This window comes from Mesorhizobium sp. MC2-1-1, from assembly GCF_057597255.1.
The window spans coordinates 1,273,306-1,718,051 of the sequence record NZ_CP195205.1; the positions used below are offsets into that span (position 1 = coordinate 1,273,306).

The 444,746-nt window shown below is 63.1% G+C and carries 442 protein-coding genes, 8 tRNA genes and 4 pseudogenes (1 of these 454 running past the window's edge); 272 read left to right on the forward strand and 182 right to left on the reverse strand.

Going from position 1 to position 444,746, the window contains the following annotated elements; genetic code table 11:
• Positions 1 to 100: 100 nt before the first annotated feature.
• Positions 101 to 1,357, reverse strand: a complete 1,257-nt coding sequence (locus ACR64R_RS06450) for an MFS transporter (protein WP_487360851.1) — start codon at positions 1,355 to 1,357, stop codon at positions 101 to 103.
• A gap of 281 nt (positions 1,358 to 1,638) precedes the next feature.
• A complete protein-coding gene (efp, locus tag ACR64R_RS06455) occupies positions 1,639 to 2,208 on the reverse strand; it encodes an elongation factor P (protein ID WP_487360852.1) in 570 nt (189 codons plus the stop codon).
• 129 nt (positions 2,209 to 2,337) lie between these two features.
• Here efp and epmA point away from each other — a divergent pair, with 129 nt between their 5' ends.
• The 7 genes from epmA to lpxK all read left to right on the forward strand — a co-directional run bounded on the left by epmA (position 2,338) and on the right by lpxK (position 9,356).
• The gene (gene epmA, locus ACR64R_RS06460; protein WP_487360853.1) at positions 2,338 to 3,378 is read left to right on the forward strand and encodes an EF-P lysine aminoacylase EpmA; all 1,041 of its coding nucleotides are present in this window, start codon (positions 2,338 to 2,340) and stop codon (positions 3,376 to 3,378) included.
• 371 nt (positions 3,379 to 3,749) lie between these two features.
• Positions 3,750 to 5,093, forward strand: a complete 1,344-nt coding sequence (locus ACR64R_RS06465; protein ID WP_487360854.1) for a TldD/PmbA family protein — start codon at positions 3,750 to 3,752, stop codon at positions 5,091 to 5,093.
• Positions 5,080 to 5,889 carry a 3'(2'),5'-bisphosphate nucleotidase CysQ gene (locus ACR64R_RS06470; protein WP_487360855.1) on the forward strand — a complete coding sequence of 270 codons (810 nt, stop codon included), beginning with the start codon at positions 5,080 to 5,082 and terminating at the stop codon, positions 5,887 to 5,889. The genes ACR64R_RS06465 and ACR64R_RS06470 overlap by 14 nt, the downstream gene beginning before the upstream one ends.
• 73 nt (positions 5,890 to 5,962) lie before the next feature.
• A complete protein-coding gene (locus tag ACR64R_RS06475) occupies positions 5,963 to 6,208 on the forward strand; it encodes a DUF4170 domain-containing protein (RefSeq protein ID WP_128259438.1) in 246 nt (81 codons plus the stop codon).
• Between the two features lie 5 nt (positions 6,209 to 6,213).
• Positions 6,214 to 6,993 (forward strand): lysophospholipid acyltransferase family protein, encoded by a 780-nt coding sequence (locus ACR64R_RS06480; protein WP_487360856.1) that lies wholly within the window; start codon positions 6,214 to 6,216, stop codon positions 6,991 to 6,993.
• On the forward strand, positions 6,990 to 8,306 hold the full coding sequence (gene waaA, locus ACR64R_RS06485) for a lipid IV(A) 3-deoxy-D-manno-octulosonic acid transferase (RefSeq protein ID WP_487360857.1): 1,317 nt from the start codon (positions 6,990 to 6,992) through the stop codon (positions 8,304 to 8,306). The genes ACR64R_RS06480 and waaA overlap by 4 nt, the downstream gene beginning before the upstream one ends.
• Before the next feature lie 21 nt (positions 8,307 to 8,327).
• Positions 8,328 to 9,356 (forward strand): tetraacyldisaccharide 4'-kinase, encoded by a 1,029-nt coding sequence (gene lpxK / locus ACR64R_RS06490; RefSeq protein WP_487360858.1) that lies wholly within the window; start codon positions 8,328 to 8,330, stop codon positions 9,354 to 9,356.
• Here lpxK and ACR64R_RS06495 read toward each other — a convergent pair.
• The 3 genes from ACR64R_RS06495 to ACR64R_RS06505 form a co-directional block, all read right to left on the reverse strand.
• Positions 9,321 to 10,307 (reverse strand): UDP-glucuronic acid decarboxylase family protein, encoded by a 987-nt coding sequence (locus ACR64R_RS06495; protein WP_487360859.1) that lies wholly within the window; start codon positions 10,305 to 10,307, stop codon positions 9,321 to 9,323. The two genes, lpxK and ACR64R_RS06495, sit on opposite strands and share 36 nt — an antisense overlap.
• A gap of 120 nt (positions 10,308 to 10,427) precedes the next feature.
• A complete protein-coding gene (locus ACR64R_RS06500; protein ID WP_487360860.1) occupies positions 10,428 to 11,279 on the reverse strand; it encodes a glycosyltransferase family 92 protein in 852 nt (283 codons plus the stop codon).
• 57 nt (positions 11,280 to 11,336) lie between these two features.
• Positions 11,337 to 11,570: a DUF2093 domain-containing protein gene (locus ACR64R_RS06505; RefSeq protein WP_487360861.1), complete on the reverse strand. Its 234-nt coding sequence runs from the start codon at positions 11,568 to 11,570 to the stop codon at positions 11,337 to 11,339.
• Between the two features lie 114 nt (positions 11,571 to 11,684).
• Between ACR64R_RS06505 and ACR64R_RS06510 the strand changes: the two genes are divergently transcribed.
• Positions 11,685 to 12,287, forward strand: a complete 603-nt coding sequence (locus ACR64R_RS06510; protein WP_487360862.1) for a hypothetical protein — start codon at positions 11,685 to 11,687, stop codon at positions 12,285 to 12,287.
• A 7-nt stretch (positions 12,288 to 12,294) separates the two neighbouring features.
• On the opposite strand, the gene ACR64R_RS06515 is transcribed toward ACR64R_RS06510, so the two are convergent.
• Positions 12,295 to 13,221, reverse strand: coding sequence for a LysR substrate-binding domain-containing protein (locus tag ACR64R_RS06515; RefSeq protein WP_487360863.1), 927 nt, complete (start codon positions 13,219 to 13,221; stop codon positions 12,295 to 12,297).
• Between the two features lie 90 nt (positions 13,222 to 13,311).
• On the opposite strand from ACR64R_RS06515, the gene ACR64R_RS06520 reads away from it, so the two are divergent.
• The gene (locus ACR64R_RS06520; RefSeq protein WP_487360864.1) at positions 13,312 to 14,205 is read left to right on the forward strand and encodes a DMT family transporter; all 894 of its coding nucleotides are present in this window, start codon (positions 13,312 to 13,314) and stop codon (positions 14,203 to 14,205) included.
• A gap of 151 nt (positions 14,206 to 14,356) precedes the next feature.
• A complete protein-coding gene (locus ACR64R_RS06525) occupies positions 14,357 to 15,082 on the forward strand; it encodes a hypothetical protein (protein ID WP_487360865.1) in 726 nt (241 codons plus the stop codon).
• Between the two features lie 21 nt (positions 15,083 to 15,103).
• Here ACR64R_RS06525 and mutL read toward each other — a convergent pair whose 3' ends face one another.
• Complete coding sequence (mutL, locus tag ACR64R_RS06530; RefSeq protein ID WP_487360866.1) at positions 15,104 to 16,984, reverse strand: DNA mismatch repair endonuclease MutL; 1,881 nt, start codon at positions 16,982 to 16,984, stop codon at positions 15,104 to 15,106.
• Between the two features lie 45 nt (positions 16,985 to 17,029).
• Positions 17,030 to 17,932: a LysR substrate-binding domain-containing protein gene (locus ACR64R_RS06535; RefSeq protein WP_487360867.1), complete on the reverse strand. Its 903-nt coding sequence runs from the start codon at positions 17,930 to 17,932 to the stop codon at positions 17,030 to 17,032.
• An 89-nt stretch (positions 17,933 to 18,021) separates the two neighbouring features.
• Between ACR64R_RS06535 and ACR64R_RS06540 the strand changes: the two genes are divergently transcribed.
• The 5 genes from ACR64R_RS06540 (at position 18,022) to ACR64R_RS06560 (ending at position 23,348) form a co-directional block, all read left to right on the forward strand.
• Positions 18,022 to 19,572, forward strand: a complete 1,551-nt coding sequence (locus tag ACR64R_RS06540) for a trimethylamine methyltransferase family protein (protein ID WP_487360868.1) — start codon at positions 18,022 to 18,024, stop codon at positions 19,570 to 19,572.
• A gap of 63 nt (positions 19,573 to 19,635) precedes the next feature.
• The gene (locus ACR64R_RS06545; RefSeq protein WP_487360869.1) at positions 19,636 to 21,285 is read left to right on the forward strand and encodes an ABC transporter substrate-binding protein; all 1,650 of its coding nucleotides are present in this window, start codon (positions 19,636 to 19,638) and stop codon (positions 21,283 to 21,285) included.
• Positions 21,286 to 21,379: 94 nt separating this feature from the next.
• The gene (locus tag ACR64R_RS06550; RefSeq protein ID WP_487360870.1) at positions 21,380 to 21,853 is read left to right on the forward strand and encodes a DUF3828 domain-containing protein; all 474 of its coding nucleotides are present in this window, start codon (positions 21,380 to 21,382) and stop codon (positions 21,851 to 21,853) included.
• A 43-nt stretch (positions 21,854 to 21,896) separates the two neighbouring features.
• Entirely contained in the window at positions 21,897 to 22,439 is a 543-nt protein-coding gene (locus ACR64R_RS06555) for a YqhG/Tai3 family protein (RefSeq protein ID WP_487362390.1), read from the forward strand.
• Positions 22,440 to 22,472: 33 nt separating this feature from the next.
• Complete coding sequence (locus ACR64R_RS06560) at positions 22,473 to 23,348, forward strand: alpha/beta hydrolase (RefSeq protein WP_487360871.1); 876 nt, start codon at positions 22,473 to 22,475, stop codon at positions 23,346 to 23,348.
• Between the two features lie 16 nt (positions 23,349 to 23,364).
• On the opposite strand, the gene queF is transcribed toward ACR64R_RS06560, so the two are convergent.
• Entirely contained in the window at positions 23,365 to 23,826 is a 462-nt protein-coding gene (queF, locus tag ACR64R_RS06565; RefSeq protein WP_487360872.1) for a preQ(1) synthase, read from the reverse strand.
• 126 nt (positions 23,827 to 23,952) lie between these two features.
• On the opposite strand from queF, the gene ACR64R_RS06570 reads away from it, so the two are divergent.
• The 8 genes from ACR64R_RS06570 (at position 23,953) to ACR64R_RS06605 (ending at position 33,143) form a co-directional block, all read left to right on the forward strand.
• A complete protein-coding gene (locus ACR64R_RS06570) occupies positions 23,953 to 25,998 on the forward strand; it encodes an oxidoreductase (protein ID WP_487360873.1) in 2,046 nt (681 codons plus the stop codon).
• Positions 25,999 to 26,192: 194 nt separating this feature from the next.
• Positions 26,193 to 26,966 (forward strand): SDR family NAD(P)-dependent oxidoreductase, encoded by a 774-nt coding sequence (locus tag ACR64R_RS06575; protein WP_487360874.1) that lies wholly within the window; start codon positions 26,193 to 26,195, stop codon positions 26,964 to 26,966.
• A 100-nt stretch (positions 26,967 to 27,066) separates the two neighbouring features.
• Positions 27,067 to 28,389 carry a histidinol dehydrogenase gene (hisD, locus tag ACR64R_RS06580; protein ID WP_487360875.1) on the forward strand — a complete coding sequence of 441 codons (1,323 nt, stop codon included), beginning with the start codon at positions 27,067 to 27,069 and terminating at the stop codon, positions 28,387 to 28,389.
• Positions 28,390 to 28,401: 12 nt separating this feature from the next.
• Positions 28,402 to 29,424, forward strand: a complete 1,023-nt coding sequence (locus tag ACR64R_RS06585) for a zinc-dependent alcohol dehydrogenase (RefSeq protein WP_487360876.1) — start codon at positions 28,402 to 28,404, stop codon at positions 29,422 to 29,424.
• Positions 29,425 to 29,458: 34 nt separating this feature from the next.
• Positions 29,459 to 30,190: a histidine utilization transcriptional repressor HutC gene (gene hutC / locus ACR64R_RS06590; protein WP_487360877.1), complete on the forward strand. Its 732-nt coding sequence runs from the start codon at positions 29,459 to 29,461 to the stop codon at positions 30,188 to 30,190.
• 268 nt (positions 30,191 to 30,458) lie between these two features.
• On the forward strand, positions 30,459 to 31,460 hold the full coding sequence (locus ACR64R_RS06595) for an ABC transporter substrate-binding protein (protein WP_487362391.1): 1,002 nt from the start codon (positions 30,459 to 30,461) through the stop codon (positions 31,458 to 31,460).
• A 23-nt stretch (positions 31,461 to 31,483) separates the two neighbouring features.
• Positions 31,484 to 32,347 carry an ABC transporter permease gene (locus tag ACR64R_RS06600; RefSeq protein WP_487360878.1) on the forward strand — a complete coding sequence of 288 codons (864 nt, stop codon included), beginning with the start codon at positions 31,484 to 31,486 and terminating at the stop codon, positions 32,345 to 32,347.
• A 13-nt stretch (positions 32,348 to 32,360) separates the two neighbouring features.
• Positions 32,361 to 33,143: an ABC transporter ATP-binding protein gene (locus tag ACR64R_RS06605; protein WP_487360879.1), complete on the forward strand. Its 783-nt coding sequence runs from the start codon at positions 32,361 to 32,363 to the stop codon at positions 33,141 to 33,143.
• Between the two features lie 201 nt (positions 33,144 to 33,344).
• Here the strand turns inward: ACR64R_RS06605 and ACR64R_RS06610 are convergent, their stop codons facing one another.
• Complete coding sequence (locus ACR64R_RS06610) at positions 33,345 to 33,752, reverse strand: hypothetical protein (protein WP_487360880.1); 408 nt, start codon at positions 33,750 to 33,752, stop codon at positions 33,345 to 33,347.
• A 142-nt stretch (positions 33,753 to 33,894) separates the two neighbouring features.
• Between ACR64R_RS06610 and ACR64R_RS06615 the strand changes: the two genes are divergently transcribed.
• On the forward strand, positions 33,895 to 34,332 hold the full coding sequence (locus ACR64R_RS06615) for a MarR family winged helix-turn-helix transcriptional regulator (RefSeq protein WP_487360881.1): 438 nt from the start codon (positions 33,895 to 33,897) through the stop codon (positions 34,330 to 34,332).
• Here the strand turns inward: ACR64R_RS06615 and ACR64R_RS06620 are convergent.
• Positions 34,323 to 35,057 carry a polysaccharide deacetylase family protein gene (locus ACR64R_RS06620; RefSeq protein WP_487360882.1) on the reverse strand — a complete coding sequence of 245 codons (735 nt, stop codon included), beginning with the start codon at positions 35,055 to 35,057 and terminating at the stop codon, positions 34,323 to 34,325. The two genes, ACR64R_RS06615 and ACR64R_RS06620, sit on opposite strands and share 10 nt — an antisense overlap.
• Before the next feature lie 211 nt (positions 35,058 to 35,268).
• Positions 35,269 to 37,338, reverse strand: a complete 2,070-nt coding sequence (locus ACR64R_RS06625) for a putative bifunctional diguanylate cyclase/phosphodiesterase (RefSeq protein ID WP_487360883.1) — start codon at positions 37,336 to 37,338, stop codon at positions 35,269 to 35,271.
• A gap of 300 nt (positions 37,339 to 37,638) precedes the next feature.
• Here ACR64R_RS06625 and ACR64R_RS06630 point away from each other — a divergent pair, with 300 nt between their 5' ends.
• From ACR64R_RS06630 to ACR64R_RS06640, 3 genes are read left to right on the forward strand one after another with little or no spacing between them, the layout of a single operon-like run.
• A complete protein-coding gene (locus tag ACR64R_RS06630; protein ID WP_487360884.1) occupies positions 37,639 to 38,826 on the forward strand; it encodes a glycine C-acetyltransferase in 1,188 nt (395 codons plus the stop codon).
• Positions 38,827 to 38,877: 51 nt separating this feature from the next.
• Positions 38,878 to 39,912 carry an L-threonine 3-dehydrogenase gene (tdh, locus tag ACR64R_RS06635; RefSeq protein ID WP_487360885.1) on the forward strand — a complete coding sequence of 345 codons (1,035 nt, stop codon included), beginning with the start codon at positions 38,878 to 38,880 and terminating at the stop codon, positions 39,910 to 39,912.
• Positions 39,906 to 40,334 carry a hypothetical protein gene (locus ACR64R_RS06640; protein WP_487360886.1) on the forward strand — a complete coding sequence of 143 codons (429 nt, stop codon included), beginning with the start codon at positions 39,906 to 39,908 and terminating at the stop codon, positions 40,332 to 40,334. Before tdh ends, ACR64R_RS06640 begins: the two co-directional genes overlap by 7 nt.
• Here ACR64R_RS06640 and ACR64R_RS06645 read toward each other — a convergent pair.
• Entirely contained in the window at positions 40,331 to 40,807 is a 477-nt protein-coding gene (locus tag ACR64R_RS06645; RefSeq protein WP_487360887.1) for a MarR family winged helix-turn-helix transcriptional regulator, read from the reverse strand. The two genes, ACR64R_RS06640 and ACR64R_RS06645, sit on opposite strands and share 4 nt — an antisense overlap.
• A 129-nt stretch (positions 40,808 to 40,936) precedes the next feature.
• Between ACR64R_RS06645 and hmgA the strand changes: the two genes are divergently transcribed.
• The 6 genes from hmgA to ACR64R_RS06675 are packed head-to-tail and all read left to right on the forward strand — an operon-like array spanning position 40,937 to position 45,498.
• Positions 40,937 to 42,250 carry a homogentisate 1,2-dioxygenase gene (gene hmgA / locus ACR64R_RS06650; protein ID WP_487360888.1) on the forward strand — a complete coding sequence of 438 codons (1,314 nt, stop codon included), beginning with the start codon at positions 40,937 to 40,939 and terminating at the stop codon, positions 42,248 to 42,250.
• Positions 42,247 to 43,146 carry an MBL fold metallo-hydrolase gene (locus tag ACR64R_RS06655; protein WP_487360889.1) on the forward strand — a complete coding sequence of 300 codons (900 nt, stop codon included), beginning with the start codon at positions 42,247 to 42,249 and terminating at the stop codon, positions 43,144 to 43,146. Before hmgA ends, ACR64R_RS06655 begins: the two co-directional genes overlap by 4 nt.
• Complete coding sequence (locus ACR64R_RS06660) at positions 43,143 to 44,156, forward strand: fumarylacetoacetate hydrolase family protein (RefSeq protein WP_487360890.1); 1,014 nt, start codon at positions 43,143 to 43,145, stop codon at positions 44,154 to 44,156. The genes ACR64R_RS06655 and ACR64R_RS06660 overlap by 4 nt, the downstream gene beginning before the upstream one ends.
• Before the next feature lie 3 nt (positions 44,157 to 44,159).
• The gene (locus tag ACR64R_RS06665) at positions 44,160 to 44,702 is read left to right on the forward strand and encodes a hypothetical protein (RefSeq protein ID WP_487360891.1); all 543 of its coding nucleotides are present in this window, start codon (positions 44,160 to 44,162) and stop codon (positions 44,700 to 44,702) included.
• A gap of 23 nt (positions 44,703 to 44,725) precedes the next feature.
• The gene (locus tag ACR64R_RS06670) at positions 44,726 to 44,965 is read left to right on the forward strand and encodes a hypothetical protein (protein WP_487360892.1); all 240 of its coding nucleotides are present in this window, start codon (positions 44,726 to 44,728) and stop codon (positions 44,963 to 44,965) included.
• Positions 44,962 to 45,498 carry a DinB family protein gene (locus ACR64R_RS06675; protein ID WP_487360893.1) on the forward strand — a complete coding sequence of 179 codons (537 nt, stop codon included), beginning with the start codon at positions 44,962 to 44,964 and terminating at the stop codon, positions 45,496 to 45,498. The genes ACR64R_RS06670 and ACR64R_RS06675 overlap by 4 nt, the downstream gene beginning before the upstream one ends.
• A 21-nt stretch (positions 45,499 to 45,519) precedes the next feature.
• Here the strand turns inward: ACR64R_RS06675 and hppD are convergent, their stop codons facing one another.
• Entirely contained in the window at positions 45,520 to 46,635 is a 1,116-nt protein-coding gene (gene hppD, locus ACR64R_RS06680; protein ID WP_487360894.1) for a 4-hydroxyphenylpyruvate dioxygenase, read from the reverse strand.
• Between the two features lie 138 nt (positions 46,636 to 46,773).
• On the opposite strand from hppD, the gene ACR64R_RS06685 reads away from it, so the two are divergent.
• Entirely contained in the window at positions 46,774 to 47,241 is a 468-nt protein-coding gene (locus ACR64R_RS06685; RefSeq protein WP_487360895.1) for an Lrp/AsnC family transcriptional regulator, read from the forward strand.
• On the opposite strand, the gene ACR64R_RS06690 is transcribed toward ACR64R_RS06685, so the two are convergent.
• The 4 genes from ACR64R_RS06690 to aztA all read right to left on the reverse strand — a co-directional run bounded on the left by ACR64R_RS06690 (position 47,238) and on the right by aztA (position 50,405).
• Positions 47,238 to 47,576, reverse strand: a complete 339-nt coding sequence (locus ACR64R_RS06690) for a protein tyrosine phosphatase family protein (protein WP_487360896.1) — start codon at positions 47,574 to 47,576, stop codon at positions 47,238 to 47,240. The genes ACR64R_RS06685 and ACR64R_RS06690 overlap by 4 nt on opposite strands.
• A 147-nt stretch (positions 47,577 to 47,723) precedes the next feature.
• The gene (aztC, locus tag ACR64R_RS06695) at positions 47,724 to 48,665 is read right to left on the reverse strand and encodes a zinc ABC transporter substrate-binding protein AztC (protein ID WP_487360897.1); all 942 of its coding nucleotides are present in this window, start codon (positions 48,663 to 48,665) and stop codon (positions 47,724 to 47,726) included.
• A 28-nt stretch (positions 48,666 to 48,693) separates the two neighbouring features.
• Positions 48,694 to 49,569 (reverse strand): zinc ABC transporter permease AztB, encoded by an 876-nt coding sequence (aztB, locus tag ACR64R_RS06700; RefSeq protein WP_487360898.1) that lies wholly within the window; start codon positions 49,567 to 49,569, stop codon positions 48,694 to 48,696.
• Positions 49,569 to 50,405: a zinc ABC transporter ATP-binding protein AztA gene (aztA, locus tag ACR64R_RS06705; protein ID WP_487360899.1), complete on the reverse strand. Its 837-nt coding sequence runs from the start codon at positions 50,403 to 50,405 to the stop codon at positions 49,569 to 49,571. Before aztA ends, aztB begins: the two co-directional genes overlap by 1 nt.
• 221 nt (positions 50,406 to 50,626) lie before the next feature.
• Between aztA and ACR64R_RS06710 the strand changes: the two genes are divergently transcribed.
• Positions 50,627 to 50,971: a RidA family protein gene (locus ACR64R_RS06710; RefSeq protein ID WP_487360900.1), complete on the forward strand. Its 345-nt coding sequence runs from the start codon at positions 50,627 to 50,629 to the stop codon at positions 50,969 to 50,971.
• Positions 50,972 to 51,017: 46 nt separating this feature from the next.
• Here ACR64R_RS06710 and hutC (ACR64R_RS06715) read toward each other — a convergent pair whose 3' ends face one another.
• Complete coding sequence (hutC, locus tag ACR64R_RS06715; protein WP_487360901.1) at positions 51,018 to 51,764, reverse strand: histidine utilization transcriptional repressor HutC; 747 nt, start codon at positions 51,762 to 51,764, stop codon at positions 51,018 to 51,020.
• Between the two features lie 14 nt (positions 51,765 to 51,778).
• Positions 51,779 to 53,134: a formimidoylglutamate deiminase gene (locus tag ACR64R_RS06720; protein ID WP_487360902.1), complete on the reverse strand. Its 1,356-nt coding sequence runs from the start codon at positions 53,132 to 53,134 to the stop codon at positions 51,779 to 51,781.
• 97 nt (positions 53,135 to 53,231) lie between these two features.
• Here ACR64R_RS06720 and hutI point away from each other — a divergent pair, with 97 nt between their 5' ends.
• From hutI to ACR64R_RS06745, 5 genes are read left to right on the forward strand one after another with little or no spacing between them, the layout of a single operon-like run.
• Positions 53,232 to 54,461 (forward strand): imidazolonepropionase, encoded by a 1,230-nt coding sequence (gene hutI / locus ACR64R_RS06725; RefSeq protein WP_487360903.1) that lies wholly within the window; start codon positions 53,232 to 53,234, stop codon positions 54,459 to 54,461.
• Positions 54,458 to 55,999 carry a histidine ammonia-lyase gene (gene hutH / locus ACR64R_RS06730; protein ID WP_487360904.1) on the forward strand — a complete coding sequence of 514 codons (1,542 nt, stop codon included), beginning with the start codon at positions 54,458 to 54,460 and terminating at the stop codon, positions 55,997 to 55,999. Before hutI ends, hutH begins: the two co-directional genes overlap by 4 nt.
• The gene (hutG, locus tag ACR64R_RS06735; RefSeq protein WP_487360905.1) at positions 55,996 to 56,817 is read left to right on the forward strand and encodes an N-formylglutamate deformylase; all 822 of its coding nucleotides are present in this window, start codon (positions 55,996 to 55,998) and stop codon (positions 56,815 to 56,817) included. Before hutH ends, hutG begins: the two co-directional genes overlap by 4 nt.
• A 25-nt stretch (positions 56,818 to 56,842) precedes the next feature.
• Positions 56,843 to 58,516 carry a urocanate hydratase gene (gene hutU / locus ACR64R_RS06740; protein WP_487360906.1) on the forward strand — a complete coding sequence of 558 codons (1,674 nt, stop codon included), beginning with the start codon at positions 56,843 to 56,845 and terminating at the stop codon, positions 58,514 to 58,516.
• Positions 58,517 to 58,519: 3 nt separating this feature from the next.
• Positions 58,520 to 59,107 (forward strand): HutD/Ves family protein, encoded by a 588-nt coding sequence (locus tag ACR64R_RS06745; RefSeq protein ID WP_487360907.1) that lies wholly within the window; start codon positions 58,520 to 58,522, stop codon positions 59,105 to 59,107.
• 32 nt (positions 59,108 to 59,139) lie between these two features.
• Here ACR64R_RS06745 and ACR64R_RS06750 read toward each other — a convergent pair whose 3' ends face one another.
• On the reverse strand, positions 59,140 to 59,685 hold the full coding sequence (locus tag ACR64R_RS06750; RefSeq protein WP_487360908.1) for a DUF4019 domain-containing protein: 546 nt from the start codon (positions 59,683 to 59,685) through the stop codon (positions 59,140 to 59,142).
• Positions 59,686 to 60,032: 347 nt separating this feature from the next.
• Here ACR64R_RS06750 and ACR64R_RS06755 point away from each other — a divergent pair, with 347 nt between their 5' ends.
• From ACR64R_RS06755 to ACR64R_RS06765, 3 genes are all read left to right on the forward strand, one after another.
• Complete coding sequence (locus tag ACR64R_RS06755) at positions 60,033 to 68,612, forward strand: glycoside hydrolase family 94 protein (RefSeq protein WP_487360909.1); 8,580 nt, start codon at positions 60,033 to 60,035, stop codon at positions 68,610 to 68,612.
• A gap of 375 nt (positions 68,613 to 68,987) precedes the next feature.
• Positions 68,988 to 70,757 (forward strand): glucan ABC transporter ATP-binding protein/ permease, encoded by a 1,770-nt coding sequence (locus ACR64R_RS06760; protein ID WP_487360910.1) that lies wholly within the window; start codon positions 68,988 to 68,990, stop codon positions 70,755 to 70,757.
• Positions 70,758 to 70,986: 229 nt separating this feature from the next.
• Positions 70,987 to 71,745, forward strand: coding sequence for a heme ABC transporter permease (locus tag ACR64R_RS06765; protein WP_487360911.1), 759 nt, complete (start codon positions 70,987 to 70,989; stop codon positions 71,743 to 71,745).
• Positions 71,746 to 71,767: 22 nt separating this feature from the next.
• Here the strand turns inward: ACR64R_RS06765 and ACR64R_RS06770 are convergent, their stop codons facing one another.
• Positions 71,768 to 72,826: a D-TA family PLP-dependent enzyme gene (locus ACR64R_RS06770; RefSeq protein WP_487360912.1), complete on the reverse strand. Its 1,059-nt coding sequence runs from the start codon at positions 72,824 to 72,826 to the stop codon at positions 71,768 to 71,770.
• Between the two features lie 211 nt (positions 72,827 to 73,037).
• Here ACR64R_RS06770 and ACR64R_RS06775 point away from each other — a divergent pair, with 211 nt between their 5' ends.
• Positions 73,038 to 73,724 carry a D-lyxose/D-mannose family sugar isomerase gene (locus ACR64R_RS06775; RefSeq protein WP_487360913.1) on the forward strand — a complete coding sequence of 229 codons (687 nt, stop codon included), beginning with the start codon at positions 73,038 to 73,040 and terminating at the stop codon, positions 73,722 to 73,724.
• A gap of 24 nt (positions 73,725 to 73,748) precedes the next feature.
• On the opposite strand, the gene ACR64R_RS06780 is transcribed toward ACR64R_RS06775, so the two are convergent.
• The 6 genes from ACR64R_RS06780 to ACR64R_RS06805 are packed head-to-tail and all read right to left on the reverse strand — an operon-like array spanning position 73,749 to position 79,708.
• Complete coding sequence (locus ACR64R_RS06780) at positions 73,749 to 74,627, reverse strand: RDD family protein (RefSeq protein ID WP_487360914.1); 879 nt, start codon at positions 74,625 to 74,627, stop codon at positions 73,749 to 73,751.
• On the reverse strand, positions 74,614 to 75,630 hold the full coding sequence (locus ACR64R_RS06785; RefSeq protein WP_487360915.1) for a stage II sporulation protein M: 1,017 nt from the start codon (positions 75,628 to 75,630) through the stop codon (positions 74,614 to 74,616). The genes ACR64R_RS06780 and ACR64R_RS06785 overlap by 14 nt, the downstream gene beginning before the upstream one ends.
• A complete protein-coding gene (locus ACR64R_RS06790; RefSeq protein WP_487360916.1) occupies positions 75,627 to 76,931 on the reverse strand; it encodes a DUF58 domain-containing protein in 1,305 nt (434 codons plus the stop codon). The genes ACR64R_RS06785 and ACR64R_RS06790 overlap by 4 nt, the downstream gene beginning before the upstream one ends.
• Complete coding sequence (locus tag ACR64R_RS06795) at positions 76,928 to 77,884, reverse strand: AAA family ATPase (protein ID WP_487360917.1); 957 nt, start codon at positions 77,882 to 77,884, stop codon at positions 76,928 to 76,930. The genes ACR64R_RS06790 and ACR64R_RS06795 overlap by 4 nt, the downstream gene beginning before the upstream one ends.
• Positions 77,871 to 79,085 (reverse strand): DUF4350 domain-containing protein, encoded by a 1,215-nt coding sequence (locus tag ACR64R_RS06800; protein ID WP_487360918.1) that lies wholly within the window; start codon positions 79,083 to 79,085, stop codon positions 77,871 to 77,873. Before ACR64R_RS06800 ends, ACR64R_RS06795 begins: the two co-directional genes overlap by 14 nt.
• Positions 79,082 to 79,708 carry a DUF4129 domain-containing protein gene (locus ACR64R_RS06805; RefSeq protein WP_487360919.1) on the reverse strand — a complete coding sequence of 209 codons (627 nt, stop codon included), beginning with the start codon at positions 79,706 to 79,708 and terminating at the stop codon, positions 79,082 to 79,084. The genes ACR64R_RS06800 and ACR64R_RS06805 overlap by 4 nt, the downstream gene beginning before the upstream one ends.
• Before the next feature lie 149 nt (positions 79,709 to 79,857).
• On the opposite strand from ACR64R_RS06805, the gene ACR64R_RS06810 reads away from it, so the two are divergent.
• Positions 79,858 to 80,640 carry a hypothetical protein gene (locus ACR64R_RS06810; protein ID WP_487360920.1) on the forward strand — a complete coding sequence of 261 codons (783 nt, stop codon included), beginning with the start codon at positions 79,858 to 79,860 and terminating at the stop codon, positions 80,638 to 80,640.
• 12 nt (positions 80,641 to 80,652) lie between these two features.
• Positions 80,653 to 81,519 carry a hypothetical protein gene (locus ACR64R_RS06815; protein WP_487360921.1) on the forward strand — a complete coding sequence of 289 codons (867 nt, stop codon included), beginning with the start codon at positions 80,653 to 80,655 and terminating at the stop codon, positions 81,517 to 81,519.
• Positions 81,520 to 81,553: 34 nt separating this feature from the next.
• On the opposite strand, the gene ACR64R_RS06820 is transcribed toward ACR64R_RS06815, so the two are convergent.
• The 4 genes from ACR64R_RS06820 to ACR64R_RS06835 all read right to left on the reverse strand — a co-directional run bounded on the left by ACR64R_RS06820 (position 81,554) and on the right by ACR64R_RS06835 (position 86,976).
• Positions 81,554 to 83,239: a tetratricopeptide repeat protein gene (locus tag ACR64R_RS06820; RefSeq protein WP_487360922.1), complete on the reverse strand. Its 1,686-nt coding sequence runs from the start codon at positions 83,237 to 83,239 to the stop codon at positions 81,554 to 81,556.
• A gap of 79 nt (positions 83,240 to 83,318) precedes the next feature.
• The gene (locus ACR64R_RS06825) at positions 83,319 to 84,443 is read right to left on the reverse strand and encodes an NAD(P)/FAD-dependent oxidoreductase (protein ID WP_487360923.1); all 1,125 of its coding nucleotides are present in this window, start codon (positions 84,441 to 84,443) and stop codon (positions 83,319 to 83,321) included.
• Positions 84,444 to 84,521: 78 nt separating this feature from the next.
• Positions 84,522 to 86,036: an amino acid ABC transporter permease/ATP-binding protein gene (locus ACR64R_RS06830; RefSeq protein ID WP_487360924.1), complete on the reverse strand. Its 1,515-nt coding sequence runs from the start codon at positions 86,034 to 86,036 to the stop codon at positions 84,522 to 84,524.
• Between the two features lie 103 nt (positions 86,037 to 86,139).
• The gene (locus tag ACR64R_RS06835) at positions 86,140 to 86,976 is read right to left on the reverse strand and encodes an ABC transporter substrate-binding protein (protein ID WP_487360925.1); all 837 of its coding nucleotides are present in this window, start codon (positions 86,974 to 86,976) and stop codon (positions 86,140 to 86,142) included.
• Positions 86,977 to 87,170: 194 nt separating this feature from the next.
• Between ACR64R_RS06835 and ACR64R_RS06840 the strand changes: the two genes are divergently transcribed.
• Complete coding sequence (locus ACR64R_RS06840; protein WP_487360926.1) at positions 87,171 to 88,247, forward strand: LacI family DNA-binding transcriptional regulator; 1,077 nt, start codon at positions 87,171 to 87,173, stop codon at positions 88,245 to 88,247.
• A gap of 71 nt (positions 88,248 to 88,318) precedes the next feature.
• Here the strand turns inward: ACR64R_RS06840 and ACR64R_RS06845 are convergent, their stop codons facing one another.
• The 6 genes from ACR64R_RS06845 to ACR64R_RS06870 all read right to left on the reverse strand — a co-directional run bounded on the left by ACR64R_RS06845 (position 88,319) and on the right by ACR64R_RS06870 (position 94,686).
• Positions 88,319 to 89,959, reverse strand: coding sequence for an ABC transporter substrate-binding protein (locus ACR64R_RS06845; protein ID WP_487360927.1), 1,641 nt, complete (start codon positions 89,957 to 89,959; stop codon positions 88,319 to 88,321).
• 132 nt (positions 89,960 to 90,091) lie between these two features.
• Positions 90,092 to 91,114, reverse strand: coding sequence for an alpha/beta hydrolase (locus ACR64R_RS06850; protein ID WP_487360928.1), 1,023 nt, complete (start codon positions 91,112 to 91,114; stop codon positions 90,092 to 90,094).
• Positions 91,115 to 91,119: 5 nt separating this feature from the next.
• Positions 91,120 to 91,797 carry an isochorismatase family protein gene (locus ACR64R_RS06855; RefSeq protein ID WP_487360929.1) on the reverse strand — a complete coding sequence of 226 codons (678 nt, stop codon included), beginning with the start codon at positions 91,795 to 91,797 and terminating at the stop codon, positions 91,120 to 91,122.
• A gap of 24 nt (positions 91,798 to 91,821) precedes the next feature.
• Positions 91,822 to 93,120: a M24 family metallopeptidase gene (locus ACR64R_RS06860; protein WP_487360930.1), complete on the reverse strand. Its 1,299-nt coding sequence runs from the start codon at positions 93,118 to 93,120 to the stop codon at positions 91,822 to 91,824.
• A gap of 154 nt (positions 93,121 to 93,274) precedes the next feature.
• Positions 93,275 to 94,252 carry a GlxA family transcriptional regulator gene (locus ACR64R_RS06865; RefSeq protein WP_487360931.1) on the reverse strand — a complete coding sequence of 326 codons (978 nt, stop codon included), beginning with the start codon at positions 94,250 to 94,252 and terminating at the stop codon, positions 93,275 to 93,277.
• Positions 94,249 to 94,686 (reverse strand): NUDIX hydrolase, encoded by a 438-nt coding sequence (locus tag ACR64R_RS06870; protein ID WP_487360932.1) that lies wholly within the window; start codon positions 94,684 to 94,686, stop codon positions 94,249 to 94,251. Before ACR64R_RS06870 ends, ACR64R_RS06865 begins: the two co-directional genes overlap by 4 nt.
• Before the next feature lie 90 nt (positions 94,687 to 94,776).
• Between ACR64R_RS06870 and ACR64R_RS06875 the strand changes: the two genes are divergently transcribed.
• The gene (locus ACR64R_RS06875; RefSeq protein WP_487360933.1) at positions 94,777 to 95,286 is read left to right on the forward strand and encodes a GAF domain-containing protein; all 510 of its coding nucleotides are present in this window, start codon (positions 94,777 to 94,779) and stop codon (positions 95,284 to 95,286) included.
• Between the two features lie 38 nt (positions 95,287 to 95,324).
• Here ACR64R_RS06875 and ACR64R_RS06880 read toward each other — a convergent pair whose 3' ends face one another.
• Positions 95,325 to 96,386 (reverse strand): YeiH family protein, encoded by a 1,062-nt coding sequence (locus ACR64R_RS06880; RefSeq protein WP_487360934.1) that lies wholly within the window; start codon positions 96,384 to 96,386, stop codon positions 95,325 to 95,327.
• Between the two features lie 352 nt (positions 96,387 to 96,738).
• Here ACR64R_RS06880 and ACR64R_RS06885 point away from each other — a divergent pair, with 352 nt between their 5' ends.
• From ACR64R_RS06885 to ACR64R_RS06895, 3 genes are all read left to right on the forward strand, one after another.
• Positions 96,739 to 97,203, forward strand: a complete 465-nt coding sequence (locus tag ACR64R_RS06885; RefSeq protein ID WP_487360935.1) for a GNAT family N-acetyltransferase — start codon at positions 96,739 to 96,741, stop codon at positions 97,201 to 97,203.
• 142 nt (positions 97,204 to 97,345) lie between these two features.
• Positions 97,346 to 98,779 carry an aldehyde dehydrogenase family protein gene (locus ACR64R_RS06890; RefSeq protein WP_487360936.1) on the forward strand — a complete coding sequence of 478 codons (1,434 nt, stop codon included), beginning with the start codon at positions 97,346 to 97,348 and terminating at the stop codon, positions 98,777 to 98,779.
• A gap of 62 nt (positions 98,780 to 98,841) precedes the next feature.
• Positions 98,842 to 99,195, forward strand: coding sequence for a LysR family transcriptional regulator substrate-binding protein (locus tag ACR64R_RS06895; protein WP_487362392.1), 354 nt, complete (start codon positions 98,842 to 98,844; stop codon positions 99,193 to 99,195).
• A 36-nt stretch (positions 99,196 to 99,231) separates the two neighbouring features.
• Here the strand turns inward: ACR64R_RS06895 and ACR64R_RS06900 are convergent.
• Positions 99,232 to 99,305: transfer RNA gene (locus ACR64R_RS06900), tRNA-Gln, on the reverse strand.
• A 205-nt stretch (positions 99,306 to 99,510) separates the two neighbouring features.
• Entirely contained in the window at positions 99,511 to 100,443 is a 933-nt protein-coding gene (locus ACR64R_RS06905) for a lysylphosphatidylglycerol synthase transmembrane domain-containing protein (protein ID WP_487360937.1), read from the reverse strand.
• A 253-nt stretch (positions 100,444 to 100,696) separates the two neighbouring features.
• Between ACR64R_RS06905 and ACR64R_RS06910 the strand changes: the two genes are divergently transcribed.
• Together ACR64R_RS06910 and ACR64R_RS06915 are read left to right on the forward strand one after the other, a co-directional pair.
• Positions 100,697 to 102,040, forward strand: coding sequence for a Ppx/GppA phosphatase family protein (locus ACR64R_RS06910; RefSeq protein ID WP_487360938.1), 1,344 nt, complete (start codon positions 100,697 to 100,699; stop codon positions 102,038 to 102,040).
• Between the two features lie 55 nt (positions 102,041 to 102,095).
• Positions 102,096 to 102,788, forward strand: a pseudogene (locus ACR64R_RS06915) (RlmE family RNA methyltransferase); the annotation flags it as partial.
• Between the two features lie 98 nt (positions 102,789 to 102,886).
• Here ACR64R_RS06915 and ACR64R_RS06920 read toward each other — a convergent pair.
• Entirely contained in the window at positions 102,887 to 104,308 is a 1,422-nt protein-coding gene (locus ACR64R_RS06920) for an MFS transporter (RefSeq protein ID WP_487360939.1), read from the reverse strand.
• A gap of 239 nt (positions 104,309 to 104,547) precedes the next feature.
• Here ACR64R_RS06920 and ACR64R_RS06925 point away from each other — a divergent pair.
• From ACR64R_RS06925 to ACR64R_RS06940, 4 genes and pseudogenes are all read left to right on the forward strand, one after another.
• A pseudogene (locus ACR64R_RS06925) lies at positions 104,548 to 105,001 on the forward strand (PIN domain-containing protein).
• A gap of 141 nt (positions 105,002 to 105,142) precedes the next feature.
• Positions 105,143 to 106,645: an IMP dehydrogenase gene (gene guaB, locus ACR64R_RS06930; RefSeq protein WP_487360940.1), complete on the forward strand. Its 1,503-nt coding sequence runs from the start codon at positions 105,143 to 105,145 to the stop codon at positions 106,643 to 106,645.
• A gap of 43 nt (positions 106,646 to 106,688) precedes the next feature.
• Positions 106,689 to 107,237: a hypothetical protein gene (locus ACR64R_RS06935; RefSeq protein WP_487360941.1), complete on the forward strand. Its 549-nt coding sequence runs from the start codon at positions 106,689 to 106,691 to the stop codon at positions 107,235 to 107,237.
• Positions 107,238 to 107,246: 9 nt separating this feature from the next.
• The gene (locus ACR64R_RS06940) at positions 107,247 to 107,666 is read left to right on the forward strand and encodes an MAPEG family protein (protein ID WP_487360942.1); all 420 of its coding nucleotides are present in this window, start codon (positions 107,247 to 107,249) and stop codon (positions 107,664 to 107,666) included.
• 37 nt (positions 107,667 to 107,703) lie between these two features.
• On the opposite strand, the gene rnd is transcribed toward ACR64R_RS06940, so the two are convergent.
• Positions 107,704 to 108,855 (reverse strand): ribonuclease D, encoded by a 1,152-nt coding sequence (gene rnd / locus ACR64R_RS06945; protein ID WP_487360943.1) that lies wholly within the window; start codon positions 108,853 to 108,855, stop codon positions 107,704 to 107,706.
• Between the two features lie 360 nt (positions 108,856 to 109,215).
• On the opposite strand from rnd, the gene aspS reads away from it, so the two are divergent.
• Complete coding sequence (gene aspS / locus ACR64R_RS06950; protein ID WP_487360944.1) at positions 109,216 to 111,012, forward strand: aspartate--tRNA ligase; 1,797 nt, start codon at positions 109,216 to 109,218, stop codon at positions 111,010 to 111,012.
• Between the two features lie 97 nt (positions 111,013 to 111,109).
• Here the strand turns inward: aspS and ACR64R_RS06955 are convergent, their stop codons facing one another.
• Positions 111,110 to 112,300, reverse strand: a complete 1,191-nt coding sequence (locus tag ACR64R_RS06955) for a hypothetical protein (RefSeq protein WP_487360945.1) — start codon at positions 112,298 to 112,300, stop codon at positions 111,110 to 111,112.
• A gap of 416 nt (positions 112,301 to 112,716) precedes the next feature.
• Between ACR64R_RS06955 and parC the strand changes: the two genes are divergently transcribed.
• Both parC and ACR64R_RS06965 read left to right on the forward strand, forming a co-directional pair.
• Positions 112,717 to 114,972 carry a DNA topoisomerase IV subunit A gene (gene parC / locus ACR64R_RS06960; RefSeq protein WP_487360946.1) on the forward strand — a complete coding sequence of 752 codons (2,256 nt, stop codon included), beginning with the start codon at positions 112,717 to 112,719 and terminating at the stop codon, positions 114,970 to 114,972.
• A gap of 111 nt (positions 114,973 to 115,083) precedes the next feature.
• The gene (locus tag ACR64R_RS06965) at positions 115,084 to 116,280 is read left to right on the forward strand and encodes an AI-2E family transporter (protein WP_487360947.1); all 1,197 of its coding nucleotides are present in this window, start codon (positions 115,084 to 115,086) and stop codon (positions 116,278 to 116,280) included.
• Here the strand turns inward: ACR64R_RS06965 and ACR64R_RS06970 are convergent.
• The 4 genes from ACR64R_RS06970 to ACR64R_RS06985 form a co-directional block, all read right to left on the reverse strand.
• On the reverse strand, positions 116,268 to 117,164 hold the full coding sequence (locus ACR64R_RS06970) for a DMT family transporter (RefSeq protein ID WP_487360948.1): 897 nt from the start codon (positions 117,162 to 117,164) through the stop codon (positions 116,268 to 116,270). The genes ACR64R_RS06965 and ACR64R_RS06970 overlap by 13 nt on opposite strands.
• Positions 117,165 to 117,290: 126 nt before the next feature.
• Positions 117,291 to 118,055 (reverse strand): arginyltransferase, encoded by a 765-nt coding sequence (locus tag ACR64R_RS06975; RefSeq protein ID WP_487360949.1) that lies wholly within the window; start codon positions 118,053 to 118,055, stop codon positions 117,291 to 117,293.
• 151 nt (positions 118,056 to 118,206) lie between these two features.
• Positions 118,207 to 118,677: an RDD family protein gene (locus ACR64R_RS06980; RefSeq protein ID WP_487360950.1), complete on the reverse strand. Its 471-nt coding sequence runs from the start codon at positions 118,675 to 118,677 to the stop codon at positions 118,207 to 118,209.
• 94 nt (positions 118,678 to 118,771) lie between these two features.
• Complete coding sequence (locus ACR64R_RS06985) at positions 118,772 to 119,452, reverse strand: methyltransferase family protein (RefSeq protein WP_487360951.1); 681 nt, start codon at positions 119,450 to 119,452, stop codon at positions 118,772 to 118,774.
• 195 nt (positions 119,453 to 119,647) lie between these two features.
• Here ACR64R_RS06985 and sthA point away from each other — a divergent pair, with 195 nt between their 5' ends.
• Positions 119,648 to 121,036 carry a Si-specific NAD(P)(+) transhydrogenase gene (gene sthA, locus ACR64R_RS06990; RefSeq protein WP_487360952.1) on the forward strand — a complete coding sequence of 463 codons (1,389 nt, stop codon included), beginning with the start codon at positions 119,648 to 119,650 and terminating at the stop codon, positions 121,034 to 121,036.
• Positions 121,037 to 121,094: 58 nt separating this feature from the next.
• Here sthA and ACR64R_RS06995 read toward each other — a convergent pair whose 3' ends face one another.
• Complete coding sequence (locus ACR64R_RS06995) at positions 121,095 to 121,781, reverse strand: alpha/beta hydrolase (protein WP_487360953.1); 687 nt, start codon at positions 121,779 to 121,781, stop codon at positions 121,095 to 121,097.
• 203 nt (positions 121,782 to 121,984) lie between these two features.
• Between ACR64R_RS06995 and ACR64R_RS07000 the strand changes: the two genes are divergently transcribed.
• A complete protein-coding gene (locus tag ACR64R_RS07000; RefSeq protein WP_487360954.1) occupies positions 121,985 to 123,181 on the forward strand; it encodes an OpgC family protein in 1,197 nt (398 codons plus the stop codon).
• A gap of 63 nt (positions 123,182 to 123,244) precedes the next feature.
• On the opposite strand, the gene ACR64R_RS07005 is transcribed toward ACR64R_RS07000, so the two are convergent.
• Positions 123,245 to 124,324, reverse strand: coding sequence for a LacI family DNA-binding transcriptional regulator (locus ACR64R_RS07005; RefSeq protein ID WP_487360955.1), 1,080 nt, complete (start codon positions 124,322 to 124,324; stop codon positions 123,245 to 123,247).
• A 178-nt stretch (positions 124,325 to 124,502) separates the two neighbouring features.
• Between ACR64R_RS07005 and ACR64R_RS07010 the strand changes: the two genes are divergently transcribed.
• Positions 124,503 to 124,646 carry a hypothetical protein gene (locus ACR64R_RS07010; protein WP_487360956.1) on the forward strand — a complete coding sequence of 48 codons (144 nt, stop codon included), beginning with the start codon at positions 124,503 to 124,505 and terminating at the stop codon, positions 124,644 to 124,646.
• A gap of 224 nt (positions 124,647 to 124,870) precedes the next feature.
• Here ACR64R_RS07010 and ACR64R_RS07015 read toward each other — a convergent pair.
• Positions 124,871 to 125,236: pseudogene (locus ACR64R_RS07015) on the reverse strand (DUF423 domain-containing protein); the annotation flags it as partial.
• A gap of 36 nt (positions 125,237 to 125,272) precedes the next feature.
• Complete coding sequence (locus tag ACR64R_RS07020) at positions 125,273 to 126,520, reverse strand: MFS transporter (RefSeq protein ID WP_487360957.1); 1,248 nt, start codon at positions 126,518 to 126,520, stop codon at positions 125,273 to 125,275.
• 116 nt (positions 126,521 to 126,636) lie between these two features.
• On the opposite strand from ACR64R_RS07020, the gene ACR64R_RS07025 reads away from it, so the two are divergent.
• Together ACR64R_RS07025 and ACR64R_RS07030 are read left to right on the forward strand one after the other, a co-directional pair.
• Positions 126,637 to 127,302, forward strand: a complete 666-nt coding sequence (locus tag ACR64R_RS07025; RefSeq protein ID WP_487360958.1) for a GntR family transcriptional regulator — start codon at positions 126,637 to 126,639, stop codon at positions 127,300 to 127,302.
• 122 nt (positions 127,303 to 127,424) lie between these two features.
• Positions 127,425 to 128,396: a glycosyl transferase family 90 gene (locus tag ACR64R_RS07030; RefSeq protein WP_487360959.1), complete on the forward strand. Its 972-nt coding sequence runs from the start codon at positions 127,425 to 127,427 to the stop codon at positions 128,394 to 128,396.
• Positions 128,397 to 128,411: 15 nt separating this feature from the next.
• Here ACR64R_RS07030 and ACR64R_RS07035 read toward each other — a convergent pair whose 3' ends face one another.
• The gene (locus ACR64R_RS07035; protein WP_487360960.1) at positions 128,412 to 129,455 is read right to left on the reverse strand and encodes an aldo/keto reductase; all 1,044 of its coding nucleotides are present in this window, start codon (positions 129,453 to 129,455) and stop codon (positions 128,412 to 128,414) included.
• 265 nt (positions 129,456 to 129,720) lie between these two features.
• Here ACR64R_RS07035 and ppk2 point away from each other — a divergent pair, with 265 nt between their 5' ends.
• Positions 129,721 to 130,641 (forward strand): polyphosphate kinase 2, encoded by a 921-nt coding sequence (gene ppk2, locus ACR64R_RS07040; protein WP_487360961.1) that lies wholly within the window; start codon positions 129,721 to 129,723, stop codon positions 130,639 to 130,641.
• A 214-nt stretch (positions 130,642 to 130,855) separates the two neighbouring features.
• Here the strand turns inward: ppk2 and hemB are convergent, their stop codons facing one another.
• Both hemB and ACR64R_RS07050 read right to left on the reverse strand, forming a co-directional pair.
• Positions 130,856 to 131,887, reverse strand: a complete 1,032-nt coding sequence (gene hemB / locus ACR64R_RS07045; RefSeq protein ID WP_487360962.1) for a porphobilinogen synthase — start codon at positions 131,885 to 131,887, stop codon at positions 130,856 to 130,858.
• 228 nt (positions 131,888 to 132,115) lie between these two features.
• Positions 132,116 to 132,928, reverse strand: coding sequence for a DUF2066 domain-containing protein (locus tag ACR64R_RS07050; RefSeq protein ID WP_487360963.1), 813 nt, complete (start codon positions 132,926 to 132,928; stop codon positions 132,116 to 132,118).
• A gap of 154 nt (positions 132,929 to 133,082) precedes the next feature.
• On the opposite strand from ACR64R_RS07050, the gene ACR64R_RS07055 reads away from it, so the two are divergent.
• The 4 genes from ACR64R_RS07055 (at position 133,083) to ACR64R_RS07070 (ending at position 137,057) form a co-directional block, all read left to right on the forward strand.
• Positions 133,083 to 134,126, forward strand: coding sequence for an enoyl-CoA hydratase/isomerase family protein (locus ACR64R_RS07055; protein ID WP_487360964.1), 1,044 nt, complete (start codon positions 133,083 to 133,085; stop codon positions 134,124 to 134,126).
• Positions 134,123 to 134,545 (forward strand): DUF6163 family protein, encoded by a 423-nt coding sequence (locus ACR64R_RS07060; RefSeq protein WP_487360965.1) that lies wholly within the window; start codon positions 134,123 to 134,125, stop codon positions 134,543 to 134,545. The genes ACR64R_RS07055 and ACR64R_RS07060 overlap by 4 nt, the downstream gene beginning before the upstream one ends.
• Before the next feature lie 237 nt (positions 134,546 to 134,782).
• A complete protein-coding gene (ldtR, locus tag ACR64R_RS07065; protein WP_040983294.1) occupies positions 134,783 to 135,298 on the forward strand; it encodes a transcriptional regulator LdtR in 516 nt (171 codons plus the stop codon).
• Positions 135,299 to 135,803: 505 nt separating this feature from the next.
• Positions 135,804 to 137,057 (forward strand): L,D-transpeptidase family protein, encoded by a 1,254-nt coding sequence (locus ACR64R_RS07070; protein ID WP_487360966.1) that lies wholly within the window; start codon positions 135,804 to 135,806, stop codon positions 137,055 to 137,057.
• 10 nt (positions 137,058 to 137,067) lie between these two features.
• On the opposite strand, the gene ACR64R_RS07075 is transcribed toward ACR64R_RS07070, so the two are convergent.
• Positions 137,068 to 137,223, reverse strand: coding sequence for a hypothetical protein (locus tag ACR64R_RS07075; protein ID WP_487360967.1), 156 nt, complete (start codon positions 137,221 to 137,223; stop codon positions 137,068 to 137,070).
• A 114-nt stretch (positions 137,224 to 137,337) separates the two neighbouring features.
• Between ACR64R_RS07075 and ACR64R_RS07080 the strand changes: the two genes are divergently transcribed.
• From ACR64R_RS07080 to ACR64R_RS07125, 10 genes are all read left to right on the forward strand, one after another.
• Positions 137,338 to 138,978 (forward strand): Na+/H+ antiporter, encoded by a 1,641-nt coding sequence (locus ACR64R_RS07080; RefSeq protein WP_487360968.1) that lies wholly within the window; start codon positions 137,338 to 137,340, stop codon positions 138,976 to 138,978.
• 125 nt (positions 138,979 to 139,103) lie between these two features.
• Positions 139,104 to 140,417: a serine hydroxymethyltransferase gene (glyA, locus tag ACR64R_RS07085; protein ID WP_487360969.1), complete on the forward strand. Its 1,314-nt coding sequence runs from the start codon at positions 139,104 to 139,106 to the stop codon at positions 140,415 to 140,417.
• 113 nt (positions 140,418 to 140,530) lie between these two features.
• Positions 140,531 to 141,121: an invasion associated locus B family protein gene (locus ACR64R_RS07090; RefSeq protein WP_487362393.1), complete on the forward strand. Its 591-nt coding sequence runs from the start codon at positions 140,531 to 140,533 to the stop codon at positions 141,119 to 141,121.
• Between the two features lie 142 nt (positions 141,122 to 141,263).
• Positions 141,264 to 141,743: a transcriptional regulator NrdR gene (gene nrdR / locus ACR64R_RS07095; RefSeq protein ID WP_487360970.1), complete on the forward strand. Its 480-nt coding sequence runs from the start codon at positions 141,264 to 141,266 to the stop codon at positions 141,741 to 141,743.
• A 2-nt stretch (positions 141,744 to 141,745) separates the two neighbouring features.
• Entirely contained in the window at positions 141,746 to 142,873 is a 1,128-nt protein-coding gene (gene ribD / locus ACR64R_RS07100) for a bifunctional diaminohydroxyphosphoribosylaminopyrimidine deaminase/5-amino-6-(5-phosphoribosylamino)uracil reductase RibD (protein WP_487360971.1), read from the forward strand.
• A 61-nt stretch (positions 142,874 to 142,934) separates the two neighbouring features.
• A complete protein-coding gene (locus ACR64R_RS07105; protein WP_487360972.1) occupies positions 142,935 to 143,552 on the forward strand; it encodes a riboflavin synthase in 618 nt (205 codons plus the stop codon).
• Positions 143,553 to 143,688: 136 nt separating this feature from the next.
• Positions 143,689 to 144,678 (forward strand): methyltransferase, encoded by a 990-nt coding sequence (locus ACR64R_RS07110; RefSeq protein ID WP_487360973.1) that lies wholly within the window; start codon positions 143,689 to 143,691, stop codon positions 144,676 to 144,678.
• A 134-nt stretch (positions 144,679 to 144,812) separates the two neighbouring features.
• Complete coding sequence (locus tag ACR64R_RS07115) at positions 144,813 to 145,307, forward strand: 6,7-dimethyl-8-ribityllumazine synthase (RefSeq protein WP_487360974.1); 495 nt, start codon at positions 144,813 to 144,815, stop codon at positions 145,305 to 145,307.
• Entirely contained in the window at positions 145,304 to 145,798 is a 495-nt protein-coding gene (gene nusB, locus ACR64R_RS07120; protein ID WP_487360975.1) for a transcription antitermination factor NusB, read from the forward strand. The genes ACR64R_RS07115 and nusB overlap by 4 nt, the downstream gene beginning before the upstream one ends.
• Complete coding sequence (locus ACR64R_RS07125; RefSeq protein ID WP_487360976.1) at positions 145,795 to 147,009, forward strand: MFS transporter; 1,215 nt, start codon at positions 145,795 to 145,797, stop codon at positions 147,007 to 147,009. The genes nusB and ACR64R_RS07125 overlap by 4 nt, the downstream gene beginning before the upstream one ends.
• 44 nt (positions 147,010 to 147,053) lie before the next feature.
• Here ACR64R_RS07125 and ACR64R_RS07130 read toward each other — a convergent pair whose 3' ends face one another.
• Complete coding sequence (locus tag ACR64R_RS07130; RefSeq protein WP_487360977.1) at positions 147,054 to 147,626, reverse strand: NADPH-dependent FMN reductase; 573 nt, start codon at positions 147,624 to 147,626, stop codon at positions 147,054 to 147,056.
• Positions 147,627 to 147,867: 241 nt separating this feature from the next.
• Between ACR64R_RS07130 and osmF the strand changes: the two genes are divergently transcribed.
• The 5 genes from osmF (at position 147,868) to ACR64R_RS07155 (ending at position 154,063) form a co-directional block, all read left to right on the forward strand.
• Positions 147,868 to 148,779 carry a glycine betaine ABC transporter substrate-binding protein OsmF gene (osmF, locus tag ACR64R_RS07135; RefSeq protein ID WP_487360978.1) on the forward strand — a complete coding sequence of 304 codons (912 nt, stop codon included), beginning with the start codon at positions 147,868 to 147,870 and terminating at the stop codon, positions 148,777 to 148,779.
• 1 nt (position 148,780) lies between these two features.
• Positions 148,781 to 149,995, forward strand: a complete 1,215-nt coding sequence (locus tag ACR64R_RS07140; protein WP_487360979.1) for an ABC transporter permease — start codon at positions 148,781 to 148,783, stop codon at positions 149,993 to 149,995.
• Positions 149,992 to 150,930 carry an ABC transporter ATP-binding protein gene (locus ACR64R_RS07145; RefSeq protein ID WP_487360980.1) on the forward strand — a complete coding sequence of 313 codons (939 nt, stop codon included), beginning with the start codon at positions 149,992 to 149,994 and terminating at the stop codon, positions 150,928 to 150,930. The genes ACR64R_RS07140 and ACR64R_RS07145 overlap by 4 nt, the downstream gene beginning before the upstream one ends.
• Complete coding sequence (locus ACR64R_RS07150) at positions 150,927 to 151,676, forward strand: ABC transporter permease (protein WP_487360981.1); 750 nt, start codon at positions 150,927 to 150,929, stop codon at positions 151,674 to 151,676. The genes ACR64R_RS07145 and ACR64R_RS07150 overlap by 4 nt, the downstream gene beginning before the upstream one ends.
• A 245-nt stretch (positions 151,677 to 151,921) precedes the next feature.
• Complete coding sequence (locus ACR64R_RS07155) at positions 151,922 to 154,063, forward strand: sodium-translocating pyrophosphatase (RefSeq protein WP_487360982.1); 2,142 nt, start codon at positions 151,922 to 151,924, stop codon at positions 154,061 to 154,063.
• A gap of 507 nt (positions 154,064 to 154,570) precedes the next feature.
• Here the strand turns inward: ACR64R_RS07155 and ACR64R_RS07160 are convergent.
• On the reverse strand, positions 154,571 to 155,026 hold the full coding sequence (locus ACR64R_RS07160; RefSeq protein WP_487362394.1) for an outer membrane protein assembly factor BamE: 456 nt from the start codon (positions 155,024 to 155,026) through the stop codon (positions 154,571 to 154,573).
• Positions 155,027 to 155,203: 177 nt separating this feature from the next.
• Between ACR64R_RS07160 and ACR64R_RS07165 the strand changes: the two genes are divergently transcribed.
• From ACR64R_RS07165 to ACR64R_RS07195, 7 genes are all read left to right on the forward strand, one after another.
• Positions 155,204 to 155,770 (forward strand): ubiquinol-cytochrome C chaperone family protein, encoded by a 567-nt coding sequence (locus tag ACR64R_RS07165; RefSeq protein WP_487360983.1) that lies wholly within the window; start codon positions 155,204 to 155,206, stop codon positions 155,768 to 155,770.
• Positions 155,757 to 156,305 carry a YceD family protein gene (locus ACR64R_RS07170; protein WP_487360984.1) on the forward strand — a complete coding sequence of 183 codons (549 nt, stop codon included), beginning with the start codon at positions 155,757 to 155,759 and terminating at the stop codon, positions 156,303 to 156,305. Before ACR64R_RS07165 ends, ACR64R_RS07170 begins: the two co-directional genes overlap by 14 nt.
• A gap of 130 nt (positions 156,306 to 156,435) precedes the next feature.
• Complete coding sequence (gene plsX / locus ACR64R_RS07175; protein WP_487360985.1) at positions 156,436 to 157,506, forward strand: phosphate acyltransferase PlsX; 1,071 nt, start codon at positions 156,436 to 156,438, stop codon at positions 157,504 to 157,506.
• A gap of 9 nt (positions 157,507 to 157,515) precedes the next feature.
• Positions 157,516 to 158,487 carry a beta-ketoacyl-ACP synthase III gene (locus tag ACR64R_RS07180; RefSeq protein ID WP_487360986.1) on the forward strand — a complete coding sequence of 324 codons (972 nt, stop codon included), beginning with the start codon at positions 157,516 to 157,518 and terminating at the stop codon, positions 158,485 to 158,487.
• A 104-nt stretch (positions 158,488 to 158,591) separates the two neighbouring features.
• A complete protein-coding gene (locus ACR64R_RS07185; RefSeq protein WP_487360987.1) occupies positions 158,592 to 158,915 on the forward strand; it encodes an integration host factor subunit alpha in 324 nt (107 codons plus the stop codon).
• Positions 158,916 to 159,046: 131 nt separating this feature from the next.
• Positions 159,047 to 159,586 carry a MerR family transcriptional regulator gene (locus tag ACR64R_RS07190; RefSeq protein ID WP_487360988.1) on the forward strand — a complete coding sequence of 180 codons (540 nt, stop codon included), beginning with the start codon at positions 159,047 to 159,049 and terminating at the stop codon, positions 159,584 to 159,586.
• A gap of 93 nt (positions 159,587 to 159,679) precedes the next feature.
• Entirely contained in the window at positions 159,680 to 159,982 is a 303-nt protein-coding gene (locus tag ACR64R_RS07195) for a hypothetical protein (protein ID WP_487360989.1), read from the forward strand.
• Between the two features lie 214 nt (positions 159,983 to 160,196).
• Here ACR64R_RS07195 and ACR64R_RS07200 read toward each other — a convergent pair whose 3' ends face one another.
• The 3 genes from ACR64R_RS07200 to ACR64R_RS07210 all read right to left on the reverse strand — a co-directional run bounded on the left by ACR64R_RS07200 (position 160,197) and on the right by ACR64R_RS07210 (position 162,352).
• A complete protein-coding gene (locus ACR64R_RS07200) occupies positions 160,197 to 161,186 on the reverse strand; it encodes an ATP-grasp fold amidoligase family protein (RefSeq protein ID WP_487360990.1) in 990 nt (329 codons plus the stop codon).
• Between the two features lie 115 nt (positions 161,187 to 161,301).
• Positions 161,302 to 161,505, reverse strand: a complete 204-nt coding sequence (locus ACR64R_RS07205) for a hypothetical protein (protein ID WP_487360991.1) — start codon at positions 161,503 to 161,505, stop codon at positions 161,302 to 161,304.
• Positions 161,506 to 161,743: 238 nt separating this feature from the next.
• Complete coding sequence (locus ACR64R_RS07210; RefSeq protein WP_487360992.1) at positions 161,744 to 162,352, reverse strand: hypothetical protein; 609 nt, start codon at positions 162,350 to 162,352, stop codon at positions 161,744 to 161,746.
• 288 nt (positions 162,353 to 162,640) lie between these two features.
• Here ACR64R_RS07210 and ACR64R_RS07215 point away from each other — a divergent pair, with 288 nt between their 5' ends.
• The 7 genes from ACR64R_RS07215 to ACR64R_RS07245 all read left to right on the forward strand — a co-directional run bounded on the left by ACR64R_RS07215 (position 162,641) and on the right by ACR64R_RS07245 (position 169,772).
• Positions 162,641 to 162,907: a helix-turn-helix domain-containing protein gene (locus ACR64R_RS07215; protein ID WP_487360993.1), complete on the forward strand. Its 267-nt coding sequence runs from the start codon at positions 162,641 to 162,643 to the stop codon at positions 162,905 to 162,907.
• A gap of 152 nt (positions 162,908 to 163,059) precedes the next feature.
• Positions 163,060 to 163,518 carry a YbaK/EbsC family protein gene (locus tag ACR64R_RS07220; RefSeq protein WP_487360994.1) on the forward strand — a complete coding sequence of 153 codons (459 nt, stop codon included), beginning with the start codon at positions 163,060 to 163,062 and terminating at the stop codon, positions 163,516 to 163,518.
• A gap of 260 nt (positions 163,519 to 163,778) precedes the next feature.
• A complete protein-coding gene (locus tag ACR64R_RS07225) occupies positions 163,779 to 165,107 on the forward strand; it encodes an NAD(P)H-dependent oxidoreductase (protein WP_487360995.1) in 1,329 nt (442 codons plus the stop codon).
• Between the two features lie 2 nt (positions 165,108 to 165,109).
• Positions 165,110 to 166,156 (forward strand): thiamine pyrophosphate-dependent dehydrogenase E1 component subunit alpha, encoded by a 1,047-nt coding sequence (locus ACR64R_RS07230; RefSeq protein WP_487360996.1) that lies wholly within the window; start codon positions 165,110 to 165,112, stop codon positions 166,154 to 166,156.
• The gene (locus ACR64R_RS07235; protein WP_487360997.1) at positions 166,156 to 167,154 is read left to right on the forward strand and encodes an alpha-ketoacid dehydrogenase subunit beta; all 999 of its coding nucleotides are present in this window, start codon (positions 166,156 to 166,158) and stop codon (positions 167,152 to 167,154) included. Before ACR64R_RS07230 ends, ACR64R_RS07235 begins: the two co-directional genes overlap by 1 nt.
• A gap of 3 nt (positions 167,155 to 167,157) precedes the next feature.
• Entirely contained in the window at positions 167,158 to 168,489 is a 1,332-nt protein-coding gene (locus ACR64R_RS07240; RefSeq protein WP_487360998.1) for a pyruvate dehydrogenase complex dihydrolipoamide acetyltransferase, read from the forward strand.
• A gap of 128 nt (positions 168,490 to 168,617) precedes the next feature.
• Positions 168,618 to 169,772 (forward strand): DUF930 domain-containing protein, encoded by a 1,155-nt coding sequence (locus ACR64R_RS07245; protein ID WP_487362395.1) that lies wholly within the window; start codon positions 168,618 to 168,620, stop codon positions 169,770 to 169,772.
• 174 nt (positions 169,773 to 169,946) lie between these two features.
• On the opposite strand, the gene ACR64R_RS07250 is transcribed toward ACR64R_RS07245, so the two are convergent.
• Together ACR64R_RS07250 and ACR64R_RS07255 are read right to left on the reverse strand one after the other, a co-directional pair.
• The gene (locus ACR64R_RS07250) at positions 169,947 to 170,603 is read right to left on the reverse strand and encodes an HAD family hydrolase (protein WP_487362396.1); all 657 of its coding nucleotides are present in this window, start codon (positions 170,601 to 170,603) and stop codon (positions 169,947 to 169,949) included.
• Positions 170,604 to 170,700: 97 nt separating this feature from the next.
• Positions 170,701 to 171,339 (reverse strand): hypothetical protein, encoded by a 639-nt coding sequence (locus tag ACR64R_RS07255; protein ID WP_487360999.1) that lies wholly within the window; start codon positions 171,337 to 171,339, stop codon positions 170,701 to 170,703.
• Positions 171,340 to 171,528: 189 nt separating this feature from the next.
• On the opposite strand from ACR64R_RS07255, the gene ACR64R_RS07260 reads away from it, so the two are divergent.
• From ACR64R_RS07260 to ptsP, 5 genes are read left to right on the forward strand one after another with little or no spacing between them, the layout of a single operon-like run.
• Positions 171,529 to 171,966, forward strand: coding sequence for a transcriptional regulator GutM (locus tag ACR64R_RS07260; protein ID WP_487362397.1), 438 nt, complete (start codon positions 171,529 to 171,531; stop codon positions 171,964 to 171,966).
• Positions 171,967 to 172,017: 51 nt separating this feature from the next.
• A complete protein-coding gene (gene srlA, locus ACR64R_RS07265; protein WP_487361000.1) occupies positions 172,018 to 172,785 on the forward strand; it encodes a PTS glucitol/sorbitol transporter subunit IIC in 768 nt (255 codons plus the stop codon).
• Positions 172,786 to 172,800: 15 nt separating this feature from the next.
• Positions 172,801 to 173,805, forward strand: a complete 1,005-nt coding sequence (gene srlE, locus ACR64R_RS07270) for a PTS glucitol/sorbitol transporter subunit IIB (RefSeq protein WP_487361001.1) — start codon at positions 172,801 to 172,803, stop codon at positions 173,803 to 173,805.
• A 26-nt stretch (positions 173,806 to 173,831) separates the two neighbouring features.
• Positions 173,832 to 174,212, forward strand: coding sequence for a PTS glucitol/sorbitol transporter subunit IIA (locus tag ACR64R_RS07275; protein ID WP_487361002.1), 381 nt, complete (start codon positions 173,832 to 173,834; stop codon positions 174,210 to 174,212).
• A gap of 47 nt (positions 174,213 to 174,259) precedes the next feature.
• Positions 174,260 to 176,233, forward strand: coding sequence for a phosphoenolpyruvate--protein phosphotransferase (gene ptsP / locus ACR64R_RS07280; RefSeq protein WP_487361003.1), 1,974 nt, complete (start codon positions 174,260 to 174,262; stop codon positions 176,231 to 176,233).
• Positions 176,234 to 176,251: 18 nt separating this feature from the next.
• Here the strand turns inward: ptsP and ACR64R_RS07285 are convergent, their stop codons facing one another.
• A complete protein-coding gene (locus ACR64R_RS07285; RefSeq protein ID WP_487361004.1) occupies positions 176,252 to 177,037 on the reverse strand; it encodes a hypothetical protein in 786 nt (261 codons plus the stop codon).
• A gap of 138 nt (positions 177,038 to 177,175) precedes the next feature.
• Between ACR64R_RS07285 and ACR64R_RS07290 the strand changes: the two genes are divergently transcribed.
• Positions 177,176 to 178,186, forward strand: coding sequence for a sugar-binding transcriptional regulator (locus tag ACR64R_RS07290; protein WP_487361005.1), 1,011 nt, complete (start codon positions 177,176 to 177,178; stop codon positions 178,184 to 178,186).
• A gap of 52 nt (positions 178,187 to 178,238) precedes the next feature.
• Here ACR64R_RS07290 and ACR64R_RS07295 read toward each other — a convergent pair.
• From ACR64R_RS07295 to ACR64R_RS07315, 5 genes are all read right to left on the reverse strand, one after another.
• Positions 178,239 to 178,315 (reverse strand) — tRNA-Pro (locus tag ACR64R_RS07295).
• A gap of 54 nt (positions 178,316 to 178,369) precedes the next feature.
• The gene (locus ACR64R_RS07300) at positions 178,370 to 179,662 is read right to left on the reverse strand and encodes an O-antigen ligase family protein (protein ID WP_487361006.1); all 1,293 of its coding nucleotides are present in this window, start codon (positions 179,660 to 179,662) and stop codon (positions 178,370 to 178,372) included.
• Positions 179,659 to 181,194 (reverse strand): undecaprenyl-phosphate glucose phosphotransferase, encoded by a 1,536-nt coding sequence (locus ACR64R_RS07305; protein ID WP_487361007.1) that lies wholly within the window; start codon positions 181,192 to 181,194, stop codon positions 179,659 to 179,661. The genes ACR64R_RS07300 and ACR64R_RS07305 overlap by 4 nt, the downstream gene beginning before the upstream one ends.
• A 99-nt stretch (positions 181,195 to 181,293) precedes the next feature.
• Positions 181,294 to 182,424 carry a glycosyltransferase family 4 protein gene (locus ACR64R_RS07310; protein ID WP_487361008.1) on the reverse strand — a complete coding sequence of 377 codons (1,131 nt, stop codon included), beginning with the start codon at positions 182,422 to 182,424 and terminating at the stop codon, positions 181,294 to 181,296.
• A gap of 10 nt (positions 182,425 to 182,434) precedes the next feature.
• Positions 182,435 to 182,998: a polysaccharide biosynthesis/export family protein gene (locus ACR64R_RS07315; RefSeq protein ID WP_487361009.1), complete on the reverse strand. Its 564-nt coding sequence runs from the start codon at positions 182,996 to 182,998 to the stop codon at positions 182,435 to 182,437.
• A 260-nt stretch (positions 182,999 to 183,258) separates the two neighbouring features.
• On the opposite strand from ACR64R_RS07315, the gene ACR64R_RS07320 reads away from it, so the two are divergent.
• The gene (locus ACR64R_RS07320; protein WP_487361010.1) at positions 183,259 to 185,517 is read left to right on the forward strand and encodes a GumC family protein; all 2,259 of its coding nucleotides are present in this window, start codon (positions 183,259 to 183,261) and stop codon (positions 185,515 to 185,517) included.
• Positions 185,518 to 185,577: 60 nt separating this feature from the next.
• Here ACR64R_RS07320 and ACR64R_RS07325 read toward each other — a convergent pair whose 3' ends face one another.
• Positions 185,578 to 186,810 carry a GNAT family N-acetyltransferase gene (locus tag ACR64R_RS07325; RefSeq protein WP_487361011.1) on the reverse strand — a complete coding sequence of 411 codons (1,233 nt, stop codon included), beginning with the start codon at positions 186,808 to 186,810 and terminating at the stop codon, positions 185,578 to 185,580.
• Between the two features lie 90 nt (positions 186,811 to 186,900).
• Here ACR64R_RS07325 and ACR64R_RS07330 point away from each other — a divergent pair, with 90 nt between their 5' ends.
• On the forward strand, positions 186,901 to 187,959 hold the full coding sequence (locus ACR64R_RS07330; RefSeq protein ID WP_487361012.1) for a polysaccharide deacetylase family protein: 1,059 nt from the start codon (positions 186,901 to 186,903) through the stop codon (positions 187,957 to 187,959).
• Positions 187,960 to 187,989: 30 nt separating this feature from the next.
• Here ACR64R_RS07330 and ACR64R_RS07335 read toward each other — a convergent pair whose 3' ends face one another.
• Positions 187,990 to 188,205, reverse strand: a complete 216-nt coding sequence (locus ACR64R_RS07335) for a DUF2842 domain-containing protein (protein WP_487361013.1) — start codon at positions 188,203 to 188,205, stop codon at positions 187,990 to 187,992.
• Positions 188,206 to 188,356: 151 nt separating this feature from the next.
• Between ACR64R_RS07335 and ACR64R_RS07340 the strand changes: the two genes are divergently transcribed.
• The gene (locus ACR64R_RS07340; protein ID WP_487361014.1) at positions 188,357 to 189,448 is read left to right on the forward strand and encodes a COX15/CtaA family protein; all 1,092 of its coding nucleotides are present in this window, start codon (positions 188,357 to 188,359) and stop codon (positions 189,446 to 189,448) included.
• Between the two features lie 10 nt (positions 189,449 to 189,458).
• Here ACR64R_RS07340 and ACR64R_RS07345 read toward each other — a convergent pair whose 3' ends face one another.
• The 3 genes from ACR64R_RS07345 to speB are packed head-to-tail and all read right to left on the reverse strand — an operon-like array spanning position 189,459 to position 192,262.
• Entirely contained in the window at positions 189,459 to 190,292 is an 834-nt protein-coding gene (locus ACR64R_RS07345) for an aminoglycoside phosphotransferase family protein (RefSeq protein WP_487361015.1), read from the reverse strand.
• A gap of 6 nt (positions 190,293 to 190,298) precedes the next feature.
• Positions 190,299 to 191,231, reverse strand: coding sequence for an N-acetyl-gamma-glutamyl-phosphate reductase (gene argC, locus ACR64R_RS07350; RefSeq protein WP_487361016.1), 933 nt, complete (start codon positions 191,229 to 191,231; stop codon positions 190,299 to 190,301).
• Between the two features lie 29 nt (positions 191,232 to 191,260).
• A complete protein-coding gene (gene speB, locus ACR64R_RS07355) occupies positions 191,261 to 192,262 on the reverse strand; it encodes an agmatinase (protein ID WP_487361017.1) in 1,002 nt (333 codons plus the stop codon).
• A 125-nt stretch (positions 192,263 to 192,387) separates the two neighbouring features.
• Between speB and ACR64R_RS07360 the strand changes: the two genes are divergently transcribed.
• Both ACR64R_RS07360 and ACR64R_RS07365 read left to right on the forward strand, forming a co-directional pair.
• Positions 192,388 to 193,602 carry an acyltransferase family protein gene (locus ACR64R_RS07360; protein WP_487361018.1) on the forward strand — a complete coding sequence of 405 codons (1,215 nt, stop codon included), beginning with the start codon at positions 192,388 to 192,390 and terminating at the stop codon, positions 193,600 to 193,602.
• 141 nt (positions 193,603 to 193,743) lie between these two features.
• Positions 193,744 to 194,802, forward strand: coding sequence for a glycerophosphodiester phosphodiesterase family protein (locus tag ACR64R_RS07365; RefSeq protein WP_487361019.1), 1,059 nt, complete (start codon positions 193,744 to 193,746; stop codon positions 194,800 to 194,802).
• 94 nt (positions 194,803 to 194,896) lie between these two features.
• Here ACR64R_RS07365 and ACR64R_RS07370 read toward each other — a convergent pair whose 3' ends face one another.
• The gene (locus ACR64R_RS07370; RefSeq protein WP_487361020.1) at positions 194,897 to 195,769 is read right to left on the reverse strand and encodes an aldo/keto reductase family oxidoreductase; all 873 of its coding nucleotides are present in this window, start codon (positions 195,767 to 195,769) and stop codon (positions 194,897 to 194,899) included.
• A 95-nt stretch (positions 195,770 to 195,864) separates the two neighbouring features.
• Here ACR64R_RS07370 and ACR64R_RS07375 point away from each other — a divergent pair, with 95 nt between their 5' ends.
• A complete protein-coding gene (locus ACR64R_RS07375) occupies positions 195,865 to 196,773 on the forward strand; it encodes a LysR family transcriptional regulator (protein WP_487361021.1) in 909 nt (302 codons plus the stop codon).
• Between the two features lie 58 nt (positions 196,774 to 196,831).
• On the opposite strand, the gene rpsI is transcribed toward ACR64R_RS07375, so the two are convergent.
• The 3 genes from rpsI to ACR64R_RS07390 all read right to left on the reverse strand — a co-directional run bounded on the left by rpsI (position 196,832) and on the right by ACR64R_RS07390 (position 198,458).
• Positions 196,832 to 197,302, reverse strand: a complete 471-nt coding sequence (gene rpsI / locus ACR64R_RS07380) for a 30S ribosomal protein S9 (protein WP_292498263.1) — start codon at positions 197,300 to 197,302, stop codon at positions 196,832 to 196,834.
• Positions 197,302 to 197,766, reverse strand: coding sequence for a 50S ribosomal protein L13 (gene rplM, locus ACR64R_RS07385; protein ID WP_040983169.1), 465 nt, complete (start codon positions 197,764 to 197,766; stop codon positions 197,302 to 197,304). Before rplM ends, rpsI begins: the two co-directional genes overlap by 1 nt.
• Positions 197,767 to 197,993: 227 nt before the next feature.
• Positions 197,994 to 198,458: a PaaI family thioesterase gene (locus tag ACR64R_RS07390; protein ID WP_487361022.1), complete on the reverse strand. Its 465-nt coding sequence runs from the start codon at positions 198,456 to 198,458 to the stop codon at positions 197,994 to 197,996.
• Positions 198,459 to 198,607: 149 nt separating this feature from the next.
• Here ACR64R_RS07390 and ACR64R_RS07395 point away from each other — a divergent pair, with 149 nt between their 5' ends.
• The 5 genes from ACR64R_RS07395 to ACR64R_RS07415 all read left to right on the forward strand — a co-directional run bounded on the left by ACR64R_RS07395 (position 198,608) and on the right by ACR64R_RS07415 (position 202,559).
• On the forward strand, positions 198,608 to 199,429 hold the full coding sequence (locus tag ACR64R_RS07395; RefSeq protein WP_487361023.1) for an enoyl-CoA hydratase: 822 nt from the start codon (positions 198,608 to 198,610) through the stop codon (positions 199,427 to 199,429).
• A 43-nt stretch (positions 199,430 to 199,472) separates the two neighbouring features.
• A complete protein-coding gene (locus ACR64R_RS07400; protein ID WP_487361024.1) occupies positions 199,473 to 200,255 on the forward strand; it encodes an AAA family ATPase in 783 nt (260 codons plus the stop codon).
• Positions 200,252 to 200,773 carry a CoA-binding protein gene (locus tag ACR64R_RS07405; RefSeq protein WP_487361025.1) on the forward strand — a complete coding sequence of 174 codons (522 nt, stop codon included), beginning with the start codon at positions 200,252 to 200,254 and terminating at the stop codon, positions 200,771 to 200,773. The genes ACR64R_RS07400 and ACR64R_RS07405 overlap by 4 nt, the downstream gene beginning before the upstream one ends.
• 159 nt (positions 200,774 to 200,932) lie before the next feature.
• Positions 200,933 to 202,213: an O-acetylhomoserine aminocarboxypropyltransferase gene (locus tag ACR64R_RS07410; protein ID WP_487361026.1), complete on the forward strand. Its 1,281-nt coding sequence runs from the start codon at positions 200,933 to 200,935 to the stop codon at positions 202,211 to 202,213.
• 1 nt (position 202,214) lies between these two features.
• A complete protein-coding gene (locus ACR64R_RS07415) occupies positions 202,215 to 202,559 on the forward strand; it encodes a cupin domain-containing protein (protein ID WP_487361027.1) in 345 nt (114 codons plus the stop codon).
• Between the two features lie 14 nt (positions 202,560 to 202,573).
• Here ACR64R_RS07415 and ACR64R_RS07420 read toward each other — a convergent pair whose 3' ends face one another.
• From ACR64R_RS07420 to ACR64R_RS07430, 3 genes are all read right to left on the reverse strand, one after another.
• On the reverse strand, positions 202,574 to 203,281 hold the full coding sequence (locus ACR64R_RS07420; RefSeq protein WP_487361028.1) for a transporter substrate-binding domain-containing protein: 708 nt from the start codon (positions 203,279 to 203,281) through the stop codon (positions 202,574 to 202,576).
• Positions 203,278 to 204,531, reverse strand: coding sequence for a cytochrome P450 (locus tag ACR64R_RS07425; RefSeq protein ID WP_487361029.1), 1,254 nt, complete (start codon positions 204,529 to 204,531; stop codon positions 203,278 to 203,280). Before ACR64R_RS07425 ends, ACR64R_RS07420 begins: the two co-directional genes overlap by 4 nt.
• A gap of 214 nt (positions 204,532 to 204,745) precedes the next feature.
• A complete protein-coding gene (locus ACR64R_RS07430) occupies positions 204,746 to 205,474 on the reverse strand; it encodes a hypothetical protein (protein WP_487361030.1) in 729 nt (242 codons plus the stop codon).
• Positions 205,475 to 205,584: 110 nt separating this feature from the next.
• Here ACR64R_RS07430 and ACR64R_RS07435 point away from each other — a divergent pair, with 110 nt between their 5' ends.
• Both ACR64R_RS07435 and ACR64R_RS07440 read left to right on the forward strand, forming a co-directional pair.
• The gene (locus tag ACR64R_RS07435) at positions 205,585 to 205,929 is read left to right on the forward strand and encodes a DUF6949 family protein (protein ID WP_487361031.1); all 345 of its coding nucleotides are present in this window, start codon (positions 205,585 to 205,587) and stop codon (positions 205,927 to 205,929) included.
• A gap of 19 nt (positions 205,930 to 205,948) precedes the next feature.
• Entirely contained in the window at positions 205,949 to 206,476 is a 528-nt protein-coding gene (locus tag ACR64R_RS07440) for a gamma carbonic anhydrase family protein (RefSeq protein WP_487361032.1), read from the forward strand.
• A 26-nt stretch (positions 206,477 to 206,502) separates the two neighbouring features.
• Here ACR64R_RS07440 and ACR64R_RS07445 read toward each other — a convergent pair whose 3' ends face one another.
• The 5 genes from ACR64R_RS07445 to ACR64R_RS07465 all read right to left on the reverse strand — a co-directional run bounded on the left by ACR64R_RS07445 (position 206,503) and on the right by ACR64R_RS07465 (position 210,392).
• On the reverse strand, positions 206,503 to 207,054 hold the full coding sequence (locus tag ACR64R_RS07445; RefSeq protein ID WP_487361033.1) for an ankyrin repeat domain-containing protein: 552 nt from the start codon (positions 207,052 to 207,054) through the stop codon (positions 206,503 to 206,505).
• Between the two features lie 7 nt (positions 207,055 to 207,061).
• Positions 207,062 to 207,811, reverse strand: coding sequence for an NYN domain-containing protein (locus ACR64R_RS07450; protein WP_487361034.1), 750 nt, complete (start codon positions 207,809 to 207,811; stop codon positions 207,062 to 207,064).
• Positions 207,812 to 208,103: 292 nt separating this feature from the next.
• Complete coding sequence (locus ACR64R_RS07455; RefSeq protein ID WP_487361035.1) at positions 208,104 to 208,709, reverse strand: transglutaminase-like cysteine peptidase; 606 nt, start codon at positions 208,707 to 208,709, stop codon at positions 208,104 to 208,106.
• A gap of 254 nt (positions 208,710 to 208,963) precedes the next feature.
• A complete protein-coding gene (locus ACR64R_RS07460) occupies positions 208,964 to 209,581 on the reverse strand; it encodes a PilZ domain-containing protein (RefSeq protein WP_487361036.1) in 618 nt (205 codons plus the stop codon).
• A gap of 172 nt (positions 209,582 to 209,753) precedes the next feature.
• The gene (locus tag ACR64R_RS07465; RefSeq protein ID WP_487361037.1) at positions 209,754 to 210,392 is read right to left on the reverse strand and encodes a PAS domain-containing protein; all 639 of its coding nucleotides are present in this window, start codon (positions 210,390 to 210,392) and stop codon (positions 209,754 to 209,756) included.
• 390 nt (positions 210,393 to 210,782) lie between these two features.
• Between ACR64R_RS07465 and ACR64R_RS07470 the strand changes: the two genes are divergently transcribed.
• Positions 210,783 to 211,520, forward strand: coding sequence for a rhomboid family intramembrane serine protease (locus tag ACR64R_RS07470; protein ID WP_487361038.1), 738 nt, complete (start codon positions 210,783 to 210,785; stop codon positions 211,518 to 211,520).
• Between the two features lie 133 nt (positions 211,521 to 211,653).
• Positions 211,654 to 212,085: a CBS domain-containing protein gene (locus ACR64R_RS07475; RefSeq protein ID WP_487361039.1), complete on the forward strand. Its 432-nt coding sequence runs from the start codon at positions 211,654 to 211,656 to the stop codon at positions 212,083 to 212,085.
• A 50-nt stretch (positions 212,086 to 212,135) separates the two neighbouring features.
• On the opposite strand, the gene ACR64R_RS07480 is transcribed toward ACR64R_RS07475, so the two are convergent.
• Positions 212,136 to 212,393, reverse strand: coding sequence for a YjhX family toxin (locus ACR64R_RS07480; protein WP_487361040.1), 258 nt, complete (start codon positions 212,391 to 212,393; stop codon positions 212,136 to 212,138).
• Positions 212,394 to 212,690: 297 nt separating this feature from the next.
• Here ACR64R_RS07480 and gatB point away from each other — a divergent pair, with 297 nt between their 5' ends.
• From gatB to ACR64R_RS07495, 3 genes are all read left to right on the forward strand, one after another.
• On the forward strand, positions 212,691 to 214,190 hold the full coding sequence (gatB, locus tag ACR64R_RS07485; protein ID WP_487361041.1) for an Asp-tRNA(Asn)/Glu-tRNA(Gln) amidotransferase subunit GatB: 1,500 nt from the start codon (positions 212,691 to 212,693) through the stop codon (positions 214,188 to 214,190).
• Positions 214,191 to 214,194: 4 nt separating this feature from the next.
• On the forward strand, positions 214,195 to 214,683 hold the full coding sequence (locus ACR64R_RS07490) for an N-acetyltransferase family protein (protein ID WP_487361042.1): 489 nt from the start codon (positions 214,195 to 214,197) through the stop codon (positions 214,681 to 214,683).
• A 130-nt stretch (positions 214,684 to 214,813) separates the two neighbouring features.
• A complete protein-coding gene (locus ACR64R_RS07495; RefSeq protein ID WP_487361043.1) occupies positions 214,814 to 215,512 on the forward strand; it encodes an AIM24 family protein in 699 nt (232 codons plus the stop codon).
• A gap of 178 nt (positions 215,513 to 215,690) precedes the next feature.
• On the opposite strand, the gene panC is transcribed toward ACR64R_RS07495, so the two are convergent.
• Positions 215,691 to 216,542 carry a pantoate--beta-alanine ligase gene (gene panC, locus ACR64R_RS07500; RefSeq protein ID WP_487361044.1) on the reverse strand — a complete coding sequence of 284 codons (852 nt, stop codon included), beginning with the start codon at positions 216,540 to 216,542 and terminating at the stop codon, positions 215,691 to 215,693.
• Positions 216,539 to 217,378: a 3-methyl-2-oxobutanoate hydroxymethyltransferase gene (panB, locus tag ACR64R_RS07505; RefSeq protein ID WP_487361045.1), complete on the reverse strand. Its 840-nt coding sequence runs from the start codon at positions 217,376 to 217,378 to the stop codon at positions 216,539 to 216,541. The genes panC and panB overlap by 4 nt, the downstream gene beginning before the upstream one ends.
• Before the next feature lie 273 nt (positions 217,379 to 217,651).
• Between panB and ACR64R_RS07510 the strand changes: the two genes are divergently transcribed.
• The 3 genes from ACR64R_RS07510 to ACR64R_RS07520 all read left to right on the forward strand — a co-directional run bounded on the left by ACR64R_RS07510 (position 217,652) and on the right by ACR64R_RS07520 (position 219,180).
• On the forward strand, positions 217,652 to 218,050 hold the full coding sequence (locus ACR64R_RS07510) for an NADH:ubiquinone oxidoreductase subunit NDUFA12 (protein ID WP_487361046.1): 399 nt from the start codon (positions 217,652 to 217,654) through the stop codon (positions 218,048 to 218,050).
• 126 nt (positions 218,051 to 218,176) lie between these two features.
• Complete coding sequence (locus tag ACR64R_RS07515) at positions 218,177 to 218,734, forward strand: DUF2155 domain-containing protein (RefSeq protein WP_487361047.1); 558 nt, start codon at positions 218,177 to 218,179, stop codon at positions 218,732 to 218,734.
• Positions 218,735 to 218,796: 62 nt separating this feature from the next.
• Positions 218,797 to 219,180: a hypothetical protein gene (locus tag ACR64R_RS07520; protein WP_487361048.1), complete on the forward strand. Its 384-nt coding sequence runs from the start codon at positions 218,797 to 218,799 to the stop codon at positions 219,178 to 219,180.
• 2 nt (positions 219,181 to 219,182) lie between these two features.
• Here the strand turns inward: ACR64R_RS07520 and aat are convergent, their stop codons facing one another.
• From aat to ACR64R_RS07550, 6 genes are all read right to left on the reverse strand, one after another.
• Positions 219,183 to 219,800 (reverse strand): leucyl/phenylalanyl-tRNA--protein transferase, encoded by a 618-nt coding sequence (aat, locus tag ACR64R_RS07525; RefSeq protein WP_487361049.1) that lies wholly within the window; start codon positions 219,798 to 219,800, stop codon positions 219,183 to 219,185.
• Positions 219,801 to 219,812: 12 nt separating this feature from the next.
• On the reverse strand, positions 219,813 to 221,156 hold the full coding sequence (gene accC / locus ACR64R_RS07530; RefSeq protein WP_487361050.1) for an acetyl-CoA carboxylase biotin carboxylase subunit: 1,344 nt from the start codon (positions 221,154 to 221,156) through the stop codon (positions 219,813 to 219,815).
• 15 nt (positions 221,157 to 221,171) lie between these two features.
• Positions 221,172 to 221,630: an acetyl-CoA carboxylase biotin carboxyl carrier protein gene (accB, locus tag ACR64R_RS07535; protein ID WP_487361051.1), complete on the reverse strand. Its 459-nt coding sequence runs from the start codon at positions 221,628 to 221,630 to the stop codon at positions 221,172 to 221,174.
• Between the two features lie 26 nt (positions 221,631 to 221,656).
• Positions 221,657 to 222,091 (reverse strand): type II 3-dehydroquinate dehydratase, encoded by a 435-nt coding sequence (aroQ, locus tag ACR64R_RS07540; RefSeq protein ID WP_487361052.1) that lies wholly within the window; start codon positions 222,089 to 222,091, stop codon positions 221,657 to 221,659.
• 130 nt (positions 222,092 to 222,221) lie between these two features.
• The gene (locus ACR64R_RS07545; RefSeq protein WP_487361053.1) at positions 222,222 to 223,049 is read right to left on the reverse strand and encodes a DsbA family protein; all 828 of its coding nucleotides are present in this window, start codon (positions 223,047 to 223,049) and stop codon (positions 222,222 to 222,224) included.
• Between the two features lie 59 nt (positions 223,050 to 223,108).
• Positions 223,109 to 224,515 carry a M48 family metalloprotease gene (locus ACR64R_RS07550; protein WP_487361054.1) on the reverse strand — a complete coding sequence of 469 codons (1,407 nt, stop codon included), beginning with the start codon at positions 224,513 to 224,515 and terminating at the stop codon, positions 223,109 to 223,111.
• Between the two features lie 186 nt (positions 224,516 to 224,701).
• On the opposite strand from ACR64R_RS07550, the gene ACR64R_RS07555 reads away from it, so the two are divergent.
• Positions 224,702 to 225,850 (forward strand): pyridoxal phosphate-dependent aminotransferase, encoded by a 1,149-nt coding sequence (locus ACR64R_RS07555; protein WP_487361055.1) that lies wholly within the window; start codon positions 224,702 to 224,704, stop codon positions 225,848 to 225,850.
• A gap of 5 nt (positions 225,851 to 225,855) precedes the next feature.
• A complete protein-coding gene (locus ACR64R_RS07560; RefSeq protein ID WP_487361056.1) occupies positions 225,856 to 226,785 on the forward strand; it encodes a glutaminase in 930 nt (309 codons plus the stop codon).
• A gap of 71 nt (positions 226,786 to 226,856) precedes the next feature.
• Here the strand turns inward: ACR64R_RS07560 and ACR64R_RS07565 are convergent, their stop codons facing one another.
• Entirely contained in the window at positions 226,857 to 229,808 is a 2,952-nt protein-coding gene (locus tag ACR64R_RS07565; protein WP_487361057.1) for a ribonuclease E/G, read from the reverse strand.
• 705 nt (positions 229,809 to 230,513) lie between these two features.
• On the opposite strand from ACR64R_RS07565, the gene ACR64R_RS07570 reads away from it, so the two are divergent.
• The 8 genes from ACR64R_RS07570 (at position 230,514) to ACR64R_RS07605 (ending at position 238,975) form a co-directional block, all read left to right on the forward strand.
• A complete protein-coding gene (locus ACR64R_RS07570) occupies positions 230,514 to 231,713 on the forward strand; it encodes an N-acetylmuramoyl-L-alanine amidase (protein WP_487361058.1) in 1,200 nt (399 codons plus the stop codon).
• A gap of 230 nt (positions 231,714 to 231,943) precedes the next feature.
• On the forward strand, positions 231,944 to 234,400 hold the full coding sequence (locus ACR64R_RS07575) for a penicillin-binding protein 1A (RefSeq protein WP_487361059.1): 2,457 nt from the start codon (positions 231,944 to 231,946) through the stop codon (positions 234,398 to 234,400).
• 124 nt (positions 234,401 to 234,524) lie between these two features.
• Positions 234,525 to 235,656 (forward strand): peptide chain release factor 2 gene (prfB, locus tag ACR64R_RS07580; RefSeq protein WP_149802002.1). Its coding sequence is split into 2 segments (ribosomal slippage): positions 234,525 to 234,590 and positions 234,592 to 235,656, totalling 1,131 coding nucleotides; the frame shifts between segments, so codons are not numbered across the junction.
• Between the two features lie 18 nt (positions 235,657 to 235,674).
• Complete coding sequence (locus ACR64R_RS07585; RefSeq protein ID WP_487361060.1) at positions 235,675 to 236,091, forward strand: GFA family protein; 417 nt, start codon at positions 235,675 to 235,677, stop codon at positions 236,089 to 236,091.
• A 232-nt stretch (positions 236,092 to 236,323) separates the two neighbouring features.
• Positions 236,324 to 236,701 (forward strand): hypothetical protein, encoded by a 378-nt coding sequence (locus ACR64R_RS07590; RefSeq protein WP_487361061.1) that lies wholly within the window; start codon positions 236,324 to 236,326, stop codon positions 236,699 to 236,701.
• A 265-nt stretch (positions 236,702 to 236,966) separates the two neighbouring features.
• Positions 236,967 to 237,335, forward strand: a complete 369-nt coding sequence (locus ACR64R_RS07595) for a GFA family protein (protein WP_487361062.1) — start codon at positions 236,967 to 236,969, stop codon at positions 237,333 to 237,335.
• 136 nt (positions 237,336 to 237,471) lie between these two features.
• Positions 237,472 to 238,122 (forward strand): YiaD family glycine zipper/OmpA-like lipoprotein, encoded by a 651-nt coding sequence (locus tag ACR64R_RS07600; RefSeq protein ID WP_487361063.1) that lies wholly within the window; start codon positions 237,472 to 237,474, stop codon positions 238,120 to 238,122.
• 244 nt (positions 238,123 to 238,366) lie between these two features.
• The gene (locus ACR64R_RS07605) at positions 238,367 to 238,975 is read left to right on the forward strand and encodes a hypothetical protein (RefSeq protein WP_487361064.1); all 609 of its coding nucleotides are present in this window, start codon (positions 238,367 to 238,369) and stop codon (positions 238,973 to 238,975) included.
• A gap of 73 nt (positions 238,976 to 239,048) precedes the next feature.
• Here ACR64R_RS07605 and ACR64R_RS07610 read toward each other — a convergent pair whose 3' ends face one another.
• The 4 genes from ACR64R_RS07610 to ACR64R_RS07625 all read right to left on the reverse strand — a co-directional run bounded on the left by ACR64R_RS07610 (position 239,049) and on the right by ACR64R_RS07625 (position 244,285).
• Positions 239,049 to 240,590, reverse strand: coding sequence for a DEAD/DEAH box helicase (locus ACR64R_RS07610; protein WP_487361065.1), 1,542 nt, complete (start codon positions 240,588 to 240,590; stop codon positions 239,049 to 239,051).
• Positions 240,591 to 240,779: 189 nt separating this feature from the next.
• Positions 240,780 to 241,553, reverse strand: coding sequence for an NAD kinase (locus ACR64R_RS07615; protein ID WP_487361066.1), 774 nt, complete (start codon positions 241,551 to 241,553; stop codon positions 240,780 to 240,782).
• A gap of 615 nt (positions 241,554 to 242,168) precedes the next feature.
• On the reverse strand, positions 242,169 to 243,350 hold the full coding sequence (gene glf, locus ACR64R_RS07620; RefSeq protein WP_487361067.1) for a UDP-galactopyranose mutase: 1,182 nt from the start codon (positions 243,348 to 243,350) through the stop codon (positions 242,169 to 242,171).
• Complete coding sequence (locus tag ACR64R_RS07625; RefSeq protein ID WP_487361068.1) at positions 243,344 to 244,285, reverse strand: hypothetical protein; 942 nt, start codon at positions 244,283 to 244,285, stop codon at positions 243,344 to 243,346. Before ACR64R_RS07625 ends, glf begins: the two co-directional genes overlap by 7 nt.
• 60 nt (positions 244,286 to 244,345) lie before the next feature.
• Between ACR64R_RS07625 and ACR64R_RS07630 the strand changes: the two genes are divergently transcribed.
• Positions 244,346 to 245,377 carry a hypothetical protein gene (locus tag ACR64R_RS07630; protein ID WP_487361069.1) on the forward strand — a complete coding sequence of 344 codons (1,032 nt, stop codon included), beginning with the start codon at positions 244,346 to 244,348 and terminating at the stop codon, positions 245,375 to 245,377.
• A 73-nt stretch (positions 245,378 to 245,450) separates the two neighbouring features.
• Here the strand turns inward: ACR64R_RS07630 and ACR64R_RS07635 are convergent, their stop codons facing one another.
• From ACR64R_RS07635 to ACR64R_RS07655, 5 genes are read right to left on the reverse strand one after another with little or no spacing between them, the layout of a single operon-like run.
• Positions 245,451 to 246,206, reverse strand: coding sequence for an MBL fold metallo-hydrolase (locus ACR64R_RS07635; RefSeq protein WP_487361070.1), 756 nt, complete (start codon positions 246,204 to 246,206; stop codon positions 245,451 to 245,453).
• 3 nt (positions 246,207 to 246,209) lie between these two features.
• The gene (locus tag ACR64R_RS07640; protein ID WP_487361071.1) at positions 246,210 to 247,274 is read right to left on the reverse strand and encodes an ABC transporter ATP-binding protein; all 1,065 of its coding nucleotides are present in this window, start codon (positions 247,272 to 247,274) and stop codon (positions 246,210 to 246,212) included.
• Entirely contained in the window at positions 247,271 to 248,053 is a 783-nt protein-coding gene (locus ACR64R_RS07645) for an ABC transporter permease (RefSeq protein ID WP_487361072.1), read from the reverse strand. Before ACR64R_RS07645 ends, ACR64R_RS07640 begins: the two co-directional genes overlap by 4 nt.
• Before the next feature lie 2 nt (positions 248,054 to 248,055).
• Positions 248,056 to 248,901 (reverse strand): ABC transporter permease, encoded by an 846-nt coding sequence (locus ACR64R_RS07650; RefSeq protein ID WP_487361073.1) that lies wholly within the window; start codon positions 248,899 to 248,901, stop codon positions 248,056 to 248,058.
• Between the two features lie 8 nt (positions 248,902 to 248,909).
• Positions 248,910 to 249,992: a polyamine ABC transporter substrate-binding protein gene (locus ACR64R_RS07655; protein ID WP_487361074.1), complete on the reverse strand. Its 1,083-nt coding sequence runs from the start codon at positions 249,990 to 249,992 to the stop codon at positions 248,910 to 248,912.
• 93 nt (positions 249,993 to 250,085) lie between these two features.
• Here ACR64R_RS07655 and ACR64R_RS07660 point away from each other — a divergent pair, with 93 nt between their 5' ends.
• The gene (locus ACR64R_RS07660; protein ID WP_487361075.1) at positions 250,086 to 250,700 is read left to right on the forward strand and encodes a TetR/AcrR family transcriptional regulator; all 615 of its coding nucleotides are present in this window, start codon (positions 250,086 to 250,088) and stop codon (positions 250,698 to 250,700) included.
• A 102-nt stretch (positions 250,701 to 250,802) separates the two neighbouring features.
• On the opposite strand, the gene ACR64R_RS07665 is transcribed toward ACR64R_RS07660, so the two are convergent.
• Positions 250,803 to 250,878: transfer RNA gene (locus ACR64R_RS07665), tRNA-Thr, on the reverse strand.
• Positions 250,879 to 251,028: 150 nt separating this feature from the next.
• Between ACR64R_RS07665 and ACR64R_RS07670 the strand changes: the two genes are divergently transcribed.
• Both ACR64R_RS07670 and ACR64R_RS07675 read left to right on the forward strand, forming a co-directional pair.
• Positions 251,029 to 251,196 (forward strand): hypothetical protein, encoded by a 168-nt coding sequence (locus tag ACR64R_RS07670; RefSeq protein ID WP_487361076.1) that lies wholly within the window; start codon positions 251,029 to 251,031, stop codon positions 251,194 to 251,196.
• 350 nt (positions 251,197 to 251,546) lie between these two features.
• Positions 251,547 to 251,855 (forward strand): BA14K family protein, encoded by a 309-nt coding sequence (locus ACR64R_RS07675; protein ID WP_487361077.1) that lies wholly within the window; start codon positions 251,547 to 251,549, stop codon positions 251,853 to 251,855.
• Between the two features lie 99 nt (positions 251,856 to 251,954).
• Here ACR64R_RS07675 and ACR64R_RS07680 read toward each other — a convergent pair whose 3' ends face one another.
• Positions 251,955 to 252,416: a hypothetical protein gene (locus ACR64R_RS07680; protein WP_487361078.1), complete on the reverse strand. Its 462-nt coding sequence runs from the start codon at positions 252,414 to 252,416 to the stop codon at positions 251,955 to 251,957.
• A 112-nt stretch (positions 252,417 to 252,528) separates the two neighbouring features.
• Between ACR64R_RS07680 and ACR64R_RS07685 the strand changes: the two genes are divergently transcribed.
• Entirely contained in the window at positions 252,529 to 252,888 is a 360-nt protein-coding gene (locus ACR64R_RS07685; protein ID WP_487361079.1) for a hypothetical protein, read from the forward strand.
• Here the strand turns inward: ACR64R_RS07685 and bhcR are convergent, their stop codons facing one another.
• Positions 252,889 to 253,710: an HTH-type transcriptional regulator BhcR gene (gene bhcR / locus ACR64R_RS07690; RefSeq protein ID WP_487361080.1), complete on the reverse strand. Its 822-nt coding sequence runs from the start codon at positions 253,708 to 253,710 to the stop codon at positions 252,889 to 252,891.
• Positions 253,711 to 253,913: 203 nt separating this feature from the next.
• On the opposite strand from bhcR, the gene gcl reads away from it, so the two are divergent.
• The 3 genes from gcl to ACR64R_RS07705 all read left to right on the forward strand — a co-directional run bounded on the left by gcl (position 253,914) and on the right by ACR64R_RS07705 (position 257,538).
• Entirely contained in the window at positions 253,914 to 255,695 is a 1,782-nt protein-coding gene (gene gcl / locus ACR64R_RS07695) for a glyoxylate carboligase (RefSeq protein ID WP_487361081.1), read from the forward strand.
• A gap of 24 nt (positions 255,696 to 255,719) precedes the next feature.
• A complete protein-coding gene (gene otnI, locus ACR64R_RS07700) occupies positions 255,720 to 256,517 on the forward strand; it encodes a 2-oxo-tetronate isomerase (protein ID WP_487361082.1) in 798 nt (265 codons plus the stop codon).
• Positions 256,518 to 256,620: 103 nt separating this feature from the next.
• A complete protein-coding gene (locus ACR64R_RS07705) occupies positions 256,621 to 257,538 on the forward strand; it encodes a 2-hydroxy-3-oxopropionate reductase (protein ID WP_487361083.1) in 918 nt (305 codons plus the stop codon).
• A 116-nt stretch (positions 257,539 to 257,654) separates the two neighbouring features.
• Here ACR64R_RS07705 and ACR64R_RS07710 read toward each other — a convergent pair whose 3' ends face one another.
• Complete coding sequence (locus ACR64R_RS07710; protein WP_487361084.1) at positions 257,655 to 258,515, reverse strand: TrmH family RNA methyltransferase; 861 nt, start codon at positions 258,513 to 258,515, stop codon at positions 257,655 to 257,657.
• A gap of 198 nt (positions 258,516 to 258,713) precedes the next feature.
• Here ACR64R_RS07710 and ACR64R_RS07715 point away from each other — a divergent pair.
• Together ACR64R_RS07715 and ACR64R_RS07720 are read left to right on the forward strand one after the other, a co-directional pair.
• Positions 258,714 to 258,798 (forward strand) — tRNA-Tyr (locus ACR64R_RS07715).
• Positions 258,799 to 258,885: 87 nt separating this feature from the next.
• A tRNA-Gly gene (locus ACR64R_RS07720) sits at positions 258,886 to 258,959 on the forward strand.
• A gap of 73 nt (positions 258,960 to 259,032) precedes the next feature.
• Here the strand turns inward: ACR64R_RS07720 and ACR64R_RS07725 are convergent.
• Positions 259,033 to 259,488: a YidB family protein gene (locus tag ACR64R_RS07725; RefSeq protein ID WP_487361085.1), complete on the reverse strand. Its 456-nt coding sequence runs from the start codon at positions 259,486 to 259,488 to the stop codon at positions 259,033 to 259,035.
• A gap of 128 nt (positions 259,489 to 259,616) precedes the next feature.
• On the opposite strand from ACR64R_RS07725, the gene ACR64R_RS07730 reads away from it, so the two are divergent.
• The 3 genes from ACR64R_RS07730 to ACR64R_RS07740 are packed head-to-tail and all read left to right on the forward strand — an operon-like array spanning position 259,617 to position 260,811.
• A complete protein-coding gene (locus ACR64R_RS07730) occupies positions 259,617 to 259,874 on the forward strand; it encodes a GlsB/YeaQ/YmgE family stress response membrane protein (protein WP_487361086.1) in 258 nt (85 codons plus the stop codon).
• 6 nt (positions 259,875 to 259,880) lie between these two features.
• Entirely contained in the window at positions 259,881 to 260,657 is a 777-nt protein-coding gene (locus tag ACR64R_RS07735) for a sulfotransferase family 2 domain-containing protein (protein WP_487361087.1), read from the forward strand.
• On the forward strand, positions 260,584 to 260,811 hold the full coding sequence (locus ACR64R_RS07740; RefSeq protein WP_487361088.1) for a hypothetical protein: 228 nt from the start codon (positions 260,584 to 260,586) through the stop codon (positions 260,809 to 260,811). Before ACR64R_RS07735 ends, ACR64R_RS07740 begins: the two co-directional genes overlap by 74 nt.
• Before the next feature lie 3 nt (positions 260,812 to 260,814).
• On the opposite strand, the gene ACR64R_RS07745 is transcribed toward ACR64R_RS07740, so the two are convergent.
• Complete coding sequence (locus ACR64R_RS07745; protein ID WP_487361089.1) at positions 260,815 to 261,702, reverse strand: DMT family transporter; 888 nt, start codon at positions 261,700 to 261,702, stop codon at positions 260,815 to 260,817.
• Positions 261,703 to 261,928: 226 nt separating this feature from the next.
• Between ACR64R_RS07745 and tuf (ACR64R_RS07750) the strand changes: the two genes are divergently transcribed.
• The 14 genes from tuf (ACR64R_RS07750) to ACR64R_RS07815 all read left to right on the forward strand — a co-directional run bounded on the left by tuf (ACR64R_RS07750) (position 261,929) and on the right by ACR64R_RS07815 (position 279,588).
• Positions 261,929 to 263,104 carry an elongation factor Tu gene (gene tuf, locus ACR64R_RS07750; RefSeq protein ID WP_487361090.1) on the forward strand — a complete coding sequence of 392 codons (1,176 nt, stop codon included), beginning with the start codon at positions 261,929 to 261,931 and terminating at the stop codon, positions 263,102 to 263,104.
• 147 nt (positions 263,105 to 263,251) lie between these two features.
• Positions 263,252 to 263,689, forward strand: a complete 438-nt coding sequence (locus ACR64R_RS07755) for a hypothetical protein (RefSeq protein ID WP_487361091.1) — start codon at positions 263,252 to 263,254, stop codon at positions 263,687 to 263,689.
• Between the two features lie 204 nt (positions 263,690 to 263,893).
• Positions 263,894 to 265,492, forward strand: coding sequence for a COG3904 family protein (locus ACR64R_RS07760; RefSeq protein WP_487361092.1), 1,599 nt, complete (start codon positions 263,894 to 263,896; stop codon positions 265,490 to 265,492).
• 92 nt (positions 265,493 to 265,584) lie between these two features.
• Complete coding sequence (locus tag ACR64R_RS07765; RefSeq protein WP_487361093.1) at positions 265,585 to 266,061, forward strand: group II truncated hemoglobin; 477 nt, start codon at positions 265,585 to 265,587, stop codon at positions 266,059 to 266,061.
• Between the two features lie 156 nt (positions 266,062 to 266,217).
• Positions 266,218 to 266,293: transfer RNA gene (locus tag ACR64R_RS07770), tRNA-Trp, on the forward strand.
• A gap of 349 nt (positions 266,294 to 266,642) precedes the next feature.
• Entirely contained in the window at positions 266,643 to 266,846 is a 204-nt protein-coding gene (gene secE / locus ACR64R_RS07775) for a preprotein translocase subunit SecE (protein ID WP_487361094.1), read from the forward strand.
• A 27-nt stretch (positions 266,847 to 266,873) separates the two neighbouring features.
• Positions 266,874 to 267,401: a transcription termination/antitermination protein NusG gene (gene nusG, locus ACR64R_RS07780; protein ID WP_487361095.1), complete on the forward strand. Its 528-nt coding sequence runs from the start codon at positions 266,874 to 266,876 to the stop codon at positions 267,399 to 267,401.
• A 189-nt stretch (positions 267,402 to 267,590) separates the two neighbouring features.
• Positions 267,591 to 268,019, forward strand: coding sequence for a 50S ribosomal protein L11 (gene rplK / locus ACR64R_RS07785; RefSeq protein ID WP_042642146.1), 429 nt, complete (start codon positions 267,591 to 267,593; stop codon positions 268,017 to 268,019).
• Between the two features lie 4 nt (positions 268,020 to 268,023).
• Entirely contained in the window at positions 268,024 to 268,722 is a 699-nt protein-coding gene (rplA, locus tag ACR64R_RS07790; protein ID WP_041010591.1) for a 50S ribosomal protein L1, read from the forward strand.
• 440 nt (positions 268,723 to 269,162) lie between these two features.
• The gene (gene rplJ, locus ACR64R_RS07795; protein WP_126061036.1) at positions 269,163 to 269,681 is read left to right on the forward strand and encodes a 50S ribosomal protein L10; all 519 of its coding nucleotides are present in this window, start codon (positions 269,163 to 269,165) and stop codon (positions 269,679 to 269,681) included.
• A gap of 54 nt (positions 269,682 to 269,735) precedes the next feature.
• Entirely contained in the window at positions 269,736 to 270,116 is a 381-nt protein-coding gene (rplL, locus tag ACR64R_RS07800; RefSeq protein WP_040983055.1) for a 50S ribosomal protein L7/L12, read from the forward strand.
• A gap of 260 nt (positions 270,117 to 270,376) precedes the next feature.
• Positions 270,377 to 274,513, forward strand: coding sequence for a DNA-directed RNA polymerase subunit beta (gene rpoB / locus ACR64R_RS07805; RefSeq protein ID WP_487361096.1), 4,137 nt, complete (start codon positions 270,377 to 270,379; stop codon positions 274,511 to 274,513).
• Positions 274,514 to 274,647: 134 nt separating this feature from the next.
• On the forward strand, positions 274,648 to 278,844 hold the full coding sequence (rpoC, locus tag ACR64R_RS07810) for a DNA-directed RNA polymerase subunit beta' (RefSeq protein ID WP_487361097.1): 4,197 nt from the start codon (positions 274,648 to 274,650) through the stop codon (positions 278,842 to 278,844).
• Between the two features lie 78 nt (positions 278,845 to 278,922).
• A complete protein-coding gene (locus tag ACR64R_RS07815) occupies positions 278,923 to 279,588 on the forward strand; it encodes an O-methyltransferase (protein WP_487361098.1) in 666 nt (221 codons plus the stop codon).
• A 42-nt stretch (positions 279,589 to 279,630) separates the two neighbouring features.
• On the opposite strand, the gene ACR64R_RS07820 is transcribed toward ACR64R_RS07815, so the two are convergent.
• From ACR64R_RS07820 to ACR64R_RS07835, 4 genes are all read right to left on the reverse strand, one after another.
• Positions 279,631 to 280,140 (reverse strand): hypothetical protein, encoded by a 510-nt coding sequence (locus ACR64R_RS07820; RefSeq protein WP_487361099.1) that lies wholly within the window; start codon positions 280,138 to 280,140, stop codon positions 279,631 to 279,633.
• Between the two features lie 99 nt (positions 280,141 to 280,239).
• The gene (locus tag ACR64R_RS07825) at positions 280,240 to 281,169 is read right to left on the reverse strand and encodes a Gfo/Idh/MocA family protein (RefSeq protein WP_487361100.1); all 930 of its coding nucleotides are present in this window, start codon (positions 281,167 to 281,169) and stop codon (positions 280,240 to 280,242) included.
• Positions 281,170 to 281,249: 80 nt separating this feature from the next.
• Positions 281,250 to 281,531: a transcriptional regulator gene (locus ACR64R_RS07830; protein WP_487361101.1), complete on the reverse strand. Its 282-nt coding sequence runs from the start codon at positions 281,529 to 281,531 to the stop codon at positions 281,250 to 281,252.
• Positions 281,532 to 281,561: 30 nt separating this feature from the next.
• Positions 281,562 to 281,855 (reverse strand): hypothetical protein, encoded by a 294-nt coding sequence (locus tag ACR64R_RS07835; RefSeq protein ID WP_487361102.1) that lies wholly within the window; start codon positions 281,853 to 281,855, stop codon positions 281,562 to 281,564.
• A gap of 137 nt (positions 281,856 to 281,992) precedes the next feature.
• Between ACR64R_RS07835 and rpsL the strand changes: the two genes are divergently transcribed.
• From rpsL to ACR64R_RS08045, 42 genes are all read left to right on the forward strand, one after another.
• A complete protein-coding gene (rpsL, locus tag ACR64R_RS07840; protein ID WP_006202128.1) occupies positions 281,993 to 282,364 on the forward strand; it encodes a 30S ribosomal protein S12 in 372 nt (123 codons plus the stop codon).
• Positions 282,365 to 282,373: 9 nt separating this feature from the next.
• Positions 282,374 to 282,844, forward strand: coding sequence for a 30S ribosomal protein S7 (rpsG, locus tag ACR64R_RS07845; protein ID WP_027170372.1), 471 nt, complete (start codon positions 282,374 to 282,376; stop codon positions 282,842 to 282,844).
• Between the two features lie 29 nt (positions 282,845 to 282,873).
• Positions 282,874 to 284,964: an elongation factor G gene (gene fusA, locus ACR64R_RS07850; protein ID WP_487361103.1), complete on the forward strand. Its 2,091-nt coding sequence runs from the start codon at positions 282,874 to 282,876 to the stop codon at positions 284,962 to 284,964.
• A gap of 65 nt (positions 284,965 to 285,029) precedes the next feature.
• Complete coding sequence (gene tuf, locus ACR64R_RS07855) at positions 285,030 to 286,205, forward strand: elongation factor Tu (protein ID WP_487361090.1); 1,176 nt, start codon at positions 285,030 to 285,032, stop codon at positions 286,203 to 286,205.
• Between the two features lie 68 nt (positions 286,206 to 286,273).
• Positions 286,274 to 286,582 carry a 30S ribosomal protein S10 gene (gene rpsJ / locus ACR64R_RS07860; protein WP_006205468.1) on the forward strand — a complete coding sequence of 103 codons (309 nt, stop codon included), beginning with the start codon at positions 286,274 to 286,276 and terminating at the stop codon, positions 286,580 to 286,582.
• Positions 286,583 to 286,644: 62 nt separating this feature from the next.
• Entirely contained in the window at positions 286,645 to 287,361 is a 717-nt protein-coding gene (rplC, locus tag ACR64R_RS07865; RefSeq protein ID WP_095765515.1) for a 50S ribosomal protein L3, read from the forward strand.
• A complete protein-coding gene (rplD, locus tag ACR64R_RS07870) occupies positions 287,361 to 287,981 on the forward strand; it encodes a 50S ribosomal protein L4 (RefSeq protein ID WP_487361104.1) in 621 nt (206 codons plus the stop codon). Before rplC ends, rplD begins: the two co-directional genes overlap by 1 nt.
• Positions 287,978 to 288,271, forward strand: a complete 294-nt coding sequence (locus ACR64R_RS07875) for a 50S ribosomal protein L23 (RefSeq protein WP_040983033.1) — start codon at positions 287,978 to 287,980, stop codon at positions 288,269 to 288,271. Before rplD ends, ACR64R_RS07875 begins: the two co-directional genes overlap by 4 nt.
• A gap of 22 nt (positions 288,272 to 288,293) precedes the next feature.
• Entirely contained in the window at positions 288,294 to 289,127 is an 834-nt protein-coding gene (gene rplB / locus ACR64R_RS07880; RefSeq protein WP_095818138.1) for a 50S ribosomal protein L2, read from the forward strand.
• A 16-nt stretch (positions 289,128 to 289,143) separates the two neighbouring features.
• Positions 289,144 to 289,422: a 30S ribosomal protein S19 gene (rpsS, locus tag ACR64R_RS07885; RefSeq protein ID WP_015317982.1), complete on the forward strand. Its 279-nt coding sequence runs from the start codon at positions 289,144 to 289,146 to the stop codon at positions 289,420 to 289,422.
• 2 nt (positions 289,423 to 289,424) lie between these two features.
• Positions 289,425 to 289,814 (forward strand): 50S ribosomal protein L22, encoded by a 390-nt coding sequence (gene rplV / locus ACR64R_RS07890; protein WP_010909277.1) that lies wholly within the window; start codon positions 289,425 to 289,427, stop codon positions 289,812 to 289,814.
• Positions 289,814 to 290,548 carry a 30S ribosomal protein S3 gene (gene rpsC / locus ACR64R_RS07895; RefSeq protein ID WP_140815875.1) on the forward strand — a complete coding sequence of 245 codons (735 nt, stop codon included), beginning with the start codon at positions 289,814 to 289,816 and terminating at the stop codon, positions 290,546 to 290,548. The genes rplV and rpsC overlap by 1 nt, the downstream gene beginning before the upstream one ends.
• Before the next feature lie 27 nt (positions 290,549 to 290,575).
• Positions 290,576 to 290,989, forward strand: a complete 414-nt coding sequence (gene rplP, locus ACR64R_RS07900; protein ID WP_027170364.1) for a 50S ribosomal protein L16 — start codon at positions 290,576 to 290,578, stop codon at positions 290,987 to 290,989.
• A gap of 12 nt (positions 290,990 to 291,001) precedes the next feature.
• Complete coding sequence (rpmC, locus tag ACR64R_RS07905) at positions 291,002 to 291,202, forward strand: 50S ribosomal protein L29 (RefSeq protein WP_487361105.1); 201 nt, start codon at positions 291,002 to 291,004, stop codon at positions 291,200 to 291,202.
• 11 nt (positions 291,203 to 291,213) lie between these two features.
• Entirely contained in the window at positions 291,214 to 291,453 is a 240-nt protein-coding gene (gene rpsQ / locus ACR64R_RS07910; RefSeq protein WP_023675136.1) for a 30S ribosomal protein S17, read from the forward strand.
• Positions 291,454 to 291,536: 83 nt separating this feature from the next.
• On the forward strand, positions 291,537 to 291,905 hold the full coding sequence (rplN, locus tag ACR64R_RS07915) for a 50S ribosomal protein L14 (RefSeq protein ID WP_006205457.1): 369 nt from the start codon (positions 291,537 to 291,539) through the stop codon (positions 291,903 to 291,905).
• A gap of 12 nt (positions 291,906 to 291,917) precedes the next feature.
• On the forward strand, positions 291,918 to 292,232 hold the full coding sequence (gene rplX, locus ACR64R_RS07920) for a 50S ribosomal protein L24 (RefSeq protein WP_140802994.1): 315 nt from the start codon (positions 291,918 to 291,920) through the stop codon (positions 292,230 to 292,232).
• A complete protein-coding gene (gene rplE / locus ACR64R_RS07925; RefSeq protein WP_487361106.1) occupies positions 292,225 to 292,803 on the forward strand; it encodes a 50S ribosomal protein L5 in 579 nt (192 codons plus the stop codon). Before rplX ends, rplE begins: the two co-directional genes overlap by 8 nt.
• Before the next feature lie 25 nt (positions 292,804 to 292,828).
• The gene (gene rpsN, locus ACR64R_RS07930; protein ID WP_487361107.1) at positions 292,829 to 293,134 is read left to right on the forward strand and encodes a 30S ribosomal protein S14; all 306 of its coding nucleotides are present in this window, start codon (positions 292,829 to 292,831) and stop codon (positions 293,132 to 293,134) included.
• Between the two features lie 12 nt (positions 293,135 to 293,146).
• Positions 293,147 to 293,545: a 30S ribosomal protein S8 gene (rpsH, locus tag ACR64R_RS07935; protein ID WP_066989600.1), complete on the forward strand. Its 399-nt coding sequence runs from the start codon at positions 293,147 to 293,149 to the stop codon at positions 293,543 to 293,545.
• Between the two features lie 90 nt (positions 293,546 to 293,635).
• Positions 293,636 to 294,169 (forward strand): 50S ribosomal protein L6, encoded by a 534-nt coding sequence (gene rplF, locus ACR64R_RS07940; RefSeq protein ID WP_095818135.1) that lies wholly within the window; start codon positions 293,636 to 293,638, stop codon positions 294,167 to 294,169.
• Between the two features lie 139 nt (positions 294,170 to 294,308).
• On the forward strand, positions 294,309 to 294,671 hold the full coding sequence (gene rplR, locus ACR64R_RS07945; protein ID WP_487361108.1) for a 50S ribosomal protein L18: 363 nt from the start codon (positions 294,309 to 294,311) through the stop codon (positions 294,669 to 294,671).
• Positions 294,672 to 294,749: 78 nt separating this feature from the next.
• Complete coding sequence (gene rpsE / locus ACR64R_RS07950; protein ID WP_027046810.1) at positions 294,750 to 295,319, forward strand: 30S ribosomal protein S5; 570 nt, start codon at positions 294,750 to 294,752, stop codon at positions 295,317 to 295,319.
• A gap of 25 nt (positions 295,320 to 295,344) precedes the next feature.
• On the forward strand, positions 295,345 to 295,542 hold the full coding sequence (gene rpmD, locus ACR64R_RS07955; protein WP_027170355.1) for a 50S ribosomal protein L30: 198 nt from the start codon (positions 295,345 to 295,347) through the stop codon (positions 295,540 to 295,542).
• A gap of 22 nt (positions 295,543 to 295,564) precedes the next feature.
• Positions 295,565 to 296,038, forward strand: a complete 474-nt coding sequence (gene rplO, locus ACR64R_RS07960) for a 50S ribosomal protein L15 (protein ID WP_487361109.1) — start codon at positions 295,565 to 295,567, stop codon at positions 296,036 to 296,038.
• Positions 296,039 to 296,290: 252 nt separating this feature from the next.
• Positions 296,291 to 297,631, forward strand: a complete 1,341-nt coding sequence (gene secY, locus ACR64R_RS07965; RefSeq protein WP_487361110.1) for a preprotein translocase subunit SecY — start codon at positions 296,291 to 296,293, stop codon at positions 297,629 to 297,631.
• On the forward strand, positions 297,628 to 298,218 hold the full coding sequence (locus ACR64R_RS07970) for an adenylate kinase (protein WP_487361111.1): 591 nt from the start codon (positions 297,628 to 297,630) through the stop codon (positions 298,216 to 298,218). Before secY ends, ACR64R_RS07970 begins: the two co-directional genes overlap by 4 nt.
• A gap of 232 nt (positions 298,219 to 298,450) precedes the next feature.
• The gene (rpsM, locus tag ACR64R_RS07975) at positions 298,451 to 298,819 is read left to right on the forward strand and encodes a 30S ribosomal protein S13 (RefSeq protein ID WP_027170351.1); all 369 of its coding nucleotides are present in this window, start codon (positions 298,451 to 298,453) and stop codon (positions 298,817 to 298,819) included.
• A gap of 130 nt (positions 298,820 to 298,949) precedes the next feature.
• Positions 298,950 to 299,339 (forward strand): 30S ribosomal protein S11, encoded by a 390-nt coding sequence (rpsK, locus tag ACR64R_RS07980; RefSeq protein ID WP_006205444.1) that lies wholly within the window; start codon positions 298,950 to 298,952, stop codon positions 299,337 to 299,339.
• Positions 299,340 to 299,436: 97 nt separating this feature from the next.
• On the forward strand, positions 299,437 to 300,447 hold the full coding sequence (locus tag ACR64R_RS07985) for a DNA-directed RNA polymerase subunit alpha (protein WP_040983001.1): 1,011 nt from the start codon (positions 299,437 to 299,439) through the stop codon (positions 300,445 to 300,447).
• A gap of 104 nt (positions 300,448 to 300,551) precedes the next feature.
• Entirely contained in the window at positions 300,552 to 300,983 is a 432-nt protein-coding gene (gene rplQ, locus ACR64R_RS07990) for a 50S ribosomal protein L17 (RefSeq protein ID WP_487361112.1), read from the forward strand.
• Positions 300,984 to 301,167: 184 nt separating this feature from the next.
• Entirely contained in the window at positions 301,168 to 302,661 is a 1,494-nt protein-coding gene (locus ACR64R_RS07995; protein ID WP_487361113.1) for a DegQ family serine endoprotease, read from the forward strand.
• A gap of 102 nt (positions 302,662 to 302,763) precedes the next feature.
• A complete protein-coding gene (locus ACR64R_RS08000) occupies positions 302,764 to 304,074 on the forward strand; it encodes a replication-associated recombination protein A (RefSeq protein ID WP_487361114.1) in 1,311 nt (436 codons plus the stop codon).
• A 211-nt stretch (positions 304,075 to 304,285) separates the two neighbouring features.
• On the forward strand, positions 304,286 to 305,110 hold the full coding sequence (locus ACR64R_RS08005) for an aspartyl/asparaginyl beta-hydroxylase domain-containing protein (RefSeq protein WP_487361115.1): 825 nt from the start codon (positions 304,286 to 304,288) through the stop codon (positions 305,108 to 305,110).
• A 227-nt stretch (positions 305,111 to 305,337) separates the two neighbouring features.
• A complete protein-coding gene (locus ACR64R_RS08010) occupies positions 305,338 to 306,306 on the forward strand; it encodes a helix-turn-helix domain-containing protein (protein WP_487361116.1) in 969 nt (322 codons plus the stop codon).
• A 138-nt stretch (positions 306,307 to 306,444) separates the two neighbouring features.
• Positions 306,445 to 307,962, forward strand: a complete 1,518-nt coding sequence (adh, locus tag ACR64R_RS08015) for an aldehyde dehydrogenase (RefSeq protein WP_487361117.1) — start codon at positions 306,445 to 306,447, stop codon at positions 307,960 to 307,962.
• Positions 307,963 to 308,026: 64 nt separating this feature from the next.
• On the forward strand, positions 308,027 to 308,389 hold the full coding sequence (locus ACR64R_RS08020) for a DUF779 domain-containing protein (protein WP_487361118.1): 363 nt from the start codon (positions 308,027 to 308,029) through the stop codon (positions 308,387 to 308,389).
• Between the two features lie 107 nt (positions 308,390 to 308,496).
• On the forward strand, positions 308,497 to 309,477 hold the full coding sequence (locus tag ACR64R_RS08025; RefSeq protein ID WP_487361119.1) for an RluA family pseudouridine synthase: 981 nt from the start codon (positions 308,497 to 308,499) through the stop codon (positions 309,475 to 309,477).
• Positions 309,478 to 309,492: 15 nt separating this feature from the next.
• Positions 309,493 to 309,699 carry a hypothetical protein gene (locus tag ACR64R_RS08030; protein WP_487361120.1) on the forward strand — a complete coding sequence of 69 codons (207 nt, stop codon included), beginning with the start codon at positions 309,493 to 309,495 and terminating at the stop codon, positions 309,697 to 309,699.
• The gene (locus ACR64R_RS08035) at positions 309,696 to 310,613 is read left to right on the forward strand and encodes a DMT family transporter (protein ID WP_487361121.1); all 918 of its coding nucleotides are present in this window, start codon (positions 309,696 to 309,698) and stop codon (positions 310,611 to 310,613) included. The genes ACR64R_RS08030 and ACR64R_RS08035 overlap by 4 nt, the downstream gene beginning before the upstream one ends.
• Before the next feature lie 100 nt (positions 310,614 to 310,713).
• Positions 310,714 to 311,505, forward strand: a complete 792-nt coding sequence (locus ACR64R_RS08040; RefSeq protein WP_487361122.1) for an ATP12 family chaperone protein — start codon at positions 310,714 to 310,716, stop codon at positions 311,503 to 311,505.
• Between the two features lie 306 nt (positions 311,506 to 311,811).
• Positions 311,812 to 313,701, forward strand: coding sequence for an MFS transporter (locus ACR64R_RS08045; RefSeq protein WP_487361123.1), 1,890 nt, complete (start codon positions 311,812 to 311,814; stop codon positions 313,699 to 313,701).
• A 79-nt stretch (positions 313,702 to 313,780) separates the two neighbouring features.
• Here ACR64R_RS08045 and ACR64R_RS08050 read toward each other — a convergent pair whose 3' ends face one another.
• Positions 313,781 to 313,972 carry a DUF2735 domain-containing protein gene (locus ACR64R_RS08050; protein WP_487361124.1) on the reverse strand — a complete coding sequence of 64 codons (192 nt, stop codon included), beginning with the start codon at positions 313,970 to 313,972 and terminating at the stop codon, positions 313,781 to 313,783.
• Positions 313,973 to 314,285: 313 nt separating this feature from the next.
• Here ACR64R_RS08050 and ACR64R_RS08055 point away from each other — a divergent pair, with 313 nt between their 5' ends.
• A complete protein-coding gene (locus ACR64R_RS08055; protein ID WP_487361125.1) occupies positions 314,286 to 315,326 on the forward strand; it encodes a glutamine synthetase beta-grasp domain-containing protein in 1,041 nt (346 codons plus the stop codon).
• 283 nt (positions 315,327 to 315,609) lie between these two features.
• Here ACR64R_RS08055 and glnA read toward each other — a convergent pair whose 3' ends face one another.
• Both glnA and ACR64R_RS08065 read right to left on the reverse strand, forming a co-directional pair.
• Positions 315,610 to 317,019 (reverse strand): type I glutamate--ammonia ligase, encoded by a 1,410-nt coding sequence (gene glnA, locus ACR64R_RS08060; RefSeq protein WP_112129159.1) that lies wholly within the window; start codon positions 317,017 to 317,019, stop codon positions 315,610 to 315,612.
• 48 nt (positions 317,020 to 317,067) lie between these two features.
• On the reverse strand, positions 317,068 to 317,406 hold the full coding sequence (locus ACR64R_RS08065) for a P-II family nitrogen regulator (protein WP_018428041.1): 339 nt from the start codon (positions 317,404 to 317,406) through the stop codon (positions 317,068 to 317,070).
• A gap of 346 nt (positions 317,407 to 317,752) precedes the next feature.
• Here ACR64R_RS08065 and ACR64R_RS08070 point away from each other — a divergent pair, with 346 nt between their 5' ends.
• A complete protein-coding gene (locus ACR64R_RS08070) occupies positions 317,753 to 319,270 on the forward strand; it encodes an NAD(P)H-hydrate dehydratase (protein WP_487362398.1) in 1,518 nt (505 codons plus the stop codon).
• A gap of 126 nt (positions 319,271 to 319,396) precedes the next feature.
• Here the strand turns inward: ACR64R_RS08070 and waaF are convergent, their stop codons facing one another.
• The 3 genes from waaF to ACR64R_RS08085 are packed head-to-tail and all read right to left on the reverse strand — an operon-like array spanning position 319,397 to position 322,973.
• Positions 319,397 to 320,419 carry a lipopolysaccharide heptosyltransferase II gene (gene waaF / locus ACR64R_RS08075; RefSeq protein ID WP_487361126.1) on the reverse strand — a complete coding sequence of 341 codons (1,023 nt, stop codon included), beginning with the start codon at positions 320,417 to 320,419 and terminating at the stop codon, positions 319,397 to 319,399.
• Positions 320,420 to 320,479: 60 nt separating this feature from the next.
• Positions 320,480 to 321,421, reverse strand: a complete 942-nt coding sequence (locus tag ACR64R_RS08080) for a glycosyltransferase (protein ID WP_487361127.1) — start codon at positions 321,419 to 321,421, stop codon at positions 320,480 to 320,482.
• Between the two features lie 19 nt (positions 321,422 to 321,440).
• Positions 321,441 to 322,973 carry an acyl-CoA carboxylase subunit beta gene (locus ACR64R_RS08085; protein ID WP_487361128.1) on the reverse strand — a complete coding sequence of 511 codons (1,533 nt, stop codon included), beginning with the start codon at positions 322,971 to 322,973 and terminating at the stop codon, positions 321,441 to 321,443.
• 380 nt (positions 322,974 to 323,353) lie between these two features.
• Between ACR64R_RS08085 and ACR64R_RS08090 the strand changes: the two genes are divergently transcribed.
• Complete coding sequence (locus ACR64R_RS08090; RefSeq protein WP_487361129.1) at positions 323,354 to 324,808, forward strand: DEAD/DEAH box helicase; 1,455 nt, start codon at positions 323,354 to 323,356, stop codon at positions 324,806 to 324,808.
• A gap of 84 nt (positions 324,809 to 324,892) precedes the next feature.
• Here the strand turns inward: ACR64R_RS08090 and ACR64R_RS08095 are convergent, their stop codons facing one another.
• Together ACR64R_RS08095 and ACR64R_RS08100 are read right to left on the reverse strand one after the other, a co-directional pair.
• Complete coding sequence (locus tag ACR64R_RS08095) at positions 324,893 to 325,882, reverse strand: alpha/beta hydrolase (RefSeq protein ID WP_487361130.1); 990 nt, start codon at positions 325,880 to 325,882, stop codon at positions 324,893 to 324,895.
• A gap of 84 nt (positions 325,883 to 325,966) precedes the next feature.
• On the reverse strand, positions 325,967 to 326,815 hold the full coding sequence (locus tag ACR64R_RS08100) for an SDR family oxidoreductase (RefSeq protein WP_487361131.1): 849 nt from the start codon (positions 326,813 to 326,815) through the stop codon (positions 325,967 to 325,969).
• Between the two features lie 190 nt (positions 326,816 to 327,005).
• On the opposite strand from ACR64R_RS08100, the pseudogene ACR64R_RS08105 reads away from it, so the two are divergent.
• The 6 genes and pseudogenes from ACR64R_RS08105 (at position 327,006) to ACR64R_RS08130 (ending at position 331,538) form a co-directional block, all read left to right on the forward strand.
• A pseudogene (locus tag ACR64R_RS08105) lies at positions 327,006 to 328,041 on the forward strand (cysteine synthase A).
• Positions 328,041 to 328,784 carry an alanyl-tRNA editing protein gene (locus ACR64R_RS08110; protein ID WP_487361132.1) on the forward strand — a complete coding sequence of 248 codons (744 nt, stop codon included), beginning with the start codon at positions 328,041 to 328,043 and terminating at the stop codon, positions 328,782 to 328,784. The pseudogene ACR64R_RS08105 and the gene ACR64R_RS08110 overlap by 1 nt, the downstream one beginning before the upstream one ends.
• Positions 328,785 to 328,812: 28 nt before the next feature.
• Positions 328,813 to 329,664, forward strand: coding sequence for a 3-mercaptopyruvate sulfurtransferase (sseA, locus tag ACR64R_RS08115; protein WP_487361133.1), 852 nt, complete (start codon positions 328,813 to 328,815; stop codon positions 329,662 to 329,664).
• Positions 329,664 to 330,227, forward strand: a complete 564-nt coding sequence (locus ACR64R_RS08120; RefSeq protein WP_487361134.1) for a GNAT family N-acetyltransferase — start codon at positions 329,664 to 329,666, stop codon at positions 330,225 to 330,227. Before sseA ends, ACR64R_RS08120 begins: the two co-directional genes overlap by 1 nt.
• Positions 330,228 to 330,363: 136 nt before the next feature.
• Positions 330,364 to 330,921, forward strand: coding sequence for an OmpA family protein (locus ACR64R_RS08125; RefSeq protein ID WP_487361135.1), 558 nt, complete (start codon positions 330,364 to 330,366; stop codon positions 330,919 to 330,921).
• Between the two features lie 149 nt (positions 330,922 to 331,070).
• Positions 331,071 to 331,538 (forward strand): DUF1203 domain-containing protein, encoded by a 468-nt coding sequence (locus tag ACR64R_RS08130; RefSeq protein WP_487361136.1) that lies wholly within the window; start codon positions 331,071 to 331,073, stop codon positions 331,536 to 331,538.
• A gap of 425 nt (positions 331,539 to 331,963) precedes the next feature.
• Here the strand turns inward: ACR64R_RS08130 and ald are convergent, their stop codons facing one another.
• Complete coding sequence (gene ald / locus ACR64R_RS08135) at positions 331,964 to 333,079, reverse strand: alanine dehydrogenase (RefSeq protein WP_487361137.1); 1,116 nt, start codon at positions 333,077 to 333,079, stop codon at positions 331,964 to 331,966.
• Positions 333,080 to 333,282: 203 nt separating this feature from the next.
• On the opposite strand from ald, the gene ACR64R_RS08140 reads away from it, so the two are divergent.
• The gene (locus ACR64R_RS08140; protein WP_371012060.1) at positions 333,283 to 333,756 is read left to right on the forward strand and encodes an Lrp/AsnC family transcriptional regulator; all 474 of its coding nucleotides are present in this window, start codon (positions 333,283 to 333,285) and stop codon (positions 333,754 to 333,756) included.
• Between the two features lie 41 nt (positions 333,757 to 333,797).
• Positions 333,798 to 334,148: a hypothetical protein gene (locus ACR64R_RS08145; protein ID WP_487361138.1), complete on the forward strand. Its 351-nt coding sequence runs from the start codon at positions 333,798 to 333,800 to the stop codon at positions 334,146 to 334,148.
• Here ACR64R_RS08145 and ACR64R_RS08150 read toward each other — a convergent pair.
• Positions 334,145 to 334,801 carry a 5-formyltetrahydrofolate cyclo-ligase gene (locus ACR64R_RS08150; protein WP_487361139.1) on the reverse strand — a complete coding sequence of 219 codons (657 nt, stop codon included), beginning with the start codon at positions 334,799 to 334,801 and terminating at the stop codon, positions 334,145 to 334,147. The genes ACR64R_RS08145 and ACR64R_RS08150 overlap by 4 nt on opposite strands.
• 171 nt (positions 334,802 to 334,972) lie before the next feature.
• Between ACR64R_RS08150 and ACR64R_RS08155 the strand changes: the two genes are divergently transcribed.
• Positions 334,973 to 336,238 carry an NAD(P)/FAD-dependent oxidoreductase gene (locus ACR64R_RS08155; protein WP_487361140.1) on the forward strand — a complete coding sequence of 422 codons (1,266 nt, stop codon included), beginning with the start codon at positions 334,973 to 334,975 and terminating at the stop codon, positions 336,236 to 336,238.
• A gap of 141 nt (positions 336,239 to 336,379) precedes the next feature.
• Positions 336,380 to 338,368: a bifunctional 2',3'-cyclic-nucleotide 2'-phosphodiesterase/3'-nucleotidase gene (locus tag ACR64R_RS08160; protein WP_487361141.1), complete on the forward strand. Its 1,989-nt coding sequence runs from the start codon at positions 336,380 to 336,382 to the stop codon at positions 338,366 to 338,368.
• A gap of 30 nt (positions 338,369 to 338,398) precedes the next feature.
• Here the strand turns inward: ACR64R_RS08160 and ACR64R_RS08165 are convergent, their stop codons facing one another.
• Positions 338,399 to 338,836, reverse strand: a complete 438-nt coding sequence (locus tag ACR64R_RS08165; RefSeq protein ID WP_487361142.1) for a VOC family protein — start codon at positions 338,834 to 338,836, stop codon at positions 338,399 to 338,401.
• Between the two features lie 135 nt (positions 338,837 to 338,971).
• Here ACR64R_RS08165 and ACR64R_RS08170 point away from each other — a divergent pair, with 135 nt between their 5' ends.
• The 16 genes from ACR64R_RS08170 (at position 338,972) to ACR64R_RS08245 (ending at position 352,864) form a co-directional block, all read left to right on the forward strand.
• Entirely contained in the window at positions 338,972 to 339,100 is a 129-nt protein-coding gene (locus tag ACR64R_RS08170) for a hypothetical protein (protein WP_487361143.1), read from the forward strand.
• 104 nt (positions 339,101 to 339,204) lie between these two features.
• Entirely contained in the window at positions 339,205 to 339,495 is a 291-nt protein-coding gene (locus ACR64R_RS08175) for a Dabb family protein (RefSeq protein WP_487361144.1), read from the forward strand.
• 280 nt (positions 339,496 to 339,775) lie between these two features.
• The gene (locus tag ACR64R_RS08180) at positions 339,776 to 340,663 is read left to right on the forward strand and encodes a VOC family protein (protein WP_487361145.1); all 888 of its coding nucleotides are present in this window, start codon (positions 339,776 to 339,778) and stop codon (positions 340,661 to 340,663) included.
• Complete coding sequence (gene kdsA / locus ACR64R_RS08185; protein WP_487361146.1) at positions 340,660 to 341,505, forward strand: 3-deoxy-8-phosphooctulonate synthase; 846 nt, start codon at positions 340,660 to 340,662, stop codon at positions 341,503 to 341,505. The genes ACR64R_RS08180 and kdsA overlap by 4 nt, the downstream gene beginning before the upstream one ends.
• Positions 341,506 to 341,814: 309 nt before the next feature.
• On the forward strand, positions 341,815 to 342,180 hold the full coding sequence (locus ACR64R_RS08190) for a PRC-barrel domain-containing protein (RefSeq protein WP_487361147.1): 366 nt from the start codon (positions 341,815 to 341,817) through the stop codon (positions 342,178 to 342,180).
• Positions 342,181 to 342,567: 387 nt separating this feature from the next.
• Positions 342,568 to 343,842, forward strand: coding sequence for a phosphopyruvate hydratase (gene eno, locus ACR64R_RS08195; RefSeq protein ID WP_487361148.1), 1,275 nt, complete (start codon positions 342,568 to 342,570; stop codon positions 343,840 to 343,842).
• A 154-nt stretch (positions 343,843 to 343,996) separates the two neighbouring features.
• On the forward strand, positions 343,997 to 344,320 hold the full coding sequence (locus ACR64R_RS08200) for an FtsB family cell division protein (protein WP_487361149.1): 324 nt from the start codon (positions 343,997 to 343,999) through the stop codon (positions 344,318 to 344,320).
• Positions 344,321 to 344,495: 175 nt separating this feature from the next.
• Positions 344,496 to 345,533, forward strand: coding sequence for a pyruvate dehydrogenase (acetyl-transferring) E1 component subunit alpha (pdhA, locus tag ACR64R_RS08205; RefSeq protein WP_487361150.1), 1,038 nt, complete (start codon positions 344,496 to 344,498; stop codon positions 345,531 to 345,533).
• Positions 345,534 to 345,548: 15 nt separating this feature from the next.
• On the forward strand, positions 345,549 to 346,949 hold the full coding sequence (locus ACR64R_RS08210) for a pyruvate dehydrogenase complex E1 component subunit beta (RefSeq protein WP_487361151.1): 1,401 nt from the start codon (positions 345,549 to 345,551) through the stop codon (positions 346,947 to 346,949).
• A gap of 4 nt (positions 346,950 to 346,953) precedes the next feature.
• The gene (locus ACR64R_RS08215) at positions 346,954 to 347,247 is read left to right on the forward strand and encodes a DUF5076 domain-containing protein (RefSeq protein ID WP_487361152.1); all 294 of its coding nucleotides are present in this window, start codon (positions 346,954 to 346,956) and stop codon (positions 347,245 to 347,247) included.
• Between the two features lie 9 nt (positions 347,248 to 347,256).
• Complete coding sequence (locus ACR64R_RS08220; RefSeq protein ID WP_487361153.1) at positions 347,257 to 348,636, forward strand: pyruvate dehydrogenase complex dihydrolipoamide acetyltransferase; 1,380 nt, start codon at positions 347,257 to 347,259, stop codon at positions 348,634 to 348,636.
• 122 nt (positions 348,637 to 348,758) lie between these two features.
• A complete protein-coding gene (locus tag ACR64R_RS08225) occupies positions 348,759 to 349,397 on the forward strand; it encodes an SGNH/GDSL hydrolase family protein (RefSeq protein WP_487361154.1) in 639 nt (212 codons plus the stop codon).
• Positions 349,398 to 349,427: 30 nt separating this feature from the next.
• Complete coding sequence (gene lpdA / locus ACR64R_RS08230) at positions 349,428 to 350,876, forward strand: dihydrolipoyl dehydrogenase (protein ID WP_487361155.1); 1,449 nt, start codon at positions 349,428 to 349,430, stop codon at positions 350,874 to 350,876.
• Between the two features lie 156 nt (positions 350,877 to 351,032).
• Positions 351,033 to 351,290, forward strand: coding sequence for a GlsB/YeaQ/YmgE family stress response membrane protein (locus ACR64R_RS08235; RefSeq protein WP_487361156.1), 258 nt, complete (start codon positions 351,033 to 351,035; stop codon positions 351,288 to 351,290).
• Between the two features lie 146 nt (positions 351,291 to 351,436).
• Positions 351,437 to 352,402 (forward strand): lipoyl synthase, encoded by a 966-nt coding sequence (lipA, locus tag ACR64R_RS08240; protein WP_487361157.1) that lies wholly within the window; start codon positions 351,437 to 351,439, stop codon positions 352,400 to 352,402.
• Positions 352,403 to 352,408: 6 nt separating this feature from the next.
• Positions 352,409 to 352,864: a type II toxin-antitoxin system RatA family toxin gene (locus ACR64R_RS08245; RefSeq protein ID WP_487361158.1), complete on the forward strand. Its 456-nt coding sequence runs from the start codon at positions 352,409 to 352,411 to the stop codon at positions 352,862 to 352,864.
• Between the two features lie 3 nt (positions 352,865 to 352,867).
• Here ACR64R_RS08245 and ACR64R_RS08250 read toward each other — a convergent pair whose 3' ends face one another.
• Both ACR64R_RS08250 and ACR64R_RS08255 read right to left on the reverse strand, forming a co-directional pair.
• Positions 352,868 to 353,359 carry a CinA family protein gene (locus ACR64R_RS08250; RefSeq protein WP_487361159.1) on the reverse strand — a complete coding sequence of 164 codons (492 nt, stop codon included), beginning with the start codon at positions 353,357 to 353,359 and terminating at the stop codon, positions 352,868 to 352,870.
• The gene (locus tag ACR64R_RS08255; protein WP_487361160.1) at positions 353,356 to 354,585 is read right to left on the reverse strand and encodes a bifunctional 2-C-methyl-D-erythritol 4-phosphate cytidylyltransferase/2-C-methyl-D-erythritol 2,4-cyclodiphosphate synthase; all 1,230 of its coding nucleotides are present in this window, start codon (positions 354,583 to 354,585) and stop codon (positions 353,356 to 353,358) included. Before ACR64R_RS08255 ends, ACR64R_RS08250 begins: the two co-directional genes overlap by 4 nt.
• 240 nt (positions 354,586 to 354,825) lie before the next feature.
• Between ACR64R_RS08255 and dusB the strand changes: the two genes are divergently transcribed.
• From dusB to hflX, 8 genes are all read left to right on the forward strand, one after another.
• Entirely contained in the window at positions 354,826 to 355,854 is a 1,029-nt protein-coding gene (dusB, locus tag ACR64R_RS08260) for a tRNA dihydrouridine synthase DusB (protein ID WP_487361161.1), read from the forward strand.
• The gene (locus ACR64R_RS08265; protein WP_487361162.1) at positions 355,851 to 356,987 is read left to right on the forward strand and encodes a two-component system sensor histidine kinase NtrB; all 1,137 of its coding nucleotides are present in this window, start codon (positions 355,851 to 355,853) and stop codon (positions 356,985 to 356,987) included. Before dusB ends, ACR64R_RS08265 begins: the two co-directional genes overlap by 4 nt.
• Complete coding sequence (gene ntrC / locus ACR64R_RS08270; protein ID WP_487361163.1) at positions 356,984 to 358,444, forward strand: nitrogen regulation protein NR(I); 1,461 nt, start codon at positions 356,984 to 356,986, stop codon at positions 358,442 to 358,444. Before ACR64R_RS08265 ends, ntrC begins: the two co-directional genes overlap by 4 nt.
• A gap of 140 nt (positions 358,445 to 358,584) precedes the next feature.
• Positions 358,585 to 360,876: a sensor histidine kinase NtrY-like gene (locus ACR64R_RS08275; protein WP_487361164.1), complete on the forward strand. Its 2,292-nt coding sequence runs from the start codon at positions 358,585 to 358,587 to the stop codon at positions 360,874 to 360,876.
• Positions 360,866 to 362,227: a nitrogen assimilation response regulator NtrX gene (gene ntrX / locus ACR64R_RS08280; protein WP_487361165.1), complete on the forward strand. Its 1,362-nt coding sequence runs from the start codon at positions 360,866 to 360,868 to the stop codon at positions 362,225 to 362,227. Before ACR64R_RS08275 ends, ntrX begins: the two co-directional genes overlap by 11 nt.
• Positions 362,228 to 362,387: 160 nt before the next feature.
• A complete protein-coding gene (locus tag ACR64R_RS08285; RefSeq protein WP_487361166.1) occupies positions 362,388 to 363,251 on the forward strand; it encodes a D-amino-acid transaminase in 864 nt (287 codons plus the stop codon).
• Between the two features lie 143 nt (positions 363,252 to 363,394).
• Positions 363,395 to 363,640 carry an RNA chaperone Hfq gene (gene hfq, locus ACR64R_RS08290; protein WP_006202172.1) on the forward strand — a complete coding sequence of 82 codons (246 nt, stop codon included), beginning with the start codon at positions 363,395 to 363,397 and terminating at the stop codon, positions 363,638 to 363,640.
• Entirely contained in the window at positions 363,641 to 365,029 is a 1,389-nt protein-coding gene (gene hflX, locus ACR64R_RS08295) for a GTPase HflX (protein ID WP_487361167.1), read from the forward strand.
• Between the two features lie 7 nt (positions 365,030 to 365,036).
• On the opposite strand, the gene mazG is transcribed toward hflX, so the two are convergent.
• Both mazG and ACR64R_RS08305 read right to left on the reverse strand, forming a co-directional pair.
• Positions 365,037 to 365,861 carry a nucleoside triphosphate pyrophosphohydrolase gene (gene mazG / locus ACR64R_RS08300; RefSeq protein WP_487361168.1) on the reverse strand — a complete coding sequence of 275 codons (825 nt, stop codon included), beginning with the start codon at positions 365,859 to 365,861 and terminating at the stop codon, positions 365,037 to 365,039.
• Between the two features lie 69 nt (positions 365,862 to 365,930).
• On the reverse strand, positions 365,931 to 367,115 hold the full coding sequence (locus tag ACR64R_RS08305; protein WP_487361169.1) for an amino acid aminotransferase: 1,185 nt from the start codon (positions 367,113 to 367,115) through the stop codon (positions 365,931 to 365,933).
• A 133-nt stretch (positions 367,116 to 367,248) separates the two neighbouring features.
• On the opposite strand from ACR64R_RS08305, the gene ACR64R_RS08310 reads away from it, so the two are divergent.
• From ACR64R_RS08310 to ACR64R_RS08330, 5 genes are all read left to right on the forward strand, one after another.
• Positions 367,249 to 367,782, forward strand: coding sequence for a sigma-70 family RNA polymerase sigma factor (locus ACR64R_RS08310; protein WP_487362399.1), 534 nt, complete (start codon positions 367,249 to 367,251; stop codon positions 367,780 to 367,782).
• Positions 367,779 to 368,552, forward strand: coding sequence for an anti-sigma factor family protein (locus ACR64R_RS08315; RefSeq protein ID WP_487361170.1), 774 nt, complete (start codon positions 367,779 to 367,781; stop codon positions 368,550 to 368,552). The genes ACR64R_RS08310 and ACR64R_RS08315 overlap by 4 nt, the downstream gene beginning before the upstream one ends.
• Before the next feature lie 35 nt (positions 368,553 to 368,587).
• Complete coding sequence (locus tag ACR64R_RS08320) at positions 368,588 to 369,304, forward strand: Bax inhibitor-1/YccA family protein (protein WP_487361171.1); 717 nt, start codon at positions 368,588 to 368,590, stop codon at positions 369,302 to 369,304.
• Positions 369,305 to 369,476: 172 nt separating this feature from the next.
• The gene (locus tag ACR64R_RS08325; protein WP_487361172.1) at positions 369,477 to 370,352 is read left to right on the forward strand and encodes an aldose 1-epimerase family protein; all 876 of its coding nucleotides are present in this window, start codon (positions 369,477 to 369,479) and stop codon (positions 370,350 to 370,352) included.
• 3 nt (positions 370,353 to 370,355) lie between these two features.
• Positions 370,356 to 370,766, forward strand: coding sequence for a hypothetical protein (locus ACR64R_RS08330; protein WP_487361173.1), 411 nt, complete (start codon positions 370,356 to 370,358; stop codon positions 370,764 to 370,766).
• On the opposite strand, the gene ACR64R_RS08335 is transcribed toward ACR64R_RS08330, so the two are convergent.
• The 10 genes from ACR64R_RS08335 to ACR64R_RS08380 form a co-directional block, all read right to left on the reverse strand.
• Positions 370,763 to 371,206: a class I SAM-dependent methyltransferase gene (locus tag ACR64R_RS08335; protein WP_487361174.1), complete on the reverse strand. Its 444-nt coding sequence runs from the start codon at positions 371,204 to 371,206 to the stop codon at positions 370,763 to 370,765. The genes ACR64R_RS08330 and ACR64R_RS08335 overlap by 4 nt on opposite strands.
• A 12-nt stretch (positions 371,207 to 371,218) precedes the next feature.
• Positions 371,219 to 372,130: an agmatinase gene (locus tag ACR64R_RS08340; protein ID WP_487361175.1), complete on the reverse strand. Its 912-nt coding sequence runs from the start codon at positions 372,128 to 372,130 to the stop codon at positions 371,219 to 371,221.
• Between the two features lie 395 nt (positions 372,131 to 372,525).
• Positions 372,526 to 373,335, reverse strand: a complete 810-nt coding sequence (locus ACR64R_RS08345) for an MBL fold metallo-hydrolase (RefSeq protein WP_487361176.1) — start codon at positions 373,333 to 373,335, stop codon at positions 372,526 to 372,528.
• Positions 373,332 to 374,126 carry a TatD family hydrolase gene (locus ACR64R_RS08350; RefSeq protein ID WP_487361177.1) on the reverse strand — a complete coding sequence of 265 codons (795 nt, stop codon included), beginning with the start codon at positions 374,124 to 374,126 and terminating at the stop codon, positions 373,332 to 373,334. The genes ACR64R_RS08345 and ACR64R_RS08350 overlap by 4 nt, the downstream gene beginning before the upstream one ends.
• Positions 374,126 to 375,670, reverse strand: a complete 1,545-nt coding sequence (gene metG, locus ACR64R_RS08355) for a methionine--tRNA ligase (RefSeq protein ID WP_487361178.1) — start codon at positions 375,668 to 375,670, stop codon at positions 374,126 to 374,128. The genes ACR64R_RS08350 and metG overlap by 1 nt, the downstream gene beginning before the upstream one ends.
• Positions 375,671 to 375,797: 127 nt before the next feature.
• Positions 375,798 to 376,853, reverse strand: a complete 1,056-nt coding sequence (locus ACR64R_RS08360; protein ID WP_487361179.1) for a DNA polymerase III subunit delta' — start codon at positions 376,851 to 376,853, stop codon at positions 375,798 to 375,800.
• On the reverse strand, positions 376,850 to 377,524 hold the full coding sequence (gene tmk, locus ACR64R_RS08365) for a dTMP kinase (RefSeq protein WP_487361180.1): 675 nt from the start codon (positions 377,522 to 377,524) through the stop codon (positions 376,850 to 376,852). The genes ACR64R_RS08360 and tmk overlap by 4 nt, the downstream gene beginning before the upstream one ends.
• A gap of 72 nt (positions 377,525 to 377,596) precedes the next feature.
• The gene (locus ACR64R_RS08370; protein WP_487361181.1) at positions 377,597 to 378,775 is read right to left on the reverse strand and encodes a D-alanyl-D-alanine carboxypeptidase family protein; all 1,179 of its coding nucleotides are present in this window, start codon (positions 378,773 to 378,775) and stop codon (positions 377,597 to 377,599) included.
• Between the two features lie 129 nt (positions 378,776 to 378,904).
• Positions 378,905 to 380,173, reverse strand: a complete 1,269-nt coding sequence (locus tag ACR64R_RS08375) for a septal ring lytic transglycosylase RlpA family protein (RefSeq protein WP_487361182.1) — start codon at positions 380,171 to 380,173, stop codon at positions 378,905 to 378,907.
• Positions 380,174 to 380,334: 161 nt separating this feature from the next.
• Positions 380,335 to 381,225 carry a LysR family transcriptional regulator gene (locus ACR64R_RS08380; protein ID WP_487361183.1) on the reverse strand — a complete coding sequence of 297 codons (891 nt, stop codon included), beginning with the start codon at positions 381,223 to 381,225 and terminating at the stop codon, positions 380,335 to 380,337.
• A gap of 131 nt (positions 381,226 to 381,356) precedes the next feature.
• Between ACR64R_RS08380 and ygiD the strand changes: the two genes are divergently transcribed.
• From ygiD to ACR64R_RS08410, 6 genes are all read left to right on the forward strand, one after another.
• A complete protein-coding gene (ygiD, locus tag ACR64R_RS08385; protein ID WP_487361184.1) occupies positions 381,357 to 382,175 on the forward strand; it encodes a 4,5-DOPA-extradiol-dioxygenase in 819 nt (272 codons plus the stop codon).
• Positions 382,176 to 382,250: 75 nt separating this feature from the next.
• A complete protein-coding gene (locus ACR64R_RS08390) occupies positions 382,251 to 382,652 on the forward strand; it encodes a DoxX family protein (RefSeq protein WP_487361185.1) in 402 nt (133 codons plus the stop codon).
• Positions 382,653 to 382,697: 45 nt separating this feature from the next.
• Positions 382,698 to 383,666, forward strand: coding sequence for a glutathione S-transferase family protein (locus ACR64R_RS08395; RefSeq protein ID WP_487361186.1), 969 nt, complete (start codon positions 382,698 to 382,700; stop codon positions 383,664 to 383,666).
• Positions 383,666 to 384,268, forward strand: a complete 603-nt coding sequence (locus ACR64R_RS08400; protein ID WP_487361187.1) for an alpha/beta hydrolase — start codon at positions 383,666 to 383,668, stop codon at positions 384,266 to 384,268. The genes ACR64R_RS08395 and ACR64R_RS08400 overlap by 1 nt, the downstream gene beginning before the upstream one ends.
• Before the next feature lie 1,787 nt (positions 384,269 to 386,055).
• The gene (locus ACR64R_RS08405) at positions 386,056 to 386,454 is read left to right on the forward strand and encodes a site-specific integrase (protein ID WP_487361188.1); all 399 of its coding nucleotides are present in this window, start codon (positions 386,056 to 386,058) and stop codon (positions 386,452 to 386,454) included.
• A gap of 320 nt (positions 386,455 to 386,774) precedes the next feature.
• Positions 386,775 to 386,864 (forward strand) — tRNA-Ser (locus ACR64R_RS08410).
• A 123-nt stretch (positions 386,865 to 386,987) separates the two neighbouring features.
• Here ACR64R_RS08410 and ACR64R_RS08415 read toward each other — a convergent pair.
• Together ACR64R_RS08415 and ACR64R_RS08420 are read right to left on the reverse strand one after the other, a co-directional pair.
• Positions 386,988 to 387,341, reverse strand: coding sequence for a hypothetical protein (locus tag ACR64R_RS08415; protein ID WP_487361189.1), 354 nt, complete (start codon positions 387,339 to 387,341; stop codon positions 386,988 to 386,990).
• Positions 387,338 to 387,724, reverse strand: coding sequence for a hypothetical protein (locus ACR64R_RS08420; protein ID WP_487361190.1), 387 nt, complete (start codon positions 387,722 to 387,724; stop codon positions 387,338 to 387,340). Before ACR64R_RS08420 ends, ACR64R_RS08415 begins: the two co-directional genes overlap by 4 nt.
• Before the next feature lie 386 nt (positions 387,725 to 388,110).
• Between ACR64R_RS08420 and ACR64R_RS08425 the strand changes: the two genes are divergently transcribed.
• Positions 388,111 to 388,275 (forward strand): hypothetical protein, encoded by a 165-nt coding sequence (locus ACR64R_RS08425; RefSeq protein ID WP_487361191.1) that lies wholly within the window; start codon positions 388,111 to 388,113, stop codon positions 388,273 to 388,275.
• On the opposite strand, the gene ACR64R_RS08430 is transcribed toward ACR64R_RS08425, so the two are convergent.
• From ACR64R_RS08430 to ACR64R_RS08535, 22 genes are all read right to left on the reverse strand, one after another.
• Positions 388,272 to 388,643, reverse strand: a complete 372-nt coding sequence (locus tag ACR64R_RS08430) for a hypothetical protein (protein ID WP_487361192.1) — start codon at positions 388,641 to 388,643, stop codon at positions 388,272 to 388,274. The two genes, ACR64R_RS08425 and ACR64R_RS08430, sit on opposite strands and share 4 nt — an antisense overlap.
• Before the next feature lie 12 nt (positions 388,644 to 388,655).
• On the reverse strand, positions 388,656 to 390,542 hold the full coding sequence (locus tag ACR64R_RS08435; RefSeq protein WP_487361193.1) for a hypothetical protein: 1,887 nt from the start codon (positions 390,540 to 390,542) through the stop codon (positions 388,656 to 388,658).
• 58 nt (positions 390,543 to 390,600) lie between these two features.
• Positions 390,601 to 391,368, reverse strand: a complete 768-nt coding sequence (locus ACR64R_RS08440) for a phosphoadenosine phosphosulfate reductase domain-containing protein (RefSeq protein WP_487361194.1) — start codon at positions 391,366 to 391,368, stop codon at positions 390,601 to 390,603.
• Positions 391,369 to 391,539: 171 nt separating this feature from the next.
• Positions 391,540 to 392,382 (reverse strand): FkbM family methyltransferase, encoded by an 843-nt coding sequence (locus tag ACR64R_RS08445; RefSeq protein ID WP_487361195.1) that lies wholly within the window; start codon positions 392,380 to 392,382, stop codon positions 391,540 to 391,542.
• 38 nt (positions 392,383 to 392,420) lie between these two features.
• Positions 392,421 to 393,542 (reverse strand): hypothetical protein, encoded by a 1,122-nt coding sequence (locus ACR64R_RS08450; protein ID WP_487361196.1) that lies wholly within the window; start codon positions 393,540 to 393,542, stop codon positions 392,421 to 392,423.
• Positions 393,539 to 393,706 carry a plasmid mobilization protein gene (locus tag ACR64R_RS08455; protein WP_487361197.1) on the reverse strand — a complete coding sequence of 56 codons (168 nt, stop codon included), beginning with the start codon at positions 393,704 to 393,706 and terminating at the stop codon, positions 393,539 to 393,541. Before ACR64R_RS08455 ends, ACR64R_RS08450 begins: the two co-directional genes overlap by 4 nt.
• 111 nt (positions 393,707 to 393,817) lie before the next feature.
• Positions 393,818 to 394,108, reverse strand: coding sequence for a hypothetical protein (locus tag ACR64R_RS08460; RefSeq protein ID WP_487361198.1), 291 nt, complete (start codon positions 394,106 to 394,108; stop codon positions 393,818 to 393,820).
• A complete protein-coding gene (locus tag ACR64R_RS08465; protein ID WP_487361199.1) occupies positions 394,105 to 394,419 on the reverse strand; it encodes a hypothetical protein in 315 nt (104 codons plus the stop codon). The genes ACR64R_RS08460 and ACR64R_RS08465 overlap by 4 nt, the downstream gene beginning before the upstream one ends.
• A complete protein-coding gene (locus ACR64R_RS08470) occupies positions 394,416 to 394,796 on the reverse strand; it encodes a hypothetical protein (RefSeq protein WP_487361200.1) in 381 nt (126 codons plus the stop codon). Before ACR64R_RS08470 ends, ACR64R_RS08465 begins: the two co-directional genes overlap by 4 nt.
• Positions 394,793 to 395,872 carry a hypothetical protein gene (locus ACR64R_RS08475; RefSeq protein ID WP_487361201.1) on the reverse strand — a complete coding sequence of 360 codons (1,080 nt, stop codon included), beginning with the start codon at positions 395,870 to 395,872 and terminating at the stop codon, positions 394,793 to 394,795. Before ACR64R_RS08475 ends, ACR64R_RS08470 begins: the two co-directional genes overlap by 4 nt.
• A gap of 24 nt (positions 395,873 to 395,896) precedes the next feature.
• Positions 395,897 to 396,058 (reverse strand): hypothetical protein, encoded by a 162-nt coding sequence (locus tag ACR64R_RS08480; protein WP_487361202.1) that lies wholly within the window; start codon positions 396,056 to 396,058, stop codon positions 395,897 to 395,899.
• Positions 396,055 to 396,231, reverse strand: a complete 177-nt coding sequence (locus ACR64R_RS08485; protein ID WP_487361203.1) for a hypothetical protein — start codon at positions 396,229 to 396,231, stop codon at positions 396,055 to 396,057. Before ACR64R_RS08485 ends, ACR64R_RS08480 begins: the two co-directional genes overlap by 4 nt.
• Positions 396,228 to 396,605 (reverse strand): hypothetical protein, encoded by a 378-nt coding sequence (locus ACR64R_RS08490; protein WP_487361204.1) that lies wholly within the window; start codon positions 396,603 to 396,605, stop codon positions 396,228 to 396,230. The genes ACR64R_RS08485 and ACR64R_RS08490 overlap by 4 nt, the downstream gene beginning before the upstream one ends.
• Positions 396,602 to 396,988, reverse strand: coding sequence for a hypothetical protein (locus ACR64R_RS08495; RefSeq protein ID WP_487361205.1), 387 nt, complete (start codon positions 396,986 to 396,988; stop codon positions 396,602 to 396,604). Before ACR64R_RS08495 ends, ACR64R_RS08490 begins: the two co-directional genes overlap by 4 nt.
• Positions 396,981 to 397,343, reverse strand: a complete 363-nt coding sequence (locus ACR64R_RS08500; protein ID WP_487361206.1) for a hypothetical protein — start codon at positions 397,341 to 397,343, stop codon at positions 396,981 to 396,983. The genes ACR64R_RS08495 and ACR64R_RS08500 overlap by 8 nt, the downstream gene beginning before the upstream one ends.
• The gene (locus tag ACR64R_RS08505) at positions 397,330 to 397,593 is read right to left on the reverse strand and encodes a hypothetical protein (protein WP_487361207.1); all 264 of its coding nucleotides are present in this window, start codon (positions 397,591 to 397,593) and stop codon (positions 397,330 to 397,332) included. Before ACR64R_RS08505 ends, ACR64R_RS08500 begins: the two co-directional genes overlap by 14 nt.
• A 582-nt stretch (positions 397,594 to 398,175) precedes the next feature.
• A complete protein-coding gene (locus ACR64R_RS08510) occupies positions 398,176 to 399,093 on the reverse strand; it encodes an AAA family ATPase (RefSeq protein ID WP_487361208.1) in 918 nt (305 codons plus the stop codon).
• Positions 399,094 to 399,542: 449 nt separating this feature from the next.
• Complete coding sequence (locus ACR64R_RS08515) at positions 399,543 to 400,022, reverse strand: hypothetical protein (RefSeq protein WP_487361209.1); 480 nt, start codon at positions 400,020 to 400,022, stop codon at positions 399,543 to 399,545.
• On the reverse strand, positions 400,019 to 400,216 hold the full coding sequence (locus ACR64R_RS08520) for a helix-turn-helix transcriptional regulator (RefSeq protein WP_487361210.1): 198 nt from the start codon (positions 400,214 to 400,216) through the stop codon (positions 400,019 to 400,021). The genes ACR64R_RS08515 and ACR64R_RS08520 overlap by 4 nt, the downstream gene beginning before the upstream one ends.
• 95 nt (positions 400,217 to 400,311) lie before the next feature.
• The gene (locus tag ACR64R_RS08525) at positions 400,312 to 400,746 is read right to left on the reverse strand and encodes a hypothetical protein (RefSeq protein ID WP_487361211.1); all 435 of its coding nucleotides are present in this window, start codon (positions 400,744 to 400,746) and stop codon (positions 400,312 to 400,314) included.
• Positions 400,739 to 401,974: a tyrosine-type recombinase/integrase gene (locus ACR64R_RS08530; protein ID WP_487361212.1), complete on the reverse strand. Its 1,236-nt coding sequence runs from the start codon at positions 401,972 to 401,974 to the stop codon at positions 400,739 to 400,741. The genes ACR64R_RS08525 and ACR64R_RS08530 overlap by 8 nt, the downstream gene beginning before the upstream one ends.
• Positions 401,975 to 402,245: 271 nt before the next feature.
• A complete protein-coding gene (locus ACR64R_RS08535; protein WP_487361213.1) occupies positions 402,246 to 402,740 on the reverse strand; it encodes a hypothetical protein in 495 nt (164 codons plus the stop codon).
• A 518-nt stretch (positions 402,741 to 403,258) separates the two neighbouring features.
• Between ACR64R_RS08535 and ACR64R_RS08540 the strand changes: the two genes are divergently transcribed.
• Positions 403,259 to 404,406 (forward strand): IS3 family transposase gene (locus ACR64R_RS08540; RefSeq protein ID WP_487357776.1). Its coding sequence is split into 2 segments (ribosomal slippage): positions 403,259 to 403,508 and positions 403,508 to 404,406, totalling 1,149 coding nucleotides; the frame shifts between segments, so codons are not numbered across the junction.
• 298 nt (positions 404,407 to 404,704) lie between these two features.
• On the opposite strand, the gene ACR64R_RS08545 is transcribed toward ACR64R_RS08540, so the two are convergent.
• Positions 404,705 to 404,878, reverse strand: a complete 174-nt coding sequence (locus tag ACR64R_RS08545) for a hypothetical protein (RefSeq protein ID WP_487361214.1) — start codon at positions 404,876 to 404,878, stop codon at positions 404,705 to 404,707.
• 325 nt (positions 404,879 to 405,203) lie between these two features.
• Complete coding sequence (locus tag ACR64R_RS08550) at positions 405,204 to 405,944, reverse strand: class I SAM-dependent methyltransferase (protein ID WP_487361215.1); 741 nt, start codon at positions 405,942 to 405,944, stop codon at positions 405,204 to 405,206.
• Between the two features lie 336 nt (positions 405,945 to 406,280).
• On the opposite strand from ACR64R_RS08550, the gene ACR64R_RS08555 reads away from it, so the two are divergent.
• The 4 genes from ACR64R_RS08555 (at position 406,281) to rimO (ending at position 410,023) form a co-directional block, all read left to right on the forward strand.
• A complete protein-coding gene (locus ACR64R_RS08555; RefSeq protein ID WP_487361216.1) occupies positions 406,281 to 406,448 on the forward strand; it encodes a hypothetical protein in 168 nt (55 codons plus the stop codon).
• 820 nt (positions 406,449 to 407,268) lie between these two features.
• Positions 407,269 to 407,676 (forward strand): DUF930 domain-containing protein, encoded by a 408-nt coding sequence (locus tag ACR64R_RS08560; protein WP_487361217.1) that lies wholly within the window; start codon positions 407,269 to 407,271, stop codon positions 407,674 to 407,676.
• A gap of 166 nt (positions 407,677 to 407,842) precedes the next feature.
• Positions 407,843 to 408,529, forward strand: a complete 687-nt coding sequence (locus ACR64R_RS08565; RefSeq protein ID WP_487361218.1) for a TerC family protein — start codon at positions 407,843 to 407,845, stop codon at positions 408,527 to 408,529.
• A gap of 180 nt (positions 408,530 to 408,709) precedes the next feature.
• Positions 408,710 to 410,023: a 30S ribosomal protein S12 methylthiotransferase RimO gene (rimO, locus tag ACR64R_RS08570; RefSeq protein ID WP_487361219.1), complete on the forward strand. Its 1,314-nt coding sequence runs from the start codon at positions 408,710 to 408,712 to the stop codon at positions 410,021 to 410,023.
• A gap of 83 nt (positions 410,024 to 410,106) precedes the next feature.
• Here rimO and ACR64R_RS08575 read toward each other — a convergent pair whose 3' ends face one another.
• From ACR64R_RS08575 to ACR64R_RS08610, 8 genes are all read right to left on the reverse strand, one after another.
• A complete protein-coding gene (locus tag ACR64R_RS08575) occupies positions 410,107 to 411,174 on the reverse strand; it encodes a BMP family ABC transporter substrate-binding protein (RefSeq protein WP_487361220.1) in 1,068 nt (355 codons plus the stop codon).
• A 51-nt stretch (positions 411,175 to 411,225) separates the two neighbouring features.
• Positions 411,226 to 412,146 (reverse strand): ABC transporter permease, encoded by a 921-nt coding sequence (locus ACR64R_RS08580; protein WP_487361221.1) that lies wholly within the window; start codon positions 412,144 to 412,146, stop codon positions 411,226 to 411,228.
• A complete protein-coding gene (locus ACR64R_RS08585) occupies positions 412,146 to 413,276 on the reverse strand; it encodes an ABC transporter permease (RefSeq protein WP_487361222.1) in 1,131 nt (376 codons plus the stop codon). The genes ACR64R_RS08580 and ACR64R_RS08585 overlap by 1 nt, the downstream gene beginning before the upstream one ends.
• Positions 413,273 to 414,850: an ABC transporter ATP-binding protein gene (locus tag ACR64R_RS08590; protein WP_487361223.1), complete on the reverse strand. Its 1,578-nt coding sequence runs from the start codon at positions 414,848 to 414,850 to the stop codon at positions 413,273 to 413,275. Before ACR64R_RS08590 ends, ACR64R_RS08585 begins: the two co-directional genes overlap by 4 nt.
• Before the next feature lie 327 nt (positions 414,851 to 415,177).
• Complete coding sequence (locus ACR64R_RS08595; RefSeq protein WP_487361224.1) at positions 415,178 to 416,155, reverse strand: quinone oxidoreductase family protein; 978 nt, start codon at positions 416,153 to 416,155, stop codon at positions 415,178 to 415,180.
• 76 nt (positions 416,156 to 416,231) lie between these two features.
• On the reverse strand, positions 416,232 to 416,993 hold the full coding sequence (pcsA, locus tag ACR64R_RS08600) for a phosphatidylcholine synthase (protein ID WP_487362400.1): 762 nt from the start codon (positions 416,991 to 416,993) through the stop codon (positions 416,232 to 416,234).
• A 53-nt stretch (positions 416,994 to 417,046) separates the two neighbouring features.
• Entirely contained in the window at positions 417,047 to 417,661 is a 615-nt protein-coding gene (locus ACR64R_RS08605) for a DUF1326 domain-containing protein (RefSeq protein WP_487361225.1), read from the reverse strand.
• Between the two features lie 12 nt (positions 417,662 to 417,673).
• Positions 417,674 to 418,564, reverse strand: coding sequence for a DUF2182 domain-containing protein (locus ACR64R_RS08610; RefSeq protein WP_487361226.1), 891 nt, complete (start codon positions 418,562 to 418,564; stop codon positions 417,674 to 417,676).
• Positions 418,565 to 418,665: 101 nt separating this feature from the next.
• Here ACR64R_RS08610 and ACR64R_RS08615 point away from each other — a divergent pair, with 101 nt between their 5' ends.
• On the forward strand, positions 418,666 to 419,877 hold the full coding sequence (locus tag ACR64R_RS08615) for a UbiH/UbiF family hydroxylase (protein ID WP_487361227.1): 1,212 nt from the start codon (positions 418,666 to 418,668) through the stop codon (positions 419,875 to 419,877).
• Here ACR64R_RS08615 and ACR64R_RS08620 read toward each other — a convergent pair.
• Entirely contained in the window at positions 419,854 to 420,816 is a 963-nt protein-coding gene (locus tag ACR64R_RS08620; RefSeq protein WP_487361228.1) for an AEC family transporter, read from the reverse strand. The two genes, ACR64R_RS08615 and ACR64R_RS08620, sit on opposite strands and share 24 nt — an antisense overlap.
• A 210-nt stretch (positions 420,817 to 421,026) precedes the next feature.
• On the opposite strand from ACR64R_RS08620, the gene hspQ reads away from it, so the two are divergent.
• The gene (hspQ, locus tag ACR64R_RS08625) at positions 421,027 to 421,350 is read left to right on the forward strand and encodes a heat shock protein HspQ (protein WP_040983419.1); all 324 of its coding nucleotides are present in this window, start codon (positions 421,027 to 421,029) and stop codon (positions 421,348 to 421,350) included.
• Positions 421,351 to 421,444: 94 nt separating this feature from the next.
• Here the strand turns inward: hspQ and ACR64R_RS08630 are convergent, their stop codons facing one another.
• Positions 421,445 to 422,065: an invasion associated locus B family protein gene (locus ACR64R_RS08630; RefSeq protein ID WP_473577030.1), complete on the reverse strand. Its 621-nt coding sequence runs from the start codon at positions 422,063 to 422,065 to the stop codon at positions 421,445 to 421,447.
• A 296-nt stretch (positions 422,066 to 422,361) separates the two neighbouring features.
• Between ACR64R_RS08630 and ACR64R_RS08635 the strand changes: the two genes are divergently transcribed.
• From ACR64R_RS08635 to mgtE, 5 genes are all read left to right on the forward strand, one after another.
• Positions 422,362 to 424,182 carry an extracellular solute-binding protein gene (locus tag ACR64R_RS08635; protein WP_487361229.1) on the forward strand — a complete coding sequence of 607 codons (1,821 nt, stop codon included), beginning with the start codon at positions 422,362 to 422,364 and terminating at the stop codon, positions 424,180 to 424,182.
• 32 nt (positions 424,183 to 424,214) lie between these two features.
• A complete protein-coding gene (locus tag ACR64R_RS08640) occupies positions 424,215 to 424,892 on the forward strand; it encodes a DsbA family oxidoreductase (protein WP_487361230.1) in 678 nt (225 codons plus the stop codon).
• 555 nt (positions 424,893 to 425,447) lie between these two features.
• Complete coding sequence (locus ACR64R_RS08645) at positions 425,448 to 425,849, forward strand: DUF6252 domain-containing protein (RefSeq protein WP_487361231.1); 402 nt, start codon at positions 425,448 to 425,450, stop codon at positions 425,847 to 425,849.
• Between the two features lie 357 nt (positions 425,850 to 426,206).
• The gene (locus tag ACR64R_RS08650; RefSeq protein ID WP_487361232.1) at positions 426,207 to 428,099 is read left to right on the forward strand and encodes an ABC transporter ATP-binding protein/permease; all 1,893 of its coding nucleotides are present in this window, start codon (positions 426,207 to 426,209) and stop codon (positions 428,097 to 428,099) included.
• Between the two features lie 279 nt (positions 428,100 to 428,378).
• Positions 428,379 to 429,743, forward strand: coding sequence for a magnesium transporter (mgtE, locus tag ACR64R_RS08655; RefSeq protein ID WP_487361233.1), 1,365 nt, complete (start codon positions 428,379 to 428,381; stop codon positions 429,741 to 429,743).
• Positions 429,744 to 429,892: 149 nt separating this feature from the next.
• Here mgtE and gor read toward each other — a convergent pair whose 3' ends face one another.
• The 3 genes from gor to rpiA all read right to left on the reverse strand — a co-directional run bounded on the left by gor (position 429,893) and on the right by rpiA (position 432,733).
• Positions 429,893 to 431,281: a glutathione-disulfide reductase gene (gene gor, locus ACR64R_RS08660; protein ID WP_487361234.1), complete on the reverse strand. Its 1,389-nt coding sequence runs from the start codon at positions 431,279 to 431,281 to the stop codon at positions 429,893 to 429,895.
• 117 nt (positions 431,282 to 431,398) lie between these two features.
• The gene (locus tag ACR64R_RS08665; protein ID WP_487361235.1) at positions 431,399 to 432,016 is read right to left on the reverse strand and encodes a DUF2059 domain-containing protein; all 618 of its coding nucleotides are present in this window, start codon (positions 432,014 to 432,016) and stop codon (positions 431,399 to 431,401) included.
• 21 nt (positions 432,017 to 432,037) lie between these two features.
• Positions 432,038 to 432,733: a ribose-5-phosphate isomerase RpiA gene (gene rpiA / locus ACR64R_RS08670; RefSeq protein WP_487361236.1), complete on the reverse strand. Its 696-nt coding sequence runs from the start codon at positions 432,731 to 432,733 to the stop codon at positions 432,038 to 432,040.
• A 160-nt stretch (positions 432,734 to 432,893) separates the two neighbouring features.
• Here rpiA and ACR64R_RS08675 point away from each other — a divergent pair, with 160 nt between their 5' ends.
• The 4 genes from ACR64R_RS08675 to ACR64R_RS08690 all read left to right on the forward strand — a co-directional run bounded on the left by ACR64R_RS08675 (position 432,894) and on the right by ACR64R_RS08690 (position 435,765).
• The gene (locus ACR64R_RS08675; RefSeq protein WP_487361237.1) at positions 432,894 to 433,574 is read left to right on the forward strand and encodes a phosphoglycolate phosphatase; all 681 of its coding nucleotides are present in this window, start codon (positions 432,894 to 432,896) and stop codon (positions 433,572 to 433,574) included.
• Between the two features lie 120 nt (positions 433,575 to 433,694).
• Positions 433,695 to 433,769 (forward strand) — tRNA-Val (locus ACR64R_RS08680).
• A gap of 336 nt (positions 433,770 to 434,105) precedes the next feature.
• Complete coding sequence (locus ACR64R_RS08685; protein WP_487361238.1) at positions 434,106 to 434,525, forward strand: VOC family protein; 420 nt, start codon at positions 434,106 to 434,108, stop codon at positions 434,523 to 434,525.
• 556 nt (positions 434,526 to 435,081) lie between these two features.
• Positions 435,082 to 435,765: a Crp/Fnr family transcriptional regulator gene (locus ACR64R_RS08690; RefSeq protein WP_487362401.1), complete on the forward strand. Its 684-nt coding sequence runs from the start codon at positions 435,082 to 435,084 to the stop codon at positions 435,763 to 435,765.
• Positions 435,766 to 435,824: 59 nt separating this feature from the next.
• Here the strand turns inward: ACR64R_RS08690 and ACR64R_RS08695 are convergent, their stop codons facing one another.
• On the reverse strand, positions 435,825 to 440,048 hold the full coding sequence (locus tag ACR64R_RS08695; RefSeq protein ID WP_487361239.1) for a cytochrome P450: 4,224 nt from the start codon (positions 440,046 to 440,048) through the stop codon (positions 435,825 to 435,827).
• A gap of 117 nt (positions 440,049 to 440,165) precedes the next feature.
• Positions 440,166 to 441,947, reverse strand: a complete 1,782-nt coding sequence (locus ACR64R_RS08700) for an adenylate/guanylate cyclase domain-containing protein (RefSeq protein ID WP_487361240.1) — start codon at positions 441,945 to 441,947, stop codon at positions 440,166 to 440,168.
• Between the two features lie 430 nt (positions 441,948 to 442,377).
• Between ACR64R_RS08700 and ACR64R_RS08705 the strand changes: the two genes are divergently transcribed.
• Together ACR64R_RS08705 and ACR64R_RS08710 are read left to right on the forward strand one after the other, a co-directional pair.
• Entirely contained in the window at positions 442,378 to 442,635 is a 258-nt protein-coding gene (locus ACR64R_RS08705) for a PepSY domain-containing protein (RefSeq protein WP_487361241.1), read from the forward strand.
• A 231-nt stretch (positions 442,636 to 442,866) separates the two neighbouring features.
• Positions 442,867 to 443,451 carry a hypothetical protein gene (locus ACR64R_RS08710; protein ID WP_487361242.1) on the forward strand — a complete coding sequence of 195 codons (585 nt, stop codon included), beginning with the start codon at positions 442,867 to 442,869 and terminating at the stop codon, positions 443,449 to 443,451.
• Positions 443,452 to 443,556: 105 nt separating this feature from the next.
• On the opposite strand, the gene ACR64R_RS08715 is transcribed toward ACR64R_RS08710, so the two are convergent.
• Positions 443,557 to 444,746: the 3' portion of a L,D-transpeptidase family protein gene (locus ACR64R_RS08715; RefSeq protein WP_487361243.1), read on the reverse strand. 688 nt of this gene lie beyond the right edge of the window; the window shows 1,190 of its 1,878 coding nt (coding positions 689-1,878); the start codon falls outside the window, past its right edge — the gene reads right to left on this strand; it ends in the stop codon at positions 443,557 to 443,559.

Sequence of the window (444,746 nt, forward strand, 5' to 3'; positions counted from 1 at the left end):
CTCAAGGAAAATTCAACTGCCGCAATTCTAGCGGAACGGCGAATGTCCGGCAGCAACAAGCTTATGACATCGTAAACGGGATGCTTTTTCGGGGGCGGCGTTAACCATCGCCCGGCGCCGGAGCGGCTGCACGCGTCTCGCGCATCGCTATCGCGACGATCGCGCCCGACAGGAAGGTCAGCGCCGCGATTGCCGCGATCGCGGCGGCAAAGCCGAAGAAGTCGGCGATCAGGCCGGCGGACAGCGCACCGATCGCGTAGCCGAGATCGCGCCAGAAACGGTAGACGCTGAGCGAGCGCGCCCGCCAGGACGGATGCGAGGCGTCCGACACGGCTGCGATCAGGCTCGGATAGACCATTGCCGTGCCGAGACCGAGCAGCAGGCTCGCCAGCAGCCACCAGCCGAAATCGCGCGTCATGGCGGTGGCGAGGAGCCCCGCCGCCTGCACCCACATGCCGGCGACGATCAGGCCCTTGCGTCCCCACCGGTCGCTCAATGGCCCGGTCGCGACCTGGAATATGCCCCAGACAGCGGGATAAACCGCCTTGAGGATGCCGATGCGCTCGACGCCGAGCCCGTTGGCAACGAAGAAGAGCGGAAACAGCCCCCAACTCATGCCGTCGTTCAGATTGTTCACCAGGCCGGCTTGCGATGCCGCGAACAGGTTGGGGTCCCGGAATGAGGTCAGCATGAAGATCTCGCGGAAGCTGAGCGGTGAAGCCTGTTTTGGGTGGCTGGCCAGCTCCAGCCGCACATGCCCGCGCGTGTCCCGCACAAGCAGGATCGATAGCGCCGCACCCAGGATCGCATAGCCGACGCCGAGGTAGATCGGCACCGGACGCAGTCCGTAGCGGCTCGCGAGATAGCCGGTCAGGAAGGCGGTGACACCGACGGCGAGATAGCCGGCGAACTCGTTGAGGCCCACGGCTAGCCCGCGCGATTTCGGTCCGACCAGGTCGACCTTCATGATCACCGTCATCGACCAGGCAAACCCCTGGTTGATGCCGAGCAGCGCATTGGCGGCGACGATCCAGCCCCAGCTTGGGGCCCAGATGATGATGAAGGGCACCGGCAGGCCGAACAGCCAGCCCAGGATCAGCACGCGCTTGCGGCCCCATGTGTCGGCAAGCTGGCCGGAGACGAGGTTGGCGCAGGCCTTGACCACCCCGAAACTGACGATGAAGGAAACCACAAGCGTGGTCGAGGCGATCCCGAACTCCTCCGCGCCGATCAGCGGCACCACGGTCCGCTCGATGCCGACCATGCCGCCGACGAAGGCGTTGATCAGCACCAGCAGCGCAAACTGCTTCCAGTTGGCCTTGAGGCCGAGCGCGACGTCCGGCGCCGGCGTGCTCACGGCACGGCCCGGCCGTACGAGATCCGGGTCCCGACAGGGTCGAGCAGTCTGGGTGCGATGTTGGCGGTCATGAGACAACGCAGTCTAGTGAGCGAAACGATCCGCCGTTGAACCAATTATGTCAATTGGCAGTCCAGGACTCCACGCGAGCGCGCACCGAGCGCTGCCTGAAAAACGCGTCTGGGGCTACGGATATTTGCCGCTGCCGACGTGGCAGGCGCCGCGAACGAAATGACCCGCCTGTTATTCAGGCGGGCCGTCGCAAGCTGGACTCTAAGCGCTCAGTCCTTGGCACGCTCGACGTAGGAGCCGTCGGCGGTCATCACAACGATGCGCGTGCCGGCCGAGATGTGCGGCGGCACGGCTGTGCGCACGCCGTTGGAGAGAACGGCCGGCTTGTAGGAGGATGACGCCGTCTGGCCTTTGGTGACCGGCTCGGTCTCGACAACCTCGAAAGTGGCGCGTTGCGGCAGCGTGAGCGAGATCGGCACGCCGTTGAACTGCGCCAGCTGCACGGCCATGCCTTCCTGCAGATAGGGCGCGAAATCGCCAACCACGGCCTCCGAGGCCACGACCTGGTCGTAGCTTTCCGGATTCATGAAGTGGAAGCCTTCGCCGTCGGAGTAGAGGAAGGTGTGCTCGCGCTCCTCGACATAGGCCCGCTCGACCATTTCGGTCGTGCGGTAGCGCTCCGAGATCTTCACCCCGTCGCCGATGCGGCGCATGTCGAGCTGGGTCACCGGGGTGCCCTTGCCAGGGTGGATGTTTTCGGCAAAGAGGATGACATACAGCTTGCCGTCCTTATCGACGACGTTGCCTTTGCGTAAGGAACTGGCGATGACCTTGACCACGATATTCGATCCCGTTCGAGTTTTTCGGCCTGCAAGCGTCGATTGCCGCGAAGCGGCGACGGCGGCCATCGTGTGCGCCCTAGCGCATCTTGCGCCGAACCGCCAGCCTTCCAGCCGATTTTCCTGCCCATGACCGCCGCTTCGCCCTGGTGGACGCCGCATATCCATGCCGACCGCCGGCCACGGCTGATGGCGCGCAACGCCATCGCCGCCGCCCTTCGCTCCTGGTTTGCGGAGCGCGATTTCGTGGAGGTGACGACCTCGGCGCTGCAGGTCTCGCCGGGCAACGAGGCGCATCTCGCCGCCTTCGCCACCGAGGCGGTGGGGCCCGACGCATTCCGCCGGCCGCTCTATCTCCACACCTCGCCGGAATTCGCCTGCAAGAAGCTGCTCGCCGCGGGCGAGGAGCGCATCTTCAGTCTGGGCCCCGTCTGGCGCAACCGCGAGCGTGGGCCGCTGCACCACCCCGAGTTCAACATGCTCGAATGGTACCGCGTCGGCGAAAGCTATGAGACCTTGATGGCCGACTGCGCCGAATTCCTGGCGCTGGCGGCCGAGAAAGCCGGCGCCGAAAGCTTCCGATTCCGCGGCCGCGAGGCCGATCCATTCGCCGAGCCGGAGCGGTTGAGCGTGGCGGAAGCCTTTGCCCGCCATGCCGGTATCGACCTGCTCGCGACCGTTTCGCTCGACGGCCGCACCGACCGGGACGCTCTTCACGGTGCGCTGGTCGGAGCCGGCCTTCGCACTGCGCCGGACGACACCTGGGCCGACCTCTTCAGCCGGGTGATGGTGGAAAGGATCGAACCGGCGCTGGGGCAGGGGCGTGCCACCATCCTTTACGGCTACCCTATCTCGGAGGCCGCGCTCGCAAGGCCCAGCCCCACGGACCCGCGCGTCGCCGAGCGCTTCGAGCTCTATTGCTGCGGAGTCGAGCTCGCCAACGCCTTCGGCGAGCTCACCGACCCGGCGGAGCAGCGCCGTCGCTTCATCGCCGAGATGGACGAGAAGGAGCGTATCTATGGCGAGCGTTATCCTCTGGACGAGGACTTCCTGGCGGCATTGGCCGTTATGCCGCAGGCAAGCGGCTCGGCGCTGGGCTTCGACCGGCTGGTGATGCTGGCGACAGGGGCAACGAGGATCGAGGACGTGATGTGGGCGCCGATCGCTTGATTTTGGCCGCCGTCAGCCGTTGAGTCATGCCGGGATTTCCTCTCACCCCGCAAAACCAGGAATTGCTTGTAACCTTTGCGACCCATGCGGGCTCGTGGGCAAACCGCCACTTGCGAAATAATCCATTCTTCCCCCCCCATTCCCCCGGTGCTGCAGAGAGCACGCGACCAAGCCCCCCTCATCAGTGCCTGAACACTGTGCCGGTGATCGGAACCCCTTCTGGTTGCCTTGGGCGGTTTGGTCGCGGTTTCCTGATTGGCCTGCGCCCATTGCACAAGCGGCAATGGAACAATAGATGGGAGCGACAGCATCCATGGATGGCGCGGGTCCGCCCGACCTGACAGGCCGCGTGAACAAACAGGAACAACCATATGACCGATAAGCTCGACGCTGCGAAATTGACCGATCGGGTCGCGGCGCTCGTCGAGGCTGCCAGGCGTGCCGGCGCCGACGCTGCCGACGCTGTGGCGGTGCGCGGCCGCTCTGCCGGTGTGTCGGTGCGGCTGGGCAAGGTCGAGGGCACCGAATCGTCGGAGAGCGAGGATGTGTCGCTGCGCGTGTTCGTCGGCCGGCGCGTGGCGAGCGTCTCGGCCACCGCCGCTTCCGACCCGAAGGCGCTTGCCGAACGCGCGGTGGCCATGGCCAAGGTCTCGCCCGAGGATCCGTTCCAGGGCCTCGCCGATCCGGCACTGCTCGCGCGCGATTTGCGCGATCTCGACCTCTTCGACCCGACCGAGGTGCCTGCCGACCAATTGAAGGAGGCTGCCCTTGCCGCTGAGGCGGCCGCGATGGCTGTAAAGGGCGTCACCAATTCCGCCGGCAGCAACGCCAGCGCCGGCTTGGGCGGACTCGTGCTTGCCACCTCGCATGGTTTTCTCGGTCAGTATATCGCCTCGCGATTTTCCCGCTCGACCAGCGTCATTGCCGGGGAGGGCACGGCGATGGAGCGCGACTATGAATTCTCCTCGCGCCAGCATTTCGCCGATCTCGATGCGCCGCAGGACATCGGCCGCAAGGCCGGGGAACGCGCCGTGCGCCGCCTGGGCGCGCGCAAGGCGGTGACTGGCCCGGTCGACGTGGTGTTCGATCCGCGCGTCGCGCGCGGCATTGCCGGCCATCTCGCCGGCGCCATCAACGGCGCCGCGGTCGCCCGCAAGACCAGCTTCCTGCGCGACATGATGGGCAAGCAGGTGGCGTCGGCCGCGATCACGGTCACCGACGAACCCTTGCGCAGGCGCGGCCAGGCCTCGCGCCCCTTCGACGGCGAAGGCGTCGAGGGCGAGAGGCTCCTCATGGTCGAGAAGGGCGTGTTGAACCACTGGTTCTTGTCGACCTCGGCCGCGCGCGAGCTCGGCCTCGTCACCAACGGGCGCGGCTCGCGCAGCGGCTCGTCCGTTTCGCCGTCCTCGACCAACCTTGCCATCGAGCCGGGCGAGCGTTCGCCGGAAGACCTGATCGCGTCGCTGAAACGCGGCTTCTACGTCACCGAGGTGTTCGGCCAGGGGGTCGATATGGTGACCGGCGAATACAGCCGCGGCGCCTCCGGCTACTGGATCGAAAATGGCGCGCTGGCCTATCCGGTGGCCGAGGTGACGATTGCCTCCAACCTGAAGACCATGTTCCTCAACATGGTGCCGGCGAGCGACCTCGACCGCAATTTCGGCACGGCGGCCCCGACGCTCCTGATTGAGGGGATGACCCTTGCCGGCGCTTGACCAACTCACATCGAGCGCGGCCCGCGACGATCTGGCCCTGCTGCGCGATGCCGCCCGCGAGGCCGGCGCCATAGCCATGGGTTATTTCGGCAACAAACCGCGGGTGTGGATGAAAGGCGGAACCTCGCCGGTGAGCGAGGCCGACCATGCCGCGGACGCCTATCTGCGTGAGACCTTGCTCAGGGCGCGCCCGGACTATGGCTGGCTGTCGGAGGAGACCGCCGACGATCACGCGCGTTTGTCGGCCCGCCGCACTTTCGTCGTGGATCCGATCGACGGCACGCGCGGCTTCCTCGATGGCCTGCATTCCTGGTGCGTCAGCGTCGCCGTGGTCGAGGACGGCCGCTCGCTGGCCGGCGTGCTCGAATGCCCCGCCAAGCAAGAGACTTACTGGGCTCTGCGGGGCGAGGGCGCCTATGTGAACGGCAAGCGCATCCATGTGCGTCCGCTCGGGCATGACGTCGATATCGGCGGACCCAAGCCGCTGGTCGACTCGATGCCGGAAGCCTGGCGGGACAGGCTGCGGCGGAGCGCCTACATTCCGTCGCTTGCCTATCGGCTGGCCCTGATTGCCGCCGGCAAGCTCGACGCGACCTTCGTCAAGCCGAGCGCGCATGACTGGGATATAGCCGCCGCCGATCTTATCCTCACCGAGGCCGGCGGAGCGTTGTTCGACCGCGATGCCAGGCCACCCCGCTATGCCGGCGAGGTGATCAGCCATGGCGCGCTCGCGGCCGGCAGCGGCGAACTGCTCGGCGTGCTTACTAGCGTCATTGCCGGGCTTGACCAAGGGTGAGGCAGTCGGCGGTTCCAAAACCGGCCACTTTGGTCTAGACCTGTCAAAATTCATGGATACGCGAAGGATCGGCATGGCCGTGGAAGACGGAAAGAAGCAGCTTTTGCACCTTGTGTTCGGCGGCGAGCTGAAAAAGCTGGGTGGAACCGAGTTCCGTGATCTCAACGCCCTCGACATTGTCGGCATCTATCCCGACTATCAAAGCGCCCTTGGCGCCTGGAAAGCCAAGGCGCAGGCCAGTGTCGACAATGCCCATATGCGCTATTTCGTTGTTCATCTGCACCGGCTGCTCGATCCGGAATCGAAGGTCGGCGGTTGACGTCGATGGAGCATGAAGCGGTGAAAGGGGCGACGCGGCGGCGCGCTGGCAGACGCGGTGGAACGCGTACGCTTTGGCGGCGCATCCGCGAGCCGTTGGCGCAGTCGAGTTTCGTCAAGAACTTCATCGCCAGCCTGTTCGCCTGGTTCCTGCGGCTGATTCGCGTTACCAGCCCGCTGGTCGAAGGTTCGACGAAGGTGGCTGGCGGCGCCTATGCGCATCTCGAGCCCGGCATCATCGCGCTGTGGCATGGCCAGCATCTTCTGACCCCTGCCTATTACCCCGAGGGCCGCCCCCTGGTCGCCATGGTTTCGCGCAGCGCCGACGCCGAACTCCAGGCGCTGATGGTTGAGAAATTCGGCATAGAGGCCGTGCGCGGTTCCGGCGGCCGCAACAGTTCGAAACATCTCGACAAAGGCGGCGCCAAGGCCTTGATAGCGCTCAAGAGGTCGCTCGTGGCCGGCAAGAACGTCGCCATGATCGCCGACATTCCGCACGGCAAACCGCGCGACGCCGGGCTAGGCATTGTTCTTCTGGCAAGGCTTTCCGGCCGGCCGATCCTGCCCTCGGCCATCGCCACCAGCCGCCGCAAGGTGCTTGAGAAGAGCTGGGACAAGACCACCATCAACCTGCCTTTCGGGCGCTCCGCGGTCATCGTCGGGTCGCCGGTCTTCGTGCCGGCCGATGCCGACGATGCCGAGATGGAGCGCAAGCGCCAGGAGGTCACCGCCTCCCTCAACGCCGCGACGGCTGAGGCCTATCGCCTCGTGGACGGCGGCAAATGAGCGAGCGCTGGGCGCGTGCGGCCCTGACCGCTTATCGCTATGCGGGGGCGGTCGCCTATCCGCTCGTCGGTCCTTATGTCGCCTGGCGCGCCTCGCGCGGCAAGGAGGATCGCGCCCGCCGCCGGGAGCGCTATGGCGTCGCCGGCTGTCCCCGGCCGGAGGGGCCGGTGATCTGGATCCATGCCGCCAGCGTCGGCGAGACGATCGCGGTGGTGCCTCTGATCGAGAGCATCCTGGACTATGGTGTCAACATCGTCCTGACCACCGGCACCGTAACCTCGGCCAAGGTCGCCGACGAGCGCCTCGGCAACCGCATCATCCATCAGTATGTGCCGCTCGACCTGAAGCCCGCGGTCAGCCGCTTCCTCGATCACTGGCGGCCGGAACTGGCGATCATCGCCGAATCGGAAATCTGGCCGATGACCATCCTGGAGCTTGGCGCCCGCAACGTGCCGCAGGTTCTGGTCAACGGCAGGCTTTCGGACCGGTCCTTCACGTCGTGGAAGAAACGTTCCGGCGTCGCCGAGGCCCTGTTCGAGAACCTCGCCCATGTCATCGCCCAGTCGGATGTCGATGGCGAACGGTTCCGCGCGCTCGGCGCCCGGCCGGTCACGGTCTCCGGCAACCTCAAGGTCGACACCCATCCGCCGCCGGTCGATGAGCGGGCCCTGGCCACCCTGCAGCGCCAGATCGGCGATCGCCCGACCTGGGCGGCGATCTCGACTCATGACGGCGAGGAGGTTGTCGCCGCGGAGGTTCACGCCAGCCTGCACAAGCGCCATCCCGGGCTTTTGACCATCATCGTGCCGCGTCATCCCGACCGCGCCGACGCGCTTGCGGCCCAGATTTCCGGCATGGGGCTGACGGTCGCACGGCGCAGCAAGGGTGATCGCATCTCGCCCGACATCGATATTTTTCTGGGCGACACGATCGGTGAGATGGGCCTCTATCTGAGGCTGACGGAGATCGCTTTCGTCGGCCGCTCGCTGACTTCGGAGGGCGGCCAGAATCCGCTGGAGCCGGCGATGCTCGAAACCGCCGTGCTTGCCGGCCGCAACGTGCAGAATTTCCGCGAAGCCTATCAGCGCCTGCTCGACAGCGGTGGCGCCAAGCTGGTGCGCGACCGCGATATGCTGACCGGCGCCGTCAATTTCCTTCTGACCAACGAAGTGGCGCGCCATGAGATGATGGCGGCGGGTGCGGCCACCGTCGACGAAATGCGCGGCGCGCTTGCCCGGACGCTGAAATCGCTGGAGCCCTACATCCAGCCGCTGGTCGTCAAGGCGCGCCTGAAAGGCGCAAACGGGCGCTAGAACAAGCATGGGACGGGTGCGATGACCAGCGAAGCGCCGCCCTTCTGGTGGGAAAAGCCCGACTGGCGCGTGTTCGCATTGTCGCCGGCCTCCGCGATCTACGGGCTGGTCGCCGGCCGCCGCATGCGTCGCGCCCCGCGCGAGAAGGTCGCGGCGCCCGTGCTTTGCGTCGGCAACCTTACCGTTGGCGGCAGCGGCAAGACGCCTGTCGCCATCGCCTTGGCCAAACAGGCCAGGCGCATGCGGCTTACTCCCGGCTTCCTGTCGCGCGGCCATGGCGGCTCGTTCGCCAAGCCGCATATCGTCGATGCGCATCACGACGCCGCCAAGCATGTCGGCGACGAGCCGCTGCTTCTGGCCGAACATGCGCCGGTCGCGGTGACGGCGAACCGCGCCGCCGGCGCGAAGCTGCTCATCGAGGGACATGGCTGCGACTTCCTGATCATGGATGACGGCTTCCAGTCGGCGCGCATCCATATCGACTATGCGCTGGTCGTGGTCGACGCCCGCTTCGGCATCGGCAACGGCCGCGTCATCCCGGGCGGGCCGCTCCGCGCCAGGATCGTCGACCAACTGGTCTTCACCAGCGGCTTGCTGAAGATGGGCGAGGGGGCCGCCGCCGACGGCGTCGTTCGCCAGGCGGCGCGCGCCGGCCGGCCCATCTTCCTGGCGCATGTCGAGCCGGCGGATCCGTCGCGATTTGCGGGGGGCCGCTTCCTTGCCTTCGCCGGCATCGGCCATCCCGAGAAGTTCTTCGACACGGTGCGCGGAGCGGGCGGCGAGGTCGCCCATTCGCGCGCGTTTGCGGACCACCATTTCTACGCCCAGGACGAACTTGCCGACCTTCTGGCGCTGGCTAGGCGGGAGGGGCTGCGCCTCGCCACCACGGCGAAGGACGCCGCCCGGCTTCGCCACGGCGAGACACCAGCCGGTTTCCTCGATCAACTGGACGTGCTCGATATCGAGGCCGTGTTTGAACTCGATCATGTGCCCGAGCGCATCATCGACGAGACGCTAGACGCCTGGCGTCAGCGCAGGATGCGGGGCTGAATTTCGAGGCGCTCGCCTCAATTGCCGTTGATAAGCCGGCGGAAGTAGCGAACCGTCTCGCCAGTCCGCGAGAGCGACGCGAGGGGACCAGTCCAACGCCGAACGCGCCAGGCTTATGTCGGGTTGGCGCTGCTGGGGATCGTCCTGCGGAAGCGCCTTGAACTCGATCTTGGACTTGCCGCCGACAATGCGCAAGACGAGTTCGGCCAGCTCCAGGATCGTGACTTCCGTCGGGTTTCCGATGTTGACGGGCCCCACGAAATCATCCTGTGTCGCCATCATCCGGGTCATCGCGTCGATGAGGTCGTCGACGTAGCAGAAGCTGCGCGTATGGCTTCCGTCGCCGTAGATGGTGATGGGGTCGCTGCGCAACGCCTGGACGATGAAATTGCTTACCACACGGCCGTCCGAGGGGTGCATGCGCGGCCCATAGGTGTTGAATATGCGCACCACCTTGATCGGCAATTTCGACATGCGCCGGTAGTCGAAGAACAGCGCTTCGGCGCATCTCTTGCCTTCATCGTAGCAACTGCGGGGACCGGTCGGGTTGACATGGCCCCAATAGGCCTCGGTCTGGGGATGGATTTCCGGATCGCCATAGACCTCGGAGGTGGAGGCCTGAAGGACTTTCGCTCCGGACGCGGACGCAAGATCGAGCATGTTGATCGCGCCGTAGACGCAGGCCTTCGTCGTTTCGATCGGAATGCGCTGATAGTGAACGGGCGAGGCCGGGCAGGCGAGATTGAAGATCTCATCGGCTTCGGCGTGGAGCGGCACGGTCACGTCGTGTCTCACCAGTCTGAACCGTGCATTGTCCGAGAGGTGGCGGATGTTTTCGTCCGAACCAGTCGAGAAATTGTCGAGACATGTCACGTCTCGGCCTCTTGCCAGCAAAAGGTCGCATAGATGCGAGCCGATAAAGCCGGCGCCCCCGGTCACCAGAACCTTCACGCCAAATCCCCCAAATACCCGCCACCTCTATAGCTTCAGATTCACGAGCATGTCACGCACCTCGCAGAAAGTGTTTTTCGCTGCCGCGTCGATTGCACCGATTGTGTTGCGAGGCAGTCGCTAGGTGCCTTGGCGGGGCTGCCGCATCGCATCCAGGATGGCCTCGTCGCGCTCGAGGTTGAGCTTGCGTTCGAAGTCGAAATGCCGATCCCTGTCGCGCAACGCCGAAGTCGAAGCGTCGCCGCGCCGGACTTTCTGGTCGAGGTCGGCGAGCGACCGCGACCAATAGTGATTGATCCTCAGGATATCGAGCCTGGGTGACATGCCGGGGACAATCGTCCGCCGATGGGTGTCCAACCCTTCGCCAGACAGGAATTTCGACTGATGGACGCCAACCTTGTAGACCATGCGCGGGTTCAGGATTGTCTTGACCGTCGTGACGTCCGGCCCGGCTCGCATCGTGTAGGCCTCAACCACCGGGATTTCTGGCCGCTCGACATGGCCGGAGGAGCCATAGAACGCCTGCCACGCGCAAACGCCTGGAAGGTCGCGATAGTCGCTCAGAACCGAGGGCACGTCGCGTCCGTCGGGCGCGAAAAGAAACTCGTCGATGTCGAAGAATCCGATCCACAACGCTTCGCGCCAGCGTTTGCGGATGCAGTCCCTGTAAGCCGACAACTGCCCCACCGGCCGCGGCCAGTCGACCAGCGTAACCAGGCCTTCCTGGATGAACGGATCCAGTACGGTTTCGTAGTCGTCGGTCGAGAAGTTGTTGTAGAGATAGAAATGCTCAAATCCCACACTCCGGTGGAAGCTGATCCATTCGGCCAGGAACGGCGCTTCCTCACGGAATATCGCGCAGGCCGCCAGGTTGAACCTTGGTGCTTTCGAGACCGCCCGATCGCGCACTCGCGCACGCATGATAAGCGGCATGCGAACCAGGGTCTTGAGAGATTTCTTGAGGTTCTTCAATGCGATACCCTAAGCGCGGTCGAGATTGATTGCCACGGCGCCGTCGGCTCGCATGGCCTATCCCCGCTTGCGCAATTCCGGGTGCATCTCGATCTCGCGGGCAAGTGACACTGCCGCGCTCACATAGGGCTCCTGCCGGGCGACGCTCCAATATTTGAGTTCGTCGATGGGAATGTTCTCGCCCGTCACCGCGCAGCGCACGAACGAGCCGGGACTGGTGACCTGGAAGTCGCCGTCCAGATAGCGGATCCGGGCTTCCCTGCCGCCCGGGCCTTCGAAACGATTCATCATGAAAGGACGCTTGAGTTCATCGGGTTTCAATCGCCACAAATCATAAGCAACGTCAAGCTTGACGCAATGTTCATGCAGTATGGCTGAGCGCCAAATCGTTTCCGGAAACCCGGTATGGACATCACCCCGACCCGCTTGAACACGCCGATCAATGAGGCGCTCACGCCGAAGGCGGTGCCATCGTCCAAGGCCGATCCGGCGGCGGCAGCCCTGATCAAGGCGCTGGTCCAGCCGCCAGCGCCAACGACGGGGCAGGCGGCGCAAATCGCAGCCCAGTCGCTGCAAAGTGCGCAGCCACGCCAGGCCGCTCCGGCATCGCAACGTCTGTCGTCCTCCGAGGTCGAGGATGCCTACCGGGCCTTCATGGAGCCCGATGCCGCCACCGACGATGCGCCGGCCAGACCCTCGGCGGGCAGGGCGGCAACCGATGCCGATCAGGCTCCGCGCGGCTTCGTTCCGCCACCGGCGGCGGCTGCCGACAATATGTGCAGGCCCGCGGTTGCGCCAGAACTGTCCATATTTTCTCCGGCCGTCTCTTCCACTTCGGCCTTGGTCGCCGCCAATGCCAACGCGCCTCAGCCGCGCGGTGCCTCCGCCCGTCCCGCTGGTCATGCCCCGCGATCGGAATCCGCGCCGATATCGCTTTGGACGATCTCGGCTGTCACGGCCGTCGTCTCGGCGGTGACGGCAACGATCATGGTGCTTTTGCTTCGCTGAATCCCGCTCAGACGTCGTCTTGCAGGAAAGCTTCGAGCTTTTCCGGAGCGAGCCCGGCCTGTTCGGCGATGCGCCTGGCAAGGTCCGCCGCGGCCGCGCGCGGCCGGCCGACCGGACGGTCCATCCAATAGGAGACGGGATTGAGCGCAACACGCTCGTCGACGCCGACGATACGGCCGGATCGGAGCTGGTCCGCTGTCAGCGGCGGTCGCGCCAGCGCGATGCCCAGCCCGTGCGCCGCCGCGTCGAGCACAAGGTTATAGTCCTCGAAACGCCTGTCCTGCGGACGGGGGCGGTAATCGATGTCCTGCGCCGCAAGCCATGCGCGCCATCCGGATGCGTCTGAATCGTTGATCAGCGGGAACTTCAGCAGCCGGGCAGGATCGCCACGCCCGATCTCCTGTGCGAGTTCGGGCGAGGCTATGGGAAAAATCTGCTCCTCGAAAAGCTGTACCGAGACGCGGCCGGGGATGCGGCCGCGCCCGCAGCGCACCGAGAGATCGATGCCTTCGTCGGCGAGGTCCGCCTGGCGGTTGTCGACATCGAGCACGATGCGCAGTCGGGTCGGATGGTTTTCCAACGCGGCCATGCGCGGCATCAGCCACAGCCCGCTCACCGAGGGGATCGAGGCCAGCCGCACCACGGCGGTGCCGCGCGGCTCGACCCAGCGGTCGGAGTTGACCGAGATCAGCGCGAAGGCCTCGGTGGTGCGAAGATGAAGCCGGTTGCCCTCAATGGTCAGCGTCACGCCGCGCGCGTTGCGCTCGAACACCTTCAGTCCCAGCCAGCCCTCCAGCTTGGCGATTTGGCGGCTCACCGCGCCATGGGTGAGGTTGAGTTTTTCAGCCGCGGCCGAGAAGCTTCCCGTTCGTGCCGCGGCGTCGAAGGCGCGCAGGGTTTCGAGCGGCAGTATCTGGTCTAAGCTGTGATCCATTCTCACAGCTGATCCTTGAATTGGTCGTTTGTCAATTGACCGGCAATGGCGCTTTCTGCCTCCATGACACAGAAAGACGAGGTTACTGCAATGAGCGCTTACGCGGGCACGTTGAATGAGACACAGCGCATGGACACCACCGCCGCGATCGCGGTGGCGTTGACGGTCATCGGCTGGGCCTCGGCTTTCCCGGCGATCCGCGCCGGTCTTGCCGCCTTCCAGCCGCTGGAACTCGGCGCTCTGCGCTTTGGAATCGCGGCGGTTCCGGCCGCCATCTTCCTCGCCATCAAGCGTCCGGCGCTGCCCAGGTTCGACGAGCTGTGGCGCTTCGCCTTCGGCGGCGCCATCTTCGTGGCGCTCTACACGGCGATGCTCAATTTCGGCGAGCTGACTGTCTCGGCAGGCGCCGCCGGCTTCATCATCAATGTCAGCCCGATCTTCACGGCAATCATGGCCATGGCGCTGCTCGGCGAGCGCTTTTCCGGCATCGCCTGGTTGGGCACCGTAATCTCCTTCACCGGCATCGGCATCATTGCGGTCGCCGACGGACACGGCCTGCATTTCAACGCCGGCGCTATGCTGGTGCTGGGCTCCGCGCTATGTTCCGCTGTCAACACCATCGTCCAGAAGCCGCTCTTTGCCCGCCATCATCCGCTGACGATCTCAGCCTCCAACATGGTCCTCGGCGCGCTCTGCCTTTCACCGTTCCTGCCGGAAGCGTTTTCGCAGGCAGCGGTCGCCGACACCGCCGGCCTCGGCGCCGTCATCTATCTCGGCATCGTGCCCTCATTGATCGCCTATGCCGCCTGGGCGACCGCGCTGTCGCGACTGCCGGCCGCCCGCGCCTCGAACTTCCTCTACCTCGTCTCGCCGACTTCCGCCTTGATCGGCTTCTTCTGGCTGGGCGAAGTGCCGACCCTGCTGGGCGTCCTCGGCGGCGCACTGGCGCTGGGCGGCGTGATCGTAGTGAATTTGAAGAGATAGATCAGTGGTTTGGAGCCGTTTTCGGACCCGATCTGCCAAGATCCGCCTCGCCAGTTCCTGCCGCTTGATGCAGGCATCAAGCAAGCTATCCTGATCCGCCTGGACGAAGGGGGTTGGGATGCGAAGAGGGACGATCACCGCGGTTGGCTGCTTGCTGCTGCTAAGCCATAAGGCGTTCGCGGGCTGGTATCAGGTGGAAAACTACGAAGGCTCGATCGGCCCGACCCCGGTCCACCTCTCGCTGCAGAAATATGCCGGCTTCGGTAGCGGCATCACCGTCGAGGGAAGCTATTTCTACGACGCGAGGCAAACCCCGATCGCAATCTACGGCAAGGCTGACGGCTCAAGGCTCTCGCTATGCGAGATCGCGGACGACAAGGAATTCGAGCGCGTCCTGGTGACGGGCTCGAAGACTCCTGTCGACACCACCGGGTGCCCCTTCTCGCTCGAACTCACCGACAACGCCGCAACCGGCAACTGGAGCAAGGCCGGTGACATATTTCCCGTTACGCTGAGGAGGGTCGCGAGCCTCGACGACACCAGCGACTTCAAGATCGACGGGACCGTCGAAATTCCGTTTTGGGCCGAGACGACCATCGATCGGTTTGCCGGCATCTACACCAGATCCGACGCAGGCATCTGCATGACCAAGCTGCAGGTGATCAACAAGAAGAAGAGCAAGGTCGTTCAGGAAATCCGCTTCGATGATCCGGACTGCAGCGCCGGCATGCTCATGACCCCCATTTATATGAATGTGCAGAAGTGGGTGGAGGGCGGCAAGGACGTCATCTCGGTGAATTTTCGCGATGGCGGCGCCGGCTACACGCAGGATTACGCCTTCAGCTCCAAGGCCAGGGAATACCGCAAGAGGAAATGATGCCGGTCGTCGGTCGCGCTCTCACCGCCGCCCGAACAGCCTTTCGATATCGGCGAGCTTGAGCTCGATATAGGTCGGCCGGCCATGATTGCAGGTGCCGGATCCGGGCGTCGCCTCCATCTGGCGCAGCAGCGCGTTCATCTCCTCGGCCTTGAGCAGGCGCCCTGACCGCACCGAACCGTGGCAGGCCATCGTCGCGGCTATCCTGTCCAGCCGTTCTTTCAGCGTCTCGACGGTGTCGTTGTCGGCGATCTCGTCGGCGAGGTCGCGCACCAGCTGTTGCACATTCGTCTCGCCGAGCATGGACGGCGTTTCGCGCACCGCCACGGCGCCCGGGCCGAACCGCTCCAGGCCGAGGCCGAACCTTGCGAGCGTGTCGGAATGCAGCGCCAGCCGTTCGGCATCTTCTTCCGGCAGGTCGACGATCTCGGGCAAAAGCAACATCTGCGATGGCACGGCGCGCGAATGCAGCGCGTTCTTCAGCGCCTCGTAGACCAGCCGCTCATGCGCGGCGTGCTGGTCGACGATGACAAGCGAATCCCGCGTCTGGGCAACGATGTAGTTTTCATGCACCTGCGCGCGCGCCGCGCCCAGCACCATGCCGAGCAGCGCCTCCGCCGGCTCCGCGACGCCGGCCCGGGCATCGGCACTGGCGAGCGGACCGGTATCGAAGGCGGCCTGCTCGTTCTCGGCGAAGCCGTTGGACCGCGGCCGTGCTTCACCGTAGCCCATGTCGAGTGGCCGCTGCGCCGAGCGCGCCAAATTCGAACCATGGTCGAAGCCACCCGAGGCGCGATAGGCCGCCTCATAGCTGCGGTGGCCGCCGGCCGGACCGGGGTGGGAGTAGGCTGCGGCGCCGGGCCGGAAGGCCGCCATCATACCGACGGCCCCCGTGGTTGCCGCGCGGATCCCGGCACCGGCCAGCGCCTCGCGGATTGCCCCGACGATCAAGCCGCGCACCAGGCCTGGATCGCGGAAACGCACATCGGCCTTGGCCGGATGCACGTTGACGTCGACGGTCGCCGGATCGAGCGACAGGAAGAGCACGGTCACCGCGTGCCGGTCGCGCGGCAGCACGTCGGCGAAGGCGCCGCGGATAGCGCCGGCGATCAGCTTGTCGCGTACCGGCCGTCCATTGACATAGGCATATTGCTGCAGCGCGTTCGCCCGCGTGTAGGAAGGGATTGAGACGTGGCCGGCGAGATGCACGCCGTCGCGCATGGCATCGATGGCAATGGCATTGTCGGGGAAATCCTTGCCCATGACTTGGGCGACCCGCGCCAGCCGCCCCTCCGGGGTATCGCTGGTAGCGGGCAATTCCAGTGTCGAGCGGTCGGAGCCGGCAAGCGTGAACCGTACGCCGGGAAAGGCGATTGCGATGCGCTTGACGACATCGCTTGTCGCCGAGCTTTCGGCCCGCTCGCCCTTCATGAATTTGAGCCTGGCCGGCGTGGCGAAGAAGAGGTCGCGCACCTCGACGGTGGTGCCGCGATTGGCCGCCGCCGGCCTCACCGCCGAGACGCGGCCGCCCTCGATGCCGATCTCGGCTGCGTTGTCCCCAGTCGCTGTGCGCGAGCGGATCGACAGCCTTGCGACGGAACCGATCGAAGGAAGCGCCTCGCCGCGAAAGCCGAGCGAGCGGATATCAAGGATGTCGTCGGAAAGCTTCGAGGTGCAGTGCCGCGCGACCGCCAGCGAGAGTTCCTTCTCGGCGATGCCCGAACCGTCATCTGTGACGCGGATGAGGTTGAGCCCGCCGCCCGCCGTGACGATTTCGACGCGCGACGCTCCGGCGTCGAGCGCGTTCTCGACCAGTTCCTTCACCACGCTCGCGGGACGCTCGATAACCTCGCCGGCGGCGATCTGGTTGATCATCGTTTCTGAAAGCTGGCGGATGGGCATCAGAGGATTATAGGCGGATTCGAACGGTGTGGGGGAGGGGTAACTTCACGCCTGGGCCACCAGCCAGTCCCTCACCTTGCGCGCGTTGTCGCTGAGATCGCGATTCTTCGGCCAGATGACATGGAAGGCGATGCCGGTCCGCATGACATGATCGGTCAATGGCACCAGCAAGCCTGACGCCACCAGACGCTGGACCAGATGCCGCCATCCAAGCGAGATGCCTTGCCCCTCCATGACCGCCTGGATCACCAGGGCATAATCGTTGATGCGCAAGCCGCGCTCCGCATTGCGCAGGCTGGTGCCGGCGGAGGCGAACCATTCGTCCCAGGTCGGCGCCTCGCGATAGGGCTCCTCCAGGTGGATGAGCCGGTGGGTCGCCAACTCCTCGACCGTGTTCGGCTTGCCGAACTTGGCGAGATAGCTTGGGCCTGCCACCGGGAAGATCTCTTCGTCGGAGAGCGATAGCGAGTGATAGTCCGGCCAGTCCCGCGGCACGCCGCCGCGCACGCCGAGCGGAATGCCCTCGGCGATGATGTCGAGGTCGCGGTCGGCGGTCTGGATGCGCAGGTCGATGCCAGGCAGCTGGTCGCGGAACTGCTGCAGGCGCGGCATCATCCAGAACGAGCCGAAAGCGGTCGAGGCGGCCAAGGTCACATGCCCGCCCGTCGCCTGCAGGCGAAGGTCCTCCGCCGACTTGCGGATATGCGAGAGACCCAGTGATACGTCGGCATGGAAGCGCTCGCCGGCCTCCGTCAGGAGCACTTGGCGGTGGCGGCGCTGGAAGAGCTTGGCGCCAAGCTGCTCCTCCAGTCCGCGCACGGCATAGGAAACGGCCGCCTGAGTCATACCGAGCTCGCGTCCGGCGGCGGTAAAGCTGGATAGCCGGCCTGCCGCCTCGAAGACGATCAGGCTGCCGGCCGATGGCAGGAGGTGGCGCAAGCTTCGCATAAGGTGAGCTTATACTGAAGATCAGGATTTTCCAGCGTCACAGCCATATTTAGCATCGCTAACGTGGATGGCGGGAAGAAGGAGCCTCCATGAACGCACCGGCCGTCGAAATGACCGAACAGACCCACCGTCGCGGCGGTGGCCGCCTTGGCCGCAAGGCGCTCAGAAGCGCGCCGGTCGCGTCGTTTCCGACCCTTGTCCGGCAGATTCCCGTTTACGAGATCGTGCCTGACGAGGCGGTTGAGCTGATTCACGAGGAATCACTCAAGATTCTAGAGGAGGTGGGTTGCGAATTCCGCGACGATGGGGCGATCGAGCTTTGGAAGTCGGCCGGCGCTGATGTGAGGGAGACGCGTGTCCGCATCGACCGCGCGCTCCTCATGGAGCTTGTCTCGAAGGTTCCGTCGGAGTTCACGCTCCACGCCCGCAACCCCGAGCGCACCGTGCGCGTCGGCGGCAAGAACTCGATCTTCGTGCCGATGTACGGCGCGCCCTATATCCGCGACCTCGACAACAAGCGCCGCTACGGCACGCTTGCCGACCTCAACAATTTCCACAAGATGGCCTACATGGCGCCGGCGCTGCATTCGTCGAGCTCGGTCATATGCGAGCCGATGGAAATCGCCGTGCCGAAGCGGCATCTGCATATCATCCATTCGGCGCTTAGATATTCCGACAAGCCCTTCATGGGCATCGTGACGTCGAAGGAGCGCGCCGAGGACACGATGGCGATGGCGGGCATCGTGTTCGGCGAGGAGTTCGTGCGCGACAATCCTGTGCTGGTCTCGATCACCAACTGCAATTCGCCGCTGGTGTGGGATGCCACCATGATCGACGCCATGCGGGTCTATGCCAGCAACAACCAGCCGCTGATCCTGGCGCCTTTCGCGCTCTGCGGTGCCTCGACCTCGGCTTCCGCCGTCGGCGCGGTGGCGCAGGTCAACGCAGAGGCGCTTGCAGGCGTGGCGCTGACCCAGCTTATCCGGCCCGGCTCGCCGCAGATATACGGGCAGTTCATGGTCACCGTGGACATGAAGACCGGCGCGCCGATGGGCGGCACGCCGGAAGCCGCGCAGATGATGTACCTGATGGGCGCGCTGGCCAGGAAGTACAAATTGCCCTGGCGCACTTCCGGCTTCCATGTCGGCTCGAAGCTCAACGACGCCCAGGCCGGCTATGAGGCGAACATGCTCATGCATGCCGCGATCCTGTCCGGGGCCAACTACATCTGGCATTCGGCCGGCTGGCTGGAGGCGGGTCTGACCTGCGGCTATTCGAAATTCGCCACGGACTGCGAGCAGCTTGTCGCCTGGTACAAATATGCCGGCGGCGTGCCATTCGACGATTTCAAGGAGGCTCTTGCCGCGATCCGCGAGGTCGGCCCGCAGGGCCATTTTCTCGGCACGCAGCACACGCTCGAGCATTTCGAGAGCGCCTTCTTCATGCCCACTATCATGGACTTCAATTCTTTCGAGCAGTGGAGCGCCGAAGGCGCGAAGGACCACGACACGCGCGGCCGCGAAAAGGCGCGTAACATGCTCGCCGACTACCAGGAGCCGAAGCTCGACGAAGGCATTGCCGAGGGTCTCGCGGATTTGATCGCGCGACGTGAGGAAAAGCTGCCCGACAGCGTTAGTTGATGGACAGTAGCGTCAGTCAAACAAACGGGCGAAGACCCGATCAGATCAATGGGAGTAACGACAATGACACTTTTCAGAAGCAACGGCGACCGGGTCCCGGCCGCGATCGAAGCGATGGCCAAGGAGGCGCGCGCGGGCCGTGTCGACCGCCGGGAATTCCTGGCTTTGGCCAGCGCCTTCGGCGCATCGACGGCTTTCGCCTATGGCATGCTCGGCCTCGCCGCGCCAACCAGGGCGCTTGCCGACGAACCCAAGAAGGGCGGAACGCTGCATGTCGCGATGTCGGTCAAGGCGCAGAAGGATCCGCGCACCTATGACTGGACCGAGATGGCGAATGTAACGCGTTGCTGGCTGGAGCCGCTGGTGCGCTACACCCACCAGTTCACCTTCGAGCCGGTCCTGCTTGAAAGCTGGGACGTCAATGACGACGCCACCGAATACACGCTGCATCTGCGCAAGGGCGTCACCTGGAACAATGGCGACGCCTTCAACGCTGACGACGTGGTCGCCAATCTGAACCGCTGGTGCGAGAAGGGCGCGTCGGGCAATTCAATGGCCGCCCGCGTCGGCGCGCTGATCGACGCCAAGACCGGCAAGGCAAAGGATGGCGCGATCACCAAGGTCGATGACCATACGGTCAAGCTGAAGCTGGTCGAAGCCGATATCGCCATCATACCGGGCCTTACCGACTATCCGGCGCTGGTCGTGCATCGCGACTTCGACAAGGATGGCGCCGATCCGATCAAGAAGCCGATCGGCACCGGTGCGTTCGAGCTGGTCTCCTACGCGGTCGGGTCGAAGGCGGTCGTCAAGCGCCGCGAGAAAGGCAAGTGGTGGGGCGGCGAAGCACCCCTCGACGGCGTCGAGTTCATCGACTATGGCACCGACTTCAACGCCACGCTGAATGCCTTCGATTCCGGCGAGATCGACCTCGATTTCGAAACGCCGGCCGACTTCATCGACCCGCTCGACAAGATGAATCTGGTGAAGTCGGAGGTCGCCACGGCAACCACGCTCGTGGCCCGCACCAATATCACCCATAAGCCCTATGACGACAAACGGGTGCGCAACGCGCTGCAGATGGCGGTCGACAACAACCAGGTCATGCAGCTCGGCTACAATGGCCGCGGCACGGTCGGCGAGAACCACCATGTCGCCCCGATCCATCCCGAATACTACCCGCTGCCCAAGAAGGAGCGCGACGCCGCCGGCGCCAAGAAGCTGATGGCGGAGGCAGGGCAAGCAGACTTCGAGCATGAGCTGATCACCGTCGAGGACGAGTGGCAGAAGAACACCGGCGACGCCATCGCCGGACAGCTGCGCGACGCCGGCATCAAGGTGAAGCGCACGGTGCTGCCTGGCTCGACGTTCTGGAACGACTGGACGAAATATCCTTATTCCATGACCATCTGGTACATGCGCCCGCTGGGCGTGCAGGTGCTGGCGCTCGGCTATCGGACCGGCGAGGCCTGGAACGAGACGGCATATTCCAACCCGGACTTCGATGCCAAGCTCAAGGAGGCGCTGTCGCTCATCGACGTCGCCAAGCGCAAGGAGGTGATGAAGGACGTCGAGACGATCCTGCAGGATTCCGGCGTCATCATCCAGCCGTTCTGGCAGAAGCTCTACTGCCATATGAACAAGAAGGTGAAGAACTACTCAATGCACCAGACCTACGAAATGGACTTCCAGAACGTCTGGCTGGATGCCTGAGCGCGACTGGACTTCATGAGCCGCAAAAAAGCCGATATGCAGGATGCGTGGTGGTGATCTTGCCGCCACGCCGCCGAACCTCCGGAGATCCTGCATGAAGCCGATAGTGCTTGCCGCCGCCATGTCGATCGCCTTGCCCGGCGCCGCGCTCGCCGGGCCGGCGTCCAACGCCGTGAAGTTCTTCTACGTTCCTGAAGTGAAGTTCGAGGGAGACGCGAAATACCGCGACCGGTTCACCGAGCCGGTGACCAGACTGTTCGAAGCCAACGACAAGGCGCAGAAGGAGAAGCCCGATGAGGTATCCTGCCTCGACTTCGACCCCGGCCTCGACGCGCAGGATTTCGATCAGAAGACCCTGTCGAAGACACTGAAGCTCAAAGAGGCCGTCAATGGCGATACCGCCGAGGTCACGGCAAGCTTCAATCTTTTCCCGGAAGGCGATGACTCCAAACGCGAAATGGTGTGGTCGCTGAAGAAAGTGGACGGCAAGTGGAAGATCGCCGACATCACCTCCAAGACCAGCGACTGGAAGCTCAGCGCGCTGGAATGCGGTGCCTCGACGGAGTGACGCCGTGCATCGCCGTCTCATCCTTGCGCTGTCGAGCTTGTCGATGCTGGCCGCGGGGCTGAACGGCGCCTGCGCGCAGGGGCTGTTCGGCTCGCCGCCGCCGAACGCGCCCTCGGGCGGCAATGCGCCGGCGGACTCGCCGCCCGCGGCCACGGCGCCGGAAAGCAAGCCGGCCGAACCGGCGCCCGTCGCGCCGGTCTTGCCCGGATCGCCAACGGCGGTGGTAAAGCCCTTTTACGAGCGTATCGGTCTGGAATTGGACCCCGCCCAGCGTAAGAACTTCGTCGATCCGGCCAAAACGGTGCTCGACAAGAGCGACGCGCTACGCGCCTCGGGGCAGGGCGAGTGCCTCGACCCCAACATGGCGCTCGACAATGCCGACTACGACAAGCTCGCCATCGACAAGAGCCTGCGCACCATCGAGGCCGTCGATGGCGACCAGGCCAAGGTGGTTGTCGCCTTCGTCGTCGAGGGCCACCAGCACCGCCTGGAATGGAAGCTAAAGAAGGTCGGCGGCGACTGGAAGATATCCGACCTTCTGTCGGTGACGGGCGAATGGGCGCTCAGCCAATACCAGTGCGAATGAGCCCCGGATGAACTCGCCCCCGGACAATTGTCGATGAGATTTCGCGCTTTGCTTGCCCTGGCCCTTACGGCTATCTGCATCGTCGTTGGGATCGGCATGTGGCGTGTTGGAACGACGCTGATTGCGCGCGGACCCCATCAGGTCCTGGCGCCGCCCGGCGACCTGCCCGTGGAGCGCGTCACTCTCGATCAGCCTGGTGCGCCCCAGCTTGTTGGCTGGGTGGTCGACCGGACGGGCAGTTGCGGGACGATCGTCCTGCTGCATGGACGCGGGGCCAACCGGCTCGCCATGATGCAAAGGGCGAGAATGCTGTTCGACGCCGGCTATTCAGTCGTCCTGTTCGATCTTTCCGGCCATGGGGAGAGCGGCGGTGCCGTTCAGGGTTTCGGTTACAGCGAAGGAGAGGACGCCAGCCGGATCATTGCTTATGCAAGGCAACGCTTTCCGGGCCAGAAACTCGGCGCTCTCGGATCGTCGCTGGGGGCAGCGTCGTTCGTCTTCGCCACGCCGCATGCGCTGGCCGACGCCTATGTCCTGGAGGAACTTTACGCGACGTTACGCGACACGACGGCATGGCGCATGCCTTTTCATATCTTGCGTCGCTTCCAAGCCGATATCCTGCTGGCGCAGATGCCGGTTCGCCTTGGTTTCGGCGCCGACGACGTCCGGCCAGTCGATCGCATAGGCAAGATCGGCCAACCGCTGATCCTGCTGGCCGGAACCATCGATCCCTTTATCGACCGTGACCAGGTTGCGGCGCTGCAGAATGCGGCACCGTCGTCGGAACTCGTCTGGTTCGGTGGGGCCGGCCATGTCGATCTTTTGCGCTACGACGAGCAGCACTACCGCGACGCGGTCTTGCCGTTCTTTTCAAAGGAACTTTGCCGGGCCAGGGCCGATCATGTTTGACGGCCGCGCGATCCGCTCAGCCGCGCCCGCGATACGGCGCAACGCCGGTATCCGGCAGCCATGCGTCCTTGGGCGGCGCGCCGGTCTGCCAGAAGACGTCGATCGGAATGCCGCCGCGCGGGAACCAGTAGCCGCCGATGCGCAGCCAGAGCGGCTTGGTCGCCTCCACGATGCGACGGCCGATCATCACCGTGCATTCCTCATGGAAGGCGCCATGGTTGCGGAACGAGGTCATGAACAATTTCAACGACTTCGACTCCACCAGCGCCCGGTCGGGCGCGTAGTCGATGACGATGTGGGCGAAGTCGGGCTGACCGGTGACCGGGCAGAGCGATGTGAACTCGGGGCAGGTAAAGCGCACGATAGCCGGCGGGCCGTCGCCGCGCTGGAACGGCACGGTCTCCAGGACCGCCTCTTCGGGGCTCTGTGGCGTCTCGACGTGCTTGCCGAGTTGGGTGAGGTTCTTGGCGTCAGTCATAAGCGGCTCCTTGCTGCCGTCCAAGGTCGGAGTGGCAGGCAAAACAAAGCGGAAATTGCGCCGCTACCTTTCGGATGCGGCAGGTTTGGGCCGCTCATTAGCACAATTTGAAATGGCAGGAAGAAGATGACCAGCAACGACCCGCTTCTCCAACCGTACCAGCTCAAGCACCTGACGTTGAAGAACCGGGTGATGTCGAGCAGCCATGAGCCGGCCTATTCGGAGGACGGCATGCCGAAGGAGCGCTACCGGCTCTACCATGCCGAAAAGGCCAAGGGCGGCATGGCGCTCACCATGACGGCGGGCTCGGCGATCGTCTCGCGCGATAGCCCGGCCGCCTTCGGCAACCTGCATGTCTATGACGACAGGATCGTGCCGTGGCTCGCCGAACTGGCGGATTCCTGCCATGAGCATGACTGCAAGGTGATGATCCAGATTACCCATCTCGGCCGCCGCACCGGCTGGAACAAGGCCGACTGGCTGCCGGTGCTGTCGGCCTCGCCGGTGCGCGAGCCGGCGCATCGCGCCTTCCCGAAGACCATCGAGGAGTGGGACATCGAGCGCATCGTCGCCGACTATGCCTCGGCCGCGCAGCGCTGCCAGGCGGCCGGCCTCGACGGCATCGAGTTCGAATCCTACGGCCATCTGATGGACGGCTTCTGGTCGCCTCTGACCAACCATCGCGACGACGAGTTCGGCGGCTCGCTCGAAAATAGGCTGCGCTTCACCGACATGGTACTCGACGCCGTGCGCGCCGCCGTTGGCGAGAAATTCATCGTCGGCATCCGCATGGTCGCAGACGAGGATCTGGAAAACGGCCTCTCGAAGGAAGTGGGCGTCGAGATCGCCATGCGGCTCGCCAAGTCCGGCAAGGTCGACTTCCTCAACATCATCCGCGGCACGATCGAGACCGACGCATCGCTGACCAAGGTGATCCCGGTGACCGGCATGCGTTCCTCGCCGCATCTCGACTTCGCCGGTGAGGTGAGGGCGGCGACCAAGTTCCCCACCTTCCATGCGGCGCGCATTTCCGATGTCGCCACCGCGCGCCATGCGATTGCTACCGGCAAGCTCGATATGGTGGGCATGACGCGCGCCCATATCGCCGATCCGCATATCATCCGCAAAGTGATGGAAGGCCGCGAGCATGAGATCAGGCCATGCGTCGGCGCCACCTATTGCCTCGACCGCATCTATGAAGGCGGCGAGGCGCTTTGCGTTCACAACGCCGCGACCGGCCGCGAGGCGACCGTCCCGCACATCATCGCGAAAACCGAAGGGCCGAAGAAAAAAGTCGTTGTCGTGGGCGCGGGCGCCGGCGGCCTTGAAGCCGCGCGCGTCGCCGCCGAACGCGGCCACCATGTGACGGTGCTCGAAGCCTCCAGCCAGGCTGGCGGCCAGGTGAGGCTTGCCACCCAGAATCCGCGCCGCAAGGAGCTGATCGGCATCATCGACTGGCGGTTGGCCGAACTCGCTCGCCTCGGCGTCGAGATCCGCTACGACACCTGGGCCGAGAAGGACGATGTGCTGGCGCTGGGACCGGATGTGGTGATCGTTGCGACCGGCGGCATGCCCCAGAACCCGCCGCTGACGGCCGGCGACAATCTGGTGACCTCGAGCTGGGATATCATGGCCGGCAGCGTCAAGCCGGCCGAGAACGTCCTGCTTTACGACGACAATGGCGGCCATCAGGGCATGGGCGCGGCGGAGCTGATCGCCAACAGCGGCTCCAGGCTGGAACTTGTCTCACCGGAGCGCTTCTTCGCTCCGGAAATGGGTGGCATGAACCACGTGCCCTACATGCGCGCCTTCCACGAGAAGGGCGTCACCGTCACCATCAACACAAGGCTGCGTTCGGTGAGGCGCGAGGGCAACCAACTCGTTGCCGAGCTGGCGTCGGACTTCGCCGACGGCTGGCGCGGCGAGCGGCGTGTCGACCAGATTGTGGTCGAGCACGGCACGGCAGCGCTCGACGATCTCTACCTTGCGCTGAAGCCACTGTCGAAAAATGGCGGGGCGGTCGACTATGAGCGGCTGGTGAAGGGCGGCGACATCTTCCCCGCCCGCAATGCCGAAGGCAGCTTCGTGCTGTTTCGCATCGGCGACGCGGTCGCCTCGCGCAACATCCACGCCGCCATCTATGACGGCATCCGGTTTGGGATCAGGATCTGACGGACAGGTCGCCGCGCGCCAAATCGCGGCAGCAGGAAAAGGCGCTGAACAGCATTGTATCGGCACCGGGCTGCCCGCTCGCGCGGTCGGCTTCACTGCTGCGCCCAGGATCGTTTGTATATGCTTGTATGTATAATCAATGATCGGTTAGTCTCGCGGCCAGGGACAGGCCGGCAAGGCCAAGGAGGATCGACATGCGCAATGCTTCCCTCTTCGACCTGTCGGGCAGGAAGGCGCTCGTCACCGGTGCGAGCCGGGGCATCGGGCGCGGCATCGCCGAGGCGCTGAGCGCCGCCGGTGCCACTGTCGCCGTCACTGCCCGCAGCCTGGCTGCGCTCGGGGAAACGACGGCTGCGATCCGGGCCGCCGGAGGGACTGCGCACGCCATCGCCCTGGACGTCATCGACGTCGCCCGTTGCCGCGCCGCGACCGCCGAGGCCGCCGACCTGCTCGGAGGGCTCGATATTCTCGTCAACAATGCCGGCATGGAAGAGGTCAGGCCTTCGCTCGACGTCGACGAGGCGCTATGGGACAGGATCATCGACACCAATCTCAAGGGCGCCTTCTTCTGCGCCCAGGCTGCCGCCCGACTTATGCGCGATGCGGGACGGCCCGGCGCCATCATCAACATGTGCTCGCTGACCTCCGAAGTCGGCATTCCAACGGCGGTGCCCTACGGTTCGTCGAAGTCGGGCCTGCTCGGCATGACCCGGGCGTTGGCGGCGGAATGGGCCGGTCTTGGGATCAGGGTCAATGCCATCGCTCCCGGCTATTTCAGGACGGCAATGACGGAGGTGTTCTACGCCGACGAGGCTTGGCAGCAATCGATGCTCGCCAAGATCCCGCAGCACCGTTTCGGCGACCTTTCTGACCTGCACGGCATCGCCGTGTTCCTGGCCTCGGACGCCTCGGCCTACATCACCGGTCAGTCCTTTCCGGTGGACGGGGGCTTTCTTGCCTCGATCTGATGCTGTGTGCCGTGGCAGCCCCGATGGCAGAGCACGGAAAAATGCTGGCGATAGTTATACGTACATGTATATACTTTTGCCGAGTTTCTGAGGAGCAGCCATGTCCGACGTCAGCTTTCACGACCTGTCATCCGCCACATCCGAACAGCGGGCGAACCTGCTGAAGCGCGCCGAAGCCGACCTGTCTGTCTTCGTCGAGAAGGTCCGCCCGATCATCGAGGCGGTCAGGACGGAGGGCGATGCGGCCCTGCTGCGGTTCGCCCGGGACCTGGACAAAGCCGATGTGGCCGCGGGCAGTCTGAAGGTTTCGGAGGCCGAGTTCGATGCAGCCTTCGACAAGGTGGAAAAGGATGTCGTCGACAGCATCCGTTTCGGCATCGAGAACATCAGGCATTTCCATGAGGAGCAGCGCCCTGAGACCATGTGGCTCAAGGAAGTCCGTCCCGGCGCCTATGCCGGCGACCGATATACGCCGATCGCCTCCGTCGCGCTCTACGTCCCGCGCGGCAAGGGCGCTTTCCCGTCGGTGACCATGATGACCTCGGTTCCGGCCGTCATCGCCGGCGTGCCGCAGATCGCGATCGTGACGCCGCCGACGTCGGACGGTTCCGTCGATGCTGCCACCCTGGTCGCCGCCCGCCTCGCGGGGGTCGAAACCGTCTACAAATGCGGCGGCGCGCATGCGGTCGCGGCAGTCGCCTATGGCACCGAGACGGTGAAGCCCGCGCTCAAGATCGTCGGACCTGGCAGTCCCTGGGTCGTGGCGGCAAAGAGCCTGCTCTCCTCGATCATCGATACCGGTCTTCCAGCCGGCCCTTCGGAAGCGATCATCTTTGCCGACGGCACTGTCGCCGGCGGCCTCGCCGCGCTCGACCTTCTGATCGAGGCCGAGCACGGACCGGATTCCTCCGCCTATCTCGTGACGCACAGCCGCGAGGTCGCCGACGCTGCCCTGGCGGCACTGCCCGAGCACTGGTCCCGAATGAGCGAGCAGCGCGTGGAGTTTTCGCGCGCGGTGCTGACCGGCAAGCGCGGCGGCATCGTGCTGACCGCATCGCTGGAGGACAGCTACCGCTTCATCAACGACTATGCGCCCGAGCATCTCGAAATCCTGTCCAAGGAACCGTTCGCGCATCTTGGCCGCATCACCGAGGCGGCCGAGATCCTCATGGGCCCGCACACGCCGGTGACGCTCGCCAATTTCGTCCTTGGGCCGAATGCGGTGCTGCCGACCAGCCGCTGGGCGCGCACCTACGGGCCGCTTTCGGTGACGGATTTCCTCAAGCGTTCGTCGGTCGGCTATGTGACCTCGGCCGCCTATCCGGAGCTTGCCGGGCATGCCCGCAGGCTCGCCCGCTATGAAGGCTTCAGCTCGCATGAGAACGCGGTCTCGGAAATTCGCGACCGCTACCTCGGCGGCTGACGGACCGGCGCGATGAAGGCCGCCAGACTGTATGGCCCCGGCGACCTGCGCGTCGAGGATATCGCCGCGCCAGGGGCTCCCGACGCCGGCTGGGTGAAGCTGCGTGTCGATGCCGCCGGCATCTGCGGTTCCGACCTCCACAATTTCCGCACCGGCCAGTGGATAAGCCGTGCGCCGTCGACAGCCGGCCATGAGCTGACCGGCACGGTGGTCGCGGTCGGCGAGGGCGTCAGCACCGTCGCCAAGGGCGATCGGGTTGTCGCCGATTCGCGTTTCTGGTGTGGGGAATGCGTGCAGTGCCGCTCGGGCAGGCGGCATCTATGCGCCTCGCTGGGCTTCGTCGGCGAGGTTTGCGACGGCGGCTTTGCCGAAGAGACGCTCCTGCCTGCGCGCCTGCTGCATGTCATCGACGCCGCGCTCGACGAAAGGGTGGCGGCGATGGCCGAGCCGCTCGCCGTGGCGCTGCACGCCGTGAGGCGCCTGCCGAAGACGGCGGGGGCGGTGCTGGTCGTCGGCTGCGGCACCATCGGCGGCCTGGCGGCGCTGCTGTTGTCGCGAACGTTCGGCGGCAAGTTGCTGGTGACGGACCGCAATCGGGCGCGCGGCGAGCGCGTCGCCAGCGTGACCGGCGCCACGATCGTCGATCTCGACCGCGAGGCAATTGCCGCCGCGCTCCACGGCGCGCCGTTGCTTGCGGCCGTCGAGGCCACCGGCAGCATCGCCGCGCTCAACCAGTTGCTGGGCGTTCTGGACTCCGGCGCCTCCGTGGCGCTGGTCGGCATTTTCCACGGCCGCCTCGACATCGACCCCAACATGCTGGTCGAGCGCGAGATCGCTCTGCTGGGATGCCATGCCTTTGCCGACGAATTGCCCGACGCCATCGGGATGCTGGCGGACCTGTCCGGGCCGCTGATCGGCCTGATCGATCGCGAGATCGGCCTGGACGACGTTCCGGCCGCCTATGATCGCCTGCTGGCGGGGCAGGGCGATGGCTTGAAAACCATCATCCGGATGCGGCGGCCCGCCGGCGGGTGATTGCTGACAGCTTGCCGGAAAGGACGTGTGAGACATGAATACTTTGCCCGATACGGCCAGCCCTCTCTACGAGAAGGTCAAGGACTACATCCTGACCAACATTGGAACTGGTAATTGGAGCAAGGACCGCAAGCTGCCCTCCGAGAACGAATTAGTCGCGGCGCTCGGCGTGTCGCGGATGACCGTTCACCGCGCCTTGCGGGAATTGACCACGGCCGGCTTCCTGATCCGGCTGCAAGGCGTGGGGACATTCATTGCGCCGCCCCGGCCACAGTCGACACTGATCGAGATCAACAACATCGCGGCCGAGATCGTCGCGCGCGGCAACAGGCATCGCTCGGAGGTTCTCGTCCTCGAAAGGATGACTGCGACCAAGGAGCTCTCGCTGTCCTTCGAATTCGCCAGGCGCGCCGCGGTCTTTCATTCGGTAGTCGTCAACTTCGAGAACGACCTGCCCGTGCAACTGGAAGAGCGCTTCGTCAATCCGAGCCTGATACCGGACTACGACAAGCAGGATTTCTCGACGACGGCGACCTACGATTACCTGATGCAGAAGACACCGGTGACCGAGGTCGAACACATCATTTCCGCGGTCCCGGCCGATGCCGAGACGGCGCGGCATCTCGCCATCGAGATCGGCACTTGCTGCCTTCTCCTGCATCGCCGGACCTGGACGGGCGCGGTCGTGGCCACCATCAGCAAGCTGACCTATGTCGGCAGCCGCTACTCACTTGGAAGTCGCTATTCTCCTTCCCGTAAGGAGTGAAACGGGTGAGACTGTCCATCGGCGGAGCCAGGATCAGCTTGCCCAAGCTCTGCCACGGCCCCGGAAATCCGCCTCTCCAACTTGTATATGCATGTATGTATTTTAGCCTTGACATCCATTGCCGCCGACGTTGAATATCATTTCACTTCCGTCGACGTGGCGGGTAAGACGCCGAGGCACAGTGCCGCAAGAAGCAGAAGCCGCATTCTCACCGGACGGGAAGTTTGGTTCAAAAAAGCGGTCTGAATCATCAAGGGGAACAAAGATGATGCGTAACCTCAAAGGACAATTCCGCGCGCTCGTTGTGGCAGCCACCGTCGGTTTCGCCCCGCTGGCCCACGCAGCCGACGCCACCATTCCCACGACGCCCGAGGCTGGATCGTTCAAGATCGGCATCGAGCCGTGGCTGGGCTACGGCCAGTGGCACGTGGCAGAAGCCAAGGGTCTGTTCAAGGCAAGCGGCCTGTCGGACGTCCAGATCGTCAACTTCGCCGAGGACAAGGATATCAACGCTGCCCTGGCGAGCGGCCAGCTTGACGCGGCGAACATCGCGACCCACACTGCGATGGGCATGGTAGCGGCGGGGCTGCCGGTCAAGATCGTGCTGCTGCTCGACGTCTCGATGACAGCCGACGCTATGATCGCAGGCAAGGACATCACCTCGATCGCCGATCTCAAGGGCAAGCAGGTCGCCTTCGAGGAAGGCACGACAAGCGACATCCTGCTCAAATACGCGCTCGCCAAGAACGGCATGTCGATCGCCGACGTCCAGCCGGTGCCGATGCCGGCGGCGGATGCCGGCAGCGCGCTGATCGCTGGCCGCGTCCCGGTCGCGGTCACCTATGAGCCGTATCTCACCACGGCCCGGGCGCAGAACAAGGACGTCAAGCTTCTCTTCACCGCAGGCGAGGATCCAGGCCTGATCAGTGACGTGCTGGTGGTGCGCGACGAGGTGATCAAGTCGCGGCCCGGCCAGGTGCTTGCCATGATCAAGGCCTGGGATGCCGCGCTCAAGGACTACAATGCCGACACGCCCGGCGGTCGCGCTATCATCTCCAAGGCGGTCGGCTCGAGTGTCGAGGACCTCAACACCGCCTTCGACGGCGTGCGCTACTATTCTCTGGCCGAGAACAAGGGCGCCCTGACCGGCGATTTCTCCACCAAGACATTCGCCGACGTCGAGGCCGCCGCCAAGAATGCCGGCCTGCTGCAGGCCGACGTAACGCCGGAGCAGATGATCGATCCGGCCTTCGTCAAGGCCGCGCAGTAGTCCGGGCCGTGGCGGCTGCAGGGATGTCCGACGAGCCTGCCGCCAAAGCAAGCCCGTCCGGCACGGCAACGAGGCCTGCTGCCGGGCAGGCGACGCGCCGCCGCCGATCCACCGGGATCGGCGCGCCCATCGCGCGCTCCCGTTTCCTGGTGATCGCCGTGGCCGTCTTTGCCGGCCTCGGCCTGGCATGGTGGGCGGCGACGGGCCTTGAACTGGTCAAGCCGATCTTCCTGCCGTCGCCGGCCAGCGTCGTGATGCAGCTCGGAAAGCTCTGGGCCGACGGCACGCTGCTGATCGATCTCAAGGCCTCGATCTACCGTATTTCGGTCGGCTTTCTCATCGCCTCGGCGCTGTCCATTCCGATCGGCGTGCTGATCGGCAGCTTCCGGGCCTGGGAAGCGGCGATCGAGCCGCTGGTTGATTTCATCCGCTACATGCCGGTGGTCGCCTTCGTGCCGCTCTCCATCCTGTGGGCGGGAACGAGCGACGCCCAGAAATTCCTGATCATCTTCATCGGCACTTTCTTCCAGCAGGTGCTGATGATCATGGACAACGTCAAGCGCGTGCCGGCGGACTTCGTCGGTCTAGGCAGGACGCTCGGCCTGCCGGATCGCAAGATCCTGACGCGTATCGTGGTGCCCAGCGCTTTGCCGGGCATCTGGGATACGCTGCGTATCAGCCTGGGCTGGGCCTGGACCTGGCTCGTGCTGGCGGAACTCGTCGCGGCGACATCCGGGCTCGGCTATCGCATCACCGTCTCGCAGCGCTATTTCCAGACCAACACCATCATCGGCTACATCCTCTTGCTGGGCATGCTTGGCCTCGTCACCGACCAGATCATGAAGGCGCTGGGCAAGGCGCTGTTCCGCGAGGACAGCCGTTCGTGACGAGGCAAGGCCGATGAATTCCCCCAAACTTCGCATCAAAGGTCTCCACAAGAGCTTCGGCACCGGAGCCCGGCGCACGGAAGTGCTGCGCGACATCAATCTCGACCTTGCTGACAATGAGTTCGTGTCGTTGGTCGGCACGTCAGGCTGCGGCAAGAGCACGCTGTTGTCGATCGTCGCCGGACTGCAGGATTTCGACTCGGGCGATCTCGACATCGACGGGTCGCCGATCCTGAAGCCCGGCCTCGACCGCGGCGTCGTCTTCCAGTCCTATACGCTGCTGCCCTGGCTGACGGCGCAGCAGAATATCGAGTTTGCTCTCAAGGCCGCCGGCCACGACCGCGCCACCTGCCGCAGGATCGCGCTCGAGCACCTCGACCTGGTCAAGCTGCCGAACTCGGCCAACCTCTATCCATCCGAACTTTCGGGCGGCATGAAGCAGCGTGTCGCCATCGCGCGCGCGCTTTCCTACCGCCCCAAGATGCTCTTGATGGACGAGCCCTTCGGCGCGCTCGATGCCCTGACCAGGCACCAGATGCAGGAACTGCTGACCCAGATCTGGGAGGAGCACAGGCTCACCGTACTCTTCGTCACCCACGACGTCGAAGAGGCTGTCTATCTGTCGGACCGCATTGTCGTGATGGGCATCGGTCCGGGGCGCATCATGCGGACATTTGACGTCGATATCGAGCGCCCGCGCCGCGAAGAGGTCATGGAGAGCGCCGCATTCATGGACCTGCAGCGCAACGTTCATAAGGCCATTCGCGAGGCCTCCAGGCGCCCCGAAATGGCTTAGTGCATTTGAGGAAAGTGTGCAGCGGTTCGGCGCCTTCTGTAACCTTCAGTCCGGAATTGCGTCGAAACAGCAAGATAGAGCGGCTCTTGTCGTCATCTCGTCCGCCGGTTGGTGGCGCGCAACGGACCATTGCAAGGAGAGCCACCTGCCGCTTCGGTCCGTTGCGCGCCTCGCCCGGTCGGTGTCGCCGGCCGTGCGATTTCAAAACAGCTTGGCGGTCGCCATGCAAAGCACGGTGATGACCAGCAGCCCGCCGGCGATGCGTTCGCCCCGGCTCATTTTTGCCCGCAGTGCGGTCTGCGTCGCCCGATCGGCGCCAGCGAGCTGCCTGCTGGCGGAGGCCACGAGCGCGCCCTGCACGCCGGCGGCGATAAGCGCCGTCAGGATGCCCAGCGCCAGCACCTTCTCCATCGTGCCGAAAGCGCCCTCATGGAAGAAATACCAAAGCAGCAAACCGGTCAGGAACACCACACCGGAGGCGCCGAGTTGCGGCCGGATGAAGCGCTCGGCCTTGATCTCCGGATCGCGGGCGACAGCGATGGTCGTGCCGGCCCAGAACACACCCGCCATCACATGCAGGCCGACGACGATGATGTAGACATATTGCATGACCGCATTCCTCTCTCCCGCCCGCCGCGCGTCGCAGCCATGTCGCGACGCCATCAATAAGAGATAGTTAGATATCGAACGATTAGATGTCAATGCATGAAGCCGAGTTTCACCTTCCCATTGCATGCTCTACTGTAAGGTCATGACACCGTTTGACCGTCCGCCCGTCGGTATGAACCTTGCACGCACCTCGAAGGTGGTGGCGCAGGCTTTCGATGCCGCGCTGGTCGAGGCCGGCGGCACGCTGCCGGTCTGGCTGACCTTGCTGTCGGTCAAATCGAAGGAACTGGCCAACCAGCGCGAGCTCGCCGGCATGATCGGCATTCAGGGCGCGACGCTGACGCACCACCTCAACGCCATGGAGGCGCAGGGGTTGCTGACGCGCCGCCGCGACCCGGAAAATCGCAGGGTCCATCAGGTAGCGCTGACCGTCTCCGGCGAGGCGCTGTTCGATAAACTCCGACTTGCGGCGATCGCTTTCGACAAGCGGCTGCGGGCTGGCATTCCCGATGACAGGCTGGCCGAGTTCGCCGATGTGCTGGCGCTGCTGAGGCAGAACGCGGAACCGCCTCAGTCGTAGTCCGCTATCGTGCCGAAAGTGTAGTGCCGCAGCTTGAGCGCTGTGATCAACGCCGTCAGCTTCGCCTTGCCGTCAAAAGCGTCCTGGAACATCTCGTCATGCATGAGCAGGATCAGCTTGTTCGGCCTGGCGAAATGGCTGTAGACGAAGAGATGGTCGATCTCGCTGACCAAATGGTCGACGCTCTGAACCGGCTTGCCGCTGTTCTCATGTACCCATTCGTGGTCCCAGCCATAGAGCCAGAAGCCCGACGCCGTGACGAATTCGTAGTCCGGATCCTCGCGGCCGGCTTCCGCCGGTCCCAGCGAATTGTCGTTCTTTGAGTAGTTGGGCAGCCGGAATACATCGCGTCCCGGCAACCGCGCGTGTACGGCCGGCTTCAGGCCAAGCACCGCATTCGCCCTGAGCATGTCGGCGACGACGCCTTCGGTGTCACCGTAGAAATGCCGGTAGTGATTGTAGGCGTGGCTGTAGCTGTGGTTGCCGATCGTCACCAGCGGCATCGATTGCGCCCGTTGCAGCAGTGCGCGGTTGGCGGCGTTGGCCTCGGCACGCATGCCGACCATGAACAAGGTAACCGGCACCTGCTCGGCCTGCACCACATCTAGGATGTTGCTGGTTCCGTTCAGCGGACCATCGTCGAAGGTAAGGTAGATGGTGCGATCGGCGGCCAGGGCTGGCGACGTGACAAGCAACAGCATCAGTATAAGAAGTTGAAGCCGCATCCCTGAAATCCGGTGGCAATCCTCGCAACCTGCCATACCCGAACAGAGATCGGTATGGCAGGCCATGCCGGGTGCATCGAGATTCAGGTCAGCTCGAGTCGAGAATGTTGGTTTGCGGGCACCGGAGCGGAGCGTAACTAATGTACGTTAGCGCCGGAAGCGCAGAAAGCCGTCAGTCGCGGGCCGACCTCACCTGAAAAATCGGTGCGCCTCAGGCCAGGCTGCCCTGCAACACCTTAAGCTTCGCCTTCGTCGGGCTGCGCGCGATCAGCCATTCCCGCGCCTTGTCGTGCGGCATCGGGAAGGCGATCGAATAGCCCTGTACCTGGTCGCAGCCGATCGCCATCAAAGAGTCGAGCTCCGCTTCGGTCTCGGCGCCCTCCGCAACGATCGAGATGCCGAGCCCCCGGGCAAGCTCGGTGATGGCGCGCACGATCTTGCTGTTGTCGCCGTTCTCATTGATGTTCTGCACGAAGCGGCGGTCGATCTTCAAGCGGTCGATCTCGTTCGGGTTAACGTGGCTGAGCGAAGCATAGCCCGTGCCGAAATCGTCAAGCTCGAGATGCACGCCGGCGGCGCGGATATAGCGGAGCTTCGAGGCGATGCCTGTCTTCTCGTCGTCGAGAATGACGGATTCGACGATCTCGAGCGCCAGCTTCTGCGGCGCCAGCCCGGCGCGCTCCAGCGTGCCGAACAGAAAGCTGTCGAAATCCGGCTCGCGCAGTTCCGTGCCTGAGACGTTGACGGCGATGCGGCCGAAATCGATGCCGGCGCGGTCCCATTCCGCGGCTTCCTCGATCGCCCTGCTGATAACGATACGGCCGATATCGGGCATGAAGCCGCATTTTTCGGCCACGGGAATGAACTCGCCGGGCGAGATCATGCCGCGCGTCGCGTGCCGCCAGCGCACCAGTGCCTCGATGCCGCTGATCTTGCCGCTGGTCAGCGACACCTGCGGCTGGAAATAGACCTCGAAGCTCTTGTTGGCGATCGCCGTGCGGATGTCCTGTTCGAGTTGCTTGCGATGGTCGAGTTCACGGCGCAATTCCTCCGAGAAGAAGGAGAAGTTCCCGCCGCCGAGCTTCTTGGCGGAATAGAGCGCAAGGTCGGCATGGACGAGCAAGTCCTGCGCGTTGTCGGCGTCGACCGGATACACGGCTATGCCGGCGCTGGCGCCGGGCATGATCGTCGTGCCCTGGAACATGATCGGCTCGTTGATCTCGCCCAAGATGCGCTTGGCAAGCGCATGGATGTCGTCCGTGGTGCCGGCGCCATTGAGGATCATGACGAACTCGTCGCCGCCGAGCCGCGCGCAGAGATCCGAAGCCCTGCAGGAATCGCGCATGCGCTGCGCCGTCACCACCAGCACATAGTCACCGGCGGCGTGTCCGAGTGTGTCGTTGATCTGCTTGAAGCGGTCGAGATCGAACTGGATCACCGCCAGACGCTCGCGGCGCCGGTGCGCGCCCTTGATCAGCGTGTCGAAATGGTCGGTGAGAAAGGTGCGGTTGTGGAGACCGGTCAGGCCGTCATGAACGGCGATGAAGGCCATCGAGTTGCGCGCGTCGACCAGCTCGCGGGTCTTGCGCAGGATGGCGTTGGACATCGGCCGAAAGATGAACAGCGCCACCAGGACGATGACGCTGAGAGTGGCGAAGAACAGCGTCCGGTGCAGGTCGAGGATGTTGCTGGCCTGCGCGTCGGCGAAGGCGCTGATGCGCTGGCCGAGCGCGGCGTAGCCCGACAACGTCGCATTGGCGACGGAAGCGTCGAGGCCGGCGCGTTCGCCGCCGCCCTTGTAGCCGTCGCTCTGCATGCCGAGCTGTGATTCGAAGGACGACACCAGCCTCTCGCCATTGGCGACGAGGCCGATCGAGAAGTAATCCAGGTGGAAGGGCTTGTTGAACAGCACATATTCGATCGATTTGGGATCGTTGCGCGCCGGCGACAGCGGATCGGCGCCGGTCTGCTTGAGCAGCCGGTCGTAGCTCGTCTCGAATTCGGCCGTCGCCTGCTTGAGCGCCGTGACCAGCGCCGGCTGCTTGTCGCGCGAGGCGGCGCCGGTGGCGCTGGCCAGGAACACGATGCGTTGCGACAGCGCTTTCTGCGTCGCGACGATGTCGAGCAGGGAATCATTGTGCTGCTGCTGCGCCATCAGTTGCTGCAGGAGAATGAAGGAGGCCACGACCATCGCGGCAATGATCGCCAGCGCCAGCCAGTAGCCGGACTTGATGAGCAGTATCAGCTTGCGCGAAACGCTCTGCACTGGCTGCTGCGACATGACTGGTTGACCCCCTCCGGCCGACGGATTCCGGCCTTGGATGCGTGATGTGAAGACGCTTGCCCCGAAAGGGTTAACAGGTCGGCAAGGGAGGCTGGCGGCCATCGTGGCGGCGCGACAAAGCGTGCAAGATGGTTATCATGTCGTTTCCCGCGCGCGCCTTTTTGATCGCATTATCGCCGTGTCGCCGTCCGGAATTGCCTTCGAGCTTTCGCCACGCCACCGATGCGGTCGCTTTTGCGATGGATTTTTCATGCCGGCGGCGCGACAGTCCGGCCTCCAAGCGAACAGGGCCGGGCCATGAGCAGAGCTTTCCTTTCCCACATCGACAGCGAACTCCAGGGCCTGAAATCAGCCGGGCTCTACAAGTCCGAGCGCGTGATTTCCTCGATGCAGTCCGCCGAGATCGAGGTGGGCGGCGAAAAGGTGCTGAACTTCTGCGCCAACAACTATCTCGGCCTTGCCGACAGCCTGGATCTTCGCGACGCGGCAAAGCATGCGCTCGACCGCTACGGCTACGGCATGGCCTCGGTGCGCTTCATCTGCGGCACGCAGGAAGAGCACAAGCAGCTCGAGGCAACGATCTCGTCCTTTCTCGGCATGGAGGACACCATCCTTTACAGTTCCTGCTTCGACGCCAATGGCGGCCTGTTCGAGACGCTGCTCGGCGAGGAGGATGCCATCATTTCGGACGCGCTGAACCACGCCTCGATCATCGATGGGGTGCGGCTCTCCAAGGCCAGGCGCTTCCGCTACGCCAACAACGACATGGCCGATCTCGAAGCCCGCCTGAAAGAGGCGAAGGACAGCCGCTTCCGGCTGATCGCCACCGATGGCGTGTTTTCGATGGACGGCATCATCGCCAACCTGCGCGGCGTTTGCGACCTTGCCGAGAAATACGACGCCATGGTGATGGTCGACGACAGTCACGCGGTCGGATTCGTCGGCAAGCACGGCCGCGGCTCGGCCGAGCATTGCGGTGTCGAGGGCAGGGTGGACATCATCACCGGCACGCTCGGCAAGGCGCTGGGTGGCGCCTCCGGCGGCTATACCTCAGGCAAGAGGCAGGTGGTCGACTGGCTGAGGCAGCGCTCGCGCCCCTATCTCTTCTCCAACACGCTTATGCCGGCGATTGCCGGCGCCTCGATCAAGGTCTTCGACATGATCCGAAATGGCGACGCGCTTCGCGAGCGCCTCTATGCCAATGCGCAACGTTTCCGGTCTCAGATGGGCAAGCTGGGCTTTACCCTCGCCGGTGCCGATCACCCGATCATCCCGGTGATGCTTGGCGACGCGGCGCTGGCGCAGGAAATGGCGCAGCGGATGCTGAAGCGCGGCATCTATGTCATCGGCTTCTCGTTCCCGGTGGTGCCTAAGGGTCAGGCGCGCATCCGCACCCAGATGTCGGCTGCGCATTCCAGTGCCGATATCGATCGCGCGGTCGAGGCGTTCGGCGAGGTCGGCAAGGAATTGGGCGTGATTTCGTGAACGGCTGGCGCTGAAAACGATTCCGGATCAAGCGATTCAAGGAAGAAGAGAATGTCCAACATGATGAAGGCGCTGGTGAAGGCCAAGGCCGAGCCGGGCATCTGGATGGAAGAGGTGCCGGTGCCGGAAATCGGCCCCAACGACGTGCTGATCAAGGTCAGGAAGACCGCGATTTGTGGCACCGACGTCCACATTTACAACTGGGACCAGTGGGCGCAAAAGACGGTGCCGGTACCGATGGTGACCGGCCATGAATTCGTCGGCACGGTCGCCGACTACGGCGCGGCCGTTACCGAGTACAAGGTCGGCCAGCGCGTCTCGGGCGAAGGCCATATCGTCTGCGGCCATTGCCGCAACTGTCGCGCCGGGCGAGGGCATCTGTGCCGCAACACGCTGGGCGTAGGCGTCAACCGCCCCGGCGCCTTCGGCGAATACATGGCGATCCCGCAGCACAATGTGGTGCCGATCCCCGACGACGTGCCGGACGAGATCGCGGCGATCTTCGATCCGCTGGGCAATGCCGTTCACACCGCATTGTCCTTCGATCTGGTCGGCGAGGACGTGCTGGTCACCGGTGCCGGACCGATCGGCATAATGGGCGCCCTGGTCGCGCAATGCGTCGGCGCGCGCAAGGTCGTCATCACCGACATCAACCCGGTGCGCCTCGAACTGGCGAAGAAGCTCGGCGTCCAGCACGTCGTCGACGCCTCGAAGCAGAAGCTGCGCGATGTGATGCCCTCGATCGGCATGAACGAGGGTTTCGATGTCGGCCTGGAGATGTCGGGCGCGGCACCCGCTTTCCGCGACATGATCGACACCATGAACAATGGCGGCAAGATCGCCATCCTCGGCATCGCGCCGACCGGCTTCGAGATCGACTGGAACAAGGTCATCTTCAAGATGCTGCACCTGAAGGGCATTTACGGCCGCGAGATGTTCGAGACCTGGTACAAGATGATCGCGCTTGTGCAAGGGCCGCTGGATGTTTCGGGGCTGATCACCCACCGCATCGGCATCGACGATTTCCAGGCCGGGTTCGACGCGATGCGCAGCGGCAGTTCGGGCAAGGTGGTGATGGATTGGTAGAACCGTTATCTTTCAGACACCTGAACCCGGACTGGAATGCCGAGCCCAATGCTCCCGACGTGGAGCTGACCGTCGAGGGTAAAACGGTTCAGCTCACCTTTTTGTTGAACTCTTGGGCCTATGACGCCAGCGAGGGAGAGATGGGAACCCTTCGTTTCGTCGGTTGTAGTCGCTTGCGATGGGACTCCTCAGACGATCATGCCTGGTTTGGGGGTAAAGGCCTCCATAGCAAGCAGGCTCCAAAATGGGGCGAGTTCTACGAGGTGATCGGCGATGACCGGCCAGTCAGCGATGAGGATTGGGAAGTTCTCGCGCCTGATGGACCTAAGTCGCGGCAGTTTCTGTTCTGTTTTAGAGACGATACGATCGAAGTTGTTGCCGAACGCTGGTCGCTCGCTCGAAAAATGCCAACGGCTGGTTAGCCCCTATCGTCGCTGCTGCCAGCGCCGGCACAAGCTCCTCTCAACTTTGCCTCCAGCGCTGCCAACGCAATGCTGATCGCGTTGCGGTCGTCATTGTTCATCTTCGCCAGCAGGTCCCTCTCAAACGCCTTCGCCAGTGGCACCATCTCGTGATAGGCCGCAAGCCCCGCCTTGGTCAGCGCAAGGTGCTCCACCCGTCGGTCCTTCTCATCCGGTGTGCGCACCAGCCAGCGTCTGCGTTCCAGCTCGGCTACCGCGCGCGACACTTTTGTCTTGTGCATGGCCGATTGCTCGCCAAGCTCCGTCGCTGTCATCGTGCCGCGCTGGCCGAGGCCCGACAGCGTGCGCCATTCCGGCCGCGTCAGGCCGTGGCGCTTCTTGTAGATGCCCGAGAACTCGCGGCTGACGGTGTCGGCCAGCCGGTAGAGGCGATAGGGCAGGAAGCTCTCCAGCTCGAGGACGTCGGGTTCCATTTAGCGCTCCCGGTCTGCAGCGCGGACGTTGATAGTTACATTTTCGATGGTTACAGATGAAACCAGTTTGGTCAACATCGTCGGCCGGCGTGGTTGATAAGCTTGCCAGCCGGGGTCAGGGAGGATCGGATGAGCTTTTCCTACATGCCGGGGTTCGGCAATGATTTCGAGACCGAGACGCTGCCCGGCTCGCTGCCGCAGGGCCGCAACTCGCCGCAGCGACCGGCCTACGGGCTCTACGCCGAGCAGCTGTCGGGCTCGCCCTTCACCGCGCCGCGCGGCACCAACGAGCGCTCCTGGCTCTATCGCATTCGTCCGAGCGTAAAGCACACCGGCCGCTTCAAGGCCGCGAGCTATCCCTTGTGGAAGACCGGGCCCAACATCGGTGATCATGAACTGGCGCTCGGCCAATACAGATGGAACCCGACGCCAATACCCAGCGAGCCGACGGATTTCATTTCCGGCATGCGCACCTTCACCACCGCCGGCGATGCGATCGGCCAATCCGGCATGGCCGCGCATGTCTATGTCGCCAACCGCTCGATGGTGGACGACCATTTCTTCAACGCCGACGGCGAATTGCTGGTCGTGCCGCAGGTCGGCGCGCTCCGCTTCGTCACCGAGATGGGCGTGATCGAGCTGCGGGCCGGCGAGATCGCCGTCCTGCCGCGAGGCCTCGTCTTCAAGGTCGAGCTGGCCGACAAGGAGGCGCGCGGCTATGTCTGCGAAAACTACGGCGCCAAGTTCACCATGCCGGACCGTGGCCCGATCGGCGCCAACTGCCTGGCCAATCCGCGCGACTTCAAGACGCCCTGCGCCTGGTTCGAGGAGAAGGAGACGCCTTGCCGGCTGATCGTCAAATGGTGCGGCGCCTTCCATGTCACCGAGCTCGGCCATTCTCCCCTGGATGTCGTCGCCTGGCACGGTAACTACGCGCCTTATAAATATGATCTGGCGACGTTTTCGCCGGTCGGCGCCATCTTGTTCGACCACCCGGATCCGTCGATCTTCACCGTGCTGACGGCGCCGAGCGGCGAGGAAGGCACCGCCAATGTCGACTTCGTCATCTTCCCGCCGCGCTGGCTGGTGGCGGAAAACACCTTCCGCCCGCCCTGGTATCATCGCAACATCATGAGCGAGTTCATGGGCCTCATCCACGGCCAGTACGATGCCAAGGAGGAAGGTTTTGTGCCCGGGGGCATCAGTCTGCACAACCAGATGCTGGCGCATGGGCCCGATGCTTCCGGCTTCGAAAAGGCGACGCGCGCCGACCTCAAGCCGGTCAAGCTCGACAACACCATGGCCTTCATGTTCGAGACGCGGTTTCCCCAGATGCTGACCCGCTACGCCGCCGAACTCGGCACCTTGCAGGAGAGCTATATCGACTGCTGGGCCGACCTGAAGAAGCGTTTCAACGGCACGCCGGAGGGCGACTGGTCTTGAGCGCGCACAGAGCGGACCGACTTGTCCTGCTCGGTTCCAAGGGCGGCCCCGCGTTGCGGCCAGGCGGTCCTTGGCCGAGTTCGTCATTGCTGGAACTCGGTGGGCGCATCATTGTTGTCGACTGCGGGCTTGGCGTGACGCGCGGGCTGGTCGATGCAGGCATGAGCCTGAAGGCGCTCGACCTGATCTTCATCACGCACCTCCATTCCGATCATGTGCTGGAACTTGGTCCGCTGATCCACACCGCCTGGACGGCTGGGCTGGCGACGCCGGTGACCGTCTATGGACCGCCTGGAACCGGCCACTATTGGCACCATTTCTGCCAGGCGATGCAATTCGACATCGAAATCCGCGTCGTCGACGAGGGCCGGCCGGACATCAGGAGTATGGTTTCAGTCCAGGAGTTTGGCGAAGGCCTCGTTCTGGAGGAGGGCGGCCTGAGTGTGGCGGCGCTGCGCGTAGACCATCCGCCGGTGACCGAATGCTTAGCGCTGCGCTTCGAGCATGGTGGCGCAAGCGTGGTGTTTTCCGCCGATACGGCCTTCTTTCCGCCGCTTGCCGGTTTCGCGAGAGGCGCCGACATTCTCGTCCACGAGGCGATGCTGGAGGAAGGCGTGGAGCGGCTGGTCGCCAGGACCGGCAACGGCGCGCGGCTGCGCGAGCATCTCCTCGCCAGCCACAGCCTTGCCGGGGAGGCGGGCCGCATCGCCAGTGACGCCGGCGTGCGGCGGCTGGTGCTCAACCATCTCATTCCGGCCGATGATCCGGCGATCGGCGAGGCCGACTGGGTCGCCGCTGTCAGGAAAACTTGGTCCGGCGACTTGACGATTGCCCGCGACGGCCTTGTTGTACAGCTAGACGGCGCCAAAGCCGCGCGAGGAGAGGAAACCGCATGAAGCTTGCCACATTGAAGAACGGGACGCGCGACGGGAAGCTGGTCGTGGTCTCGCGCGATCTGACGCGCTTCACCGATGCCTCCTTCCTTGTGCCGACGCTGCAGGCCGCGCTCGACGACTGGCGCCGCATTGCCCCGCATCTCGCGACGTTGGCGGAATCGCTCGAGACCAACGCGGTGCCGTCGGAGCGCTTTCATGAACACAACGCGCATTCGCCGCTGCCGCGAGCCTATCAGTGGGCGGACGGCTCGGCCTATGTGAACCATGTCGAACTGGTGCGGAAGGCGCGCGGCGCCGAGATGCAGGCAAGCTTCTGGACCGATCCGTTGATCTACCAGGGCGGGTCGGACAGTTTTGTTTCCCCGCGCGATCCCATCCGCATGGCCGACGAAGCCTTCGGCATCGACATGGAGGCGGAAGTCGCCGTCATCGTCGACGACGTGCGGATGGGCGCGAGCCTCGAAGTGGCGAGGGAGGCGATCCGCCTCGTCATGCTGGTCAACGACCTTACGCTACGCGCCATCACCGGGCCCGAGCTGGCGAAAGGCTTCGGCTTCTTCCAGTCGAAGCCGTCTTCAGCTTTCTCGCCTGTCGCGGTCACACCGGATGAACTGGGCGACGCCTGGGATGGCGGCAAGGTCAGCCTGCCGCTGCTTGCCGACCTCAATGGCAAGCCCTTCGGCCGCGCCAATGCCGGCGTCGACATGACCTTCGATTTTCCGGCGCTGATCGCGCATGCCGCGAAGACCCGGCCGCTAGCCGCCGGAACCATCATCGGCTCGGGCACCGTTTCCAACAAGTTGAACGGCGGACCGGGCAAGCCGGTCTCGGCAGGCGGCGCCGGCTATTCCTGCATCGCCGAACTGCGCATGATCGAGACCATCGAGACCGGCGAGCCGAAGACGCCCTTCCTGCGTTTCGGCGACACGGTGCGCATCGAGATGAAGGACAAGGCCGGACACTCGATCTTCGGCGCCATCGAGCAGAAGGTCGAGAGATACGAGGGGTGAAGGTTGTCGGAACCGGAAGATGAGTCGGCAGCCACATATCTGGCCACCACGGCCTTCCTCAATATTGTCGGCGTCGTGTTCGTGCCGTGCGGCTTGTTTTTCTCACATGCCTCCAGTCTCGCACGACAGGAGGCGTTCTTAGCCTTCACGGCTGTTTCGATCGGCTGTTTCTTCGTCCTCGCGCGCACGTTTATCACGGAACGGCGATATCGTTTTGCCGTGTTCACCGGCGCCAGCTTCGTATCGATGCTGATCGTCAGCTGGTTGTGGATGTGGCCGGACTTGCCCAGAATTTGGGTTGGCCAGCCGCTCTTCCAATTGGTCGAGGCCGTCTGGAATTTCGACATGCAGTCTCACAACAGAAGACTGAACAGGTTGATCGGCGATCTCTTCATGATCGGCGCACTGATCGCATATGTGCTGCTGTTTTTTCCGATCATGCTCGCATGGGCAGCGAGCCGGCTGTGGACCCAAAACGCAAGCGCGTTCAACGCGCAGGTGAAAGCGGTCGGCGACAACCTAGGCAAACTCCGCACACGAAGATGAGGGATGGGAGGAGAGGGAGGGCAATGCCGGACGAGGCGCTGTATGGACTGTTCGGGTTTTGGGCGCTCGAGGCGCGCTCGCCCGCTTTGGCCAACCGCAGCGATATGCCGCGCAAAGCAATGCTGTTCCACACCATTGCCAGTATCAACGTTGCTCTGGGTGCGGAGACGCAGATGTTGCATTGCCTCAAGATCGTGCTGCTGCTCGCCGGCTTCGTCCTCACGGCGGCGGGTATCGACGTTACCGGCAGCATGGCGCGATGACCCTTCTCGAACATCTGCGCCGCATGGCGCGCAACAATCTCTGGTCGAACGATCGTCTCTACCGCGCCGTGCTTGCGCTCAAGCCTGGTGAGTTTGAGGCGGAGCGCACCAGCTTCTTCCCGTCGATCAGGGAAACGCTGAACCACGTCCTTGCGGTCGATCGTCTTTATATGGATTTCCTGACGGATGGTGGCCTGGGCGCAGCGGCCTATGACGACTATGTGCCGTTCGACAATGCGACGGACCTTGCGGCGGCGCAGGTGGATTTCGACCGCAAGCTGGTCGCCTTTTGCGACAGCCTATCGGAGGCCGATCTCGATCGCCGCGTCATCACCGACCGGCGGGAGGACGGCATGATCCCCGAAAAGATCGGCGACATCCTCACCCATGTCTTCCTGCACGACATCCATCACCGCGGCCAGGTGCATGCGATGCTTTCCGGCACATCGACAGCGCCGCCGCAATTGGATGAGTTCCTGCTCGAGTGCGACATCAAGCTTAGAAAGGACGAAGTCGAGCGGCTCAAGCTGTAGGCCGCTCGACGCTTTCCAGGCTCAGGCCGCCTTGCCGTCCAGCTTGATCACGCCGCGCTTGATCTGGTCCTGCTCGATCGACTCGAACAGGGCGCGGAAATTGCCCTCGCCAAAACCTTCGTCGCCCTTGCGCTGGATGAACTCGAAGAAGATCGGACCGATCACGGTCTTGGAAAAGATCTGCAGCAGGATCTTGGTCATGCCGCCGTCGACGACGCCTTCGCCGTCGATCAGGATGCCGTGCTTCTTCATGCGCTCGATCGGCTCGTCATGGCCGTGCACGCGCTCATGCGACATCTCGTAATACGTATCGGGCGGACCGGGCATGAACTTCAGCCCGTTGGCGGCAAGCTTGTCGGTGGCGTCATAGATCGCGTCGGTGCCGACGGCGATGTGCTGGATGCCTTCGCCATTGTACTTCTTGAGGTACTCGGCGATCTGGCTGGTCTCGTCCTTGGACTCGTTCAGCGGAATGCGGATCTTGCCGCAGGGCGAGGTGATGGCGCGGCTGACCAGGCCGGTGATCTTTCCATCGATGTCGAAGAAATGGATCTGCTTGAAGCCGAACAAGTCGCGGTAGAAATCCCACCATTTGTCCATGTTGCCGCGATAGACATTGTGGGTCAGGTGATCGAGGAAATAAAAGCCGACGCCTTCGGGCTTCGGATCGCGCTCGCCCAGCCACTCGAACTCCGCATCATAGGCTGAGCCTTTCTCGCCATAGGCTTCGATGAAATAGATCAGCGAGCCGCCAATGCCGACGATGGCCGGCACGTCGAGTGCTTTGCCGGTGCCTTCATAGGGCGTGGCGCCTTTCGATACGGCATGGTCGAAAGCGTGCCTGGCATCCACGACGCGCCACGCCATCGAGGCGGCGCAGGGGCCGTGCTTTTCGACGAACTGCATCGCATGCGAGCCGGGTTCGGCATTCACGACATAATTGATGTCGCCCTGCCGCCACACGGCGATGTTCTTGGTGCGGTGTTTTGCAACCGCGACATAACCCATGCGGGTGAACAACTCGGCGAGCTTTGCCGGCTCCGTATGCGCGAATTCGACGAATTCGAAACCGTCAGTGCCGGCGGGGTTTTGCTTGCTGATCCTGGCGGGCGGGGCGTCATGCGGGAAGGGGCCCATGGCTATCCTCCGAAAGCTGTTGCGGCCGGGCTTGGCCATCTTTCACCATGATAGCGGGGGAGCACCGCAAGGTGCTTGCATTCAAGTGCCTGAAATGCGCATCATGTGCGAAAATCGTGCATAGATGGAGAAAAATTCATGGATGATGCGCGAATAGATCAGTTTGACCGCAAGATAATGGCGCTTTTGCAGGACGATGCGCGTTATACCAATAACGACCTTTCGGAGCGAGTGAACCTCTCGCCCTCGCAATGCTCCCGCCGACGGCAGCGCCTGGAGGACGATGGCTATATCAAGGGTTACCGCGCCGTGCTCGACCGCGATCGTCTCGGCTTTTCGCTGGTCAACGTCATCTCGGTGACCCTGGCCACCCACAACCGCGACAACGCACGCCGCTTTGGCGAGTTGGTCGCCCGCCTGCCCGAAGTGCAGGAGGCGCACGCGCTGACCGGCGAGATGGACTACATCCTGAAGGTGGTGACGCCCGACCTCAAGTCGCTGTCGGAGTTCGTCAACGGCGTGTTGTTGCCGCACGAATCCGTGCAGCATGTGAAGACGGCGATCGTGCTGGAGACGCTGAAGGAAACCGGCGCGCTGCCGATCTAACCCCGCTGTTGCTGGATCAACCCATACAGGTTGGTGCTGCGTGCGCCGGAGCGGCAATAGGCGAAAACGGGGCCTTCGAGCTCGTCCAGCGCCTGGGCCTGGTCCTCGACATTGTCCATGGTAAGCTGGCCGCTGACCACCGGAATGTAGCGGAAGCCGAGGCCGGCTGCTTCCGCGGCGCCCTTGATGCTGGCGGAAGAGGGCTGGCCCGGCTGCTCATCATCCGGCCGGTTGCAGATCACGCTCTTGAAGCCTGCATCCTTGATGGCCGCGATATCCCCGGGCTGGATCTGGCCGGAGACCGAATAGCTGTCGCTGATCTGGCGGTATTCCATGATGTCGTCCTCGCGATCTCTTTTGGGCAGTCTTGCCACTCCGGGAGAGGGGCGGCAATCCGCATTGAAGGAATTCCCTGCCAAATAGCGACGACCGATCGAAAATTCCAACCGGGCCGATCCCGGCCCGGTTGGGTTCTGAACCGTTCAGCTTCCCAGGATCGCGCCTTTGATCTGAGTGATGTTGTTGTGCATCATGTCGATATAGGTCGACGCCGGGCCGTCCGACCCCGACAGGGCGTCCGAATAGAGCGTGCCGCCCACCTTGATGCCCGTTTCGCCGGCGATCTGCTCGATCAGCCGGGGATTGGTGATGTTCTCGACGAAGATCGCCGCTGCCTTGTCCTGCTTCACCTGTTCGACCAGCTTGGCGACGTCGGCGGCCGACGGCTCGGAATCGGTCGAGATGCCTTGGGGCGCCAGGAAGGTCAGCCCGTACGCATGTTCGAAATAACCGAAGGCGTCATGCGAGGTGATGACGACGCGCTTGGCCTCGGGGATAGACTGGATCGCCGCTTTCACTTCGCCTTCCAGTGCGTCGAGCTTGGTGCTGTAGGCGGCTGCATTAGCCTTGTAACTGTCGCAGCCTTCGCTATCGGCCGCGCAGAACGCGTCGGCGATGTTCTTCACATAGATCTTGGCGTTGGCGATCGACTGGAACGCGTGCGGATCGGTGACGGTCTTGCCGCCGCTGGTGCTCGCGCCTTCGGCCGCATCCGCATCGGCGAATTCCGGCTTGAAGTCGATCGGCGTCACGCCCTCGGTCAGCGTCACGATCGCGGCCTTGGTGGCGCTGGCGTCGACCAGGCGCTGCAGGAAACCTTCGAAATGCAGGCCGTTGACCAGCACCACATCGGCTTTCGCCATTGCGACAGCGTCGGCCGGGCTCGGTTCATAGACATGCGCATCGCCATCCGGCCCGACGATGGTGGTGATGTTAACCCGGTCGCCGCCGACATTTTTCGCGAAATCGGCGATCACGGTGAAGCTCGCCACCACCTTGAGCGGCGCCGCGAAGGCCGAGGACGCTGCAAGAGCGCTTAATGTTATAACGCTCAGGCTCAGGACGGCGCGGAAGGATTTCAGCATTGGTCGGTCTCCTTGCTTGGGGATTGGGTCAGGCGGTCCGGTGACGGTGATGCACGATGCGACCACGCAGCACACCGCGCGTGCCGAACAGGATCGAGCAGAAATAGACGACGCCGGCCGAAAGGATGATCGCCGGGCCGGAGGGCAGCGAGGCGTGGTAGGACAGAAGCAGCCCGGCGATGCAGGAGGCAAAGCCGATCAGCACCGCCAGCACGCACATCGGCTCCACGCGCGCCGTCCAGAAGCGGGCTGCCGCCGCGGGCAGCATCATCAATCCGACCGACAGCAGCGTGCCCAGCGCCTGGAAGCCGCCGACGAGGTTGAGCACGACCAGCCCAAGGAAGATGAAATGCACCGGGCTGCCCATGCGGCTGACCGAACGCAGGAAAAGCGGGTCGAGGCATTCGGCGACCAATGCCCGCCAGAAGACGGCGAGGCAGGCGAGCGTCACCACCACGATGCCGCCGATCAGGATCAGCGCCTCATTGTTGAGCGCCAGCACCGTGCCGAACAGCACATGCATGAGGTCGACGCTGGAGCCGCGGATCGACACCATCAGCACGCCGACGGCAAGCGAGATGAGATAGAAGGCCGCCATGGAGGCGTCCTCGCGCTGGATGGTGAAGCGCGAGACGGCGCCGGCGCCAAGCGCGACGATGATGCCGGCGATCAGTCCACCGACGGTCATCGGCAGGATTTCCAGGCCATAGAGCAGGAAGCCGGCGGCGGCGCCCGGCAGGATGGCATGCGCCATGGCATCTCCCGACAGGCTCATGCGCCGCAGCATCAGGAAGACGCCGACAGGACAGGCGCCGAGCGACAGCATCAGCGAGCCGAACAGCGCCCGCTGCATGAAGGCGAAGTCGGCGAAGGGCGCGATCAACAGGCCGTAGAGGAGATCCATCACGCCGCCCTCGGTCCTGAACCGTGCTGGTGATCATGGTGGTGATCATGGGCATGCGTGTGATCATGATGGTCGTGGTCATGCCCATGGTCATGAGCGTGACCATCCGGCTCGCACCAAGGAGCGTTCTCTTCCCACGCTTCATGGAAGCGCCGCGCCTTGAGCAGGTTTTCCGGCCGGAGCGTCTCCTTTGTGTCGCCCCAGGCAACGGTCTGGCGGGCGAGCAGCAGCGTTTCCGGGAAATTCTGCCGCACGAGATCGAGGTCGTGCACCACGACCATGATCGTGCGTTCCTCGCCGTGCCAGCGCTTGATCAGGGCAATCAGGTCGCCGACCGTCTTGGCGTCGACTGCGTTGAAGGGCTCGTCGAGCAGGATGATGTCGGCGTCCTGCAAAAGCACGCGGGCAAACAGCGTGCGCTGCAACTGGCCGCCGGACAGCGTGTCGATCGGGCGCTTCTCGAAGCCGCCCAGCCCGACCGCCATCAGCGCCTTGCTGACCGACTCGCGGTCGTCCCTTGTATATCGCCCCAGCATGCCGCGCTTCGGCCACAGCCCGAGCGAGACGAGGTCGACGACGCGCGCCGGGAAGCTGCGGTCTAGCTCCGACTGCTGCGGCAGATAGGCGACACTTGCGCCCGGCATGCGCACCACGGCGCCTTCCATCGGTTTCAAGACGCCCACGATGCCCTTCATCAGCGTCGACTTGCCCGAACCGTTGGCGCCGACCACGGCCGTCAGCGAGCCTTTGCGGACCACCCCGTTGAGGTGATGAATTGCCGGGTGACTGTTGTAGCCCAGCGTCAGGTCGCGGAAGGTCAGGCAGGCATTGGTCATCAGGGGGCGGTCCGCGAAATCGGGTGCTTGGTCGATATGTGATGTTATTACATTAGTCAACACGCCGCCGGGGCGGAATTTTGTCACGACTGGTCAACTCGCTGTGTATGCGGGTGAGGGGTGATCGGCGGATTGGCTCAATTGGTTTCGCCTTCGGCGGCCTTGCTCCAAGCCGGCTCGGACTCTAAAGAGGCGCCACCCACAACAGGAAGGAACGCCCAATGAGCATTCGTCGCATCGATGTCGGCCCGCGCATGAGCCAGATCGTGATCCACGGCAACACGGTCTATCTGGCCGGCCAGGTTGGCCAGCCCGGCGGCAACGTCGCCTCGCAGACGCGCGACATCCTGAAGACCATCGACGAATTGCTGGCCAAGGCCGGCACCGACAAGACCAAGATCGTGCAGACGATCATCTGGCTGGCCGACATGAGCACCTTCGCCGAGATGAATTCGGAATGGGACAAATGGGTGCCGCAGGGCCACACCCCGGCCCGCGCCACCGGCGAAGCCAAGCTTGCCGGCCCGGAATATCTGGTCGAGATCATTGTGACGGCGGCGCTCTAGTGCGCCGACTGCCCCTTCTTCCCTTGTGGCAGAAGGGGCATTGGCGCTAGCCCTGTGACGGCGTGAACCTTGCCACCAGCGTGTGGCTCTCGGCCGGATAGATGAAGCGCACATGCGTAACCGGGTGCTCGGCGCTCCAGGTGCGCCGCTCGACCACCAGGCAGGGCGCGCCCGGATCGATGTCGAGCGCGTCGGCGACCGTGTCGTCCGCCGCCATGGCGCGGATGCGGTGCTCGGCCTCGCTCCATGGCACGCGGCCGATCAGCCAGGGGCCGGGCGCGATATCGAGGAATTCCTCCTCGGCTGCTCCGGCCACGGCAGAAAGGTTGATCAGCCGCTGCTCTAGCGCGAATGGCCGTTCGCCGGCAAAATGCAGCCCTTCCAGCGCAAGCACCGGACCCGGCGCGGAAAGCCCGAGCAGCGCGCGGTCCTCGGCGCTGCTGCGCCGCTTCACGCGCTCCAGCCGCTCGTAGCGATAGGTCAGGCCGAGCGCCTCGACCTCGATCCTGATGTCGTGCAGTTCAAGCACTGCCGCCTGCGACTGCGGCTGGCGCACGAAACTGCCGGAGCGGCGCCGCCGCTCGATCAATCCGGCCTTGGCGAGCTGCGACAGCGCCTTGTTCACGGTCATGCGCGAGCAATTGTAGTGAGCCGTCAGCTCGTGCTCGAACGGGATGCGATGTCCAGGCGCCCAAGCGCCTGAAAGGATCTTTTCGCGGATGTCCGACAGGATGCGCTGATGCAGCGAGATGATTTCGCTGCCCTCGATGTCATCTGTCTCGACGAGGCTCATTGGACGGTCCTGCCTCAGCTCTGCGACAATGCGGTCATGACTTTGCGGAACCGCTCGGCGATCGCCTCGCGCTTGGCGTGCCTGCCACCGCTCACCTGCTTCTTGCCGTGCACCCAGACGCAGTCGACCTTGCTGCCATTGGCAAAAATCCAGGCGTCGAGGATGGCGTCGCCCGTCTTGCCGGCAAGCGACGGGTGGCCGGCGTCGAGCGAGACGAGATCGGCCGGACCGCCCGCGGCGATACGGGATGGCCCGGCGCCGAGCGCCTGGCTGCCGCCGTCGAGCGAAGCGTCGAACAGCGCGCGCCCCGTGGAGCCGCCGGACCGGGCCAGGACATTGCGGGCCCGGTAGGCGAGGCGCTGCGAATATTCGAGCTGACGAAGCTCGTCCGGCAGGCCGATCAGCACATTGGAATCGGAGCCGACGCCGAAGCGGCCGCCATGCTCGACGAACAGGGGCACGTCGAAAATGCCGTCGCCGAGATTAGCCTCGGTGATTGGGCAGAGCCCGGCGATCGCGCCGCTTTTGGCCATGGCGATCGCCTCGCTCTCGGTCATATGCGTGGCGTGGATCAGGCACCAGCGATTGTCGATCTTGGCGTTGGCGAGCAGGAATTCGACCGGACGCTTGCCTGACCAGGCCACGCAGTCCTCCACTTCCTTTACCTGTTCCGCGACATGGATATGGATCGGCCCGTTCGGCGCCATGGCCGCGACGGCATTGAGCTCGTCCGGCGTTGTGGCGCGCAGACTGTGCGGCGCGACGCCGACGACGGCCTGCTCCAGCGGACGAACAGCCTCGCGGCTCTTCTCAAGCAGGCGTCCGAAACGCTGGACATCATTGATGAATCGCCGCTGGCCTTCGTTGGGGGCAGCGCCGCCAAAGGCGGAATGGGCATAGAAGACCGGCAGCAGCGTCAGTCCGATCCCGGTGTCGGCCGCCCCCGCAGCGATCCGCTCCGCCATCTCGGCGATATTGGCGTAGGGCTGTCCGTCGCGGTCGTGGTGGAGATAGTGGAATTCGCCGACGCGAGAGAAGCCGGCTTCCAGCATCTCGACATAGAGCTGTGCCGCGACCGCTTCTGCCTGGCCCGGCGTCATCGACAGCGCGAAGCGGTACATCACCTCGCGCCAGCTCCAGAAACTGTCGGCTGAAGGGCCGCGCAATTCGGCCAGCCCGGCCATGCCGCGCTGGAAGGCGTGGCTGTGCAAATTGGGCATGCCGGGCACGACGATGGCATGGCGCTCGTCTCCGGCCTGCAGGGAAGCATCGGCCTCGACGGTGGAGATGCGGACGCCGTCGAAGGCGATCCTCACATTGCCCTGCCAGCCGCCTGGCAGCAACGCCTGTTCCGCAAAGATCGCCGTCACTTCTCTCTCCAAATCTGTATGCGCCGGCGACGTTACCACTTGCGCCGCCTTTCAATATGTATATACATAATTGCCATTCTTTCAAATGGAAAAGACAATGGGTGGAGCAAGCGGGAAGAGCAGTCTTCGGGTCTGGCGCAATGCGCGCCTGGCGACGATGGCCGATGGCGCGGCTGGCCTCGGCATCGTCGAGAACGGCGCGGTCGCCGTGCGGGATGGACTCATCCTTTATGCTGGGCTGGAGGCCGATATGCCGGCCCTGGCCGGGAAGGGCGCCGAGATCGTCGATTGCCAAGGGCGCTGGATCACGCCCGGCCTGATCGACTGCCATACGCATCTTGTTTATGCCGGCAATCGCGCCAACGAGTTCGAGATGCGGCTGGCCGGTGCCACCTATGAAGAAGTTGCGCGCGCCGGGGGTGGTATCGTCTCCTCGGTCAAGTCGTTGCGCACTGCCAGCGAGAACGAACTTGTCGCCCAGACGCTGCCGCGCCTCGATGCGCTGATCGCCGAAGGCGTCACCACCGTCGAGGTCAAGTCGGGCTACGGCCTCGACGCGGACAATGAGAAGAAGTCGCTGCGCGCCGCTCGCCGTCTGGCCAATGAGCGTCGGGTCACGGTCCGCACGACTTGCCTTGCCGCGCATGCGCTGCCGCCCGAAGCCAAGGGCGACAAGGACGCATTCATCGATCTCGTCGCTGGCACGATCCTGCCGCAAGTCGCTGCTGAAAAACTCGCCGACGCCGTCGATGGCTTTTGCGAGGGCATCGCGTTTTCGCCGGAACAGATGACGCGGGTCTTCGATAGCGCCAAGGCGCTTGGCCTGCCGGTAAAACTGCATGCCGACCAGCTTTCCAACCTGCATGGCGCGGCGCTTGCCGCGCGCTACGGCGCCTTGTCGGCCGACCATCTCGAATATACGGACGAGGAGGGCGCCGCGGCGATGGCGAAGGCCGGTACCGTGGCGGGCATCCTGCCCGGCGCCTATTACTTCATCCGCGAGACCAAGAAGCCGCCGGTCGATCTCTTCCGCCGCCACGGCGTCAAGATGGCGCTCGCCACCGACTCCAATCCTGGCACCTCGCCGCTCACCTCGCTGCTGCTCACCATGAACATGGCCGCCACGCTTTTCGGCCTCACCGTCGACGAATGCCTTGCGGGCGTCACCCGCGAGGCCGCGCGTGCGCTGGGGCTGCTCGCCCAGACCGGCACGCTGGAAGCCGGCAAATCGGCCGACCTCGCTGTCTGGGACATCGAGCGCCCAGCCGAACTCGTCTACCGCATGGGCTTCAACCCGCTCCATGCCCGTATCTGGAGAGGACAATGACCGAACTGATCCTGAAGCCCGGCGACGCGACGCTCGCCGACTGGCGCACCATCTATCGCGGCGCCATGCCGAAGCTCGATGACGCCTGCCGTCCGAAGATCAAGGCCAGCGCCGAAGCGGTCGCACGGATCGTCGCCAAGGGCGAGCCGGTCTATGGCATCAACACCGGATTCGGCAAGCTCGCCAGCGTCCGCATCCCGGCTGACGATCTGGAAACGCTGCAGCGCAATATCGTGCTTTCGCACGCCGCCGGCGTCGGCGAGCCGATGCCCGTCGCGGTGGTGCGGCTGATGATGGCGCTGAAGCTCGCCAGCCTCGCCCAGGGCGCTTCCGGCGTGCGCGCCGAGACCATCGAATTGCTGGAGGCGATGCTCGCCAACGACGTCATCCCCGTTGTGCCGGCGCAAGGCTCCGTCGGCGCCTCGGGCGACCTCGCGCCGCTCTCGCATATGACGGCGGTCATGATCGGCGTCGGCGAATGCTTTACCCCGCACGGCCGTTTCCCGGCCAAGGTCGCCTTCGTGTCGCATGGGCTGGAGCCGGTGACGCTCGGCGCCAAGGAAGGCCTGGCGCTGCTCAACGGCACGCAGTTCTCCACCGCCTTCGCACTGGCCGGCCTGTTCGAGGCCGAGACGCTCTACCAGTCGGCGCTGGTCGCCGGAGCCCTGTCGACCGACGCCGCGAAGGGCTCCGACGCGCCCTTCGACCCGCGCATCCATCTGCTGAGAAAGCATCGCGGCCAGATCGAAACGGCGGATGCGCTCCGCAATCTCATGGCCGGCAGCGCCATCCGTGAATCGCACCGCGTCGGCGATGAGCGGGTGCAGGATCCGTATTGCCTGCGCTGCCAGCCGCAGGTGATGGGCGCCGCGCTAGATGTGCTGCGCAAGGCGGCCGACACGCTTGCGACCGAGGCCAACGGCGTCACCGACAATCCGCTGATCTTCGCCGAGGACGACACCGCGCTTTCGGGCGGCAATTTCCACGCGGAGCCGGTTGCCTTTGCAGCCGACATGATCGCGCTTGCCGTCTGCGAGATCGGCTCGCTGTCGGAGCGGCGCATCGCCATGCTGGTCGATCCGGCACTGTCGGGCATGCCGGCCTTCCTCACGCCGAAGCCCGGCCTGAATTCGGGCTTCATGATCCCGCAGGTGACGGCCGCGGCGCTGGTTTCGGAGAACAAGCAGAAGGCCTATCCGGCAAGCGTCGATTCCATTCCGACCTCGGCCAACCAGGAAGACCATGTCTCGATGGCCGCGCACGGCGCGCGGCGCCTGCTCGGCATGATCGAAAATGCGACCGCGGTCATAGGCATCGAGTTGCTGGCCGCCGCTCAAGGCTGCGATTTCCAGGCTCCCCTTGCGTCCAGCCAAGCGCTGGAAGCGGTGCGCAGGCTGGTTCGCGCCGAGGTGCCGTACCTGGACAATGACCGGCATTTCCATCCCGACATGGAAAAGGCGATCGCCATGGTCCGCAGCCGCGCCGTGGTGAAGGCAGCTGGCGCCGTGGCGTTGCCGTCAATCGCGGGAGCGGCATGATGACCACGCCTTCCTGGCTCACCGTCACCCAGGGCACCGCGCCGCTCCTGGTCTCGATCCCGCATACCGGTATCGACCTTGCCGGCCTCGACAACCGGCTGGTGTCGACCTGGCTCGGCCAGCGCGACTGCGACTGGTGGATCGACAGGCTGTATGATTTCGCCGAGGACCTTGGCGCATCCGTCGTGCACACCGCCATCTCGCGCACGGTCATCGACGTCAACCGCGACCCGTCCGGCGTCTCGCTCTATCCCGGCCAGGCGACGACGACGCTTTGCCCGACGGAAACTTTCGACGGCGATCCGCTCTACAATATGGGCGACGAACCGACCCCGTCCGAGATCGACCGGCGCCGAGAGACTTATTTCATGCCGTATCATGCCGCCCTTCAGGCCGAGATCGACCGGCTGCGCGGCATGCACGAGAACGTCGTACTCTATGATTGCCATTCGATCCGCTCGGTGCTGCCGCGTCTTTTCGAAGGCACGCTGCCGGTCTTCAACCTCGGCACCAATGACGGCAGGAGTACCGATCCGTCCTTGCAGGAGAAGGTGGCCGGCATCCTCGCCGAGACCGGCGAGACCTGGGTTGTCAACGGCCGTTTCAAGGGCGGCTGGATCACGCGCAGCTTCGGCCAGCCGCAAAACGGCGTCCATGCGTTGCAGATGGAACTTTCCAACCGCGGCTATATGCGTGAGCCGGACGAGAAGGGCGCGCCGGAAAACTGGCCGACGCCCTACGATCCAACCTACGCCGCTCCGATCCGCGCGACGCTGAAAACCATCCTCGAAACCGCCATTGAATGGGCTGGGCGCTGACGCGCCGCCTTATTGGAAAGGGACAATGATGAACGATCCCCGCCACAACATCCGTGAAGTGCGCGCACCCCGCGGCGACAAGCTGAACGCCCGCTACTGGACGACCGAGGCGCCGCTGCGCATGCTGATGAACAACCTCGATCCGGAGGTTGCCGAGAATCCGAACGAGCTTGTCGTCTATGGCGGCATCGGCCGGGCCGCGCGCACCTGGAACGATTTCGACCGCATTGTCGCTTCGCTGAAAACGCTCGGCGAGGACGAGACGCTGCTCGTCCAGTCCGGCAAGCCGGTCGGCGTCTTCAAGACCCATGCCAACGCCCCGCGCGTGTTGATCGCCAACTCCAACATCGTGCCGCACTGGGCGACCTGGGAGAAGTTCAACGAGCTCGATAGGAAGGGCCTGATGATGTACGGCCAGATGACGGCCGGCTCCTGGATCTATATCGGCACGCAAGGCATCGTGCAGGGCACCTACGAGACATTCGTCGAGGCCGGCCGCCAGCATTACAACGGCAACCTCAGGGGCAAGTGGATCCTGACCGGCGGTCTCGGCGGCATGGGCGGCGCGCAGCCTCTGGCGGCCGTCATGGCCGGCGCATGCTGCCTTGCCATCGAATGCAACCCTGACTCGATCGATTTCCGCCTGCGAACCCGCTATCTCGACGAGAAGGCCGAGACGCTCGACGAGGCAATGGAAATGATCGAGCGCTGGACCAAGGCCGGCGAAGCGAAGTCGGTCGGCCTGCTCGGCAACGCGGCCGAGATCGTACCGGAGATGTTCAGGCGCGGCATCCGCCCCGACATGGTCACCGACCAGACCTCGGCGCATGACCCCATCAACGGCTACCTGCCCAAGGGCTGGACGATGGCCGAGTGGCGCGAGAAGCGCAGTTCTGACCCCAAGGCAGTCGAGAAGGCCGCGCGTGCGTCGATGCGCGAGCATGTCGAGGCGATGGTTGCGTTCTGGAACGCCGGCGTTCCGACGCTCGACTATGGCAACAACATCCGCCAGGTCGCCAAGGACGAAGGTTTTGAGAACGCCTTCGCCTTCCCGGGCTTCGTGCCGGCCTATATCCGACCGCTGTTCTGCCGCGGCATCGGCCCATTCCGCTGGGCGGCGCTGTCGGGCGACCCGGAGGATATCTACAAGACCGACGCCAAGGTGCGCGAGCTGACCCCAGGCAATACGCATCTGCACAACTGGCTGGACATGGCGCGCGAGCGCATCTCCTTCCAGGGCCTGCCGGCGCGCATCTGCTGGGTTGGCCTTGGCGATCGCCACCGGCTTGGCCTCGCCTTCAACGACATGGTGGCCAAGGGCGAGCTCAAGGCCCCGGTCGTCATCGGCCGCGACCATCTTGATTCCGGCTCGGTCGCCTCGCCGAACCGCGAGACAGAAGCGATGAAGGACGGCTCCGACGCCATTTCCGACTGGCCGCTACTCAACGCCCTGCTCAACACCGCGTCCGGCGCCACCTGGGTGTCGCTGCATCATGGCGGCGGCGTCGGCATGGGCTTCTCGCAGCATGCCGGCATGGTGATCGTCGCCGACGGCACGCCCGACGCGGCAAAGCGCCTGGAGCGTGTGTTGTGGAACGACCCGGCGACCGGCGTGATGCGCCACGCCGATGCCGGCTACGACATCGCCATCCAATGTGCCAAAGAGCACCAGCTCAACCTGCCCGGCATCCTGGGCTAGGCGATGCGCATCCTTCGTGCCGCCGGCTATCGCGTCATGCCGTGGAAGAATGGCGGCGGCACGACGACCGAGATCGCGATCTCGCCCGACAGCGCCGGGCTCGACGATTTCGACTGGCGCGTCTCCATGGCCCGCGTCGAAGCCGGCGGGCCCTTTTCCAGCTTCGCCGGCATCGACCGCACGCTCTCGGTGCTGGAAGGCGAGGGGATTGTCCTCGATATTGCCGGCCAACCTCCGGCGCGGCTGACCACGGCCTCGGCGCCGCTCGCCTTTCCAGGCGACGTGCCGACCAGCGCCGCGCTGATCGGTGGCCCGATCACCGACCTCAACGTCATGACGCGCCGTGGCCGCATGTCGCACAAGGTCGACCGGCTCATGCTTTCGGAGGCCCTGAATGTTGAGTTGAGCGCCAGCACAACCTTCATCCTGTTGCTCGGCGGAGAACTCCTCGCACACGGTGAAAAACCGGTCCGGGTCTTGCCGCTGGACGCACTGATGCTCGATCGGAGTTTCACTGATCTTCGACTGGAGCCAGTTGAAGGTGCCTCACTGTTTGTGATCCGCATCGACCGGACCACCGCCAACGACTAGGCCGTTTGGCAGCCGAACGTTCAAGACGGACTTCAACGGAAGTTTGGACAATTCCGCGACAACTCGGCCCATGCCTTGTCCAATTCAGATTTCGACTGGGTGGTCTCAATTTGCCGCGCGGTGGCGTTGTCGATGAAGTTGCTTTCGGCGCGCATGACGTGGAAAGCTCCTCCTGAAGGTCGCTGGTAAAGTACGATATATCCGCAGTTCCGGTCGATCTTCTCGAACTTGGTGGCGATATCGACTGCCGCATAGACGCCCGGAAACGGGGCGTTCGTCGGGTCCTTCAGCCACGTGAATTTGAGTAGCTTCCGCTCGAGCAAGGGGCCGGCCTGAGAGCGGAACTTCTCGCTTTGCTCCACGAAAACAGTTACCGGGATGGAGGATTTGGCGGCATCATCCATCATTTCATACGCTCGTTCGGGATTGCCGTTGTCGAGCATCGAGAAGTAGTTGGCGATCGTCTGTGTCGCGTCTCGAATCGATTCTTGAGACGGTGCCCACTCCTGCGAATATGCAGGCGGGCCGCCGGTCAAAGTCAGGGCGACCAACGCTACGAATGCCATGACTGCACGCATCTGCTTACCTTCCCCCAAGGTGCCAGAGGCAATCTCGCCAATAGGCATATTTCAAACCGACAGAAGATCAACCATTAACGGCTGTTGCCAAACATGATCGCGGCGCGGGCGAATTATCGCCCGGCCCCTTGCATGTATCACGAAAAAGCCCGAATCCTTACCCTGATCCAATCAGGGGCGGAGAGCGAGGGGCGTTCGCCCATTGAGTTGTCGAAAGGCACGCCCCTGTCGTGGTGCGCAGAACAAACTTTCGGCCGATCAGTCATGCAACCAATTGCAATTGAACCGGTTTTAGGGCCATTGCCGTGGCGGTGACGCCGCATTGCGCCCGCCTTACGGAATTTTCAATGAACATTCAGACGACCCCGAACAAGATCGAACAGACAAGCGCCGGCTTCCCGGCGGTGACTGAAGCTCCGATACGCTCCAACTTCCTGCCTGAGGATCGGCTGCGCGCCTTGGGCGTGGCGCTCGCCAAGGGCGAGGTCAAGGACCTGTTCGGCCTCGCCCCTTTCGAGTTCCAGGCCCGGATCCGCGACAGCGCCAAGAAGATTCTCGAAGTTTACCGCTCGACGAACGCCGCCCAGGCCAAGGGCGAGACCATCACGCCGGCCGCGCAATGGCTGCTCGACAACAACTATCTGGTCGAGGAGACCATTTTCCAGGTCAAGCGCGACCTGCCCCGCCGCTTCTACCGGCAACTGCCGACGTTGACGCTGGGCGACGGGACCGTTTTGCCGCGCGCCTTCGTCGTTGCCTGGAGTTATGTCGAGCATTCCGACAGCTCGGTCTCGGCCAACATGTTTAAGGCCATCGTCGAGGGCTTCCAGTCGGTCGAGCCTATGAAGATCGGCGAGCTCTGGGCGCTGCCCTCGCTGCTGCGCTTCGTGCTGATCGAGAACCTGCGCCGCATCGCCGTGCGCGTCGATCGCACCAGGCAGATGCGGCACATCGCCAACGAGGTTGCCGACCGGGTTCTCGCCACTGACGACAATGCCGACCGCACCAGGATTCTGTCCAACTACAGCGCGCATGCGCAGGACACCACTTTCGCCACCCAGCTGCTCTACCGCCTGCGCGACGGGTCGCAGAACGCTGGCCGCGCGTTGGAATGGCTGGAAGGCGAGTTGGAAAAGACCGGCTCCGACGCCGAGGAGATCATCATCTCCGAGCATCAGACGCTGTCCAGCGGCAACGTCACCACCGGCAACATCATCCGCGGCCTGCGCCTCATCAACGACGTTGACTGGACGGTCTGGTTCGAGGGCGTCAGCCGCATCGACACGTTGCTGCGCGAGCGCACGGATTTTGCCGATCTCGACTTCTTCTCGCGCGACCAGTACCGCACCGCGATCGAGCAACTGGCTCGGCGTTCGGACCTTTCCGAATTCCGCGTCGCCGAAAAGGCGATCGAGCTCGCCGGCCATACGCCCGGCGTCACCGATGCGTCCGGCGTGCCCGAAACCGCCGACCCGGCCGTGCATACCGATGTCGGCTTCTTCCTGGTCGGACCCCGCCGGCAGGAGCTGGAGAAGGCGATCGGCTACCGGCCGCCTTTCTATGTGACCTTCAAGCGCGGCTTTGCCAGCGCCGGCTGGCTGGGCATCGTGGTGCCGGTCTTCCTGTTGACGGCGCTGTTGCTGGTGCTGTCGGGAAGGGCGCTCGCCAATCTCGGCCTTTCGGTGGAATCGATCACGCTGATGCTGGCGCTGTTCGCGGTGCCGGCGAGCGAAGGCGCTCTGGCCTTCTTCAACACCGTGGTTGCGTTGTTCCTGAAGCCAACCAGGCTGGTCGGCTACGACTACAACAAGCACGGCATCCCGGCCCAGGCGCGCACGCTGGTCGTGGTGCCTTCGCTGATCGGCTCCCGCGACGATGTCGAGGAGAATATCCGCAACATCGAGGTGCATCACCTCGCCAACACCGGCAAGGAAATCCATTTCGCCCTTTTGTCCGACTGGCCGGATTCCAAGACCGAGATCGACGCCGCCGACATCGAGATCCTGCAATATGCCCGCGACGAGATCGCCAGGCTCAATGCCCGCTATCCGTCGGAAGGCTCGCCGCGCTTCTACCTCCTGCATCGCCGTCGCCTCTACAATCAGGCGCAGGGCTGCTGGATGGGCTGGGAGCGCAAGCGCGGTAAGCTGCATGAGCTGAATCTTCTCCTGCGCGGCGACAGCGACACCACCTTCCTGCCGCTCGACGTGCCGTTGCCGGAAAAGGTCGTCTATGTGATGACGCTCGACGCCGACACGCGCACCACGCGCGATGCGGTTTCGAGCCTGGTCGGCAAGCTCGCCCATCCGCTGAACCGCCCGCATTTCGATCCGGTCAAGCGCGTCGTCAGCGCCGGCTACACCATCCTGCAGCCACGCATCACCGCTTCGCTGACCAGCGGCGACGATGCCTCCTTCTTCCAGCGCGTATTCTCGGCCAATCGCGGCCTCGACCCCTATGTGTTCGCCGTCTCCGACGTCTATCAGGATGTCTTCGGCGACGGCTCCTTCACCGGCAAGGGCCTTTACCATGTCGACGCGTTCGAGGCGGCGCTGAAGAACCGCATCGACGAAAACACCATTCTCAGCCACGACCTGCTGGAAGGCGCGCTCGCGCGGGCCGCGCTGGTGACGGATGTTGAGCTGGTCGAGGATTATCCGACCCGCTACTCGGTCGACGCCTCGCGCCATCACCGCTGGGCGCGCGGCGACTGGCAGTTGCTCGGCTACATATTCGATCCGCGCTCCGGCGTGCCCGCGCTGTCGCGCTGGAAGATGGTCGACAATCTGCGCCGCTCGCTGACCCCGATCTTCTGGGTCATGGCCTGCGTCGCCGGCTGGACGCTGCTGCCTTTCACCCAGGCCGCTCAGTGGCAGGCCCTGATGATCCTCAGCCTGTTCATGGCGCCGACCTTCGACATCGTGAACGGCATTCTGCCCAACAGTGGTGACCAGACCCCGCGCGGCCATTTTTCGGCGCTTGCGCGCGACACCGTGTTCGGCACGGCGCTTGTGGCGCTCAAGGTGCTCCTGATGGCGCATCTGGCCTGGATGATGGGCGACGCCATCATACGCACCATATACCGCCTTTTCGTCAGCCGGCAGAACCTTCTGGAGTGGCGCACCGCTTCGCAGGCAGCCAAGGGCGGGAACGATCTCGGCGCTTATTATGGCATGATGTATGGCGCGGTGATCATCGGCGTCGTCGGCCTGGCCATTCCGGTGCTGGCCGATTCCACCGGCGCCTTCGTCGCCTTCTTCTTCGCAATCTTCTGGATCGCTTCGCCCGCCGTCGCCTGCTGGATCAGCCGTTCGGCCGAAACCGAGGACAGGCTGCGCATCTCGACCGCCGACATCCAGGTGCTGCGCACCTTTGCGCGCCGCACCTGGCATTATTTCGAGACCTTCGTCACGCCCGAGCAGCACCACCTGCCGCCGGACAATTTTCAGGAGAGCCCGGCGCCGGTCGTGGCGCCGCGCACCTCGCCGACCAATATCGGCGTCTATCTGCTCTCGGTGGTTTCTGCGCGCGACTTCGGCTGGATCAGCCTGTCGGACGCCATCACCCGCATCGACGCCACCATGACGACGATCGAGAACATGCCGCGCGATCGCGGCCATCTCTACAACTGGTATGACACGACGACGCTGAAGCCGCTCTATCCGCTTTATATCTCGGCGGTCGACAGCGGCAATCTCGCCGGCCATCTGGTCGCGGTGGCGGCGTCCTGCGCCGAATGGGCTGAGGCGCCCTCCGTGCATCTGCAGGGGGATTTCGAAGGCATCATCGATACCGTCACCATCCTTGACGAAAGTCTGGACGAGCTGCCGGACGACCGCAGGCAATTGCGGCCGCTGCGCCAGCGCCTGGCCGACCGTCTGGACGGCATGCGCCGCGCGGTCGCCACCATCAAGGCGCAGCCCGAGATGGCGTCGATCCGCACCATCAACCTTGCCGTGCTGGCGGGCGAGATCCGCAAGCTCGCGACCGCCATCCACACCGAGGCGGCGTCGCCGAAAAGCGATGTCATCGCCGACTGGGCGGCGCGTCTGGAGGCAACCTGCGAGGCGCATGTGCACGATTCGCACAATGACGAGAGCGCCGTCGCCGCGCTGCGCGCCAAGCTGCTAGCCTTGCGCGAGCGCTGCCGCCGCTATGCCTTCGAAATGGATTTCTCCTTCCTCATGCGGCAGGAGCGCAAGCTTCTCTCGATCGGCTACCGTGTCGAGGACCGCCAGCTCGACGAGAGCTGCTATGACCTGCTCGCCTCCGAGGCGCGGCTCACCAGCCTGTTCGCCATCGCCAAGGGCGACCTGCCGACCGAGCATTGGTTCCGCCTGGGACGGCCGATCGTCGAGATCGGCTTCCAGGGCGCGCTGATGTCCTGGTCGGGCTCGATGTTCGAGTACCTGATGCCGCCGCTGGTCATGAAGGAGCCGCAGGGCTCGATCCTCAACCAGACGAGCAAGCTCATCGTCAAACGCCAGATCCAGTATGCGCGTTCCAAGAATGTGCCGTGGGGCATTTCGGAGGCGGCCTACAACGCCCGCGACCGAGAGCTCACCTATCAGTACACCAATTTCGGCGTGCCCGGCCTTGGCCTCAAGCGAGGTCTTGGGCAGAACACCGTTATCGCGCCCTACGCGACGATCCTGGCGGCGCAGTTCAGCCCGCGTGAGGCGGTGCAAAACCTGCAGCGGCTGCGCTCGATAGGCGCGCTCGGCCGCCACGGCTTCTACGACGCGGTCGATTTCACGCCGCAGCGTGTGCCCGAAGGCACCGACCACGCCGTGGTGCAGAACTACATGGCGCATCATTCCGGCATGTCGATAGCGGCGGTCGCCGATGCTATCTTCGAGGGCCGGCTGCGCGAGCGCTTCCACAGCGATCCGGTGATCGAGTCGGCCGAGCTTCTGTTGCAGGAGAAGGCGCCGCGCGACATTCCGACCGCGACCGTCCGGACGGAAGCCGACGAGCGCTCCAAGGACGAGACCGAGACCGAGAGCCCGGACAGCCGCGTCATCCTCGACCCGATCAAGGCGTTGCGGGCGACCAACGTCATGTCCAACGGTCGCTATTCCGTCATGGTCACCGCGACCGGCTCCGGCTACAGCCGCTTCGGCGAGCTTGCCGTCACCCGCTGGCAGCCGGATCCGAGCGAGGATCGCCTCGGCTCCTACATTTTCCTGCGCGACACGGCGACTGGCGACTGGTGGTCGGCCACCGCCGAGCCGAAGCGCGCCGAGGGCGAACGCGTCCAGACGCTGTTTGCCGACGACAAGGCGAGCTTCACCAAGACGGTGGGTTCGCTGCGCACCGAAGTCGAATGCATTGTCATTTCCGAGGGCAATGGCGAGGGTCGCCGCATCACTCTCTACAATGACGGCGCGACCGACCGGCATATCGAAGTGACCTCCTTTGCCGAGCTGGTGCTTGGCAACGAAGCCTCGGACAACGCGCATCCGGCGTTCTCCAAGATGTTCGTGGAGACCGAGATCGCGCCCAACAACGGCGCGATCTTCGCCACGAGGCGCAAGCGCGACAAGAACGATCCCGACCTCACCATGGTGCATTTCGTCACCGACCCGTCGGGCCCGTCGCGCGATGCCGAGGCCGAGACCGACCGGCGCGCCTTCATCGGCCGCGGCCGCACGATTGCCGATGCCATTGCCTTCGATCCGGGCGTCAGGCTTTCCGGCAGCCAGGGCTTCACGCTCGATCCCGTGGCGGCGCTGCGCCGCCAGGTGCGAGTGCCGGCCAACAAGAAGATCTCGCTGACCTTCTGGACGGCTGTCGGCGCCAATCGCGAGGAGCTCGACGAGGCGATCGCCCGCCTCGACCACCAGGAGAGCTTCGCCCGCCAGGCGATGCTCGCCTGGACGCGCAGCCAGGTGCAGACGCGCCACCTTGGGCTCAGCCTCACCGACGCTGCCAATGTCCAGAAGCTGGCGCGCTACCTGATCTATCCCGATCCGTTCCTGCGCCTGCCGGCGGATTCGATCGCGTCGGGCCTCGGCCGCCAGTCGAGCCTCTGGCCGACCAGCATTTCGGGCGACTTCCCGATCTTCCTCGTGCGCATCGGCGACGTCGCCGACCTCGAGATCGTGGCCCAGGCGCTGCGCTTCCAGGAATACATGCGGGCGCGCGGCATGATGATCGACTTTGTCGTGGTCAACGAGCAGGCGTCCTCCTACGTGCAGGACCTGCAGCGCGCGGTGGAGACGCTGTGCGAGAACAGCCGCCTGCGCGGCCGGGAGCTGGGACCCCGCCAGCACATCTTCGCGGTGCGCCGCGACCTCATGGACGAGCCGACCTACAAGACCCTGTTGTCGGTCGCGCGGGTCGCTTTGCATACGCGCAACGGCACGATCTTCGACCAGCTCGAACGCGCCGAGACCGCGGCCCTCCAGGCCCGCGATGCCTTGCTTCAGACGGAAGGCGCAACGCCGCGCGAGCCCGCTCCGCCGCTCCCCTTGCCGGTGCGAGCGAGCCAGGCCGGCCGCGACATTGCCGCCGACGGCAGCGGCCTCAGCCTCTGGAACGGCTTTGGCGGCTTCGAGGGCGACGGCCGCCACTATGTGACGCGGCTGACCGGGCGGCGTTCCACGCCGCAGCCCTGGATCAACGTCATCTCGAACGCTTCCTTCGGCTTCCATGTCTCGGCCGAGGGCGCCGGCTTCACCTGGAGCCGCAACAGCCGCGACTACCAGTTGACGCCCTGGTCGAACGATCCGGTCTCGAACCGGCCGGGCGAGGGCTTCTATGTTTTCGATATCGCCAGCGGCAAGGCTTTCTCGCCGATGGCGGCGACGGTTCGCGACCCGTCGATGACGTATGAGACCTGGCACGGCCAGGGCTTCTCGACGTTCCGCTCGCGGCGCGGCCCATTGTCGATGGATCTGACGCAGGTGGTTGACCCGGCCGATCCGGTGAAGATCACCCGGCTGCGCATCCAGAATTCCGGCTCCGTGCCGGCGCGGCTGCGCGTCTATGCCTATGCCGAATGGGTGCTGGGCGGCCACCGCTCGCGCACCGCGGCGACCATCGTGCCTTCCCGGGATCCAGCGACCGGCTCCATGCTGGCGCAAAACCCCTATGGGCTCGATTTCGGCGACCGCGTCGCCTTCCTCGCGGCAAGCCATCCAGTGCATTCGGTGACCGCCGACCGCTCCGAATTTATCGGCAGGCACGGCACGACGGAATATCCTCAGGCCGTGCTCGGCGGGCTCGCGCTGTCCGGTCGTGTCGAGGCGGGCGACGACCCCTGCGCGGTTCTGGCCAGCGACATCGACATTCCTGCTGGCGGCGACGTCACGCTCGCGTGGCTGCTTGGCGACGCGGCCACGCCCGCCGAGGCCAGCGCGCTGGTGCAGACCCATCGCGGCAAGGATTTCGATCAACGCCTGGCCGACAATGAAAAGGCCTGGCGCGGCTTCCTCGACACCATTCAGGTCCAGACGCCCGACGAGGCCATGAACGCCATGGTCAACCATTGGCTGCCTTACCAGAGCCTGGCCTGCCGCATCCGCGCGCGCTCGGCCTTCTACCAGGCCAGCGGCGCCTTTGGTTTCCGCGATCAGTTGCAGGACACGCTGGCCCTGCTGGCGCACGACCCGCAGCTGGCGCGCGACCAGATCCTCAACGCCGCGCGCCGTCAGTTTCCGGAAGGCGACGTGCAGCATTGGTGGCTTCCGCGCACCGACGCCGGCGTGCGCACCATGATATCGGACGACGTGGTCTGGCTGGCGCATGCGACGGCCCGCTACATCGAGGTGACCGGCGATGCCGGTATCCTCGGGGAGCAGTTGCCCTTCATCGACGGGCAGCAGCTCGGCGAAGGCGAGCATGACGCCTTTTTCACGCCGGAGATCACCAAGAGCACCGCGCCGCTCTATGACCATTGCGCGCGGGCGCTTGATCTAGCGATCGAGCGAAGCAGCCCTGCCGGGCTGCCGCTGATCCTCGGCGGCGACTGGAACGACGGCATGAACCGCGTCGGCGAGGGCGGCAAGGGTGAGAGCGTGTGGCTGGGCTGGTTCCTGTTGAAGACGCTCAACGATTTCGCCCCCGTCGCCAGGGGACAGGGCGACGCCAAGCGGGCGCAAGCCTGGGCCAACCATGCGGATGTGCTCAAGCGAGCCTTGGAAAGCACCGCCTGGGACGGCCAATGGTACCGGCGCGGCAGCTTCGATGACGGCACGCCGCTCGGCTCGCGCAGTTCCGACGAGTGCAAGATCGACTCCATCGCCCAGTCCTGGAGCGTGCTGTCGGGCGGGGGCGATCCCGCGCGTTCGACAACGGCCATGGACCAAGCGACCGAAATGCTGGTGGATGACGAACTCAAGATCGTCAAATTGTTCACGCCGCCCTTCTCGAAGAGCGAGAAGGATCCCGGTTATATCAAGAGCTATCCGCCGGGCGTGCGCGAGAATGGCGGCCAGTACACCCATGCCGCCACCTGGTTCGTGATCGCGCTGGCGGAAATGGGCCGCACCGACGAGGCCTATCGCTGCTTCTCGATGTTGAACCCGGTCAATCACGCCTCGGACGAAGCGGCGGCGGAACATTACCGCGTCGAGCCCTATGTCGTGGCCGCCGACATCTATTCCGGCGAAGGCAAGGGCGGTCGAGGCGGCTGGACCTGGTATACTGGCTCGGCAGGCTGGCTTTATCGCGCTGCGGTTGAAGGCATCCTCGGCATCGAGCGCCGCGGCAAGGAGATCACGTTTAAGCCGAAGCTGCCTGGCCACTGGGACGGCTACGCCGCCACACTCAAAATGTTCGGCGGCGAGATCAAGCTTAGCGTGATCCGCGACAAAAAGACCAAGTCGATCTCGCTGGAAGTCGACGGTTCGAAGAAAAAGTCGACCTCTTTTGAGCCGAAAGCCGGTGAGAAGACCGAGGTCGTCGTAAGAATTCCTGCGTAAAATCAACAACTTGTTCGAGCGGCCGCGCACTTTTCAGGGTGCGCGGCCGATCGGCGCTTTTACTTGACCGGCGTTTCGCGCCCGTGCCGCGGCCCTTCCTTCAGCGCATGCTAAACAAGCGGCGTGTGACTAAAAATGTGGCAGCGGGGGCCAAGTGCCATTATTTTGCCGCAAGGCTGACATTTCACCTTTTATCTCAAACCGTTAGGTGATCACGTCAGATTTCGTACCGTCGTTATCTTTTGTTCGCTAAATGGGAACGGAGGGGATAGACGGGGCATTGTTTCGCGACACGTTAACCGATACGTGTCAGGAAATGGTGCGGTGCACAATACCGGCATTGAGCACAGACAAGAGTTTGGCGGAGTAGCTGAAGTGTCACTTCTGCAGATCTACTTTAGAGCGCTGGGTTATCTGGCGGCCGACAAGAAGCGCGTCGCGCTGATATGTGGCGCCAATGTCGCGCTTGCGGCGATCGCAATCCTCGAGCCGATCCTGCTGGGCCGCGTGATCGGTGCCATCTCCGAAAAAGGCCCCGTGTTTTCGACACTCGCCGCGTGGGCCGCCATAGGGGCCTTCAACGTCGTCGCCTTCGTGCTTGTGGCGCGCGGCGCCGACCGTTTCGCCCACGCCCGCCGCTCGGAAGTGCTTTGCCAGTCCTTTGAGCGCGTGATCACGATGCCGCTTGCCTGGCATCATCAGCGCGGCACGTCGAATTCGCTGCACACGCTGCTGCGCGCCGTCGAGACCCTGTTCAGCCTATGGCTCGAGTTCATGCGCGTGCATTTGTCCACCGCCATCGCGCTGGTGCTGCTTGTGCCGACCGCGCTCGCCATGGATATCCGCATGTCGGTCGTGCTGCTCGGCCTGGGCGTTCTTTACGTCGGCATCGGGCGCATCGTGATGCGCCGCACCAAGTCGGGGCAGACCGCTGTCGAACGCCACTATCATACCGTCTTTGCCCATGTGACCGATAGCGTCAGCAACGTCGCCGTGCTGCAGAGCTACAACCGCATCGGCCACGAGACCGCGACGCTGAAGCGTTACGTCAAGGACCTGCTCGACGCGCAGAACCCGGTGCTCGACTGGTGGGCGATCGCCAATGCGCTGAACCGTCTGTCATCGACCATCTCGATGATGATCGTGCTCTCGATTGGCGCTTATCTCGTCACCCGGGGCGAGCTTCGCGTCGGCGACGTGGTGGCCTTCACCGGCTTTGCCGGAATGCTGATCGCCCGTCTCGACCAGATGTCGGCCTTCACCACACAGATTTCCGAGGCCCGCGCCAAGCTTGAGGATTTCTATCGCCTCGAGGACTCGGCTGCCGAGACCGCCGAGCCGGACGGCCTGCGCGAGCTCGCCAACGTCACCGGCCATGTGCGCTTCGAGGACGTCAGCTTCGAATTCCCGAATTCCGGCCATGGCATCGAGAATGTGTCGTTCGAGGTCAAGGCTGGTCAGACGGTCGCCATCGTTGGCCCGACCGGCGCCGGGAAAACGACGCTCATCAATCTCCTGCAGCGCGTCTTTACGCCTTCAAGTGGCCGTATCCTGATCGACGGCATCGATACCAAGACGGTGACCCGCAAGTCGCTGCGCCATGCGATCGCCACCGTCTTCCAGGATGCCGGCCTGCTCAATCGCTCGATCGAGGACAATATTCGCGTCGGCCGCGCCGATGCGACCTATGACGAGATTCACGCCGCGGCGATCGCCGCCGCCGCGCAGGACTTCATCCTGGCCAAGAGCGGCGGCTATGACACCGTCGTCGGCGAACGCGGCGGCCAGCTCTCGGGTGGTGAGCGCCAGCGTATCGCCATCGCTCGCGCCGTGCTGAAGGATGCGCCGATCCTGGTGCTCGACGAGGCGACCAGCGCGCTCGACGTCGAGACCGAGGACCGAGTCAAGGACGCGATCGACGAACTGCGGCGCAACCGCACGACGTTCATCATCGCCCACCGCCTGACCACGGTCCGCGACGCCGACCTCGTGGTGTTCATGGACAAGGGCAAGGTGGTCGAGATGGGCGGCTTTACCGAGCTGTCACTGCGCAACGGCCGCTTCGCCGCTCTTCTGCGAGCCGGCGGTCTGCTCAACGACGAAGAGGTCCGCCGCCTGAGCCGCCCGGTCACGGAAGCGGCCTAAAGGCATGACCTTACCTTCTCCCCATGGGGAGAAGGTCGCCGCGCAGCGGCCGGATGAGGGGTGCTCCAGCTTGGCGCCCCTCTTTTGTTGCAAGGGACAAGTCTCACCTCTCATTCCTTCCAATGCCCCTCATCCGTCCGGCGCTACGCGCCGATCCACCATCTCCACCAGAGGGAAGACGGAAAGAGTGCGATTGCCCCTGACGCGTCACCGGTTTATCTAGGGCGCCATGAGCGACACCACTTCACGCTTTTCGGGCTGGGCGGATCTCGCCAACCCGACGCGCTTCGTCGGGCTGGCCGATAAGGTCATTCCCTGGCTGGCGACGCTTGCCGCGATGCTGCTCACCGGGGGCTTGTATATGAGCTTCACGGCGCCCGAGGATTTCCAGCAGGGCATCACCGTACGCATCATGTATATCCACGTTCCTTTCGCCTGGCTCGCCATGATGTGCTACACGATCATGGCGATATCGGCGCTGGGCACGCTGGTCTGGCGCCATCCGCTGGCCGATGTCGCGCTGAAGTCGGCGGCCCCGATCGGCGCAACCTTTACCGCGCTGGCGCTGATTACCGGCTCCATCTGGGGCAAGCCGATGTGGGGCACCTGGTGGGTGTGGGACGCGCGGCTGACCTCGGTCTTCGTGCTTTTCCTGATGTATCTCGGCATCATCGCGCTCACGCGTGCGCTGGATGATGCCGGCCGTGCAGCCTGGGCCGCCGCCATCATCACGCTCGTCGGCTTCATCAACATTCCGATCATCAAATTCTCGGTCGACTGGTGGAACACCCTGCACCAGCCCGCCTCGGTCTTTCGGCTCGGCGGCCCGACCATCGACCCCTCGATGCTGTGGCCGCTCGCCGTCATGGCGCTGGGCTTCACCGTTCTGTTCTTCGCCCTGCACCTGATGGCGATGCGCACGGAGATATTCAGGCGCCGCGTCACCGCGATGCGCAGAGTGGCAGCGCGGCAAGCCGAGCGTGCCTAATTCCCAGTTGCGGGGTCGCTCATCATCCCGTCTTGCCCCGCGCCGCTACCGGCAGCGTATCCAGCACCTTGTCGCCCTCGATCAGATGCACCTGGTCGAACAAATTCGTCACCACGCAGCAATGATCGGGTACGACGCGCACGCGCTCGCCGATGCGCAAGGCTGCGCCGTGCGATAGAGTCACGGTGCCGTGCTCCTCGCTGAGGCCCGTGACAAATGCGCCCGGCACGCCCAGCAACTCACCGAACTCCGGCAGTCCCAGCGTGTCCGAGGATAGCGCCTTGCTGCCGCTGTCGAGGATGGCGCGTGTGGCCGTCGGATGACTGACCACCGTGGCAAGCACCGTCAGTGCGCAGTCGTCCAGCGTGCCGACGCCTTTGGCGACCTGGTAGCGGTCGAGATAGATATAGGTGCCGGGCCGGTATTCGGTGACGACACTGTCTTCGCCAGAGCGCCACATATCCGGCGTGCCGCCGCTGGAGACGCGTTCGCATTCGAGGCCGGTCGCCGCAAGCGCATCGCGCGCGGTCTTCAGCCATGCCTCGGCTTCCGCCGCGCGCCCCGCCGCCGGATATGTCATCAGTCCGCCGAAGGAGAGCCCCTTTGCCTGATCGATGAATTTTGCCAGCGCAATCGCCTCGACCGGGCTCTGCACACCGCAGCGCCCCATGCCTGTGTCGCACTCGACCAGCACCGAGAGCGGATGGCCGGCATCGGTGAAGGTGGCGGCAAGCCCTTCCAGCGTTTCATGGCTGTCAGCAGTGACCGACAATGTCACGCGGCCATGCAGAGCCTTCAGCCGCTGCAGCTTGGCGCGTCCCAGTATGTTGTAGGGCAGGAAAATGTCCTCCAGCCCGGCATCGGCCATTACCTCGGCCTCGCCGATCTTCTGGCAGGTGATGCCGACCGCGCCCGCCGCGACCTGCTTCTTCGCCCAGTAGGGCAGCTTGTGGGTCTTGATATGCGGCCTGAGCTTCAATCCATGCGCGTCGGCATGCGCCTGGGCGCGTCTAATGTTGGCTTCGGCGCGGGCCGCGTCGATAAGGATCGCCGGCGTGTCGAGGTCGTCTATGCTGGGCATGAAATCACCATTCAAAGCATGTCTTCCGAAATTGTGAGCCTGTTTCGGAACAAGGACATGCGCAAAAATCGAAAAGGACCTGTTGGGTTTATGGTCCCGATCCGGCCGTATGTCACGGGGCCAGAGCCGCGGGTTTGCGTCGACAGCGGACCGGCATTGGGCTATTCGGATGGCAGATTTTCAGCAAGGCATCGGCCCGAGGAGGACACCCATGAAGCGCTCCAAGATCAACGACATCATCCGCGAAGCCGATGCCTTCATCCGCTCCTTCGGCTATATCATGCCGCCCTTCGCCTATTGGTCGCCGGAAGAGATGAGGGCGCACAAGGCCGACTCCCCGGCCATCTTCACCTCGCGCCTTGGCTGGGACATCACCGACTACGGCCAGGAGAAGTTCGACGAGCTCGGCCTGTTCCTGTTCACCGTGCGCAACGGGCGCTACGAGGACATGAAGCTCGGCATGGGCATGCTCTATGCCGAGAAGATCATGATCTCGCGCAAGGACCAGCTTTCGCCGATGCACCGCCACAACATCAAGGCCGAGGACATCATCAACCGCGGCGGCGGCAAGCTGGTGCTGGAACTGTTCATGCATGATCGCGACGGCGGCATCGACCCGAAGGCTGAGGTCTCGGTGCCGGTCGACGGCACCATCACCAGATTGCCGGCGGGCGGCCTGCTGAAGCTTGATCCCGGCCAGAGCGTCACGCTGCTGCCCGGCGTCTGGCACGCCTTCTGGGCAGAGGGCAAGGATGTGCTGATCGGCGAGGTCTCAACGGTCAATGACGACCTCACCGATAACGTTTTCCGCGAGCCGATCGGCCGCTTCTCCAACATCGACGAGGACGTCGCGCCGCTGCACCTCCTGGTGTCGGATTACGAGAAGTGGGTGGGGTAGGCCGACAGCGCCTGGTTGCGCCAGCTACCGCGCATATTTGTCCGCTTTTCTATTCCCAAGCAGCAGCTTGCGTTCCAGATGCGCGCGAAGCTCGCCGTAATAGGCGGTGAGGAAGGCCTTTGAATCCACCGGCTCGACCCTGGCGCCGATCTTGCGGCCGATCGTCTCCGCCACCGCCTTCAGCGCGGCATAATCGTCGCGGCGCAGCACTTCCTCCAGCTTCTGCAACTCGGCGATGCCATAGGCGTCGAGTTGCGCGGGGCTGAACTGGAAGCGGGCCGCGACCGGGTCCTTGCGCAGCGAAAGGTCTTCGACCAGCGCCACTTTCGGCGCCTCGACCACCCAGGTGCCCGCGAGCAGGTCGCCGATCCGCAGCCGGTCGCGGTTGAAGAGCGGGAAAAGCGAGAACAGCAGCGCCCAGACCAGGCCGAAGATGGTGGTCAGCGTGTCGGCGACATCGGCGCTGGCGCGCGCGGCGAGGATCGACAGCGGCAGGAAGACCTCGATCTCGCGCATCAGGTTGCGCGCGATGACCTGGTCGAGCGTGAGGCCGGCGCCGCTGCGCGACGCCACCCTGACGCCAACCATGCGCTTGCCCGGCGTGGCTGCCCGCCGTCCCGCCTCGAAGGCGATGAAATAGACGTTGCGTAGGAAGAAGATGAAGATGATCCAGACGATGAACAGCGGTTCGGCGTCCCTCACGCCAAGCCCGCCAAGGCCGAACAGCGCGACAAGGCTGACCGCGACCGCCGCCACGATGATGATCACCACGTCGAGCAGGAATCCGGAAGCGCGGGTGCCGGCGTCCGCGAGCTTCACCCTGAGGTCGACGCCCTCCGGCGTCACCAGCGGACGGATCAGCGCTGCCGGGTCCTTGGCCTTCGCTGCCCTAGCGGTCGCCATGCCGCACCATCCGGAACAGGTAGAAATAACAGATCCAAAAGGCAAGCATGCCGCCGCCGATTGAGTAGCGGGCGACATCGCTGGTGATCGTCTGCCGGCCGATGCCTTCCAGCAAGCCGGCAAAAAGCAGCATCACCGTGACGCCGATCATGGCGGTCGCCGCGACGCGCCCGGCCCGGGCGGCGGCCGCCATGCGGGTCAGCTCGCCGGGAAAGGCGATGCTGGTGCCGATGCGCATGCCGGCAGCACCCGCGATGGCGATGGCGAACAGCTCCGTCGTGCCGTGGATCGAAAGCCAGCCGCCGAGCGCGAAGCCCAGGCCCTTGGCGGCATAGATCTGGAAAATTGCGCCGAGCATGCAGCCATTCATCAGGATGATCAGCACGCTCGGCACGGCGAAGGCGAAGCCCAGCGCGAAGGCCAGGATCGAGACCTGCGTGTTGTGGGTGAAGAGATACGCGGCAAAGCCCGACAGAAAATGGTCGCCGCCACCGTAAAGCACGGCCCGCAGTGTCTCGGCCGACGAATCCGGGTTGCGCCCGCCCGCCAGGCTCGGCGCGATGATGGCGTCGTACCATCGCTTGTCGGCAGCGACCAGCCAATAGCCGGCGATCGCGCCGATCACCGTGAGGGCGACCGATGTCCATACTTCGCGCCACAAGTCTCGGATCGCAGCCGGCCAGTCGTGCAGGAAGAAGTCGCCGATGCGCGTTCGCAAGCTCCGTCGCGCGCCGTAGAGATAGAAATAGCCGCGCAGGCACAGCGCCTCGAGATAGGAAATCAGCGCGCTGTCGAGCGAGGTCGCGCGCGCCACCGAAAGCGACGACAACGCCGAACGGTAGAGCAGGGGCAGCGATAGCAGCTCGTCCTCCGAGAGCGCGCGCGGCGCTCGCTTCTCGACGCGCGCCAGCAGCGCCTCGAAGGCCTTCCAGTCGGCTTCCCGCTCCTGGCGGAAGCTTGCCAGCGACTGGCGCACCGCATCGGTGCCGGCCGACAGCGTCATAGGAGGTTCTCCTCCTTGAGCTGGATATAGCGCTCGACCAGCGCCGGGCCGAGCCGCTGGTGGTCAGCCTCGATGACATGCGCGCCAAGCAGCCTGAGCCTGCCGATCACCACCTGCCGCTGCCGCAACAGGTCGCCGGCAGTGACGGAGCGGGCGACATCCTCCGGCGTTTCCGGCGACATGTCGCAGAGCGTCTCGAGTTCCACATCCTTCATCAGCATGAACAGCACCAGATGCCGCTCGGTCAGCCGGCCGACGGTGCGCAGCATCAGCTCGGCGCTGATCGGGTCGACGAAATCCGTGAAGACGATGACCAGCGAGCGCCGGTCGAGCCTGGCCGAAAGCGTAGTGAGAGCCAAGGTGAAATTGGTCTCCTCGGTGGAATAATCGATCTCGGCTGCGCGCTTCTGGATCATAATGAAACTCGGCGAGCCGCGCACCGCGCCGCTGGAGACGCGCGGCCTGGCGTCGAAGGAGAACAGGCTGACGAGATCGCCGCCCTTGAGCGCGATGAAGGCCGACAGAAGTGCGGCCGTCACGGCGCGGTCGACCTTGGGCACGCCATCGACCGGCTCGCACATCAGGCGGCCGCTATCGATCGCCAGAACGATGTTGTTGTTCTCCTCGATGCGGAATTCGCGTGCCAGAAGCTTGCCGTGGCGGGCGCTGCGCTTCCAGTCGATCATGCGCCGACCCATTCCGGGCTGGTAGTCCTTCAGCGCCTCGAACTCGCGGCCCTGGCCGGCACGCTTCTGCGCGTGGCCGTCGGCAAGGGCCGAGCGCTGCAGGAGAGTGATCGCCTCGTCGCGCGCGCTGCTGACGTCGGGCAGTACCGCGACCTTTCGGTCGACCGGCAGGATGACCTGGTTCCACACCAGCCCGAACGGGCCCTGCCAGCGCAACCAGAGCCGGTCGAAGCTGGCGATGCCGCGCCGGATCGCCTCGAACTCGAGGTCGAGCGTACCGCCATTGGCAGGCAGAGCGCCGCCGGTGCCCGCCACCGGCTGCAGCCGCTGATCGTGCCCGACCCGCGCCTGCAGGCGGCGCAGCTTTGCCCTGACATCTGCCGCGATATGCAGCGTGAAGCGCCCGCCGACGCCAACCTGCGGCGGCGCGATCAGCGTGGCATTGAGCGAGGCGCGGCCGCGGCCGGCCGCCGCATCCACCGCGACGAAGGCCAGCAGCACACAAATCCACAGCAAGCCGAGATACCACACAGAGGGCAGCGCGAGCGCGATCAGGAAGGCGGGGATTGCCCCCGCCGACGCCGCCCAGACCGCTCTGCCGCTCGGATAGATCAACGCGGCGCTTCCGTATGGTCGACGAGGTCGGAGACGATCTGCTCGACCAGCCGCCCGTCGATCTGCGCCGCCGGCGAAAGCACGACGCGGTGGCGCAGCGCCGGAACGGCCAGCGCCTTGACGTCGTCCGGAATGACATAGTTGCGGCCGTCGAGTGCAGCCCTGGCGCGCGCTGCCCGGGCCAGCATGGCGCCAGCGCGCGGACTGGCGCCGACTTCGAGGTCCGGGCTTTCGCGCGTGCCGCGCACGAGCGCGGCGATATAGCCGACGACATCGTCGACCAGCATGACGTCGCCCACCGTGGCCAGTGCCGCTTCCAGCGCCTTGCGGTCGGTCCGCGCCTTGATGCCGTATTGCTCGATGTCGTGCGAGGCCGAGCCGCCGCCGTGATTGACGATGATGGCGCGCTCTTCCGCGAGGTCCGGATAGCTCACCCGATGCTTGAACAGGAAGCGGTCGAGCTGCGCTTCGGGCAGCGGATAGACGCCCTGATGCTCGATTGGGTTCTGTGTCGCCACCACCATGAAATTCCGGCCGAGCGGATGCGTGGTGCCGTCGAAGGTGACGGCGTGCTCCTGCATGGCTTCGAGCAGGGCTGCCTGCGTCTTCGGCGGCGTGCGGTTGATTTCGTCGGCAAGCAGAAGGTCGCAGAAAATCGGGCCGCGCGTCAGCGTGAACTGCCCGGTCTGGAAATTGTAGATATTGGAGCCGACGATGTCGCCGGGCATCAGGTCCGGCGTGAACTGGATGCGGCCATAGGCAACGCCCAGCGCCTGCGCGAAGCAGCGCGCCGTCATGGTCTTGGCGGTGCCGGGCGGTCCCTCGAGCAGGATATGGCCGCCGGCGAACAATGCCGTCAGCATCAGATCGACGGTATCGTGCTGCCCGGTGATTGCTTTCGCCACTTCCTCCCTGATCGCGTTCGCCAGGGCCTTCACTTCATCGACGTTCACCGAGCCTCCTTGCCGTCCAGTCATGCAGTTGTTCGGCTGCTTCATGCATTGCGGCCAGATTGTTGGATTCGTTCGCTGCCTTGAAGCGCCGGGTGAAGCCATGCGCCTCGTCTTTGTCGCGGGAATCGAGCCAGCGGTCGAGCGCTTCGCCCTGCAGCCCGTGTGGGGCGCCGAGCAGTGCGCCGGCGCGCTGACGCACCAGCGTCGCATAGCGGTCGCCAAGCCCTGCCAGCCGCCCGGCGCGCCTGAGCAGCATCGCCGTGGTGTCGACCAGCGCCCGCTTGCCGAAGGCGATGGCGCGGCCTTCCGCGCGCGGCGGGCCAAAGCGGCCGAGCCCATGCAGGAAGGCGAGCCCGGCCGCCACCAGCACGGACAGCGTCAGCGCCAGGAAGGGCGGCTCGACCAGAAGCTTGGCGAGGTCATAATTCTGGCCGATGCCATGCAGCGTCAGGTCGAACATGACCGCGCCTTTGGCAGGCTCCAGCATGGCGATCATGTCGAGCGCGGCGGCAGCCTTTTGCTCGTCGGCCAACGCTGCGTTGTTGAGGAAATCGGGATCGGTGAGGATATAGAAGGGCTCTTTGTCGAGCTCCGTGAGGATTGCCCTGCCATCGCCCGCCGCGATCAGCGGGTGATCATCCGCCACCCATTGCAGTTCGTCCGGCACGGCGATCTTGCGGCCTTGGACATCAATCGTTTCGACCGTCGGCTTGCCTTCGCCCAGCTTCGCCTTGGCGATGCGGCCGAGCCAGTCGTTGACGACCGAGTTCGGCAACCGCTCGATTTTCGTTTCCCAACCCTCCCGGCCCGGCAACGGCATGGTCTGCCATTTCGGCAGCACGAAAAGCGTGTCCTTGCCCGAGCGCCGCTTGATGAGGTGCTCAAGCGCGGCCGGATCGCTGCCGGGCGCGATGGTGACGACGAGCAGGAAGGTGGAAGCAAGCGGAGACTCCAGATCCTTCTCGCCGCGCTCCATCGGCGGAGCCTGTCCATTGGTCAGCTTCAGCCATTCGACAAGCCCGGCGTAACCCGTGCCGCCCTTCGAAAGCGGCGTGGCGCCGCCTTCGGGTTGGCGGAAATCGGGCGCGTAGGTGGACAGCAGGAAAAATCCCGCCGCCGCCAGCAGGCTGGCGAAAATGCCCCAGAACAGGGTTCTGCGGCTGAACGGTTCTTGCGCTGCCCCTGTCATCTGCGCGGTCATGCCCAGGCATCCCGGAAGGCGAAACGCTCATAGGCGCCGCGCGCCTGCCGCCAGCCCTCGGCGCCGACGGGACGGCGGGCGAACAGCGCGGCCTCGACGATGCGTGCCATTTCGCTGAAGGCGGCGCGGGGCCGGGTGGGGATGGAACCGGCGGCGGCAATATCGCGCGCGGTCAGCGACGGGCGCAGGAAATCGGGCAGTCGGGTGGCGATGTCGGCGACGCTGCGGCGCAACAGAAGATGCACCGCCTCGTCATATTCGCCGCGCGCGGCGAGCGCATCCGCCTCGGAGAGCAGGATCTGCGCCGCGCCGGCATCCGGGCGCCACTCTTCCTTCGTCTCGGTCTCTTTGTGTTTCCCCCGCCAGGGCAGACGCCAGGCAACGCCTTTGGCCTCGAGGAAAAGCAGGAATGCAATGATCGCGACGCCGATGATCACCGCACCCCAGAACAGGTAGATCATATAAGGGCCAAGCTTGGCCAGGCCATCCAGAAACGGCTTCAGCCATTCAGGCGGCTCGGGCCGTACATAGGACGGCAGCGCGAACTGGATCGAATCGTCAGTCAGCAATTGCTTGTGCAACTGCGCCAGCCGTTCCGCGTCTTCCGTCCCTGCGGCTGCCACCCGCTCGTTCCCCCTGCAACCTGCGGTTCGGAGCCGACACTGGCAATACGCCAGGACAATTGCAAGCGCACTGGACGCAGCCCTCCAAACTTGGCAAATTTACTTTGAAGTCATCGAACCTGATGCGGCGGTGACTCGGGGGAATTGTCATGACCACTGCAACATTAGGACGCTCCGGCCGATTCGAGATCGGCAGGGTATTCAGCAACACGTTCGGAGTGATCACACGCAACATCGGACTTTGCGTGGGACTGGCACTGTTGTTTTCAGGGCTGCCGGCGCTGATCATACGGCTGCTGACCCAACCGCAAATCGATGCAATGGTGCACCAGGATCCGGCAGCGATGGCCGACCCGAGCGCCGTGTTCCGCAATTCCTACATCACCATCATCGCCGGATTGATCTCCTTCGTGTGCGCGCTGCTGCTGCAATCCGCGCTCGTGCGGGCGACCATCGAGGACCTCAACGGCAAGCGGCCGTCCTTCGGCGACTGCATCCAGATAGCTATCCGCTTTCTGCTGCCGACGCTGGCGATCGGCCTTCTTGTCGGTCTCGGCGCGGGCCTCGGCCTGATGCTGTTGATCGTACCCGGCATCATCCTATGGCTCGGCTGGTCGATGTCGGTGCCGGTCCTGATCCAGGAGCGGCGGGGCGTGTTCGGCTCGATGTCGCGCAGCCGCGCCTTGACCAAGGGCAGCCGCTGGCCGCTTTTCGGCCTGTTCCTTATTCTGATCGTCATCGCGATGATCATCCAGTGGGGAATGTTGCTCGTATTCGTGCTGTTCGGCGGCATCGTGGCCGAGATCGGGGCCGCGCTGGTGCAGACCCTGGTGTCCATGGTGCTCTCGATCGCGACGGCGGTAAGCTACGTCGAGCTGCGCCAGGCGAAGGAAGGCGCCAGCATCGACGAACTGGCGGAGATCTTCTCGTAGCGGGTGCAGATTGTGTCGCTGGAAACGCCGGGACCAGGCGAAAAATTCCGGCTGGGGAGGGTAATCGGCAATGCCGCCGCTTTCCTTCGGCGGAACGCGATCTTCACGATCGCGGTTGGCCCGATGTTCTTCATGTTGCCGCCTGTTCTTATCGATCTGTCGATCTTCAAATACTGGCCAAGGGTGGCAAATCAGCTGGGCGCAGTAGGCGGCGGCACTTGGGCGCTCGCAGTTTATCTGACTCTCAATCTGGGCGCCAGGCTTATCGGCATGGTGCCGAACTTCCTGGGACAAGCAGTGTTGGCGCGGGCGATCCTCGACGACGTCAACGGCAATCGACCGTCGGTTGGCATCTGCGTTCAAGCGGCGCTCCGCCAACCCCTTCCGGTGCTGGGCATCGGTTTCGTGTTCTACTTCGGGGTTTTTTTAGCTGTTTTCGGGTCATCCCCGGGAACATCGCTTGTTTCCCCCGAGACGGGCGGCTTCATGTTTCTCATACTGGTCGTTTTCATGGTCGGGTGGGGAGTCGGAAGTTCTGTCGCGGTTCCTGTTGCGGTGATAGAGGGACTGACAACGGTCGCTTCGATAGCGCGCAGCCGTGCTTTGACCAAAGGAAACCGGTGGCGGATTTTTGGATTGATCTCCGCGGTCATGATCGGCGTGGCGCTGGTTCTATGGCTTGGCGTTGAACTTGGTTTCGCCTGGATGCCATCCCGCGGTCTTCGGCAATCGGCCCTGGTTCTGATCTCAGTGCGTTGGGCAGTAGTATCGGCGATAGCTTGGACGCTGTTGTCGATCGCGCTCGCGACGACCTATGCCGAACTGCTGCGCGTCAAGGAAGGCATCGGTGTCGACGAATTGGCCGAGATATTCTCTTAGAGAGTGCTTGCCTTGGAGCGCTGGCCGCTTCCCTTCAATGACAGCAGCTGTGCTGGGATCGCACGCTCGTCCGGCACAGGCATGACGATGTGATCGCCACATCCGCCTTGGCCAGCGCCACTGCCAGCTTCGCTTGCAGTCCCGGAAATTCGTCTCTTTCGCCGCGCCGCTTCAAACATTCGACCAGCCCATGCAGCGCCCAGACATTGTCCGGGTGCTGGGCGCAGCGCTGCACGGCGCCGCTCAGGCCCAGATCGTCGCGATAGACCTGCTCGGCCTCGGCCGCATGGCCCTGGTCGAGCAGCAGGGCCGCCAGTGCATGGCGCGGCGGATGCATCCATGCCCACGGCTCGGTGTAGGAAAGATTGTCGTCGAGCTCTACGGCGCGCAGCAGATGCCTGTACCCCTCGTCGTGGCGCCCCTGGTGGTAGGCAAGTTCGCCATCGAGCAGTGCCGCGCCTACGGCGAGCGAGGCTTTTGTCGGGTTGCTGAGGAAGCGGCGCTCCGGCGGGATGCGCTCGAGTTGCCGACTGAACAGCTCGCGTTCTCGCTCGGCGGAAGCGAAGTCGCGTAGCGTCGCATGCGCCACGCCCTTGGCATAGTGCTGCATGGCCGCGGTCAGCACATAGAGATCCGGCTCGGCCACCATCGGCTCGTCGATGATCTCGCGCCACCGCCCAAAGCGCACCTGAACATGCGATTTCATCGCATGGTAGCCCTCGACCGTTTGCGTCAGCTTCGGACGCTCGGGGATGCTGACGACATCGCGCGTCACCAGGCTGCGCACCTTGTCCGCCGCCCACAAGGCAGGTCGCGACTGGCCGAGGAACATGCAGGTGAACATCATCAGATGCAGGTCGTGGCAGCAGCCGAGCAGGTAGTAGGTCGGCTCGCCGGCATAGGCGAGGTAGAGGTCGTTGGCGCGCACCGCCTTCTCGCTGGCCAGCTTTGCCTTCTCATACTCGCCGCAGAGCACGTAAATGTGCCCCGGCATGTGGTTCATATGGCCGGCATCCGGGCACATCGTGCCCAGCCGTTCCGCCGAGCGCATGCCGCGCTCAGGCTGCGTCGACATTTCGAGCAGGTGGATGTGCAGATGCAGGGCCGCCGGATGCGGCGTGGCGCCTGCCTCGCCGGAAAGCCGGATCGAGCGCTCGCAAATCTCCAGCGCTTCGAGCACGTCCGAATTCGGCGCCGGTGCGCCGGTCTTGAGGTTCCACAGCCGCCTTACCGTGCGCATCATCAGCGCCTCGGTCGTCAGCGCCATCACGTCATGGTCGTCGGGAAACTCGCGATAGACCTGCCGCATCGCAGCGGCATAGGCGTCGTCCCATTTTTCGAATTCCGCCGCGCTCACGCCATGCGGCTGCTGGAAGCGGGCGGCCAGCGCCTCGATCAGGCGCTGCTCGACCGGGCTCGCGCTCGCAGCCTTGGCTTGCGCAAGCCGCACATGCTCGAAGCAGCGTTTGGCCACCTGGGCGGCCTCGGCCTTGCCATGCTCCTTCCAGGTGAGGTTGTAGAAAGGCCCGGCGGCATAGGCGATGCCCCAATGGACGAAGGCGCAGGCTGGGTCGGTCTCGAGCGCCTTCTCGAAGCATTTTATGCCTTCGTCGTGGTTGAAGCCGTAGCACCAGTTCAGCCCGATATCGAACCAGCGCTGCGTCTCAGCCGAGGAGGTGGAAATAGGACGGCGATAGGTGCCGAGGTCGAACTGGTCCATGCCTTGCTGCTTCTCGCATTCGCGCCGGCGGGCGTCGGCGCAATTTCAGCCGAAAGGCAACAGCTTGGCAAACGGCTTCTCAGCCCTCGAAGCGCGAGGGGCGAAACGGCTCGAGCAAGGGACTGGCCGTCCCTGTGACGATCTCGCCGGCCAGCAGTTCGCCAGCGATGAGCCCCAGCGTCGCGCCACTGTGACTGAAGACGACATGATAACCCGGGATACCGGTCAATTGGCCGACGACCGGTTCGCCGTCGGCCGGAATGGGCTTCGGCCCGACGTGAAGGCTTTCCAGGTCGAGCCGCGGATTGCCCTCCAGCACCGCGGAGGCTTCCTTGAGCAGCCCCGCGATCGTGGACGGCTTTGCCTCGTACGTGCCATCGTCTCGCACGATGACTTCCTCTTCCGACCATGCCGAATCCAGCGCGAAGGCGCCCTTCGGAGTGGGCCTGATGGCGACGCGAGGCGTGTTGAGCACGGCGCGCAGCGGATGCGGAACCGGTTTGCTGAAAACCAGCAGCGCACGTGTCGTGCCGTCGCCTATACGCCTGCCGACCTTTGCAGCCATCGCCGGCACTGCCGGGCCCGTTGCGACAACCACGACGTCGGCATCGACCACCTCGCCGGAAGTGGTTTTCACGCCGCTGGCGCGGCCGTTGGCGAGTGTGACGTCCACCTTGCCGGCATCGATGAGAGTGCGGCCGCCAAGGTCACGGAGCTCGCTCAGCAACAGGCCGATGAGGGAAGGCAGGTCGACCCAGCCTTCGCCGGCATTGAAGATGGCGCCCTGAGACGAGACAGCGCGCGGGTCGACACCCGGCGTGACGGCGGCGATCTCGCCAGGCGCGAGCAGTCGAGTCTCGTAGCCGATCGACTGTTCGTGGCGGTGGATGTCCGCGATCTGGTTGGAGGCGTCATCGGCATCCCAGGTGAGGCCGCCGTCGAAGCGCAGCCAGGCGGCCGAATCATGTTTCGTTGCAAAAGTCCTGTAGCGCTCTATGCCCTGCACGCGCAGCCGGTGGTAGGCCGCGGAGCGCTTTCGCGCCGAATTGAGCCAGGCCAGCGAGCGCGACGATGCGCCGTTGGCTGCGGCGCCGTCGTTCACAATGGTGGTTTGGACGCCGAGGCGCGCGAGGTGGACGGCGGTGGAGACGCCGAAGATGCCGGCGCCGACGACGACGGCCTTGAGGGCGGTGTTGTTGGTCATGGTTGCAGCTTTCGATGGTTCAGACGATGAGTTCTGTGGGCATGCGGGGATTGGCAGGCTGGGCGCCGCGGAATTCGTTCACAGCACCTCGGCCAGGAATTGCTTGAGGCGCGGGCTCTTCGGCCTGTCGAAGACTTCGGCCGGCGGACCGACCTCGACGATACGGCCTTCGTCCATGAACGCGACCTGGTCGGCGACCTTGCGGGCGAAACCCATCTCGTGGGTGACGACGATCATGGTCATGCCGCGTCGCCCGAGATCGGCCATCAGGTTGAGCACGCCTTTGACGAGTTCGGGATCGAGCGCGCTGGTGACTTCATCGAAGAGGATGACCTCGGGTTCCATGGCCAGAGCCCGCGCGATTGCAACGCGCTGCTGCTGGCCGCCCGAAAGGCGGCTCGGTCGGTAGTCCGCGCGGGCGGCGAGACCCACTTCCGTCAGGCGTCCCTCGGCAATTCGCCTGGCCTGGCTTTGCGCCATGCCTTTTATCCTGGTCAGCGCCAGCATGACGTTCTCGATTGCCGTATGGTTCGGGAACAGGTTGAAATGCTGGAACACCATCCCCACGCGTCGCCGCAACTTCTCCGGCCGCATCGTCAGGATGCTTTCGCCGTCGAGCATCACGTCGCCGCCTTTGGGTTCGACAAGCCGGTTGAGGCAGCGCAACAGGGTCGATTTTCCTGAGCCGGACGGGCCGATGATGCAGGTGACCGTCCCCGGCTCGACCTTGAGCCGGATCTGCTTGAGAACCTGATGCTCGCCATAGGCCATGTCGAGGTCGCGGACTTCGAGGCTGCCGGCCTTGATGGCCGGTTCCTTCTCGACCTTGGCCACCGAATCCTTCAACTCGCCCACCTCGACGAGGCCGCTGACAACGCCGCCCGCCTTCTGTTTGCCGAGGCGCAGCCGGTTGTCGATGTAGTTGACCACATGGGTTAGCGGGACGGTGATGACGAGATAGAAGACGCCGGCCAGGAGCAGCGGCGACAGATTGCCGGTTACGACCGCCTGGTCCTGTCCGATGCGGAAAATCTCGCGTTCTGAAGCCAGCAGGCCGAGAAAGTAGACGAGGCTGGAATCCTTGACGTTGCCGATGAACTGGTTGACCAGCGCCGGAAGCACGCGGCGTATGCCCTGCGGGATTACGATCAGCCGCATGCCCTGGTTGTAGCTCATGCTGAGCGCGCGGCAGGCCTCCATCTGGCCGGTTTCGACGCTCTGGATACCGGAGCGGAAGATCTCGCCGATATAGGCGCCGGCAATCAGGCTGAGCGCCAGGATGCCGAGCGGGTAGGGGGAGGGGCCGAAAATCTCACGCCCGATGCGGGCGAATCCCTGGCCGATCAGCAGGATGGTGAGGATGGCGGGGAGGCCGCGAAAGATGTCGGTATAGACGCGTGCCGGGATGCGCAGCCAGGCGGAGCGGGAGATGCCCATCACGGCGATCACCATCCCGATCAGAACGCCGAGGACCGTCGAAGCGGCGGCGAGGATCAGCGTATTCTTCAGGCCGACCGCAAGCAGCGACGGCAGCACCGATGCCATCGCGTCCCAGTCGAAGAAACTTCGTTGAAGATTTGCGAGCCAGTCCATCCGTCATCCTGCCTTGCGAGCGGCGCAAATTGCCGCCCGGCTGATCATTTGCAGCCTGCCAAGGGAATGGCCGCCGGCATTTGCGCCGGCGGCCAAATTGGCGTCAGTTTTTCTTGGGGAGGTATTGATCCGGCATCGGCGATCCGGGGAACCATTTTTGATAGAGGTCCCGCCAGGTGCCGTCCTGCATGGCTTCGTGGATGCCCTTGTTGAGCGCCTCGCGGAACGCGTCGTTGCCCTTGCGCACCACAAATCCGGCGGGTGCGTCGAAGGACGGGATGTTGACGGCGATCTTCAGGGTCGGATAGCGCTCGCCATATTGCTTGGCGGCTTCATAGTCGAGGAAGTGACCGTCGATCGTGCCGTTGTTGAGCGCGGCGATGGCCGAGTTGTTGTCCGGGAATTTCACCAGGTCGGTGTTCTTGAAATTCTTGGTGGCGTAAATCTCCTGCAACGTCCCCTGGACGACGCCCAGCCGCTTGCCGGCAAGGCCGTCGGCGGAGGTGATCTTGGGGTCCGACGTCAGCACCGACAGGTATCCGGCGAGATAGCCGTCCGAGAAATCGACGGTCTTCTTGCGCTGCTCGGTCGTTCCTATCGCGGCGACCGCGACGTCGAAACGCTGGTTGGCGACCGATGGCATCAGCGCCGAGAATTCCTGGCCGGTGAAGGTCACCTGGTCTGGCTTGAATCCCATCCGGCCCACCACGTTCAGGAAGAATTCGAGGTCGAACCCGGTAAACTTGCCGTCAGCCGTGGTGAAGGCATAAGGCTTGGCATCTCCCATCGTGCCGACGCTGATCGTCTTTGGATCTATGAGATTGTATGGGTTGTCCGCCGCCCAGGCCTTGGGCAGTGATAGGGCTGCAAGTGCGACTGCTAGGATCAAGGAGCCGACGCGCTGACGCCGGCTTGATATGAAAAGACCTCTGATATTCATGGTTGTTCTCCACTCTGAAGATCGTCCCGTGCGGGGGGCACAGCGAACAATTGTCTGTACGGCCTGCGATCCGGCGCCTGTCGCGCTCTTGTTATCAAGAGACCGGTCTCAAATTGCCGTGAGACCGGTCTCTTGACATTTGTAGGCACGACGAACAGCATCCGTCAACGAATTTGAAGAGTGACTTTTCCACAATGAAGCGCCCCGCCAGGATATCTGCGATCACCGTCAGCGACGTCGCCCGGGAGGCGAAGGTTTCGAAGGCGACCGCCGCGCGCGTTCTGGGTGGCTATGGCCGGGTCAGCCAGGCGGTGCACGCGGCCGTTTTGGAAGCGGCGAAGGCGCTGGACTATCGGCCGAACGAGCTGGCTCGCAGCATGACAACCGGCCGTTCGGGCAGTATCGGCGTGGTCGTCGGCGATATCGAAAACCCCTTCTTCTCGCTCGCGGTGCGTGGCATCACCGATATCGCGCGCTTATCGGGCATCAACGTCATCCTGGCCAACTCGGGTGAGGACGTCGAAGCGGAAAGGAGCGCCATACGCGTGCTCTTGGCAAAGCAGGTCGACGGCTTGATCGTCACGCCCGCCCAGGCCGGAGACATCGCCCACCTTCGCGAGATTTCCTGCCCGCTGGCGCTGCTCGACCGGGCACTGCCGGAGCTCGATGTCGACACGGTGACTGTCGACGACCGCAACGCCGCGCTGCGCGCTACGCGCAAGTTGGCCGAAGCCGGGCACTGCAGGATCGCCTATGTCACCGCCGCGGTCCTGTCCGGGGATTTTCGCGGTGCCGCTTCAAGGATCAACACTTCCACGGTGCGCGAGCGCATACTGGGCTTCCTCGAAGCCTGCCGCGAAGCCGGCATCGAGGATGCGGAGCGCAACATCCATTTCGGCAGCGGGCGGTCGGAGAAGTCGCATGCCTCGCTGCTGCGGTTGCTCCGGAGCGCCGCCAGGCCAACCGCAATCCTGGCCTCCGACAGCGTCGTGGCGCTCGACCTGTTCAAGGCGATCCGGGAATGCGGCCTTGGCATTCCGCGGGACATATCGCTGGTGACCTTCCACGATGCCGACTGGACCAGCGTGACGACGCCCCCTATCACCGTGATAGATCAGCCGGTCTATGAGCTCGGAAAATCGGCGGCGGAGCTGCTCATCCGCCGTCTGAAAGGCGATGACCGGCCCCCTGAAAGGATAGTCCTGCCGACGAAGATCATAGAGCGGATGTCAGTAGGTGGTCCCCTGAGCCAACCGCCCGATCGATCCTGACCCGGGCAGGGCCGCCACAAACCGGACGACGCGGCGGGAGGGTTTCGCCAGCCGCCGCAGTCCCGGAAGGATCAGCTCTCCAGCCACACTTTCTCGAAATGCTGCTCGAGCGCCTGGTGCTGCTCGCAGCCCTGCACGCCCTTGCGATAGGTGCGGTAGACCGAGCGCCAGTAGGGTTGGATGATGATGCCGGAGTCGCGCAGGTTCGTCTCGATCTTGGCCATGATCTCCTTGCGCGCCGCTGCGTCGGGTGTCGCAAGCGCCTTGTCGAGGAGCTCGTCGAACTCCTTGTTCGCATAGGCGCTTTCGTTCCAGGCCGCGCCCGATTTGTAGGCCAGCGCCAGCACCTGGACGCCGAGCGGGCGCCCGAGCCATTCGGTGCAGGAATAGGGGAACTTGCTCCAGTCGTTCCAGAAGGTCGCGGCCGGCAGCACGGTGCGCTTGATCTTGAGGCCGGCCTCGCGGATCTGCGCGGCGATCGCGTCGGCGGTGCTCTTTTGCCATTCGATGTCGACCGAGATCAGCTCATATTCATGGTCGGCCTTGCCGGCTTCGGAAATCAGCTTCCTGGCCTGATCGACATCGCGCTTGGCCGGGCCGACATCGGCGAATTCGGGATGCATCGGGCCGACATGGTGGTTGTCGGCGGTTTTTCCGCGCCCGTCGAGGCCGAGCTTCAGCACGGCAGCATTGTCGACGGCAAGCTGGGCGGCGCGGCGCACCTTGATGTCGTCATAGGGTGCGTTAGAGACATTGAAGCGCGCGACGATGGTCGAGCCGGTGGCGATCTCCGAATTCTGCAGCCCCATCTTCTCCGTTTGCGATACCGCGTCGGACGCAGTCTCGTGGTCGGTGTCGATCTCGCCGGATTCGAAGGCAGAAAGCATGGCGTTGGGGTCGGAGCCGTAGTCGACCCATTTGATGCCGTCGAGATGGAACTCGCCCTTCCACCATGGCTTGTCCTTGCGCTTTACCTCGGCGCCCGTCTCGGCGTCCCAGCTCACCAGTTCACAAGGGCCGGTGGTAATGGCCAAGGCCTTCTTCGGATCGGCATCGCCTTCATAGGAGCGGTGCATGATCAGCGCCGGATAATCGGCCATGCCGGCGATCAGCGAGATGTCGGGCTTGGGCAGGTTGAGCTTGACGGTGTAGTCGTCGACCTTTTGGATGCCGCCCTCGACCGGCTTCTTGGTGTCGGCGTTGACCAGCGTGCCCATGCGCGCGGCGACCGAATTGCCGGCGACCGAGGCGTCGCACCAGCGGTTGAGGTTGTGAATTACGTCGTCGGCGTTGAAAGTGTCGCCGTTCGACCAGGTAACGCCCTTGCGCACATGCAGCGTGATCGTCCTGGCGTCGTCGCTGGTTTCCCAGCTTTCGAGCAGCCATGGCTCGAAGCTGAAATCGGTTTTCCAGCGCACCAGATATTCGTTGCACTGGCGCGCGACATTCGACATCTCGACGCCGTCGAAGGTGCGCGGGTCCTTGAAACCCTTGACGTTCATCGCGACGCGCAGCACGCCGCCCTTCTTCGGCTCGGCGGCGCGGGCAGGCGAGGGCGCGATCCCGCCCAGCGCCATCGCTCCGGCCGCGCTGACGCCGAAGCCGGCCATCAGCGCCAGATATTCGCGCCGGCTGATCGCGCCTTTCCTGAAATCGTCGGCGATCGGCTTGGCACGCGGATGCAGTTTCCTGTCGGTCAGCATGAATTTCATCGTCGTTCCCTCTTGTTGGGCGCTATGGGCAACCGCCAGTCGCGGGGCGGATGAGACCCGCCGGAGCGCCGTTGCCTGCTGAGGGATGATAGGTCCGCCTTCCGCGGCCAAATGTTTGATTTTCCGCAATTCTTATGCGCTGTTCCGCGGATGGCTGGTACAGCTGATCTCCCCCACAAGGGGAGAGATTGGCGCGTCATCGCCGGCGCCTAGTCTGACAACATCCGTAATAATCCTCGCAAACGCCTCCGCCGCGCGCGGAACCATAGAGCGCGCCCGCAGGAAACTGTGCACCAGGCGCGGTTCTTCCCGCCATACGGCTTGCCCGCCGGCGGCGAGGATGCGGTCGCGATAGGCCCGGCCGTCGGAGGAAAGCGGATCGCATTCGGCGGTAACGATGATTGCACGCGGCAGGCCGGAGAAGTCGCGGTCGCGGAGCGGCGAGAAGGTCGGATCGTCCGGCGAATGCAAGGGCGTCGAGCGGATGCGCCGGTAGAAGTCGATATCGCCGAGCGTCAGCAATGGCGCCTCGGGGTGTTTCAGATAGGAGCTGCCGGTCCCGTCGCCGCCGAGGTCGGGATAGATGAGCATCTGGCCGACGGCATGTCTTGGGTGGTGCCGTGTGGCATGCGAGACGGCCGCCGCGAGATTGCCGCCGGCGCTCTCGCCGCAAAGCACGATCGGCGATGCGTCCGTGGCCGCCACCCATTCGAACACGGCCAGCGCATCTTCGAAGGAAGCCGGATGAAGATGCTCGGGCGCCAGCCGGTAGTCGGCCGACACGACTTCGAAGCCGGTGCCGGCGCATATTTCCGCGCAGATGTCGTCATGGCTGTCGAGGTCGCCGAGCACGAAACCGCCGCCGTGATAGTAGACGACGACCGCCGCCGCGATCCTGTTCGCCATGCGGTAGCGGCGGACCGGGATCGCATGCGTTGCCGTGGCGACGAGGTCGTCGCTGCTTCTAACCCCTTCCGGACGGCCCCGGTGGAATGCCGCGCACATTTGATTGTAGACCGATCGCTGCTCGGCGATCGGCGCGGTGACGATCTCCGGCGGGTACCAACTGTTGACCTTGTCGATATAGTCCCAGAGTTCCGGATCGAGCACGGCGGCATATTTGCCGTGCTTGGCGGGATCGGGGTTGCTGGCCATCGCCGTCAGAGCTCGGCGTAGAGCCGTGCCGCGTTCTCGAAGGTGAAGCGCAACGGCACCGACCCTTCCACTTGCCAGACGCTGACCGTCTCGCCGGCCAGCAGCCGGCAGGCGGCGGCCGTATCGGTGACCGCGCCGCCATAGAGCCGGTTGGCAAGGTTAAGGATGCCGGTCTGGTGCATGGCCGCGCTGCCGCTGCCGCACGCGTCCTTGACCAGAAGCACGCGAAAACCGTGGGCCACCGCGTCCTTCACCGTGGCGTCGACGCAGGCCTCGGTCCACACGCCGGCAATGACCAGCCATTCGATGCCGGCTGCCTTGAGATTGTCAGCGAAGTCATTCCGACCGAAGGCGCTTGCCTCCTGCTTGGCCAGCAGCGCCTCCCCGTCGCGTGGCGCCACCTCATAGCAGATCGCCGTCAGCGGGTCGTCCTTGTCGGAAAATGCCGACTTGCCGCTCTCGTCGACGGGATGGAACGGCCGCGCCTTGGCGAGATCGACGATATAGGCCCAGTGATGGAGCGGCACGTCATTCGCCCGCGCCGCCTCCTGCAGGCGCTGGACATTGGCGAGGATGTCGTCAAAACCCTCAACCAGATAGCGCTTGTCCTTACGATGCTCTTCCTGGAGATCGATGAACACAGCGGCCACCGTGCCGCGCCGGATGGAGATTGGGTTCTTCATGCGAATGCCGTCGGCGCGTCGGTGTTACTTGTCAAGAAACTCATCTTCATACGGGAAGCGCGACAGCAGTTCGGTGCCGGTCTCGGTGATCAGGATCTCGTCCTCCAGCTTGACGCCCTCGCGGCCGCCCTTCTCGCCGATATAGCTTTCCACGCTCACCACCATGCCCGGCACCATAATGCCGTCGCGCCCATAGGTCGCGTAGTCCATGGAATGCGCGATGAAGGGTGTCTCGCCATGCATGCCTACGCCGTGCATGACCGAGGTATAGCGCTGGTCGACGAAGCGTTCCGGGATCTTCCAGGCCTTTTCGGCGATCTCGCGGAAGGCCATCCCTGGTTTCACGATCCCGATATTGTGCTGCACCTGGTCGTACGCCATGCGGTAGAGCGACTTCTGATAGGGGGTCGGCTTGCCCGGGCCGCAGCGAAAGGTGCGCGAGAAGTCGGAGAAATAGCCGTAGCAGCCGATCGTATCGGTATCGAGCGCGACCAGTTCTCCCGGCCTGATCTTGCGGCCGCTCGCCTCGTTGAACCAGGGATTGGTGCGCTGGCCCGAACTGAGCAGGCGGGTCTCGATGAATTCGCCGCCCTGGCGGATCACCTCGTGATACATGATGGCGAAGAGCTCGTTTTCGGAAACCCCGGGCTTGATCGCCTCCCGCACGGCCGCCACCGCGGCTTCGGCGCCCGCCATCGAGACCTGCAGGCATTTCACTTCCTCGGGCGTCTTCACCGCGCGCACGGCAAGGATCTCGCCTTGGCAGTCCTTCACCTCGCAGCCGCGATTTTCCAAGGCCAGCGCCTGCAAATGGCTGCATCGGTCGAGTCCGAGCTTCATCGAGCCGCCGCCATGCTTCTTCAGAAGCTCGGTGATCTCGTCGGCGAACGGCCCCGCGGTCTCGTCGTCGCGCCCGGAGACGGAGGACCATACCAGCTTCGACGGCCGCGCCTCGTCGATCGTGTCGAGCACCATCGAGACATGGTAGCTCTGCGGATATTCGAACAGCACGATCGGCCCTTCGGTGGGGATGAAGAAGTAGCGCGTCGAGTTACGCAGGAAGTAGCCGAACATGTTGCGCGAGCCGGTGGCGTAACGCTGGTTGTAGGGATCGAACAGCACGACGCCGCCGTAGCCCGCCTCGCGCATCCAGGCGCGCAACTTGGCAAGGCGGCCCTTGCGCAGCGCGTCGGCGTCGATGAAGGACGGCTCGGTGTCGGACAGCCACATGCCGCCGGCGGGATCGGCCGCGGCCGGGTGGCGCATGCGGTCCTTGAAGTCCACATCCTCGGTGCTGTCCGGGTCGAAAACGACGATGCTCATGGGTCCCTGGCCTTGGTGGATTGCAAGCCTGGACCATGGCGCAGGAGCGCGACACGAGTTGTGCGAAAGGCCGCACATGTTGTGCCGGATACCGCTCCGTTAGATGCGGGGGCCAAATACTGCGGCCGCTGTCCGCGACCAATGGGCCGAATTCCTAATGCCGCCGCATCGCCTTGGGCGCGTGCCCGTGCTCTTCGCGAAACGCCCTTGCAAAGCTCGACATCGAGGCGAACCCGCAGGCCAGCGCCACGTCGCGCACCATCAGCGTCGAATGCGCAAGCAGGTCGGCTGCCCGCTTGAGCCGCAACCTCCGGTAATATCCGTTTGGCGAGACGTCCAGTTCGGCGCGGAAATTGCGCTCGAGCTTGTCGGGCGACACGCCGAGCCGTTCCGCCAGCTCCGCCATACCGAGCCTTTCCTCCACCGCGTCCTCCATGATGGCGATGGCCGAGAGCACCAGCTCGTTCTGGACGCCGGTGCGCAGCCTGAGCGGCATCAGCTTGCGGTCGACAGAGGACCGCAAGGGCGAGTGCACAAACCATTCGGCGACGCCCGCCGCGATCTCGGCGCCGTAATCCTGCGTGATGATTTCCAGCATCATGTCGAGGCTGCCGACGCCGCCGGCCGAGGTAAAGCGCTTGCGGTCGATGACGAACAGATCGCGGCGAAGCTCGATGTCCGGAAAAGCCTCGGTAAAGGCGGCCTGACTCGTCCAGTGCAAGGTGCAGGCATGGCCGTCGAGCAGGCCCGCTCGTGCCAGGAAGAACGCCGCATCCGCCACGGCGCCGATATGCGCGCCGCCGCGCAAGCTTTTGCGGATCCAGTTCATCGCCTCGTCGGCAACGAGATGGTCGGCATCGCCGCCGGAGCAGACCACGATGCGATCGACTTTTGGCGCATCGGCTGCTGAAAAGCCCGGCTGGATGGCGACGCCGTTGGACGCCTCGATCGTGCCTCGATCGGCGCCGACGATCACCCAGCGATAGCAGTCGCGCCTGGCAAGGACGTTGGCGGCGCGCAGCGGCTCGATGACCGAAGAAAACGCCATCATCGGAAAGCCGGGAAAGACCAGCACCGCGAAGGTTACGGGCGCTTCGTGCGTGGCCTGCTTTGCCTGGCTCCGCCCGCTCATGGCTGGCCGTAGCGCAGCACGATCTCGGCCGTCAGCGGGGCGAGGTCGGTGCCGCTTGCCAGTTCCCGGCTCAACCAGATCATCTCTTCGATTTCGGCCGCCGGGATCGGCTCGCCGGTGATGGAGAGTTCGAAGAGCTCGGCTTCGACGCGGGCATGCGGCTCGTTGGCAGCGGGCGCCGAAAAGGAGCCCAGATGCGAAGCGTCGGCCGGATCGACGAGGATGCCCAGCTCCTCGCGCAATTCGCGCGCAAGGGCGGCGGCGGGTTGCTCGCCCGGCTCGATCTTGCCGCCGGCTTGCATGAAGGCGCTGGTGCCGCGCTTGCGCACCAGAAGCAGCCTGCCGTCGTCGTCGCGGATGACCGCGGCGGCGATCCGGATCGTCCTGGCCGTCGTTGTCCTGGCCTGTACTGTGCTGAAATGGCTTGACGTCACGATAGGCTGTTTCCCGGCGGCGGTTTTGGTGGCACAGAGAGGCGGACTGTAGCGGGCCGTGCGGCCGGCTTGCAACGGAGAGACAACACGATGTTCGCGGCAACGGCAATCGACACGAGCAATAAGCCTGCCTTCTACAAGGAGTTGGCCACGCAATTGAAAGCGCTGCTGGAAGGCGAGGGCGATTCCATCGCTAACGCCGCCAACACGGCGGCGCTGATCTACCAGATGGTGCCTGACCTGAACTGGGCAGGCTTCTACTTCCTCGCCTCCGAGGACGAGCTGGTGCTCGGGCCTTTCCAGGGCAAGCCGGCCTGCGTGCGCATCGCCGTTGGCAAGGGCGTCTGCGGCAAAGCCATCGAGCTCGACATGTCGATGCTGGTCAAGGACGTCAACGAATTTCCCGGCCACATCGCCTGCGACGCCGATTCGCGTTCGGAACTGGTCGTGCTGTTGCGCGATGCCGAAGGCGCCTTCGGCGTGCTCGATCTCGACAGCCCGCTGCCCGGCCGCTTCGACAAGGAAGACCAGGCAGGCATAGAGAAGCTCGCCGCGATCTATGTCGCGGCGTGTGAGTTCGAGGACGATGACGGGGAATAGGGCATATGGGATTGCGGCGGGCGCGCCTCACCGCAATCTCAGGCGAACCTGACCAGCATCAGGCTGAAGGCGGCGATGAAGATGAAGGCCGAGCAGGCCAGAATCAGTGGCTTCAGGCCACGCGAGCGCAGCTGGGAAATGTCGGCATGAAGGCCCATGGCGGCGAGCCCCATGGTCAGCATCACTTGCGCGGCCAGGGCGACTGCTGAACGGACCTCGCCCGGGATCGCGACAAGGCTGTTAAGCGCCACGACCGCGACGAAGGCTACGACGAACCAGGGCATCGGCGGCTTGGCGCCGGAAGCGTCGGCGCTGCTACGGCGCGCCATGACGCCGAGCGCGATCACCATCGGCGCCAGCATGGCGACCCGCGTCAGCTTGGCGACTGTCGCGGTTTCGCCGGCAAGGGTGCCGTTCTGGAAGCCGGCGCCGATCACCTGCGCCACCTCATGGATCGAGGCGCCGGCCCACAGACCGAACGCATGCTGGTCGAGGCCGAAGACCGGCGCCATCAGCGGGAAGCCGAGCATGGCGATGGTGCCGAACAGCGTGATGGCGGCAACGGCATAGGTTACGTCCTCGTCGCGGGCATCGGTGACGATGTTGGTGGCGACGATCGCCGAGGCGCCGCAGATCGAGGTGCCGGCGGCGATGAGCTGCGCGAGCTTGCGGTCGACGCCGATCAGCCGGCCGAGCGTGATGGTGAAGAGGAAGGTGGCGCCGAGCGTGGCGGCAACGATGCCGACGCCGCCAAGGCCGATGCCTGCCACCTGGCCGAGCGTGAGCTGGAAGCCGAGCAGCACGATGGCGAAGCGCAGCAGGCGCTTTTGCGAAAAGCCGATGCCGGCCCTGGCGTGGGCGGGCAGGCCAAGCACATTGGAATAAACCATGCCGGCGACGACGGCGAGGATCATCGGGCTGAACAAGGTGAGGCCGGAGAAGCCGCGCGCGGAATAGGCGACGGCCGTGATCATTGCCACCAGGACCAGCCCGGGAACGACCACGGCCGGGACCGAGGTCAGGGTGGGGCGCGTGCGGTCCGCGTCGGCCGGGTTCAGGCGGCTTGGAAGATCGTTCGCGGTGGCGGGCAGGAAGGACAATTGAATTCTCCAGGCGCTTTCGCAGCCGAAATGCCATTCCGTAACCAATCTTTCCAGCGAATTATTTGAGTTACAATGATCGATTTTTCAGAATGATCTGGATACAAGCCGGGATTGCCGGACAGGGCGGTGCAGCTTCGTGTCGACGCGGCCGGCTTGACAGCGTGCCGGCTCCCGGTCCAGCTTCGCCCCATGACCGCCTTTATCGCAACTCCGCAGCGACGCCGCCGTTCGAAGGAGCGGCAAGCTGACTGCGTGGAGACAAAGGCCGGCTAGCAAGTCACCCGGTTCGTCCCATCCCCAGCCCGCCCATCGCGACGATCGGCGGGTTTCTTGCATTTGGAGTACATGAATGAGCATCGTCTCTTCCATCGGGTTTCGGTCGGCGGCACCGGCGGATGCCGCCGCCATCAAGGCCATCGTGCGCGCGGCTTATGCCAAATGGGTGCCGGTGATCGGCCGCGAGCCCTTGCCGATGCGCGCCGACTACGACAAGGCCGTTCGCGAGCACCAGTTCGAACTCGCCATCGAGGATGGCCGCATCGTCGGCCTGATCGAGACAATCGCGCATGACGATCATATCTGGATCGAGAATGTGGCCGTTACTCCCGAGGCGCAGCGCAGGGGTATCGGGCGCCAGCTGCTCGACAGCGCAGAGCGCACAGCTGTTGAAGCAGGCCTCCGCGAGCTTCGGCTGCTGACCAACGGCGCTTTCAAGGCCAATGTGTCGCTGTACAAAAGGCAGGGCTATGCGGTCGATCGCGAGGAGCCGTTCATGAACGGCACGACGGTCTATATGAGCAAGAGGTTGGCGTGACGGTGGCTTCGCCAAAACGGATGTGCTGGCTTAATAGGGCGCGCTTGCGTTTGACAGAACACATGCCGCATCGTTATCTCTGACGGTATACGACGACAACATCGCCACAATCGAGCAAAAGCGGCCCTCAGGGAGCGAAACCATGTCACACAATCTGCAGTTCTATATCGATGGCGCCTGGGTCGATCCGGTCGTGCCGAAGACTCTCGATGTCATCGACCCCTCCAACGAAGACGCTTTCGCGCAGATTTCGCTCGGCTCCAAGGCCGATGTCGACAAGGCGGTGGCCGCCGCCAAGCGGGCTTTCGCCACTTTCGGCTTCACCTCGGTCGAGGAACGGCTCGATATCCTCAACCGCGTCATCGAGATCTACAAGAAGCGCAGCAAGGACCTCGCGCTCGCCGTCTCGCGCGAGATGGGCGCGCCGCGCCAGATGGCGCTGGACAGCCAGGTCGGCGTCGGCCAGGCGCATCTGGAGAAGATGGCCGAGGTGCTCAAGACCTTCCAGTTCCGCCACGTCAAGGGCTCGTCGCTCATCGTCAAGGAGCCGATCGGCGTCGTTGGCCTGATCACGCCGTGGAACTGGCCGCTCAACCAGATCACCTGCAAGGTCGGCCCCGCGCTCGCCGCGGGCTGCACCATGGTGCTGAAGCCATCCGAGATCGCTCCGCTCGACGCCATCATCTTCGCCGAGATAATCGACGAGGCCGGCGTGCCGGAGGGCGTCTTCAATCTCGTCAACGGTGACGGTCCGGGCGTCGGCCAGGCTTTGGCCAGCCATCCCGATGTCGACATGATGTCGTTTACGGGATCGACCCGCGCCGGCATCCTGGTCGCCAAGGCGGCCGCCGATACGGTCAAGCGCGTGCATCAGGAGCTCGGCGGCAAGTCGGCCAACATCCTGTTCCCCGATGTCGACCTGGAACGTGCCGTCACCAAGGGCGTCGCCGGCTGCTTCGGCAACAGCGGCCAGTCCTGCAACGCGCCCACCCGCATGTTCGTGCCGCGCGACCGTCACGACGAAGCGGCAGGCTACGCCAAGAAGGCGGCGGAAAAGTTCACCGTCGGCCCGGCCGACGCGCCCACCTCGAAGCTTGGCCCGGTGGTCAGCCAGATCCAGTTCGACAAGATCCAGGACCTGATCCAGAGCGGCATCGACGAGGGTGCGACGCTGGTCGCCGGGGGGCCGGGCCGTCCGGCCGAGCTCAATCGCGGCTACTATGTCCGTCCCACGGTCTTTGCCAACGTCACGCACGACATGCGCATAGCGAAGGAAGAGATCTTCGGGCCGGTGCTGTCGATCATGCCCTACGACACGGTCGAGCAGGCGGTCGAACAGGCCAACGACACCGTCTACGGCCTGGCCTCCTACATCCAGGCCAAGGACATCGAGAAGGCGCGCGCCGTGGCTGCCCGCATGCGCTCCGGCAATGTCTACATCAACTACCCGACCTGGGACGCCGGCCTGCCTTTCGGCGGCTACAAGCAGTCCGGCAACGGCCGCGAATATGCCGAATATGGTCTGGAGGATTTCCTCGAGATCAAGGGCATCGCGGGGTATGAGGCGGCGGAGTAGGGGTTACGCGTTGGCAGCCTGAGGCCAGGGCTTGGAAGCAGCTTCAGAAAGGCGCGGTCGAGCTGGCTGACGAGGATGTGCTTGCCGAGCCTTTCATCCGCTTTCCCTCGGGAACGACGTCGGGCAACTGGCTCGCCACGATGTCCGAGCGGTCCGGCCTGCAGCCGAGAACCGTCGCCGAGGTGCGCCAGCTTATGACCGGCTGCCAGCTCGCGCAGGAGAACATCGGCCTGACCGTCGTGCCCGAGATCGCCGCCAGGTCATGCCCGCTGCCGGGCCTTGCCGTGATTCCTTTGCGGGACGGCCTGCCGCCGAGAAAGCTGGGGGTGGTGACAAGCGAGTTTCACCAGCCGTCGCAATTCGAGAATGCCGTTCTCTCGCAGCTTCGCGAAATGACGTGGCCGTCCCGGGGGTAAGTGAAGCGAAGGCTTTTGATGTCTTGGAGGAAAACTTGGCTGGGGAACCTGGATTCGAACCAGGACTAACGGAGTCAGAGTCCGTGGGTCTACCGTTAACCTATTCCCCAGCAGGCGCGTCTGGTATCGCGCGAAGCGGGCGGCTCATGTGCCGCGAGCGCTGCCTTGTAGCCGCCATCCCGAAATAGTCAAGCCCGCTGTCGAGTTCAACCGCAGCCTTTTTGAAGCCTTTGTCCCACGCATGTCGGTCGCCCAAAGTCGCTCGGCGCTTTTGAGCGGCATGCATTGCCCGCTCGGCCGGGCGGGCGTAAGGCCTCAGCTTTCGCGGCGGCTGTATTGGGAATGCTCGAAATAGAGCACCACGCCAAGACCGACCAACAGCGGAATGATCAGATAGAACAGACGGAATACGAGGAGCGCGGCGAGCACGCCGACCGGATCCATATCGGAAAGGCCTGTGAGGAAGACGACCTCGAATACGCCGAGAGCGCCGGGCGCATGCGAAAGAAGCCCGATCGAGAACGACACCATGAATACGCCGAGCACGACGAAATAGCCGGGATTGCCGGCCTCCGGCAGGGCGAAATAGATGATCGCGGCGGCGCCCAGCAGTTCGACCGGCCCGATCAGCAATTGCCGCGCGACGATCGGCAGCGCCGGATAGTGCACCTGGAAGCTGCCTATCTTCAAAGGTCTCAGCCGCAGCCAACTGCCGAAGGCATAGGTCCCGACGAGGATGAGCATCGCTAGACCCGCGGCGAATGCCGCGCCGTGATGCGGGGCGCCCGTGAAACGGTCGATGATCTGCGGTTCGAGAAGAAGCACCAGGCCGCCGAGAAAGACGCTGGACAGGATGAAGGTGAACCAGCAGATCGCCACCAGCACGCCGATCTCCTGGCCGGTCAGCCCGCGCGTGCCGTAGGCGCGATACCGGATCACCGCGCCGGAAAACACCGAGCCGCCGATATTGTGCGACACCGCGTAGGTGGTGAAGGAGCAAAGCGTGACGAACAGCCACGACACTTTCTTGCCGATATGCAGGAGCGCAATGTGGTCGTAGCCGGCCAGGGAGGCATAGGCAACGACGGAACTCAGCGCCGCCAGCACCCAGCCGCGCGGCGGGATGGCGGCGATGCCGGTCCAGAGGTCGTTGAGCGAAATGCCGCGCAGTTCGTGGACGAGCAGCCAGAGCGAGAACGCCACGGCCGCGATGCCTATGACCGGCCAGACATAGCGCCTCCAATTCATGGCGTCGTCATCATGCGTTGCAGCTCATTCGTTCGGATTGGCCCGGTGTGCCCGTATATGGTGGTTTTCAGACATGCCTGATTGAAGCCGGCTATTCAACCGGCAAGACATTACCCAACGTGATGCAAGCAAAATTCGAACCAATGCGCTCTTGGTGATTGCGAGGGGCACTGCTACTCTGTCGCCAACTTGAAACAAATCAAGGTGCCTGCTGCGTCCGTTTGCGGTTCGCGCGGCGCCGGAAGGAACTGAAGTGGAAGACCACGACACCGGCGCGGGCGCGTCGGCAGTGGGCATGTCCGGGACATCGCCGAAGGAGTCGGCGGGCCTTCCCGCGGGGCGTTTCAGCCGCCACGCAGGCGGGCATGCCAGGCACGCCGACCAACGACAAACTGGCGCTGGCCGGGCTGACCAGCAAGGCGATCCGACCAAAGGCAAGACGCGCAAGCGTCGCAAGCGCAGGCGCGGCCGCAAGGTGTTCGCGCGCGACGAGAACGGCGCCGTGCAGCATGCCGCGCCTGCCACCACCTCTGGAGGCCAGGTTCAGAGTGCGCCGCCGCGGATCGAGCCACGGCCGCCGCTCCAGGCCCCGCCGCGTCCGCCGCAGCAGGAATTGCCGGTTTTCGCCGCGCTCGACCTCGGCACCAACAATTGCCGCCTGCTGGTCGCCGTGCCCGGCCGCCATGGCCAGTTCCGCGTCATCGACGCCTTTTCGCGCATCGTCAGGCTGGGCGAGGGGCTGACCGCCAGCGGCAGGCTCAGCCAGGCCGCGATGGATCGCGCCGTCGAGGCGCTGAAGATCTGCGGCGAGAAGCTGCGCAACCGCAAGATCAGGAAAGCCAGGCTGATCGCCACCGAGGCCTGCCGTTCGGCCGCCAACGGCGTCGAGTTCCTGGGACGCGTCGAGCGCGAGGCCGGGTTGAAGCTGGAGATCATCGACCGCCAGACCGAGGCCCGCCTTGCCGTTTCCGGCTGCGGCTCTCTGATTGAGCGCGACACGCAAGGCGTGGTGCTGTTCGACATTGGCGGCGGCTCGTCGGAGATCGCGCTGATCGACCTGACCGGAAGGCGCTCTCAGCGGCTCGCCAACCACATTGTGTCGTGGACCTCCCTTCCTGTTGGCGTGGTATCCCTCGCCGAGCGCTTCGGCGGCCGTACGGTCACGCGCGAAACCTTTGCCGCCATGGTCGACGACGTCGCCGCGCGGTTGCGGGTCTTCGATGGCCGCGACCGGCTCGCGCATGTACTGGCCAGCCCGAACTTTCATCTGCTTGGCACCTCGGGAACGGTGACGACGCTGGCCGGCGTGCATCTCGATCTCGAGCGCTACGACCGCCGCCGCGTCGACGGGCTCTGGATGGACCGCGACAGCGTCGACCGCATGATCGAGCGGCTGATCGGCTGGGATTTCCAGCAGCGCTGCGCCAATCCCTGCATCGGCGCCGACCGCGCCGATCTCGTGCTTGCCGGCTGCGCCATACTGGAGGCGATCCGTGGCGTCTGGCCGTCCGAGCGGCTGCGCGTCGCCGACCGCGGCCTGCGCGAGGGTATCCTGAGCGAATTGATGGCCGATGACGGCGTCTGGCGCAAAGCATGATCCCCAGAAGTGGAAGCCGGGTTTTGGAAAAGATCATGCGCGAGAGAGAGCGGCGATGACGAAGAAGCCGGAAAAGCCCGGCTCGGCCGGCATGCGCGTGCTCAAGACCAGGATCAAGAAGAAGAGCGGCTTGAAGGAATCTTCGCGCCGCTGGCTCGAGCGTCACATGAACGATCCATATGTGCAGCGCTCCAAGGCCGATGGCTACCGCTCCCGCGCCGCCTACAAGCTGATCGAGATCGATGACAAGCACCATTTGCTGAAGCCTGGCATGAAGGTGATCGACCTCGGCGCCGCGCCCGGCGGCTGGTGTCAGGTGGCGGCCGCGCGGACCAAGTCGACGGCGGAAAATCCGCATGTCGTCGGCATCGACTATCTCGAAATGGACGCGGTTCCCGGCGCCGTTATCCTGCGGATGGATTTCCTCGATCCGGACGCGCCGCAGAAGCTCGCGGAGGCGCTGGGTGGCCAGCCTGACGTTGTGCTGTCCGATATGGCGGCGCCCACCACCGGCCACCGCCGCACCGATCATCTGCGCACCATGCATCTGTGCGAAGTCGCGGCCGAATTCGCGCTGCATGTGCTGAAGCCCGGCGGGCATTTCCTCGCCAAGACATTTCAGGGCGGCGCCGAGAATGAGCTTTTGTCACGTCTGAAGCAGAATTTCCGCTCGGTCCATCACGTCAAGCCGCCTGCTTCCAGGGATGAGTCGGTGGAGCTTTATTTGCTGGCGAAGGAGTTCAAAGGGTAAGGATCTGGTCCGACGCAAGGCGGATCAAAACGTCCGGCGGACGTTTTGAAAGATCCGAACGCCCGGAGCCATGGCGGAGGGCAGGGCGCCAGCCGCTACTTTCCCGCCGACCCGACCGACTCCAGCGTCTTCGGCGTGGTCAGCCGGCCATGGCCGGACACAGCATTGCCGGCGTCCGGCGTCAGCCGCATGAAGGTGATCGAGGCCGCCGCCGAGACGGCAGCGACGATGAAGAAGGCGATGTGGAAGTCGCTCAAGGTCAGCGGTCCGCCATGGACCGAGGTCGACACTTCGAGGATGCCGCCAGCCAGCGCCACGCCGAGCGCGATCGACAATTGCTGGAAGACCGCCGTGATCGGCGTCGCCTTGCTGGTGTCTTCGGCCGAGATCTCGGCATAGGAAAGCGCATTGACCCCGGTGAAGAACATGGAGCGGATGAAACCGCCGACCAGAAGGATCGCCAGCATCAGCGCATAGGGCGTATCGGGTGTGAAAAGTCCGTAGATGGCGATCGAGCCCGCGGCGATCAGCGCACCCCAGATCAGCACGCGTCGGAAGCCCGCGAGCCGAAAAAGCAACGCTGTGACGAATTTCATGCCGATGGCGCCGACCGCCGAAACGAAGGTGATCATGCCGGATTGGAACGGCGTCAGCCCGAAGCCGATCTGGAACATCAGCGGCAGAAGGAACGGCACCGCGCCGATGCCGATGCGAAACAGCGAGCCGCCGAGAACGGAGGATCGGAAGACCTGGTTGCGGAACAGCTCCAGCGCCAGCAGTGGGTTCCTGGCGCGGCGGGCATGGATGAGATAGAGCACGCCCGAGACCACGCCGACGGCCACGGTGATGAAGCCGGCCATCGGCGGCAGCGCCGGCAGGCTGACGACGGAAAGGCCGAAGACCACGCCGGAAGCGGCCAGCCCCGAGAGCACGAAACCGGGGAAATCGAGCGGCGGCGTCTCGGCCGGTTCGGTTTCCGGCAGATAGCGCGTGGCGAGCCACATGCCGGCGAGGCCGATCGGCACGTTGATCAGGAAAATCCAGTGCCAGGTGAAGTAGGTGGTGATGAAGCCGCCGATCGGCGGGCCGACCAGCGGGCCGACCAGCGCCGGCACCGTAAGCCAGGACATCGCCGCCACCAGCTCGTTCTTCGGCGTGGCGCGCACAAGCACCAGGCGTCCGACCGGCGTCATCATCGCGCCGCCCATGCCTTGCAGGAAGCGCGACACCACGAAGGCCGGCAGCGAATTGGCGAAGGCGCAGGCGACCGAGCCGGCGATGAAGACGCCGATGGCGGCTCGAAACACGTTCTTGGCCCCGAACCGGTCCGCCATCCAGCCACTGATCGGAATGAAGATCGCCAGCGAGACCAGATAGGCCGTCAGCGCCAGCTTCAGCGCGATCGGGCTGGTGTGGATGTCGATGGCGATCGCCGGCAGCGACGTCGCGATCACGGTCGAATCCATGTTCTCCATGAAAAGAGCGACCGCTAGTATGAGCGGGATGATGCGGTTCAAGGGAGCGCCCTGACTTGTATTCGCGATACGAGGCCTAGCTTTGGGGGCGAGCCGGCTTGCCGGGCGGTTATCACGCATTGGACCAGGTGTCGCATTAAATTGCTGTCACTTTTGCGCGACCGCAACCGCTGGTGGCAATCGCATAGCCCACGACGCTTGCCAAAGGCGGGCTCAGTTTAACAACAGCAGATCGTCGAAACCGGAGGATGGACGCGCGACGAGCTTTACGAGGACAGCTAGTGAAGGTCGCCCTCGACACCAATATTCTTGCCTGTGCGGAGGGATCAACGGCGCTGAAAAGCGCGATATCGTGCTCGAACTGTTGCGCCACGTTCCACAAGAGGCTGCTGTCATTCCGATCCAGGTGATTGGCGAACTCTATCATGTGCTTGTCCGCAAGGCCGGGCGATCGCCGGAAATGGCCCGCGACGCGCTCCCTGAGCCGGCGTGACGCATTTCCCGTTGCGGGAACGACGCCCGAGGCGATGGTGACGGCAGCCGATCTGGCCGCTGATCACCATTTTGGCATCTGGGATGCGGTTATTCTTTCGACGGCCTCTCAGACGGATTGCCGGCTGCTTCTGTCCGAGGACCTGCAAGACGGCTTTACCTGGGGCGGCGTGGCCGTCGCCAATCTCCTTGCCGATCGATCCGCATCACGCTTTGCTCGATGCCTTCCTGGGCGCCGGCTAGCATCCTGGCATCCCGCGCAACGATCGGCTTTTCTTCCATCCCCGGACGTGTTACCAGCCAGCGCCAATCCTGAAAGGGAAGATGAGAGTCGGCGCTGCCCAAATCGGTCCAGCGCCTTTTGCGCATTCAAAAGGACTGGCCATGTCAAAAATCATCGAAACGTCAACCGGCGCGCTGGCGCTGACCTTTGACGACGTGCTCCTGCAGCCCGGCCATTCCGAAGTCATGCCGGGCGAAACCGACATCCGCACCCGCATTGCCGGCGATATCGATCTCAACGTGCCGATTCTCTCGGCGGCCATGGACACCGTCACCGAGGCGCGGCTGGCCATCGCCATGGCGCAGGCCGGCGGCATCGGCGTCATCCATCGTAATTTCTCGCCGGCCGAGCAGGCCGAGCAGGTCCGGCAGGTGAAGAAATTCGAATCCGGCATGGTGGTGAACCCCGTCACCATCGGCCCGGACGCCACGCTAGCCGACGCATTGGCGCTGATGCGTTCCAACGGCATTTCCGGCATTCCGGTGGTCGAGAATGGCGGCGCCGGCGGCCACACCGTCGGGCGTCTGGTCGGCATCCTCACCAATCGCGACGTGCGCTTCGCCTCCGATCCGGCGCAGAAGGTCTACGAGCTGATGACCCGTGAGAACCTGATCACGGTCAAGGAGAATGTCGATCAGGAGGAGGCCAAGCGCCTCCTCCACCAGCACCGCATCGAGAAGCTGGTCGTGGTCGACAGGAAGGGCAACTGCGTCGGCCTGATCACCGTCAAGGACATCGAGAAGTCGCAGCTCAACCCTCATGCCACCAAGGATGCGCAAGGGCGGCTGCGCGCCGCCGCCGCCACCAGCGTCGGCGATGACGGTTTCGAGCGCGCCGAGCGCCTGATCGACGCCGGCGTCGACCTGCTTGTCATCGATACCGCGCACGGGCATTCGCAGCGCGTGCTCGACGCCGTCACCCGGGCCAAGAAGCTTTCCAATTCAGTACGCATCCTGGCCGGCAATGTCGCCACCGCCGATGGCACGCAGGCGCTGATCGATGCCGGCGCCGACGCCGTCAAGGTCGGCATAGGCCCTGGTTCGATCTGCACGACCCGAATCGTCGCCGGCGTCGGAGTCCCGCAATTGTCGGCGATCATGTCGGCGGTAGAGACGGCCAGCAAGGCCGGCGTGAGCGTGATCGCCGATGGCGGCATCAAATATTCGGGTGATCTCGCCAAGGCGCTGGCCGCCGGCGCAAGCGCCGCCATGATCGGCTCGCTGCTTGCCGGCACCGACGAGAGCCCGGGCGAGGTTTATCTGCACCAGGGCCGCTCCTTCAAGGCTTATCGGGGCATGGGCTCTGTCGGCGCCATGGCGCGCGGCTCGGCCGATCGCTACTTCCAGGCCGAGGTCCGCGACACGCTGAAACTGGTTCCGGAGGGCATCGAAGGGCAGGTTCCCTACAAAGGACCTGTGGCTGGCGTGCTGCACCAGCTTGCGGGCGGCCTGAAAGCCGCTATGGGTTATGTGGGTGGACGCGATCTTGCCGACTTCCGCGAGCGCGCCACCTTTGTGCGCATATCCAATGCCGGACTTCGTGAAAGCCACGCCCATGACGTCACGATCACCCGCGAAAGCCCCAACTATCCGGGCGGAATTTGATCGGGAGGCCGATCGGTCCGACCGCCAGGGCCTGTGGCATGGCTTGAGTGTCGCGGTGCTGCGGCTGTCGCGGCACGCAGCGGCGCTCTCGATCGCCTCGATCACGCTTTTCCTCATCATGACGGCGCTGGAGTTTCTCTATTTTGAGCGCCTGAGCGGCGGCCTGGCCTCGCTCGACATGCGCATCGCCGGCTTTACGCCTGACGAAGGCATGGCCTGGCTCACCGCACTCGGCCGGCGGGGCGGCGAGATCATCATCGTCTGGCACTATTTGACCTTCGATCTATTGTTCCCGGCGCTGCTGTCGCTGACGCTGGTCAGCATCATCCTCGTGTTCGGACGGCGTCTCAGCACTTTCCGCGCCATGCCGGCCCAGTTGCAGGCATTGTTCTCACTGGTCCTGGTGCTTCCCTATTCGATAGCCGACTACGCCCAGAATTTCGCCGTGGCGCGCTTGCTGTCTGATTTCCAGTCGGCCAATCCCGATTCGCTCGCCTTCGCTTCCACGTTGACCGTCACCAAATTCGCGTTGCTGGCTATCCCGGTCTTCGTCATTGCCGTCTTCGCGCTGGCCGGGCAGCGGCGACGCTGAGGGCGGCAGATGCGCCAGACCGCCATCTTCTGGCCAATGCTGGCGCATGTGCTGCTGGTCTACATCGTCTATCTGGTGATGTTTAAGCGGCGCTACGAGGCCGTGAAGTCGGGCGAGGCCAGGATCAGTCAGTATAAGGTCCGCTCGACCGAGCCGGCCTCCAGCGTCACTGTCGCCAACAACCTGATCAACCAGTTCGAGCTGCCGGTTCTCTTCCACGTGCTCTGCCTGGCGCTGTTCCTCACCAACGGCGTGAACTATCTGACGCTGGCGCTGATGTGGCTCTTCATCGTCACGCGCTACATCCACGCCTGGGTGCATCTCGGCCGAAACGATGTGCTTCGCCGCAGCCGCGCCTTCTTTGTCGGCGCGGGCTTGCTTCTCATCACCTGGATCTGGTTCGCGCTCCACCTGCTCGGGGCGGTTTGAACGCGATTTTCCTGCTCTCCGCTTACGGGAGGCGGCGCTACAGGTTGAACACCGCGATCCGGCGCTTGTCGAATTTGATGCCGATCTCGCCGCGTACCAGCCTTAGCGCCTGCTCTCCGAAGACGGTGCGCCGCCAGCCCTGCAGCGCCGGCACGTCGGCTTCGTCTCCCTCGGCCGCTATGCGGTCGATATCGTCGCTCGAGGCAAGCACCTTGGTGGCGACGCCTTCCTTCTCGGCGACGATCCTGAGCAGCACCTTGAGCAGTTCCGCTGCCGCGCTCGATCCCTCCGGCGGCTGGACGCTTTTCGGCAGTTTCGGCATCGCGTCCTTGGGCAAGGCAAGCGCGGCGTTGACCGCGCCAAGCAGCGCGGTTGCCGTAGCGGAGCGTTCCCAGCCTTTCGGCGTCGTGCGAAGCTTGCCGAGGGCGGCCGTATCGCGCGGAGCCTGCTGCGCGATCTCGTAGATCGCATCGTCCTTGAGCACGCGGCCGCGCGGGACGTCGCGCTCGCGCGCCTCGCGCTCGCGCCAGGCGGCCACCGCCTGGACGATCGCCAGCTCCTGCGGCTTTCGCAGCCGCATCTTGAGTCGTTTCCAGGCATCCTCGGGATGTGGGTCGTACGTCTCGCGCGAGGTGAGAATATCCATCTCCTCGTTCAGCCAATGGGCGCGGTCCTCGCGCTTCAGCTCAGCGCTGAGATGCTGGTAGACCTCGATCAGGTGGGTAACGTCGGCAAGCGCGTATTCGAGCTGCTTGTCGGAGAGCGGCCGGTGCCGCCAGTCGGTGAAGCGCGACGACTTGTCCAGCCGCGCTCCCGTGACCTTCTGGACGAGCTGATCGTAGGAAACGCTGTCGCCAAAGCCGCAGACCATCGCGGCCACCTGCGTATCGAACACGGGATGCGGCACAAGATCGCCGAGATGGACGATGATTTCGATGTCCTGGCGCGCTGCGTGGAAGACCTTCAGCACCGCTTCGTTGGCCATCAGCCGGAAAAACGGCTTCAGGTCGATGCCAGGCGACAATGGATCGATGAGCGCCTCGATTCCGGGCGCGGCAATCTGGATCAGGCAAAGGATCGGCCAGAAGGTCGTCTCGCGGATGAATTCGGTATCGACGGTGACGAATTCCGACTTTTCGAACGCCGCGACAACGCTCTCAAGTTCTTCCTGTGTGGTGATGATGTGCATTAAATCGCTTTTTGGCACAAATATTAAGCCTCTTTCAATTTCAGCCGCGCGCGCTTTCGTCAAGCGCCGCAACGTAATCACGCACCGCAACTTTTCGCGCGATGGCAATACCAGCTGGCTGGAAAGGATCGTCCGGGCCGCTGCAGCGGCGCGTGTCCCGTGGTAGATGCGATCGCGGAAAGGAGCGCGCGTCCCTCGGCGCTCGCAGATTTAAAAAGCCGGGGCGCGCAAATCCACTTTGCCTGGGCGGACGAGGCGGCGGGCCCGTGTGACCGATCGCCTTGACAAAGCCTGCCTCTCATGCGCTTTTCGCGCCAATTTTCAAGCCGGGCTGGTGCCCGCGATTTCCGGACTTTACCCATGACCACGCATCGTTACCGCAGCCACACCTGTGCCCAGTTGAGAAAGAGCGACGTCGGTAATTCCGTGCGCCTGTCTGGCTGGGTGCATCGCGTGCGCGATCATGGCGGACTGCTCTTCATCGACCTGCGCGACCATTACGGCCTGACACAGATCGTCGCCGATCCGGATTCGCCGGCCTTCAAGGTGGCCGAGACGGTGCGCGGCGAATGGGTGATCCGCGTCGACGGCGAGGTCAAGGCGCGCCTGCCGGAGACGGTGAACGCCAACCTGCCAACCGGCGAGATCGAGATTTTCGCGCGCGAGATCGAAGTGCTGTCGGCCGCCAAGGAACTGCCGCTGCCGGTCTTCGGCGAGCCCGATTATCCAGAAGACATCCGCCTGAAATACCGCTTCCTGGACCTGCGCCGCGAGACGCTGCACAAGAACATCGTGGCGCGAACCAAGATCATCGCCGAGATGCGCAAGCGCATGGGCGAGGTCGGCTTCACCGAATTCTCGACGCCGATCTTGACGGCATCCTCGCCGGAAGGCGCGCGCGACTTCCTGGTGCCCTCGCGCATCCATCCCGGCACCTTCTACGCGCTGCCGCAGGCGCCGCAACAGTACAAGCAGCTGATCATGGTCTCCGGCTTCGACCGCTATTTCCAGATCGCGCCCTGCTTCCGCGACGAGGATCCGCGCGCCGACCGTCTGCCCGGCGAATTCTACCAACTCGACCTCGAAATGAGCTTCGTCGAGCAGGACGATGTGCTCTCCACGATGGAGCCTGTTCTCCGCGGGGTCTTCGAGACGTTTGCCGGCGGCAAGCCGGTGACGCAGAAATTCCGCCGCATCCCCTACGACGAGGCGATGCGCACCTATGGTTCCGACAAGCCGGACCTGCGCAACCCGATCGAGATGCAGGCGGTATCGGATCATTTCCGCGGTTCCGGCTTCAAGGTTTTCGCCAACATCCTGGCCAATGATGCGAAGGCGGAAGTCTGGGCGATTCCGGCCAAGACCGGCGGCAGCCGCGCCTTCTGCGACCGCATGAACTCGTGGGCGCAGGGCGAAGGCCAGCCGGGGCTGGGCTACATCTTCTGGCGCAAGGAAGGCGACAAGCTCGAAGGCGCCGGCCCGATCGCCAAGAATATCGGCGAGGAGCGCACCGAGGCGATCCGGCAGCAGCTCGGCCTCGCCGATGGCGATGCCGCGTTCTTCGTTGCCGGCGATCCGAAGAAGTTCGTCGCGTTTGCCGGTGCGGCGCGCACCCGCGCTGGTGAGGAACTGAACCTCGTCGACCGCGAGCGCTTCGAGCTCTGCTGGATCGTCGACTTCCCCTTCTTCGAATGGAACGAGGACGAGAAGAAGATCGACTTCGCCCACAATCCGTTCTCCATGCCGCAGGGCGGCATCGACGCGCTCAACGGTCAGGAGCCGCTCGGCATCAAGGCCTTCCAGTACGATATGGTCTGCAACGGCTTCGAGATCGCATCGGGTGGCATTCGAAACCACCTGCCGGAAACCATGGTCAAGGCTTTCGAGATGGTCGGCCTGGACCGCGCGACGGTGGAAGAGCGCTTCGGCGGCCTCTACCGTGCCTTCCAGTACGGCGCGCCTCCGCATGGCGGCATGGCAGCGGGTGTCGATCGCATCGTCATGCTGCTCGTCGGCGCCAAGAACCTGCGCGAGATCACCATGTTCCCGATGAACCAGCAGGCCTACGACCTGCTGATGAACGCGCCGTCGGAAGCGACCCCGCAGCAGCTGCGCGAGCTGTCGTTGCGCGTCGCGGTGGCGAAGAAGGAAGGCTAGGACCCAGAGCCAAGCCTTTCTTTTCTGGCGATGAATCGGCCACAATAGAAAAGCCCGGCATCGCTGCCGGGCTTTTGCTTTCGGAACTGTCGCCCGATCAGTCCTGGTTCGCCTTGACCTTGACGCCGAGCGTCTTGGGCAGGTCGAGCGGGTTGGACATGGCGCCGGCCATGATCAGCGCGAAGGGCACCGACGACGGCGGCTCGGCCGATATCTCGAGGCTCTTCGGATCGTCGAGGAAGGCATTCACCGCCGACGAGACCTCCGCCGTCAGCTCCGGATTGTTGAGCTGCGCCAGGCCGAACGGCACGATCGCCTTGGCCTGGCTGGCGACGTCCTTGGCAGACATGCCCTCCTGCTTGCCGACATAGTCGAGCACCTTGCCGGTCAGCGAATCGTCCTGGAAGCGCACCGACGCGCCGTTGAAGGAAAGCTGCTGCATCAGGCCGAGCATAGCCATGCCCTGGGCGGAATTGTCGGCGCCTTGCGGCTGGGCTGCGAGCTTCTTCTGCATCTCCTGCATCGACTTGATGAAGTCTACCGTGTAGCCGCCGAGGTTGAAGGTCATGCCGAGCGTGCCGGCATTCTCCACCGAGACTTCATACTTCGACAGCTCCATCTTGCCGTCGCTTGGCTGCCAGGTGCCGGCCATCGCAATGTTGCCGGAGATGTTCTGGTAGCCGAGCGCCTCGATGGCTTCCTTCGACTTGGGGTCGTCGATCAGCGACAGGTCGGCTGTGAATTTCTCGGTGTTGGCGGTGAAGTCCATCGCCTTGCCGTCGGCCGGTGGGGTGATCTGGACGGCAAGCCCGTCCATCGCGAATGCCGTCTTGTCGCCGACCTTGACCTTCATGTTGGAGAGCTCCGCCGACTTGTACATCATCAGCGAGCCGAGCGGATCGGTGCTGCCCTCCGCCGGAACCTTCATGCCGTGGATAACCACCGGGCTGAGGTCGAGTGTCACGCCGTCCTTGCTGTGTTCGAAAGGCGAGGTCGAGACGGTGGCGATCTCATAGCCGCCACCTGCCGCGGTGACCCCTTCCAGTTTCACGTCGCCGATTGGCAGCGCTTCCTTCTCCGCCGCCGACTTGATGGAAACACCCTGCAGCACGGCGCTGGAATCGTCGCCGGACACGCCGGTCCAGGAAATGTCGACGCCCTGGGCGGCGAGGGCCGCCTTGATGCGCTCGGCCACCGCCGGGTCGGCGGCGAAGGCCGTGTTGAGCGGCAACGTCAGCAGAAAGGTTGAAAAGGCCAGTTTCTTGAGCGTTGAGCGTTGGATTGTCATGGCGAGTTCCCTGTCCTGATTAGCTATGATCAAATTGTTCTGAAACCTTCTCCATCACCAATCCGTGACGAACGAGACGGGAAAAAGGCATTTCCCTGCACATTTGTCGAAAATGGGGATGAAAGGCAAACGCCGGACGGCGGCCATTGCCCGATGCGGTGAATTAGTCATGAAGACCGGGGCTCCCCTCCGCCAGCGCGTCGCATGCCAGATAGAGGCCGCATGTAACGGATTGATGTTGGCCGGCGTCACGATGACGCCGCGGCCCGTTGCAGATCGGCGGCAACTTGCAGCCGCCGTCTCGCCGCTTCCGTGAAATCCTTCACATCGCCGGCCACGTGTTCACAGGCTGCGGCGGATGCGCCGATTTTCACGCGGCGCTTGCCGCGAATCAGCCGCTCGGCTAGTCCAAATCCATGGGAAAAAGGCTTTTGCCGCCTGATGACAACGGCGGCGGCGACAAAATCGAACCGGTCGATCTGAAAGAGGCGCTCGAGCGGCGCTATCTCGCTTACGCGCTGTCGACCATCATGCACCGGGCGCTGCCGGATGTGCGCGACGGACTTAAGCCGGTCCATCGCCGCATCATGCACGCCATGCGGCTTTTGCGTCTCAACCCGGATCAGGGTTTTGCCAAATGCGCCCGCATCGTCGGCGACGTGATGGGTAAGTTCCATCCGCATGGCGACCAGTCGATCTACGACGCCCTGGTGCGCCTGGCGCAGGATTTCTCGATGCGCTACCCGTTGGTCGACGGGCAGGGCAATTTCGGCAACATCGACGGCGATAACGCAGCCGCCATGCGCTACACCGAAGCGCGCATGACCGAGGTTGCGACCGAACTGCTTGCGGGCATCACCGAGGACGCCGTCGATTTCCGCCCGACTTACAATGAGGAGGACGAGGAGCCGTCCGTCCTCCCCGGTGCCTTTCCGAACCTGCTCGCCAACGGTTCTTCTGGCATCGCGGTCGGGATGGCGACTTCCATCCCGCCGCACAATGCCGCCGAGCTTTGCGACGCGGCCCTCCATCTGATCGAGCATCCGGAAGCGCCGGTGGCTAAGCTTATGGACTTCGTCCAGGGGCCGGATTTCCCCACCGGCGGCATTATCGTCGACAGCCGCGCCTCGATCCTCGAAGCCTATGAGACAGGTCGCGGCGGTTTCCGCGTGCGCTCGAACTGGGGCCAGGAAGACCAGGGCAGGGGCACCTGGAGCATCGTCGTCACCGAAATTCCTTACGGTGTGCAGAAGGCCAGGTTGATCGAGAAGATCGCCGAGCTCTTGATGGCTCGAAAACTGCCGTTGCTCGAAGACATCCGCGATGAGAGCGCCGAAGACATCCGCATCGTCCTGGTGCCGAAGAGCCGCACCGTCGACCCCGGCATCCTGATGGAATCGCTGTTCAAGCTTACCGAGCTCGAAAGCCGCTTTCCGCTCAACATGAACGTCTTGTCGCGCGGCAAGGTGCCGAACGTCCTGTCGCTCAAGGGCGTGCTGAAGGAGTGGCTCGACCACCGCCGCGACGTCTTGATCCGCCGCTCGAAATACCGGCTCGGCGAGATCGAGAAGCGGCTGGAGATTCTCGCGGGCTACCTGATCGCCTATCTCAACATCGACGAGGTCATCAGGATCATTCGCGAAGAGGATGAGCCCAAGCAGGTGATGATGGCCCGCTGGTCGCTCACCGACAACCAGGCCGAAGCCATCCTCAACATGCGTCTGCGCGCCTTGCGAAAGCTCGAGGAAATCGAGATCCGCAAGGAGCATGACGGCCTCATCGAGGAAAAGGGGCAGATCGAGGCCCTGCTGGCGTCGCAAGCCAAGCAATGGGCAACGATCAAATGGCAGGTCGCCGAAGTCCGCGACAAGTTCGGTCCAGACACCGCGCTCGGCAAACGCCGCACCCAGTTCGCCGGCGCGCCAGAGCATGACCTGACCGACATCGCGCATGCCATGATCGAGCGCGAGCCGGTCACTGTCGTGGTGTCGGAAAAGGGCTGGCTGCGCGCCATGAAGGGCCACCTGACTGATTTTTCGCAGCTCGCCTTCAAGGAAGGCGACAGCCTCAAGCTTGCCTTCCATGCCCAGACCACGGACAAGATCCTGGTCTTCACCACCGGCGGCAAGTTCTACACCATCGGCGCCGACCGGCTGCCCGGCGGGCGCGGCCATGGCGAACCGATCCGCATCATCGTCGACATGGAGAACGACCAGGACATCGTCACCGCCTTCGTCCACGATCCCAAGCGCAAGCTGCTGCTGGTCTCCCATGATGCCAATGGCTTCATCGTTTCCGAGGAAGAGGTCGTCGCCAACACGCGCAAGGGCAAGCAGGTGATGAACGTCAAGGCGCCAGACGAAGCCAAGCGTTGCATCCCGGTTTCGGGCGATCACCTCGCCATCGTGGGCGAGAACCGCAAGATGCTGGTCTTCCCGTTGTCCGAAATCCCGGAAATGGCGCGCGGCAAGGGCGTGCGCCTGCAGAAATACAAGGACGGCGGCGTGCTGGACTTGAAACCCTTCACGCTGGAGACAGGGCTTTCCTGGCAGGATTCGGCCGACCGCACCTTCACCAGATCGCGCGAGGAACTGGCCGAATGGATCGGCGCCCGGGCCGCCGCCGGCCGTATGGTGCCGAAAGGCTTCCCCAGGACGGGCAAGTTCGGGTAAGGCGCCAGTCTCCCTGGGGGAGATTCCCAAGAATTTGGACTATCGTCACGATTGCTGCACTATGATGGCGCATAAGCGGTCAGGTAATCGGGACAGGGGAGAAACGCCGGGTTGAAGCGGGCTGAAATCCAGAAGCCGGGGCAGCGCCTGTTCGGCCTGTCGACGCCGCTCCGGGCCGCCGTCATCCCGCCGATTTCGGCGGCGCGCTGGCTCCTGGTGCTGATTGCCGCCGCCGGCGTCTATTTCTTTCACGGCTTCCTGTTCCCGGTGCTGGCGGCGCTCGTCATCGCCTTTGCCAGCTGGCCGCTCTACCGCCGGCTGCTCGCCGCCGTCGGCGGCAACCGCACCGTTGGCGCGACCTTGGCCATTCTCTTCATCCTCGCCTTCCTGGTCGTGCCGATCGGCCTCGCGGGCACCTATGCCATCAATGAGCTGCGCGAATGGGTCACCTGGGCGATCGAGACCAACCGCCATGGCGCGATTACGCCGCAATGGATCGCCACCATGCCCGTCGTCGGCGAGTGGCTTAACGAGCAGTGGACGGCCTATCTCGGTCATCCCGGCGGCATCGGCGAACTGATCCAGCTGACCAGCGGCTCCAACATCGGCGCGATCTATCGCGGTGCCTTGGCCGCGGGCGGCAGCGCCTTCGGTCTTTTGCTGACGCTGTTGTTCATGATGATCGCGCTGTTCTTCGCTTATCGCGACGGCGAGGCTTTCGCCGCGCAGATCGATCGTCTGGGGGAGCGTATTCTGCCGACACGCTGGGAGCGGATATCGCGCGTTGTGCCCGCAACCATCTCGTCTACGGTCACCGGCATGACCATCATCGCCATCGGCGAGGGCCTCGTGCTCGGAACGGCGTACTGGCTGGCCGGTGTGCCGTCGCCGGTGACGCTTGGCGCTCTTACCGGCATCATGGCGCTGATCCCGGGCGGCGCTCCGCTCTCCTTCACGCTGGTGTCGGTCTACCTCGCGGCCAGCGGCAAGCTGTTTGCCGGGCTGGCGCTGTTCGTCTGGGGCGCGGTGGAACTCTTCATCGTCGACAAGACACTGCGCCCGAAGCTCGTCGGTGGACCGATCAAGCTGCCCTTCCTGCCGACCTTCTTCGGCCTGATCGGGGGCGTCAAGACAATGGGTTTCCTCGGCCTCTTCATCGGTCCGGTGCTGATGGCGCTGCTCGTCGCCATCTGGCGCGAATGGCTGCGCGAAGTGGAATTGATGGACGAGACAGCGCCGCTCGAAGGGGAAAGTGGGCCGCCTCGGATCGAGGCGGCGCCCGAGACCAGGAAAATTCACGCCGGGTGACTGATCGCGAGAGCGGCGCGACGTTTGCGTCCCTCATGCAATTGCCACAGCGAATGGACGACCAGCGTGACGATCAGGACCGTGCCGCCGATCAGGCTGTTGCGCGACGGCGCCTCGGCGAAGATCAGCCAGACCCAGACAGGCGCCAGCACGGTTTCCAACAGGTAGAACATCGCCACTTCCGGCCCTGAGATATATTTCGGGCCATTGGCGAGGCAGAAGAACGAGATCGGCATGATCACGGCGCCGTTGAAGATGATCCACCACGGCGCGTCGACCCGAAAGCCTGTCCTCGAAACCATGAAGGCGGCGACTGTGAAGGGCAAGATCACGCCGACCAGCGAGGTGAAGCCCATCTCCTTGCCGCTGGCCCGGGAAATGGTGATGGCGGAGGCGATGCAGAGCGCGGAGCACAAGGCCATGACGTCGCCGAACAGATGTCCGCTACCAATGGAGTCGCCGACGATGATGGCCACGCCGACGATCATCAGCCCCAGCGCCGCAAGCGTCAGAGGCCGCGGCCTTTCCTTCAGGAACAGCCAGGACAGCAGCGCCGAGAACATGGTGGTGAAGGCGAGGATGAAGACGAGATCAGCGGTCGAGGTGTGGTAGACGGCGGTGACGAAGGCAATCGAACCCAGGCCGTACAGCGTTGCGACCGCGAGTCCGGGGCGGCCGGGAACGAGCTGCGGCGCCCTGTCGCTCAACGAGCGCCAGACGATCCAAATGAGGAGTCCGGCAAGGAAGGTGGTGCCGGTGCGCAGCAACAGGATCGTCCACGCCTCGCCGTGAGCCAGCCTGATCAGCGGGATGTCGACGGTCAGCGCCATGCCGCCGATGGCGGTCAGGAGAAGGCCCTTCTGATGGTCGTGGTGGGAGGACATGCGGGTATTTTCTCGCGATGAATTGCGGGCGGACGGCCGGCGCGCCATTGTGCGCTCTCCGCCTATCTGCGGAAACACCAGCATCCTGCCCCTTGAGAAATCTAGGGTGGGCTTTGGAAAGATCGGTCAGCGCGTGAGCGCTTCGTGGTCGTAGCGCTCCCAGCCCTTCGGGCCGAGATGCTCTTGCGGCATGAAGCGCATCTTATAATTCATCTTGCGCGAGCCGTTGACCCAGTAGCCGAGATAGACGTGGGGCAGGCCCATCGCCTTGGCGCGGGTGATGTGGTCGAGGATCATGAACGTGCCGAGCGAGCGGTCCTCGAAGTCGGGATTGAAGTAGGAATAGACCATCGACAGGCCGTCGGCCATCTTGTCGGTGAGCGCGACGGCGATCAACTCGCCCTGGCCCTTGCCGGTGATGAAGGTATCCGGGCCGCGCCGCCTGTATTCGATGATCTTGGTGTCGACATGCGTGTCTTCCACCATCATCGCATAGTCGAGTACGGTCATGTCCGACATGCCGCCACGGCGATGGCGGGCGTCGAGATAGCTGCGGAACAGCGAATATTGCTCGGTCGAAGGCTGTGCGTCATGCATGGCGCCGACAAGATCGCCATTGCGCTGGATGACGCGGCGCATGTTGCGGCTGGGGTCGAATTCATGCGCCAGGATGCGCACCGAGACGCAAGCGCGGCATGACTCACAAGCCGGGCGGTAGGCGATGTTCTGAGAGCGCCGGAAGCCGCCTTGTGTAAGCAGGTCATTCATCTCCGGCGCCTTGTCGCCGACAAGGTGCGTGAACACCTTGCGCTCGAACTGGCCCTCCAGATAGGGGCATGGTGACGGCGCTGTCAGGAAGAACTGCGGCGACTGGGTCGGATGCTGCGTCATCTAATTCTTGGAAACGCTCCTGCGAATCGCCCTACCTTTGGCCCGGTTGGCGAAAAATTCAACAGGATTGTGCTGTCGCGACGTCTGCGACCTGTTCATATTTAAGTGCGGGCGGCGCAGTCGTTTGATAGGCGCGGCCGCCGCCCACCCGTCAGATGTCGGTGCGGGTGACCACCGTGCCGAGCAGCAAGTCGTGCAGCGTGCGCTTGCGGTCCGAGAACAGTGTGACCAGCAATACCAGCGGCGTAAGGACGACGTTGCCGGCCCAGAATAGAACGGAATGCACCACCGCGGTCATCCCGTCGATGCGGCTGCCGTCGAGCCTCTCCAGGCGGATACCCATGATCTTCATGCCGGTCGTCGCCTGGTCTCGGCTACCTAGGGTGTTCCAGATGTAGAGGATCGCGACCATCGGCAGCAGCACGGAAAACAGCGCCCATCCGAGGCCGAAGGTCAACAAACCGAGAATGGCGACCAGGATCGCGAAGGGGATGGTCAGCAGCCCGACGAAAAAATAGTCGAGCAGGAAGGCAAAAATGCGCCTTGTCCGTACGCCGCGATAGGCGCGTGTGTCCTCGAACCGTGTGGTGATGATCTCGCCGTCCAATACGCGCGCGTTCATGTCCATTCCTCGCTGCGGCATCCAAAATCGATGCCCGCCAGTCAAATGGTAAAGACTGCGCCGAATTCAAGGAATGGAGTTGGCCGGACCGATCCTAGAAGATGCCGGGAAGGAACCGGTAGCGAACCTTGCCCAGGTATTCGCGGTATTCCGGTGTCGTCGCAAGGATGGCCTCCTCACGCGTGAGGCGGTAGACCTGAAAGAAGGTTATAATCCCGTAGACGCCGAAATTGTACATCGAGAAATTCGACAACAGATATAGGACGTGGCCCGCCAAGTAGCCGGCGTAAATCGGATGTCTGATGAACCTGTAGGCACCACCGGTGACGACGCCACGGTTCGCGGGCAGGAGCGCGAAGGAGCGACCGAGGGAGAGCTTTCCCCAGACAGACATCGACAACGCCAGGCACTGCAACGGTGCCGCGACCGTGGTTGAAATGATCGCCACCCCCGGCTGCATCGAGATCAGACCGGAGCCGAGGCTGGCGGTCAGCGAGATGATCACGGTCAGCGGGTTCCAATCGCGTGCCTTGGGGCGCCGGGCCAGAAGCAGCCATACCAAGGTTAGCGTTTCGGAAATCGTCAGCAACAGGATGTTGATCCTGCTCGGATCCGCCACAAGATGATACATGCCCCGATAGGCAAAGATGAACGTCGCGGCCAGCGCCAGGAAGCGCAGAAAACCTTCTCGCAGATCGGCGATGATTTCGCTTGTTCCCGGCCCGGGCAGGAGCCCCGTTTTCCCTAGTGACGAATTACCGCTGAAGATGGTCACGCAGTCTGCCCCCGGTGCTACCCCAGGCTCGACCATTGCACGCAAGTCTTGCCGCAACGTTAAATCCCGTGGCGTTTTGCCTTGCGTCGCGCCGATTTTCATGCCGCAGGGATCGCGTGTTTGGCAGTTGAATATGACGCGCTCCCCAGTTTAGCCTGTTGCGGCGCAGCAAGACGCCGAGGGGGCAGGGGGACTATGGATTACGATATGCTGGTCATTGGCAGCGGCCCCTCGGGCCGCCGAGCCGCGGTGCAATCGGCCAAGCTCGGCAAGTCGGTGCTGGTGGTCGACAGGGGCCGGCGCTTGGGCGGCGTCTCAGTGCACACCGGCACCATCCCCTCGAAGACGCTGCGTGAGACGGTGCTCAACCTCTCCGGCTGGCGCGAGAGGGGATTCTACGGACGTGGCTACCGGGTCAAGCAGGATATCTCCGTCACCGATCTGGTCGAGCGGCTGCACAAGACACTCGATCACGAGGTCGAGGTTCTGCAGCACCAGTTCATGCGCAACACGGTCAGGAGCGCGCGGGCGGCGGTGAAATTCCTCGGCCCGAACAGGGTCAGCCTGACCACCGATAACGACGATTACAGCGAGGTCGGCTTCACGCACGCGTTGATTGCCGTTGGCACAAGGCCGCACCGGCCGGCCGACGTGCCCTTCGACAGAAAGCGCATCTTCGACAGCGACGAGATGCTCGAGCTCGACCGCCTGCCGCGCACGCTGACCGTCATTGGCGCCGGCGTTATCGGGGTCGAATATGCAACGATCTTTTCGGCGCTGGACGTGCCGGTGACTCTGGTCGAACCGCGCAACACGATCCTTGATTTTGTCGACCGCGAGATCATTGACGACTTCATCCATCAGATGCGTGATCGCGGCATGACGATCCGGCTGGGCAGCGCGGTCAAGGAAATCTCCTCGAAGCCGGATCATGCCGAGGTGACGCTCGCCGACGGCCGCACCATCCGCTCCGAGATCGTGCTCTACGCGGCCGGACGGACCGGCAATGTCGCCAGCCTTGGCCTCGAGGCGGTCGGCATCGAGGCCGACGGCCGCGGCCGCATCAAGGTGGATCCGAAGACCTTCCAGACCACCGCGTCCAACATCTACGCCGCCGGCGACGTCATTGGTTTTCCCAGCCTCGCCTCCACCTCGATGGAGCAAGGCAGGGTGGCCGCCTGCCATGCTTTCGGCGTCCCCCTTCCGCCGCCCCCCGAGACCTTTCCCTACGGCATCTACGCTGTGCCGGAGATTTCCACGGTCGGCCAGTCCGAGGAGCAGGTGCGCGAGAGCGGCGTCGCCTACGAGGTCGGAGTGGCACGTTTCCGCGAGACCTCGCGCGGCCACATCATGGGCGTCAATTCAGGCTTCCTGAAGCTGTTGTTCTCCGTCGAAACGCGCCGGCTGCTCGGCGCTCATATTGTCGGCGAGGGCGCCACCGAGCTCATCCATATCGGCCAGGCTGTGATCAACCTCGGCGGCACGGTGGACTTCTTCGTCAACAACACTTTCAATTATCCCACGCTGGCCGAGGCCTACAAGATCGCCGGCCTGGACGCCTGGAACCGGATGGGGCAGGGCTAAGGCAGAGCGGAGCCTGCCCGGGCTTCACCCGCGACGGCAGCGCAACTATCACGTTCGCTCAAGGCATTGGCGGCGGCGCCTCGATCTCCGCCGGCCGCACGCAGGCGCTAAGCCAATGCCGCGCGATCGCCGCGTCGGCGTCGCCAAATTCATGGCCCGAGGCGACGATACGTGCGTCGACCTCGGCGCCACGCTGGCTGAACAGCGTCACCAAGGCAGGCGCGAACGGGCCGTAGGTCTGGTCGGCGGCGCCGGCGATAATCAGCACGCGCGTTTCCCGAAGATCGGTCATCGGCGATGTGTCGAGCACCGGCATCGCCCGCAATAGCACCGCCCGCCTGACGAGGCCGGGATGAAGCAGCATGAGACTGGAGACGACGTTTGCGCCGTTCGAATAGCCAAGAAAAGTCGCGCGGCGAAGGTCGAGCCCATGTCGCGTCGCGGCCTCCGCCGCGAACTGGGCATAGGCCGCCGTCTCAGCGCGGATTGAGGTTTGCTCGAAACTGGTAGGTGTGATTCGCTCGAACCAGCGAAATCCGTCTTCCTGCGGGACGCGGCCCCGCGCCGCCACGATCACGGCGCGCGGCGCGATCCGCTGCGCCAGGGGCAGCATCGTCGTCTCGTCGACGCCCGACCCGTGCAGCACGAACAGGCTCTCGTCACCCGCGTCCGCCGGCCTCGACATGCGGTAGGCGAAAGCAAGATCGCTGCGAAGAACGCTGTTTTCGCCACTATATTCGGACATGCTCACATCCATTTGATTCCATGAGAGATTCATTGATTTGCCGGCTTCAAAACGGAATATTTTCGCGCTCCGCGAAAGTTGATTGAACCCGGCGCATTTCAGTCCGTTTCTGCGCCGATACACTCCCCATGGGAGGTTCGAAGCGGTGCGCCCCGGGGGTCGCATTGCTGGCTATGAACAACCAGCTTTGAGGCCCTTTGTCGATGACCACCCCTGTTTTCAATGGACGCGACAAGCGTATTGGAGAGCGTGACACACGTATCGACGTACTGCGCGCGCTAGCGCTGCTTACTATCTTCGTCGACCATGTGCCGGGTACCGTCTTCGAGAATTGGACCTACAAGAATTTCGGCTTTTCCGACGCTGCCGAAGCCTTTGTGCTGATTTCCGGCATCTCGGTGGCGCTGGCCTACGGGACGAAGTTCAAGCCCGGCGGCCGATTGCTCGCGACTTTGAAGATGTGGCGGCGCGCAGGCGTGCTCTACATCTCCCACATCGTCATCACGATGGTGGTGATAGCGCTGTTTTGCGCCGCCGCCGTGTTCGCGCGCCGTCCGGAAATGCTGACGATGATCAACATCGAACCGTTGATGACGAAGACGCCGCAGGTGTTGCTCGGCATCGTCACGCTCGGCCATCAACTCGGCTATAACAACATCCTGCCGGTCTATGCTGCGCTGCTTGTGGCGGCACCCGCGTTCGTGCTGTTCGTCAGCTATCGGCCGGTGCCGGCCCTGATCGTGTCGGGCCTGTTATGGCTCGTTGCCGGCATCTGGCAGATCGCGCCGCCGAACTATCCCGAGCCTGGCCTCTGGTTCCTCAATCCGCTGTCCTGGCAGTTCCTCTTCAACATCGGCCTTGCCGCCATGCTGCATGTGAGGCGGGGCGGGCGAATCCCGGTCAATCCATGGCTTCTCGGCGCCGCGGGCATCTACGTGGTCGGCGCGGCGATCTGGGTGCATAGCCCGCTCTGGGGCCAAATCACCTGGTTCAACCTGCCGGTGGTGATGGGCGGCTTCGACAAGACTTTCCTGTCGCTGCCAAGGCTGTTGCACATTCTATCGGTCAGCTATCTGATAGTCGCGCTGCCGGCAGTCTCCAACCTCTTCCGCGTCAGGCCCGACAATCCGCTCGCCATTCTGGGCAAGCGCTCGCTGCCGGTGTTCATCGCCGGCACGCTGCTTGCCATGGCGGCGCAGGTGTTGAAGCTGATCAACCCGGGTGGCCTGGCCTACGACACGCTGCTGATCGCGGCCGGCATCGCCATGCAGTTCGCGCTCGCGCTGTATCTCGAATGGCTCGCAGGCCTCGGCCCGTCCCGCGCCAGCCCTATGGGCGAGGATAGCGCGCGCAGGCCGTTCGGCGCGCAGCCGGTGCCGGCGAGGGCGGGGGGATACTGAGTCAGTCCCAGGAAAAGCCTGCAGTGGTTGTCCGTTCCTAATTGCGCGACGCTACAAGGGTGCTCAGCCTTTTCGGGCAGGGCCTGTCGACGCCCGGACGATCAGCTCCACGCCCATCGTCTCGCGCCGCACCGCGCCGTCGTGATCCAGGATCATGCGCGCGGCGCGGCGGCCGATCTCGGTGATCGGCTGGGCGATCGTGGTCAGCGGCGGCATGCAGAGCGCGCCGTCCGGCACGCCGTCGAACCCGACGATGGAGACATCGCCGGGAACGTCTAGGCCTCGCGCTTTCAGCCAGTCGATGGCGATCAGCGCCATGCGGTCCGACATGGCCAGGATTGCGGTCGGCGGCTCCCCCGTGGCGAAGATAGCCTCCAGGCCTGCCCTGGTGCTCTTGTCCTCGTTCTCGGTCTCGTAGACCGGGATCTTCGTCGTATCGACGCCAAATCGGGAAAGCTCCTCGAAATAGCCGGCAAGGCGGTCGCGCGTACCGGTGTAGACGGCGCTGCGCACCACTTCCGGCGTCGCGAAACCGGTTCGGTTGTCGGCAAACCCAAGCGACAGGACGGCGAAGCGGCGATGGCCAAGCTCGGCGAGATGGCGCGCGGCAAGTCGCGCGCCGGCGACGTTGTCGACGCCGATGGCGGACACCGTCTCGTCCTGGAAGCCGAGTTCCAGCGCCACGAAGGGCAGTTTGCGCTCGCGCGTCAGGTCGACAAGGCGCGAGCCACCTTCGATGCAGAACAGCACGAAACCGTCGACAAGCGCGCTCTGGATGTTCCAGGCGAGCTTTTCCTGGTTGGCGGCCGACACCAGCGCGATGCCCGCCCCGGTGGCGTCGCAGGCTTCCGAAATGCCGGCCATCATCACGCGCGCGAACGGATCATCGAAGAAATAGGAGAGGGGCTCGGTGGTGGCGACGCCGATGGCGTTGACCTTGCCAGCGCGCAGCAGCCGGCCCTTCGGGTCCGGGCCGGCATAGCCCATCTGTTCCGCCACCGCTTTGACCCGTTCGCGCACTTCGGCGCGCACAACCTCGGGACGGCTGAAGACATTCGAGGCGGTGCCGTGCGAGACGCCGGCGGCCTTGGCGATGTCAGCCAGCCTGATCGGCCTTGCCTGGCCTTCGAGGAGTGATGCCATGTCGTTCCTCCGAATCCGATCATGCCGCCAACATGACCGTTGAATTGCTGTCGGTCATCTAACATTTTCTTGGATCGATTCAAATACCGGCTTGACTCGAAGTGATCGAAGGGTATGATTTGAATCGATCCAAGTGTTCGCGTTAGTAGTGAGACGAGGTCTCAGGAGGAGGGGTGCCATGCATCCGGTGAGCTATTTGTTCGAGGACGTCTACCGCAACGACTGGGGCATCGCCTCAGTTGCCGCCAGCGAGCAGCGCCGGGGCAGATCGAGTCCCTGGCGGCGCGCGCCGCGCTTCCTCGTGGAGCGCAAGCGGGGCTGAGCCCCGCCCTTTTTTCTATCGTTGAATTGGATCGATTCAATCTGCAGGAAAAGCAGTCATGCATCCCATCGGTCATCTGTTTCAGGACATCTATCGCAACTATTGGGGCATCGCTCCCGCAACCGAACGGCCCGAAGGGCGCCGCGCTGACGAGTTGGTTGCGCGCGAGCGTAATCGGCACGCTGGTCGCAAGTGGTCCGGTTTGCTGGAATTGCGCTAAGGGCCGGTCGCCACAGCGCCGACACGGCGATCGCCACCCAGCCGGCGATCAGCAGGGTGCCGCCGATCGGCGCCGACATCGGGAACAGCCTTGAGCCGAGGAAGTCGCGCGCCAGCAGATCGCCGCAGAATAAAAGCAGGCCGGCGAGCAGCACGAGGCTGGCGATCCTGAGGCAACGGTTGGCGCCGGAAAGGCCGATGGCGAGGAATACCGGCGCGTGCATCAGGAGGAAGTTGGCCGCCGTGCCGGTAAACGCGCCGCCGCGATGCGCGGCCGCGGCCGACAGCGCCACGCCTGCCGCGCCGAGTAGCCCGGCGATGAAGACCAGGATACGGTTGCCGCCGTTCGACAGTTGCGCGGCGAGGCTCATTTCGGATGCTCCCTGTTGGCTGGCCGGCGCGACCGATCAGGACTCGCCAGCCTCCAGCAGCATATGCCGTGTCCGCCGCGACTGGACAATCCAGTTGTAGGCAGCACCCAGCGCCATCAGCACCGAAGTGGCCAGGAATACCGAGCGCATGCCGAAATGCCCGCCGACGAAGCCGCCCATAAGCGGCCCCGCGACCTGGCCGACGTATTGCGCCGAGATCGCCAATCCGAGAACATTGCCGCCGACGCCATCCGGGATGTTGTGACGGATGACGCTGGTGATGCAGGGCAAGAGGCCGCCCAGCGCCAGGCCCATCAGGAAGCGCAGGCCGATCAACTGCCAGCCACTGGTGACGAATGCCTGGGGAACGAGCAGCAGCGCCGACACGGCAAGCGCGCCCACCACGACGTTCCAGTGGCCGACGCGGTCGGCGAGTTTCCCCAGCCAGGATGAGGACAGGATGGTGCCGAGCGCCGCCGCCGACATGACGACGCCGGCGACCATGGTCACCTTGCCCTGGTCCTCGACGAGCTGCTGCACGTAGACGGTGATGATCGGCTCGATCGACATGGTGGCGAAGGCGAGCAGCATGCCTGTGGTCAGCATGGCGACGACCGGGCGCTTGTCGGGTATCTGGGACCAGCCGCTTTTGGGCTTCGCAGCAGAGACCCGCTTGGGCGCCGGCGGATTCTCCTTGATCAGGAAAGTCGTCGCCAGGAAGGCCAGGAAGATGACGCCGCCGGAAAGCAGGAAAGTCGCGCGGATGCCGATAAGCGGCGGCAGCAGGCCGCCGAGCAGCGGTCCGACCAGCGAGCCCGCGGTGATGCCCGCCGCCAGCACGCCCAACGCCCAGCCCGAGCGCTCCTTGGGCGTCTGCATCGCGACCAGGATCGTGGAGCCCGACGAATAGCCGCCGGCAAAGCCGATCAGCAGCCGAAGAAGCACCAACTGCCAGACGCTCTGAACCATGCCGGTCAGCGACATGCAGATCGCCATGCCGAAAGATGCGCGCACGAGCATCAGCTTGCGGCCGTAGCGGTCGCCCAGCCGGCCCCACAGGGGCGCGACCAGGGCAGCCGCGAAGAAAGTCGCGCCATAGGCGATGCCGGACCACTGCACGATCGCCACGTGGCCTTCGGCGCCGAGCTGTTCGACGTAAAGAGGCAGGAACGGCAACAGGAGCGTCATGGCGATAAGCGTGCTGAACGAGCCGGCGAAGCAGACGGCAAGGTTGCGCCGCCAATGCATGTTGAAGCCGCTCTGTCCGGGTTCCTTCTGCGTCATTTTTGCGCGCGCCGATGCTGGGGTTGTTACGGAGACCGATTTGGGATACCAAGTCGGTATCCGTCATGGACCTGATAATTGCCGCTGTCAATGCGGCTTTGGAGAGCTGGACGCCGATGTCACAGATGCAAAATGTCGAAAGGCAACTTCGCGAGATGATCCTGAGCTTGGAGATAGGGCCGGGCGAGCGGCTGACTGAACGCTGGATCGAGAGCCGGTTCGGCGCATCGCGCACGCCGGTGCGAGCGGCGCTGCTTCGCCTGGAAACGGAAGGCCTGATCGGTCGTGACGGCCGCGGCTGGGCGGTGGCGCCGATCAACCTGGCGGAACTGGGCCAGATCGCCGTCTACCGGGAGGCGGTCGAAGTCGCGGCCGTTCGCCTGACGGCGGCGCTCGAAGATCGAAGCGGGATCGACGTGATCGCGGCGATGCTTGATTCTTGCGATGCCGGGACACCGCGAGAGGAGTGGCACCGCGTCGGCATGGATTTCCACATCGAACTGGCGAGGCTTTCAGGCAACGAGTTTCTGCTCAGAGCCGTTCGCGACGCAATGACCAGGCTGTCGCGGGCGCGTTGGCTGGAAGTGCGCGATGAGACGGCGCTCCACCGCGCCTGGGCCGAACATCATGCGATCCTTGCCGCTGTCGGGGCCGGGAATGCCGATGACGCGGCGCGGCTGCTTTCCGCTCACATCGCCGGCAGCCGCGGTCGGCTGGTCACTTCGCTGCATGACGACCGGCGCGGTTTGCGCGCGCGCGGTTTTGCCGTGGTCGCGGCTTGAGGCGGAATGCGCACGCAAGATCGGCAGCACCGGCGGGCTTGAAACTTGGCCGGGAGAATGCTGTAGGTGGTCAGCGGGATGAAGCCGACTTCCACCGACCATCTTGCTGAATTCGCGGACGCATGGCCACACTCTCCCGAACCGCCTCCAAGCTGTTTTACTACGCGCGCAATTTCGCCCGTGATCGCGCTCCGCAGTCCCTGTTCCGAGATCGCCTTGCTGGCCGGCTCGAGCAGGCCAGGCTTTCAGGCAAGACGGTTCGGGAACGGCTGAACTATTACAACAAGCTCCAACAGCCGTTCGCGCCCAGTCCGGACGCCGTCCCCGTCGGGGAGCTGCAGAACTCTTCCAGCATGTACTATTACGACCTCAAGGAGTTCGCCCGCTACTTCGATCCCGGCCTCCTGATCGATTACAAGTTCGGCGACGTCGTCGACGTTCCGGAGGTTCCGAGGATCGTCAAGGACCGGCCCATCGGCGACGACAATGCGAACGGCGTGCTGATGAAGCTGAACAAGTTCCGGCACTTCTACATGCCGCCCGACAGCGTGCCTTTCGCCGCCAAGCGCCCAATGGTGGTCTGGCGCGGTCACCTCAACAATCCGCTTCGCACCCGCTTTGTGGAAAAGGCCGCAGGCCTGCCGATCTGCGATGCGGGATCCCACAAGGCCGACGCGCCGGACGGATACCGTAAGCCGTTCCTGAACATCGAGCAGCAGCGGCGCTATCGCTACATCGTTTCGCTCGAGGGCAATGACGTCGCGACGAACCTGAAATGGATCATGAGTTCCAATTCGCTCTGCCTGATGCCGGAACCGACCTACGAAACCTGGTTTGCGGAAGCCAAGGTCGAGCCCAATGTCCACTACGTGCCACTCGAGCCGGATTTCTCCGACCTGGTCGACAAGGTGGCCTATTTCGAAAAGCATCCCGACGAAGCTGAGCGGATAACCGCCGCCGCCAACGCCTATTGCCGCGAATTCCACAATGAGCCGGTCGAGCAGGCGATCTCGCTGCTCGTCCTCTACAAATATTTCGTGCTGAGCGGGCAGATCAAGCCCGACACGGAAGTCTGGCGCTTTATCGCCGGCTGAGTGCTCACCGAAGCCCTAGGCGTGGGAGCGGTCGAGCAGCTTGTCGGCCGGCCCGAAACGGTCCTTGGCCGTGAACTGCTGGTGCCAGTACGGGTAAAGCACCGGCGGCCGGCTGACGGCATCGAGTCGCTGGCGCTCTTCTTCGGAGAGCGGCAGGCTGGCCGCGGCGAGGTTGTCCTTGAGCTGCCCCTCGTTGCGCGCGCCAATCACCAGTGAGCTTACGGCCGGACGGCCAAGCAGCCATGCAAGCGCCACCTGCGCTCCCGACACGCCCCGCGCCCTGCCAATGTCGGAGAGCACTTCGACGATCCGCCACAGACGGTCCTGGTCGCGGATCGGCGGTTCCGTCCAGCCGCCGACCTGGCGCGCGGTCGGGCTGTCGCGGTGATATTTGCCGGAGAGCAGGCCCCCGGCCAGCGGGCTCCAGACCAGCACGCCGAGGCCCTGGTCGACAGATATCGGCAGCAGCTCGTATTCGGCCTCGCGGGCTTCCAGCGTGTAATGGATCTGCTGGGTGACGAAACGGGCCTGATGCCGGCTGTCGCTGACAGCCAGCGCCTTCATCACGTGCCAGCCCGAGTAGTTGGAGCAGTCGATGTAGCGGACCTTGCCCTGGTTGACCAGGGTGTCGAGCGCCGCGACCGTCTCCTCCAACGGCGTCAGGCCGTCCCACTGGTGGACGAAATAGATATCGATGGCGTCGGTCTTGAGCCGCTTCAGGCTCTTTTCGCATTCGCGTATCAGATGGTAACGCGAAAGGCCCTCGTCATTGGGCCCGGCGCCGATGCGCATGCGGGCCTTCGAGGCGATCAGCACATCATTCTTGCGCCTGCCGCCAAGCGCCTCCCCGATGATCTCTTCGGAGAGGCCGTTGGAATAGACATTGGCGGTGTCGATGAGGTTGATGCCGGCATCGATGCAGGTGTCGATGATGCGGCTGGCCTCGGAAAGGTCCGAATTGCCGACGGCGGCGAATGGGCCGGTGCCGCCGAACGTCATGGTGCCAAGCGTCAATGTCGAGACTTTCAAGCCGGATCGGCCCAGCGTGCGGTATTCCATGTCAGTCCTCGCGATTGGTTGAAGAAGCGCCGTGGCGAGCGCCGGGAAGAGGCGAGGGGATTTGTAGGACAATTCAGCCGGCGTGTCGCCCCGCTGCCGATACGGTCCGATCATATATAGGCTAACATGGATGCCGCCGGCCGGTCGCTTGCAATAAAACCGTCATTGCGCCTCTGTATCCCGGTCGGCTTACGGAGTCGCGTGTCCGCCGGGGCCGCGGCGCATTCCGAGGCGATGAAGGCTGACAGGCAGACGGAGCTGCGCGATGAATGAAGTGAAACCGAATTCAGGGGCGAAGGACTGGCTGGAGGCCGAACTCGCAGACACGCTCGACGAGGACTACGAGCTCGAGATTTCCGAGCCGGCGCTCTCGCTCGAGATCGCCAAGATCTACAAGAAGTCGCATCCGCCTTCGATCGAACGGATGACCTATTTCCGCGAACTGCTCAGGCTGCAGTCCGAGCTGATCAAGCTGCAGTCCTGGGTCGCCTACCACAAGAAGAAGCTGGTGGTGATCTTCGAAGGCCGCGATTCCGCCGGCAAGGGCGGTGTCATCAAGCGCATCACCCAGCGCCTCAACCCTCGCATCGCCCGTGTCGTGGCATTGCCGGCGCCGACCGAGCGCGAGAGGTCGCAATGGTACTTCCAGCGCTACGTGCCGCATCTCCCCGCGGGCGGCGAGATCGTGCTGTTCGACCGCTCCTGGTACAATCGCTCCGGCGTCGAGCGGGTTATGGGTTTTGCCAATGAAGATCAGGTCGAGGAGTTCTTCCGCGACGTGCCCGAATTCGAGCGCATGCTGGTCCGTTCCGGCATCACCCTGGTGAAATACTGGTTCTCGATCACCGACGAGGAGCAGCAGATGCGCTTCCTCATGCGCATCCACGATCCGATGAAGCAGTGGAAACTGTCGCCGATGGACCTGCAGTCGCGGGTGCGCTGGGAGCAGTACACCAAGGCCAAGGAAGAAACCTTCGCCCGCACCAACATCAAGGAAGCGCCCTGGTTCATCGTCGAGGGCAACGACAAGAAGCGGGCGCGGCTCAACTGCATCGACCACCTGCTGCAGCAGTTGCCGTATGAGGAGGTGCCGCATGAGGAGATCACGCTGCCGGAGCGGGTGTTCAATCCTTCCTACGAGCGCCAGGTGCTGCCGCGCGAGCTCTATGTGCCGGAGAAGTACTGAGGCGCGGTTCCTTCTCCCGTTCACGCAAGGAGTTGCTGCTCCTGTCGCCATCGGTGCTGGTGAGCCCTCTCTCCGCTAATGCGAAACAGACTTTGCCTGGCCGCCGATGCGGGAATGGACTGAAGGCGCGCTGGCCGAGCCGGAGGAGATCGTCGAGGTCGACGTGGAATTCTGACGGCTGGCCAGCGGCGCCCCTGCTAGCCGGTTTGGCGGTTTAACCCCGCAGCAGCTCCGCCACGGTCGGCGCGAAATAGGTCAGCACGCCGTCGCAGCCTGCGCGCTTCAGCGAAAGCAGCGATTCCAGCATCGCCTTCTCGCCGTCGATCCAGCCATTGGCGGCAGCCGCCTTGATCATCGAATATTCGCCCGAAACCTGATAGGCGAAGGTTGGCATCTGCAACTCGTCCTTCAGCCTGCGGATGATGTCGAGATAGGGCAGCCCCGGCTTGACCATGAGCATGTCGGCGCCTTCCGCCAGATCCTGCTCGGCCTCTCGCACCGCTTCGTCCGAATTGGCGTGGTCGATGTAATAGGTCTTCTTGTCGCCCTTGAGCAGGCCGGCGGTGCCCACCGCCTCGCGGTAGGGGCCATAGAAGGCGGAAGCGAATTTCGTCGCATAGGACATGATCGCCACGTCCTGAAAACCGTTGGCGTCGAGTGCGTCGCGGATGGCGCCGATACGGCCGTCCATCATGTCGGATGGCGCGATAATGTCGGCACCGGCGGCAGCCTGGATGACGGCCGCGGCGGCGACTTGTTCAACTGTCTCGTCATTGACGATGATGCCGTCGCGCAGGATGCCGTCATGGCCGTGACTGGTGAAGGGATCGAGCGCGGCATCGGTGATGATGCCGATCTCCGGAACCGCGTCCTTGATGGCGCGCGTCGCGCGGTTGATGACATTGTCGGGGTCGAGGATATGCGAGCCGGCCTGGTCGCGCAGCGCAAGCTCGACATTGGGGAAGGTGGCGATCGCCGGGATGCCGAGCCTTGCGGCACGCTCCGCCTCCTTTACCGCGAGGTCGATGGACAGGCGATGGACGTCCGGCATGGCGGCGATCGGCTCGCGCCTGTTCTTGCCGTCGATGACGAAGATCGGCCAGATCAGATCGTTCACCGAAAGCTGGTTCTCCTGCACCAGGCGGCGCGACCAGTCGGCCTTGCGCATGCGCCGCAGCCGCCGGCTGCCGGTGATCTCGTCGACGCTGCGCGCGCCTGCGGGCTTTGCAGGAGTGAATCTGTTCATGGCCGAGACTCTCTTTCGGGCCGGCTTTTACCACGCGTCCGCGCCGCTGACCAATGCGACACGATTGTGCCAGCCGCGCGCCAGGGTGTTGGCAGGTTGAGATTGAGGCCACGCCGAGAAGAAAATGGTGGCTGCCGAAGCAGAGCGGAGCGTATCTCGGGTTGCGCGGGCACCGGGGCGCAGGGAGCCGCCTTTCACAGACCGGCATCGGCTGAATATCGACTTGTCCTAAGGCTGTCCGTGCCCTGACAAGATCTGCGCCGCGCCTCTGATCGCAACCCGGAACGCCTCGTCGAAGCTGACGCCGCGCACCTGCCAGCGAAAGATCTTGCCGTGGTCGGCCAAGCGCCAATCGGCGATCCAGCCGAGCTCCTTGTCGCTCCACACGATGCTGCCGGCGAGCGCCCGGGCTGCTCCCGCCTTCTTGGCGAGCTTGTCGAGCCTTGCCATATCGGCCCCCGAAAGCGCCTTCTCGTCAAGGCCGCCAAGCTGCCCGGCCTTTGGAAAGGTGATACGCATCAGCAGGGGGCCCGCGGCATTGGCGAAGGATTCCCGCATCGTCTTGCCCTGGTCCTCGTCCTCCGTCAGCATGAAATGCCGCGCGCCTTGCTCGGCGCTCATGAAGACGGCGACCGGCGGCCGCTCGCCGAGCCATGGCCTGCTGCCGAGCTGCGCCAGGAGCTTGTCGACGACGGCCGGCTTGTAGAGACAGGTCAGATCGTGGGGGCGGTCATGCGTGCCTTGCTCGTCATGGATGGGGATGCCCTCGAGCCGGTCGCGATAGCGGAAGGACTGGACGAAGTCGGCGGCCTTGTCTCGCAGCGCCAGCATCTCGGGTTTTTGAGTCAGGCGCTGGTCGCCAGAGACCTTGACCAGCACCTTGTCGAGGCAGTCCTTGAAGCCGATCTGGCGGTTCACGTCTCCCGTGCCGGTGACGATCGTTTGCGCCTGGTAGAGATCGGCTATCGCGGCGGCACGGGCCGGAACCCCCAGGCACAGGAGACCGGCCAATCCAACGACGAAGCGAGAAATTCCAGGCATATCGCTGCTCGAAACCTGTCGGGGCGCGGACATAGTTCTTTGCCGGTTACCTAACATCTGGCGCGGTCGCCCGCCAGCGCAAGGATCGCCGCCATTGACGCGCCCTGACGCCCCCTTTAGCACTTCTCCCCCGCGGAGAGAGGGATTCCTGTTGATGGATTTTGGCGGAGGCGACGAGATCCGCTTCGAGCGGCTGGGCAGGGCGGGCGTTGTCACTTTGACCCGGCCGAAGGCGCTTAACGCCGTCACCCACAACATGGTCAGGGCCCTGGCCAGAGCGCTCGATGCCTGGGAGCAGGATCAGGGGGTCGGCGTCGTAGTGATCAAGGCCGAGGGCAGGGCGTTTTCGGCCGGCGGCGATATCCTGCACATCTACGAGGCCGGCCGCGCCGGCCAGCCGCCCATCGACTTCTTCGCCGACGAATACCGGCTCAATGCCCGCATCGCGCGCTTCAAGAAACCTTATGTCGCGCTGATCGACGGTATCGTGATGGGCGGCGGCGTCGGCATCTCTTTCCATGGCTCGCATCGGGTCCTGACCGAAAACGCGCAGTTTGCCATGCCAGAGGTCGGCATCGGCTTCTTCCCCGATGTCGGCGCCAGCCACCTGCTGCCCGACCTGGGCGGTTCGTTCGGCATGTATCTCGGTCTGACGGGCAACCGCATCCGCCATGGCGACGCGCTGTGGTCGGGGCTCGCCACCCACACCATCAAGGCCGAGGACCAGGCGGGCCTGCTCGACGAATTGACGACGAGCGGCGACGCCGATGCGGAACTGCGCGATTTCTTCGTGCCTGCCAAGCGCGAGACCGAGCGGCAGGACCTGGAAGCGATCGCGCACCATTTTTCGCAGAGTTCGCTCGACGGCATCATCGACAGTCTCGAGAAGGCAGTGGCGCAAGATGCTTTTGCGGCAAGAACGCTGGCGACGATGAACACCCGCTCGCCGACCAGCCTCAACGTCGCCTGGCGCCAGATCAGCGCGGGATCGACGATGTCGATGGACGAATGCATGAAGATGGAGTTCCGCATCCTGAACCGCATGCTTGCCGGCCGCGACTTCTACGAAGGCATTCGCGCCGCCATTATCGACAAGGGCTCGAAGCCCGAGTGGCGGCCGGCGAGCCTGGATGACGTCCGCGCGGCCGACATCGACGCCTATTTCGCGTCGCTGGGCGATAGGGAACTCGTGCTGTGAGCGAGGTAACCTCCAGGCGGGTGGTGCTCCAGCCCTCGACCACCGAGGTCATCTTCGCCTGGTTCCAGCGTGTGGTCGCCGGCTACTGTCTTTTGTTCGGCATCCTCTACTGGATTCGCCTGATCGGCCTCTATCCGGGCGAATTGTGGCGCTTCGACCTGATGCCGGTGCATTGGCGGGTGGCGGCGGCAACTCTTGCCGTCTTCTTTCCCTTCGCCGCGGCCGGCCTTTGGATGCTGGCGTCGTGGGGGCCGGTGATCTGGTTCATCTGCGCGGTGACGGAGACGGTGATGTATGCCGGCCTGCCCAATCTCTTCGGCCACCGGCTGCTGATCGTGATCTCGCACGCATGCGTGGCCTTGCTCTACATCGTCTTTCGCGTCACCATCTGGCTGCAGAAGCGACAGCTCAGCCAATAGGCCGAGGCTGGATTCCGGGCCGATTTCGCGGCCCGTTTTCTTCCGAAATCCGTTGGCTAAATCTTTAGGTTAATTGTTCTTGCTCGGGTGACCGATCGTTAAGCGTCTTCCGAAACCTCTTACCGGTAAGCTCTTGTTAGCCCTGGCGTTTAAGTCGAATTTTATGAGTATTCGATAGTGTCGCGATCAAGGTGAAAAACAAAAAATCACCAGGGCGACAAACGAGAGGCAAAGACAATGATCAATTCGCGTCCGGCGGCGAAGACCGCAAACGTATCCGACGATCGCCGCGAGGCTATCCGTTCGCTGTACATGGAATCGCTGCAGCTGGTGGAGCGTCTGCACCGCCGTCTGCTTGACGTGATCAAGGACGAGTTCGACCGCAACGGCCGCTCCGACATCAATGCCATCCAGGCGCTGCTCCTCTTCAACATCGGCAATTCGGAGCTGACCGCGGGCGAGCTGCGTTCGCGTGGCTACTATCTCGGCTCGAACGTCTCCTACAATCTCAAGAAGCTGGTCGACCTCGGTTTCATCAACCACCAGCGCTCGCGCATCGACCGCCGTTCGGTCCGCGTCTCGCTGACCCCGAAGGGCAACGAGGTGGCCGACGTCGTGGCCGGCCTCTACGAGCGTCATGTCGGCTCGATCGAGGCGGTCGGCGGCATCAACACCGACGAGTTCAAGCAGATGAACCGCGCCCTGCAGCGCCTCGACCGCTTCTGGAACGACACAATCGCCTATCGGATGTAAGCTCACACCAAGTCTGGGGCCTCGCCGATGAAGCGCGGCTGGGGAAAGAATAGGGGCCGGTGTCGTAGCACGCCGGTCCCTGTTCTTTTGCAAAGACCTGCTGATGGAGGGAGCTTGAGCGCCTACGGGCGCGCGACGAAGCTCGTTCTAGGCGCGATCAAGGCTCTGCGCCCGAACGGCTGCCGTGAGCGCTGGCGCAGACTTCACGAGGACGTGCTGGCTATTTGCGATGCAAAAAAGCATCGCCGCCTTCCTCTCACCTTGCCGCCCCAAGCAAATCGCGGGCCAAGGCCACGTTGCCGCCATAATCACGGTGGATGCGGATTGTCGACGATGCTGCGGGCCCATGCCCCGCGCTCCGTGGAACCCGCGAGGCGGCATCGCGTTTCTGGCAGCCGGCGATGCGGGTCATGGTTGGCGAATTGTTAAGTTTGCCACCCCTAGAGTGCGGACAAGCCGCCAGGCAAGCGAATTGAGCGAGAGCGAACAGCCAAGAATGTCTGCCATGAGAACAAGCCGCCGTTTCTTCCTTACCGGAGCCTCCGCGCTCGCCGCCGCTTTTGCCGCCGGCCACGCCAGCGCGCAGGACGTGATCGGGGACATCCTGAAGTCGTCGACGCGCGGTAATTGGGACGACCAGTTCGACGCCCGCGCCAACGACACCAACAAGGTCGCCTCGACGCTGCCGATTTTCAGCCAGCAGACGGTGGCCTTCACCGAGCAGGCGGTGGCGCAATACCAGAACATCGTGTCCCAGGGCGGCTGGGAACAGGTTCCGGCTACCAAGAAATTGCAGCTCGGCGTCGACGATCCGGACGTCGTTCCGCTCCGCAAGCGCCTGATGGTCTCGGGCGACCTGCCGCAGAGCGCCGGTATTTCGACTGCCTTCGATTCCTATGTGGACTCGGCGGTCAAGCGCTTCCAGCTTCGTCACGGCCTGCCGGCCGACGGCTCGATGGGCAAATACACATATGCCGCGATGAACGTGTCGGCGCAGGTCCGGCTCGGGCAGCTGCAGACCAATCTGCAGCGTCTGAAGGAAAAGGCCGGCACGCTGGGCGATCGTTACGTCCTGGTCGATATCCCCGCCGCCCAGGTCGAAGCGGTCGAGAACGACCGTGTCGTGCTTCGCCATACCGCTATCGTTGGCAAGATCGACCGCCAGACGCCGATCGTGAACTCGAAGATCAACGAGATCATCGTCAATCCGTACTGGAATGCGCCGGTTTCGATCGTGCGCAAGGACATCATTCCGCTGATGCGGAAGGACCCGAACTACCTGAAGGATAGCCACATCCGTCTGTTCGCGCCGGACGGAAGCGAGGTCGATCCGATGACCATCGACTGGTCGACGGACGACGCCGCGAAATACCGGTTCCGCCAGGATCCGGGCAGCAACAACGCCATGGCCTCGGTCAAGATCAATTTCCCGAGCCCGGACGGCGTCTATATGCACGACACGCCGCAGCAGAGCCTGTTTGGCAAGCTGCTGCGTTTCGACTCCTCGGGCTGCGTGCGCGTCCAGAATGTGCGTGACCTCGTCACCTGGATCCTGCGCGACACGCCCGGTTGGGACCGCCAGCATTTCGAGGCCGCGATCAAGACCGGCGAGAACACGCCGATCCAGGTCGTCAACCCGGTGCCGGTCCACTTCCTCTATCTGTCGGCATGGTCGACCGCTCCGGGTGTCGTACAGTTCCGAGACGACATATACGGGCTCGACGGCGCCCAGGAACTGCAGATCAGCTCCGCGCAGTAACTATCTGATACTAAAAACAAAAAGGCCGCTTCCACAGCGGCCTTTTTTGCAGCGTGATGCGCGCCTGAATCAGTTGCCGGTTCACCAGCCGCGCGACCGTCTTTGCGCGGTGGACCGCGCCGGGACTGTCGACATGGAAGCGCATGGTGGCTTCCGCGATGCCCACCGAGATTTCCCAGTCGGTCTTGCCCTCGCAACCAGCGCCAAGCTGTTGCTCTCGCGCCCCCTGGACGCAAGGCCGGCAATTGCTCATGGTCGGTCGAACAGCTGGAATCGCGCCATGGCCGTCGCCGTCTTCATCCTCGCCGTGCTCGCCTTGGTGACGCTTTCGGGCGCGCTCGTGCGGCTGGTGCGCATGCCGTTGCCGGTGCTGCAGATCGCGATCGGCGCCGCCCTGGCCTGGCCGGCCCGTGGGCTGCATGTCGAGATCGATCCGGAACTCTTCCTTCTGGTGTTCATTCCGCCGCTGCTGTTCGGTGATGCCTTTTCGGCGCCGAAGCGCGAACTGATCGCGTTGCGCGGACCGATCCTGGATCTCGCCATCGGCCTGGTCTTCTTCACCATCGTCGGCTTCGGCTACGCCTTGCATTGGCTGGTGCCGAGCGTTCCGCTGGCGGTCGCCTTCGCCCTGGCCGCCGTGCTGTCGCCGACCGATGCCGTGGCCGTATCCTCGATCGTCGGCCGCGATGTAGTCCCGGCGCGGCTGATGCACATATTGGAGGGCGAGTCGCTGCTTAACGACGCTTCCGGTCTGGTCATGTTCCGCTTCACCGTGGCGGCGGTGTTGTCCGGCAGCTTTTCATTCGCCGGGGCATCCTTAAGCTTTCTCCTTGCCGTGGCAATCGGCATCCTCGCCGGTGTCGCGTCGCTGTTCATCGCGGCCAAGTCGTTGCAGATCCTCGGCCGTATCACCAGCACACCGGCCGAAGCGCAGGTGCTGGTCATGGTTCTGCTCCCCTTCGTCGCCTATCTGATCGCCGAGCATTTCGGCGCTTCGGGCATTCTGGCGGCGGTCACTGCCGGCCTTCTGACCGGATATTCCGGCATTGTCCGCCACATGGTGGTCTCGGCGCGCGTCCAGACGATTTCCCTCTGGTCGACGCTGATCTTCATCTTCAACGGCTCGCTGTTCATCCTGCTTGGCCTGCAACTGCCTGACATCATCCGCAAGGCGCCGCCTGAACTGACGAGCCGGCACTGGCTGCTCGAGCCGGCATTGACAGTGCTGCTCCTGACGCTGTGCCTGATCGGCCTGCGCTTCGTCTGGATCTGGATCGGCGACATCGGCGCCGTGCTTGCCGCGCGGCTCGGCAAGCGCAAGGCCGAACCCTTTGGTTTGCGCGTCAGGCTCGCCGGCTCGATCGCCGGCGTGCGCGGCGCGGTGACCTTGGCGGGCATCCTGTCCCTGCCGCTCACCATGCATGACGGCTCGCCGTTTCCGGCCCGCGACCTCGTGATCTACCTCGCCGCCGGGGTCATCATATGCTCGCTGGCAATTGCCAGCCTCGCCCTGCCGAGGGTCGCGCGCGGTCTCGTCGAACCCGGAGAGCATCCGGGCGCCGCCGAAGAGCGCCGGGCCCGCGTCAGCGCAGCCAACGCGGCCATCGCCAGGATAGAAAGCTTGGCCAGCGACGGCAATGAAGGAGAGGCGGCGGGCATGAAGCTCGCCATCGCCGAGAGCGTCGTATCCATCTACCGGCGGCGCATCTCCCTTTCCGACGGCGCCGAGGAAGCGCGCGCCGAGGCCCGCGAAACCGGCCGAATTGAGGTGGAACTCAGGCTCGCCGGCATCGAGGCCGAGCGCGCCGAGCTTCAGGCCATGTTGCGCCGGGGCGTTATCAACGACCACACGGCGCGCAAGCTGTTCACCGAGGTCACCTTCTCCGAAGCGATCCTCAAGGGACGCGAGCCGCGGGATTAGGTTCGGTCGGCCGGTGTTGACGCAAACCGGCTAGCAAATTTCGCGCCGCAAACGTGGCGGCCCGAAAACAACTGTGTTAATGCGCGGCGACCTCGCAGACCTCCGGCCCCAAGGGAAAGCAAGCCATGTCAAATGCAGCGGCAGCCTCCAGCAAATTCGAATCCTTCTTCGAGACCACGCTTGCCGACGCCGATCCGGAAATCTTCGGCGCCATCCGCAACGAACTCGGTCGCCAGCGCCATGAGATCGAGCTGATCGCGTCGGAAAATATCGTTTCCCGCGCGGTGCTCGAGGCGCAGGGCTCGATCATGACCAACAAATACGCCGAGGGTTATCCGGGCAAGCGCTACTATGGCGGCTGCCAGTTCGTCGACGTGGCCGAGGAACTGGCCATCGAGCGCGCTAAGAAGCTGTTCGGCTGCAACTTCGCCAACGTCCAGCCGAATTCGGGCAGCCAGATGAACCAGGCCGTGTTCCTGGCGCTACTGCAGCCCGGTGACACCTTCATGGGCCTCGACCTGAATTCGGGTGGCCATCTTACCCACGGCTCGCCGGTCAACATGAGCGGCAAGTGGTTCAAGGTCGTCTCCTACGGCGTGCGCAAGGACGACCACCTGCTCGACATGGATGCTATCGAGAAGACCGCGCATGAGACCAAGCCGAAGCTGATCCTGGCCGGCGGCACCGCCTATTCGCGCATCTGGGACTGGAAGCGTTTTCGCGAGATCGCCGATTCCGTCGGCGCCTATCTGATGGTCGATATGGCGCATATCGCCGGCCTCGTCGCCGGCGGCGTGCACCCGTCGCCGCTGCCACATGCCCATGTCGTGACCACCACGACCCACAAGTCGCTGCGCGGCCCACGCGGCGGCATGATCCTGTGCAACGACGAGGAGATCGCCAAGAAGATGAATTCGGCGGTGTTCCCGGGCCTGCAGGGCGGGCCGCTGATGCATGTCATCGCTGCCAAGGCGGTGGCGCTCGGCGAGGCGCTGAAGCCGAGCTTCAAGGCCTATGCCGAGAGCATCGTCGCCAATGCCAAGGCGCTGGCGTCCAGTCTGCAGGAGACCGGCCTCGATATCGTCTCCGGTGGCACCGACAACCATCTGATGCTGGTCGACCTTCGGCCGAAGAATGCCACCGGCAAGCGTGCGGAAGCAGCGTTGGGCCGCGCCAACATCACCTGCAACAAGAACGGTATCCCGTTCGATCCGGAAAAGCCGTTCGTCACCTCGGGCGTGCGTCTCGGCACGCCGGCCGGCACCACGCGCGGCTTCGGCCAGGCCGAATTCCGCGAGATCGGCAAGCTGATCGCCGAGGTGCTGGACGGGCTGAAGGTGGCGAATTCCGACGAAGGCAACGCGGCGGTCGAAGCCGCCGTCAAGGCCAAAGTCATGGCGCTGACGGACCGTTTCCCGCTCTACCCTTACCTGGGTTGAGTCTGGCTACCGGCTGCCCGTCTGTCGGTTGACGAGGCGCCGTGCGTCATCTTTTATTCCGGCGCTTCGCGCCGCTGCTTGATCGGGCGGCGCGACCCACTGGAGTTTTGATGATGCGCACTTTCCCGCTTGCCTTGCTGGCCCTGTTCGGCTCGCTGGCCGCGTTCACCATGGCCGGCGCGGTTGCGCAGGAGCAGACGCAGCCTGCCTCCGAAATGCCTGCCACAAACACCTTCGGCAAGTGGACCACCATCGTCGATACGCTCGACACCGGGCAGGATGCGCACAAGACCTGCGCCGCCTCCACCGCTTTCGTCGACGGCAACGGCAATGCCGGGTCGCTGACGATGTCGATCTCGACTGGCGACGCGCTGCCGCCGGACGCGTATCCGGCCATCATGTTCATCATCGACAACGCGAACCTGCCGACCGGCGACAAGATCGCTGCGACCTTCGGCGACCCTGGCGTGAAAGTGACTGCGACAGTGACCTCCAACGCCGCCGCCGGTGGTCGCTCCAGCTGGATGGTCGACGACCAGGCCAAGACCAGCCTCGCCTTGCTGCGCGCCATGCGCAAGGTCACCTCGCTCGACGTGACCTTCGGAAAACAGGCCGTCGCCAGCATCCCGATGGATGGCTTCACCAAGGCGTATCGCAATCTCGGCACGTCCTGCGGGTTTTCGACCAAGGACGTCGCGCCCTGACCCGTGCCGCCAGCCGGGGAGGGCGCTGGCAATCTTGATCGCGCGTCGCTATCTCTGAAGCGCGAAAGGTCTCTCCTTTGCCAAGTCGCCAAAAGGCACTAAGCCTTTCCGCCATCAGAGAATCGCGAACCCAAGGCTCCCTATGCGCTGCCCTTATTGTCAGTCCGAAGATACGCAGGTGAAGGACTCGCGTCCCGCCGAGGACGGCGCGGCGATCCGCAGGCGGCGGGTATGTCCCGATTGCGGGGGGCGTTTCACCACCTTCGAGCGTGTCCAGCTGCGCGACCTCGTCGTCATCAAGAAGTCCGGCCGCAAGGTGCCGTTCGATCGTGACAAGCTGCTGCGCTCCGTCGAGATCGCCGTGCGCAAGCGCAATGTCGATCCCGAGCGCATCGACCGCGCCGTCACCGGCATCGTGCGCCAACTCGAAAGCTCCGGCGAAACCGAGATCGCTTCGGGCGAGGTCGGTCGGCTGGTCATGGAGGCGCTGAAATCCCTGGATGACGTCGCCTATGTCCGCTTCGCCTCGGTCTATCGCAATTTCCGCGAGGCCAAGGATTTTCATGAGCTGCTGGGCGAGCTGAAGGGCGACGAGGAAAAGACCGAAGAGGAAGCCGGCTGATCATGGCGGGACCGCAATCGGACGAGGCCGCTCAATCGGCTCTTGATCGCCGTTTCATGGCTGCAGCCATCAGGCTGTCGCGCCGCAATGCGGGCCGCACCTCGACCAACCCTTCCGTCGGCACCATCATCGTGCGCGACGACGGCGCCGGTCCTATGATCGTGGGCACCGGCGTCACGGCCGTCGGCGGCCGCCCTCATGCCGAGACCGAGGCGCTGGCTGAAGCCGGCGAACTGGCGCGCGGCGCCACCGCCTATGTGACATTGGAGCCCTGCGCGCATCACGGCCGCACCCCGCCCTGCGCCAACGCGCTGGTCAATGCCGGTATTGCGCGCGTCGTGGGTGCTGCGAGCGACCCCGATCCGCGCGTCTCCGGCAAGGGCTACGCCATCCTGCGCGCCGCGGGTGTCGAGGTGGTTGAAAAGGTGCTGGCTGCCGAAGCCGCCGAGCAGATGGCGGGCTATCTGACACGTTCTTTGAAGAAGCGGCCGGAAGTAACTCTGAAACTTGCGCTTTCGAGCGACGGCAAGATCGGCCGCAAAGGTGCGGGCCAGGTCGCGATCACGGGCGAGATCGCGCGCCGCGACGTCTATCTGATGCGCGCCGAGGCCGACGCCATCCTCGTCGGCATCGGCACCGCGCTCGAGGACGACCCGGCGCTGACCGTGCGCCTGCCGGGGCTGGAGAACCGCTCGCCTGCGCGGATCATCCTTGATCGGCAGATCCGGCTGCCGGAGACGTCCAAGCTTGTGTCCGGTGTTGACCGCGTGCCGCTCTATATCGCCGCCTGCCCCGAGGCCGACCCGCACCGGCGGGCGGCGCTCGAACGCGCGGGCGTGCGCTTCATCGGCACCGAAACCCATGACGGCGTAGTCGCTCTGCCGGAATTGCTGGAAGACCTTGCAGCGCTCGGCATGGCAAGCGTTATGGTCGAAGGTGGCGCCAAGGTGGCCAGGGCCTTCCTTGAGGAAGGCCTCGTCGACCGCATCGTGCTCTTCCAGGGGCCGGACGCTATCGGTGAGGACGGCATTGCATCGCCGATCGACCCCGATCATATCCCGGCTGGATTTCGCAAATTGCGTGACATGCGCTTCGGCGAGGATAGCTATGCCGAATGGGTGAGACCATGATTCCAAAAAGTGGAAACCGGTTGTTGGATCGGATCGTGTTCAAAACGAAAGACACTCTCTGATGTTTACGGGAATTGTGACTGACGTCGGCACCGTTGCGAGTGTGAAGCCGCTCGCCGAGGGTATCGGCCTTCGAATCGACACCGCTTATGATCCCGAGACCATCGCCATCGGCGCCTCGATTTCCTGTGGCGGCGTTTGCCTCACGGTAACGGCGCTGCCGGAACACGGCTCCAACGCGCGCTGGTTCGAGGTCGAGGCCTGGGAGGAAGCGCTAAGGCTCACCACGGCATCGAGTTGGAAATCCGGCACCCGGATCAACCTGGAGCGGGCGCTGAGGATCGGGGACGAACTCGGCGGCCACATCGTCTCCGGCCATGTCGACGGCATGGCCGAGATCGTCGGGCGCAAGGAAGAGGGCGACGCCGTGCGTTTCACGCTGGAGGCGCCGCGTCATCTGGCGAAGTTCATCGCGCCGAAAGGTTCGGTCGCGCTCGACGGCACCTCGCTCACCGTCAACAAGGTCGAAGGCACCCGCTTCGACGTGCTGCTCATCCATCACTCGCTGAGCGTCACCACCTGGGGCGAGCGTCAGGCCGGCGACCGCGTCAACATCGAGATCGACACCATGGCCCGCTATGCCGCGCGGCTGTCCGAGGCGGCGAAAGAGGGCCTTTAAGCAGAGCCCTGGGGTCACGGTTAGGCGGCGAGCCGGATTTGTGGAGCCGGCGGGCAACGCGCCTTGCGACACCGCTTCCCCGCTTCACATTGGGTCGCGCTCCGCGTAAGTTTTCTCCCGGCCGGAGGGGAAAGCCATGAGCAGCCCGTCGCAACAAGTCATAAGGCTTGGGTTCGGATTTGCCCTATCTCAGGCGCTGCGCGTCGTCATCGAACTCGGAATTCCCGATCTTCTGGCCTCCGGGGCGCGATCTGTTGACGACTTGGCGGCAGCAACCAAGACGGATGCGGAAGCCCTTTACCGCGTGATGCGGCTTCTTGCCCCTGAGGGGGTCTTCACTGAAGGTGGCTCTCGTCATTTTGCTTTGACGGAAGTCGGAGCGGTCCTTCGTTCAGATAGGCCGGGACCGCGCGACTTCATCCAGATGATCAACACTGAGCCATATCTTGCCTTCGAGCAGCTTCTCCGTTCCGTACGCACGGGAAGGCCCGCCTTCGAGACGGTGTTCGGAAGCTCGAGATTCGACTGGCTATCGGCGAACCCCGAGAAGGCCGCCCTGTTCCAGCGAGCTATGGTAGCCTTAGGACAAGGCACCAACGAGGCAGTAGCCGACGCGTATGATTTCGGCCAGTACAAGCGGGTTGTCGATATCGGCGGCGGCCATGGGCAGCTTCTCTCGGCAATTCTTGCCCGCTATCCTCATTTGAGCGGTGTTCTGTTCGATCTGCCGTCCGGGGTGGCGGCGGCGCGTCGGGGCGCCGGTGGCGACCTGCCGCGTACCGAGTTCGTCGCGGGCGACTTCTTCGAGAGTGTTCCGGCTGGCGACGTCTATGTCATCAAGAAAGTCATCCACGACTGGGACGACGAACGCGCCGGGCTGATCTTGCGGCATTGCCGCGATGCTATGGCGGCACATGGCAGGGTGCTCGTGGCCGAGACGATTGTGCCACCGGGAGGCGAGCCGGACCAGATCAAGGCCATCGATGTTGTCATGCTCGCGGTAACCGGGGGCCTGGAGCGGACGGAGGCGCAATACACAACCCTCTTCGCGGGGGCAGGACTGAAGCTCGAGCGGGTGATCGGCACCCGTGGACCGATCTCGATCCTCGAGGCTTCGCCCGCCTAGACAAGATTGTCCGAATGATCGCGTGCAGCGAGAGCCGACTCTGTCGGGACGCGGGCGAGGGCTGGGTTGTCAATCTTCCGCTTGCGATCACCGCAGCTTCGGCCTAAGTCACCGGCAACCCCCCGGAGACTTTTATGGCTGGAACATCCCAACACGGCAAAGCGTTCATTCGCCCGAAGGCGAAGGCGCATCTGCTCATTGTCGAAGCGCGATTTCACGACGATCTCGCCGACGCGCTGCTCGAGGGAGCGACTGGCGCGCTGGAAGAGGCCGGCGCCAGCTATGATGTGGTGACGGTTCCCGGCTCGCTCGAAATACCGGCCGTCATTACCTTCGCGCTCGATGGCGCCGCCGAAGGCGGTACGCATTACGATGGCTTTGTCGCGCTCGGCACCATCATCCGCGGCGACACCTATCATTTTGACATCGTCGCCAATGAATCGAGCCGCGCGCTGATGGACCTATCGGTGCAGGAGGCGATCGCTATCGGCAACGGAATCCTGACGACCGAGAACGACGCGCAGGCTTGGGCGCGCGCGCGCAAAACGGAAGGCGACAAGGGCGGCTTTGCCGCCCGCGCGGCATTGACCATGATAGCGCTCAAAGAGAAATTCGGAGCTCAATCGTGAACGAGCCCGCTTCGACCGGTGCGGTGCGCCATGCAAACAAACGCGGCGCCGCCCGTCTTGCCGCCGTCCAGGCGCTTTACCAGATGGACGTGTCCGGCAGCGGCGTCTTCGAGACCACGGCCGAATACGAAACCTTCCGGCTCGGCAAGGAAGTCGACGGCGCGCTCTACCGCGAAGCCGACGCGCAATGGTTCCGCGCCATCCTGACCGGCGTCGTCGAGGACCAGAAGACCATCGATCCCGTCATCCGCCAGGCGCTCACCGAGGATTGGCCGCTGTCGCGGCTGGATTCGACGCTGCGCGCCATTCTGCGCGCCGGCGTTTATGAACTGATGAAGCGCGAGGACGTGCCGGTGGCTGTGATCGTCTCAGAATATGTCGACATCGCAAAAGCCTTTTACGATGAAGACGAGCCGAAGCTGGTGAACGCCGTTCTCGATCGCGTCTCGCGCCGGGTTCGCGGCGAGGGGCGCGGCAAAGACGCTTCGTGACGACGGCCGCGGTCGCCGAGGCGGGCCGGGCAGGGCGCCGGACGGCGGTGCTGCTTGCCGCCGCGCAGGCGATCGTCGGTTCGGCCGCTCCGATCGCCATTTCGCTCGGCGCGCTCGCCGGTCAATATCTGCTCGGCCCGGACAAGTCGCTGGCGACGGCGCCGGTCACCGGTTTCAATCTCGGCGTGGCGCTCGGGGCTTTGCCGGCCGCCGCCATCATCCGCCGGCTCGGCCACCGCGGCGGCTTCATGACCGGGACCATGTTCACCGCGTTGGGCGGCCTGATCGCGACGCTTGCTCTCTTCCAGGCCAGCTTCTGGATGTTCGCTGTCGGCCTCTGCGTCATCGGCGCCGGTGGCGCCTTCGTCCAGCAGTTCCGTTTCGCCGCGGCCGACAATGCGCCGGCCGGATACAAGCCGCGCGCCATATCATTCGTGCTGGCGGGCGGCATCATCACCGCTATCCTCGGGCCGCAGATTGTTATCTACACACGCGAACTGCTGGCCCCGGTGATGTTTGCCGGGTCATTCGCCTCGATCCTGCCCCTGGCGGCGATCGGCGCGCTCATCCTGTCGTTCCTGCAGATTTCCCCCCGGACAGGCACCTTCGCCGAAACCGCCACGGGCGATGCCCGACCGCTGGCTGAAATCGTCACCCAGCCGCGTTTCGTCGCCGCGCTTTTCTGCACCGTCGGCAGCTACGCGCTGATGAGCTTCGTCATGACCGGCGCGCCGCTCGCAATGGTCGGCTGCGGCCTGTCGGAAGACGACGCGACGCTTGGCATTTCCTGGCACGTCATGGCCATGTTCGGGCCGAGTTTCTTTACCGGCGCGCTGATCCACCGTTTCGGCGCCGAACGCATTGTCGCCTTTGGGCTCGTCCTGCTTGTCGGCTGCGCGGCCGTGGCGCTCTCCGGCCTGGCCCTCTGGCAGTTCTGGACGGCCCTGATCCTGCTCGGGCTCGGCTGGAACTTCAGCTTCATCGGCGCCACGGCCATGGTCACGGCCACCTACCGGCCCTCCGAGAAGAGCAAGGTGCAGGGTTTCCACGACTTCGTCCTGTTTGGCTCCGTCGCATTTTCCTCGCTCATGTCGGGCGCGATCTACAACGCCTGGGGCTGGACGATGCTGAACTGGGTTGTCTTCCCGGTCGTCGCGCTTTGCTTTGTCGCGCTCGGCACTTTGAAGATGGTGGGTCCGCGCACACTTTGAAGAAGGTGGCCAGCCGTTCCAGTAGCAAGTCCAAGCGGCCGGCGTCATGCATCCGGCGGGAGCACCTGCAGGACACGCGCGATGAACATGTGGAATTCCTGCATGTAGTTGCGAAGGAAAGCTTCGGTTGACTTCACGGTCACCTCGCCGTCGTCGGTAATCAATCCCGGCGTAAACTGGATGTAGGCCTCCGGAGAGTTCATCTGGGGTGCGTTGCAGAAGCTCAGCACGCTGCGCAAGCTCTGCTGGGCGACCGCGGTTGCGATTGCGCCGGGCGATGTTCCGATGACTGCAGACGGTTTGCGCGAAAATGAGTTCTTGCCGTAAGGGCGGCTCGCCCAATCAATTGCATTCTTCAGGCCGCCCGGGATCGAGCGGTTGTATTCCGGCGTGACGAAAAGCACCGCCTGTACGGACGCGATGGCCTTTTTGAAGTCCAGTGCGACCGGCGGAAAATCGGCGTCATAATCGTAGCTGTAAAGTGGCAGGTCCTTGAAGGGGATTTCCGTCATCTCAAGCTCCGGGGGCGCCAGTCTTACGAGGGCCTTCGCAAGCTTGCGGTTGATGGAGGCCTTGGCGAGGCTGCCGATGAGGTAGCCGACTTTGTGTCTGGCCATGACATACTCCCGTGTTGGCTGCCGCCCCGCGGTCCCAGTATCCCTCAGAACACGGCAGACCGCCAGCCGACCCCTGGGTCGACGTCACATCATGTCGGGCGGAACAGGACGCTCAGCTCGACCAGAACAAAATTATTGCGTGTATCCTCCCTGTTATGAAACCGTATGCCCCGACTGGCCGTTGAAGCCATGCTCTTATGCGGTCACCGATCCATCGGCTCATAGCAAGGGATTTTTCACAATGTTTCCAATTAGAAAGCTCGCTTTCGCAGCGATAGCGCTCGGCATCGCCACGGCATCGGCGCATGCGCAGGTGGTGGTGTCTTCCAAGATCGACACGGAAGGCGGCGTGCTGGGCAATATCATCCAGCTTGTCCTCAGCGCCAACAACATCAAGACCACCGACCGCATCCAGCTCGGCGCGACGCCCGTCGTCCGTAAGGCGATCACCGCCGGCGAGATCGACATCTATCCCGAATACACCGGCAATGCCGCCTTCTTCTTCCAGAAGGCCGACGATCCGATCTGGAAGGATGCGGCCAAAGCCTATGAAGCCGCCAAGAAGCTCGACTACGACGCCAACAAGATCGTCTGGCTGTCGCCGTCTCCGGCAAACAACACCTGGGCGATCGCGCTGCGCAAGGAAGTGGCCGACGAGAACAAGCTCGTCACCTTGACGGACTTCGGCAAATACGTTGCGGGCGGCGGCAAGGTGGTGCTGGCGGCTTCCGCGGAGTTCGTCAATTCGGCGGCGGCGCTTCCGGCCTTCCAGACGACCTATGGCTTCACGCTGAAGCCGGACCAGTTGATCACGCTTTCCGGTGGCGATACCGCGGCGACGATCGCCGCAGCCGCCAACCAGACCAACGGCGCCAACGCCGCCATGGTTTATGGCACCGATGGCGGCATCCAGCCCTCCGGCCTCGTCGTGCTCGAGGACGACAAGGGAGTGCAGCCGGTCTACCAGCCCGCGCCGATCATCCGCGAAGAGGTGCTGAAGCAGCATCCCGAAATCGAGGCGTTGCTGAAGCCTGTCTTCGCCAAGCTCGATCTCGTCACGCTGCAGGAGCTCAATGGCCGCGTGCAATTGGGCGGCGAGCCCGCCAAGGGTGTCGCGGAGGACTTCCTCAAGAAGAACGGCTTCCTGAAGTAACATGAGCGCGGCGCGCCGTATTCGCGGCGCGCCGGTTCGATTGGGGACGATCGTGACCATCCGCTTCGACAAGCTCGGCGTCGTGATCGCCGCGATCGCGGCCTACGCCGCCCTGGTGGCTCCCTTTGCCACGTTCCGCGCCAACCGCATCGTGCCGGGGCAGGCGCGTTCGATCCTCGAAGCGCTGCCGCCGGTGCTTGGCATGCTGCTGGTGGCGATAGTCATGGCGGGCGCCGTCGTCGCCCTGCTGAGGACGCCGCTCATCCTCAGGCTGGCGGCCAGCGTCATCGTGCTGGTCGCGCTGTCGGTCCTCATTGGCGTCGCCGGCGGCTTCTTGACGCCCACCGGAAACACCTTTGCCCGGATCGCGCCGGCTTCCGGTTTCTGGCTGCTGATCTTTGCCTTCACATTGGTCCTGGCCGATGTGCTGACCAGATTGGATCTTTCAGCCTGGGCGCGCGTCGGCGTCCTGGTGCTTGCCGCTTTGGCCATCGCGGCGTTGCTTGTTTCGGGACGTTGGGACAGCCTCTCCATCCTCAAGGAATACAACAGCCGTGCCGACAGTTTCTGGACCGAGGCTGCCAAGCACATCACCCTGGCGCTTGGCTCGCTGGCAGCAGCCGTGGTGATCGGGCTGCCGCTCGGCATCCTCTGCCATCGGGTCGACCGACTTCGGGCCGGCGTGCTCAATTTGCTCAACATCATCCAGACCATTCCTTCCATCGCGCTCTTCGGCCTGCTGATCGCGCCGCTCGGCTGGATGGCCGTTCACCTGCCAGGCGCAGCCGCGATAGGCATCAGGGGCATCGGCACCGCGCCCGCTTTCGTCGCCCTCTTCCTATATTCTCTTCTGCCTGTCGTGGCGAATACGGTGGTTGGGCTCGCTGGTGTACCCCGCGCGGCTAACGACGCCGCGCGCGGCATGGGCATGACCGATCTCCAGCGCCTGTTCGACGTTGAGTTCCCTCTCGCCTTTCCGGTGATCCTGACCGGAATCCGCATCGTGCTGGTGCAGAATATCGGGCTTGCCACCATTGCCGCCCTGATCGGCGGCGGCGGCTTCGGCGTGTTCGTTTTCCAGGGCGTCGGTCAGACGGCGATGGACCTGGTGCTGTTGGGCGCGCTGCCCACCGTGGCGCTGGCCTTTGCGGCGGCGATCATCCTCGACGCGGTCATCGAGATGACGGCAACAAAGCGCAGGGTCGAAATGGCATGATAGAGATCGAGGGCATCACCAAGCGCTACGACAAGACGACAGTGGTCGACAATGTTTCGATGGTGATCGAACCGCACACCATCGCCACCATTGTCGGCACATCGGGGTCCGGCAAGACGACGCTGCTCAGGATGATCAACCGGTTGGTCGAGCCGACCGCCGGCGTCATCAAGCTCGACGGCGCCGACAACCGTTCCGTGCCCGGTTATCAGCTTCGTCGCAGCATTGGCTACGCCATCCAGGGCCACGGGCTGTTTCCGCACCGCACGGTGGCGCAAAATATCGCCACCGTGCCGCTGCTGCTCGGTTGGGACAGGGATCGCATCAAGGCCCGTGTCGACGAGTTGATGACGCTCTACCAGCTTGACCCCCAGGCCTACGGGCCGCGCTACCCGCATGAGCTTTCCGGCGGCCAGCAGCAGCGCGTCGGCGTCGCCCGGGCTCTCGCCGCCGAACCCAACGTGCTTTTGATGGATGAGCCCTTCGGCGCGCTCGACCCCATCATTCGCACCAAGGCGCAGGAGGATTTGCTGGCGATCCAGAAGCGTTTCGGCACCACCATCATCCTCGTCACCCACGATATGGAAGAGGCTGTGCATCTGGGTGACAAGATCGCTGTCATGGATGCCGGCAAGCTGGTGCAATACGCCAAGCCCGCTGAAATCCTGGCTCGACCGGCTAGCGGCTTCGTCGAGACGTTGGTCGGCGTCAGCGAAAGGCCGTTTCGGCTGCTGTCGCTTGGCCGCGTGCGCGATGCAGTAGAGCCGGGCGGCGCAGAGGGCGATGCGATCCCCGGTGAGGCCACGCAGCGCGACGCGCTGGCCGAGCTCCTTTGGTCGGGTCGGCCCGCGCTACCGGTGAAGGACGCCGACGGCAAGTCCATTGGCCGCGTCACCGTCGAGGGCCTGGTGAAGCGGGCGGCGAGGCCCCAATGAAAGCCTGGCTGCCCGCGCTTGTGAGGCTGGCCGTCCTGGCGTTGCTGGTGGTCTTCATCACCAGCCCCGGCTGGTTCGAGCCGCTGCTGAAACCCCTGACGGAGAACGGCGCGCCGGCGATCTACAACCAGGGCAGCCTGCTGACGTTGACCTTGCAGCATCTGCGGACCGTGCTGATCGCCACGGTCGCGGCGACGATCGTCGCGGTGGCGCTGGCTATACTTGTGACCAGGCCAGCGGGCGCCGAATTCCTGCCTTTGTCACGCAGCCTGGTCAATATCGGCCAGACATTCCCGCCGGTCGCCGTGCTGGCGCTCGCTGTGCCGGCTGTGGGCTTCGGCGAGAAGCCGACGCTGATCGCGCTCTTCCTCTATGGGCTGCTGCCGATCTTCGAGAATGCGCTGACGGCGCTGACGACGCTGCCCGGCAATGTGATGGAAGCGGCGCGCGGTGCGGGGATGACCGGCTGGCAAAGGTTGATGAAGGTCGAACTGCCGCTGAGCGCCCCTGTGATCCTGGGCGGCATCAGGCTCTCCGTGGTCATCAGCCTCGCCACCGCAACGATCGGCTCGACGGTTGCCGCCAAGACTCTGGGCGAGGTGATCATCGCCGGCTTGATATCGAACAACCTTGCCTTCGTTCTGCAGGGCGGCCTGATCGTTGCCGCGCTTGCCGTGCTAATCTATGACGGCCTCTCGGCAGTCGAGCGTTACGCGGCGCGACGCATGGGGCAGGGCGCGGAATGACCCCCAGAGGCGAGTGTATCTCGGCGCCAATTCAATCGATCTAATTCGAGACCCGCACTGGCCCAACGATTCCAGCCCTCTTCTTTTGGGCGAAAGCCGCGCAAAAACCGAACAATATCTTGACGTTCCAAGCCCTGTTTCGCATACACCCCAACCAAGGGGTGGATTCCGTCCGCGGCATGCATCTCCGTTCCAACGGCCCAGGGAGGGGTTCTTTTGGGCCATCAATCGAGGAAAATCCGGCAATGACCATCCTTTACGCCGTCATCGCCTGCGGCTTGCTGTCAGTTCTCTACGCCATATGGGCGACCCGTTCGGTCCTTGCGTCCGATCAGGGCAATCAGCGCATGCAGGAAATCTCCGCCGCCATCCGCGAAGGCGCCCAGGCCTATCTGGCGCGCCAGTACACCACCATCGCCATCGTTGGCATCGTCGTGCTCCTGCTTGCCTGGTGGCTGCTTTCGATCACTTCCGCGATCGGCTTCCTGATCGGCGCCGTGCTTTCAGGCGCCGCAGGCTTTATCGGCATGCATGTCTCGGTGCGCGCCAATGTGCGCACCGCGCAAGCCGCTTCGAACAGCCTTGCTGCCGGCCTCGACATCGCCTTCAAGTCCGGCGCCATCACCGGTATGCTGGTGGCAGGCTTGGCGTTGCTCGGCGTCTCGATTTACTACCTCGTCCTGACTGGCCCGATGGGCCTGCAGCCGAACGACCGCGTCGTCATCAACTCACTGGTTTCGCTCGGTTTCGGCGCCTCGCTGATCTCGATCTTCGCCCGCCTCGGCGGCGGCATCTTCACCAAGGGCGCCGACGTCGGCGGCGATCTGGTCGGCAAGGTTGAAGCCGGCATTCCCGAGGACGATCCGCGCAACCCGGCGACCATCGCCGACAATGTCGGCGACAATGTCGGCGACTGCGCCGGTATGGCGGCCGACCTGTTCGAGACCTACGCGGTGACGGTCGTCGCCACCATGGTTCTGGCAGCCATCTTCTTCGGCGGCACCGCGGCGCTCGGCGCTTCGATGCTTTACCCGCTCGCCATCTGCGGCGCCTGCATCCTTACCTCGATCGTCGGCACCTTCTTCGTCAAGCTGGGTTCCAACGGCTCGATCATGGGCGCTCTTTACAAGGGCCTGATCGTCACCGGCCTGCTCTCCATCGTCGGCCTCGGCGTCGCCACCTCGGCAACCGTCGGGTGGGGCGAGATCGGCACTGTCGCCGGCATCGCCATCACCGGCAAGAACCTGTTCATCTGCGGCCTGGTGGGCCTCGTGGTGACCGGTCTCATCGTGGTGATCACCGAATACTATACCGGCACCAACAAGCGCCCGGTGAACTCGATCGCCCAGGCGTCGGTGACCGGCCACGGCACCAATGTCATCCAGGGGCTCGCGGTCTCGCTTGAATCGACGGCTCTGCCGGCCATCGTCATCGTCGGCGGCATCATCTCGACCTACCAGCTGGCCGGACTCTACGGCACGGCTATCGCCGTCACCACCATGCTCGGCCTCGCCGGCATGATCGTCGCGCTCGACGCCTTCGGCCCGGTTACCGACAATGCCGGCGGCATTGCCGAAATGGCCGGTCTGCCCAAGGAAGTGCGGCACTCCACCGACGCGCTAGACGCCGTCGGCAACACCACCAAGGCCGTCACCAAAGGCTACGCCATCGGCTCTGCCGGCCTCGGCGCGCTGGTGCTGTTCGCGGCTTATTCGAACGACCTGAAGTTCTTTGCCGCCAACGGCGACAAATATCACTACTTCCAGGGCATGGGTGACGTCTCCTTCGACCTCTCCAACCCCTATGTCGTCGCGGGCCTGATCTTCGGTGGCTTGATCCCCTATCTGTTCGGCGGCATCGCGATGACCGCGGTCGGCCGCGCCGCAGGCTCCATCGTCGAGGAAGTGCGCAGGCAGTTCCGCGAGGACAAGGGCATCATGGCCGGCACCTCGAAGCCGAACTACGCGCGTGCCGTCGACATCCTGACCAGGGCGGCGATCCGCGAAATGATCGTTCCGTCGCTGCTGCCGGTGCTTGCGCCGCTCGTCGTCTATTTCGGCGTGCTGCTGATCTCGGGCTCCAAGGCCTCGGCCTTCGCCGCGCTCGGCGCCTCGCTGCTCGGCGTCATCGTCAACGGGCTCTTCGTCGCCATATCGATGACCTCCGGCGGCGGCGCCTGGGACAACGCCAAGAAGTCGTTCGAGGACGGTTTTACCGACAAGGACGGCGTCAAGCACCTGAAGGGTTCCGAGGCGCACAAGGCCTCGGTCACCGGCGACACCGTCGGCGATCCCTACAAGGATACCGCTGGCCCAGCCGTCAACCCGGCGATCAAGATCACCAACATCGTCGCGCTGCTGCTACTCGCCGTGCTCGCGCACGGCTGAGCAACATCTCGCAAAAACACCAATCCGCGGGGAGCGATCCCCGCGGTTTTTGTTTGAGCGCTACGATCGACGGCGAAGCCGCTCAGCCGGGCGGCTGGTCCTCGCTCAATTGATAGCGCGTGATCATCCGTTTCAGATCCGGTTCGCGCTCCGGCATTGGCGGCAGCCCTCGAACTTCGCGCAAAACGGCGACGAACCCGCCGCGCGTGTTTGCGATCGAACGATCGCGCGCCGATGGATGCCCGGCGTAACCATCAGCCGGCGCCTGAAATAGCGGACAGGCCCAGGCTGCCGAGGTCTCGTAGCGTCGCCGGTGTGCTGGCGTGCGGCCTCGGATGGGCGCATCGCGTCGAAGAGTTCTTCCAGTTCCCGCGCCAACATTCGCAAGCTACCCTCGGGCCATGGGCATGCCATCCCCGTGACCGCACCTGGATAACGAGTGCGTACAAAAAAAGACCCGCCGGGCGGGGCGGCGGGTCCTGGTCGTTCTGCAAGTCGTAGGTAAGCTTAAGGCGTGCCGCCGCCCGGAACGCCGGGGGCCAGCTTGCTGGCGCCGTTTATGACCTGGCTGAGGAAATTCTGGTCCTTGCCGCCGGTCGGAGTCGTCCTGGAGATGAAGTCGAAGATCTTGCCGTCCTTCAGGCCATAATTGGCGATCTGGGTGACGCGGCCGTCAGCGCCGAAATAGACCGCCAGCACATGCTGGTCGACGATGTGCGGATTGTCGAAGGCGACGTAGCGCTTGCGTGTCTGCGAGATGTAGTAGAATGCCTCGTTGTCGAAAGTCGCCGTCGTCGACGGCGTGCCCAGCGCCAGGAGCACCTGTTCGCGGCTAGATCCGACCGGCACCGAATCGATCGCCTGCTGATCGATGACGTAACCCTTCGTCAGCGTCTCGCTTGGATGGAGATCGCCGAACATCTTGGACGAGTTGCAGGCGGAAAGCGCCGACACCACGACCATCAGCGAGGCCACGCCCACCGGGGCAGGCGCAAAGAACGACTTGAATTTCAGCGCACCCAACAACAATTCTCCATCACATCCCCGCAACTTGCGCTGGGCCGCAAAACCGGTAAACCAGCTTGCATGCCGATGCAACAAGGCCAAATCAAACAACAGGTCCCCGGGAGACCGCCCTCAATGTTCCAGCGCCTTTTTGGCCGCGAACGCAATGCCAACCGCGCCATCACCGACGCGCTCTACGCACAAATCGTGGCGGCGGCGCGGCAAACGGTGCTTTATTCCGACTGGAATGTGCCCGATACGCCGCTCGGCCGCTTCGAGATGCTGTCTCTGCACATGTATCTCGTCCAGCACCGGCTGCATGGTGAGCGAGGCGTGGCGGCCGAGGTCGCGCAAGTGCTGATCGACGAGTTCTTCCTCGATGTCGACCATTCGCTGCGCGAGCTTGGAATCAGCGATGTCGGCGTGCCCAAGCGCATGAAGAAGCTGGCAAGAATGTTCTACGGACGCACCGCCGCCTATGACGATGCCCTCCGGGAAGACGACCGGGTGGCGCTCGCGGCGGCGCTTGCCCGCAATGTCAGGCCGGATGCCGGCTCCTGGCCACAGGCGCCGCTGTTGGCGGACTATGTCCGCGAGGCCTCGAGAGAACTTGCCGCGCAGCCGACCGAATCGATCATCGCCGGCACGGCCGCGTTCCCGGCCGCCGGGTCGACGAGAGGAGGCCAGCATGAAGGACGCTGAATTGCGCAGCCCGGTATCCTTTGTCGCCAACGTTGCTCGGCTTCCGCAGAAGGGCCTGCCCGTCGTGGTCGAGGCCGATCAGCGACAGCGCGAGGCGCTTGCAGCCGAACATGACTTGCTTTCGGTCGAAAGCTACCGCGCTGAGCTGCTGGTGGCCTCTTGGAAACGTAATGGTGTCAAGGTCAGCGGTCGCGTCGAGGCCGACATCACGCAGGCCTGCATTGTCACTCTGGAGCCTGTAACCGCGCATATCGACGAGCCGGTCGAGGCGCTGTTCCTGCCCGAGCGGTCGAAGCTGGGGCGCGAGGGATTCGAGGGCGGCGGCGAGATCATCCTAGACGCCGACGGGCCGGACAGTCCGGAGACATTCTCGGGCGATACGATCGACGTCGGCGCATTGGCCGAACAGTTCTTCGGCCTGGCGATAGATCCTTATCCGCGCAAGCAGGGGGCCTCGCTCGATGCCGCTGGCGACGATCAGCCCGAGGAAAGCGAATTCCAGAAAAAACTGCGTTCGCTGCTTGGAAAGTCCTGAGAGTGGTCCGGATTTTGGAAAAGTTGGTTGTGCGCAGGCGCAAAAACGCTATTTTCGCCGAACCTTCGCGAGCCCCTTTATCTTGGCAGGCGTCCGCCGCAAGCCAGGCAAACCGTGAGAAAAGCACTACGTGATCAGAATTTCCATCGATGCCATGGGCGGGGATCACGGTCCGAGCGTGGTTATCCCGGCGCTGATGACGGTCGCCATCCGCCGCCCTGACATCCGTTTCGTCATCTACGGCCGCGAAGACGTGGTGCGGCCCGAACTCGCCAAGTTCCCGAAACTCGCCGAAGTGAGCGAGTTCGTGCATTGCGAGATAGCCGTGCGCATGGACGACAAGCCCAGCCAGGCGCTGCGCCACGGCCGCTGGAAGTCGTCGATGTGGAAAGCCGTCGAGGCGGTGAAGAACGGCGGCGCACAGGCCTGCGTTTCCGCCGGCAACACCGGCGCGCTGATGGCGATGTCGAAATTCTGCCTGCGCACCATGGCCACCATCGACCGTCCAGCGATCGCGGCGCTGTGGCCGACGACGCGTGGCGAAAGCGTCGTGCTCGATGTCGGCGCCACCATCGGCGCGGATGCCCACCAGCTTATCGATTTCGCCATTCTGGGCACCGGGATGGCGCGCTCGGTATTCGGAATCGAGCGGCCGAGCGTCGGCCTCCTCAATGTCGGCGTCGAGGAGATCAAGGGCCAGGAAGAGGTCAAGGAGGCCGGCCGCATGCTGCGCGAGGCCAACATGGCCTCGATGAATTATCGCGGTTTCGTCGAAGGCGACGACATCGGCAAAGGCACGGTCGACGTGGTGGTCACCGAGGGATTTGCCGGCAATATCGCGCTCAAGACCGCAGAGGGCACGGCAAGACAGATCGCCGGCTATCTGCGCGCCGCCATGAGCCGCACGCTGATGGCCAAGATAGGCTACGTCTTCGCCAAGGGCGCCTTCGACCGGCTGCGCGAGAAGATGGATGTCGGCCGCTCCAATGGCGGCGTCTTCCTGGGATTGAACGGCATCGTGGTGAAGAGCCATGGCGGCGCCGATTCGGACGGTTTCGCTGCAGCAATCGAACTTGGCTACGACATGGTGCGCAACAATCTGCTTGACCGGATCGAGGCCGACCTCGATCTGTTCCACGCGCGCAACCCGACTGCCCAGGCAAACAGGAAGTCCGGCGTCGCCGGCGACGCCGAGGAATAGGATAGAGCCTTGATCAGATCAGTCGTGCGCGGCAACGGTGCCGCGCTGCCCCGCCGCATCATGAAGAATGCCGACTTCGAAGGCATGGTCGAGACCTCCGACGAGTGGATTGTCCAGCGCACCGGCATTCGCCAGCGCCACGTCGCCTCCGATGACGAAACGACGGCGTCGCTGGGCGAGGCGGCCGCGCGCGCGGCGCTCGACAGCGCGGGTATGACGCCCGCCGACATCGACCTCATCATCTTGGCGACTTCGACGCCCAACAACACCTTCCCAGCGACCGCCGTCGAGATCCAGAACCGGCTGGGCATGCATCACGGCTTTGCCTTCGACATGCAGGCCGTGTGCTCGGGCTTCGTCTATGCCGTCGCCACCGCCGACCTTTATATTCGTGGCGGCCTCGCCAGACGCGTGCTGGTGATCGGCTCGGAGACATTCTCGCGTATCCTGGACTGGAACGACCGCTCGACCTGCGTCCTGTTCGGCGACGGCGCCGGCGCGCTCGTGCTCGAAGCGCAAGAGGGCACCGGTGCGATTGCCGACCGCGGCGTGCTGGCGGCGAGCCTGCGCTCCGATGGCGCGCACAAGGACAAGCTCTTCGTCGACGGCGGCCCCTCCACGACGGGAACGGTCGGCCATCTCAGGATGGAAGGCCGCGAAGTGTTCAAGCATGCCGTCGGCATGATCACCGATGTGATTGAGGCGACCTTCGACGAGGCTGGCATAACGGCGCAGGATCTCGACTGGTTCGTGCCGCATCAGGCCAATAAACGGATTATTGACGCTTCCGCCAGGAAGCTTGGGATTGCCGAGCAGAAAGTGGTGGTCACCGTCGAATTGCACGGTAACACCTCGGCTGCCTCGGTGCCGCTGGCTCTCTCGGTAGCTGTCGCCGACGGCCGAATCAAGAAGGGCGACCTGGTGCTTCTCGAAGCGATGGGTGGAGGTTTCACCTGGGGTGCCGTGTTGCTCCGCTGGTAAGTGCCGAACTCGCCGGTTCGGTTCTTGACCTTGCCGGATCAATTACTTAGGCTCTGCCTTTACCTGTATCGATTTACGTTTTTGCGAGCAGATGGGACGGTCGCATGGGGGGAAAGACACTTACGCGTGCCGACCTTGCTGAAGCCGTTTACCGGAAGGTTGGCTTGTCGCGAACTGAATCGGCGGAGCTCGTCGAGGCTGTTCTGGACGAAATCTGCGAAGCCATCGTTCGCGGTGAGACTGTCAAGCTGTCGTCATTCGCCACCTTCCATGTCCGTTCCAAGAACGAGCGTATCGGCCGCAATCCCAAGACCGGCGAGGAAGTGCCGATCCTGCCGCGCCGCGTGATGACGTTCAAATCGTCGAACGTGCTCAAGAACCGCATCCTGCGCTCGCACCAGAACAGCAAGACCAAGAGCGGCAAGTAGTCTGCTGGCGAATGCGGTTGAAAACCGCGGCCGTTTTGACGTTGGGCTTGAATATCGTTTCATAAATCGCTGAAATAAGCCGCGATTCGGCATCATGCGCCGGATCGCGGTCCAGTGTGGAGGATTGGCCCATGGACAAGAGCCCCGATGCTTTCCGCACCATTAGCGAAGTCGCGGAAGATCTCGATCTGCCGCAGCACGTGCTGCGTTTCTGGGAGACGCGCTTCACCCAGATCAAGCCGATGAAGCGCGGCGGCGGCCGTCGATATTATCGGCCCCAGGATGTCGAGCTGATCAAGGGCATCCGGCATATGCTTTACGACCAGGGCTACACGATCAAAGGCGTGCAGAAGCTGCTGCGCGAGAACGGCAACCATTTTCTGGTCGCCATCGGCAATGGGGACATGGCCGCGGTGGAGGCGATCGCCCAGCGCCGCCAGGCAGAGCAGGTGCCGCTGACGGCCGCCGCGCAGCCACGCGGCGACGAGGATGCGCTGGTCGGCCAACCCAAGGTGAAGCCCAGCCGCCGTTTCTTCGGCCTCGGCAAGAGCGATGAAGAAGGCCCGGTACAACCCGACTCTTCGAAATTGTCGCGTGACAATCGCGCCTTGCTTCAGGAAGCGCTGTTCGACCTACTCGAATGCAAGCGCCTGCTCGACCAGGTTCGTTGAACGGTCGTCATTCCACTTGATGCCGCGCGGCCGTCCGCCGGAACTGGTTCGTCGTCCGCGCGTTAGGCCTTCTCGAAGAGAAGGACAACAAGCATGGCATCGTTTTCGACCCTCTCCGACCTTGACATCGACAAGCAGGTCGCGGCGCTTTCGCGGCAGTTGCACGATCTCAAGAAGGTTTTGGCCAAGCGTGGTGACGCCTATTACGAGGAAGGTCGCGAGGCGGCGTCCGACTATTATTCGCAGCTATACGATAGCCTGCACGAGGCGCTGCCGGCAATCCGGCGCAGGGGCAAGGCGATCGAGCGCACGGCGCGCAATCATCCGGCGACGGCCGCTGCCGTCGGGCTGGTCGTGGTTGGACTGCTCGCCGCCCTTCTTGCCAACCGGCGCTGATCGCTCGGCGATATGGAATAGAAATGGCGGCCGTCCTCGACGGCCGCCATCTCCGTGCCACGTGGTCGATCAGTTCCCAAGCCTGAGCGGGTCTTCGGGCCAATCTGCATGACCTGGCTGCACCTGCCGCAGATAATGCCGCGCTTGGTGCTGGCCCTAATGGACAGCTTCATATGCTGCGCGATTTTTTGCGGCTGACCGGCGATGTCTGTGTTCAACTGTCAAACTTACCGGTGCCTCGCATCGCGCATCTGGCACGCAACGCCTCGACATAGAAGCGGCTCACTCCGCGATGCGGGCGCCTGAGATAGTCCGAGTCTTCCAGTCGCCACAGCCGTGCGAGTTGCTCGGCGATTGCAGGGTTGGTCCATGTGCCGTAGCCGGCGGCGGTATAGATGCATAACTCGCCCGCGTGGAGACCTTTGCTCGTGACAAGAAAATCCACCCTGACATGGTCGAGGCTCCCGGCGATCCTTGGCGCCAGTGCTATGGCCTGTCGAACGAAATCGAGCAGGCGGGAGGTCAGCGGCAGCGCCTGATCCTCGCGTGGATAGTCCGGGTCGCGGCCAGGCAGCGGCATGCCCTGGCCATCGAACAGATGCGATCGCTGGGCAAGCTTGTCCTCCGCCCAGACATGGCTGACGATGCCGCTGCAGACATGAACCTTGATGTCGGTGGCGATCGATCCGCTTGCGAGATCAAGCCTCTCCTCGACGAGGAGCGCGCGATCGATTGGCCCGTAGGCCCATTCGCCGTTGCGCCGCCCGTAGGGTTTGCCTAGCCATCGCCTCGCCTTGCGGATGATTTCCGCCCTCTCGGGGCGGCCTTCCGAAACGAAGATGTTCATCGCGCAGCCGTGGTTCGGCTTTACGACCACGCCGCCGGCCAGCAGGTCCGCCGGAAGGTCTTCAGGGTGCAGGCCGGACCATAGCGTTTCGGGTATCGGCAACTCCGGGCAGGCAGCGCGGATATAGGATTTTGCCGCAAGCTTGTCGGTCAGCGTCACGAACAGCGGATTGCGGTCGATAATCTTCCGCCACAGCATCAGCTCGTTGTAGCGCGAAGGAGCGGCTGGATTCGGCAGATAGCCGAGTCTTATGGCGAACCGGGCAACAAGGGCCGGATGGCGAAGCGTCAACACGATGCGCGCGGCCATCAGTACCCAGCGATGCCTGGCCGGCAGGTTGGCACGAATTCCCATCATGCAAAGTCCGGAGAGCGGTTCGGCATCACCGGATGCTTAGTCACAAGAACGCCGACGGGAAAGCCGGTACGCTTAAATAGCGAAGGCCTGCCTTCCCATCGGCACGACGGAAGGATCAGGCCTTCTTGGGAGCCGTCTTCTTGTGGTGGTGGTGGTGATGATGATGGTGGTGATGGTGGTAATGATGGACGTGATGATGATGATGATGATGATGATGCTTCGTCGCCGTAGCTGCGTCAGCGCTGGTAGCGCCCAGGATCGGCATGGTGAACGTCAGGGCTAGAGCCAGCCCTAGCGCGGAGAGGAGGGACTTCTTCATGACTTCGTTTCCTTTTTACGCGGGCGTTCCGAGACTCACCGGACCAAATCGGTGACCCAAGCCCCACAGTGGGGACTATCCTCCTGGTTTTTTTCGACAATTTTTCCCAAGTGTAGATTTTTGTTTCTGGATTGTTTCCAAGGCTTCGTTATCGCAGTTCGCGCGGCCAGTCGGACGGCGGATGAGGCGATCCCGGGAAAACCACGAATGGGACTGTCGGGCTGCGGCGCGGCTGACCTCACATCGGCGGCGCGACGCCGTGATTCCCGACCACGACCCGATTCGCCACGAGTTTGCCGTCGCCGCCGCGCTTGGCGTTGACGAACACCGCGACGCCCGGCTTGATATCCGCCGGCGTGGCCGCGGCGAATGTCACGATCGGTGTCGTCTGCGGGATGGCGATCTGTTTCTTCTGGCCATTGTCATAGGTGAGCGTGACCGTGCGGCCTTTGATCTCGGTGACGTCGGCGACGGTGCCATTGGTCATCCGGCTGTTGGGCTGCAAATCCCATTCGCGGTCGCCTTCGCCCGTGCCCTTTAGCGCGGCCGGAAAGATCACGACTTCCAGCGCACCGCTGCCTCCATCGGCCTTTGAGACCGAGGCAACGCCGAGAAAGTCACCTTGCTTGATGTCGGCAGCCGACGCCTTGGCAACGCCCGAAATCTTCCACCCGTCGGCGAGGGCGATCGCATCGGTGTTGCCGTCACGATCCTTCACCGTCAGCGTCGACCCGGCAAGGCTGACGACAGTGCCTCGAACACGCGAGGCATCCCCCGCCCATGCGTTCGTCTCGCCGATGGCGCTTGAGATTGTGCCAAGCACAATTGCGAATAATTTCAGGTTCATAGCATCCGATCCTTCCGCGAGATGACCGGCGCAGCCTTTCGATTGCCGACGCCAGGAAGCTAACGAACCGAGGCGGCTAAAATGCCCACGAATCCGGTCGCGAGACCTTCAAATGAACTTGATCGGGTGCCGCGCCCGCTTACATGTATGAACCCCGAGGCATTCGCGCTTCACGATGGCGTGACGCCGCAATGGTGCTCTTGGCAAATCAATTGTTAACGAGCATTCTCCCGCCCGTCTCGGGCAACGCCAAATTTCATCGGATCTGTTTCATCTCAAGGAGTTGCCATGCCCAACACCGCACGAAACGCTGTTTCCAACGATATCATTGCCGCGTCCGGCCTCAATCCGCTGAAAGCCGCTCGCGAAACGAGGGGATATACGATCGAGGAACTCTCTTTGACCTGCGGGTTGGCCGTGGGCGAGATCGTCGATATTGAGGACGGCAAGGACGCCGATCCCGCCAAGCTCCGGCGCATCGCTTCCGCGCTGCAGATGCCGGAAGAAGAGTTGATCAGAGTGCCGGCCGCCGAGAACCGGCGGACGCAGCAATAGAGCGCGACAAGCGTTCATACAGGCCCGCCGTGGTTTCGCCCGGCGGGCTTTTTTGATACCTGCGAGACGGAAGCGCTGGCTCTTGCCAACAATGGTTGCGCCGTGCAAATCGCCGATCGCTGTCATCCGACAGACTTGCCCAGGGGTTCGCAATGAGCTTGGAATCGGTTCGCGCCTTCTTTGAGCATCATGCGCCCGACATCGAAGTCATCGTCACCGAAGCAAGTTCGGCGACCGTGGCGCTGGCGGCGGAGGCGCATGGCGTGGCGCCAGCGCAGATTGCCAAGACGATCTGCCTGCGGGTCGGCGATGAGACCATGCTGGTTGTCACCAGCGGCGTCGCGAGGCTCGACAACCGCAAGTTCAAGGACAGGATGGGCGGCAAGCCGCGCATGCTAGGCGGCGAGGAGGTGCAGGCAGTCACCAGCCATCCTCCGGGCGGCGTCTGCCCGTTCGGCTTGCCCGCGCCGCTGCCGATCTATTGCGACTTGTCGCTCGAGCCTTTCGACGAAGTCGTTCCCGCGGCCGGCGCGACCAATGCAGCGGTGCGCATCGCGCCGCGGCGCATGGCCGATCTGGTCGGCGCCGTGTGGGTCGACGTCTGCCAGTAACAAACACCGCCTGAATACCCCGTCGCGCTTCGCGAAAAGCCTGGTGAGCGGCTTCGACCGGTCTCCGGTTGTGGCGCTTTCGCTTTCATTTGGTTTTGACGGCGGCGCTCGACATCCGTCCATTTCGCCGTTGCGCCCGGACCAACTCGAAAAGCGTCGACTAATTGGCCAAACATTTGGACATTAGTCTTGACAGAAATACAGATGTTCAATACCCGTCATGCAACCAATCAGCATGCGACATGGGAGGAATAAGCGGCATGGCTTCCAATATTTCGTTGACGGGCCTTGCCCGGGATCTCGATGAACGCGGCAAGTCCGGCAAGCCCATCCGCATCGGTCTCATCGGCTCAGGCGAGATGGGAACCGACATCGTTACCCGCGTCGCCCACATGTCCGGCATCGAGATCGGTGCCATTTCCGAACTCAACCTTCCGGCGGCCACCAAGGCCGTCGATATCGCGTTCCAGGAAACCGGACATGCGCGCGAGGTTTCAAACGCCTCGGCGATGACGTCGGCCATGGAAGCCGGCAAGATCGCGGTCACGAACGATTCCAGCCTTGTCATCGGCAACGATCTTATCGACGTCGTGATCGACGCGACCGGCGTTCCGGCCGTCGGCGCCGAGATCGGCCTGCGCGCCATGGAGCACGGCAAGCATCTGGTGATGATGAATGTCGAGGCCGACGTCACCATCGGTGCCTATCTCAAGAGCGAAGCCGATCGCCTCGGCGTCACCTACTCGCTGGGCGCTGGCGACGAGCCGTCTTCCTGCATGGAGCTGATCGAGTTCGTCTCCGCCATGGGCCACCCGATCGTCGCCGCCGGCAAGGGCAAGAACAACCCGCTCAACATCGACGCCACGCCTCCTGACTACGAGGAAGAGGCGAAGCGCAGGCACATGAATGTGCGTATGCTGGTCGAATTCGTCGACGGCTCGAAGACCATGGTCGAGATGGCGGCGATCGCCAATGCGACGGGTTTGGTTCCCGACAAGCCCGGCATGCACGGTCCGGCCGCGACGCTCGGCGAATTGTCGAAGGTGCTGGTTCCCCAACAGGACGGCGGCGTGCTGTCGAAGGTCGGCGTGGTCGACTATTCGATAGGCAAGGGTGTAGCGCCCGGCGTCTTCGTCGTCGCCGACATGTCGCATCCGCGCATTTCGGAGCGCATGGAAGATCTGAAGATGGGCAAGGGCCCGTACTTCACCTTTCATCGCCCCTATCACCTGACCTCGCTGGAAGTGCCGCTCACCTGCGCCCGCGTCGTGCTTTACGGCAAGGCCGACATGGTGCCGCTGGCAAAGCCGGTCGCCGAGGTTTGCGCCGTTGCCAAGAAGGATTTGCAACCAGGCGACAAGCTCGATGCCATCGGCGAATACTGCTACCGCGCCTGGATCATGACGGCGCCGGAAGCCCGTGCGGCCCGCGCCGTTCCCTGCGGCCTGCTCCAGGGCGGCTCCGTCACGGCGCCCATCAAGAAGGGCGAGCTCATCACCTATGCCAATGCGGCGCCCGCGCCGGGCTCGAAGATCGCCGAACTGCGCGCCCGCCAGGACAAGCTCGTTTACGGAACCGCGGAGGCGTGATCATGGCCGGAGCCAGCAAAGCCGTCGTGGCCAGCAAAGCCGTCCTGGATAGCCGTGCCAATCTGCCGTTCGTCTATCGCCAGTACAGCCCAGAGCAACTGAAGCAGGTGCTGCACAAGATGTACCTCATCCGTCGCTTCGAGGAAGGCGCGGAGGAATGCTACATGCGCGGCCTCATCCACGGCACCATGCATCTCTCGATCGGACAGGAAGCGAGCGCCATGGGCATCTGCATGCCGCTCGCCGAGGATGACCAGATCACCTCGACGCATCGCGGCCACGGTCATTGCATCGCCAAGGGCGCCGAAGTCAGCCGCATGTTCGCCGAGTTCTTCGGCAAGACAACCGGCTACTGCAAGGGCCGTGGCGGCTCCATGCATATCGCCGATGTCGCCAAGGGCAATCTCGGTGCCAATGGCATCGTTGCGGGCGGCATTCCGATCGCGGTGGGGGCGGCGCTCTCTTCGAAGATGATGAAGACCGGCAAGGTCGTGGTCTCCTTCTTCGGCGACGGCGCCAACAATGAAGGTGCCTTCCACGAGGCGCTGAACATGGCGGCCATCTGGAAGCTGCCGGTGATTTTCGTGTGCGAGAACAACGGCTACGGAATGTCGACCTCGACGGCGCGCTCGACCGCGGTGAAGAACATCGCCGAGCGCGCGGCCGCCTATTCGATGCCGGGAGTCATCGTCAACGGCAACATCTTCTCCGAAGTGGCCGAGGCGTCCTTCAGGGCGGTGGAGCGCGCGCGTGCGGGCGAGGGGCCTACGCTGATCGAATCCAAGACCTACCGCCACCGCGGCCATTCCAAGAGCGACCGCAACCGCTACCGCACCAAGGAAGAGATCGAGGATTGGATGGCGAACCGCGATCCGATCACCCTGTTCGAAACCGAGTTGCGCGATTTCGGCTTCATCGACGACCAAGGCATCCAGGCGATCCGTGACGAGGTCGCCAAGGAGATCGCCGACGGCATCGAGTTCGCCAAGGCGAGCCCGGCGCCCGAGATCGCCACCCTTCAGAACTACGTTTACACGGAGCATGCGTGATGGACGCCGCGGTGCGTGAACTGAGCTACGCCCAGGCGATCCAGGAAGCCATGGCGATCGCGATGGACATGGACGATCGCGTCTTCCTGATGGGCGAGGACATCGGCGTTTATGGCGGCGCCTTTCAGGTGACGGGCGATCTCGTCGAGCGCTACGGCACCGAACGGGTGATCGACACGCCGATATCCGAACTGGGTGGAGCGGGCGTCGCGGTGGGCGCAGCCGTCACCGGCATGCGGCCGATCTTCGAATTCCAGTTCTCGGATTTCGCCACGCTCGCCATGGAGCAGATCGTCAACCAGGCGGCCAAAATGCGCTTCATGCTCGGCGGCGAGGTCTCGGTGCCGGTCGTGATGCGTTTCCCGGCCGGCTCCGGCACGGGCGCCGCCGCCCAGCACAGCCAGAGCCTCGAAGCCTGGCTCGGCCATGTGCCCGGCCTCAAGGTCATCCAGCCGGCGACGCCGCACGATGCCAAGGGCATGCTGCTGGCCGCCGTTGCCGATCCGGATCCGGTCATGATCTTCGAGCACAAGCTGCTCTACAAGATGAAGGGCCATGTGCCGGAGGGCCACTACACCGTGCCGATCGGCAAGGCCGATATCCGCCGCGAAGGCCGCGACCTGACCATTGTCGCCACGTCGATCATGGTGCAGAAGGCGCTCGATGCCGCGGCGGCACTCGAAGGCGAGGGCATCGACATCGAAGTGGTCGATCTGCGCACGATCCGCCCGATCGACCGGCAAACCGTAATCGACAGCGTGAAGAAGACCTCGCGCCTGCTCTGCGTCTACGAGGCGGTGAAGACGCTCGGCATCGGCGCGGAAGTGAGCGCGCTAGTTGCCGAGAGCGAGGCGTTCGACTATCTCGATGCGCCGATCGTGCGCCTCGGCGGCGCCGAGACGCCGATCCCCTACAATCCGGACCTGGAAAAGGCGACCGTGCCGCAGGTTCCCGACATCATCACTGCTGCCCGCGACCTCGTGAAAGGGGTCCGCTGAGCGATGCCGACCGAAGTCATTCTCCCCAAGGTCGACATGGACATGGCGACCGGACAGATTTCGCGCTGGTTTGCCGAGGAGGGCGCTCGCGTCAAGAAAGGCGACGTGCTCTTCGAGATCGAGACCGACAAGGCGGCGATGGAGATCGATGCGCCGGCCAGCGGCACGCTGCGCAACGTCACCGGCAAGGAGCGCGTTGACATTCCTGTCGGTGAGCCCGTTGCCTGGATCTATGCCGACGACGAGGTTTATGAAGCAGGGTCGGCAACCGCTCTCGTGAAGGAGGACGCGCCGGTCGCTGAAACTCCGCTGCAAGCGCCGACTGTTGCGACGGCTCTCACGGCCGGCTTGCCCGCGGCGCCAGCTGAAAACTCTGGCGGGCGCGCGACGCCGCTTGCCCGTCGCCTGGCGCGCGATGCGGGTCTTTCGATTGCCGGCATAAGGGGCAGCGGTCCACGTGGCCGAGTCGTGCGCGCCGACGTCGAAGCCGCGGTCGCCGCGAAAGGTGCGACCGCCCCTGCTCAACCTGCCGCCGAGGTTCCGGTCGAAGCTCCATCCGCCGCTCCTGCGCCTGCACCCAAGCCTATGTCGGATGACCAGGTGCTGAAGCTGTTCGCCGAGGGCTCCTACGAGTTGGTGCCGCACGACAACATGCGCAAGACCATTGCGCGGCGCCTCGTCGAGGCGAAGTCCACCATCCCGCATTTCTATCTGACGCTCGATTGCGAGCTCGATGCGCTGCTTGCGCTGCGCACGCAGCTCAATGCCGCAGCCCCAATGAGGAAGACCGACAAGGGCGAGGCGCCTGCCTACAAGCTCTCGGTCAACGACATGGTGATCAAGGCGATGGCGATGGCGCTGATGGCGGTGCCCGATGCGAACGCGTCGTGGACCGAGAGCGCCATGGTCAGGCACAAGCATGCCGATGTCGGTGTCGCCGTGTCGATCCCCGGCGGTCTGATCACGCCGATCATCCGCCATGCCGATGAAAAGACGCTGTCGGTCATCTCCAACGAGATGAAGGACCTTGCCAGCCGCGCCAGGAGCCGCAAGCTGAAACCGGAAGAGTATCAGGGCGGCACGACGGCGGTGTCCAATCTGGGCATGTTCGGCATCAAGGACTTTGCCGCCGTGATCAACCCGCCGCATGCGACGATCCTGGCGGTCGGCGCGGGCGAGGAGCGGGCGGTGGTGAAGAAGGGCGAGATCAAGATTGCGACAGTGATGTCGGTGACGCTCTCGACCGATCACCGAGCCGTCGACGGCGCGCTCGGCGCGGAGCTGCTGGGCGCCTTCAAGCGCATGATCGAAAACCCGATGAGCATGCTGGTGTAAACCACCACTCCCTGGATGGCCTTGATCTTAGGCAGCAGGTCTCAGATCACCGACTTGTCAGGGCGGCAGCTCGCGCCAATCCCGGCAAGTGCTTGAAGCCGCCGCTATTTCGTTCCACATCGGGCGTGATGAACGGCAAGATGCGGGAATGGTTTCGGAATTGGCGGTGGGCCTTGGCCGCATCGCTGTTCCTGCACGCGCTGATCGCAGCCTTCCTGTTCTATGGCCTGCCGAGGCCTGACCAGGAGCCGGACCAGCAGGAACAGCCGGTCAACGTCGCGATCGTGCCGCCGCCCGATCAGCCAAAGCCGAAGCCCGCTCCAAAGCCGCCGGAGCCAAAGCCCGAACAGAAGGCTGAAAAGCCGCCTGAGCAGGTACAAAAGCCACCGCCTCCGCAACCGCCGAAACCGCAGGACATCCCGGTTCTGAAGCGCGTTTTCCAGTATGGCGAAAAGGATACCGGCCCGCAGCAATCTCCCGAGGGAGGCAGCGCTCCAGCCAACGCGCCGTCGCCAACCCAAAGTGAACCAGCGAAACCGCCGGTCGCGCCGAAGCCTGCGACCAGCCACCCGGTGCCTGCAACCCCCGAACAGCAAGCGGACTCCAGCAAGGCCGAGCCGGCAACCGTCGCGCCGGACGAAAAACCCGTGCAAAGCGCAGAGAAGCAGGCGACCGAGGACAGCGATAAACAGCAGCAGGACAAGCAGGACGAGGCTCAGCAACCCGCCGACAAGCAAGCGGCCGAAGCGCCAATGCCGTTGAAGGCCGAGACCGGTGCCAAGCCTGCGCCGGCCGAAAAGGCCAAGGCTAAACCTGCCAAGCCGATGACCTTCAAATCGGCGAGAGCCTTGAGAGCGCCTGGCGGGAACCCGGGGAGGTCGAAATCCGTCGACAGCGCGGTTGCGGGATCGCCGATCTATTCTGGCCTGCCGGGCGTCAGAAAGCTCTATTCTCCGGGCGCAACCGGCAACGCGCTGGCCACGAGCGCGATGGAAAACGTGCCGCGCGATCAGCGCGTTGCCAATCTTTGCGCCAACGTTCTGAACCAGGAATTGCAAAGTGCCGACTACTCGCCGAAATGGCTACCGACGATTCCCCTGAAGCAAGGCAACGTTCTTAACCCTCCACAGGCCGCCTTCAGCACGACAACGCAATGGTTCGATCTGAGCTTCCGCTGCGAGGTCGACGCCGATGCGACGAGGGTGCTGTCCTTCAACTTCCGCGTGGGGGGCTTGGTCCCACCCGGTGACTGGACCCGCCGTCGTTTCCCCAGTCTCCGCTAGAGCAATTCCAGGAAAGTGTGAGCGGTTTGCCGTTCGCAATTGCGTAAAAGCAAGGAGATAGCGCGGTTCGCCTTCTGTGGAACGGTGAAACGCACGAAAGCATGGTCCCGAAAAGCTGGACCGCTTTTAGGAGCGGCAATGTCGCCGTAGACGGCCGCATAGCGAAGGAGTTGCTCAGGCTGGCACGCCCAGCTCCGCCAACTGCCGGCCGACTTCATGCCAGTCGGCGCATACGAAATCGGCGCCGGCCGCCTTCAGCCGTGCGCCATGCTCAGGATAGGTGTGACCGCCGCCGGTATAGCCGATCGCGATCATGCCGGCTGCCACCGCGCCCTGGATGCCGAAAGGCGAATCCTCGACGACGATGCAGTCGGCGGGATCTACGCCCATCTTGCCGGCGGCGTGGAGGAAGATGTCCGGCGCCGGCTTGCCGTTCTTGACCATCGAGGAGGAAAAGATCGCCTCGCCGAAGAAGCGCGACAGCCCGGTCACCGACAGGCTGTGGGTGATGCGTTCGACCGACGACGATGAGGCGACGCAGCGGTCGCCGGCAAGCGCGCTGAGGAATGGCGCGATCCCAGGCGTCGGCTTCAGCTCCTCGGAAAACAGCAGCTTGGTCTCGGCCCAGATGTCGCCGTCGGCGGCAGGCGGGAACTGATGGCCGGTCAGTTCCTTGATTTTCACGATGATGTCGGACTGCTTCATGCCGATGCATTGGGCGATGATGCCGCCATGGACGCCGGGCATGCCGTGTTTCTCATAGACGCGCTCATAGGCCTTGGCGGCCAGCGGTTCGCTGTCGACGAGAACGCCGTCGCAGTCGAAAATCATCAGTCTAGCTTGCGCCACGCGCCTCTCCCGGCTTCTGTGCCAATTCGCACACCGCTATCGATAAAAAGTCAGATGTTCAATAGTAGGCGGCTGCGCCTCAACGCCTCAAAGCCTCGCTGACCGGCGAGGACCCAAGCGCGCGCTGCATGGCCTGGCGCGACTGGGCGCGGTCGGGCGTGATCCAGTTCGGCTCGGCGCCGAGGAAGCGGTCGAGGAAGGCTACTGCATAGGCCGGCATTTCCGTCGCGTTCTCACGGTAGGACCACCAGGTGCGAAGGTCGTCGGCGCATTTGTCGATGCTGGGCGCCGTGCCGAACTCCTGCTCGTACACGGCCAGGATCGCCGAGACGCAGTAGTTGGTATAGAGGAAACCCTCCGGCCAGAACCGCACGATTTCCGCCGTGCCAGCGTTGGCTTCCGTCTCGATCATGTTGGTGAGGCCGGAAATCTCGCGCGCCGGCGCCTGCCGGATCAGTTCCCGCAGCACAAGGCCGGCGGCGAAGACGATAAAGTCCGCGCGGTCGACGGACGCGAATCGCTTCTGCGCTTCCATGACCTCGATCCAGTCCAGGAAGGCGCGCGTCAGCTTCGCCTCGTCGATCTCGAAGCGCACGCCGAAGGTTTCCGACACGACTTTCGCGCTGCTGCGGAAGGTGGCGCGGAACCACCGCAACTGCCGCAGCCGGTGGCGAAGGTCCGGCATAAGCGCCAGTTCGTGCCTGAAGGGCAGGTCCATGTCTCATAATCCCGTTTGACGACAGGCTAGCACAGCGCCGCCAATGCCGAAATCGGCTGGTCGCCTGTGGAGTGTCACGGTGTCTAATATAATACATGTTGACATCTGAAGAAACAAATGTTCTCACTTTCGGGTCGTCTCGCCTCCGTTCAATATGCGCCGGAGGAAGAGACTCGGGAGGAAACCGAAATGGCGATCTGGCAGTGGGCGCTGCTTCTGCTGTTTGTTGTGTGGGCGCTGCAATCGTTGGGCGTCTGGCTGCAGATGCGGCATTATTCGGATGTCTTCAAAGGCGTCACCAGCCAATACAAGGACGGCTTCGTCGGCGCTGGTAATTTCCGCGGGAGGCTGGCCAAGGGCACCATCGCCCTCGTGGTCGTGACGCCGGATCTCATCGTGCGCCGCATGATGGTCATGAGCGGCCGTTCAGTGCTGACCAAGTTCAAGCGACATGAAGAATTCGAGGGTATCCCCCTCGATCGACTCCGGTCCAACCCTGCGATCATGGGGGAGGGGGAACCCGGTGTGGCCGAGGCCGTGAAACGGGCGATCGAGCAGATCGACCGCGCGCGGTCGGAGCCGGGGAAGAAGCCGGGCTTGTCCGGCTTGAACGTAGCAAGGGCTTAAACGACGCCGGCAGCCGGCTGGGAATGACCGGCAGGGTCATAAGGAGGAGAAATGTCTGTAATTTCGTTATTGGCGCAGCATGCCGACCTGGCGGTGCACAACCTGCATGTCGCAGGCACCATGGTCTCGGATGCTGCCTGGCACGGCAAGCTCGGCGTCGAGCATGCCACCGATCATCTCGTGGTCCTGGCACAGGCGACGACCGACAACGCACCGGTCACCGCCGATCAGCTCAAGGAGCAGCTGAAGAACGTGCAGCAGGAAGAGCAGCTCGGCTGGCTGACCGCGATCGGCAAGTATTTCATCGGCATCTTCCAGAAGGGCGGTGAGGTTTTCGCCGGCTTCGTCACCGGCATCATCCCGACGCTGGTCGTGCTGATGACGGCCTTCTACGCCATCACCGAACTGGTCGGCGAGGAGCGCGTCCACGGCCTCGCCCGCGGCGCGGGCCGCATAGCGCTGACGCGCTATACCCTGCTGCCGGTCCTGTCGGTTTTCTTCCTCACCAACCCGATGGCCTACACCTTCGGCTCCTTCCTGGAAGAAAAGCACAAGCCCGCCTTCTATGACGCGGCAGTGTCCTATGTGCATCCGCCGCTCGGCCTCTTCCCGCACATCAATCCTGGCGAATATTTCGTCTGGGGCGGCATGCTGGTCGCGCTGCTCGACCTTGAGAAGCGCGGCGTCATCGCCAACGGCTATCACGTCAAGGTGGCTATCTGGTACGCCATCGTCGGCCTCGTCGTCATCCTGCTGAAGGGCATGCTGACCGAGCGCATCACGGCCATCATGGCGCGCCGCCAGGGCGTCGAGCTCTAAGGGCGGGAGGACACCATGGCCAAGACATACAAGGCAGTAAAGATCTCGAGGGGTTCCACCGGTTGGGGCGGCCCCCTGGTCATCGAGCCGACACAACAGCGCAACAAGGTTGTGTCGGTAACCGGCGGCGGCATTCATCCGGTGGCGCAGCTCATCGCCGACATGACCGGCGCCGAGGCGGTCGACGGCTTCAGGGCGCCGCCGATCGAGAGCGAGATGGCGGTCGTCGTCGTCGACTGCGGTGGCACCGCGCGCTGCGGCGTCTATCCGCGCAAGCGCATCCCGACCGTCAACCTGACGCCGGTCGGTCAGGCGGGTCCGCTCGCCCAGTTCATCACGGAAGACATCTACGTTTCGGGCGTGAAGCCGGCCAACGTCACAATGGCGGATGGATCCGAACCGGTCACCACTGCGGGGGGAGCAGCATCGATGAGTTCAAGCAACAACACCGCATCCAGGGCTGCTGAGCCGCTGCCGAGCGAGGGCGGGCTTATCGGCCTGATCAGCTCGGTCGGCCGCGTGATGGGCCGTGTGGTCGGCATCTTCTTCAATTCCGGCCGCCGCACCATCGACCAGGTCGTGCGCAACGTTCTGCCCTTCATGGCCTTCGTGACCATGCTGATCGGCCTGATCCTCTATACCGGCATCGGCGACGTGCTGGCGCAGCCGATGGGCCCGCTGGCCAACAATATCGTCGGCCTGCTGGTGATCTCGGCTATCTGCGGCCTACCGTTCCTGTCGCCCATCCTGGGACCAGGCGCGGTCATCGCGCAGGTCATCGGTGTGGCCATCATCGGCCCGCAGATCGCCAACGGCACCATCTCACCCGCAATGGCGCTGCCTGCGCTGTTTGCCTACAACACACAGGTGGGTTGCGATTTCGTTCCCGTCGGTCTGGCGCTCGGTGAGGCCAAGCCGAAGACGATCGAAATCGGCGTGCCGGCCGTGCTCATCAGCCGCCAGATCATGGGGCCGATCTCCGTGCTGATCGCATGGATCGTCTCCCTGATCGTGTTCTAATCACAAGTAAAAACGAGGTTCGCCATATGTCGGTTCTTCTCAAGACACGGGTCACAGCCATCGGACCCGAAGTGGCGGACCTCGCCGAGGGCGGCGTGCTCATCCTTTTCGCGGATGGCTCGCCGCCTGAACTGGCCGAAGTCTCCGTTCTGCACAGCACGGAGGAAGGTCCCAGCGACGACGCGCCGGCGATAGGCGCTTCGATCACGCTTGGACCGGTGTCGGCGACGATAACGGCCGTCGGCTCCACGGCCTGGAGCAAGGTCCGCGAGATGGGCCATGTCGTGATCTCCTTCAACGGAGCGGCCGAGGCCGAGAGACCCGGCGAAGTCTGCGCGTCCGAGGTCGATACCGAAGCGCTCGTGGCGGCGCTGACGCCGGGCGCTGTCATCACCATCGCCGCCTGATAGGATTCGCGCCGTCCCGGTATGGCGCCATAAGCTAGAGTATTGCCATGGAACGCTCGACCATCGTCAGAGTGCATGAAGGTTTGCACGCCCGTCCCGCCACGCGGTTCGTTAAACTCGCCAAGGGTTTCGAATCCGACGTCGAACTGGTCAAGGACGGCAAGGCTGTCAGCGCCAAGAGCTCGGTCAAGCTGATGCTGTTGGCGGTCAAGGAGAACCAGGAAGTCACCGTGCGGGCCAATGGCGCCGATGCCATCGAGGCGATCGAGACGTTGATCGGCTACCTGGAGAACCCGCGCGCCGGCCTCGACGACGAGGGGGAGGTTGGCTCGGAGACGGCCGCACCTGTCCCTGAGCCGACGTCAGCGGCTGCCGTCGCGCCGGCGGATGGCGCGCCCAGGCTCCAGGGCGTCGCTGCCAGCGAGGGCGTGGCGATCGGCCCGGCCTTTGCTCACTTCCCGCCGGAGATCGAGGGGCCGGGCAGGCGCCTGCATGCCGATGAGATCGAAGGCGAACTGAAGCGCTTCCGCGGCGCTGTCGCCAGTGTTCAAGCCCGCATGGACCGCACGCTTGCCGAGAACAACCTTTCCGCCGGCGATCGGGGCATCGTCGCTGCCCTGCGCGACATCGCCGCCGACGAAAGCCTGACCGGCGAGGTCGAAAGACTGATCCGCGGCGGAGACGACGCGGTGTCGGCCGTCATAGCGGCCGCGGCCACTATCGCGGCCGATTTCAGCGCGGTCGACGACCACTATCTCAACGCCCGGGCCGACGACGTCCACGCCGTCGGCCGGCAGATTTGCCTGGTGCTGCTCGGCCAGGACGAGGTCAGCCTGGAGACCATTCCGCAAGGCGCGATCCTGATTGCCGACGACATCGGTGCCTGGGATCTGGCGCGCGCGCCGCTGAAGCGCATCGGCGGCGTTGTCTGCGGCCATGGCGGAGCCACCTCTCACATCGCTATCATCGCCCGTTCGCACGGCATCCCGGCGGTGCTCGGTCTCGGTGACAAGGTCAACGAGTTGCGCGCCGCCAAAGAGGTGGCCATCGATGGCAATGCCGGGCATGTGATTGTCGATCCGGACGAGGCTACGCGCGCCGATTTCACCCGGCGCGTCGAGGCAGCCGCGCAGGAGCGCGCCGGCCTCAAAGTATTCAAGGGCGTGACGCCTACCCGCGCCGACGGCACGGTGATCGAGGTCGCGGCCAATATCGGCTCGCTGGAGGAGATCGAGGCGGCGCAGGAAGCCGGGGCCATGGGCGTGGGGCTGTTCCGCACCGAGTTGCTCTTCATGCGCCACATGCATCTGCCCTCGGAAGACATGCAGGCCGAGACCTACAGCGCCCTGGCCAGGGCTTTTGCGCCGCATTCCGTCATCGTGCGCACGCTCGACATCGGCGGCGACAAGCCGATTGCCGGCATCGAATTTCCGGACGAGGAAAACCCTTTCCTCGGCTGGCGCGGCATCCGCATGTGCCTCGACCGGCCCGACATCTTCAAGCGTCAGTTGCGGGCGCTGCTGCGGGCCGCCGTCCAGGGCAACATCAAGGTGATGCTGCCGATGGTTTCGGAAATTGCCGAGGTGACGCGCACCCGTGCTCTTGTCGATGAATGCGCGGCGGAACTGAAGGCCGAAGGCGTGCCGCATGCGAGCTTCGACCTCGGCGTGATGATCGAGACGCCCGCCGCCGTGCTGATCGCGCCGGCGCTGGCAAGGGAAGTGGCGTTCTTCTCGATCGGCACCAACGACCTCACCCAGTACATCATGGCCGCAGACCGCCTCAACCCGACGGTCGCCAGGCTCAATGACGTGACCAATCCTGCGGTGATGTCGGCGATCGAGCTGACTGCCAGGGCGGGTGTCGCCGCCGGCATCATGGTGGGCATGTGCGGCGAGGCTGCCGGCCGTCCGGATCTGATCCCGGCATTCATCAGGATGGGCCTGACGGAGCTCAGCATGAGCCCGGCCTCGATTCAGCGCGCCAAGAAGACCATCGCGGCCATGACGGCTGAGCGATAGCAGCCCTCCGCGCGGCGGTTACGTCAGATGCGCAAGCAAGGTGGCGAGAACCGGCGTCAGTTCCTGCACCGCATTCGGCTGGGCGCAGGCGTGCCGGATGCGGTCCTCCCGCACCTCGGCCGCCAGCACCGCGATTTCGAGAAGGTCGGGCTCCGGCGCCCCGCCGTCCGCCTTGGTCGCGAGTCCGCAGGCGAGAACCACGGGCGCCAGGCATTTTATATCGAGGGACCGGTCACTGGCTATCGCCGGGCCGGCTCCGATCTCGCCAGGCTGAACCGGATGATGGTTGAGGCATTCGACGAGGAGAGCCGCGCAGGCCGCTGCGACCTGATCGGTGGGAGCCGCGTCCGCCGTCGCTCCAGCCAGAAGATCAGCGTGACGCTTGCGCATCGCGGCGTGCACGGCGGAAAAACTCGCCTCGTGAACACGCGGATTGTTGATGCCGTAGCCGGAGAGGACCGTGCGGGTCAGATAATACATGTCGCGCCTGAACTGGCGTTCGCCGCCGATCTGCCGGTCTTCATCGCCGTCCGGGAAATAGGCTCGCAGGCTTTTCACTGTCGTGCCGTCGACCTTCAGCGGCCGGTAATGCGGAACGAAGGATTCGGCGATCGTCAGCGCGTCGTCGACGGCGCTCGCGGCATGCCCGAGCAGGCTGCGGCCGGGAAAGGGGGGCAGGTTGCCGGCAATATCGTGCGAGGTTTCGCCGGCGCTGTCGTGGCGGCTCTGGCGGATGGCGTCGCGCAATTCCCGAAGTCGATCCTTCAGGTTGGCGCGGACATCCTCGGAAATCTGTCGCAGCATCGTTGCCTCGAAATGCCGAAGCCGGTTAGGGCTTTTGGGGCGCCAGTCGCCCTCTCTAGATTGTTCGTGTCGATTGGTAGATCAATAGACGATATTTAACCAGCACGCAGAATCGGCGTCGGCATGGCGGAGGGGAAGTTGGGCAGGCGACGGCAGGGCGATCCCGAGAACGGCAGGCCGGCGGAGGCATCCGAGCAGATCGTCAACGAAAGCCGGACTGACCGGCTCAGGATCCGCGCCGCCTGGATGTATTTCGTCGAGCAGATGACGCAGAACGAGATCGCCGACGTGCTCGGCGTTGGTCGCGTTACCATCGTTCGTATGCTGGCCGAGGCGAGGGCGCGCAACGAGGTGAAGATCACCATCGAGAGCGAACTCCTCGAGATCGTGCGGCTGGAAAGGGCGCTGGAGAAGACCTTTGGCCTGCAGCAGGCACTGGTTGCACCGCTTTCGGACCCGAATGCCGGTCCGATCCCTGCGATCGCAGCCAAGACCGGCATGTACCTGTCGGACGCGATGAAATCCGGCATGCGGGTCGGCGTCGGCTGGGGGGTGACGCTGTTCCACACCTTGCCCTTCATCAGCGCCAAATCTCTGACCGACTTCAGCGTGATCTCGCTGCTCGGGGGTGTCGGCGTGGCGCGGCGGGTCAACCCGGCCGAGTTCGCGTGGCGATTCGCCCAGATATTCCAGGGCGACGGCTATCTGATGCCGACGCCGGCCGTCGTCGACAGCGTCGAAACCAAGATCGCACTGGTCGAGCGCTGCGGCCTGCAGGAGATCTTCGCAATGGCCGACGCGCTCGACGCGGTCCTGCTGAGCGTCGGCGGCATCGCTTCGGCCACCACCTTCTCGCGCGGCGGCTTTCTCAAGGAAGCGGACCGGGAAGCCCTGCTGGCGCGCGGCGCCGTCGGCGACCTTCTGTTCCATTTCTATGACCGCAACGGCGATCTGGTCGACCATCCCGTCAACAGCCATGTGATGTCGGTGGATGTCGATCGCCTGCGCAAGGCGCCGATCCGAATCCTGACCTCCGGTGGTGTGGAGAAGACCGAGGCGCTGCTCGGCGCCATGAACCTGATCGCGCCCACCGTGCTCATAACCGACGAGGAAAGCGCGCGCCGCATGCTGGCGGCGCATGGGGCTTAGGCGGTGCGTTTTTTCGCCTGCGCCGCCTTCGCGGGGGAATTCAAGGATTTAATGGTCGGAGTGGCCGGATTCGAACCGACGACCCCTTGACCCCCAGTCAAGTGCGCTACCGGGCTGCGCTACACTCCGGACCGGGTGGCGATGTATCGTGATAACCCTGTGCGGGTCAACCGAATTCGGTGGCTATCGCGCAGGTGAAATCGCGCGGCTGGAGACGGGCCTCGCCTGCCGCAACTCCCGCTGATACCGGTATTCCAGCGCATTCGCGCCCCAGACCAGTCCGAGCAGCAGATAGAGGTGGCGCCAGTGGTCGATGTCGATGAAGGTGCCGAGCCCGATGTTGCCGAGATAGGCGACATAGGCGCACAGCAGATAGGGCTGCCAGGGCCGGTCGCGCAAAAGGATGCGGAAGCCGGCGCCAATCGTCCAAAGCGTCAGCGTCAGGAATGACACGAAACCAAGCCAGCCGTAGTCCATCAGCGCCTTCAGCCATATGTCGTGCGTGTCCTCGCCGTAGATCGTGCCGAAGACCAGCGGGCCGATGCCGAACGGGTGCTCCATCGCCAATTGGAAACCGATCGTATAGCGGGCGAAGCGGCCGAGCCGTGCCGAATCATAACTCTGCTCGAGCTGCGCGCGCTGCGTGAACATGTCCGACACACCTGGCAATTGCAGGATGACCAGGAAGGCGATGACCAGCAGTGCCACGGCCGCGATCGTCATCACCACCACCCGCAGCCGGAATTTGCCACTGGCGCTCTGCAGGAACAGGCAGGCAGTGAGCAGGACGGCGGACACCGCGAACATGCCCCAGGCGCCGCGTGAGAAGGAAAAGAATATGCCGGCGGTGATCACGAGCAGCGGCACGGCCAACAGCGGCATTCGCGACACCGGGCCGGTCAGGAGCAGGTAGAGCAGGTAGGTGCCGGGCAGCACCAGGAACGGCCCGAACACGTTCGGGTCCTGGAAGGCGCCGGCGGCGCGGTCGTATTTGGTGAACATTTCCGCGCCTGGAAAGGCATGGAAGTAGCCGGCGATGCCGAGCAGCGACGTCGCCACCGCCGATACGACATAGGCGAAGAAGATCAGCCGGTAGAGGCTGGGCTGGACCGAGGTCACCGAAGCGAAGAACACCGCGCTGAAGGCAAGAAACAGCGAGACCGCCAGATAGAGCGGCGTGTTGGCGAGGTCCGCCATCTGCGTCATCGCGATCATTCCGCCGATGTTCATTGCCACGAGGAGCACAAGCAACGGCAAGATCGCGCGCGAGATCCTGAGGCCGAACAATGCCCAGATCGCGATCAGCCCCGCCATGTAGATTTCGTAAGGCGCGGGCTCGCTGATGACGAAGCCGGACAGCAGGATGCCAACGCCGATCGCGGCTGACGCGATCAGCGAAATCAGCTTGGCGTTTACCGCCGGCGCCGGCAATTTGTTGACTGCCCGCGGCTGCAGCTCATGGGCGATGGCGCTCAATAGGCGTTTTCCGTGTTGAGCAGGCGGATCGGCGTCAGGAACAGAATGCGAAGGTCGAAAAGCATCGACCAGTTCTCGATGTAATAGAGGTCGTATTCGGTTCGCATGCGGATCTTTTCATTGGTATCCATCTCGCCGCGCCAGCCGTTGATCTGCGCCCAGCCGGTGACGCCGGGCTTAACCTTGTGGCGGGCGAAATATCCGTCGACCACCTCGTTGTAGAGCAGGTTGTGCGACTGCGCGGCGATCGCATGCGGGCGCGGCCCGACCAGCGACAGCGAGCCGAACAGCGAATTGAAGAACTGCGGCAATTCGTCGATCGAGGTCTTGCGAATGAAGCGGCCGACGCGGGTGACGCGCGGGTCGTTCTTGGTCACGGTCTGCCTGGCGGTCGGATCCGACCGGTCAGTGAACATCGAACGGAACTTGTAGACCTCGATGATCTCGTTGTTGAAGCCATGCCGCTTCTGCTTGAACAGCACGGGCCCCTTGCTGTCGAGCTTGATGGCGATCGCGGTGGCGAGCATCACCGGAGAGAACAGGATGATGCCGACCAGCGAGAAGACGATGTCGAAGGCGCGCTTCGCGACCGAATCCCAGTCGTTGATCGGCTTGTCGAAGATATCGAGCATCGGTACCGAGCCGATATACGAGTAAGCCCGAGGCCGGAACTGGAGCGCGTTCGAATGCGCCGAGAGCCGGATGTCGACAGGCAGCACCCAGAGTTTCTTCAGCAACTGCAAGACGCGCGATTCGGCGGTCAGAGGCAGCGAAACGATCAGCATGTCGATGCGCGCGATGCGGGCGAATTCGATGAGCTCCGAGATCGTGCCGAGCTTAGGATAGCCGGCCACGATCGGCGGCGAGCGCCTGTCGTTTCGATCGTCGAAGATTCCGCAGATGCGTATGTCGTTGTAAGGCTGCTTCTCGACCGAGCGGATCAGTTGCTCGGCCGCCTTGCCGCCGCCGACGATGACCGCCCGGCGCTCCATGCGGCCGTCGCGCGCCCAGCGCCGGATGAGCGTGGACATCACCAGTCTCACGCTGAAGATCAGCACGAAGCCGACCACGAACCAGGTGCCGAACAGCAGCCGCGAATAGTCGCCTGAGGTCTTGATTGCGAAGGCGGTGAGCGCCATCAGCGCGAAGCTGCCAGCCCAGACCAGCAGCATGCGGCCGGAACTTGCGAGAGGGCGCATAAGCGCCGCGATCTGGTAGCAGTCGGTAACGTCGAGCAGCACCACGGCCAGGAACGACGTCGCGGCGATCGCCAGGGGATATTGCCAGGCCAGATAGCTGAAGAAGCCGACGTAGTAGAAATAGACGCATAGCCCCGACAGGAACAGCACCGCGAACTCGGCCATGCGCAGAACGCCGCTGACCATGATCGGCGACATCGTATCGCGCCGGTACTGCGAGGCGACCTGGCGCGCCACATCGTTTATGCCACCAGGCTTCTCGCTCCCGGCAGGAGCGTCGTACTTGCGCACCGCGTCAATGGAAAAGCGGCTCGCGGGGTCGATCTCGTTCATGGAAATTGTCCGCCTGCTTGCCTCAACTGCATAGCAAAAGAGAGCTAAGAAAGCCTTGAAACAACCGGTGGTTTTGGAGCGGTTGTGCGCGGCAGGGGGCTACTTGTTCAGTGCTGCGAAATAGGCTTTCTCGATCTCGGTCGCCATCACGTCGGCCCCGAATCGGGCCTTAAGCTCACCTAGCTGCGGCATCATCTTCCGGTAAGCGTCGCGGTCGCCGAGCGCGGTACCCATTTTGCCGGCAAGCTCGCCGGGATCCGGCCGGATCAGGGCAGGAGAACCCTCGCCGAAGATTTCCGGAATGCCGCCCACCGCGGTCGCGATCATCGGCATGCCTGCGGCGAGCGCTTCGAGCACGATATAGGGCATCGCCTCGGCGCGCGACGGCACGACGACCAGCCCGGCCAGCGCGAAAGCGTCTCTGGCCGGCATGGGCGGCAGGAAACGGACATGATTCTTCAGGCCGAGCCGCTCGACCCGCGCGTGGTAGCGCGGCAGGTCGTCGCCATCGCCAACCATCACCGCGCTTGGCGGACGGCCCAGCCCGCCACCGGCCAAGGCCAGGGCATCGATGAAGATGTCCGGGCCCTTCAGGTCGCGCATCATGCCGATGTACAGGAAATCGGCGGGGTCCGTCGCCGCCGCCACCGGTTCGAATTCGGCGGCGCGCAGGCCGTTATAGACCAGCCGGTTGGGTATGGAAGGCTCGCCGACCTTTCGGCGATAGGTTTTCCGCTCGTAGTCGGAAACGAACAGCAGGCAGTCCGTGAAGCGCGCCATGAAGCGCTCCAGGCCGAAGAACAGCTTCCCGGTCGCCGTCGTTTCGTCATAGTGGAGGGAGCCGCCGTGCGGCGAGTAAAGGCGGGCTACGCGAGACCTTGATACCCGCAACAATGAGCCGAACAGCCGGGCATAGGCGCCCCCCTTGGCGCCATGCCCGTGCAGCACGTCCGGCCGCAATTCCTGGATGATTCGATAGGTACGCGAGGCCGAGGCGAGGTCGCCCGGCCCGACATGGCGCTGCATCGGCGTACGGTGGATGCCGAGCGCCAGACTGTCCTTCATCGCCTCGAAAAGCTGCTCCTCATAGTCGCCGCCGGTGGTCGAGTCGCATACTATTCCCACCGCATGGCCGGCCGCGGCCTGCGCCTCGGTCAGGTCACGCACATGCCGAAAGATTCCCCCGACGGGCGAGCGAAAGCAATGGACGATCCTGAGGTTCACCGCCACGACGGCTTTTTCAGAACAGGCGTTCGCGGACGTAAACGGTGTCGCCGGGTAGCAGGGGGTCGGATGTCAGCACCCGGCCGGTCATCACCTTGCCGTTGATGTCGCGGGTGATGTCCACGCTTTCCTGATTGGCGCGCGGGGTGTAGCCGCCTGCAATCGCGACCGCCTTTTGCACGGTGAGGCCTGGAACGTAGGAATATTGGCCGGCGGCGCCGACTTCGCCCATGACGAAGATCGGTCGGTAACGGTCGATCTCGACCGAGACGTCGGGATCGCGCAGATAGCCCTGGCGCAGTTTGTCGGCGATCTCCTTTTCCAACTGCTGTGCGGTATGGCCGCGCGCCGGCACCGCGCCGACGAGCGGGAACGAGAGGTAGCCGGACTGGTCGACGCTGTAAGTGTTGGTCAAGCCGTCCTGCTCGAACACGGTGACGCGGACACGGTCGCCCGCGCCGAGCCGGTAGGGCTGGTCGAGCACTTCATGAAAGGCGGCGGGCGTCGGGCGGTAGCTCGAGCAGCCGGTGAGCAGCGACAGGGCAAGCAAAGCGCGGAAAACGGGAGCAGTGCTTTTCATGACCGGCCAGGAACCTTCATCGCTCTGCCGCAAGCTGCGGCCAACCCCAGGAAAGTGTGCCCGTTATCATCCTGTTAGGGTTAATGAGCGGTAAAGGAGAGCGGTGCGGGACGGCGCGGACCGGCAAAAGCCCAACTATTCTATTGCTTTCGACCTGCGTTCTTTGAGTTGTGTCTAATAAGCCTTTGCCGCGATCTTAACTCGCGAGTTACCATGGTTGTTTACGGTCCGCCCTCGACTCATAGTTCGGAGCAGGATGCATGTCCGTTCAGTCCGCGGCCGCAGATGTCGATGTAGATCTGAGGCAACTCTTCGCCAGCCTGGCGAGGAACTGGTTGCGTATTGTCTTTGTGACGCTTCTGGTCACAGGGCTGGCCTTCGCCTTCGCCTGGCTCGCGACGCCGTATTACAAGGCCACGGCCAAGCTGGAGATCGGCTCGCGCGAATCCGAATTCACCCGGTCGCCCGGCACCAATGACGACGACAAGCCGATTCTCGACGAGCAGGGCGTAGCGACCCAGGTCCAGATCATTTCCTCGCCTGATATCCTCAAGCAGGTGGCGGCCAAGCTCAACCTGGACAAGCTGCCTGAATTCGACGAGACGCTGAAGATGTCGGCGCTGGGGCGCGTGCTCGTCCTCGTCGGCTTGAAGAGTGATCCCTTTGATGTGCCGCGGGACGAGCGTGTGCTAAGTGCCATGCACGACAAGCTCAACGTCTACGCGGTCGAGAAGACGCGCGCGATCGCGATCGAGTTCGCCTCGAAGGATCCCAGGCTTGCCGCCGAGATCGCGAACGGCATTGCCGATGCCTATATCGCGTCGAGGAGCGACGCCAAGCTCGAATCAAACGCCGCCGCCACCGACTTTCTCGCGCCGGAAATCGCCGACCTGCAGAATCGCGTAAGGGATGCCGAAGCCAAGGTCGCGGCCTTCCGCGCCCAGTCCGACCTTCTAATGGGCGGCAACAATGCAGTGCTGCCGACTCAGCAACTCGCCGAGCTGTCGAGCGAGTTGTCGCGCGTGCGGGCCAGCCGCGCCGCCGCCGAGGCTAGCGCCGAAAGCGTGCGCCTGGCGCTGAAGAATGGCGGGTCGTTGGACAGCGTGCCTGAAGTCCTGTCCTCCGAACTGATCCAGCGCCTGCGCGAGCGCCAGGTGGAGCTCCGGGCCAACATCGCCGATCTTTCAACCACCCTGCTGGACAACCATCCGCGCATCCGGGCTCTCAAGTCGCAGCTTGCCGATCTGGACGGTCAGATTCGCAACGAGGCGCAAAAGATCATCCGGGGGCTGTCTGCCCAGGCCCAGACGGCCAGGGCTCGCGAGGATCAACTGGTCGCGGATGTCAACACGCTGAAAGCCGCTTCGGCCCGCGCCGGCGAGCAGCAGGTGCAATTGGATGCCCTGCAGCGCGACGCTAACGTTCAGCGTCAGCAGCTTGAATCCTATATGGCAAGCTACAACGCGGCCGCTTCCCGCAAGGATCGCAAATACCTGCCAGTCGCTGCGAGCCTGATCGCGAAAGCCCAGGTGCCGTCCCAGCCTTACTTTCCGAAGATCGGGCCGATCACCGGTGCCGCCGCCGCCGCGTCTCTGCTGCTGATGGCGATCGGCACGCTGCTTGGCGAACTGTTCTCCGGGCGCGCCATGCGGCCGGCCCCGGGCGCCCGCTTCGAGAATATAGAGCAGATAGAGCAGGTGGAGATGCCTGTCGCGCGCACCGAACCTTTGATTGCCGGGGCGGATGACGACAGTAGTGCCTTTGCTTCCCAGGAGACCGCGGCAGTGCGTTCGATCGCGGAAGCGGAACTCCCGAGCCCGGCCGAAAGCGAGCCTGCAGTGGTTCATGCCGCTGCCTCCGAGCCCGTTGTCGGGCCATCTGGCCCGGCCGAATTAGACCCTCAACCAAGGCAATCCACGCTCGGCGAAATCGATGTCGACAAGGCGGCTCAGAAGCTGATCGCCTCGGGCGCGGCTCGCGCGATCTTCGTGTCGCCGGAAGGCGATGAGGCGGCGGCCTCCGCCGTGCTGGTGGCGCGCGAAGTGTCCGACGCCGGCCTGCGCGTGCTTTTGCTCGATCTCACCGCATCGGGCGCGGCGTCGCGGCCGATGCTGGAATCGAGCCTCTTTCCGGGCATCACCAATCTGCTCGCGTCCGAGGCGCAGTTCAGCGACGTCATCCATCCTGATCTCTATTCGGATGCGCACGTCATTCCAGTGGGCACCGCCGATCCTGTCAGGGCCATGCGCGCCGCCGACCGGCTGCCGATCATCATGCAGTCGCTCACCACGGCCTACGACCTCGTCGTGGTCGAATGCGGCCCGGCCGACGCGCAAGGCATCGGCCGCCTGGTCGGCGACGGCACGGAGGTCCTCCTGTCGATGCTGGAGGCGGACGACGAGGTGACGCAGGCCGCGGTGAAGCTGATCGAGAATGGCTATCCGAACCTGACGCTGGTCACGCCGGTCGGCCACGAACCGTCGGGAACGCCGGTGCCAGGTCGACGTTCCGCCGCCTGAACGTCGCGCGAAGAATGCGTCTTGCCGAGGTGGCTGTGCCGTTCTTCAGAAAATCGAGGATCAGTTGTCGTCCTCGGCGGACGAGGCGGGAGCGGCGTGGCCCGCCGCCTTACGGCGCAGCATCTTGGTCAGCTTCCAGACAGTCGGGTTGTTCTTGATGAAGGCCTTGGCTCGTGCGCCTTGCCTCATGGTCGTCGCCAGGGCGCGGCCCTTCAACGTCAGCGGCGCCAGAACCTCGAAATGCTGGATCTCGATGTCGCACCAGAGCCGCTTGTAAGGCTCGTCGCCGACCGAGAAGTCGTACACGCCGAAACCACGCTCGCAGGCTTCCTGTATGTTGTCGAAGAACAGGAAGTCGCCGGGGCTGGTGAAGGCGAGGTCGTCCTCGGCGATGGCGCCGAATTCGCAGATCAGGCGCTTGCCCGAACGGCTGGAGCCGGTCACCGCGCGCAGCTTTCCCGCCACCTCGAGGCCATGCAGCAGGAAGGACGGCTTTTCCTCGATCAGCGCCTCGGTAAACAGCGCTCGGAAGAAGTCTCGCACTTGCCTGTCGCCGAAGACATTGGCGATGCCCATCTTGGCAAATCGCGCTTCCTTCATCTCGAGGAAGGCGTCTAGCAGCCTGTCGACTTCCTCGCGTGTGCCTGCCTCGATGCGGCGGAAGGGGCCGACCGCCTCGAACTTGCGCGTCTGCGAGCGGTGTTTCTTGCGCTTGCGCTTGCCGCTCGCGCGCGACAGCAGTGCGTCGAACCCACCTTCGAGGTCGACCGCGAGCGCGAGATTCGGGCTTGGGAAGCCGGGCATCGCGGCGAAAGGGTTGGCGACGCCATCGAGGTCGGGCAGCAGCCTTTCGAGCGAGACCAGGTCGATGTCCTGCCGCGCTTTGGCGATCGCCTTGAACAGGGAGCGGATCGCGGGGGCGTCCATGATAGGCAGGAAGCGCGGATCAGCCGCCGCGAAATTGCCGTTGGCGTGGCGGCCGCCGGTGAAACGGGCAATCTTGAACGGGCCGCGTCGGACGACATCCAGTGCCAGCGCAAGCGCTGGACGGTCATCGTGGAGAAGCGTCGCTACAACGATATCGGCGCCGGTCGCGGATGCCCAGTTGCTTACCCAGGACGCGCTTTGCGCCGGCGCGAACAGCGCCGAGGCGCAAAACTGAACATAGTCGGCAAGGGCGGCGCCGTCGCTTGCGGCTGCGGCCCACTGCACCTGATCGGCCCGCATGGATCGCGCGGGACCCGCGTTGACCACGACACGGTTGCCATCAAATGACGCGATCGCGTCAACCATACCTCAATCCTTAAGACGTATTGGTTCCGACTTGGGGGTCGCTTAGGCGCACTTCGTCCTGGGACGAGCCTAGGCGCAAAAGGTGAAGGAATGATCGACGGAGGCGAGGCAATCCGAAAACTGGCGTTGAACGTTGCCCGTTACTCCGGCCTTGCGCCCCTGGCGCGGCCGTTTGTCGGTGGCATCGGCGCCATCCTGATGCTGCATCGTGTCACCGCGACGCCGGAGAAGCCGAACAGCGTCAACCGGCATCTTAACATCGCGCCGGCCTTTCTGGACAGGCTCATCGGCGACATGAAGGGAAGGGGGTATGCTTTTGTTTCCCTTGATGAAGCGCTCGCTCGGATCAAGGCCGGCGGCAAGGGTGGGCAGTTCGCGACGATCACCGCCGACGACGCCTATCGCGACAACATGACGGAGGCGCTTCCGGTGCTCGAGATGCACGGCGCGCCGATCACCATCTACGTCGCCCCCGGCTTGATTGATGGCGCCGCCGACCTTTGGTGGGACGTGATCGAGGACATCGTGGACACCAGCTCGCGCCTGACATTCAAGACGGCGGGCGGATCGACCGTCATCGATTGCTCGACGCCCGGCAGAAAGATCCAGGCCGTCGCGCGGCTGAACGCCTGGCTGACCCTGGAAGTCGCCGAGGAAGAGCAGGGCGCGGCGTTGCGTGCGCTGGCTCGTTCGAACGGCTATGAATTCGGCACGGGCCGCCCTTGCACCTTGATGAACTGGGATGAGCTTCGCACCATGACGGCGCATCCGCTGGTGACCATCGGCGCGCACACCGTCAATCATAGGAACTTGAAGCGCCTGGCCGACGCCGACGCGCGCCGTGAAATTGGCGATGTCCGCCGCATCCTTGAGGAAAAACTCGGCCAGGAGCCACGCCATCTGGCTTACCCCTATGGCTATGCAAGCGCGGTCGCCTGCCGCGAGGTGGCCTTTGCCCGCGACGCCGGCTATGCCTCGGCGGTGACCACGCGGCATGGCGTGCTAAGGGCCGAGCATGCCGGCTTCCTGCATGCACTGCCGCGCATCTCCGTCAACGGCCGCTACCAGAGCGTCGCCCATATCCGCACGATGCTGTCCGGTATCACGACCCCGCTCGCCAATGCCGGCAAGATGGTGGTGACCGTCTAGACGAGTGAGAGCCGTCGACGTCAGTGACGGTCAGCCCTTCGGGCGCGGCTCGATGATCAGCCATTTGATGATGGCCATGGCCGGCAGGACCCAGAGAAAGCCGCTGAACAGGAAGAACAGGAGATGCGCGGTGGCCCCGTACTCGGCGAGCCTTGTGACCGCGACAGCGGAGGCGGTCAGCGCGTAGATGATGACCAGCGCCACCAGCAATATGGTTCCGATCAGCTTTTTCAGGCGAATGGGCATGTCGCGGTCTCGTTGACCAGTCCCGCTTAGGCCGATTGGAGCCCGTGCGCAACCGCCGCGGCCCGGCGCGACGGCGTGCCGCGCTGTCCAGTCTTGCCACGGCGCGAGGCTTGGTCCACCAATCCGGCGTCTCAACTGCCGGGAAAGCGAAATGGCTGCCATCACCGCCACGGCTCCTTATGCCGCACGCGACCGCGACCTGCATAACCGCGCCTTGGTGCGCGGCTGGCTGTACATCGTTGTGCTCGTGCTGTTCGCGCTGGTGCTGGTTGGCGGTTCCACGCGTCTCACCGGCTCGGGCCTGTCGATCACTGAGTGGCAGCCGATCCACGGCGTCATCCCGCCGTTGAGCGACGCCGAATGGCACGAAGAGTTCCAGCGCTACCAGCAGATCCCGCAATATACCGAGATCAACAAGGGCATGAACGTCGAGGAGTTCAAGTCGATCTTCTGGTGGGAGTGGGCCCATCGCATCCTGGCGCGCAGCGTGGGCCTGGTCTTCGCCCTGCCGCTGCTGTTCTTCTGGGCGACGCGGCGTATCGAGCGCGGTCTCGGGCCGAAGCTCGTCGGTATCCTCCTGCTTGGCGGCCTGCAAGGCGCCATCGGCTGGTGGATGGTGGCCTCGGGGCTGGTCGACCGCGTCTCGGTGAGCCAGTACAGGCTGGCGACGCACCTGACGCTCGCCGCCCTGATCTTCACCGCCACCATGGTGGTGGCGCGCGGTCTCGCGCCGCATTCCGAGCCCACCGCCGATCGCTCGACACAGCGACTGGCGGGTTTCATCGTGTTCCTGACGCTGATCCAGATATATCTCGGCGGATTGGTTGCCGGCCTTCACGCCGGCCTTTCCTACAACACATGGCCGCTGATGGACGGCACTTTGATCCCGTCCGATCTGCTTCTCCTGAAGCCCGCCTGGCTGAACTTCTTCGAAAATCCGAAGACCGTGCAGTTCGTGCACCGCATCGGCGCCTATACGGTCTTCGTCGTCGCGCTCTGGCACATGATCGCAACCTGGCGGCGCCAGCACGGCACCACCCATGCGCGCCGCGCCATGGTTCTCTTCGCGCTGGTGGTCATCCAGGCCTCCATCGGCATAGGCACGCTGCTGATGCAGGTGCCGCTGCACATGGCCTTGACACACCAGGCGATCGCGCTTGTCCTGCTTGGCTTCGCCGCCGCGCATTGGCGCGGCACCAAGGGCGCCTATCCGCTGCCGACGGAGATAAACGTCAGAAGCTGACGGCCGGCGATCAGTATCGCGAGCGAACCTCCCGAACGGCTCCGGCGACGGCCAGCTCCCGGTTCTCGTCGACCGCGTTCTTGTCCTCGCGATGCCATGCGGCCGACAGGCAGCCATAGGCGATCGCGTGGTCGAGGATGGCGCGCGGCGACTGATCGAGCGTCTTTCCGAATATGTCGGCCATATGCGCGATCCGGCGCGGATCGAGGCAGAGATCGTCGCGGTCGAGCGGATTGTAGAACATGTTGGCCGCATCGAAGCCGGGATCGCCGAGCACCCCCTTCGGATCGATCGCCAGCCAACCGCGCGGGCCGAAGAGGATGTTGTCGTGATGCAGGTCGCCATGCAGCGGCTTGATCTCGCGCGGATTGGCAAGCAGCCGCTCGGAGATGTCCGCCGCGTGGACATAGAGGCTGGTTCGCCCCATGGCCCGGTCGGTCTTGGCCGCCCGGAACAAGCTGACATACCGTTCCCGCAGCGGCTGCAGGTCGGGTGGAGGCGTGTGCTCTGACGGCGACAGCAGCTTCGCCATCACGCCGGCGGCAATTGCGGTCGCGGCATCGTCGCCGCGCTCCGCGAGATGTTCGGAGAGCAGCCGGTCGCCGGCAAATTCGAGCAGCATGCGATTGCCGTCGCGACCGAGCAGCCGCACCGCACCTTCGCCGCGCCGCCAGGCGAGATAATGCTCGCCGCGCAACTCGTCCGCGACATCGTCGAAGGGTTTCAAATCCTTGACGATTGCCGGCGAGCCGTCCTCGCACACAACCTTCCAGATGCGGCTGGAGATAGTCTCGGCGATGAGTTCGGGAGCGCTGACCTTCCAGCGCTCAGGAGACGCCTGCACGATAGTTCACTGCTTGATGCCGAGCGTCAGATCGAGATTCTGCACCGCGGCGCCCGACGCGCCCTTGCCAAGATTGTCGTAGACAGCCAGGAGCAGCGCCTGAGCCCGCTCGTCGTTGGCGAATACATAGACCTTCATCCGGTTGGTGCCGTTATAAATCTCCGGATCGATCTCGGGCATGCGCTCCATATGCGTATAGGGCGCGACCTCGACCACGCCGCCTTCGATCGACGCGTAATGGTCGGCGATGGCCGCATGAAGCTCGGCGCCGGTCGGAATACGGTCGAGACCGCCGAGCTGCAGCGGCACTACGGTGATCATGCCCTGGGCGAAGTTGCCGACCGCCGGTTGCATGATCGGGTCGTGCGACAGCTTCGCGTAGGTGCGGAGCTCCGGCACGTGCTTGTGCTGCAGCGTGAGCCCGTAGGGGAGGAACTCGGGCGCGTCCTCGCCCTTGCCCACATAATCCTCGATCATCGGCCGGCCGCCGCCCGAATAGCCGGAAATGCCGTTGACGGTGACCGGAAAATCGGCCGGCAGCAGGCCGGCGGAAACCAGCGGCCGCAGTGTCGCGATCGGCCCTTGCGGCCAGCAACCCGGGTTGGCGATGCGTTTCGCGCCGGCGATCTTGCTGGCCTGATCCTTGTCCATCTCGGCGAAGCCGTATTCCCATCCCTCGGCGACGCGATGCGCTGTCGAGGCGTCGATCACCTTGGTCGTGTCGTTCTTAATCAGCGACACGCTTTCCTTAGCTGCCGCATCCGGCAGGCACAGGATCGCGACATCGGCCGCGTTGAGGAATTCGGCGCGGGCGGCTGCTTCCTTGCGGCGATCGGTCGGGATGGAGATGATCTCCAGGTCGCCGCGATCGGCCAGCAGCGCCCTGATCTGCAGGCCCGTCGTGCCGTGTTCGCCGTCAATGAATATTTTCGGTTTCATCGCTTACCAAATTCCCTGCGATTCCAATGTCATATGCCGTGCGCGTGATTTAGCGCCGCATGATTGCCGTTGTTCAATTCGTCAAGCCTGGCCTTTCGCTCCGCCAATAGCCCCAGATAGTGCATGGCGATGATCGATCCGGCGATCGCCGTTATATCGGCATGATCATAGGCTGGCGCAACCTCGACGACGTCGGCGCCGACGATGTCGATCTGGCCGAGCTGGCGCAGCGTCGACAGCATCTTTGCCGAGGAGGGGCCGCCGGCCACCGGTGTGCCAGTGCCGGGCGCGAAGGCCGGGTCGAGGCAGTCGATGTCGAAAGTAAGATAGGTCTTCTTGCCGCCGGTGCGCTCGACGATCGCATAGGCGATGTCGGAAGCGCGCATTTCCTCGACCTCGTGCCCGTAGAGGATCTTGATGCCGAACGTATCGGGCGCATGGGTGCGGATGCCGATCTGGATCGAGCGGTCGGGGTCGATGACGCCTTCACGCACCGCGCGGGCGACAAAGGAGCCATGGTCGATGCGCTTCCCGTCGTCCGGCCAGGTGTCCTGATGCGCGTCGAACTGCACCAGCGCCAGCGGCCCGTGGATCGCGGCATGCGCCTTGAGCAGCGGCCAGGTGACGAAATGGTCGCCGCCGAGCGTCAAAAGGAAAGCGCCTGATTTCAGTATCCTGGCGGCCTCGCGTTCGATCGTGCCCGGCGTCTTCTGATGGTTGCCGCTGTCGAGCAGGCAATCGCCATAGTCGACGACCGAGAGGTTCTCGAACAGGTCGCGCGAGAACGGATATTGCGGATCGTTGTCGAGGATCGCCGAGGCGCGGCGGATGGCCTGCGGCCCGAAGCGGGCGCCCGGCCGGTTGGTGACGGCGGCGTCGAAGGGAATGCCCCAGACCACGGCATCCGCGCCCTTCACATCCTTCGTGTATTTGCGCCGCATGAACGACAGCGCGCCGGCATAGGTCGGCTCGAGCGACGCGCCCGTCTTGGAGCGGGCGGTGAAGGCGTGGTCGATCTCTTTATTCGCCATTACGGGTCCTCGGTTCTCATCGGGGCAGCCACAACTATAGAACCGGCACGCAACATGCCAGTCACAGCTTGCGGAAAGGAAGCGGCGCTCGGCGAGTGCCACGGCAACACAGGATTTGTATCATTATGGCTGAGACGGCTCTGCTCAACCTTGCGTCCGCGCCCACGGCGACCCGTGCCGGCACGATAGCAGGCGAGCGCTTCCTGGTGCTGGATTCCTGGCGCGGCATCTGCGCACTGCTGGTGGCGCTGTTCCACTTCCCGACCACGTCGATAGCTTCGCAAAGCGCCTTTGTCGGCGGCTCTTATCTGTTCGTCGATTTCTTCTTCGTGCTTTCGGGCTTCGTCATCACCGGCGCCTATGGCGGCCGGCTGAACGAGCAGGACGATCTTGCCCGCTTCGCGCTGGTGCGTTTCGGCCGCATCTATCCGCTGCATCTCCTGATGCTGGCCGCCTTCGCCGGCTTCGAGGCGCTGCGGCTCGTCCTGCCGGCGTTGCATGGAACGGGTCCCGCACCCTTCACCGCGGGTTTCGACCTGAAAAGCCTCGTCGCCAACCTGTTCCTTCTGCAGGGCATGGGCGTCCAGGACCATCTGAGCTGGAACGCGCCAAGCTGGAGCATTTCGGCTGAGTTCTTCACCTACCTGCTCTTTGCCGCCATCGTCTTCAACGCCGGCCAGCGCGCCTGGATATGGTTCGTGTCCGCCGCGGTAACGGCGCCGCTCTTCCTGCTCGCGGTCTCGACGCGTCATATGGACGTGTCCTTCGATTTCGGCTTCATCCGCTGCCTCTACGGCTTCTCGCTCGGCGCGTTGCTCGCATGGTTTCAGCACGATTCCATTGCAAGGGCGCGACAGGCGCTGAGCGGTGGGGCAGGGCGCCTCGCCTGGACGTTTGCCGAGCTGGCGATGATCGCGGTGATCGCGCTGTTCGTCTCGGCGGCGGGAGCGAATGACGCCGGCATCGCGGCGCCGGTCGTCTTCGCGCTGGCGCTTTATCTGTTTGCGCATGAGGGCGGATGGGTCAGTGCCATGCTGCGCAGCCGGCCGATGCTGCTGCTCGGTTCGCTCTCTTATTCGATCTACATGGTCCACATCTTCGTCCAGGCCCGCATGATCAATCTGGGTGGCCTGATCGAACGCAAACTCGGGCTCGGCATTGTCGGCGACCTGATGCTGCGCGGCGACCATGCGAGCGGCTTTGGCGCCGGTTCGCCCTGGATCGGCTTCGCGGCTTTGATTGCCATGTTGATCGCCGTCGTCGCCGCTTCCTGGTTCACTTGGCGCTTCGTCGAAATGCCGGCTCTGGCCTGGTTCCGGCGCCTCGCCAAGCGGATTTGACACAGGCAATTCCAGGAAAGTGTGAGGCGATCTTCCGTCCGGAATTGCGCCAAGCAAGGAAACAGCTAGCCGGCTTCGTTCACCGCCCTGTCATGGGCATCGCCTAACCGGGGTCCCGACCCGGAACGGAGCGATTCCCCGATGCGAGTACTCTGGCTGAGCCTTGCCTTCTCCGCCGCCCTTGCCACCTTTGCTGGGCAAAGCTCAGCCGGCGAGACGCGGGCGAGCCAGATCCTCGACCGCTTCCAACATGCCAACGAGTGGCGCGATCATGTGATGATTGCCGCTCACCGCGCCGGCAGCATGCAGGCCGGCAAGACGCTTTACGCCGAGAATTCGCTGGCGGCGGTCGAGGGCTCGATCGCGATCGGCGCCGAGATCGTCGAGGTCGATATCAGGCGTTCGAAGGATGGCGAGTTCGTCGTCATGCATGACAGTTGGCTGGACCGCACCACCACGTGCAACGGCGAAGTGGTGAAATACACGCTAGCCGAGTTGAGGAAATGCCGCCTGGTGATCGAGGGCACGGGCGCCGTCACCAACGAGACGGTGTCGACGCTACGCGAGATGCTGCTGACGACCAGGGACAGGATCCTGATCAACCTCGACAACAAGCTTGAGGTGACCGACCTGCCCGGCATGATCGCGGAGGCCCGCGATCTCGGCATGGCCGAACAGGTAATCGTCAAGGAGAACCTCTGGAACCGCCAACGCATCGATGCCGCAAGCGCAGCACTTGCCGAGGCAGGCGGCGGCTTCCAGTTCATGCCGATCCTCGCCGACGACGCCGTGCATGACGCAGCCTTTGCCGGTGAGGTCGACAAGGCGTTCGCGCCGCGCGCCATCGAACTGATCAACTGGCGCAATGGCGCCGAGACGCTGACCTCGACCGGCGGCCCGCTTTTCAGCAACCAGATGCGGGCGGAAGCGGCCCGCGGCGACTGGCACCTCTGGGCCGACACCTACACTATCGTCAACAAGCCGGGGGGCTTCCTTGCCGGCGGCCGCGGCGACGAGCTGGCCGTCGCCGCCAGCCTGCCGCGCGAAGCCTGGGGTTTCTGGGTCGACCATGGCGCGACGATCATCCAGACCGACGAGCCGAAAGCGGCGATCGAGTGGCTGGCGGCCAATGGGTTTCGCGTGCCTTATCCGACGGACATCAAGCAGGCTGAGCCGGCGCATACGGCGAGCATCAATTAGCGGCGCTGACGCAGCACCCCACCGGGGGGCATCGCGCCGACCTCCCGATCTGGGCGAGGTCGTTCAGAAGGCGCAGGCGGGTGACGGCGCCTTCCTACGCCGCTTTCGCAACGCCCTCCAGCTCCCGCAACACGTCCTCCGACAGCTCCAGGTCAGCCGTGGCCAGATTGTCCCGCAAATGCTCGATAGACGATGTGCCCGGGATCAAGAGGATGTTCGGCGAACGCTGCAGCAGCCACGCCAGCGCCACCTGCATCGGCGTCGCGCCAAGCCGTTTCGCCACCCCCGACAGCGTCGAGGATTGCAGCGGGCTGAATCCTCCGAGCGGGAAGAACGGCACATAGGCGGTGCCGTCGCGGGCGAGTTCGTCGATTAGCGCGTCGTCGTCCCGGTGCGCCAGATTGTACTGGTTCTGCACGCAGACGATGTCGCAGATCTTGCGGCCTTCCGCGATCTGCGCGCGGGTGGCGTTGCTCAAGCCGATATTGCGCACAAGTCCCTTGCGCTGCAGTTCGGCAAGCGCGGTCAACGGCGCCTCGATCGAGCCTTCCGCAGGACCATGCACATCGAACATCAGCCGCAGGTTGACCACCTCCAGTACGTCGAGGCCGAGGTTGCGGAGATTATCATGCACAGCCCTTTCGAGATCCTCAGGCGCAAATGCCGCCAGCCAGGACGCGTCGTCGCCGCGGCGGGCGCCGATCTTGGTGACGATGACCAGGTCTTCGGAGTATGGCGCCAGCGCTTCGCGGATTAGCCTGTTGGTGACATGCGGGCCATAAAAGTCGCTGGTGTCGATGTGGTTCACGCCCTGCGCCACCGCTTCGCGAAGCACGGCAATGGCCGCGTTGCGGTCCTTCGGCGGACCGAATACGCCCTTGCCCGCAAGCTGCATGGCGCCGTAGCCGAGACGATGAATGGAGCAGCCGCCGAATTGATAGGTGCCGGATTTTTCTATGCTGGACATCGTGGTTCTCCTTTGCTTACCGCGAGGGAGATAGGCCATGGCCGTTGTCCCGATAACCGGATATGATCGCCACAGCTTGTGCGGAATTGAGAACAATGGCGGCTGACCTCAACGATCTCCAGGCGTTTATAGCCGTGGCTCGCGCAGGAGGGTTTCGCGAGGGAGCTCGAGCGACTGCGGGCAGCGCGTCAGCGCTCAGCGAGGCCATCCGCCGTCTGGAAACTCAGCTTGGTGTCAGGCTCTTCAACCGCACCACGCGCAGCGTGGCATTGACGGAGGCTGGCACCAGCCTACTGGCGCGGCTCGGTCCTGCGCTGGGCGAGGTCGAGGCAGCGCTTGACGTGGTGAACGGCTTTCGCGACCGTCCGGCTGGCACCTTGCGGCTCAACGTGCCCGTCAGCGCTTCACGGCTGGTTCTGCCCAGGATCGTGCCGGGATTTCTTGCCGCCTATCCCGCGATTCGCCTGGAAGTGATGGCTGAAGAGAGCTTCGTCGATCTGCTGGCGGCTGGTGGCGATGCGGGGATCCGTTACGACGAGCGGCTGGAGCAGGACATGATAGCGGTGCCGATAGGGCCGCGCACACAGCGCTTCGCTACGGCCGCTTCGCCGACCTATCTCGACCGGCACGGCCGCCCGCGACATCCGCGCGACCTGCTCGACCACGCCTGCCTGCGTGGGCGCTTTCCCGGTCGCGGCGCAATGCCCTGGGAGTTCGTGAGAGACGGCGAGGTGATCCGGGTCGATCCGCCCGGGCCGCTTATCGTAAGCCTCGGCGGAGCCGTCGATCTCGCCGTCGATGCTGCTATCGCCGGCACCGGCATCGTCAGCCTGTTCGAGGATTGGCTTCGCCCGCATTTCGTCAGCGGCGTGCTCGAACCCGTTCTTGAGCCGTGGTGGGAGGAATTTTCCGGGCCGTTCCTCTATTATCCGGGCCGTCGCCTTGTGCCGGCACCGCTGCGCGCCTTCATCGACTATATCAAGACGCCGGCCGGGCACTGGTAACCGGAAACAAAAAGGCCGCCCAAGGGCGGCCTTTTCGGAAACTTGGATCTCGCGACGCTTAGCGCTTCGAGAACTGGAAGCTGCGGCGGGCCTTCGCCTTGCCGTACTTCTTGCGCTCGACCACGCGGCTGTCGCGGGTCAGGAAGCCGCCCTTCTTGAGCACCGAGCGCAGGCCCGGCTCGTAGTAGGTCAGCGCCTTGGAGATGCCGTGACGCACCGCACCGGCCTGGCCGGAAAGGCCGCCGCCGATGACGGTCGCGACGATGTCGTACTGGCCTGCGCGGTTGGCCGCGACGATCGGCTGGTTGAGAATCATCTGCAGCACCGGACGCGCGAAATATGTCGCGAATTCCTTGTCGTTTACGGTGATCTTGCCGGAACCCGGCTTCACCCAGACGCGCGCGATGGCGTTCTTGCGCTTGCCGGTGGCATAGGCGCGGCCCGACTTGTCGAGCTTCTGGACATGCACGGGCGCGGCCGGCTGCGCGGCAACGGCGCCGAGTTCTGCGAGCGAGGAAAGCTCAGCCATTACGAAGCCCTCTTGTTCTTGGAGTTCAGCTTGGCCACGTCGAGCGTGACGGGCTGCTGGGCGGTGTGCGGATGCTCGGCGCCTGCATAGACGCGGAGATTCTTCATCTGGCGACGGCCAAGCGGGCCGCGCGGGATCATGCGCTCGACGGCCTTCTCGACGACGCGCTCGGGGAAACGGCCCTCGAGCAGCTGGCGCGCGGTGCGCTCCTTGATGCCGCCGGGATGACCGGTGTGCCAATAGTAGACCTTGTCGGTGTATTTCTTGCCGGTGAACACCACCTTGTCGGCATTGATGACGATGACGTTGTCGCCATCATCGACATGCGGGGTGAAGGTGGGCTTATGCTTGCCGCGCAGATGGTTGGCGATGACGGTGGCCAGACGACCGACGACGAGACCCTCGGCGTCGATCAGCACCCACTTCTTCACCACATCCGCAGGCTTCTGCGAAAAGGTAGCCATGGTTTTGCTCTCAGGTTGACCTTCTTGCCCACGAAAGGCAGCGAAGGCGTTTCTTGTTGCTTGAATTGACGGATGAGCCGGAGCCAACCCGCCAATAACAAAACGGCGGCCTTTGCGGGCCGCTGCTTCGAGAGGGCTTATAGGCGAGGGTGCTGAGCGCGTCAAGGCGTCTGGAAATGAGTGGGGGCGAATAATTACAGTAAAAACAATGCGTTGAAAGCGTGGTATTATTTTACCACATCTGCCTCGCGCTTCTTCGGAATTGAATAGGTGCCGGTGGCATGGGCGACGGTGCGACCGTCCGGGCCGGCGACGATGTCGATGTCGAATACCATCAGGCTTTTGCCGAGCTTCAAAATCCGGCAATGGCCGTCGATCGGCCCGGCTTCCGCTTTGCGCATGAAGTTGATGTCGAGATTGACGGTCACCGAAAGCGCGTCCGGTCCGGCGTGGCTCAGCACGCAGACATAACCGCCGATGTCGGCCAGCGTGAACAACGACGGACCCGAGACCGTCCCGCCGGGGCGCAGATGCTGCTCGTCGGCGTTGAGCCGGACCGTGCAGCCGCCTGGAAACACGTCGATCGCCTCGTAGGAGGTGGAATTGCCGTTGAGCTGCGGATAGACGCTCGCCATCAGCGTGTTGACTTCGGCCGCGTTGAGCATTGGCTTCAGATCGCTTTGGGCAGGCATGGGCGGCATCCTATATAGCTGGCTCCAGGCAATTTGCCTGGACCAAACGGTGCAACGGAGAAAACACGCCTCGCGGCTGTTCTTCAACCGGCAGCATGCTAGTTCTGTTGCTCCATGCGCTGCCAGCGCCGACCAGAAAGGTTTGGAAAATGGCCGAAGTCGTCGCCATCAAGCCCGCCGTCGCCGACGGCCCCGTTCTTGTCAGCCAGGACAAGGGCATTCTGCGCCTCACGCTGGCCAGCCCGCCGGCCAATGCGCTGTCGCTGGCGACGATGGCGGCGCTACAGGCCGAGTTCGATCGCGTGAAGGCCGACAGATCCGTGCGCGTCATCATCCTGGCGGCGTCCGGCAAAGTGTTTTGCGCAGGTCACGACTTGAAGGAAATGACGGCGCGCCGGGCCGATCCCGATCGTGGCAAGGCTTTCTTCGAAGAGACCTTCGCCGCTTGTGCCATGCTGATGCAGACGATCGTGCGCCATCCGAAGCCGGTGATCGCCGAGGTCGACGGTCTCGCCACCGCCGCCGGCCTGCAACTGGTTGCCAGCTGCGACCTTGCCATTGCTTCGCATGAGGCGAGTTTCTGCACGCCTGGGGTCAATATCGGCCTGTTCTGCTCGACGCCGATGGTGGCGCTCTCGCGCAACGTCTCGCGCAAGCAGGCGATGGAGATGCTGTTGACCGGCGAGACTATCGACGCCGCGACCGCCAAGGAGTTCGGTCTGATCAACCGCATCGTGCCGCGCGAATATCTGAATCAAGTTGTCAACAAATACGCGCAAACCATTGCTTCCAAATCGTCCTTGGTCATCAAGACGGGCAAGGAAGCGTTCTACGTCCAGGCCGAAATGGGACTAGCCGACGCCTATGCCTATACAGGCCGCATGATGGTGGAGAACATGCTGGCGCGCGACGCCGAGGAAGGCATCGGCGCCTTCATCGGCAAACGCAAGCCGGAATGGATCGACGAATAGCCTTCCAGATGGGACGGCGCTTTTCCATCGTCGAGGGTCGGACGTGGCTGCTCGCAAGCAACTGACGCGGCTGAAGGCGCCCTACCTCAAGCGCATCCTGCTTGAGCCGTCGCGCGTCTCCGACTGGGAGCAATATCCCTGGAACCTGCCGATCTTCCGGGATCGCGAATTCGAGTTCGAATTCGCCTCGGCCATCACCATCATCGTCGGCGAGAACGGCACCGGCAAATCGACACTGCTCGAAGCCATTGGCGCGCTAGCCGGCTATGACGAGGCGGGCGGCGGCAAGGGCTACATGCCGGTCGACCATTCCATCGCTATCGATAAGAGCGGGGCGCCGCTTGCTGGCACGCTTCGGGCACATTGGCTGCCGAAAGTCACCGCGGGCTGGTTCTTTCGCGCCGAGTCTTTCTACTCCGTTGCGCGCTACCTCGATAGGGTTGCGCTCGACGATCCGTTCAAGCCGCCACCGCCCGATTTCCTCTCCTGGTCGCATGGCGAAGGCTTCATCCGATTCTTCGAGGAGCGTTGCCGCCGGCAAGGCATTTATATCCTCGACGAGCCCGAAAGCGCGCTGTCGCCGACGCGCCAGATCGAACTGTTGAAATTGCTCCGACGCATGGAGCAGTCCGGCACCGCGCAAGTGATCATGGCCACACACTCGCCTTTGCTGATGGCTTGTCCGAACGCGCGGCTCTTCCGCATCGGTCTCTTCGGACTGGACCCGATCGAATTTCAGGACACCGATCATTTCCGGATGATGCGTGACTTCTGCAGCGATCCGGCTGCCTTTCTCGCCGAAGCGCTGTATGAGGACGTACCATGAATCACGACAGTTACGACAACAGCTACATCGCCGGCATCCTGAATTCGGTGAAGACGATCGCCATGGTCGGCGCGTCGCCCAACGATGTGCGGCCGAGCTACTTCGTGCTGAAATATCTTTTGGCCAAAGGCTTTTCCGTGTTCCCGATCAACCCCGGCCACGCCGGCAAGGAGATCCTCGGACAGACGGTCTATGCCAGTCTCGCCGATCTGCCGCAGCCAGTCGACATGGTCGACATCTTTCGCGCCTCCTCGGCGGTGCCGGGGATCGTCGACCAGGCGCTGAAGCTCGATCCGTTGCCGAAGGTCGTCTGGATGCAGCTTGGCGTGCGCCATGACGAGGCCGCTGCCCGCGCAGAGGCGGCCGGCATCAACGTGGTGATGAACCGCTGCCCGAAGATCGAATACGGCAAACTCTCCGGCGAGATCGGCTGGACCGGCGTCAACTCCGGCGTCCTGTCGTCGAAAAAGCCCTTGATGCGCCAGGGGTTTCAGAGCTTCGGCGTGAGGCAGAAATAAGCGGGTGGCGGCCGGCGCAAAATTATTCCTGGAAGAAATGCATTTTCCAGGGCGTTCATCGCAGATCGCGCTCCGAAAGGAATTTTCTTCTTTGCATTCCAACTCGGGCTTCGCCAAGAATGCCCGGCGATTTTCGAAAGATTTGACAGGGAGGCTTCCATGACCCGTACGCCTGGTTTCAACACTTTAGCCGTTCATGCAGGCGCAAAGCCCGATCCTGCGACAGGCGCCCGCGCCACGCCCATCTACCAGACAACCTCCTTCGTCTTCGACGATGCCGATCATGCCGCCTCGCTGTTCGGGCTGAAGGCCTTCGGCAACATCTACACCCGCATCATGAACCCGACGCAGGCGGTTCTCGAGGAACGCGTCGCGGCACTTGAAGGCGGCACGGCGGCGCTGGCTGTCGCTTCGGGCCACGCCGCGCAGGTCATCGTCTTCCACAATCTGATGCAGCCGGGCGACAACTTCATCGCCGCCAACAAGCTCTATGGCGGTTCGATCAACCAGTTCGGCCATGCCTTCAAGAATTTCGGCTGGGAAGTTCGCTGGGCCGAAGCAAACGATCCGGCGACTTTCGAAAGCCAGATCGACGACCGGACCAAGGCGATCTTCATCGAAAGCCTCGCCAACCCCGGCGGCGTCTTCGTCGACATCGAGAAGATCGGCGACATTGCCCGCAAGCACGGCCTGCCGCTGATCGTCGACAACACGCTGGCCTCGCCCTATCTGGTGCGGCCGATCGAGCACGGCGCCGACATCGTCGTCCATTCGCTGACCAAGTTCATCGGCGGACACGGCAATTCGATCGGGGGCATAATCGTCGACGGCGGCACTTTCGACTGGTCGAAATCCGGCAAATACCCAATGCTTTCGGAACCGCGGCCCGAATATGGCGGGCTCGTCCTGCACGAGACTTTCGGCAATTTCGCTTTCGCCATTGCCGCACGGGTGCTCGGCCTCCGCGATCTCGGCCCGGCGATTTCGCCCTTCAACGCTTTCCTGATCCTGACGGGCCTGGAAACGCTGCCGCTGCGCATGCAGCGTCATTGCGACAATGCGGCGAGCGTCGCCGGCTGGTTGTCCAACCATCCCAAGGTTGCCTGGGTGAACTATCCAGGGCTGCCGAGCGATAAGAACAACGCGCTGCAGAAGAAATACTCGCCTCAGGGCGCGGGCGCCGTCTTCACTTTCGGCCTCAAGGGCGGCTACGAAGCCGGCGTCAAATTCGTCGAGGCGCTCGAACTCTTCTCGCACCTCGCCAATGTCGGCGACACCAAGTCGCTGGTCATCCATCCGGCCTCCACCACGCACCGCCAACTCTCCGACGAGCAGAAGGTCAAGGCCGGCGCCGGGCCGGATACGGTGCGGCTGTCCATCGGCATCGAGGACGTCAACGACATCATTGCCGATCTTGATCAGGCGCTCGGCAAGGTCTGATATGTCAGCCTTTCTTGCGGTCAATGTCGAAGCCGTCGAGCCGGAGGCCGGCGCGCCGGCTCCGGACCGGGTGGTCTCGGGCAATCCGAAATTCCGCACCTGGAATGTCGAGGAGCGCGACGGCGGCCTCTATGCCGGCATCTGGGAAGCGACGCCTGGCAAGTGGCGCATCGCCTATGACGAATGGGAGTTCTGCCACATCCTGTCCGGCGTGTCGGTCGTCGCCGAAGACGGCGGCGAGGCGCGGACCGTGCGGGCCGGCGATAGTTTCGTGCTGAGGCCAGGTTTCAAAGGTACCTGGGAGGTGCTCGAGACGACCCGCAAGGAATACGTGATCAAGCTTTGACGGCTTCGGCCGGCTCACAACAGCCGGTCGACATCATCGTCGGAAAAACCATATTCGCTCATCATCTCCCGGTGCCAGGGGCCGCCGAGAAGATCGCTCAGGCATCGATCTATCTGTTCGCGCAGAGCGGCACTGCTCCTGGCCAACGCGAACGCGCCGGCGGCGGGCTGCTTCTCTGATGCCGGCACATCGACGACATCGAGCCGCGCGTTGGTACGCCGGGCAATGTAGCCGCGATGCGCTACGGCGACGCTGGCGTAAGCCTGCGCCGCACCCTTCGCCACGGCCTCTGCCGCCTCCGCCTGTGTCGCGAATATCCTGATCCGTTCTGGTGGAACGCTGTTCTGCAAAGCGGTCTGATGCTGGATCTGATCCGATATTACGGCAAGTACCGCTGAAGGGTTCCGGCTAAGCGAGCGGTAGCCCTGCAGTCCCAGCGGATTGTCCTTCGCGACCATCAGTCCGTCAGGCAACGACCAGATGGGCCGTGTAAAATTCACGCGCCTTCTGCGCTCGTCCGATATGAACAGACCGGTCGTCATTTCCCAGCGGCCGTCGGCCACGCCAGGCAGCAATTCGGCGAACTCCGCCTCGATCGGCGAGAAGTTCCCCAGTTCGAGCATCTGGCAAATTTTCGAGGCGAGCCTTGTATCACAGCCATCGACGCTGCCGGAAACATCGGTGAAGCAGAACGGTGGTTCCTGCAGGAACGCGAATCTCATTTCGTGCCATCTCGAAGAATAACCACGAGTTTTTCCAGCCCATGGAAATGATAGGTGTCGCGGAAGCGTGGGGCTTCCGCCAAGCGTAGATCCGGCAGCCGGTCGAATAGCGTCTTGAGCGACACCTGCAGCTCCAGCCTGGCCAGCGGCGCGCCGATGCAGAAATGGATGCCGGCACCGAAGGAGACGTTCTTCTGGTCCGCGCGGGCCGGATTGAAGTTGTCGGGCTCGCCCAAGACCAACGGGTCGCGGTTGGCCATGCCGAGCAGCAGCGCCACTGTCTCGCCTGGCTTCACCACAATGCCAGGCGAAACTTCGATCTCGTCATAGGCATAGCGCAGGAACATATGCAGCGGCGCGTCGTGGCGCAGGCACTCCTCGACGGTCGCGACATTTTCCTCCGGCGTTTGGAAAAAGCGGCGCGGATCACCGCCTTGCGCGAGGATAGAGCGCACCGCATTGCCGGTCTGGTGCACGGTCGCTTCGTGGCCCGCATTGAGAAGCAGGATGGCTGAAGACACCAGCTCGTCTTCCGAGAGCTTCTGGCCGTTGTCCCGGGCCTCGATGAGCAGCGACAGCAGATCGTCGCCCGGCTTCTTGCGGCGCTCGACCACATAGCCGCGCAGGAACGAGGAAAAGTCGCGCGCGGCGCGGTTGGCCGTGTCCTCGGTCTCGCGCGTCCGGCCATGCATGTACATCGCGACCATCCGATGCGACCAGTCGAGCAGTTGCGGTCCCATCTCGACCGGAACGCCGAGCATTTCGGCGATGATGGTGATCGGCAAGGGCGAGGCGTAAGCGGGCAGAAGGTCGACGCCGTTTGGCTCGAAGCGGTCGATCAGTTCGTTGGCCAGCACCTCGATGCGCGGCCGGAGCCGCTCGACCTGGCGTGAGACGAAGGCGCGGTTGACCAGCGTTCTGAGCCGCGTATGCACCGGCGGCTCGAGCTCGAGCATGGAATTGGCCTCGATCGCGTCGAACGCCACAAGATGCGAGCGGTCGTCGCCCACGCCGCGGCTGTCGGGAATCCCGGCCGGGTTCTGGCGGCCGAAACGGCGGTCGCGCAGCAGCCGGTTGACGTCCTCGAAGGCGCCGAAACACCAGAAGCCGTAATCTTCCCAGAAGAAGGCGTTGGCGGCGCCATGCAGGAAAGCATAGGCCTCGTAGGGGTTCTGCACGAAGGCCGGCTCGTGCGGGTCGAGACGAAGGCGGCGGCTCGATAGGTCGAAGTTTAGATAGGCTGGCATCATGCTCGATCTCTAGCGCGCCTTGTCAGCACGATGCCAGACCGTGTCTTGGCGCCCACAACTCAGAAACGTTGAGCCAGGCCGGAGTCTTGCGCCGCAAGGGTCTCGTCAGAAAGCCATGGCCGACGCATCGCCGGCATGTGTGGTTCTGGAAAATCTTGTTGTGGTGGTTGGTTTAGGTTGGGCTAGACACGTCCACGACGCGGACGACCGACGGCTAATGCCCCGCCTTCAAGATGCCTGACACCTTGGCGGCGATCGCCGCATCGAGCGCCGGCCAGTCCGCCAGCAGTTCGCGAGGAAAACGATAGGTTAGGCTGAGATCGTCTCCGACCTGGATGTCGCGCTCGCAGGGCGCCAGCGATTCCTCCGCGCTCGGACCGCTCAGGCAGCGGGCGACGAACGGATCCTTGCCGGGACGTTCGGCGACGGCCAGCACTTCGTTCAGATAGCCTGATTTTTCCGCGAAGGAATAAATTGTCGTGCCGCCCGGACCGGGCGTGCCCGGCTTTTCGATCAGGGCGCTGTAGATCGGCGCGAAGCGGCCGCTCATGTCGCGCGACATCATCCGCGGCTCGAACGAGAGGAAGATGATCTTCCTGGTCGTCGTATGGTTGAAGTCGTCGCGCGCCGCGTTGCTGTAGCCGTCCATCTCGGGATAGCGCAGGTAGAGATCGAGCCGCGAGGCGATACCGTCGCGCCTGGCCTCGTCGAAGCGAATGAAGTTTGCCGGCACACTGATGAGGTTGTTGCCCATGACGATCTGTCGCGCCGTCGTGTCATCCGTATAGCCGGCCATGGCGATCGACCGCCCGAGCCATTTGCCGCCCAAGCTGATGGCCACCGAAAGCAGCGCCAGAGCCGCGAAAACATAGAGGACCCGCCTCATCAGGGTCGAGTCGACGACCTCGAAGTCCGGGCCGTCGGCGACACTTGCGTTTTTCATTCGCTCTTTCCCGATCCGCCTACCTGTCCTTTGGCGGCACAGCCCGAGCGGCATGGCTCTTGCAGCGCGTTGGCACGACTGTGCGTTTTCATGGTAAACGGTTGGTAAACATGGATCCCGTTGTGCTTGTTCTTTACGCTTTCGCGGTTGGTGTCACGGCTTGCGGACTGGCCGGATCGGCCATGGAACTGGTATCCGGCCGGCGCCTGGCCTTTGCCGAGCCTTATGTCTCGCCCCTCCATATCCTGCGCTCGCTTGCGGCAACGGCATGCGCCGGGCCGTTCATGCTCACCAACGAGGCCTTGGCTGCCCGGCGCGAAGGCCGCATCGGCACGATGGCGCTGCTGTCCTGCGGTTGCACGGCCATCGCCTGGTCGCTGGCGCTCGGCGTCGTGCTCATCGCCATTGCATCATGGGGGACCGCCAACCTAGGGTCTTTCGAATTCGCTGGTTGAAACGAATCGGAGACGAACAATGCCGGTCTATGAGATCGATGGGAAAGCGCCTGAGTTCGAGGACGTCGAGACGAACTGGATCGCGCCCGACGCCAAGCTGATCGGCAATATCAAGATAGGCCGCAACGCCGGCTTCTGGTTCGGCGTCGTCATCCGCGGTGACGGTGAGCCGATCGTGATCGGCGCCGACACCAACGTGCAGGAACATACGATCATGCACACCGATCCGGGCTTTCCGCTGACCATCGGCGAAGGCTGCACGATCGGCCACAGGGCGCTGCTGCATGGCTGCACGATCGGCGACAACAGCCTGATCGGCATGGGCGCCATCGTGCTCAACGGCGCCAGGATCGGCAATAATTCGCTGGTCGGAGCCGGCGCCCTAGTGACCGAGAACAAGGTGTTTCCTGACAATTCGTTGATCGTCGGCTCGCCCGCCAAGGTGATAAGGACGCTTGACGAAGCCGCGATCGAGCGCCTTCGCATTTCGGCCGCGCATTACGTGGCCAACGCAAAGCGCTTCAAGGCCAAGCTGAAGGTAGTGTGACGGCTGCTGGCAAGCAGCACCGCGTGTCATTCGCGGCGGCTGTTCATCGCTTCACGCAGCATAAAAGCGCCGGCTTCGAAACCGGCCTCTTCCGCGCCCTCCAGCGCCGTTTCGCAGTCGTCGATGCGGGTCCTCAGCAAAGGGTCCGAGCCGGCGAGCAGCAGCAGATGGATCGCCTCGGCGTCACGCCGTGACACCGCATAGTGCAGGGGCGTCCAATCGTTCACACCGCGCATGTTCGGGTCGGCGCCATGCGCGAGCAGGACATGGACGACGTCCAGCCGGTCCGGCCGTTCCGTCGACAACGCGGCAATGATCGAAGGAAACCCTGCAGCATCCTCATAATTCGGGTTTGAACCGGCATCGAGCAAGGCGGTGATGAACGTGGCCGGGCTCCAGTAGATGGCATATTCCAGCGGATGACCAAGGCCAAGCTCGAACGGCATCCGCTCGTCGAACCAGCGCGTCGAACCGCCCAGCGCCTTGCCAAGGCCCTCGAAATCACCTGCCTTGAAGGCGCCGTCTATGGCAATGAACAGCCGGTGTCTGACGCCGGGATCCTCGGGGAGTTCCAGCACGACCACATCACTCGGATTTGCTTTTGCCTTTTTTCGAAGCAGCTTTGATCCGTATTCGCATCGCACCGCCTTTAGGATTTTCAATATCGAATGCAGCGGTCTTTCTTACCAGGTCGCTCAGCTTTCCGAAGCCGTAGGTGCGAGGATCGAAATCGGAGAAGAGGTTTGAAAGTTGCTTGCCGAAGGTGCCGAGATGCACCCAACCATCCTCACTCTCCATCTGGCCAATGACTTTCTTCAGTATGGGAGTCGCAGCGCTCGGCGCCTGAAGCGGCTTTCTTATAGGCGCAGCATCGTGAGTATCGACGACGCTTCGGAGAAGATTTTCGGTGTAGACGAAGCGGCGACATGCCTGCCGAAAACTCTCCGGAGTCTTCTGTTCCCCAAACCCGAAGACATCAACACCTTGTTCGCGTATGCGTGCAGCAAGCCGCGTAAAATCGCTGTCGGAAGAAACCAGGCAAAAGCCGTCGAAGCGACCGCTGTGAAGCAGATCCATCGCGTCGATCACCAGCGTGATATCGGAAGCGTTCTTCCCAGTCGTATAGGCGAATTGCTGCTGTGGAATGATTGCATGCTTCGACAAGACGTCAGCCCACCCCTTCGATCGTGTATTCGAAAAGTCGCCGTAGATGCGTCGAACGCTGGCCTCGCCAATTTTGGCTATCTCTTCGAACAGGCCGTCGACAATCTTGGCGGATGCATTGTCAGCGTCGATAAGGACTGCCAAGCGCGGCGAGCGGGGTTCTACAGGCATGGTTGATGCTTCCCGTAACTTGAGTGCTCGCCGATTTCGGACTTTTTGGAGTCGTCGCCAAGCCTCGTTGCCATTTGTTCTAGCAGAGGTGGGGCGACAACAAAAATCTACGCCTTAGGCAAAGTGGCTTCCCTTGCGATTTCAATAGCCCCGAAATAGCGGAGCCGGCCCCGGGGACAGGGGCCGGCTCCTAAAACCCGGTCGTTGGGGACGGGGAGGGTGGGGACTCGACCGGGCTTTCTCCTTGGGCGCGCCGCCGCGACGTGGGCGGCGTACCCGATCGCTTGACGCCTTAGCGGACGCTGGCGACCGCGTCCTCACGGCCGTCGTTGATCGTCACCCAAACGCCCGAATTCTCGGTCGATTGACGCTTGAGGTAAGTATAGACAGTCTCGTTCCAGGCGAGCACCTTCGGCTCGAGATTGTCGAGGATGAACTCGCCAAGGCTGGTGCGCACCGTGAGCACCGCATGGCCGTCGCCATTCGGCTGGCGCACGACGGTCATCAGAAGATCGCCGGCCGGCACGCCGGCGGCCATCAGTTCGCGGCGCTTCTCCAGCCCATAATCCTCGCAGTCTCCATAGCCATTGTCCGGATAGGCCCAGTATTCCTCGACGCCGTAATTCTCCAAGTCAGTGCGTGGCTTGATTCGGGTGTTGACCGAATTGTTGACGTTCACGATCGTCGCCCACAGCTTGCGCGTCAGCTCAATCGGCGGCCCCTTCGGCGTCCGTTCATTGCATTCGGCCGGAATGCGCTGGCAGAAATCGTAGTGACCGACCGGCTGGGTGGTGCGGCCACCCGTATGCATGAAAGCCGGTCCTGCGCTTGCCGTCCCCCACGTGAAAAGCTGCATCGCCATTGCCACGAGCAACAGCTTGCCCCTCGTCATCTTCATTGTGGTAGTCTCCCCGTTTGAGAAGACTGTGCCACGATGGGATTTATTCGACGCAAAAACGCGAAGTAGACATTGAGTAAAACGCCAGTAGAATAAATATCAAATTTGAACTATCGCGGTCCCGGATTGTTCAGATTTTCGCCTGGCACGCGCGTGGGCGTTGGGGAAGCTTGCACGACCGGTTTCGCCAGGGGCCACGCAACAAAAAACCGGCCGTAGGGGCCGGTTCACTTCGCGTTTGCGGTGCGGTCGTGTCAGGACCGCGGGGCGTTGAATTCCTGGTCGAGCGTTTCCGGTCGCTGGATGACGGCGAATTCTATGGCCACGCCGTCCTCGAAATGACGCACCACCTGGCCGCGCATGGTTCCAAGCATGACCTGAATGCCGATCGCGGGCTTGACGTCGATCTCGATCGCCGCGCCCGAAAGCGAAAGGTCGATGATGCGGCACTGATACTGGCGCCCATCGGTGAGTTGCAGGACGCTCATCGGATTGCGGGGCGCCACGCGCTCGTGACGACGGTCCTCGGGCAGATCGAGCTCATGCTTGTTGGCAAGCCAGGTGAGCTGAGCGGCAAGCTTGTCCTTCTTGCGTTCCGAGGCGATGACGGTCATGGCGAAACCGTCCTGCGAAGTGCGCGTCACGATACCTTCGACGCGGCCGATATGATCGATATAGGCGATGACCTTCTCGCCCGGCCTGCCGATGCGGTCCGTGCGCAGCGCAACGTTGCCGGGTGACATGTCGATCACCTGGCAAGGATGCTCGGTGCGGTCTTCAAGCATGAAACGGCCGTAAATCTTGACGCGGACGCGCTGAAAGTTGCGCCGCTCAGCTCGTGACGGCACATACTCTACCGCCGCTGACCTCATGACTGCCTACACCCCGTTGGCGTTCCGCGCGACGATGCGTGGAATTTCATCCAGAAGTACAACGAAGCAGGTTAACAAACGGGAAAAATCGGCCGCAAAAGCCCGGGGCCGGAGGCTCGTGCGACGCAGAAAATTCAACCTCATGCGGGAGGAAAATTCGCAGCCGCCAGGATCACTCGTGTCGCCCGCCGTCGAGCACGACGAGGTGGCGGAAACGGCGCGCGCGGCCAAGGGCGGAAATGGTTTCCGGAGGATCGAATTCGCTCGGAACGAGTGAGGGAACCTCAATCGCCGGCCGGTGAGCAAGGAACATCGGCTCCTTCTCGGGGGCTATCACACGGATCGTGTCGATGAGCGCGTCGGCGAGTGGGTCCGCACCCAGCCAGAATGGCTTTGCGGCGGTGCTGATGATGCCGAGGCAGCGCGGGTTCTCGTGACCCCCGTCCAACGGCAGCGCCAGGAGTTCGAATTTGTTGGAGCGGCCATTGCGGCTGAATCCCTCGTAAGTCATGAACAGAACCGATTTCTGGTCGAAGACGCCCTGCATGAGCCGAGACACCAGGCGCTGGTCCTTCTCGCGCCAGAGCGAAGGAAACGAGAAGCCCTTGAGCTCGCGTCCGTAGTAAGCGCAGAGCCTTGTACCGGCCAGCCGGAACACCGCCTCGCCACGCGTGTCGCGCTCGAGGATGAACGTGTCGGCCAGAAGCGACTTGATATCCGCCGGCTCCACTTCCGATCGCTTCGGAGCGAGGCGGCCATCACGCAACTGGTTCCAATATTGGAACAGCGCGATCGATCCTTTTTCTTTCATTTCCATTCCGCTCCGCACAATCTGTCTTTTGATGTCCCATCGGCGAACAGACAGGGTGCCCTCCGATGACCTTCATGCGGTGCGGAGCAGGATGCGTGCCAGTATCGTTAACGTTTGTTCACCCCTCGGGGGCGTTAAGGTTAACAATTGGTTTACATTGCGTGCCGCGGAGGCCTGTGGCACATCAAAACCACTCCAAAACGGTCGCTTCAGCAGCGATCGGCAGCACATAAGTCACGAGTTTACGGGGAGCAGGGGACTCGACCGGCCGTTCAGGGAAATCCTGGACGGCCTTTTTTTGATTCGCCCTGTGGCGATTCGCTGTTTGTGATTCGAATGAGCGTGATCTACATGCTCGCCGAATAGAGTGTCCCGGACCTGCAAGGCTGCATGAGCGAACCTGTAAATCCCGCTGATACCGAACCCAGGCTGGATGAAGCTCTCGAGCCTCGGCGGCGCGAACCCGTCTTCAACCTGCCGCCGGTGGTGCTCGCCTCTATCGGCATTTGCGTGGCGGTCTACCTGCTGCAGCAATATGTGCTGAACGAAACGCAGCAAATGACGCTGCTCTATGACGGGGCTTTCATTCCGGTGCTGTACACCGGCCGGTACGGCTTCGACTGGTTCCTGTTCACTCGTCCGTTCACCTACGCTTTCATGCATGGGAGCGTCGCCCATATCGCCATCAACATGATCTGGCTTGCAGCCTTCGGCTCGCCGCTCGCCAATCGTCTCGGCGCAGTCCGCTTTGCAGTCTTCTACGCCCTCACCGGGCTGGCCTCGGTCGTTCTTTTCTGGGCGCTGCACCCCTACGGCGAGGTGCCGCTCGTGGGCGCATCGGGAGCGATCTCCGGCATGATGGGCGCCGCGGCGCGCTATGGCTTCCGCGTCGATCGTTCGTCCGGCAGAGCGGCCTTCGCCGGCTCGCCGCTGCCGGTCGCCGTCGTGTTGCGCTCCCGCGGCGTCATGACGTTTCTAGGCGTCTGGATGGTCATAAATCTAGCCACCGGCCTGCTCGGCTACGCGCCGGGCATCGACGGTCAGATCGCTTGGGAAGCCCATATCGGCGGTTTTGTCGCCGGCTTTTTCGGACTGCGATTTTTCGACCGGCCGCTGCCTGCGGTATGAGACCCGCTTCCACTTGAAATGCAGCCAATCACGGCGCACCATGTCATCCAAGCACCCGGTGTCTTGCTGAGGGCGCCGGGACAGAAAAGGCCGGTCTGGGCGGGAGCCGGCGTCAACGGCTGCGGAGGACGCCATGACGGTAAAGGCAATTCTGGAAAGCAAGGGCCATGAGGTATTCACGCTCGGACCAAATGAAAAACTGAGCGAGGCCATTCGCATGCTGGCCGAGCACAGGATCGGCGCACTCGTCATCACCAATGGCGACCGCAAGATCGTCGGCATTCTCTCGGAGCGCGACATCGTGCGGGTGGTGGCCAGGGAAGGTGCCGGGGCGCTCGATATCACCGTGCGTTCCGCGATGACGCCCAAGGTGAAGATCTGTAACGAGAACCACACGGTCAACGAGGTCATGGAGATCATGACGAGGGGCCGGTTCCGCCACCTGCCGGTAGAGAAGAACGGCCAGCTCGACGGCATCGTCTCCATTGGCGACGTGGTCAAGCGCCGCATCGAGGATGTCGAGCGCGAAGCCGAGGAGATCAAGCAATACATCGCGACCGCCTGATGCCGGGTGAAAGCCGCCGGCTGTTGCCAGCCGGCGGCGTCTAGCGCGCCCTATCGGTTGTCGAGTTCGGCGCGGACGAGCTCAAGCCCGCGCCGGGTGATGCGGTAAGGGCCGCCGCCCGTCGAGGAAACCGCTTTCTTGCGCCTCAGTTTTCGAAAGAGTTCCAGGTCGAAGCCCGGATAGCGCCAGCCGTCGCGGGTCAGGCACCGGACCGAGGCGATCTTCCTGCTCTCGTTCTTTTCGATTTCTATGCGCCCGCCTTGCGCGAGCAGGTGCAGGATGCGCTGTTCGTTGCGCGATATGTCCATTGGAGAAGAATCCCGGAAAACAACAAAAGCCGCCGCCGCGAAGCTTCGCGGCACGGGGTTTCAGGTTTTATGCCCTGCCTCGCTATGAGGTCAGGGCTTCACCGGGACTGAGCGTAAGTGGACATCCACTCTCCATTGGGATGGGCGTCCTATAGGCGAAAGCCGCCGAAAAGGCCAGAGAGCGGCTTTGCGCCCGTCTTACAAGGCTTGTCTCGCCGGGCGGTTTGCACTAGCGAAGTTGCGCACCCAAAGTGTGCAGTAATGCAACTCCGACAATTTCCAAGTCCGCAGGCTTCCATGAGCATCATCGACACCCGCACCCCCGACGCAAAGCGCCTGATCCCTGGCGCCACCGGCGACTGGGAGATCATCATCGGGCTCGAAGTGCATGCGCAAGTGATCTCGAAGGCCAAGCTTTTCTCCGGAGCCTCGACCTCGTTCGGCGCGGCGCCCAACGCCAATGTCAGCTTGGTCGACGCGGCGATGCCGGGCATGCTGCCGGTCATCAACGAGGAATGCGTCAAGCAGGCGATCCGCACCGGGCTCGGGCTGAAGGCCGCGATCAACCACAAGTCGGTCTTCGACCGGAAGAACTATTTCTATCCGGATCTGCCGCAGGGTTACCAGATCTCGCAGTTCAAGCAGCCGATCGTCGGCGAGGGCAAGGTGATCGTCTCGGTCGGCCCCGATCGCCACGGCGAGTTTGAGGACATCGAGGTCGGCATCGAGCGCCTGCACCTGGAACAGGATGCCGGCAAGTCGATGCACGACCAGCACCCGACCATGTCGTATGTCGATCTGAACCGCTCGGGCGTGGCGCTGATGGAGATCGTCTCCAAACCCGACATTCGCTCGGCCGAGGAGGCCAAGGCATATGTGACCAAGCTGCGCTCGATCATGCGCTATCTCGGCACCTGCGACGGCAACATGGACGAGGGCTCGCTGCGCGCCGATGTCAACGTCTCGGTGCGGCGCCCGGGAGGTGAATTCGGCACCCGCTGCGAGATCAAGAACATGAACTCGATCCGCTTCATCGGCCAGGCCATCGAATATGAGGCGCGCCGCCAGATCGCCATCCTGGAGGATGGCGGCACCATCGACCAGGAGACGCGCCTGTTCGACGCCGTCAAGGGCGAGACGCGCTCGATGCGCTCCAAGGAAGAGGCGCACGACTACCGCTATTTTCCGGACCCCGACCTTCTGCCGCTGGAGTTCGACCAGGCCTATGTCGACGCGCTCGCCAAGGATCTGCCGGAACTGCCCGACGACAAGAAGGCGCGGCTGGTCAATGTGCTCGGCCTATCGGCCTATGACGCGTCGGTCCTGGTGTCGGAAAAGCCGATTGCCGACTATTTCGAGAAGGTGGCTGCCGGCCGCGATGGCAAGCTCGCGGCCAACTGGGTCATCAACGATCTGCTTGGCCAATTGAACAAGGCTGGAAAAGACATTGAAAATGCTCCGGTTTCGCCTGAGCAGCTAGGCGCCGTGCTTGATCTGATCAAGGAAGGCACCATCTCCGGCAAGATCGCCAAGGACCTGTTCGAGATCGTCTGGAACGAGGGCGGCGATCCGCGCCAGCTCGTCGAGAGCCGCGGTATGAAGCAGGTCACCGACACCGGCGCCATCGAGAAGGCCGTCGACGAGGTGATAGCAGCCAACCCGGACAAGGCCGAGCAGGCGCGCGCCAAGCCGACCATGGCAGGCTGGTTCGTCGGCCAGGTGATGAAGGCGACCGGCGGCAAGGCCAACCCGCAGGCGGTCAATGACCTCGTCAAGGCCAAGCTCGGCATCGAATAGGGCGATGTTCGTCCGCACCGCCAGCGAGCGTGATCTTGTTGCGGTTCGCGCGCTGCTGGTCGAGACCTGGCATGCGACCTATGACGCCATCTACGGCGCCGAGCGGGTTGCGGCGATCACCGACGACTGGCATTCGATCGCTTCGCTCAAGGCGCGGCTGACCCGGCCAAATTCCGAGTTCCTGGTCGCCGACGACGGCAAGCGGCTCGGCGGCATGGCTTTCGCCGCCGCAACCGCCGACCCGAAGATCGTCCTTCTGAACCAGCTTTACGTTCATCCGGCCTGCCAGCGGCAGGGAATTGGCCAGCTTCTGCTCGACGAGGTCGAGGCCAGCTTCCCGGAGATGCGCACGCTGCGACTGGAGGTCGAGCCGGCGAATGCCGTGGCGATCGCCTTCTACGAGGCAAACGGGTTCCGGCCGGCGGGCAGGACCGCCAATTGCGGCGGCAATTCGGGACTGCCCGCGCTCATCCTGGAGAAGCGACTCGGCTAGATCTGCTGCAAGCATGCCTGGTCATCGCGCGGTTTTGATTTGATCGCGCCGGTCCGCGCGGTCAAGGCTGCTTCTCTCGGGCGCCGCACCCTCCACAAGGCAGAGGCGTCGTCCGCCATGGGGGATTGCAATGCCGAGCCTGCCGGAACTGATGCCGACCGAAGTGTCGGATGAGACTTTTGGCGGCGTGACCTATCACGTCGCGGGCGAACTGGTGCCGGTGCTGTCGGTCGATGTGACGAACATGCCGGTCTATTTCGAACACCACATCCTGCTCTGGAAGAACACCTCCATCACCATCGGCCTGAAGTCGCTGAAGGGGGCGCTGAAGCGCATGATCGCCGGCATGCAGATCTTCGTCACCGAAGCGTCCGGGCCGGGCGTCATCGCTTTCAGCCGCGACGGACCAGGCCATATCGTGCCGATCCATCTCCGGCGCGGCGAGGAGATCCAGGTGCGCGAGCATCAGTTCCTTGCCGCCACCGCCAGCGTTGACTACACCTTCGAGAGGGTGCGTGGGCTGGGGACGATGCTGTTCGGACAGAGCGGCTTCTTCATCGATCGCTTCCGAGGCGAGACAGGCGACGGCATCGTCTGGCTGCACGGCTACGGCAATGTCTTCGAGAAGGTGCTGGCGGCAGGCGAGTCCATCGACATCGAACCCGGCGGCTGGCTGTTCAAGGATGCTTCGGTGAAGATGGATACCAGGATCGACCGGCTCTCCAGCGGCTTCTTCGGCGCCAACATGAATTTCGTCGTCAATCGCTTCACCGGGCCGGGCCGCGTCGGCATCCAGTCGATGTATCTGCATATGCCGTCGGAAGAGTAGGCGGAGCAATCGAGAAGAGCTCGAAGCGGTTAGGCCTGGCTACTAGGCTTGGCCTCCTTCCGGATTTGCGCCACCCATTAAGTCAGATGGAGCGTATCCGCAGCTGAAGTTCGCGCTGGTCGCCGTTGCCCGTCTTGTCGAAAATGGTCGCCAGTTGCGCCGATCAGGCAGGGATCATTCAGGCGGAGGGGATTTCCACATTGTCGATAAGGCGCGTCGTGCCGAGCCAGGCCGCGGCGAGCAGGCGACCGTCGTGGCTTCGCTGCCAGGGTCCGAGCGTGACGCCAGCGCGGGCGGCGACATAGTCCACCTTTTGGAAGCCCGCCGAGACAAGAGCCTTCGTGGCGGCATCGATGGCGCCGGCTTCCTCGGCGCCTTCCGAAAGCGTCGCCGCCGCGCGGCGCAGGATCATGTTGAGCTTGCGCGCGATGTCGAGCTCGGCCTCGCCGAGATAGGCATTGCGAGACGACATGGCGAGGCCGTGGGCGTCGCGCACGGTCGGCGCGCCGATGATCTCGACCGGCAGGTCGAGATCGCGGCAGAGCTGTCTCACGACACAAAGCTGCTGGTAGTCCTTCTCGCCGAACACGGCGCAGTCCGGCGCCGCCTGCAGAAAGAGCTTGGCGACCACGGTCGCGACCCCGTCGAAGAAGCTTGGCCTGAAGTCCGTCTCGAGCCCCGTAGAAGGACCGCCCACCGAGATCTTCGTGGCGAAACCGGCGGGGTACATGTCGCTTACGCCCGGCGTGAAGGCGAGATGCGCGCCCGCATCCCGCAACCGGTCGAGATCGCGCGCCAGCTGGCGCGGATATTTGTCTAGATCCTCCGTCGGCGCGAACTGCGTCGGGTTGACGAAGATCGAGACGACGCAGCGATCCGCCCGTCCCAGCGCGATCCTGACCAGCGAGATATGGCCGTCATGCAGCGCGCCCATGGTCGGCACCATGGCGATCCTGAGGCCGGCCCGCCGCCAGTCCCGGACTTGCGCGCGAAGGGCGCTGACGCTGTCGACGACGATTGGAGCGTTCATGTCTCGTCCTTGCCGGATGCCGTCGTGAAGACGTGGGCGGGGCCGGGGAAGGCGCGGCTGCGCACCTCGGCGGCGTAGCGCGCCGCCGCGTCCGCGATCACGTCGCGCAAATTGGCGTATTCCTTGACGAATTTGGGGACGCGATCGACAGTCATGCCGACCATGTCGTCGACGACCAGGATCTGGCCGTCGCAGTCGGCGCTTGCGCCGATACCGATCGTCGGTATCGAGATATGACGGGTCAGCTCGGCGGCCACGGTCTCCATCGTGCCTTCGATGACGACGGAAAAGGCGCCGGCTTTCTCCACCGCCTCGGCATCGCGGAACAGGGCTGCGATATTCTCCCTGGTCCGGCCCTTGATCTTGTAGCCGCCGTCCTTCTCTACCGACTGCGGCTGCAGCCCGATATGGCCCATGACCGGTATTCCCTCGGCGACGATCGCCGCGATCTGGGCGGCCATGTCGACACCGCCTTCGAGCTTCACCGCCTGGCAGCCGGTCTCCTCGACGATGCGCCTTGCCGACACCACGGCTTGCGCCGGCGAGGCCTCATAGCTGCCGGCCGGCATGTCGACCACGACGCAGGCCTTGGTCGAGCCGCGCATCACTGCCTGGCCGTGCGCGATCATCATCTCCACAGAAGCGCCGAGCGTCGTGGCATGGCCATGCAGGACCATGGCGACGCTGTCGCCGACCAGAAGCAGGTCTACATGTGGATCGAGCAGGCGGGCGACAGGATAAGTGTAGGCGGTAAGGCAGACGATCGGCACACCGCCCTTGCGGCGGCGAATGTCTTCGGTGTTGATCCGGCTGTCGGCGGACGAATCCCGGGTCAATCGTCACCTCCCTCAAGGCATGCCCGAACACGGGCGGCCGAGCTTTAGAAAGACAGGCAGCGCTTGGCAAGCCGCGCAGTCGCCGGCGTCACGGCTGCATCGATTTAATGCATGTCGCACGGAAGTCTGAAGCGGTTCCGGGATGAGGGCACGCATGGAGAAGAGGACGCACGCGGCATTTGCGCCGCAGACATGGCAAAACCCTTGCCTTCGCGGTGGCGTGACGCCATAAGCAGGGGAAAGGCACGAGCCGCTGCCGCCGCGAGGATCTGGATGAAAACTTTCCTGCTGCAGTTTTTTACCTGGTGGAACAGCCAGACGCTCGGCACCCGTTTTCATACCTGGCGCTTCGGCAAGAAGGTCGGCGAGGACGAGGCAGGCAACGTCTACTACGAGGGCGGCATCGATTCGGAAGGCCGTACCCGCCGCTGGGTCATCTATCGCGACTATTCCGAAGCCTCGCAAATTCCGCCAGGCTGGCATGGTTGGATCCATCACCGCGTCAATACACCTCCATCGGGCGAGAGCTACAAGGCTCGCGAGTGGCAGAAGCCGCATCGGCCGAACCTGACCGGTACGCCCGGCGCCTATCGTCCCCAGGGCTCCATCCTGACCAACCAGCATCGCCCGCAGGTGACTGGCGACTACGACGCCTGGACGCCGGGGTCGTAATCCGTATTCGGGACGCCGCTTCGGTCCTTTGTCGCCACAATTGGCGTTTAGCTGCTTGCTGACAGCACAGCCTCGATTAGCCTTGGGCATTGAAGAATCACCCGGGCGCAACCACCGGTATTTTGCATGAGCTCTTTCGGCCACACTTCAAAGGCGCTGATCGCGGCGGCAACTGTTCTGGTTGCTGCGACGACGGCCTTTGCCGCCGCGCCGGCTCCGGCCCCGGCGCCTGCGTCCTCCGATCGCATCACCAATCCGGTGGCTGAGTTCGCCGGCATCGACAAAATCACCGGCCGCATCATCACTTTCGACGTCTATATCGACGAGACCGTGCAGTTCGGCGCTTTGCAGGTGACGCCGCGCGTCTGCTATTCGCGCCCGGATACGGAACAGCCGAAGACCGATTCCTTCGTGGAGGTCGACGAGATCACGCTGGACCGCAAGATCCGCCGCATCTTCACCGGCTGGATGTTTGCCGAAAGCCCCGGCCTCAACGCCGTCGAGCACGCCGTCTATGACGTCTGGCTCAAGGGCTGCAAGCAGAAGTCGGACGTGCCGCCGCCGACCGCGGCAAAGGCCGAGACGGGCAAGCCGAAGGCCCAGGCCGCCAAGCCCCAGGCTCCGGCGGAGCCGGCCGATACCGCGCCGGCGCCTGCTGACGACGAGCCAGCCAGCACCAACTGATCTCGGAACCTGCCCGCTCGTTGGCCGTTCAAATTCAGGAACGAGGCGAGGAACATTCCGCGATGACCACCACGAAGCCGATCACCGCCAACAAACAGGAGCTTCTCGACATCGAGAAAGGCTTCTGGTCGGGCGATTCCGCCTACTATGAAGCCAATGCCGATGTGGAGTGCCTAGTGGCGTTCCCGCAAATGGCGCAGGCAATGACCAATGCCGATCTTGCAAAGACCGCCACGAAGCCCAACCGATGGCGCGAACTCGACATCGAGCTGAAGGGCATGGTCGAGCCAGGCAGCGACATCGTCATGCTGACTTATGAGGCACGTGCGACGCGAGACAATGGCGAGCCCTATACGGCTCTGGTCAGCAGCGGCTATGTCCATCGCGCCGACGGCTGGAAGATGATGTTCCACGCGCAGACGCCGTTGGATGCGACGCAAGGCTAACCTCAAGGATAGAAGACCGCCTCGCCCTTCAGCGCCTCCGCAAGCATCTTCTCATACTGGCCGCGTGGCACGTCGACGGCACCGAAGCGCTTCAAATGCTCGGTGGTGAACTGAGTGTCGAGCAGCGCGAAGCCGCGCGCCTTCAGCCGCTCGACGAGATAATAGAGACAGGTCTTCGAAGCGTCGGTCTCCCTGGCGAACATGCTTTCGCCGAAGAACACGCGTCCGAGCGAGACGCCGTACAGGCCGCCGACCAGGCGGTCCTCGCGCCAGGCTTCGACCGAATGGCAGTGGCCGAGGCGATATAGGTCGACGTAGGCTTCACGGATCGGCGCGTTGATCCATGTCGAGCGGCGCTCGTCGCGCTTCTCGGCGCAGCCGTCGATCGTCGCCTCGAAATCGAAGTCGTAACGGATGTCGAATGGATGCCTGCGGATTGTCTTCTTGAGGCTGCGCGGTGTGTGGAATCCGTCCAGCGGGATGATGCCGCGCGTTTCCGGTCGCACCCAGAACACTTCCGGATCATTGGCGCTTTCGGCCATCGGGAAGACGCCCGATGCGTAAGCCCTGAGCAGCAGGTCGGTTGGGATGCGATAGCCTGGCGCGTAGGGGCGGGTCATCGCATCCCCGCGCTATTCATCCTTGGCCAGATGTTTTTCCAGCCAGTGGATATCATAGTCGCCATTGGCGATGTCGGGATTGCCGACAAGGTCGCGGAACAGCGGCAGTGTCGTCTTGATGCCGTCGACCACGAACTCATCGAGCGCGCGGCGCAACCGCATCATGCATTCGACGCGGTTGCGGCCATGCACGATGAGCTTGCCGATCAGGCTGTCGTAATAAGGCGGGATCTTGTAGCCGGAATAGACGCCGGAATCGACGCGGATGCCGAGGCCGCCGGGGGTATGGAAATGCGTGATCGTGCCCGGCGAGGGCGTGAAGGTGCGCGGGTCCTCGGCGTTGATGCGGCACTCGATGGCATGGCCGTTGAACTTGATGTCTTCCTGCCGGACCGAAAGCCCGCCGCCGGACGCGACGCGGATCTGCTCGTGCACGAGATCGATGCCGGTGATCGCCTCCGTCACCGGATGCTCGACCTGCAGGCGCGTGTTCATCTCGATGAAGTAGAACTCGCCATTCTCATAGAGGAATTCGATCGTACCGGCGCCGGAATAGCCGAGGTCGGCGATCGCCTTGGCGCATATGCCGCCGATGCGCGAACGCTCCTCCGCGTTGAGCGCCGGGGAGTTGGCTTCCTCCCAGACCTTCTGGTGACGTCGCTGCAGCGAGCAGTCGCGCTCGCCGAAATGCACGCCGCGCCCGGCGCCGTCGCCGAACACCTGAACCTCGATATGGCGCGGCTTCTCCAGATATTTCTCGATATAGACTGCGTCGTCGCCAAAGGCGGCGCCCGCTTCCGACTTTGCCGTCTGCAACGCGACTTCCAGGTCCGCTTCGGTGTGCGCAACCTTCATGCCCCGGCCACCGCCGCCGGCGGAGGCCTTGATGATCACAGGATAGCCGATCTCGGCTGCGACGCGTTTTGCTTCCTTCTCGTCGTTGATCGCGCCTTCTGAGCCAGGCACTACCGGAATTCCGAGACGCTTTGCCGTGCGCTTGGCTTCGATCTTGTCGCCCATGATGCGGATATGGTCGCCGGATGGACCGATGAAGGTGATGTTGTGGGCGGCGAGGATATCGGCGAACTTGGCGTTTTCGGAAAGGAAGCCGTAGCCCGGATGCACGGCGTCGGCGCCGGTGATCTCGCAGGCGGCGACGATCTGATGGATGTTGAGATAGCTCTCGCGCGAGGGCGGCGGGCCGATACAGACGCTCTCGTCGGCGAGCCGCACATGCATGGCGTCGGAATCCGCGGTCGAATGGACGACCACCGTCTGGATGCCGAGTTCCTTGCAGGCGCGTAGCACCCGTAGCGCGATTTCGCCGCGATTGGCGATGAGGATCTTCTGGAACATCTCGCTGTTCCCGGCCTACTCGAGGACGACCAGCGGCATGCCGAACTCGACGGGCTGGGCATCCTCGATCAGGATCGCCGTCACCGTGCCGGCGCGCGGAGAGGGAATCTGGTTCATGGTCTTCATCGCTTCGATGATGAGCAGCGTCTGGCCTTCCTTCACCTTCTGGCCGATCTCGACAAACGGCTTGGCGTCGGGCGAGGGCGCCAGATAGGCAGTGCCCACCATCGGCGACGGCACGGCATTCTTGGACGGGTCTGCGGGCGCCGTGGCTGCGGCCGGCAGAGCCGCCGCCGCGGGAGCCGCGATCGCCGGCAACGGGGCGGCGACGGCGTGGACGGCCTGCGACTGGCGCGAGACGCGCACCTTGAGATCGCCGAGTTCTACCTCGATCTCGGTCAGGTTGGTGTCGTTCAGAATGCCCGCCAGGTCGCGGATCAGTTGCTGGTCAACACCGGTCTTTTTTATCGACATTTTGGAGCCTTCTTCTTGGGGGCCATTCACAGGCGTGCCGCGAGTGCCCGCAGCGCGAGCGTGTAGCCGAGCGGCCCGAATCCGCAGATCATGCCGACGGCGACCGGCGAGACCATGGAGACGTGCCGGAAGGGCTCCCGCGCGTGGATGTTGGAAAGATGGACTTCCGCTACGGGCAGCGGCGCGATGGCGCGGATGGCGTCATGGATGGCGATGGAGGTGTGGCTGTAGGCGCCGGGATTGATCACGATCCCCGCGGCCTTGTCGCCGGCTTCCTGGATCCAGTCGACCAGGTCGCCCTCATGATTGGACTGGCGAAAATCGATCTCGAGGCCGAGCGAGGCGCCAGCCGCCTTGCAATCCTCGGCGATGGCCGCAAGCGTCTTGCCGCCATAAATCCCCGGCTCGCGTTTGCCGAGCGCATTGAGGTTGGGACCGTTGAGGACGAAAATCGTTTTCAATATGCCGACCTTGTTCCGCGCCGACCAAAGTCGGCGACTGCGCCTCTATAATGGGCATAGCCGCCCGCGAAAAGAGCGCAAGTGCGTTCTTTCGCTGTCCACAGTGGCCGGCTTTTGCAGCCGCAAGCGCCTAGAGCGCGCTCTTTGCCTCTTCGATCTTTTCCGCCAGGACCTGCTGGCCGAGCGCTCCGAAGATCACCTCGTTGCCGACCACATAGGACGGCGTGCCGGTGATCGACAGTTTCGTTGCGAGGTCATAGGTGCGCGAAAGCGTTTCGGCGATCCGGGAATCCTTCATCTTCTCGCGTAGCGCCGCCTCGTCGGCACCGAGCGAAAGCGCCACCTTCATGGCGGTCGCTTCGGTGGCGCGGCCCTGACCGCCAAGCAGCGCGGTATGGAATTGGCCGTATTTCTCAGGATGCATCAGGTGGAACGCCATGGAGACGACGCTGGCCTTCTGCGAATCCGGGCTGAGGATCGGGAACTCCTTGAGCACAAAGCGCAGGTCCGGGTCCGACTTGGTGAGTGCCTGCATGTCCTCGATGGCGCGTTTGCAGAAACCGCAATTATAGTCATAGAACTCGACGATCGTGACCTTCCCCTTCGGATTGCCGACGACGCCGTCGAAGGTCGAGTTGAAGATCTCGTCCTTGGCGTCCTTGATGACGCCGAGCGCGGCGAGCCGCTGCTCCTCTTTTTGCTTGGCCTCCAATGCGTCCTGCACCTCGAGCAGAACTTCCGGATTCTTCAGGAGATAATCGCGGATAATGCCCTCGACCTCCTTGCGGTCGATCTTGGTGTCGGCGGAGGCCTTGGTGTCCGTGGACGACGTGGCCTGAGCCACTTGCACTGTGCCGGCCTTCGCGGCCTGCGGGCTTCCCGCAACAAAACCGAAGGCCAGCATGCCGATCGCCACCGCCAGACCGCCAGCACTGCCAAGCAGGATTGCCTTGTTCATCATCGTCGTTCCTTTTGCCTGTTCCGGTCCGCCTTGGTCGCAGCCAACGTCCGGGAGGTTCATTTCAGTTTATTCGATGGCGTGTAGTTTATGATATCCTGGGCGCGAACCCAGCGGGGTTCGCCGCGCTTCAATTTCTGTTGAGCGCGCATGGCGAAGATCTTCGCGTTCTTGTAGTCGCCCGAATAGTAATGGCCCTCGGCGGTTGCGAGGTCGGCGGCTGGAATGTCGCCTTGCTCCCCATAAGCCTGCGCCAGGAAGCGGTAAGCGTCTGCATTCTCCTTGTCCCGCCCGATGCCATTGTTGAGCTGGACCACGGCCTTCTTCAGCGAATCAGGCGTGCCCACCGCCATCAGCGCCTGGCCGAGGGAGACCAGCAGCAATCCCGAATGCGCCGGATCGAGACTGACGGCCTTGGCATAGGCGTCCGCCGCGTCGTTCGGCTTGTTGGCCTTCATCAGGATATCGCCGCGCAACTCTTGGAAATACGGATTCTTCGGCTGCTCCTTGATCAGCGCCGCCGTCTTTGTCAGCGCTGCGCCCGGATTGCCGTAGAGATATGTCTGCTGCGCGTCGCCATAGCGTGAGGCCAGGCTTCCCGGGTTCTTGCGCATCAGCCTCGCAACGGCCGCCTGGCCCTGCATATAGGCGGCGATCTTGATGCGCATCATGTCGTGCCGCTGCTGCAGCGCCGGCGGGTCGACGACGTTGACGAAGGGACTTTGCTTGACGAGCACTTCGAGGTTGGCAATGCGCTCCTGAGGCATCGGATGGCTGATCCGGTAGGGATCAACCTGCGTGCCGGCGAGTGACAACGCGCTCTGGAAGCGGCCGAACGTCTTTAGCATGCCCATGCCGGACTGACCCGTGGCGTTCAGATAGGTGATCGCCGAACGGTCAGCGGTGATCTCTTCGGTGCGCTGGTAGGCGAGGATCGAACGCTGCGCCATCTCGCCGCCGCCGGCGGCGACGCCCATGCCTGCGCCCGCCAAGCCCTTGCTGTTGGTGGTGGCGCCGGCAACAATGGCGCCGGCGCCGAGCAGCGTGGCGATGATGGCCATGGTCTTGGCGCGGTCGAGTTGGTCGCGCAATTTCTGCTGATGGCCGCCCGCTATATGGCCGGCCTCATGCGCGATGACGCCGATGATCTCGTTCGGCGTTTCCGCGGTCACCAGTGCGCCGGTGTTGATGAACAGGCGCCGTCCGGTGACGAAGGCGTTGAAACTCTGATCGTTGACGAGAACGATGTCGATGCCGTCATTGGCAAGCCCCGCCGCCTTGAAGATCGGCCGGGCGTAGTCGCGCACCAGCGCCTCGATCTCGGCGTCGCGCACCACCGGCACGCTCTGTGCGAAGGCGCTGACAGAGCTTGAGACGGCAACGGTGGCGGCAAGCATAAGCGTCGCGAAGCCGCGTGCGGTTCGGCTGAGAGATACTTTGCCAATCGATCGGGGTCGGCTCAACATGATGTCCACTGGTAGACGAGCGGGCGAAAGATGAAAAGTCGGCGCCGGCAACTTCCTGCGTGCTTGTGATCCCCACATCAATCGGGCATTTGTGCGGCGCTGTCCTCGAACCGGGGCAGCTCAAGGGCAGGTACGTGGCGGTTTTGGTTCGGAACGTCGCCGAATAGGGCAGTTGGACGAGGTCAAATGGTCGTTTCACTTTCGCGCCGGGGGGAAGTCGAGCCCTTCCACGCGATGGACATCCTGGCGGAAGCCAACCGGCTGAAGGCCACCGGCGTGGCCGTCGTGTCGATGGCCGTCGGTCAGCCGTCCGATCCCGCCCCGATCGGCGTTCGCGAGGCGGCGGCGGCCGCGCTCAGGCATGGCCGCATCGGCTACACCGACGCCTTGGGGCTGGCCGAATTGCGCAAGGCGATCGCGGCGCATTATGGCGACCACTACGGGATCGACGTCGCGCCGTCGCGCATTGCCGTCACGACCGGCTCGTCCGCCGCCTTCAACCTCGCTTTCCTGGCGATGTTCGATCCGGGCGACCGCGTCGCCATCGCCGCGCCCGGCTATCCGGCCTACCGCAACATCATGGCCGCGCTCGGTATCGAGATCGTCGAGATAGAGCTCGGCGCGGATGCATATTTGCATGCCGATCACGTGAAGGCCGCGCATCGCGAGAAGCCGTTGAAGGGCGTGCTGTTCGCCAGCCCGGCCAATCCGACCGGCGCGGTCATACCAGCGGACGAACTTGCCGCGCTGGTGAAGACGGCCGAGGAGCTCGGCATCGCTGTGATCTCCGACGAGATCTACCACCGGCTGGCTTACGCGGCTCCCGACGTCACCGCGCTCGCGCATGGCACCGGCGTGACCGTGATCAACTCCTTCTCGAAATACTATTGCATGACCGGCTGGCGCATCGGCTGGATGGTGCTGCCCGAGGAACTGGTGCGACCGGTAGAGCGTATCGCCCAGAGCCTCTATATTTCGCCGCCGGAATTGTCGCAGGTCGCCGCTATCGAGGCCTTCAAGGCGACGCAGGAGCTGGAGAAGGTGAAGGCGCGCTATGCCTGGAACCGCGACCTTCTGATGAAACGCCTGCCGGAACTCGGCTTCGCGCTCGCCGCGCCCATGGACGGCGCCTTCTACGCCTTTTGCGATGTCACCCGTCACACCAATGACAGCATGGCTTTCGCGCGCAAGATGCTGGCCGAGGCGCATGTCGCGGCGACGCCAGGCCGCGACTTCGACCCAAGGCAGCGCCACCGCACAATGCGCTTTTCCTATGCCGGCTCCCATGACGATATGATCGAGGCGCTGGCGCGCATCGAACGCTGGTTGAAATAGAAGTCATGCCGGAACTCGAGCAGGCATTGGCGGAAGTCGCCGCCGAAATGGCCGAACGCGCTGATCGCGGCCAGGTGGCAGCCTACATCCCTCAGCTCGGCAAGGTCGATCCGAAGAAATTCGGCATTGCCGCCGTGACCAATGATGGCCGCGTCATCCTGGCCGGCGATGCCGATCAGCCCTTTTCGATTCAGAGCGTCTCGAAGGTCTTCACCTTGACGCTGGCGCTCGGCAAGATCGGCGATGCGCTCTGGCACCGCGTCGGCCGCGAGCCGTCCGGCAATCCGTTCAACTCGATCGTCCAGCTCGAGCATGAGGGCGGCATTCCGCGCAATCCCTTCATCAATGCCGGCGCCATCGTCGTCTCCGACGTGTTGCTCGCCGGCCATCAGCCGCGCGAGGCGATCGGCGAGATACTGCGCTTCATCCATTTCCTCGCCGATGACGAGACGATCATCATCGACCGCGAGGTGGCGGCATCCGAGCGGGCCACTGGCTACCGCAACTTCGCGCTTGCCAACTATATGAAATCCTTCGGTAATCTTCATCATGAGCCGGATCTGGCGCTGGGTGTCTACTTCCACCATTGCGCGATCGCCATGAGCTGCCGCCAGCTTGCCATGGCTGGCCGGTTCCTCGCCAATGGCGGCAGGAACCCGGCGACCGGGCATTCGGTCGTGTCGGCAGAGCGGGCGCGCCGCATTGGCGCGCTGATGCTGACTTGCGGCCACTATGATGGCTCCGGGGATTTCGCCTTTCGCGTCGGCATCCCCGGCAAAAGCGGTGTCGGCGGCGGCATCTTGGGGATAGTACCGGGTGTGGCGTCGCTCGCCGTCTGGTCGCCTGGCCTCAACGAGAACGGCAATTCCAAGCTCGGTTCCATCGCGCTGGAGAAGCTCGCCAGGATGATGAACTGGTCGATCTTCGCGCCGTAAAATAAAGAAATCCCGCGCCGGATATAGCGCGGGATTTGTCTAAAAAGATCAGCCTAACTACCTGAGACGGTTTAGAAAAAGCCCTTGCGCTGCCACCAGCCGGCACGCTTCGGCTTGTCCTCGGTCTTGGCTTCGTCGGACACATTCGAGGACACGACGGGAACAACCGGCGCGTCGATCGACTGCGGCTTGCGGCGCGTTGGATGGGCGGCAGGCTCCGCCTCGGTCGCCAGGGGAGCCGCAGGTGCCGGCTCAGGCACGACCGCGACGGGCGCGACCTCGGCTTCCACCACAGGTTCGGACACCGTCTCGGCCACGGTTTCCTCGGTGGCCTTCTTTGCGCGCGAGCGGCGGGGCTTCTTCGGCTTCTCAACCGCCTCGACATCGTCGCCGGTGGCCGCCGGAGCAGCGGGCTCGTCGCGCGCAACTGCTGCCAGTGTCGGCTCGCTTACGGCGTCGGCATCTTGCGCAGCCTTGTCCTCGAGGTCGCCGGCGGCTTCGTCGGCAACGGCCTCCGAACCTTCGTCCTCACGGCGATTGCGCTTGCCGCCGCGCTTGCCGCGACGCCGCTTCTTGTTGGCGGCATCCTCGGCTGCCGCCACCACGGCCTCGCCGCCGGCGGTCGCCTCGTGGGCTGCTCCTTCCGTTGCAGCCTCGGCATCGTCGTCGGCCTCGCCTGCCTCCGCCGGCGCTGCCGCGACATCGCCGCTATGTTCTCGGTCGCGATCCCTGCCGCCGCGCCGCCGCCTGCGCTTGCGACGCTTGCGATCACGGCCTTCGCCGTCCTCGGACCGCTCCTGCTGGCCGTGCTGCGGGTGGCGGGGCTGTTCGGCCTGGACCGAAACTTCCTCTTGGTCCTCTTCGACGACGATCTCGTCCTCGGGCTCGTCCGGCTCGGCATAGGCCGGCAGGCTGCGTACCTCGACGAAGCCTTCCGGCTTCTCGGCGATGGCGCCGCGGAAGATCGCGTAGTGCTGGGGGCCCAGCGTTTCGTCAGCCTCAATCGTGATCGTCAGGCCGAAGCGGGCCTCGAGCTCCACCAGGTTGGTGCGCTTGTGGTTGAGCACATAAAGCGCGGTCGCGGAGGGCGTGCGTACGATGATGTGGCTGCGCGAATCCTTCAGCAGGAATTCCTCGATCGCCCGCACCACCATCAGCGCCACGGAGGAGTCGGAGCGAACATGGCCGGTGCCGCCGCAATGCGGACAGGGCTTCATGGTCGATTCCAGCACGCTGGCGCGTATACGCTGGCGCGACATTTCCATCAGCCCGAAATGCGAGATGCGGCCGACCTGGATACGGGCGCGATCGTTCTTGAGGTGATCCTTCAGCCGCTTCTCGACGGAGCGGTTGTTGCGGTTCTCCTCCATGTCGATGAAGTCGATGACGATGAGGCCGGCAAGGTCGCGCAGCCTAAGCTGGCGGGCGACTTCCTCGGCCGCTTCCAGATTGGTGTGGAGCGCGGTCTCCTCGATCGAATGCTCCTTGGTGGAGCGGCCGGAGTTGACGTCGATCGAGACCAGCGCCTCGGTCTGGTTGATGATGATGTAGCCGCCGCTCTTCAGCGTCACCTGCGGCTGCAGCATGCGGTCGAGCTGCGCCTCGATGCCGTTGCGCACGAAGATCGGCGTGGTGTCGCGGTAAGGCTGAACCACCTTGGCGTGGCTCGGCATCAGCATGCGCATGAAGTCCTTGGCCTCGCGGTAGCCGTCTTCGCCGGAGACCAGGATCTCGTCGATGTCCTTGTTGTAGAGATCGCGCACCGAGCGCTTGATCAGGCTGCCTTCCTCATAGACCAGCGCAGGGGCCGTGGATTGCAGCGTGAGGCTACGGACGTTCTCCCAAAGCCGCATCAGATATTCGTAGTCGCGCTTGATCTCGGCCTTGGTGCGGCTTTCACCGGCGGTGCGCAGGATGACACCCATGCCCTGCGGCACGTCGAGGTCGGAAACGACCTCCTTCAAGCGCTTGCGGTCCTGGGCGTTGGTGATCTTGCGCGAGATGCCGCCGCCGCGCGCCGTGTTCGGCATCAGCACCGAATAACGGCCGGCAAGCGAAAGATAGGTCGTGAGCGCGGCGCCCTTGTTGCCGCGCTCTTCCTTGACCACTTGCACCAAAAGGATCTGGCGGCGCTTGATGACTTCCTGGATCTTGTACTGGCGGCGCACCGGCTTGCGGCGGTTGCGGATTTCCTCGAGCGCATCCTCTGCGCCGACCGATTCTACTTCGTGCTCGTCGGAATGCGACGCGGAGACGTCCTCGAGCATGCCGCGATCATTTTCGCCGGCGGCTTCGCTGCTCTGCTCGGGCTGATCCGCCTGCGGGACCGGCTCGGAAACCACGTCGGCATCGACGCTCGCCGCAATCGAGGTGGGGCCGCCTTCGGACGGCTTGCCGTCCTCGTCGTCCGTCGCGTCGTCGGCGCCGATCTCGGCGGAGGACTCTTCAGCCGTTCCCTGGCCGGCTTCGACTACGACGGCCTCGGTGACGGTCGCGGCATCTTCCGGCGAGGCATCTGCGGTCAAGCCGCCAGCTTCCTCGCTCCCAGCGGCCTCGGCGGTGTTTTCGTCAAGGGCTGCGGCCTCGGCCGGGCTTCCCTCGTTCTCCACGGAAGCATGCTTGTGCTCGCCGCGGTCGCGGTTCTTGCCGCCCCGCCGCCGGTTGCGCCGGCCGCCACGATCGCGCGCCTGCTGTTCTTCTCCATTCTCCGCCTCCTCGTCGTCTTCGTCCTGGGCTTCCTGCGCTTCGGCGCGCAGAAGAGCCTGACGGTCGGCGACCGGGATTTGATAATAGTCGGGATGGATTTCACTGAAGGCGAGAAAACCGTGACGGTTGCCGCCATACTCGACAAAGGCTGCCTGAAGGGACGGTTCGACGCGGGTTACGCGGGCGAGGTAGATGTTTCCTTTGAGCTGCTTCTTGTCCTGGGATTCAAAGTCGAATTCTTCAATGCGGTTACCGCGAACGACGACAACGCGTGTTTCCTCCGGGTGGGAGGCGTCTATCAGCATCTTGTTGGGCATTATCTTGTTTCCTGCCGGCAGCCGACAGCCGCAACGGGCGAGGCAGAGCCCGCCGCTGTGCGCCTGTATCTGTGTGCATGCCGGATAATTGAACGTCCGCCGGCCGCCGCTTGAGCGCGATGGCGGTGCCGCCCGCAGCCATTATGGCGCGGTTTGGTGCGGACCTTTCCATGATTGCGCTTAAAGCCATCGGCACCCAGCAGAACCTTTTGAACCAAAGCCCGGGCTTGAGCCGGACCAGCTTGTTTGCTCACAAAGAGCCGGCGCGGGGCAAACCCGGCCGTTTTCCACACGCAAGCGATTCCCCCGCCACGGGAGCACGCTTGCGAAAACCGTCGCGACCACCTGAGCCCGGAAGGTAAAGAAGCCGCCTTTGCGTCCGACCCATTGGCAGGAAACTGCTGAAGCGAGCGGTTCCAGGATTGCAGTGATCCAACGTCGCTTTTATGATTTGACGGGGTGGAAGGCAACCCCGATTTCGGATGCCGGCAAAAAGCGCTTCCGTTGGGGAAGGTGCCCTTCTCGCCGCTCCATGAAAGGCTTGGTTAACCTTCTCTGAATACCAATCGTTAATCGAGTTGGCGGCCTGACAGGCACTCTGCGAGAAAAGCGGGCGCAATGCGTCAAACCGGAAGCGACTGGAAAGAGATGGGACGGGCGGGCATCGCGCACAAGAGGGGTGGGACCGCGGTGAGTTTCCCTCGCATGGCATGGGCCGTGTTGCTGCTGGCGGTCCTGTTTTCTTTCGCCGCTGCCGCGCGCGCCGATGCCCTGCTTGGCGCGACCGGCTACAAGATGGCTGGCGACGCCACCAAGATGCGCATCGTCGTGAATTTCGACCGCGAGCCGGACGTCAAATGGTTCTTGTTGCGCGGCCCCAATCGCCTGGTCATCGATCTGCCGCGCACGCGATTCGCGCTCGACCCCAAGGATGTGAAGCCGCGCGGCCTAGTGCGGGCCGTCCGCTACGGCGATCAGGGGCATGGTTCGCGCCTGATCCTCACCGGCAAGGGTCCTTTCGCCGTCGACAAACTCGACGTGCTCAAGAATGACGACGGCAACGGCTACCGCATCGCCATCGACATGTCGGCTGCTTCGGAGCGGGAATTCGACGAGGCCCTCGCCAACCAGTCGCTGACCACCGGTTCGACGGTTTCCACCGAAAAGGGCGAGCGGGTCGGCACGGGACCGGTCTCTGCACCCGGCCATCGCTTCACCGTGGTTATCGATCCCGGCCACGGCGGCGTCGATGGCGGCGCCGAAAGCTCCGCCGGCACGATCGAGAAGGACGTCACGCTCGCTTTCGCCAAGGAGTTGCGCGACAAGCTGGCCGCGGTCGGCAAATACGATGTCTACATGACACGAGACAATGACGTGTACCTGGCGCTTGACGAGCGTGTGCGCATTGCCCGTCAGCATGAGGCCGATCTCTTGATTTCGATCCACGCAGATACGATCGCCGTCAAGGGGCTTCGCGGCGCCACTGTCTACACGCTATCGGACAAGGCTTCCGATCCGGAGGCCCAGGCGCTCGCCGATCGCGAGAACCTGTCTGACCAGTTCGCCGGGATGAAGATCGAGGACGACAACAAGGAAGTCACCGACATCCTAATCGACCTGATCCGTCGTGAAACCCATGGATTCTCGATGAGCTTCGCCCATACGCTGGTCGGCCAATTGTCGACCAGTGTCGGCCTCATCAATAATCCGCAGCGCTCGGCAGGTTTCAGGGTGCTCAAGGCTCCGGACGTGCCGTCCGTTCTGGTCGAGCTTGGCTATCTCTCCAACGTCAAGGACGAAGCGCAGCTGCTCAACGCCGACTGGCGCGGCAAGGCGGCGCAAAGCATAACCAACGCGGTGGCCCTGTTCGCAGCGGCCAAGGCCGGAACGGCGACGGGCGGCTGACCCTTCGCGCCCGCTTACAACCGCCGGGCGTCTGCAGTCACAAGCAGCCGTTGCATGACGACAACACCCGACGTTATTATTTGATAACCGAATGCTCAAATTTCGCGCTGCCGTATTTTGTCCACATGGTCGCGACATGGGTCTTTGATTGCGGATTGGGACCGCCCCGGGAAGCTTGCGCGACTGTCGGCTTCGTTTAGGAAATTCCCGAACCTCGGACTGGAGCGGGCATGATTCGTCTCATCGGCTATTTCTTCGGCATCGGCACGACGCTCGCGTTGCTGGTGGCGGCAGGCCTTGCCATCTATATCAGCCATGTGGCGAAGGACTTGCCTGACTACGAGGTTCTGGCCAAATACGAACCGCCGGTGACGACGCGAATTCATGCCTCCGATGGTTCGCTGATGGCGGAATATGCGCGCGAGCGGCGCCTCTACCTGCCGATCCAAGCCATTCCGGATCGCGTCAAGGCCGCCTTCATGTCGGCCGAGGACAAGAACTTCTACAACCACCCCGGCATCGACATCACCGGCCTGGGCCGCGCCATCATCGTCAACCTGCAGAACCTAGGCTCGGGCCGGCGCCAGGTCGGCGCTTCAACCATCACCCAGCAGGTGGCGAAGAACTTCCTGCTCACCTCGGACCAGACCTATGAGCGCAAGATCAAGGAAATGATCCTGGCCTTCCGCATCGAGCAGGCCTATTCCAAGGACCGCATCCTTGAACTCTATCTCAACGAGATTTTCTTTGGCTTCGGTGCTTATGGCGTCGCGGGAGCCGCGCTCACCTATTTCGACAAGTCGGTCAACGAGCTGACGGTCGCGGAAGCCGCCTATCTCGCCTCGCTGCCCAAGGGCCCCAACAATTATCACCCCTTCAAGCACGCGGACCGGGCGATCGAGCGCCGTAACTGGGTCATCGACCAGATGGTCGAGAATGGCTACGTGACCCGCGAGGAGGGCGCCAAGGCCAAGGCCGAGCCGCTTGGCGTGACGCCGCGCCGCAATGGGTCTTACCTGTTTGCCGGCGAGTATTTCACCGAGGAAGTCCGCCGCCAGATCATCGCTCGCTACGGCGAGAACGCGCTCTACGAGGGTGGCCTGTCGGTGCGCACCACGCTCGATCCCAAGATCCAGCTTATCGCCCGCAAGTCGCTGCAGAACGGTCTGCTCAAATACGACATGCTGCGCGGCTATCGCGGCCCCGTCACGCATATCGATATCTCCGGCGACTGGGGCGTGCCGCTCGGCAACGTGAAGGGCCTCGAGGATGTGCCGGAGTGGACGCTGGCCGTGGTGCTCGACAGCTCGGCCGCCGGCCTGACCATCGGCCTGCAGCCGGCGCGCGAGGTCTCCGGCGATCTCGGCAAGGACCGTGTCCAGGGCACCGTCAGCAAGGACGACATGGGTTTTGCCATGCGCCATTTCGTCAGCGGCAAGTCCGTCAGGGCGAAGTCTCCGGCCGAAGTGCTGGAGCCGGGCGACGTGGTCTACGTGCAGAAGAATGAAGGATCCGACAACACCTATATGTTGCGCCAGGTGCCGGAAGTCGAAGGCGGCCTGGTCGCGATGGATCCGCACACCGGCCGCGTGCTCGCCATGGTCGGCGGCTTCTCCTATGCGCAGTCCGAATTCAACCGCGCGACCCAGGCGATGCGCCAGCCTGGCTCCTCGTTCAAGCCGATCGTCTACTCGGCGGCGCTCGACAACGGCTACACCCCGGCGTCGGTGATCATGGATGGTCCGATCACCATCCAGAGCGGCAATACGACCTGGACGCCCAAGAACTACGACGGCACGGTCGCTGGGCCTGCTACCTTGCGTTCCGGCATCGAGAAGTCGCGCAACCTGATGACGGTGCGGCTCGCCAACGACATGGGCATGAAGCTGGTCGTGGAATATGCCGAGCGCTTCGGCGTCTACGATCATCTGGCGCCTTATCTGCCGATGGCGCTTGGCTCGGGCGAAACGACCGTCATGCGCATGGTCTCTGCCTATTCGATCATGGCCAATGGCGGCAAATCGATCAAACCCTCGCTGATCGACCGCATCCAGGATCGCTACGGCAAGACAGTGTTCAAGCAGGACGAGCGCGGCTGCGAAGGCTGCAACGCCACTGAATGGAAGAACCAGCCTGAGCCGGAACTGGTCGACAATTCCGAGCAGGTGCTCGACCCAATGACCGCCTACCAGATCACCTCGATGATGGAAGGCGTCGTGCAACGCGGCACCGGCGCCACCGTCGGCGAGCTCGGCCGCCATATCGCGGGCAAGACCGGCACGACCAATGACGAAAAGGATGCCTGGTTCATCGGCTTCACGCCTAACCTCGTCGTCGGTCTCTACATGGGCTACGACACGCCGCGCGGCCTCGGCAAGGGCGCGACGGGTGGCGGTCTTGCGGCGCCGATCTTCAAGGATTTCATGCGCGTGGCGCTCGACGGCAAGCCGAACACCGACTTCCAGGTACCGGATGGCATGAAGCTGATCGCCATCAACCGCAAGACCGGCATGCGTGCCGCCGAAGGCGATCCCAACACCATCGTCGAGGCCTTCAAGCCCGGCACCGGCCCCGCAGACAGCTATTGGGTGATCGGCATGGGCGCCGATGGCTCGAACGGGTCGGGTGGCGCGTTGTCGCCGCAGGCCAACCAGGCCATCCAGGACGGCGGCGGCGGGCTTTACTGACGTCTCGACAGTTCTCGAATGGGTCGGCAAGCCGCCGGCCCATTTCGCTTTACAGGCCGCGATGCCGTGCCTATGTATCGCGCCTATTCCGAAAATACCGAAGAACAGGACCGAACCAAGAGCCATGCGCGCGGAAACGCTCAACATTGTCGACGAGATCAGGCAGGCGATTACCCTGCTGAGGAGGCATCTTTGACTGGGATCAGGCTGTAAAACGGCTTGAGTACCTGAATTCACGCGCCGAGGATTCCAGCCTATGGAATGATCCGATCGAAGCGCAGAAGCTGATGCGCGAGCGCCAAGGGCTCGAAGAAGGTATCGCCGCCGTCAAGGGAATGACCCAGGCGCTGGAAGACAATATCGGCCTGATCGAGCTTGGCGAGGAAGAGGGCGACGAGGGCGTAATCGCGGAAGCAGAGGCGGCGCTGCGCTCGATGCAGGGCGAGGCAAAGGCCCGCCAGGTCGAGACCCTGCTCTCCGGCGAAGCCGATGCCAACGACACCTATCTCGAAATCCATGCCGGCGCCGGCGGCACCGAGAGTCAGGACTGGGCCTCGATGCTCCTGCGCATGTACACGCGCTGGGCCGAGCGCCGCCGCTTCAAGGTCGAGGTGCTTGAAGTCCATGACGGGGAGGAAGCGGGCATCAAGTCCGCCACCGTGATGATCAAGGGCCACAACGCCTATGGCTGGCTGAAGACGGAATCCGGCGTCCATCGCCTGGTGCGCATCTCGCCCTACGACAGCAACGCGCGGCGCCACACCTCCTTCGCCAGCGTCTGGGTCTATCCGGTCATCGATGACTCGATCGAGATCAATGTTTCCGAAGCCGACGTGCGCATCGACACCTATCGTTCCTCCGGTTCGGGCGGCCAGCACGTCAACACCACCGACTCGGCCGTGCGCATCACCCATCTCGCCACCGGCATAGCAGTCGCTTGCCAGGCCGAACGTTCGCAGCACAAGAACCGCGCCAAAGCCTGGGAAATGTTGCGCTCGCGTCTCTACGAAGAAGAGCTGAAGAAGCGCGAGGCGGTCGCCAATGCCACCGAGGCATCGAAGAGCGACATCGGCTGGGGCCACCAGATCCGCTCCTATGTGCTGCAGCCCTACCAGCTCGTGAAGGATCTGCGCACCGGCGTCGAAAGCACCTCTCCGTCGAGCGTGCTCGACGGTGACCTCGACGAGTTCATGGAGGCCTCGCTCTCGCATCGCATCGAAGGCGGCGCCGGCGAAGCTGTGGCCGACCTCGACTAGGATTTCCGACGCCGCACGATGCAGAAGCCGCTGACGCGCAGACTTGCCGGAAAATGCTTCTGCGGCGCCGTCGGCTACGAAGTCGCCGACGAATTTGTTTACGCGGCGAACTGCCATTGCTCGAACTGCCGGCGCACGACGGGGTCGGCTTTCAAGCCTTTCGCCGGCATCGAGCGCTGCAAATTCCGTCTCACAGCGGGCTACGGCGGCCTGCTGATCTATGGCGACGCGAGCGGCCATGATGCGCATTGCGGGCAGTGCGGTTCGCTGCTCTATTCCCTGGTGCGCGACGGCGCCTTCGTCCATATTCCCATGGGAACGCTCGTCGACGAGCCAACCATCCGGCCGAGTGCCCACATCTTTGTCGGCTCCAAGGCGAAGTGGTTCACCATCACCGACGACCTGCCGCAGTATGATGGGCATGTGACCGGCTGAGTGGCCGGAAGCGGCATTGACCCACTGCCGCTGGCAGGCGCTCGGTTGCGGATTGGCTGAACCGCTGTCGCGGTTATTGCGCCGGCCAAGGAATCAGCGCAGCCTTTGCGGTGCTGTATAGAAGCATTTATGGCCGGACGCGGCATAACTGCGACTGACGATCCGGCCACAGGGAAGACACGTTCCGGGAACGGGCAAGCGAAAACGCTTGATGCTCGAAAGGAACGCTTCGATGTCTGCTGCCAAATCAGGATCGGCCCAAGCCGTTCGACCGGCTGGCCGACTTTTATTCTCCCTGCTTGCTGTCGAGATAATCGCCACGCTGACGGCGACGGCCACTGCGCATGATGCGCAGCCTACCGCTGCCATGCCGCAGGGCTGGAAATACCCCTTCGCCTGCTGCGCCAACTTCGATTGCAAGGAGGTGCCGCAATCGTCGATCAGCGAGCGACCCGAGGGCTACGTGATAAAAGGCACGGGCGAAGTGGTGGCCTACAGCGACAAGCGGGTCAAGAATTCACCCGACGGCGAGTACCACTGGTGCGCGCATCAGGCCGGGCTCGACGCTGGCAAGACCATCTGCCTGTTCGTGCCGCCGCCCTCTTACTAGGGCCCTGAAGCTGCCGCGACAGTAGGCCGGCCCGAGGGCGCGGGCTTCGACCCATGGCAGGCGAATGCTGCTTACGCTGCTGACGGATAGTTGTCAGGACGGCTTCTTTATGTTGCCTTACCATGGAGCAATTCCAGGGAAAGTGCGCAGCGGTTCTCCGTCCGGAATTGCGTGAAACGAAAGCGCGCAATTCCAGGGAAAGTGCGAAGCGGTTTTCCGTCCGGAATGGCGTGAAGGGCGCGGCGGCAATGGGAGAGGTGAGACAATGATCATCAAAGGCAGCTGCCATTGCAAGGGGACGACCTTCGAGGTGGCCGAGGCGCCGCGGACGGTGACGCAATGCACATGCTCGTTCTGCTCCAAGCGCGGGTCGCTGTGGGCCTATTATGTGCCGTCGCAGTTCAAGCTCACGAGCCCGCCGGAGAACGTCTCGTTCTACCGCTGGGGCTCCAAGACCGTAAAGCATGGGTTCTGCGCTGTATGTGGCTGCGGCACCTTCACCGAAACGCCGGACTGGTCGACTGGCAAGCCGGATTTCGACAACCCGAAGATCAGCGTCAATTCGCGCCTTTTCGACGATTTCGATCTGGACAAGGTCGAAGTGGAGGTCATCGATGGCAAGAATCTGTGGTAGAGGCGAGGCGGGAACCGTCGCTGGGCTTTACTGGCCGCATTCCCGTTCCGTTTTTCGCCGCATTTCATGCTAAAAGGCTGCGGAAGGGCTGATTTGGCGCGGCCGCAAGGCCGTGAATTGGAGAGGGACCAATCTCATGAAGAAGACTGTGCTCGTCGCCGTGGCGACGGCTATGCTGGTGAGCGCTTGCACCACCACCGATCCGTATACCGGGGACCAGAAGATCTCCAATACGGCTGCTGGCGCCGGCCTCGGCGCACTTGCAGGCGCCAGCCTTGGCCTGCTGGCCGGCGGCAATGACCGCCGCAATGCGCTGATCGGCGCCGGCATCGGCGCGCTCGCCGGCGGCGCGATCGGCGCGACGATGGACCAGAACGAGGCCGAGCTTCGCCGTCAGTTGCAGGGCACCGGCGTCAGCGTCACCCGCAGCGGCGACCAGATCATCCTCAACATGCCGTCCGACATCACTTTCAACGTCGACCAGGACGCTGTGAAGCCCGGCTTTTATCCGGTGCTGAATTCGGTCGCGCTGGTGCTGAAGAAGTTCCGCCAGACCACGGTGGACGTCTTCGGCCACACCGATTCGACCGGCGGCGATCAGCACAATTTCGACCTGTCGCAGCGCCGCGCGCTTGCGGTCGCCAACTACCTTGCTGGCCAGGGCGTCGATCAGCGCCGCTTCGCCGTCACGGGCTTCGGCAAGACGCGCCCGATCGCATCCAACGCGACGGCCGCAGGCCGCGAGCAGAACCGGCGTGTCGAAATCCAGCTGTCGCCGCTGACCTGAGACAGGGCGCTCAGGAGCGCAACTTCGCAAGCAGAACGGCCCCGTCTGGGGCCGTTCTTATTTTAGGTGATCCACCGCCGGTCAGAAGTGTCAAGACATTAGCTTTTTCTAATTCATGCTTTTCCTTAGCCTGGGAAAGGATTAGCATTCGAGTTGTTCCAGAGGGGATGGGGCGAACATAGGCCGCGCTATAGCATTCTCCGCCTCGGTCCTGCACGGCCAGATCAAAATCTGGGAGGAATGCATGACAAGAACGGCTCGCCTTGGGCGCTGTAGCGTCCTGATTTTAACTGGTCTGTTGACGACCTGGCTCGGTGCGGTCGCGGCCCAGGCAGAGGACGCGAAAAAGGCAGACATCGAGGCCTTGAAGAAGTCGCTGGCAAAATACGAAGACTATACGGCGGCCGTCCGCGACCTCTATCTGTCGACCGTCGGTTGCGTCCACTATAACGGCGAAAAGATAGAAGGCGCGATGTACTATCCAAAGGGCGCCATGGGTATCCATTTCGTCAACGTGCCGAGCGTCGGCAAGCCGCTCGATCCGATGAAGCCCAACGTTCTGATCTACGAGCCGACCAAGAAGGGCTTGAAGCTGGTCGGCGTGGAATGGTTGGTGCCGCTGACACCGGACATCAAGGAGGTCCCGACGCTGTTCGGTCAGAAGTTCATGGGACCGATGGAGGGGCACTATCCGCTCATTCCAAGGGAGTTCGTTCACTACGACCTTCACGCCTGGCTGTTCAGGGATAATCCGAACGGGATGTTCAGCCCGACGAACCCGAACGTGAAATGCACCGGGGCCGAGTTCCCGATGCTGGAGAAGCCGACCAAGATGATGCCTGGACCGATGTAGCGCAGGGCGCGCGCTGCAAGAAAACGGCCCCATTCGGGGCCGTTTTCGTGCTGCCTGTGCTGGAGCCGGGGTCTCAGACCTTGGCGACGATCCGCATGAAGGCCGGCACGTCGTCGCCAAAGCCGACGGTCGCATCGTCTTCTTCCTGGCGGTGGCGGCCGGGGCGGTCGCGCTGCGGACGGGCCTCGCCACGCTGCTCATGACGGTCGCTGGAGCCCTTGCGCTCGTTCTCGGAACGGATCGCGTCCTTGCGGGCGCGGCGTTCGGCGATGTCGGCCACTTCGGCGACGGGCTGCTCGTCGCGCGCTGTGTCGGGCGTCTCGTCGCGCTTGGCGTGACGGTCCTTCTTGCGCTCGCCCCGGTCCTTGCGGTCCTCGTCCTTGCGGCCGGCGCGACGCGGTGCGCCGCGGCCGCGCCGCGGCTGCTCCTCGCCCTCGCTTTCGGTCACGGTAGACAGGTCGCCGTCATGCCATTCGATCTTGGTTCCGATCAGCCTTTCGATGGCGTCGACATATTTGGTGTCGGAGCGGGTGGTGATGGTGAACGACTTGCCGGCGCGCCCGGCGCGGCCCGTGCGGCCGATGCGATGGACATAGTCCTCGGCATGGATCGGGACGTCGTAGTTGAAGACGTGGCTGACATCGGGGATGTCGAGACCGCGCGCGGCGACGTCGGAGGCGACGAGGTAGCGCAGCTTCCCGTCACGGAAATTGGCCAGCATCTGCATGCGGGCGCGCTGGTCCATGTCGCCATGCAGCGCGCCGGCGTCGAAATCATGCTTGAGCAGCGAGCGGAACAGCTCGGAGACATCGACCTTGCGGTTGCAGAAGATGATCGCGTTCTTCAGGTCGGCGTCTTCGGCCTTGATCAGATTGCGCAGCGTCTCGCGCTTCTCCCACGGCTTCGTGCCGGACTTCACCAGCCGCTGCGTGATGCTCGTCGCGGTGGAGGCGGCCTTCGAAACTTCGACGCGCACCGGCGCGTGCAGGAATTTCTCGGTGAGCTTGGTGATCTCCGGCGGCATCGTCGCCGAGAAAAACAGCGTCTGGCGAGTGAACGGGATCATCTCGCAGATACGCTCGATGTCAGGAATGAAGCCCATGTCGAGCATGCGGTCGGCTTCGTCGATGACGAGTATCTCGACGCCGTTGAGCAGCAGCTTGCCGCGCTCGCGATGGTCGAGCAGGCGGCCGGGCGTGGCGATCAGAACATCGGCGCCGCGCTCGAGCTTCTTGTCCTGCTCGTCGAAGGAGACGCCGCCGATCAGAAGCGCGATGTTGAGCTTGTGGTTCTTGCCGTATTTGATGAAGTTCTCCTCGACTTGTGCGGCGAGTTCCCGCGTCGGCTCGAGAATCAGCGTACGCGGCATTCGGGCTCGCGCCCGGCCTTTCTCCAGCCGCGTCAGCATCGGCAGCACGAAGGAAGCGGTCTTGCCGGTGCCGGTCTGGGCGATGCCCAGCACGTCCTTGCCGAGCAGCGCATGCGGGATGGCGCCGGCCTGGATCGGAGTCGGCTTGGTGTAGCCGGCATCTGAGACTGCGGAGAGGACCTTGGGCGAAAGGCCGAGGTCTGAGAATGTCAACGCTTCTTGAGCGGTCGTGGTGTCTGAGGACAAGTGTTTGTTGTCTTTGGCTGGTTCGGGAAATCGCAACGCGTGTTGCGGCAGGCGCCGCGCGCCTGCAAGATCGCGGTTGCAGTTAGGCGCAAGTCCGCGATTTGTCAACAGAAACGGGCGGGAATCAGCCGATTGCGAAGACGTAACCTTAATCGCGATGCTTAATCGAGACAGTATCGGCGCGCCGGATCAGTAGCGGAACTGCTCGGCAAGGATGCGTTCGTTCCACGAATGGTTGGGGTCGAAGAGCAGAGTTGCCGTCGCCGTCGGCGATTCGCGCACGGTGACGGAAGCCACCGCCTTGACCTCGGTATGATCGGCGGCGGCATTCACCGGCCGCTTTTCGGCTTCCAGGATGTCGAAACGCACTGTCGCCTTGTTGGACAGCAGCGCCCCGCGCCACCGGCGTGGCCGGAAAGGACTGACCGGCGTCAATGCCAGGAGCGGCGCATCGAGCGGCAGGATCGGTCCATGCGCCGACAGATTGTACGCCGTGGAGCCGGCGGGCGTCGCAATCATCACGCCGTCGCAGTTGAGTTCCTCCAGCCGCACCTGGCCATCGATGGTGATGCGGATTTTCGCCGTCTGGTAGGACTGGCGCCACAGCGCCACTTCGTTGATGGCCGGGGCCGAAACGGATTCGCCGTCATCCGTCACGGCGATCATTTCCAGAGGACGGATCGTCTCGGCGACCGCGGACGCGATGCGCTCCTCGAGGCCGCCTGCGCGATATTCATTCATCAGGAAGCCGATGGTGCCACGGTTCATACCGTAGACTTTCTTGCCGGTGCTCATCGTGTCGCGCAGCGTCTGCAGCAGGAATCCATCACCGCCCAGGGCGACAATGATGTCGGCCTCGGCGACAGGTATCTGCCCGTAGCGCGACGACAGGCTTTGCAACGCTGCCCGGGCGTCGTCGGTGTCGGAAGAGACGAAGGCGAAACGGCTGGCGGCTTTGCTCATGGCTCCCGGAGGGCGGACCATCTGCGGGCCGCGCCGGCGAGGGCGTAGCATGCGACGCCGGTATCTGTGAAGCGCGACGTAACGTGCCGACCGCACTCCACAATCGCGCTTCGTGACACTCGCGACACGAATGTGATGGCCGCAATGGTTAAGAGGAAGCTTAAACACTCGTAAAGCCGGATCGATCATGTTAGCCGAGAGTGGATGGGTTGGCGGGGGCTGACCAGTCGAGAGAACCTGTCTATTGCCGGTAACACGTCTGATCATAGTCTTCCTGATGATGGGAAGTTTCGCGGTGATGTTCGCCGAGTTGGTGCGTCGTTCCGAGGAAATGAGCCAGCGGCCGCAGCCAACGACTTCTCGCTGTGGAGATGCCACCGGGACCCCCTGTCCGCAAAGGGCGCTGTAGCCCGCGCGGGGAAGACATCGACAAGGAATGCGGCATGACCGGTTTGTGGTCATGACGACCGTTGGCCGAGTCGATGCCCGGTGAAATCGAATGGGAGATCCCATCAAGTCCTGTTAGCTGCGCTCTCCACGGACTTGACTGGTCCCGGAGCCAGCTTGCCGCCTGCCGTAGCTGAGGCCTGATCTTGAGGGGTTTGGCCGGCGTGCTCAGGAAGCCCGGCTTCTCATCGACACAGTTTCCGATCGACCTTCGAAATACGGCTCGAAGACCGTCTCGAATGCCTTGAGCGCCGCGCCGATTGCCTGGTGCATGTCGAGATAGCGATATGTCCCGAGCCGGCCACCGAAGTGAGTGTTTTCTTCCCTGCGCGCGCGCGCCTGGTAGCGTTCGTAGGTTCGTTGGTCCGTGCGGGTATCGATCGGATAGTAGGGTTCATCTCCGCGACGAGCGAAACGTGAGAATTCACGCCCGATCAACGTCTTGTCGCTGTTGAATTCCCGCTCAGGGTTGAAATGCCTGAACTCGACGATGCGCGTGTAAGGCACCGCTTCGTCCGCGAAATGCATGATCCCGGTGCCTTGATAGTCCGGCGTGTCAACGTGTTCGAACTCGATGTCGATCGTTCGCCATCCGAGATCCCCTTCCGCGTAGTCGAAATACCGGTCGATGGCGCCCGTGTAGGCGATCGGAAATTTCTTGGGCACCAGTCCCTTGATGTCGAAGAAGTCGACGCCCAGCCTGGTCTCGATCAGCGGATGCGCAAGCATCTTCTGGAAGATCGCGGTATAGCCCTCGAGTGGCTGGCCCTGGTATCGATCGTTGAAATAACCGTCCTCGAAAGTGTAGCGCACCGGCAAGCGCGCGATGATCTGCGGAGGGAGGTCGCGCGGGTCGGTCTGCCACTGCTTGGCGGTGTAGCCTTTGATGAACGCTTCGTAGAGCGGGCGTCCAACAAGCGAGATGGCTTTCTCCTCGAGATTGGCCGGCTGCCGGCCGCCGAGTTCGGAAGATTGCTCCGCAATCAGTGCTCGCGCTTGTGCGGGGTTCAACCGCCTGCCGAAGAACTGGCAGATCGTGGCCAGGTTTATCGGCAAGGAATAGACCTGGTCGCGGTATGACGAGAACGCGCGATGCCTGTAGGAGCTGAATTGCGTGAAGCCATGCAGATAGTCCCAGACTTCCTTGTTCGGCGTATGGAAGAGGTGAGGTCCGTAGCGATGGATTTCGACGCCGGTTGCGGGGTCGAGCTCGGTATAGGCGTTGCCGCCTATGTGCTGGCGACGGTCGATCACCAGCACGCGACGCCCCAGCTTCGTCGCAATACGCTCGGCCAGCGTTGCGCCGTAGAACCCGGCTCCTACGATAAGAACATCAGCGCCATTCAACATGACTTCGCCCGGGCTACGGCATGAACGGGAGGCGATGAGATCGCGACAGTGGAAAGTTCGATCGCCTTGGAGTGCTGTCGCCGGACATGCCGCCACAGCAGTTTCTTCAATCGATGCGCCTGTCTGAATGTCTTCAAGCGGCGGGCATAATCCAGCGTCATGCGCAAACCGATCGCGGTTTTCGATCGCCAGATGCGACCCTTGGTGTCCACGGCCTCATAAGAGATCGGATAAAATTCATCCAGGCCAAACCTGGCCTCCAGCTGCGCGTATTCCGCATGTGGCGTAAGGCCCTTCTCCAACATCATTTGGGAAAGCGCGGATCCGACAGGGCGAGTGTGACGAACCGACAACTTGTCGAATACGGCGGACTTGCGTCGGTTGTCCGCCCGCAGGCGTGTCCAAAGGGAATCGAGACCGAAGCCGCTCAATGAACATTCGAAGAGCGGCAACATTTTCAGAATTACATCGGCCCGGAGGCAGGGAGCCATGATCTCGACCTTGTCCACGAAGCGGAACTCGAAACTGTCGCAGCGCATGAACGGCAGATGCGAAAAGTAGCTGTCGAGTGTCAAAGAGGGCTGGCCGACATCGAGGTCGAGCCGCCGCATGGTCGCGAATATAGCTTCGATCGTTTTTCTATCGACCTCGAGATCGTCATCCGGGAACCAGAAGAACTGATAGCGCTCAAGCAGGTCGGGTTGCTGACGAAACAGGGCGAAAATGCCGTCCCACTTGCCGCCTTTCTTTTCCACCCGCCTTTCGTAAGGCAGGCGGAAGGCCGTTGGATCGGATCCATAGTAACTGACAATAAGGTCGAAGTTACATTCGGGATCGTCCGCGCCCCAGCCTCGGTGCAACGAACGGTCGCCGGCTCTGACGATCACGAGATTGCGGTGGCCGGCCGGCACCGGAGATTCGCGGATGATGTTCATGCTTCGATGGGCTGCTTTTGCTGCTGGCTGCACTTACACCAATGTTGCCCGGTTCAGAAGGTGGAACGCCGGGAACGCTTGCCGAGAGGCCGGCCGCCGGTTATCGACCGACGTAATTCGGCATTTTGCGAAGATGACCCTCTGCCAGGACGAGCCATGAAACTGATCGTTGTTACCCCCGCTGGGCGCGAAAAATATCTTGGCGTGCTCAGCCATCACGTCCTCAAAAGCTCTCGTGTCCATGAATGGCATTTGTGGGACAATTGCCGCAACGAGCAGGATCGGGCCTATCTCAGACAATTGGCGGGCACCGATTCGCGGATCAAGATCAAGACGCTGCCTGATGCCAATGGAAGTTTCGACGTCATCGGACGGTTTTTCCGTTTCTGCGACGACCCCGATGCCTTCTACCTGAGGCTGGACGATGACATTGTGTTCCTCGAGGACGGTTTTTTCGAAAAGTACATGGAACGGGTGTTGCCCGAGCGAGGCTCGGCACTTTGGTATGCGCCGCTCATCATCAACAACGCCATCTGCAATACATTCATCAAGTACCTCTCGGCGGTGCAGATAGAGGGGCCCCTGACATGCCAGGCGATGTGCCCGTTCTCCTGGGCCCATCCGACCTTCCCGCTCGCTATGCATCCGGTCCTGATCGAAGCGGTGCGCACCGGCCGCCTGGATGATTTCCGCGTGCCCGACCGCGAAGTCAGGGCGTCGCGGTTTTCCATCAACGCGATCGGCTTCTTCGGCTCGGAGATCGTGGAACTGGGAGACCTTTTCCATCCTGCGGGAAACGACGAGGAAGAGTGGCTGTCGGCTGTCCTGCCCGTGAAGCTCGGGCGGCCGGGCAAGGTTTTCGGCGATCTGATCGCGGCGCACTTTTCCTTCTATCCGCAAGAAAAGGCGCTTCTGGGCACCACGATCCTCGAGAACTATTATGATCTGGCCGGGCTGCCGCCCCCTGTCTACAAGAAGACCGTGGTAAGACTGAAGGACCGTTTGAGACCCTGGAAGAAAGACCGCAAAGCCACGCCGCCGCCGAAATACCGGATCGCGCTCTCGAAGGACCGAGCGGACCCGAAGCGATAGGATGGGAGCGTCGGCAGATCCTGGTTTCCCCGCTCGGAAAAGCCGAAGCGCAGCGTCCGCCGTCGGTTCGCCTTTACCCCAGCAGGTGACAGCCTGGCTTGCGTCTGCCCTCGACATATCCGTCGATGAGTTGCCTGTAGCGCTCCTTGCCGAAGCTCGGGAAGTGGCCGCCATGCACCACCGACACGTCGAGGTCGCGCATGGCCAGCAGCGTCTCGACATACTCGCCGATGTCGGAGTGATAGACGTCGTCAATCAGCGGCCCGTCATAGACGATGTCGCCTGACAGCAGGACCCGGGTCTTCCTCTCGTAAAGCGCGATGCCGCCTGGCGAATGTCCAGGCGTATGGATGACCTCGAAGGCGCGGTCGCCGAGATCCACGACGTCGCCGTGCTCGAGCAGCCGGCTGGCTGGCGCCGGCAGGACGCGGTAGCGCGCTGTGTCCCAGCCCGCCGGTATGCCGTCGAACATCTCCTCATTGGCGTAACGGTCCGCGACCGTCCAGTCGTTGCGCGGATCGGCGAGGATTGCCGCTTCGGCGGCGTGCACGCAGCGATCGGGGAATTCGTGGTGGCAGCCGATGTGGTCGAAATGCGTGTGGCTGGCGATACAGGTGAGCTTGCGCTCGGTGACCTGCGGCACATTGCGTCTTAGGCTGAAATGGCCGAGGCCGGTATCGAACAAGAGGTCGCGGTCCCGCCCGCGCACATGCCAGATGTTGCAGCGGAAGAACGGCTTGATCCATGGCTCATGGATGAGCGTGATGTCGTCGCCCATGCGGATGGTTTCGTACCAGTCGGGAGCCTCGATCACCGGAAGCGTGCTCATGGATCAGTCCGCCAGCAGGATGATGTCTTGAGCGTCGCATGAAATCGCTATCGTGTCGCCGGCCTGGTAGGCTGCCAAAGCCGGAGCCTTGGCGATGAACTGCAATGCCGGATCCTGCGTCGAAGCGGCCAGCACGCGCTTGAAGCTGCCCTGGAAGACGACATCGCTGATCTTGGCCTTGCCAAGTGCGACATCGCCCTTTGCTTCGCCGAGCATCAGGTTCTCGGGCCGGATGGCAAGCGCGACCTTGACGCCCGCAGGCAATGCGTCGGGCAGCGAAATCGGCCCGACCGCCGTCGAGACCGTAACGATCCCGTTCTTCGCTTCGGTCACAATGCCGGCAAGGATCGTGCTTTCGCCCATGAAGGTGGCGGAAAACCGCGTCGCCGGCCGCGCATAGACCCGTTCGGGCGCGCCTTCGTCCTCGATACGCCCGTCATTCATCACCACGCAATGGTCGGCCAGGGCCATGGCTTCTTCCTGGTCGTGGGTGACATGAACGAAGGCGGTGCCGACGCGCTTCTGGATCGCCTTCAGCTCGTCCTGCATCTGGCGGCGCAGCTTGAGATCGAGTGCGCCGAGCGGCTCGTCGAGCAGAAGTACCGCCGGCTCGATGACCAGCGCGCGGGCCAGCGCCACGCGCTGGCGCTGGCCGCCTGAAAGCTGGTGCGGCTTCTTGTCGAAGGCTGCCGCCAGCCCGACGAGGGCAAGCGCATCGCGCGCTTTGGCTGCCCGCGTCGCTCGGTCGACGCCTTGCATGCGCAGCCCGAAGCCGACATTGCCGCCGACGCTCATATGCGGAAAGAGCGCATAGTCCTGGAACACGGTCGTCGTCGGCCGCTTGGCGGGCGGCACGGCGGTGCAATCCTGGCCGCGAATGAAGACCTTGCCTTCGCTGGGTGTGACGAAGCCGCCGAGGATCGAAAGCAGCGTCGTCTTGCCGGAGCCTGATGGTCCGAGCAGGATCGTATAGCTGCCGGGCTCGATCGCCAGCGAAACGTCTTTCAGCACGGGAAGCTGGCCGAAGCGGTGCGAGACGTTGCGGATGTCCACTAATGGAGCGCTCATGCCGGCTTTCTCCGCAACAGCGTCAGTTCGAAAAACACCACCAGGACGATGGAGACGGCAAAGACCAGCGAGCCGACCGCATTGGTCTTGGGGTTGAGGCCGGAGCGCAGGAGATTCCAGATTTCGACAGGCAGCGTCGTCTCGAAACGGGTGAGCAGGAAGGAGATGACGAACTCGTCCCAGGAAAAGGTCATCGACAGGAAGAAGCTGGCGAAGATCGCCGGCGCCATGACCGGCACGGTGATCATCAAGAGCACCTTCCATTCCGGCGCGCCGAGGTCGCGCGCGGCGCGCTCGATGTTGATCTGATGATCGCCCATCTGGCTGTAGATGATGGCGAAGCAGAGCGGCAGGTTGATCACCACATGGCCGATGCCGGCCGCTAGCAGCGATTTCGGCACGCCGGCCCAGTTGAACAGCACCAGCAGCCCCATGCCGATGATGAGGTAGCTGACGGTAAGCGGCAGCGTGATCAGCCCGCGCAGGATGGCAGAGCCCGGCAGCACGAAGCGCGCGAAGCCCCAGGCGGAGAGAAAGCCGAGCGTGACGGAAGCAAGCGAGGACAGCACCGCCACCAGCAGCGAATTGACCAGCGCCGAGGTGAGCCGCGCATCGGTCAGCACCGCCTGGTACCAGCGCAGCGACGGTCCGGTGAAAGGCGGGATCGGGAAGGAGGTGGCCTGCAGCGAGAACAGCACCAACACCACCACCGGCAGGAAGATGAAGCCGTAGACGGCGATGGCGTAGACCCAGGCGGCAAGGCGGACGACGGCGCGCATCGTCAGGCCCGCTCGATCTTCAGCCAGCGGGCACAGGCGAGATAGGCGATGGTCACGACGGCCATCAGGATGATCGACAGCGCCGAGGCTAGTGGGAAGTCGCCGCGGCGTCCGATCTGCATCATGACGAGCTGCGGCATGACCAGTTCGTTGTTGCCGCCGAGGATCTGCGGCGTGATGTAGTCGCCGATGCAAAGCACGAAGGTGAGGAAGGCGCCGACCATGATGCCCGGTAAGGTCAGCGGCAGCACGACATGCAGGAAGGTCCGGATAGGTCCGGCTCCGAGATCGGCCGCGGCCTTGCGGTAGCTCGGGCTGAGCTGTTTGAGGTTGGCGAAGATCGTCAGCGTCAAGAGCATGACGAAGAAATGCACGAAGCCGGTGACGGTGGCGAAGCGCGTGTTGGCGAGCTGCAGCGGTTCGCCGATCAGGCCGATGCCGGTCAGCGCCCGGTTGATGACGCCGTTCTGCGCCAGAACCAGCAGCCAGGAATAGGAGCGCACGACGTAAGACGTCCAGAACGGGAGCACCGCCAGCATCAGCGCCAGCCGCTGCCAGCGTTCCGGCACCATCTCGGCGAGGATCCAGGCAAAGGGATAGGCGAGCAGGATCGAGATCACGGTGACGGTTCCCGTCACCTCCAGCGAGTTGACCATCGCCCGCCAATAGGATGGGTCGGTGAAGAACTGGCTGTAATTGGCCAGCGTGAATCCGCCGCCTTCATGCGCCGTGAGGCTGGAAAACCCCATGGCGATGAAAGGCAGCACGAAGAACAGAAGCGTCCATGCCAGCGCCGGCGTGACCAGCGCCCAGGGCAGGGCACGCAAATTGCTGTCCGTGGATGCCATCGGCCGGTTTACTGCGCCTGCAGCATCTCGGTCCACATGTCCTGCATCTTCTTGTCGAGGTCGGCGTTCGGCGCCGGATAGGCCTGTGCGCGGGCGAGGAAGCCGGGCTGCTCGTCGAAGCGCAGGATCTTCTTCTGCTCGTCGGTGAGCGTCGCCTTGGTGTTGGAGGGCATGCCCCAGTAGCAGGAAGAGGTGGCGAGCCGCGCCTGGCCCTCGGGGCTCATGATGTACTGGATGAATTTCAGCGCCACGTCCTTGTTCTTGGAATCCTTGAACATGGCGAGCGACTGCGACCACAGCACAGCACCTTCCTTCGGGATCGAGAAGTCGAGCGCAGGGTTTTCCTTGGCAAGGCCGGCCGTCACCCATTCGCCGCCGCCGACCAGTATGTCGACCTCGCCGGTGGCCAAGGCGGTCTGGCTGGCGGTGACCTCGCCGACCAGCTTTGCGTTGGCCTTCATCTTGAGGAGTTCGGCCTTGAGAGCGGGCAGGTCGGCCTCGGTGAGGTCGGCCGTCTTCTTGCCGATCGCAAGCGCCGCCATGCCGATCACCGGCAGGTAATAGTCGTAGATCGCAACCTTGCCCTTGTATTTGTCGCTGGTGAGCGAGGCGAGCGACTGCATGTCGGCCGGATCGACCTTGGTCTTGTTGAAGCCGATCGTGTTGTAGCCGAACTTTTCGGTGATGCCGTAGCGCTTGCCGTCGACGACGGTGGACTTGTCCATCTTGACTTCAGGAAAGAGGTCGGCGAGGGGCAGCTTGTCCTCGGGCAGTGGTTCGAACAGGCCTTTCTCGACGCCGCGCGGCACGTCGATGCTGTCGATCACCATCACGTCCCAGTCGCCGGGCTGCGACTGATCGACGATGGCCAGTCCCGCGCCGGTGCCCTCGAATTCCTTGACGTTGACCTTGACGTTGTTGGCCTTCTCGAAGGGTTCGAGCAGCGCCGGATCGGAATGATCGCACCAGATCAGCGCATTGAGATCGGCGGCCTGGGCGGCATTTGCCGCGAGTAGCAGCGTAGCGGCCGCGCAAGCGGCGGAAAGATGGGACTTCAGGGCGGAAAGCGGAGTCCGGGCATTGACGGTCATCGAGTGTTCTCCCTGCCTTGCTGGCTTGTTGGAAGAAAAGTTGAACCAATTCTAAAATTGAGTCAATTATGATTTTGTGGCAGAGAAGCCGATATGAGCGGATTGCGCGAACGACAGAAGGCGGACCGGCACCGCCGCATCATCGATGCGGCCACCGCGCTGTTCCGCGAGTCCGGTTATGAGGGCGCCAAGATCGAGGCGATCGCCGCGCGGGCCGAAGTCTCGATCGGCACCATCTACAATTACTACCAGAACAAGGGCGACATCCTCGGCGCCATCGTCTCGCTGGAAGTCAACGAGGTGCTGAATGCCGGGCGAGGGGTGGTCGCCAGCCCGCCGGCGAATGTGGGCGATGCGCTGGACACGCTGATCGGCATCTATATCGAGCACTCGCTCAACTATCTCAGCAAGGAGATGTGGCGCCAGGCGATGGCGATCTCCACGCAGTTGCCCGACAGCCCCTTTGGCCAGGCCTACACCGCGCTCGACCGGGAACTGACTAAGCAGATCAGCGCCCTGATCGCGCGACTGAAGCAGATCGGCCTGGTGCGCGCGGACATAGACGGTCCGGCGGTGGGCGAGCTGATCTTCAACAACATGAACATGATGTTCATCGAATTCGTGAAGCGCGACGAGGCGAAGATACCGGAGCTGCGCGCGGCGATACGGAGGCAGAACAGGATAGTGGTGGCGGCGATCGGGATGTGAGGACGTCGGGAGGCCGCTTCGGCGGTTTTACTTCGCCAGACTTCGAGAACACTCTTGCGTCAAACGGTCTTCGGGTAGCCTGCTCCCCCAAGCTGGAAGAGCTGGTGCCCCCGGCAGGGATCGAACCCGCGACCTTCGGTTTACAAAACCGCTGCTCTACCAGCTGAGCTACAAGGGCACGGCGCTCCGGTAGCACATTTCGTGCGCCAGTAAAGATAAAACTCCGTTTTGAGGTGCCAACGGACTGCCGCCGAAGCCGGCATCCTGAAATCCGCCGGCGAGCTTCCTACATGTCATCCGGGTGCAATCGCATCGAACGGGGTGCCGCATGATCAGATTCGTCATCATCCTGCCACTCATCGTCGTGACCTGGCTTTTGCTGGTGAAGGCCATCAGCGATCTGAAGAAGGCCAATATCGACTGGACCGGCATCGCCACTTTCGTCGGCTTCATCGTGCTGGCCTTCTGGCTGAGGCATGTCACGGGGATGGGGTGAAGGGAAGCAAGGGAATAGGCAGTAGGCTGTAGCGGTAGCTAAGCTTCAATTCCCACTGCCTAATCCACTGCCTAACACCTCAACCTTCGACCCTTTTGCCGCTTTGCCATCGCCACCATCACGGCAAAGGTGATCACCTTCCTCTGACGGGAAGAACCATTTGTCTTCGAAGGGCGGCCTCGGGCCGCCTTTTTTTGCATACCCGGGACAGATCAAATCGGCGTTCGCAAAAGGGCGGAAAATCGCCGGCGAAAAAATCCGAAAAAATCTTCGAACCATTTTCCGGTCCGCCGCGACCCACGATCAAGAGGCGGATGGTTCGCCTCTCCAACGAAACCCAGGAGATCGCCATGTTCAAGCGCACCATAGTTTCCGGCCTCATTGCCACCACCGTCGCCGCCGGCTCGCTCGTCGGCACCGTTCAGCCCTCGGCTGCCCACAACCATCACAACCGCGAACTCGGTATCGGCATTGCCGCCGGCGTCGGCGGTTTCGTCCTGGGCAGCCTGCTCTCCCAGCAGCCACAGCCGGTCTATGTCGAGGAGGACGGTTACGACTCTATCCACGTTCGCCGCTGCATGGCACGCTACGGCAGCTACGATCCGGGCTCCAACACCTATATCGGCTATGACGGCTACCCGCATTATTGCCGCCTTTGACGGGAAAAGGATGGGCGACAGGAAAGAGGGGTAGCGCGCAGCCCCTCTTCTTGATTTTCGACCGAGCCAAAATGGACGCGGGCATCCGCCGGCGTCGATCTAGGGACGGGGCCTGGGATCTGGCATCGCCAATCCCGCCATGCGGCAGGCCCCGCCGACCGAGATGTCGTTTATCGCCACGAGTTCGAAGCTGTTTCCGGCGTCTGGATGGATCTTGCCGATGAACGGTTCGCTGCCGCGGGCAGAGCCCTTGTCATCGACATAGCCGCAAACCACGGTCTCGTCGCGACCGTTCAGCGTGCGCTCCCCGGCGAGTATTGTTCCGAACTTTGCGGCCAGAGGATTCTCCAGATGCTGGCGGACGCCGGCCGTGATGATTTCTTCCAGGGCCAGCGAGATCGGAATAGGATCGACCTTTGGGTTGCTGATGGGGCTGCCGACCGGTGCTGCCGGCGGCCCTGCCGCCACGCAGCCGCAAAGTGAAGCCGCGGATAGGAGGTAAACTGTTTTCCGCATGAGTGCCCTTTGGCATGCATTCCGACGCCACGACAAGACGGTCAAGTCGGCCGCCAGGCCTGGCTATGCCCGGTCGGCCCCTGCCAGACAACCAGCGATGTACAGCGATTTTGCAAGCGTTTAGTGTGGCTCTGACGCCAATCGAGAGATGGGTGGCATGGATGAGCAGGATCCCAACGAAGAACGGGTCGAACCGGTTTTCCGCAACGGCACCATCACAATCGTCGGCATCCTGCTTGCGTTTTCGCTAGGCTTCATCACGCATTGGGCGGCCAACCCGATCCCTTGGCAGTCCTACCATCTGGTTGCCGTGCTGCCGATCCTGGTCGGTATTGCGCTGCAAATACGGGCGCTGGCCATTCTGCTCGACATCAGATTCCTGCGTCGAAGTATTCATGACCGCGCCAGCCGGATATTCATCGCCGGTCTCATTCTGGCGGCCTGCGGTGTCGGGCTGGCGATCCTGCTCGATTTCTTCGACATAGCAGCCAAGAGCGCCTTGCCCGGCGCCTCTTAGTCAAGAAGCCTTCGCGCCGCCGATCATCTTCGTCACTTCGACCGCGGCGTCGCGCACCAGCGGGCCGATCTCGGCCAGCCGCTCCGGCGTGACCCGCACCGTCGGGCCGGACACCGAAACGCCGCCGATCGGCTCGCCATACTCGTTGAAGATTGCGGCGGCCACGCAGCGCATGCCGGGGTGGCGTTCCTCGTCGTCGACCGACCAGCCGCGATGCTTGATGGTCGCAAGGTCATGGGCGAGCGCTGAGATGTCGGAGAGCGTCTTGTCGGTGTAGCGCTGCAGGCCTGCCTTGCGCAGGATGGCGGCGACCCGTTCCGGCTCGAGATGCGCCAGCACCGCCTTGCCGATGCCTGAAGCGTGGAAAGGGCTGCGTGTGCCCGGCCGGAAGAAGGCGCGGATCGCCTGATGCGTCTCGACCTGGCTGACGAAGACCACGCAGTCGTCCTCGGCGACGCCGAGATTGGCGGTCTCGCCGGTCTTCTCCATCAGCTCCTGCATGACGACGCGGGCGCGGTCGACAAGCTTGCGACGGCGCAGAAAGGCCGCGCCCATGCGGTAGGTCTCGACGCCGACCGACCAGAGCTGGTCGGTCGTATCGAACTCGACCATGCCGTGGTTCTCAAGCGTCGTAAGCATGCGATAGGCGGTGGAGGCGGCAATGCCGCTTTGCGCCGCGATCTCGCTAAGCGACAGGCCGCTGGCGTCGGCGACGATAGCGAGGATACGCAGCGCCCGGTCGAGCGACTGCACCGATGCAGCCTCGGACGGGCCGTTGAAGGCGCGCGGCCGGCCGCGCTGACGTTTTTCCATCGTTTCCATAAGCGGCATTCTTTGCCGATTTGCCCTCGCATGCAATGAAAAAGTATTTCAGAGATTGCTGCTCCGGATTCTCTGGAAAACGAAAAACGAAGTGAAATCAGCCAATAAGAGCCATTTCCTCGAAATGAAAAAATATTCTGAAAAAATTGAAAAATAGAAACCGCGATGTCATTGTCAGCCAACCAACGAAATGGAGGCTTGTCATGGCTAGGATGCGCGCCGTCGACGCGGCGGTTCTCGTTCTCGAAAAGGAAGGCATCACCAATGCCTTCGGCGTGCCCGGCGCAGCGATCAACCCGCTCTACTCTGCGCTGAAGGCGCGCGGCACCATCCGCCATGTGCTCGCCCGCCATGTCGAGGGCGCCTCGCACATGGCTGAAGGTTATACCAGAGCAAAGGCCGGCAATATCGGACTCTGCATCGGCACGTCCGGCCCGGCCGGGACCGACATGATCACCGGTCTCTATTCGGCCTCGGCCGATTCCATCCCTATCCTCTGCATCACCGGGCAGGCGCCGCGCGCGCGCCTCAACAAGGAGGATTTCCAGGCCGTCGACATCGCTTCCATCGCGGCGCCCGTCGCCAAATGGGCGGTCACCGTCATGGAGCCCTATCTGGTGCCGATGGCGCTGCAGAAGGCGTTCCACCTGATGCGTTCCTCGCGGCCCGGCCCGGTGCTGGTCGACCTGCCGCTGGACGTCCAGCTTGCCGAGATCGAGTTCGAAATCGACGCCTATGAGCCGCTCAGCCCGTTCAAGCCGGGGATGACGCGCGCCCAGGCCGAGAAGGCGCTGGCAATGCTCAATGAAGCGGAGAAGCCGCTGATCGTCGCCGGCGGCGGCATCATCAACGCCGATGCCTCCGACCTACTGATCGAGTTCGCGGAAGTCACCGGCGTGCCGGTCATCCCGACGCTGATGGGTTGGGGCGCTATCCCCGACGACCACCGGCTGATGGCCGGCATGTGCGGCCTTCAAACCTCGCACCGCTACGGCAACGCGACGATGCTGGCGGCCGATTTCGTCTTCGGCATCGGCAACCGCTGGGCCAATCGCCACACCGGTTCGGTCGATGTCTACACCAAGGGCAAGAAGTTCATCCATGTCGATATCGAGCCCACCCAGATCGGCCGCGTCTTCGCGCCGGATCTCGGCCTCGTCTCAGATGCGGGCGCGGCGCTGAAGATGCTGCTCGACGTCGCCACCGAATGGCGCACGGCCGGCAAGCTGCGCGACTGGTCGGCCTGGGCGAAGGAGTGCCAGCAGCGCAAGAAGACGATGAAGCGCAAGACGCATTTCGAGCAGGTGCCCCTGAAGCCGCAGCGCGTCTATGAGGAGATGAACAAGGCATTCGGCCGCGACACCACCTATGTCACCACGATCGGCCTGTCGCAGATCGCCGGCGCGCAATTCCTGCATGTCTACAAGCCACGCAACTGGATCAATTGCGGCCAGGCCGGCCCGCTCGGCTGGACGCTGCCGGCGGCACTCGGCGTGCGCGCCGCCGATCCGGACCGCGATATCGTCGCGCTCTCCGGCGACTACGATTTCCAGTTCATGATCGAGGAGCTGGCTGTCGGCGCGCAGCACAAGCTGCCTTATATCCACGTCGTCGTGAACAACGCCTATCTCGGCCTGATCCGCCAGGCGCAGCGCGGCTTCTCGATGGATTACGAGGTGAGCCTTGCCTTCGAGAACGTCAACCGAGCGGGCGATCCGGAAGCCGGCTACGGCGTCGACCACGTCGCGGTCGCCGAGGCGATGGGCTGCAAGGCAGTCCGCGTGAAGAAGCCCGAGCAATTCGCCGGCGCCTTTAAGGAGGCGCGGCGGCTAATGAAGGAGCATCAGGTTCCGGTCGTCCTCGAATTCATCCTCGAGCGCGTCACCAACATTTCCATGGGCACGGAAATCGACAAGATCACCGAATTCGAGGAGCTTGCCGAGAGCCACGAGGATGCTCCTACAGCTATAGTGATGCTGGATTAAGCTGAGCGGAAAAGGAGAAAAAGAATGCCGCGGTTTTCAGCCAATCTCTCGATGCTCTTCGGCGAGCATGAGTTTCTCGACCGTTTCGATGCCGCCGCCCGCGCCGGCTTCAAGGGCGTCGAATATATCGGCCCCTATGATCATGCGCCCGATGTCGTCGCCGCGCGCCTCAAGAAGAATGGGCTCAGCCAGGTTCTCTTCAACCTGCCGGTTGGCGATTGGGCGAAGGGCGAGCGCGGCATCGCGGCGCTCCCCGATCGCGTGCCGGAATTCCGGCAGGGCGTCGCCAAGGCGATCACCTACGCTCATGCGCTGGGCTGCGAGCAGATCAATTGCCTGGCCGGCATCGCGCCGCAGGGCGCGGATCGCGTCGTTCTGGAGAACGTCTTTGCCGACAATCTCGCCTTCGCGGCCGAGAAGCTGGAGCAGGCCGGCATCAGGCTGCTGATCGAGCCGATCAACACCCGCGACATCCCGGGCTTCTTCCTGAACTACTCCGACCAGGCGCTGGCACTGATCGAGCGCATCGGCTCGAAGAACCTCTATTTGCAGTACGACATCTACCACATGCAGGTCATGGAGGGGGATCTCGCCCGGACCATCGAGGCGAACCTGCCCCGCATCGCGCATATCCAGCTTGCGGACAATCCCGGCCGTCACGAGCCGGGGACGGGCGAGATCAACTATCCCTTCCTCTACGACCACATCGACCGCCTAGGCTATTCCGGCTGGATCGGCGCCGAATACAAGCCGAAAGCCGGCACCGAGGCCGGGCTTGGCTGGTTCAGGGGATTCGCGGGGCAGGGGAGCGCGGCGGCTTAATAGCCGGCGCCGAAGCTGCCGATCCCGCTCGAGGGGGAGATGTCCGGCGGGCCAGACGGGGGTGCGAAAAACGCGACCTCGATAGGAATTATGGAGAACAACAATGGAAACCATCGGTTTCATCGGACTTGGCATCATGGGCGCGCCAATGGCGGGACATCTGCTCGATGCCGGCTATCACGTCATCGCCAGCGACCACCGCTCGAAACCGCCGGCCGATCTCGTCGCCAAGGGGCTGAAGACTGTCACCGGCCACGACGCGGTGGCCAAGGCGGCGGATATCATCGTCACCATGGTCCCGGATACTCCGCAGGTCGCGGACGTCCTGTTCGGCGAGAACGGCGTTGCCGGTGGGCTGTCCAAGGGCAAGCTCGTCATCGACATGAGCTCGATCTCGCCGATCGAAACCAAGGAATTCGCCAGGAAGATCAACGAACTCGGCTGCGATTACCTCGATGCGCCGGTGTCGGGCGGCGAAGTCGGCGCCAAGGCGGCGTCGCTCACCATCATGGTCGGCGGCCAGGAAAAGGCGTTTGAGCGCGCCAGGCCGGTGTTCGAGAAGATGGGCAAGAACATCACGCTGGTCGGCCCGAACGGCGTCGGCCAGACCACCAAGGTCGCCAACCAGATCGTCGTGGCGCTGACGATCGAGGCCGTCGGCGAAGCACTGGTTTTCGCCTCAAAAGCCGGCGCCGACCCAGCCAAGGTCAGGCAGGCGCTGATGGGCGGTCTTGCCGCCTCGCGCATCCTAGAAGTGCATGGCGAGCGCATGATCAAGCGCACCTTCGCGCCTGGCTTTCGCATCGAATTGCACCAGAAAGACCTCAATTTAGCGCTTGAAGGGGCGAAGGCGCTGGGCGTGTCGCTGCCCAACACCTCGACGACGCAGCAATTGTTCAATTCCTGTGCCGCCAATGGCGGAGCCAAGGAAGATCACTCGGCTCTGGTGAGAGCGCTGGAGCGTATGGCGAATTTCGAGGTTGGCGAGGAAGCAAGCGAGGCGAAAGGCAAGGCAGCGTAGGTCGAAAGAGGGTGGCGCAACGTTCCCAACCACCCTGCCTCCTGTCGAAGAGCGGGGTCCGGCGTTGTTGCCGGAGCCCGTTTCTCGTCCTCGATTGTCTTCAACTGCCGTTCCGCTCAGCCGCGCTTCAAAAACGCGTTTGCGGCGTAGAGGCTGACAGCCGCCGCATTCGACACGTTGAGCGAGTGGATCGCGCCGGGCATGTCGAGGCGGGCAAGTGCCGTCACCGTCTCGCGTGTCTTCTGGCGCAGGCCCTTGCCTTCCGCCCCCAACACGAGCGCGACCTTTTCGCCGCTGAAGGTCTTTTCGAGTTCGGCCGGCCCTTCGGAATCGAGTCCGATGGTCTGGAACCCTGCCTCGTGCAACTGTCCCAGCGCATCGGCGAGGTTCTTCACCTCGATCTGGTCGATATGCTCCAGCGCACCCGAGGCGGACTTCGCCAGCACGCCGGATTCCTGAGGACTATGACGGGCGGTGGTGATCAGCGCGCCGGCGCCGAAAGCTACCGCGGAGCGCAGGATGGCGCCGACATTGTGCGGGTCCGTCACCTGGTCGAGCACCAGCACCAGCCTGGTGTCGCCGAGCGCGTCGAGACGCTTCGGCCTGAGCGGCTCGGCCTCGATCAGCACGCCCTGATGCACGGCGTCCGACCCGGTGATCCTGTCGATGTCCTTTGGCTCGACCAGTTCGGCCTCGAAGGGCAGGGCGGCGAGCTCGCCGATTGAAAGCCGCTCGGCAGCGTTGCGCGTGACCAGCATCTTCTTGATCCTGCGGCGAGGATTGTCGAGCGCCGCCCGCACTGTGTGCAGGCCGTAAAGCCGCACCAGTCCGTCGGCGGGCGCTTCACCTGGCGGCATCGGCTGGCGCGGCCGGAATGCCGGCGGCCCGCCCGCCTTCTGGTCGCGATGCGCGCGCCTCAGCTTTGCATAATGAGTGTCCTTGCGCGTGCCGGGCTTGTTGCTTTTCTCGTCGCTCATGCGGCCTCTATAGCGGCCTCGTCCGGCTAAGGATATGGCCCGCGGCGATGAATGCGGAACATCTTGGAAAAACCCTGGCCACGCCGGTTGACACCCACGGGCCTTGCCGCCATAAGGCGCTTCGCTGATTTCGGAGAAGACATTACTCGGGCTCCGGATCGGTGCGAATGCCTCGTTGCATGGCTCCGGCGGCAGACTGGAGAGGTGCCCGAGTGGTTAAAGGGGACGGACTGTAAATCCGTTGGCTTAGCCTACGTTGGTTCGAATCCAACCCTCTCCACCACTGCCGGCCCGGAAGCCCTGAAACGAAGAGTCTCGGACCGAAAGTGCATGGCGCTTTTCGAGTAAATCCGGTACCTCAGTGCAAGGCGCGGGTATAGCTCAGTGGTAGAGCAGCAGCCTTCCAAGCTGAATATGCGGGTTCGATTCCCGCTACCCGCTCCAGATTTCCTCCTCGCATCGTCCAAAGAAAACGCGGCGCGCGGTGGCGCGCAGCGTTTCCGCGTTATGCAGCCGTTCAGCTGTTGAAGGCCGACGCAACCTGATGGTTCTGCGGCACCTGGCCGTTCGGCGTCAGCTTGTCGACAATGCCGGGCAGCGCCGTGGAGAGCTGCTGCAGAAGCTCCTGCTCGTTCATGCCGGTGCGCTGCGCGATCTCGCGGATGACCGCCGGGCCGAGCGCCGACCCGAGATCGTTGGCGTTGATCGGCTGATTCTGGCCAGTCCCCACCCAGGAGTCGGCGACGTTGCCGTGCCCAGCATTCTTGAGCCTGTCGAGCAGGCCGCCAAGACCGCCAAGCAGCCCGCCATCGGCGGACGCGTCGGTTCCCGCGGGCGTCGGTACTGGTGCTTGCGGCGCGGCCGGCTCCTCGCTTCTGCCGCTCAGCATCTTGCCTACCAGGAGCGCGCCGAGCGCGATCATCAGGGGTTTGGTGATATTGCCGCCCGGAACGGCATTGTCGAAAAGGCCCATCGTGGATCTCCCTGTCCAGCCAAGTCCGCCCCGACTGAGAATGGCGCACACGGACGGAATTTCAAGCTGTCTTGAGCTTTTGACAATCATGTGACCATGATGGCCCTGCGGGGGAACTGGAGGGAATTATGGGCATTATCAGCTGGATTATTCTGGGCCTTATCGCCGGCTTCATCGGCAGCAAGATCGTGAACAAGACCGGCGAGGGCATGATCATGGATATCGTGCTCGGCGTTGTCGGAGCCATCGTTGGCGGACTGATCTTCAGCGCCTTCGGCTCGGCGGGTGTCACCGGCCTCAATATCTGGAGCCTAATCGTGGCCGTGATCGGCTCGATCGTCGTCCTGTGGGCTTATCACCAGATCACTGGCAAGCGCACGCTCTAGGAACCAATGCGCGGCAGCTTAAACGCTGCCGCCGAAGGAGTCGTCGGGTGCCGGCCGCGCGAAGCGCGCCGTGGGCGGCAAGTCTGCTTTGAATCGTTGGGGCGGGGCAGTACGGCAATGGCGGTGCGGATCGAAGGGCTTGCCGTTACCTACTATCCGATCCCGAAAAGCGGCACCAGCAGCATCAAATACGCGCTCATGACGCTCGGCGAAAAGCGCGCCGCGCTTGCCGCGGATCCGGAAAACGAGGTCCACAGCCACCTGACGACACGTTGGGTCGACCCCTTCACTCCGGTCTATGATGGGATGGGCTGCAAGTTCACCATCGTCCGCGACCCGCTTGAGCGGCTTCTATCCGCTTATTCCAGCAGGATAATGGACGCCAACGTCCTGAGCCGGCCTTCGGCAAACCTCGAGATGCTCGCAAACTTCGGGCTGCCTTCCGATCCGGATCTCGACACGTTTGTCCTGAATGTCGAGAAATACAGCGCATGCTCGTGGGAAATCCAGTTCCATGTCGCCTCACCCCGCTGTTTCGTCGGCTCCAGCCTGTTTCTGTTCGACCATGTCTTCAAGTTCGAGGAGATGGACAAGGTCGGGGCTTTCCTGTCCTGCGTCAGCGGCAAGAAAGTAGGCATGCTTCGTTTGCAGGCGAGCCGGCAAAAGGTGAGCCCGTCGGATTCTGTCACCCGCCGCTCTGGCGAAGGCCATGCGCTTCTGCCGCTACGACTATGGCTTCCTCATCGATTATTACGACCCCGCGAGATGGGGCGGCATCCCTGATGGCGATCCCGCCGAGACCTCGACGCTGCATCTGAACGGCGATCCCACGGCGTTGCGCGACGGCCGCCTCGTCTATCCAAGAACGCTGCGCAACTTCATCGATTTCGTCGCGCAGCGGCCGCTCAAGAACAGGGTAGGGCGCGTTGGCCGGTAACGGCTAGGCGACCAAGGCCAGTCGGCGTTTTCTTTCATCGAGCGAGACGATCGCCAGGCCGCTGGCTATCACCAACAGGATGCCGCACACGGCGAGCGCGTTGGGAAACTGGCCGAACACCAATAGGCCGGAAATGACCGCCCAGACGGTGAAGCAGTAGTAGAACGGCGCGACGGCGCTTGTCGGCCCGACCCGGTAGGCCATGAAGATGAAGAAATGGCCGAAGATCAGGAAGAAACCAGCTCCTGCGATCAGTAGCAGATGATGGCCCTCGGGCATTACCCATTGCTCGGAGACGAGATGCGCCGCGCCTGCCCCGACCAGCACCACAACGACCGCTGAGATGGCGACGATCATGCCAGGCACGTCGGGGCCTACCTTGCGGCCGGCAAGATCGCGCACCGCTGCGAAACCCGCGTTGCCGAGCGCCAGCAAGGCATAGACCGAAATGCCCTGCATGGTTGGCTGAGCCACCATGAGCGCCCCGACAAAGCCGAAGCCGATCAGCGCCATGCGCGTGGCGCCGATTTTTTCGCCGAACAGCATGGAGGAGCCGACCAGCACGATCAGCGGCGTAACTTGCCCAAGCGCCGTGGAATCGGCGATCTGCATGTTGGCCAAAGCGACCACGTAACAAAGGATCGCCAGGAGCTCGAACAGGTTCCGGCGCAACACCTTGCGCTCGAAGAGCAGCGGGATCTGCCTGGCATAGCCGAGCATCAGCAGCAGCGGCACCCCCCACAGCGTTGCGGCTGCGCCCCGCAGCAACAGCACCTCATAGGGCGGCAGTCCTGCCGTCGCGAGCTTCATCATCGTGTCGTTGACGAGATAGGACCCCGTCGAGACGATCATGAACAGCGGGCCGCGGATATGGGATGGAATGAACTGCATCCGCCGACAAGATCAGAGCGGCGACGCGGCGGCAATGGGCCAGCCCGAAGCCTTTGATTTCAGTCGCCGCGCCCCTATATCCGCCTCATATCTCCTGAAATCGACCATTGGTTCGGGTCGAGCGGCAAAGCGCTCAGCCACAAGGCACTTGTGTTTTTCGGCCGTTGTCGCTAATCGCCCCGCATTCGACTGAACTGAAGGTCAAGGCCGTCCAAGGAAAGAGACTATGGCAAAAGGTAAATTCGAGCGCACCAAGCCGCATGTGAACATTGGCACGATCGGGCATGTCGATCATGGCAAGACGTCGCTGACGGCGGCGATCACGAAGTATTTTGGCGAATACAAGCGCTATGACCAGATCGACGCGGCGCCGGAAGAGAAGGCGCGCGGCATCACGATCTCGACGGCTCACGTTGAGTATGAGACGGCCAACCGTCACTATGCGCATGTCGACTGCCCCGGCCACGCCGACTATGTTAAGAACATGATCACGGGTGCCGCGCAGATGGACGGCGCGATCCTGGTTGTTTCGGCTGCCGACGGCCCGATGCCGCAGACCCGCGAGCACATCCTGCTTGCCCGTCAGGTCGGCGTGCCTTCGATTGTTGTGTTCCTGAACAAGGTCGACCAGGTCGACGACGCCGAGTTGCTCGAGCTGGTCGAGCTTGAGGTTCGCGAGCTTCTGTCGAAGAACGAGTTCCCCGGCGACGACATTCCGATCGTCAAGGGTTCGGCGCTGGCTGCGTTGGAAGACACCAACAAGACCATCGGCGAGGACGCCATCCGCGAGCTTATGGCTCAGGTCGACGCCTATATCCCGACGCCGGTTCGTCCGCTGGACAAGCCGTTCCTGATGCCGATCGAGGACGTGTTCTCGATCTCGGGCCGCGGCACGGTCGTGACCGGTCGCGTCGAGCGCGGCGTGGTCAAGGTCGGCGAGGAACTGGAGATCGTCGGCATCCGTCCGACCACCAAGACGACCTGCACGGGCGTGGAGATGTTCCGCAAGCTGCTCGACCAGGGCCAGGCTGGCGACAACATCGGCGCGCTGCTGCGCGGCGTCGACCGTGAAGGTGTGGAGCGCGGCCAGGTTCTGGCCAAGCCCGGTTCGGTCAAGCCGCACAAGAAGTTCGTGGCCGAAGCCTACATCCTGACCAAGGACGAGGGCGGCCGTCACACGCCGTTCTTCACCAACTACCGTCCGCAGTTCTACTTCCGCACGACGGACGTGACGGGCATCGTGACGCTGCCGGCCGGCACCGAGATGGTGATGCCCGGCGACAACATCACCGTCGACGTCGAGCTGATCGTCCCGATCGCGATGGAAGAGAAGCTGCGCTTCGCCATCCGTGAAGGCGGCCGCACCGTCGGTGCCGGCATCGTCGTCACCATCAAGGAATAAGCGATCCGGCACCTGCCGGTTCGAAAAGGAAAGGGCGGTCTTCGGGCCGCCCTTTTTCGTTTACTTGCGTCATCTGAGCAAGTTCTTGTCATTTGTTTGGAAGCTGTTGCATGCGCAGCCAATCATAGTTGCGGCAGTGGCGACGTCGTGGTCGCCCGCACAATTATCACAGGCTGCAATCCCCCTGGAGCGGGCTGTCTGGACGACAACGGCGCCTATATCGGGCTGATCAGCAAATTTGGGGTGGAGTGCGATTCAGCCTGCGCTCTGGTGCTTGCCGGCGGCGCAAGGCGGCTGGTCGATCCCAAGGCGCGGCTCAGCATGTCCTCGATGGGACAGAAGCGGCTTGTCAAATCCTATCTGGACGAAATGGCGATAAGCCCAGCCCTGTTCGCCGCGCTGGAACAGCGTTCGGTCGAGCGTCAGCTCGAGCCTGGTGCGCTGCTTAGGGTCGGACTGGCCACCGGCCCGCAATCGGCGGAGGCGCTGACCGGCCCCGCTATTTGCAGATCCTTGCCAAAGCCGGACAACTGCCGGCCTCCGCCGGCCGTCAGCGCGCAGGAGAAGACACCGCCAAAACTTTAGGCGTTTTCCCAGCGAGCGTTTGACCCATGGAGCTGCTGCACCCGGCAGACTGACAAGGTGGGCCCTCTCTCAAATCTGTTGCAACCATCATTGCCGCAACTAGTATGGGTTGCACTCGAGGACTTGCCAGGCGTGGTTTCGGCGTTTCGTTCAAAAGTCGTTTTGTGGCGGTACGAGCTGGTCCGGTTAGGGCTGGCCATCGCCATGGCGCTGGCCGCCTTCGGCGCCGCTGCAAAGGAGAATCCGCCTGACTACGGTCCGACGATGCGCTTCGCCGTCGTGAGGAGCAGCGCGCCGGACTGCGAGCCGAATTGCCCGGAATGGATTTCCGCCGAAGGCACAATCGAGGCCGGATCGCCTGCGATGCTCAAGCGCCTGTTGAAGACGCTCGGCGGAAGACAGTTGCCGATCATCGTCAATTCGCCCGGCCGCAATGTCGACGCCGCGCTGCAGCTTGGCCGCATCATCCGCAAGAACAAGCTCGATATCGCGGTCGGGATTACGGAATTTTCCGGCTGTTCGCCGGGGATGAAGAATTGCAGGGACAATGACGGCAAGAGCGAGCCCTATTCCGGTGCCGCTTATGACAGCGGCGCGATGTGCAATTCGGCCTGCCCGCTGATGTTTGCCGGTGGCATTCGCCGCGTCGTCGGCGAATGGGCCTATCTCGGCGTCCATCAGATCACCACCACGTACCAGCGCGAGAAGCTGCTCTACCGCACGACCTACCGTGTCGTGAACGGCAGGAAGAAGGTCATCAGCACCACGATCGTCAGCCGCAAGAAAGCGGGCAGCTACAAGACCTATGAGATGAGCAAGGCGGTCGAGAAGCGGCTGTCGGCCTATCTGAAGGAGATGGGCGTGGAACAGGGCGTGCTGGATGCGATGAAGGCGACGCCCGCCAGCGACATCAGGCAGATCGAGCCTGAGAACATGCTGGAGATGAAGCTCGTCACCAGCCTCGATTCGCTCGATTTGCTGACCGAAAAGACCATGTGCCGGCGCAATCCCATGCCGGCGAACTGCCGCGAGATACCCTCGAACGCCAAGCCGGCCGAAGTTGCGGCTGTCTATCCCGGGTCTGCCCGCACTGCACCGATCCAGGTGCCTGGGCCACAGATCCAGGAACAGGAGATGCGCTTCGTTGTCGTTCGCGGCAGCAATCCGGTCTGCAATCCCGACTGTCCGGAATGGATATCGGCGGAAGGCACGATCGTCGCAGGCACAGCCGACAAGCTGCGGCAGATGCTCGATACGGTCGGTGTGCGCGGGCTGCCCCTGGTCATCAACTCGCCAGGTGGCGATGTTCAGGCGGCCCTTGCCGCAGGTCGCCTGATCCGCCAACGTGGATTGGATGTCGCGGTCGCCCGAACGGATTTCCTGGATTGCGATCCGGGCACCGCGGGGTGCGAAGCAACCGACGGCCTCCACAGCGGCCTCACCATCGATGCAGGCGCCCAATGCGACGCCGCCTGCGCGGTGATGATCGCCGGCGGCGCCAGACGCCTCGTCGGCGCCGACGGGCATTTGCTGGTGCATTCCATGGGCATGGAAGAGAAGGTTAGGGCATATCTCGACGAGATGGCGATCGGCTCGGGCCTTTTCGTCGCCATGCAGTCGGCGAAATATGCCAGGCACCGCGAACTCAGCCAGGACGAACTGCACGCGTTCGGGCTCACGACCGGCCCGCAATCGGTGGATGCGCTGACGGGAGCGACCATCTGCAAATCATCGCCGAAACCGGACAATTGCCGAGCGCTGCCAGCCACCAATGCAGAGGCCGAGGCGCCGGCCAAGCTCTAGCGCAAGACCCGCACTGGCCATCGAGCCAGGTTGAGGCGGGCAGGGCGCTGCCGCTATCCTCCTCGCACGATTTGCGGAACGGAGGAACGGCGATGAGCGCGGAAATCTCGACTTTGTACCAGTGGGCCGGAGGCGGCGAGGCGCTCAACAGGCTCACGCGCGCTTTCTACGAAAAAGTGGGCCAGGATCCGATCGTCGGCCCCGTTTTCATCACCATGTCACCGGACCATCCGGCTCATGTCGCCGCCTTCATCGGCGAGGTCTTCGGCGGTCCGAAGACCTACAGCGAGAGTCATGGCGGTCATCGTGAAATGGTGATGCATCACCTCGGCAAGCATTTGACCGAGGAACAGCGCCGCGTCTGGATCAATCTTCTTGCCGATGCGGCGGACGAGGTCGGCTTGCCGGATGATCCCGAGTTCCGCTCCGCCTTCATGGGCTATATCGAATGGGGATCGCGACTGGCGAAGATGAACTCGACTCTCGGCGAGACTTGCGATCCCGAGACCGAGCCGATGCCGGCCTGGGGCTGGGGCCCGCCCGGCGGACCTTATAAGCCACCAGCCTGAAAGTCTTAGGGGGCGGCGCGCCGCTTGCGGGCGCGGTCCATCGCCGGCGGCAAATGGAATCCAGATTTCCGGCAAAGGTTCTAAAACCCCTGCTGAGCGCTCTTTACAGAGTGCCCGGAAGCTTTTAGGAAGCGCCTGCGCTGATCAAGCGCATGCACGGGCATAGCTCAGTTGGTAGAGCGGCGGTCTCCAAAACCGCAGGTCGTAGGTTCGAGCCCTGCTGCCCGTGCCATTATCCAAAATGACCAATCAGAAACCGTTGCGTTGAAAATTGGCGGATGGCTTGCCATTTAAGGGAAATTGGCGCATAAGCGCCGTATAGCCGGGACGGGACGACTGGATGGTTCCGAGGCGGCGTTGAGACATAAAGCGGGCGCTTGCCACTTGCGTGGATTAAGAATCGGTTTTATGTAGACTGAACAGACACGCGACGCGTGGAGCTGGGAAGCCGGCTTTACGCGTCTGATTTGCGTGGGTGAAATGGCGGCACTGATTCGGTGTCGCATGAGCCCAAGCGGTACGTCCCGGCCAGCGGGATCATCCAGGAGGCCCGGCCAACGGGTCTTGAAAACAGGCGGCACATGGCTTCGAAAACCACTAATCCCTTTACCTTTCTCCAGCAGGTCCGCGCGGAGACGGCAAAGGTGACATGGCCTTCGCGGCGCGAAACCATGATCTCGACCGTGATGGTCCTGGTGTTTGCGGTGATCGCGATGCTCTTCTTCTTCGCAGCCGACATTCTGATGGGCTATGCGATCGAGGCGATCCTGGGTCTCGGGCATTAATTCGGCGGTTTACGGAGAGGTCGTGAAATGACTGCGCGGTGGTATATCGTCCACGCCTATTCGAACTTCGAGAAGAAGGTCGCCGAGGACATCGAGAACAAGGCCAAGCAGAAGGGCCTGTCCGGCGACATCGAGCAGATCGTGGTGCCGACCGAGAAGGTCGTCGAGATTCGCCGCGGCCGCAAGGTCGATGCCGAGCGCAAGTTCTTCCCGGGCTACGTGCTGCTTAAGGCCAACCTGACCGATGCCGTGTTCTCGCTGGTCAAGAACACCCCGAAGGTCACCGGCTTCCTGGGCGATTCAAAGCCCGTGCCGATCACCGAGACCGAGGCGCAGCGCATCCTGAACCAGGTCCAGGAAGGCGTCGAGCGGCCGAAGCCTTCGGTCACCTTCGAGATCGGCGAGGCAGTCCGCGTTTCGGACGGTCCCTTTGCGTCGTTCAACGGCGTCGTCCAGGAAGTGGACGAGGAGCGCGCCCGCCTCAAGGTGGAGGTTTCGATCTTCGGGCGCGCCGTGCCCGTCGATCTCGAATTCGGACAGGTCGAAAAGGGCTGATCCGTAAAGCCGCGCCGAAAGGCGTTGGCATACCCGCGCCGCAAGGTGTCGGGAAGGCGGCGCGAAAGACGCCGCATGAACGGGTGGGAGGCGAAGACGGCACAGCCGGCCGTTGGAACCGCACCACCAGACTGCAACCGCCGGCATTGCCCGAAAATGGGGCCGGCATGAGAAAAGGCAGGAATAGAGATGGCTAAGAAAGTTGCAGGCCAGCTCAAGCTCCAGGTTGCCGCGGGCTCGGCCACGCCGTCGCCCCCGATCGGCCCGGCGCTTGGTCAGCGCGGCATCAATATCATGGAGTTCTGCAAGGCGTTCAACGCGCAGACCCAGGAGCTCGAGAAGGGATCGCCGATCCCGGTCGTCATCACCTACTACCAGGACAAGTCGTTCACCTTCGTCATGAAGACGCCGCCGGTGAGCTACTTCCTGAAGAAGGCCGCCAACCTGAAGTCGGGCTCCAAGGAGCCGGGCAAGACCAAGGTTGGCACGATCAGCCGCGACAAGGTACGCGCGATCGCCGAGCAGAAGATGAAGGACCTGAACGCAAACGACGTCGAGGCGGCCATGCGCATGGTTGAGGGCTCCGCCCGCTCGATGGGCCTGGAAGTGGTGGGCTAAGATCATGGCAAAGATTGCAAAGCGTGTTGCCAAGAGCCGCGAAGGCATCGATCCGAACAAGGCTTACGCCCTCTCCGAGGCGCTGCAGCTGCTCAAGGACCGGTCCAAGGTGAAGTTCGACGAGACCGTCGAGGTCTCGATGAATCTAGGCGTCGATCCGCGCCATGCCGACCAGATGGTCCGCGGCGTTGTCAACCTGCCGAACGGCACCGGCCGCTCGGTGCGCGTCGCGGTATTCGCCCGTGGCGACAAGGCCGAGGAAGCCAAAGCCGCCGGCGCCGATATCGTTGGCGCCGAAGACTTGGTCGAGATCGTCCAGAAGGGCACGATCGATTTCGATCGCTGCATCGCCACCCCGGACATGATGCCGCTGGTCGGCCGTCTGGGTAAGGTGCTTGGCCCGCGCGGCATGATGCCGAACCCGAAGGTCGGCACCGTGACCACCGATGTGGCCGCGGCCGTCAAGGCTTCGAAGGGCGGCGCCGTCGAGTTCCGCGTCGAGAAGGCCGGCATTGTCCAGGCCGGCGTCGGCAAGGTCTCGTTCGATGTCAAGGCGCTGGAAGAGAATGTCCGCGCCTTCGCCGACGCGGTGAACAAGGCCAAGCCTGCGGGCGCCAAGGGCAACTACGTCAAGAAGGTGTCGGTCACCTCGACGATGGGCCCCGGCCTCAAGCTCGACATCGCGACGCTCGCCGCGTCGTAAGTGTCGCCTGACCGGCTGAGGCCGGTCGTTGGAGCATGATCCCGAACAGCGGGAACCGGTGTTCGGTAAAGGTCATGCTCCACAGAGAATTCCGGACCGCCGATCCGTTGGCGGTCCGGTAACCCGGAAGCTGAAAGGTTTCCGGATATCCTGTCCGAGATTGCAGGCGGCCCGAGTCTTAGTTTGAGGATGGGGGCCTTAATTCATGTGGGCCTGCATGAGACGGGTGAAGACCCGACAATGGAGCAGGTGCTCCAATGAAAGGTTCGAACCGTGTTTGCCTTTTGTCAGCACATCGCCGGCTTGCCGACGGTGTGGCGAAAAGGGGGCAGGATCCTCGAGCGCCGTTCGGGAGATCCAGGATTTGGATGGCCCGGCCGGCAAAAGGCAACCCGACTTCTGACCTCGAAAATGAGGCAGGGGTCAACTGGAGATAGGCAGTGGACAGAGCGGAAAAGCGCGAACTCGTCACGGGCCTGAATGATGCGTTCTCGAACGCGGGTTCAGTCGTCGTGGCCCACTACGCCGGTATCACCGTGGCGCAAATGAACGACCTGCGGTCGAAGATGCGCGCTGCCGGCGGCACCGTCAAAGTCGCGAAGAACCGTCTCGCCAAGATCGCTCTTCAGGGCACGGACTCCGCATCGATCATCGATCTGTTCAAGGGACAGACGCTGGTCGCTTATTCGGAGGATCCGATTGCGGCGCCGAAGGTCGCGTCCGAATTCGCCAAGGGGAATGACAAGTTGATCATTCTCGGCGGCGCGATGGGCTCGACCTCGCTCAACGCCGATGGTGTCAAGGCACTCGCCACGATGCCGTCGCTCGACGAGCTGCGCGCCAAGCTGGTTGGCATGATCGCCACGCCGGCAACCCGGATCGCCCAGATCGTCAATGCGCCTGCGGCTTCGGTCGCGCGCGTCATCGGCGCTTACGCCCGGAAGGACGAGGCGGCATGAGGCCGTTCCTCGCTGTCAACAACACACGTTCGAACCAAGTAAAGGAATATCAAAATGGCTGATCTCGCGAAGATCGTAGACGACCTTTCGAAGTTGACCGTCCTCGAGGCGGCTGAGCTGTCGAAGCTCCTGGAAGAGAAGTGGGGCGTTTCGGCCGCCGCTCCGGTGGCTGTTGCCGCCGCTGCCGGCGGTGCCGCCGCTGCCGCTGCTCCGGCTGAAGAGAAGACGGAATTCGACGTCGTTCTCGCCGATGCCGGCGCCCAGAAGATCAACGTCATCAAGGAAGTCCGCGCCATCACCGGCCTTGGCCTCAAGGAAGCCAAGGACCTGGTCGAAGCGGCTCCGAAGCCGGTCAAGGAAGGCGTTTCCAAGGCCGACGCCGACAAGTTCAAGGCTCAGCTGGAAGCGGCTGGCGCCAAGGTCGAGCTGAAGTAACAGGCGAGGGCGGACGGTCTCGCGCCGTCCGCCCCCTTCCTCGCAAGGGAGGGTTCGTTGCGCGAGGCGTTCGAGAACCTTTTTCCTGAGGGCCGCAAGCGGCCTTCCGGAAACGGGTTTTCTCCCGTTTTAGCCGGTAGCCGCCGAGTCATCGGAAGGGGCGGCCGGGAAAACAGAATCGGGGCAGCCGCCGAGGCCGCCCTTTGGTGCAAGGCGAGCCGCGGCGAGGCTCGTCCCGAGTTTAGAGCTAAGGAGCGACGATGGCCCAGACCCAGACTTTCAATGGCCGCAGACGCGTACGCAAGTTCTTCGGTAAGATCCCGGAAGTTGCGGAGATGCCGAACCTCATCGAGGTTCAGAAGGCATCCTATGACCAGTTCCTGATGGTGGACGAGCCCAAGGGCGGCCGTCCGGATGAAGGGCTGCAGGCCGTTTTCAAGTCGGTCTTCCCGATCTCCGACTTTTCCGGCTCCTCGATGCTGGAGTTCGTGAAGTATGAGTTCGAGGCACCGAAATTCGACGTTGACGAGTGCCGTCAGCGCGACCTGACCTATGCAGCGCCGCTCAAGGTGACGTTGCGCCTCATTGTGTTCGATATCGACGAGGATACGGGCGCGAAGTCGATCAAGGACATCAAGGAGCAGGACGTCTACATGGGCGACATGCCGCTCATGACGTCGAACGGCACCTTCATCGTCAACGGCACCGAGCGCGTCATCGTCTCGCAGATGCACCGTTCGCCGGGCGTCTTCTTCGACCATGACAAGGGCAAGTCGCACTCGTCGGGCAAGCTCCTGTTTGCCGCGCGCGTCATCCCCTATCGCGGTTCGTGGCTCGACATCGAGTTCGATAGCAAGGACGTCGTGCACGCCCGCATCGACCGCCGCCGCAAGATCCCGGTGACGTCGCTCTTGATGGCGCTCGGCATGGACGGCGAGGAGATCCTGTCGACCTTCTACAACAAGATCACCTACAAGCGCTCGGGCGACCATTGGCGCATCCCCTTCAACGTCGAGCGGTTCCGCGGCCTCAAGGCTGTCGGCGACCTGGTCGACGCCGACACTGGCGAGATCGTCGTCGAGGCCGGCAAGAAGATCACCGCCCGCCAGGCTCGCCAGCTTGGCGAGAAGGGTCTCAAGGCCATCAAGGCGACCGACGAGGACCTGCTCGGCAACTATCTCGCCGAGGACATCGTCAACTACGCCACCGGCAAGATCTTCCTCGAAGCCGGCGATGAGATCGACGACAAGACGCTGAAGGTTCTGCTCGGCACCGGCGAGGACGAGATCCAGATCCTGGACATCGACCACGTCAATGTCGGCGCCTACATCCGCAACACCTTGGCCGTCGACAAGAACGAGAGCCGCCAGGACGCGCTGTTCGACATCTACCGCGTCATGCGCCCGGGCGAGCCGCCGACGCTGGAGACCGCCGAAGCCATGTTCAACTCGCTGTTCTTCGACAGCGAGCGCTACGACCTGTCGGCCGTCGGCCGCGTCAAGATGAACATGCGCCTCGAGCTCAAGGCCGAGGACACCGTGCGTGTGCTGCGCAAGGAAGACATCCTGGCCGTGGTCAAGACGCTGGTCGAGCTGCGCGACGGCAAGGGCGAGATCGACGACATCGACAATCTCGGCAACCGCCGCGTGCGTTCGGTCGGCGAGCTCATGGAGAACCAGTACCGCGTCGGCCTGCTGCGCATGGAGCGCGCGATCAAGGAACGTATGTCCTCGATCGAGATCGATACGGTCATGCCGCAGGATCTGATCAACGCCAAGCCGGCGGCCGCCGCCGTGCGCGAGTTCTTCGGTTCCTCGCAGCTGTCGCAGTTCATGGACCAGACCAACCCGCTGTCGGAGATCACCCACAAGCGCCGCCTGTCGGCGCTCGGACCGGGCGGTCTGACCCGCGAGCGCGCGGGCTTCGAGGTCCGCGACGTGCACCCGACGCATTATGGCCGCATCTGCCCGATCGAGACTCCGGAAGGCCCGAATATTGGTCTGATCAACTCGCTGGCAACCTTCGCGCGCGTCAACAAGTACGGCTTCATCGAAAGCCCGTATCGCAAGATCGTGGGCGGCAAGCTGACCAACGAGGTCGTCTACCTGTCGGCGATGGAAGAGGCCAAGCACTATGTCGCGCAGGCCAACGCCGAGCTCGACAAGAACGGCAGCTTCGTCGACGAGTTCGTCATTTGCCGTAACGCCGGCGAAGTGATGATGGCGCCGCGCGAAAACGTCGACCTGATGGACGTCTCGCCGAAGCAGATGGTGTCGGTCGCGGCGGCGCTCATCCCGTTCCTCGAGAACGACGACGCCAACCGCGCGCTGATGGGCTCGAACATGCAGCGTCAGGCCGTGCCGCTGGTGCGGGCCGAGGCGCCGTTCGTCGGGACCGGCATGGAGCCGATCGTCGCCCGTGACTCGGGCGCCGCCATCGGCGCCCGCCGCGGAGGCGTGGTCGACCAGGTGGATGCGACCCGTATCGTCATCCGCGCCACGGAAGACCTCGATCCGGGCAAGTCCGGCGTTGACATCTACCGCCTGATGAAGTTCCAGCGTTCGAACCAGAACACCTGCATCAACCAGCGTCCGCTGGTGCGCATGGGCGACCGCGTCAACAAGGGCGACATCATTGCCGACGGTCCGTCGACCGAGCTCGGCGATCTGGCGCTCGGCCGCAACGTGCTGGTCGCGTTCATGCCGTGGAACGGCTACAACTACGAGGACTCGATCCTGCTCTCCGAGCGCATCGTGGCCGACGACGTCTTCACCTCGATCCATATCGAGGAGTTCGAGGTCATGGCACGCGACACCAAGCTCGGGCCGGAGGAAATCACGCGCGACATTCCGAACGTTTCGGAAGAGGCGCTGAAGAACCTTGACGAGGCTGGCATCGTCTATATCGGTGCCGAGGTGCAGCCGGGCGATATCCTGGTCGGCAAGATCACGCCGAAGGGCGAAAGCCCCATGACCCCGGAAGAAAAGCTTCTGCGCGCCATCTTCGGCGAAAAGGCCTCGGACGTCCGCGACACCTCCATGCGCATGCCTCCGGGCACCTTCGGCACGGTCGTCGAAGTGCGCGTCTTCAACCGCCACGGCGTGGAGAAGGACGAGCGCGCCATGGCGATCGAACGCGAGGAGATCGAGCGTCTCGCCAAGGACCGCGACGACGAGCAGGCGATCCTGGACCGCAACGTCTATGCGCGTCTTTCCGACATGCTGGTCGGCAAGGAAGCGATCGCAGGGCCGAAGGGCTTCAAGAAGGGCTCGAAGCTGTCGAAGGACACGCTCGACGAGTATCCGCGTTCGCAGTGGTGGCAGTTCGCCGTGGAGAACGAGAAGCTCCAGGGCGAGCTCGAGGCTCTGCGCGGGCAGTATGACGAGTCCAAGAAGGCGCTTGAGCAGCGCTTCATGGACAAGGTCGAGAAGGTGCAGCGCGGCGACGAAATGCCTCCGGGCGTCATGAAGATGGTCAAGGTCTTCGTGGCGGTGAAGCGCAAGATGCAGCCTGGCGACAAGATGGCCGGCCGTCACGGCAACAAGGGTGTCGTGTCGCGCATCGTTCCGGTCGAGGACATGCCTTTCCTCGAGGACGGCACGCATGCCGATATCGTGCTCAACCCGCTGGGTGTGCCGAGCCGCATGAATGTCGGCCAGATCCTGGAAACGCATCTGGGATGGGCTTGCGCCGGCATGGGCAGGAAGATCGGCGAGCTGATCGACGCGTACAAGAGCGGCGGCGACATCAAGCCTCTGCGCAAGACGCTGGAAAGCTTCATGCCGGCCAACGACCGCAACGAACCGATCCGCGAGTATGACGACGAGAGCATCGTTCGCCTGAGCGAGCAGATGCGCCGCGGCGTCTCCATCGCGACACCGGTGTTCGACGGCGCGCACGAGGCCGACATCAACACCATGCTGGAGCAGGCAGGCCTGCACACCAGCGGTCAGTCGCAGCTCTATGACGGCCGCACCGGCGAGCCGTTCGATCGCAAGGTGACGATGGGCTACATCTACATGCTCAAGCTGCATCACCTGGTGGACGACAAGATCCACGCGCGTTCGATCGGTCCGTACTCGCTCGTCACCCAGCAGCCGCTCGGCGGCAAGGCGCAGTTCGGCGGCCAGCGCTTCGGCGAAATGGAGGTCTGGGCGCTCGAAGCCTACGGCGCCGCCTACACGCTGCAGGAAATGCTGACGGTGAAGTCGGACGACGTAGCCGGCCGCACCAAGGTCTACGAGGCGATCGTACGCGGCGACGACACGTTCGAGGCGGGCATTCCGGAGAGCTTCAACGTTCTCGTCAAGGAAATGCGTTCGCTGGGTCTCAATGTCGAACTGGAAAACACCCAGGTCGAGGAGGCCCCGACGCGCCTGCCCGACGCAGCCGAGTAACGGCCATGGCGCGCCGCGCTTTGAAGACGCGGCGCGCTCTTCGAAATCTACGGCCGGTTTGACCGGCCAGTCTGCGGACATTTCGTCCGCGATCGATTGAAGGGGTTATCGAGGACCCCGAAAAGGAGAACGGCATGAACCAAGAGGTCATGAATCTCTTCAACCCGCAGGCCCCTGCGCAGGTGTTCGATTCCATCCGGATCTCGCTTGCCAGCCCAGAGAAGATTCTGTCCTGGTCATTCGGCGAGATCAAGAAGCCGGAGACCATCAACTACCGCACCTTCAAGCCGGAGCGTGACGGCCTGTTCTGCGCGCGCATTTTTGGCCCGATCAAGGACTATGAGTGCTTGTGCGGCAAGTACAAGCGCATGAAGTACAAGGGCGTCATCTGCGAAAAGTGCGGCGTCGAAGTCACGCTGTCGCGCGTTCGCCGCGAGCGCATGGGCCATATCGAGCTCGCCGCGCCCGTCGCCCATATCTGGTTCCTGAAGTCGCTGCCCTCGCGCATCGGCACGCTGCTCGACATGACGCTCAAGGACATCGAGCGTGTGCTTTACTTCGAGAACTATATCGTCACCGAGCCGGGCCTCACCGCGCTGAAGGAGAACCAGCTCCTCAGCGAGGAAGAGTACATGCTTGCCGTCGACGAATATGGCGAGGATTCCTTCACCGCCATGATCGGCGCAGAGGCCATTCACGACCTTCTGGCCGGCATGGATCTGGAGAAGATCGCCGGCGACCTGCGTTCGGAGCTGGCTTCGACCACGTCCGAGCTCAAGCAGAAGAAGTATCTGAAGCGGCTCAAGGTCGTTGAGAACTTCATGGAGTCCGGCAACCGTCCGGAATGGATGATCATGAAAGTGGTTCCGGTGATCCCGCCGGACCTGCGCCCGCTTGTCCCGCTGGACGGCGGCCGTTTCGCCACATCCGACCTCAACGACCTCTATCGCCGTGTCATCAACCGCAACAACCGCCTGAAGCGGCTGATCGAGTTGCGCGCGCCCGGCATCATCGTGCGCAACGAAAAGCGCATGTTGCAGGAAGCCGTCGACGCGTTGTTCGACAATGGCCGTCGCGGCCGCGTCATCACCGGCGCCAACAAGCGCCCGCTGAAGTCGCTGTCCGACATGCTCAAGGGCAAGCAGGGCCGGTTCCGCCAGAACCTGCTCGGCAAGCGCGTCGACTATTCCGGCCGCTCGGTCATCGTGACCGGTCCGGAGCTGAAGCTGCATCAGTGCGGCCTGCCGAAGAAGATGGCGCTGGAGCTCTTCAAGCCGTTCATCTACGCCCGCCTCGACGCCAAGGGTTTCTCCTCGACCGTCAAGCAGGCGAAGAAGCTGGTCGAGAAGGAGCGTCCGGAAGTCTGGGATATCCTGGACGAGGTGATCCGCGAGCACCCTGTGCTCCTGAACCGCGCGCCGACGCTGCACCGCCTCGGTATCCAGGCGTTCGAGCCGACCCTGATCGAAGGCAAGGCGATCCAGTTGCATCCGCTGGTCTGCACCGCCTTCAACGCCGACTTCGACGGCGACCAGATGGCGGTCCACGTGCCGCTGTCCCTGGAAGCGCAGCTCGAGGCGCGCGTGCTGATGATGTCGACCAACAACATCCTGCACCCGGCCTCCGGCGCGCCGATCATCGTGCCATCGCAAGACATGGTTCTCGGTCTCTACTATCTCTCGATCGTCAACCAGAACGAGCCGGGCGAAGGCATGATATTTGCCGACATGGGCGAGCTTCAGCATGCGCTGGAGACCAAGGCCGTGACGCTGCATGCCAAGATCAAAGGCCGCTTCCGGACTGTCGATGCCGAAGGCAACGTCGTGTCGAAGATCTACGACACCACGCCTGGCCGCATGATCATCGGCGAACTTCTGCCGAAGAACGTCAACGTGCCCTATGAGACCGCCAACCAGGAGATGACCAAGAAGAACATCTCCAAGATGATCGACACCGTCTACCGCCACTGCGGTCAGAAAGAGACGGTCATCTTCTGCGATCGCATCATGGCGCTCGGCTTTGCCCATGCCTGCCGTGCCGGCATTTCGTTCGGCAAGGACGACATGCTGATCCCGGACAGCAAGCTGAAGCTGGTTTCCGACACCGAGGCTTTGGCCAAGGAATACGAGCAGCAGTACAATGACGGCCTGATCACCCAGGGCGAAAAGTACAACAAGGTCGTCGACGCCTGGGCCAAGTGCTCGGAAAAGGTCGCCGACGAGATGATGGCGCGTATCAAGGCGGTGGAATTCGAGGACAACGGCCGCCAGAAGCCGATGAACTCGATCTACATGATGTCGCATTCGGGTGCGCGCGGTTCGCCCACCCAGATGCGTCAGCTCGCCGGCATGCGCGGCCTTATGGCCAAGCCGTCGGGTGAAATCATCGAGACGCCGATCATCTCGAACTTCAAGGAAGGCCTGACCGTGCTCGAGTACTTCAACTCGACCCACGGCGCCCGCAAGGGTCTGGCCGACACCGCCTTGAAGACGGCGAACTCGGGTTACCTGACCCGCCGTCTCGTCGACGTGGCGCAGGACTGCATCGTCAACTCCGTGGATTGCGGCACCGACAAGGGCCTCACCATGCAGCCGATCGTCGATGCAGGTCAGGTTGTGGCATCGGTCGGCCAGCGCGTGCTGGGCCGCACCGCGCTCGACGACATCAACCATCCGGTGACCGGCGATCTGCTGGTCAAGGCCGGCACGCTGATGGACGAGCGCGATGTGGAGCAGATCGAAAAGGCCGGCGTGCAGTCGGTCCGCATCCGCTCGGCGCTGACCTGCGAGGTCAGGACCGGCGTGTGCGCCGTCTGCTACGGTCGCGACCTGGCCCGCGGCACCCCTGTCAATCAGGGCGAGGCCGTCGGCGTCATCGCGGCGCAGTCGATCGGCGAGCCGGGCACCCAGCTCACCATGCGTACCTTCCACATGGGCGGCACGGCGCAGGTGGTGGACAGCTCGTTCCTTGAAGCCTCCTATGAGGGCAAGGTTCAGATCCGCAACCGCAACGTGGTGCGCAACTCGGAAGGCCAGCAGATGGTCATGGGCCGCAACATGGCGGTTCTCATCCTCGATGAGACCGGCAAGGAGCGCGCCACGCACCGTGTCGCCTATGGTTCGCGCATCTTCGTGGACGATGGCGATAAGGTGAAGCGCGGCCAGCGTATCGCCGAGTGGGATCCCTATACCCGCCCGATCCTCACCGAAATCGAGGGTCGCGTGGCGTTCGAGGATCTGGTCGACGGCATCTCCGTCCAGGAGACGGCCGACGAGTTTACCGGCATCACCAAGCGCGAGGTCATCGACTGGCGTTCGACGCCGCGCGGCAGCGACCTGAAGCCCGCGATCGTCATCCAGGACGCCAAGGGCAAGGTCGGCAAGCTGTCGAAGGGCGGCGATGCGCGTTTCCTGCTCTCGGTCGAGGCCATCCTCTCGGTCGAGCCGGGCGCCCATGTGAAGCCTGGCGACGTGCTGGCGCGTATCCCGATGGAAAGCGCCAAGACCAAGGACATCACCGGTGGTCTGCCGCGCGTTGCGGAACTGTTCGAGGCTCGCCGTCCGAAGGATCACGCCATCATCGCCGAGATCGATGGCACGATCCGCTTCGGCCGCGACTACAAGAACAAGCGCCGCATCATCATCGAGCCGCATGACTCGACGCTTGAGCCGGTGGAGTACCTGATCCCGAAGGGCAAGCCGTTCCATCTTCAGGACGGCGACGTCATCGAGAAGGGCGACTACATCCTCGACGGCAATCCGGCCCCGCACGACATCCTGGCGATCAAGGGCGTGGAGGCTCTTGCCTCCTATCTCGTCAACGAAATCCAGGAGGTCTACCGTCTGCAGGGCGTGTCGATCAACGACAAGCACATCGAAGTGATCGTTCGCCAGATGCTGCAGAAGGTCGAGATCACCGTCCAGGGCGACTCGACCTACATCCCGGGCGACCACGTCGACGTGATCGAGCTGGAAGAGGTCAACGAGCGACTGATCGAGGACGGCAAGAAGCCGGCCGAAGGTCAGCCGGTGCTGCTGGGCATCACCAAGGCCTCGCTGCAGACGCCGTCGTTCATCTCGGCCGCCTCCTTCCAGGAGACGACCAGGGTGCTTACCGAGGCGGCAGTTGCCGGCAAGACCGACATGCTGCAGGGCCTGAAGGAAAACGTCATCGTCGGCCGTCTGATCCCGGCCGGCACGGGCGGCACGATGAGCCAGATCAGGCGCATCGCCACCTCGCGCGACGAGCTCATCATCGATGAGCGCCGCAAGGCCTCAGGTGTCGAGGTTGCCGAGCCCATGCTGACCGACATGATCAGCGCCGCGCAGTAAGCGGTATGATACGAGAATAGGAAGAGGGGCCCACGCGGCCCCTTTTCGCATTTTTGGCTACACGAAAGAGGAAGAGACATGAGCAGCAAGACCTGGACGGCTGTCGACGACTATATCGTTGCCTCTCTTTTCGAAGCGGATCCCGTGCTGGATGCCGTGCTCAAGGCCAACCGCGATCAGGGCCTGCCGGCGATCGACGTCTCGGCCGCGCAGGGCAAGCTGCTGGCGCTGCTGGTGCGCATCCGTGGCGCGAAGAAGGTGCTTGAGGTCGGCACGCTTGGCGGGTACTCGACCATCTGGATGGCGAGGGGATTACCGAAGGACGGCAAGGTCGTGACGCTGGAGCTCGATCCGCACCACGCCAAGGTCGCGCGTTCGAATTTCGAGCGGGCAGGGGTTTCCGACAAGACCGATCTGCGGGTCGGTCCCGCGCTTCAATCGCTTGCCGCGCTGGTTGACGAGAACGCCGGTCCGTTCGACCTGATCTTCATCGACGCCGACAAACCCAACAACCCGAACTATCTGGCTTCGGCGATGAAGCTGTCGCGCTCCGGCACGGTCATCGTCTGCGACAACGTCATCCGCGACGGCGCCGTGGTGAAGCACAATAGCGGCGATGCCAATGTCGAGGGTGCCCGCGCCGCGTTCTCCTTCATCGGCGGCGAGAAGCGATTGGACGGCACGGCCATCCAGACCGTGGGAGCCAAGGGTTATGACGGATTTGCGATCGCGATCGTGGATTGAGGCCGATCATCACCGGCACTGCTGTTGCAAGGCGGCGTAAACCTAACCCCACAACAATATCAGTGGCGATGCCAGGAACAGGACAGCGGCCAGGATCCACCGGCCGTTGCCGTAGCTGCGCATCTCGGACAGGGGCAGGAATTTGCGTACAAGCATATACCCACCGGCAATCACAGCGCTGTAGACGATCGCCCAAAGGAAGATGCGCCAGCCGCCGCCGAACAGTCCTATTGCGAGACCGAATCCGGTCAGGGCGCCGAGAACGCCGTAGCCGACATCTAACATTAGCGTGGTCGTCGTGGACAGCGGTCGCCAGATGGCCGGGAAGGCGATCGCGATCGCGGCCGTCAGCAGCCAGATGCTGATGATCGCCTCGAGCGTGGAAGATTGGGCGATAGCCGTTGCCACATTGGTAAGATGATCGGGCGTCGACAGGCGCACCAATTGCGCGAGCCAATTGATCAGCGCGGCCCAAAACCAAAGGACAAAGGCGCAAGCCGCAAAGATCGCGAAATTTCCGGCGGAACGCTTCGCAATGTCACTCGGTTCCATTTCCTTCTCCCTTGCCTCTGCAAGGTAGCATCGAAGATGGAAGGTTCAAACGCCAGATGTCTGTCCTTTCATCATGTCGACCGGCCAGACCGTCTCAACTCAGTCGAAGAACACCTCGACCACGTTGCGCTTGCCCAGCATGAAAGCGTCAGCCACGTGCTGCAGCGGCGCGAGATCGACATCGGAAGTTCCGCCGCGAATGATGTCGGCGAAGCGCTTGTAAAGCATCGGATATTCGGCTTCCGGTCCGTCGTGGACGACTTTGCCGTCGACGGCGAGCTTGGCGCCGCCACCAGACAGCACCATCTTGCCCTGGTCGGTCTCAGCCAGGATGTCCCAGCTCTGCGGGCCGGTCTGCAACCAGTCGAGCTCCATCGTCACCGGCAGGCCGGTCGACGTGCGGAAGGCGACATGCGCGGCGACCGGTGCTGCGCGGTTCTCCGGAAAATCGAGCACGGCCTCGGTGATGAACATCGGCGGCAGGATGTGGGTGGCGATCGACAACGCGTTGATGCCGGGATCGAACACACCGAAGCCGCCCGGCTCCCAGATCCATTCCTGGTTCGGGTGCCAGCGGCGCACGTCTTCTTTCCAGTTGATGGCGGCCGAAGTCAGTCTGGCCGAGGCGAGGAAAGCGCGCGCGGCTTCCACCGCCGGCGCATAGCGCGAATGCCAGCTGGCGAAGAGGGAGACCCCGTTCTTTTCGCCCAGCGCCTTGAGGTGCTCGACCTCGCTCACAGTCGCGCCCGGCGGCTTTTCGAGGAACACATGCTTTCCTGCTTCCAGCGCGGTGCGCGCGGCGTCGTAGCGGAACTGCGGCGGCATGCAGAGCGAGACCGCCTCAAGCCCGGGCTCAGCCGCAAGCATCGCCTCGATCGTCGGGTAGTTGGCAATACCGTCGACCTTGCCGTTGCGGCTGGCTGCGGCGACCAGCTGATAATTGGCGTCCTTGGCGACAGCAGGCAGGTGCTGGTCGCGGACGATCTTTCCTACGCCGACGATGCCGAGCTTGATTGTGTTGCTGGTCATGGGAACTCCAGGGAATGAAAGAGGCGTCTAGGCGAGACGGGTTGTCCGGCGGGTCTGGGAAGTGAGGTGCTGACCGCTGTTCAGATCGGCGCTTCGAAGGTGACGATCGAAACCTCGCCCTCCAACGCCCCCTGATAGGCTGACAGATGCGGTTCGTCGTCGGGCTCGCCATCCATGTCGCCGATCTGGTCGAGCTCGGCTTCGGCGTAACCTTCGGCGGCGAGCGATTCGAGCGCTCGGCGCACGGCAGAATCATCGTCGGGAGCGACCAACATCACATGCACGCCTTCCGGCTTGCCGCCCTTCTTCTTCCAGACCCGTCCGGTGATGATGGTGACCGGGCGCTCTTCATTGTCGTTCACGGGCTGATTCCTCGTTTTCCCGGAGATTGTTCAGTTCAAGCCGCCTTTTTGCACGAAGCCGGGGTACAGGACAGCGCAAAGCCGGTCACTTTCTTCCTCGCTCTTGAAAAAAGACGCAAGAAAATTACATGCGTTTTTCGCATGGCTGCCCAGCCTCGGGTTGGGCGCAATATTTGCCTCGCCGGGGTTGACGGACCCTGGGGTTGCGAGTAGAAGCCGCGACGTCAGAACCGATGTGAGGCTTTCCTGTCCGGAGCGACACGCTTTGGAGTTTGCCTCAAACAGGGTTCGTTTTACGAGCGAAAAGACATTTCCGGCGCGCATGAAGCGGCTTCCGCTTCCTCTGCAATTTGTTCGGGCAGGACCGCGAGGCGCGGTGTGTTGCCCGAATTTGCGTATGGAACTGGCGCTTTGAGCGGCCCTGACAGGGCAGACACGGAATTGAGAGACAAGAGGGTTTAATGCCTACCGTCAACCAGCTGATCCGCAAGCCGCGCCTGGCGCCGGTGAAGCGCAACAAGGTCCCGGCCATGCAGCAGAACCCGCAGAAGCGGGGCGTCTGCACGCGCGTCTACACCACGACGCCGAAGAAGCCGAACTCGGCGCTGCGCAAGGTGGCCAAGATTCGCCTGACCAACGGTTTTGAAGTGATCGGCTACATCCCCGGCGAAGGTCACAACCTTCAGGAACACTCGGTGGTCATGATCCGCGGCGGTCGCGTCAAGGATCTGCCGGGCGTCCGCTACCACATCATCCGCGGCGTGCTCGACACGCAGGGTGTGAAGAACCGCAAGCAGCGTCGTTCGAAATACGGCGCCAAGCGTCCGAAGTAAGGGTTTCCCATGTCCCGTCGTCACAGTGCAGAAAAGCGTGAGATCAATCCGGACCCCAAGTTCGGCGATCTGATCGTCACCAAGTTCATGAACGCCGTCATGTATGACGGCAAGAAGTCGGTTGCCGAGACCATCGTCTACGGCGCGCTGGACCAGGTCCAGGCCAAGACCAAGCAGGAGCCTGTCACCGTCTTCCATCAGGCGCTCGACAATGTCGCGCCGCATGTGGAAGTTCGCTCGCGTCGCGTCGGCGGCGCCACCTACCAGGTTCCGGTCGATGTGCGCCCCGAGCGCCGTCAGGCGCTGGCCATCCGCTGGCTGATCGCCGCCGCGCGCAATCGCAACGAGACCACCATGGTCGACCGCCTCTCGGGCGAGCTGATGGACGCGGCCAACAACCGCGGCACGGCCGTCAAGAAGCGTGAAGACACCCACAAGATGGCGGAAGCCAACCGCGCCTTCGCGCACTACCGCTGGTAAAGCGCGAACGAGACTGAGAGGCACCTCCCATGGCCCGCGAATACAAGATCGAAGACTACCGCAATTTCGGTATCATGGCGCATATCGACGCCGGCAAGACGACGACGACCGAGCGCGTCCTGTACTACACGGGCAAGTCGCACAAGATCGGCGAAGTCCATGACGGCGCTGCCACCATGGACTGGATGGAGCAGGAGCAGGAGCGCGGCATCACCATTACCTCCGCCGCGACCACGACCTTCTGGAAGGGTCGCGATGGCAAGATGCGCCGCTTCAACATCATCGACACTCCCGGACACGTCGACTTCACCATCGAGGTCGAACGTTCGCTGCGCGTGCTCGACGGCGCCATAGCGCTGCTCGACGCCAACGCCGGGGTGGAGCCGCAGACCGAGACCGTGTGGCGCCAGGCCGACAAGTACCACGTGCCGCGCATGATCTTCTGCAACAAGATGGACAAGATCGGCGCCGACTTCTACCGCTCGGTGGAAATGATCGGTTCGCGCCTCGGCGCGCAGGCCGTCGTCATGCAGCTGCCGATCGGTGCCGAGACCGAGTTCAAGGGCGTCGTCGACCTCGTCGAAATGAACGCACTGGTCTGGCGCGACGAGACCCTTGGCGCTGCCTGGGACGTCGTCGAGATCCCGGCCGACCTCAAGGATAAGGCCGTCCAGTACCGCGAGAAGATGATCGAAGCCGCCGTCGAGATGGACGAGACGGCGCTCGAGAACTACCTCGAAGGCAAGATGCCGTCGAATGACGAGATCCGTGCGCTGATCCGTAAGGGCACCATCGCAGTCAAGTTCTTCCCGATGTTCTGTGGCTCGGCCTTCAAGAACAAGGGTGTGCAGCCGCTGCTCGACGCCGTCGTCGAATACCTGCCGTCGCCGATCGACGTGCCGGCCATCAAGGGCGTCGATGCCAAGACCGACGCCGAGATCGAGCGTCATGCCGATGACAACGAGCCGCTGTCGATGCTGGCGTTCAAGATCATGAACGACCCGTTCGTCGGTTCGCTGACCTTTGCCCGCATCTATTCGGGCAAGCTCACCAAGGGCACCTCGCTCGACAATACGGTGAAGGGCAAGAAGGAGCGCATCGGGCGCATGCTGCAGATGCATGCGAACTCGCGCGCCGACATCGAGGAAGCCTATGCCGGCGACATCGTCGCTCTGGCCGGCCTCAAGGACACCACCACCGGCGACACGCTGTGCGACCCACTGCACCCGGTCATCCTCGAGCGCATGGAATTCCCCGATCCGGTGATCCAGATCGCCATCGAGCCGAAGACCAAGAACGACCAGGAAAAGATGGGCCTCGCGCTGCATCGTCTGGCGGCTGAAGATCCGTCCTTCCGCGTCAAGACCGACGAGGAAAGCGGACAGACCATCATCGCCGGCATGGGCGAGCTGCATCTCGACATCATCGTCGACCGCATGCGCCGCGAGTTCAAGGTGGAAGCCAATGTCGGCGCCCCGCAGGTGGCCTATCGCGAGACTATCACCCGTACGCACGAGCAGGATTACACGCACAAGAAGCAGACCGGTGGTACCGGCCAGTTCGCTCGCGTCAAGATCATCTTCGAGCCGAACACCGAGAGCGAAGAGTTCGTGTTCGAGTCCAAGATCGTCGGCGGTGCGGTGCCGAAGGAATACATCCCGGGCGTCGAGAAGGGCATCAACAGCGTGATGGGTTCCGGCCCGTTCGCCGGCTTCCCCATGATCGGCGTCAAGGCGACGCTGGTCGACGGCGCGTTCCACGACGTCGACTCCTCGGTGCTGGCGTTCGAAATCGCCTCCCGCGCCTGCTTCAAGGAAGCAGCTCCGCGCCTCGGCGTCCAGCTTCTGGAGCCGATCATGAAGGTCGAGGTCGTGACGCCCGAGGATTACGTCGGTGGCGTCATCGGCGATCTCAACGGCCGTCGTGGTCAGATCCAGGGTCAGGAAGCGCGCGGCGTTGCCGTCGTCATCAATGCGATGGTGCCGCTCGCGAACATGTTCAAGTACGTCGACAATCTGCGTTCGATGTCGCAGGGCCGCGCCCAGTACACGATGCAGTTCGACCACTACGAACCGGTTCCGACCGCGGTTGCCCAGGAAGTTCAGAAGAAATACGCGTAACTCGAGCGGGTTGCACGAGACCTTAATTCAAGGCCCGCACGGGCAGGCAGGAATGGAGAGATCACATGGCAAAAGGTAAATTCGAGCGCACGAAGCCGCATGTGAACATTGGCACGATCGGGCATGTCGATCATGGCAAGACGTCGCTGACGGCGGCGATCACGAAGTATTTTGGCGAATACAAGCGCTATGACCAGATCGACGCGGCGCCGGAAGAGAAGGCGCGCGGCATCACGATCTCGACGGCTCACGTTGAGTATGAGACGGCCAACCGTCACTATGCGCATGTCGACTGCCCCGGCCACGCCGACTATGTTAAGAACATGATCACGGGTGCCGCGCAGATGGACGGCGCGATCCTGGTTGTTTCGGCTGCCGACGGCCCGATGCCGCAGACCCGCGAGCACATCCTGCTTGCCCGTCAGGTCGGCGTGCCTTCGATTGTTGTGTTCCTGAACAAGGTCGACCAGGTCGACGACGCCGAGTTGCTCGAGCTGGTCGAGCTTGAGGTTCGCGAGCTTCTGTCGAAGAACGAGTTCCCCGGCGACGACATTCCGATCGTCAAGGGTTCGGCGCTGGCTGCGTTGGAAGACACCAACAAGACCATCGGCGAGGACGCCATCCGCGAGCTTATGGCTCAGGTCGACGCCTATATCCCGACGCCGGTTCGTCCGCTGGACAAGCCGTTCCTGATGCCGATCGAGGACGTGTTCTCGATCTCGGGCCGCGGCACGGTCGTGACCGGTCGCGTCGAGCGCGGCGTGGTCAAGGTCGGCGAGGAACTGGAGATCGTCGGCATCCGTCCGACCACCAAGACGACCTGCACGGGCGTGGAGATGTTCCGCAAGCTGCTCGACCAGGGCCAGGCTGGCGACAACATCGGCGCGCTGCTGCGCGGCGTCGACCGTGAAGGTGTGGAGCGCGGCCAGGTTCTGGCCAAGCCCGGTTCGGTCAAGCCGCACAAGAAGTTCGTGGCCGAAGCCTACATCCTGACCAAGGACGAGGGCGGCCGTCACACGCCGTTCTTCACCAACTACCGTCCGCAGTTCTACTTCCGCACGACGGACGTGACGGGCATCGTGACGCTGCCGGCCGGCACCGAGATGGTGATGCCCGGCGACAACATCACCGTCGACGTCGAGCTGATCGTCCCGATCGCGATGGAAGAGAAGCTGCGCTTCGCCATCCGTGAAGGCGGCCGCACCGTCGGTGCCGGCATCGTCGTCACCATCAAAGAGTAATTGGACTGAAACCGATCTGTCGCGGGCGCGGGAGCTGCCCGCGCCGCGCCAGAACAAGGAATTGACGCATGAACGGACAGAATATCCGCATCCGCCTTAAGGCGTTTGACCACCGGGTGCTCGACGCCTCGACGCGCGAAATCGTGTCGACCGCCAAGCGCACCGGCGCCAACGTCCGCGGCCCCATTCCGCTGCCGACGCGGATCGAAAAATTCACGGTCAATCGGTCGCCCCACGTCGACAAGAAGAGCCGCGAGCAGTTCGAGATGCGCACGCACAAGCGTCTGCTCGACATCGTCGATCCGACCCCGCAGACGGTCGATGCTTTGATGAAGCTCGATCTGGCCGCCGGTGTCGACGTCGAGATCAAGCTCTAAGGGAATTGAGAGCGCGGTAAGGGGCGGTGCCCCTGGCCCGGAACTCTAAAGGAATTGAACCGATGCGTTCAGGTGTGATTGCAAAGAAGGTGGGAATGACCCGCATCTACAACGATGCCGGCGAACACGTTCCCGTCACCGTTCTCCAGATGGAGAACTGCCAGGTCGTGGCCCAGCGCACGCAGGAGAAGAACGGCTACACTGCCGTCCAGCTCGGCGTTGGCCTTGCCAAGGTGAAGAACACGTCGAAGGCGATGCGCGGCCATTTCGCCGCCGCCTCCGTCGAACCCAAGGCCAAGGTCGCCGAGTTCCGCGTTTCCGCCGACAACATGATCGACGTCGGCGCGGAGCTGACGGTCGAGCATTTCGTCGCTGGCCAGAAGGTCGACGTGACCGGCACCTCGACCGGCAAGGGTTTCCAGGGCGTGATCAAGCGGCACCACATGGGCGGTGGCCGGGCCACGCACGGCAACTCGGTCTCGCACCGCACGCACGGCTCGACCGGCCAGCGCCAGGACCCCGGCAAGGTGTTCAAGGGCAAGAAGATGGCCGGCCACATGGGCGACACCCGCGTCACCACGCAGAATGTCGAGGTCGTATCGACCGACGCTGATCGCGGCCTGATCCTGATCCGCGGCGCGGTTCCCGGCGTTAAGGGCGCCTGGATCCTGGTTCGCGACGCCGCCAAGGTTGCGCTGCCGGCCAATGCGCCCAAGCCGGCCGCGATCCGCGCCGCTGCCGCCAAGAACGAAGCCCCGGCCACTGAGGGAGCCGAATAATGGATCTCAAGATCACAACGCTGGGCGGCAAGGACGCCGGCAAGGTGAAACTCTCCGAGGAGATTTTCGGCCTTGATCCGCGCGAGGACATCCTGCAGCGCGTCGTGCGCTGGCAGCTCGCTAAGAAGCAGCAGGGCACGCACAAGGCCAAGGGTCGCGCCGAAATCGCGCGCACCGGCGCCAAGATGTACAAGCAGAAGGGTACGGGCCGCGCCCGTCACCACTCGGCGCGCGCTCCGCAGTTCCGCGGCGGCGGCAAGGCACACGGTCCGGTCGTTCGCAGCCATGAGCACGAATTGCCGAAGAAGGTCCGCGCGCTTGGTCTCAAGCACGCTCTCTCTGCCAAGGCCAAGAGCTCTTCGCTGATCATCGTCGACGAGCTTAAGCTCACCGAGGCCAAGACCAAGGCACTGGCGGCCAACCTCGAGACACTTGGGCTGACCAACGCCCTGGTGATCGGCGGCGCCGAGCTTGACCAGAACTTCAAGCTTGCCGCCACCAACATTCCGAACATCGACGTGCTGCCCATCCAGGGCATCAACGTATACGACATTCTGCGCCGCGGCACGCTGGTCCTTTCGAAGGCCGCCGTCGAGGCTCTCGAGGAGCGCTTTAAATGACCGACCTCCGTCACTACGACGTGATCGTCTCGCCGGCGATCACCGAAAAGTCGACCATGGCTTCCGAGCAGAACCAGGTCGTCTTCAACGTCGCCAAGAAGGCGTCGAAGCCGGAAATCAAGGCTGCCGTGGAAGCTCTCTTCGGCGTCAAGGTGACGGCTGTGAACACGCTCGTCCGCAAGGGCAAGATCAAGCGCTTCCGCGGCACCGTTGGCCGCCAGGGCGACGTCAAGAAGGCGGTTGTGACGCTGGCCGACGGCCAGTCGATCGACGTCGCGACGGGTCTCTGAGCAAGGCCGCGAGGACAGGACAATGGCACTTAAGAAATTCAACCCGGTAACGCCGAGCACCCGCCAGCTGGTCATCGTCGACCGCTCGGGCCTCTACAAGGGCAAGCCCGTCAAGGGCCTGACCGAAGGCCTGACAAAGTCAGGCGGCCGCAACAATTACGGCCGCATCACGGCCCGCTTCATCGGCGGCGGTCACAAGCGTTCGTACCGTATCATCGACTTCAAGCGTAAGAAGTACGACGTCGTCGGCACGGTCGAGCGGATCGAGTACGATCCGAACCGCACCGCCTTCATCGCGCTGATCAAGTATGACGACGGCGAGCTGTCCTACATCCTGGCCCCGCAGCGTCTTGCTGCCGGCGACAAGATCGTGGCCGGCGAAGCGGTCGACGTGAAGCCCGGCAACGCGATGCCGCTGGCGTCGATGCCGGTCGGCACGATCGTTCATAACATCGAGCTGAAGCCGGGCAAGGGTGGCCAGGTCGCCCGTTCGGCCGGCGGCTACGCCCAGCTCGTCGGCCGCGACCAGGGCATGGCGATCTTGCGCCTGAACTCAGGCGAGCAGCGTGTCGTGCACGGCTCGTGCATGGCCACTGTCGGTGCCGTGTCGAACCCCGACCACGGCAACATCAACGACGGCAAGGCCGGTCGCACCGTATGGCGCGGAAAGCGCCCGCATAATCGCGGCGTGACCATGAACCCGGTCGACCATCCGCATGGTGGCGGCGAAGGCCGCACCTCGGGTGGCCGTCATCCGGTTTCGCCCTGGGGCAAGCCGACCAAGGGCAAGAAGACGCGGTCCAACAAGGCGACCGACAAGTTCATCCTGCGCTCGCGTCATCAGCGCAAGAGCTAAGAAGAGGTAACGCCAAGTGACTCGTTCGATTTGGAAAGGCCCCTTCATCGACGGCTACCTTCTCAAGAAGGTGGACAAGGTTCGTGAAGGTGGTCGCAATGAGGTGATCAAGATGTGGAGCCGTCGCTCCACCATCCTGCCGCAGTTCGTCGGCCTCACCTTCGGTGTCTACAACGGCCAGAAGCACGTTCCCGTCTCGGTGAACGAGGACATGGTCGGCCACAAGTTCGGTGAATTCGCTCCGACCCGGACCTATTACGGTCACGGCGCGGATAAGAAGGCGAAGAGGAAATAATCATGGGCAAGGCCAAAGCTCCGCGCAGGCTTGCTGATAACGAGGCGCGTGCCGTTCTGCGCACGATCCGGATCAGCCCGCAGAAGCTCAACCTGGTTGCCGCGCTGATCCGCGGCAAGAAGGTCGCGACAGCGCTTTCCGACCTCGAATTCTCGGCCAAGCGGATTTCCGGCACGGTCAAGAAGACGCTGGAATCGGCGATCGCCAACGCGGAAAACAATCACGACCTCGACGTCGATGCGCTGGTGGTGGCGGAAGCCTATGTCGGCAAGTCGATCGTCATGAAGCGTTTCCACGCTCGTGGCCGCGGCCGCGCCAGCCGTATCGAGAAGCCGTTCTCGCACCTCACGATCGTCGTTCGTGAAGTCGAGGAAAAAGGGGAGGCCGCATAATGGGCCAGAAAGTCAATCCGATCGGGCTGCGTCTCGGCATCAACCGTACCTGGGATTCGCGCTGGTTCGCAAATACCGGCGAGTATGGCCAGTTGCTGCACGAGGACATCAAGATCCGCAAGTATCTCGAGAAGGAACTCAAGCAGGCCGCGATCTCCAAGGTCGTGATCGAGCGTCCGCACAAGAAGTGCCGGGTCACCATCCACGCGGCGCGTCCGGGCCTCATCATCGGCAAGAAGGGCGCCGACATCGAGAAGCTTCGCAAGAAGCTGACCGAAATGACGAAGTCCGAAACGCACCTCAACATCGTCGAAGTGCGCAAGCCGGAAATCGACGCGACGCTGATCGCCCAGTCGATCGCGCAGCAGCTTGAGCGCCGCATCGCCTTCCGCCGTGCCATGAAGCGCGCCGTTCAGTCGGCCATGCGCCTCGGCGCGGAAGGCATCCGCATCAACTGCTCCGGCCGTCTCGGCGGCGCCGAAATCGCGCGCATGGAGTGGTACCGCGAAGGCCGCGTGCCGCTGCATACGCTGCGCGCCGATGTCGACTACGGCACGGCCGAGGCGAACACCGCTTACGGTATCTGCGGCGTCAAGGTGTGGGTGTTCAAGGGCGAGATCCTGGAGCATGACCCGATGGCCTCCGAGCGCCGTGCGACCGAAGGTGATGCCGCGCATGGCGGCGGTGGTGCCGGCGGTGAGCGCGAACGCGGTCGTCGTCGCGAGAACGCCTGAGACATTTGAGAATTTGGAGTTAGAACGATGCTGCAGCCAAAGCGCACAAAGTTCCGCAAGCAGTTCAAGGGCCGTATCCACGGTACCGCCAAGGGCGGCACCAACCTGGATTTCGGTGGTTTCGGGCTGAAGGCGCTTGAGCCGAACCGCGTCACCGCGCGCGAGATCGAGGCGGCCCGCCGCGCGATCACCCGCGAGATGAAGCGTGCCGGCCGCGTCTGGATCCGGGTGTTCCCGGACCTGCCGGTCACCTCGAAGCCGACCGAAGTCCGCATGGGTAAGGGCAAGGGCGCCGTCGACTACTGGGCCGCGCGCGTCAAACCCGGCCGCATCATGTTCGAGATCGACGGCGTCAGCGAGGAGACCGCGCGTGAAGCGCTGCGTCTCGGGGCGGCCAAGCTCTCGGTCAAGACGCGCTTCGTGCAGCGCATCGCAGAATAAGGACAGGCGATCATGAAAGCCGAAGACATCCGGACCAAGACCCAGGATCAGCTGACCGACGACCTGGCAGCCCTCAAGAAAGAGCAGTTCAACCTGCGCTTCCAGAAGGCCACCGGCCAGCTCGAGAAGACCGCGCGTGTGAGACAGGTCCGCAAGGACATCGCGCGCATCAAGACCATCGCCGCGGAAAAATCCGCGGCCAAGAAGGCTTAAGGACGAGAACCATGCCAAAGCGCATCCTGCAGGGCACCGTCGTCAGCGACAAGAACGAGAAGACGGTCGTGGTCAAGGTCGAGCGTCGCTTCACCCATCCGGTGATGAAGAAGACCGTGCGCATGACCAAGAAGTACAAGGCGCACGACGAGAACAACGCCCACAAGGTCGGCGACCAGGTGTTCATCCAGGAATCGAAGCCGATTTCGAAGGACAAGCGCTGGGTTGTCGTCTCTTCGGATCAAGCTTGATCCGGGCGAACGAACCGAATTTTGGACAGACCGGGGAGGGGTGAAAGCACCCGTCCCGTTAGAAAAGAAGAAGGCGGCCAGTCATGATTCAGATGCAAACAAACCTCGACGTCGCGGACAATTCCGGCGCTCGTCGTGTCATGTGCATCAAGGTGCTGGGCGGCTCGAAGCGGAAGTATGCCTCCGTCGGCGACATCATCGTGGTGTCGATCAAGGAAGCCATTCCGCGCGGCCGCGTTAAGAAGGGCGATGTGATGAAGGCGGTCGTGGTTCGCACGGCCAAGGACATCCGCCGCCCGGACGGCAGCGTGATCCGTTTCGACAAGAACGCGGCCGTTCTCGTCGACAATAAGAAAGAGCCGATCGGCACCCGCATCTTCGGACCGGTTCCGCGCGAGCTGCGCGCCAAGAACCACATGAAGATCATCTCGCTCGCGCCTGAAGTGCTGTAAGGAGCCGGACCAATGCAAAAGATCAAAAAAGGCGACAAGGTCGTCGTGCTTGCCGGCAAGGACAAGGGCCGTTCGGGCGAAGTCCTGTCGGTGCAGCCGAAGGAAGACACCGCAGTCGTTCGCGGCGTGAACCTCATTCGCCGTCACCAGAAGCAGACCCAGTCCCAAGAGGGCGGGATCATCACCAAGGAAGCGCCGATCCACCTGTCGAATATCGCGCTGGCCGACCCCAAGGACGGCAAGCCGACCCGCGTCGGCTTCACCGTCCAGAAGGATGGCAAGAAGGTGCGCGTCGCCAAGCGTTCGGGAGAAGTCATCAATGGCTAAGGCTGAAACCAAGCAGGCAATCGCCAAGAACGAGCCGCGCCTCAAGAAGGTCTACAACGAGACCATCCGCAAGGCGATGCAGGAGCAGTTCGGCTACGCCAACGACATGCAGGTCCCGCGGATCGACAAGATCGTGCTGAACATGGGTGTCGGTGAAGCAACCGCGGACTCCAAGAAGCCCTCCGTCGCGGCCGAGGATCTCGCGATGATCGCAGGCCAGAAAGCCGTCGTCACCCGCGCCCGCAACTCGATTGCCGGCTTCAAGGTGCGCGAGAACATGCCGATCGGCGCCAAGGTCACGTTGCGCAAGGAACGCATGTACGAGTTCCTCGACCGCCTTGTGAACATTGCGCTTCCGCGCGTTCGCGACTTCCGCGGACTTAACCCGAAGAGCTTTGACGGCCGTGGCAACTACGCCATGGGCATCAAGGAGCACATCGTGTTCCCGGAGATCAACTACGACAAGGTTGATCAGGTCTGGGGCATGGACGTCATCGTTTGTACGACGGCGAAGACGGACGACGAGGCCAGAGCGCTGCTCAAGGCCTTCAACTTCCCCTTCCGCCAGTAACGGCAGCGAAAAAGGAAAATCTGAAATGGCAAAGACCAGCTCAGTCGAGAAGAACAACCGGCGCCGCAAGCTCGCCGATCAGTACGCTGCCAAGCGCACGGCGCTCAAGGCCATCATCATGGACCAGTCCAAGCCGATGGAAGAGCGTTTCCGCGCCCAGTTGAAGCTTTCGGCGCTGCCGCGCAACTCGGCCAAGATCCGCATCCGTAATCGCTGCGAAGTCACGGGCCGTCCGCGCGCCTATTACCGCAAGCTGAAGCTTTCGCGTATCGCGCTTCGCGATCTGGGCAATACGGGCCACATCCCGGGCCTGGTCAAGTCGAGCTGGTAAGGAGACATTGAGATGTCATTGAGTGATCCTCTCGGCGATATGCTGACCCGCATCCGCAACGCCTATGGCCGCAAGAAGTCGAGCGTCTCGACCCCGGCTTCGCGCCTGCGCGCCCGCGTCCTCGAAGTGCTGAAGTCGGAAGGCTACATCCGCGACTACAGCCAGACCGATTTCGAAAACGGCAAGTCCGAAATCGAGATCGAGCTGAAGTATTTCGACGGCGCTCCGGTGGTGCGCGAAATCGAACGCGTCTCGAAGCCTGGCCGCCGTGTCTATGTCTCGGCCAAGTCGATCCCGCACGTCGCCAACGGCCTCGGCATTGCCATCCTGTCGACGCCGAAGGGCGTCATGGCCGACCATGAAGCGCGCGAGCAGAATGTCGGCGGCGAGATTCTCTGCCAGATCTTCTGATCGGCCGAGAGATTGATGAATGGGCTTCGGTTCTCGGGATCGCGCCCGGGAACTGGAACCTGAAACGAAAGAAGTGACGAGGACAACAAAATGTCTCGTATCGGAAAGAAACCCGTTTCGCTGCCCCAGGGCGTGACCGCGTCCGTCAACGGCCAGACCGTGACGGCGAAGGGCCCCAAGGGCGAGCTGAAGTTCGTGGTGAACGACGAAGTGCTGGTGAAGATGGAGAACAACGAGATCTCCGTCGAGCCGCGCGACCAGACCAAGAACGCCCGCTCCAAGTGGGGCATGTCGCGCACGCAGATCGTCAACATCCTCCAGGGCGTGAAGGACGGCTTCGAGAAGAAGCTTGAGATCACCGGCGTCGGCTATCGCGCCGCCCTGCAAGGCAAGAACCTGCAGCTTGCGCTGGGCTTCAGCCACGACGTCGTCTATGAGACGCCTCAGGGCATCACCATCACGGTGCCGAAGCCGACCGAAATCACGGTCTCGGGCATCGACAAGCAGCAGGTCGGCCAGGTCGCCGCCGAGATCCGCGAATATCGCGGTCCGGAGCCCTACAAGGGCAAGGGCGTGCGCTATGCCGACGAGCGCATCGTGCGCAAGGAAGGCAAGAAGAAGTAACAGGCCTGGCCCTGGGAAGTTGCTGACTTTTCGGAAAGGGGCCAGGTTTTAAAGTGTAACGCCGCGGGGAGCGGCCGCGGGAGGCTTGGCCTACCGCACAGGGTTGCCCCCGTTCTCTGAAGGCAAGGAACCGACAATTATGGCAAGCCCCAAGGAAACCACCCAGCGCCGCGCGCAGCGTGTACGCCGCCAGCTGAAGAAGGTCGCCGGCTCGCGGCCGCGGCTTTCGGTGCACCGCACCTCGAAGAATATCTACGTCCAGGTCATCGACGATGCCAACGGCCACACGCTGGCCGCCGCCTCGACGCTCGAGAAGAACCTCAAGGGTTCGCTCAAGACCGGCGCCGACACCGCCGCCGCCGCCGCTGTCGGCAAGCTGATCGCCGAGCGTGCGACGAAGGCCGGCGTCAAGGAAGTCGTCTTCGACCGTGGGCCGTACATCTATCACGGCCGCGTCAAGGCGTTGGCCGAAGCTGCTCGCGAAGGCGGCCTCAGCTTCTAATTTTCGCCGTCGGCGATCCCAGAATGCGGCGCCGGCAAACAGCAACCCGTGCTTCCGGAAAAGAACAAGGACTAGGATATGGCACAGGAACGTAGGGAAGGCGGCCGCGGCCGCGAGCGTGAACGCGAAGAGCGTGACGACGGCATGGTGGACAAGCTCGTCCACATCAACCGCGTCGCCAAGGTGGTGAAGGGCGGCCGTCGTTTTGGCTTTGCCGCTCTCGTCGTCGTCGGCGACCAGAAGGGCCGCGTCGGCTTCGGCCACGGCAAGGCGCGTGAAGTGCCGGAAGCGATCCGCAAGGCGACCGAATCGGCCAAGCGCGACATGATCTTCGTGCCGCTTCGTTCGGGTCGCACGCTGCATCACGACGTCGAGGGCCGTTGGGGCGCCGGGCGTGTTCTGTTGCGCGCAGCCAAGCAGGGTACCGGCATCATCGCCGGCGGCCCGATGCGCGCCGTCTTCGAGACGCTCGGCATGCATGACGTGGTCGCCAAGTCGATGGGTTCGTCGAACCCCTACAACATGGTTCGCGCCACTTTCGATGCGCTGAAGAGCCAGATGCATCCCAAGGATGTGGCAGCCGCGCGCGGCATCAAGTACTCGACCCTTCAGGCACGCCGCGGCACCGCCGTTGCGGCTGAAGAATAGTCGACGCTGACCAGGGATTTCGACCATGGCCAAGAAAGCTACCAAGACCATCACCGTCGAGCAGATCGGTTCGCCGATCCGCCGGCCGAAGGAGCAGCGCGCGACGCTGGTCGGCCTCGGCCTGAACAAGATGCACAAGCGGCGCACGCTGGAGGACACCCCTTCCGTGCGCGGCATGATCGCCGCCGTCCAGCACCTCGTCCGCGTCGTGGACGAGGCCTGAACGGAAGCGCAGGAGAAGAATGATGAAACTCAACGATCTGCGTGACAAGGACGGCGCCACGCATTCCAGGAAGCGCCTCGGTCGCGGCATCGGCTCCGGCTCGGGCAAGACCGCCGGTCGCGGCGTCAAGGGTCAGAAGGCTCGCTCCGGCGTTGCCATCAACGGCTTCGAGGGTGGCCAGATGCCGCTCTACCGGCGCCTGCCGAAGCGCGGCTTCAACAACCTGTTCGGCAAGAGCTTCGCGGTTGTGTCGCTGGCCAGGATCCAGGCGGCGATCGATGCCAAGAAGCTCGACGCCAAGGCGGCCGTGACTGCCGAGGCCCTGGTCGCCGCCGGCGTCATCCGGCGCGCCAAGGATGGCGTGCGCGTGCTGTCCGACGGCGAACTCAAGGCCAAGCTCTCCTTCGACGTCGCCGGCGCCTCCAAGGCCGCGATCGAGAAGATCGAGAAGGCCGGCGGTTCTGTGAAGCTGCCGGAAGCGTCCGCCGCCGAGTAACGGCGATTTGAAGCGCGGCCGACCGGATGAATTTGCATTTTCCGTCGAACCGCGCTTTGACTGGATGAATTGGGCGGCCGCGTCAACGCGGCCGCTTGCATGTTTGCGGTCCGGAGCTTATCTCGTGAGCTTCGGTGACACGCGCCGCCTGAGCTGCGGCATCGAGCGTGACACGAAAATCAATGAAGTAGAGCATGACGTCGTCCGAAAACCGCTCCACTCTTTTCGGCATGCTCTAGCGGAGAATCAGGCATGGCTTCGGCTGCTGAACAACTAGCCTCCAATCTGAATTTCGCGGCTTTCGCCAAGGCCGAGGACCTCAAGAAGCGCATCTGGTTCACCATCGGTGCGCTGCTCGTCTATCGCCTCGGTACCTACATCCCGCTTCCTGGCATCAATCCCGATGCGTTCGCCCAGGCCTTCTCCTCGCAGAGCAAGGGCGTGCTCGGCATGTTCAACATGTTTGCCGGCGGCGCCGTGCAGCGCATGGCGATTTTCGCGCTGGGCATCATGCCTTATATCTCGGCCTCCATCATCATGCAGCTGATGACCTCTGTCGTCCCGTCGCTGGAAGCGCTGAAGAAGGAAGGCGAGCAGGGCCGCAAGATCATCAACCAGTACACGCGCTACGGCACCGTGCTCCTGGCGCTGATTCAGGCCTATGGCATTTCGGTGGGCCTGGAGGGCGGCAACGGCATCGTCAACGATCCCGGCCTGTTCTTCCGCATCTCGACAGTCGTCACGCTGGTCGGCGGCACAATGTTCCTGATGTGGCTCGGCGAGCAGATCACCGCGCGCGGCATCGGCAACGGCATTTCGCTGATCATCTTCTCCGGCATCGTTGCCGGCTTGCCGCGGGCGATCTCCGGCACGCTGGAACTCGGCCGCACAGGCGCGCTGTCTACGGGCCTCATCCTTGCGATTATCGTGCTGGCCATCATCGTCATCGCGCTGATCGTCTTTTTCGAGCGTGCGCAGCGGCGTCTGCTCATCCAGTATCCGAAGCGGCAGGTCGGCAACCGCATGTTCCAGGGCGACACCTCGCACCTGCCGCTGAAGCTCAACACCTCGGGTGTCATCCCGCCGATCTTCGCGTCCTCGTTGCTGCTTCTGCCGGCAACCGTCGCGGGCTTCTCGCAGGCGACCAACCTGCCGGCATGGGCAAGCACGATCCTGGCCTCGCTCGGCCACGGCCAGCCGCTCTACATGATCTTCTATGCGGGTATGATCGTATTCTTCGCCTTCTTTTACACGGCGATCGTCTTCAACCCGAAGGACACGGCGGATCAGCTCAAGAAGCACTCCGGCTTCATTCCGGGCTATCGTCCGGGCGAGCGCACCGCCGAATATATCGACTATGTTCTGACGCGTATCACTGTCATCGGCGCCATCTACCTGGTGCTGGTCTGTCTGTTGCCGGAATTCCTGATTTCGGCGACTGGCGTACCGTTCTACCTCGGTGGCACATCGCTTCTGATCGTGGTCAGTGTCACGCTCGACACGGTGGCGCAGATTCAGGGTCACCTGATCGCGCATCAGTATGAGGGCCTGATCAAGAAGTCGAAGTTGCGCGGGGGAAAGAGGAGCAGATGAGGCTGATATTGCTTGGTCCGCCAGGGGCGGGCAAGGGGACACAAGCACAAAGATTGGTAGAAAAGCACGGCATACCCCAGCTCTCCACGGGTGATATGTTGCGTGCCGCCGTACAGGCCGGAACCGAGGTGGGCAAGCGCGCCAAGGCGGTGATGGATGCCGGAGAACTGGTCTCGGATGCGATCGTCAACGCCATCGTCGCCGAACGCATAGATCAGCCGGATTGCGCCAGGGGGTTCATCCTCGACGGCTATCCGCGCACGCTGGTCCAGGCCGACGCGGTCGAGGCGATGCTTGCCGAACGAGGTATTGCGCTCGATACTGTTGTCGAGCTCGTCGTCGACGACAAGGCGCTGGTTGGCAGAATCGTCAAGCGCGCCGAGGATGCCAAGGCCGCTGGCCAGCCTGTGCGCAAGGACGACAACCCGGCGGTTTTCGAAGAGCGCCTGCGCGAATATTACAAGAAGACGGCGCCGCTGATCGGCTACTACTACGCCAAAGGCAAGCTCAGGACCGTCGACGGCATGGCCAGCATCGATGCGGTGACTGCCGAGATCGGCAAGGTGCTCGCGGCTGCGGTGAAGTAGGCCGGGCCGGCAATTAAAGATTGCGCTTGGCGAGAATTGACGATTGCGCTTGACTGGACTGGGCCGGTGGGTTATGGCGGCCCGTCTTCCTATCAGGCATGGACTTTGCTTGCCCTTGCGGGCAAGGCATCCGCTTTGAACCAGAAAACTCCCGCATGGGCCGGCCTCCACCGGACGCGGGGCAACTTCGACAGCGCCGGGCGTGCCCGGCCCACATGGAGAAAGAGAAAAAATGGCTCGTATAGCCGGCGTCAACATTCCGACCAACAAGCGCGTCGTCATCGCGCTTCAGTACATTCACGGCATCGGCAAGAAGTTTGCCCAGGAGATCGTCGACAAGGTCGGCATCCCGGCGGACCGCCGCGTCAACCAGCTGACCGACGCGGAAGTGCTGCAGATTCGCGAGACGATCGACCGCGACTACCAGGTCGAAGGCGACCTGCGCCGCGAAGTTTCGATGAACATCAAGCGGCTCATGGACCTTGGCTGCTACCGCGGCCTGCGTCACCGCCGCTCGCTGCCGGTCCGCGGCCAGCGCACGCATACCAATGCGCGCACTCGCAAAGGCCCGGCCAAGGCGATCGCCGGCAAGAAGAAGTAATACGGCGGTTAGGGAGTGGGGCAGTAAGGCCATGGGCCGACTGCTGCCTCGCTGCCATATTCCCCTGCTGCCTTACCAAGGTGGAGCCGCTGGCATTACGGCGGTGTAGAGATCAACTGAAAGGACTAACATGGCCAAGGAAGCCGCTCGTGTTCGCCGTCGCGAACGCAAGAACATCTCGTCGGGCGTTGCCCACGTCAATTCGACCTTCAACAATACCATGATCACCATCACCGACGCGCAGGGCAATTCGATCGCCTGGTCGTCGGCCGGCGCGCAAGGGTTCAAGGGTTCGCGCAAGTCGACTCCGTTCGCAGCCCAGATGGCTGCCGAAGACGTCGCCAAAAAGGCGCAGGAACATGGCATGCGCATGCTCGAGGTCGAGGTCTGCGGACCCGGCTCCGGCCGTGAATCGGCCCTCCGCGCGCTCCAGGCGGCTGGCTTCACCATCACCTCGATCCGTGACGTGACGCCGATCCCGCACAATGGCTGCCGTCCGCGCAAGAAGCGCCGCGTCTGACTTTTAAGCGCCGCGCGAACGCCACGGCGTTCCTCCGCGGTTTTCCGTGTCGCCCGCCACGATTGGATGGTGGCGGGGCAAAGGAAGGAATACATTTATGATCCAGAAAAACTGGCAAGAACTGATCAAGCCGAACAAGATCGAGTTCTCTTCGAAGAAGAAGACGCTGACCACGTTGGTGGCCGAGCCGCTCGAACGCGGCTTTGGTCTGACGCTGGGCAACGCGCTGCGGCGCGTGCTTTTGTCTTCGCTGCGCGGCGCGGCCGTTACCGCCGTGCAGATCGACGGCGTCCTGCATGAATTCTCGTCCATCGCCGGCGTGCGCGAGGACGTGACCGACATCGTGCTCAACATCAAGGAAATCGCCATCCGCATGGAAGGCGATGGCCCCAAGCGCATGGTCGTGCGCAAGCAGGGCCCGGGTGCCGTGCTCGCCGGTGATATCCAGACCGTGGGAGACGTCGAGATCCTCAACCCCGACCACGTCATCTGCACGCTGGACGAGGGCGCCGAGATCCGCATGGAGTTCACCGTCGACACCGGCAAGGGCTATGTGCCGGCCGAGCGCAATCGCGCCGAGGACGCGCCGATCGGCCTGATCCCGGTCGACAGCCTCTACTCGCCGGTCAAGAAGGTCTCCTACAAGGTCGAGAACACCCGCGAGGGCCAGGTGCTCGACTATGACAAGCTGACCATGACGATCGAGACCAATGGCTCGATCTCGGGCGAGGACGCGGTCGCTTTCGCCGCCCGCATCCTGCAGGATCAGCTCGCGCTGTTCGTCAATTTCGACGAGCCGCAGAAGGAAGTCGCCGCCGAAGCCGTCACGGAGCTCGCCTTTAACCCGGCGCTGCTCAAGAAGGTCGACGAGCTCGAGCTTTCGGTGCGTTCGGCAAACTGCCTGAAGAACGACAACATCGTCTATATCGGCGACCTGATCCAGAAGACCGAAGCCGAGATGTTGCGCACCCCGAACTTCGGACGCAAGTCGCTGAACGAGATCAAGGAAGTGCTGGCGGCCATGGGCCTGCACCTCGGCATGGAAGTGCCGGACTGGCCGCCGGAGAACATCGAAGACCTCGCGAAGCGTTACGAAGACCAATATTGAGCATGAATTCCAAGGATCGGCGGCGCGAGCCGCTCGATCCGACGGTCATGCGGAAAATCATCAGAGGCCGTGGCCTCTTGAACAACTGAAGAAGGAAAAGAGCCATGCGCCACGGTTTCAAAGGCCGTCGTTTCGCCCGTAGCATCAGCCATCGCAAGTCGATGTTCGCCAACCTCGCCGTGTCTCTGATCGAGCATGAGCAGATCGTCACCACCCTGCCGAAGGCGAAGGACCTGCGTCCGATCGTCGAAAAGCTGGTGACGCTCGGCAAGCGCGGCGACCTGCACGCCCGCCGCCAGGTGATCGCGCAGATCGGCAATGAAGGCGTCGTCAAGCGCCTGTTCGATACGATTGCGCCGCGTTACGCGCAGCGCAACGGTGGCTACCTGCGCATTATGAAGGCAGGCTTCCGCAAGGGCGACAACGCCGCTATGGCGGTTATCGAATTCGTCGACCGCGATACCTCGGCCAAGGGTGCCGCCGACCGCGCCCGCCTTGAGGCTGAAGGCGCCAACGAGGAAGCCGCCGCCGCCTGAGGCGCGCGTTTCGCCAGCGACTTCAAGGGGCCTTCGGGCCCCTTCTTGCATTTTGAAGATGGTTGGATCTGGCGACGCTCTTTAGAGTCATGCTTTTGCACGACAAGTGTCGCATTTGTGTGCATTAGCCTTTCATTCTGCACAATCGTCGGGACAATGGCGCCCGATCTGGAGGGATTCGGAAATGCACCTCAAAAGACTGTTTCTTGTCGCCGTTTGCGCGCTGGCCGTTTTCACCGCGGCGCCGGCCGCAAGACAGGCTTTTGCCGAGGACGCCGCCAAGCCGGCCGATCCGGGTCTCTCCGATGTGCTGACCGAGCTCTTGCATGGCGTCGAGGGCGAGAATGGCGCGTCCGGTCCCGAAAAACGCGTGCCCTTCGGCCGCGATCAAGTGCAGCTCTCCTTCGCGCCGCTGGTCAAGCAGACGGCGCCTGCGGTGGTCAATGTCTATGCCTCGCAGACCGCCAAGGTCGTCTCGCCCTTCGAGGGCGATCCCTTCTTCGAGGAGTTCTTCGGCCGCGCCCAGCCGCGCGCGCAGTCTTCGCTTGGCTCGGGCGTGCTGGTCGATCCGAGTGGGGTGATCGTCACCAACTTCCACGTCATCAAGGACGCTGATGAGGTGAAGGTCGCGACAGCGGACGGGCGCGAGTTCAGCTCGAAGGTCATGCTCAAGGACGAGACGCTCGATCTCGCGGTGCTCAAGATTTCGGCCGACAAGCCGTTCCCGGTAATCGCCATCGGCGATTCCGACGCGCTCGAGGTCGGCGATCTGGTACTGGCGATAGGCAACCCGTTCGGCGTCGGCCAGACAACCACAAGCGGCATTGTCTCGGCCCTTGCCCGCAGCCATATCGGCGTTTCGGATTCGGGCTATTTCATCCAGACCGATGCCGCCATCAACCCCGGCAACTCCGGCGGCGCGCTGATCAACATGGGTGGCCAATTGGTCGGCATCAACACCGCCATCTACAGCCGCAGCGGTGGCTCGATCGGCATCGGCTTCGCAATTCCGGCGAACATGGTGCGCGCCTTCGCGGACGCCGCCAAGGCGGGCCTCGACTTCTTCGAACGACCCTATATCGGCGCCGAATTCGAAGCGGTGACGCCCCAGATCGCCGAATCGCTTGGCATGGAAAAGCCGACCGGCGCATTGGTTTCATCGGTCGAAGGTGCCGGTCCGGCCGGCAAGGCCGGCTTGAAGCCCGGCGATGTCATCCTGTCGCTCAACAACACACCGGTGGAAAGCATCGAGGCGCTCGACTATCGCATGGCGACGCTGTCGATCGGCACCAAGGCGACGTTCGCCGTGCTGAGCAAGGGACAGCAGGCGACACTCGAGATCCCGCTGGAGCGCGCGCCGGAAGGCGCCAAGCCAACCGTGGTCACCTTGCGTGGGCGCAGTCCATTTGCCGGCGCCAAGGTCGAGGAACTGTCGCCCAGGCTTGCCCAGCGACTTGGCCTTCGCACGGATCTCAAGGGTGTCGCCGTCATCGATATCAGCCGCGATTCGCCGGCCGCCGATTTCGGCTTCCAGCCCGGTGATATCGTGCGCGAGGTGAACGGCACCACAATCGACACCGCAACGACATTGGCACAGGTCGTCCAGCAGGACACACGCTGGTGGCGCTTTACCGTCGAGCGCGGCGGGCAGATACTGCGTCAGGTGTTGCGCTACTGAGACGGTCTTCCCATTTAGAGCATGATCCCGAACCGAAGCTCAGCTTGGCAAAAGTGCGAAGCGGTTTTCGGTTATGGATCGCGTTTCAAACAAAAGACATTCATGGCCGATCTGTTCAGTTCCGATGAACCGCAGAAGGCGCCGCCCGGGCGGCCGCTGGCAGACCGGCTACGCCCCAAAAACCTCGGCGAGGTCGTCGGCCAGGAGCATCTGACCGGCCCCGACGGCGCGCTGACCAGGCTGATCGATTCCGGCTCGCTCGGCTCGATGATCTTCTGGGGCCCGCCCGGCACCGGCAAGACGACGGTGGCACGGCTGCTGGCCGGAGAGACCAATCTCGCCTTCGAGCAGATCTCGGCCGTGTTTTCCGGCGTCGCGGACCTCAAGAAAGTCTTCGAGACAGCCAAGCTGAGGCGTGCCAACGGCCGCCAGACGCTGCTCTTCGTGGACGAGATCCATCGCTTCAACCGTGCCCAGCAGGACGGATTTCTCCCCGTCATGGAAGATGGCACCGTGGTGCTGGTCGGTGCCACGACGGAAAATCCGTCTTTCGAGCTGAACGCTGCGCTTCTGTCGAGAGCGCGCGTGCTGGTGTTCCGTTCACTGAGCGAGGAAAGCATCGCCAAGCTTCTGGCGCGCGCGGAAGAAACCGAGGGCAGGGCCCTGCCGCTCGATGAAGAGGCGCGCGCCATGCTCATCCGCATGGCGGATGGTGACGGCCGCGCCTCGCTGACGCTGGCCGAGGAAGTCTGGCGCGCCGCCAAGCCCGGCGAGGTGTTCGGCCCGGAGGGCCTGCAGCGTGTCATCCAGCGCCGAGCCCCGATTTACGACAAGGGCCAGGACGGGCACTACAATCTGATCTCGGCGCTGCACAAATCGGTCCGCGGCTCCGATCCGGATGCGGCGCTTTACTATCTCGCCCGCATGTTCGATGCCGGCGAGGATCCGCTTTATCTCGGCCGCCGGCTCGTGCGCATGGCGGTGGAAGATATCGGGCTCGCCGACCCTCAAGCGCTCGTCGTCGCCAATGCGGCCAAGGACGCTTACGATTATCTTGGCTCGCCCGAGGGCGAGTTGGCCTTCGCCCAGGCCGCGGTTTATCTGGCCACCGCGCCGAAATCGAACGCCGTCTACACCGCCTTCAAGGCCGCCACCTCGGCTGCCAAGGAGTTCGGGTCGCTGCTGCCGCCGAAGCACATCCTCAATGCGCCGACCAAGCTGATGAAAGAGGCGGATTACGGGGCGGGCTATCGCTACGACCATGACGAGCCGGACGCGTTTTCAGGCCAGGATTATTTTCCGGAAAAGATGGGCAGGCACACTTTTTACGATCCGCCCGAACGCGGTTTCGAGCGCGACATCCGCAAACGGCTGGAATACTGGGCAAAGCTGCGCGGCGAACGGAGCAGTTGAACTGGCGGCCCGGCTGTCGCCACGCTCCGAGCCCGCCGGTTGAACGTCGAGATAAGTGGAGTTGGAACTTCAAATATTTATGTTGGCCGGCTGCACAGCCTTCTCGACAGCATTGTGCCGGAAAACAAAAAATCCTATCAAGGTGCACGGCTGGCGGGGGTCGCCGTGATTTGGCTCATGGAACAGGATCGCGCTCCCCGCGCGAACGACAATGACAAAGAAAACCGTCAAAACGCTCCGCAAGGCGGCCATCGCGGTCGTGATTCTCGCGCTCGCCCTTTACTTCATCCCGATCCTGACCACGATCTGGGTCGTATGCGGCCTGATCGACGTCATGCGCAACGACCAGAAGGACTGGAGGCTGTTCGACCGCTATTTCCTCGGCAATGGCCTGTTCACTTGGTTGTTGTCGCCGTTCAACCTGATCGTCGACCTTCTCTGCTACCGCAACCCTGGCGTCTGGAAGCCCGAGCAGTTCCCGGAGGATTATCAGCGCGAGATCGATGTGGTGCTGGGCGTCTTCAAGGCGCGCAAGGACGAGATCATCGCCGATATCGATGCCAATTTCGGCGCCGGCCGGCGCGGCATGTATGTCTACCAGTGGTACGGCAAGCACAAGATCGACAACGTTCCTGAATTCAACAAGGATTACAAATATATCAAGACGATCGCGGTGTCCGTTTTCAGCAAGCGCGAATCCACGTCTTGGCATTTCGGTCCGCTTCGGCTCAGCCTGCGCATCCTCTACAATCTGATCCCGGTGAAGGCCGAGATATTCGTGCAGTGCGGCAGCAGGAAGAACTATTGGTACGACAATCCGCTGTTCATCTTTGACGACACGCTGTTCCATCGCTCGGTCAACGAGTATGACGGCCGCCGCTACTGCGTCTTCGTCGACATCATCCGACCGTCTCCTTTCCCGGGGCTGATTGCGGGCCTTCTGTCAATTGTATCGGTCAGCGTGGAACGCATCAATTCCGTCTTCTACAAGAACTGGAAGATGATCGGCTCGTCCAAGCCGAAGGCCGCCAACTGATCGTGGCGCCCGGCCGGAGCAATTCCAGGAAAAGCGCGAAGCGGTTTCCGTCAGGATTTAGAATGCAGTCTGCCGGTTCGGCCGGCGCGCGGCCGAGCCTCGGACGCCATTGTTAAACCAACGTCCTATAGCGCCGATCGGCTGCAACCGTTAGAACTCTCTCATCGGATATATCCTCACGGATATAGCGATGGGCGGAAGGAGGTCCGCTCGCTGGGAGGCTAGGTTTGAGCGGACGACAAGAAGCCGGTCATGCGGATTTCGTCCAGGCTTCGATCGCCAGGAGCGGCGCGGCCCATTCGGCGCTCGTCGCCTCGTGGCGACGCTCCCTTCAACTGCATCGCCTTGATCCGGCCGAGCGCAAGGCGCCCAGGCGGCTGACCGAAGCCGAATTGCGGCAGGCCCTACAACGCATGGAGCGAATGATCCGCGCGGCGGAAGGGAGCCTGAACCGGCTCTACCTGGCCGTCGGCGGGGTGGGCTGCTGCGTGATGCTGGCGGATCGCGACGGCATTCCTGTCGAGCGCCGGGGCGCCGTTGCCGACGACGAGACCTTCGACGAATGGGGCCTGTGGACCGGCACGGTCTGGAGCGAGGACAGCGAGGGCACCAACGGCATCGGCACCTGTCTTGCCGATCAGCGGCCGCTGACCATCCATCGCGACCAGCATTTCTTTTCGCGCAACACGCTGCTGAGTTGCACCACGGCACCGGTCTTTGACCATGAAGGCAATCTGGCGGCGGCGCTCGACGTATCGTCTTGCCGTTCCGACCTTACGGAAGGCTTCGTCCAGCTCATCTCTGTCGCGGTGGGCGATGCCGCGCGCCGAATCGAAGCGGAGAACTTCCGCATGGTGTACTCCAACGCCCGCATCCTGCTGGCGCCAGTCGCCGAGCGCGGCGCCGGCGCATTGATTGCTGTCGATCAGGACGACCTGGTGGTCGGCGCGACCCGGTCGGCCCGCCTCGCGCTCGGTATCACCCGCGAAACGCTGGCCAGGGGACTACTGGCTGCCGACATCCTCGGCGACCAGGTAAGGGCGAATGAAGACCTCGACGATGCCGAGCGCGGCGTACTGCAACGGGCGATGGCGCGTGCCGGCGGCAATGTCTCGGCGGCCGCCCAGAGCCTCGGCATCTCGCGCGCAACGCTGCACCGCAAGCTCGCGCGTTTCGACATCCGCCGTCCGCATTGATTTCCCGAAATGACCTGTCGCAGTTCTGCGACAGTCGGCACCCGCGATCGACCGGCACCGGGCTGACAAGATGCGGCCGATCCGCAACCCTTCCTCTCCAACGCGCCGCATCCCGCGGCGGGTCATTGGGAGGATGTGATGAACAAGGTGGAATTCTCGCGCACGGCCAAGGTTCCTTTCGCCGAGCGCTATGACAACTTCATCGGTGGCAGGTGGGTCGCCCCACATGCCGGAAAATACTTCGACAACATCTCGCCGGTGAACGGCCGCCCGCTTTGCGAAATCGCCAGGTCGGACGCACAGGACGTCGAAGCAGCGCTCGACGCCGCGCACAAGGCGAAGGAAGCTTGGGGCAAGACCAGTCCGGCGGCCCGCGCCCTGATCCTCAATCGCATCGCCGACCGCATGGAAGATAATCTCGACCTGCTGGCGCTGGCCGAGACGTGGGACAATGGCAAGCCGATCCGCGAGACGACCGCGGCGGATCTGCCTCTGGCCATCGACCACTTCCGCTATTTCGCCGGCGTCCTTCGCAGCCAGGAGGGCAGCCTTTCCGAGATCGACGACGATACGGTCGCCTATCATTTCCATGAGCCGCTGGGTGTTGTCGGCCAGATCATCCCTTGGAACTTCCCGTTGCTGATGGCTTGCTGGAAGCTGGCGCCCGCGATCGCCGCCGGCAATTGCGTGGTGCTGAAGCCGGCCGAACAGACACCCGCCACCATCATGCTGTGGGCCGACCTTATCGGTGACCTTCTGCCGGAAGGCGTCCTCAACATCGTCAACGGCTTCGGCCTGGAGGCCGGCAAGCCGCTGGCATCGTCGAACCGCATCGCCAAGATCGCGTTCACCGGCGAGACGACGACCGGCCGCCTAATCATGCAGTACGCCTCGCAGAATCTCATCCCGGTGACGCTCGAACTCGGCGGCAAGTCGCCCAACATCTTCTTCCAGGATGTGACGGCGGAAGACGACGATTTCTTCGACAAGGCGATCGAAGGCTTCGTGATGTTCGCGCTGAACCAAGGTGAGGTCTGCACGTGCCCCAGCCGCGCGCTGGTGCATGAGAAGATCTACGACAGGTTCATGGAGCGGGCGCTAAAGCGCGTCGAGGCGATAGTCCAGGGCGACCCGCTCGATCCGGCGACCATGATCGGCGCGCAGGCATCGAGCGAGCAGCTGGAAAAGATTCTGTCCTACTTCGACATCGGCCGCCAGGAAGGCGCCGAGCTGCTGACCGGCGGCGAGCAGAACCATCTGCCCGGAGACCTTGCCGGGGGCTACTACGTGAAGCCGACCGTCTTCCGGGGTCACAACAAGATGCGCATCTTCCAGGAAGAGATCTTCGGCCCGGTGGTGTCGGTGACGACCTTCAAGGACGATGACGAGGCGCTGTCCATTGCCAACGACACACTTTACGGCCTGGGCGCCGGTATCTGGAGCAGAGATGCGAACCGCTGCTACCGCTTCGGCCGCGCCATCCAGGCCGGTCGCGTCTGGACCAACTGCTATCACGCCTATCCGGCGCATGCCGCCTTCGGCGGCTACAAGCAGTCCGGCATTGGCCGCGAGACTCACAAGATGATGCTCGACCACTACCAGCAGACCAAGAACATGTTGGTCAGCTACAGCCCGAAGAAGCTCGGCTTCTTCTGATCTCCCAGGGTGAAGGGGAGGGAGGGCGTCGCGGTCGGTGCCCTCCCTTCAGCATAGGATTTCCATGCACAGGATTTCATTGGGAAAGGTCTCAGCCACGGCGGAGGCAGAGACGTTGCTTGCCGAGATCATAGCCGACCACGGGCCCGTTCTCTTTCACCAGTCCGGCGGCTGCTGCGACGGCTCGTCGCCAATGTGCTATCCGCGTGGCGAGTTCATGATCGGCGACAATGACGTGATGCTCGGCCAGATCGGCGATACGCCGGTCTATATCAGCTCCCTGCAGTATGAGGCGTGGAAGCATACCGACCTCACTATCGACGTCGTGCCGGGCAGGGGCGGCATGTTCTCGCTCGACAATGGCCGCGAGAAGCGTTTCCTGACTCGCTCGACGGTCTGCCCGGCGCCAACGCCTTCGGACTGTTGATCGGCTGAGGCGACGATTGGGGCAATCGTCGCGCTTTCTTGGGTCTTTGGCTCGCAACCTGCCCGCCTTAGTGCTATGGCGCCGCTTTCAAATGGAAAAGCGAAGTCATGGCAGGTGTTGAACAGATCACCGTGGAAGCCGGCGAGGCGGGCATGCGGCTCGACCGCTGGTTCAAGGTCCATTATCCGGGCCTCGGCTTCGGCCACCTGCAGAAGCTCTTGCGCTCCGGCCAGGTCCGGGTCGATGGCGGTCGGGTGAAGGCCGACACGCGCGTCGAGCCGGGCCAGACGGTACGTATCCCGCCTATCGAGGTCGACAAGAAGGGCGACGCTTCGCTCACCGGCCACTCGATCCGCAACCAGGACGACGCCGATGTGCTGGCCAAGATGCTTTTGCATGAGGACTCGAAGGTCTTCGTTTTCAACAAGCCGGCCGGCTTGGCGGTGCAGGGTGGTTCGGGTGTGACCCGTAACGTCGACGACATGCTGGAGGCCTGGCGCAGCCAGAAGGGCGAGAAGCCGCGGCTTGTCCACCGCCTCGACCGCGACACGTCCGGCGTTCTGGTCGTTGCCCGCACCCGTCTTGCCGCGATGAAGCTCTCGGAAGCGTTCCGGGCGCGCGAAACCAAGAAAACCTATTGGGCGCTGGTCAAGGGCGTGCCGCCGAAGCGCGAGGACAAGATCTCGACATGGCTGGTCAAGGAGGCAACGCCGGACGGTGACCGCGTGCGCGTTGCCAAGCATGGCGAGAAGGGCGCCGACCACGCCGTGTCCTACTACCGCGTGGTCGAGCAGGCGGCGCAGACGTTGTCCTGGCTGGAGATGGAGCCCTACACCGGCCGAACGCATCAGCTGCGCGTCCACGCCGCCTATATCGGCTGCCCGATAATAGGCGATCCGAAATATTTCGAGGCCGACACCAATTGGGACTTTCCAGGCGGCATGCAGAACAGGTTGCATCTGCATGCGCGACGCATCGTCATTCCACATCCGGATCAGGGCGTTATCGACGTGACCGCGCCGATGCCGCCGCATATGCGCCAAAGCTGGAACCTGCTCGGCTTCGACGAACAGAGCGCGGAAGACTGAACAGGGGGCGCAATTATGGAAGGATCCACCGTCACCAGCCAGTTGATTGGATGGCTGCCCTTCGTCTTGGTTTTCGCGGTGTGGTTTGCCTACACGCGGCGGATCGCGACGAGACAAGGATCGATGGCCATGATTGGCCGCGAGAACACCGAGGCGGTCAGACAAAACACTGAGGCGCTGAAGGCGCTGCTCGCAAAACTGGAAAGCCAATCGAAGCAATGACGACCGAGTCCGTATTGGATCGCCGCGATGTCGTTGACATGGCGGCGGCTGCCATCATGGTCGGGCTGACCTTCTCCTGGGGGTTGAACTACGTCGCCGCCAAGATCTCCTACGCCGGCTACGACCCCGTATTCGTGTCGATCGCACGCTCTCTCCTCGGAGGGCTCTGCGTGCTTGGCTGGTGCTGGTTGCGCGGCATCAAGCTCTTCGAAGCGGACGGCACGCTTGGCGCCGGCATCGCCGTCGGCGTGCTCTTCGGCGTCGAGTTTCTTTGCCTCTATATCGGGCTCGAATACACGACCGTTGCCCGCAACACGCTACTGGTCAACACCATGCCGTTCTGGGTGCTGATCGGCGGCCATTTCCTGCTCGGCGAGCACATCAACGCGCGCAAGCTCGGTGGTCTTGTTCTGGCCTTCGGCGGCCTTGTGGCCGTGTTCTCGGACGGGATCGTCGCCGGCACCGACACGACCTTGACGGGCGATCTGCTCAGCCTGGGTTCAGGCGTACTGTGGGCGGCGACCAGCATCGTCATCAAGCGTTCGAAACTGGTGGCGACCAGCGCGGAGAAATTGCTGCTCTACCAACTGGCCGGCGCCGCTATTGTCGGTGTCCTTGTGATGCCCTTGGCCGGCCCGCCCATTCGCGCGGTCGCCGCCTTGCCGACGCTGGCATTGCTCTTCCAGTCTATCTATATCGTGGCCTTCACCTATGTATTGTGGTTCTGGCTGCTTCGGCGCTACCCGGCTTCCGGCCTGTCGAGTTTCGCCTTCCTGTCGCCGGTGTTCGGCGTCTTGTGCGGCGCGGTGGTTTTAGGGGAGGCTCCTACGGCGAGGATATTCCTGGCTCTGGCGCTGATCGCCACCGGCCTGATCATCGTCAACCGGCCGGCGCGCAGGCAGCCCGCACCATAGAGCGGCACTGGAACGACAGGGCGGCACCATCCCGTAGTTTGACGCATTCCGGCGGGAAAGCACTTCACACCTTTCTTGGAATTGCTCTAAGGAGTTCGATATGCGCGACATCCTCGAAGACCTCGAAGCGGGCAAACTGCTTTCCGATCCCGATCCCGTACGCCGCGCCCAGATCCAGATGAAGACGCCGCTGCCGAGGCGTTTCTACAACTCGGTTGCGGTTGTCCCGGTGGAAAACGGCTTCGCCATTCATCTCGACGGTCGCCCGGTCCGCTCGCCAGGCAAGGCGGTGATGGTGTTGCCGACGGAAAAGGCCGCGGCTTTGGTGGCCGAAGAATTCACCGCGCAGGCGGAGGTCATCGATCCCGTGACGATGCCGGTCATGCGCCTCGTCAACACCGCCATCGACGGCGTCGCCTCCGAGCCGCAGGCGGTGCTGGAAGACATACTGCGCTTCGCCTCGTCCGATCTGCTCTGCTACCGCGCCGACGGTCCGCAAGGCCTGGTCGACCGGCAGAACAAGCTCTGGGATCCGGTGCTGGACTGGGCACGCGCCCGCCTCGGCGCGCGCTTCAACCTTGCCGAAGGCGTCATCCATGTCGAGCAGCCGCGCGAAACGATTGCCGTCCTCGGCGCGCATCTTGGCCAGCGTTCCGAGCCGATGCGGCTGGCAGCAATCCATGTCATGACGGCGCTGACCGGTTCGGCGCTGCTGGCGCTCGCCGTCGATTTCGGTGAGCTCGACGCCGAGGAAGCCTGGCTTGCGGCCCATGTCGACGAGGACTGGCAAATCGAGCATTGGGGCCAGGATGCGGAGGCCATGGCGCGCCGCTCGGCCCGCAAACGCGATATGTTGGCGGCAGTCAGCCTGCTCGAGGCACTGCAAGGCTAAAGCAAATCCGGGAAAAGTGGGCAGCGGTCATGCTCGACGTCTTCGCCGGGTCCTTCCCCGAGGCAATTGCGTAAAGCAAACCGGCAGCGGACCAGCGCCCCGCCTGATTGGGCCGCTCCCAATCGCTCCGACGCTTTCGCAGCGCACCTAATACCAAAGTCATAATCCCATTGTCGCGGTGCCTTTCGCCCGTTCTTTCTGTCATTTTTTCCTTCGTTGGCTGCGTTTTGAGTCTGCGTCCACAGGAACGCAAACGGTGGCGCGCAGCCAAAGAGGACAGACGGGATCTCACGGGAGGATATACAAATGGCAATGGCTTCGGCCGCCGGCGGGACCAGCCGCGGCATGACGCGAGAGGAGAAGAAGGTCATCTTCGCCTCGTCGCTCGGCACCGTTTTCGAATGGTACGATTTCTATCTCTACGGTTCGCTGGCTGCCTTCATTGGCTCGGCCTTCTTCAGCCCGAGCATTCCGGAGGCCACGCGCAACATCTTCGCGCTGCTGGCCTTTGCGGCAGGCTTCCTCGTGCGCCCGTTCGGCGCGCTCGTGTTCGGCCGTATCGGCGATCTCGTCGGCCGCAAATACACCTTCCTCGTCACCATGACGATCATGGGCCTGTCGACCTTCCTCGTCGGCCTGCTGCCCGGCTATGCGAGCTGGGGCATCGCTGCTCCAGTGATCCTAATCGGGCTGCGCATGCTGCAGGGCCTGGCGCTCGGCGGCGAATATGGCGGTGCCGCGACCTATGTCGCCGAACATGCGCCCGACGACCGCCGTGGTTACTACACCTCATGGATCCAGACGACGGCAACGCTTGGTCTGTTCCTGTCGCTCATCGTCATCCTGGTCGTGCAGGCATCGCTGAGCAAGGAGACCTACGCCAGCTGGGGCTGGCGCATCCCCTTCATCGTATCGTTCTTCCTGCTCGCCGTTTCGGTCTGGATCCGTCTGTCGCTGTCGGAGTCGCCGACTTTCCAGCGTATGAAGGATGAGGGCAAGGGCTCCAAGGCACCACTGACAGAGGCTTTTGGCCAGTGGAAAAATGCCAAGATCGCCCTTCTGGCGCTCCTCGGCCTCACCGCCGGCCAGGCCGTGATCTGGTACAACGGCCAGTTCTATGCCCTGTTCTTCCTGACCAACGTGCTGAAGGTCGATGCGCAGTCGGTCAACATCATGATCGCCATCGCGCTTGCGATCGGCTCTATCTTCTTCGTGGTGTTCGGTTGGCTGTCCGACAAGATCGGCCGCAAGCCGATCATCATGGCCGGCCTTGCGCTCGGTATCGTCTGCACCTTCCCGCTGTTCAAGGCTTTGACATGGGCCGCCAACCCGGCTCTGGCCACCGCGCAGCAGAACACCCGTGCGACGGTCACGGCAGCGCCCGGCGACTGCAAGTTCCAGTTCAATCCGGTAGGCACGGCGAAATTCACGACGTCCTGTGATATCGCGACCTCGTTCCTGACCAAGAACTCCGTGCCGTACGACGTGGTTTTAACGGCGGCGCCCGGTACCGCTGCCTCGGTCAAGATCAGCAACGAGACGGTGCAGTCCTACGACGCAGTCGCCGCCGGCGACCAAGCCAAAGCCAAGGATGCCGCCTTCGCCAAGGCGGTGAACATGGCGCTGAAGGACGGCGGCTATCCGCTGAAGCGCGCGGCGATCAAGGTGCCGGACCAGAAGCTCGATGCCTTCGTCGCGGCCAATCCCGAACTTAAGCTCGATGCGGCCACGATACGCGGCGGTGAGAAGACCACCGTCCCGGTCGAGCAGGCGATCGCGGACAAGCTGCTGACCAAGGATGAGGCAGCCGGGGCGCCCGAGATCACTGTCTACAACATCCCCGGTGGCGGTGCTTTCGCCATGTTTGCGGATCCGGCTGCGATCAACTGGGCGCTGACCATCGGCATCCTGTTCATCCTGGTGCTGTTCGTGACCATGGTTTATGGGCCGATCGCCGCGATCCTGGTCGAGATGTTCCCGACCCGAATCCGCTACACCGGCATGTCGTTGCCTTACCATATCGGCAACGGCTGGTTCGGCGGCCTGCTGCCCGCCACAGTGTTCGCGCTTAGCGCCTATAAAGGCGATATCTATTATGGTCTTTGGTACCCTGTGATCATCGCCGCAATGTCGCTCATCATCGGCATGATCTTCGTCAGGGATACGCTCGGCACCGACCTTCACGCGAAGGATTGACCTCGGTCATCCGCTCAAAAAAACCCCGGCGCGAGTGCTCGCGCCGGGCTTTCCGTTCACGGAACTCTAAAGAGGCAGATCAGCTTTTGCGCTGATTTTCTTCCTCGACGGCCGCGTCGTGGTACCAGCCGTCGAAATCAGTATGCTCGCCGCCAAGCGCTGCAAGCTCTGCCGCGAATTTGGCCTTTGCGCCTAAATTTGAGGCAGACTTGCGCCCTGCAAGCGGGAACATCAGTATTTTTGCCGACGGGCGCGGTTGCATGACTTGCATTGGCGACCTCCTTGCTTGTCGAGCTACTTGTCGATTCAACTTAGCAGCTAACATAGGTTCTGCGATTCGTTTAGGCAAGATGCCCACAAAAAGATCATTATTTGCCTAATAATTAGGCAGACACGCCGCTTGGGCGATCCGAGCGCAATGGTGAGACGGCTGAGCAAAATCGGGGTCTTGCAACGAACATTTTGCCGCACCCGCCGGAAGCGGAGTGGCATACGAATTGCTTTTTAATCATCGGCAGGCCGGCAAGCCCGGCCATGCGTTGATGCCGCCCACTTGCGGCGTCCAAGCAACGAGAGGCACTGGAATGACTAAATACAAGCTCGAGTATATCTGGCTCGACGGATACGTCCCGACCCCCAGCCTGCGCGGCAAAACCCAGATCAAGGAGTTCGCGGAGTTCCCGACGCTGGAGCAACTGCCGCTTTGGGGCTTCGATGGCTCGTCCACCAACCAGGCGGAGGGCCACAGCTCCGACTGTGTGCTGAAGCCTGTCGCCGTCTACCCGGATCCGGCCCGCACCAATGGCGTCCTGGTCATGTGCGAAGTCATGATGCCCGATGGCGTGACGCCGCATGCCTCCAACAAGCGCGCCACCATCCTCGACGACGAGGGCGCATGGTTCGGCTTCGAGCAGGAGTATTTCTTCTACAAGGACGGCCGTCCGCTCGGCTTCCCTGAGAGCGGCTACCCGGCGCCGCAGGGCCCGTATTACACCGGCGTCGGCTACAAGAATGTCGGCGATGTCGCTCGCAAGATCGTCGAGGAGCATCTCGACCTTTGCCTCGCCGCCGGCATCAATCATGAAGGCATCAACGCCGAGGTGGCGAAGGGCCAGTGGGAGTTCCAGATTTTCGGCAAGGGTTCCAAGAAGGCCGCCGACCAGATGTGGATGGCTCGCTACCTGCTGCTGCGCCTGACCGAGCAATACGGCATCGACATCGAGTTCCACTGCAAGCCGCTCGGCGACACGGACTGGAACGGTTCGGGCATGCACTGCAACTTCTCCACCACCTATATGCGCGAAGTCGGCGGCAAGGCCTATTTCGAGGCGCTGATGGCGCAGTTCGACAAGAACCTGATGGATCACATCGCCGTCTACGGCCCGGACAACGACAAGCGTCTGACCGGCAAGCACGAGACGGCGCCGTGGAACAAGTTCAGCTACGGAGTCGCCGACCGCGGTGCTTCGATCCGCGTGCCGCACTCCTTCATCAAGAACGACTACAAGGGCTATCTGGAAGACCGCCGCCCGAACTCGCAGGGCGACCCCTACCAGATCGCCTCGCAGGTTCTGAAGACGATCTCGGAGGTTCCGACCGACGCGAAGGTCTCGGCCGCCGCCTGATTCACCCAGGCGCAGGCGTCGCCTGCACAAGCGAGCAAATTGTTGAAAGCCCCGGCGTCTCCGTCGGGGCTTTTTGCATGGCAAACCAGAGGCGAGGGGACTGCGCCGCGACGGTCACGCGTCGTGACGAGCGCCGCGACAAATGGGCCGGCATGTCGGCAATCCATCGCATCGCGCCGATCGGGCGCGGTCCGACTTGTGTATGGGATGGACGTCCGCCCATGCGAAAACCCCGGCGAAGCGCCGGGGTTCCTTTTGTCACCGATAAGGCGGAGTCCGGTCGTCAGACCGAATAATACATGTCGTACTCGACCGGATGCGGGGTCATTTCAAAGCGCATCACCTCGGCCATCTTGAGCTCGATGTAAGCATCGATCTGATCGTCGTCGAAGACGCCGCCGGCTTTCAAGAAGCCGCGGTCTTTGTCGAGGTTCTGCAGCGCCTCACGGAGCGAGCCGCAGACGGTCGGGATCTTCTTCAACTCCTTCGGCGGCAGGTCGTAGAGATCCTTGTCCATGGGCTGTCCGGGATGGATCTTGTTCTTGATGCCGTCGAGGCCCGCCATCAGCATGGCGGCGAAGCCGAGATAGGGGTTCGCGCCCGGATCGGGGAACCGGACCTCGACGCGCTTCGACTTCGGCGAGGAGCCGAACGGAATGCGGCAGGAGGCTGAACGGTTGCGCGCCGAATAGGCGAGCAGCACCGGCGCTTCGTAACCCGGCACCAAACGCTTGTAGGAGTTGGTGAGCGGATTGGTGAAGGCGTTGATCGCCTTGGCGTGCTTGATGATGCCGCCGATGTAATAGAGGCAGGTCTCCGACAGGCCAGCATATTCATTGCCGGCGAAAGTCGGCTTGCCGCCCTTCCAGATCGACTGATGGACATGCATGCCCGAGCCGTTGTCGCCGAACACCGGCTTCGGCATGAAGGTGGCCGTCTTGCCATAGGCGTTGGCGACCTGGTGTACGACATACTTGTAGATCAGCATCTTGTCGGCGTTGCGCACCAGCGTGTCGAACTTGATGCCGAGCTCGTGCTGGGCGGCGGCGACCTCATGGTGATGCTTTTCGACGCGCACGCCCATCTCGGCGAGCACGGTCAGCATTTCGGAGCGCATGTCCTGTGCGGAATCGATCGGAGGCACCGGGAAATAACCGCCCTTGATGCGTGGACGGTGGCCGAGATTGCCGGTTTCGTAGTCGGTATCGTCATTGGACGGCAGCTCGGTGGAGTCCAGACGGAAGCCGGTATTGTACGGATCGGCCTTGTACTTGACGTCGTCGAACACGAAGAACTCGGCTTCCGGACCGACATAAATGGTGTCGCCAATGCCTTCCGATTTCATATAGGCCTCAGCCTTCTTGGCCGTGCCGCGCGGATCGCGGTTATAGGCCTCGCCCGAGACCGGATCGAGGATGTCGCACAGAATGACCATGGTCGACTGGGCGAAGAACGGATCCATGTGAACGGTATCCGTATCGGGCATCAGCACCATGTCGGACTCGTTGATCGCCTTCCAGCCGGCGATCGAGGAACCATCGAACATGACGCCGTCGGCGAACATGTCTTCCTCGACCTCGACGACATCCATCGTCACATGCTGCAGCTTGCCGCGTGGATCGGTGAAGCGCAGGTCGACGAATTTCACGTCGTTGTCCTTGATCTGCTTCATGATGTCTTTGGCTGTCGTCATGTCATTTCTTCCCTGTCTGATGACGTCCGGAATAGGTTGAAGATTCGGTCAGATGGCGTCGATGCCGGTCTCGCCGGTACGGATGCGCACGACTTCCTCTATGTTGGAAACGAAGATTTTTCCATCACCGATACGGCCCGTCTGCGCCGCCTTGCGGATGGCCTCTATGGCACCTTCTACGGCCTCGTCACCGAGCACCACTTCGATCTTCACCTTGGGCAGGAAGTCGACGACATATTCGGCGCCGCGATAAAGCTCGGTATGCCCCTTCTGGCGGCCGAAACCCTTGGCCTCGGTGACGGTGATGCCTTGCAGTCCGGCCTCCTGAAGCGCTTCCTTCACTTCGTCCAGCTTGAATGGCTTGATGATCGCTTCGATCTTTTTCATGTAAAAAATGGCCTCCACTGCCAAGAAGACGGGTTATGCACGCCGCTTGCGCCTCCATCTAGCACGAACCGTGCCAATCCACAGGAGTGGAGACCGTACAAAGCGTTTTCGACTCCGCATCGCGTTCGGATGCAAATTCGCGTCACCCGCTGCGTCGGATGCGTCATCGACGCCCGAGCCCTGTACATAAATCCTCCTCAAATCTGCGCAAGAAATAGGCAGATGGTGCAATTTGCAGGCAGAACCCCTCCCGGACGCGGCCGCATTGCAAACGATGCGCGGTCGCGATGGTTTGCTTCGAGCCGAAAACTGGACAATGCTTGATCGCACGGAGATCGGCAATCCCATGCGCAACGAACTTCTATCGCCGGCTGAAATGACCGAGGCCGACAGCTTGGCAATCGCGGCCGGGCCGCTCGATGGTTACGGATTGATGCGGCGGGCCGGCGAGGCGGTCGCCGCGATCGTGCTGGCGCGCTACCCCGGCGCGAAGAGGGTCCATGTAATGTGCGGCCCCGGCAACAATGGCGGCGACGGCTATGTCGCGGCGCGGCTGCTGGCCGAAGCCGGCGTCGATGTGGCCCTGTGGACGTTGGGTGAACCGCGTGCAGCCAGCGACGCCGCGCGTGCCGCGGCTGACTGCGTGCTGGAGCGGCGCCCGTTGTCGGCCTTCGCCGCCGAAGTTGGCTCACCGATAGTCGATGCGCTCTTTGGCGCCGGCCTGTCGAAGCCCTTATCCGGCGACGCCAAGACCGCGGTCGACATCGTGACGGAGATGAACCTGCCGGTTGTCGCGATCGACCTGCCTTCTGGCGTTTCCGGCGACAGCGGCGAAGTTCTAGGCTCCGCATTCCGGGCGGGCGTGACAGTTACCTTCGCGCGAAAGAAGCCCGGGCATCTGCTGCTGCCCGGTCGTGCGCGATGCGGCGAAACCGTGTTGGCCGACATCGGCATTCGCGACGAGATCATCGACCAAGTTGCGCCGCGAACCTTCGAGAACGGGCCTGGGCTCTGGAGCGCGAGCTTTCCCCTGCCGGCGGTCGATGTGCACAAATATAAGCGCGGTCACACGAGCGTCTTCTCGGGCGGACCGTCCGCGACCGGCGCAGCGCGCCTTTCGGCGCTGGCAGCTGCAAGGAGCGGGGCGGGGGCCGTCACCGTGCTCTCGCCGGCGAACGCCATGCAGGTCAACGCGGCGCATCTCACTTCGATCATGCTGCGCAAGGTCGACGCGATTGAGGATGTGCATGACCTTATCGGCGATCGCCGGCCGTCCAGTTTCGTCCTCGGCCCCGGATTCGGCGTCGGTGACAAGGGGCGTGATTTCACGCTTGCCGTGCTCGCCCGGAAACGCCAGGACAGCGGAGTCGAAGGCCTCGTGCTCGACGCCGACGGCATCACGTCTTTTCGCGATGCCGCCTCCACGCTGTTCAAGGCGGCGGGCAAGCCGGGCGCGCCGGCGCTGATCATGACGCCACATGAGGGCGAGTTCGGCAGGCTGTTCGTGGATATTGCCGGCGACAAGGCCTTGTCGAAGCTCGCCAAGGCGCGCGAAGCCGCGCGGCGCGCCAACGCCGTGATCGTCTATAAGGGCGCCGACAGTGTGATCGCTTCGCCGGATGGCCGCGGCGCGATCAACGGCAATGGCGCGCCCTGGCTGGCCACCGCCGGTTCTGGCGACGTGCTGGCCGGCATCATCGCCGGCTTGCTCGCTCAAGGCATGCCGGCTTTCGAGGCGGCTTGCGCCGCAGTCTGGATCCACGCCGAAGCCGGCAGCCGTTTTGGGCCGGGTTTGATAGCCGAAGATCTGCCTTTGGCGATTGTGCCCGTTATCCGACAACTGCTGGAGGGCACTGTACCATGACCTAGCCAGGCACTTGTGCCAGCGTTCACCTTCTTTCATCAGGATGCGCACCGATACCCTGGTCACGCCTTGCGAGACCGAGATGGGAGCATGGGCGCAGGTTTTGGTGCAGCAGTCGAAGAACAGTCAGGCGTCCCGCTTGTGCCGGGCTTGCGCCCCGGCGTCCGCCAACGCCGCGAGGACGCGTTCCTCGCTGACGCCGCGCGTGTCGAGAACCCAGCTCGGCGTCGATATTGGCGGCTCGAGATAGCGGACGTGGTCGTTCACCGGTCCAGTTTCATAGGAGCGGTTGGACCCGAAGATAAGCACGCAAGGCACGCCCAGGGCCGCGGCTGCATGGCAGAGCCCGCCATCCACTCCGAGGAAGACGGTCGAAGCAGCGATCTGGCACATCGCGTCGGTCAGGTGCGGTGTCGATGTGAAGTCCACTGCCTCGGGAAGTGTCGCCCTGATCTGGGCTGCAGATTCACGTTCTCGCGGGCCGCCGATCACCCAAATTGACCAACCGCGTTGAGCATGAGCTTTCGCAACCGAGATGAAGCGCTCGGCTGGCCAAGAACGGAAATTGCTGAAAGATGAAGTGTAGAGCGCCAGCGCCGGCCTTGCGGGATCGATTCCATGGCGGGCACGCCAATCCGAAAGCTCCGCTGCCGGCACCACCATCTGTGGCGCGGGCAACCGCATGTCCTCGCCGGGCCTCTCGCCTAGCATTGCGATCGCGCAAGCCTGTTCGAACAATCTGGTCTTTCGAGGTCCGAACGCCACAAAACTCTTCAGCCAGTCAGCCGGCAGGCGGTTGATGATTCCGAACTGAAATTCGCGCGGATAGCCGATGCGCTCCGGTATGCCAGCCAGCCAGGGCACCAGGGCTGCCTTGGTGCTGCTGGTGAGCATGTAGGCAGCCTGATAGTTCTCCTTGCGGATTTCGCGCGCGAGACGCGACCGTGCCTTGAGCCCGGGCTTCCAGTGCTTCTCCACGAGCCATGTCTTGCGGATATGCGGCATCAGGCGCGCCAGCGGCGCGGCAAGCGGCGAAGTGGCGACGTCGATCGGATGCCCGGGAAACTTCTCCGCCAGGATCTGGATTGCCGAATGGCAGCGGATGAAGTCACCGATCGCCGGTAAGCAGAAGACGAGGATGGGACGCAACAAGCGCTACCTTTTCGATCCGGAACAATGGCAGCCAATGGCAAACGTGACGATGATTTGTCACGGAAGCGCCTCGCCATCAAGGACGCGGGCATACAGTTCCAGATAGGCTTTCGCCGTCTTTTCGATCGGGAATCGGTCCGCCGCCGACTGCCGGCACCGTTGCGACGACAGGTTTGCGGCCTCTGCAAGACCGCGCGCAAACTCCTCGTCGGTTTCGAAGAACCGGCCGGTCTCCGCATCGACGGTTTCCACCAGTGCCCCGCGCGGTGTGGTGAGCACGGGCGTGCCGCAGAGCATCAATTCGACTTGCGCCATGCCGAAAGGTTCTTCCCAGGAGATTGGGTTGAGGAATGCCTTCAATTCACCAAGCAGCCGCAATTTTTCTTCGCCGTCGACCATGCCGTGGAAACGATAGCGGCCGGAAAGGCTCTTGAAGAAAACGCCTTCCCGGCGCGTCTTGCTGCGGCCGAGCAACTTCCAGCGCGAGCCTCCCGCAATATCCAGGATGAAATCGAATTTCTTGGCCAGATCGACGGCTCGGTTCAATCCCTTACCAGCCCGCGCGATGGCGGCCATGAAAAAGAGATGGTCGTTCTTCGAAGCCGCCAGGCGGTAGGCGGATACCGGAAACCCGTTGTAGACGAAAGTTCTGCGCCCGTGCAGTTCCGCGTGTCGAGCGCTAAGGAAATTCCAGTTCGGTTGCGTGCGCGGGTAATCCGGAACATAGCCGTGTTCGGTGTTGAGCGTCGGGAACGGGACCTCGACCTTCCAGGCATGGAGATTGACGATCTGCGTATCGCGCGGAATCGCCGCCCTGCATTCGGCATCGCTGACGGCATGCCGAACCTCGCACATCGGATGCGACGACCCAGGAGCTGCGATGAGGACGACATCGTGCCCGAGCTTGACCAGTTCGGTGACGAGCCATTCGACCTGGCGCTGTGTTCCACCATATCCCTTGGCCGGGATAAGGCCCTGAGCTGCAAGGGCTATTCGCATTTCTTACCAGCGCAGCTTCTCACAACGGGATATTGTCGTGCTTCTTCCAGGGGTTCTGCATGTCCTTGTTGCGCAGCATCCGGAGCGCTCGCGCCACGCGGCGCCGGGTCGAATGCGGCATGATCACCTCATCGACATAACCGCGTTCGGCGGCGACGAAGGGCGAGAGGAAGCGATCCTCGTAAACCTTTGTATGTTCAGCAATTTTCTCTGGATCGCCGATATCTTTGCGGTAGATGATCTCGACCGCGCCTCGGGCGCCCATCACGGCGATCTGCGCCGTCGGCCAGGCATAGTTCATGTCGCCGCGCAGGTGCTTCGACGCCATCACGTCGTAGGCGCCGCCATACGCCTTGCGGGTAATAACAGTGATCTTCGGCACGGTCGCCTCGGCATAGGCGAAGAGCAGCTTGGCGCCGTGCTTGATCAGGCCGCCATATTCCTGCGCTGTGCCCGGAAGGAAGCCCGGCACGTCGACGAAGGTGACGATGGGAATGGAGAAACAGTCGCAGAAACGCACAAAGCGCGCCGCCTTGCGGCTGGCGTCGGAATCGAGCACGCCCGCCAGCACCATCGGTTGGTTGGCCACGAAGCCGACCGTACGGCCTTCGACGCGGCCGAAGCCGGTGACGATGTTTTTGGCAAAACTCTGCTGGATCTCGAAGAAGTCGCCTTCGTCGGCGACCTTCAGGATCAGTTCCTTGATGTCGTAGGGCTTGTTGGCGTTGTCGGGGACCAGCCGGTCGAGGGACATGTCGTGATCCGTCACCGACTGGTAGCATTCGATTTCAGGGATCTCGGCCGTGTTGGATGCCGGCAAAAGATCGACCAGCCGGCGCATCTGCAGCAATGCCTCGACATCGTTATCATAGGCACCGTCGGCTATGGACGATTTGGTGGTATGGACCGAAGCTCCACCGAGGCTTTCCGCTGTCACTGTCTCATTGGTCACCGTCTTCACCACATCCGGTCCGGTGACGAACATGTAGGAGGTGTCGCGGACCATGAAGATGAAATCGGTCATGGCGGGCGAGTAGACGTCGCCGCCGGCGCAAGGGCCCATGATCAGCGAAATCTGCGGGATGACGCCGGAGGCTAGCACATTGCGCTGAAAAATCTCGGCGTAGCCGCCGAGCGCCGCCACACCTTCCTGAATGCGGGCACCGCCCGCATCATAGAGGCCGATGATCGGCGCGCGGTTGCGCAACGCCATCTCCTGAACCTTGATGACCTTCTCGGCATGGGCCTCCGACAGCGAGCCGCCGAACACCGTGAAATCCTTGGCGAAGATATAGACGGGGCGCCCGTTTACGGTCCCCCAGCCAGTGACGACGCCGTCGCCGGCGATCTTGGTCCTTTCCATGCCGAAATCGGTCGAGCGGTGCTCGACATACATGTCGAACTCCTCGAAGGAGCCCTCGTCGAGGAAGATCTCTATACGCTCGCGGGCGGTGAGCTTGCCCTTTTTGTGCTGAGCATCGATGCGGTCCTTGCCGCCGCCCATACGGGCAATCTCGCGGCGGCGCTCGAGTTCCTTCAGAACATCCTTCATTGCCCGGTTTCCCCGTTCGTTCGGTGTTTTGTGGTAATCGTGAGGGCAGGGCAGCGCAAGCGCCCTTGTTTTGTTGCATTGCAACATGCGAGCCCTTGCTTTTCAGGCCGGACTCGTCCATATGCAGCCTCATAGGCGCTTGGGCCGGACCTTCCGGCTTTCTCCATGAATGGGACTGGTTGCGTCTGTTTTCCCTCTTACCGGTGAATCGGCAAGGTGGCGAAAGAGCCCCGGGGCATGATGTCCGCGGGCACGACAGCGCAGCCGCGCGGACGTTTCCCGTCCGCCGCCTTGTCGTTTCCTGATGAATGTTTCGATGGCAGGTTGCGCCCTGCCGCCATTGATGTTTGCGGCCACCCGCCGCGTGAAAGAAGAATATTTTGACCAACGAAAACACTCTCCCCAACAACGACGCTGGGGAACTCTCCGGTTTCGCCGCCCTTGGCATCGGCGGCGCGCTGCTGAAGGCCACGCTTGCCGCTGGTTTTACCGAGCCGAAGCCGATCCAGATGCAGGCGATCCCGCCGCAGCTCGAAGGCCGTGACATTTTCGGCATCGCCCAGACCGGCTCCGGCAAGACGGCCGCGTTCGCACTTCCGATCCTGTCGAAGATCATCGGCCTGGGCACCAAACGCCGGCCCAAGACGGCGCGCGCGCTGATCCTGGCGCCGACGCGCGAGCTTGCCGTGCAGATCGAGGAGACCATCAAGATCCTTGCCAAGGGCGCGCATGTCTCGACCGCGCTCGTTCTCGGCGGCGTCTCACGCTTCAGCCAGGTGAAGAAGATCGGCCCTGGCGTCGATGTCCTGATCGCCACGCCCGGCAGGCTGACGGACCTCGTGCGGGAAGGCGACCTTGTTCTTGCGGACACCAAGTGGCTTGTCCTCGACGAGGGCGACCGCATGCTCGACATGGGTTTCATCAACGACGTCAAGCGCATCGCCAAGGCGACTGCGCCGGACCGCCAGACGGCGCTGTTCTCGGCTACCATGCCGGACGAAATCGCCGAGCTAGCCAAGGGGCTGCTCAAGAACCCCGTCCGCATCGAAGTCGCGCCGCAGAGCACGGCGGCGGCGGAGATCGTGCAGAGCCTAGTGCTGGCCCGTACGAGGCAGAAGCGACAGGTGCTGTCCAAGATGCTGGCTGACGAGGCCATGCACTCGGTGATCGTGTTCTCGCGCACCAAGCATGGCGCCGACCGCGTCACCAAGGACCTTGCCCGTGACGGCTTCAACGCGGCCGTCATCCACGGCAACAAGTCGCAGAATGCCCGCCAGAAGGCGCTCAACGATTTCCGCGACGGCTCGGTTCGGATCCTGGTCGCGACCGATATCGCGGCGCGCGGCATCGACGTACCCGGCATCAGCCATGTCGTGAATTTCGACCTGCCGGATGAAGCGGAGAGCTATGTCCATCGCATCGGCCGTACCGGCCGCAACGGCAGGGACGGTATTGCGATCACGCTTTGCGACCCATCCGAGAACGCCAAGCTGCGGCAGGTCGAGCGCATCATCCGCATGAAGCTGCCGGTCATTGCCGATCATCTTGGTAGCCCGGATCCGCAGCGCGAGCCCAGGGAAAAGTCCGAGCTCCATTTCGAGCCGGCCAATGACCGCGAGCATCATGGCGGCCGTCGCGATGGCCGCCGTCCGGGCAACGGCGGCAAGCAGCGATTCGGCGGCAAGCCTCATGGCGAGCGAGCACAGAAGCCGCAGGGTGAACGACCGGCGGCGGCCAAGCCGAATGGCTCGAGCAAACCCGAGGGCTTCAAGCCCTTCAAGGGCAACAACAAGCGCCGCTTCGGCGGCAAGCGTCCAGCGAACCGGGCTGCTTGACCCCGTCAAGGCGATGCAAGATGAAACGGCCGGAGGGATGCTCCGGCCGGTTCGTTTCATCGGCAGAATTCTACTTGCTTGACATCACCGGCTTGACTGCTGCTGCATCAAGGCCTTGATCCACACCACGATCCGCTCGGTCAAGAATGCGGTCGTCTGTGGCGACAGCGCATCGCCGGCGAGGACATGATTATCCGGATCGCCTGTGTCGTCGACCGGCACCAGTTCGTGTGGAGCTCCCCAGCGCCCGGCTATCTCGCGCGTACGGTCGGGTCGCACGACCTTGTCTGAATCCGAGAAGATGAAAAGGGCGGGGATCGTCGCTTTCTCGACCGGCGCCTCATAGGCAAGATTGGTCAGCGCCGCCATCGGCGGCAGCGCGGCCATCGGATACCTGGTGGTCCAGAGTTTTTCATGCAGTGCATTGCGCGGCGGAAAGCTGCGTTCCTTGCCGCCGACAAGCTCGGCGATCTGTTTGCCCCAAGGCATGGTGAGGAGATCGGCGCCAGAAGCCTTGACGCCGAAATTCGGCGAGATGAACGCGATCGCTGCGACGTCGCTGGACGCATTCGGTTGCGTTGCGGCCCACGCAGCCAGCGAGCCCCCGGTCGACGTCGCAATGACGATCACCTTGTCGCCGATGGCGCGGCCGATGGCCAAGGCCTCCTCATAATCGTTGACCCAGGCATTGACGCTCCCTTGCGCCATTGCCGCGCCGTCCTGGCCGTGGCCGGTCAGGCGCGTATAGAAGAGGTTGGCGCCCAGCTCGTCCGCGACATCGTCGGGCAAGGGCCGAATCTCGCCCTTCGAGGCTGAGAAGCCGTGGATGTAGACGACGGCCAAGGGGGTCTTGGCATGGACCAGCGGGTTCGCCCAGATGATCTCTTTGTCGAGCCCCTCGCGGATGTTGGGCACCGCGGCCTCTTCTCGCGCCAGATAGGCCTGCGGATCGTCGCCGATCACCGACGGGTTGAACCGGATCGTCGTGTCGACAGGAACGAGCGGCCCGAGGAAGAAACCGGCTGCGAGGACGACTGCAAGGCCAAGCACAGCAAGCACGATCCGCCGCCCCATTACAGTCTCCAAGCCATGATTCTCAACCTATGGCCGTCCCTGCCGGCAGGCAATCGCTGTTTCGCCGGCTCATCTCGCGCCGGCTTATGTCGCCTTGTCGCGGGAAGGATCCTTTCCGCCCGGTTGCCTTCGGTCAAAGCGCAACGGACGCCCCCACCAGCTTGTGGTGAGGCCGATGACAAAGCGGCCGATCGGCCGCGGCAGCAGGCCAAGCAGTTTCAACGGCCAGCTTATGTGCAACGGGAAGGTGACTTCGAAACCGCCTTTTTTGATGCCGCGCGCCATGCGGCGCGACGCGCGATGCACAGGCATGAGACCCGGCATTGGCAGCTTGTTCTTCTCCGTCAGCGGCGTGTCGACGAAGCCCGGATTGATGACCTGGACGCGGATGTTCATTTTGTCGAAGTCGTATTTCAGCGACTCCGCCAGGATGTTGATCGCTGCCTTGGTGCCGCCATAGGCAGCCGTTGTCGGCCAGCCGGAATAAGCGGTGACCGACCCGACCAGGACGACATGGCCGCGTCCGCGCACGCGCATGTACTCGACAACAGGCACCACGCCGTTGACGATGCCGAAATAGTTCACGGCAAAGGAGCGGTGGAAATCGCGCACCACCAGATTCTCGCCGGGGGTGGCGATGTAGTTGCCGGCATTGAAGACGGCAAGCACGATAGGCCCCATCTGCTCCTCGATCGCGGCGGCCGTGCGCGCCATGCCGTGCTCGTCGGTGACGTCGCAGGGAAAGGACTTCACATGCCCCGACATCTGCGATGTTTCGACAATCAGCGTGTCGGCGGGATCTTCCGGCAGCGAGGTCACCGCGACGGCATAGCCTTGATTGGCGAGGTCCTTGGCCAAGGCGCGGCCAAGCCCGCTGCTGCCGCCCGTGATCCAGGCGACACCGTCCCTCGGATTGGCCCGGTAGAGTGTCATGCGATGTCCTGCGAATGCCAGTGTTTGCTCTAGCGGCGAAAAAATCGAATGAAAAGAGCGGTTTTGCTCCCGACATCGAAATGACCGGGAACATTGCAGCGTCCCGAATGCGACTGGACCAGGCAAAATCTTGCCTTGAAACCGCGCCGTCCGGTTTCTAGGGTCTCGCCGCAGCATAAAGGAATCCCGCATGCCCCGTTCTGTGATCGAAGCGATCGGCAACACGCCCCTGATCCGGCTCAACAAGGCTTCGGAAGCGACCGGCTGTGAGATTCTGGGCAAGGCCGAGTTCATGAATCCGGGGCAATCGGTCAAGGATCGGGCAGGTCTGTTCATCATCCGCGACGCCGAACAGCGCGGACTCCTGCAACCCGGAGGGCTGATCGTCGAGGGCACCGCCGGCAACACCGGCATCGGGTTGACGCTTGTCGCCAAGGCGCTCGGCTACCGCACCGTGATCGTCATCCCCGATACACAGAGCCAGGAAAAGAAGGACACGATCAAGCTGCTCGGCGCCGAACTGATCGAAGTGCCGGCAGTGCCCTACAAGAACCCGAACAACTACGTGAAGCTGTCCGGTCGCCTTGCCGAGCAACTGGCGCGCTCCGAGCCGAACGGCGCGGTCTGGGCCAATCAGTTCGACAATGTCGCCAACCGCGACGGCCATATTCACACCACCGCACAGGAGATTTGGAACCAGACCGGAGGCAAGATCGACGGCTTCGTCTCGGCCGTCGGCTCCGGCGGCACGCTTGCCGGTGTCGCGCTCGGCCTCAAGGACAAGAGCAAGGACGTCAAGGTCGCGCTCGCTGACCCTCTGGGCGCCGCGCTCTACAGTTTCTACACCTCCGGCGAACTGGAGATCCGACGGCAGCTCGATCACAGAAGGTATCGGCCAAGGCCGCATCACCGCCAATCTGGAAGGCTTCAGGCCGGATTTCTCTTACCAGATCCCCGACGAGGAAGCACTGCCGATCATCTTCGACCTGATCCAGGAAGAGGGACTTTGCGTCGGCGGCTCGACCGGCATCAACATCGCCGGCGCAATTCGTCTGGCGCGCGAACTCGGGCCCGGCCATACCATCGTCACCGTGCTTTGCGACTACGGCACGCGCTACCAGTCCAAGCTCTTCAATCCGGAATTCCTGCGCGGCAAGAATCTTCCGGTGCCTGGCTGGATGGAAGAAAAGGCTGACATTTCGGTGCCGTTCGAGAAGGTGGCATGATGGCGCGCAAGACCGAGGCGTTGTTTCGCGACGACGCCTACCAGAAGACGGCGGAGGCGGAGGTCGTCGCCATCAATGATCGTGGCGGCATCCTTCTCGACCGTACAGTCTTTTATGCGACGTCTGGCGGGCAGCCGGGCGATATCGGGATGTTCGAGCGGGCCGACGGCGGCCGCGTCGCTATCGCCGCCACCATCACCGGCGAGACCAAGGACGAGATCATCCACGTGCCCGCGCCGGACCAGGTGCTGCCCGGGATCGGCGAAAGGCTGAGGCTGCTGATCGACTGGGAGCGGCGGCACCTTCTGATGCGCATGCACACCGCCTGCCATCTGCTGACGGTGGTATGCCCGTTCCCGATCACCGGGGCGGCGGTCGCCGAGGACGACAGCCGTGTCGACTTCGATCTCCCCGACACAGGCTTCACCAAGGAGGACGTGACGGCCCGGCTGATGGACCTGGTGCGCGCCGATCACCCGATCTTCACCCGTCTGATCACCGACGAGGAGCTCGCCGCCAATCCCGGCCTGGTCAAGTCGAAGAACGTACGCCCGCCCGTCGGCAGCGGCAAGATTCGCCTGGTCTGCATCGGCGAGAACGGCTCGGTCGACAGCCAGCCCTGCGGTGGAACACATGTGAAGTCGACCGGCGAGGTCGGCGAGATTCATGTCGGCAAGATAGAAAAGAAGGGTCGCGAGAACCGGCGCTTCCGCATCCGCTTCGGGCCGATGCCGGCGAACTGACGCCAAGCTCGAGCTCAGGGAGAAAAGAATGGCGCAGGATAGTCCCTTCATCGTCGACACCGACTGGCTGGAAGAGCGGCTTGGTGAGCCGGGCATCACCATCATCGACGCCTCCTGGTATCTGCCGGCGCAGAAGCGCGATGCCCGCGCGGAGTACGACGCCGCTCATATCCCCGGTGCGCGCTTCCTCGACCAGGATGCCGTTTCCGATCCGGTTTCGAAGCTGCCGCACACATTGGCCTCGCCGCAACACTTCGCGCAATATGTCGGCGCCATGGGCGTTACGGCCGACGACACCATTGTCGTCTATGACGGCCCGGGCCTGTTCTCGGCGCCGCGCGCCTGGTGGATGTTCCGTATCATGGGCGTCTCCCAAGTCTACATCCTGAACGGCGGCATCGACCGCTGGAAGGCGGAGGGGCGACCTGTGACGGCTGAGCCGACCAAGATCGCGCCCTGCGTCTTCCATGCCGATTTCGACGCAGGGCGGGTCGTAGGCCTTGACGAGATGCGCAGGATCGTCGGTGGCCGGGAGAGCCAGATCGTAGACGCGCGCTCGGCCGGCCGCTTCGCCGGAAGCGATCCGGAGCCGCGCGCGGGCGTCCGATCAGGCCATATGCCGGGCGCGCATAATGTCCCGATCACGGCGCTTGCCGATAATGGCGAGCTGCTGCCCAAGGACCGCCTGCGCAAGTTGATCGAAGGGGCCGGCATCGACCTGTCGAAGCCGGTCGTCACGTCCTGCGGTTCGGGCATCACCGCGGCGGCGATCACGCTGGCGCTGGAAACGCTCGGCCATACGGACAACCGGCTCTACGACGGCTCCTGGACAGAATGGGGCGGTCTCAGCGATACGCCGGTGGTTACGGGGAAAGAATGATGGAAAACGGCGCGCCGCAAGCTATCGATGTCACGGTCACGTTTCTGGAGATGCATGCCGCGCCGGCTGTTTCGCCGCCGGTCCCCTACAACCGGCAGATCGCGCTGTTGAAGACGAAAGATATCCCGCTTCATTTCTACCGCTATTTGATAGACCGCGTCGGGCGCAAATGGCACTGGGTCAATGTGCTGAGGATGAGCGACGAGGAGCTTGCCGCCGGTTTGCATCGCGAGGACCGTGACATCCGGGTGCTCTATCTTGACGGCGCTCCCGCCGGTTTCTTCGATCTCAAGCCGCATCTGCCGGACGAAGTGGAACTCGCCTACTTCGGCATGATGGAACATGCGCACGGTCAGGGTATCGGCCGCTGGTTCCTCGGCGCCGCGATCTCGGCAGCCTGGGCACATGGCCCAAAGAGGGTCACCGTGCAGACCTGCACGCTGGATCATCCGGCAGCGCTTCCACTTTACCAGAAGCTCGGCTTCACGCCCGTGGCGCAGAAAAAGGAAGTCGTGCGTCCGCTGACCTTCGCCGAGCGTTCGGCCAGCGTCATGCGAGGCTGAGGCCACTCGGGCGTTCCTGAAAACCAAAAGCGCCGTCCTTGAACGACCTGGGCCTGAACACCTCGTTCATCGCCGCTTCAGACTGTCTTTGCCATGGTCCGGCCGCATTGCGTGACCGAGCTTGTAGGAGAAAGACATGTTGACCCGACGTACATTTGCGGTGGCCATGATCGCGGCGATAGCCATGCCGAGCCTGGCATTCGCCCAGGCGACAACGCCTTCGGCCGCGACCATCGAGCGCCAGCTCGACGCCGCCCCGACGAAGAAGCTGCGTCCCAATGAGCGCGTCACAATTCGCGAGTTCAAGCGACGCCCGGACCTGAGACGGATGGCGCGCTCGATCGATATCCAGTCGATCAATTTCGAGTTCGGTTCGGCCGTCATCGCTCCTTCTCAATACGGCAAGGTCGAAATTATCGCCGATGCGCTTCATCGCATCCTTCGGCGCGACCGCGGCGCCCGCATCCTGATCGAGGGCCATACCGATGCGGTGGGCTCTTTCGAATCAAATCAGTACCTGTCCGAACGCCGCGCCGCCTCCCTGAAGCGGACGCTGGTGAGCGAGTTCGGCGTGCCTCGTTTCGCGTTGGAAACCGTCGGCTACGGCGAGGAATTCCTGCTCGTGCCGACCCAACAGGAGAACTGGCGCAACCGCCGCGTGACGCTGCGCCGCTTCGACGATTTCGTGCGCTAACACTCAGGGCCGGCAACCGACAATCGCGAGCCCGGTTTTGCGAAGGCAACCGGGCTCTTTCATGGGCGCGACGCCAGTCCAGTCAGGAATCGGGTGGGAGATACCATCGCCCAGGCATAATTTCCGGACATCGATACCGGAGATCTACCATGAGCATCCAGTTCAAAGCTTTGCCGACCGAAGCCGTGCGCGCCTTGCAGCGGGGAGGGCTCGATGCCTATGGACGAGCCCCCGAGCACCAGATCTCCGATGGCGACGGCGTACCCTGCAGGCACTGCATGAAGAATATTGCCGCGGGCGAAGGCTACCTGATCGTGGCTTACCGGCCGTTCCCGCAACTGCAGCCTTATGCCGAAACCGGCCCGATCTTCCTGCACGCCAAGGAATGCGAACGCGCCGCCGATGGGGATGCGCTGCCGGAGATGCTCGAAAGCAGCGACTACATCGTAAGGGGCTATGGCGAGGATGATCGCATCGTCTATGGCAGCGGCGCCGTCACGCCGACCGCCCAGATTGCCGCCCGGGCGCGCACGCTGTTTGCCCGCGACGACATCGCCTACATCCACGTCCGCTCGGCGCGGAACAACTGCTATCAATGCCGCATCGAGCGGGCGTGACCAAAAAGAAGCCCGCCGATGGTCGGGCGGGCTGTTGGAGGGTCTGACAGAAGCTGTCGGCGAGCGCTGCCGGGTCGGACTTCTCCGACCCGGTAACAGCTCAGGCCGCCAGTAACGGTAGGTCTCTAGGCGTCCTACGCGCGCAGCGAATGTGAAGCATTTCACACACGGACGCATAATGGCCCGGTCGATGGGAAACAGGCCACTCAAGACTGTCGTATTCCCGTCGTACTATTGCGCTAAACAGCAATAGCTGATGATTTGTCGACCGCGGATGGACCGGCGGCGGATCGCAGCAATCGAGGAAGCGGGGCTTTTTGCTCCGCTTTTTTGTTGCCCGGGCTACTCGGCTGAGCCAGTCATCTGCGCAACAAAAAGCCCGCCGGAATGACCGGCGGGCGACTGGATCAGATTTTGCGATTCGGTCAGGCGGCAAGCACCGCCTTCGGCTCGACCATTTCGTAGCCGAGCGCCTCGGCGACGGCGCGGTTGGTAATCTTGCCCTTGTGGACATTGAGGCCGTTGCGCAGGTGATGGTCGTCGACCAGCGCCTTGAGGCCCTTGTCGGCGAGCTGCAGGCCATAGTGCAGCGTCGCGTTGTTGAGCGCGTGCGCGGACGTGACCGGCACGGCGCCGGGCATGTTGGCGACGCAATAGTGGATCACGCCGTCGACCTCATAGGTCGGGTCGGCATGGGTCGTGGCATGCGAGGTCTCGAAGCAGCCGCCCTGGTCGATGGCGACGTCCACCAGCACCGAGCCCTTCTTCATGCCGGACAACATTTCGCGGGTCACCAGCTTGGGCGCGGCGGCGCCCGGGATCAGCACGGCGCCGATGACGACGTCGGCCGAGAAGCATTCCTCTTCCAGCGCTTCGACGGTCGAATAACGCGTATGGACACGGCCGCCGAAAATGTCGTCGAGCTGGCGAAGGCGAGGGATCGAGCGGTCGATGATGGTGACGTCGGCGCCGAGGCCGGCTGCCATCTTGGCCGCATGCAGGCCGACGACGCCGCCGCCGAGCACGGTGACCTTGCCGGGCAGCACGCCGGGCACGCCGCCAAGCAGCACGCCGCGACCGCCATTGGCCTTCTGCAGCGCGGTGGCGCCGGCCTGGATCGACAGGCGTCCGGCGACTTCCGACATCGGCGCGAGCAACGGCAGGCCGCCCCGGTCGTCGGTCACCGTCTCATAGGCGACAGCGGTGACACCCGAGCCAAGAAGACCCTTGGTCTGCTCCGGATCCGGAGCCAGGTGAAGATAGGTGTAGAGTATCTGGCCGTCACGCAGCTGAACCCATTCGTTGGGCTGCGGCTCCTTGACTTTGACGATCATGTCCGACTTGGCGAACACGTCGGCCGCCGTCTTGGCGATGACAGCGCCGGCGGCGCGATAGGCATTGTCATCGGCACCGATGCCGGCGCCCGCGCCGGTCTCGACCAGAACTTCGTGGCCATGCGCGACATATTCGCGGACCGAGCCGGGCGTCAGGCCGACGCGATATTCGTGGTTCTTGATTTCCTTTGGGCAGCCGACACGCATCTTTGTTCTCCTGTCCGCGCCCCTTGAGCGGGCGCTCTCCCTGTCACTGGTGCGCGCCACCAGCCCCAGAATACGGAGGCGACACGCATAAATGCAGTCAACCACGAATCGTTGCGTAGGTGTTTGCGAATGCTCTTGCGATATGAGGCATTCGTCGCTAATCGTTGCGCAAAATTGCCGTCAATTCGCAGGAATCACTAAAAATGCCGCTCGACAGGATTGATATCGCCATTCTGGAAACCTTGCAGAAGGACGGTCGGATACCCAACGCGGCGCTCGCCGAAAAGGTGGGCCTGTCGCAGTCGGCCTGTTCGCGCAGGCTGGACAATCTGGAAAAAGCCGGGACCATCCGCGGCTATCACGCCAGGCTGTCCAACGCCGCCCTTGGCCACCAGATGACGGCGATCGTGCACATATCGTTGTCGGGCCAGTTCGAGAAGACGTTGTCGGATTTCGAGGCGGCGATCAAGCGCTGCCCGAACGTGCTTTCCTGCCATTTGATGTCGGGCGAATACGATTACATCCTGCGCATCGCGGCGAAGGACCTCGTCGACTATGAGCGCATCCACAAGGAATGGCTGTCGGCCATGCCGCATGTGACGAAGATCAACTCGTCCTTCGCGCTGCGCGAGATCGTCGACCGCACGGCGGTCGGGCTGCGGCCGGAGATGGCCTAGGGCCTGGACTCCCGCAACCAGAAGGAGGCGTAGGCTGCTATATGATCGAAAGAACAACCATGGCCGAGTCACTGCCGGCAACCGCCGTTGTCCGCGTTTCGCGTGCCAGCTACGACCCCAGCCGGTTCGCGGAGGTCGATGCCGCGAGCAAGAAGACCTCGCAGTATATAATCCCGGCAATCAGACGGCTGCCCGGGCTCCTTCATTTTTATGCGGGCGTCTCGCCCAAGGGTTCGATCGTGCAAGTCAGTGTCTGGGACAGCGAAAAGCACGCGGCGCAGCTCGACACGCTGAAGGAGATGGTCGTCGACGGCCGAAGGGACATGGAGGCGGTCGGCGTGACCTTCACCCCAATTTTCAACTATCCGATCGACTGGACCTGGACCGTTTAGGCGGTGTTCGCCTCCGTCACCACGGTCGTCATTGGAATGTCGTGCGGCTGCGGGTAGATGGTCGGGATGCGCTGCAATTCGTAGCCGACGCCGATGACCAGCGGCCGGAACGGCATGGCGGCCAGCGTGCGGTCGAAGAAGCCGCCGCCATAGCCCAGCCGATACTTGGCTGGATCGATGCCGACGATCGGCGAAATCACGATGTCGGGCAGCACCGGATCGCCCTCGGCCGGGATCGGGATGTTCCAGACGCCCTTTTCAAGCCGGTCGCCCGGTCTGACGGCGCGAAACACCAGCGGCCGTCCTTTCTCGATGACGACCGGCAGCGCGGTTCGGCCACCTCGCTCGTTGATCGAGGCCATCCAGCCGCGCAAATCCGGTTCGCCGCGAAACGGCCAGTAGAGGCTGACCATCCGGCCGGCGATGTCTCCGATCAGCGTGTCGAGGCCTTCCGCGATGCGTGCCGACATTGCGGCCCGCGCATCGGCTGAGACGGCAAGGCGGGCGTTGATGAGCCGCTCACGCTCGGCCTTGCGCCAACGTCTGACGTCCGTCCAGTCGGAGAGAGGCTCCCGGTATTCAGGGTCGAGTTCATGCATGAAGCAGGGCGGCGAGGCGTATTGCGCCGGCTCGTCATCGTGGTCGTCAGCCATGCTTGGCTCCCGTCGTTTGTTTCACGATATACTCGCGCTTGCATGATCGCCTGCGCATTCGCGACGCCGCGCGACGACTCCCGGGCACGGTCATCACCTCGCGCATTATTGTTGCGACGCACAAAAATACTTACATCATAGGCAGCAATTGCACTTGGCAAGCTGGATGAGATGAGCGAAGCCGAACACAAGGTCGTTGTCGTCGGAGCCGGATTCGGTGGCCTCGAACTCACCCGTGCACTGGAAGGTGCCGCGGTGCGCATCACCATGATCGACAAGCGCAACCATCATCTTTTCCAGCCACTGCTTTACCAGGTTGCGACCACATCGCTTGCAACCTCAGAGGTTGCCTGGCCGATCCGTCATTTGCTGCGGAGGCGCAAGGATGTGACGACACTTCTCGGCAATGTCACGGGCGTCGACCGCGCGGGCAAGCGGGTGCTGCTCGAAGACGGCGGATCGATCCCATACGACACGCTGGTGCTCGCCACCGGCGCGCGCCATGCCTATTTCGGCCATGACGAATGGGAACCCTTCGCGCCTGGGCTGAAAACGCTTGAGGATGCTACGACGATACGGCGACGCATCCTGCTCGCCTTCGAGCAGGCGGAGCGTGAAGTCGACCCGGCCAGGCGCCAGGCGCTGCTGACGCTCGTCATTGTCGGCGGCGGCCCCACAGGCGTCGAGCTTGCTGGCACCATAGTCGAACTCGCGCATGACACGCTGCGCGGCGAATTCCGCAATATCGATACGCGGCAGGCGCGCGTCGTGCTGATCGAGGCCGGCGACCGGATCCTGGGCAATTTCGCGCCGGAGCTTTCCGCCTATGCACGCAAGGCGCTGGAGCGGCTCGGCGTAGCGGTCGAACTCGGGCGCGCCGTAACGCGGCTGGATGGCGAGGGCGTTGTCTTTGGCGACAGGCAATTGCCGGCAAGGACCATCATCTGGGCCGCTGGCGTCGCGGCTTCGCCGGCGGCCGAGTGGCTGGGGGCACCGGCCGATCGGGTGGGCAGGGTGCTGGTCGAGCCCGATCTCACGGCGCCGGGCAATCCCGACATCTTCGTCATCGGCGACACCGCGCATCTCTTGCGTCCAGACGGTAAGCCGGTGCCGGGCGTGGCGCCGGCGGCCAAGCAGGAAGGAAAGCATGTCGCCGCGACGATCAAGGCGCGGCTTGCCGGCGATACGACGCCGCGACCGTTCCGCTACCGGCACGACGGCGACCTGGCGACAATCGGCAAGCGCGCCGCCGCGATCGATTTCGGCTGGATCAAGCTCACCGGCTGGCTCGCCTGGTGGCTCTGGGGCATAGCGCATATCTACTTCCTGATCGATTTCCGCAACCGCCTGGCGGTCTCGCTTAGCTGGCTATGGATCTATTTTACGGGTCAGCGCGGCGCGCGATTGATCACGCAAGGCAGCGACGACAAGAACTGATTTCCTCGAGGCCGTCTGCTTCATCGGCGCGTCACCTTGTCGTGATCGAAAGGCTTCCGGCGCACATGGACTCAAAGCGACTTCAGCGCCATGCTTCCTGGGTAGGGCAGGGGCCATCGCGTTGTCGAAGAGGAGAAGAAGATGTCGCGACCGCCTGTCTTGCGTCCAGAGCTCTCCCGCCGCGAATTCCTGGCCGGCGTCGCTGCTGGCGGCGCGCTGATCATGCTGCATCCGTTCTCAGCCCGCGCCGCGGCCAATCAGGCGCATCTCAGGATCATGGAGACGACCGACATCCATGTGAACCTGCTGCCTTACGACTACTACGCCGACAAAGCGAACGACACGATGGGTCTGTCACGCACCGCCTCGCTGATCGACGCGGTGCGCAAGGAAGCCACCAACTCGATGCTGATCGACAATGGCGACCTGCTGCAGGGCAGCCCGATGGGCGACTATGTCGCCTACGAGAGAGGCATGAAGGATGGCGACCTGCATCCGGTCATGAAGGGCATGAACCTGCTCGGCTATGAATGCTCGACACTCGGCAACCATGAGTTCAATTACGGCCTGTCCTTCCTCGACAAGGTGCTGGCCGGCGCAAATTTTCCCTTCGTCTGCGCGAACCTGATCCGCGGCACCGCGCTCGCCACCAACCCGCGCGACGACAAGCTCTATCTGCAGCCCTATGTCATCCTCGACAGGAAGATCATGGACGGGTCAGGGGCCGAGCAATCGATCAGGATCGGCGTCATCGGCTTCGTGCCGCCGCAGATCATGGTCTGGGACCTGAAGAACCTCGAAGGCAACGTCCAGACGCGCGACATCGTCGAAGCGGCCAGGGCCTGGGTGCCGCAGATAAGGGAACAAGGCGCCGACATCGTCATCGCGCTGTCGCATTCCGGCATCGACATCAAGCAGGGCGACAGGATGGAGAACGCCTCGTTCTTCGTCGCCGGCATCGAGGGTGTGGACGCCGTCTTCACCGGCCATCAGCATCTGGTCTTTCCCGGTAAGAAGGATTTCCAATCACTCCAAGGCGTCGATACGGAAAAAGGCACGCTGCAAGGCAAGCCGGCGGTGATGGGCGGCTTCTGGGGCTCGCATATGGGCCTGATCGACCTGCTTCTGGAGCGTGACGGCTCGAAATGGCGCGTCGTCTCGGCCACCTCCGAGGCACGGCCGATCTATGAGCGCGTCGACAGCAAGAACAAGGCGACCGTCGGCGACGACAAGCGCATCATCGCGGCACTGGAACAGGATCATGAGGCGACGCTTGCCTATGTTCGCCGCCCGGTCGGCAAGACGTCGGCGCCGCTCTATTCCTATTTCGCGCTGGTTGCGGACGACCCATCCGTGCAGATCGTCAATCAGGCGCAGACTTGGTATCTGAAGGACATCTTGAAGAGCACCAAGTGGAAGGATGTGCCTTTGCTGTCGGCGGCCGCGCCCTTCAAGGCCGGCGGCCGCAACGGCGCCGACTACTACACCGACGTTCCCGCGGGCGACATCGCCATCAAGAACGTCGCCGATCTCTATCTCTATCCGAACACGGTGCGCGCGGTCGAAATCACCGGCGCCGAGGTGAAGGAATGGCTGGAGATGTCCGCCGGTATCTTCAACCACATCGAGCTCGGGAAAGCGGATCAGCCACTCATCAACACGGACTTCCCGTCCTATAATTTCGACGTGATCGACGGCGTCACCTACAGGATCGATGTGTCGCAGCCACCGAGATACGATGCCAAGGGCGGTGTCGCGAATGCTGGCTCCAGCCGTATCCTCGACCTGGAATTCGAAGGAAAACCGATTGATCCATCAGCGAAATTCGTGGTCGCCACCAACAACTACCGCGCCGGCGGCGGCGGAAATTTTCCCGGCATCAACGCCTCCAAGATCATCTACGAGGCGCCCGACACCAATCGCGACGTGATCGTGCGCTACGTCGTCAGCGAAGGCACGATCAATCCTTCCGCCGACGGCAACTGGTCGTTCGCGCCGATGTCCGGAACCAGCGTCGTGTTCGAGACCGGTCCGAAGGCGAAGGACTTCATCGATCAAGTGAAGTCCCTGAAAATCGAGCTCGTGGGCGAGGGCGAGGCGGGATTTGCCAGATACCGCATCACACTTTGAGGCCGCGGCGGGACCATCTGTGATGCGCGCTCACCCGAGTTCCTGGGCGAGTCCGATGAGAAGCCCCTCAGGTCCGCGGATGTAGCAGAGCCGATACACGTCCTTATACTGGACTACCTCGCCGACGAGCTGCGCGCCGCGCTCGCTGAGCCTTCCAAGCGTATCGTCGATATCGTCCACGGCGAACATGACACGGAGGTAGCCCAGAGCATTCACTGGGGCATTGCGGTGATCCGCGACGACGGGCGGCATGAGGAATCGGGAGAGCTCGAGCCGGCCGTGGCCGTCCGGCATACGCATCATGGCGATCTCGACGCGCTGATCGCCCAACCCAGTGACGCGCCCGGCCCATTCTCCCTCGATCGTTGCCTGCCCTTCGAGCTCGAGCCCGAGCTCGCGAAAGAAATCAATCGCCCCTTCGAGGTCATCGACGACGACCCCTACATTGTCCATCCGTTTAAGCGCCATCCGCCCAATCTAGAACGTTCCGTCTGGCCTGCAACCCGTTTGCGCCAAATCGGGCGGCGGGAAACTTTACGACGCAAGTAACAATTGCTGCCTTGGCGCACTGGTTCCGGCCGTGCACATGGGATAGTTTTGGCCATGCGTTATGTGATCGTCATCGTCGCCATCACCTTCTTTCTGATCTGGGACGGCCTCTACAACCATGGCCACTATCTCGATGTGACCGTGCGGGAAGTATCGCGCATCGTGCGCTACGTCACCGGATAAAGCTCCCGCCGATTTTCGCATCGCTGGCGCGACATCGCTGCGGGTTGACGCCCCCGAATTGTTCCCACAAAAACGCCGCGGAAATGACGATCAGGGAGACTGGCTTGATCCGGCACATCGTTTTCTTCAGTGTGCGGCGCAAGGAGGATGTCGAGGCTGTGCGCTCGGGCCTGCTGGCGCTGGGCACGATTCCACATTCGAGGCATTTCGAGGTGACGCTCAACACCAAGGTCGATTTATTCTCCAACGCGATCGATGTGGTCGTCTACGCCGAGTTCGAGGATGAGGCAGCCCTGGCCGCCTACAAGGCCCATCCGATTTATTCGGATACGACCAACAAGGTGAAGCCGCTGCGCGAGCTACGCTATTCGGCGGATGTCGTGGCCGCGGCCTGAGCCGCCCCAGCATTGATTCCGCCTGACCAGGCCTCGCTCGAGTTCGCGCCCTTGCCTGCGCCCGTCGAAATACCCGGCAAGTATGCCCGAAGCCGCCGGTAGATCGCGCGCGGCGCCAGGCCATTCCGGGCAGCCGACGAGATCATCGCGCCCTCAATCCATCGCGGCGCAATTTGGAGCTGCCGCGCGGGGGACGGACGGGCCGCGGCCCGCGCGCGGCGTCGCCCGACAATGCCGACGCTCTTGAACCGTCGGCCGGAATGGGGCACACCGCGCCGTCATGATCGACAAATCAGCTCATCCGCTCGACCATCTCGTGCTGCCGGCGCGGAGCCTCGATGCCGTGCGATCGCGTCTGGCCTCGCTCGGCTTTGTCGTGGCGCCGACAGGCGTTCATCCTTTCGGCACGCAGAACGCCTGCGTCTTTTTCGCCGACGGCACTTATCTGGAGCCGCTGGCGGTCGGGGATGAACAGGCGACGGATCAGGCGATTGCGGACGGCAACGTGTTCATAGCGCGTGACCGGCTTTATCGTCAGCGCTTGGGCGATGATGGTTTTTCAGCCGTCGTGCTTGGAACCGGCAATGCCGACGCCGACCAAGCCCGCTTTGTTGAAGCAGGGTTTTCGGCGGGCGACATGTTGAGTTTCTCACGCGTGTTTACCGATACGAACGGGAGGAGCGATACGGCGTCGTTCAAGCTCGCTTTTGCGGCCGGCAAGGAGGCGTCCGACGCCTTCCTCTTCGCCTGCGAGCGCGTCAACCCGCCCAGGATCGATCGCACTGCACTGCAGGCACATGCTAATGGCGTGACCGGCATCGTCGAAGTGGTTGCGGTCAGCGAAGTGCCTTCCGCGCAGATCGGACTGATCTCCATCGCGACCGGCGCGATTGCCACCGGGTTGGGGGCGGGCAACGACGCGGTGCGGCTGCCGAACGCAATGCTGAGCGTCGTCACGCCTGAAACCTACCTGCGGCGCTTCGGCGTGGCCTCCAAGCCGTCGTCGCAATTGCGGTTTGAGGCGATTGTTTTCTCAGTCCGCGACAAAGCTCCAGTCGCACGCGCGCTTGCGGCCGGCGCTGTCGAACACAACATGAGCGGCGATGATATCGTCGTTGCGCCGGCGCCCGGGCAGGGTGCCGCCTTCATCTTCCGGGAGATCCCATGAGCAAGCCCCTGGCGCCTAATTCATCGGTAACTGTCGGCAAGGTCGTCTTCGCCAACAACGCGCCGCTGTCGCTGATCGCCGGTCCGTGCCAGCTCGAATCGCGCCAGCACGCTTTCGACATGGCTGGCGCGCTGAAGGAACTAACGGAGCGTCTTGGCATCGGCCTGGTTTACAAGACCAGCTATGACAAGGCCAACCGCACCTCGCTGTCGGCGACGCGCGGCGCCGGCCTCGACGCCGCGATGCCGATTTTTGACGATCTGCGCAAGGAATTCGGGCTTCCGGTGCTGACCGACGTTCACACCGAGGAACAATGCGCTGTTGTCGCGCCGCATGTCGATGTCCTGCAGATTCCGGCCTTCCTGTCGCGCCAGACCGACATGCTCGTCGCCGCGGCCAGGACCGGCAAGGTCATCAACGTCAAGAAGGGCCAGTTCCTCGCGCCTTGGGACATGAAGAACGTCGTCGCCAAGATCACCGGTTCCGGCAATGCGAACGTGCTCGCCACCGAGCGCGGCGTTTCCTTTGGTTACAACACGCTGGTCTCGGATATGCGCGCGCTGCCGATCATGGCCGAGATGGGCGCTCCGGTGATCTTCGACGCTACCCATTCCGTGCAGCAGCCGGGCGGGCAGGGTGGCTCGTCGGGCGGCGAGCGGCGCTTTGTCGAAACACTGGCGCGCGCGGCCGTTGCAGTCGGCGTGGCCGGTGTGTTCATCGAAACCCATCAGGACCCCGACAATTCGACGTCGTCGGATGGCCCCAACATGGTTCCTCTCAAGCACATGCCGGCATTGCTGGAGAAGCTGATGGCCTTCGACCGGATCGCCAAGGGGCACTGATCCGGCGGCCCACCCCAGCCTGCGCCGCCTTGGATGCATTGAGCCGACGCTACCGGCGTCGCCGCAATCACGCCATCGTCCGAGAAAAGCTTTCAGGATGCGATGGAGAAGGGCGACTCGCGCGCCGAAAGACCTGAAGAACCTAGAGGGCGCTCGGATCCAGGACCAGAAGAGTGCACGGCAAAATCGCTCCCTACCGAGTCGACATGAGAGTGACGCTCATTCTTGCCGACAACTGAACAGTAAGCCGGAACTTTCGTCCCAGCCCCTCATTGTGAACGTATCGCAACGACAAAGAGGAGCACCACCATGACCACACCGTCCGGGCACACTGAAGCCATTGCCGCGTCGCGCGTCATCGGCACATCGGTCTACAACACCGAAGGCAGCAGTATAGGCAGCATCGAGGATGTCATGCTGGACAAGATGTCGAACGGCATCATGTTCGCCGTTATCGGCTTCGGCGGCTTCCTCGGCATGGGAGAGAAGTACCACGCCATCCCTTGGGCGGCCCTCGATTATGATGAGGACAAAGGCGGCTACGTTGTGCCCTTCACCAAGGAGCAACTCAAGGCTGCGCCGGCCTATTCGATCAAAGAATTGACTGGCGCCGACGGCGAAGCCGCTCGCGACGCTTCATTCCAGTATTACGATGTTAAGCCGTATTGGCATTGACCGCTTGATCGACCCGCTGAAAGCGCAAGGCCCCGGCGAGAACCGGGGCCTTGCGCGCTTTTAACTACCGAGCCGTTGCGGAGGTCGATATTTCCACCGAGCTCTGCTGGGATTTCCGATCGTCGCATGACGTCAGGAACGCCGCCGCGATCAGGAACAAACTCACGATACCGCTCAACTGGGACATGGCGAAACTCCTCCTGTTTCGCCCCGCGCGAACGTGAACATAGATGAGAAGGCCGCGCGACGTGCATGACTTATGATGACAGAAATTTGCGCTTCGTGAGTCCGGCCTGCGGCAATAATTGCTGCCCCGCCGATTGCCTTTTGCCCCGCTTTGGCTAAGACGGGCGCGACGTTTCAATCGATCAATCGGGGACATCGCACATGACCGCCATCATCGACATCGTCGGGCGTGAGATCCTGGACAGCCGTGGCAATCCGACCGTCGAGGTCGATGTGGTGCTGGAGGACGGCTCAATGGGCCGCGCGGCGGTGCCGTCGGGCGCATCGACCGGCGCACATGAGGCCGTCGAACTGCGTGACGGCGGGCCGCGCTATCTAGGCAAGGGCGTCCAGCGCGCAGTCGAGGCGGTGAACGGCGAGCTGTTCGAGGCGATCGGGGGCATGGAGGCCGAGAACCAGATCCATATCGATCGGACGATGATCGAGCTCGACGGCACGCCGAACAAGAGCCGCCTCGGCGCCAACGCCATCCTCGGCGTGTCGCTCGCTGTCGCCAAGGCCGCGGCTGAAGCCGCGGGCCTGCCGCTTTACCGTTATGTCGGCGGCGCCAACGCGCATGTGCTGCCGGTGCCGATGATGAACATTATCAACGGCGGCGCGCATGCCGACAACCCGATCGACTTTCAGGAGTTCATGATCCTGCCCGTCGGCGCTCCCACGTTGCGCGACGGCGTGCGCTGGGGGTCGGAGATCTTCCATACGCTAAGGAAAAAGCTCAAGGATGCCGGCCATAATACCAACGTCGGCGACGAGGGCGGCTTCGCCCCCAACCTGAAGAGCGCGCCGTCGGCTCTCGACTTCATCATGGAATCGATCGAGAAGGCCGGCTTCAAGCCGGGCGAGGACGTGGCGCTAGGGCTCGACTGCGCCGCGACCGAGTTCTTCAAGGACGGCAACTATGTCTATGAGGGCGAAAGGAAGACGCGTGACCCGAAGGCGCAGGCCAGATACCTCGCCAAGCTCGCTTCCGACTATCCGATCATCACCATCGAGGACGGCCTTGCCGAGGACGACTGGGAAGGCTGGAAATATCTGACCGACCTGATCGGCAAGAAGGCCCAGCTCGTGGGCGACGACCTGTTCGTCACCAACACGGCGCGGTTGCGCGATGGCATCCGCATGGGCATCGCCAATTCGATCCTGGTCAAGGTCAACCAGATCGGCTCTCTGACCGAGACGCTCGACGCTGTCGAGACCGCGCACAAGGCCGGCTACACCGCCGTCATGTCGCACCGCTCGGGCGAGACCGAGGATTCGACCATTGCCGACCTCGCCGTCGCCACCAATTGCGGTCAGATCAAGACCGGCTCACTGTCGCGCTCCGATCGCATGGCCAAATACAACCAGCTCATCCGTATCGAGGAGGAGCTCGGCAAGCAGGCGCGCTACGCCGGCAAGTCGGTGGTCAAAGGCTGATAAAGTCCATTCGGACAATCGGAAAAGGGCGGGCGTTCCCGCCCTTTTTGATTTCCGGCGGTCCCGGACCCGTCGCCCGTAACCGTCCATTAAGCACAATCGGGCGAAATAGGACTCATGGCCGCTTGCGTTCGCGGCCGCGAGGGTTCGGTTCATGTGGACACGTCAGCACAAGCAGAGAAACACCGGCAGGCTGATCATCCCCTCGCTGTGCGTGCTCTTCCTGTCCTATTTCGGCTTCCACGCCTATCACGGCGAATTTGGCATCTACTCCAAATACCGGCTTGAAGCCCAAAAGGTCGAGTTGCAGGCCCAGCTCGATGCCGTGAAGGCGCGCCGGATCGACTTCGAGCGCCGCGTGCAGCTGATGCACGAAGGCACACTGGAGAAGGATATGCTTGACGAGCAGGCCCGAAAGGCGCTCAATTTGTCCCAGCCTGACGAAATCACCATTATGTTGCCCGCCTCGACGAAATAACCGAAATTCGGTTAATCGTCGTTATTCGCAATGATTCTAATCGCTTAGATGCATGCCAGCCATGCATTTTTCGGCATGGCGCAATGCATGCTTGCGTGTTAGCTTCCTGCAAATCGGTGGGGAGGCGATCGATCTCCCTGAATGTCCGCGAAGAGACGCCAGCAGGGAGTGACGCATGGCCACCGCCGCCAAAAAAGCGCCCGCCAAATCCAGATCCGACAAACAGCCCAATCTGTCAGCACCCAAGCCCGCTGATTTCACAAAGGAAGAAGAGCTTTCCGCCTACCGGCACATGCTCTTGATCCGCCGCTTCGAGGAGAAGGCAGGCCAGCTTTACGGCATGGGCTTCATCGGCGGCTTCTGCCACCTCTATATCGGCCAGGAGGCCGTCGTCACCGGCATGAAGATGGCGCTGGTCGAGGGCGACCAGATGATCACCGCCTATCGCGACCACGGCCACATGCTGGCGATGGACCTGTCGCCGCGCGGCGTCATGGCCGAACTCACGGGCCGCCGCGGAGGCCTGTCGAAGGGCAAGGGCGGCTCCATGCACATGTTCTCCAAGGAGAAGCATTTCTACGGCGGCCACGGCATCGTCGGCGCTCAGGTGTCGCTCGGCACCGGTCTCGCCTTCGCCAACCGCTACCGCGAAAACAAGAACGTTTCGCTGACCTATTTCGGCGACGGCGCCGCAAACCAGGGCCAAGTCTACGAGAGCTTCAACATGGCCTCGCTGTGGAAGCTGCCGGTGATCTACGTCATCGAGAACAATCGCTACGCCATGGGAACGTCCGTGTCGCGTTCGTCGGCCGAGACCGACTTCTCGCATCGCGGCGCATCCTTCAAGATTCCGGGCATCCAGGTTGATGGCATGGACGTCCGCGCCGTGAAGTCGGCCGCCGATCTCGCCACCGAATGGTGCCGCGCCGGCAACGGGCCGCTGATCCTGGAGATGCAGACCTACCGCTATCGCGGCCACTCGATGTCCGATCCGGCGAAGTATCGCTCCAAGGAGGAAGTGCAGAAGATGCGCTCCGAGCATGACCCGATCGAGCAGGTTCGGGTGCGGTTGCTCGACAAGAAGTGGGCAAGCGAGGACGAGCTCAAGGCCATCGACAAGGAAGTCCGCGACATCGTCGCCGACGCCGCCGAATTCGCCCAGAACGACGCCGAGCCGGATCCGTCCGAGCTCTGGACCGACATCGTACTCTAAGGAGAGGGCAAGGACATGCCGATCGAAATTCTCATGCCCGCGCTCTCGCCGACGATGGAAGAGGGCAATCTGTCGAAATGGCTGAAGAACGAAGGCGACAAGATCGTCGCCGGCGATGTCATCGCCGAGATCGAGACCGACAAGGCGACAATGGAAGTCGAAGCCGTCGACGAAGGCATACTGGGCAAGATCCTGGTCGCCGCCGGGTCAGAAGGTGTTAAGGTCAACACGCCAATCGCCGTGCTGCTGCAGGAAGGCGAAAGTGCTTCCGATGTCGGCAAGGCGGCTGCGCCTACCAAGGCGGAAGCCCCGGCAAAGGCCGAGGCGCCGGCTGCTGCTGACCAGTCCGCAGCCGCCCCCAAGCCCGCTCCGGTCGCCGCTGCTCCGAAGATCGAAATTGCCGCCGACCCGGATATTCCCGCTGGCACCGAGATGGTTTCCACCACGGTGCGCGAAGCGCTCCGCGACGCCATGGCCGAGGAAATGCGCCGCGATGGCGATGTCTTCGTGATGGGCGAGGAAGTCGCAGAGTACCAGGGCGCCTACAAGATCACTCAAGGGTTGCTGCAGGAGTTCGGACCCCGGCGCGTGGTCGACACGCCCATCACCGAGCACGGCTTCGCGGGCGTCGGCGTCGGCGCTGCCATGGCCGGGCTGAAGCCCATCGTCGAATTCATGACCTTCAATTTCGCCATGCAGGCGATCGACCAGATCATCAACTCGGCCGCCAAGACGCTCTATATGTCCGGTGGCCAGATGGGCGCGCCGATCGTCTTCCGTGGCCCCAACGGCGCGGCCGCCCGCGTCGCCGCCCAGCACTCGCAATGCTATGCCGCCTGGTATAGCCACATCCCGGGCCTGAAGGTGGTGATGCCTTACACGGCCGCCGACGCCAAGGGCCTGCTCAAGGCGGCGATCCGCGATCCGAACCCGGTCATCTTTCTCGAGAACGAAATACTCTACGGCCATTCCTTCGACGTGCCGAAGCTCGATGATTTTGTGCTGCCGATCGGCAAGGCGCGTATCCACAAGCAGGGCAAGGATGTCACCATCGTCTCCTTCGGCATCGGCATGACTTATGCGGTCAAGGCCGAGGCGGAGTTGCGCGGCATGGGCATCGATGCCGAGATCATCGATTTGAGGACGATCCGCCCGCTCGACTTCGACACCATCATCGCCTCGGTCAGGAAGACCAACCGCCTCGTGGTGGTCGAGGAGGGCTTCCCGCAGAACTCGGTCGGAGACCATATCGCCAATCAGGTCTCGCAGCGCGCATTCGATTTTCTCGACGCGCCGGTCATCACCATTGCTGGCAAGGACGTTCCGATGCCTTACGCGGCGAACCTCGAGAAGCTGGCGTTGCCCAATGTTGGTGAAGTCGTCGAAGCGGTCAAAGCTGTGACGTACCGGGGGTAACAAGATGGTTCGCGAACTCGAGGTTCCCGCGTTAGTCGTTGAGAATCGCGAGTTCGTTGAAATACTCCGCATCTGGATTGGTGCGGACGCGGTCGTCACGATGCAAGACGTCTTCGGTCCAAACGCTCACAACTGGGGCATGGTGCTCGCTGATGTCGGTATGCACATAGCCAAGATGAGACTGGAGAACGATGGCATCCCTGAAATCGAGACGCTTCAGGCATTGGAAGACGGCTACCGTGGCAGAATGTCGGAGCAATTCAATATCCAGCACCGTTCGCTGACCGGGCGGAACTGAGGAGGAAAAATGCCAATCAACATCACCATGCCGGCGCTTTCTCCGACCATGGAAGAGGGCAACCTGTCAAAATGGCTGGTCAAGGAAGGCGATAAGGTTTCGCCCGGTGACGTGATCGCCGAGATCGAGACCGACAAGGCGACGATGGAAGTCGAAGCCGTCGACGAAGGCACCGTCGCCAAGCTGGTGGTTCCGGCCGGCACCGAAGGCGTCAAGGTCAACGCGCTGATCGCCATCCTGGCCGGGGAGGGCGAGGATGCCGGCGCCGTGGCCAAGAGCGGTGGCAGCGCCGGGCCCAAAGCTGAAGCTCCGAAAGCGGACGCCCCGAAGGCCGAGGCGCCCAAGGAAGCACCCAAGCCGGCACCGGCCGCCGCGGCGCCCACGCCGACGAAGGTCGAGGCCGCTCCTGCCCCCAACGGCCACGCCTCTGGCGATCGCGTCTTCGCATCGCCTCTGGCCCGCCGCATCGCCAAGGATGCCGGCGTCGACGTCACGGCGCTGACTGGGTCTGGCCCGCACGGCCGCATTGTGAAGGTCGACGTCGAGGCAGCGATCTCCTCTGGCGGCGCCAAGGCCGCGCCGGCGGCAAAGGCGCCCGCTGGCGCTCCATCCGCCGCTCCTGCGCCCGCACCCAAGCCTATGTCGGATGACCAGGTGCTGAAGCTGTTCGCTGAGGGCTCCTACGAGTTGGTGCCGCATGACAACATGCGCAAGACCATCGCGCGGCGCCTCGTCGAGGCGAAGTCCACCATCCCGCATTTCTATCTGACGCTCGATTGCGAGCTCGATGCGCTGCTTGCGCTTCGCACGCAGCTCAATGCCGCAGCCCCAATGAGGAAGACCGACAAGGGCGAGGCGCCTGCCTACAAGCTCTCGGTCAACGACATGGTGATCAAGGCGATGGCGATGGCGCTGATGGCGGTGCCCGATGCGAACGCGTCGTGGACCGAGAGCGCCATGGTCAGGCACAAGCATGCCGATGTCGGTGTCGCCGTGTCGATCCCCGGCGGTCTGATCACGCCGATCATCCGCCATGCCGATGAAAAGACGCTGTCGGTCATCTCCAACGAGATGAAGGACCTTGCCAGCCGCGCCAGGAGCCGCAAGCTGAAACCGGAAGAGTATCAGGGCGGCACGACGGCGGTGTCCAATCTGGGCATGTTCGGCATCAAGGACTTTGCCGCCGTGATCAACCCGCCGCATGCGACGATCCTGGCGGTCGGCGCGGGCGAGGAGCGGGCGGTGGTGAAGAAGGGCGAGATCAAGATTGCGACAGTGATGTCGGTGACGCTCTCGACCGATCACCGAGCCGTCGACGGCGCGCTCGGCGCAGAACTGCTGGGCGCCTTCAAGCGCATGATCGAAAACCCGATGAGCATGCTGGTGTAGGAAGGAAAGAAGCGGTGTGGAACGTCTTCACCAGCCTTTCGCCGTCTTTTCTTCCGGCGGCGAATCCCGCACTGGCGGCTTTAAGCGTTCGATGACGATATTTGGCAGGGGGTGGCAAAAGCATGAAGACAATTCTCTGCTATGGCGACTCCCTGACCTGGGGCTATGACGCCGCAAGCCTCGGCCGACATGCGCTGGAGAACCGCTGGCCGAGCGTGCTTCAGGCTGAGCTCGGTGACGATGTCGAGGTCATCGCCGAAGGTCTCAATGGCCGCACCACGGCCTTCGACGATCATCTGGCTGGCGCCGATCGCAACGGCGCCCGCGTCCTGCCGACGATCCTGACCAGCCATGCCCCCATCGACCTGATCATCATCATGCTCGGCGCCAACGACATGAAGCCGTGGATCCATGGCAATCCGGTCGCCGCAAAGCAGGGGATGCAGCGCCTGATCGATATCGTGCGCGGCCATGACTATCCGTTCGACTGGGATGCGCCGCAGATCCTGATCGTCGCTCCACCGGTGGTCACGCGCACCGACAATGCCGAATTCAAGGAAATGTTCGCTGGCGGCGATGACGCCTCGAAGCGTCTGGCGCCGCAATATTCCGCGCTCGCCGACGAGGCAGGTTGCGGTTTCTTCGACGCCGGCAGCGTCGCCACAACGACGCCCCTCGACGGCGTCCATCTCGATGCCGAGAACACGCGAAGTATCGGGAAGGCGCTGGCGCCGCTCGTGCGCGTGATGCTCTCACTCTAACTAACCCTCAGAAAGATCAGGGAGAAACCCGTGGCTGAATCCTACGACGTCATCATCATCGGCTCAGGCCCCGGCGGGTATGTCACGGCGGTGCGCTCCGCCCAGCTCGGCTTCAAGACCGCGATCGTCGAGCGCGAGCATCTGGGCGGCATCTGCCTGAACTGGGGCTGCATACCGACCAAAGCGTTGCTGCGCTCGGCCGAGATCATGCATTATTCGGACCATCTCAAGGACTACGGCCTGAAGCTGGAAGGCGGCAAGGTCAGCCCCGACACGGCCGCTGTGGTCGACCGCTCCCGAAAAGTGTCGCTGAGGCTCAACACCGGCGTCGGCTTCCTGATGAAGAAGAACAAGGTCGATGTCATCTGGGGCGAAGCGAAGCTCTCGAAGCCCGGCGAGGTTGTGGTTTCAAAAACGACCAAGAAAGCGATGGAACCTCAGCCGCCGGTGCCGAAAGGCGTCAAGGGCGAGGGCACCTACACCGCCAAGCACATCATCCTGGCGACCGGCGCCAGGCCGCGCGCGCTGCCCGGCATCGAGCCGGACGGCAAGCTGATCTGGACATATTTCGAGGCGATGGTGCCGAAGGAAATGCCGAAGTCGCTGCTGGTGATGGGCTCTGGCGCCATCGGCATCGAATTCGCCTCCTTCTACCGCACTATGGGCGCCGACGTAACGGTGGTCGAGCTGATGCCGGCGGTCATGCCTGTCGAGGATGCCGAGGTCTCGAAATTCGCGCAGAAGCAGTTCGAGAAACAGGGCATGAAGATCATCCTCGAAGCCAAGGTAACCAAGGTCGAAAAGGGCGCCAATTCGGTCACCGCGCATGTCGAGATGAAGGACGGCAAGGTCGAGAAGATCACCGCCGACCGCATGATCTCGGCCGTCGGCGTGCAGGGCAACATCGAAAATCTCGGCCTGGAGGCGCTTGGCGTGAAGACCGATCGCGGCTGCGTGGTCGTCGACGGCTATGGCAAGACCAATGTGCCGGGCATCTACGCCATCGGCGACGTTGCCGGCCCGCCGATGCTCGCCCACAAGGCCGAGCATGAAGGCGTTGTCTGCATCGAGAAGATCGCCAATTTCCCCGGCGTGCACGCGATCGACAAGCTGAAGATCCCCGGCTGCACCTATTGCAGCCCGCAGGTCGCCTCCGTCGGCCTGACGGAAGCCAAGGCCAAGGCCGAAGGCAAGGACATACGCGTTGGCCGCTTCCCGTTCAGCGCCAACGGCAAGGCGATCGCGCTCGGCGAGGATCAGGGCTTCGTCAAGACGATCTTCGACAAGAAGACCGGGCAGCTCCTCGGTGCCCACATGGTCGGCGCCGAGGTGACCGAGCTCATCCAGGGCTTTGTCGTGGCGATGAACCTTGAGACCACTGAGGAAGAGCTGATGCACACGATCTTCCCGCATCCGACGCTGTCGGAGATGATGAAGGAGAGCGTGCTCGACGCCTATGGCCGCGCTTTGAACGCATGAGAAGTCACTAATCGGTGTTAGATCGCCAGTCGGTGATAGACGGCCAATCCGTGCTAAATTGGTCGGGCGAGACTCACACGCGGCAGCCGGAGAAAGCTGACGGCAATGCAGTTCGTATCCGGATGCATTTTCACCTGATCGAGGAGGAATTGGCACATGCATATGAATGGCGTCGGCTGGATCACAGCCATCATCGTTGGCGGTCTGGCGGGCTGGTTCGCCGAGATGGTCATGAAGAGCAACACCGGCATCGTCATGAACATCATCATGGGCATCGTCGGGGCCGTGGTGCTGAACGCCATCTTGCAGGCGCTCAACATCCAGTCCTTTGGCGCCGGCTGGGTGGCTTACCTGATCACCGGTTTCATCGGCGCCTGCCTGCTGATCTTCGTCGGGCGGCTTGTTCGCCGCTAAGGCGCGCGAATGCGTCGCTGATAGAAAGCCGATATGCGAAAACGGCCGTGTCGGCATGCGCCGACGCGGCCTTTTTCTTTGCCTGGAAAAGTCTTAGATGACGATTGACAGGCGGCCGCCGAAATCGCGGCCGCGAAGGATTTAAGATGGTCACAGTCGTAGACACGCTAGCCAACCGGCCGCGCCCGCGGCATCCCGAGAAGGCGCATCGCCCCGACCAGGAGGTGCTGCGCAAGCCCGACTGGATCCGCGTCAAGGCGCCGGTCTCCAAGGGCTATTCCGAAACGCGCGAGATCGTGAAGTCGCACAAGCTGGTGACCGTATGCGAGGAGGCCGGCTGCCCCAATATCGGCGAGTGCTGGGACAAGAAGCACGCCACCTTCATGATCATGGGCGAGATCTGCACGCGGGCCTGCGCCTTCTGCAATGTCGCGACGGGCATCCCGACCGCCCTCGATCCGGATGAGCCGGCGCGTGTGGCGCATGCCGTCAAGCAGATGGGGCTGAGCCACGTCGTCATCACGTCGGTCGACCGCGACGACCTTGCCGATGGCGGCGCGCAGCATTTCGCCGACGTCATCCGCGCCATCCGCGCGGCCACGCCTTCGACGACGATCGAGATCCTGACGCCCGACTTTCTGCGCAAGGACGGCGCGCTGGAGATCGTCGTCGCGGCCAAACCCGACGTCTTCAACCACAATCTCGAAACCGTGCCGTCGAACTATCTGACGGTCCGACCCGGCGCGCGCTATTTCCATTCGATTCGGCTCTTGCAGCGGGTCAAGGAACTCGACCCGTCGATCTTCACCAAATCCGGCATCATGGTCGGCCTCGGCGAAGAGCGGAACGAGGTGCTGCAGTTGATGGACGATCTGCGCTCGGCCAATGTCGACTTCATGACCATCGGCCAGTATCTGCAGCCGTCGAAGAAACATCACCCGGTGATCCGATTCATTCCGCCGGACGAATTCAAATCCTACGAAACGGTCGGCAAGACCAAGGGCTTCCTTTTGATGGCGTCGAGCCCGTTGACGCGCTCCTCGCACCATGCCGGCGAGGATTTCGCAAGGCTGCGCGCGGCGCGCGAAGCGCAGCTCGACAGGGCCCGCTGACTTTCAATGCCGAAATTCGAGGCGACACGCCGCGTCGCGCATACACCGGAAGAGATGTTCGCGCTGGTTGCGGACATCGAGGCCTACCCGCAATTCCTGCCGCTCTGTGAATCGCTCACCATACGCTCGCGCAAGGACCGTGACGGCCGCGCCATCCTGGTTGCGGATATGAGCATCGGCTACAAGGCAATTCGCGAGACCTTCACGACGCAGGTCCTTCTCAATCCAGCCGAACATGCCATCGACGTCAAATACATCGACGGACCGTTCAAATATCTCAGCAATATCTGGCGCTTCGATGCCGCCGGCAGCGGCTGCGAGGTGCATTTCTTCATCGACTACGAGTTCAAGAGCCGCATCCTGGGCGCCGTGATGGGCACGATGTTCGACCGTGCCTTCCGCATGTTCTCGGAAGCCTTCGAGAAGCGCGCCGATGTCATCTATGGCGCAAAGCCCGCCTGATCCTCATCCGGCCTGACCAAGCGCCCGCAACCCGAGTTGCAGCGCGTGCCGCACAGTTTCGTGCCGGATGAATTCGCGGCCCTTCTGGCCGAACAATTGCTGTTCGGCGACAATCGGTTGACCGGCAAGCGCTATCCCAAACCAGACAAGGCCGACCGGCTTGTCCTCCGAACCGCCGCTCGGGCCGGCGATGCCGGTGACGGCAAGCGAGAGGCTGGCTTGTGAATGCGCCAACGCGCCCGCGGCCATCTCCAGCACCGTCTCGCGCGAGACCGCGCCATGGGCGTCCAGCGTGGCGGCCGAAACGCCGAGCATCTCCATCTTGGCTTCGTTGGAATAGGTGATGAAGCCGCGATCGACCACGGCGGAAGACCCGGCGATGTCGGTGAGCGCGGCGATGATCAGGCCGCCGGTGCAGCTTTCGGCCGTCGCCAGCATGATCCCGCGCTCTTGGCAGGCCTGCAGCAAAGCGATGGCGAGTTCGGCGTTGCTCATGCCGGCACCTCTCCCGGATAGACGACGCTGGCGGTGGCGATCGCAGCGATGCCCTCGCCGCGCCCGACAAAGCCGAGCTTCTCGTTGGTCGTGGCCTTGATCGAAATGCGCTCTGGGGCAATGCCGAGCATGGCCGAAAGCGCTTCCGTCATAGCCGCGCGATGCGGCCCGACGCGCGGCGCCTCACAGATCAGCGTGATGTCGGCATTGGCGATGCGGCCGCCGCGCGCGCGCACCAGCTTCGCGGCGTGCTCGACGAAGATCCTCGAGGCCGCGCCCTTCCATTGCGGATCCGATGGGGGGAAATGCGTGCCGATGTCGCCAGCGCCGCAGGTGGCGAGCAGGGCATCGGTCAGCGCATGCAACCCGACATCGGCGTCGGAGTGGCCGGAGAGTTTCCGCTCGTAGGGAATGGCGACGCCACAGAGCGTGACGTGGTCGCCCGGCTCGAACGCATGCACGTCGTAGCCATTGCCGGTGCGTATGTCCGGGAAGCGCTGCTGCGCGCTCGAGAGCCGCTGGTCGGCCAATGCGATGTCCCTTGCCCAGGTGAGTTTGACGTTGTCCGGCGAACCAGGAACGATCTTGACCGGTATCTGTGCCCATTCGGCGATCGCCGCGTCGTCGGTAAATTCCCTCTTGCCCAGATGATGGGCCTTCTCATGCGCGGCGAGCAGCGGCCAGAACGGAAAACCCTGCGGCGTCTGCGCCGCGTGAAGGCCCGCTCTCGATACCGTCTCGTCGATCATGCCGGTGGCGGATTCCCGCTTCAGCGTATCGGCGACGGGGAGCGCCGGCAGCGCGCCGTGGCGCTCGCCGATAGCCTCGATGGTGCGGTCGATCAAGCCGGCATCGACGAACGGGCGCACGGCGTCATGGACGAGCACCTTTTCGGGTGCCTGGTCCCTCAGCGCCAGCAGGCCGAGCCGGACGGAGGCCTGGCGGGACGGGCCGCCGATAACGGTTATGAGACGTTCGGCGTGCGCTCCCGCCGCGCGCTGCAAAAGCTCGGCGTCGTCGGCATGGATCGCGACGACGACCGGCCCTATCATCGGATGCGACAGAAAGATATCCAGCGTATGGGCAATAACGGCACGGCCGCCGATGCGCTGATATTGCTTCGGACCGTCTGCCTGTCCGGCGCGCGCGCCTCGGCCGGCGGCGACGATCACCACCCCGATCCCGCCGCCCTGGCCGGATGCCTGCTTTTCGCTTGCCTCGCTCATTCCGATCGGTCCTGGAGCGGTTCAGCATCTAATGAAATCGCTGCCCTGCTCTAATTCTTTTTTTACGCAATGCCGGACGGAAAACCGCTGCGCACTTTTCCTGGAATTGCTCTAGTCGGGGTGATGGCCGAAGGCCAGCATTTTCCAAAATGCGCCTTAATGTGACGTCATTGCGCGTTGCACAACGCCATAGTTCTGGCTAGAGAATGTGCAACGATTGAACGTGCTTGGTTTTTGTGCATGGCTGAACTGACCACATTGGCATCGCCACTTGACGTCGGCGGCATGAGAATTCGCAATCGCGTCTTCCTCGCGCCGATGTCGGGCATCACCGACGAGCCGTTCCGGCAGCGGGCCCATGCGCATGGCGCTGGACTGGTCGTGTCGGAAATGGTGGCAAGCGGCGAACTGGCCAAGGGCAGGGCCGGCTGCGGCCTGCGTATACGCCATTCCGGCCTGCCGGTACATATGGTGCAGCTGGCCGGCCGCGAAGCCGTCCATATGGGCGAGGGAGCACGAATCGCGGCGGGCGAGGGCGCCGATATCATAGACATCAACATGGGTTGTCCGGCGAAGAAGGTGACCGGCGGCTATGCCGGCTCGGCGCTGATGCGCGATCTCGACCATGCGCTGTCGCTGATCGAGGCGGTGGTGAGCGCTGTCTCGGTTCCGGTCACGGTCAAGATGCGGCTCGGCTGGGATGAAAGCGCGCTCAACGCGCCGATGCTTGCGCGCCGCGCCGAAGAGGCCGGCGTCAGGATGGTGACCGTGCACGGCCGCACGCGCTGCCAGTTCTACCAGGGCAGGGCGGATTGGCGCGCGATCGCACGCGTCAAGGATGCGGTCTCGATCCCAGTGGTGGCCAATGGTGATGTCGGTTCGCCGGAAGAAGCGGCTACGATCCTCGAACAGTCGGGTGCCGACGCAGTGATGATCGGCCGCGCGCATTACGGCGCCCCGTGGACTGCCGGCGCCATCGCGACGGCCGCGGCCGGCGCTCGCGCGCAGCATACTGCGCAAGCGCCGGAAGCGCTCGCCGATTACGTCGTCGCACATTACGAGGACATGCTCTCGCTCTATGGCGTTGAAAGCGGCCTGCGCCAGGCGCGCAAGCACCTCGGCTGGTACCTCGACCGCCATTCTCCAATTGTCAGCACCGAGCGGCGCAAACGCATTCTCACCTCCTTCGAGCCGCGAGAAGTCGTTGCCGAATTGCGTCGCGCGTTCGCCGAGAACTCGACATCGATCGGCCTGCGGAGCGTGGCATGAAGGCCAGTGTCCCGCAGCAGGTGGCGGACGCCGCCAGCATCGTCCTCAACACCATCCGCCGTCCGGTGATCATGGTCGATGCCGACGGCTTCATCACTTTTGCCAACGCGGATGCCGAGGACTTTTTCCGCTCCAGCGCGACCATGCTCGCACGCAACACGCTCTCCAAACTGGTGCCGTTCGGCAGCCCTCTGCTGACGCTGGTCGACCAGGTGCGCGAGCGCCGCGCGCCGGTCAACGAATACCGCGTCGACGTGTCGTCACCGCGCCTCGGCATCGAGAAGATGGTCGATCTCTATGTCGCGCCGGTGCCCGAGTTTCCGGGCTCCGTCGTCGTCATGTTCCAGGAACGGTCAATGGCCGACAAGATCGATCGCCAGATGACTCATCGCGGGGCCGCACGCTCCGTCACCGGTCTGGCCGCCATGCTGGCGCATGAGATCAAGAACCCGCTCTCCGGCATTCGTGGTGCCGCTCAGTTGCTTGAACTTTCCGCCTCCGACGAGGATCGCGCTCTCACGCGCTTGATCACCGATGAGACCGACCGAATCGTCTCGCTGGTCGATCGCATGGAAGTGTTTTCCGATGAGAGGCCGATCGAGCGCTATCCGGTCAACATCCATGTCGTGCTCGATCACGTTAAGGCGATCGCCAAGAACGGTTTTGCCAGACGAATCAAGATCCTGGAGGAATATGATCCATCGTTGCCTCCGGTCTTCGCCAACCGCGACCAACTGATCCAGGTGTTCCTCAACCTGGTGAAGAACGCCGCCGAGGCGATTGGCGCCGATCCGCAGGGTGAGATCATGCTCTCGACGGCCTTCCGTCCGGGCATCCGTGTTTCCGTGCCTGGAACGCAAGACCGCGTCTCGCTGCCGCTGGAATTCTGCGTGCACGACAACGGCCCAGGTGTTTCCGAGGACATCCTGCCGATCCTGTTCGATCCTTTCATCACCACCAAGCCGAACGGTTCGGGCCTCGGTCTGGCTTTGGTCGCTAAGATTGTCGGCGAACATGGCGGCATCATCGAGTGCGATTCGACGCCGCGCGGGACCACTTTCCGCGTACTGATGCCGGCCTGGAAGGAGACTTCGCCAAGCTCGGGCGATGCAACTGAAGGAGACCGCAAATGAGCGTTCGCGGCAATATTCTGGTCGCCGACGACGATGCGGCGATCCGGACCGTGCTTAACCAGGCGCTGTCGCGGGTCGGCCACGAGGTGCGTGTGACCTCGAACGCCTCGACGCTGTGGCGCTGGGTGGCGGCAGGCGAAGGCGATCTCGTGATAACCGATGTGGTTATGCCGGACGAGAACGCGTTCGACATGTTGCCGCGCATCAAGAAGGCGCGGCCCGAACTGCCGGTCATCGTCATGAGCGCTCAGAACACATTCATGACCGCCATCCGCGCGTCCGAGACCGGCGCCTATGAATACCTGCCCAAACCGTTCGATCTGACGGAGTTGCTCAACATCGTCAACCGGGCGCTGTCCGAGCCGAAGCGGCCAAACCTCGACGCCCGCGCCGAAGATCAGCCGGAAACGATGCCACTGGTTGGCCGCTCCGCCGCAATGCAGGACATCTACCGCATGCTGGCGCGCATGATGCAGACCGACCTCACGGTCATGATCAGCGGCGAATCCGGAACCGGCAAGGAACTGGTGGCGAGGGCGCTGCATGAATATGGCCGCCGCCGGGGCGGCCCGTTCGTGGCCATCAACATGGCGGCGATCCCGCGCGACCTGATCGAATCGGAACTGTTCGGCCACGAGAAGGGCGCCTTCACCGGCGCCCAGAACCGCTCCAGCGGCCGTTTCGAGCAGGCCGAGGGTGGCACGCTGTTCCTCGATGAGATCGGCGACATGCCGATGGAAGCGCAGACCCGTCTGCTGCGCGTGCTGCAGCAAGGTGAATACACGACGGTCGGCGGCCGCACGCCGATCAAGACCGACGTGCGTATCGTCGCGGCCACCAACAAGGACCTGCGCACGCTGATCAACCAGGGCCTCTTCCGGGAAGATCTGTTCTATCGCCTCAATGTCGTCCCGCTGAGGCTGCCGGCGCTGCGCGAGCGTTCCGAGGACATCCCTGATCTGGTGCGGCACTTCTTCAAGCAAGGGGCCAGCGAGGGCCTGCAGACCAAGCGCATCTCGTCCGGTGGCATCGAGCTCATGAAGCGCTATCCCTGGCCGGGCAATGTGCGCGAGCTGGAAAACCTGGTACGCCGGCTGGCCGCCCTATACTCGCAGGACGAGATTTCTTCGGAGATCATCGAATCCGAACTCAAGACCGGCGACAGGCCGGTCGTGCCGGACGGCGGCGCGCTCATCCCCGACGATCTGTCGATCGGCCAGGCGGTCGAGCATTTCCTGCAGCGTTATTTCGCCTCTTTTGCCGGCGAATTGCCCCCGGCGGGGCTCTACCAGCGCATTCTAGCCGAGGTCGAGTATCCGCTGGTGCTGGCATCGATGACCGCGACGCGCGGCAACCAGATCAAGGCCGCGGAGCTTTTGGGGCTCAACCGCAACACGCTGCGCAAGAAGATCCGTGAGCTCGGCGTCAACGTCTACAAATCGTCCAGGCAGCCGTAGCACCGCCGCCGTCAGCCAAGCGGATTGGCCCCTGTTTGGTGAATGAACGGGGGAAAGATTTTCGTCCCGGCCACACTTGTTGCATAATCGCCACAATGCGTTGCATACATCCGACGCAATGACCGACTCTGTAGCGCGACATGGCAGCTGAGGCTCCGACCCTGAACCAACCGCTTTTCAGCCAGGCTGGCACGCGTGACGGCCGGCGGTTGCTGGCGCTGCCCGGCGTGGTCGCTATCGCCGGCGCGGTGATCACGGCGGCGATATCGTTTGCGATCCTGGTTGGAGCTACGCCGATCGCGCCGACCGCCGACGCAACCTGGGCACTGGTGGCGGCCAATGCGGTCTTTGTTCTCTTCCTGATCGCGCTGATCGCCCGCGAGGTGCGCCGCATCGTCCTGGCGCGGCGCCACGGCAGGGCCGCCTCGCGGCTGCATGTGCGCATCGTCGCGATGTTCGCTCTGGTTGCCGCCATCCCGGCCATCATGGTGGCGATCATCGCCTCGATCACGCTCGATATCGGGCTCGACCGCTGGTTCGAGATCCGTACCAAGACGATCGTCAACTCGTCACTGTCGATCGCCGACGCCTATGTACAGGAGAACGCGCGCAACCTGCAGGGCACGACATTGTCGATGGCATACGATCTCGATGCCTCGCGCACGCTTTACGGCCTCGATAGAGGCGGCTTCCTCGATCTGTTGAACAAGGAAGCGGTTGGACGCGGGCTGGCGCATGCGGCCCTGATCAAGCCTGACGGCTCGTTCGTCATGAGCGCCAAGACCGATGCCGATTTCCCGATGCCCGAGCCGCCATCGGGCGCTGTCGACACCGCCGCCGACGGCAAGCCTGTCCTGATCGAGCCGCGCACCCGCAACATCATGGGCGCCATCATCAAGCTGCGCGAGATCGAAGGGCTTTACCTCTATACGATCCGGTTGGTCGACCCCGACGTGATCAAGGCGCGCCAGATCGTCAAGTCCAACACCGACGAATACCGCAATCTGGAGGACAACCGCCGGACCTCGCAAGTCGCCTTCGCGTTGCCTTACCTGTCGCTCACGCTGATCATCATCCTGTCGGCGATCTGGACCGGCATCGCGGTAGCCGACCGGATCGTGAGGCCGATCCGTCAGCTGATCGGCGCCGCCGACGAGGTGGCGACCGGCAATCTCGATGTCGCCGTTCCGGTACGCCAGTCCGACGGCGACGTCGCCTCGCTGGGCGATACCTTCAACAACATGATCCTCGAGCTCAAATCGCAGCGCAACGAGCTCCTTTCGGCCAAGGATCTCATCGACGAGCGCAGGCGTTTCTCCGAAGCGGTGCTGGCCGGCGTCACCGCCGGCGTCATTGGTGTCGATCCCTACGGCATCATCACCATCGTCAATCGCTCGGCCGAAACCATGCTGGGGATTTCGGCAAATGCGACGCTGGGCCAAAACCTTTCGGCTGTCTTGCCCCTCGTCGGCCGCGTTTTCGAGATCGGACGCCAGTCAGGCAAACCGGTCTACCGGGAGCAGGTGACCTTCTTCCGCACCGGCCTGGAGCGCACTTTCAATGTCCAGGTAACGGTCGAGGCCGGCGACGACGGCGAGGAAGAGAAATCCTATGTGGTCACCGTCGACGACATCACCGATCTCGTCCAGGCGCAGCGTTCGTCGGCCTGGGCGGACGTGGCGCGGCGCATCGCGCATGAGATCAAGAATCCTCTGACACCGATCCAGCTCTCGGCTGAGCGCATAAGGCGCCGCTATGGTAAGGTCATAACCGAGGACCGCGAGGTCTTCGACCAATGCACCGATACCATCATCCGCCAAGTCGAGGACATCGGCCGCATGGTCGACGAATTCTCGGCCTTCGCCCGCATGCCGAAGCCGGAGATGAAGGCGATCGATCTGCGCGAGTCTCTGCGCGAGGCGTCCTTCCTGGTCGAGGTCAGCCGCTCCGACATTGCCTTCGAGCGCGATTTCGGCAGCGAGCCGCTGAAGGGCACTTTCGATAGCCGCCTGATGGCGCAGGCCTTCGGCAATGTCATCAAGAACGCCGCCGAGGCGATCGACGGACTTGATCCGGAAGACCGCTCGCACGGCACAATCCGGATTCAAGCGGGACGCCAAGATGGCGCCATACGAATCGACGTTATCGACAACGGCAAGGGGCTGCCGCGCGAGAATCGCCAAAGGCTTCTCGAGCCCTATATGACGACGCGCGAGAAGGGCACCGGGCTCGGTCTCGCTATCGTCAAGAAAATCGTGGAGGACCATGGCGGCCGTCTCGAATTGCATGACGCGCCAGCGGATTTCCATGGTGGCCGCGGCGCGATGATCTCGATCATCCTGCCAACGGCGACGATCGTAGCCGCGCCGCCACGCGGTGAAGGTCGAAGCGAACACGAACGAGAAACTGAAAAGGTCGGTAATGGCGTCTGACATTCTCATCGTCGATGACGAGGAAGACATCCGCGAACTTGTCGCCGGTATCCTGAGCGACGAGGGTCATGAAACCCGTACGGCGCATGATGCCGACAGCGCGCTGGCGGCGATCGCCGATCGCGCGCCGCGGCTGATTTTCCTCGACATCTGGCTCCAGGGCTCGCGCCTTGACGGCCTGGCGCTGCTCGACGAGATCAAGACCATGCACCCCAGCATGCCGGTGGTGATGATCTCAGGCCACGGCAACATTGAAACGGCGGTTTCGGCCATCCGGCGAGGCGCCTACGACTTCATCGAGAAACCGTTCAAGGCCGATCGCCTCATCCTGGTCGCCGAGCGCGCCCTTGAAACGTCCAAGCTGCGACGCGAGGTCTCCGACCTCAAACAGCGCAGCGGGGAGACCTTTGACCTGATCGGTATGTCGTCGGCAATGAGCCAGCTGCGTCAGACGATCGAGCGTGTCGCGCCCACCAACAGCCGCGTCATGATCATCGGTCCGTCCGGTTCAGGCAAGGAACTGACGGCGCGCGCAATCCACGCGCTATCGTCCCGCAAGACCGGCCCGTTCGTGACGCTCAGCGCGGCCACTATCACGCCCGAACGTATGGAGATCGAGCTGTTCGGCACCGAATCGAACGGCACCGAGCGCAAGGTCGGCGCACTGGAGGAGGCGCATCGCGGCATTCTCTACATCGACGAAGTCGCCGACATGCCGCGCGAGACGCAGAACAAGATCCTGCGCGTGCTGGTCGAGCAGCAGTTCGAGCGGGTAGGCGGCACCAAGCGCGTCAAGGTCGATGTCCGCATAATCTCGTCCACCTCGCAAAACCTCGAGGCTATGATCGCCGACGGCCGCTTCCGCGAAGACCTTTATCACCGCCTGGCTGTGGTTCCGGTCATGGTGCCCGGTCTCGCCGAGCGGCGCGAGGACATTCCGTATCTCGTTGACAATTTCATGAAGCAGATCGCGCGCCAGGCCGGCATCAAGCCGCGCCGCATCGGCGACGATGCCATGGCCGTTCTGCAGGCCCACAACTGGCCGGGCAACGTTCGCCAGTTGCGCAACAATGTCGAGCGATTGATGATCCTGGCGCGCGGCGACGAAGCGGACGCACCGATCACGGCCGACCTCTTGCCCTCCGAGATCGGCGACGTCATGCCGCGCACACCGAACCAGTCCGACCAGCACATCATGGCCTTGCCGTTGCGCGAGGCGCGCGAACAATTCGAGAAGGACTACCTGATCGCCCAGATCAACCGCTTCGGCGGCAACATCTCGAAGACCGCCGAGTTCATCGGCATGGAACGCTCGGCACTTCACCGCAAGCTGAAGTCGCTCGGCGTGTAAGCAATTCAAGGAAAGTGCGCAGCGGCTAGGTTCTGTGGCTTCGCCGTAGCCTTCATCCGGAATTGCGTAGACTCCCTGGAACTGGCTTGGTCCACGCGATTGTTCATTACGGCAGAGGCGGAATCGCCTAAGAAAGCCGGATATCTCCCTGAGGAAGCCCATGCCGCGCATTGCCTATGTCAACGGGCGCTATGTCGTCCATTCACAAGCCAGCGTCCATATCGAGGACCGGGGCTACCAGTTTGCGGATGGCGTTTATGAGGTCTGCGAGGTGGCGCGCGGCCATATCGTCGACATGCCGCGCCACCTTGCCCGGCTCAAGCGCTCGCTGAAGGAACTGTCGATCGCGTGGCCGGTCTCGGAAGGCGTCCTGCCGATCCTGCTGCGCGAGGTGGTCAATCGCAACGGCGCGGTCAACGGCCTTGTCTATGTGCAGGTGACGCGCGGCGTTGCCAGTCGCGAATTTGTCTTTCCGCCGGCAGGAACCACGCCATCACTGGTCATAACCGCCAGAAAAGCCGATCCGGCCGCCGGAGCGAAGCGGGTCGAGACCGGAATCAAGGTCATCACCGTTCCTGAGAATCGCTGGGACCGGGTGGACATCAAAAGCACGGGCCTCTTGCCCAATGTGCTTGCCAAGCAGAAGGCCAAGGAAGCTGGCGCCCAGGAGGCCTGGTTCGTCGACGCCGACGGCAACGTCAAGGAAGGCGGTTCGTCAAATGCCTGGATCATCACCCGCGACGGCGTGCTGGTGACCCGGCCGGCCGAGCATGGCATCCTGCGCGGCATTACCCGCACGACGCTTTTCGACGTCGCCGCAAAGCTTGGCCTCAAGATAGAAGAACGTGGCTTTTCGATCGCCGAGGCCAAGGCGGCGAAGGAGGCGTTTATCAGCTCGGCAACGACAATTGCCATGCCGGTGGTCGAAATCGACGGCGCGCCGATCGCAAATGGCCATCCCGGCTCCATGACACTTTCGTTGCGGCAGGCCTTTTTTGACGTTGCGGAAAAAAGTCCAGCCTGATAACCGCACAACTGGAATGAACCTCAACTATCTCGTTCTGCTTGCCTTTGTATCGGCAAGAGGGGGTTTGCGCGCTTGACAGGTGCCGCGTAATTTGGCGCATTAGCTCGCAAACCGAAGGGGATCGGCGAAAGACAAGAAAAATGGCGGAACGATCGCAAAATCTTCAGGACCTGTTCCTGAATTCAGTTCGCAAGAGCAAAAATCCACTCACCATCTTCCTCATCAATGGTGTGAAGCTGACTGGCGTCGTCACTTCGTTCGACAATTTTTGTGTGTTGTTGCGGCGTGACGGGCACTCCCAGCTCGTCTACAAGCACGCAATTTCCACGATCATGCCGAGCCAGCCGGTTCAGATGTTCGATGGTGAGGAAAGCCAGGGCGCCTGATTGGCACGTGACAGAGACGCGGATCGCAGCGTTCGCGGAAAACAAGGTTATCAACTCGGGCCGGAGTCCAAGGATCCGACCCGGGCTGTTGTCATTGTGCCGGTGCTTACCCGCCAGCCGCGCGACGACGATGAGTCGAGCCGCCCCCGACTAAGCCGCTCGGCCGACGCCCGCCGCGACGAAGCAGTCGGGCTTGCCAGCGCCATCGATCTCAATCCGGTCCATACCGCGGTAGTGACGGTGTCCGACCCGCGCCCGGCGACCCTGCTCGGCAGCGGCAAGGTGGCCGAATTGGCCGACATCGTGAAGGAGCGCAACGCGGAGCTGGTCATTGTCGACCATCCGCTGACACCGGTTCAGCAGCGCAATCTCGAAAAGGAACTGAACGCCAAGGTGCTCGACCGCACTGGGCTGATTCTCGAGATATTCGGCGAGCGGGCGCGCACCAAGGAAGGTACACTGCAGGTCGAGCTCGCGCATCTCAACTATCAGAAGGGCCGGCTGGTGCGCAGTTGGACCCACCTCGAGCGGCAGCGAGGCGGTGCCGGATTCCTGGGCGGTCCCGGCGAAACCCAGATCGAATCCGACCGCCGCATCCTGCAAGACAAGATCACCAAGCTGAAGCATGAGCTGGAAACGGTACGGCGCACGCGCGACCTGCACCGGGCTAAGCGCAAGAAGGTTCCTTTCCCGGTCGTGGCGATCGTCGGCTACACCAATGCCGGCAAGTCGACGCTGTTCAACCGGCTGACCGGGGCAGGGGTGCTGGCCGAGGACATGCTGTTCGCCACGCTCGACCCCACCTTGCGGCGCGTGCGGCTGCCGCATGGCACGCCGATTATCCTGTCGGACACGGTCGGCTTCATCTCCGACCTGCCGACGCATCTGGTCGCGGCCTTCCGGGCGACGCTGGAAGAAGTCGTCGAAGCTGATCTGGTGCTGCATCTGCGCGACATTTCCGATCCCGACACGGCGGCTCAGGCGGAAGATGTCGAGCGCATCCTGGGGGATCTGGGCGTTGATGCTGCCGACACCAACCGAGTGGTCGAGGTCTGGAACAAGATCGACCTGCTCGACGAGAGCAACCGGGAGCGGTTGCTTGCAGAAGGCGCGAGCGGCAAGACACCGCCGATCGCCATATCGGCTGTGACCGGTGAAGGACTTGACACGCTGAAGGCGCTCATCGAGACGCGCGTGTCGGGCGAACTGGAAACGATGACGGTGACGTTGAGCCCCGCCCAGCTCAGCCAGGTCGACTGGCTCTACCGCAATGGCGACGTGGTTTCGCGCACCGACAATGAAGACGGCAGCGTCACCCTTTCGCTGACGGCCACGCACTCCGCCAGGCAGGAAATCGAGAGCCGCCTGCATCGCAAAGGCGGCAGCTAAGAGGCTGCTACTTGGCGCTTTTGGCTTGCTGCCACAGCGCCTCCATCTCGGCCAGCGTTGCCTTTTCCAGCGAGCCTCCCGCAGCCGCCAGGGCCCGCTCGACATAGTGGAAGCGCGAGCGGAATTTTTCATTGGTGCCGCTGAGCGCCGCTTCCGAATCGAGCTGGAGGTGGCGGCCGAGATTGACGACGGCAAACAACATGTCGCCGAACTCGTCCTTGATTGGAGCCGCGTCACCGGTGGCAAGCGCCTCGCGCAATTCGCCGATCTCCTCCTCGATCTTGTCGAGAATCGGGGCTGCCTCGCTCCAATCGAAGCCGACGCGCGCTGCTTTCTCCTGCAGCTTCAGGGCACGAGTCAGGGCAGGGAACGCCACCGGCACGCTGTCGAGAAAACCCTTGCCATGATCTTCCGGATCAAGACCGCGGGCGATGCGGGACTCGCGCTTTTCTGCCTTCTCGGCCGCCTTGATCTTCTCCCACATGCCCTTGGCCATGCCGGCACTGCGCGCCTTCTCATCACCGAAGACATGCGGGTGGCGTCGGATCATCTTGGTTGTGATGGCCTCGACGACATCGCCGAAGGTGAACTCGCCGATCTCTTCGGCCATCTGCGCATGGTAGACGACCTGAAGCAGCAGGTCGCCCAGCTCCTCGCGCAGGTCGTCGAAATCGTCGCGCGCGATCGCGTCGGCCACCTCATAGGCCTCCTCGATCGTATAGGGAGCGATCGTTGAGAAATTCTGCTCGATATCCCAGGGGCAGCCGGTCTTTGGCGCCCGCAACGCCGCCATGATCTCGATCAGACGGGAAATGTCCTTGGAGGGCTTCATGGGTCGAGCCTATTCCGCGGCCTTGTCCGACCAATGCCGGTCGGACGCCGAAACGAGTTGTCCACAGCGTCAGTCGAGCACTGAGACGATCGCCTTGGCGAGATCGTCCATGCCGTCCTCGGGCAGCCCGGCCACGTTGATGCGGCTGTCGCCCACCATATAGACGGCATGCTCTGTGCGCAGGCGTTCGACTTGCGCCTCGGTGAGCCCAAGCCTCGAAAACATGCCACGGTGGCTGGCGACGAAATCGAAACGGTCGGAATTGGACTGCCGGCGCAACGCCTCGGCGAAGGCGACGCGCAGCCTGAGCATGCGCAGCCGCATCCCTTCGAGCTCCGTCTCCCAGTCCTTCTTCAACCCGGCATCCTCAAGCACCATGCGCACCGCCGCCGCGCCGTGATCGGGCGGCATCGAATAAAGCGCGCGAGCGGCCGCCAGCATCTGGCTCATCGCCACATCCGCCTGGGCGCCGTCCTTGGCCATGACCATCGCGGCGCCCACGCGGTCGCGATAGACAGCGAAATTCTTCGAGCAGCTCGAGGCGACAACCATCTCCGGCATCCTGTCGGCCAGCAGCCGCAAACCGGCGGCATCGGCGTCCAGGCCCTCGCCAAAGCCCTGGTAAGCGATGTCGACGAAGGGTAGCAGGCCGCGCTCGAGCAGCACATCAGCAACCTTGGCCCACTGCGCGGCATCGAGGTTGGCGCCGGTCGGGTTGTGGCAGCAGCCATGCAGCAACACGACATCGCCGCTATTGGCGGTCTTGAGGGCCGCCAGCATTTCATCGAAGCGGACAGAACCCGAAGCGGCATCGAAATAGGGATAGTCGCAAACCTGCAAGCCTGCGGCGCGCATCACGGGCGGATGGTTCGGCCAGGTCGGATCGGACAGCCAGACCGTCGCGCCGGCACGTGTACGCTGCAGAAGCTCGGCCACCAGCCTGAGCGCGCCCGATCCACCTGGCGCCTGCGCGGCACGGATGCGGGAATGGTCCGCCTTCTCGCCGAAGGCGAGCTTGATCATGGCAGCGTTGAAGCCGGTATCGCCGGCAAGGCCGAGATATGTCTTGGTGTCCTGACTCGCCAGCAACCGCTTCTCGGCTTCGCGCACGGCGCGCATCACCGGCGTCCTGCCGTCGATGTCCTTGTAGACGCCGACGCCGAGGTCGACTTTGCCGGGCCTCGGGTCGTTGCGGTAGAGGCCGATCAGGGCAAGGATCTTGTCGGCGGGCGCGGGCTGCAGGGTCTCGAACATCGAAAAGGATTCCTATGGCGGCGGAGTGATACGCAAATCGCTGTCGGCACGCCAGCGGTTTCCTCAGAGACGGCGGCGCGAAAAGAAATGCCGGGCAGGGGATTAAAATCCCTACATGCTTCGTAAACAGGGCATGAAACGGTCGATGGCACGCTTCGATATCGTTGGGCAGTTGGGGTCGCTGCGGCGTTACGCGCGCTCGCTGACACGCGACGGCAGTGAGGCCGAGGATCTCGTCCACGACGCGCTGGTGCGCGCCTATGAACGCCGCGCGACCTTTCGCTCAGGTGGCAATCTGCGTGCCTGGCTTCTGGCGATCCTGCACAACATTTTCATCGACCGCATGCGCTCGCGCCGCTCCGAGGCGGCGCGCATCGAGCAGATCGGCCTCGTTGCCGACCAAAGCATGCCGGCCTCGCAGGACCATTCCGTGCGCCTGTCGCAGGTCCGGGAAGCGTTTCTTTCACTGCCCGAGGAGCAGCGCTCCGCCCTGCATCTCGTAGCCATCGAAGGGCTTTCCTATCACCAGGCCGCCGAGGTCATCGGCGTGCCGCTTGGAACCTTGATGTCGCGTATCGGGCGCGCGCGTGCCGCGCTGCGCGAAATGGAGGAGGGCGCGCCTCCTAAAAGCAAACCCCATCTCAGGATCGTGGGAGACGATCAATGACCCCCATTGTCGACCCCGTAACCGATGCCGACCTCGACGCCTATGTCGACGATCAGTTGGATGTCGCCCGCCGCATCGAGGTCGAGGCGCACCTCGCCGCACGCCCGGAAACGGCGGCGCGCGTGATGTCGGATCTGAGGACGCGCGACGAACTGCGCGTGGCACTTGCCGGCCCCGGCGGAATGGCGCGTCCGGCCACGACCGAGGCGGCGCGGCGATTGGAAAGGGCACTCGCCAGGGGGCGTATGCTTGCCGTGCTGCAGCGGGCTGCCGCCGCTGCCGTGCTGGTGGCGGCGGGCTGGCTGGCCAATGGTATTTTCGGGCCGATAGCGGTGACAAAGGTGGTCGCCTCGACACAGCCGCCGGCCTATGTCGAGGATGCGGTCAGGGCGCACCGCACGACTTTGGTGCGCGAAACCATGTCGTCGCAACAAGAAGCGCCGAGCTACGATGCCGATGAGATCCGCGCCGCCACCGCGATCGCCATGCCATCGCTGCCTGACGACTGGAAGGTCCGCGACGTCCAGGTCTATCCCTCGCAATTCGGGCCCAGCGTCGAAGTCGCGGTCGAGACCAGGGACCTTGGTCTTGTCTCGCTGTTCGCTATCAGGCCGGGCACGTTCGACGTCGTGAAGCCGACGGTGGCGCCCGCCGATGACATCTCATCGGCCTATTTCCAGATCGGCGAGGTCGCTTACGCGGTGGTCGGAAGCGGCGACGCCGGCAGTCTCGACCGTGCCGCCGAGAAACTCGCCAAAACCCTCTATTGAAGACAGAACCTCTACCGAGAACCAAGGAGAACCAAATGAACAGCCCCAATCTGGGATACCGAATAGGCACCGGCGCCCAGGCCGGAGCCGTCTATGACGAGGGCCTGCGCAAGCACATGCTGCGCGTCTACAACTATATGGGCCTCGGTCTCGTCGTCACCGGCCTCGTCGCCTTTTTCGTGGCCTCGACGCCCGCGCTATACGTGCCGATCTTCTCCAGCCCGCTGAAATGGGTGGTGATGTTGGCGCCTCTGGCCTTCGTCATGCTCTTCTCGTTCAGGATGCAGACAATGTCGGCCTCGGGCGCGCAGGCGATGTTCTGGGCCTTCTGCGCCGTGATGGGCCTGTCGCTGGCCTCCGTGTTCCTGGTGTTCACCTCGACCAGCATCGCGCGCACCTTCTTCATCGCCGCTACGATGTTCGGCGCCACCAGCCTGTACGGCTACACGACCAGGCGCGACCTCACACAGTTCTCGTCCTTCCTGATCATGGGCCTGATCGGCGTGGTAATCGCCAGCTTGGTCAACCTGTTCCTCGGCTCGACGGCGCTGCAGTTCGCCATATCGGTGATCGGCATCGCCGTCTTCGTCGGCCTTACCGCTTGGGACACGCAGACCATAAAGGAGCAGTATGCGGAAAACTTCGACGCGGAATCGCAGCAGAAGCTCGCTGTCTTCGGCGCCTTCTCGCTCTATCTGAACTTCATCAACATCTTCCAGTTGCTTTTGAATTTCACCGGCGAGCGCGAATAGGCCGAACCGTAGCAGGCAACACTGCAGGCCTCGCCGTGGCCGGAGGGAAACCTCCGGCCATTTTTTCATCGCCGCAGGACGCTCGGCGTCTGCGGGACAGCATGCCTGCGGCGCTTGAGTTCATGCACGGCCTTTTGCTAGCCTGCCGGCGGCCAGCAGCCGCGAGGACGCAATGGAACAGCTGACGCTTCAAGCCGACGGTATTTCGGCGACCATCGTCGGGCAGGGGGCCGAGCTTGTCTCGCTACGCGACGGCGACGGCACAGAGCTTCTTTGGCAGGCCGGCCCCGCCTGGCGGCGTCACTCGCCAGTCCTTTTCCCGATCGTCGGCCGGCTTAAGGGCGACCAACTGCGGTATCGCGGCCAAACCTATCCGATGACGCAGCATGGCTTCGCCCGTGATCGGTTTTTCGCCTGGGCGGAGCAGGGGCCGAGCTCCTGCACATTGGTGCTGACCGATGACGCCGAGACCCGAACGCACTACCCCTTCGCTTTTCGCCTGGCCATCGGCTACGAGCTGAAACCCCGGCAGCTTGGCGTCACCTTCGAGATAACCAACACCGGCGGCGAGCCGCTGCCGGGCTCAATAGGCGCGCATCCGGCGTTCAACTGGCCGCTGCTGCCGGAGTTGTCCAAGGAAGCCTATCGGCTGACCTTCGGAGAGAATGAGCCGGCGCCGGTGCGCCGCCTCAAGGACGGCCTGCTGCTGCCGGATCCGCAACCAACGCCCATCGAGGGCAATACGCTGCCGCTTTCCGAGAAACTGTTCGTCGACGACGCCGTCATCCTCGATCGGCCGGCCAGCAAGAGCGTGCGTTATGCCGCCGAGCGCGGGCCGGCGATCGAGTTGTCGTGGCAAGGGTTCAACGAGCTGGGTATCTGGTCCAAGCCCGGTGGCGCACCGTTCCTGTGCATCGAGCCCTGGCACGGCGTCGCCAGCCCCGTCGATTTCGACGGCGAGTTTGCTGACAAGCCTGGTGTCATGCTGATCGAGCCGGGAGCCCGGCGTGTGCTGGGCTACCGGATCGGCCTCAGCCGGGAACCGTAATGCATGGCATACGCCATCAAGGCCGAGATCGGGAACCCTCAGGCAGAAACCTTTGTGTTCGCCGCCCAGAAGACCATGTATGGCGGCAAGCGCATCGCCGAAGGCGAAGTCGTCTTCCTGTTCGCCAGCGAGATCGAAGGCGGGCAGGGGCTCGTCGCGCGCGGCATTGTGACCTCCTCGCAGGCCGTCCCTAGAAGCCCTGATCGCGAACGGCAGACACCGCGCGTCAGCGTTTCCATCCGCCGCACCGCCCTGGCGACGAAACCCTTGGGCCGTCACGAACTCAAGCGCTTCGAGGACTGGAAGGACGGTCGGCCGGAGACCGAGCTCAACTTCAAATTATACCGCCAGGCGACCGACAAGATCATCGGCATCTCGGACGCGACGGCGGCGTTTCTCGAAGGGTTCTTCTAAGACGGCAAACCGCAACCCAACTCGATTTCTTGCAAAGGACGGCCACCATCGATGAACAGCCTGCCACCTGGCTTCAACGCGGCCTTGATCCGCTTCAACGCCGCCTGACCTGCCTCAGGGTGGCGTCCGTCGAGTGCGCCGACCCGCATGGCAAAGGCCATGTCGAAGGGAGCATCACCCGTATTCAGGACAAAATCCTCGATTGCGACGCACCTGAAACCGAGCCTGCCTGCGGCTATTTCATTGTACGATCCCGCTTGCGCCAGTCGTATTGCCTTTTCCGAACGATCGATCGCCAGAATAAAGCCATCACCGATCCGCTCCGCGATGGCGCGTGCGGCAACGCCTGGACCACATCCGATCTCCAGCACTCGAAGTCCCGACTCCAACGGGAGGGCTTCGATGAATTCAGATATCCTTGCGGAGATTGGAGAAGCCATGGTGAAGCCGGGCTAGTTCTGCCGCACGATCGCGCCGATCGCATTGACGAGAAGCCGCGCCGCGGTCAGCGCCGACAGGCCGCCAATGTCGGCGGGAGGGTATAACTCAACAAGGTCGAATCCAGCGAGCCTGGCCCGCCTGCCAAGGCCGGCAATCAGGTCGATCGCCTGAGTGTAGGAGAGGCCACCGGGGGTGCGCGCCGCCACGCCCGGCATGATCCCTGGATCGAGGCCGTCGCAGTCGAGGGTGACGACGACCTGCGCGCCTTCGGGAATATACCGCAGAGCGGCATCCACCCCTTGAGCGTGGACCTCGCGCGCTGTGACAAAGCAACTGCCATAGCGCTGCGCCGCTTCGATTTCGCCGATGCGCGCGCTGCCGACGCTGCGCAGGCCGACCTGTACCATGCCGGCGACATGCGGCATTTCGCTTGCCCGCCGCATCGGGCTCGAATAGCCATGGCGTTCGCCATGAACTTCGTCGCGCCAGTCGATGTGGGCGTCGATCTGAAGAATCCAGATTGGTCCATAGCCGGCAAAGCCGGCCAGGAACGGAATGACGACGGAATCGTCACCGCCAAGCATGATCGGCACGGCCGGCAGGGATAGAACCTCGCGCGTTCTCGCTTCGATGCGGGCCCGATTGCCGGCATTGTCATGCATTATGGTCAAGATGTCGCCGGTGTCGGTGCAGCAGGCCGGTCCGCCATTGAACAGCGGCCCGCCGAGGTCGAAATCCCAGTGCTCGACCAGCGGAGCATCAGCCTGGCTGGCGGCGCGGATGGCGTTGGCGGCCTCAGCATAGCCGCTGCTGTCCTTGCCGGAATAGGTGCTGCCGTGACCGGAACCGAAGATCACGGCCCGGGGAACGCGGCCTTCACCGAGGCGGCTGGGAAAGCCAAGAAAGGAGCGCGAGGAGGTCAATGTTGCATGCCCTTATTGTTCCGCCCCAATGCCATGACAGCTTGCAGCATGGTAGTTGCTATTTCAACCGACCATGGCGTTGAGCCTCCATATCCATAAGTCGCATAAGATAGATTATGGAACTATCAGCTGAAGGCGAAGACTGGAGATTCCGGGTTTCCTGCCGGGCTATTGGAGATGCGAAAGCTCGACACGAACCTTGGCCGAGTGCCCCGGTGAGACTGCACCATACGTCAGCCGTATGTTCGATATCGCGGGTAAAAGAGCGTCACGAAGCTCTACCGAGCATCGTCTAGTCAGGATCATGGGGGATGAGATGATCAGCTTCGGGACGGCAGCCGACCACTAGCCGCCAATTAGCTTCAGATATTGAGAATTCTTCCCATCATTTTGATTCAAAGGGCATTTTCTATCACCAAACCATCATAAGCCGGTGCCACGTGATCCGGTGTCTCGGCCATCACCACGGCATAGTCCAACGGCACATGCATATGGGTCAGCACGGCGTTCTTCGGCGAAAGCTTCTCGATCCAGCCCAAGGCTTGGCCGAGCGACAGATGGCTGGGATGCGTGTTGTACTGCAGCGCGTCGATGACCAGCATGTCGAGATCGCGTAAACGCTCGGCCGTGGCGGCCGGGAAGTCGCTGATATCCGGGCAGTAAGCGAGTCCGCCGATGCGGAAACCCAGCGAAATGATGTCGCCATGGATCTGCGGCAATGGCTCGAGGGTGAGGGCACCCCCCTCGCCTTCGACCGTCACCGGCCTGGTATGATCGATCAGATGCGGCTTGACGATCGGCGGATAGGAACTACCGGGGGGCGTCTCGAAGCAATAGCCGAAGGCCTGGCGCAGCCGCTCCATCGTCGGTTCGTCGGCGTGGATGTCGATCCTGTGCCGCTGGTCGTGCACGAAGCCGCGCAGATCGTCGATGCCATGGATATGGTCGGCATGCGGGTGGGTATAGACCACGGCGTCGATACGCCTGACCGAGGCCATCAGCATCTGCTGGCGAAAATCCGGTCCAGTGTCGATGACTACCGTGGTGCGCGCGCCATTGGCGGCAATGCGCTCGACTAGAGCCGCCGTGCGCATGCGCCGGTTCTTCGGATTCGCGGGATCGCAATTGCCCCAATCGCCGGTGATACGCGGCGCCCCCGGCGATGATCCGCAGCCGAGGATGGTAAAGCGCAGCCGGTCGCTCATGTCCGCGCCACGTCCGGTCGCGGCATCTTGGTGAACAGCTTGAAGAAGTTCCCGGTGGTGATGTCCGCGATCTCGGCTTCGCTCACACCGATGGTCTCGGCGAGCACCTTTGCCGTGTTCGTGACATAGGCCGGTTCGTTGCGTTTTCCCCGATGCGGGATTGGCGCGAGGTAAGGCGCGTCGGTCTCGACCAGCAGCCGGTCGCGCGGGACGTCGGCGGCGATGGCCCGCAGCTCGGCGGAATTCTTGAAGGTCAGGATACCGGAAAAGGAAACATAGCCGCCCAGCGCGACGCCGACTTCCGCTAGTCCGCGCCCAGACGAAAAACAGTGCAGGATGAAGGGGAAAGCGCCCTTCCCTGTTTCGTCCTCGAGGATAGACGCCATATCGTCGTCGGCGTTGCGCGAATGGATGACCAATGGCAGGCCGGTCCGGCGCGAGGCGGCGATATGGTTGCGGAAGCCTTCTGCCTGCGCATCGCGCGGCGCCTTGTCGTAATAGTAGTCGAGCCCGGCTTCGCCGATCGCCACCACCTTTGGATGGCCGGAAAGCCGCACAAGCTCGTCGGCGGTGACATCGAGCTCCTCCGCCGCATTGTGCGGGTGGGTGCCGACCGAGCAATAAACATCCTCGAAAGTCTCAGCAATTTCAATGACCTGCTGAAAACGCTTCACGCGCGTCGAGATCGTGACCATGCGGCCGACTCCGGCGGCGAAGGCGCGGGCGACAACGGCCGCCCGCTCCTCTGCGAAATCCGGAAAGTCGAGATGGCAATGGCTGTCGACCAGCATCAGGCGTTCTGCTCGACATAACGCGGAAACACGCCCTCAGGCGACGGCAGCGTTGTGCCAGGCACCAGCGCGTGGTCCGCATGGACATGCTCGAACGCGCGCTTGTGCGCCGGCACGGCAAGCAGGTCGAGCAGCTTTGCCGCCGACCCCGGGATGAAGGGCTGGCAAAGCACCGTCACCCGTCTCACGAGCTCTGCTGTCGTCCAAAGCACGGTTTCCATGCGCTCCGGATTGGTCTTGCGCAGCGCCCATGGCTCCTGTGAGGCGAAATACCGGTCAGCTTCCGCCACCACCCCGAAGATCGCCGCCAGCGCCAGATGGATGCCCTGCTCCGCCATCGCCCTTCGGGAAATGGCCAGCGCTTCGATCGCCTGATCGAGGATCGACGTGTCGGCTTCGGTAAGGTCTCCGCGCTTCGGCACCGCGCCGCCGCAGTTCTTGGCGATCATCGACAGAGACCGCTGCGCCAGATTGCCGAGGCCGTTGGCAAGGTCGGCGTTGGTGCGGTTGACGATCGCCTCATGGCTGTAGTTGCCGTCCTGGCCGAATGGCACCTCGCGCAGGAAGAAATAGCGCACCTGATCAACGCCGTAATGCTCGACCATGGTGAATGGATCGATGACGTTGCCGACCGATTTCGACATCTTCTCGCCGCGGTTGAACAGGAAGCCGTGGCCGAAGACGCGCTTCGGCAGCGGGATTCCCGCCGACATCAAGAAGGCCGGCCAATAGACAGCGTGGAAGCGCACGATGTCCTTCCCGATGATGTGGGCATCAGCTGGCCAGAACCGCCATTTCTCATCATTTTCATCAGGATAGCCGACGCCGGTAATGTAGTTGGTCAAGGCGTCGACCCACACATACATCACGTGTTTCTCGTCGCCCGGCACCGGCACGCCCCAGTCGAAGGTGGTGCGCGAGACCGAAAGGTCCTTCAGCCCCGACTTGACGAAGCTCATCACCTCGTTGCGACGCTCAGCCGGGCCGATGAAATCGGGTTGGCTTTCGTAAAGAGCTATCAGCTTGTCCTGATAGGCGGAGAGGCGGAAGAAATAGCTCTCTTCCTCCACCCATTCGACAGGCGTCCCCTGCGGCCCGTAGCGCACATTGTCGGCACGGACCTCGGTCTCTTCCTCGCCATAATAGGCCTCGTCGCGCACCGAATACCAGCCGGCATAGCCGCCCTTGTAGATGTCGCCATTGGCGGCCATCGCCTTCCATATAGCCTGGGAGGAGGCGTAGTGCCGTTCCTCGGTGGTTCGGATGAAATCGTCGTTGGAAGCATTGAGCGCGGTCGCCATGCGGCGGAACTCGGCCGAGTTGCGGTCGGCGAGCTCGCGCGCCGTGATGCCTTCCTTGCGCGCGGTCTGCAGCATCTTGATGCCGTGCTCGTCGGTGCCGGTCAGGAAGAACACGTCCTTGCCGTCGAGCCGCTGGAAGCGGGCAAGGGCATCGGTGGCGATCAGTTCATAGGCATGGCCGATATGCGGCTTGCCGTTCGGATAGGAGATCGCGGTCGTGATGTAGAATGTGTCGCGTGACATGAATGAACCGTCATGAATATCTGAATCTGAGTTGTGGCGGTGGATATCGCATCGGAACGTCGATTGCCATCCCGAGGCCAATGCATGCTGGCCGAAAGTGGACCAACGGCATACATCGAACGGGCCGTCACATTCGCATCGCAGAATTCAGGCGGTCGATCATGGTCAGGGCGTGCTGCTTCTTGTCGAGATTGTAGGTCTCGGCCTCAGATATGCTGTTCAATGCCTGCTGCCAAGCCTCCGACAGGGTCTTGGCCCTGGCGAGGTCGCCGGCCATCGCCGCCTCGCTGGCCGCGGCCGAAAGCAGATTGAGCGCGCGGCGGTTGAAGATGTCGAACTGGATCGCCTGGTCGCGCCCCGCCACGGCCTCCGCAAGGCGGTGCGATGCCGCGATATCCGGCTTCCTCGCCGCCACCAGCGTATCGAGCGCGCCGGCTATCTCCAATCCGCCATACTGAGTAAGCAGGATCGCGTTGCGGGCGCTGCCCCCTGCCCGCTCGGCGAGCGCGGCACGCGCTGCCGGATCGTCCGGCGGCGGGGGCTCGATATTTTCCAGTACCGCCATCAGTTCGTCGGCCGCCAGCGGTGCCAGCCGCACCACCTGACAGCGCGAGCGGATCGTCGGCAACAGGCTGCCCGGCGCATGCACGACAAGGATGAACAGGGTGCGAGCCGGCGGCTCCTCGAGATTCTTGAGCAAGGCATTGGCGGCGTTGGTGTTCATGTCGTCGGCCGGATCGACGATGACGACGCGGTAGCCGCCGTCATGCGAGGTCATCGAAAGGAACCGGCTGACCTTCCGGATCTCATCGACGGTCAGCACCGTCTTGAAGCTCTTGGTCTTGTCGTTGGCCGGGCGCGTCAGATGCAGCACGCCCGGATGAGCCCCGGTGGCGATTTGGCGAAACAGCGAGGAAGCCGGATCGGGAACCGCAAGCGTGTCGGGCGCCGTCCTGAAATCCGGATATGTCAGAAGATGGTGCGCCAGGTGAAACGCGAGCGTCGCCTTGCCGATACCGAGCGGCCCGGCAAAGATCAGCGCGTGGGGCAACTTGCCCGCGCGGTAGGCGTTGGCAAGCATCCCTGTCGCCGTCGCGTGGCCGACCAGCCGCGCAGTTTCAGCCGGCTCGGGCACGCCGTCCAGCGTGTCGTGCTGTTCCGGGGCGATGCGTTCGAAGATCATGCAGTCGCCGTCTCAATCCTCTGCGCCGGCGTCCGCTCCTCCAGCGCCGCGAAGACGGCGGCGGTGACGATATTCTCCACCGTGTCGGGATCGGCGGAGGCGTCGATGACGATGCACCGCTCCGGCTCGGCCGCGGCGATGGCCAGGAAAGCCTCGCGCCGTCGCCGGTGGATGGCCAAGGCCTCCTTCTCGAAGCGATCGGCGGCGTCCCCTGCCCCCCGCCGCGCCGTGGCCCGCCTCAATCCCACGACCGGATCGATGTCGAAGATCAGCGTCATGTCCGGCATCATGCCATTGATGGCCACCGCTTCGAGCGCCTTCATGAAATCGGCGTCGATGCCGCCTGTGACGCCCTGGTAGACGCGCGAGGAATCGATGAAGCGGTCACAGAGCACGATCGAGCCACGCTCCACCGCCGGCCGGATTACCTGCTCGACATGGTCGGAGCGCGCGGCGGCGAAAAGGATCGCCTCCATCTTCGGGCCGAACGGCTCGGCCGCACCCGATAGAAGCACATGCCTCACCGCCTCGGCGCCAGGCGATCCACCCGGTTCGCGAGTGACCAGAACCTCGTATTTCTTGCCGCGCAAGCGCCGCGCAAGCCGCTCGATCTGCGTCGACTTGCCTGCTCCCTCGCCGCCCTCGAAGGTGATGAAAAATCCGCTCGCCAATCGAGATTGCCTCTGCCCGTGCTGGCCGCTGTCATAGCTCCGGTCCGACAAAAGGTCCACGAACTTGCCCGATCACAAATGTTTCTGACGCAACCAGCCGACGGCGAGTTCCTTGGCTGCGTCGAGCGCACGTTGCGGAAGCGTGCCCACTTGCACCGACTCGGCGGCATAGAGCGGAGTCTGCTGGCTGAGCGTGTCGCCTATCCAAACGCGCAACTCGCCGACCGGTTGCCCCGCTTCGACCGGCGCCGACACCGGGCCCTGATAAACGATCCTGGCGGTCAGCTTGTCGCGATTGGCGATCGGCAGGAAGATGTTCACCGGGCCTTTTGCTTTCAAAGCCAGGCCGGATTTGGCGCCACCGAACACCTGCGCTTCGCCGACCACCTCATCCTGCGCGAAGATCTCGGTCTTCTGGAACGAACGTGAGCCCCAATCGAGCAGCTTGCGCGCCTCCTCGGAGCGTTCGCGATCGTTCGCCAGGCCGCTGAGCGCGGCGATTACACGGACGCCGTCGTGGCTGACGGTTCCGACAAGGCCGAACCCAGCCTGCTCGCTGGCGCCCGCCACGAACCCGTCGGCTTCGATTCCCATCGCGATCAGCGGATTGCGGTTCCTCTGCGAGATCTTGTTCCAGGTGAAGTCCGGCTGGCCGTAATAGTGGAAGAACTCCGGATAGTCGCGCCACAGATGCAGCGCCAGCATCGTCAGCTCGCGCACCGTCGTCTGCTGGCCGTCGGCCGGCAGTCCGGTCGAATTCACGAAGGTCGACTTCTGGAGGCCGAGCTGGCGGGCGCGATCCGTCATCTGCGCGGCGAAACTCGCCTCCGACCCGGCCATCCCCTCGGCGAGCACGATGCAGCCGTCATTGGCGGCCTGCACGGTGACCCCCTGGATCAGGTCCTCGACGCGGACCGCGGATTTGAGCTTGGCGAACATGGTCGAAGTCCCGGACGGCGCGCCGCCGGTGCGCCAGGCGTTTTCACTGACGACGAACGTGTCATCGAGCGTCATGCGCTTTGACTTGATGGCGTTGAAGACCATCTCCATGGTCATCAGCTTGGCCATAGAGGCGGGTGGGATCGGCTTGTCGGGGTCCTTCGCGAAGAGCACGGTGCCGGTGTCGGCATCGATCATGAACGCCTGCGTCGCCTTGGTCTCGAAAAGCTGGGCGCTCGCCGGAACGACGCAAAGCAGCATCAGCACCGCTCCCAGAAGGCTGACGAAAAACGGGAAGATGCGGAATTGCATGAAATCTCGACCCAATCTGAGCAACACCGGAAAGCGCTCGGCGACTTCGCCCCGGGATTGCGCAAAGATTACCCCGCGACCACGCTATCAGGGTTTTTTCGGCCGGATCAACGGGCCGCGAGAATTTGATCAGTTACGCACAACCAGCGCGTCCGGCGCGCCATGCGACCAGGCAGCCTGAAGCAGGTCGTCGATGCTGCCATGGCCGTCCGGATAGGCATTGACCGCATACCAGTCGTTGCCGTCGAGATCGGTGCGCTGGATCTCTATCCGGCCGAACGGCTCGAGCGCAACGGCCACGCGCTGTGCCTCGGCGGCCTGGTCGAAGGAACCGGCCGCGACATAGTCGGATGCGGGCGCCTGACCCTGGAGTTTCGATTTCTTCCATGACTGCAGGATATCGGCCGGCGACATGCCGCCGCCGTCCAGCGAGGCAAAGACATCCGCGCGCTTTACACGCTCATCCGCGTAGGACAGCGAAGCCATGGCGAAGGGCGAGTTCGGCGGAAGGCCAAGATCCGGCCGTTCCGGCACGATCGGTCCGAAATCAGGCAACACGACATCGCTCGAGCCCTGCACCGAGAATGCCGCCGCCGGTTGCACGGCCGGCTGCTCCGACAGGCCAGGCTGCGCGGCGAAGGCCCCGCCCGAACTGGTCAGCTGCCCAGGGAAAGGCACGGCGGCGGGCGGCGCGCCCACCGACAGGCTCGGCGACGGGCCATTCATGGCCACCATCACACCGGTCGGCAGGCCGTCCGACGGATCCGGCCGGTTCTTGCCCGGATGATACGAGGCCACCAGATACTGCTCGTCATCGCCATCGAGCGGCGCGCGACCGACATATTCGACTTTGACCCTGGCCGTGCCGACCTTGTCATAGTCGAGCATCTGCGCCGCGCGCTCGGAGACGTCGATGATGCGGCCCTCATGATAGGGACCACGATCGTTGACGCGGACGATCACGGAACTGCCGGTCTCCAGATTGGTGACGCGGGCATAACTCGGCAGCGGCATCGTCGGATGCGCCGCGGTAAGATGCGTCATGTCGTAGACTTCGCCATTGGCGGTCAGCCGGCCATGGAAGGCATCGCCATACCAGGATGCCAGCCCGACCTTGGTGAAGCCCTTCTTGTCTTCTTTCGGATAATACCACTTGCCGCGCACCTGGTAGGGCTTGCCAAGTTGGTCGCGACCGCCGCCGCGACGCATGAACTGCACGCGCGGACTGGCCTTCACGCCATATTCCGATTCCGCGAAATACTCCTTGGAGCGGGCCTTCTTGTAGACCATGCCCTTCGGCTCGGGTTGCGAGGCGCAAGCAGCCAGCACCAGCCCCGAGAGGGTACAAAGGGCGAAAGCAGAAGCGCGACGAAGACGCGGGCGCGCCGAAGCCTGCATGATTTCGATTGTCCCCTACAGTGCAGCCACCTTGCGGAGCCAAGCGTCCGCCGATGCCAGCAACACCTTGATCCCCAATCCCTTTGTGCACAGGAATTGTTTATCACGATGTTAATCGATTATGGCCGCAACTGGGCGAGATTGTGGCGCGCGTTGACGCGTCAGATCACGCCGCGCGTTTCGGCAACGACATAGTCTATCAGGGTGCGGACTTTTCGCGGCAGTACGCGCCCTTCAAGCCACACCATGGAAACGGCCGAGGTCGGGTTGGAGTAGCCCGGCAGCACCTGGACGAGCCCCATGGCTTTCATGTCAGCGCCGATCACGAATCGCGGACAATACGAGATCCCCAGACCCTCGCGAGCCAGATCCAACGCCACCTGCGCGGAATTCACCATGAACCGCGCATGAACCGGGAATTCCTCGGTCCGCCCGTCAATCTCCAGCGGCCAGTGCATCGCATCGCGGCGGTTCGTGTCCACGATGCAGTCGTGCCGCAACAGATCCACCGGGCTTTCGGGAGCTCCTCGACGGTCGATATAGTCCTTGGAAGCGAGCATGATGCTTGAGATCGTGCCGAGCTTGCGGGTGACCAGCGACCTCTGGTTCGACTCGCCGATCCGGAAGGCCACGTCCACTCCCCGCGCGGCAAGGTCAATATAGGCATCGTCCAGTTGCAGGTCGATCACCAGATCGGGATGGCTCATCGCAAAGCCGCGCAAGAGCGCCTGTACGTGCGTCTGACCGAAGGTCACCGGCGCCGATACCCGCAGGTTTCCCGACAACCCGCTTCCCTCAGCGGTGAAGCTCGCAAGCAGGTCGTCGATGTCATCGATCAGCGCGGGGGCCCGCCGCAGCAAGTCCTCGCCCTCCGGCGTGATGCCGACGCGCCGGGTGGTGCGCTGCAGAAGCCTCACGCCAAGCCGCTCCTCCAGCGCGGCCACATATTTGGATGTCAGCCTGTTGGATATGCCCAGGCGTTCGGCCGCCTGGCTGAACGAACCGGCCTGAGCGGTGGCCACGAAAGCCCGCAAACAATCGAGAAAGTCCACGTCGCCCGCCCTACTGAGAACATTTCATTCTTACTCATTCATAACATACGTCATTTCATTCTCAAACCTACGGGGACATATTGCTGTCGACAGGCCTCGAGAGGCCGCCAGACATTGCGAAGGAGATGGAGATGAGTCTTGCCGCATCGATGCAGGTTCTGAAGAGCCGGCTGAAGGCGTCGGACCGGATGCCGGTGGTGTTCCTCGGCCACGGCTCGCCGATGAACGCGATCGAGGACAATGCCTATTCCCGTTCATGGACCGAGTTGGGCAAGGCTCTGCCGCGGCCGCAGGCGATCCTGGTGGTCTCGGCTCACTGGATGACGCGAGGCACGACGCTGGTCGATGTCTCGGCTGTGCCCCGCACGATCCATGACTTTTACGGCTTCCCGCCGGAACTCTACGCCGAGCAATACCCTGCGCCGGGAGCCCCGGAACTCGCGCGGGAAGTGGTCAGCCTGCTCGCCAGCCATCACGCCGAGGCCGACGACACCTGGGGGCTGGACCACGGCGCCTGGTCGGTGCTGACGAAGCTCTATCCCGAGGCGAATGTCCCCGTGTTTCAGCTCTCGATCGACATGTCGAAAGATCTGGACTGGCATCTGCAGATCGGCAAGGACCTGGCCGAGCTGCGCGGCAAGGGCGTGCTGATCCTCGGTTCCGGCAACGTGGTGCATAACCTGCGAACCATGCGTTGGGGCGGCAAGCCCTATGATTGGGCCGTTGAGTTCGACAGCTTCTTTGCCGAACGGCTCGCGGCGCGGGACTTCGCGGCGCTGGCCGACCGCCAGCGCTTGGGCAGCCTGTTCGCCATGGCCCAGCCAACGCCTGACCACTATCTCCCGGCTCTGACGGCCGCCGGCGTGACCGACGAAAAGGATCAGCTGACCTTCATGAACAACTCCATCGACATCGCCTCGGTGTCGATGCGCAGCTTCATTTTCCACTGACCCTCGCCGGAGGTGGGCGCCAGGCATTCAATCATGACCCGGCGTTCCGCTGGGCCAACCTAAAGGATCAAGACCATGATGGACCCTGTCACAGCCCCGTGGGGCGTGCTTCTCTTGCGGCTGGCTTTGGCCGCGCTGTTCTTCGCCCATGTCGGGCTCAAGCTCTTCGTGTTCAAGCCCGCTGGGACGGCCGGCTTCTTCAGATCGCTCGGATTGCCCGGCTGGTTCGCCTACGTGACGATCGTCTGGGAACTCGCGGGCGCCCTCGCCCTGCTGCTGGGCATCTGGCCGCGCATCTTCGCCGTCATCCTGATCCCGGTTCTCGCCGGCACAATCGCGAAGGTTCACGGCAAGGCGGGCTTCTGGTTCAACAATCCCAATGGCGGCTGGGAGTATCCCGCTTTCTGGATCGTGTCGCTGCTGACCCTGGCCGTGCTCGGCGACGGACCGCTCACGCTGGCCGCCAGCCCGTTCTGATTACGTTCGGCGTCCGGTCACCCGCTCATCGCAAGGAGATACCGAATGCTTATCGATGGAAAATGGACCGAGGACTGGCAACCCGTCCAGGCGACCGATGCCAAGGGCGGCTTCGTGCGCCAGACCTCGACCTTCCGCCACTGGGTCACGCCGGACGGCAGCGCGGGCCCGAGCGGAACGGACGGTTTCAAGGCCGAAGCTGGGCGCTACCACCTCTACGTCGCCCTGATCTGCCCCTGGGCTTCGCGCACGCTGATCGCGCGCAGGCTGAAGGGGCTGGAGGATGTGGTGTCGCTGTCGATCGTGGAGCCCGAGCTCGGCGCGCAGGGCTGGCGTTTTGCCTCGCCGGACCCGGTGAACGGGGCCACATGGCTGCATGAGATCTATACCAGGGCCGATCCGCATGTCTCGGGCCGGGCAACGGTGCCGGTGCTGTGGGACAAGCAGCGCGGCACCATCGTCAACAATGAATCCGCCGAGATACTACGCATGTTCAACTCGGGCTTCGGCAGCCTTGCCTCTGGCCCCGATCTCTACCCTGAGCCATTGCGTGCGGGAATCGACGCCCTGAACGACCTTATCTATCGGCGGCTGAACAACGGCGTTTATCGCGCAGGCTTCGCCACGACCCAGATCGCCTATGAAGAAGCCTTTCGCGACGTTTTCGCGCAACTCGATGAACTGGAGGCGCGGTTGTCGGCGGGCGGGCCGTGGCTGATGGGCAAAGCCTTCACCGAGGCGGACATCCGCTTGTTCGTGACGCTGGTCCGCTTCGATGCCGCCTACTACGGCTTGTTCAAGACCAATCTTCGCCGCATCACGGACTACCCGGCGCTGTCGGCCTATCTGGCCCGTGTGCTTGACGTGCCTGGAGTGCGCGGAACGGTCAATCTCGACCACATCAAGCGCGGCTACTACTCGATCAAGCGGCTGAACCCGACCGGCATCGTGCCCATTGGACCCGACCTGCCGGGGCTTGATCCGGTCGCTCGTCGCCTGAAAGAGGCGGCGTGATGGCCGTCTCTCTCGTCATATTGCTGCATGGCGTCGGCAGTCGGGGCGCCGATCTGGCGCCGCTGGCGGACCACCTCGCGCCGTTTCTGCCCAACGCCGCCTTCGAGGCGCCCGACGGCCCCGAGCCATTCGATCAGGGCGGGCTGGGGCGGCAGTGGTTCTCGATCTCGGGCGTCACGGAAGCCAACCGGGCCGGGCGCATCGCCGCCGCGCGGCCGGCGTTCGACGCCGTCCTGACCGCGCTGACCGAGCGACACGGCCTGAGCGGCCACCCCGAGCGCGTTGCGCTGGCGGGCTTCTCGCAGGGCGCCATCATGGCGCTGGATGCGATCGCCTCCGGCCGTTGGAGGCCCGGCGCCGTGGTCGGTTTTTCCGGCCGTCTCGCGACGCACGATCCGCTTGCGCCTTCTCCCCGAACGCGCGTTCTGTTGCTGCATGGCACCGCCGACCCGGTGATCCCGGCGACCGAGGCGCGGAGCGCGCACGGACGTCTTTCCGCCGCCGGCGCTGACATTTTCTTGAGTCTGCTGCCCGGCCTTGGCCATTCGATCAGTCGCGAGGGGCTCGACCTCGCGGCGGCCCATTTGGCCAAGCTGCCCTGATCGAATCGAGATTCCGCGGCTGAGGCCGCCACCGAAGCGGCGGGCCAAATGTAGCAGGATGCTACTTATCAGGCTCGGCCGGACGCGTGATTGGCCGCGGCCTCTCTTTCCTTGGCCATGCCGCGATTCCATCGAACCACACGCTGACGTTCAGCTTCGGGAAGTGACGGCACGGCGCCCTCCACCAGACGCGCTCGACGTCGGATTCGCCGTGCCTCGCTCCCATGGCGTCCAGCCCTTGCCTGGCCGTTCGATAAGCTCGTGATCCTGTATGGTGGGCACCTCTCGCGGGCAGGTGTGCGGATAATGCATAAGCCACCGCTTATCGGCAAACTGTATCATTCAAGGACGGGAACGCTGGCATCGGCCTTGCAAGGAATGATTGCCGGGTTGATCTCCGGCTGCTCGTCGGGCTTGAGGTAGTTGTTGGGGGCCTCGCCCGGCGAGTTTCAGCGAAACCGGTGGAACGTAATGAACCGTGATATTCATGCAGCCTAGCTAATGTAACCTTCGCTCCAGCCGACTCGCCGTACCGAGTCGGTTAGGCCCGGCGGTTCAACCCTACGCCCCCAACGCGGAACTGTCGGGCCGCCTACGGGCAAGGCGTCCAACCCTTCCGCTGCTCTGGCGTCATCGCATGGTTGGTGAACTGCAAGTTCCGATCGTCCCGGCCAGCGCCGCGGCACTCGTCGCAATAGATGATCTTGAGCGGATCCAAATGCAGACAGGGCTGGTCTAGGCCGAAGCGCTTAACCAGTTCGGCAACGTTGAGCACTGCCCTCCGCCTGCACGTAAGGCAGTCGACCGATAGGCCGGTGCCGGCCGCCAGCTTGCCGCCAAGCGTAGCTTCTGAAAATGGGTATTTGTTCGACATTGGCGATCCTCGTGGGTGGGTCGCCTCACCGATGGTGATATATTCCTAACCTTGGATTGAGCAAGGCATTACGCGATCACACCATGTCCTTTTGAGGTAGATTAGCCGATCTGCATATGCGGCGGACCTAACCCGACCGCCAGGCCGGCGCCTTTCAGGCAATTTCCACCCCAACGACGGAAGGAAGGGTGCCGGCCACCCCGTCAAATCGAAAGAGCCCGCCAATGGGGAATGAGCGGGCTCTTTATCGAGCAATGCCGAGGATGCCGGGGTACTCCAAACACAGCCCCCTAGGCCGGAGCGGGCAAACTCGCCCGACGCGGCGCGGTCAGCGCGCCGTCTGTCTATCCAACTTTCATGAGCCGATTTCGTTCCATTAGCAAATGCTTGAAGAAGCCGCCGATCGCGCCAGACTCATGGAATGGCAAAGGGCAGTATAAAAGTTGGCGACGAGGCGTCGTGTCGACGATAGTGCGGCTGGTCATATGACGGGATCAGAACGCTCACCCGATCCTCCGTCACGCGCTTGCGCACGGTTGCCATGATCGCGACGCCGCACACCAGCATCGGGCAGCAGATCGAGTTGAGGAGCCAGGTCACACGTGTCGACGATGATACGGTGACCGTCGGCGGCAAGGATCTTGGGATCGCAGTGCCGCGCGGCTCGTCACCGGCCAGGTGGCGCCGAAGCGCATTCCTTCATTGGCACCAAGCGTGAGGCGCACAAGGAATGCGCCCGGCTCGTCGCCGAACTGGATGCCGGCAGTCGAAGTCCCTTCCGCCACTATCTCACCGCACGGTCCACCACTACCGCCGCGTGCCGATCAAGGCTCTTGGGCAAGCGGTAATCTGGGAGAGGCTATCCCGCAATCCGGCAACCGCCACTAGGCCACCAAAGGTCGAGCGCAAAAAGATGCTCGCCTACGAAGTCAGCCAGACCGCGACGTTGCTGGAAAGGCTGCGGCCGACGCGCATGTACATTCCGGTGCTGCTGGCTGTGACGTGCGGCCTTCGCCGCGGCGAGATCCTTCCGTTTCGGTGGCGCCACGTCGAGCTCGGCGACAACCTGCGGCGACTGACGATCGAGCACAGCGCCGAGCAAACAGACGACGGCATGCGCTACAAGGAACCGAAGAGCGGCCGCGCCAGGACCGTTGCGCTATCGGCAAGCACCGTCGCCGAGGTGAAGGCGCATCGAGCGCGGCAGGCCGAAGAACAGCTTCGCCTTGGCATCCGTCCCGATGGTGAGAGTTTCGTCATCGCCCAGGTCGACGGATCGCCATTTCAGCCCCGTTCGCTCGCGCATGAGTAGGTCCGCGTCTTGAGCAAGACCAAACTGCTGCGCATCCGTTTTGAGACACTAGACCATCGGCATCACGTTTGACCTCTATTCACACGTCATGCCGGGCATGCAGGCCGACGATCGCTCGCCACCTTCGGATTAACGCCGGCCGAGAGAATCTGCGAGGCGTGGGTATGGCGAAGGTCTTGGAAGCGCCGCCGAGCAAGTTGACGCCGCGTTGCAGGCAGCTATAAGCATCGAGCGAAAAGCCAAATAGTTGCAAATTGCGTAGCAACCGACCCTTTCAGCGATTAAATAAAAGCTGAAAAGCGCAATGAAAGCAATTAGATGGAGGGATGGCCGAGCGGTTTAAGGCACCGGTCTTGAAAACCGGCGTGGGCGCAAGTTCACCGTGGGTTCGAATCCCACTCCCTCCGCCATATGGCCTTGAAATCATTGTATTTTTCTGCTTTCTGAAAATGCTACGTACAAGATTGCGCACACACGAAAAAGCCCGCCACCGTGAGGCAGCGGGCTAAACGGCGGAAAACTTTTCCGCTGTTTCAGTCGGCGTATTCGAGCAGTTCCGGCAAATCGCCAGCATCTTCCTGCGGCTCATCATTGATATCGCCGCCGTGCTCGTCCTCTAGCTCCCGATCATCATCCATGCTGCCGCGCTTATCGTCCTGCCACGCGACAGTTCCGCGCGGACCACGCTCGCCCCAGCCAAGCCAGGGTTCGGCATCGGCGCCGTCTTCAAGGTCGCAATCGGCTTCCATGAGGTCGAGAGCAGTGATGAGAGCCGTGGCGCGGTCGAACAGGTCGTTTAGCTGTGCCTCGATTGCCTGCCGCCATGTGCGCGGGTCTACGCCATCAGGCATGCCAAAGGGCTTGAGGGTGCGAACAACGGCGTTCATGACCGGCCTCCGTCGAGATAGGCCAACGAGAGCACAATCAGCGCCTCGACAGCATGGTCGCAGAATGCCTTTTCCTCGATCGCAAGGCGCATGGCCTCAGCCACGCCGCGAAGGCTCGACGGCAGAGGTGGGTTACGCCATAGCGTTCGAGCAGTAGGCCCATAAGTTGCCTCGACAAGCGCGTCCTCGTTTTCCCTCGTCAGCACCTCGTGCGGGATTGCCTCAAACTCTGCCGTCTTGGCGCGATATTCGGCGATCAGATCAGCGAGAGGGTCCGAAAGGGTATCTGCCGGCGCCACGGCCCCCGGAAGCGCTGTAGCGCCCGCTATGGCTGGCAAGGATGCGAATCCGCTTAGGGCGGCACGTCGGGTGATGTTGGTCATGTCCCTATGTCCTGGTTAGCAACCGGCTTCTCACGGCCGGCGACGCAGCGGAAAAGTTTTCCGTGGCGTCTGATATCGGAGGCGGTCCGAAAGCCGGGAGTTGAGAACCTGCCAGGACGACAGGCCGAACGTTTTTAAGGTTGCCCTCTGGACATAGCGTCCGCTCCCGGCCATATTCGACCGAGTTGGACGCCCGCCAAGGCGTACCTCATGCGCACAGAAACCCGCCAAGGTTTCCTACGCGATCAGGCAGCTACCTCGCCAAAGGTCGCTAGCCCTAGTCCTAGTCCGGGTTCTCAAGCCCACGGACATGATGCTCTCAGTATGTTAAAAATTCAAGCACGCCCTTCGCGGGGCGACGCTATTTCCGAGAGGATTTCTAGGACATGACTTGGGTCTATTTCGGCTTGGCAGCCCTTGGCGTTTGGGCAATGGTGCGCGATGTTCGCGGATACATGGACCGGCGCCTCGACAACATCGAGCAACGATTAGAGGTCATCCGGCAGGCCGTCTCGACGCGCCGGCAGGAAGATGATCACTGGCGCCCTTAGCCTAGCCGCTGCTTCAGGAGCATTCCGCTAAAATTCAGCCCGTTTTGCTGGAGGGCGGCAAGCAGGTTATTACCAGTGTTCCGGGCATCCCCGCCAGCACGCAAGTAGGGCATAGGAGAATCAGGTGTCTGCGCGAGCTGCTGGAACATAGTATGTAGGCGCGTGGCGAAATCGACCTGATTGGGGTCGAGCAGTGAGGCAATGTCATTGCCCTGCTGAGGGGTAAGGCCAAGGCCGGAGCCCTGTGAGGGCTGAACGTTGCTGCTGAAGAGCGACGTGGGCGCTGGATACATCTCCTGTCCCTTTGGCCCATCAGCCATCCCGGCGTATGGGTTTGGGAGGCCGGCAAGTAGGTCTAGAAGATCCATCGCGTGTTTTCCTCAGTGCATCCGCGAGCTTGTGAATGCCGGTGTAGCGCCTTGCCGCATGATTGCAGCCAATAGCGCGTTGGTGACAGGGTTAGACAGATTGGCCGCTGCCTGGTTGCCTAGGTAGGCCTGCATGGGCCGGCTCATCAGGAGGCTACCCGCGCCCTTCTGGAGGGCATAGCCAGCCGCCGCACCGGCAATTGCGCTCTGAAGGTCTCCACCATGCCCATAGCCATACCCGGCACCCAGGATCGTTGGAGCAAATGCCCCGATATTGCGAACGGCCAGCCTCGACGCGGTGCCGCTGTTCGGCAGAGGCGTCATGACTGCTTGGCCGGCCTTGGCGAGGTCAGTGAAGTCGCTGGCGCCTGTTGCGAAGCCGCCGGCATTCCCGCTCGCCGCCGCCATGCGCAGCCGTGCCGGCGAGATCATGCCGAGCCCGGCATCTTCGCCACCGCCAAGAGAGGCCTTCTGCAGAACCTTCATGTTGCCGTACTGCTTTCGCAGTGCCGACCACGCGCCGGAATCGGCAGGGTTGTTCGCGCCGATCGATCTTTCCATTGCGTCGTCCAGCGAGTTACGGAGGCCACGGAAGGCGGTCGCCAGCGTTGGATTGCCGGTCGATTGAGCCGCCAAGGAAAGGTCGCTACGGATGGTCTGGTATTCCGGGCCAGGGAGCGTGCCGCCGTTGGTCTGCACGCGCTGGATAATGCCGTCCACCATGTTGGTGATAATCGGCTTCTGCTGGGGCTCCAGAAGCTTCTCATAGCGATTCAGTGTCTTGCCCAGATCTTGGCCGAGCTGAGGGTCTGCAACCAGCGTGTTGCGGCTCGACAGGTCTTCGAAGGCCTGCCCAAGAGTACCCTGGAGGGCGGCCAGATTGTCAGGGGTGGCGAGACCGGAACCGCCAGCTTTCTGCATCGCTGCATTGGTAAAAGCCGCTCCCTGCTGATCCATCAGATTTGCAGCCTTCGCGCCGCCAAGCTCGCTTTCAGCATAGCGGAGAGTATCCGAGCCTGTGCGCTGCCCTGCCGTTACCGGAACGCCTTCCTGTGCAAGCAGATTAACAGCCGCCTCACGTTCGGCAGAGGATGCAAAGGGGCTTATGAGCTTGCTGATACCTTTGGTAATGGCAGTCGAGACAAGCGGAGCAGCGCCACCGACTGCAAAGCCCGTGCCTGCACCGATAGCACCACCCTTCAGCCTGTCAGCGAGATCCCCGTTGGCCTCACCAGCACCATAGGCGCCTCCGTACATTGCCGCGTCTAAAGCACTGCCAAGAGCGACACGCCCAAGCCCTGCACCCTGAGCTGCGGCATTTGCCCCGAAGCCCGCGCCACCAGTCGCCACGCCCTGAGCCAATCCGCCGCCGATCTGGCCCGCGAGATAGGAGCCGGGGTTTTCGGATTGAGCCTTCGAGTTCATGGCCCGCATTTCCTGCAAGACCTGATCGCGCGGAAGCCCCGACAAAGCGCTGCCAAGATAGGAGCCGAGTTCGTCACCGAAACCGAACGTGGTCGCGTCGCCGGCTCCCCAGAGGGCGGAATTACCCCTGCTGAAGTCAGTCGGCGAGAAGGCAGGGACGCCAACAGGCTGGCCCGTATTTGGATCGGCGGCAGGCATCTGTGGAATGCCGAACGCAGCGGCATACGGACCAGCAGCGACGCGGGCCTTTGCCTGAGAGATGTACGATTGCACCTGAGGGGAAAGCTGGCCGGAACCGCCCTGGTAATCCTCCCAAGGCTTTCGCTGTGCCTGCTGTGCTTCTTCCCAGGGCTTGGGTTGATAATCCAGCCACGGCAATTGCTCGCCGGCCGCCCGAGCTTTGGCCGCCGCCTCAGCTTCGGCCTGGGCCTTTGCCTGCGCTTGCGCCATGGCCTGCGCGCGCAACTGCGCCAAGCTGAGGCCCTGAGGCTCATCATCGATAGGGACAAGAGTCGGCATAGCTTTTTGCTTTCTAGTCTTGAGCGGCCTTTTCCAGAGCCGTTTCGAGGTTGCTGGTAGCTGATCGAAGATGCTTGAAAATCCGCTCTGCCGTGGGCCGCACGGAACGCGACACTTCGGGGTATTTGCGGCCGACGTATTCGGCATATTCAGGCGCGAAGCTTTGCGTCCAGTTGGCCGGGCAGATCCAGCAATCAAGGCTGTCCTTTACCGTCGCATAGTGCTCCGGCAGTTCCACGCCCTCTGCATTGAGGAAGCTGTAGACATCGGCGTCCGTCCAATCGGCCAGCGGCATCGAAATGGACACGTTCTGAGGCATCGACAATGGCACGCGCCAGCCGTCCGCGAGCTTCTGTCCGTGCAGGAGGGTCACGGGTGTATCGAGGGTGCCAAGGCGTGCCAGGATCGGGGTAACCTTCATGGCGAGGCAGCACAGCGGCCAGGGTTGCAACCTGATATCGCTGTTTACCGACATGGCGCTTGTGACGGTCGCTATTTCCGTGGGCCATCCATGGGCTTTCCAATGTGCCTGGAGGTCGGGCCGGATTTCCTCAAGGCCGTAGCGCTCGCCTTCCGCTCTAATTAGGGTCTCGACGTGAGGGAACGTGTGTCCGGTGTTCGCCCAGATCAGCCTGAACCGGCCGGCGTAGGGCTCGCACAGCTTCAGCAACGCCAAGGCATCCTTGCCGCCGCTGAAAGCTAGGAACCTCAGTCCTTCGCCGTCAAAAGCCTGTTCGACTGCCTCTCGCGCTCTGGCAAGTTGCTGGTCGGTCGGTGTCATGGCAGCATCCATCCTTGTTGCTTGCCGATATTCTATTTTTTGCCACGGCCAGGAACAACGGTTGAGGCTCCACAAAACAAAACAATATCAGACATTTACCGACATTCGCGCCCAATGAAAAAGGCAGCTCCGAAGAACCGCCTTTCACCTATTTATTGATGTAGGGCGCCTTTATGCCAAAAGGAGAATATCGCGCTGCTCTGTGACGTCGCGAACGTCCATTTCCTTCTCTGACTTGCCAGCAAAGACAATGCAGCGCCGGTAATTCGCCGCAAGATAGTTCGCCGTCGCTGTAGCCTTCTCAGAGCCATATTTTGCCGGGCTGTATTCCAACAGGATCGGCACTCGACGTTGCACCAGTTCCGACATGGACTTCAGCGCTTCAGCCTCCGCGCCTTCGATGTCCATCCAAACCAGACCGATATCGTCAGGTCTGACACCAGCTTCGTTCAAAATGCCGTCAACACGACGAAGCGGCACCCGAACCGATTGAGAACCGCCTTTCGGCTTGATCACGCTACTGGCACCGAAATTTGCGTCTCCGAAATAGAGATCGATCGAGCCGTCTTCATCTCCCGCTGCGCACTCGAAGACGGCGACCTTATCCGATAGGCCGTTGAGGGCGAGATTATGCCTAAGCAGCTTCGCATTTCGAGGATCCGGCTCAACCGACACCGCCCGATCAAACTTGCCATTACCCATCAGATAGACGCTGTGGGTGCCGATGTTCGCCCCAAGCTCAAGCAGAACGTTGCCGGCCGGTTTTCCAATCAATTCCAGAACCCTGGTCGCCAGATCGCGCTGATAATGCCCTTTGCGGAATAGGTCTTTGCCGATCGTTTCCCGTGGCGAAAACGTGAGCACGTGATCGTCAAACTGCTTTGTCACCAACACGATATCGTCTTTGAGTGCCAACAGACTTGCCGTCTGAAACCAGTCTCGCGAACGAAGATGCGCGAAAGCATTGTCGCGCAGTCGGCGAATGGCCTCTTCAACGGGTACGAGGAATTTCATGCCCCGCTTATTGGTCGAAACGGCAGGCTTTGCAAGCCTTACGCCCAGGCCCTCGCGACGAGTGCCCAGTTCGCATTTGTGATGTTCAGGAAGTTACCGTTATCCTTGCGGCTAATCTGCATTCCGCCACCGCCGTTCCTGATATTGATATTGGTGGCATCTGGAACGATGCTGATACCGCGATTTGATCCAGCTTCGTTGGAAGAGGGGTCGGGCAAGACTTCATCCCCGATGGAGTATCCGCCCTCAGCGGTAAGGCACTGAAGCACAACCATGTAAAGCTTTGGCTTCACGCCCAGGCCGTGCGCCAGAGTCAGCGAGCCGCCAGCGGTGATGGTCTGCTGGGAGCTTTCAAACGACTTTGAGAACGGCAGCGCGGCGACATTGGCCTTTACATAGGCCGTCGTCGGGATGGTCGTGCTATTATCGGCGGTGGCCGGAGTGGGGGCAGTCGGCGTCCCGGCGAACGCTGGTGATGTAGCAAAGACCGCCGCCCCAGTCCCCGTTTCGTCGGTCAAAGCAGCGCGAAGATTGGCGCTAGAGGGTGTGCCGAGGAAAGTAGCAACGCCCGTCCCAAGGCCGGAAACGCCCGTCGAGATCGGCAGCCCGGTGACGTTGGTCATCACGCCAGATGCAGGGGTGCCGAGAGCGGGCGCGACAAACGTCTTATTGCTGAGCGTCTGTGAGCCGGTGAGCGTGACGATGTTGGGGACATCAATCACTGGGTTCTGAAGCATCCAGGCGCCCGCGCCGCCGTTGAATGCGGTGCCGTAGCGAAGGACGAAAGTGCCGCCGCTTTTGATGTCGCCGGCTACAAGATCGACTTCGCCAGAGCCCACCATCTTGCGAATTGACTTCGCCCCGATGGTATTGACGTTGATTGTCGTAGCGCCCGTATTATCGGCTATCGCTCGGAAGGCCACGACTCTACCATCGGCAAGCGTGGTGAACGCCGACGTTGCCGTTAGCGTCAGTGTATTGGCAGTGCCGCCCGCCGCAATCCCCCCACCAAGATCCTTCAGAAATTCAGCAACGCGGCCCATCATCTGGCGAGCGGAGTCGTTGACCGTGGACGGCGCCTGCCCCTCAGCCCAATTGATCGAGGCGTCGGAATTGCTGTTCGACGCGGCGGTTGTGGACCAGTCGAAGATTGAGCTCAATTGCTTGCCCTCCGATCGTCAGCAAACATTGCTTCGGAGGCTAATTGCCGGATGAAGTCAGACAGGTTGAGGCCCCGCTTGGCAGCGGCGGCAAGCATTGCCTGCTTCTCGTCGGCGAAGACGCGGACCCTGATACGGTCCGGCATTCCTGAGCTGTAGCGCATGGAATTTCCCTTGGCGAAACTTGAGGGAAATTCTAGTTTTCGTGCGCTTCGGTCACAACGCGACTGGCACCATAAAAGAAAACAAGATCAGACATTTACTGACATTTTCGGTCAAGCAATTCGCCTGATTTCCTGCATCCTGGCAATCTCGGCGTATCGCTCGATTCCGACGTAGGCCAAGTCACCAGCCCGATATGCGGTCATGGCTTCCCGATCGCCGGCCAGGACGATAGCAAGGCCGACAGGATCGACGCGCCAGGGGGCTTTCGGCCTCAGTTGCTTGCCGATGCCTTCGCGCTTGCACCAGCGCACAATGGTTTCAGGAACAGTGCCGGCGCGACCGGCTGCTATGCTGACGCTAATGGGCTTGGGCCATAGCTTTTGAATCTGGACATGCATCATGCCGAACCGCCTTTCGTCCCCTCGGCCGCGTCTGCTAGGCTGCACAGGCGCTCATAGAAGGCGCTGCGGGCCGCGTGCTTCATCTGCTGCACTCGACCGGGTGCAATCGGATGGCTGGCGAACTCACAACAGCCATCGATGAAAAAGGGCATTACCTCAGCCACCTCTTGGATGCTCTGCGGTGCATTAACGATGCCGAATTGATCCGTAGCCAAGTCCTTGGCCCATTGCCTCCAGATCCTTTCGGCGCCGGTCGGATCGAAGGTCATCAAGTCGCCAAGCTCTCGCTGCTGTTCGGGGAGAAGCATCATCGCAATTCGACCTCGATCCCGGGCTCGTAGGCCAGTGCGATCGTTGCCTCAGCTTCGGCCTCTGCCATCAGCTTGGCGTGGATTCGGCGAAACTCGTCTGCCCCGATGCCCCAAGGCGTTCCGACGTACCGAGTCCAGTTTCTGAGCGTTAGCACCTCTGCGGGGCTCAAAGAGGGACTTCCGAGCAATGGAGCTACCTCCGCCAACATCTTCTGATGGCGCTTCATTTCCTTGTGCCATTCCGCACTGCCATACAAAGGCGGCGCGTTGGACGCCCTGATCTGGTCCAGAGCTTCTTGCGCCTTTTGGCGTTCCGCTTCGGAGGCGCCGCTGTCTGGGGCGATAATCGCCTCCAGTTTTTCGGCTTTGGATGTCATGCGGCTGCCTCCGCGAACTCGACGTTTCTGGAAGCGCGGAGCAGGACGGAGCGAACCCGATGGTCCATCAAGCTCGCTTGCGCCCTGCCGTTGGCGATTGCGGCAATGTCGTCTTCCGTGAAACCCGCATCTCGAAGCGTTGCCAGCATGGCCTCGCCATCTTCGCTGCCGGCTGCGATCTCAAGAATCTGCCTGACGCGAGGATCTGTTGCCGATACCGCCATAGGAGAGCCCACCAGCGCCACGGCCTCTTCCTGGCTCATGATGCTTAGGAGAATAGCCGCCATGCGGTCGGCGTCGCCGTCGTCCAGGTCAGGGTTTTGTGCCGAAAACTGCCTGTTTTCGATCTCCACCACGCGATTCCAGGCGTACAGGTGCGCCGCGTTGATACGCCCGGCCATCTCGGTAAACTGGTCGCTCTTGGCCTGTGCTGAAACCCACAATATCGCGCGGTGAGGGTCGAACTTCAGATGCGCATTTCGGTCGTGGATGACCTCAGGGAATGCCTGGCCGCAAGCCTGGACAAAATCCCATAGCTGCCTTTCAAGTTCGGCCAAAGCAGAGCCGGTGCGCTGGAGGTCCAGGGCCGCGTTTGTGGCCTCTATTTCGTACGTTGATGCCGGAGCCGTGAAAGTGGGCTGCGCAGTGCCCGCCGCTGTCGCTACGGCGTTCTCCGCTCCTATCAGAAGCCTTGCCGCTTCCTCATGGCTCGTGAGGCGCCCGCCCTTGGACTGTGACGGCTGGCGGCCGAGAAGTTCGTCCACACCCTGAGAGCGGGTTAGCCTGCCTTCGATCTTTTTCGGCTGCCGCTGCACCAGCAATTGAGCCGCTTCGCTGATATCGAGGCGGCTTTTGCCGTCATCGCGAACCTTGGCGCGGCGGCCTTTGCGGTTCTGGCGCTCGGTCTCAACCAATTCCTGTGCGGCATCGGCAATCCGCGAAATTCGCGCGCCTTTGTCGAATTTCACAACATTGCCGGTGGAGTCGAAATCCTGGGAGCTGTTGGACGGAAGGCCAACGGATGCCGGCAGGTCGGCGTACTGCTGCACTGCATCTGCGAGGGTCAGGTTGCTCATTGCGTTGGCTCCTTCAGGGCCGGCTTAATCGATCATCTTGCCGCGCTTGGCAGTCGGCTGGTTCGGCTGACGCTTCGGCGTCGCAGGGTGCATGGGATGAGCCTGCTGCGGCGAGGGTCCGCGAACAGCGGCGCGCATGGTTTGGGCGCGGGCAACGCCCGACGGTGCGGTTCGTTTGGTCGTCATGTCTTCGGTCCTTCAAATCGCCGGGAACCCGCCGGTTCGGGATTGCGCCACGACTGGATTTTGCCGCCGCGATGTTCCACGCGTTCCTGGCATTCGGCATCAACAGGATCGTGTTCGACGGCCGCTCTGCGTTCCGCCAGCCATTCAAGGGTTCCGACAAGATCGCGCGTCATACGAGACTCCTTGCGCGGGCTTCGGCGATTTGGCGTATGCGTTCGCGCTGAGCGAAATCAGCGGACGAAAGATGCTCAATTCGCCGGAAAACGACCTTGGGGCGGTCCTCACCGGGGAACGCGTTCCTGGCATGCTCTTGCCTTCGCGCTTCCTGCACCTTCAGGATTGCGAGCGGCACCCCATCAACAGCCTGCGTTGCGTCGGGCAAGGTCGGCATGCACGCCGCGATGTGCTCTGGGATAGCCACAGGATCGGCCACAGGCGGCTCAGGAAGCGTTTCCGGCTTCGGCGTCACCAAAGCTGCCAGTTTGGCCCGCTGCTCGGTGGTAAGGCCTGCAAGCACAGTGCGTATGGCGTCGAGACGGCTGCTCATGGCCGGCCTCCGTCGAGCAAGGCAAGGATCTTTGAGGCGAGGCCAACAATTTCGGGGCTGTCGTCCGGCTCGTCGGCGTGCTTCTGCTCGCCCTTGGCGGCAACGATGGTGGCGTCCAGGACGCGGATGCGCTCCCACAACTGCTCGTCGGTCATTCCATCCAAGGGGCCGGCAGATATCTCAGCCCGCTCCATCTTCGCGGCCACGAGATCGGCTATGCGGGACAATGCCGTTACCGCCGCGCTGTGATTGCCCTTGGCCAAGGCCTCGTCGTGCAGGTGCTGGAACTGGCCGATAAGGTTCATCGTCACGTCCACATGCGATGCCTTCCTGACAGGCGCCGAATGCGGCTTTACGGGTTGGGGCTTGGTGGGCTTAGCCATTGCCGTCACCATCGAGCAGGGCCAGTAAGCGGCGGGCTAGGCTGTCATCGGCTTCGGAAGCCGGGCTATCGAAGGCCAGCGATGCCACGTCTTCATCCGCTCTGGTTGGACTGACACGCCCGCTATCGCCGCCACCAATGATGACGCGGATCACCTGCCCAGCCGGGTCGTTGGTCTCACCAATCGGGCCACCAGCCATCTTGAGGGACAGGAGATCGATAAGAGCGCGGTCAGCCGCCACGGCTGCCGCCGCGTTCTGCTGAGTAACAGCTAGGTCGTGATCGGCCTGGAGCTGCCTCACCATCGCCGCCAGCATGTCCTCGCTTGCGGCTGCTTTCGGCTTAGGCTGCTTCATCGTCAGCCTCCGTACCAGCCAGGAGGGCTGGCCAGTCAATCGAGGGACCGGATGTCTCGACGGCGGGGCGTGCCGCCTTGAGGCCTAGTTGCCTGCGCTGCCTGTCGTATCGGTTGCCTTCGCGCACGGCCTGATCGTTGTCGATAGCCTCGCCGCGAAGCGTTGCGGCTGTCATCTGCTCGATGCGGACTCTGGTGGCCGCCGCGTCGTGCACGTCCAGCAATTGAATAGGCGAAACCTTGCCGCCCATCTCGGCTACCAGCAGCGCAACAAGGTCGTTGTGTCGGCGAGCCCACGCACTGCGTCCATCGACGCCAGGGAGCTTTCCTGAGTTGGTTGTCCGCGAACGCGCCAAGGGCTTTCGTAAGACAGGCGCCCGGCATGTCTGCGGCTTCGCGTCTTCTGTCGTGTGGCTTTCTGACAGCATTTCCCTTTTCGCCTGATCGCTGCAAATCACTCGATAGGATGTACGCTTATTTGTACGTAAACGCAATGCCGACCGATGGAAGCCTTGGAAATCAAGGGTTATCAGCGGAGACATGCTCCGCCAAAGCCGAAACCACGGGCTTTCTGAGGAAAAGATCGAGGCCGGAAAATTGCCGCCGGGAGGATTCGAGGGCAAAGAAAAATGGACGGTTTGAGCTTCGAGCGTGTGTTTGGCTCAAGCAGCCATTTTCCGCAGCTTCTTAAGAGGCTCCTCACAATCCTCACAACGCTAACATTCATGATCCATTGTTAGGGATGTTAGGGATGTTAGGGGGGGGGTATGGGTGATATTGCTTTGCCGCTGCTTTTGAGTTGGCGCCGCAGATACCACCCCTAACAATGCCCCTCACTTTGGTAGCCGGTAGAGACCGCGCGCTATCGCCTCCAGTTCACCAGCCTTTGCCATCTCGCGCACGAGATACCGCACGTTGTTCTCACGCATGGAGGTTGCCGCCGCGATTTCCTTGGGGCCGGCTTCACCGATCTCTCTGACAGCTTCGAGGATCTTGTTGCGCTCCTTGCTACGTCGAACCTCGTCGGCCTCGCCTAGCAATGTCCAATGACCGCTGCTGTCCAGCTTGATGGCGCTTTCGATGTCGTCCAGGTCGCGGCCTCGGCCGGTGAGGATTGTCCCTTGTCCGTCCTTTGCCAGAACCATGACGCTATCGACGCCACCCGTTAGGCCCGTGGTGCCAGACACCATGTCGAGCGGATCGTCGGCGTCCATCTTGCGCGTGTGGTGGACGATGACGATTGCAAGCTGCAGCTCGGAGGCGAGGTGTGTGAACGGTGATACCGCCCTGTAATCGGCCTCGTATGGCTTGTCGCTGGCCTTTGCCGGCGGTCGCACCTTGGCAAGGGTATCAATGACGATCAGGCGAGGGTTAGGTACAGATCTAGCCCACGCGATGATTTCAGCAAGCAATCCATCGTCCAGGCGCCGCATCGTGGTTCGCAGCGTCAATCGTTCCGGCCATGAATGGCTGGCGGGTATAACCTGGCTCATTCGACGCTTGAGGCGGCGGTTGTTGTCTTCGAGAGCGGCATAGAGAACGTCGCCCTCCTCGCATTTGACAGAGCCCAGCGCATACCCTCCGATGGCAACGGAGATGCACCAATCCAGCACCAGCCACGACTTGCCCAGCTTGGGCTTGCCGGCGAGCAGTGTTGCACCCTCGGTAAGGAAGCCGGGGATGACATACCGCAACGGCTCAAACTCCATTAGCTGAAGTTCTGCCGCCGTGAATACAGGAGGGGCGTTCATCGGCGGCTCCTCCTGTCTCGCTCGGCGCGCCACTCAATGGCCGCGTCCTGGAAATACTGCGGCACTGGCGGTTGCGGTCGCCATGGCCGGCCGTTGAACTCGGCAACGATGCCGGCAACGAAACTGTAGGCGCGCGCTGTTGCGTCGTGCTCGTAGCCAGCGTCATCAAACCGAAGGACAGCGCATTGAAGGTGGCCGCGCGCCGCTGTCAGATGACGGGTAGCGGCTGCAACGTGCATCCCCTCAATGCTTGGGATTTCTGGCCGAATCGTCATGCTCGGCCTCCATAGGCAAGGCTGGCAGTCACTAGGGCTAGTGGCAGCGACATCGGGCACCGCTGGATGATGCGAGATGCTTGCAAAAACCGTAGGTCTTCGGCTATGGTGATATCCTTGCTGCTGAGAATATCGACTTCGCGAAGCTCGCCCTGGCCGGCGGGCTTTCGCATTTCAGGAGGCATCCACATAGGCGCCTCCCATCGTCTCAGCGGCGAAGCGGGCCAGCAATGCGGCCTCTGCCCTGCCGTGGTCTTTCTTGCGCGTGAAATGGGCGCTGGAGGGCCACAGGCGGATTGCCAGGGCTCTAGCCTTTTCCTTGTCACTGTCGAGTCGGAAATGCTTCTTCCATCGACCAGGCGTTACAAGGTGCGTCGGGATGCCAAGAGCCGCCACGACGCCCCGCGCGATGCCGTAGGACATGCCAAACTTGAACGTCGAGCTTACGCCCTGCTTAGGCATGGCGCCGACTTGCTCAATGATCGCCAGCGTTGGCGAAAACTGTGTGATCGACCGGGCAAGCTCCGCCGCGTCAATCTCGCCTGCCACAAGAGGCATGTCGTTGACGGCGATAAGATCCGGCCGCGAACGGAAATAGAAGCTGATGGCACCGGAAGCGCCTGGGTCAATGCCCATGATGCAGGCCTCCGTCATGCCGCAACTCCGCGACTTGCGGCGATTCTGGCCTGCTGCCACTTGGCAACGTCTTCCTCAAGCCAGCCGGAAGCGCGCGGCCCCAACTTGATCGGCTTGGGGAACTCGCCTCGCGCTACCTTTGCGTAGATGCTGGACCGGGGAAGCCCGGTAATGCGTTCAACGTCGTCTCGTCTAAGAATGTTCTGGACCATCGGGCCGCTCCTGTTTCTAAAGCGGTCCTATGGTGTCTCACTAGCTCTCCCGTTATCAGGGACAACACCGGCCAAGAGCGGCCAAGTGCGGCCATCTACTGGCCTTTGAAAAAGCGCCGAAGTGTCTTTTCGCTAGGAACGGCGATCGAGTGCTTTCTTGCGTAAGACTGTATCTCTTGGTCGCGCCGGCTTTTTGTTAGGCCGGCTGGAACAGAGCCGCCCCAGATGTCCTGTACAGCACGAGCCGCCGTCGCCCGTTGTGCGCTCATTTCCTGCTGCTCGGTCGTCCGGTTCTCGCGCTTCGGCAAGACTTTCGGCCCGATTCCCAACAGATCATCAATCCACGCGGCGAGACTATCAGGATTGATGATCCATGAATTGGTCGCCATGGAAAGCGGGTCATTCGCGCCGTGAGCTGTCTCCACAAGCCCGCTACGTAAGGCGGTTACGAGAAGGTCTTTGGAGGCGGGTATTCCCGTGCGCAGATGGACCCTATTCAAAGCCTCATCAAACAGCATCCACTCAGCCATTGGCCTGCCCCCGGATCGGCGTGACGTTGGAGGCGGTTTTCTTTGTCGTTACGCAGAAGTCCGCCCAATCCTGCATCAAACGGGAGCGCTTTTCGAACATGTCGCCGCGCCGATAAGCGGCCTCGGTCTTGTCGCTGACAGTGTGGGCCAGAGCCATTTCCAAAAGCTCGTTCGGGTATGCGGTTTGTTCGGCCGCCCAATCGCGGAAGGTGCTGCGGAAGCCGTGCACGGTCAGATCGTCGCGCTTCATGCGCCGCAACGTCATCAACAGCGCCATATTCGAAAGCGACTGGCCTTTCTTGTCTCCGATGAAAACGGCGTCGTTGTCCTTCTCTCGCGGGAGGCCGGCGAGGATTTCGAGCGCGCGCTTTGACAGCGGTACTCGGTGTTCCTTCTTTGCCTTCATACGGCTAGCAGGGATGGTCCACAGAGCGTTTTCTGTGTCGATCTCGGCCCAACGTGCGCCAACAACCTCGCCTGTTCTGGTGGCCGTCAGAATGGCAAATTCCAACGCCCTCGGGCTGACGCCTTCCATTTCCTTCACAGAGGCCACAAAGGCGCTGATCTCGCCATATGGGAGAGCTGCATGATGCTGGACCTTGGCGACCTTGCTACGGGCTGGCAGAAGTTTATCTAGATGCCCGCGCCAACGCGCCGGGTTGTCGCCCTGGCGGCTTCCCCTCGCCGTTGCCCAATCAAGGATGCTCTCGACGCGGCCACGGACGCGAGAGGCTGTTTCCGGCTTCTCGGTCCAGATCGTTTCGAGCACCTTCAACACCATAGCGGTATCGACGCGCTGCACCGCTAGATCGCCAAAGACCGGGTAGACGTAGGTTTCGAGCGTGGCCTTCCACTGGCCGGCGTGCTTGATGTTCGACCAGCCTGCTTTGTGAGCCTTGATGTAGCCCTCTGCGGCTTCCTTAAACGACATCGCCGAAGCAGAGGCAGCGAGCTTTTCCATGCGTTCGGCCTTGCGAACCTCGATAGGGTCATCAGCATCGAGGAGCTTTAGCCGCTGCTCTGCCGCCCTCTCCCGCGCCAGCTTAAGCGGCACGGTATGGACGGAGCCCAGGCCCATCTTGCGAGGCCTGCCGGCGAGCATGTACCGGAAGATCCAAGTCTTGCTGCCGCCCTTGGCGACTTGAAGGTAGAGGCCCAAACCATCGGCATACAGACCGGGTTTGTTCTGAGCGTTGACGCTGGCGGCCGAGAGGCGGTTGATTTGCATTCGAACTCTCCATGCGGACAGCCTTACGTACAACTTACCGCTGGACTTGGCAAGACCTCACTAGACGCTATTGGACAATGAATGCATGTTTCTCAAGGGTTCCAGCCTGTCGGATAGACCGCTTTAGACCACCTTGGATTAGGCGGAGACGGACACTCCCTCCGCCAGTCAACCCCTAAAATGCCTTGGAACCCGTGGGGTTTGGCGATTTTCGGTTAGTGACCAACTAACCAATCTACTAACCAGCGTCGCTTGAGGATGTTCAATCACCCTAAACGGAACGCGCCGGCCTCGACAGGGTGTAGGGGACATTCTTGAACCTGAAAAGGTGTTGCCGGTTCCTCTGGCAGACCTTGTAGTCGCCTTCCCCGGCTATGAAGCTGATAACCTTATCAGCGTTGAGGCAAACCGGACAGATGAAGTGGATCGGTTGGCCGTCCGCCTTGTCCTCCCTCAACTTGAAAACAATGTCCTGTTGCCCGGTTTGAAAAAGCTCGTAGCGGGCCTTTTCATTCTCGAATTCGTCTTGTCGCTTCAACTCGCGGCTAAGGGCCTTGAGAGCTTCGCTCAGTTGGACATTCATAACGTTTGCGGTGGTCAATTCGGTCGCAAGCGCATTGAGCAATGTATCGGTTTCGCCACTATCAGGCTTCTTTTCAGACTTTAGCAGTTTCTTGAATGCTTCAAACGTGGCGACCGCCTTGCCGGTTGTGCCCAAAGCCGAGCTTGCAAGACCAAGTGCTGTTTCAATTTGGCTGATGTCCATGGTTCCCCTCGCTGGTGATCCCGATCACTACCACTATCCAGCATCGCCCAAATAGTGATCAACGAACATAATCTGACATTTGTGCCGCAGTTGGTCGAATTCCTCTGTGGTGCCGGGATGGCGAATAAATGGATAGGGTTGCGATAGATCGGCCGGCGTTATGTCCATGAGCACACCGTTTGGTGCAGCAATCACCGAATGTGCGGCGAAATGGAAACGTGGTCGGGGTATCAGCGGATTTCGTGATTGGTCGAAAATGACCCAACCCCGAACAGCGGAATATTCCGGGCTGCGCCATACCCATGTATCAACGTTGGCGTGGCAATGTTTGGGAGCCGGTTTCCAGCTATTCGGGTCTGATGGATCGCCGATCCCCACTCGAAAGAATGGGATAATCTGTCCCGTGTCACGCAATTGATAAAGCCGGCTCGCTAACTCTGTCAGGACTTCGGATTGGTGGCCTGCTGCCGGTTTCGTGGACACCGAGATAAGGTGTTTGACGGAACTGGAGAGTGGGAATGCAAAGAAGGAAGTTCAGCCGCGAGTTCAAGCTTGAGGCGGTGAGATTGATCAAGGATCGGGGCGTTGCGGTGGCCCAGGCTGCCCGCGACCTCGATGTCCACGAGAACGTGCTGCGCAAATGGGTGCGCGATCTGTCGACGGATCCGCAGCATGCGTTTCCCGGCCACGGGCAGATGAAGCCGGAGCAGCTCGAGATTGACCGGCTGCGCAAGGAAGTGGCGAAGCTGAAGGCGGAGCGCGACATCCTAAAAAAGGCCGCAGCCTACTTCGCGAGGGAAGTGACATGAGGTTCGCTTTCATCGCGAGGCACCGGAACATCTGGCCGGTGGCATGGCTGTGCGACGCGCTGGATGTCTCCCGTTCGGGCTTCCATGCCTGGCTTAATCGCAGTCCCAGTTCCCGCTCCCGGCACGATGAAGTGTTGGTGACGGCGATCGACCGGAGCTTCAAGAGCAGCGACCGAACCTATGGCGCTAGACGCGTCTGGCATGACGTGCTGGCCGAGGGTCTCTCCTGTGGCTTGCATCGCGTCGAGAGGCTCATGCGGGTGAACGGTCTGCGGGCCCGGCCTCGGCGCCGCGGACTGCCGAAGGACATGGGCGAGCGAGCGGCAGTGTCGGACAATCTCCTTGACCGCGCCTTCGAGGCATTGGCCCCGAACCAGAAGTGGATCGCCGACTTCACCTACATCTGGACCGCTGAAGGGTGGCTTTACGTTGCCGCCGTCGTCGACCTGTTCTCCAGGCGCGTCGTCGGCTGGGCGATGAAGGCGGAGATGACGGCGCAACTCGTCACCGACGCCCTGATCATGGCGATCTGGCGCAGAGGCAGGCCGGACAGCCTGCTACACCACAGCGACCAGGGCAGCCAATACACCAGCGAGCAGTTCCAGCGCCTGATGGCCGACCACGGCATCACCTGCTCGATGAGCCGTTCGGGCAACGTCTGGGACAATGCAGCAATGGAGAGCTTCTTCTCGTCGCTGAAAACCGAGCGGACAGCCCGCAAGGTCTACAGGACGAGAGATGACGCCAGGGCGGACGTGTTCGATTACATCGAGCGCTTCTACAACCCTCGGCGAAGGCACTCGACGTTGGGCTATATGAGCCCTGTCGAGTTCGAGGAGCAAGCTATGTTAGCTTAATCTGGTGTCCGAAAAACCGGCAGCAGGCCATATCTCGGTGTCCACGAAACCGGCAGCAGGCCAATCTGCTGAATGAGCTTGAAGCTGGGGGACGCACCCTACCCCGCTCGTCCGCACCGCTGCTGGGTGCGTTTAGTCAGCGGCGCTGAGCGAAGATATCCTTCATGAAATCTACCCTGACGACTACCCCTGCCGGTGCTTGTCGCGTCCAATAGCTGGGATAATAGTTGAATTCGTTGCGATTTATCCTCGGCACGGCTGCGCTGGCGTCTGTTTGGGTATTTGCTGCTCTGGCTGGTCATTTAAGGACGAAGGTCTTTGCAGCGTCTTCGCCGCCAATCTCCGCAAGGCTTCGGCCGGCAATGCGTTGTTTGTAGAACTGTTGGCCGCAATCGACGCCTGCCGGTTCGAGACGATCCTGGATGCGCTCGAGGGATCGCGGCCAGGCCGCGCCGAATTCATCGTCACTCATGCCAAATAGCAGTGCGGTCGAGAGGCGGAACTGTCGAATGCTTAAATGTGGGAGCTTCGAACGGCAATGCGAGATGATCGCAAAAACATCCTTGTCGCAAAGCCCCAAAGTGCCTCGAACGTCATCAAAATGGGATTGATCGCTGTAGCTTCCGGAAAATCCAAAGCATGCCGGCAACGGGCGCGAGGGGAAATCAACAGGTTGGCTACTTGCGACTAGTCAAGACTAGTCGAACTTAGGGACACTCCCTCCGCCAGATGCCGCCGGATTTGAACAACGCCTTTACGAGCGGCCTCTGAATTTCTCAAATGACGTTTAGCCGTCGCTACGCGCGCTTTTTGGAGAGGGCCATCAATGTCCATCCAAGTCCCGCGCGTTCCTTCATTCTTTCAACGCGATTGCCGAAAACAGCGCGTATCGGAGCGTTGAGCTTCCAGGAGTTCACCAACCGCATGACCCCTACTCGCGCAATTGGTGAAACTGTAAACAATTCCAGCGGCTCGAATTCAGGTTCGAGCAAATCAGCCAGTTCCTGCTTGTATACCCAGCGGCGTAGCTGACCGGGTGCGGGCGGAGGGATAGCGTTGTACTTTTCGAGAACATGGCGGTTTTGCGTCGCCAGCATCAGGTAGCCACCGGGCCGAAGATGGGTGGAGAGTTTGCGGATGAAGGCCTTTTGATCGAAGACATGTGACAAGACCTCGAGCGATACGATCACATCAAATGCTGACGCGCCAAGGTCCAGGGCCATGAAGTCGCCTGCGACGAATTTTGCTTGCGGCCAGCGTATCGCAGCGCGGTTCAGCACTTCGTCTGAAAGGTCGGTCGCCGTGACGACACCGTATCGGCCAAGCTCTGGAGCGAACCACCCGGAACCGCAGCCGACGTCAAGTATGTCGAGGTTTTTTTGGCCAATATTTTCAAGCCATCCCAGGATGACTTCAGCTTGACGAGCGCTAACTGCGCTCATGTCGTGCTCGCGATAGTCCGCGTTCCATTTGTTCCAGAACGATGTCTGAAGCTCGAGCGGCGCGTCGCCTTGCGAAAAATTGTATGGCGTCGACATAGACTTTCCTCCTGCGTCATATCTGAACGCGGAGCCCATCTGGTCAATACAACTATTTGGATAATCTCTACCCTTATGGAGGCACATGGCCTTCGGATGGCGGCCCGCGGCGTCTGAACGCTGACCGGATACTGCACCGGGTATTTTGTCGCACGGAACCAAAAAGATACTGCCAAAACAGATATGGACGCTCCCTCCGCCAGTACGTCCGTCCGCAATACTAATTTCTCGTCCGAGTTGACCTGCCGTGGGAGGCTGTCAAGCAGGGCGCAACAGGTGGCCGTCCACCAAACCCGTCCCGTTTTGGGGCGGCTCAGTTCATGACACCCGATTATCTTGAACAGGATCGAGCGCGGCAGCGCCAAGGAGCATGACCTCCTCCCTTGTCAGGGCTATCACATAGCGTTGCCTGGATTTTTTTGTGTAAATGTCATCGGCGGTCAAACAGATTTTGACCTCGCCTTCACCATCGAGATGAACGCTATCGATCTGCAGCGGTCCTGAAAATATGCACTTCGAAGCACCTGCCCTTCGGCTCGGCTGAGTATGTATCCGCATTCTCGTCCCCTTTTCTGCCGTCGAAAATATCCACTGCAAAAAGGATGCCAGACAGTCCACGGAAAGATGCACTGGTGGCGCCGCCAGGGGTTGGCCGGGGCTGTTGCGTTGGCCGCCCTCATGCGCGAGCACACCAGAGAGCGCCTCGTTCTCACAAAATGCAGTCCCGGGAACCTCTCGTGGTTGATTATGGATCTCCGCTCTTTATTCTGGCCGGACTAGCCGCGTCTGCGTCCCGTATATCGGTCGCAAGAGGAATACTTTGGATGTCAGTAATATCCGCCGCAGACCTGAACTGGATCAGAAGTGAGCTCGATCAGGGAAAGGACTTGCCCAATGGCATGGCAAGGCGGCTGCTGAACGCATATGAAGTTACTGTCCCTGGCCCCGCCAGAGACAAGATGCTAAGAGATATGGCCAAAGACCCCTTCGCGCAGAAGGATGTCCCTCCCAGATGAGGCGTGGTTAATCAGACCGTGGGTCCGCAGCGCGTGCCCGACCGCCGATGCACTGTGACGCATTCCTGGCCGCATCGCCCAACGCCCGGACGTACCCTGCACCCACCCCGCGCGGCCCCGGGGCCTGCGGCGACTCGCCGACGCTGATTGTGGTGTCGATCTGCAAGCCGAGCGAGGCGGCTCGATGCACGGCGGCCTCGCTGCCGATCGCAGCCTAGCGCTGAATCGGCTCCTAGCTCAAGTGGCGTCGCTGCGGCCCTGGTGGCAGCATCGGTAAAATAGCGTTTATTTGATTTCTCGGACAAATTATGCTGCTTGTCGCGCCCATGAGAAAGCTCTGCCTGACGCTTCTGGCGTCGCTTACGCTGGTCTTGCCGGCTAAGGCGATGGACAACGCTTTGCGCGCCGGCCTGATGAAACTCGACCCGCAGACCCGCCTTGAGCAGCGCTGTGATGCCGAGGTACTCGACCGGATCAGTCACGACGATCACAACTACAAGGCCGATCGGGTGGTGGCCTATGCCTTCGCCACGCCGCAGATGAGCGCGGACGCCATCAGGAGCTCAGGAGCCGCCTTTCGCAGCAAGGGCCAATGGTACCGGCTGAAATTCAAGTGCCAGACCGCCCCGGACCATATGCAGGTGCTGCAGTTCCGCTACAAGATCGGCGATGAAATCCCGGAATCCGACTGGGCCAGATATAATCTCTACGACTAGTTTTTGCACTGTCCGCCCGACCCGCGAACACCGGAATCCTCGGGGCTCAAGCTGGCGGCGCCGTTTTCCGGCGATGTCCGAACCTGCGCCTTGACGCCGGTGAACCATGCCTTTAGGGCCGTCTTGGCAAGGGCGACCCGGATTTCAGGCAAGGGATTTCTAGTCTATGGAAATATTCACTGCCGCAGGCCTTTCAGCTCTCGTCCAGGTCGTCGCTATCGATCTCGCGCTCGCCGGCGACAACGCAATCGTGATCGGCCTCGCGGCCGCAGGCCTGCCTTCCGATCAGCGCAAGCGTGCCATCCTTGTCGGCATCGCCGCGGCCACCGTCCTGCGCATAATCTTTGCCCTCATCACACAGCGCCTGCTGAGCATCGGCCCGATGCTGCTCATCGCCGGCGGGCTTCTGCTTCTGTGGGTGTGCTGGAAAATGTGGCGCGAACTGCGCGTCAGCCACGAGGACGAGCGTGACGCGACCGAGGCGCTGTCCAACGGCGACTACAACAAGGACGGCAGGATAGCCGGCGCCATGCCGCGCAAGACGTTCTCGCAGGCCGCATGGCAGATCGTGATTGCCGACGTCTCGATGTCGCTCGACAACGTGCTCGCCGTCGCGGGCGCCGCCATGAAGCACCCGACGGTGCTGATCATCGGGCTGGCCCTTTCGATTGCTCTGATGGGCTTTGCCGCTTCCTTTGTCGCGCGCCTGCTGCATAGATATCGCTGGATCGCCTATCTCGGTCTTCTGATCATCCTCTACGTCGCGGTGAACATGCTTCTAGGGGGCGCGGTGCGGCAGTTCCCCGACCATTTCGCCTTCCTTGCGCCCTGGTTCGGATCTGACGGCCACTGACGCTCCTTTCAGGGCGGGGGTCTGAGCGTCCCTGTCGTCATGGCCGACAGGCAGGTTTGCTTCTCCGTCGAAGCGTGCTATTGCGCGCGCGAAACGGCTGCACGCCGCGCGCCGCAGATCGCTCCTCGGAGCCTCAGGCTCAGTCCTCGATCTCGCTCACACCTCTTGGAAAACAAGTTCATGTCCGCCCCACGCGTCAGTTTCGTCAGTCTTGGATGCCCGAAGGCGCTCGTCGATTCAGAGCGTATCATCACGCGGCTGCGCGCCGAGGGCTACGAGATCGCCCGCAAACATGACGGCGCCGACCTCGTCGTCGTCAACACCTGCGGCTTCCTGGACTCCGCGCGCGACGAGTCGCTCAACGCCATAGGCTCAGCGCTTTCGGAGAACGGCCGCGTCATCGTAACCGGCTGCCTCGGCGCCGAGCCGGAGGTCATCCGCGAAAAGCATCCCAATGTGCTGGCGATCACCGGCCCGCAAGCCTATGAAAGCGTGATGGCCGCGGTGCATGAGGCCGCACCTCCAAGCCACGATCCCTATGTCGACCTGCTGCCGCCACAGGGCGTGAAGCTGACGCCGCGCCACTACGCCTATCTGAAGATTTCCGAAGGCTGCAACAACCGCTGCACCTTCTGCATCATCCCGGCGCTGCGCGGCGATCTCGTCTCGCGCCCCGCCGCGGACGTGTTGCGCGAGGCCGAAAAGCTCGCCAAGGCCGGCGTCAAGGAGATCCTCGTCATCTCGCAGGATACCAGCGCCTATGGCGTCGACATCAAATACCAGACGTCGATGTTCGGCGATCGCGAGGTGCGGGCGAAATTCCTCGACCTCGCTGAGGAGCTCGGCAAACTCGGCATCTGGATACGCATGCATTATGTGTACCCCTACCCCCATGTCGCCGACGTCATTCCGCTGATGGCGGAGGGAAAAATTCTTCCCTATCTCGACATCCCCTTCCAGCATGCCTCGCCGCAGGTGCTGAAGAACATGCGGCGCCCAGCGCATGGCGAAAAGACGCTGGATCGCATCCGCGGCTGGCGCGAAATCTGCCCCGACCTTGCCATCCGCTCGACCTTCATCGTCGGCTTCCCTGGCGAGACGGAAGAGGATTTCCAGATGCTGCTCGACTGGCTGGACGAAGCCAGGATCGACCGCGCCGGCTGCTTCAAGTACGAGCCGGTCAAGGGCGCGCGCTCCAACGATCTCGGCCTCGAGCAGGTGCCGCAGGAGATCAAGGAAGCGCGCTGGCACCGCTTCATGCAGCGCCAGCAGAAGATTTCCGCCGCGCAGTTGGCCAAGAAGGTCGGAAAGCGCCTGCCGGTGCTGATCGACGAGGCGCACGGCACATCGGCCAAGGGCCGCACCAAATATGACGCGCCGGAGATTGACGGCTCGGTGCACATCCAGTCGCGACGGCCGCTGCGCGCCGGCGAAATCGTCACGGTCAAGATGGACCGCGCGGACGCCTACGATCTTTACGGATCGGCCGTCTGATCGTCCTCGACTGCGAGGGCCGCACCAAACGAAAAGGGCGCCGAGAGGCGCCCTTTCCTTTGGTATTAGGAGGAGCTCGCCGCTTATTGCGGCAGCTTGTCGTCGACGCCCTTGACGTAGAAGTTCATGCCGAGCAGCGTGCCGTCATCGGCGACCTCGCCGTCCTTCAGCCAAGGCGAGCCGTCCTGCTTGGAGACCGGTCCAGTGAAGGGATTCCAGCCGCCGGCGATCTTCTTCTCTGTTGCCTCCGCCATCGCCTTCACGTCGTCGGGCATGTTGGTGAAGGGCGCCAGCTTGACGGCGCCGTCCTTGATGCCGAGCCAGACATTGTCCGGCTTCCAGGTACCGTCGAGTGCTGCCTGCACGCGGCTGATGTAGTACGGACCCCATTCGTCCGTGAGCGAGGTGAGCTGCGCGTTCGGAGCGAACTTGATCATGTCGGACGACTGGCCGAAGCCGTGCAGTTTGCGTTCCTCGGCGACCTGCAGCGCGGCGGTGGAATCGGTGTGCTGGACGATGATGTCCGCGCCCTGGTCGAACAGCGCCTTGGCGGCGTCGGCTTCCTTGCCCGGATCGAACCAGGAGTTCACCCATACGATCTTGACCTTGAAGTCGGGATTGACCGACTGCGCGCCGAGCATGAAGGAGTTGATGCCCATCACCACTTCCGGGATCGGGAAGGAAACGATGTAACCGGCAAGGCCCTTCTTCGATTCCTTGGCCGCGATCTGGCCGAGAACATAGCGGCCTTCATAGAAGCGGGCGTTGTAGATTCCGAGATTCTTGCCGGTCTTGAAGCCGGTCGCATGCTCGAACATCACCTTGGGGAATTTCTTGGCGACCTTCACTTCGGCGTCCATGAAACCGAAGGAGGTGCCGAAGATGATCTTGCAGTTCTCGCGCGCCAGGCGCTCGAAAGCGCGGTCCGCGTCGGGGCCTTCCGACACGTTTTCGAGGTAGGCGGTCTCGACCTTGTCACCGAGCGCCTTCTCAACCTCGAGACGGCCCTGGTCGTGCTGGTAGGAATAACCGAAGTCGCCGATCGGACCCGTATAGACCCAGCAGGCCTTGAGTTTGTCGGCAGCCTGGGCGGTAGCCGCCAGCGACAGGGCCGCGGTCGTGGTCATCAACGCAATAAGCAGTCTTTTCATCGTGTTACCTCTCTGAGTTAAGCCTTGGAGCTTCCCGTCTTCTTGTTGTTGTCAACGTTCCGGAACGAATGGCTGCCCCAACGAAGCCGGCGTGTTCATCATCGTCAGCCGCTTGTTGCGCGAGATTAGAACGAGAACCACGATGGTTGCCAGATAGGGCAGCGAAGAAAGAAACTGCGAAGGCACGGGGATGCCAAAAGCCTGTGCATGAAGCTGGCCGATCCACACCGCTCCGAAGATATAGGCGCCGGCCAGCACCCGCCATGGGCGCCACGAAGCGAACACCACCAGCGCCAGCGCGATCCATCCGCGGCCCGCGCTCATGTTCTCCACCCATTGCGGCGTGTAGACCAGCGACAGGTGCCCGCCGGCAAGACCGGCACAGGCGCCACCGAAGATCACCGCCAGGTAGCGGTAGCGGATGACCTTGATGCCGAGGGCATGCGCTGACGTATGGCTGTCACCGATCGAGCGCAGCGTAAGGCCCGTGCGCGTCTTGAACAGGAACCACATGACCGCCGCGGTCAGCGCGATTGAGATATAGAAGACCGGATCCTGCCCGAAGATCAGCCTGCCGACGACCGGGATCGAGCTGATCACCGGGATATCGAGATTGGGGAGCCTCACGCCCGGCTGGCCGACGAAGCTGGTGCCGATCATGCCCGAGAGGCCGAGGCCGAGCAGCGTCAGCGACAATCCGGTGGCCACCTGATTGGTCGCGAGCGACAGCGTCATGACCGCGAACAGCAATGAGAACAGCGCGCCGACGATGATGGCGGCAAGCAGGCCGATCCACGGCGACCCGGTCAGGTAGCCGGCGCCGAAGCCGCCGACGGCCCCCATGATCATCATACCCTCGACGCCGAGATTGAGCACGCCGGAGCGTTCGACCACCAATTCGCCGATCGCCGCGATCAGCAGCGGCGTCGCGGCGGTCGCGATGGTCAACAGGATGTTGACGGTGATGTCCATCAGCGTGCCTCCTCGAGCTTCGGCGCTGCTTCGAGTTTCGCCGCGCCGTTCGCCTTCGTCAGCGCCATGCCGATCAGGCGGATGCGGTAATGGATGAGCGTGTCGCAGCCCAGCACGAAGAACAGAAGCATGCCCTGGAATACCCGAGCCACCTTGTCGGAGATGCCAAGCGCGCTCTGCACCGCCTCGCCGCCGAGATAGGTCAGCGCCAGCACCAGGCCAGCGGCAACGATGCCCAGCGGATTGAGCCTGCCGAGGAAGGCGACGATGATGGCAGTGAAGCCGTAGCCGGGCGAGATCACCGGCTGCAACTGGCCGATGGCGCCGGAGACTTCCGAGATGCCCGCAAGGCCAGCCAGGGCGCCGGACAGAAGGAAGGTGAAGAACACCATCCGGTTGAAGCCGAAGCCCGCGAAGCGCCCCGCCCTTGGGCTGGAACCCATCACGCGCACCTCAAAACCCTTGAGCGTGCGGCTCATCATCAGCCAGATCGCCACTGCGGCAACCAGCGCGAAGACGAAACCCCAATTGGCGCGTCCGGCATCTGGCATCAACTGCGGCAGCACAGCGGAATCCCCGAACTGGATCGTCTGCGGGAAGCCATGGCCTTGCGGGTCACGCCACGGGCCGCGCACCAGCCAGTCGAGGAAGAGCTGCGCGACATAGACCAGCATCAGGCTGGTCAGGATCTCGTTGGTGTTGAAGCGCGTCTTCAGCAGCGCGGGGATGGACGCATAGAAAGCCCCGCCCACCATGCCGAGCAGAAGCATCAGCGGGATCACCAGCGGGCCTTCGAATTGCGGAAACAGCACCGGGATGATCGAGCCGAAGATCGCGCCGAAGATGAACTGGCCTTCGGCGCCGATGTTCCAGATGTTGGCCTTGTAGCAAACCGACAGGCCCACCGCGATCAGGATGAGAGGCGCCGCCTTGATCGCCAGCTCATGCAACTGCCAGACCTGGCTTATCGGCTCGACGAAATAGATTTCGAACGCGTTGAGCGGATTGACGCCGAGCAAGGCGAACATGATGGCACCGGCGATGATCGTCAGCGCGAAGGCGATAAAAGGCGACAGCACTGAAAACAGCGCCGAGCGCTGCGGACGTTTGACCAGTTCGATGCGCATCATGCGATCTCCAGGCTGTGTTCGGCGTGGCCGGGCTCGGCGCCGCCCATCAAGAGGCCGATCTTCTCGAAAGTCGCCTCGGCGATCGGCAGCGGCGCCGACAATTCCCCGTTGTGCATGACCGCTATCGCGTCCGACAGCTCGAACAACTCGTCGAGGTCCTGGCTGATGACCAAGACGGCGGAGCCGCTGCGGGCAAGCTCGATCAGGGCCTGACGAATGCGAGCGGCAGCGCCTGCGTCCACGCCCCAGGTCGGCTGGTTGACGATCATGACGCTCGGCTTGCGGTCGAGCTCGCGGCCGACGATGTATTTCTGCAGATTGCCGCCCGATAGCGCGGCCGCCTCAGGATCGGGCGCGCTCTTGCGCACGTCCATGGCAGTAATGATACGTTGGGCAGCGCTGTAGACAGCGCCGTTCCTGACCATGCCGCCAGAGCCGACGAAGGCCTTGCCGTCCGTGGCGTGACGCGAGAGCAGCAGGTTTTCCGAAAGCTTCATGCGCGGGGCGGCGCCGTGGCCGAGTCGCTCTTCCGGCACAAAGGCGGCACCCATAAGCCGCCGGCCGGTGATGGACAGCGCGCCAGCGTCCTTGCCACGAATGCGCACCGAACCGGCATCCTGTTGCAGCACCTCGCCAGACACGGATTCGAAGAATTCGCCCTGGCCGTTACCGGCAACGCCGGCTATGCCGATCACTTCGCCGGCGCGCACGGTGAGGTTGATGTTCTTAAGCGGGATGGCGAAAGGCGTCGCCGGCTTGCGGCTGAGGCGGCGGATCTCCAGGAGCGCCGGCGCGGTCTCGATACCTTCCGCAGGCGCGCGTTCCACGGCCTTCACCTCGCTGCCGACCATCATGCGGGCCAGCGAGGCCGCCGTCTCTTCCCGCGGGTTGCAATGGCCGACGACCTTGCCGTGACGCAACACGGTGGCACGGTCGCAGATGCGTTTGACCTCTTCCAGCCGGTGCGAAATATAGAGGATCGATTTGCCTTCCGAGCGCAGCCGCTCCAGCGTTTCGAACAGCTTGTCGGCCTCCTGCGGCGTCAGCACCGAGGTCGGCTCGTCGAGGATGATGAGCTGCGGCGTCTGCAAGAGGCAGCGGATGATCTCGATGCGCTGGCGTTCGCCGACGGAGAGGTCGCCGACCAGAGAGTCCGGATCGAGCGGAAGGCCATAGCTGAAGGACAGCGCCCTCGCCTTCGCCGCAATGGTGCTGATCGGTGAACCGTCATTGAGTGAGAGCGCGATGTTCTCGGCCGCTGTCAGCGCCTCGAACAGCGAGAAATGCTGGAACACCATGCCGATGCCGAGCTTCTTCGCCACGCCCGGGCTGGTGATCTTGACCGGCTTGCCGTCCCAGAAAATCTCGCCCGAGTTCGGCTCGAGCGATCCGAACAGCATCTTGACCAGCGTAGACTTGCCGGCGCCGTTCTCGCCGAGCAGTGCGTGGATTTCGCCCTTTGCGATATTGAGATCGATGTGATCGCACGCCGTCAGCGTGCCAAAAATCTTGGTAAGGCCACGAACCTCGAGCAGGTTCGCCCTGTCATGATTTGCACTCACAGTGCCTCCCATCCAGTATCCCGGATATGTTCTGTGTTCCCGTGATCATGGTATGCGCGGCCGGCTCCCATCGGAAAGCAGCACCCAACTTGAAAGAGCTTCAAGAATTTCAGCGGAAACTCAAGGGCTAAGATAAGCCTGTAGAGAAGGACGGCGAATACGCATCGCTTTTCAGCCAGGCCGTGCCTTCGGGCACGGCAGGTCGCTGAAAAACAGGGCAGTTGGCCCAGAGCATGATGCCGAAAAAATGTGATGCGGCTTTCAGGCGACTTCGGGCCTGTCTCCCTGACGTAGCGCGGCTTTGAAATTCAGTTCGATTCGACCTGACATCATCCGGCTCTAGGGGATAAGGACAGTCGTTCCCGTCGTCTTGCGAGCTTCGAGATCAGATTGTGCCTTTGCCGCGTCCTTCAACGCATATCGCTGGTTGATCTTGATCTCGACGGCGCCGCTCTTGACCACGTCGAAAAGCGCTTCGGCCGACTTAACCAGATCCTCGCGCTTGGCATTGTAGACGAACAACGTGGGCCTGGTGGCAAAAAGCGAGCCCTTCTGCGCCAGCAGCGACATCGAGAAAGGCGGGATCGGCCCGGACGACTGGCCGAAGCTGACGAACATGCCAAGCGGCCGCAGGCAGTCGAGCGACGCGGGAAAGGTGTCGGCGCCGACGGAATCGTAGACGACATCGCATTTGTTCCCACCGGTAAGCGCCGCGACGCCGGCGACGAAATCCTGCTCCTTGTAGTTGATGACATGGTCAAAGCCATGCGCCCGGGCAAGCTCGATCTTGTCGGGGGAACTCGCGGTGCCGATCACGGTCGCGCCGAGATGCTTTGCCCATTGGCCGAGGATCAGGCCGACGCCGCCGGCCGCCGCGTGGTAGAGGATCGTGTCGCCGGCCTTCACGGGGAAAGTCCGGCGCAACAGATATTCTGCCGTCATGCCCTTCAGCATCATCGCAGCCGCCTGCTCGTCGCTGATGCCGTCCGGCACTTTGACGACGCGGTCGGCGGCGATCACCCGCTGCTCGGCATAGGAGCCGACATTGACCGCGTAGGCGATGCGGTCGCCGGGTTTCAGCCAACTGACGCCGGTGCCGAGCGCCAGCACGACGCCCGCCGCCTCCCCGCCTGGGATCAGCGGAAGACCGCCGGGCGCCGGGTAAAGGCCGGATCGATAGTACACATCGATGAAGTTGAGGCCGATCGCGGTGTGCCGGACCAGGACCTGGCCCTCTCCTGGCTGGCCGGGATCGGCATTCTCGTAGGTCAGGACCTCGGGGCCGCCATGGGCGTGGATGCGGATTGCGTTGGACATCGCTCAACTCTCTGAAGGAACACGAACAGAACCACCTGTATGATGCCGAAACATCATGCTCCGACAAAAAGCCAGATCAGGATTTTCTGGCGCCCAGATTGGGAAACATCTGCATGATGCCCCCGATACAGGCGAGATAGAGGCCGGTGATCGTGATGCCGATCTTCGTGAAGTCGCTGACCTGTTCTCCCAGCACGCCGATCTTGTCATAGAAGGCGGCAAGGGCTGCCTGTGCCAGCGCCAGCGCGCCGAAGGCGCACCACAGGAGCGTCATGCCGAGATTGAGCGGCCTCAGCCTCACGACCCGCACCGGATGGATGAAATTGATCGGCAGGAAAGTCAAAATGCCGGCAACGACCACCACGGCGAAAGACACCCATTGCCCGGGCTCTATGACGAAAAGCGTGAACACCACCATGTTCCAGACGACCGGGAACCCCTTGAAGAAGTTCTCCTTCGTCTTCATGCCGGTGTCGGCGTAGTAGATCGCGCTCGATACCACGATGATGGCCGCGGAAAGGAAGGACAGATTCTCTCCCATGAAACCGCGTTGATAGAGCGCGAAGGCCGGGATCAGCACGTAAGTGACGTAGTCGATGATGTTGTCGAGGAGCTCGCCCGACCATGTCGGCAAAATCTCCTTGACCTCGAGTTTCCTGGCGATCGGACCGTCGATGCCGTCGACGAACAGCGCCAGCCCCAGCCACCAGAACATCGCCGTCCAGCGCTCCTCGCTTGCTGCTACCAGCGACAGGAAGGCGAGGAACGATCCCGACGCGGTTAGCAGGTGGACGGAGAACGCGCGCGCCTGCGGCCACGTGACCTTCTTCCTCGGCAGCGGAAGCCGATCCGCGATCTTCTTCGCCGCCTTCCTGGCTGTTGTGTTCTTGCTCACGGTCCCCGCCAGTCCAGCTTGCAGATTTCGGCCGAGCGGCCGGCGAAATTCCAGTTGCGGCCGAAGGCGCGCATCTTGCTCTTGTCGGACTTCGCCACGATGATTTCCGGCGCGATCCAATATTCGGAATTGGTGATCACCGTATCCTTGTCGCGGTCCTTGCCGGGGATCGGCGTCACCGCGCCGTCGATGATCTTCGGTATCTGGAAAACACGCGTCTTGTCGCGCGTCTCATAGGTGATCGGCACCTGTTCGACACCGAGGAATCTGCCGACGAGAATCGAAAGCAGCGAGGTGGTGCCACCGGCTTTGCCGGTGAATATCTTGGTCAATGCCTTCACCGCATAGACCGAGGCGCGCTTGTCGATGAACAGGCCGGCCGTCCAGTTGCCGCGGCTCATATAACCGGGGATTTCCATGATCAGGCCGAGATTGAGACCCGACAGGTCTACCTCACCGAAATGGCCCGCGTCGATGCGGAAGCCGGCCCAGGTCTGGCAGTAGCCCTCGGTCGGGGGATGGCTGCCGAGCGACAGCACGCAGGGACAGAAAACCGTGCAATTGCAGGAGAGCACCAGCTCCCCTTTCATCGCCCAGCTTTGGTCGGTCATCGAATTCTCCCCTCACGCCGAAACTAATAGTAGGGCTGCCGCCCACACAAGCAGTATCGCACCGGCAACCCGGCTGGCCACCCTGCCAGCGGTCTGTTTTTCGATCAAAGCGAACAAGCCGATCAGCGCCATCCAGAAGACGTTCATAGCGCCTACGGCAAACATCACCAGCATCAGCGCCCAACAGCAACCAAGGCACCAGACGCCCTGCTCCAACCCCAGACGGAAGATACGACCCGGTTTCGCGCTCCAGTTGGCGAACAAGATCGAGAACGGGTTGCGGCATTTTTCCAGGCACGCCTGCTTGAACCCGCTGAACTGATAGAGGCCGGCGATGAACAGCCCGACAGCGCCGGCAACACCGACGGCGGGATCGAACGGCCGGCCGGAACCGGCAAAGGCGTAGACCGCAAGCGTCAACAGCATGAAGCCCACGGATGCGCCGATCCATATGGTGAGATATCCGCCGACAAGCACCAGTGGGTGGACGACGGGCTCGCCCTTTATTCTCGCCGTGTCGGCGATTTCGCAATAGGTTCGGATCAACGGGGCCGCTGACGGCAGCATCGTCGCCACCGCCATCAGAAACCACATCAGCACAAGCGCCGGCACCCGCAGGCCGGCTGGCCCGGCAAGCGGCGCCGGCGCGAGGCAAAGAGCGAAGAACCGGTCCAGGAAATCCGGCAAAGGCAGGTCTGGCAGCTTTTTCAGCAGCATATCGCCGGGCGCCCCGGCAAGGCGGCTTTCTGCGCCGCGGATCGCCATCGCGCCAAGAAGGAACCATGCAAGCGCGACGCCAATGCCGATCGTAAGCATGACGGCAAGGCGCGGGCTGCGCGCCACGCCCGCCGTCGCGCGGCCAGCGCGGTCGAGATGGCTGAAATCCTGCTCCTGGCCGCTCATGGCAATCGAATGGGCTGAATCGCCGCGTTGATCAAGCCGACCGACATCATCTATATCCGGACAACGGCCCGACGGGTCGCTTTTCATTGTGGAAGCCTGGCGTGGAGCACAACGACAAAGCCCGCATTCTGGTTGCCGGTAGCGGCCCGGCCGGCCTGATCGCGGCGCTCGGCTTCGCCGAGGCCGGCTTTGGCGTGACGCTGGTCGGCCCCGACGCCAACAGCTCCGACGGCCGCACCACCGCCCTCATGAACCCGTCCCTCAAAGTTCTCGACCGGCTGGGCGTCCTTGCCGAATTGAGGCCGCAGGCCGCAGCGCTCAAGGCGATGCGCATCGTCGACGCCACGCGGCGGCTGATCCGAAGCCCGACCGTGACTTTTCGCGCCAGCGAGATCGGCGAGGAGCAGTTCGGGCTCAATATGCCGAACAATGTTCTTGTCCCTATCCTCGCCAAGGCCGTTTCAGCTCATAACGGCATCAAATGGCTGAAATCCATCGTCGAGTCATGGCGCCTCGACGCCGATCAGGCCCATGCAAGGCTGGCCAATGGCGGCGAAGTCTCCGCGTCCCTGGCGGTCGCCGCCGACGGACGCCTGTCTCCGGCACGGGAGGCTGCCGGCATTCGCGCCTTCGCGCGGCCTTATCCGCAGTCGGCGCTTGTCCTCAATTTCGGCCACAGCAGCGAGCACGGCTTCGTTTCGACCGAGTTCCACACCGAAACAGGGCCATTCACCCAGGTGCCGCTGCCCGGCAGACGCTCGAGCCTTGTCTGGGTGGTCAAGCCGGAGACGGCGCAGGAGCTTGCGGCGCTAGACGATGCAACCCTGTCGGCGCGTATCGAGGAGCAGATGCAGTCGATGCTTGGCAGGGTCTCGGTCGAGCCTGGTCGCCAGGTCTATCCTCTGTCGGCCGCTTCACCCGCCCGCTTCGCGCAAAACCGCGTCGCGCTTGTCGGCGAGGCAGCGCATGTGTTCCCGCCAATCGGCGCCCAGGGACTCAATCTCGGCATCAGGGACATCGACGATCTGATTGGGATCGCCAGCGAAAACCGCGACGACCCCGGGGCCCGCAGGAGCCTCGCCGCCTACGACACCAGGCGCCGGCCCGACATATGGGCGCGCAGCGGCGCGGTGAACCTGCTCAACATCTCACTGCTTTCAGACATGCTTCCGGCGCAGCTGGCGCGCAGCGCCGGCCTAAATGCGCTGGGCAGCTTCGCGCCTTTGCGCGCCTTCTTCATGCGCGAGGGGTTGCAGCCCGGCAGCGGCTTTCGCGCCATCGCCGGCGGCTTAAGGAAAGAGGTCGGCCGGTAGGATCCCGTGCCGGATCGCGTAGAGCAGCGCGGTCACCGTCACCACCGAAAGGCATGTCGTGATCAGCACGCTGGCCGAAGCGCGCTGCACCCACACATCATATTGCTGCGCGATGACGAAGACATTGGTCGCGGTCGGCAGCGCCGCCAGCAGCACGGCGGAAAAGACCCAGGTCGGCGAGAAATGGCCGATCCAGCTCAACATGACATAGCAAAGCAGCGGATGGAAGATGAGCTTCAACCCCGCGATCAATGCCAACTCGTGCGGCACCCGGTTGAGCGGCCTCAGCGCCAGCGTCACTCCCATGGCGAACAAGGCGCAAGGCGCGGCCGCGCGGGCGAGATAGTCAAGGAAACGATCGACAGGCATTGGCGGGCGGAACTCCACATAGGCGGCGCCAACGCCAAGCGCCGTCGCGATGATGAAGGGATGCAGCGCGATCTTCTTCACGACGCCAAACGCGAGCTTCAGCGGCTCCGCCTTCTCCTTGCCCGACAAAGCCATCATCATCGGCGCCACCGTAAAATGGACGATGTTCTCGAAGCAGAAGATCAGCGCCACGGGCACCGCCGCTTGCTCGCCGAACGCCAGCAATGCGAGACCCGGCCCCATATAGCCGATGTTGCCGTAAGCCGCGGCAAGCGCGGTGATCGTCGCGGGCGCGATCCCACCGCGGGAAACGAAGACCGACCAGGCGAACATCAGCGTGAAGATCACATAGGTGGCGATCAGCGAGCCGAGGATGAAGCTCCACTCCGTCAGTTGCTCGAACGGGGTCTTGGCGAGCAGCTGGAAGAACAAGGCCGGCAACGCGACATAGACGATGAAAATATTCATCCAGCCGAGCGCTTCCAGCGGCTGCCTGGTGATACGAGCCACCAAGAAACCGATGAAGATCATGCCGAAGAACGGAAGAACGAGGCCGATGACGTCAGACATATTCGCTCGGGCGGGAAACTTCCACGCGGGCTAACCCGTTGCTTCGGGTAAGGTCAAGCATTTCGGCTATTGAATTGCCGCGGCGCCTGCGCGAAATAGGCACCAGCCGAAAGTTGGGGTCGATTTTTGACCGGTGACGTGTAGATTCAAGGTCTTAGGCGCCTTGCGCGCAGCCACGAAAGGCGCCTCGGAACCTGAGTGGTGGATGCGATGAAAACGGCCAAATTCTCGATCGGGCAAGTGGTTCGCCACAGGCTGTTTCCGTTCCGCGGCGTGATCTTCGACGTCGACCCTGAATTCGCCAACACCGAGGAATGGTACGAGGCCATTCCCGCCGACGTGCGGCCGCGCAAGGACCAGCCTTTCTATCATCTTCTGGCGGAGAATTCGGAGACCGAATACATCGCCTATGTGTCGGAGCAGAACCTGCTCGAGGACCGCTCGGGCGAGCCGGTGCGGCATCCGCAGATCGGCGAGATGTTCGACAAGCTGCCGGACGGCCGCTACGAGCCGAAGCGCCAGTCCAAGCACTGAGCCGCTGACGCGCCGTCGCCCAAGGCGTATAGCGCGGCGTCAACAAAAAAGCGGGGCAAATGCCCCGCTTCTTTCTGAGAAACAAGCCCGGCTATCAATTCGCGGTCTTGGCCTTGTCCTGCTCGTCCTTGAGCTTCTTGGCGAAGTCCTGGTTGTTCTTGGCGACGAAGTCCTGCAGCTTCTTCTGGCGGTCCTCGATGTCCGACTGCTGCAGCGGCGGGCCATCATAGGCGCCGCTGAAGCCGGTGAGCGCGATCTTGATCGGATTCGGCTGGTTCTGGAAGTTGATCGACGTCAGCGTGATGCCCTGCCCCTTCTTGAAGGAAGCGACGAGCTGGTCGCTCAGCGGCACTTCCGCCACGCAACGATCCGGGAAGCAGATCACATAGTCGAGCTTCTGCGCCTTGCCGGTGTCGATCTGGAGGGCGATGCCCGGGGGGACGAGGCGGCCGGTCGGGACCGTGACCTGGAAGACCTTGCGGTTCACCTTGCCCTTGAGCTCGATCAGGCTGACGCCGGTGACCAGCTGGCCATTGCCGGCGGTGACGATGTTCTGCACATTGCAGATGTCGACGTCTTCCTGCTTGGTGCAGGCCTTGAACCAGCCCTGCGGGATCTGCGGCTGCTGTTGAGCCGAGGCGGTGAAAAGCCCGGCGCCCAGAACGCCGACCACGCCTGCGGCCAGCACCGAAAGGCGGTACGCGTTGATCGTCATATGGTGCACTTTCCTCTCAAAATGATCCCGGGGACCGGCTTCTTCGTGCCGTGTGGTCCAGCTACCTGTTGCCCAAATGAGGCAACAGGATGACTTCGGAGCGCGTGTTACACTGCCGGGGGCGGCGAATCCAGCCCGGTTTCCGTGATTTCTTCGTGGTTTCGTTTCCCGGGAGCGGGCATCTGGCAGCAATGGAGCGGGCAAACCCGATTCCCATCGGGGCGCCGATTCAATCGGATGGCGAAATGCTCTAGGGTGCATGGCGAATCACAAAGCCGCCCGGCAAGGAGACGGTCATGAACCGCGTTCTCGTCCGGCTGACCGCCGCGACCTCGTTTCTGGCAGTTTCGCTCCTTCCTGCGCAATCGGAGCCCAAGCACGGCATAGCCATGCAAGGCGAGCCGGCTCTGCCGCCCGATTACCAGCACTTCGACTACGTCAATCCCGATGCGCCGAAAGGCGGAAGCGTCACCTATTGCGTTGTCGGCTCCTTCGACAATCTCAACCCCTTCATCTTGAAAAGCCTGCGCACCACGGCGCGCGGTATGATCGATACCGTTTACGGCAATCTCGTCTTCGAGCCACTGATGCAGCGCAACTACAACGAGCCTTTCAGCCTCTATGGGCTGCTCGCCGACAGCGCCGACATGGATCCGGAGCGCAAGAGCATCGAGTTCCACCTCAACCCCAATGCGAAATGGTCGGACGGCCAGCCGGTCACGCCCGAAGACGTTCTATTCACCTATGACGTCTTCACCGACAAGGGCCGCCCACCCTATAGCGACCGCATGAGCATGATCGCCAAGCTGGAAAAGACTGGCGAGCACAGTGTGAAGTTCACCTTCAATGACAAAGCCAATCGCGAATTCCCGCTGATCGTCGCGCTGACGCCGATCGTCCCGAAGCACGCCTTCGACAAGGACACGTTCGACAAGACCACGTTGAAGCCGATGATCGGCAGCGGCCCCTACACCGTGGACAAGGTGCTGCCCGGCCAGCGCATCGTCTTCAAACGCAATCCCGATTACTGGGGCAAGGACGTCCCTTCCAAGCGCGGCTTCGACAATTTCGACCGGATCACCATCGAGTATTTTCTCAACGCCAATGCCAAGACGGAGGCGTTCAAGAAAGGAATCTGCGCCCTCGACGACGAGACCGATCCCGTCAAGCGCGAGCGCGACATCGACTTCCCGGCCTTTCAGAGAGGCGACGTCAAGGAAGAATATTTCACCACCGGCATTCCCCCGGTGGTGACCGGCTTCCTGTTCAACACCCGGTTGCCGAAATTCGCCAACCCGCTCGTGCGCCGCGCGCTCGGCATGCTTTATGACTTCGAATGGGCCAACAAGAACCTGTTCGGCGGCAAGTTCAACCGCACCATGAGCTATTGGCAGAATTCCGAGCTGTCCGCGCTCGGCCACCCGGCCGACGATCGCGAAAAGGCGCTGCTTGCCCCCTATCCCGACCGCGTGCCGCCGGACGTGATGGACGGCACCTGGCGCCCGCCCGTGACGGATGGTTCGGGCCAGGATCGCAAGGTACTCAAGGCTGCCTTCGAATTGCTGAAGGGCGCAGGCTTCCGGGTACAGGACGGCAAGATGCTCGATCCGCAGGGAAAGCCTTTCGGCTTCGAGATTCTCACCTCGTCCCAGGATGAAGAGCGGCTGGCAGCCGTCTATCAGCGCACGCTGGAGAAGATCGGCATAGACGTCGGTATCCGCACCCTCGACGGCGATCAGATCCAGTCGCGCAAACAGCGTTTCGACTTCGAGGTCCTGATCGGCACCAGCGGCTTCAGCAACTCCCTGTCGCCCGGCAGCGAGCAGGTCGGCCGCTGGGGCTCGGTCGCCGCGAAGACGGAAGGATCGTTCAATCTCGCCGGCGTCGCCGACCCGGCGGTCGACGCCGCGATCGACGCCATGCTGAACGCCCGCGCCAAGGAAGACTATGTCGCGGCGGTCCGCGTGCTCGACCGGCTTCTGATCTCGGGCAACTATATCGTGCCGATGCAATACAATACCCAGCAATGGCTCGCTTACTGGAGCTACCTGGAACATCCGCAAAAGACCCCCATATTCGGCTATCAGCTGCCGACATGGTGGCGAAAGCCCAACTGACCAACCCAATCGGGGCCGAACTGGAGACGAGCATGAGCGCCCAGAACTCCATCACCGTCGATGTCGTGTCCGATGTCGTCTGCCCCTGGTGCTTCATCGGCCAGAAGCGGCTCGACAAGGCCATTGCGGCGGCCGATGTCGAAGTACATGTCCGCTGGCGGCCCTTCCAGCTCGATGCGACTATCCCGCCGGGGGGCATGGATCGCCGCCAATACATGCTCGGCAAGTTCGGCAGCGAAGAACGCATCCAGCAGATCCACGCCCGCATCGAGCCGCTCGGCAAAGCCGAGGGAATCCATTTCGCGTTTGATGCCATCAAGGTCGCCGCCAATACGCTCGATGCCCATCGCGTCATCCGTTGGGCGGGCGCCGCAGGCGAGGATGTGCAGAACCGGCTGGTGCGCCGCCTGTTCCAGCTGAATTTCGAGGAAGGGACCAATATCGGCGATCATGCAGTGCTGGTGAAAGCAGCCCGCGAGGCCGGCATGGATGCCTCTGTGGTCGAGACGCTGCTGCCGACGGACGCCGATGTCGAAGCCGTCCGCAACGAGATAGCCACCGCCTCGCGCATGGGCGTCACCGGCGTGCCCTGCTTCCTCCTTGAAGGCAAATATGCCGTGATGGGCGCTCAGGATGCCGACACGCTCGCCGACGCCATCCGCCAGGTCGCTCAGGCCAAGGCGCGCGGCGAACTGGAAACCGCGAACTGAGTATTCCGTCAGCGCTATCGGGACGGAAGCGGGGGTGAAGCCGTCGTACCTGACGTCGCGCTTGCTGGAATTCCGGCTTTACTTCGCGGTCGCGTTCGCCTTGCTAAGCAGGAAGCCATGATGCTCCGGCCCGCCATCCCGAGGCTGGCAGGTGTTGGTGCCGCCGTTCGGCGCATAGATGCAGCCGATATTGCCGGATGGCGTGTTGAGCTCGACCTGGCCTTTGGCGCTGGCCGGAATGCTTTGGCCGTCGACAGCCAGACCAAGAAAGCAGGGGGCGCTACGGCAACTGTCCGTGCAGGCGTGTCATCCTTCGACATAAACCATCGCCTGGCAGGTTTGGCTCGGGGAGCCGCGTTGTCAAATCCTGTTCCGCCGCTCAACACGATCTGGTGAATCGCCGCGTATGCGGCGCCGAGTTAGAATTGGCGAGGGTTCAACTGATTTTAGGGCTACAGAATGGCGGTCAGGCGTCGCAAACTGCTGTTGGTGTGCTTACCGTTCGCCTTCGGGCTTCCTCTGACATTGCAGCGCGTGTCGGCCGAGGAGGCCGTCATGTCGGCCACCTTCGAGGGCAAGCCCTGGACGGCGTTCTTCACTCTGGCCCAGACCATGCAGATGGGCGGCAAGCCAATGCTGAACTTGTCGGGAACGGAACAGGGTTCGCCTACCAAGACCTTCAATTCGATGCTGGAGCTGAAGGATTCGAACGACCTTATTGGCAGTTATCCGCTGAAGACCGGCTCCCCCGCGAACAGCGCCAACTTCAACATCCTCGATTCCGGTGCCATGGTCGGCCACGTCCGTTTCGGCAACGGCGAGATCGTCATCGACAGATACGACGCGTCCAGCAAGACCATTTCAGGTCATTTCAGCGCCTCCGGAAAAGACGAATCGGGCCGGCTCGAAGAGCTCACGGACGGCAGATTTTCGGGCATTCCGGTCATCGCGCAGTAGCCATTTCGGCCGATCGACGCCGCTTTTGCGTTCACAAACCCGTGTTCTCCGCTTCCGCAAGGGAAGCCTTTCGCAGGCTTGTGCAATGGCCGTTAACACGATGAAATAAAAGATGAAATCGGCACCACCGGCGGTCGATCGGCGCGGCCTTTCTGTTGCGATCGCGCCACGGCGGGAAACGTCTTAACCATTCCCCCGCAGAAAATTAATGGAAAATGATCAATTGGTGTTACCCTGTGTAACAAAACTAAGAAAGGTTTGGGCGGGATCGTGATTGGGGTCGGCAGACCGCGACGTACAGTACCGGAGCAAACACCCAACGAGGCAAAGGCCTCGTCCCTGACGCCGGTATCGTCGATGCGTACATTCTGGGGGCTGATGCGAGCCTACTGGTTCTCCGAGCGCTGGAAGGAAGCCTGGATCCTCACCATCGTCATCGCATTGCTGACGGCACTGTCCAGCAAGGCTGGAGTCTGGTTTGCCGTGGCGTTGGGCGAGTTGGGCAATTCAATCGCCTTCCTCCACGATGCCGCCAACCCTCACCCCCTACAGACGATCCTTACCAATGCCGGGATACTGGTGCTGCTGGTTGTGTTGAAGGATGCCGGCTTTACCGGTGTGCGCAATCTCGTTTCAACGACCCTCCACCGCAAATGGCGCGGCTGGCTGAACGGTCAGTTCAACCAGGCCCTTCTCGACGGCAACCACACCCATTTCCATGCCCAGCATGGCTCGGTGGCCGGTGGCATCGTTGCGCCTGACAACATCGACCAGCGCATCCAGGAATCGATCAAGGACATGACAGGCGGCGCAATCGGGCTTGCCATGGGCGTACTGGGTGTGGCGACGTCGCTCTATTTCATTGGCGAAAACCTGATCGGGTCCTCGGTCGAGGTTAAGGGTCTGGAATTCCTGGGCAGCTACGGCACCGCGGTGCTGGCTTTCCTCGCCGTCGCCGTCTACGTGCCGCTGAACACTTGGATCGCGGTCAAGCTCGGGCGCCTCCTTGAGCGGCTCAATGTTCGCATGCAGCAAGCCGAGGGCAGCTACCGCGCCGAACTGACGACATTCCTGCGCCGCAGCTTCCACGTTGCCGCTTCGCATGGCGAAGGCGTCCAGAAGTCGATGCATGACAGGCTCTATGTCGATATCGACAAGACCTGGGGCCGGCTCAATATCGTCAACACCAGCTACACGTCATTCGAACTGATCTACAATTTCGTCGGCGCCCGTATCGTTGCCTACGCTCCCGGCCTGGTGTCATTCATCCACAACCGTCTGGATTACAAAGGCTACATAACCGGGTCCGAGATGGTCGCCCAGTTGATCAGCCAGTGCTCGTGGTTCATCCACGTCATGCCGGCGATTGCGACTCTCAGAGCCAACAGCCAGCGTGTGACCGAACTGGCCAACGCCATCGAGAACGTCCAGCGTCCGCGCGAATTTTATCAGCAGACCGGCCGCTCCGACTTCAACTACGGCAGCCAAAATCCGGTGTTCGGCCTGACCATCCAGAAGCTGGAGCTGGCGCATCAGGGCGAGGACGCGACGCCCTTCCTCAGCGCTGCGAACCTCCGTTTCCGCCGCGGCGAATGGACCTTCCTCAAGGGCGAGTCCGGCTGCGGCAAGACTTCGCTTATCAAGGCGATCAATGGCCTGTGGCCTTACGGCCGCGGCACCATCGTGTTCCCCGACGGCGTGACGAATTTCTACGCCGCCCAGGAGGTCAAGCTACAGCAGGTGTCGCTGAAGCAACTCGTCTGCCTGCCGGGCTCCGAGCACGACCACGGCGATACGCAGGTGGCCGCCGCCTTGCACAAAGCCGGCCTCGGCGATTTTATCGAACACCTGGCCGAAGAGAGCCGCGAAGGCAAGATTTGGGATCAGGTGCTCTCCGGTGGCCAGAAGCAGAAACTGGTGGTTGCGCGCATCATCTTGCATCAGCCGGGACTTCTCTTCCTCGACGAGGCGACCGGCGCACTCGATCCTGAGGGCAAGATTGCTTTCCACCAGGCGATCAAGGACAATTGTCCGAACGTCACCGTCATCAGCGTCATGCACGAGGCAGCGGCGCCGCGCTCGCTTTCCGGCGAAGAATTCTATCACAGCATGGTTTCGATCGCGGACGGCGTCGCCACCAAGAAGCCGCTTGCTCGCAGCCTGCCGCGCGAGCTCACGACCATCCTCGCCCAGCCCCGGCCGGCGGAAGACAAATGGCTGCGCTTCTCGCGCCGGATGAAGCAGAAATAGCAATCTTACCAAGTCTTTGTGCGGGAGGATGGCTGCGCCGGCAGGCGCCGCCGATCACAGTCTCGCGATCAGCGCGATCCGCGCGCGTTTTCCAAAATTCCGCGATTGACTCGGCGATAACCGCTCCTATGTTGCGCCCGCTCGCAGAATTCAAACTCGAACCCGGCGAGCAGAAAGGTCAACGCGCCATGCCTGGCGACAGTCACAGTCGAACGCAACAGCCGTCCGCCCTGACGTGACCTGATGGCTCACGTCCTGCCGGACGGCAAGGAGTGAGCCATGAACGAATTCGCCCCCCTAATGGACGACGAAGCCGTCGCCGTCGCCCGTGTTCTTGCCAACGATCACGTCGCCGACGTCGTCGAAGCCCTCAACCGCGAGTCCCGCGAGACAGCCATCGAGCTGCTTTGCGCCGTGCCGTTCGAGCGGCTGGTCGAGATCTTCGACCAGCCGGAACTCGAAGCAGCGCCGCAACTTGCGGAAGCTCTGCCACGCCCGAAGGCGAGCAAGCTCCTGACCGCCATGTCGGTCGACCGCGCCGCCGACATTCTGCGCGAGCTGGATGAACCGGCCCGCTCTGAGCTGCTGGGCGCGCTTGCTCCGCAGCTGCGCGCGACGCTTCTTTCTATCCTGGGATATCCGGAAGGCAGCGCCGCCTCGATTATGACGACGGAATTCGTCAGCGTGCCTTCGGACTGGACCGTCGGACGCACGCTTGACTACATCCGCAAGGTCGAGCGTACGCGCGAAACCGTCTACGCCATCTATATCGTCGATCCAGAGACGCAACTCCTGTTGCGTTCGACCGGACTGCGCCGGCTGATCACGGGTAACCCCGAGGATTCTATCCTCTCGGTGGCGCCCGATCGCATGCCGGTGACAGTGACGCCGCTCACCGATCGCGAGAACCTGGCGCAGACCATCTCCAAATACGACCTGCTGGCCTTGCCGGTGGTCGATCACGGCAAGATCCTCGGCATTGTCACCATCGACGACATCATCGACACGATGATCGAGGAAACGACCGAGGACGTGCATCGTTTCGGCGGCATGGAGGCTCTCGATGAGCCCTATATGAAGATGGGCTTCCTCGCCATGATCCAGAAGCGGGCCGGCTGGCTCTGCGCGCTGTTTCTCAGCGAGATGCTGACGGCCAACGCCATGCAGAGCTACGAGGGCGAACTGGAGAAGGCGATCGTGCTCACCCTGTTCATCCCGCTGATCATGAGTTCCGGCGGCAATTCCGGTTCGCAGGCAACCTCGCTGGTCATCCGCGCGCTGGCGCTGCGCGAGATCGGCCTGCGCGACTGGTGGCGTGTGGCGTTGCGCGAGCTGCCGACCGGACTGGTGCTGGGCTCGATCCTTGGCGTCGTCGGCATCTGCCGCATCACGCTCTGGCAGTATTTCGGCTTTTACGACTACGGCCCGCACTGGATGCTGATCGCGGCAACGGTGGGAGCGGCGCTGGTCGGCATCGTCACCTTCGGCTCGCTGTCGGGATCGATGCTGCCATTCGCGCTCAAGCGCATCGGCTTCGACCCGGCGAGCGCCTCGGCGCCGTTCGTCGCCACGCTGGTAGATGTCACCGGGCTGGTGATCTACTTCTCGGTGGCGCTGGTTATCCTGCGAGGCACTCTGCTTTGAACTAGAGCAATTCCAGGAAAAGTGTGAGCGGTTTTCCGTCCGGAATTGCGTGAAAACAAAGAGATAGAGCGGTTCGCCGTTTCAATGAAACGGTGAAACGCTCTAGGGCACCGCCGCCGGATTTGCCGGCGGCGGTGCCGACACCAGACTCAGAAGCGTTCGCCGTTCTTTACCCGATAGGTCGGTTTATACATCGTCACCAGTTCCTCGGCCGCGGTCGGATGCACGGCCATGGTGCGGTCGAAATCGTCCTTGGTGAGCCCCGCCTTCAGCGGGATACCGAGAAGCTGCGCCATCTCGCCAGCGTCCGGCCCGAGGATATGGGCGCCGAGCACCTTTCGTGTCGAGCCGTCCACTACCAGCTTCATCAGCATCTTCTCGTCGCGGCCGGACAGCGTGTGCCGCATCGGTCGGAACGATGCCCGGTAGATCTCGACGTCGGGATAACGCTTTATCGCGTCGTCCTCCGACAGACCGACGGTGCCGATCTCAGGCTGGGAGAACACCGCCGTCGGGATGGTATCGTGGTCCGGCGCGGTCGGATTGTTCTTGAAAGCGGTCTCGATGAAGCACATCGCCTCGTGGATCGCGACCGGCGTCAGCTGGACACGATGGGTGACGTCGCCGATCGCCCAGATATTGTCGATGTTGGTGCGCGAGTATTGGTCGACCATAATGGCGCCTGTCTTGCCGAGTTCCACGCCCACACCCTCGAGCCCCATATTCTCGGTGTTGGGAATGCGGCCGATCGCAAGCATCACCTGGTCGACCGTCAGCGTCTGGCCTGAAGACAGCAGCACATCCAGCCTTCCGTCCGGCGTCTTTCGCACCCATTCTGAAACAGCGGGGCAAAGGATCCTGATGCCCTTTTTCTCCATCGTTTCATGCAACGAGCGGCGCAGATCCATATCGAATCGGCTGAGTATCTCCTGACCGCGGTAGACCAGCGTGGTATCCACGCCCAGGCCATGGAAAATATTGGCAAATTCGACGGCAATGTAGCCGCCCCCCTCAATCATGATCGCCTTTGGCAGTTCTTTCAGATCGAAGGCCTCGTTGGAGAAGATGCAATGCTCATGGCCGGAGAGCGCCGGATGCGCCGCCGGACGCCCGCCGGTGGCGATCAGTATCTGGTCGGCGCTGACAGTGCGGTCCTCAGCGACCAGATAAACCGAATGCCGATCCACCAGCACGGCGCGCGAGTGAAAAGTCTCGCCGCCCGCGCCTTCGACATTTCTCTTGTAGATCGCCTCCAGCCTGGCGATCTCCTTGTCCTTGTTGGCAACCAGCGTGGGCCAGTCGAAGCTCGCCTCGGACACGGTCCAGCCATAGCCGGCTGCGTCGGCGAAATGTTCGGGAAACTGCGAGGCATAGACATAGAGCTTCTTCGGCACGCAGCCGCGGATGACGCAGGTGCCCCCGAAGCGGTATTCCTCGGCGACGGCGACTCGCTTGCCGAGGGCCGCCGCCACCCGGGCCGCCCTCACCCCGCCCGAGCCGCCGCCGATGACAAACAGATCATAGTCATAACCGGCCATGGTGATGGGCTCCTGCGCGGGAGAAGGACGGGTCACAGGTAGGCTGCAGAGAGGCAAAAGAAAAGCCCGGGCAAGGCCGGGCTTTGTGGTCCAGCGGCTGACGGCCGTTGGACGCGATCAGTTCTGCGTGTTGTCAGCTGGAGCCGATCCGTCAGCGGGCGCCGAATTGTCAGCGGGTGCTGAATTGTCGGCGGGTGCGGTGGCGTCCGCAGCCGGTGCCGCCGGAGCAGTGGCCTTGGCGGCGGCGGCAAGCGTCTCACCGACCTGCTGGGCGAGATCGCGGGCTACGCCATTCTGCCAGATGTCGGCAGCCTTCACGAGGTCTCGCGTTACCGCCGGACCGCTGTCGAGAAGCTTCTTGCCGGCATCAGAACTGTAGAAGGCGGCGATATCGTTGAGATCTTTTTCGGAAAACACCTTGGCATAGGCCAGCGCGGCTTCCTTTTCGAGATCGGCGCGGCGCGAGGCAAGGGCTAGTGCCTTCTCGGCTACGGTCTTGCCGATCAGCTCTTGCATGTCCGGGTTCTTCTGGATGAGCTGCGCCTCGAGCGCTCCGGCCGCCTGCGGCAGGATGTTGTCGAACGAGTCCGTGGCATGAATCGCGGCTACCGCCGCCCGCGCGGCCTTAAGGTGGGATTCGCTGACATCCTGCGCAAACACCGGCGAGGAAAGCGCAAGAACGGCCGAGGCCGCCAGAAGCGTCGAAAGACGGCGAACTCGTTTAGGCAACATCATAGTCGGTAGAACTCCCTGGTTTCAGGCTGCATGGACGGTTTCGATACCGTCGCCGCCGGCGATGATGGCCGTTGACGCCAGCCCGATGAATAGACCGTGCTCGACAACGCCTGGAATGGCGAAGAGAGCATTCGAAAGCGCTCTTGTATCCGGAATGCGGCCAAAAGATGCATCGAGGATAAAGTGGCCGCCGTCTGTAACAAATGGCTGGCCTCCCGTCATCCTCAATGTAAGCGGGGCGGAAAGGCCGAGCTTTGCCGCGGCGGCGCTGATCGCGATCTCGGTGGCGCGCAGGCCGAATTTGTTGACCTCGATCGGGAGCGGGAACCGGCCAAGGGTCTTCACCATCTTGGATTTGTCGGCAATGACGATCATGCGCCTGGATGCCGCCGCTACGATCTTTTCGCGCAACAATGCGCCGCCGCCTCCCTTGATGAGGGTCAGGCCCGGATCGACCTCGTCGGCGCCGTCGACGGTGAGATCGAGCTCGGGTGTCTCGTCCAATGTCGACAGCGTAACGCCCAGCTCGCGACAGAGCGCCGCGGTGCGCTCGGAGGTCGGCACACCGACAATCATGAGGCCGGTCGCGACCTTCTCGGCCAGCAGCCGCACGAACTGTTCCGCCGTGGTGCCGGTGCCGATGCCGAGCCGCATGCCGTCGCCGACATGCGCGAGCGCTGCCCGCGCGGCCTCGACCTTCAACTGCCTTGCATCCATGGGGAGCCCCGATTTCGCCGGTTTCGCGCGCCTCCTAGCATTTTTGTCCGCCCCGTCAAAGGCTACCCAGTCAAAGGCTCTGTGGACCGATCGAGGCTCCTTGCTTCAACTCCGGTCAGCCTGTATCGGCTGCGGCAACGCAATTGCCGCAGGACCTTCCATGACCCGCCCGATCATTGTCTTCGACCTCGACGGTACGCTGGTCGACACGGCGCCGGACTTGCTCGCCAGCCTCAATCACAGCCTGGCGGCAAGCGATCTGGCCGCCGTCGACGAAGCCGGCTTCAGGCGCTTCGTCGGCCATGGCGGCCGCGTCATGATCGAGCGCGCGCATGCCGCCCAGAACAAGGCACTGATGACGGAGGAGCACGACCGGCTCCTGAAGATATTCCTCGACCACTATACGCTGAACATTCCCGGCAAGTCCCGCCCCTACCCCGGCGTCATTGCCGCGCTCGACCAGTTTCAGGCCGCCGGCTACCTGATGGCGGTCTGCACCAACAAATACGAAGCCAATTCCGTGGCGCTGATGGGTGCGCTCGGCATGGCAAACTACTTTGCAGCGATCTGTGGCCAGGACACTTTCGCTTTCCGCAAGCCAGACCCGCGCCATCTCACCGAGACGATCCGGCTGGCCGGCGGCGATCCTGAGAAGGCCTTGATGGTCGGCGATTCGCAGACCGACATCGACACCGCCAAGGCGGCCGGCATTCCGGTTGTCGCGGTCGATTTCGGCTACACTGACCGCCACGTGCGCGAATTCGAGCCCACGCTGGTGATCTCGCATTTCGACACGCTGACTCCAGACCTTGCGGAGCGGCTGATGGCGGCCGCAAGCTGAGCGCTGCTCGTCGGTTTCTGGTCCGGACAAATTGTGTCCCAAGATCGTCAGCACATCGCCTTGACTTCACTCACCGGCCTACCTTATATCGCGGCTCGCTTCGGCCTCAGGGCCACAGGCGGGCGATTAGCTCAGCGGGAGAGCACACCCTTCACACGGGTGGGGTCGCAGGTTCAATCCCTGCATCGCCCACCATCCAACTCACTGATCGGGTTGGATGAATTAGGTCTTCACCCAAATCTCTGAAAACTGGTTCGGCGCCTCTTGCGACCCCGGCCCAACCGGGAATCTGGGCCGCATGATCTTAACGCATGATGCTCCAGATGGCGTCGGCGATGTGCAGGGCCGGTGATGGGCCATCCAAAGCAGGACGGCTCTAGATCGAGCCAAACGGTTCGGCAAGCCCCGCTCCGCATCGGCATTGCTATATTGGCCATTCAAAAATTGGAGCTGCCTTGTCGGTTCCGCAGGCGGTCAACCGTCTTCAAGCAGGTGCCCTGGGCTGGCATCTCGACAACGAGGGAACGACCAATGAGCAAGAAGATCTTTGTGAGCCTGCCAGTTACCGACGTGAAGGCATCCAGGGCTTTCTATGAATCGCTCGGCTTCAGGAACAATCCCAGGTTTCCCGATGATACAGCAGCCTGGATGGTGTGGAGTGAAGACATCAGCTTCATGCTGCTCAGCCGGGAAAAATGGCAGACCATGACCACGCGCCCCATCCCGCCATCAACGTCGAGCGAGGTGATGCTGGCGCTCTCCCTGGAGAGCCGCGACGCCGTGGACGCAATGGCCGCCGCTGCCGCCGCGAACGGCGGCAAGGCCGACATAAATCCAGTCGAAGATCATGGGTTCATGTACACCCGCGATCTTGCCGACCCCGATGGCCATGCTGTGGGCGCGATGTGGATGGATCTGTCCGCAATGCCCTCGGACGACAAGGCGGGTTGAGCGAGTTACCAACAGCGGCTTGATCAAGAGCGTTCGCGTCGGCCCTCCCCTCGCATTCATGCGCGGCACTGCGGTCACCAGAAGGGCGCCGGTCATGAAATACTGCGATGCGATGACGTGGTCTGTTGGAATTGCAGCCCGGCGAATAGCACGACCGTATCTGTGACCCCCTTCACATACGTCGCAAAGGCTTTGCGAGCAGATACGGCAACGGCGCCGCAAGCCCGACTGATACACAAGGTCTCGAGGACCGGTTCCGGACCGGCCGCGGTTCAGGGATTTTGATCACTTAGCCATTTTCAGGTTTGCTGTCTGCGCGCTGGGCACCTCCAACCCAAGCGCGCGGACGGCGTTCTCGAAGGATCGGTCCGTAACCGCCAGAGCGCCGGGTCTCCTTAAAGATCGTCGGCCTATCCGATTTCGACGCATCGGGCATGACATTGAACTTCCGTCAGCCACCCGCAGAATCCGGTGAGCCACCATGGAAGGAGACAACGCTTTGATCGAGCACGCACTTATCCTACAATTTCCGCCTAGCGAGAGGCGGGATCGTATCATGGCCACAAACAGCGCGGACGACAGCAACCTGCCGCGACTGGCGCGCATCGACCCGCGCCAGTTCGACCTGTTGTTCGGCGGCTGCAAGCTGGAGCGCTACGCCGCCGGCCAGCACCTCTTCGTCCAGGAGGATGCGTCCGATCGCATCTATGGCGTGATGAGCGGCACCGTCGAGATCTCGATCTATTCGCCGGGCGGGCAGAAGCTGGTGGCTAATATCGAGCTGTCCCGGAGCCTGGTCGGTGAGATCGGAGCGCTGGACGGACGCCCGCGCACGGCAACCGCCATATGCCTCACGGCCTGCGAGCTGGTTTCGCTGAGCCGGACACAACTCTTTGATCGCATTGAGAAAAACCCCTCTCTTGCGCGAGCGATGATCGAATTGCTGTGCATGCGCCTGCGCTGGGTCAGCGGCGAATTGGGCGACCAGGCCTTTTTCGGCATCGAGGCCCGGCTGGCGAAGCGGCTGGTATTCCTGAGCGGCGTCATGGCCGACTCCGCCGGCTGGATTCCGATTTCGCAATCCGAGCTCGGCGAGTTCCTCGGCGCGACGCGCGAATCCGTCAATAAGACCCTCAATGACTGGCGCAGCCGACAGATGATCGCCATCAAGCGCGGCGGGCTGCGCATCACCAACGCCGCCGCTTTGAACCAGATCGCCGATTCGCAGGATGACGACTGAGCGCTTTGCCGTCTGCTTCGGTCGGTTCGCCCGGGCAACGAATCGCTCAGCGCCCTCTTTCAGAGTCGCGAGAGCAGGAAGCGCAACGCCGAGCGGCTCGGCATGAAGAAATAGCCGCCGCCTTTCGTGGTGACGAATTGCGGCACATCCTTGAGCACTGTGACCTTTTCCCAGGAGGGAATGGAGAACCGGCCACCGCCGCCCCTTGCGCCGATCGTCGGATCCGTCTCGCCCACGAGGCCCTGGAACGAGCTGGACGATACCCAGGTCTGCTGTATGAACTCGTATTGGCGCTCGATATCGGCGTTGAGGCACATGAAGAGCAGGCCCTTCTCGATCTTTCCGCCCCTGTCCTTCTTCTCATAGGTGCGACCGACGCGCAGGATACGGTGGCGCTTGCCGATCCTGATCTGTGTCTCGCGGTCCTCGCCGAGTGAATCGCGTGGGTTGGAACGGCGTATGTGGGAGCCGAGCGGGCAAGCATGCCCCTGAGGATCCTCCGCCCCGAGTGCAAAATCATTGTCGACGCCGCGTCCCGGCCGCCCGTTCGGATTGCGCACCAGGGAGCTGCCGTCCTGCCAGCGGCCCAGCATTTTTGCCGCAACCCAGCGCGGCGTGATGGCCGCATCGCCGGTCTCGCCGGCGGCCTGAACGGCGGCCCGCCTGCAATAATCGTCGAACAGTTCCACATGCTGCTCGAACTGGCGCATGACTAGAAACGTGCCGTTGCGGCCGAAATCGCGCGGCGGGGGCGGCTGCCCTGGTATCTGGCGGTTGCGCCTTACCTGCGACAGAATTCCGGTGCGGTCCAGCGCAGCGTCGACCGAGGGCGACGCGGGATAGAAGCCATGCTCGTCACGATAACCGAACAGGAACTCGCCCGGCGCGATGAGATGCATGGGCGCAGCTCCCTTGGCCGCGCGCGCCGTGCCGCGAACGATCGGTTGCGAAACGCCGTCGACGAAGCCGAAATGCTCGACCGCCCGATTGCCGTCGCGCCGCACCTTCAGAGGCAGTTCGGCGGTCACCGACATGCCGGCAGCCGTCGTCTGTCGCTTCATGGCCGTAATCTCGGCCTTCAGCGAGTCCGGCGTCTCCGCATAGCAGACGACGACGACATCGACGGGCTTGGCGGCCGACCCCCATTGCCATTTGTCCGGAGCGTCAGGGCCCGTGTCGTTGAGGATGCGGCTGCGCTCGGACGTGCCCATGCCCTGACGGAAGGCGACCGGGAACGTGTTCAGCGGCTCCTCGTCGACGCCGCCTTCGAGCCCTAGCCGGCGCAGGCCGTTTGGACCGAAAGCCACGGTCATGGCGCGACCCGCGGGCAGGCCATCGCCGAAGCTGGTCTTGTCGACAACCCAGTCGAGCCAGGCCTTGCGCTTCGTCGCCGGCAGACCTTCCGGCACCTGGATCGCAAGCATGTGCGCATAGCCGAGAGCGCCGAAAGGTCCGAAGAAGATGGACTGGATTTCCCCCGATTCCAGCTGTTCGAGCGACGAAGACGAAGGTTCAGGCAGGCTCGTGTCCGGCTGCCGCGCCTGCGGACGCGGCAGGGAGCCGAACAGGCTCAACCAGTCACGCGCCTCGTTGCCGGTAGCCGAGGCGATGCCGCGCCTGATCCTGGAGTTGATGCGGATACGCGTGGTGTTGAGATTTGGATAGGCGGTGTACCAGAACAACGTCGGCACCTGCTGGCGCCGCGCCCAGCGCTTGAAGCGGTCGCCGTCGCGCGCGCCATCCAGGAACAGCCAGCGCGTACGCGGATAACCGTCGGTGTTGCTCCACACACCGGTCAAACCGGCCGAAGCCTTGGCGATGAAATCCTCGAGGTAGCTTTCCCAACTGCCTCCGTAATTGGAGAAGAACACCAGCCTGTCGGTGCCGGGCAACAGCACCCAGCGGGCGAAATGAATGGTGTTGATCGTGGCGAGGAAACCAGGCCTGAACACCTTCTGCGCCGATATCGAGATCAGATAGAAGGCAAGCCTCAGCGCCAGCCGCCGCAAGATGCCAGGCTTCATCGTCGAGATCGCCGTCAGATTGTTCTGGGCCGCGTGATCCTCGTGGGCAAGGATCTTTTCCAGCGCACCGATGTCCACGGGCGTGTTTGCGGGCTTGTCCATGTCCTCCAGCCGCCTCAGCGCCAGGAAGCAAAGGCCCACGAACACCGCAAGAATGGCCAGCAGGCCCATCACCGAAAGCAGAAGTGCGGTGCCGGCGATCGCGATGTTGGTAAAGGTAACGCCGTGCGGGTTTCCGAACACGAGCACATAGGTCATGCGCCAGAAGGCCAGAACGACGACCGCCACCGTGGCGAACATCGCCGGCGTCAACAGCGTCGTCGTCAGGGCGCGCGACCAGTGGCCAGGCGGCCTTTCCAGCAGGCTTTCGGCGGGCTCGAATGCCCATCCGAATTGTCCGAGGCGTTGTATATGGCGGCGCGCCTCGGCAAGCACATCCATCGCATTGCCGCTGCCCGCGCGCGGTTTTTCGGCGATCTCGCGCACGGCGTCGGCGAGCCTTGCCTCGGCAAGGATGCGGCGCACGGAATGCCCCGGCGTCCCGGCGAAGACCAGGCCCGCAGCACTGCCGAAGGACGGCGATATCTCGATGTGGTTCCTCTTCAGGAAGTCCTCCAGCGAGCCGCCGTCATGCAGGCCGCAGACATCCCTGAAGATCGGCCGCAGCCGATGGCCGATCGATAGCGCGACGGCGGCTATGACGTCGTCGGCGCTGCCGTCGCCGGAAATCTCGAACACCAGCGCGCCGGTCTCGAGCCCGGATTTCTCGTCGTTGCCAGTCGGAGCGACGGCCAGGCTGGTGAAATGAATGGTGCCGGCCTTGTCGAGCGCGGCGCGCAACTCGCCGATCGCGGGATTGCCGAGGCCGGCGACCTTGTCCCGCACGGCGTCGAGCGGTATCGGCCGGGTGATCGGGCAGACCACCGTCACCATCGACTGGTCGGCGGTGCGGCAAAGCGGCGAGCGCTCGAAATCGACCTTGAGGCTTGCCGGATAGGCGCCGACATTGACCAATCTGCCGGCCTTGCCCCGCGCGCGGGTAAGCTTCGGTTTGCTGAACAGAGCGCGGATGCACTCACCGATCTGGATACGAGCTATCTCCGCGCCGATGCACAGGTGGATGCCGTAACCGAAAACCATGTAGTCGCGATGCGGGCGCGACATATCGAACTCGTTTGGCCGCTGCACGATCTCCGGATCGAACATTGCAGAAAGCGTCGCGGGCATCACCACCGTCCCGGCCTTGACCAGGCGCTCGCGGCGGGTGCCCTTGCCGATGATCGCGTCGCGCCTGGTATAGCGCCAGGGCCCGATCCAGATCGGCTTGAAGCGCATGGCTTCCATGATCGCCCGGTCGAGCTTCCCGGTATCGGCGGCGGCGACAGCCTCGTCCACGGCCTGCCGCGCGTCGGTTCGCGACAGGATCACGTCCAGGCAATTGCTGCCGGCTAGCACATTGGTCGGGACGAAGCCCGCGATCATGCCCAGCATGATGGAGTGAATGTCCGGCAGCGACAGGCGTCCCTGGTCCATCAGCGCGACAAGGCGGGCCAGCGGTCGGTCGTCCTTACCCGCCCTTTCCCTGACCGCGGCGATTGAGCGGTCTATGACCTTGATCAGGCGATCGCCGCCGACTACGGCAAGCTGGCGCGTGGCGGGATTTGCCGTCGGGTCGGAAAAGAACAGCGCGCTGAGCGCGATCGACCAGTCGGCGAACTGGGTCTCGTCGTCGATCTCGAGGCCGAAATAATCGCGGCAGATGCGCACCGGCACAATCTTCATCAATTCGGCGACCGCATCGAAGCCTGGGCTGGCGCGGGTCATGATGTCACGCGAATGGCGCTCGGCGATAGGCCTGACGGCGGCTTCGACCTCCGCCGGCGGGAACGCGCTCAGCACCGCCGATTTCATCTGCCGGTACGCGGCGCCATCCTGCATGCCGAGAATGAAATTCGAGCCGCGGGCGAGTTCTGCCATTTCCGGTCCGTAGGGCGTCTCGAACTCGTCGCCTCGCTCAAGTATGTCGCGCACGTCCGCGCCCTTGGTGACAAGCAGGAAATTGCCGAACCCTACATTCGGCTTGAAGCGCCGCAGCAACGCCAGCAGCCAGCGGGGATCGCCTAGAAGATAACCTGCGATGCGCGAGGCAATGCCGCCCTTGGAACGCAGCCGGTAGATGTCGAAGGGCGGCATCTCTGCCACGGGACGCTGGTTCTTCTGAGCGGCGAGAACAGCGGCGAAGTACTTCAATGTGATCATGCGCGTTCAAGCCCCCCGGCTGTACACGTCAATGCGATGCCGGCACAGTCTGGCCTAGGTTTGCATCGGTCCGGCGTATGTGAATTCGTTCACAGTCATCTGGTGTCGGACGGGCAATCATGCGGCGGACTTGGCCCGATCGAAATTAGCGATCAGGAAGTTGTTCTTGGCCGGGTCCGTGAACGGTATCCAGCGTATCCGCTGCTCGGAAAAATCGGGATGCCTGGTCCTGAAGATACGGAGCTCCTGCTCTGCCTCGTCATGCCTGCCGCTTCTCATCAAGGCGCCGATTTTCAGGAACCTGGCGTAAAAGTACCCTGGTGACAGGTTGAGCGAGCGCTCGGCGGTGGCGATCGCGGCCGGCCAGTCCTCTACCAGGCAATAGGCCGCCGCCAGTTCACCCAGATTGTGGAACCGATAGAGGTCGAACGGACTGAGCCTCTCGGTATCGAGGAAGAAAGGGATTGCGCCGGTCGCGTCGCCAAGCAGCAGTTTCGCGCTGCCCATGGCCGAACGGGCGAAGGCGAAGCTCGGGTTGATATGGATCGCCTCGGTGAGATGCTCGGCCGCCGAGGCAGGAAGGCCGCGCATGATGTCGGCCACCCCGAGATAGGCATGCGGGCGGGCGTCGAGGCTGTCCATCAGAAGCGCCTTGCGCGCAAGCGTCTCTACTTTCTCGAGGTCGTCGCTGTCCCCAAAACGCAGCCAGGCCCGCCAGAAGTACCACCAGGCGAGTTCGTTGAGCACGGCGCTGGAATTCGGATCCTCCCGATAAGCCTTGTCGAAGAAATCCAAAGCGATCTCGGTGTCCCGGCGCGTGCGTCTGTTCATATGCCAGCGGCCGCGCCTGACCAGTTGCCAGGTCTCGAGGCTTTCCCAGGGCACTTGAAAGGTGCGGGCCTGCTCGGCACGATCGACTTCCTTGTCGAGAATCGAAACGATCTCGCTGCCGATCTGATCGCGCAGGCCGAAGATATCCACGAGATCGCGATCGAAGCGTTGCGACCAGACGAGGCGCCCGTTCGACGTGTCGCTGAGCGACGCATTGAGACGTATCTGCCTGTCATGGCGCGCCAGCGTGCCGCTGACGAGGTAGCGCGCGCCGAGCGCATTGCCGATGAGCTTGGTGCCAAGGGTGTCGTCGCGAAATTGAAAGCTGGATTCCTTCGCGATGACCGAAAGCCACCGCGTATTGGACAGGCCGTAGATGATATCCTCGGCGATGCCATCCGCCATATAGCCGACGTCAGGCTCGCTGCCATTGCCCTGAAATGGCAGGACGGCGATTGCCGGTGGGCCCTGGGGAATTGGTCTGTGATGCCCTGGCGCCGCGGAAACAGAGGCGAAGTTGGCCGGCGTGGCAGGCCCGTTGCCGCCGCGGCCCGCGATCAGGACACGTACCGGCAGGGCGATATTCTTCAGGCTGAACTCGCCGAGGTCGGTGAAGACCGCCGCTGTCTTGTCTTTCACATGGTGCCAGGTCGTAGCTGAGATGGCGACGCCGTCATGGGGCGCGAATTCCTGAAGCCGGGCGGCGATATTCACGTCGTCGCCGTAAAGGCGGCCGTCGCGGACAATGACGTCGCCGGTGTTGATGCCGGCGCGGAACGGCATGCGCATGTCCCCGGCGACATTGACATTCAGCGCCGCTATCCGTGCCTGGAAGTCGAAGGCCGCCCGCAAGGCCTCGATCGGATTGCCGAATTCGGCCATGATGCTGTCGCCGGCATCACCGAACGTGCGCCCGCCAAACGCACCGCAACTCGCAGCGATTATGTCGCGCCGATCCTCGAAGGCGGCGACCGCCAACTCGTCGTCGATGCCCATTAGCCTTGAGAACCCCACGGCATCGATCGAAATGATTGTCGCGAGCTGACGGGTATAGTTCCGTTCAGCCATGATTGAGCCCCCAGCTCCGCCTTCAGTCCCGAACCGGCGACCTGCACTCAACAAATGCGCCGCCGCCCGTCGACGGAAAATTCCGCGGCAGGTCCGGCGCCATTGCCACCCGGTTACACCCAGAAGTGTATCAGTCTCCTGCCGAAAGCTCTACCACGAACAGCTAATACGGCGATGCCTGTACCTTGCTCATCGTTAGTTATCCGTTATAGCCGGAGGGACGTCCGCATCGCGCTGTTACACATTGGAATCATGAACTTTTTCGCCGCAAGGCAATAATCCCCCGGCAGGCGTGCGCCGAAGGCCGGCCTATCGAGCCGATCGGCTCGCGATACCTTATTTCGACGTCGCGGAACCAACCCGCCCGGGTGCGAGTTTCTGACCGCATCCCGGCCAACACGATCTGGCCATCAGGAGATTGAGGGCTCTCATGCGCACTATCGCTTTAGCAACCGGTCTCGCGGTCGTACTCGCTGGCGCACCGGCCTTGGCGGCGAACGATCAGCCGTTGCCGCCTCAGAATGCCAAGAAACTCTCGGAAATCATTGCCAAGGTCGAGCAACGCAGCGACTTCCGTTACGTGAAGGGGGTCGACTGGGACACCGATGGCTATACGATCACATATTACACGACTGACAAGGCCAAGGTCCAAATCACCTACGATCCCGTGACCGGCGAGCCCAAATAGCGCGCCCCACCCGCGTCATCTGCCATTCCGCGAGGCTCGCATCCGGCGTACACTTCATCGTCGAGACACGCCGGTCGGGGGAGAACCATGCGGCTCCATACCTGTGCAGTCGCCCTTTTTGTGGGCGCGTCGTTCCTTGGCGCGTCGAGCCCGGCGTGGGCGGAAGGTCCGTCCTTCGATTGCCGGAAGGCGAGATTGCCGGCCGAAAGGGCGATCTGCTCCGACCCAAAAATGTCCGCCATCGACGCGCTCGTCACCAAGGCCTATGCCAGCTTCGAGCCCGCCTTCGGCGGCGACAAGCGAACGATCGCGAGGGCGCTGGTAGCCGACAGGAACGCCTGCGGAACGGATCCGGCTTGCATCGTCAGCGCGCAGAACAATGCCTTACAGACTTATGGAAGCGCGCCGTCGTGGGTAGAGGAATACAACATCGCGCTTATCGGCAAGAAGGCGCTCGACTTTGCCGTCGCGACGCCGAAACCGACCGATCAGCCCCTTCCCGCGTCGATCGGGAAATGCGGCTTCACCCATATCAAGACACTGACCACGAGGCTGGGTGACGACCCGCTGGAAACCGCCAGCCCGGAGGCCGGCAGCGCTGCTACGTTCACCAATGGCGGCACCGCGGTCTCCTATGACCGCGAACCAGGGTTGGCGAGTTCAAAGGTGGGTGACACGATCGTGATGTGCCTGATCTCGATCCCGCGCGACTGCCCGAAAGACGATCTGCGCGGCAGGGTCTATTACGCGGTCGATCTGGCGGCCAAAGGTTCATGGGCCCTGCCCGACTCCCAGCATCTGTGCGGCGGCGCCTGACGAACCCACTGCCAAGGATCAAGGCAATTCCAGGAAGAACATGAAGCCATTAAGCTCGGCGCGTTCGCCGAGCCTTCTGTCCGGATTGCTGAGAATCTGGGCCGTTCAGCTTGACGGCGTACGCACCGCTTCGGTGGCGTCCAGCGCCTGCATCAACTTGGAATCGCGGCCATAAACGTCGTCGAAATACTCGACCTTGCCGGACATGTCGGGCCAGGCAGTGAAATAGGCTACATAGACTGGAATGACCCGTGTGACATTCTCCGTCGAATGCCCGTGCTTCAGCTTCTCGGCGACGTCGTCGACCGAGATGCCGAGCACGGCGGCGGCCATTCCGCGCGGATCCTGCAGCCGGACGCAGCCATGGCTGAGCGCGCGCATGTCCCGGGCGAAGAACGACTTCTGCGGCGTGTCGTGCATGTAGATGGCATGCTTGTTGGGGAAAAGGATCTTCAATTCGCCCAAGGCATTCGCCTCGCTCGGCTGCTGGCGCACGCTGAAGGGAATGTTGGCGCCATACGCCCCCCAATCGACCGCCGAGGACGGAATGCGCTTGCCGCGCGAATCCGTCACCTCGTAGCCGGCACGATCGAGGTAGCCAGGGTCGCTGCGCAGCCGCGGCAGCATCTCATTGACGATGATCGACTGCGGTACGCCCCAATAGGGATGGAAGTCGACCTGCTTGATCTGGTCGTAGAAGAAGGCGGTCTGGTTGGTAACCCGGCCGATGACCGCGCGGGTCTTCAGCTTCTCTTCGCCATTGTCGATATAGCTGGCGGTGAAGGCCGGCTGGTTGATGAAGACGCGCGGGCTGCCGAGATCCGACGGCAGCCAGCGCAGTTCCTCGAGCGCCACCTTGACCTTCTCGATCCTGTCGGCCTTCGACGCTCCCGCCAGCGAGGCCACCGTGCGCGGACCGATGACGCCGTCGCCCTTCATGCCCTCGCGCTGCTGCACGGCCTTGATGACAGGCACCAGTTCGGGATCGTAAAGCTCGCTCTTGCCCAGCCTGGCGAGCACCTCGCCGTATTCGCCGCCCATCTCGTCGTCGAGGTTGCGGGCAATCAGCGTCAGCAATTTAGGCAGTTCCGGACTGCTCTCACCGGGCTTGAGCAACAGCTTGGGGTCGACGACGATCTCGTTTTCCTCGCTGGCCTCGAGCGCTTCCAGTTCGACGCGCAGGGCCTGGTACTCGGCATTCTGCGGATGTCGTGATTCCAGATAGGTGTGGACCTCCTGGGTGTGCGCCAGCGTCTTCAGCACGCCTTGGAGATCGAGCGGCTTGGCCGGGAAAT

What these genes read in the sequence shown, in the direction of transcription:
- mgtE (WP_487361233.1), top strand. Translation starts at nt 428,379, where the DNA reads ATGAACGAATTCGCCCCCCTAATGGACGACGAAGCCGTCGCCGTCGCC.
- accB (WP_487361051.1), bottom strand. Translation starts at nt 221,630, where the DNA reads ATGTCGATAAAAAAGACCGGTGTTGACCAGCAACTGATCCGCGACCTG.
- ACR64R_RS08160 (WP_487361141.1), top strand. Translation starts at nt 336,380, where the DNA reads ATGTCGCGACCGCCTGTCTTGCGTCCAGAGCTCTCCCGCCGCGAATTC.
- ACR64R_RS08550 (WP_487361215.1), bottom strand. Translation starts at nt 405,944, where the DNA reads ATGTCGACGCCATACAATTTTTCGCAAGGCGACGCGCCGCTCGAGCTT.
- ACR64R_RS08465 (WP_487361199.1), bottom strand. Translation starts at nt 394,419, where the DNA reads ATGATGCTTCTCCCCGAACAGCAGCGAGAGCTTGGCGACTTGATGACC.
- ACR64R_RS07170 (WP_487360984.1), top strand. Translation starts at nt 155,757, where the DNA reads ATGAAGGACGCTGAATTGCGCAGCCCGGTATCCTTTGTCGCCAACGTT.
- ACR64R_RS07005 (WP_487360955.1), bottom strand. Translation starts at nt 124,324, where the DNA reads ATGGCATCACTCCTCGAAGGCCAGGCAAGGCCGATCAGGCTGGCTGAC.
- rpsL (WP_006202128.1), top strand. Translation starts at nt 281,993, where the DNA reads ATGCCTACCGTCAACCAGCTGATCCGCAAGCCGCGCCTGGCGCCGGTG.
- ACR64R_RS07255 (WP_487360999.1), bottom strand. Translation starts at nt 171,339, where the DNA reads ATGGACCTGCCCTTCAGGCACGAACTGGCGCTTATGCCGGACCTTCGC.
- ACR64R_RS08325 (WP_487361172.1), top strand. Translation starts at nt 369,477, where the DNA reads ATGGAACAGCTGACGCTTCAAGCCGACGGTATTTCGGCGACCATCGTC.
- ACR64R_RS08235 (WP_487361156.1), top strand. Translation starts at nt 351,033, where the DNA reads ATGCATATGAATGGCGTCGGCTGGATCACAGCCATCATCGTTGGCGGT.
- parC (WP_487360946.1), top strand. Translation starts at nt 112,717, where the DNA reads ATGGGAAAAAGGCTTTTGCCGCCTGATGACAACGGCGGCGGCGACAAA.
- ACR64R_RS07140 (WP_487360979.1), top strand. Translation starts at nt 148,781, where the DNA reads ATGAGCGCGGCGCGCCGTATTCGCGGCGCGCCGGTTCGATTGGGGACG.
- hisD (WP_487360875.1), top strand. Translation starts at nt 27,067, where the DNA reads ATGTCCGACGTCAGCTTTCACGACCTGTCATCCGCCACATCCGAACAG.
- ACR64R_RS06905 (WP_487360937.1), bottom strand. Translation starts at nt 100,443, where the DNA reads ATGAATTGGAGGCGCTATGTCTGGCCGGTCATAGGCATCGCGGCCGTG.
- rimO (WP_487361219.1), top strand. Translation starts at nt 408,710, where the DNA reads ATGTCCGCCCCACGCGTCAGTTTCGTCAGTCTTGGATGCCCGAAGGCG.
- ACR64R_RS08265 (WP_487361162.1), top strand. Translation starts at nt 355,851, where the DNA reads ATGAAGGCCAGTGTCCCGCAGCAGGTGGCGGACGCCGCCAGCATCGTC.
- kdsA (WP_487361146.1), top strand. Translation starts at nt 340,660, where the DNA reads ATGAGCAAGCCCCTGGCGCCTAATTCATCGGTAACTGTCGGCAAGGTC.
- ACR64R_RS06560 (WP_487360871.1), top strand. Translation starts at nt 22,473, where the DNA reads ATGAGATTTCGCGCTTTGCTTGCCCTGGCCCTTACGGCTATCTGCATC.
- ACR64R_RS07070 (WP_487360966.1), top strand. Translation starts at nt 135,804, where the DNA reads ATGAGAACAAGCCGCCGTTTCTTCCTTACCGGAGCCTCCGCGCTCGCC.
- ACR64R_RS08220 (WP_487361153.1), top strand. Translation starts at nt 347,257, where the DNA reads ATGCCAATCAACATCACCATGCCGGCGCTTTCTCCGACCATGGAAGAG.
- dusB (WP_487361161.1), top strand. Translation starts at nt 354,826, where the DNA reads ATGGCTGAACTGACCACATTGGCATCGCCACTTGACGTCGGCGGCATG.
- gcl (WP_487361081.1), top strand. Translation starts at nt 253,914, where the DNA reads ATGGCTAGGATGCGCGCCGTCGACGCGGCGGTTCTCGTTCTCGAAAAG.
- ACR64R_RS08695 (WP_487361239.1), bottom strand. Translation starts at nt 440,048, where the DNA reads ATGATCACATTGAAGTACTTCGCCGCTGTTCTCGCCGCTCAGAAGAAC.
- ACR64R_RS07390 (WP_487361022.1), bottom strand. Translation starts at nt 198,458, where the DNA reads ATGCCTGCCCAAAGCGATCTGAAGCCAATGCTCAACGCGGCCGAAGTC.
- rpsQ (WP_023675136.1), top strand. Translation starts at nt 291,214, where the DNA reads ATGCCAAAGCGCATCCTGCAGGGCACCGTCGTCAGCGACAAGAACGAG.
- ACR64R_RS08320 (WP_487361171.1), top strand. Translation starts at nt 368,588, where the DNA reads ATGAACAGCCCCAATCTGGGATACCGAATAGGCACCGGCGCCCAGGCC.
- ACR64R_RS07575 (WP_487361059.1), top strand. Translation starts at nt 231,944, where the DNA reads ATGATTCGTCTCATCGGCTATTTCTTCGGCATCGGCACGACGCTCGCG.
- ACR64R_RS06690 (WP_487360896.1), bottom strand. Translation starts at nt 47,576, where the DNA reads ATGGAATACCGCCAGATCAGCGACAGCTATTCGGTCTCCGGCCAGATC.
- ACR64R_RS08535 (WP_487361213.1), bottom strand. Translation starts at nt 402,740, where the DNA reads ATGGACATCAGCCAAATTGAAACAGCACTTGGTCTTGCAAGCTCGGCT.
- rplE (WP_487361106.1), top strand. Translation starts at nt 292,225, where the DNA reads ATGGCTAAGGCTGAAACCAAGCAGGCAATCGCCAAGAACGAGCCGCGC.
- ACR64R_RS08530 (WP_487361212.1), bottom strand. Translation starts at nt 401,974, where the DNA reads ATGCAAATCAACCGCCTCTCGGCCGCCAGCGTCAACGCTCAGAACAAA.
- ACR64R_RS07160 (WP_487362394.1), bottom strand. Translation starts at nt 155,026, where the DNA reads ATGGTCGTGGTGTCGGCGCTTTCCGCCTGCAACTCGTCCAAGATGTTC.
- ACR64R_RS07165 (WP_487360983.1), top strand. Translation starts at nt 155,204, where the DNA reads ATGTTCCAGCGCCTTTTTGGCCGCGAACGCAATGCCAACCGCGCCATC.
- ACR64R_RS07185 (WP_487360987.1), top strand. Translation starts at nt 158,592, where the DNA reads ATGGGGGGAAAGACACTTACGCGTGCCGACCTTGCTGAAGCCGTTTAC.
- aztA (WP_487360899.1), bottom strand. Translation starts at nt 50,405, where the DNA reads ATGACCAATGCCTGCCTGACCTTCCGCGACCTGACGCTGGGCTACAAC.
- ACR64R_RS06785 (WP_487360915.1), bottom strand. Translation starts at nt 75,630, where the DNA reads ATGACGCTGTCGGCCGGCACCGATGCGGTGCGCCAGTCGCTGGCAAGC.
- ACR64R_RS07375 (WP_487361021.1), top strand. Translation starts at nt 195,865, where the DNA reads ATGGCGGCTGACCTCAACGATCTCCAGGCGTTTATAGCCGTGGCTCGC.
- ACR64R_RS08215 (WP_487361152.1), top strand. Translation starts at nt 346,954, where the DNA reads ATGGTTCGCGAACTCGAGGTTCCCGCGTTAGTCGTTGAGAATCGCGAG.
- ACR64R_RS06515 (WP_487360863.1), bottom strand. Translation starts at nt 13,221, where the DNA reads ATGGATCACAGCTTAGACCAGATACTGCCGCTCGAAACCCTGCGCGCC.
- ACR64R_RS07450 (WP_487361034.1), bottom strand. Translation starts at nt 207,811, where the DNA reads ATGCCTGTAGAACCCCGCTCGCCGCGCTTGGCAGTCCTTATCGACGCT.
- ACR64R_RS07615 (WP_487361066.1), bottom strand. Translation starts at nt 241,553, where the DNA reads ATGAGCAAAGCCGCCAGCCGTTTCGCCTTCGTCTCTTCCGACACCGAC.
- ACR64R_RS07970 (WP_487361111.1), top strand. Translation starts at nt 297,628, where the DNA reads ATGAGGCTGATATTGCTTGGTCCGCCAGGGGCGGGCAAGGGGACACAA.
- ACR64R_RS08155 (WP_487361140.1), top strand. Translation starts at nt 334,973, where the DNA reads ATGAGCGAAGCCGAACACAAGGTCGTTGTCGTCGGAGCCGGATTCGGT.
- hppD (WP_487360894.1), bottom strand. Translation starts at nt 46,635, where the DNA reads ATGGGCCCCTTCCCGCATGACGCCCCGCCCGCCAGGATCAGCAAGCAA.
- rpsN (WP_487361107.1), top strand. Translation starts at nt 292,829, where the DNA reads ATGGCAAAGACCAGCTCAGTCGAGAAGAACAACCGGCGCCGCAAGCTC.
- ACR64R_RS08345 (WP_487361176.1), bottom strand. Translation starts at nt 373,335, where the DNA reads ATGAGCGACCGGCTGCGCTTTACCATCCTCGGCTGCGGATCATCGCCG.
- aztC (WP_487360897.1), bottom strand. Translation starts at nt 48,665, where the DNA reads ATGCTGAAATCCTTCCGCGCCGTCCTGAGCCTGAGCGTTATAACATTA.
- ACR64R_RS08675 (WP_487361237.1), top strand. Translation starts at nt 432,894, where the DNA reads ATGACCCGCCCGATCATTGTCTTCGACCTCGACGGTACGCTGGTCGAC.
- ACR64R_RS06545 (WP_487360869.1), top strand. Translation starts at nt 19,636, where the DNA reads ATGACACTTTTCAGAAGCAACGGCGACCGGGTCCCGGCCGCGATCGAA.
- rpsC (WP_140815875.1), top strand. Translation starts at nt 289,814, where the DNA reads ATGGGCCAGAAAGTCAATCCGATCGGGCTGCGTCTCGGCATCAACCGT.
- ACR64R_RS07420 (WP_487361028.1), bottom strand. Translation starts at nt 203,281, where the DNA reads ATGAGATTCGCGTTCCTGCAGGAACCACCGTTCTGCTTCACCGATGTT.
- ACR64R_RS08650 (WP_487361232.1), top strand. Translation starts at nt 426,207, where the DNA reads ATGCGTACATTCTGGGGGCTGATGCGAGCCTACTGGTTCTCCGAGCGC.
- ACR64R_RS06940 (WP_487360942.1), top strand. Translation starts at nt 107,247, where the DNA reads ATGCGCCAGACCGCCATCTTCTGGCCAATGCTGGCGCATGTGCTGCTG.
- ACR64R_RS07225 (WP_487360995.1), top strand. Translation starts at nt 163,779, where the DNA reads ATGGCTTCCAATATTTCGTTGACGGGCCTTGCCCGGGATCTCGATGAA.
- ACR64R_RS08360 (WP_487361179.1), bottom strand. Translation starts at nt 376,853, where the DNA reads ATGATCTTCGAACGCATCGCCCCGGAACAGCACGACACGCTGGACGGC.
- ACR64R_RS08245 (WP_487361158.1), top strand. Translation starts at nt 352,409, where the DNA reads ATGCCGAAATTCGAGGCGACACGCCGCGTCGCGCATACACCGGAAGAG.
- ACR64R_RS06535 (WP_487360867.1), bottom strand. Translation starts at nt 17,932, where the DNA reads ATGCGAAGCTTGCGCCACCTCCTGCCATCGGCCGGCAGCCTGATCGTC.
- tuf (WP_487361090.1), top strand. Translation starts at nt 285,030, where the DNA reads ATGGCAAAAGGTAAATTCGAGCGCACGAAGCCGCATGTGAACATTGGC.
- ACR64R_RS08475 (WP_487361201.1), bottom strand. Translation starts at nt 395,872, where the DNA reads ATGAGCAACCTGACCCTCGCAGATGCAGTGCAGCAGTACGCCGACCTG.
- rpoB (WP_487361096.1), top strand. Translation starts at nt 270,377, where the DNA reads ATGGCCCAGACCCAGACTTTCAATGGCCGCAGACGCGTACGCAAGTTC.
- ACR64R_RS08495 (WP_487361205.1), bottom strand. Translation starts at nt 396,988, where the DNA reads ATGGCTAAGCCCACCAAGCCCCAACCCGTAAAGCCGCATTCGGCGCCT.
- ACR64R_RS08330 (WP_487361173.1), top strand. Translation starts at nt 370,356, where the DNA reads ATGGCATACGCCATCAAGGCCGAGATCGGGAACCCTCAGGCAGAAACC.
- ACR64R_RS06610 (WP_487360880.1), bottom strand. Translation starts at nt 33,752, where the DNA reads ATGCAATATGTCTACATCATCGTCGTCGGCCTGCATGTGATGGCGGGT.
- ACR64R_RS07480 (WP_487361040.1), bottom strand. Translation starts at nt 212,393, where the DNA reads ATGGACATATCGCGCAACGAACAGCGCATCCTGCACCTGCTCGCGCAA.
- ACR64R_RS08055 (WP_487361125.1), top strand. Translation starts at nt 314,286, where the DNA reads ATGACTAAATACAAGCTCGAGTATATCTGGCTCGACGGATACGTCCCG.
- hemB (WP_487360962.1), bottom strand. Translation starts at nt 131,887, where the DNA reads ATGAACAGATTCACTCCTGCAAAGCCCGCAGGCGCGCGCAGCGTCGAC.
- panC (WP_487361044.1), bottom strand. Translation starts at nt 216,542, where the DNA reads ATGAACGCTCCAATCGTCGTCGACAGCGTCAGCGCCCTTCGCGCGCAA.
- ACR64R_RS08370 (WP_487361181.1), bottom strand. Translation starts at nt 378,775, where the DNA reads ATGCAATTCCGCATCTTCCCGTTTTTCGTCAGCCTTCTGGGAGCGGTG.
- rnd (WP_487360943.1), bottom strand. Translation starts at nt 108,855, where the DNA reads ATGCACATCATCACCACACAGGAAGAACTTGAGAGCGTTGTCGCGGCG.
- rplA (WP_041010591.1), top strand. Translation starts at nt 268,024, where the DNA reads ATGGCAAAGATTGCAAAGCGTGTTGCCAAGAGCCGCGAAGGCATCGAT.
- ACR64R_RS08525 (WP_487361211.1), bottom strand. Translation starts at nt 400,746, where the DNA reads ATGGCTGAGTGGATGCTGTTTGATGAGGCTTTGAATAGGGTCCATCTG.
- ACR64R_RS07765 (WP_487361093.1), top strand. Translation starts at nt 265,585, where the DNA reads ATGAGCGCGGAAATCTCGACTTTGTACCAGTGGGCCGGAGGCGGCGAG.
- ACR64R_RS08095 (WP_487361130.1), bottom strand. Translation starts at nt 325,882, where the DNA reads ATGGGGCGGCGGATCGTGCTTGCTGTGCTTGGCCTTGCAGTCGTCCTC.
- osmF (WP_487360978.1), top strand. Translation starts at nt 147,868, where the DNA reads ATGTTTCCAATTAGAAAGCTCGCTTTCGCAGCGATAGCGCTCGGCATC.
- ACR64R_RS07725 (WP_487361085.1), bottom strand. Translation starts at nt 259,488, where the DNA reads ATGGGCCTTTTCGACAATGCCGTTCCGGGCGGCAATATCACCAAACCC.
- fusA (WP_487361103.1), top strand. Translation starts at nt 282,874, where the DNA reads ATGGCCCGCGAATACAAGATCGAAGACTACCGCAATTTCGGTATCATG.
- tdh (WP_487360885.1), top strand. Translation starts at nt 38,878, where the DNA reads ATGTCCAACATGATGAAGGCGCTGGTGAAGGCCAAGGCCGAGCCGGGC.
- ACR64R_RS06800 (WP_487360918.1), bottom strand. Translation starts at nt 79,085, where the DNA reads ATGACCGCGCAGATGACAGGGGCAGCGCAAGAACCGTTCAGCCGCAGA.
- ACR64R_RS06600 (WP_487360878.1), top strand. Translation starts at nt 31,484, where the DNA reads ATGTCCGACGAGCCTGCCGCCAAAGCAAGCCCGTCCGGCACGGCAACG.
- ACR64R_RS08575 (WP_487361220.1), bottom strand. Translation starts at nt 411,174, where the DNA reads ATGAAAAGACTGCTTATTGCGTTGATGACCACGACCGCGGCCCTGTCG.
- aat (WP_487361049.1), bottom strand. Translation starts at nt 219,800, where the DNA reads ATGACCCGCCCCTACGCGCCAGGCTATCGCATCCCAACCGACCTGCTG.
- ACR64R_RS07200 (WP_487360990.1), bottom strand. Translation starts at nt 161,186, where the DNA reads ATGATGGGAATTCGTGCCAACCTGCCGGCCAGGCATCGCTGGGTACTG.
- ACR64R_RS07650 (WP_487361073.1), bottom strand. Translation starts at nt 248,901, where the DNA reads ATGGCATCCACGGACAGCAATTTGCGTGCCCTGCCCTGGGCGCTGGTC.
- mutL (WP_487360866.1), bottom strand. Translation starts at nt 16,984, where the DNA reads ATGCCCATCCGCCAGCTTTCAGAAACGATGATCAACCAGATCGCCGCC.
- ACR64R_RS07285 (WP_487361004.1), bottom strand. Translation starts at nt 177,037, where the DNA reads ATGCTGCGACAGATTTCCGAGGATGTCCGCGCCAACCTGAAGGATCGA.
- ACR64R_RS07675 (WP_487361077.1), top strand. Translation starts at nt 251,547, where the DNA reads ATGTTCAAGCGCACCATAGTTTCCGGCCTCATTGCCACCACCGTCGCC.
- ACR64R_RS06810 (WP_487360920.1), top strand. Translation starts at nt 79,858, where the DNA reads ATGACCACTGCAACATTAGGACGCTCCGGCCGATTCGAGATCGGCAGG.
- ACR64R_RS07315 (WP_487361009.1), bottom strand. Translation starts at nt 182,998, where the DNA reads ATGAAAAGCACTGCTCCCGTTTTCCGCGCTTTGCTTGCCCTGTCGCTG.
- ACR64R_RS07440 (WP_487361032.1), top strand. Translation starts at nt 205,949, where the DNA reads ATGCCGGTCTATGAGATCGATGGGAAAGCGCCTGAGTTCGAGGACGTC.
- ACR64R_RS07325 (WP_487361011.1), bottom strand. Translation starts at nt 186,810, where the DNA reads ATGGTTGACGCGATCGCGTCATTTGATGGCAACCGTGTCGTGGTCAAC.
- rpsM (WP_027170351.1), top strand. Translation starts at nt 298,451, where the DNA reads ATGGCTCGTATAGCCGGCGTCAACATTCCGACCAACAAGCGCGTCGTC.
- ACR64R_RS07260 (WP_487362397.1), top strand. Translation starts at nt 171,529, where the DNA reads ATGGCGATCTGGCAGTGGGCGCTGCTTCTGCTGTTTGTTGTGTGGGCG.
- ACR64R_RS07730 (WP_487361086.1), top strand. Translation starts at nt 259,617, where the DNA reads ATGGGCATTATCAGCTGGATTATTCTGGGCCTTATCGCCGGCTTCATC.
- rplV (WP_010909277.1), top strand. Translation starts at nt 289,425, where the DNA reads ATGGGCAAGGCCAAAGCTCCGCGCAGGCTTGCTGATAACGAGGCGCGT.
- rpsK (WP_006205444.1), top strand. Translation starts at nt 298,950, where the DNA reads ATGGCCAAGGAAGCCGCTCGTGTTCGCCGTCGCGAACGCAAGAACATC.
- ACR64R_RS07210 (WP_487360992.1), bottom strand. Translation starts at nt 162,352, where the DNA reads ATGAACCTGAAATTATTCGCAATTGTGCTTGGCACAATCTCAAGCGCC.
- ACR64R_RS07410 (WP_487361026.1), top strand. Translation starts at nt 200,933, where the DNA reads ATGACCCGTACGCCTGGTTTCAACACTTTAGCCGTTCATGCAGGCGCA.
- ACR64R_RS07640 (WP_487361071.1), bottom strand. Translation starts at nt 247,274, where the DNA reads ATGAGCGCTCCATTAGTGGACATCCGCAACGTCTCGCACCGCTTCGGC.
- ACR64R_RS08310 (WP_487362399.1), top strand. Translation starts at nt 367,249, where the DNA reads ATGAAACGGTCGATGGCACGCTTCGATATCGTTGGGCAGTTGGGGTCG.
- ACR64R_RS08210 (WP_487361151.1), top strand. Translation starts at nt 345,549, where the DNA reads ATGCCGATCGAAATTCTCATGCCCGCGCTCTCGCCGACGATGGAAGAG.
- srlE (WP_487361001.1), top strand. Translation starts at nt 172,801, where the DNA reads ATGGCCAAGACATACAAGGCAGTAAAGATCTCGAGGGGTTCCACCGGT.
- ACR64R_RS06685 (WP_487360895.1), top strand. Translation starts at nt 46,774, where the DNA reads ATGGATGATGCGCGAATAGATCAGTTTGACCGCAAGATAATGGCGCTT.
- ACR64R_RS07155 (WP_487360982.1), top strand. Translation starts at nt 151,922, where the DNA reads ATGACCATCCTTTACGCCGTCATCGCCTGCGGCTTGCTGTCAGTTCTC.
- ACR64R_RS07685 (WP_487361079.1), top strand. Translation starts at nt 252,529, where the DNA reads ATGGATGAGCAGGATCCCAACGAAGAACGGGTCGAACCGGTTTTCCGC.
- ACR64R_RS07605 (WP_487361064.1), top strand. Translation starts at nt 238,367, where the DNA reads ATGACAAGAACGGCTCGCCTTGGGCGCTGTAGCGTCCTGATTTTAACT.
- ACR64R_RS08110 (WP_487361132.1), top strand. Translation starts at nt 328,041, where the DNA reads ATGGCGCGCAAGACCGAGGCGTTGTTTCGCGACGACGCCTACCAGAAG.
- epmA (WP_487360853.1), top strand. Translation starts at nt 2,338, where the DNA reads ATGACCGCCGCTTCGCCCTGGTGGACGCCGCATATCCATGCCGACCGC.
- ACR64R_RS07145 (WP_487360980.1), top strand. Translation starts at nt 149,992, where the DNA reads ATGATAGAGATCGAGGGCATCACCAAGCGCTACGACAAGACGACAGTG.
- ACR64R_RS06820 (WP_487360922.1), bottom strand. Translation starts at nt 83,239, where the DNA reads ATGGACCAGTTCGACCTCGGCACCTATCGCCGTCCTATTTCCACCTCC.
- ACR64R_RS07320 (WP_487361010.1), top strand. Translation starts at nt 183,259, where the DNA reads ATGTCCGTTCAGTCCGCGGCCGCAGATGTCGATGTAGATCTGAGGCAA.
- ACR64R_RS06575 (WP_487360874.1), top strand. Translation starts at nt 26,193, where the DNA reads ATGCGCAATGCTTCCCTCTTCGACCTGTCGGGCAGGAAGGCGCTCGTC.
- ACR64R_RS07820 (WP_487361099.1), bottom strand. Translation starts at nt 280,140, where the DNA reads ATGGAACCGAGTGACATTGCGAAGCGTTCCGCCGGAAATTTCGCGATC.
- ACR64R_RS08120 (WP_487361134.1), top strand. Translation starts at nt 329,664, where the DNA reads ATGGAAAACGGCGCGCCGCAAGCTATCGATGTCACGGTCACGTTTCTG.
- accC (WP_487361050.1), bottom strand. Translation starts at nt 221,156, where the DNA reads ATGTTCCAGAAGATCCTCATCGCCAATCGCGGCGAAATCGCGCTACGG.
- ACR64R_RS06660 (WP_487360890.1), top strand. Translation starts at nt 43,143, where the DNA reads ATGAAGCTTGCCACATTGAAGAACGGGACGCGCGACGGGAAGCTGGTC.
- hutI (WP_487360903.1), top strand. Translation starts at nt 53,232, where the DNA reads ATGGGTGGAGCAAGCGGGAAGAGCAGTCTTCGGGTCTGGCGCAATGCG.
- ACR64R_RS07395 (WP_487361023.1), top strand. Translation starts at nt 198,608, where the DNA reads ATGGCCGAAGTCGTCGCCATCAAGCCCGCCGTCGCCGACGGCCCCGTT.
- ldtR (WP_040983294.1), top strand. Translation starts at nt 134,783, where the DNA reads ATGATCAATTCGCGTCCGGCGGCGAAGACCGCAAACGTATCCGACGAT.
- ACR64R_RS07190 (WP_487360988.1), top strand. Translation starts at nt 159,047, where the DNA reads ATGGACAAGAGCCCCGATGCTTTCCGCACCATTAGCGAAGTCGCGGAA.
- nrdR (WP_487360970.1), top strand. Translation starts at nt 141,264, where the DNA reads ATGCGCTGCCCTTATTGTCAGTCCGAAGATACGCAGGTGAAGGACTCG.
- ACR64R_RS07995 (WP_487361113.1), top strand. Translation starts at nt 301,168, where the DNA reads ATGCACCTCAAAAGACTGTTTCTTGTCGCCGTTTGCGCGCTGGCCGTT.
- ACR64R_RS08045 (WP_487361123.1), top strand. Translation starts at nt 311,812, where the DNA reads ATGGCAATGGCTTCGGCCGCCGGCGGGACCAGCCGCGGCATGACGCGA.
- ACR64R_RS06570 (WP_487360873.1), top strand. Translation starts at nt 23,953, where the DNA reads ATGACCAGCAACGACCCGCTTCTCCAACCGTACCAGCTCAAGCACCTG.
- ACR64R_RS08580 (WP_487361221.1), bottom strand. Translation starts at nt 412,146, where the DNA reads ATGGACATCACCGTCAACATCCTGTTGACCATCGCGACCGCCGCGACG.
- ACR64R_RS07510 (WP_487361046.1), top strand. Translation starts at nt 217,652, where the DNA reads ATGAAAACTTTCCTGCTGCAGTTTTTTACCTGGTGGAACAGCCAGACG.
- ACR64R_RS07490 (WP_487361042.1), top strand. Translation starts at nt 214,195, where the DNA reads ATGTTCGTCCGCACCGCCAGCGAGCGTGATCTTGTTGCGGTTCGCGCG.
- ACR64R_RS08140 (WP_371012060.1), top strand. Translation starts at nt 333,283, where the DNA reads ATGCCGCTCGACAGGATTGATATCGCCATTCTGGAAACCTTGCAGAAG.
- speB (WP_487361017.1), bottom strand. Translation starts at nt 192,262, where the DNA reads ATGGCGAATAAAGAGATCGACCACGCCTTCACCGCCCGCTCCAAGACG.
- ACR64R_RS08130 (WP_487361136.1), top strand. Translation starts at nt 331,071, where the DNA reads ATGAGCATCCAGTTCAAAGCTTTGCCGACCGAAGCCGTGCGCGCCTTG.
- ACR64R_RS07555 (WP_487361055.1), top strand. Translation starts at nt 224,702, where the DNA reads ATGGTCGTTTCACTTTCGCGCCGGGGGGAAGTCGAGCCCTTCCACGCG.
- ACR64R_RS06475 (WP_128259438.1), top strand. Translation starts at nt 5,963, where the DNA reads ATGGCCGTGGAAGACGGAAAGAAGCAGCTTTTGCACCTTGTGTTCGGC.
- ACR64R_RS07365 (WP_487361019.1), top strand. Translation starts at nt 193,744, where the DNA reads ATGCGAGTACTCTGGCTGAGCCTTGCCTTCTCCGCCGCCCTTGCCACC.
- ACR64R_RS08545 (WP_487361214.1), bottom strand. Translation starts at nt 404,878, where the DNA reads ATGAGTGACGATGAATTCGGCGCGGCCTGGCCGCGATCCCTCGAGCGC.
- ACR64R_RS08250 (WP_487361159.1), bottom strand. Translation starts at nt 353,359, where the DNA reads ATGAGCAACGCCGAACTCGCCATCGCTTTGCTGCAGGCCTGCCAAGAG.
- ACR64R_RS06520 (WP_487360864.1), top strand. Translation starts at nt 13,312, where the DNA reads ATGAGCGCTTACGCGGGCACGTTGAATGAGACACAGCGCATGGACACC.
- ACR64R_RS07415 (WP_487361027.1), top strand. Translation starts at nt 202,215, where the DNA reads ATGTCAGCCTTTCTTGCGGTCAATGTCGAAGCCGTCGAGCCGGAGGCC.
- secY (WP_487361110.1), top strand. Translation starts at nt 296,291, where the DNA reads ATGGCTTCGGCTGCTGAACAACTAGCCTCCAATCTGAATTTCGCGGCT.
- hutC (WP_487360901.1), bottom strand. Translation starts at nt 51,764, where the DNA reads ATGAGCCTCGTCGAGACAGATGACATCGAGGGCAGCGAAATCATCTCG.
- ACR64R_RS07735 (WP_487361087.1), top strand. Translation starts at nt 259,881, where the DNA reads ATGCGCGGCAGCTTAAACGCTGCCGCCGAAGGAGTCGTCGGGTGCCGG.
- ACR64R_RS07745 (WP_487361089.1), bottom strand. Translation starts at nt 261,702, where the DNA reads ATGCAGTTCATTCCATCCCATATCCGCGGCCCGCTGTTCATGATCGTC.
- ACR64R_RS08415 (WP_487361189.1), bottom strand. Translation starts at nt 387,341, where the DNA reads ATGAACGCCGTTGTTCGCACCCTCAAGCCCTTTGGCATGCCTGATGGC.
- ACR64R_RS07090 (WP_487362393.1), top strand. Translation starts at nt 140,531, where the DNA reads ATGCGCACTTTCCCGCTTGCCTTGCTGGCCCTGTTCGGCTCGCTGGCC.
- ACR64R_RS08445 (WP_487361195.1), bottom strand. Translation starts at nt 392,382, where the DNA reads ATGAAATTCCTCGTACCCGTTGAAGAGGCCATTCGCCGACTGCGCGAC.
- ACR64R_RS07250 (WP_487362396.1), bottom strand. Translation starts at nt 170,603, where the DNA reads ATGATTTTCGACTGCGACGGCGTTCTCGTCGACAGCGAACCGCTGGCC.
- ACR64R_RS08685 (WP_487361238.1), top strand. Translation starts at nt 434,106, where the DNA reads ATGAGCAAGAAGATCTTTGTGAGCCTGCCAGTTACCGACGTGAAGGCA.
- ACR64R_RS08605 (WP_487361225.1), bottom strand. Translation starts at nt 417,661, where the DNA reads ATGACCGACCAAAGCTGGGCGATGAAAGGGGAGCTGGTGCTCTCCTGC.
- ACR64R_RS08395 (WP_487361186.1), top strand. Translation starts at nt 382,698, where the DNA reads ATGCTTATCGATGGAAAATGGACCGAGGACTGGCAACCCGTCCAGGCG.
- rplP (WP_027170364.1), top strand. Translation starts at nt 290,576, where the DNA reads ATGCTGCAGCCAAAGCGCACAAAGTTCCGCAAGCAGTTCAAGGGCCGT.
- ACR64R_RS07635 (WP_487361070.1), bottom strand. Translation starts at nt 246,206, where the DNA reads ATGAGCACGCTTCCGGTGATCGAGGCTCCCGACTGGTACGAAACCATC.
- ald (WP_487361137.1), bottom strand. Translation starts at nt 333,079, where the DNA reads ATGCGTGTCGGCTGCCCAAAGGAAATCAAGAACCACGAATATCGCGTC.
- sseA (WP_487361133.1), top strand. Translation starts at nt 328,813, where the DNA reads ATGGCGCAGGATAGTCCCTTCATCGTCGACACCGACTGGCTGGAAGAG.
- aspS (WP_487360944.1), top strand. Translation starts at nt 109,216, where the DNA reads ATGACCACGCATCGTTACCGCAGCCACACCTGTGCCCAGTTGAGAAAG.
- ACR64R_RS07660 (WP_487361075.1), top strand. Translation starts at nt 250,086, where the DNA reads ATGAGCGGATTGCGCGAACGACAGAAGGCGGACCGGCACCGCCGCATC.
- ACR64R_RS08005 (WP_487361115.1), top strand. Translation starts at nt 304,286, where the DNA reads ATGACAAAGAAAACCGTCAAAACGCTCCGCAAGGCGGCCATCGCGGTC.
- ACR64R_RS08665 (WP_487361235.1), bottom strand. Translation starts at nt 432,016, where the DNA reads ATGATGTTGCCTAAACGAGTTCGCCGTCTTTCGACGCTTCTGGCGGCC.
- rplM (WP_040983169.1), bottom strand. Translation starts at nt 197,766, where the DNA reads ATGGCTACCTTTTCGCAGAAGCCTGCGGATGTGGTGAAGAAGTGGGTG.
- hmgA (WP_487360888.1), top strand. Translation starts at nt 40,937, where the DNA reads ATGAGCTTTTCCTACATGCCGGGGTTCGGCAATGATTTCGAGACCGAG.
- ACR64R_RS08515 (WP_487361209.1), bottom strand. Translation starts at nt 400,022, where the DNA reads ATGACGGAGGCCTGCATCATGGGCATTGACCCAGGCGCTTCCGGTGCC.
- ACR64R_RS06825 (WP_487360923.1), bottom strand. Translation starts at nt 84,443, where the DNA reads ATGACCAACAACACCGCCCTCAAGGCCGTCGTCGTCGGCGCCGGCATC.
- rplL (WP_040983055.1), top strand. Translation starts at nt 269,736, where the DNA reads ATGGCTGATCTCGCGAAGATCGTAGACGACCTTTCGAAGTTGACCGTC.
- ACR64R_RS06850 (WP_487360928.1), bottom strand. Translation starts at nt 91,114, where the DNA reads ATGGCCAGCAACCCCGATCCCGCCAAGCACGGCAAATATGCCGCCGTG.
- ACR64R_RS07030 (WP_487360959.1), top strand. Translation starts at nt 127,425, where the DNA reads ATGGCCACACTCTCCCGAACCGCCTCCAAGCTGTTTTACTACGCGCGC.
- ACR64R_RS06675 (WP_487360893.1), top strand. Translation starts at nt 44,962, where the DNA reads ATGACCCTTCTCGAACATCTGCGCCGCATGGCGCGCAACAATCTCTGG.
- ACR64R_RS06845 (WP_487360927.1), bottom strand. Translation starts at nt 89,959, where the DNA reads ATGAAATTCATGCTGACCGACAGGAAACTGCATCCGCGTGCCAAGCCG.
- ACR64R_RS06885 (WP_487360935.1), top strand. Translation starts at nt 96,739, where the DNA reads ATGAGCATCGTCTCTTCCATCGGGTTTCGGTCGGCGGCACCGGCGGAT.
- ACR64R_RS06975 (WP_487360949.1), bottom strand. Translation starts at nt 118,055, where the DNA reads ATGACGCAGCATCCGACCCAGTCGCCGCAGTTCTTCCTGACAGCGCCG.
- ACR64R_RS06745 (WP_487360907.1), top strand. Translation starts at nt 58,520, where the DNA reads ATGCGCATCCTTCGTGCCGCCGGCTATCGCGTCATGCCGTGGAAGAAT.
- ACR64R_RS06840 (WP_487360926.1), top strand. Translation starts at nt 87,171, where the DNA reads ATGAAGCGCCCCGCCAGGATATCTGCGATCACCGTCAGCGACGTCGCC.
- ACR64R_RS08065 (WP_018428041.1), bottom strand. Translation starts at nt 317,406, where the DNA reads ATGAAAAAGATCGAAGCGATCATCAAGCCATTCAAGCTGGACGAAGTG.
- metG (WP_487361178.1), bottom strand. Translation starts at nt 375,670, where the DNA reads ATGTCACGCGACACATTCTACATCACGACCGCGATCTCCTATCCGAAC.
- ACR64R_RS08565 (WP_487361218.1), top strand. Translation starts at nt 407,843, where the DNA reads ATGGAAATATTCACTGCCGCAGGCCTTTCAGCTCTCGTCCAGGTCGTC.
- guaB (WP_487360940.1), top strand. Translation starts at nt 105,143, where the DNA reads ATGTCAAAAATCATCGAAACGTCAACCGGCGCGCTGGCGCTGACCTTT.
- hutH (WP_487360904.1), top strand. Translation starts at nt 54,458, where the DNA reads ATGACCGAACTGATCCTGAAGCCCGGCGACGCGACGCTCGCCGACTGG.
- ACR64R_RS08470 (WP_487361200.1), bottom strand. Translation starts at nt 394,796, where the DNA reads ATGACATCCAAAGCCGAAAAACTGGAGGCGATTATCGCCCCAGACAGC.
- ppk2 (WP_487360961.1), top strand. Translation starts at nt 129,721, where the DNA reads ATGAATGAAGTGAAACCGAATTCAGGGGCGAAGGACTGGCTGGAGGCC.
- ACR64R_RS08595 (WP_487361224.1), bottom strand. Translation starts at nt 416,155, where the DNA reads ATGTCCAACGCAATCCGCATCCACGCCCATGGCGGCCCCGAGGTCCTG.
- ACR64R_RS07215 (WP_487360993.1), top strand. Translation starts at nt 162,641, where the DNA reads ATGCCCAACACCGCACGAAACGCTGTTTCCAACGATATCATTGCCGCG.
- ACR64R_RS07115 (WP_487360974.1), top strand. Translation starts at nt 144,813, where the DNA reads ATGGCTGGAACATCCCAACACGGCAAAGCGTTCATTCGCCCGAAGGCG.
- ACR64R_RS06970 (WP_487360948.1), bottom strand. Translation starts at nt 117,164, where the DNA reads ATGTCCTCCCACCACGACCATCAGAAGGGCCTTCTCCTGACCGCCATC.
- ACR64R_RS08640 (WP_487361230.1), top strand. Translation starts at nt 424,215, where the DNA reads ATGAGCGCCCAGAACTCCATCACCGTCGATGTCGTGTCCGATGTCGTC.
- ACR64R_RS08610 (WP_487361226.1), bottom strand. Translation starts at nt 418,564, where the DNA reads ATGAGCGGCCAGGAGCAGGATTTCAGCCATCTCGACCGCGCTGGCCGC.
- ACR64R_RS07195 (WP_487360989.1), top strand. Translation starts at nt 159,680, where the DNA reads ATGGCATCGTTTTCGACCCTCTCCGACCTTGACATCGACAAGCAGGTC.
- ACR64R_RS08485 (WP_487361203.1), bottom strand. Translation starts at nt 396,231, where the DNA reads ATGACGCGCGATCTTGTCGGAACCCTTGAATGGCTGGCGGAACGCAGA.
- ACR64R_RS07705 (WP_487361083.1), top strand. Translation starts at nt 256,621, where the DNA reads ATGGAAACCATCGGTTTCATCGGACTTGGCATCATGGGCGCGCCAATG.
- ACR64R_RS07430 (WP_487361030.1), bottom strand. Translation starts at nt 205,474, where the DNA reads ATGAAAAACGCAAGTGTCGCCGACGGCCCGGACTTCGAGGTCGTCGAC.
- ACR64R_RS07545 (WP_487361053.1), bottom strand. Translation starts at nt 223,049, where the DNA reads ATGAACAAGGCAATCCTGCTTGGCAGTGCTGGCGGTCTGGCGGTGGCG.
- ACR64R_RS06780 (WP_487360914.1), bottom strand. Translation starts at nt 74,627, where the DNA reads ATGGCGACCGCTAGGGCAGCGAAGGCCAAGGACCCGGCAGCGCTGATC.
- argC (WP_487361016.1), bottom strand. Translation starts at nt 191,231, where the DNA reads ATGAAACCGAAAATATTCATTGACGGCGAACACGGCACGACGGGCCTG.
- rplF (WP_095818135.1), top strand. Translation starts at nt 293,636, where the DNA reads ATGTCTCGTATCGGAAAGAAACCCGTTTCGCTGCCCCAGGGCGTGACC.
- otnI (WP_487361082.1), top strand. Translation starts at nt 255,720, where the DNA reads ATGCCGCGGTTTTCAGCCAATCTCTCGATGCTCTTCGGCGAGCATGAG.
- ACR64R_RS06980 (WP_487360950.1), bottom strand. Translation starts at nt 118,677, where the DNA reads ATGAACGCGCGCGTATTGGACGGCGAGATCATCACCACACGGTTCGAG.
- ACR64R_RS08420 (WP_487361190.1), bottom strand. Translation starts at nt 387,724, where the DNA reads ATGACCAACATCACCCGACGTGCCGCCCTAAGCGGATTCGCATCCTTG.
- rpsE (WP_027046810.1), top strand. Translation starts at nt 294,750, where the DNA reads ATGGCACAGGAACGTAGGGAAGGCGGCCGCGGCCGCGAGCGTGAACGC.
- ACR64R_RS08510 (WP_487361208.1), bottom strand. Translation starts at nt 399,093, where the DNA reads ATGAACGCCCCTCCTGTATTCACGGCGGCAGAACTTCAGCTAATGGAG.
- rplX (WP_140802994.1), top strand. Translation starts at nt 291,918, where the DNA reads ATGCAAAAGATCAAAAAAGGCGACAAGGTCGTCGTGCTTGCCGGCAAG.
- queF (WP_487360872.1), bottom strand. Translation starts at nt 23,826, where the DNA reads ATGACTGACGCCAAGAACCTCACCCAACTCGGCAAGCACGTCGAGACG.
- glf (WP_487361067.1), bottom strand. Translation starts at nt 243,350, where the DNA reads ATGTTGAATGGCGCTGATGTTCTTATCGTAGGAGCCGGGTTCTACGGC.
- ACR64R_RS06510 (WP_487360862.1), top strand. Translation starts at nt 11,685, where the DNA reads ATGGACATCACCCCGACCCGCTTGAACACGCCGATCAATGAGGCGCTC.
- rpsI (WP_292498263.1), bottom strand. Translation starts at nt 197,302, where the DNA reads ATGGCTGAGCTTTCCTCGCTCGCAGAACTCGGCGCCGTTGCCGCGCAG.
- ACR64R_RS08440 (WP_487361194.1), bottom strand. Translation starts at nt 391,368, where the DNA reads ATGACACCGACCGACCAGCAACTTGCCAGAGCGCGAGAGGCAGTCGAA.
- rplB (WP_095818138.1), top strand. Translation starts at nt 288,294, where the DNA reads ATGGCACTTAAGAAATTCAACCCGGTAACGCCGAGCACCCGCCAGCTG.
- ACR64R_RS08560 (WP_487361217.1), top strand. Translation starts at nt 407,269, where the DNA reads ATGCTGCTTGTCGCGCCCATGAGAAAGCTCTGCCTGACGCTTCTGGCG.
- ACR64R_RS07370 (WP_487361020.1), bottom strand. Translation starts at nt 195,769, where the DNA reads ATGTCCAGCATAGAAAAATCCGGCACCTATCAATTCGGCGGCTGCTCC.
- ACR64R_RS07455 (WP_487361035.1), bottom strand. Translation starts at nt 208,709, where the DNA reads ATGAAGATGACGAGGGGCAAGCTGTTGCTCGTGGCAATGGCGATGCAG.
- rplC (WP_095765515.1), top strand. Translation starts at nt 286,645, where the DNA reads ATGCGTTCAGGTGTGATTGCAAAGAAGGTGGGAATGACCCGCATCTAC.
- ACR64R_RS06855 (WP_487360929.1), bottom strand. Translation starts at nt 91,797, where the DNA reads ATGAAGAACCCAATCTCCATCCGGCGCGGCACGGTGGCCGCTGTGTTC.
- ACR64R_RS07875 (WP_040983033.1), top strand. Translation starts at nt 287,978, where the DNA reads ATGACCGACCTCCGTCACTACGACGTGATCGTCTCGCCGGCGATCACC.
- ACR64R_RS06875 (WP_487360933.1), top strand. Translation starts at nt 94,777, where the DNA reads ATGTTCGCGGCAACGGCAATCGACACGAGCAATAAGCCTGCCTTCTAC.
- rpiA (WP_487361236.1), bottom strand. Translation starts at nt 432,733, where the DNA reads ATGGATGCAAGGCAGTTGAAGGTCGAGGCCGCGCGGGCAGCGCTCGCG.
- ACR64R_RS07425 (WP_487361029.1), bottom strand. Translation starts at nt 204,531, where the DNA reads ATGATGCCAGCCTATCTAAACTTCGACCTATCGAGCCGCCGCCTTCGT.
- ribD (WP_487360971.1), top strand. Translation starts at nt 141,746, where the DNA reads ATGGCGGGACCGCAATCGGACGAGGCCGCTCAATCGGCTCTTGATCGC.
- ACR64R_RS07220 (WP_487360994.1), top strand. Translation starts at nt 163,060, where the DNA reads ATGAGCTTGGAATCGGTTCGCGCCTTCTTTGAGCATCATGCGCCCGAC.
- ACR64R_RS06710 (WP_487360900.1), top strand. Translation starts at nt 50,627, where the DNA reads ATGAGCATTCGTCGCATCGATGTCGGCCCGCGCATGAGCCAGATCGTG.
- rpoC (WP_487361097.1), top strand. Translation starts at nt 274,648, where the DNA reads ATGAACCAAGAGGTCATGAATCTCTTCAACCCGCAGGCCCCTGCGCAG.
- ACR64R_RS07110 (WP_487360973.1), top strand. Translation starts at nt 143,689, where the DNA reads ATGAGCAGCCCGTCGCAACAAGTCATAAGGCTTGGGTTCGGATTTGCC.
- ACR64R_RS07645 (WP_487361072.1), bottom strand. Translation starts at nt 248,053, where the DNA reads ATGCGCGCCGTCGTCCGCCTTGCCGCCTGGGTCTACGCCATCGCCGTC.
- ACR64R_RS08225 (WP_487361154.1), top strand. Translation starts at nt 348,759, where the DNA reads ATGAAGACAATTCTCTGCTATGGCGACTCCCTGACCTGGGGCTATGAC.
- ACR64R_RS06620 (WP_487360882.1), bottom strand. Translation starts at nt 35,057, where the DNA reads ATGCGGCTTCAACTTCTTATACTGATGCTGTTGCTTGTCACGTCGCCA.
- ACR64R_RS07495 (WP_487361043.1), top strand. Translation starts at nt 214,814, where the DNA reads ATGCCGAGCCTGCCGGAACTGATGCCGACCGAAGTGTCGGATGAGACT.
- ACR64R_RS07275 (WP_487361002.1), top strand. Translation starts at nt 173,832, where the DNA reads ATGTCGGTTCTTCTCAAGACACGGGTCACAGCCATCGGACCCGAAGTG.
- srlA (WP_487361000.1), top strand. Translation starts at nt 172,018, where the DNA reads ATGTCTGTAATTTCGTTATTGGCGCAGCATGCCGACCTGGCGGTGCAC.
- ACR64R_RS08285 (WP_487361166.1), top strand. Translation starts at nt 362,388, where the DNA reads ATGCCGCGCATTGCCTATGTCAACGGGCGCTATGTCGTCCATTCACAA.
- ACR64R_RS08620 (WP_487361228.1), bottom strand. Translation starts at nt 420,816, where the DNA reads ATGTCTGACGTCATCGGCCTCGTTCTTCCGTTCTTCGGCATGATCTTC.
- ACR64R_RS08690 (WP_487362401.1), top strand. Translation starts at nt 435,082, where the DNA reads ATGGCCACAAACAGCGCGGACGACAGCAACCTGCCGCGACTGGCGCGC.
- ACR64R_RS06890 (WP_487360936.1), top strand. Translation starts at nt 97,346, where the DNA reads ATGTCACACAATCTGCAGTTCTATATCGATGGCGCCTGGGTCGATCCG.
- ACR64R_RS07655 (WP_487361074.1), bottom strand. Translation starts at nt 249,992, where the DNA reads ATGACCGTCAATGCCCGGACTCCGCTTTCCGCCCTGAAGTCCCATCTT.
- ptsP (WP_487361003.1), top strand. Translation starts at nt 174,260, where the DNA reads ATGGAACGCTCGACCATCGTCAGAGTGCATGAAGGTTTGCACGCCCGT.
- ACR64R_RS07465 (WP_487361037.1), bottom strand. Translation starts at nt 210,392, where the DNA reads ATGAAAGAAAAAGGATCGATCGCGCTGTTCCAATATTGGAACCAGTTG.
- ACR64R_RS07815 (WP_487361098.1), top strand. Translation starts at nt 278,923, where the DNA reads ATGAGCAGCAAGACCTGGACGGCTGTCGACGACTATATCGTTGCCTCT.
- ACR64R_RS06865 (WP_487360931.1), bottom strand. Translation starts at nt 94,252, where the DNA reads ATGAGCGGGCGGAGCCAGGCAAAGCAGGCCACGCACGAAGCGCCCGTA.
- ACR64R_RS08040 (WP_487361122.1), top strand. Translation starts at nt 310,714, where the DNA reads ATGCGCGACATCCTCGAAGACCTCGAAGCGGGCAAACTGCTTTCCGAT.
- ACR64R_RS06555 (WP_487362390.1), top strand. Translation starts at nt 21,897, where the DNA reads ATGCTGGCCGCGGGGCTGAACGGCGCCTGCGCGCAGGGGCTGTTCGGC.
- ACR64R_RS08405 (WP_487361188.1), top strand. Translation starts at nt 386,056, where the DNA reads ATGCTCGCCTACGAAGTCAGCCAGACCGCGACGTTGCTGGAAAGGCTG.
- ACR64R_RS07600 (WP_487361063.1), top strand. Translation starts at nt 237,472, where the DNA reads ATGAAGAAGACTGTGCTCGTCGCCGTGGCGACGGCTATGCTGGTGAGC.
- lipA (WP_487361157.1), top strand. Translation starts at nt 351,437, where the DNA reads ATGGTCACAGTCGTAGACACGCTAGCCAACCGGCCGCGCCCGCGGCAT.
- gor (WP_487361234.1), bottom strand. Translation starts at nt 431,281, where the DNA reads ATGGCCGGTTATGACTATGATCTGTTTGTCATCGGCGGCGGCTCGGGC.
- ACR64R_RS07560 (WP_487361056.1), top strand. Translation starts at nt 225,856, where the DNA reads ATGCCGGAACTCGAGCAGGCATTGGCGGAAGTCGCCGCCGAAATGGCC.
- ACR64R_RS07055 (WP_487360964.1), top strand. Translation starts at nt 133,083, where the DNA reads ATGGATTTTGGCGGAGGCGACGAGATCCGCTTCGAGCGGCTGGGCAGG.
- ACR64R_RS07305 (WP_487361007.1), bottom strand. Translation starts at nt 181,194, where the DNA reads ATGAACGAGATCGACCCCGCGAGCCGCTTTTCCATTGACGCGGTGCGC.
- ACR64R_RS06750 (WP_487360908.1), bottom strand. Translation starts at nt 59,685, where the DNA reads ATGCGTGCAGTCATGGCATTCGTAGCGTTGGTCGCCCTGACTTTGACC.
- gatB (WP_487361041.1), top strand. Translation starts at nt 212,691, where the DNA reads ATGAGCATCATCGACACCCGCACCCCCGACGCAAAGCGCCTGATCCCT.
- ACR64R_RS06830 (WP_487360924.1), bottom strand. Translation starts at nt 86,036, where the DNA reads ATGGACTGGCTCGCAAATCTTCAACGAAGTTTCTTCGACTGGGACGCG.
- ACR64R_RS07625 (WP_487361068.1), bottom strand. Translation starts at nt 244,285, where the DNA reads ATGAACATCATCCGCGAATCTCCGGTGCCGGCCGGCCACCGCAATCTC.
- ACR64R_RS08000 (WP_487361114.1), top strand. Translation starts at nt 302,764, where the DNA reads ATGGCCGATCTGTTCAGTTCCGATGAACCGCAGAAGGCGCCGCCCGGG.
- ACR64R_RS08480 (WP_487361202.1), bottom strand. Translation starts at nt 396,058, where the DNA reads ATGACGACCAAACGAACCGCACCGTCGGGCGTTGCCCGCGCCCAAACC.
- ACR64R_RS07010 (WP_487360956.1), top strand. Translation starts at nt 124,503, where the DNA reads ATGCATCCGGTGAGCTATTTGTTCGAGGACGTCTACCGCAACGACTGG.
- ACR64R_RS08080 (WP_487361127.1), bottom strand. Translation starts at nt 321,421, where the DNA reads ATGCGAATAGCCCTTGCAGCTCAGGGCCTTATCCCGGCCAAGGGATAT.
- ACR64R_RS08255 (WP_487361160.1), bottom strand. Translation starts at nt 354,585, where the DNA reads ATGAGCGAGGCAAGCGAAAAGCAGGCATCCGGCCAGGGCGGCGGGATC.
- bhcR (WP_487361080.1), bottom strand. Translation starts at nt 253,710, where the DNA reads ATGGAAACGATGGAAAAACGTCAGCGCGGCCGGCCGCGCGCCTTCAAC.
- ACR64R_RS07050 (WP_487360963.1), bottom strand. Translation starts at nt 132,928, where the DNA reads ATGCCTGGAATTTCTCGCTTCGTCGTTGGATTGGCCGGTCTCCTGTGC.
- ACR64R_RS08400 (WP_487361187.1), top strand. Translation starts at nt 383,666, where the DNA reads ATGGCCGTCTCTCTCGTCATATTGCTGCATGGCGTCGGCAGTCGGGGC.
- ACR64R_RS07035 (WP_487360960.1), bottom strand. Translation starts at nt 129,455, where the DNA reads ATGGAATACCGCACGCTGGGCCGATCCGGCTTGAAAGTCTCGACATTG.
- ACR64R_RS07405 (WP_487361025.1), top strand. Translation starts at nt 200,252, where the DNA reads ATGAATCACGACAGTTACGACAACAGCTACATCGCCGGCATCCTGAAT.
- ACR64R_RS08100 (WP_487361131.1), bottom strand. Translation starts at nt 326,815, where the DNA reads ATGACACTCTACCGGGCCAATCCGAGGGACGGTGTCGCCTGGATCACG.
- rplQ (WP_487361112.1), top strand. Translation starts at nt 300,552, where the DNA reads ATGCGCCACGGTTTCAAAGGCCGTCGTTTCGCCCGTAGCATCAGCCAT.
- ACR64R_RS06645 (WP_487360887.1), bottom strand. Translation starts at nt 40,807, where the DNA reads ATGGAACCCGACGTCCTCGAGCTGGAGAGCTTCCTGCCCTATCGCCTC.
- ACR64R_RS06765 (WP_487360911.1), top strand. Translation starts at nt 70,987, where the DNA reads ATGAGCGACACCACTTCACGCTTTTCGGGCTGGGCGGATCTCGCCAAC.
- ACR64R_RS08315 (WP_487361170.1), top strand. Translation starts at nt 367,779, where the DNA reads ATGACCCCCATTGTCGACCCCGTAACCGATGCCGACCTCGACGCCTAT.
- ACR64R_RS08145 (WP_487361138.1), top strand. Translation starts at nt 333,798, where the DNA reads ATGATCGAAAGAACAACCATGGCCGAGTCACTGCCGGCAACCGCCGTT.
- ACR64R_RS08645 (WP_487361231.1), top strand. Translation starts at nt 425,448, where the DNA reads ATGTCGGCCACCTTCGAGGGCAAGCCCTGGACGGCGTTCTTCACTCTG.
- ACR64R_RS08125 (WP_487361135.1), top strand. Translation starts at nt 330,364, where the DNA reads ATGTTGACCCGACGTACATTTGCGGTGGCCATGATCGCGGCGATAGCC.
- ACR64R_RS08460 (WP_487361198.1), bottom strand. Translation starts at nt 394,108, where the DNA reads ATGATGCATGTCCAGATTCAAAAGCTATGGCCCAAGCCCATTAGCGTC.
- ACR64R_RS07570 (WP_487361058.1), top strand. Translation starts at nt 230,514, where the DNA reads ATGGCATGGGCCGTGTTGCTGCTGGCGGTCCTGTTTTCTTTCGCCGCT.
- ACR64R_RS07080 (WP_487360968.1), top strand. Translation starts at nt 137,338, where the DNA reads ATGGCCGTCGCCGTCTTCATCCTCGCCGTGCTCGCCTTGGTGACGCTT.
- eno (WP_487361148.1), top strand. Translation starts at nt 342,568, where the DNA reads ATGACCGCCATCATCGACATCGTCGGGCGTGAGATCCTGGACAGCCGT.
- ACR64R_RS07670 (WP_487361076.1), top strand. Translation starts at nt 251,029, where the DNA reads ATGATCAGATTCGTCATCATCCTGCCACTCATCGTCGTGACCTGGCTT.
- ACR64R_RS07760 (WP_487361092.1), top strand. Translation starts at nt 263,894, where the DNA reads ATGGCGCTGGCCGCCTTCGGCGCCGCTGCAAAGGAGAATCCGCCTGAC.
- ACR64R_RS08070 (WP_487362398.1), top strand. Translation starts at nt 317,753, where the DNA reads ATGCGCAACGAACTTCTATCGCCGGCTGAAATGACCGAGGCCGACAGC.
- ACR64R_RS08430 (WP_487361192.1), bottom strand. Translation starts at nt 388,643, where the DNA reads ATGGATCTTCTAGACCTACTTGCCGGCCTCCCAAACCCATACGCCGGG.
- rplN (WP_006205457.1), top strand. Translation starts at nt 291,537, where the DNA reads ATGATTCAGATGCAAACAAACCTCGACGTCGCGGACAATTCCGGCGCT.
- ACR64R_RS06505 (WP_487360861.1), bottom strand. Translation starts at nt 11,570, where the DNA reads ATGATGAATCGTTTCGAAGGCCCGGGCGGCAGGGAAGCCCGGATCCGC.
- ACR64R_RS08335 (WP_487361174.1), bottom strand. Translation starts at nt 371,206, where the DNA reads ATGGCTTCTCCAATCTCCGCAAGGATATCTGAATTCATCGAAGCCCTC.
- ACR64R_RS08425 (WP_487361191.1), top strand. Translation starts at nt 388,111, where the DNA reads ATGACTTGGGTCTATTTCGGCTTGGCAGCCCTTGGCGTTTGGGCAATG.
- ACR64R_RS06835 (WP_487360925.1), bottom strand. Translation starts at nt 86,976, where the DNA reads ATGAATATCAGAGGTCTTTTCATATCAAGCCGGCGTCAGCGCGTCGGC.
- rpmC (WP_487361105.1), top strand. Translation starts at nt 291,002, where the DNA reads ATGAAAGCCGAAGACATCCGGACCAAGACCCAGGATCAGCTGACCGAC.
- ntrX (WP_487361165.1), top strand. Translation starts at nt 360,866, where the DNA reads ATGGCGTCTGACATTCTCATCGTCGATGACGAGGAAGACATCCGCGAA.
- ACR64R_RS07550 (WP_487361054.1), bottom strand. Translation starts at nt 224,515, where the DNA reads ATGTTGAGCCGACCCCGATCGATTGGCAAAGTATCTCTCAGCCGAACC.
- ACR64R_RS07835 (WP_487361102.1), bottom strand. Translation starts at nt 281,855, where the DNA reads ATGCGCGCCGGAAATGTCTTTTCGCTCGTAAAACGAACCCTGTTTGAG.
- ACR64R_RS07710 (WP_487361084.1), bottom strand. Translation starts at nt 258,515, where the DNA reads ATGAGCGACGAGAAAAGCAACAAGCCCGGCACGCGCAAGGACACTCAT.
- ACR64R_RS06860 (WP_487360930.1), bottom strand. Translation starts at nt 93,120, where the DNA reads ATGAGCATCGTCGTTTTCGACCCGGACAGCACCGAGGATGTGGACTTC.
- ACR64R_RS08020 (WP_487361118.1), top strand. Translation starts at nt 308,027, where the DNA reads ATGCACAGGATTTCATTGGGAAAGGTCTCAGCCACGGCGGAGGCAGAG.
- ACR64R_RS07360 (WP_487361018.1), top strand. Translation starts at nt 192,388, where the DNA reads ATGGCTGAGACGGCTCTGCTCAACCTTGCGTCCGCGCCCACGGCGACC.
- rplO (WP_487361109.1), top strand. Translation starts at nt 295,565, where the DNA reads ATGAAACTCAACGATCTGCGTGACAAGGACGGCGCCACGCATTCCAGG.
- ACR64R_RS07240 (WP_487360998.1), top strand. Translation starts at nt 167,158, where the DNA reads ATGCCGACCGAAGTCATTCTCCCCAAGGTCGACATGGACATGGCGACC.
- waaA (WP_487360857.1), top strand. Translation starts at nt 6,990, where the DNA reads ATGAGCGAGCGCTGGGCGCGTGCGGCCCTGACCGCTTATCGCTATGCG.
- tuf (WP_487361090.1), top strand. Translation starts at nt 261,929, where the DNA reads ATGGCAAAAGGTAAATTCGAGCGCACCAAGCCGCATGTGAACATTGGC.
- hfq (WP_006202172.1), top strand. Translation starts at nt 363,395, where the DNA reads ATGGCGGAACGATCGCAAAATCTTCAGGACCTGTTCCTGAATTCAGTT.
- ACR64R_RS08150 (WP_487361139.1), bottom strand. Translation starts at nt 334,801, where the DNA reads ATGGCTGACGACCACGATGACGAGCCGGCGCAATACGCCTCGCCGCCC.
- ACR64R_RS07595 (WP_487361062.1), top strand. Translation starts at nt 236,967, where the DNA reads ATGATCATCAAAGGCAGCTGCCATTGCAAGGGGACGACCTTCGAGGTG.
- ACR64R_RS07150 (WP_487360981.1), top strand. Translation starts at nt 150,927, where the DNA reads ATGAAAGCCTGGCTGCCCGCGCTTGTGAGGCTGGCCGTCCTGGCGTTG.
- ACR64R_RS06775 (WP_487360913.1), top strand. Translation starts at nt 73,038, where the DNA reads ATGAAGCGCTCCAAGATCAACGACATCATCCGCGAAGCCGATGCCTTC.
- rplD (WP_487361104.1), top strand. Translation starts at nt 287,361, where the DNA reads ATGGATCTCAAGATCACAACGCTGGGCGGCAAGGACGCCGGCAAGGTG.
- ACR64R_RS08700 (WP_487361240.1), bottom strand. Translation starts at nt 441,947, where the DNA reads ATGGCTGAACGGAACTATACCCGTCAGCTCGCGACAATCATTTCGATC.
- ACR64R_RS07565 (WP_487361057.1), bottom strand. Translation starts at nt 229,808, where the DNA reads ATGCCCAACAAGATGCTGATAGACGCCTCCCACCCGGAGGAAACACGC.
- ACR64R_RS08375 (WP_487361182.1), bottom strand. Translation starts at nt 380,173, where the DNA reads ATGCAGGCTTCGGCGCGCCCGCGTCTTCGTCGCGCTTCTGCTTTCGCC.
- ACR64R_RS06625 (WP_487360883.1), bottom strand. Translation starts at nt 37,338, where the DNA reads ATGTCGCAGCAGCCAGTGCAGAGCGTTTCGCGCAAGCTGATACTGCTC.
- ACR64R_RS08455 (WP_487361197.1), bottom strand. Translation starts at nt 393,706, where the DNA reads ATGCGCTACAGCTCAGGAATGCCGGACCGTATCAGGGTCCGCGTCTTC.
- ACR64R_RS06670 (WP_487360892.1), top strand. Translation starts at nt 44,726, where the DNA reads ATGCCGGACGAGGCGCTGTATGGACTGTTCGGGTTTTGGGCGCTCGAG.
- ACR64R_RS06995 (WP_487360953.1), bottom strand. Translation starts at nt 121,781, where the DNA reads ATGTCCGAATATAGTGGCGAAAACAGCGTTCTTCGCAGCGATCTTGCT.
- ACR64R_RS08505 (WP_487361207.1), bottom strand. Translation starts at nt 397,593, where the DNA reads ATGGGCGGCAAGGTTTCGCCTATTCAATTGCTGGACGTGCACGACGCG.
- ACR64R_RS06465 (WP_487360854.1), top strand. Translation starts at nt 3,750, where the DNA reads ATGACCGATAAGCTCGACGCTGCGAAATTGACCGATCGGGTCGCGGCG.
- glyA (WP_487360969.1), top strand. Translation starts at nt 139,104, where the DNA reads ATGTCAAATGCAGCGGCAGCCTCCAGCAAATTCGAATCCTTCTTCGAG.
- adh (WP_487361117.1), top strand. Translation starts at nt 306,445, where the DNA reads ATGAACAAGGTGGAATTCTCGCGCACGGCCAAGGTTCCTTTCGCCGAG.
- pdhA (WP_487361150.1), top strand. Translation starts at nt 344,496, where the DNA reads ATGGCCACCGCCGCCAAAAAAGCGCCCGCCAAATCCAGATCCGACAAA.
- ACR64R_RS07590 (WP_487361061.1), top strand. Translation starts at nt 236,324, where the DNA reads ATGTCTGCTGCCAAATCAGGATCGGCCCAAGCCGTTCGACCGGCTGGC.
- ACR64R_RS07585 (WP_487361060.1), top strand. Translation starts at nt 235,675, where the DNA reads ATGCAGAAGCCGCTGACGCGCAGACTTGCCGGAAAATGCTTCTGCGGC.
- ACR64R_RS06615 (WP_487360881.1), top strand. Translation starts at nt 33,895, where the DNA reads ATGACACCGTTTGACCGTCCGCCCGTCGGTATGAACCTTGCACGCACC.
- ACR64R_RS08190 (WP_487361147.1), top strand. Translation starts at nt 341,815, where the DNA reads ATGACCACACCGTCCGGGCACACTGAAGCCATTGCCGCGTCGCGCGTC.
- ACR64R_RS08170 (WP_487361143.1), top strand. Translation starts at nt 338,972, where the DNA reads ATGCGTTATGTGATCGTCATCGTCGCCATCACCTTCTTTCTGATCTGG.
- ACR64R_RS08520 (WP_487361210.1), bottom strand. Translation starts at nt 400,216, where the DNA reads ATGGTCCAGAACATTCTTAGACGAGACGACGTTGAACGCATTACCGGG.
- ACR64R_RS08585 (WP_487361222.1), bottom strand. Translation starts at nt 413,276, where the DNA reads ATGATGCGCATCGAACTGGTCAAACGTCCGCAGCGCTCGGCGCTGTTT.
- ACR64R_RS06755 (WP_487360909.1), top strand. Translation starts at nt 60,033, where the DNA reads ATGAACATTCAGACGACCCCGAACAAGATCGAACAGACAAGCGCCGGC.
- ACR64R_RS06630 (WP_487360884.1), top strand. Translation starts at nt 37,639, where the DNA reads ATGAGCAGAGCTTTCCTTTCCCACATCGACAGCGAACTCCAGGGCCTG.
- ACR64R_RS08705 (WP_487361241.1), top strand. Translation starts at nt 442,378, where the DNA reads ATGCGCACTATCGCTTTAGCAACCGGTCTCGCGGTCGTACTCGCTGGC.
- ACR64R_RS08590 (WP_487361223.1), bottom strand. Translation starts at nt 414,850, where the DNA reads ATGGGAGGCACTGTGAGTGCAAATCATGACAGGGCGAACCTGCTCGAG.
- ACR64R_RS06955 (WP_487360945.1), bottom strand. Translation starts at nt 112,300, where the DNA reads ATGACAATCCAACGCTCAACGCTCAAGAAACTGGCCTTTTCAACCTTT.
- ACR64R_RS07520 (WP_487361048.1), top strand. Translation starts at nt 218,797, where the DNA reads ATGACCACCACGAAGCCGATCACCGCCAACAAACAGGAGCTTCTCGAC.
- ACR64R_RS07235 (WP_487360997.1), top strand. Translation starts at nt 166,156, where the DNA reads ATGGACGCCGCGGTGCGTGAACTGAGCTACGCCCAGGCGATCCAGGAA.
- ACR64R_RS07330 (WP_487361012.1), top strand. Translation starts at nt 186,901, where the DNA reads ATGATCGACGGAGGCGAGGCAATCCGAAAACTGGCGTTGAACGTTGCC.
- ACR64R_RS08710 (WP_487361242.1), top strand. Translation starts at nt 442,867, where the DNA reads ATGTCCGCCATCGACGCGCTCGTCACCAAGGCCTATGCCAGCTTCGAG.
- ACR64R_RS07825 (WP_487361100.1), bottom strand. Translation starts at nt 281,169, where the DNA reads ATGACCAGCAACACAATCAAGCTCGGCATCGTCGGCGTAGGAAAGATC.
- sthA (WP_487360952.1), top strand. Translation starts at nt 119,648, where the DNA reads ATGGATTACGATATGCTGGTCATTGGCAGCGGCCCCTCGGGCCGCCGA.
- ACR64R_RS07020 (WP_487360957.1), bottom strand. Translation starts at nt 126,520, where the DNA reads ATGACGCAGAAGGAACCCGGACAGAGCGGCTTCAACATGCATTGGCGG.
- ACR64R_RS08025 (WP_487361119.1), top strand. Translation starts at nt 308,497, where the DNA reads ATGGCAGGTGTTGAACAGATCACCGTGGAAGCCGGCGAGGCGGGCATG.
- aztB (WP_487360898.1), bottom strand. Translation starts at nt 49,569, where the DNA reads ATGGATCTCCTCTACGGCCTGTTGATCGCGCCCTTCGCCGACTTCGCC.
- ACR64R_RS08030 (WP_487361120.1), top strand. Translation starts at nt 309,493, where the DNA reads ATGGAAGGATCCACCGTCACCAGCCAGTTGATTGGATGGCTGCCCTTC.
- glnA (WP_112129159.1), bottom strand. Translation starts at nt 317,019, where the DNA reads ATGACGACAGCCAAAGACATCATGAAGCAGATCAAGGACAACGACGTG.
- nusG (WP_487361095.1), top strand. Translation starts at nt 266,874, where the DNA reads ATGACTGCGCGGTGGTATATCGTCCACGCCTATTCGAACTTCGAGAAG.
- ACR64R_RS07740 (WP_487361088.1), top strand. Translation starts at nt 260,584, where the DNA reads ATGCGCTTCTGCCGCTACGACTATGGCTTCCTCATCGATTATTACGAC.
- hspQ (WP_040983419.1), top strand. Translation starts at nt 421,027, where the DNA reads ATGAAAACGGCCAAATTCTCGATCGGGCAAGTGGTTCGCCACAGGCTG.
- rpsG (WP_027170372.1), top strand. Translation starts at nt 282,374, where the DNA reads ATGTCCCGTCGTCACAGTGCAGAAAAGCGTGAGATCAATCCGGACCCC.
- ygiD (WP_487361184.1), top strand. Translation starts at nt 381,357, where the DNA reads ATGAGTCTTGCCGCATCGATGCAGGTTCTGAAGAGCCGGCTGAAGGCG.
- ACR64R_RS06550 (WP_487360870.1), top strand. Translation starts at nt 21,380, where the DNA reads ATGAAGCCGATAGTGCTTGCCGCCGCCATGTCGATCGCCTTGCCCGGC.
- ACR64R_RS07985 (WP_040983001.1), top strand. Translation starts at nt 299,437, where the DNA reads ATGATCCAGAAAAACTGGCAAGAACTGATCAAGCCGAACAAGATCGAG.
- ACR64R_RS06480 (WP_487360856.1), top strand. Translation starts at nt 6,214, where the DNA reads ATGGAGCATGAAGCGGTGAAAGGGGCGACGCGGCGGCGCGCTGGCAGA.
- ACR64R_RS07230 (WP_487360996.1), top strand. Translation starts at nt 165,110, where the DNA reads ATGGCCGGAGCCAGCAAAGCCGTCGTGGCCAGCAAAGCCGTCCTGGAT.
- ACR64R_RS07435 (WP_487361031.1), top strand. Translation starts at nt 205,585, where the DNA reads ATGGATCCCGTTGTGCTTGTTCTTTACGCTTTCGCGGTTGGTGTCACG.
- ACR64R_RS08490 (WP_487361204.1), bottom strand. Translation starts at nt 396,605, where the DNA reads ATGAGCAGCCGTCTCGACGCCATACGCACTGTGCTTGCAGGCCTTACC.
- rpsJ (WP_006205468.1), top strand. Translation starts at nt 286,274, where the DNA reads ATGAACGGACAGAATATCCGCATCCGCCTTAAGGCGTTTGACCACCGG.
- ACR64R_RS06605 (WP_487360879.1), top strand. Translation starts at nt 32,361, where the DNA reads ATGAATTCCCCCAAACTTCGCATCAAAGGTCTCCACAAGAGCTTCGGC.
- ACR64R_RS08275 (WP_487361164.1), top strand. Translation starts at nt 358,585, where the DNA reads ATGGCAGCTGAGGCTCCGACCCTGAACCAACCGCTTTTCAGCCAGGCT.
- rpmD (WP_027170355.1), top strand. Translation starts at nt 295,345, where the DNA reads ATGGCCAAGAAAGCTACCAAGACCATCACCGTCGAGCAGATCGGTTCG.
- ACR64R_RS07105 (WP_487360972.1), top strand. Translation starts at nt 142,935, where the DNA reads ATGTTTACGGGAATTGTGACTGACGTCGGCACCGTTGCGAGTGTGAAG.
- rpsH (WP_066989600.1), top strand. Translation starts at nt 293,147, where the DNA reads ATGTCATTGAGTGATCCTCTCGGCGATATGCTGACCCGCATCCGCAAC.
- ACR64R_RS08180 (WP_487361145.1), top strand. Translation starts at nt 339,776, where the DNA reads ATGATCGACAAATCAGCTCATCCGCTCGACCATCTCGTGCTGCCGGCG.
- ACR64R_RS06585 (WP_487360876.1), top strand. Translation starts at nt 28,402, where the DNA reads ATGAAGGCCGCCAGACTGTATGGCCCCGGCGACCTGCGCGTCGAGGAT.
- ACR64R_RS08035 (WP_487361121.1), top strand. Translation starts at nt 309,696, where the DNA reads ATGACGACCGAGTCCGTATTGGATCGCCGCGATGTCGTTGACATGGCG.
- ACR64R_RS07000 (WP_487360954.1), top strand. Translation starts at nt 121,985, where the DNA reads ATGACCACCCCTGTTTTCAATGGACGCGACAAGCGTATTGGAGAGCGT.
- hutG (WP_487360905.1), top strand. Translation starts at nt 55,996, where the DNA reads ATGATGACCACGCCTTCCTGGCTCACCGTCACCCAGGGCACCGCGCCG.
- ACR64R_RS07205 (WP_487360991.1), bottom strand. Translation starts at nt 161,505, where the DNA reads ATGAAGAAGTCCCTCCTCTCCGCGCTAGGGCTGGCTCTAGCCCTGACG.
- ACR64R_RS08050 (WP_487361124.1), bottom strand. Translation starts at nt 313,972, where the DNA reads ATGCAAGTCATGCAACCGCGCCCGTCGGCAAAAATACTGATGTTCCCG.
- lpxK (WP_487360858.1), top strand. Translation starts at nt 8,328, where the DNA reads ATGACCAGCGAAGCGCCGCCCTTCTGGTGGGAAAAGCCCGACTGGCGC.
- ACR64R_RS08165 (WP_487361142.1), bottom strand. Translation starts at nt 338,836, where the DNA reads ATGGCGCTTAAACGGATGGACAATGTAGGGGTCGTCGTCGATGACCTC.
- ACR64R_RS07470 (WP_487361038.1), top strand. Translation starts at nt 210,783, where the DNA reads ATGAGCGAACCTGTAAATCCCGCTGATACCGAACCCAGGCTGGATGAA.
- secE (WP_487361094.1), top strand. Translation starts at nt 266,643, where the DNA reads ATGGCTTCGAAAACCACTAATCCCTTTACCTTTCTCCAGCAGGTCCGC.
- ACR64R_RS07515 (WP_487361047.1), top strand. Translation starts at nt 218,177, where the DNA reads ATGAGCTCTTTCGGCCACACTTCAAAGGCGCTGATCGCGGCGGCAACT.
- ACR64R_RS08305 (WP_487361169.1), bottom strand. Translation starts at nt 367,115, where the DNA reads ATGTTCGAGACCCTGCAGCCCGCGCCCGCCGACAAGATCCTTGCCCTG.
- ACR64R_RS07335 (WP_487361013.1), bottom strand. Translation starts at nt 188,205, where the DNA reads ATGCCCATTCGCCTGAAAAAGCTGATCGGAACCATATTGCTGGTGGCG.
- ntrC (WP_487361163.1), top strand. Translation starts at nt 356,984, where the DNA reads ATGAGCGTTCGCGGCAATATTCTGGTCGCCGACGACGATGCGGCGATC.
- ACR64R_RS07025 (WP_487360958.1), top strand. Translation starts at nt 126,637, where the DNA reads ATGTCACAGATGCAAAATGTCGAAAGGCAACTTCGCGAGATGATCCTG.
- ACR64R_RS07460 (WP_487361036.1), bottom strand. Translation starts at nt 209,581, where the DNA reads ATGAGGTCAGCGGCGGTAGAGTATGTGCCGTCACGAGCTGAGCGGCGC.
- rplK (WP_042642146.1), top strand. Translation starts at nt 267,591, where the DNA reads ATGGCTAAGAAAGTTGCAGGCCAGCTCAAGCTCCAGGTTGCCGCGGGC.
- ACR64R_RS06540 (WP_487360868.1), top strand. Translation starts at nt 18,022, where the DNA reads ATGAACGCACCGGCCGTCGAAATGACCGAACAGACCCACCGTCGCGGC.
- hutC (WP_487360877.1), top strand. Translation starts at nt 29,459, where the DNA reads ATGAATACTTTGCCCGATACGGCCAGCCCTCTCTACGAGAAGGTCAAG.
- ACR64R_RS08500 (WP_487361206.1), bottom strand. Translation starts at nt 397,343, where the DNA reads ATGAAGCAGCCTAAGCCGAAAGCAGCCGCAAGCGAGGACATGCTGGCG.
- ACR64R_RS06770 (WP_487360912.1), bottom strand. Translation starts at nt 72,826, where the DNA reads ATGCCCAGCATAGACGACCTCGACACGCCGGCGATCCTTATCGACGCG.
- ACR64R_RS08635 (WP_487361229.1), top strand. Translation starts at nt 422,362, where the DNA reads ATGAACCGCGTTCTCGTCCGGCTGACCGCCGCGACCTCGTTTCTGGCA.
- ACR64R_RS07245 (WP_487362395.1), top strand. Translation starts at nt 168,618, where the DNA reads ATGAACGGCAAGATGCGGGAATGGTTTCGGAATTGGCGGTGGGCCTTG.
- rplR (WP_487361108.1), top strand. Translation starts at nt 294,309, where the DNA reads ATGGCAAGCCCCAAGGAAACCACCCAGCGCCGCGCGCAGCGTGTACGC.
- ACR64R_RS06595 (WP_487362391.1), top strand. Translation starts at nt 30,459, where the DNA reads ATGCGTAACCTCAAAGGACAATTCCGCGCGCTCGTTGTGGCAGCCACC.
- ACR64R_RS07340 (WP_487361014.1), top strand. Translation starts at nt 188,357, where the DNA reads ATGGCTGCCATCACCGCCACGGCTCCTTATGCCGCACGCGACCGCGAC.
- hutU (WP_487360906.1), top strand. Translation starts at nt 56,843, where the DNA reads ATGATGAACGATCCCCGCCACAACATCCGTGAAGTGCGCGCACCCCGC.
- ACR64R_RS07130 (WP_487360977.1), bottom strand. Translation starts at nt 147,626, where the DNA reads ATGGCCAGACACAAAGTCGGCTACCTCATCGGCAGCCTCGCCAAGGCC.
- mazG (WP_487361168.1), bottom strand. Translation starts at nt 365,861, where the DNA reads ATGAAGCCCTCCAAGGACATTTCCCGTCTGATCGAGATCATGGCGGCG.
- ACR64R_RS08200 (WP_487361149.1), top strand. Translation starts at nt 343,997, where the DNA reads ATGTGGACACGTCAGCACAAGCAGAGAAACACCGGCAGGCTGATCATC.
- ACR64R_RS08390 (WP_487361185.1), top strand. Translation starts at nt 382,251, where the DNA reads ATGATGGACCCTGTCACAGCCCCGTGGGGCGTGCTTCTCTTGCGGCTG.
- ACR64R_RS08085 (WP_487361128.1), bottom strand. Translation starts at nt 322,973, where the DNA reads ATGAAGGATGTTCTGAAGGAACTCGAGCGCCGCCGCGAGATTGCCCGT.
- ACR64R_RS08350 (WP_487361177.1), bottom strand. Translation starts at nt 374,126, where the DNA reads ATGCTGGTCGACAGCCATTGCCATCTCGACTTTCCGGATTTCGCAGAG.
- ACR64R_RS07475 (WP_487361039.1), top strand. Translation starts at nt 211,654, where the DNA reads ATGACGGTAAAGGCAATTCTGGAAAGCAAGGGCCATGAGGTATTCACG.
- ACR64R_RS08630 (WP_473577030.1), bottom strand. Translation starts at nt 422,065, where the DNA reads ATGACGATCAACGCGTACCGCCTTTCGGTGCTGGCCGCAGGCGTGGTC.